The organism is Sphingomonas citricola, assembly GCF_019429535.1.
Classification (GTDB): Bacteria; Pseudomonadota; Alphaproteobacteria; order Sphingomonadales; family Sphingomonadaceae; genus Sphingomonas; species Sphingomonas citricola.
This window is the reverse complement of the sequence record NZ_JAHXZM010000001.1, coordinates 282,186-725,132: the sequence shown is the minus strand read 5'-3', so window position 1 is coordinate 725,132 and position 442,947 is coordinate 282,186. Positions and strand designations below refer to the sequence as shown.

Here is a 442,947-nt window from a genome sequence, read left to right as displayed (position 1 = left end):
GGCGGCGTTCAACGCGCGGACGCTGGGGCGGACGTGCAGCGTGCTGGTCGAGCGGCGCGGCAAGCTGCCGGGGCAGTGGCTCGGCAAGTCGCCGTGGCTGCAATCGGTGCACCTGATCGGCGATTACGCGATCGGCGACGTGGTCGAGGTCACGCTGACGCAGGCCGGGCCCAACTCGCTGGCGGGCGAAGCACGCGTCGCGGTGGCGGCCTGAACGCGCGCGGCGACGATTTCCTGATCGCGGCGGTGCACGCGGCGGTTGCGCGCGCGCCCGCGAGTGCGCACCTTGGGGCGTGCAACGAAAGGACCGCATGAGTCGCAAGCCTGCTCCCGCTCAGACGGGGGAACGTGCCCGCGTCGAACTCCTGTTCGACAAGCCGCAATTGCTGGTGCAGTTGTTCGGCCAATACGATCAGCATCTGGTCGCGCTGGAAAACCGGCTGGGGGTCTACATCACCGCGCGCGGCAATCGCGTCGGGCTGGAGGGGACCGCCGAACAGGTGGCGCTCGCACGTGACGTGCTGAACGACCTCTACCAGCGGCTGCAACGCGGCGAGGAGGTCGACACCGGCCTCGTCGACGCGTCTATCGCGATGGCGGCGGAGCCGGTGCTGACCGGGATCATCCGCGCCGACGCGGGTCCCGGCGCGCCATCGGTGATGATCCGCACGCGCAAGAAGACGATCGTGCCGCGCACCGCGGCGCAGGCGCATTACATGCGTGAGCTGACCACCCACGACATGATCTTCGCGCTCGGTCCCGCGGGCACCGGCAAGACCTATATCGCGGTCGCGCAGGCGGTGGCGCAGCTCATCACGGGCAGCGTCCAGCGGCTGATCCTGTCGCGCCCCGCGGTCGAGGCGGGCGAGCGGCTCGGCTTCCTGCCCGGCGACATGAAGGAGAAGGTCGATCCCTATCTCCGCCCGCTGTATGACGCGCTCTACGACTGCCTACCCGCCGAGCAGGTCGAGCGCCGGATCGCGAGCGGAGAGATCGAGATTGCGCCGATCGCGTTCATGCGCGGGCGCACGCTCGCCGATGCGTTCGTGATCCTCGACGAGGCGCAGAACACGACGCCCGCGCAGATGAAGATGTTCCTGACCCGCTTCGGTCAGAACAGCCGCATGGTGATCTGCGGCGACCCCAACCAGACCGATCTCCCCGGCGGCGTCCGCGCCAGCGGGCTGGCCGACGCGACGCAGCGGCTGGACGGGGTCGAGGGGATCTCGCTGTGCCGCTTCACCGCCGCCGACGTCGTGCGCCACCCGATCGTCGGGCGCATCGTCGAGGCGTATGAAGGGGTCGAGGCGTGATCCACGTCGAGCTGACGCGCGAGGAACCGTGGGATGAGCGAACCGACTGGGACGCGCTCATCCTCGCCGCCGCCCGCGCGGCGGTGGGCCGGACGCCGCACGGCGAACTGCTGACCACCCCGGCGCACGTCGAGGTCAGCGTCCGGCTGACCAGCGACGACGAGGTCCACGCGCTCAACAAGCAGTACCGGGGCAAAGACAAGCCGACCAACGTGCTGTCCTTCCCGATGGTCCAGCCCGACCTGATCGATACCGTCACGCAGAACAGCGACGACGGCGAGGTGCTGCTCGGCGACATCGTGCTCGCGCACGGTGTCTGCGTCGCCGAGGCGGCCGAGCGTGGTATCCCGGTCGCGCATCACCTGTCGCACCTGGTGGTGCACGGGACGCTTCATCTGCTAGGCTACGACCACGGCACCGACGAAGAGGGGGACGCGATGGAGGAAATCGAACGCGCGGCGCTCTCCCAACTCGGCATCGCCGACCCGTATCTGATCCGAGAGGAATGACGCAGCCACTATGGCCGAGGACCGAAGTAGCGCCGCGCACGGCGGCGACCCCAATGAACAGAATATCTGGAGCGGTCTGCGCAACCTGATCTTCGGCGAACAGCGCGAGGAAACGCTGCGCGACCAGCTCGAAGAGGTGATCGACCGGCACGAGGGCGATCCCTCCCCCGACGCCAAGGGTGACCTGACCCCGCTCGAGCGGCAGATGGTGCGCAACCTGCTCCATTTCGGCGAGCGCGACGCGGGCGACGTCGGCGTCCCCCGCGCGGACATCATCGCGGTCGAGGAGCGCACCACCTTCGATCATCTGGTGCAGGTGTTCGCCGAAGCCGGCGTCAGCCGCCTGCCCGTCTACCGCGGCAATCTCGATACGATCATCGGCATGGTCCACATCAAGGACGTGTTCAACATCCTCGCGCGCAGCGCGGAGAAGCCCGCGGACATCGCCGCATTGATCCGCCAGCCGCTCTACGTCCCGATGTCGCGCGGTGCGCTCGACCTGCTCGCCGACATGCGCCAGACGCGCGTCCATCTGGCGGTGGTGCTCGACGAATATTCGGGTACCGAAGGGCTCGTCACGATCGAGGACCTGATCGAGGAGATTGTCGGCGAGATCGAGGACGAACATGACGAGGCGCCCGCGCGCCTGCTCGTACCGATCGATGGCGGCGCGTGGGAAGCCGACGCGCGCGTCGAATTGGAGGACGTCGCCGAGGCGATCGACCCCCGCCTCGCCGAGGTCGAGAACGACGTCGACACGATCGGCGGGCTGACCGCGGTGCTCGCCGGCCACGTGCCGGTGGTGGGCGACTGCCTCGACCATCCGAGCGGCTGGCGCATCGAGGTGATCGATGCCGACGAGCGCCGCGTCAATCGCGTCCGGCTCCACCCGCCGGTCACGCCACCCGACAGCGACGATGATTGATCGAACACGGCGATCAATACACGTGTGATTTAGCGTTTCACCGATTACCGGTCACGCGCTAGACACACACACCCATTATCACGAGCCGCAGCTTCCTTCGCGTATTCGCGGGGGGCAGGCGGCCGCAACGCGCCGACGAGGAGCCGATACTGATGGACGCGATTACCGAAGGCAGCCCGATCAACGATCCGAACAAGCAGCCCGCCGCGATGCGCTCGCTGCTGGGTCGCACCGCGCGCGACTGGTGGCCCGACACGCTGCCGCTCGAGATCCTGCAGACCGACGGCCAGCCCGCCAACCCGATGGGCGCCGAGTTCGATTACCGTGAAGCGTTCAAGACGCTCGACTATGCCGCGGTGAAGGAAGATCTGAAGGCGCTGATGACCGACAGCCAGCCGTGGTGGCCGGCTGACTATGGTCACTACGGCCCCTTTTTCATCCGCATGGCGTGGCACTCGGCCGGCACCTATCGCACCGGCGACGGTCGCGGCGGTTCGTCGTCGGGCGCGCAGCGGTTCGCTCCGCTCAACTCGTGGCCGGACAACGGCAACCTCGACAAGGCGCGTCGCCTGTTGTGGCCGATCAAGCAGAAGTATGGCCGCGCGCTGAGCTGGGCCGATCTGTTCATCCTGACCGGCAACGTCGCGATTGAATCGATGGGCGGGCCGACCTTTGGCTTCTCGGGCGGGCGCGAGGACGTGTTCGAGCCGCTCAAGGACATTTACTGGGGCACCGAGGAAGAGTGGCTTGGCCAGACCCGCATCGACGAGGAAGCCGGGTTGGCGCTTGAGAGCCCGCTCGCGGCGATCCAGCACGGCCTGATCTACGTCAACCCCGAAGGTCCGGGCGGCAAGCCCAATCCGATGGGCTCGGCGCGTGACATGCGCGAGACGTTCGCGCGCATGGGCATGAACGACGAGGAAACCGCCGCGCTGACCGCCGGCGGGCACACGTTCGGCAAGGCGCACGGCAACGGCGATTCGTCGAAGGTCGGCCGCGAGCCGGAAGGCTCGGACATTGCGGCGCAGGGCCTGGGGTGGACCAGCACGCACGGCACCGGCATGGGCGACGACACGATCACCTCGGGCATCGAGGGCGCGTGGACCCCGACGCCGATCACGTGGGACATGACGTATTTCGACATGCTGCTCGACCACGAGTATGAGCTGACGAAGAGCCCGGCGGGTGCGAACCAGTACCATCCGGTCGGCGATCCCGAGGAGACGCTCGCCCCGTCGGCGCACGTCGAGGGCAAGAAGGTCCCGACGATGATGACCTCGGCCGACATGGCGCTGCGCGAGGACCCCGCCTACCGCGCGGTGATGGAGAAGTTCCGCGCCGATCCGGCGTACTTCGCCGATGCCTGGGCGCGCGCGTGGTTCAAGCTGACCCACCGCGATATGGGCCCCAAGCAGCGCTACATCGGCCCGGAAGTGCCGTCGGAGGATCTGATCTGGCAGGACCCGATCCCCAAGGCCGATTATCCGCAGATCGACCAGTCGGACGTCGCCTCGCTCAAGCAGGCGATCGCCAATTCGGGGCTGGAGATCAGCGAGCTGGTCACCACCGCCTGGGCGTCCGCCTCGACCTATCGCAAGTCGGACCACCGCGGCGGCGCCAATGGGGCGCGCATCCGCTTCGCGCCGCAGAAAAACTGGGACGTCAACGAGCCCGAACAACTCGCGCGCGTCCTCTCGGTCTACGAGGGGCTGAAGGCCGAGTTCGACGGCAAGGGTGACAAGAAGGTGTCGATCGCGGACCTGATCGTGCTCGGCGGCAACGTCGGGATCGAGGCCGCGGCGAAGGCAGCGGGCAAGGCGATCGAGGTGCCGTTCACCCCGGGCCGCACCGACGCGCTGGAGGAGCAGACCGATGCGGCGAGCTTCGACGTGCTCGAGCCCAAGGCCGATGCGTTCCGCAATTACCTCCAGGTGCGTTTCACCGTGCCGACCGAGGAGCTGATGGTCGACAAAGCGCAGCTGCTCGGGCTGTCGACGCCCGAGATGACGGTGCTGATCGGCGGCCTGCGCGTGCTGGGTGGCAACCACTCGAACGCGAAGCAGCACGGCGTGTTCACCGATCGTCCGGGTCAGTTGACCAACGACTTCTTCGTCAACCTGCTCGACATGAAGACGGCGTGGAAGCAGGTCGATGAGAAGAGCGATCAGGAACATGTCGGCACCGACCGCCTGACCCACGAGCATCGCTGGACCGCGTCGCGGACCGACCTGATCTTCGGCTCCAACTCGCAATTGCGTGCGGTGGCCGAGGTTTATGCGATGAACGACGCGGGTGACCGCTTCGTCAGCGACTTCGTCGCGGCGTGGAACAAGGTCATGAACGCTGATCGCTACGATCTGCTCGACGCGTGATGCTTGCGCTGCCGGGCACTGCCCGGTAGCGGAGCGGACCTGAGCTCGGCGGGGGGCGGTATGCGCTTGGCGCGCCCCGCCCCCTTCCCTTCGGACCGGTGGAAGAAGCCCTTCGGGTCGCACCCGGATGCGCCGAACCGCCGGGGGCCGCCGGTATGCCCCCCATGCCGGCGGTCCACCTTCCCCACCACACTGACGGTGCGGGGACCTGCACAAGCCTGATGCATCGCGCGATGAACGCGCCTACATAACGATCATGCTCAAGCACGTGCTCGCCATTTTTGGCCTGATCGCCCTCGTCGCCGTTGGCATCTTCACGTACCTCGCCTGGCCCGACAAGGCGCGGCTCGACGTGAATGCCGTCGCGGGCGGACGCCCCGACATCACCGCACCGCGCGAGCAGGTGATCCCGACGGTCGGCACCGCTGATCCGATCGGGTGGAAGAACGGCGAGCATCCGACGGTCGCCGCCGGCCTGACCGTCCAGCCGTTCGCGACCGGGCTCGCGCATCCGCGCTGGCTCTATCGCCTGCCCAACGGTGACGTACTGGTCGCGGAGACCAACTCTCCGCCGCGCGAGGGCGGCGGCATCCAGGGCTGGGTGATGAAGAAGCTGCTCGGCCGGGTCGGTGCGGGCGTTCCCTCGGCCAACCGTATCACCCTGCTGCGCGATGCCAACGGCGACGGCGTGGCGGAGGTGAAGACCGCGTTCATGACCGGGCTCAACTCGCCATCGGGCATGACGCTGTTCGACGGCGCGCTCTACATCGCCAACACCGATTCGCTCGTCCGCGTCCCCTACACGACGGGCGAGACGAAGATCACCGCGAAGCCCGAGGTCGTCGTGCGCTATCCCGGCGGCGGCAATCACTGGGCGCGCAACGTGATCCCGTCGGAGGATGGGCGTACGCTCTACCTCTCGGTCGGATCGTCGTCGAACATCGCCGAAAACGGACTCGACAAGGAGCACAATCGCGCCGCCATCCTCCAGGTCTATCCGAAGGAGAAGACCTTCCGCGTCTACGCGGCGGGTCTGCGCAACGCGAACGGCATGGCGCTCAATCCCGACACCCGCGCGTTGTGGACGGTCGTCAACGAACGCGACATGCTCGGCTCCGACCTCGCGCCCGACTATCTGACCGCGGTCGAGTTCGGCGATCACTTCGGCTGGCCGTGGTATTACTGGGGCGGCTATCCCGATACGCGCGTCGAGCCGAAGAACCCGCAATTGCAGCAATATTCGAAGCGGCCCGATTATGCGCTCGGCCCGCACGTCGCCGCGCTCGGCCTGTCGTTCGCCAACGAGACGCGGCTCGGCAGCAGCTTCGCACGGGGTGTATTCGTCGGCGAGCACGGTTCGTGGAACCGCAAGCCGCTATCGGGCTACAAGGTGGTGTTCGTGCCGTTCACGCCGCAGGGATGGCCGGTGAAGGGCGCCAAGCCAGTCGACGTGATGACGGGCTTCGTCAACGCCGATGGCGAGGCGCACGGCCGCCCGGTCGACGTCAAGCCCGACGGGCTCGGCGCGCTGCTGGTCGCGGACGACGTCGGCAACACGATCTGGCGCGTTAGCGCCCCGCAGCGGATCGCAGCGGCGCGCTGATCCACGGCGCGGGCGCGCTGGCGCAGCCGATGCCGGTTCAATTACGCCGCCTAGCTCGCGCGCTGGCGTTCATCGCGGTGACGGTCACGCTGGCGAAGGCTGCGCAATATGCCGCGGTGGATCGGCTTGGTTCGAGCGTCGGGTTCGCTGCCGCTTCGTTCGCCGGTGCCGCACCGGTGGTCGCAGCCGCGGCGGTGGTGCGGGCATGACGCGGCGGCGTCGCCATGCCCGACAGGATCAGACGCTGAGATAATCGTCCAGCACGACCGCGATTTCGTGGCACGATGGACAGCCCGGATGCGCGCATCGCTCGATGGTCGATCGGATCGTCTCAAGTACATTCCGGTGGAGCGCCAGCAACATGGCGGCATCGTCTTGCGCCGGCGTCGCCGATTCAGCGACCGGCGCGTCGAGCACCGGGATCGTCACGTCATACATTCGGTAAGGGTCCCTTCGCGCACGAAAGCGAGCAGGTCACGCCTTCGTTGCGCGATCATCCGTTACGGATGTAATTCGCTACTCGAGCAGCTTCGGCCCCTCTTTCTGCAATTTCGCGCGCAGCTGATCGCCGAACAGCGCCAGGAAGCCCGGTAATTCGAATGAGGCATGGACGTTGCTTTCGCCGACGTCGAGCCGCACCGCGACGCGCTGTCCCATGCCCTCGGCGACGAAGTTGAGCGTATCGCCACTCCAGTGATGCTCGGCGACGTGACCGCCGGGGATGAAGCCCGCCAGCTTGCCGAAACCGCTCTCGATCCGCTGCTTCGCTGCGGCCTTGCCCAGCCGGTGCGGCAGGTCGACTTCGATCGGCTGGGTCATGACGGCGTCTCCTCGGTCGCGAACAACATGGCGTCGTCGGCGAACGCCTTGAACTCGAGCGCGTTGCCGGACGGATCGCGGAAGAACATCGTCGCCTGCTCGCCGACCTGCCCCTCGAAGCGCACGTGCGGCTCGATCCCGAAACGCACGCCGGCGGCGGTGACGCGATCGGCGAGCGCCTGCCAATCGGGCATGGTCAACACGACGCCGAAGTGCGGCACGGGCACGTGGTGACCATCGACTGCGTTCTCGACCGCCACCGGCTTCGCGGCGGGGTCGAGGTGCGCGACGATCTGGTGCCCCATCAGATCGAAATCGATCCATTGCGTGCTCGATCGGCCCTCCGCGCAGCCGAGCACGCCGGCATAGAAGGCACGCGCGGCGGCGAGGTCATGCACGGGGAAGGCGAGGTGAAACGGCCTGAGTGTCATGCCGATATGCTACAGCGCCACCGCGGGCGCGTCACCTGCTTGTTGCGGACTTGTGCGGGGAGGGCCGCTCGCCCAAACAGCCGCGACGTGCCGTCCGCTGCCATCCGGCCAGCCGCGGCGACCCGAGGAAGCCCACTTGTTCGCATCGATCACCCGCCGCCCCGCCCTCACCGCGCTCCTGCTTGGTGCGGCGGCCGCGTGCGGGTTCGCGCCGCTGCAATTGTGGGTGCTGACGCTTGCCTGCTTCGCCGCGTGGTTGTGGCTCATTTACGCGGCGCCGACGTGGAAGGCAGCGCTATGGCGCGGCTGGGTATTCGGGGTCGGTCACTTCACGATCAACGACAATTGGTTTCAGCACTCGTTCGATTTCCAGGACAAGATGCCGCCGGTGCTCGGCTACGTCGCCCCGCTCGCGCTCGCGCTGTATCTCGCGGTCTATCCGATGATCGCGGCGGGGATCGCCTGGCGATTTCGCGCAAAGCGCATCGATTTCGCCTGGGTGATGCTGTTCGCCGCGGCGTGGATCGCGACCGAGTGGATGCGCAGCTGGGTCTTCACCGGCTATGCCTGGGACCCGCTCGGCGTCATGTGGGTGCCGGTGCAGCCCGTCGCGGCGCTGGCGCGCTGGGTCGGCACCTATGGCCTGTCGGGACTGACGATTGCGCTGGCAGGCGCGGTGCTAGTGCTGCCGCGGCGGCCGCGTCTGGTGGCGGCCGGTGGCGTCGTGACGGCGCTACTGATCGCGCAAGGGTTCAGCTACCGCGACGCGGCACCCCGCCTCGGCCCCACGACCCCGCGCGTCGTCGTCGTCCAGCCCAATGTCGCTCAGGACGAGCGCGGCGAGAGCGACGGCGAGATGATGCTGCGTCGCCTGTCCGCGCTATCGGGCCGTCCCGGCGCCGCCCCGCGGCTGGTGCTATGGCCCGAGGGCGTGGTGCGCGATTACGTCGAGGAGGGTTATCCCTTCTGGGTCTACGGCGATCGCAGCCCGTCGGTGATCCGCGAGCGGATGGCCGCGCTGCTGGGGCCGCGCGACCTGCTGCTGACCGGCGGCACCGCGCTCACCTTCGACCGGCTCGGCGATATTGCCGCGGGTTACAATTCGGTCTTCGCGATCACGCCCGACGCGCGCATTGCCGCCCGCTACGACAAGGCGCACCTCGTCCCCTACGGCGAGTATCTGCCGATGCCGTGGTTGCTGAAGCCGCTGGGCCTCGCGCGGCTGGTGCCGGGGGACGTTGATTTCCTGCCGGGACCGGGGCCGCAGACGCTCGCGGTGCCGGGGTTCGGCGCGATCGGGGTACAGATCTGCTACGAGATCATTTTCTCGGGACAGGTCGTCGACCGGGCGCATCGCCCGCGCATGCTGTTCAATCCGTCGAACGACGCGTGGTTCGGTCGCTGGGGACCACCGCAGCATCTGGCGCAGGCGCGGATGCGCGCGATCGAGGAAGGCCTGCCGATCGTACGCGCGACGCCCAACGGCATCTCCGCCGTGATCGCCGCCGACGGCGCGTTGCTCGCGACGGTCCCGCACATGAAGGCGGGCGCGATCGAGGCGGCACTGCCGCCCGCCGCGTCGCCGACATTGTTCTCGCGCCTGGGCAATTGGGCGGCAGGCATGGTCGTGGCCCTGCTCCTTCTCGCCGCCCTTGTCCTGCGCCGCCGGGCGCGATAGGGGTGACTTAAAGCTATCTTTATATCGTTATCTGTTGCGGAGCTATCATGCGCCAGTCGTTCCTGTTCACCTCCGAATCCGTGTCCGAGGGTCACCCCGACAAGGTCGCCGACCAGATTTCCGACGCGATCGTCGACCTGTTCCTTTCGAAGGATCCGCAGGCACGCGTCGCGTGCGAAACGCTGACGACGACCAACAAGGTCGTGCTTGCCGGTGAGATCCGCGGCAAGGGCGTGTACGAGAACGGTGCCTGGGCCCCCGGGATCGAGGAAGAGATCGAGCGCACCGTGCGCGAGACGGTGCGCCGCATCGGGTACGAGCAGGACGGCTTCCACTGGCAGACGTTCGATTTCTCGAACAACCTGCATGGTCAGTCGGCCGAGATCGCGATGGGCGTCGACGAGGCGGGTAACAAGGACGAGGGCGCGGGCGACCAGGGCATCATGTTCGGTTACGCGACCGACGAAACCCCCGGCCTGATGCCCGCGACGCTCTACTACAGCCACCAGATCCTCGAGCGGATGGCGGCCGACCGTCATTCGGGCGCGGCACCGTTCCTCGAGCCCGATGCCAAGAGCCAGGTGACGCTGCATTACGAGAACGGCACGCCGACCAAGGCGACTGCGCTGGTCGTCTCGACCCAGCACAAGAAGGGCTTCTGCGAGAAGGGCGACAACGCCGACGCCACCAAATACGCGCAGTTGAAGGATTACGTCACCGGCGTGCTGCGCGACGTGCTGCCCGACGGTTTCGTGAGCGACGACACCGCGATCTACATCAACCCGACCGGCGCGTTCGAGATCGGTGGTCCCGACGGCGACGCGGGCCTCACCGGCCGCAAGATCATCGTCGACACCTACGGCGGCGCGGCCCCGCACGGCGGCGGCGCGTTCAGCGGCAAGGATCCGACCAAGGTCGACCGCTCGGCCGCCTATGTCGCGCGCTATCTTGCCAAGAACGTCGTCGCGGCCGGCCTCGCCAAGCGTTGCACGATCCAGCTGTCCTACGCGATCGGCATCGCCGAGCCGCTCAGCGTCTACGTCGACCTGCACGGTACCGGTACGGTCGACGAGGCCGTGCTGGAGGAAGCGCTGCCCAAGCTCGTGCGCCTGACGCCCAAGGGCATCCGCGAGCATCTGAAGCTCAACGCGCCGATCTATTCGAAGACCGCGGCCTACGGTCACTTCGGACGCGAGCCCGAGGGTGACACGTTCACCTGGGAGCGGACCGATCTAGTCGATCAGCTCAAGGCCGCGGTCGCGGGCTGAGTTGACCTTGAGAATATAAGGAGGAGCCCTTCGCGATCACTCGGTCGCGGAGGGCTTTTTCGTTGCGCGCTGCTGGACGATCGCGCGCTCGATGCGGTCGATCAGCCGGGTCGCGATGCGCTCCGACAGCCAGCCGACGATCGCTCCACTCACGACATCGGTCAGGTAATGCGCGCCGCGTGGCACCTGCGTCGCGCCCGCCACGCCCGCGATCACGCGCGTGGGCACGGCATAGCGGGGCACTTCGTGCGCAAACGCCTGCGCGACCGCGATCGCACCCGCGGTGTGACCCGAAGGAAAGGCGTTCTCCGCCTTGTCATCGGTTCCGCTGCCAGGCTTGATCCTCGGCCGTTCCTCCACCGCGTTGGGGCGCAGGCGATCGACGCTTCCTTTCAGAATCGTCTTCGCGGCATTGGCAACCAAATGCGCGGCGAGCATTCGCGCCCCGATGCGTAGCATCCGCGGATGCCGCAGCACCAGCCCCGCGGCGAGGGTCGCACCGCTCAACATCATCAGCGGTGTCTCATCCGCCAGCTTGCTGAGCGGGGTGAGCGCACGCACGGCCACGCTATCCTGCAATCCAAGGACGGGTTCGAGAAGTTGGTGTTCCACCGCTGCACCACGCTCGATCGTCTGACCGATGCTCATTCGTCCGCCCCCTCGCCGTGCATCTCGGGGCGCACCTGTCCATGCGCGAGCACCGCGAACAGCCCTGCCCCGCCGACCAGATTGCCGATCACCGCCGGCGCAATCTGCACGAACAGCGCCTGCGCCGCGCCGATACGACCGGTCCACATGAGCGTGAACGCCTCGGCCGACCCGACCACCGAATGGCTCAACCCGGTGACGCCGACCGCGTAGGTGACGGCGAAGATGACGAGAAAAGACTGCTCGCGCGCATTGGGCAGCATCCAGGCGATCGACGCGATCATGAAGCCCGCCGGGATCGCGGTCCAGAAGGTCGACGCGGCATCGTGGCGCAGGATCGCGGCCGATACGCTTGCCATCGCATCGCGCAGTGACGGGTCGAGCATCGGCAGGTGTGTGAGCGCCAATGTGGTCAGCGCCGTGCCGGCGAGATTGGCGAGAATGACCAGCGCCCACAGCCGCAGCGTCCGCCTGAGCGTCCACAGCGACGGTCGTGTCACCAGCGGCAGCATCGCGGTGATCGTCGACTCGGTGAAGAACTGCATCCGCCCCAGGATGACGATCACGAACCCGATGGGGTAGCCGAGCGAGACGACCAGCGTCCGCCACGGCACCTCCCCGACCCCTGCGTGCAGCGCGGCCTCGGCGAGGAGCGAGGCGTTGATAGCGAAACCGGCGGCCAGCCCCGACCATAACAGCGACGCGGCGGGGCGGTTGACTTCCACCTCGCCCGCCTCGCGCACCGCGCGGTGGACCTCCTTCGCATCGGCGGCCTTCAGGTCGTCGATCTGCTCGGCATCATCGTTGGGGGCGGGCCGATCGGACTGTCGCATCGGGCTTGAACAAGCGACGACAGTCAGGGTTGCAGTGCTGTCGTAAAGCCGTCGTTCCGAATGATTACTAACAAAGCGTGACGCGACGACTGCATCCGGCTGCGGCAACGACATCGTACGGCGCGCGATATGTGCCCGCCACAATCATACCTGCCCGGCCTATCGCATCCGCAGTCGTGCCGAACCTCCCCGTTTTCGCGCTTGCCCCTTTTGTCCCGTTCCGTTTCGGCGACGCAGCGGTTAGGCGCGCGATGATGAACGATCCCACCACGATCCGCCGGCTCTACGGACGCCGGCAAGGCCATGTATTGCGCGCGGGACAGGCTGCGCTGGTCGACGAGATGCTGCCGCGTGTCGCGGTGCCGGCCGATGGCCCATTGTCCGCCGAACGACTGTTCGGCGACGAACGCGGGTTGCAGGTCGAGATCGGTTTCGGCGCGGGCGAGCACCTCGCCGAGCAAGCGAAGGCCGCGCCCGACACCGGCTTCATCGGTTGCGAGCCGTTCCTGAACGGCGTCGTCGGCGCGCTCGGTCACATTCGCGATGGCGGACTGGACAACGTTCGTGTCCACATGGGCGATGCGCTCGACGTCATCGAGCGGTTGCCCGACGCCAGTCTCGACCGCGTATACCTGCTCCATCCCGATCCCTGGCCCAAGGCGCGCCATGCCAAGCGGCGGATGATCAACCACGGACCGCTCGACCTGATCGCCGCCAAGCTGAAGCCGGGGGCTGAATTCAGGCTCGGCACCGACGACGAGATCTATTGTCGCTGGGCGATGATGGTCATGAATCAGCGCCGCGACTTCGCGTGGCAAGCGAGCAGCCCGCGCGATTTCCTGACGCGCCCCGACGATTGGCCCGAAACCCGCTACGAGCGCAAGGCCCGGCGGTACGGGCACGAGGTCTGGTATTTCCGTTACCTGCGCGTCTGACAGGGTCACGGTTCCCGGGTGAGCGGCCGTTGCGCCGCTCACCCCCCCTTGCGTTGCCGGTCTGACCGGCGACATCCTCCTCGCGCGCATTATTATGGCTTGCGGCTGAGACGACCGCCTAGACGAGCGCGAGGCCAAAAAAAAGGCCGGGGAGACCCGGCCTGTGAAGTTTTTAGGAGAGGATGCCTGAAAGGCCCGAACCTTCTGCAACGCAGCAGCGATCAACGCAAGTGCAATGTCACCGCTGTCAGAATGCAGATTATGCAACCGCCTCGTTTGCGCTGCTAACGTCTCGCAGAAGCAGCATCGCGTCGGCAACGATCCGAGCGGTAAACGACGTTGTCCCAGTCGCGCTCCCACTTTTTGCGCCACGCGAACGGGCGCTCGCACACCGGGCAGATTTTCGTCGGGAGGTTGACCTTCTTGTGCGCCATCGCCCCCCAACGCGCAAAGGTCAGTCGAGGTTCGGCCGCAGCAATCGCGTCGCGCGGTCGCGGTCGACGCCCAGGCGCTGCGCGTAATCCTCGAGCTGGTCCTCGCCGATCCGCGCAACCCCGAAATACTCGGCCTGCGCGTGACCGAAATAGAAGCCGCTGACCGCGGCGGTCGGCAGCATCGCGTAGCTCTCGGTCAACTCAAGCCCGACGTTCGCCTCTGCGTCGAGCAGGTCGAACAGCGTCCGCTTCAACGAATGTTCCGGGCACGCCGGATAGCCGGGGGCGGGACGGATACCGCGATATTGTTCGCGGATCAGCGCCTCGTTGGTCAATTGCTCACCGCTCGCATAACCCCACAAGTCGGTGCGGACATGCTGGTGCAGCCGCTCGGCGAACGCCTCCGCCAGCCGGTCGGCGAGCGCCTTCAGCAGGATGTCGTTATAGTCGTCGTGCGCCGCCTTGTACGCGGCGAGGTGCGGCTCGATGCCGTGGATGCCGACCGCGAAGCCACCGATCCAGTCGCCGGCGGGATCGATGAAATCGGCGAGGCACATATTGGCGCGACCTTCGCGCTTGGCGATCTGCTGGCGCAGGAACGGCAGCCGCGTCGAATGTTCGTCGCGCCGGTCGAGGTTGGGAACGCTGAACCCCGGGGGGATCGCGCCGCCGTCGGGACTGCGATGCGCCTCGGCATGGCGATCGTGCACCCACACGTCGTCGTCGTGGCGGTGGCACGGCCACAGTCCGGCGACGCCGCGCGCGGTCAGCCAATTCTCCGACACGATGCGGTCGAGCATCGCGCGTGCGTCTTCGTACAGACCCGTCGCGCTCTCGCCGACGATCTCGTCCGACAGGATCGCCGGGTAGGTGCCGGCGAGTTCCCACGCACGGAAAAACGGCGTCCAGTCGATATAACCGACCAGATCGGCGAGATCCCAGTCGTCGAACACGTGAACGCCCGGCTGTTTCACCGCGGGGGCCTTTAACGCCATATCCGCCTTGAACCCGCGGCGACGTGCCTCGGCGAGCGGTAGCAGCGCGTTCTGACCCTTGCCCTCGCGCGCATCGCGAACCGCCTGATAGTCGGCGGCGACCTGCGCGACATAGGGGTCGCGCTGCGTATCCGACACGAGCGTCGTCGCGACCCCGACCGCGCGGCTGGCGTCGAGCACGTGGACGACCGGCCCCTTGTACGCGGGCGAGATACGCAGCGCGGTATGGACCTTGCTCGTCGTCGCGCCTCCGATCAGCAGCGGCATCGTCATGCCGCTGCGCTGCATCTCTTCCGCCACCGTCACCATTTCGTCGAGCGAGGGCGTGATCAGCCCGGACAGCCCGATCATGTCGGCGTCATTCTCGTTCGCGGCCTCGAGGATCTTCGACCACGGCACCATCACGCCCAGATCGACCACCTCGAAGCCGTTGCACTGGAGCACGACGCCAACGATGTTCTTGCCGATGTCATGGACGTCGCCCTTGACGGTTGCCATCACGACCCGGCCCTTCCCCTTCGCCCCCGGCTCCTTCGCCGCCTCGATGAAGGGGAGCAGGTGCGCGACCGCCTTCTTCATCACGCGCGCCGATTTGACCACCTGCGGCAGGAACATCTTACCCGACCCGAATAGGTCGCCGACGACGTTCATCCCGTCCATCAGCGGCCCCTCGATCACCTCGATCGGGCGCGCGAACTGCTGCCGGCATTCCTCGGTATCGTCGACGACGTGCGCGTCGATACCCTTGACCAGCGCGTACTCGAGCCGCTTGGTCACAGGGAGCCCACGCCACTCCGCCGCCTGCTTTTCCGCGACCGCGTCGGTACCGCGATAGCGTTCGGCGAGCGCGACCAGCCGGTCGCCGGCCTCGGGGTCGCGGTTGAGCACCACGTCCTCGCACGCGGTGCGTAGTTCGGGGTCGATCGTGTCGTACACGTCGAGCTGCCCCGCGTTGACGATCGCCATGTCCATGCCCGCGGGGATCGCGTGGTAGAGGAACACCGAGTGCATCGCGCGGCGCACCGGCTCGTTGCCGCGGAAACTGAAGCTCAGGTTGGAAAGCCCGCCCGAGATATGGACGTGCGGGCAGCGCGCCTTGATCTCGCGCGTCGCCTCGATGAAATCGACGCCGTAGTTGTTGTGCTCCTCGATCCCGGTCGCGACCGCGAACACATTGGGGTCGAAGATGATGTCCTCGGGGGGGAAGCCGATGCCGGTCAGGAGCTTGTAGGCGCGCTCGCAGATCTCGACCTTGCGATCCCTGGTATCAGCCTGCCCCGTCTCGTCGAATGCCATAACGACCGCGGCGGCGCCGTAGTTCATGCACAGTCGCGCGTGGTGGAGGAATGCCGCCTCGCCTTCCTTCATGCTGATCGAATTGACGATCGGCTTGCCCGACACACATTTCAGCCCGGCCTCGATCACCTCCCACTTCGAGGAATCGATCATGATCGGCACGCGCGCGATGTCGGGTTCGGCCGCGATCAATTTGAGGAACGTGGTCATCGCCTCGAGCGCGTCGAGCAGGCCCTCGTCCATGTTGACGTCGACCACCTGCGCGCCGTTCTCGACCTGGCTTCGCGCCACCTCGACCGCGCGAGTATAGTCGCCCGCCATGATCATCTTCTTGAACGCCGCCGATCCGGTGACGTTGGTGCGCTCGCCGACGTTGACGAAATTGGCGGAGGTGTTGGTCATCGTGCCTTCTCTTTCCTCCCCGGCACGGGGAGGGGGACCGTGCGAAGCATGGTGGAGGGGGGTCGCCGCAAGGAGAGCGATCGCGGCGCTCCCCTCCACCAGCCTGCGGCTGGTCCCCCTCCCCGTTCCGGGGAGGATCAATCACGCCGCCATGAAGAACGGCTCCAGCCCGGCGAGCCGCGTGCGGACCGGCGGCACCGGCACCGCGCGCGGCGCAAGGCCGCGCACGCCTTCCGCGATCGCCGCGATATGCGCGGGCGTCGAGCCGCAGCAGCCACCGAGCACATTGACCTGGCCTGCCTCGGCCCACTGCCCGACCAGCCCCGCGGTCGTCGCCGGCGCCTCGTCGTAGGCGCCCAATTCATTGGGCAGCCCGGCGTTGGGATAGACCATGATCAGCGTATCGCAGATCTCCGACAGCGTCTTGACGTGGGGGCGGAGCTGCTCGGCACCGAACGAGCAGTTGAGCCCGATCGTCAGCGGCCGCGCGTGACGCACCGCGTGCCAGAATGCCTCAACGGTATGCCCCGACAGATTGCGCCCCGACAAATCGGTTAACGTCATCGACAGCATGATCGGCAGGTCGCGCCCGAGCGCCGCACCCGCCTCGATCGCCGCCATCACCCCCGCCTTGGCGTTCAGCGTGTCGAACACGGTTTCGATCAGCACGAAGTCCGCGCCACCCTCGACCAATGCGTCGATCTGCTCGCGGTACACGTCCTTCAGATAATCGAAGTCGATCTCGCGGTAGCCGGGATCGTTGACGTCGGGTGACAGCGACAGCGTCTTGTTGGTCGGCCCGACCGCGCCCGCGACGAAGCGCGGGCGCCCATCCTTGGCGGTGAACTCGTCGGCGATCGAGCGCGCCAGCCGCGCGCTCTCGACGTTGATCTCACGCACCAAGCCTTCGGCACCGTAATCGGCCTGGCTGATGCGGTTGGCGGAGAAGGTGTTGGTCTCGGCGATATCCGCACCCGCCTCGAAATAGGCGCGGTGGATCGCGGCGGGCACCTCGGGCTTGGTGAGCGCGAGGATGTCGTTGTTGCCCTTCTGATCGTGACCGAGCGCCAGCGTGCCGGCGTAATCGGCCTCCGACAGTTTCCAGTTCTGGATCTCGGTCCCGAATGCGCCGTCGGTGATCAGGATGCGTTTTGCGGCTTCCGCGTTGAAGATCTCGCGCACGCTCACATCGCCGAACCCGCTCATGCCGCCGCCCTTGCCTCGCCCGCGTTCCCTGCGCGAACGCCGAGCAGGTGGCAGATCGCGAAGCTCAGCTCGGCCTTGTTCATCGTGTAGAAGTGGAATTGCTTCACCCCGCCCGCGTAGAGCTTGCGGCACAGTTCGGCCGCGACGGTCGCGGCGACGAGCTGGCGCGCGGCTGGACGATCGTCCAGCCCCTCGAACAGCCGCGTCAACCACGCGGGCACGTCGGTCTGGCACATCGCCGCCATCCGCATCACGCCCGCGACGCTCGCGATCGGCATAATGCCGGGGACAATCTCGGCGTTGATGCCCGCTGCCGCCGCCGCGTCGCGGTAGCGGAAGAAGGTATCGGGCTCGAAGAAGAATTGCGTGATCGCGCGGTTCGCGCCGGCGTCGATCTTGCGCTTGAGGTTGTCGAGATCGGCCGCGGCGTCGCTCGAATCCGGGTGACATTCGGGATAGGCCGCGACCGATATCTCGAACGGGTGCAACCGCCGCAGCCCCGCGACCAGCGCCGCCGCATTCTCGTACCCGCCCGGATGCGGGGCGTAGCCGTCCGCCCCCGCAGGTGCGTCACCGCGGAGCGCGACGATATGGCGTACGCCCGCCGCCCAATATTCCTGCGCGATCGCGTCGAGTTCCTCGCGCGTCGCCTCGACGCAGGTGAGGTGCGCGGCCGCCGGCACGTCGGTCTCGCGCGCGATCCGCGCCACGGTCGCGTGGGTGCGATCACGCGTTGATCCACCCGCGCCGTAAGTGACCGAGAGGAAGCGTGGCGCAAGCGGCTGAAGCGTCGCGATCGACTGCCACAACACCTCCTCCGCCTTGTCGGTCTTGGGCGGCGAGAATTCGAAACTCACGTCGATATCGCCGCCGACATCGGCGTAGAGCGGGCCGTCGTGCGCCAGCACCGCTTCGTTCACCTGCTTGGTCATGCCGCTTTCACCTCGCCTGCGCGCCCCGCCGCCTTGCGACCGAGCCACAATTTCACCGTCAGTTCGCCGCCCTCCAGCGTTTCGACCCGTGCCGGCATCAGCCCGGCGGCAGCGAACCAGCCCTCGATCTGCGCGTCGGAGAAGCCCAATCGCGTGTGCGCGTCCTGCGTCCGCAATTCCTCACGGTCGTGGGGCGCGAAATCGGCGATCAGCAATCGCCCGCCCGGTGACAAGACACGCGCCGCCTCCGCGATCGCCGCACCCGGCTGCTGCGCGAAATGGAGTACGTGGTGAAGGATCGCGACGTCCGCGCCGCCATCGGCGAGCGGCAGTGCGTAGAGATCAGCCTGGCGAAGCTCGGCATTGCCCAGCCCCTGCTCGCCCAGCTTCGCGCGCGCCAGCCGCAGCATTTCCGAGCTGCGATCGATGCCGAGCGCGGTCGTCGCCGCACGGGCGAACAGCTCGATCATCCTGCCCGTGCCGGTGCCGATATCGATCAAGCGCCCGATCGGCTCGCCCGCCAGCACGCGGACCATCGCTGCCTCGACCTGTTCCTCGGCGATGTGGAGCGAGCGGATCGCGTCCCACTCACGCGCGTGGCTCTCGAACCATCCCGCCGCCGCCGCGGCTCGATCGGCGCGCACCGCCGCGAGCCGCGCCCCATCAGCGCTTGCCTGCCGGTCGGGCGCACCCGCCTCCCACGCGTCGAGCGCGGCGAGCACGGGCGTGACGCGTGCCTCGTCGCCGAGGGCCACGAAGACCCAGCTACCTTCCTTGCGACGTTCGGCGAGCCCCGCGTCGGTCAGGATCTTGACGTGGCGGCTGACGCGCGGCTGGCTCTGCCCCAGCACCTGCGCGAGTTCGCCGACCGACAATTCCATCGCGCGCAGCAGGCAGACGATCCGCAGCCGCGAGCTGTCGGCAAGGGCACGAAAGATGTCGAGCGCGGCGTCCATGACCTCAAGATATAAAGATATCTTTATATGCGGTCAACGAACTCCTGCGCCGGAGCCAAGCGGGGGTGATCGGCGTTGGCGCGGTCGAACAACGATAGGGGACCGGACATGAAGCTCGTCATCGCCGTCGCCGCCGCGGCGCTCTCGCTGGCGGCGTGCAGCCAGAAGGCACAGAACGAGAGCGCCGAGGCCGCGAACGCCGTCGCCGCCGACACCAGCGCGACGACCGCCAATGCGGTCAACGACGTGCAGGCGGCGAGCGACGCCGCGTTGGACCGCGCCGCCAATTCGATCGATCGCGCGGGCAATGCCGCCGCCAACACCGCGGACGCGGCCGGCGACGCGACGGGCAACGCCCTGACCAAGACCGGCAACGCGATGCGCCGTTGATGCGCCGGATCGCCGCGGCGGCGCTCGCGGCGGCGGCTATCGGCGGGCTAGCCGCCTGCTCGTCGCCCGACCAGCCCGGACAGCTGACCGCCGATCAGGACGCGCGCCTCAACCGCGCGGCGGAGATGCTCGATGCCAACAGCGTCGCGCTGGAGGACGAGCCCGACACCATGACCGTGGAGAACGACCAATGACCGACCTTCGCCGCTTGGGCGCATCTGACCTGAAGATCGCACCGCTGGTACTGGGTGGCAACGTATTCGGCTGGACCGCAGACCGCGACGCGAGCTTCGCGGTGCTCGACGCCTTCGTCGACGGCGGCGGGACGATGATCGACACCGCAGACGTTTATTCCGCCTGGGTGCCTGGTCACAGCGGCGGCGAATCGGAGACGATGATCGGGGAGTGGCTGCGCGCGAGCGGCAAGCGCGATCGCGTCCAGATCGCGACCAAGGTCGGCATGCTGCCGGGCGACGGCGGCGAGAAGCTCGCGCCCGCACGGATCGCGGCTGCATGCGATGCCTCGCTCCAGCGGCTCGGCACCGACCATATCGACCTGTATTTCGCGCATCAGGACGATGAGGCGACCCCGCAGAACGCGGTCGCCGAAGCGTTCGCCAAGTTGGTCGAAGCGGGCAAGGTTCGGGTCCTCGGCGCATCCAATTTCCACGCCGCGCGGCTGAAGTCGGCGATCGAGGGCGCACGCGCCGCCGGGTTGCCGCATTACCAGGTGCTCCAGCCCGAATATAATCTCATCAGCCGCACCAAATTCGAGGGCGAGCTGCAAGATTATTGCGTCGAGTTCAACATTGGGGTCGTGCCCTATTACGGGCTCGCCTCCGGCTTCCTCACGGGCAAGTATCGCTCGTCCGATGATCTGAAGAAGAGCGTGCGTGGCGGGCGGATGACCGACCTGCTCGAGGGCAAGGGTCAGGCGATGCTCGCCGCGATGGACGGCGTTGCGGGGGAGACCGGCGCGACGCTGGCGCAAATCGCGCTCGCGTGGCTCATCGCGCAACCCGGCGTCACCGCGCCGATCGCGAGCGCCACCTCGGCGGAGCAGATCGCCGATCTGCTGCCCGCGATGGACCTGCGCCTGACCGACGAGCAGCTTGCCCGGCTGACCGACGCGGACGTCTGAGGCAATACGGCGGCGTTTACTGCGCCGCCGTCACCTGCGCCGCGGCCGCATCGTCGACGATCGGCAGAAACACCGCGCTCGCCTGCGTACCGCCCCAGGTCACGCGCTGCGTCGCCACCTTGTAGTCGCCGGGCCTCGCATTGAAGATATTGGGCACGAACGTCTGCGGATTGCGGTCGTAGAGCGGGAACAGGCTCGATTGCACCTGCACCATGATGCGGTGGCCCGGCAGGAACACATGGTCGACGTTCGGCAACGCGAACCGGTAGTTTTCGACCCGGCCGGGTGTCAGCTTCGCGGGTGTCGCGCGACCGTGGACGTAGCGGCCGCGGTAGATCTCGATCCCGATCGGCAGCTGATAGCCGGTCATCGCAGGCTTCGATCCCTGAGCCGCGGGCTCAGGCAGCGTGTCGGGATAGACGTCGATCACCTTTACCACCCAGTCGCTGTCGCTGCCGGTCGTTGCGGCGAACAGACTGACCTCCGGCGCCCCCATGATGTGGACGGGCTTGTCGAGCGCGGGGGTCTGCCAGTCGACGACGTCGGGTCGCCCGGTGACGAAACGCTGGTCGCGTACCAGCCACGTCTTCCACTGGTCACCGTTGCCGATGTCGATCGGGCGCGGCAGGAACGGCACCGGGCTGGCGGGATCGGACACGTAGCTTGTGCTCCCCGCCCCCGCGGGTTTCGCGAACGACGCGGTGCCGTTCGCGCCGAGGTAGAGCGGCGTCAGCGTCCCCATCGGCCATTTGGGCGACACCTGCCAGCGGTTCGCGCCCGTCGCATAGGTCAGCACCGGCGGGATCGCGGCGGGCGTGCCGCGCAGATAATGGTCGAAGAACGGCTTCATATATTGCTGACGGAATTGCAGCGCGGTGTCGCCGTTGAACGTCAACGCGCCCAGCTCGTAACCGTAATGATTGACGCCCGAATGCCGCCACGGCCCGATCACCAGCGACACCATGTTGTTAGCCTTATCCTTGGGCTCAAGCGCCGCGTAGACCGCGGGCGCGCCGTAGCTGTCTTCCTGATCCCATTGCCCGACCACCAGCATCGTCGGCACCGTCAGCGGGCGCGCCGCCATCCATTTGTCGACCGCCTGCAACGACCAGAAATCGGTATAGGCCGGGTTCTCCATCACCTTGCGAACGGTGGGATAACGCTCGATCCCCCACTTGCGCGCGTAGTCGCCGATCGACCCGGCATTCAAGTAGGTGGTGTAGTCGTCCCCTGCCCCGCGCGCGATCTTCGCGCCCGCATCACCGTGGCCCGTGCTCATCTCGACCGCGTAATCGAGCGTGCCCACGCGAAACGCGCCATTGTGGAAATCGTCGTCGCCGACCCAGGTGTCGACCATCGGGCTCTGCGGCATCGCGGCCTTGAGCGCAGGGTGCGGGTTGATCTCCGCCATCAGCGTGGTGAACCCCAGGTAGCTGCTGCCGATCACGCCGACCTTGCCGTTCCCCTCGGGGACGTTCTTCACCAGCCAGTCGATCGTGTCGTAGGCGTCGGTCGATTCGTCGATCCCGGTCGAGTTGAGCGGCCCGGACAACGGCCGCGTCATGACGAACTGCCCTTCCGAATGATGCATCCCGCGAATGTCCTGGTAGACGCGGACGTAGCCGTCATCGACGAACTCCGCGTCCATCACCGGCAGGATGTCGACCAGCCGCTGGCTCGCCGTCCGCGCGGTCGATCCCGCTGCATCGTAGGGCGTGCGCGACAGCAGGATCGGGCCGTTACGCGTGCCCTTCTTCATCAGGATGACGGTGTACAGCCTGGTCCCGTCGCGCATCGGCACCATCACCACGCGCTTGATATAATCGGCCTGCTCGCGGACCTGATCGTAGGAGGCCACGACGTCGGGGGTCATCGCCGTCACGCGGTCCTGCGCATGGGCGACGGTAGCGGTGGACAGCGCGAGCGCGGCGAGCGTGAGGCGTGGCATCATGACGCAGGCGTATCGCGTCCCCACCGGCCCCGCAACGCGGCGATGAACGACTTGGCGACACAATTGTTTACACGCGCGAACTGAACCGGGAACCACGACGCTGTCCGACCTCACCGCACGTATCCGCGACAACATCGTCCTCTTCGGCGCGCTCGCCGCGAACCTCGGCATCGCGGTCGCCAAATTCGTCGCCGCCGGCATCACCGGCTCGTCGTCAATGCTGACCGAGGGCGTCCACTCGGTGGTCGACAGCGGCAATCAGGTTTTGCTGCTCTACGGCCAGAAACGCGCCAAGCGGCCGGCGGACGCGGCGCACCCGTTCGGGTACGGACGCGAGCTGTATTTCTGGGCGTTCGTAGTCGCGATCCTCATCTTCGCGATCGGCGCGGGCGTGTCGGTCTACGAGGGGTATCTCCACATCGTCGAGCCTGAGAATCTGACCGATCCGACGATCAACTACATCGTCATCGCGGTGTCGCTCGCGCTCGAGGGATCGTCGTGGTGGATCGCTCGGCGCGAGTTCAAGCAATCGAAGGGCGATCTCGGTTGGTGGGAAGCGGTGCACCAATCGAAGGACCCCGCCGGCTTCATCGTGCTGTTCGAGGATTCGGCGGCGCTCGCCGGCCTCGTCATCGCGGCGGTCGGTGTGTGGGCGAGCCACGCGCTCGGCGATCCCCGCATCGACGGCTATGCCTCGATCGCGATCGGCGGCGTGCTGGGCATCGTCGCGGTGCTGCTGGCGCGCGAAGCGAAGGGGCTCCTGATCGGCGAGCGTGCCGACCCGGAGGTGATCGCGCGGGTGCGCGAGGCGGTCGAGGCGCACCCGGCGATCACCGCGGTCAATCACGTCCGCACGATCCACACTGCGCCCGACAGCATCTTCGTTGCGATTAGCGCCGATTTCGATGACAAGCTGACCATGGGAGAAGGCGAGACGATGATCGAGCAGATCGAACAGACGCTGAAAAAGGCCGAGCCGCGCCTGTCTTCGATCTATATCCGCCCCGAAAAGACGAGCGACGCAATCACCGACGGAGCCGCAGCGCGATGACGCCGATTAAGCGGCTGGCCGGAGCGATCGGCGCGCTGGTGCTGCTCGTCACTGCACTGCCCGCACAGGCAGCGGTGACGATCACCTTCTGGAATCGCGATTTCGGTAATTACTTTCCGCACGCCTTCTTCATGCTGCGCGGCGCGCCCGATCGCGGCGGACCGGCGGTCGACGCGAGCTACGGCTTCACCGCGCAATCGGTCACCCCTGCGCTGCTGTTCGGCAACGTGAAGGGGCGCGTCGAGACGCCCAAGCTCAATTACATGAACGGCAGCCACGTCCGCTTCGCGGTCACGCTGACCGACGCGCAATATGACGCGGTGCTCCGCCTGATCGCAGGCTGGAGCGAGAAGACCGGGAACAGCACGTACAATCTGGGCAAGCGCAACTGCGTCCATTTCGTGCGAGAGGCCGCGCGGACGATCGGCCTCGGCGGGCTCGACCATCCCAAGCTGATAAAGAAGCCCAGCAGCTTTCTGCTCGCCGTGGAGAACGCGAATGTGGGGCGTGTCACCGTGATCGAGAAGGTCGGCAAGGACTATCTCGCCTCACTGCCCACAATCGACGGCGTGCGCCCGATCGACGCCCCCGTCTCCGACCCGGGGACGATGAAGGGCAAGCCCGACACCGAATAAGCGACGAGCGTCAGGCGGGGACCAGATCGAGCACGTCGAGCGTCGATTCGAACGCCGGATAAGGTTGCGCCAGTCGCCACCGCGCCGGGCCGATCCGCTCGATCCAGCCCGCGACGTCGCGCGTCGCGTCGCGGCCGTAACGCATCGCGCTTCGCTCATCGCCGAGCGCGACCGTGCCGAGGAACACCGCACGCGTCGTGTCATGCGGATAGACGATCCCCACGACGCGCTGCGATCCGGTGAGTTTGCTGAGCATCACCCCCGCGCCATCGGTCGCGACACGGCACCGAAAGAACGGGTAAGCGACGAAATCGACCCCGCCCGCGCCCTTCGACCCCAGCTTGATCGTCCGGCACCGATAGTCGCCCGCGGGCGGTATCGGATCGCGCAGCGCTGCGTCATAGGCGTAGAGCGACGGGTCCGCGTCGATGCTGCCGCCTGCCCCGCCGCCGCGCGCCTTGCCCAGCGCCGCGATCCAGGCGGTGCGCCATTCGCGCAAGCGCTGGCGGTCGGCAATTGTCGCCACCGCGCGCCAGTCACGAGGCTCATCGCTTGCCACCGCCACGGGCACCTCCGCCACCGATCGCACCGGCGTTCCGCCGTCCTTGCCCCCGCATCCGCCGAGCAGCGAAAGCGTCATCGCGGCAGCGGCAAGCCGCATGCCCCTCACGCCGCGGTCCAGCCGCCGTCCGCCGACAAATTGGCGCCCGTAATCGCCTTCGCTTCCTCGCGGCACAGGAACAGCGCGAAGGCGGCAACCTGTTCGGGGGTCACGAACTCCTTGGTCGGTTGCGCAGCGAGCAGCACGTCGTTCATCACCTGCTCGCGCGTCATGCCCCGCGCCTTCATCGTGTCGGGGATCTGGCTCTCGACCAGCGGTGTCCAGACATAGCCGGGCGAGATGCAATTGACCGTGATGCCGTGCGTCGCATTCTCGAGCGCGACCGATTTGGTCAGCCCGGCGACGCCGTGCTTGGCGGCGACATACGCCGACTTGTTGGGGCTCGCGACCAGGCTGTGCGCGCTCGCGGTCGTGATGATCCGCCCCCAGCCCTTTTCGCGCATCAGCGGCACCGCGGCGCGCATCGCGTGGAACACGCTGGACAAATTAATGGCGATGATCGCGTCCCATTTCTCTGTCGGGAAATCGTGGACCGGGGCGACATATTGGATGCCGGCGTTGTTGACGAGGATGTCGGGACCACCGAATTCGGCGTGCGCCCGCGCGACCATCGCCGCGATTTCATCCGGCTTGGTCATGTCGGCACCGTCGTGCAGCGCGCGCGCGCCGCTCGTCGCCTCGATCTCGCGACGTGCCTGCTCGATCGCATCCGCCTCGCCAAAGCCGTTCAGCATCACGCTCGCGCCCTCCGCCGCCAACGCGCGCGCGATCGCGAGCCCGATCCCCGACGTCGAACCCGTGACGATCGCGCTCTTACCCTTCAGGAACATGCCCATCTCCTCTTGGTCGACCTGCATCGGCCACTAGCCGGGCCGTTGCAACCCGGAGGCCGCCACGGGGTTCATGCCGCAACAGCAACGATTGCACGGGGGGCAGGCCATGCGGCTCGACGATTACGACAACGATATCGACGTCGGCGATGCCACGTCGCGTGGCGGCTTTGGCGGCGGTGGCGGTGGGCTGCTCTTTGGGCTGTTGCCGCTGATCGGCAGCCGCTTCGGCTGCGGCGGCATCGTCGTCGTGCTGATCCTGATGGCGGTGTTCGGCGGCGGCCTTGGTGGGCTCGGCGGCATCCTCGGCGGCGGCGGCAGCGCGCCGTCGACGCAGGTCGGCCAGCAATCGGGTGGCGGCAGCGTTCAGCAGGTGTGCAACGCCAGCACCGAGCGTCGCGCGACGTGCAATGCGTTCAGCAACGTCGAGAACACGTGGGAGCAGATCTTCGCCGCGTCGGGGCAGCGTTTCCGCGCGCCGGGTCTGCGCTTCTTCACCGCGGAGGGCCGTTCGGGCTGCGGCGCGGCGCAGAGCGCGATGGGGCCGTTCTACTGCCCTACCGACAGCGACATCTACCTCGACACCGGCTTCTTCAACGAGCTGACCAACCGCTTCAAGGCGCCCGGCGACTTCGCGCAATATTACGTTGTCGCGCACGAATTCGGCCACCACATTCAGAACCTGCTCGGCACGTCCGACAAGGTGCAGCAGATCCAGCGCAGCAGCAGCGAAACCGAGGGCAACGCCGCCTCGGTCCGGCTCGAATTGCAGGCGGATTGCTACGCCGGTGTCTGGGCGGCGAAGAACCGCGATCGGCTGGAGGCCGGCGACGTCGAGGAAGGAATGCGTGCGGCGCAGGCGATCGGCGACGACACGCTGCAGCGCGAGGCGCAGGGCCGCGTCGTGCCCGACAGCTTCACCCACGGAACCTCGGCGCAGCGCCAGTTCTGGTTGCGCAAAGGGCTGGAAAGCGGCGACTCTGCGGCGTGCGACACCTTCTCGGGCGCGATCTGAACGAAAAACGGGCGGGACGCACCAGCATCCCGCCCGTTGATCGGCAGAGGACTATGAGCCCGGTGCGTCCAGCGCGCCGGGCTCATCCAGTCTCAGATGCGGCGATCACCCACGTAGGCGAACAACAGGTCGGCATCGTTCGACGCGTGGAGTTTCTCGGACCCGGTGACCGTCACGCACTCGCCCGCCTTCCACGCGACCCCAGCGACGACACCCTCGCCCTTGATCGGCACCAGCCAGCCGGTCTTGCCTTCGGGCAGCGCGATCTGCCGATCGCCGCCGGTCCAGCGTTCGAGCACGAACTTCGGACCTTCGACCAGGATGGTACGACCGGGTTCGATCTCGCCCGGCGCGCTCGGCGGGGTCCACGGCGTCAGCTCGGCAACCGCGATGCCGTCATCGAGGTGAAGTTCGCGCGGGCGACCGTAATCGTAGAGCCGATAGGTCGTGTCCGAATTCTGCTGCACCTCGATCAGCGTCAGTCCCGCGCCGATCGCGTGGATCACGCCCGAGTGCGAATAGAAGAAGTCGCCCTTTGTCACCGGCTTCCAGTCGAGCTTGTGCTCGATCGATCCGTCGAGCGCGCTCTCGCGCAGCTCGTCCGCGGTCATCGGCGCGAGTGGGCCGATCGCGATCGTCGAGTCGGGCTCGGCGTCGAGGATTGTCCAGCATTCGTCCTTGCCACGCGGCAGCCCGCGCTTTTGTGCCTCCTCGTCCGACGGGTGATCCTGCACCGACAATTTCTCGCTGGTGAAGAGATATTTGATTAGGAGCTCCGATTCCTCGGGATGCGGCGACTGGAACCACACCTCGCCGATCGGCTCGCCAGCGGGCGCGGGATCGGGGAAGCCGGGATAAAGCGTGTGCCGGCCCCACGGCTTCTCGACGCGCTTGGTGGCAAGCAGGGTGGCGGGCATGGGAACTCCTGTCTGATCGTAAGGTGCGGAACAACGCGCGCGGTAACACGTCCGTTGCGCAACGCGAGTGCAAAGAACCGATCCGCGGGCGTCATGCAAAAGCCGTTGTTCGGACGCGTTCGCTTGCGCTAAGGCCATCGGCGATGCGTACCCTTCCCGTTCGTGGCCTCGCCGCTCGTGGTCTGCCAATCGCGCTGATCGCCGCGCTCGCGCTCCCCATCGCTGGTTGCGCGCGCAACCGCGCCGGCAGCGACCTGCCCTATGTCGCGCGCGACGTCGGCACGTTGTATACCTCGGCCAAGACCCGGCTCGACCAGGGCCGATACAAGGAAGCCGCGGCGCTGTTCGACGAGGTGGAGCGTCAGCATCCCTATTCGGTCTGGGCGCGCCGCGCGCAGTTGATGGGTGCGTTCAGCTATTATCTCGCGCGCGACTATACCAACGCGATCCAGGGTGCGCAGCGCTTCCTGTCGGTCCACCCCGGCAACCGTGACGCGCCTTACGCCTATTACCTCGTCGCGATGAGCTATTACGAGCAGATCAGCGACGTCACGCGCGATCAGAAGATCACGACGCAAGCGCAGGATTCGCTCGGCGAACTGGTCCGCCGTTATCCCAACACGCGGTACGCGGCCGACGCGCGGCTGAAGCTCGACCTCGTGCGCGATCACCTCGCGGGCAAGGAGATGGAGGTCGGTCGCTTCTACGAGCGGCGGCGCCAGTGGCTGTCCGCGACGCTGCGCTTCCGCAAGGTGATCGACGAATATCAGACGACGACGCATGCGCCCGAGGCGCTGATGCGGTTGACCGAGACGTATCTGGCGCTCGGCGTGCGCAACGAGGCCGAGAAGGCCGCCGCCGTGCTCGGCGCCAATTATCCCGGCTCCGACTGGTATCAGCGCGCGTACAAGCTGATGCGCGAATATCCCTCGACCGCGATCACCCCACTCGCGCCGGGCGCGCAGGTGGTGCCGCCGGGCACGCGCACGACGACCGTCGCGGGCGAGGCGACGACCAGCGTGCCGGCAAAGGCCGATGCGCCCAACGCGGTCACGCCGGCGACCACCGGCGGCGATCCCGCGGGCACCCTGCCGCCCGACACGACCTCGCCCGCCAATACCCCCAATCCGACGTCGAGCACGCCGACCCCGTAAGGGGGCTGACATGCGCGTCCGCGGAACAAAAAGGGTAACTTCGCGCCCGATCTGCGCTAAAGGCGTTGGCGACCTATGCTGACCGCCCTTTCCATTCGCGATGTCGTCCTGATCGAAGCGCTCGACCTTGAGTTCGGCGACGGGCTCGGCGTGCTGACCGGTGAGACGGGTGCGGGCAAATCGATCCTGCTCGATTCGCTCGGCCTCGCGCTCGGGCGGCGCGGCGATAGCGGCTTGGTGCGCCACGGTGCCGCGCAGGCGAGCGTCACCGCGACGTTCGACGCGCCCGCGGGCGTCGATGCGGTGCTCGAGGAGAATGGCATCGACGCTGAACCAGGCGAGCCGCTGATCGTCCGCCGCATCGTCAAGGCGGATGGCGGCAGTCGCGCGTTCGTCAACAACCAGCCCGCCTCCGCCGCGCTGCTGCGCGAGATCGGGCAGATGTTGGTCGAGATCCACGGGCAACATGACGACCGCGGGATGCTCGCCCCGGCCGGCCACCGCGCGCTGCTCGACGCGTTCGCGCGCGCCGACGTGGCGAAGGTATCCGCGGCGCACGCCGCGTGGCGCGCCGCCGCTACCGCGCTCGAGGACGCGCAGGCCGAAATCGCGACCGCGCAGCGCGATCGCGAATGGCTCGAACACGCGGTCGCCGAGCTCGACAAGCTCGCCCCCGAGCCCGGCGAGGAGGAAGCGCTCGCCGAACGCCGCCGCGGCATGCAGCGCGCGGAAAAGATCGCCGACGATTTGAACGACGTGACCGCCCACGTCGGCGGCCGCGACGGCGCGATGACGCAATTGCGCCAGGCCGCGCGCGTGCTCGAACGCATTGCGGAGGATCACTCCGCGCTCGCAGAGGCGCTCGCGGCGATCGACCGCGCGGTGATCGAGGGTGCGGTCGCCGAGGAGAAGCTGCGCGACGCCGCCGCCGCGCTGACGCACGATCCGCGTCAGCTGGAGGAGGACGAGGCGCGCCTGTTCGAGCTGCGCGCGATGGCGCGCAAGCACCGCGTCCAGCCCGACGATCTCGCCGCGCTCGCCGATCGCCAGCGCGCGCAGCTCGAACGGCTCAACGCCGGCGAGGAAGGTCTGGCGGGGCTCGACGCGCGGGTCGAAAAGGCGCGCGCCGCTTACGTCGCCGCCGCCGACGCGCTGACCAAGCAGCGTACCGCCGCGGCGAAGCGGCTCGACACCGCGGTCGCGGGCGAGCTCGCCCCGCTCAAGCTCGACGCTGCGCGGTTCCGCACGATCGTCGCCCCGCTGGGCGAAGGCGAATGGTCGCCCGCCGGACGCGACCGCGTCGAGTTCGAGATTTCGACCAACCCCGGCGCGCCGTTCGCCCCGCTCGCCAAGATCGCAAGCGGCGGCGAGCTGTCGCGCTTCATTCTCGCGCTCAAGGTCGCGCTCGCGCAGCAGGGCGGCGCCGCGACGATGATCTTCGACGAGATCGACCGCGGTGTCGGCGGTGCGGTGGCCAGCGCAATCGGCGACCGGCTCGCGCGGCTGGCGACGCGCGCACAATTGCTCGTCGTCACGCACTCGCCGCAGGTCGCGGCGCGCGGCGCGGCGCATCTGCTGATCGCGAAGAGCAACGACGGCAAGGTCACGCGCACCGGTGTCCGCCCGTTGTCGGCGAGCGAGCGCCGCGAGGAGATCGCGCGGATGCTGTCGGGCGCGACCGTCACCGACGAGGCGCGCGCGCAGGCGGAACGACTGCTCGAACCCGCCTGAGCGCCGCGCCCGCCCCGGCTCAGCGCTCGCTCAGATAATAACGGTCGATCGCGTTCAGATCGTTGTCGAGTTCGTAGACGATCGGCTGGCCGGTCGGGATTTCCAACCCGGTGATCTCGTCGTCGGGAATGTTGCTCAGGTGCTTGACCAGCGCGCGCAACGAATTGCCGTGCGCGGAGATCAGCACGCGCTGCCCGTCCTCCAACGCGGGCGCGATCCGCTCGTCCCAATAGGGCAGGACGCGGGCGATCGTGTCCTTCAAACTCTCGGTCGCGGGCACGTCGATGCCGGCGTAGCGGCGATCGGCCGACAGGTCGTACTCGCTTCCCGCCTCCATCACTGGGGGCGGTACGTCGAAGCTGCGGCGCCAGATATGGACCTGCTCGTCGCCGTGGCGCGCCGCGGTCTCCGCCTTGTCGAGACCGGTCAGACCGCCGTAGTGACGCTCGTTCAGCCGCCAATGCTTCTCGACCGGCAGCCACAACCGCCCCATCGCCTCGAGCGCGAGATTGAGCGTCTTGATCGCGCGCGTCTGCAGGCTGGTGAAGGTCTGATCGAAATCGAGCCCCTTAGCCGCCATCAATTCGCCCGCCGCGCGCGCCTCGGCCGCGCCCTTTTCGGTCACGTCGACGTCCCACCATCCGGTGAAGCGGTTCTCCAGGTTCCACGACGACTGGCCGTGGCGGATAAGGACGAGCGTGGGCATGATAGACCTCTCTTCGGGGTACCGCGCGGGTGGCGGCCGTCCCGCACGCGCTAGGGGAAAGCGGGCGTCGCGGGCAAGTCGCGACGGCTATAGTGCCAGCCGGAAGAAGCGATTGTGCGGGCTGGGGCGATAATCGGCGAAGGCGCCGCACGGCACGAACCCGGCGCGCGTGTAGAGCCTGACCGCGGCGTCGTAAGCAGGCGTCGTTCCCGTCTCCAGGTACAATGCGGCCAAGCCCAGCGCGCGTGCTTCCGCGACGATCGCCGACAGGATCGCATGCCCCGCTCCGTGGCCGCGCGCGGCGGGCGTGCTGCGCATCGACTTCACTTCTCCCGTCGTCTCGTCCAGCCGTTTCAACGCGCCCATGCCGGCGAGCGTGTCGCCCTCCCACGCGGTGAAGAAGGTGACGTCGGGCCCGACAAGCGCCGCGCCGTCAAGCGCGAAGGAGAAGCCCGCGGGCGTGCCGGCACGCTGTTCCGCGACATGCGCGGCGAGCAGCGGCGCGACGGCGGGATTGACGGGTGTGTCACGACGTACCTGCACTTGCGCGCCTCGCTCCCAGCGTGTTGTGTAGCGGTGTATCGCACCCCGGTGCGCGAACAAGCACGGAGAGGACGCACATGGCAGTGAAGCACAGGACGTTGATCCACGACGGCCCGGGTGGCCGCTTCGAAGGCGTTTTCGCGTGGGACGACGTGGTGTCGGGGGCGCGTCCCGGCGTGCTGGTGATCCCCAACATCCTCGGCCAGAAGGAGGAGGACAATGCCAAGGCGGAGGCGCTCGCCGCACTCGGCTACGCCGCCTTCGCGTGCGACGTCTACGGCCAGGGCAAGCGGACGCAGCGCGGGCCGGAGGCTTCGCGCTACATGGATGAGATGAATGCCGATCGGGGGCTGCTGCGCGATCGGCTCGATACAAGCCTGTCGGCGCTGAAGGCGCAGTCCGAGGTCGACGCGGCGAAGACCGCCGCGATCGGCTTCTGCTTCGGTGGCAAATGCGTGCTCGACATGGCGCGCAGCGGGCTGGACATCCTGGGCGGGGTCAGTTTCCACGGTGTCTACGATCGCCCCGGTTACGACAATGTCTTACCGATCGCGGCCAAGCTGTTGATTTGTCACGGCTGGAACGATCCGCTCGGCAAGCCAGAGACCGTGGTCGCGCTGGGGCAGGAGCTGACGGGAAGCGGCGCCGACTGGCAGATTCACGCGTACGGCAACGCCGGCCACGCCTTCACCGACGCGAACATGAAGGGCTCGACCATCCCCGGCGTCGCCTACGAGGAACGCGCCGATCGCCGCAGCTGGCAGGCGATGCAGAACTTCCTGACCGAGGTGTTCGCATGAAGACGCGCGTGACCGAGATGCTGGGGATCGAGAAACCGATCATCCAGGCAGCGATGGGCTGGATCGCGCGCGCACCCCTGTCGAGCGCGGTGTCGAACGCGGGTGGCATGGGGATCATCGAAACCTCCTCGGGCGAACTCGACGTGATCCGCGGCGAGATCGTCAGGATGCGCGACCTCACCACCAAACCGTTCGGGGTCAATGTCGCGCAGGCGTTCGTGCGCGACCCCGGCATCATTCAGTTCGTGATCGATCAGGGCGTCCGTTTCGTCACCACCTCGGCGGGCGATCCGATGAAATATACCGCGATGCTGAAGGCCGCCGGGCTGACGGTCTTTCACGTCGTCCCCAATCTCGCGGGTGCGCTGCGCGCGGTCGAGGCGGGGGTCGACGGGCTGATCGTCGAGGGTGGCGAAGGCGGCGGGTTCAAGAATGCAAAGGACGTGTCGACGATGGTGCTGGTGCCGCAGGTCGTAGCCGCGGTGAACGTCCCCGTGGTGGCCGCTGGCGGGATCGTCGACGGCCGGTCGATGGCCGCGGCGTTCGCGCTGGGCGCGGAGGCCGTGCTGATGGGCACGCGCATCCTGTCGGCGACCGAGTGCCCGGTGCACGACAATTGGAAGCAGGCGATCATCGACGCCGACGCGACCGACACCTTGTTCCTCAACCGTGCAGGCCCTGGCCCCGCGCTGCGCGCGCTGCGCACGCAGCGCACGACCCGGATCGAGGAAGAAGGGACGCCCAGCATCTTCGGCGAATTCGCCAACACGCGCGCGGTCTATTTCGACGGCGACCTGGAGGCAGGTATCGCGCTGACCGGTCAGGTCGCGGGCCGGATCGACGCGGTGAAGCCGGTCGCCGACATCTTCGCCGAAACGATGGCGGAATATGACGAGGTGGTCGCCGCGCTGCCGCGATGACCGCCCCGCCCCGCCGCGATCATCGCACGGTGCGCAGGATATCCTCGAACTCGTCGCGGATGTCGTCGGGGGCGCTCCGCAGCAGCACCTGCAACCGCTCGCGGATCGCGTCGGTCTGGCGGCTGTCGGACATGCTCGCCATCGTCCAGCCGCTAAAGATGCGGCGCGAGTCGTATTCGTCGTGAAGCGTCCGAACCTCGCCGTGGCGCGGGTCGGCGCTGATCCGTGAAAAGACGTGCTCGATCGCCTCGGGCGTCCCTTCCAGCACCTGCAGGAAGCGGCGGCCGTCGGAGAGGAGTATCCCCGAGATACCGTTCAGCCCGTTGTTTGCGCGGGACTGACGCAGAATATCGATCTGCATGTCCTCGTCGGTCCGGGCGGTGGCGATGCTGGAATAGACGATGCGCCGGAAACGCGCATCTTGGCGGTCACTCATTCCTGCGCCGATAGCTAATCCATGTTACCAAGTCGAGACGATCAGCGCGTCGCGGCAGCCCGATGGTGGCGAATTACCTCGTCGATGATGAACCGCAGGAATTTCTCGGAGAATTCGGGGTCGAGCTCGGCGTCGAGCGCCAGTTGGCGTAGCCGCGCGATCTGCTGCTCCTCGCGCCCCGGATCGGCGGCGGGCAATCCGCTCGTCGCCTTGTGCCGCCCGACCGCCTGCGTCACCTTGAACCGTTCCGCCAGCAGGCAGACGAGCGCGGCATCGATGTTGTCGATGCTCTTGCGGTAACCCTTCAGCACGTCGTCGGTCATGCGGCCCTCCGTGCCCCGTGTCGCGCAGACGCGCGCGGGTCGCAAGGTCGATCGCGACTTGCCTTGCCCCGGCGTCCGCTCGTACACGCGCGGGGAGATGAGTGCATCGATCCACCGGCTCTCGGGCCGCACCCCTTCGCTCGATCCGATGGTCGATCTGGTCACCGCGGACATGAACGCGGTCAACACCGTGATCCTCGACCGGATGCAGTCGCAGATCCCGCTGATCCCCAAGCTCGCGGGGCATCTGATCGCGGGCGGCGGCAAGCGGATGCGACCGATGCTGACGCTCGCGAGCGCGAAGCTGATCGGATACACCGGCACGCGTCACCACCGCCTCGCCGCGGCGGTCGAGTTCATCCATACGGCGACGCTGCTCCACGACGACGTCGTCGACGGCTCGGACCTGCGCCGCGGCAAGCGTACCGCCAACATCATCTGGGGGAACCCCGCGAGCGTGCTCGTCGGTGACTTCCTGTTCAGTCGCAGTTTCGAGCTGATGGTCGAGGCCGACAGCCTCAAATCGCTCAAGATCTTAAGCCACGCGTCCGCCGTGATCGCAGAGGGCGAGGTCAACCAATTGACCGCGGTGCGCCGCGTCGACCTGGGCGAGGACCGCTACCTCGACATCATCGGCGCGAAGACCGCCGCGCTGTTCGCCGCCGCCTGCCGAATTTCGGCCGTCGTCGCGGAGCGGCCCGACGCGGAGGAAGAGGCGCTCGACGCCTATGGCCGCTACTTGGGCATCGCGTTCCAGCTCGTCGACGACGCGATCGATTACACGTCGGACGCGGGCACGATGGGCAAGGACGCGGGTGACGATTTCCGCGAAGGCAAGGTGACGCTGCCCGTCATCCTCGCCTACGCGCGCGGGTCGGCAGAGGACCGCACCTTCTGGAAGGACGCGATCGAGGGTCGCCGTTCGAGCGACGCCGATTTCGCACACGCGATCGAGCTCGTTCGCGCTACCCGCTCGGTCGACGACACGCTCGCGCGCGCACGCCACTACGGGCAGCGCGCGATCGACGCGCTCGGCCCGTTCGCGGGCGGGGCGGCGAAGGACGCGATGGTCGAGGCGGTCGAATTCGCGGTGGCGCGGGCCTACTAACGACGCTGCCTGGCGTCGTAGCGGCGGACTACACCCGCCGCTCGTCGGCTAGGCCGCACCCCGCCGCGCCGGTTTCGACCTGGATCGTCGCGTGGCCGATCCCGAAGCGGTCGTGCAGCATTTCCTGAACGCTGTGAAGGAAGGCGTCGCCGGGATGTCCGGCGGGCAGGCAGAGATGCGCGGTCAGCCCCGGCTCGGTCGTCGACATCGGCCAGATGTGCAGATCGTGCACCTCGCTCACCCCCGGCAGCTCGACGAGTGCAGAGCGGACCCCGTCATAGTCGATCCCGCGCGGCACCGCGGCAAGCGACATCTCGATCGTCTCACGCAGCAAGCCCCACGTCTGCCAGAAGATCACGCCCGCGATGACCAGGCTGACGAGCGGATCGATCCAGCCCGCGCCCGTTGCCCAGATGACGATCCCAGCGACGACCACGCCTGCCGAAACCAGCGCGTCCGACAGCATATGGAGGAACGCGCCGCGGATGTTGACGTCGCCCTTGCGCCCGCGCGCGAACAGCCACGCGGTGACCGCGTTGACCGCGATCCCGCCCGCCGCGACCGCCGCGACCGACAGGCCCGGGACGCGCGGCGGCTCGGCGAAGCGCTGCACCGCCTCCGCCGCGATCGCACCGAGCGCGACCAGCAGCAACAGCGCGTTGGCGAGCGCGGCGAGGATCGTCGACCCCTTCAGCCCGTAGGTGAACCGCTTCGACGGCGGCGTCCGCGCGAGCGCCGCGCCGCCCCAGGCGATCGCGAGGCCCAGCACATCGGACAGATTGTGCCCCGCATCCGCCAGCAGCGCGACCGAGCCGTAGAGCCAGCCCGCAACCGCCTCGACGATCAGATAGGCGAGGTTGAGCCCGATGCCGATCGCGAACGCGCGATCCCACCGCTCCGGCGGGGTCGCGTGCGCGTGCCCATGCGAATGCCCGTGTCCGTGCGCGTGACCGTGTGAGTGCCCATGCGAGTGACCGTGATGATGCCCGTGACCCATGCGGCGCGCGTTAGCGCAGCGATTGCAGGTGATACTAGGACAAGTGCACGCAATCAGCCGTCGAGCGACGATGCCGCCGGCAGCCGCAATCGCACCAGCAGCCCGCCCAGATCCTCGCTCTCCTCGAGGCTGACGGTGCCGTCGTAGATTTCGGCAACGTCACGGACGATCGCGAGGCCCAATCCCGTCCCCGGCTTGCCCGAATCGAGCCGAACGCCGCGATCGAAGATGCGGACACGGTCCGCCTCGGGAATGCCCATCCCGTCGTCCTCGACCTGGATCTCGACGAAGCGCGAATGCGCGCCGACGGTCACGAAGACGCTGCCCCCGCCGTATTTGGCGGCATTCTCGACAAGATTGCCCATGATCTCGTCGAGGTCCTGCCGCTCGATATGCGCGACCAGATCCTTGGGGCCGTCCATGTCGACGCGGACGTGCGGGTAGAGCCGGCGCACCGCGCGCTCGACCGATTCGACGCTCGGCCACACTTCGGCGCGGCTGTGCGCGGAACCGCGCCGCCCGACCGCGCGCGCGCGAGCGAGATGGTGATCGACCTGCCGCCGCATCGTGCGCGCCTCACGGATGACGGTGTCGGACAGATCGTCCGAATTGGCGGTCGCGGCGTTCATGATGACGGTCAGCGGCGTCTTGAGCGCGTGCGCGAGATTGCCCGCGTGCCGCCGCGCTTCCTCGGCCTGCCGCTCGTTGTGTTCGACCAGCGCGTTCAGCTCGTCGATCATCGGCAGCACCTCGACCGGCATGTCGCCTTCGACGCGATTGGCCTTCCCCGCGCGCATCCGCGCGATCGCCAGCCGCACCCGCCGAAGCGGCAGCAACCCGTAAAAGGTCTGCAAGGCCGCAAGTGCAACGAGCCCGATCCCGAGCAGCAGGAAGCTGCGGATCAAGGTGCGGCGCAGGATCGTGATCTGCGCGTCGAGCGCCTCGCGACTGGAGGCGACCTGGAAACGCCAGCGCACGGGCGACCCGGGCAGCTTCACATCCTGCTCGACGACGCGCAGCTTCTCGTCCTTGAACTGGCGGCTGTCGTAGCTGTGGACGCTGCGGTCGTTGTGCGGTTGGCCGTAGGCGAGCTGGCGATCCCATAATGAACGCGATGGCCACGTCTCGTGTCCCGGCGCGGACACCTGCCAGTACAGCCCTGAATACGGCTCGAGGAAGCGCTGGTCGGCAGGCTCGCGGTTGAACGTCACCTCGCCCGCGGTGTCGATCTCCGCCGACACCAGCAGCGAGCGCAGCACGTAGCCGAGTTGATCGTCGGCGTTGCGCGTGACCGCCGCGACGAGCACCCGGTCGAGCGCGAAGCCGCCGCCCGCGAGCAGGATCGATATCCACGCCGCCGCAATCAGGATCATCCGCCGCGACAGCGAACCCTGCGTACGCCGCCGCACACTCACCTCGTCGCGCCCCGGAACCATCTCGTCGTGCGCCGGTTCAGCCGCGGACAGGAGGAACGACCATGAAGAACGGTAGAAACGTACCCGCCATCATCGTCGCGATCCTCGGTGGTGTGCTGATTTCGATGATGTCGGGGATGCTGCTTGCATCCTACGCGGTCGCAGGTGTCACGCCGAACTACCTGCCGACGCCTTCGGTCCACAGCGCCCGCGTCGTGCGTGACGAGCACGATACATTTGCCGGCATGACCACCGTACAGCAGATCGCCGAGCGGGTCGACGCCGCGCACGCGGGTGGGCAGGAGCTGTAACCGCGGCGCCATGCGTCAGGCGTCCGGGTCCTCCAGGCTGTAGCCCAGCCCGCGGATCGTGGTGATGACGTCCTGCCCCAGTTTCTTGCGAATTCGGGTCACGAACACCTCGATCGTATTCGAGTCGCGATCGAAATCCTGATCGTAGATATGCTCGATCAGCTCGGTACGGCTGACCACCTTGCCCTTGTGATGCAGAAGGTAGCTGAGCAGCTTGTATTCCTGTGCGGTCAGCTTCACCGGCTCGCCCGCGCGGGTCACCTTGCCGCTGCGCGTGTCGAGCCGCACGTCGCCCGCGGTCAACTCAGATGAGGCATTGCCCGATGCGCGGCGGATCAGCGCACGCAGCCGCGCGATCAGCTCTTCTGTCTGGAACGGCTTCGCGACGTAATCGTCCGCGCCAGCGTCGAGCCCCGCGACCTTGTCCGACCAACTGTCGCGCGCGGTCAGCACCAGCACCGGGGTGACCTTGCCCTCCTTGCGCCAGCGGTCGAGCACGGTCAGCCCGTCGATTTCGGGCAGGCCGAGATCGAGCACGATCGCGTCGTAGCTCTCGGTCGAGCCGAGGAAATGCCCCTCCTCGCCATCGGTCGCGAGGTCGATCGCGTAGCCCGCACCCTCGAGCGTGGATTTGAGCTGCTGCCCGAGGTTCGGCTCGTCCTCGACGATCAGAACACGCATTCTTGTCTCCCTGCGGCACGTCGGCGACCCGCTTATCGGCGAGCGCCGGGCCAGATCAATGATTACCGGCCGGTCTGCCCCAGCACCTGCCCCGAACGGCCGTCGACGTCGACCCAGATCACCTCGCCGTCGCGCAGGAACTTGAGCGTGTAGACCGCGGACTGCGGATCGAGGTTGAAGCCGATATATTGCGCGCCCTTCATCGTCGGGATCACGCGACGCTCGATCTCCTTGATCGGCAACAACTTGCCCGATCGCGTCGCACGCCACGCGAACGCACGCTCGCTCTCCTGATCGGCGGGAGCCGCGATCGCGGGCGCGGCGGCGGTCAGCAGCAAAAGGGCGGGCACCATCTTCACGAGGGGTGGCATAGACACAATGGATTGAACACCCTGTGAATGACGCGGTCAGCGGTCGGTAACTTGCCCGGTCGCGGTCTGTTCCCTAGGTGCGCGGGCATGGCAGCACCGATCCTAGCATATGAAGACCTCGGCCTCGTGCAAGGCGCGGGGTGGCTGTTCCGCCACCTCGACGTGTTCATCGGGCAACGCGATCGTCTGGCGTTGATCGGGCGCAACGGTGCCGGAAAATCGACGCTGCTCAAGCTCATCGCCGGTGCGATCGACAGCGACGAAGGACGGCGGACGATCGTGCCGGGCACCAATGTCGTCATGCTGGAACAGGAACCGAACCTCACCGGGTTCGAGACGCTGGCCGATTACGTTCTGTCGGGTGACCGCGCGCCGGAGGCTTACGAGGCGGAGGCGATCGCGGGGCAGCTCGGCATCGACCTGACCCGTGTCTGCGCGTCCGCCTCGGGAGGCGAGCGGCGGCGAGCCGCGATCGTGCGTGCGCTATCGTTCAATCCCGACGTACTGCTGCTCGACGAGCCGACCAACCACCTCGATCTCGGCGCGATCGAGTGGCTGGAGGAATGGTTGAACCGCTTCACCGGCGCGTTCGTCGTCATCAGTCACGATCGCACGTTCCTGACGCGGCTGACGCGGCAGACCTTGTGGCTGGAGCGCGGATCGCTTCGCCGGAACGAGGTCGGCTTCGGCGGCTTCGACGCCTGGACAGAAGCCGTCTACGCCGAGGAGGAACGCGCCGCGCAGAAGCTCGACGCCAAGCTGAAGCTCGAGGAGCACTGGCTCCAGCGCGGTGTGACCGGTCGCCGCCGCCGCAACCAGGGGCGGCTCACCAAGCTGAAGGAGATGCGCGCCGAGCGCGCGGCGATGATCGGGCCGCAAGGCGCCGCCGCGCTGTCGGTCGGCAGCGACAACGTCAAGACCAAGGTCGTGATCGACGCCGAGCACGTCTCGAAGTCGTTCGGCGACCGCGCGATCATCCGCGACCTGTCGTTGCGTGTCACGCGCGGTGACCGGATCGGCATCGTCGGCAGCAACGGCGCGGGCAAGTCGACGCTGCTCAAGCTGCTGACCGGTGAGCTGCAACCCGACGCGGGGACGGTCAAGCTCGCCAAAACGCTCGACGGCATCGTCATCGATCAGCAGCGCAGCCTGATGGCGCCCGAGAAAAAGGTGCGCGACGTGCTCGCCGACGGGGGTGAGTGGATCGACGTGCTGGGCAACCGCAAGCACATCCACGGTTACCTGAAGGAATTCCTGTTCGACCCCAACATGGTCGACGCGCGCGTCGGTACGCTGTCGGGCGGCGAACGCTCGCGGCTGCTGCTCGCGCGGGAATTCGCACGACCGTCGAACCTGCTCGTGATGGACGAGCCGACCAACGATCTCGATCTAGAGACGCTCGATCTGCTCCAGGAAGTTATTGCCGACTATGACGGCACCGTGCTGATCGTCAGCCACGACCGCGATTTCCTCGACCGCACCGTGACCGTCACGCTCGGGCTCGACGGCACCGGTCACGTCGACGTGGTCGCGGGCGGCTACGAGGATTGGGTCGCCAAGCGCCGACCGCGCGTGGAGGCGAAACGCGTCGCCGCCAAGACGAACGCGGTGCCGCCTTCCCCCCCTCCTTCGCGCGCGAAGCTCAGCTACAAGGATCAACGCGACTTCGAGCTGTTGCCGCGACGGATCGAGGAGATCGACAACCAGATCGCGGGCAAGGAAGAATTGCTCGCCGACACCGGGCTCTACGTGCGCGACCCCGCCGGGTTCGACCGGCTGATGCGCGAGATCGCGGCGCTGCGCGACGAAAAGGACGTAGCGGAGCTGCGCTGGCTCGACCTCGCCGAACAGGTCGAGGCGCTGGGCTAGGCTAGAGCGCGCGGCCCTCGCGTCCGGCGAGGTCGACGACATATTGCCACGCGACCCGGCCCGAACGGCTTCCGCGCCGCGTCGCCCATTGCACCGCGTCGGCCGCGTCGAACGGCAGCGCGTGCGCCGCGGAATAGCCGCGCACGATGTCGAGGTAATGATCCTGATCGACGACGTGGAAGCCCAGGCTCATGCCGAAGCGATCGGCGAGCGCGAGCTGGTCGTCGGCAACATCGCGCGCATTCACCGCGCGCTCCTGCGCGCCCATGTCGCGCGGCACGAGGTGGCGCTGGTTCGAAGTAACTACCAGTCGCGCGTTCGCCGGTCGTGCTTCCGCCCCGCCCTCGAGCAGTGAGCGCAGCGCGCGCGCATCCCCGACCGCGTCGAAGCCGAGGTCGTCGATGAACAGCACGAACGCGCGCCTGACCGCCGCGATCGCATCGAACAATCGCGGCAGCGTATCCAGCCGATCCGCGGAAACCTCGACCAGCGCGAGCGCGCCGTACGCCGCCTGCACCGCCGCGACGCTCGCCTTGACCAGCGCCGACTTTCCCGTTCCGCGCGCGCCCCATAACAACACGTCCTGCGCGGCGTATCCGGCGGCGAGCCGCTCCAGATTGGCGACCAGCGCGGCCTTTTGCGCGTCGACGCCGCGCAGCAGATCGAGCGGCAACGGGGAAAAGTCACGCGCCGCGATCAGTGCATCCTCGCGCCAGACATAGGCAGGATGGGCGAGCGGATCGGCGGCGGCGGGCGGCGGCGGGCTCAAGCGCTCGAGCGCGGCGGCGATCCGGATCATGGCGTCGTCCATCGTGCCGCTATAGGGCGCGGATCGAACGGCTCAAACGCTAGCGTGGCAGTGCCGAAAGCAGTCTCATAGCCGCCACCCGTTCGCCGAATGCCGGATCGCGCAGAGCGAGCGCGATCGATTGCCGTGCCTCTGCCGCGCGGCCGGCATCCGCGAGCGCCTGCGCATGGTGCCAGCGTATCTCCGCCTGTTCCGGTGACAGGCGCACGGCCTTGGTGAGCAATTGCAGCGCACCGTTCGTATCGCCGGCGGCAAACAAGGCCGCGCCGTACGCGTCACTCGCGCCCGCGTTCATCGGCGACAGGCGATAAGCGGCACGCGCGAACGGTATCGCCGCCCGCGGATCACCCGCCCGGGTGTAGGCGCGCGCGAGCTGGGTCAGCACCAACGCGTCACCGTCGCCGATCTGCGTGCGCAACCGCTCGAGTGTAGCGACCGCGCCGCCATTATCCCCGGAGGCGAGCTGGACGTTCGAGAGCAGCCGCCGCGCGATCACCGACGACGGGTTCTGCGCGAGGTAGAGCGCGAGCGCGTCCGCCGCTCCCGCACGATTGCCGGTCTGCGCCCATGCCTCCACCAGCCGCAGTAGAACAGGCTGGTCGAAGCGCAGGTCCGCCGCGCGCGCGTAGGCGTCGCCTGCCCGCGCGTATCGACCCCCGGCCGCCAGCGCGTCGCCCAGCAGCAGTTGCGCAGGCGGCGCGCCGGGTGACGCGCGCGCGATCGCCTCGCTTCGTGTGATGGCGGTCGCGACGTCGCCGCGCTCGATCAGGCCGCGGATGTTGTCGACCGCGGCGGCCGGATCGCTCGGCGCGTCGGCGACCGCTTCGGCGAGCACTCCCGGATCGTCGTCCTGACCGAACGGTGCCGCGCGAACGGCAGGCGCGTGTGCGGCGCGGTCGAGGAAGCGCGCTGCCCAGTCGCGCTCGCCGCGCGCTTCGAACGCGCGCGCGACCAGCGTCAGCGTGTAGGTGTCCGCGTCGTCACGGAGGGCGAGCGGGCGCAGCGCGTCGAGCGCCCCCTTCGCATCGCCCGAGCGCAGTAGCGCCGCGCCGAGCAGCCGCCGCGCGACCAAATTCATCGGTTGCGCGCCGATCAACGCCTGCCATTTGACCGCCGCCTGCTGGTAGCGTGCACTGGCATAATCGATCGCGCCCGACAGCAGCAGACCACCGGGCAGTCCATCGAGCCCGCCACTGCTCTGATCGAGCAGATCGCCTGCGAGCGACAGGTCGCCTGCACGCGCCGCGATCACCGCCAGCAGGTACAGGGCCTGCGGATCGCCGGGCCGTGCGGCGAGCGCGCCGCGTGCGGCCGCGATCGCCTCCCTGGCGCGCCCGATATCGCCAAGCGTCCCCGCATATTCGATCAGCGCGCGGTGGTAATAAGCGTCGCGGCGGAGCGCCGCCTCGAACCACGGCAGCGCAGCGACGAGACCGTATTGGCTGCGTACCAATTCCCCGCGCAGCACCAGCGCGGCGAGATTGTTCAGATCGAGCGCGAGCGCCCGCTGCGCCGCCACGTTCGCGCCACCGACGTCGCCGTTGTCGAGCCGAATGCGCCCGAGGTCTTGCCACGCCCCGGCATCGCGCGGGAACCGCGCGACGGTTCGTTCCAGCAGCGCGATCCCCCCGGCCCGGTCGCCCTGCACGGCGAGCGCGCGCCCCTTCGCACGTTGTGCGATGGCGCGGTCTCGCTCGCCTGCTTGATCGGCCTCGACGATCGCGCCCGCCGCGTCGTCCTGCAGCAGCAGGGCCATCGCTCGCAGTCCGTGAAGTACGGTCGCGGGGGCCCCCGCACCGCGCGCGCGGTCGATCGCGCCGCCCGCCGCGACGCCATCCTCGAGCAGCAGATAGGCCTTCGCGAGCGCGATCAGTGCCGTCGTGTTGTCAGGCTCGGACCGAACCGCCGCGATGAAGTCGTTGCGTGCGGCGGAATAATTGGCGCGCGCGAGCGCCGCCCGACCACGCGCGATCGATACCGCGGCATCGGGTGCGTCAGCTCGCCGCGCTACGTACGCGATCGCGATTGCGATGCCTGCGAGCAGAGCGATCGCCGCACCGATCCGTATTCTGCGAGAGCCGATCACCCCCGCTACCCGCCGCAACCACGCGCCCCGCCGCCGCTTGCGCCGTCCGCGCAGCAGCGGGTAGGTCGCGGGTTCGTCAAGCATGCAGATCGTAGCTCTTCAGCAGGTCGTAGAGGGTCGGACGGCTGATGCCGAGCAGCCGCGCAGTGCCGGAAATGTTGCCGTCGGCCTGCGCCAGTGCGCGGGTGATCGCGCTACGATCGGCGCGCTCGCGCGCAGCGCGTAGGTTGATCGGCAGCGCCTCGGGGGATCCCGGCAGGTCGAGGTCGGCGGCGGTCAGGTACTTGCCCTCGGTCATGATGACCGCCCGCTTCACGCGATTTTCCAGCTCGCGCACGTTGCCGGGCCAGTTCCACGCGTCGATCGCGGCGACCGCGTCGGGGCTCAACCCCTGCACGGCCGGGTTCAGCGCGCGCCGGTGCTGGTGGACGAAATGCCGCGCGAGCAGCGCCGCGTCGCCGCTTCGTTCGGCGAGCGTTGGGATGCGAACGACGATCTCAGCCAGGCGATAGTAGAGATCTTCGCGAAAGCGGCCCTTGGCGACCATCGCATCGACGTCCTGGTGCGTCGCACAGACGATCCGTACGTCGACCGGGATCGCGCGGCGCCCACCGATCCGCTCGATCACGCGTTCCTGAAGGAAGCGCAGCAGCTTGACCTGAAGCGCGAGCGGCACATCCCCGATCTCGTCGAGGAACAGCGTGCCGCCGTTCGCCGACTCGATCTTGCCAGCGGTGGTCTTGACCGCGCCGGTGAACGCGCCCTTCTCGTGCCCGAACAGCTCGCTTTCCAGCAGCGTCTCGGGGATCGCCGCGCAATTGATCGCGACGAACGGCGCGTCGCGGCGCGGGCTCGCTTCGTGCACGCCGCGCGCGAGCAATTCCTTTCCTGTCCCGCTCGCCCCCAGCAGCATAACCGACACGTCGGCGGGCGCGACGCGCTCGATCGTCCGCGTGACGCGCAGCATCTCGGGCGCGGCGGTGATGAGGCCGCCGAGGCCGCCGCTCGCCTCACCACGCGCGGCGAGCCGCCGGTTCTCCGCCTCCAGCGCATGGACGTGAAACGCGCGCGCGACGATCAGCCCCAGCGCGTCGATGTCGATCGGCTTGCTGTAAAAGTCCCAGGCGCCCCCCGCAATCGCGGCCAGCGCCGCCTCGCGCGCGCCGTTGCCCGATGCGACGATCACCTTGGCGTCGGGCTTTAGCGCGAGAATCTCGGCAAGCGCGCGCAGTCCTTCGCTGGCGCCGTCGGGATCGGGGGGAAGTCCGAGATCGAGCGTCACGACCTGCGGTTCTGAAGCACGCACCGCGTCGATTGCACTGGCGCGGTCGCCTGCGACGACGACGTCATAGCCTTCATACGCCCACCGCAACTGGCGCTGCAGCCCCGCGTCGTCCTCGACGATCAACAGCGTCTTCGTCTCGGTCATGCTGCCTGTTCCAGAACGGTTGCGGCCCGCAGCGCGACACGAAACGCACTGCCCTCCCCTTCACGCGACGCGACCGTGACGCTGCCCCCCATCTGCTCCGCCATCTGTCGCGCCTCATACGCCCCGAGGCCGAACCCGCCCGGTTTGTCCGATACGAACGGGCGGAACAGGCGGTCTCGCACGAAGGCGGCGGTCATGCCGCATCCGCGATCAATGACCGTGACGATCGCTTGCGCGTCGACCTGTTCGACACGTAATTCCACCGCCGTCCCATCGACGCTCGCCTCGATCGCGTTCTGCACTAGATGCCCCAGCAGCGTATCGAGCGCCTCGGGATCGGCGATCGCGAAGGTATCGGCGCCGCTGACGGTTACCGGATGCTGCGCCGCCCGCGCAGCGGCGACGCGTTCCGCAACGCGCCGCAAACTGGTCGGCTGCACGCCCCCGCCACTGCCGATCTGACGCTGCGCGAGGCGGCCGAGCAGCGCCGTCATGCGCTGCGAACTGTCTTGCAGCGTCGCGATCATGTCGGCGCGGAATGCCGGATTGTCGGCGTGCCGCTCGGCGTTGCGCGCGACCAGCGCGGTCTGACTGACCAGATTTTTCAGGTCGTGCATGATGAAGGCGAAGCGCCGGTTGAATTCATCGAACCGCTGCGCGTCCGCCAATGCCGCGTGCGCGCGTTCCTCGGCAAGGTAGCTCGCCGCCTGCCTGCCCGCCGCGCCGAGAAGATCGAAATCCTCCCAGTCGAGCGCGCGCGTGACCGGCGGGCGCGCTAGCACGATTGCGCCGATGAGCACGCCGGCGCGGAGCAGCGGGACAACCGCCCACGCATCCTCTCGCGCGATTAGCCAGTCGGGCAAGGCGGTGATCTCCTCTGACGGTGCCTCCCCCAGCCGGCACGAATCGAGGTCGACGATGCGCGCAGTGCGGGTGAGATAGTCGACCAGCGCCTGCGGCGCGGCTTCGGGGGGTGCATCGTCCCACCGCCACGCGGGACCGGCGACCAGGCATTCGCGGTCCACGTGCAGCAGCAATCCGGCGGGTGATGCCGTCAGGTCGGCAACCGCTTTGATGACGCGCGTCGGTAATGGCTGAACGTCGTTGCCCGACACACCCAGCGTATCGGTGAAGCGCATCCACTCGGTTCGGTAATCGTAGCGGTGCGTGAACAGATGCTTGGCGATCATCACCTTGGTCCACGCACGCAGCCACGGCGTCATCAGCAGTGTAAGCAGCGCCGTGCCCGTCCCGACGACGAAAGCCGCCTGCACCACCCGCGCGTGCGTGCCCGCGACCTGCCCAATCAGCGCGGTCATCGAGATCGCCACGACGACATAGGCCGCGCCACCCGCGAGGACGATCGTCTGCGCGGTCGCGCTGCGCGACACACTGAGCCCGCGACCCGCGGGCCGCTGCACCGCGATCACCGAGGCCATCGCGACCAGCACGGTGGCCAGTCCGCGAATTGTCGTGAGCCATTCGGCCCAGTCGCCTGCGGCATAAGCGACAACGAGAACGACGAGGTCACTCGTCCACATCACCCCGATCGCGGTCGCGAGCATCGATGCCGCCCCGACCTGTCCCTCGGCCCTCGTGATCACGTAGCGATGGAGCAACAGCAGGGCGGTGATCGTGGATAGCAGTCGCAGCAACAACCACGCGCGTTCCGCCGCCTGCTGCGCCTCGATCGAGGGCAGCGTCGAACCGGCGATCGTTACCACCCCGGCGAGCAACGTGCACGCGGCGACCGCGCCATAGGCACCGTGACGCCAGCGTCCCCCGCTCGCATTCGATCGCGACAGGACGAACAGCACCGCCACCCACGCGACGTTGCGCAGGACAAGCATGACCCGCACCGGCGTTTCACCGTCGCCGATACCCGCGACGCTCAATGCCCATAATCCGCTCGCACCCAGAGCAAGCAGGAGCAACCCGCGCGGCGCGATCGACGATGCGCGCCGCGCTTCGATCGCGAACGCGCCGCAGAAAAGCAGCGCGGCAAGGCCATGGAGCCAGATGTTGAACGCAGCGCCCGTCACGTCAGCGTGCGCCCTCGGGCCACAGCACGACCCGCAACGTCTGCAGAAGAATCAGCAGATCCAGAAAGGGCGAGTAATTCTTGGCGTAATAGAGGTCGTATTCGAGCTTGTTGCGCGCATCCTCAGTCGAGGCACCGTATGGATAATTGATCTGCGCCCATCCGGTAATCCCGGGCTTTACCATGTGACGCTCGGCGTAGAAGGGCAGCTCGCGCTCGAGGTCGGCGACGAATTGCGGGCGTTCGGGGCGCGGGCCGACGAAGCTCATCTCGCCCTTCAGCACGCTCCAGCATTGCGGCAGTTCGTCGATGCGCACCTTGCGAATCCACTTCCCGATCCGGGTGATGCGCGGGTCGTCCTCCGCCGCCCAGATCGCGTTGCCCGCGATTTCGGCATCCTGCCGCATCGAGCGCAACTTAAGGATGTCGAACGGCTGATTATACAGGCCGACACGGCGCTGGCGGTAGAAGGCGGGGCCCGCGCTCTCCAGCTTGATCGCGACGGCGGTGACGATGATGACGGGGAGCGCGACGGACAGCATCAGCAGGCTGACCGCGACGTCGAACGCGCGCTTGAAGATCGTCGACAGCATCCGCCCCGAGGAGAAGCCGTCTGAGAAGATCAGCCACGACGGATTGACGCTGTCGAGGTCGATCCGCCCCGTCTCGCGCTCGAGGAAGGTTGAATAGTCCATCACGCCGACGCCGGTCGTCTTGACGCGAAGCAGATCGCGCAGCGGCAGCGAATTCCGCCGCTCCTCGATCGCCAGCACAACCTCGGTAGCGTCGAGCGCGAGGACGTGGTCGGACAGATTGCTGATCGCGTCGCGCCCGATCGCGCCGGGAATGGCGGAGTTTGGCTCACCCATCGCAACGTTGCCGACGATCTTGAAACTCGCACGCGGCCGCACCGCCAGTTCGGCCAGTTTCGTCGCGCGCCGGCCCGCACCGAGCACGAGCACGCGGCGCCGCAGCGCATCGCCGCTAATCAGGCTCCCGATCGCGAAGCGGATCGCGACCAGCCCCGCGATCGCGAAGATCATTCCGAAAAACAGGTTCGACCGCCAGAAGGTGACCGACGGAACCAGAAAGAACAGCACCGACAGGAAGATGACGCCCAGCGACACCGCGACGAGCAACCGCGCCGTCGCGAAGCGCCACGATTCAAACGCGTGGACGCCGTAGGCACCGACCGCGACCATCGCGATCTCGAGCGGCAGCGCGAACGACAACAACTGCGGAATGCGCGTCGTGACGGCGCCCGCGTCCATACCGATCTGCCAGGCACGCACCTGCCAGCCCGCTTCCGCCGCGAGCAGCAGGAGGATGAAATCGAGCAATCCCAGCAGCAAGGCCGCATTGGGTACGTAATGTTTGAATACCCGCGTCATGAAGGCGCTCGACCCTGCGTTGTAAGCCTTTCCGACATGCTTTCGCGGAAATTGGCAAAGATTCCCTGAATGCGGGAGCTTTGTCCCGCTACGGTCGTTGCGCAGGCGTTGCCGCATGAGACGACAGCGGGGGGTTCAAGGAGAAAATTATTGTCCGTTATCGTGCCGGTCATCCTGTCCGGCGGCTCGGGAACGCGCCTGTGGCCGATGTCGCGACCCGAGCGTCCCAAACAGTTTCTGCCGCTGACCGCCGCCGAAACGATGCTGCAATTGACCGCGGCGCGGGCGCACGGCGACGCATTCGCAGCGCCGATCGTCGTCGCCAATGCGTCGCACGCCGACGAGGTCGAGACGCAACTGTCCACACTCGACGCGGCACCGCAGGCGATCATCCTAGAGCCCGCCGGGCGCAACACCGCCCCGGCGATCGCGCTTGCCGCACTGGCGACCGACGGCAAGGCGCCGTTGCTGGTGATGCCGTCCGACCATGTCATCCGGGACCGCGACGCATTCCACGCCGCGATCCACGCCGCGCTGCCGCTTGTCGAACAGGGCTGGCTGGTCACGTTCGGGATAACGCCCGACGCGCCGGAGACGGGATACGGTTACATCAAGGTGGGCGAGGAGGTTGCCGCGGGCGTCCACCGTGTTGCCCGCTTCGTTGAAAAGCCGCAGCGTGACGTCGCCGAAGCGATGATCGCGACCGGCGACCATGTGTGGAACGGCGGTATCTTCCTGTTCTGCGCCGACGCGTACCTGAACGCGCTGGATCAGTTCCGCCCCGACATTCTGGCGGCGGCGCGTGCGTCGATGGCGCAGGCGCGTCACGACGGCGTGCGGCTTTATCCAGATGCCACGGCATTCGAGGCATCGCCGTCGGACTCGATCGATTATGCGGTGATGGAGAAGGCGGAACAGGTCGCCGTCGTCCCCGTCGCGATGGGGTGGAGCGACGTTGGCAGCTGGGATGCGCTGCACCAGATTGCCGACAACGACACGCACGGCAACGTCGTCAACGGTGACGCGATCGTGCTCGACAGCCGGAACTGCCTGGTGCGCAGCGATGGCGCGCGGATCGCGATGGTCGGGGTGGAAGACCTGATCGTCGTCGCGAGCGGCAACGACATCCTGATCCTACCGCGCGGCCGCAGTCAGGACGTCAAGTTGTTGCAGGAAGAGATGAAGCGTAGGTGACCGTTTGGGCGTGGCCGGTGCTCAGTGCACCAGCCATGCCCAGCAAGCCGCGAGCCCCGCGCAGCCGAGCAGGAACTGCGGACCGCGCAGGGTCGCGAAATAGGCCGGGGCATTACCCCGCCGCCCGGCACGGCGATCGAGGAGCGCGACGAATGCGTAACCGACCGCGAGCAGCGCGAGCGCGATCGACGCCCGCGGGACGATCAGCGACAGGCCCGCAAGCGAGAAATAGGACAGCGCAGCAGCGATCTCGGTCGGCTTCGACGCCGACGGATTGCCGAAGCCGTAACCACGCCGGACACCGGCGACGAAGGCGAGGATAAGCGCGCCCCAGATGATGGCGCAGTTGAGCGCGATCAATTTCCATTCGCCGGGCAGCACCCACGTGCCGATGCCGGCAGCGACGAGGGGCAGCATGGGACCGAAGCCGAGGATCTTGCCGTCCAGGGGAATACGTGTGCTCATGCGCCGCCGAACGCACGAACGCGCGTTCAGTCGCGCGCGAAAATCTCGTCGTGCGGGATCGACAGGTTGAGGGCGGGGAGGTCGATGGCACTGCGGGCGAACAATGTCTCGATCCAGTTGTCTTGGCCACGCTGACCGACCGACACGGTTTGCGCCGCCGGATCGATGAAAGCGATCGTCGAGATGCTGTCCAATTCACGATATTCGGCACGCTTCACACGTAGATCGACGTCCCGTGTCGATGGTGACAGGATCTCGATGATGACGCGCGGGTTGCGCAGTACCTTGTCGGTATCCTGATCACTGCTCATACCGCAATCGATCGTGACATCCGGGTAGCGCACCCCGCGTTCATGGGTCTGGACTGCCATGTCGGAACCGTATGGCCGGCAACCCGATCCCCTCAGCGCCACGCGAAGATAGGCGAGAACGTTCGCCTGAATGCGTGCATGGTCGCGCGTGCCGCCCGCCATCATGCGGATCACGCCATCGTCGAGTTCGGCCCTCAGGTCGGCACCGAAGTCGATCTGGAGAAATTCCTCGGCGGTCAATAACCGTTCGGATGGTTCGGTGGCCATGACGCCAGAATACGCCTGATGGTCCAACAAAAGAAGGGCCGGCGGATTGCTCCGCTCGGCCCTCTTTTCGGTAGGCTGGCAGCGGCGGAGCCGCTGCTGGATGTCGGACGGGTTCGGCTTGGTGCCGACCCGCCGGCCGATCCGGTGCGAGTCCCCGACCAGCAGCGCTGGTCGGGGCCGCAGCCGGATCAGAAGTCCATGCCGCCCATGCCGCCCATGCCGCCGCCCGGCATCGCCGGCGCTGCCTTGTCCTCGGGCACCTCGGAGACGGTCGCCTCGGTGGTGATGAGGAGGCCGGCGACCGAGGCTGCGTTCTGCAGCGCGGTGCGCACGACCTTGGTCGGGTCGATCACGCCGGCCGAGACCAGGTTCTCATAGGTGTCGGTCGCGGCGTTGAAGCCGAGCGAGGTGTCGTTGCCGTCGAGCAGCTTGCCCGAGACCACCGCACCGTCGTGCCCTGCGTTCTGCGCAATCTGGCGCACCAGCGCGGTCAGCGAGCGGCGGACGATGTCGATGCCGCGCGTCTGGTCCTCGTTCGCACCCGTCAGGCCGTCGAGCGCCTTCGACGCGTAGAGCAGCGCCGTGCCGCCACCGGGGACGATGCCTTCCTCAACCGCGGCGCGGGTCGCGTGCAGCGCATCGTCGACGCGGTCCTTGCGCTCCTTCACCTCGACCTCGGTCGCACCGCCGACCTTGATCACCGCCACGCCGCCGGCGAGCTTCGCCAGACGCTCCTGGAGCTTCTCGCGGTCGTAGTCGCTGGTGGTGTTCTCGATCTGCTGGCGGATCGCCTCGGTACGGCCCTTGATCGCGTCGGCTTCACCCGCACCGTCGACGATGGTGGTGTTGTCCTTGTCGATCGAGACGCGCTTGGCGGTGCCGAGCATGCCGAGCGTGACGCTCTCGAGCTTGATGCCGAGATCCTCCGAGATCACCTCGCCCTTCGTCAGGATCGCGATGTCCTCGAGCATCGCCTTGCGACGATCGCCGAAGCCCGGTGCCTTGACCGCCGCGACCTTCAGGCCGCCGCGCAGCTTGTTGACGACGAGCGTGGCGAGCGCCTCGCCCTCGATGTCCTCGGCGATGATCAGGAGCGGACGGCCCGACTGGACGACTGCTTCCAGGATCGGGAGCATCGCCTGCAGGTTCGACAGCTTCTTCTCGTGGATGAGGATGTACGGGTCGTTGAGTTCGACCGTCATCTTGTCCGGGTTGGTGATGAAGTAGGGCGAGAGGTAGCCGCGGTCGAACTGCATGCCCTCGACGACGTCGAGTTCGAAGTCGAGACCCTTTGCCTCCTCGACCGTGATGACGCCTTCCTTGCCGACCTTCTCCATCGCCTCGGCGATCTTCTCGCCGACTTCGCGGTCGCCGTTGGCCGAGATGATGCCGACCTGCGCGACTTCCTGGCTGCCCGAGACGGGCTTCGAACGCGACTTCACGTCGTCGATCACCTTGGCGACGGCGATGTCGATGCCGCGCTTCAGGTCCATCGGGTTCATGCCGGCCGCGACCGACTTCATGCCCTCGCGCACGATCGCCTGGGCGAGCACGGTCGCGGTGGTGGTGCCGTCACCGGCGGTGTCGTTGGTCTTCGAGGCCACTTCGCGCACCATCTGCGCGCCCATGTTCTCGAACTTGTCCTTGAGCTCGATTTCCTTGGCGACCGTCACACCGTCCTTGGTGATGCGGGGCGCACCGAAGCTCTTGTCGATCACGACGTTGCGGCCCTTCGGCCCCAGCGTCACCTTCACCGCATCGGCGAGGATGTCGACGCCGCGCAGGATGCGCTCACGCGCGTCGCGGCCGAATTTCACGTCCTTGGCTGCCATGTTGGCTACCCTTTCAGTTGGATTGGAAAGTCACAAAAGTCACACCCCTACGCATGTGCGCGCGCGGGGTGCGACGAACCGGTGAATCAGCCGACGATCCCGAGGATGTCCGATTCCTTCATGATCAGCAGGTCTTCGCCGTTGACCTTGACCTCGGTGCCCGACCACTTGCCGAACAGGATCTTGTCGCCTGCCTTGACGTCGAGCGGGGTGATCGTGCCGTTCTCGGCGCGCGCCCCGGTGCCGGCGGCGACGACCTCGCCCTCCTGCGGCTTCTCCTTGGCGGTGTCGGGGATGATGATCCCACCGGCCGTCTTCTCTTCCGCCTCAACGCGGCGAACGAGAACGCGGTCGTGCAACGGACGAAAGTTCATTGCTGTAACCCTTTTCGATTGGTGACACTTTTTTGGCACTCGACCAAAGCGAGTGCCAGCGGGACGGCATATGTGGGGCGTCCCGTGGAGCGTCAATGGGGACGCGGCGCGTTTTCGGAACCTTTTTTCAGGCCGGGCGTGGGCGGAGCAGGCCGAGGCGATCGCGCGCGCTCCACCGCCACAGCAGCAGTACCGACACGACCAGCAACCCCGCCGCGAGCCCGATCCAGATGCCCGTCCCCGCGAGCGGGGTCGCGAAGCCGAGCACCGCCGCGGTGCCGAAGCCGACGACCCAGTAGCCGAACAACGCGACCAGCATCGGCACGCGCGTGTCCTGCACCCCGCGCAGAGCCCCTGCCGCGACCGCCTGCGCGCCGTCGACCAACTGGAACACCGCCGCGACCGCGAGATAACGGAGCGCGAGCGGCACGACCGCCGCGTTCTGCGCGGCATCGACGTCGATATAGGCGGAGATGAACAGGCGCGGCGCGAGCCACATCGCGAACGCGCTCACCCCCATGAAGCCGATGCCGAGCGCGAGCGCGGTGTGCCCTGCCCGCGCGACCCAATCCGCGTCGCGCGCGCCGAACGCGAGGCCGACACGGATCGTGGCGGCCTGCGCGACGCCGAACGGCACCTGGAACGCGACCGCGGCGATGTTGAGCGCGACGGCGTGAGCGGCGACCTCGGTCACGCCGATCAACCCCATCAGGATCGCGGCACCACCGAACAACGCGCCTTCGAACAGCCAAGTGAGCATGATCGGCACGCCCAGCCGCACGATCTCGCGCGCGCGGCTCCATTCGGGGCGCCACCAGCGGCCGAACAGGCGGTAGCGGCGCAGGCGGCGATCGATCGCGAAGATCATCAGATAGGCGACCAGCATCCCGGCGGTGCTGACGACGCTGGCGATCGCGGACCCCTCGAGCCCCAGCCGCGGAAAACCGGCGTTGCCGAACACGAGCAGCCAGTTGACGAGCACGCTCAGGCCGAGCGCGAGCCCCGTCACGACGAACGCCCAGCCGGGGCGACCCAATGCCGCGGCGACGGTGCGCAGCACGCCTGCGACCACGCCGGGGATCACCGCGAGCAACAGGATGTCGAGGAAACGCCCCGCCTGCATCGCGACGCGCGGGTCCTGGTCGGCGAGCAGCAGCAGCCGCTCGCCGTTCGCGAGCACCGCCATCACGAGCAGCGACGCGGCGACGCCGACCCACAACGCCATGCGGACGCTGCGCCGGACCTCGCGCACCGCGTGCGCGCGCTGCCCCAGTTCGGCGGCGATCAGCGGCGCGGCGGCGCTGGTCAGCCCGATCACCGCGTAGAGCAGCAGGTTGAACAGGAACACGCCCATCGTCGCCGCGGCGAGTTCGAGCGTGCCGAGCCGCCCGACGAAGATCACGTCGACCGCCGCCACCGCCATCTGGAGCAGATTGGCCGCGACGAGCGGCGAGGCGAGCCGTGTGAGCGCGACCAGTTCGTCGCGCCAGCCGGCGGGGCGCGGCTCGTCGAGCGGCGCGGGGGTGGTCGGACCGGCGTGCATCGCGCCGCCGTTAGGCGGTTCGGCGCGCGTTGACCATAGAAGCGTATTGCTCAGGCGATACACGGCGCGCTAGACCGGGCGCAGCGGGCGTCTCGCCCGGAGAGGTTCACGTTATGAAGCTGGTGCGCGCATGAAATTGGTGAGGGGCGCCTGGAAATTGCTGGTCGGGATCAAGGACGCGCTGGTGCTCGTCCTGATGCTGCTGTTCTTCGGCGCATTGTTCGCGGCGCTGAACGCCCGCAGCGGCGCACCCGCGATCAAGGAGGGCGCGCTCGTCCTCGACCTCGACGGCCCGATCGTCGAGCAGCCCGAGGACGTGACGTTCACCCAGCTGGTCAGCGGCCAGCAGGTCGGGCGGCAGTACCGGCTGCGCGACATCGTCCGCGCGCTCGACACCGCGAAGAGCGACGATCGCGTCAAGGCCGTGGTGGTCGACCTGGAGCGGTTCGGCGGCGCCTATCCGGCGGCGCTGGGCGAGGTGGCGGACAAGCTCGCCGAAGTGCGCCGCGCGGGCAAGCCCGTGCTCGCCTGGGGCATCGCCTACACCGATGGCGGCTATCGCCTCGCCTCGGCGGCGAGCGAGATTTGGATGGACCCGCAGGGCGGCACGCTGTTCGCCGGCCCCGGCGGCACGCAGATGTATTACAAGGGGCTGATCGACAAGCTGGGCGTCAACGCGCACGTCTACCGCGTCGGCAAGTTCAAGTCGGCGGTCGAACCCTATATCCGCGCCGACCAGAGCCCCGAGGCGCGCGCCGCCTCCGAAGCGCTGTACGGCGGGCTGTTCGAGCAATGGCGGACGTCTGTCCAGCAGGCGCGCCCGAGGGCGCAGATCGCCGCGATGCTCGCCAATCCGGCGCAGATCGTCCAGGCCGCCGGCGGCGACGTCGCGCAGGCCAATCTGCGCGGCGGGATCGTCGACCATCTGGGCGACCGCGTCGCATTCGGGCGCCGCGTGGCGCAGATCGTCGGCGGCGACGACAAGAAGACCGCGGGCTTCTTCAACAAGATCGACTATGACGCCTATGTCGATGCCAAGCCGTGGGCGAAGACGGGCAAGATCGGGATCGTCACGGTCGCCGGGAACATCGTCGACGGTAAGGCGGGCCCCGGCACCGCCGGCGGCGACACCGTGTCGGAGGCGATCTACAAGGGATTGGCGAAGAACGACCTGAAGGCGATCGTCCTGCGCGTCGACTCGCCCGGTGGTTCGGTGTTGGCGTCGGAGAAGATCCGCCTCGCACTGCTGGAGGCAAAGCGGCGCGGATTGCCGATCGTCGTGTCGATGGGCGGGCTGGCTGCATCGGGCGGTTACTGGGTGTCGACGCCGGGCGACGTGATCTTCGCCGAGCCGAACACGATCACCGGTTCGATCGGCATCTTCGGCGTGATCCCGACGTTCGAGAACACGCTGGCGAAGGTTGGCATCACCAGCGACGGGGTGCGTACGACGCCGCTGTCGGGGCAGCCCGACGTGTTCGCGGGCACCAACCCGGTAATCGACGCGGTGATCCAGTCGACGATCGAGCACGGTTACATGCAGTTCCTGACGCGCGTGTCACAGTCGCGGCACCTGCCGATCCAGCGCGTGAACGAGATCGGCCAGGGTCGCGTCTGGCTGGGCGGCACCGCGCGCCAGCTGGGTCTCGTCGACCGGTTCGGATCGCTGTCCGACGCAGTGGCGGAGGCCGCCAAGCGCGCCAAGGTCGAGCCGACCGACGTCGTCTATCTGGAAAAGCAGCCCGGTTTCGCCGCCACGGTCGCGAAACAATGGAACCGTGACGAGGACGACGACGCGAGCGCGGGCCTGGACGTCGTGTCGCGCATGGCGTGGCAGCAGCGGCAGGCGGCAGCGCTCGCGATCGGCGACGCGCGTCGCCTCCTGTCGGGCTCGGCGGTGCGCGCCGAGTGCCTCGAATGCGCGGGGTCGGGACCGATGGTCGCGCGCGCCGGTGATCTGAGCTTGCTCAACCTGTTGCTCGCCAAGCTAGGGCTGTGATCCGGCCGGCTCCACGCGGCGGCCGCGTCGCGTGGAGCCGAACCCGCCCGCCCCGCATTCACACAGGCTCTACCAAGGGTCTTTCGATGCGCGAGATTCCGTTCCGCTTAGCCCTCGCCACCGCGCTCGCGCTGCTGCTTCCCGCGACCGCATCGGCGCGATTGGATCCCGACGCCGAACTGGACAAGCTGCTCGCCGGGCGCGTCATGGGGCAGCCGGCGGACTGCCTCTCGTTGCCGAACGTCACCGGCAACACGATCGTCGAAGGGCGCGCGATCGTGTATCGCATCGGCACGCGACTGTACGTCAACGTCCCACCCGACGGGGCGCGCCAGTTGCGGCGCGACGACATCATCGTGACGCGGACCTTCAGCACCAACCTGTGCCGCGGCGACGTCATTCGCCTGCTCGATCGCACCGCGTCGATCCCGCACGGCTTCATCTCGCTCGGGCAGTTCGTGCCCTACACCAAAGCGAAGACGCGCTGAGGCCGATTAACGCCGGCCGCGATAGGCGGGCAGCGCGAGATGCCACCTGATCGCGGCGGCGCGCAGGCCGAAGCCCATCAGCGCGGCGATCACCGCCGCGGTGCGCGGATCGGCGCCGCCGACGCGCAGCCCGACGAACAACCCCGAGGCGAGCGCGGCGGCGGTGACGTAGAGTTCGGGGCGCATCAGGATCGACGGCTCGCCCGCCAGCACGTCGCGGATGATCCCGCCGACGCACCCCGTCACCACTCCCATCAACGCGGCCGGGAGCGGCGGCACGCCGTAGCCGATCGCCTTCGCCGCGCCGTAGACCGCGTAGGCGGCGAGCCCGACCGCGTCGAACCAGTCGAGCGCCGCGCCCCGCCACCAGCGTTCGGGTGTCAGCCACACCAGCACCGCGACGCCCAGACACACCGCCGCAACGCGCGCGTCGTGGACCCAGAACACCGGCGCGCCGATCAGCAGGTCGCGCACGGTGCCGCCCCCCACCCCGGTAATCAGTGCGAAGAACGCGAGCGTGACGAAGGTCTGCCCCCGCTGAGCCGCCGCGAGCGCGCCCGAGGCGGCGAAGACCGCCAGCCCGGCAATATCGAACCAGGGTGCGAAAACGGGCAGGAGAACCTCGGGCGGCATGCCCCGCGCGTAGCGGATGATGCTCGCGGCGCAAGCATCGCCGCCGTTCGCGACGCGTGATCGATGCCGCAAATTTCGCCCGCGCCGCTGTCGCCCGTGTCACATCGCTGTGCCATACGCGCGGCATGATAGCGTTTTCCTGCCCGTCCCCCGCCCTTCATCTACCCGCCCTTCATTCCACGGAGTGTCAGCGATGACGTCGATCGGCATCTACGGCAGCAACGGCCGCATGGGCCGCGCGATCGCGACGATCGTCGGCGACGAAGGCGGCACGATCGCGGGCGGTGTCGACGCGGGCGGCGATCCCGCGCCGCTCGCGTCCGACGCCGACGTGCTGGTCGATTTCTCGACCCCCGCCGCGCTCGAACCCCATCTCGCCGCCGCGGTCGCCGCGGGCACGCCGATCGTGATCGGCACCACGGGGCTGTCGGCGACGCACCACGCGATGATCGACGAGGCGGCGCGGGAGATCGCGGTGCTCCAGACCGGCAACACCTCGCTCGGCGTCACGCTGCTCAGCATCCTGGTGCGCGAGGCGGCGGCGCGGCTCGGCCCCGACTGGGACATCGAGATCGTCGAGATGCATCACCGCCACAAGGTCGACGCACCGTCGGGCACCGCGATCCTGCTGGGCGAAGCGGCGGCGGCGGCGCGCGGGACCGCGCTGTCCGAGGTTCGCGTCGACGGCCGCGCGGGCCTTGTCGGCGCACGCACCGAGGAGACGATCGGCTTTTCGTCGCTGCGCGGCGGCAGCGTGGTCGGCGACCATCAGGTCGTATTCGCGGGCGAAGGCGAGCGGATCGAGCTCGGCCACCGCGGCGAGGACCGCACGATCTTCGCGCGCGGTGCGGTCAAAGCGGCCTTGTGGCTCGCCGGCCGCGCGCCCGGGCGCTATCAGATGGCCGAGGTGCTCGGGCTCTAGCGCATGAAGAAAGCCGACGTCGTCCAATTCTACGCCCGGCTGGCGGAGGCGAACCCGCATCCCGAAACCGAGCTCGAGTTCGTCAACGCTTATACGCTGCTGGTCGCGGTCGCCCTGTCGGCGCAATCGACCGACGCGGGCGTCAACAAGGCGACGCGCGCGCTGTTCCGCATCGCCGATACGCCCGCGAAGATGGTCGCGCTCGGGCTCGACGGGCTGAAGGAACATATCAAGACGATCGGGCTCTACAACAACAAGGCCAAGAACGTCATCGCGCTCAGCCAGATGCTGATCGACCACCACGGCGGCGAGGTGCCCGCGAACCGCGACGCGCTGGAAACGCTGCCGGGCGTCGGGCGCAAGACTGCGAACGTGGTCATGAACTCCGCGTTCGGCGCGGAAACCTTCGCGGTCGACACGCATATCTTCCGCGTCTGCAACCGGACCGGTCTGGCGCGCGGCAAGACCCCGCTCGCGGTCGAGTTGAAACTCGACCGTGCGACGCCGCAGCCGTTCCGCCTCCACGCGCATCACTGGCTGATCCTTCACGGACGCTACACGTGCAAGGCACGCAAGCCCGAATGCTGGCGCTGCATCGTATCCGATCTGTGCGCGTTCAAGCCGAAGACGCCCCCGCCCGCCGCCGCGAAGGCGGCATCGGTGCCGGCGTCGCCGGGAGAGTGAACCCATGCGCTTCGCCGTTCTCGCCGCCTGCTGCGTCGCCGCCGCCACGGCCCCCGTCACCGCGCGCGACCGCGACGCGGTGCCCGCCGCCACCCCGACCGGGCCGGCGCGCAATTGCGTCCCGATCACCCAGTTGCGCGAAAGCCTGGTGCGCAACGACCGCGTGATCGATTTCCGCACGAGCGGCGGCCGCGACCGTTTCTACCGCGTGACGCTGCCGCAATCCTGCCCGGGATTGGGGTTCGAGCGCCGCTTCTCCTACGGCACCTCGCTCAGCCAATTGTGCGCGCAGGACATCATCACCGTGCTGTATCAGACCGGCCCGATGCGCGGCGCGAGCTGCGGTCTCGCGCCGTTCCAGCCGGTGACGATCGCGCGGGGACGCTGACCCCTCGCCGAATAGGAGCGGCGGCCGAAAAGGGGTAGCGCACGCCTCCCGCCTGCGCTAACCGCGGTCGCCAGGCACCCGTAGCTCAGCCGGATAGAGCGCTGCCCTCCGAAGGCAGAGGCCACAGGTTCGAATCCTGTCGGGTGCGCCAGCATGACTTAGCTAAGCCGTTATGCTCGCTTGGCAATTTTTTCGTTCTTGCCGGAGCGTTCCCACATAAGTTCGCCTTTTCAGCGCGGCTACATGCGAACAACCGCGAACAATCCGGCTGTCACTCTTACCTATCAGCAACCTCTACCGGCTATCTTGCGCCTCCTGCGCGGCGGGGGAAATGCAGTTGACCGACCAGTATGCGATAACACCCAGGCAAGCTGTTGCGCTGCTTGAGCCAACAGGGGTCGCCGACGCCACCAAGTTGATCTGCGACCGTGCTGCCGCTGGACTGTTGCGTTCCTACGCTTTGTCTCAGGTAAGCATCGACGCACGCGGCGAGCGCAGACAGGTCCGCGGTGCTGCTGTTGCGCCGAGTGCGTGGGAGCGCATCGTCAGCGAAGGCATCGACGGCGACGTGTGGAGCGGTGGCACGGTTCGCCTACCCGGTTCCGATCTGATCGGCGGCTTGTCCGCACTGCTTATCACCGGCGTCAGCTTTCATCCTGCTGATGTTCTGGCGATCGCCGACGAGGAAAAGGCGTTCGAAGGTGGCTCATCTAAGCAACGACAATCGGGGCCACCGGAGCAAACCGAAGCCGAGCCGCTTGTTCGTGCGCCAACAGCTGAAGCGAAACCGCAGCGTCAGGCACCAGACCTGGACGTTCTTCAATCAGGAGCGCTGCTGCTGACGGTCAAGCAGACCGAGGCTGCACTCGCGAGAGGTCGGACGTGGATCTACGCCAGGATCAAGGAAGGTAAACTGGAGCGGCCTCCCGGCGACACACGCATCACCGCCGCTAGTGTCCGGCGCTGCGCTGGACTGGACACCTAATCGTCCAGGCCTATCTGCCTGGTTGATGAACCGCGAAAACCCCGCAGCCGGTTCGCCAGCCATCGCGGGTTTCGCTGCTCTACGACCCTGATCAGATGGTTCGCCCCCATCGTTCGGGTCGAGTCCAGCCGGCGCAAAGGCATTTGTAACACTCGGACGCGCATAGTCCGTTCACGGACGCTGCCTGTCGGACGTTTATTCGCTAGCCGCACAACGTAGGATTTTTGAGCTGGAACCTGACAGTCGCCTTATTGGATCACGTTCGGCTTAACGTTGCAGTTCAACCGCGCTGTTGGTAGGGCTCCACAGGAGGGAGGGCATACATGTCGAATTGGGTTCCGGTTAATGAGAACCACGCAATCTCGATTATGGCTGCCTTTGTCGAGTTCGCCAACCCGCTACCCGACAAGGTCATAAAGACGTGCCTCAGTTCTTTAGACCCACTTGCTCGTGACGCAGGGCTTACACACGCAAGTCGAACTTCTCGGCTTCAAATACAATTCAGTGAAGATGGCACACCTACGCAGGATACTAATCTTGCAGGCCAAATGTTCACTCGTCGTTCCGATGCGCCGGAAGAGGGTGCTGGATTGGGTCGCGCCATTGAACAAGTGTCAATCGACGCAGGTGCGCTGATTTACCGTACCTGGGATTATATATCCTGGGAGTGGCAAGAGGATCGTATCGTCTCTCTCCTCGATCCGTTAATCAAGATATGCAGTCCGGTGGTTTCGTTTCAATCTATCGGACTTGAATATGTTGACCGGTTTTGGTTCGATGGCGATCCAGCGAATGCGGATATAGGCGCACTCCTACGCAGCGATAGTCGTCTTGTGGCGCCGCATGTTTTTCATGCGCCCAATCTCTTTCACAGCTACACCGGAGCGTTTGTTGACGGCACTGAAAGCGGCCGAAAACTGCAGGCGATCCGCATTGATGCATCGGATGAGGACGAGCGCCGTTGGGTGAGCATCGCGACGCGACAGGAACTACGAATAACGGGTGATCTACCGGAAAACCCCGACGCATTCGCTGTTTTTGATGAAGCGCACTCCGACTTGAAAGCGTTGCTAAGTGAGATAATTACCACTGAACAAGCGCAGCGAATCTACCTGGAAGGCTGACAATGTATGCGTTGAACCTGATAGACGCGCCAACCGATCGGAGCGGCTATCTTATTGGCACGAGGGGCAATCGATCAACGTTCCGACCTCGGCATGTGAAAGATGGATCGGGGGATCAAGGCCAAGTGATTGTGCTTGATCGGTTTCGCCCAGGTCGTGCGAGTCCGCTCGACACCCCGATAAACGTCAAACAGGAAACGCATAAGTCTGCAGAAGTCGATCGCGCGCGCGCTCAAACGGCCCGACTCACGGCTCGCCTGCGAATGCTAAAACGGCTTCCCTACAACCACGATGGCGAAGGTGCAGCCGCTCCTATTCCGCGCAGCGTCGATGCGGCTTTAGCTTTTTTGCCAAACATCAAGACAGCGATGGCTTACGGCGTCACCCTTGACGATGACGGCAACGCGGTTGTGGAGTTTGAGGATCGCGCGACAGGCTCGTTCGCCGACATTACTTTTTGCGCTGATGCTCACTCGGTTGAGTGTTACCGGCGAAGTGTTGGCAGGCCGTCGACTGCAATGTGCGGTGTGATTAATAGTAAGGAGGTTCTAGACTTCCTACGTGAGGCAGGCATTATCGCTTGAATATGCCGCCAAACGACAAGCCTGAATCAACAGCGGAAAGCTGCCAAGCCACTTTTGCTGGCGCTGATGAAGATCAAGGCTTAGCTGACAAGATAGATAGGGAGCACCCCAATCTTGCTTGTGAAGCTTTTCCGGTAAGTCCAATTTCGCCAGGTCCCGTATCAGAAGATGAGACTCTACTTCGTGTCATGGTTTCCCCTCGTGACGTCGACGACGCTGGTTTCGTTCATGAGACACCTTTCCGTAAAATAGCCAAAAATGGCTTGAGTGTAATTAGATCAATTGCGGCAAGACATGAGGTCGAAGCGCTCGTTTCAGACGGAATGTATTCCAAAGTTTCTGATCCACCCAAGCAAATACGGGCCGCTTATGAGGCCAAAGCTGGCTCCGATGGGCTGAGAGGTCTTGTAGACTCGACCGGAGAACGAGTGCTTGGCGTCTATGATCAAACCGTGCCCCAATCGGATAAGTCTGCACCGCATATTCCAACACATGCCGGTATTTTCCTACGTTTGCCCGCCCCAGGAACGGCTGGACGAAAGCTAATTCAAAAAGACTTCGCTGGGCAGGTTCGTGAAATGTTCCTTTCATCGCCGAAAGAGCTTGCTAGCTTGCATGACGGACTTTTCATCGAGATCAATTCTCGATCCGCTGAAGGCCAGTTTGTGAAAGCACCAGACGCCAATAAATAGGCTGTCCCGCCCTGATATTTTGATGCTGATTACCGCTGATCACGGATCAACTTACGAACATAGCCTCGACGATCGCTTGCATCAGAACGCTGCGCGGCACGGGCACGCTTACCGTCGTGTAGCCTTGGTTTTGCGCTCGGCGTTGCCCGTAGAGCCCGATCCATTGCCGCCCATGCTGACGCCACGCACGCTGTAAGGCGGGCACAGGTAGCAGCACACACGTTGCGGCCGGTGCATGCGCATAGGCAATGAAGTCGGCGGCAAGCGGCTTCTGCACCCAACCTGGACGACGCAGCCCCTCATTCGACCAACGCTCTAGCAACACGTCCGGCCAGTCCTCGGTCCTGATCTTCTCGTCGACGGTATAGGTGCGCCCGCACGCGAGCGTCAGCAGCCGGTCGATGCCGCCACGTTGCGCCCACCCGTCATGCTCGACCGCCACCGCGGACATCAGCGTCGGGAAGGCACGCCGATAGATCGGTATCCACCAGTCGTTGCCATACTGCGTGGAGAGCGACAGGCTCTCGTCGAAGCGGTGGACACGCTGAAACGCCCCGACGCTGTCACGTCGAGGTTGCGGGCGCAGGGCAGGACGCAGGCTCGTCGGCAACGGCGGCGGCGACGGCCAGATCAGTGCGCTAGACGTGGTTTGCCTCCTGTTCACGGTCGTGGGTATCCTCGTCATCCTCACGCAGGTGTTCGAGGTCCGGGTCACCATCGATCTCGTCCATGCGGTCGATCATGCGCTCGGTGAGGCGTGCCAGCTCAGCACGCGGCAGCGACGGAATGGCGGCGAACATCGTGGTCATGCCCGCCAAGCCACCGCAGCGGCACCACGGGCGCCGCCGCTCGCGACGCCAACGAGGACGGCGCTGGTGGGTGTGCGCGGGCGTATAGGGAACGGCACCCATCACGCCCCCTCCCCGCACTGACGGCGCTCAATCGACGTCTTGATCGCCTCCTGCCGGCCGGGCTGACCAATGATCTGCCCCATCACGCCCGCCAGCGCGTCGGTGTCGCAACCGTCGACAAGGAAGGCGAGCTTGCGACCGGACATCAACGCGTAGCCACCGCCGATCGTCGTCAACGCCGACAACCATAGCTGCGCGTCGAAGCGGCTGTGTTGCTCGTCAGCGATCATTGCTGGCGCTCCTGCATGACGAGGAGATCGTTGACGCACCGGAGAAGCATGTGTCCGATGCCTTCGTCGAACGCAGACAGGTCGATCGCCGGTTGGCCGTCGACCATGTCCGGGTTGGTGTAATGCGTGACGATCAGCACCTTCACGGCGAGATCCGCAGGACACGCAGGCTCCGCCTCGGCCACCTCCTTGGCCGCGTTCGACCAGCCCTGCTCGTCGTCGTCGCTGATGAACTGATCGAGATAGCGGCCCGCCAGCGCCGTCATGTTCGACGATGCGCTGGCGGGAAGCGGTGGAAGCACGAAGGTGGTGGCGGCGGCGGTAGGTAGTGCCAGGGTCATGCCATCGCCTCCCGCAAGAGTCGGGCAGCCTCAGCCTCAAGCAGATGGTCGTAGCCGTCCGCAGTGCGCCCCTCCCCCCGCGCCACCAAAAACTTGGCGGCGAACGCAATGGCGTCAGGTGCCGGGATCGGCATGAGGCGTTCCTCCGCATCATACATGATCTCGGCCAGACGCTCCGACTCCGCCCACGCACTGCGCGGTATGCTGTCGACATACGCGCTTCGCGCTGGCCCGATCGGCAGCTCCTTCGGCGTGTTGATGTAGCGTGCATCGAAGGTGTCGAGGTTCGTCTTGGCGGTGCGATACGCGGCAAGCGCTTCGTCCCACTCGGCCCTGCCGCCAGCCTGCACGGCGGGACCGATGCTCGCCCTCGCAGGCGCAACTGCCGGATTATTCGTGGCGGTCATGCCCGGCTCTCCTGCGAGAAGGCGAAGACGTGATCGGCAGCGTGCCGACCAGCTAGGTGCAGCAGGGCACGCAGCGCCTTGGACGCGCCCACCGCTTCCGCCTCGTTGCTGGGCTTGTATGCGGCCGGCAGATTGGCTGTGAACGTATCGGTCACCCGCAACGGCTCGGGCAGACCAAGGTAGCGGTGCCCCTCCCCCTGATCGATGATCCAGCCCCCCAAGTCGCTCCACAGGTGCACCCATGCTAGCGTCAATCCGGGTTCGGACGCGAGATGGTACGTGTCTGCGAGCAGCTCGCGCACGAGGTCCATCGGCAAGGCGCCGAAGTCGTCGTAGCGGCGGATCAGCTCCTGCACCTTGTCCGCCATTGCGGCGGCGCTGCGCGGCCGAGTGCCAGCAAGCTCGGTAAGCGTGTCCTGTGACGCGTTCACCAGTCGGTCAATATCGTCCTGGTCGGCGGCGGCGTCGAGGTCGGTCACTTGCTGGCGGTAGCGGGTCAGCAGGGACGAGAAGACGCTGTGAAGGCTCATCGCGTTCATCGCTTAGTTCTCCCCGGCCGATTGGGTGCGGTCAGCGGCCAGCTTGTCGACTTCGCCCTGCACACGGAGCAGGTGCTGCGCGAGCATGTCGAGCAGGTAGCAGCCGTGGTTGTAAAAGGCGGCGTCATCCTTGTTCGCGGGCAGGGAGCGAAACAGATCGCCCGCTTCGATCGCGAACAGGACGGCATATGCCGACGACACGGCGTCTTGCAGCAGGGTGTTTTCCTGCATGAGGGTAGCGTTGCTCACGATCAGCCCTCCCGTGCGAGGAGGCAGCCGTTGATCGGATGCCGCGTGAACAGGTGGTCGCGGGCGTCGCTGGCAATCACCGCCTCGATGGCGCGCTGCTGGCGGCTATTGGTCGAGCGGTGTTCGCCGGCCAGCGTGCGGGCATATGCACCAGGGTTCCCGGTGCGCAGGTGCAGACGCGCCATGTCGACCGCGTGGGTGGTGGCGCGGCTCAACCCGGATTTTGCATGCGCGATCTTGGCCGGGCACACGGGTGCCGGTAGGGTGTTCGTAGCCATTCTCGTTCTCCTGGAACGTGGGTGGTTAGGCTGAGCTTGGAGGGCCTAATCTCCTCGCTCAGCCGGCTTGTTGATAGCTTTCATATCACCGCGAACGGTGGCGAACAAGCATGAATTGATATTATAGCGATCAAATGATCTCGATCGAGCAATGCAGGGCAGCGAGGTCGTTATTAGACTGGTCTGCTCAAGCGCTAGCCAATGCTGCATTGCTGGGCGTGGCCACGGTCCGTCGCTTCGAAAGCGGCAGCTTTGTCCAGGCGGCTTCGATTGCATCGATTGAGCGTGCGCTCTCCGAAGCTGGCATCACCTTCATCGCCGCTGGTGAGACCTCGTCGGAAGGGGGCGAGGGTGTACGCCTAACACCCAAACCAGAGTAGACCGAGGATCAGCCCCCTCCAACCTGAGTTAACCGATTGGTTGTGGATTGAGGTGCATTACGCAAAATATGCTTTCTACCCACCAGATCGACTTAGTTCAGGACAGCTTCGCAGCGGTCGTGCCGATCACCGATCGGACCGCGGCGGCGTTCTACAAGCGGCTGTTCGAGATGGCGCCGGACACGAAGCACCTGTTCCGCAACGATATGGCCGAGCAAGGCCGCAAGCTATTCCTCACCCTCGCTACCGTGGTTGATGCGCTTGATCGCTTGGACACCATCGTTCCCGTCGCGCGTGAGCTAGCTATCCGTCATGTCTCCTATGGCGCGAAGGAGCACCACTATGCTGCCGTCGGGTCGGCGCTCCTAGCTACCCTTGAACTAGAACTTGGGGCCAGCTTTGACGCCGAGACAAAGGCTGCTTGGTTGGCGGCTTATACGATCTTAGCAGACACGATGCTGGCGGCTACACGCGTGAGTGCGTAGCGATGACAGACGAACGGGACAGTCCCGATGCAGACCTGAGTGCTCAGTTAAGCGGCATAGCAGCGCGCCTCATCGATGTCGCAGGTTGCGTTGCCTCGGAAGCTGAGGCGGCGAGCATTCTCGTACGTGGGATGACCGACCACGCCAGCCGGGTTGCGTCGCTCGCGTTTGGGCTTGAGGCCGCCGCCAGCACCATGGAAGCGGCCGTACGACGGCAAGCGGATGCATTGGCGATCGCGCGCGCGGAGCTGGCTGCAAACAAGCCGGTCATTGATGCGCTAGAGCAATCAATTGCCGGTGTGTCATCGATCAGTGCTGCCATTGCAGAGGTGGCACAAGAAAGTCGCATATTAAGCTTGAACGCGCGTATCGAGGCAGCACGAGCAGGCGTTGACGGCGCGGCGTTTGGTGTTGTCGCAGCCGAGATGTCGGGACTTGCCATTCGTACGAAGACCGCGGCTGACGACATCGTTGTACGATCATCAAGAATAACAACCGATCTCGACGCTACCAACGGTACGGTTGCGTCTTACTCCATCATGCTCGTAGAACAGAACGGTGTTCTTGAAGCCACACTCAATGATGCGATGCGCCAGCGTAGCACAGCCGCCGAGCTGGCTATGATCACGACTGAAACCGAAGACACGGTCGACCAGGCCGCAACCGCAATTGGTCGAGTGGGCGCAAACGCTGTCGCGGTAAAAGTGTTGGCGCGGCAGATCTCTAAGCTTTCCCGCTCTGCTCGCACAGCTCCTTCTCAATCGCTTGCTATGGCTGATTGAGAGCACGTCGAGGATCAGCGTCTCCTCTTTCCACCCCTGCTCACACTCTCCTTCGCCCCCTCCCCTCCACCAAACAGTGGAAGCTGGCTTGGCGGTGATTGCGGCACAGGTTCTGGCAAGCCGCTCACCAGCATCTTCAACGACGCCAGGTGTACGAGGCGACGCCGCCCAAGTTTAACGGTTGTCACCTGACCTGAAGCAACGAGTTCATAGAAGCGGGTACGGCCGATACCGACGAGCCTGAGCGCCTCACCGACAGACACGGTGAGAGCTTCGCGCGAACGATCACCGGCGGGTGAAAGCGCAACGTGTTCCATGATGAAGACCTGAGTCAGCCGTGTAGCAGTCACGGCCCGTTGAGTAGGCGATCTAAAGCAAGGTCGATTTTAGCGGTTGTGCAATGCCTGAACAAGGCCGTTGCCAAAAACGATTTTCGAGACAAAAAGCCTACGTTTACAGCGATGTATACATTGCCCCACAAAACGTAACACGTTGTAATACGCAGAAGTGGCGAAAATAAATTAGCTAAAACAACGCCTTATTCGCAAGCTCCTTGCAAAGGTGTGTGTAAAAGCGACTGATCGATGTTAGACGACGCGCTTCAGAAGCAACGACTCGGGTGAAGGTCAATGGCCTTCCAGGTGGCATCCGACGCGCTGACTAGCGCGAGCTTAGCTAGATCACGGCACCGGGTTCCAGCGGCAGATAGATGCACAGAGGCGCTTGCGTGAGCTCATTCTGGCCACTCTCAAATAAGTTGCCAGCCTCCCGACCCTTGCAATCTGTTCTTTCTTTGTTCTAGCTGGCTGAACGCCGCCGCTGCGGTGATTCGAGACTGCTGGAGCGACCCGATGCAGCACGATCTGCAACTGCGTGCGGCTGCGCGCGCGATCTACGACGCCTGTTATCCTACCGAGGATTGGGCACCAGTCGGCTTCGACGAGGCCGAGCGGTACGCGACCGTGCACTACCGGCAAGCGGTCGGTGCTGCCCAGCAAGCTCGTGCGGTGCTTGCCAGCCGCGGTGAACAGCTAATCCTGCCTGCCTTGGTCTGATCAGCGGGTGTGGTAGGCGATCCCAAGAACCTGTCAGACCTGCACCGCATAGAGGCGCAGGTGAAGGTCACCTGCACCAGCTGCAAGGCATCCGAGGTATGGGAACTGAATGCGCTGATCACCGAAGTGCGTAACAACGGCGGCAACACCGATTGGCATACTGCACGCTATGCGGTGAAATGCCCTCACCGTTGCGCAGCACCGATTATCAAACTCGTACCGATTCCCTTCGGACGTGAGCGGGCGCACAAGCAGGCGCACCGGCACGCGCTGATCAATCTGTCGCTGCAGATATTGCGCGAGGCGGCGGCGCGATCCGCAACGGAGGCGGTGGGGACGATTGAAGCTCGGCATCCGTGGACTAGCTGCCGCCTACCTTATCGTTGTATTGTCAAGCGGCTAATCGAGCGAGGCATTGAAGTGGAGAAAACCAATCAGCCATGAACCACACTGGTCGAGTGTTTTCATGGGCGTTTAATCAGGGCTATTTCGTCAAGACTTCTCTAAGCACGACACCTGTTATAACAAGGAAAAGTGCAAAAATCCCGCCAAGAACCCACACAGCACCCTTAAAAAAGGACATGTCGTTCTCAATCTTCTTAATTGACCCCGTCGTTTCTTTTCCTTCGGACTTAAGCTCAGCTAAGCGCTCTTTGAGGTCTTTCGATAAGGCCTCGGCCGCCTTCTCGAAGTTAGGACCGACTTTTCCGACATCAGCCACCAAAGTGTCAACGCGCTCCGACAGCTTCGCAACTTCAATCATTACGAAGCGAATGTCTGATGTCGGATGCAGGTCGCGCGGATTACCCTGTGGTTCGTCTTTCGGAGAACCCTCCTCGCCGCGGCCCCGCCCCAAGCGCGACATCAGTTAACAGCCTCGAAATTAGTCTTGAGCCACTCCCAGAGGGCTGCTTTCGACCATCCGAAATACGAAGGGGAAAGTGTTGAAACAACGACTCCCCCGATCGAGCCGGTCACCTCTCCGTCCTCCGACCGCGCCTTCACACCTAGAGCCATTGCGACTCGCTTTGCGGTTCCGCTTGCTGCGACAAACGACACGGTATCGGACCAGTGATAGAAATTGTCGGGAAATTCCCTTTCGATAGCAGCTCTAAGCACCTGCTGCGGCTTCTCGGACAACACTGTAAAAACGGCCATTTCGCGATCCTATCTTCGCGCACGAACGAAGTCACGGAGCTATATGTCCCATCATGGTCGCTCAACGCCCCAGGCGTAGCCTGCCAGCGCTAGTGCGCCTCTGCGCTTGATAACGAACACGCGGGCACGATCCTGATGTATGCGCAGGATCGCAGACGCCTCAGCTCATCGCTCCTGCTCTGACGTTAACGGCATGCGCCCATCCTGTAACGGCGCCAGTATGTGTCCCACCGTGTAGCAGCGCCAGCCGCGAGCATAGCGCACGACAGCGAGCGACCATCCGGCAGCGTGCACCGAGCGACGACACGCTTGTAGGAGCGGTCGACCGGCTGACAGGTCAGACGCTTGTAGAGGGTGAAGCGCTGGGCAACGCGCTGGCTGGCGGCGGCGGCGCGATCGTCACAGACATAATTTGCGCGACGCGTGCGACATGGCTGCGCGTTCTCGTAGTCGGGCGCTTGGATGCCCGCGACCCGCACCTTCATACCATTGCGGCACCAGAGTGGCCCGTCGCCATCGTGCACCTTTACAACTTCACAGACGAAGGCTGGCGGTAGGTCGATCATGCGTGGCACCTTGCACGCAGCGACTCGGATTGTCGCTGTATGATGGAGAGAGACATGAAGCTGCTGCTTGCCGCGCTCACCGCATCCGCCCTGCTCACCGCACCTGCCCTTGCCGCACCATGCCGCGATGCGAAAGGCAAGTTCATCAAGTGCGCCGAGAAGGCACCAGCGAAGGCGACCCGCTGCAAGGACGCCAAGGGCAAGTTCGCGAAGTGCGGCACGCCGGGAGCTACGCCAGTCAAGTGATCGAATCCGCCAGCCGCTCGCCGCAGGAACGACGGGGTTCGGCTGGCTGTTTTCGATCACGAGCGCGCGAGGCGCCAGGAGATATGTGTATGCGTAACAAATTGATGGGCATCTTCGCTGCCTTAGCGATTGGTGCTAACCGGATTTGGCGCCAGCGTCGCGCCAGTGGAAGCGTCAGCCCAGTCCTACCGCTATGATCGGGGCTACTCCCGCAATCGTGGCTTCAACTGCGAACGATACTACGCGCCGCGGCGTGGCTTCCGAGGCTATCGTGGATACAGGGGTTATCGCGGCTATCGTGGGTATCGGAACTACCGTGGACCACGTGGCTACTACGGCCGTCGCTACCGTTACTGACATTCAATCAGGGGTGTGATTTAGATCATACCCTTCGCTTCCACCGATAAGCCAAGTGTAAATACGCGCGCTCGACTCCTTCAATGCCTGAGGTAACTTCCCTCCTAGAGAGGCGTCATTTGCGCGCTAGGATGGGAGGCGCGCGATGCGGCCGTTATACATGCTTGGTCTGCTATTCGTGGCGATCGTAAGTGCTGGTCCTGCATCGGCTGCGGTCACGACAGTCAATGTTAATTGTCGCTCAGCGCCCGAAGCATCCGGGCGACTGGTCTCCCGCATTCCCACGGGAACGTCGGTCGCCGTCATGTCTCGCCTCAGTAAGTGGTCGCTCGTGGATCGCGTGAAGGCAGGCTGCTGGGTGCTTAGCCGCTATCTAGTAGATGACTCCGCAACCTCATCGAACTTCCGCATGCCAACCTACAGCGCGACGCGCGCTCGTTCGTCGTCACGAGCAATCCGCAGCCGTCCACGCTCGTATGCCTTTGGTTATTCGACGCCGCGTAAGTATCGCCGGCCTTTCACGTCTCGGCGTTCGCGAGGCTCCTTCTCCTACGGCGGCGGCTCCTGCCCTTGCTCGGGAGGGAACGTATGCATAGGCCCGCGGGGCGGTCGTTACTGCATCACGAGCGGTGGAAATAAGCGATACGGCGTGTAGGTCCACGCCTCATCACGCCACATGCCCGGACCCAGGCTGACTGGTAATGTATCGCGTCATCTACGTAAGCCGATCCCTGATCGGTGGGCAGCAGGGCACCCTAACGAGCATTGTGCAGGCAGCAGCGGGCCGGAACAGGAGCGCGACCATCGCCGGCATGTTGTGGTCGGATGATCATACTTTCGTGCAGGCGCTGGAAGGCGAGGAGGCGGCAGTGATGATCACCATGCCGCGCATCCTGGCGGATCACCGGCACACAGACGTGGAGATGGTCGAGACACGGCCAATCCAAGCTCCCCGGTTTGGCGCATGGTCGATGATCAAGGCCGGGGAGAGCGCGCTTGGCGACGAGTGCGGGCTATTTCTCGTCGCTCTTGCCGGAATGACAGATACGCCCGCACGGCGGCGCATGCGCGAAGTCATGATGCGGTCACTGCACTGAGCCACATGGCGACTGACTTATGACGCGCTTATTTCAGCAGCAGCGGTATTGACTGAACGCGATCACTTAGGTTGTCTGATTTAATTGAGCGCTATCGCTCAGCGTGTGAAAATCCCCGATGGTCCTATCATAGTAATTGAGTTTGGGTGCTGCGAACACTGCCATATACAGAAGGCCGTTCGCCAACGCTGCCCGACCTTCACCCCGCCGCGGCAAAGCATCGTTGTCGATGTATTCGAAGGTGAAGCGAATGCCTTCGCGACCTAGAAATTTGTCTGGCTTCGCCCCCGTTACATTGAAGGTCGCGATGTCCTTGCCTGCCCGATAGGTGCCCTCGACGAGTTCAGGCACTTCGACCAGCAGGGTCTCTTTGGTGAACTTAGGAAGTGGTTTACGCTTCTTGCTCACCTCGCGAATCAGGGGTTTGCCTGGTTCGATACCGGCGAAGAATGTCACGTCATTCAGCTCTTCACCATCCAGCGTCCAAGTTTCGGTGTTTTTACCGACCGCGACGCTCAGCTTGTTCCAGTCTCGTGCAGGTGTAACGGTCAATGGTGAGTCAGCGATTTTCGCGGGCTGAGCCTTCGGCCGATAGCTATTTGCGATAGCGCCGGCTGACGTGAACAAGATCGCTGTTGCTAGTGCGATCGGCAGAACGTGGATTCGGTTAGCACGCATCACTTGGCGTCCTTCTGAACTAGCATGCTGATCATTGTGGCATCGGGAGCGTCTGGCCTGAGCGAAAGATAGCGCTGCAATGCCGCTTTCCCTTCGACTTGCCGCCCAGTCTTAAACAGCGATAGGCCAAGACCGCGCTGTGCTTCCGGAAGCGATGGATCAAGCGCCACAGCTTTGCCGTAGTAATCCGCAGCATTCATCAAATCACGCTGGTTGCCTCGACCACGATACAGATCGCCTCGCGCCCGCCAAAGGGGGGCTGTCCATCCTGTCTCGGCCAGCCGAGTTATAATGAAGTCGCTCCCCCCGAAGTCGTTCAGCTTGATCTGATCATCTAGGAACGTTGGCAGCCACGGGGCCAATGCCACGGTGTATCGATCTGCTCCGTCGTCCCGAGTATCCCCATCGGGTGCCGCGAGGGCAAACAGGTAATCTGCCCGTTCACCATCGGCAGGATGGGACGCGAAGAACGCTACTCGATCAAAGTCAGGTTTACGCAGCCCGCGTTCGCTCGCGGATGCCTCACGCTCCAAGATGAGATTGCGCCATACGCGCGAAGCGGCACCAGGCCGCAGGGTGCTGCCGTTTAGGTAACCGAGGCCAATCAGATCAGCCTCGCGCTCCTGATCGCGTCCGAAACGAGCCAAGCCGCCCAACACGGACAACTGCAGATTATCGAAGCTACCGTATGCGCCTTGAGTGCCTGCCATAGATGTGAGCACCGCAGCCCAACTCATCAGGTCCGTGCCCTTCCGAGCGGCCTTATACTGCTGGAGCGTGTGTCGCTTTTCGAAGTGGCCAAACTCGTGACCAAGGACGGCACCTAGTTCAGCTTCACTGCGCACGCGCAGGAGCAAGCCACTAAACACCTCCATCGTGCCGTTCGGCGTCATGCTCGCGTTGAACACAGGAAAGCGGACGAGGTAGATGCGGACCGATGCGCAGCGATCGGTGCCAACAGCGTTGCACAGCGCTTGGCGGACGTAAGCGTTGAGCTTCTCGTCGCGGATCAGTAGCGGAGAGTTGGCGAGCTTACGTTCGTTCTCGTCCGCTTCGCGCCAAAGACCGATCTCGTCGACACCTTGGGGTTGGTAAGCGCCGGCGTATGGAACAGGCGGTGGAGCAGGCTGAACCTTTGGCTTTGTGGCAGCGGCAGCCGATCCGGCCACAGTCAGCGCGGCGTAGAGCGCCAGTGCACGAAACTTCACTTCCCTGCCTCGGCCGGGGCACTTGCGGGTGCAGCGACAATCGAGCTGCCCGGAAACTCCTCAAGAAGCTGCGCCACGCGCTTATCGGCGCCTTCTGCTGTGCGAACATCTCCGCCCATCGCCCCGTCCGCGTTCAGCCAGAGCACATCACCTGTTTTCAGGTCGATCAATCCTGCATAGCCAGCATGTTCACCTGACTTCACCCCGATGCCGGGACCAAGCAGCGCGACTACTTGAAGCAGCTTGCGTCCAGTTGAGCCGTAAGCATCCTTGTTGTAGATGAAGAGCGCGTAATCAGCATCCTTGGCACCCGGAAGCGCGGACACACCGGAGCCGAGAGACCAATCGAACACGTTCGCCTTGTTGTCGCGCTTCTTTGTCGGAAGCCGATTGCCCACGAAAAACTGATAGTTGATTACGGATCGGGACACAGCGGCAAAGAGTGCCGCATATTCCTCAGCCAAGCGCGCATCGTCGCCATAAGCCTCTGGCGCGACGATCACCCTGTTTCCAAGTTTTGTCTGAAGCTTAGCCAGCGCACTATCGATGTTTTTACGCGACTGCTCCGTCCAGTCACCATTGGGTTCGAACATGCCGCCCGTTGACTGCGCGCCCACCTTCACGGTCGGACGCATGACCAAAATGGTCTTTCCGCTCGCAGCCTTCAGATCGAAACCATTTTTGACGGCAGTGCGCTCCTGCGCTCCAACAGGCGACGCGGCCAGCACAAACGCGGCCGCAGTCACAATCCAAGGTTTGAAGCGCATTGTCCCCCCAAGTTTCCGTCGACTCCCCAATCGACGAGCGCAATCTGCACACGAACTGCGCACAGGCAATAAGGCCAGTTAAAGTTGTAAACTTTTGCGTTCTCAGTCCGTCGTTGGTGACGTGGGCCGCTGGCTCGACATCGTGCGAACAAGTCCGCTCTGCATGCGCGTCTGCCGATGCGGCTTAAAGCTGCCTCAGAGCTCTTCTTCTACCCGCAATGTAACATGGGGGCTTTGCGGGATAGGGCATTCAACCTCAGCCCAGAGGGCAACACCGCCCATGATGACGTCGTGGACGCGCATATGCCTACGGTTTGCGTTCTTATCGACCACTGACACTCTACTCCCAACAGCCGGGAGGGCGCTGAACCTGACAGCACCGTCGAACCAATCGTATCCATCGTCTCCGAGTTCGATGAAACATTCGACCATGGCTGCCTCTTCTGAGTGGCGTCTCAAGCAACAATCAAGACCGACGAAGCGGTCGTTGTGTTGGCACGCCTCGATCCTTCTACATTACCGTTTCCGAATGTGCTATCAACAGTTGATGAGCAAGCGGATGAGGTTAGTTGGCTGGCTGATTGGCGCTCCTGCCCTGTTCTGGTGCTGGCCGGCGATCGAGGCGTTCTTCCGCTGCGATCTGTGTAGATAGCGGCGAGGAAAAGGCTGATCGTAGCCGCGACTGCAATTGTAGCACGTCATTGGCGATGGCAGGTTCAGCCGAAGCGATCCTGCCAAGTCGTTCGACATGTGCACGTTGAGCAGCGACGTTCGGCTTTTTGGGCGCACGAGCCAGCCAGTTCAGCATTGCCTTCGAGGTCAACACTTCGGCGCTAATGCGCTGGTAGAGCGGCGGCAGAGCAAGCCCTGCCGCGATCACCGGATGTCCTGTGAGCAGCGCCACCACAGCGGACGCGAGGCCCATGCCAGTCTTGTTCGCGATGTCGACGCCCGCGGTGTTGCTATGACCATGCAGCTTTTCCGAAGCCTTCACGCGTTCGGCCAGCTTGGCAAGCGCGGTCATGTCGGTGCGCATTTCCGTATCGCCGAACAAGGTTCGCTGAGCTTGCGGGGTCATGTCGTTCCAGCGGGTCAGAAAGCGCGAAATGGAAAAGGCGTCCCCTTCCGCATTTTGAGCACCGGCGTTCGCGAGACCCATGCGATGCACGTAGAGAGAACGAACGGCGCCTGCCTCCTGGGGCGACATGGCCGCGAGGCGTCGCCTGAACTCGGCACTGTCGCCACGATTATTAGCCAGGCGCTCAAGAGCGAGATAGGCCTGCTCGCCGCTAAGGTTGCCGAGCGGATCACGAGACGAGGCAGCGGCGCGTTCGGCTGCATCATCCATCATTGCACGTAGCCCGGTCTCTGGCAGCAGCGCAGACTTGCCGCGCTCCGATAGCTGATCCCAGCGCTTCGCCAGTTCGGCCGGATCGAACTGCCGTGCACCACGCATGTCGTTGACGATCGTGGCACGGACGATGCGCGCATCCTCGGTCGGGATCGACCGCATGATCCTGCCAAACGAGGCGGCATCGTCGCCCGCACCTGCGCGCAGCATGGACTGGAGCTTGCCCATCGCCTCGTTCGCGGTCTTGTCGCGCCGATCGCCTACAACAAGCGAGAGCGTGTCGTTCACCCGCTTCATGCGGGCGGCGTAGTAAGTGTTGGCTCGACGCCATGAACGTAACGCGTTCTCGCCCTGCCCGCGGGCTGTTGCTTCCATGTCGTCGCTTAACGCACTGTAAAGCGTGCGTAGCTGACGCGGCGCAATCTTGTCGGAGAGCCGGGGATCGTCGAGCATGTCGCCAACACGGGTGCGGAACTCCTGCAGGTCTTGCCATGACAGCGTGCCGGCGTGCGTCACCTCACCCGTCTGCTCGTCAGCACGTGGTGTGAGAGCGCGCATGTAGCCACGCAGACGCGGGTTATCGAACATGCCGGCCAACTCGGGGTTACTGCGCATCCCTGCGGTGAGATCTCGTAGCACACCACGCGTGTTGGCGAGGCTGGCTTCGGCTGCGGCAGGGATGGGAACGCGCGCGTAAAGCTGGTTCGCTCGCTCCGCCGTCTCGTCCATGAAACGTGAAACGCCACGCTGCACAACCTGACCAGCGCCAGTCAGGTCAGTCGGCGTGCCAACGGCTTGCTCTACTGCATCGCTGGTTCCACGCGCTCTAGCACCCTCGCGTTCTGCAAGAGTGGCAGATCGAGCTTTCAGCGAACCGCCTACATCTGCCAGGGTGTCAGCCTCGCCGCCTACCTCTGACACCCGCCGCTTGAAGCTGTTGTAGAGGCGATCTGTCGCCTCGCTGATCACCCGTCCACCGAAAGGCGTCTGAGCAGCGCCTTGAGTCATGCGGCCGATGCCAGGACCGCCAACGTCTTGCGGCAGGAGCGATATGTTCTGCTCCTGCGCAAGGCGCATGGTTTCCGCGGCGGGGTTGGCGCGTGCTTCTCGCGCTGCACGTAACCGCTCTTCGAAACGGCTACCGAAGCGGCCGGCCAGCTTTCCCGTTGCACCACCGATGACACCGCCAAAGGCTGCACCAGCGACACTGCCACCAGCACGATCAAGGAGCCCGCCGTCACTGGCACCGCCACCTTGAACAGCACCGACAGCAGCGCCCTGTTGAGCAAGTCGGAGCGCATATGCCTGATTGGCCGCACGTAGGGCTTCAGCTCGCGTCCCACCGGCCCGGAGCATCGAACGACCTGCAAGGCTGGCTGCTGCTTGGGCGGTAAGCGCTGGCGCTGCCTTGGCCACCGCAGTGTCGATACCAAAGCCACCCACCACCTCGCCGCCGAGCCGCGACCAGAAATGGTTATCCTCGTCGTAGTTGCGGATTGCTCGTTCACGTGCCAGCGACTGCTTCCAATCAGCGCCATCGAGCACGACGTCGGCCGCAGCGTTCACCTCGTCATCAAGCCCGACAACAGCCGGAATGCCGCGGGCAAACGCTTTCACGGTGTCGCCAACGGCGGACTTGCCGCGGTCCGCTGAGATGTCGACCGCATACTCAGCCGGGTTCGATCCGCCGAATGGCGCACCTTTCTTCAGAGCATCAAAGGTGGCATCAACCTTGGCGCGATCGGGGAAGCTGAAACCGTATCTGGCAGCAAGCGCGATCAAGTCCTCGCTGCTCTTGATTGTGCCATTACGGACACCGGCGTTGGCTTCCCGAACGTAGTCGTCCGACCCGGTTGGCCGGCTATTGGCGTCCGCTGCGCTCCGGTTAGCGAAGCCGATGTCGATGTCGCCACCAGGGCCGTTCGGTGCAACAGGGGGCTGTGCGTCAACCTGACCAGCCATTGGCCCTTGGTCCTGACCGTCCTTCTGATCGTCTGCCTTCTTCGCACCCGCAACTAGATCAGGCGCATATTCGCCGAGCAGCGCATCGACCGAACTGCCGCGGTATCCATTCTGCTTCAGGTATGCAGTGCGACGGGCAAGCGCCTTACGAACGATCTCCTGTCGGCCGGCGAGGTTCTTTACCACCTCAGCTGGGTCCATCGAAGGATCGATGGTTGTGCTTTCGTAAGCCTCCTTCTCAGACGGCGTCAGCGCTGACCCGAATAGCTGATTACGTACCTGGTTATCGGCAGAGCGAAACTTCGCCCACCAGTCACGCTGGCCTTCTGTTCCGAACCCGGTTGCGCCCTGAAGCTTGTTTTCCAGCTCACCTGTGAAGGTGTTGCCGGCATAGTCGGTCTTGAAGCCGCCCGTGGCATTCTTCAGCGCTGCGTAGACGGACACATCATCCTCAACGCGCTTGGCCGCACTCTCCGGCAGCGGGAGACCATAGGTGCCTTCGACCGCGTGCCAGCTACCACCACGGTAAACGACTTTCTGGCCAGTGCGCGGATTAGTCGCGGTGCGCCCCTCCATCGAATCGGTGGCAGGCGCTTCAGGAGCAGGTGAAGGAGGCGTGCCGTATTCGTCTTCGAACATAGCGCTCAATCCAGGATGAAGCCGGAGGGGAGCTTGGCAGGCTTGGCTGCTTTGCCGCTGCCACGAGCAACGCGGCCTTCGCGCTGACGCGAAAGGGCAAGGTTTCCAGCTGCGACGCCCTCACTTGCTCTATTGTGCCGACGCCGCTCTTCGAATTCATCTTGGTCGAGTTGGTCCTTGCGAGCTTGCCGCTCGGCTTTTGCTCCAATGCCGAGGTTCTCCATCACACCTGCCGCATGCTCGGGTCCCACCGCTCCAGCCATGACCATACCCAGCATCGCGTAAGCCCGTTGCCGATCTGCGGGGTCAGGCGACTTAACCAAGCGCAAGAGAGCGTCGGTCTGGTCCGTGTTAACCCCGGCCTCTGCCAACGCTGCTTTACGATCGGCCAACACCTTGGCGGCGAAGTCCGTGTTGCCACTATTCAGCGCGCCAAGCACGCTGGTGGACGCCGAGATGACGTCACGCTGCTGGTAGCTGTTGTAGGTGTCGAACCCACTCTTCAGCGCCTCCTGCTTATCTGGATGCTTCCACATAAGGTCCCGTAATTTCTCGGGTGTGAAGTCAGCGGATATGTCAGCAAGGTCCGCGCGCCAGCGCTTGTCTTCGTCTTGTTCCTGCGAAAACTTGGACTCGGCAAGCGACCGGCGCGCTGTCTGCTCTGCACGTGCAGCCTTCGCGTCTTCGCGTTCACTCCGCATCTGCATGCCCTGCATCAGCGGCGTAAAGTCTAGCTGCGTCAGAAGCGCTTGATAGTTGACCGGAGCTATGGGCATCTCAGAAGCCTCTCACGCCAGCGCCGGTGACTGCACCTGCGACTTTGAGGATGTTGTTGAACGACTGAGCATTCACGTTGCCCTTGGCGATCTGTCCGCCAGCAAGCGCGGCAGCTTGCTGCTGAAGCAGGTCGCCGATTGCGCCAGCTGATACGAGGCCATTGTTCCCCACGCCAGCGGCGGCATTCTGACCCAGCGAGGTCAGCCCACCTAGTCGGCCCATCTGCTGAGTGATGAGGTTGCTGAACAGGTCTTCGCGGTTCGTGGCGAGGCTGTTCTGCACGTTACCTCCGCGCAAGCCTCCCGTGGCCGCAGCGCTGGCAAGGATTGCCTGCTCGCTCTGGCGGACCGCTGTGCTGTATTCCGGCGACGATAGCAGGGCATTAAACGCGTCCTGCTGTCCGGCCGTGCCGTTCAGCCCGATGAGTGACATCTGCTGTGCAAGTGCGCTGGTGCCCGCCTTTACGAACGGGTCTTGCAGATTCTGCGCGTCAAGCCGTGCGGCGCGCTGCTCTGCTATTGCTTGTTCAGCGGCCCCGGCTTGAGTCTGCGCGGCCCGCTGTGCGCCCTTAGCGCTAGCACTTGCGCCAGTGATGCCACCGATCACCGAGCCAATTGCGTTCCCAATAAATCCCACCGACCAAGCACCCCGAAAAAGGATGCGCCGTCCGGTCGCGCGCTTACTCGAACAATATACCGGTAAACTAATCTGTTCATAGACGCAAGCATGAGATCACGCATGCAGCGTAGATGCTAGAACATCGTCAACAGACGACAATCCCATGTCTTCTGCCGCTCTATTCAGCATGGCGGCTCCAACTTCGATGAGCATCGTTCGGTCTTCGGACGTCATCACTCGACCGTCGCCGACGCTAAGGTCGGCCAATAAACGTGCTCCTACGGCGAGGACAGAAGGGTCGTGCCAATCGATATGGCAGCTCATCTGAGCAATAGCCGACATCCGCCACATAGCTTCGTTTGCGCGAATTTTTTCAGCACTTAGCGACACCGGTTGCGGAACGGCGGGGCACTTGCCAGCCGCATCCTCGATTGGCCAACCTGTGGTCTTTGCCAGACCCAAAGCGTAATCAGTCGCTTGGACTTGATCGTCGAACTCGCGGTTAAACGCCAAGTCAGGTTGCGCCGGATCAATGAAAACCCAGCAGCGACCGTCTTCGGCAGGGATGGTCATGCAAATCGTGACATCACCCATGCCGCTCCTCCCTCGGAGTTACGAACCGCACATTGATAATCTGATCATTCGGCATGATCGGTGATGTCGCCACGCCGTCGAAGATCACCCGCACACGCTTCGTGCCATCCAAGGTGATCGCTTCAAGCCGGTCCATTCGTCGCTGCATATTCATGATCGTTCTCCTAAATGTCGTCATCACCGGGCAACATGCAGGCGAGAAGCCGCTGCTGCGCGGAATTGCGGATGTTCTCGATGGCCATGCGGTAAGCTGCAGGCGTCAGCGCAGACGCTAAGGCATGTCCGGCGAGCAGATACGTATCGGTGTAGCGAGCGATTGCCGCAGCACGTTCGGCAGCGTTGAGCATTCCACTGCCATCGTAAGACTCAAGCCGGCTTAAGCGTGACTGCAGGGTCATGCTCCATTCCTCCTGACCAACCACTCGCGCACGTCGGCCGGATACGAGGCAAGATCAGGGCCGGGTTGGCGTTGCACCTCAGTCCATTCAGCGCTGGCTCGTGCTTGGTCCTCGTCGCTTAGCGGCAGGCCCAACCATTGCTGCAACCACAACGGCACCAACCCGGCGCCGGCTTGCTCGAGCCGGTTCAGACGCCGCGACAACATGGACCCGCTCATGCGAGGTGAGCCGTGTCAGCGGCGAACCGCTCGTTGAAGGCGACCCAGCGAGCATCATCTTGCTGGCTCGGCACAACGGTCTTCGATGTGGCATTAAGGGCAGCAATCCTGCTGACTACCCAAGCAGCATCTGCCTTGATTCGATCCTGTCGCTCGCCACCATCGCCACGCTGGCGCTCGATGCGAGACAGCCTGTCGTTCAACGTCGCCATTACTTCCTCTCCTCCAAAGCCGCGATCCGGCGCTCCAACTCGCCCATCTCGATGATGCTCTTGTGAGCGGTGAGCAGCGTCATCACCCTGCCCGCTTCATCCGGCGTCACGTCGCCTGCACCAACCGCTGCCAACACCGCAGCCGATGCACCAACCACATCCGCGGCGTTGGTGATCGTGGGCAGCTCGATGTTAATCGGCGTGTCCTTGCGAGGTGGGACCAGCCGCTCCAAGCAGAGCCGCAGCGCCATCCCGTCACCCTCCAAAGCCTTCTCGATTGCGGTGCGGGTTAGCGCTTCCACCTCACCCTGAAGGAGCGCTTCCGCCGCCATCGTGGCGCGACTGCGAGTGCCCTTAGGCTTACCGGGATTGCCGGGTTTAAAGCGAGTGTCAGCGCCCGTTTTTGCGGGCTCTTTGCGGGACGTGGTCATGTTCTGTCCTGTTGGTGTGTCAGTCACCGCGGTCGCCCCTCCACAGCTAGCGCGAGGAGCACGGGCCAGAGCACAATTACTCCCACGACAAGCGTGAAAGCCGACGCGGGGTGAAATGGTGGCGTAAGTGGATGCGCATGATCCACGCGGCCCATCACGAGCCCCGCGATCGACCCACCGGCGAGAATGTAGATGCTGACGACCAGTGGGAGGATCATGCCCGGCCACCCCAATCGTCGAAGCCGGGGATCGGCTCGTCGCCCGTCTCGCCCGGCGCGAGGATCATGCCGGTAGCGGTGACACGGGTGCCCGAGGTCGGCTGGTCCGTGGTCGCTTGTGGGACGGGCGCGGAGCCCTGAAAGGCGGCGCCCGTCCCCTTACGTAGTAAGGGGGTGTGTGGGGGGAGGTGTTCGGGCGAACTGTTCGGGGGTGTTTGGGGAAGGTGTTCGGGAACCGTTCGGGAGAGGTGTTCGGGGGTGTTCGGGGTGGCGCGAATAATCGTCACATCACGCCCCTTGCTGGAGTTGCGGAACGTGTGTGTTTCGATCGCGCCGATGGCGAACAGGCGATCCATCGCCGCCTTCAATCGGTTACGCTTGAGCCCCTTCGCCTGCGGCATTCCCTCGAACTGAGATGGTGCGTAGTTGGGACCCGAGTTGGGTCCGACCTGCCGCCCTTCACCCTGCCCTGCTCGTTCTGCGAGGCACGCCAGGAAGGCGGCGTTCTCGGTATTTGCCCCGACGATCGCTGCCAGTTCAGCCCGCCGGTCGTCAGGCAGGTCCTTGTCCAGGATGAGGGCGAAGTCGTGCCAGCGAAACGTCAGCTGCTGATCCGGGCGTGCGTAATTGGCCTTGCCGAGCGTCAGCACGCGGGCGTCCGGGTCCATGCCGTCGTCGGGGCGCTGCAAGACGATCTGCGAGCGAACGGCATTCAGCCAGGCGGTGGAGCCCGAGTAGCTATCGCCGGCCTTGTTCGGGTGGCCGATCAGGATGATCGTGACGCCCTGCTCGCGGCACAGTTGATAGAGAAGGTTGATAAACCCGGTCACCTGTCCGCGATCGTTCTCGTTGCCGATGTAGAGGTGACCGACGTTGTCGAGCACGATTAGCTTCGCGCCGGTTGCCTGGATCGTAGAGCGCAGCAGCGCGAACGCAGGTGCAGGCCGCAGCTTCCCCTCCTGATCAAAGATTGCCAACTCGTTGTTAAGGTGACCGCGAAGCGACACCACGCTGAGCTTGCCAGCAAGGTCGTTCAGCGACGTGCCGATCGCCGACGCGATCTTCTTGAGGCGCCAGTGGTTCTCTCGGTCGTCATCCTCAGCCGTGACGTAGAGCGCCGCGCCAGGTTCGACCGCGATGCCCAGCATCGGCTTGCCCGCAGCACTGGCGGCGCACAGTTGAAGCCCGAAAGTCGATTTGTTGGTGCCGCCCGGTCCGGTGAACAGCGTCACCTCGCCTTCCGGCACCACGCCGGCCATGCGGAACGCCTTGGGCTCTGGTTCGAACCGCGCCCAAGCACCCAGATCGGCGATCTCGAACGTGTCGATGGGCTGGTGCAACGCCGCTTCCGCCAGTCGCACCAGCTCATCAGAAGAACCGCCACCCGCCAGCCAATCGGACACATCGCCCTTGGCGGGCAGTCCGGGGAGTAGCAGTCCCACCGACGACGCTGCAACGCCATCGAGCGCAGCCAGCACCGCGGCTACGTGCTTTTCGCCAGCATCGTCGTTGTCCTGCAACGCCACGACCCGCCTGCCTCGCAACGGCGCGGCGAGATCGTTGGTGAACTTGCCTGCACCGCCGGGGTTGGTCGTGGCGACGAGCCCGAGCGCGGCGAGGCGATCCGCATCCTTCTCACCCTCGCAGACGAACACGATCGTGTCAGGATCAGCAGCAAGGATCTCGGGCAGACGATACGCGACGCGACGGACGCCCTGCATGCAGCCGCGAGCCGCATGAAACCCGCCCTGCCCGTCAGGGCCGTGCTGGAGGAAAGGCGGCACCGCGTCCTTTCCACGACGTTCGACACGGAACAGCACCACACCATTCTCGTCGCAGTAATCGTAGAAGCCGGCATTGACGGGGCGACGCGGCTGCGGGACATCGCGCTGCCGTTCGGCAGGTGTCGACGGGTCCTTCAATCCCTGCTGCTCCAACCACGCAAGCGCGCCAGCCACATCGCAATCGTTGCGAAGGCGGATGAGGTCGATCACGCCGCCGCTGCGATTGCCTTCGTAATCGCTGAACCAACCCGCGACGGTATCCACCTCAACCGACCCGTTGTTGCCGAAGCGGAGCCGATCGCCGTTGGACAGATGCTGGTTCGGCTTACCCAGCAAGAGCGGCGCGACGCGCGTCATCAGCGCGGGGAAGTCCAGCGAGAGCCGCGGTGCGTGCGCGGCGTCGTTCATGCTGCACGCTCCCGCCGGTGTTCCGGCAGGGTCCACACGACAGCGCGTTTGCCCGTCACGTTGCGGCGGCGCTGCCCGCTGTCCACGATCAGGCCCTTGGCTTTCAACTCGCTCGTTCGGGGCTGAACGGTCCAACGATCCATGCCCATCGCAGCCGACAGCTCGTCCGCGGTATAACCGCCGGGGCCAGCGGCACGGATGTGCGCAAGCGCCATCTGTTGAAGGCGTCCGCACTTCGACTTCATCGCCTCGGCGGCTTCGCGGCCGGTATCAGCATCACCCTTGAAGCCGGGTTCGCTCGGATAGCCGCTCATGGTGCATCACCTTGCGCGACAGAGGGCAAACCGTGCTTGTCGAGCAGGATGCGCAACCAGTTCGCCTGCTTCTCCGTCAACGGATTGGCATCGAACGCGAGCCCACCCAGGAACTGCCCCTCACGAGGACGCAAGGGGGCTCCGCTCGTTAACACCGCCATTGCCGCGGCGCGATGATCAGGGAACGTAGTCATGCCACGTCTCCCCAGATCAACATGCTAATTAGTTCAGCCCGCGCACCGACAATGCCGCAAGCAGCAGACAACCGTTGAAGCCGTAAGAAAGTGGTGTTACCTAATTGATCGCTGTCGTTGACGGAATTCGTGGTGCCCCGCTGACCCGGCCAGGTCTTGCGGGGTGCTTCGCTTTTAGGCCGAAGCGCAACCTTTGCGCCCACCATTGCAGATCACGCCGCCTGTTCCACGAGCGCGCGAATGCTGTCGGTTTTTACCAAGGTGCGGCGTCCGATCTTTACCGTCTTCAATCGGCCTTTACCGATCAGCTCGTAAATTTTGGTGTGTCCGAGACCAAGAACCTTCTTGGCTCCATCTACCGTAACCGTAAGCGGTTCCATATCAGTCGCTCCTAGATGCTGGCGGTGGCCAGCGGGCGACAGCGAATTAACCCGCTCCTTACAGTATATTCCAAGGATTTAAATTCGCGGTTCCGTCCGAGAAGGTGCGAGCTACGCAGAGTAACCCGCTTGTTGTCGGAAAATACGCCCTGACCTATTCACTGCACTTAGCCAACTCTCTTGGCTGAGCACGGCATTGCGCCGAATGTGATCCTTTCCGAGATAGCGATCCATCTTCAGTCGATCGTTGATCGGTTTGGCACCCCAGGTCGCTACTGCATCGCTTGGCCACCGCGACATCGTATCCCATTCCTGACCAAAGGCATTAGCCAAGGCGGAATGTCGTTCAGCAGTCGCAATGCCTGCGCCCTCTAAATAGGCGTCCCAGCGGTTGGCGCGGAACTTGGCAACAAGCAGCCGCACCTGCTTGCGATAGCCAGGCAGTTTTGCCGTCAGGATCGGCTTATCCCCTCGCGCAATGCTTTCACATTCTTCTGCGAGTGCTTCGAAGCTATCGTTGTGTGTTCCAGGTGCGATGCTGGCAAACAGTAAAGCAGGCCAGTGCAATCTATCAGCTAAGGCGAGCAAATGGTCTTTCCGGCTTTCTGAACCCGTTGGGCCGTAAGCTAGAGCAAGAACCTCTGGGCCGCACATCTGGGCCGCCATGTCTAAAGCGTGAGCAAGAAGGCTTCGAGCCTCTCCTCGCCGCCACTCAGCTGGTGCCGACACGGATGCATCAAAGTTGTTCCTCATCCAGAAGAACGTGGAAATTTCTTCCATTGCTTCTGCTTCGGATACAGCACCCCGCTTGTTCATACCCAAGACCTGACCTTGGTAGAAACTGATAGGATGCTCATGCTTGATCCTCGCACGTCACGAACGCTCCCCAAGCCTGCAGCAGTTGCTGGCGCATCCTGACCAATGTCGTGCGCTTGTATGCACGAACTACCTTATCAGGTTCAGCGTGGGCTAAGGCGGCTTCGGCAACCGCGTCGGGTAGGTCGGGATGATGTTCAGCCGCCCAATCACGGAACGAGCTGCGAAAACCATGCACCGTAAATTTTTCACCGGCGGAGCGAACGACCTTGGTCAAGGTCATGTCTGACAGCGGCGTGTCTCTGCGTGACGAAAAAACGAGTTCGTCAGGTTTCGGCTGGCGCCCCTGTATAAGGCCCCGCAGCAGGGCGACGGCTGGAGCATTGAGGGTGACCAAGTGCGCTTCGCGGCTCTTCATCAGTTCGGCTGGCCGACGCCACTCGGCACGATCAAGATTGAACTGCCCCCAGCGCGCGTGACGCACCTCCCCGGATCGCGCGCCGGTCAAGATCACGAGCTGGAGCGCCTGCCGCCCCTTCGTCTGCACGCTCGAGCGTAGCTGATCGAAAAAGGCTGGAACGTCCTCATACGGCATTGCCGCGAAGTTTGAGGCCTTGGGTTGTTTGCCGAGGCCCATCGTCACGGATCGACCTGGCGCTTCCGCGGGGCGCCACCCCTTCGAATGACTGAAGTTCAGCACCTGTCCGATGCGCATCCGCACCTTTCGAGCAACCTCGGGCTTCTCAATCCAGATCGGCTGCAACAGGTCGACAATATGCCCGGCGGTGATCGTCGCGACGTGAAGGTTGCCCATCTCGGGGAACGCGTAGGCTTCCAGCGACGAAAGAAAGGCGGCTGCGTTTTTCTCAACCCATCGGCTTTTTAGAGCCTCGTGCGTGGCGAACGTCGCGTCGCGGAACGTCTTCACCGTGTCCTTCTCGCGTTTCCGCTCAGCCACCGGGTCACGGCCATTCAGCGCGTGCTTGCGTAGCTCCCTGGCCTTTTCACGTGCGCCAGCAAGGCCGAGGGCGGACAGCGATCCGAGCCCGATGTCGCGCCGCTTTCCGTTGTGCTGCACCCGCAGAATCCACGACTTCGATCCGCTGGGCTTGGTGATCAGGCACAAGCCATCGCCGTCGATCAGCCGACCGGGAGGCGCGTTCTCAACTTCCTTGGTGGTGAGCTTGCCCACAGTCCGTTCCCACAGATTTTCCCCACATTCGCGCGGCTAGGGACGAACGTCAACGAACATTAACGGAACAGGGAGGGCGAACCAAGAGGGAACGGCACCTTGGTGACGAGCGGTGGCGAACAACCGCGAACAGGTAGTTATACTCCTGTCGGGTGCGCCAGCTCAATTCAACGCTTCGGGCGGCACCACCGGCACCAACAGGGGTGCGACCGGAACGCCGTCGTCGATCAGCGCGCGGGCTTCCTCGCGTGTGGCCTCGCCGTGGATGAGCGCGTCGGGCTTGTCGCCGGCGTGGATCGCACGCGCCTCGTCCGCGAAGTTCTTGCCGACCCAGCGCGAATTCTTGAGCGCCGCGGCCTGCGCGCCCGCGATCGCTTGGAGTAGCGCCTGGGGGTCGAGCTTCGCGGGCGCAGGCGCGCTATTGCTCTTCGCGGCGACGCGCGGCGCCATCACTGCCTTTTCGATGTCGACCGACCCGCAGGTGGGACAGGCGATCAGTCCGCGCGCGCGCTGGTCCTCGTAGGCGTCGCTGGAGCCGAACCACACCTCGAACACGTGGTCGCCCGGGCACCGCAGATCGAAAACGATCATCGACTGATCCGAATCGACGGGCGCGTCGATCAGGCGGCGAGCATCGGGTCGAGCTTGCCCGCGCGTTCCAGCGCGACGAGGTCGTCGCACCCGCCGACGTGCTGCCCGTCGATGAAGATCTGCGGCACCGTGGTACGCCCTTTGGCGCGGCCGATCATCTCCTCGCGCTTGGCGCGATCCATCGTGATGTCGGTTTCATCGACCACGACGCCCTTGTCGCCGAGCAGTCGCAGCGCGCGCGCGCAATAGGGGCAGAATGCCTTCGTGTAGATTTCGACCTGTGCCATCCCACCGACCTGTGGTCGCGTACCCGGCTTGTCAATCCGTCGAAGTGCCGGCGGCGTCGTCATCGAGCACGCGCGTCCAGGCGAGCACGGTGACGCGCGCAACGCCGCCGCGACGCAGCACCGCGATACAGGCATCGGTGGTGGCGCCGCTGGTATAGACGTCGTCGACCAAGACGACATGCTGCCCGCGAAGCGCCGCCGCCCCCTCGCCCGCGCGGAGGCGAAACGCGGCGCGGACCGCCTGCGCGCGCGCGCGGCGCGAATGACCGCGCAGTGGGGCGGTGGCGCGGCAACGCTCGAGCGTGGTGCGGTCGGCCGGAATGCCGCTCAGCCGCGACAGATGATCGGCGATCAGCGCGGCCTGATTGTAGCCGCGCCGCCACAGCCGCCAGCGATGAAGCGGCACCGGGATCAGCAACGTCGCGTCGTCTGGCACGTGACGCGCCATCAGCCGCGCCGCCGTCTCGGCATAAGCGGTCCGGCGCGCATATTTGAGCCGCAGTGCCACCGTGCGCGCAACCGCGCCGTAAGCGACCGCCGCGCGCACCCCGGCGTGCGCCGGCGGCTCGGCGATGCAGCGCGCGCACCGCGCCGCCTCGCCGCGATCGTGATCGAACGGTATGTTGCAGGCGGCGCACCACGGCGGCCCGATGAAACGCAGGCTCGACCAGCAGGTGGCGCAGAAACGGTGAGCCGCGCCGACGATCTCCCCGCACCCCGGGCAGCGCGGCGGGAGCGCGAGATCGCGCGCGAACGCCAACAGCCTGCCTGCCGCCCGCATCAATGCCTATGCTCCCCTGCCCCCGCCCGCCCCTTGTCGCGGGCCGGCGGCGTCGCCACAAGCGCAACCGTGACCTCGCCACCCGAAATCTTCGACCGTGCCGCGCGGCGGCGCCGACGCGACCGCGCCGCGCCGGCGTTTCGCGATCACGACTTCGTCCGCGCCGTGATGCTCGACGGCATCGAGGAGCGACTGTCGGCGGTGTTGCGCGGGTTCGACGACGTGCTCGACCTTGGCTGCTTCGACGCGGGCTTCGCCCCGCCCGCGGGCGCACGCGTTGCGCGGTTCGACCCCGGCTTCGGCTTCGCGAAGGCGGCGCACGGCGTTCAGGGTGACGAGGACCGCCTGCCCTTCGCCGACGCGAGCTTCGACCTGGTGGCGGCGGCGGGTACGCTCGACACGGTCAACGATCTGCCCGGCGCGATGACGCTGGTGCGGCGCGTGCTGCGGCCGGGCGGGCTGTTCCTGGGCGCATTCCTGGGCGCGGGCTCGCTCACCACGCTGCGGGCGGTGCTGCGCGAGGCGGAAGCCGAGCGGCCGGCGGTGCGCGTCCATCCGCAGATCGAGGTCCGCTCCGCCGGCGATCTGTTGCTGCGCGCGGGGTTCCGCCTGCCGGTCGCGGATGGCGAGACGCTGACGGTGCGCTACGCGACGCTCGGTCGCCTGCTCGACGACGTGCGCGGCATGGCGGCGGGCAACGTGCTGAGGGATCGATCGCCGCTCACGCGTGGTACGTTGGCGCGCGCGGCGGCGGCGTTCGCTGATCGCGCCGACGCCGATGGCCGGACGTCCGAGCAGTTCGAGCTCGTCTTCCTGACCGGCTGGGCCCCCTCGCCCGAACACGACGCCGATCGCCGCGCGTCACCGGCGCAGGCGAACGGCTCGGCACTGCCCCGACCGGCGGGGCGTTTCGACTAGATCAGTTCGTCGTCGTCGCCGGTGGCGAGCAGACGGCCCATCGCCTCGAACAGCGAGTCCATCGCGACGGGTTTGAAGATGACGTCGTCGGCGCCCGCGGCGAGGCATTGTTCGCGCAGGTCGACCGCGCGATCGGCGGTGACGACGATGATCGGCAGCCTGCCCTTCGCGTCGCCGCGCGCGCGGATGTGGCCGATCGCGGTCAGCCCATCCATGCCCGGCATCCGCAGATCGACGAGGAGCATGTCGAACTCCTCGTGCTCGATCCGCTCGAGCCCGATCTCGGCGCTCTCGGCCTCTTCCATCTGCGCGCCGGCGACGTCGAGCATGTCGCGCACGACCCTGCGGTTCATGCGATCGTCTTCGATGAAGAGAACCCTCATGCCCGTTCCCGTGTCCGCGCAGGTGCCGTGGCGATCGTGTTGCCTATCACTACGACACCTTACGCTAAGCCGCGCCGCGCACAAGGGCGCGTTCGACGCGCATGACGCGCTCGACTAGTAGTTTTTTGCCTATCGGCTTCTCGATCACCGCGGCGACACCGCAGGCGGACAGGCGCGTACGCCGCTCGTCCGCCAGTGCAGGAGTGAGCAAGGCGACGGGCGCGTCCCCCGCCGCATCGACCAGTGCGCGGATGTCGCCGACACCGTCGAGGACCGTTTCGTCGGCGTCGACGAGCACGCGCTGGACCGCGCGTTCGCGCGCCATGTTCCGCGCTTCGACCAGATCGCCCGCGATCACCACCTCGCCCTCGCCGTCGAACAGCGCCTTCAACATCGCGCGCGTGATCGGGCTGCGCGCGACCAGCATGATGGGGGGTGCGGCGTCGGCCGTCACCGGTGCGTCGGCGGCGACGAGCGGCAGGTCGAGCGTGAACACCGCCCCGTCCCCCAGCGCGCTCTCCACCGTCACGTCACCGCCCATCGCGCGCGACAGGCTTCGACAGATCGACAGGCCCAGGCCCGTGCCGCCGAACTGCCGGGTCGTGCCCGCGTCGGCCTGACGGAACGAATCGAAGATGATCTCATGAGCGTCGGGCGCGATCCCGATGCCCGTATCCGCGACCCGGACCTGGAACCGGTCACCGTCGCAGCGCACCGCGACGCTGACATGGCCCGCGGGGGTGAATTTCACCGCGTTCGACAACAGGTTGAAGACGATCTGACGCAACCGGACCGCATCGCCGACGATCCAGCCCGGGCACGCGTCGATCTCGACCACGAAGGCGAGGCGTTTCGCCTCCGCCTGATCGCGCCACAGCCGGCACGCCTCGTCGATCACCCGCCGCAGATCGAGCGGCGCCTGCTCGAGCGTCATCTTCCCCGTCTCGATCTTCGCGACGTCGAGGATGTCGTCGACCAGCGCGCGCATCGTCACGCCCGCGCCGTGCACCACCGACAGACGTTCCTGCGTGGCGGGGTCGAGCGTGCGGTCGGCGATCATCACCTCGGTCATGCCGAGGATGCCGTTCAGCGGCGTGCGGATCTCGTGGCTGGTCGCGGCGAGGAATTCGGTCTTGATCGCGAGCGCGCGCGCCAGCTTGTCACGCGCGGCGCGTAGGCGATCGCGACTACGCCGGAGCGTCAGCATGCCGAAGCCGAGCAGCGCGATGATCACCAGCGTACCGAACCCGGCGATCGCGAAGATCGTCCGCTGCATGCTTGCCTGATCGCGCTCGTGCGCGACGGTCGCCTGCAGTTCGTCGGCCTTGAGCTTCGCGATACGCAGCTCCTGGTTGGCATAATCGAACCGCGCCGCCGCGAGCGCGGCGCTGTTCGAGCGCGCCACCTCGGTCGCCTGATCGTCGAGCCGCTTCAGCGCCGCTAGATGCTGCAAGGCCCGGTGATCGTCGCCGAACGCGGCGTAGATCGCGTAGGCGGTCTGGTGGTCGTCTCGCTCGGTCAGGATCGTCTTGCCAAGGTCGATCCCAGCGAAACGTTCGTCGATCAGCGCGCGCGAACGTGCGAGATTGCCGTGCTGGAATGCCGATTGCGCCGCCAGCCGCAGAAAGGTCGGGCGCGCGAATGCGCCGTCGCCGGTGCGCGAGAGCGCGAGGCCGCGCGCGATCACCTGATCCGCCGCGCCGAGATGCGACTGGAGCAGTCGGACGTTGGCGAGGTTCGCGAGGATGATCGGCAGATTGGCGTCGCTGCGCACGCGACGAGTCAATTGTTCGGCGCGAATGAAATCGGCTTCCGCCTGTTGGTAGCGGCCAAGCGCGGTCAGCGTCATGCCGCGGCCGTTCATGATCGCGATCGACAGGCGGGGATCGCGATCGAAGATATCGATCGCCTGCCCGAAATAGCGCAGCGCCGCCGCGCGATCGCGCGCGCTGTCGTAGAGGATCGCGAGCAGGATGAGCGACTTGGCCTGTCCGCGTTCCAGCTTCAGCTCGGCGAAGCGATCGTGCGCATCCTGCAACGCCTGGAGTGCGCGCGTCACCTGGCCCATGTCGATCAGGACGCCGCCTTCCGACAAGACGATTTCGGCCGCCAGTTCCGACCGGGGGATCGTAGCGACGGTCTTCGCCCTTGCCCGCGCGAGGAGTTCGAGCGCGCGCCGCGGATCGCCGGCACGTCCCGCCGCCTCTCCGCGCAGCCACAAGGCAGTGGCCTGTCCGCGCGACCGCGTCGCATCGGAAAAATCGTGCCGTGCGATCGCCTCCGCCCGCACGGCTGCTTCCTCCGCGCGCTGCGGGGACAGGAACATACTGGCCTTCGCTTCCGCGACCGCGGCATCATACGCCGCCTGCCCGCGGCCGCTGCCCGGTGAGGCTGCCGCGACGAGCGCTAGGCCTGCGGCGGCTGATAGCAGCGGCTTGGTAGCAGCGCGGCGCGTCAGCCGCGTTTCCACGTTGCCGCCAGTCGGTTGAAGCTGTTTCGCGTCGTCTCGGGTGCGCGACGGTGACGATCTTCGCGCAGGAACGAGACAAAGGCGTCGAAGGCGATCGGCCGGCTGATCAGGAAACCCTGGACCATGTCGCAACCCATGACGGTCAGGAGCGCGAGCGCGGCGTGCGTCTCCACCCCTTCCGCGACGACTTCCATGTCGAGCGCGTGCGCGAGATCGATCGTCGAGCGCACGATCAAAGGATCGCGGTTCGAGCTGGTCAGCTGCGTTACGAACAGCTTGTCGATCTTGAGTTCGCGTGCGGGCAATTGCTTCAGATAGGCGAGGCTCGACAGACCCGCGCCGTAATCGTCGATCGCGACGCGGATGCCGATGTCGGCGAAGCGTTGCAGATTGGCGATCGCGCTCTCGGGATCGCGGATCACCGACGTTTCGGTCACCTCGAACCCGAGCGCGACGTCGCTTTCGGCGACCATCCGGCACGCCTTGGCGACGAACGAATCGTCCGACAGCAACTGGCCCGAGATATTGACGAAAAGGCGCAGGTCGTAGCCGTGATCGCGCAGCCGCCCCGCGTCGAGGATCGCCTGCTCGATCGTCCACAGCGTGAGCCGGCGAATCAGCTGCGCCTGCTCCGCGACCGGGATGAAATCGCCCGGCAGGACGAGCCCGCGGGTCGGATGCTGCCAGCGGATCAGTGCCTCGGCGCTCGTGATCTCCTGCCGACGCGCATGGACCTTGGGCTGGTAGAACAGTACCAGCTCGTCGCGCCCGATCGCGAGGTCGAGTTCCTCGGCCAGCTTCTTCGCATCGTGGGGCAGTGCCTCGATCGCCTGCGTGACCGGCTTGTCGTATTCGCGCGCCTTGGCGAGGGCGCGTTCGGCCTCCTCGGCAAGCGTCACCTCGTCCGCCTGCCACGTGCCGACCGCACCCGCGATCACGATCTTGACGCGGTGCTTCTCGCCGTCGAGGTCGAGTGGGGCCTCGAAGGCGCGGCACGCCGCGGCCATCAACGCGTCGAGTTCGTGCGGCGCATCCCCCGCGACGTCGAGCTCGATCAGGTTGCGCCCGACCGTGCGGACGCGCGCGTCGGCGAGCGCGCCGCGCAAGCGCGCCGCCATATCCTCGACGAGCATGTCCGCCCGCGCGCAGCCGAGATAACGGCGCAGATAGGGGAAATTGGCGGCCTCAATGAGCACGTGGAATCGGCAGGTGGCGCGCGGCACCGGGAGCGATTGGATGAACTGGGCACTGCCAAAGGACGCGTTCATGCCGTCAGATTAGGCGGCGAGGACTAAAGAATCGCTTAAGAGCGACGAAGATGGTTAACAACGCGTTAGCCACGTTGCCGACGTCGTTAACATCGCGTAACTAGAACGGGCCTTCCGACGGGAAGGTAATTCTGGGAGAAAAACTATGCTCGCGTTCGTTTTCGCGCTGATCACCGGGCCGATCCTGAAGCCCTGGTAAAACCAGCCGGTTCGGACGTTTCACTGCGATTTTCGGATCGTGGTGGTTCGTCCGAACCATTTTATGTCGAGGCGTAACAGCGACGGCCGCCCTCAGGCGGCTTTTTTGTGGCGGTCGCCAACGGGGTTGCTGAACTCCATCGCATTCTCGATCGAACCGAACCGCAGCGCCATTACGTCGAGCGCGTAATTCTGGTTGAGCCGCCACGGCTTGCGATCGCCCTGGCGCGGCAGATTGTCGATCGCGCGCTGAATATAGCCCGACGAGAAATCGGCGAACGGTTGCGGGACGATTGCCGCATCACCCGTGCGCGGGGTTGCCTGGCGCACGCCCTTGCGACGCATCGCGTTGAGCAGCCGGCAGACGTAGCGCGCGACCAGATCAGCCTTCAGCGTCCATGACGCATTGGTGTAGCCGAACGTGAACGCGAGGTTCGGCACGTCGGAGAACATCATTCCCTTGTACTGAAGCGAATCGGCCAACCGAACCGGCTTCCCGTCGATGCTGAACGTCGCACCACCCATCAGCGCCAGTTCGAGCCCCGTCGCGGTCACCACGACGTCCGCGGCAATCTCCTTGCCAGAGGCGAGCCTGATCCCGTCCTCGGTGAACGTATCGATCGTGTCGGTTTCGACCGAAGCGTCACCGCGCTTGATCGCGTCGAACAAATCGGCGTCGGGGACCAGACACAGGCGCTGATCCCAGGGATTGTAGCGCGGGGTGAAATGCGTCTGCACGTCATAGTCGGCGCCCAGATGCTCGCGCACCATGCCGAGCAGGCGTTCCTTCGTCCGCTCCGGCCGCTTGCGCGCGAGATTGTAGAACAGCATGCCGAACAGCACGTTCTTCCACCGCGTGACCCCGTAGGCCGCCTTCGACGGCAGCATGCGGCGCAGACGATTGGCGAGGCCATCCTCCGCCGGGCGCGACACGACATAGGTCGGCGAGCGTTGCAGCATCGTCACGTGCGCGGCCTGCTTCGCCATTTCGGGGACGAGCGTGACCGCGGTCGCGCCGCTGCCGATCACGATCACCTTCTTGTTCGCATAGTCGAGGTCGGCGGGCCAGAATTGCGGATGGACGATGCGTCCGGCGAAGCGATCGGTGCCCGCGAAAGTGGGCGCATGGCCCTTCGCGTAATCGTAATAGCCCGAGCACATGTAGAGGAAATTGCAGCGTACCTGCCGCCGCTCGCCGCCCTGCTCGACCTCGAGCGTCCACGCCGCATCCTCGGTCGACCAGACAGCGCTCTTCACGCGCTGGCCGAAGCGGATGTGGCGATCGATGCCGTATTCCTGCGCCGTCTCTTGAATATACTCGCGGATCGACGGGCCGTCGGCGATCGCCTTGGCCTTTGTCCAGGGGCGAAAATCGTATCCGAGCGTGTGCATGTCGGAGTCGGAGCGGATGCCGGGATAGCGGAACAGGTCCCACGTGCCGCCGATCGCGTCGCGCGCCTCCAGGATCGCGAAACTTCGGTCCGGGCAGTTCTTCTGCAGGTGATAGGCCGCGCCCACCCCCGACAGGCCAGCGCCCACGATGATCACGTCGAACTGCTCGGTCATGGCCGGCTCCTCTTCCTGGGAGCCGGCTTACACGGATGTCAGTAGCGATGAAAGACCGATCAGAAATCCCGCGAATAGCGTAGCTGAACGTTCGACCCGCCGAACGACCCGGCCTGCGACAGGACGCTGATCGCCTTGGTCAGCGCCACCGTCAGCTGCGTCGCGGTGAAGCCGCGCGCGTCGGTCACGATCTCGATATAAATGTCGTCGGTGAGATACTTGCCCGCCGCGAGCGAGGTGCCGCGCCCGGTCGCCTGATCGGCGCCCAGCACGCGCAGGCGGTCGAACCCGGTCGCCGAGCGCAGCTTGCCGAGCGGATTGAGGCCGCCCCCGCCCGATCCGCGCAGCGAATTGAGCGCGGACGCGAGCTGGATCGCCTCGGTCGCCGACAGATTGGCGGGGTTCGTCCCGAACAGCAGCCGGCTCAGCACCTCGTCCTGCGGCAGTGCGGGCGTCGAGGTGAAGGCGATCTGCGGGCGCTGCCCCGTCCCGGTGATCGCGATGTTGAACGTCGTGCCGTTCTTCGTCGTGGTCGCCAGAATGTCGATATCGGGATCGGTCAGCGCACCACCGCGGAAGCGGATACGCCCGCGCGATACCTCGAACCGGTTGCCCGAGAACGAATAGGTGCCGCGCACGATGTCGAGCCCGCCCGCGATCGTCGGCGCGGCGGAGGTGCCGCCGATCCGCATGTCGGCCTCCCACTCGCTCTCCAGGCCCATGCCGGAGACGAACAACTGGTTGTCGGCGTGGACGCGCAGGTCGAGCTTGAACAACCCCGCCGACGGTGCCGCGGGCCGGTCGGTTGGGCGCGCGACGCGGATCTCGCTCTTCTTGCGCACGCCGGTCAGCTCGGGAACCTCGGCCGCGCCCTGGCGGATGATCTGATAGCGCGCCTCGGGGATGGCGACATCGCCGGTGATCAGCCCGCCGTTCGCGCCGTTCTGGACGCGCACGGTGCCGGTCGCGGTCGCGCCGAGCGCGTCGGACTTGGCGAGCCGGGCGTTGTTCAGCCGTGCGGTGATGTCGAGCGGGAAGCCCTGCGCCGCCGCGAGCCCGATCGTACCCTGCGCCTGTACCGTACCGTCGCCAGCGCGCGCCGACAGGTTCGTGAGTTCGAGCCGGTCGTTGTTGAACCGCGCCGCGACGCGCATCTGCGATAGTCGCGTCCCGTAGGTTTCGTTGTCATAGGTCAGATTGTCGGCGCGGATGAGGCCGTTCGTCCGCGGTGCGGACACGGTGCCGCCGAAATCCGCCGCAACCGCGATCGGACCCGACAATTGCTGTTCGGCAAGCCCGGCGAAGCTGAACAGCACCGCGGACGGCCCGTTGTAGCGGATGCCGCCCGACAACGGCCCCTGCATCAACCGCGTCGACCAGCTACCGCTACCCGCCGGGGTGAGGCGCGCGACCATCCGGCCGACTGTGGTGCCGCCACGCTTGACCAGCGCGCGTCCCTCGCCCGCCGCAGCGTCGAGCCGCCCCTGGAAGACGACGTCGACGGGCTCGGACACCGCCGACAGGCTCGACCGCGTGAAGTTGCTGATGTTCAGCCGGACGTCCGCCTCGGGCACGGCACTCGGCGAACGCTGCACGTAGTCGAGACTGCCGGTCGCCTGTCCGCCCAGCCCGATGTTGGGCACGAAGGCGTTGGCGATGCCCAGATCGAGCCGGTCGAGCCGCGCCTGCGCGCTCGTCACCCCACCGCCGAAGCGCCCAGCCAGCCGCATGCTCCCCTGACGGAAGTCGATCCGCGTCGGTTGAAGCTGGTATCCGCCGCCCGCCGCGACGATCCGCGCCGGGTTCGCGGTACGGAATGCGATCCCGTTCGCCTGTCCCTGCAAAGCCGCCAGATATTCGCTCGGCGACAGCGTCGCGTTGACCGCCACGCGGAACGGCACGCTGTTCGACCCGGTCAGCAGCGCCTGCGCGGTGCCGCGCCCGCCGGTGTAGTTCACCTTGACGCGCCCGGCCTGGATCACGGTCGGCCCGTAGCGCAGGTCGGCGACCTGCGCGTCGGCGACGACCGAGGGCGCGTTGTCGTAGAGCACGACGGTGCCGTTGATGATCGCGCGGCCGATCGTGAAGTCGGTCGTCCCCGGGATCGTCGCGGCATAGGCGCGCGCGTTGACGCTCGCGCGCTGGTAACGGCCCTGCGCACCTAGATCGGCGGTCCCGGTCAGCCCCGATCCAGCGAAGCGCACCTGCCCCGCGAACGGCCCGGCGGCAGTCTGCACCACCCGCCCGGCGAAATTGATCCCCGCGAACAGCACGCTGCGGATATCGACCGCCAATTGGTTGCCCGGCGTGACGAGCACGTCGGCGGTGAACGGGCCGTAATTGGTCCCGCCGGTCGCGTTGACCTGATACGATCCGCCACGCCCGACGACGCGCGCGTCGAGGTTGGCGAGGCCGATGCCGACGCCCGGTCGCGGCGCCCGCAGCCGTACGACGGGCGCGTCGGTCGATCCGGTCACGCGCGCGAAGAGCGGTCCGTACTGCGTCGAGTAAGCGTCGGCGTCGACCAGCAATCCGCCGCGCGGATCGTAGCGGCCCTGCCCGCGCGTGATGCGGAACTGCGGCGCGTTGAGCCGCAGGTCGGTGAAGGTGACGATGCCGTTCGGCGAATAACCGAACCGGGTGCTCGCGACCGCATTCCCGCCCATGAAATTGCGCACGCCGGCGTTGAACAATTGCTTGGTCCGCAGCGCGACGCGGCCGGTGATCCCGAAGCCCCCGTTCGGCCCCGGCACGAGATTGGCATCGGTCGTGAGATCGATGATCCCGACGCTCTCGACGCGGAAATTGTTGACGCGTCCCTTCAGCGCGCCGGTGTAGCGCCCGGTGGCGACGTTCGCCGCGATCACCGCGGTCGCGTCGATATTGTCGGAACGGATGCGCAGATTGTCCGACAGGACGTTCGGCATCGCGATCGCGAGGTCGCCGTCGAGCCGCACGTTGGTCGTCAGCCCGCCGAGCGCCTGGTTGAGCCCGGTGATGCGACGCGCGCGTGCGTGGACCGGCACCAGGATGCGGTCGGTGTTCACCCGCGCCAGCCCCTCGGCGTAGACGTTCTCGAGCGTCGTGTCCGCGAAGCCGAGCGTGGTCGCGCGCAGCTTGTAATCAACCGTCGGCGTCTTGAACGCGCCGTTCAGCAGGACGCGCGCGAGGACGTTGCGCCCGCGCAGATTGGGCGCGATCGCCCCCGGCGTCAGCAGCGCGGCGTCGACCGCGAAATTGCCCAGCCGCGCGTTGGCGAGATCGACCAGACCGCCCGCATCGACCGACAGCGCGTCCGATTTTAGCTTGATCCGCGTGTCCGCGCGGCGCTGGTTCAATCGCGTGTCGATCGCGACCTGCAGGCCCGGCGCGGTCAGCCGCTCGACCGGTCCTTCAAGGTACAGGCCCGGCCGCGTCAGGCCGTTGACCTGGAAGCGCCCGTCGTTCGCCTGCACCGCCAGATCGGCGAGCGTGCCGCCGCCCAGCGTCGCGAGCAGCCGCCCGCGCCAGTCGTTCCAGCTGCCGCGGCCGTCGATCGTGGCGTTGAGCGGCGCCTTCAATCCGGCGATCTGCGCGATCGCGCCGCCCGCGGGGGCTGCGATCCGGGCGCGGATGTCGAGCTTGTTGTCGTCGGGTACCGCGTCGATTTTGACGCGCGCGGTGTCGCCGCCGGCGACGCCCGCGGCCCTTAGCGCGACTGCGTCGACAGTCAATTGCGCGCGGCGATCGGCGATGTGCGCCTGCCCGTCGAAGCGCGCGATATGGCGCTGCCCCGCGACCGGCGGCTCCATGACGAAGCGTGCGACCTGCAAACGCCCGATGTCGATGTCGATGTCGGGCAGGATCGGCGCGTTCGCGTCCTCGGGCTTGGGCGGGACGGTCTTAAGTTCGGGATTGCGGCGCAGCGTGATCAGCCCGCTAGACGCGCGGCGCACGTCGATGTGATTGTTCAGGTAATCGAACGGCCGCCAGTCGACGTCGATCCGCGGCGATTGCAGGAACGTTCCCTTGGGATCGTTCACGCGCACGTCGACGAGCGACATCTGGCCGTAGAGCGACCCCTCGATCCGCCCGACGCGGATGTTGAGCCCCGACTCGGTGGTATAATCGCCGATCCGGTCGGCGACGAAACGGCGGCCCGGGTCGGTGTTGATGCCGAACACGATCGCGAACGCCAGCAACAGCAGCGCGATGACGGCGACCGCGATCCATTTGAGCACGCGCTGCCACAACGGCCGCTTGACGACGATCACCTCGTCGGCGGGGAGCGTGTCGTCAGCCATCAGAACGCCTGCCCGATCGAGATGTAGAGCGCGATCTTGCCATCGCCCTCGCGCGGGTTGAGCGGCGTCGCGACGTCGACGCGCATCGGCCCGAAATTGGTGTAGAACCGTCCGCCGATCCCCGCGCCGTAGCGCAGGTTCTTCGCGGTCGGGAACGTCCCTTCATACGCGTTGCCCGCGTCGAAAAACGGCACGATGCCGAAATCGCCGAAGCGATAGCGCGCCTCGACCGCGAACTCGTTCAGGCTGCGCCCGCCGACCGGATTGCCCTCCGGATCGAACGGTCCGAGCCGCTGATAACCGTAGCCGCGCACCGACCCGCCGCCGCCGCCGTAGTAACGCCGCGATGGCGCGAGATCGTCGCGCCCGATGCCGAAGATCGCGCCCGCGCGCGCACGGCCCGCGATCACCAGGCTGTCGTTGACCGGATAATAGCCCGTCGCCTCGACCATCGTGCGCGCATAGGGGCGGACACCATCGGACACAGCGGCCTCGGGGCTGAGGTTGAGTTTCAGGCGATAGCCACGCGTCGGGTTGAGCAGATCGTTCGACTTGTCGAACAACACCTGTCCGGGCAGCGCCGCGATGCCGTAATTGCGCCGCCGGCGTCCCCCCGCCTGGAAATCGTAGCTCTCCTCGTTGGTGCCGACCAGCTCGAAGCCGAAGGCGTAGGTAAGCGGCTTCTGCCAGATCGGGGTCGAATCATAGCTGATCCGCCCGGCGATCGTCGCGGTCACCGCGTTGAACGCGTCGTAATCCTGGCGAAGCACACTGCCGAGCAGGCTGACCGTGCGATCGCGCTTCCCCGCATTCTGCCGCCGGAAGGTGACCGACGCCCCCTGCTGCTGCGTACCGCCGACGCCTGTCACGATCAGCGCACCCTCGGGCGGGAACAGGTTGCGATGCGTGAACGCCGCCTCGACCTTGGCACCTTCACCGGTGCCGTAACCCGCGCTACCCGACAGCGACCGGAACGGCCCCTTGGTCTGGCGTACCAACAGGTCGACCTGTTCGGTCCCGTCGGGTCCCGGCTGCCCCGTGCGCACCGGCTCGACCGAGACGTTGGAGAACAGCCCCGTCGCGACCAGCGCCTGACGCAGATCGTCGGTCAGCCGCACGTCGTACAGCTGCCCCTGATCGAAGCGCGGAAAGACGTTCAGGTGTTTGACCGAGAAGACCGCGTCGCCCTCGGTCCTGAGCGACCCGAACGACGAGCGAGGCCCGGTGTCGACCGGCAGCGTGTACGCGCCCTTCCACGTCGCATCGTCGAGCAGGATATCGCGCTCGCCGACCTTGACGAAGGGATAGCCCTGCTGCGGCAGCTTCAGGCTGACGTTCGCTTCCGCACCCTGGATGCGCGCGGCCTCTACGGGATCGCCGACCTTGAGCGGCAGCTCGCGCTGGACGAGCCCGGCGGGGACGGTTTCGTTCGAGCGGATCTCGATCGAGCCGAGCGTGTAGATTTTCCCCGGCGTCGCGCTGACGATCGCGCGCAACTTGTTGCCCGTACCCGCGCCGGGCTGCTCCAGCGTCGACACCGCGGTACCGTCGTAATAGCCGAGCGACTTCATCAGCCGCACCGCCAGCGCCTCGTCCTCGCGCGCGCGCGCCGATACCTGCGTCGCGTTGGCCGCCTTGCCCTTCCCCTCCTTCAGCGCCGACAGCGCATTGAATTCGTCGGTCAGCTTCAACGCGTCGAGCCCACGCACCTCGGTATCATAGGCGATCTCGGGCGCGTCGCGGTCCTTGACATCGGCGACCGACTGCAACGGCGCGGTGTTGAACGTCGACAAGGGTTCGAGCGGCTGCGCGAGCTGCGGATCGATCGGTGCAGGCGTGGGCAACGCACCGGGGACGATCGGCTCCTGCGCCGCCGATTGCGCGACCGGTGCGGGCGGATTGACGACGGGCGTCTTCGATTTAGGGGCAGACGTGGCGGTGGACGCATCGTCGAGCGGCATCGCCTCGAGCGGGGCGTTGATGTCGTTGCTGAGCGGCGGCAGCGCGCTGTTGAATTCGGCGTCTGGAACGATCGGCGCGTCAGCCTGCGGGTCGGCGGCGGTGGTTCCGGCAGTCTGGACCGCGTTCTTGGGCGCGTCGGGGCCGCGGGCAGGTGCGGTCCCGGGCTGGTTCATCTGCGCCGCGGCCGGAACCGCCGTCAGCGCGAGCGCGGACGACGCCGCCAGCAATGCCATTCTTGTCGGTAAACCCACGCACTCGCCCCTTTACGCGAGATGTCGGCTTTACCGTTACACCTCCGTCCCACCTGCAACGCTTTTGGCTCCAATGAGTTGCGCGGTCGAGCCCCGACTTTTCGCTTGCGCCATGTTGGCATCGCGTCGGCAGCGCGCGTAAGGACGGCGCAACGACACGCGGGAGAGCCCATGAACTTCGAGCTGGACGAAGACCATCGCATGATCGCCGACCTCGTGCGGCGGTTCGTCGAGGACGAACTGGTACCGCTCGAACAGGGCGTGCTCGACCGCGCGATCGCGGGCGAGGAAGTGCAACTGACGCCCGAGGAGACCGAGCGGGTCAACGCGGTGTCGCGCGAACTGGGGCTCTGGGGGCTCGACGCGCCCGAGGACGTCGGCGGCCACGACCTGCCCGCGGTCGCGATGGTCGGCGTCAACGAGGCGATGGGCCGCACCATCGTGCCCTACACGCTGCCGCCCGACTCGCCGAACCTGCGGATGCTCGCCGCCACCGTCGACGATCGCCAGCGCGAGGCATATCTCGCCCCCTACGTCCGCGGCGAGACGATCAGCGCGATCGGCATCTCCGAACCCGGTGCGGGCGCCGACCCGGCGGGAATGAAGACCTACGCGGTCAGGGACGGCGACGACTGGATCATCAATGGTCGCAAGATCTGGATCACCAAGGCCAACCGAGCCGACTTCACCATCCTGATGGCGGTCACCGACCGCGAAAAGGGCGCGCGCGGCGGGATCAGCGCGTTCCTGGTCGACCGCGATGCACCGGGTTTTCAGGTCGTCCGCCCGATCCCGGTGATCGGCGGCGAGACCTTGTACGAGGTCGTGCTGGAGGACTGCCGCGTGCCTGCGTGGAAACTGCTGGGCACCGAGGGTCAGGGCTTCGCGCCGATGCAGCTGCGCCTCGCGACGCGCCGCGCCGAGATGGCGGCGAACGCGATCGGCATGGCACAGCGCGCGCTCGACATGATGATCGACTACGCGCCGCAGCGCACGACGTTCGGCAAGCCTTTGTCCGAGCGGCAGACGATCCAGAACTGGGTGTCCGACGCCGCGATCAAGCTGCACGCCGCGCGGCTGATGACCTATGATTGCGCGTGGAAGCTCGATCAGGGTCGCGACACGCGCACCGAAGTGTCGATGATCAAGAGCTTCGCGCTGGAAACCGCGTGGGAGGTGCTTGACCACGCGATGCAATGCTTCGGCGCGATGGGCATGACGCGCGAGATGCCGCTCCAGCAGATGGCCGCGCGCATCCGCCTGATGCGCATCTACGATGGCCCGACCGAGATTCACAATTGGGTCGTCGCGCGCAACTTGCTGGGCACACGAGCTTAGGATTTGGGCATGAGAGAGCATATCGCGGTCACCACCGCCGACCACGTCGCAACGGTCGTCATCGATCGCCCGCCGCACAACCACGTCAACGCCGTGCTGGTGAACGCACTCGCCGACGTGTTCGAGGAACTCGGCCGCGACGACGACGTCCGCGCGATCGTGCTCGCGACCGAGGGAAAGGTCTTCTGCGGCGGTGCCGACCTGACCGGCGACAAGCCGCTCGCCGACGAGAGCGGCGAGAGCGAGACGCCCGCGCTGTATCGCGGCGCCTATCGCCTGTTCGCGTCGAAGAAGCCCGTCGTGGTCGCGGTGCAGGGCGCGGCGGTCGGCGCCGGGCTCGGCCTGGCGCTCGTCGGCGATTTCCGCGTCGCGGCTCCCGAGGCGCGCTTTTCGGCCAATTTCGTCACGCTCGGCTTTCACGCCGGGTTCGGCATCACCGCGACGCTGCCACGCGTCGTCGGCGAACAGCACGCGTCGTTGATGCTGCTGACCGGTCGCCGCGTGAAGGCGGAGCACGCTTTGCGCTTTGGCCTCGTCGACGAGATCGCGCCGCTCGCCGAGCTGCGCGCCGCGGCGGAACGGCTGGCAGGCGAGATCGCGCGCAACGCCCCGCTCGCGGTCGAGGCGACGCGCGCGACGCTACGCGGCGAGCTGGCGGAGGCGGTGCGGACGCGGACCGAGCATGAGCGCGCCGAGCAGGACCGGCTGATGCAGACCGCCGACTTCCGCGAAGGCATCAAGGCGGTCGGCGAACGGCGCGCGGGCGATTTCGTGCGCGCTTGACGGCCGCGTCGCGGATGCGATCGGACGGCGTGCGGGAAAATAACCGCAGCCGTTGCGAAACATTTGCGACAAACGCCCGATAAGCGCATCTGGGACAGACAGGCTGTCACACGGGCGACACGCCCGTGGGCGGCACCAAAGGCTGGCGGGTGAAGAGTTGATCAAGCGTGACCAAGGGCGGCATCGTCGCCTCCTGCTCGGCATCGTCGTGGCTCCGGCCGTTCTCGCGCTCGCCGCATGCGGCGGTGGCGGCGAAGAGACGAAGGAAAAAGGCGGTGCGGGCGGCGGCGGGCGCGGTGGTCGCGGCGGCGGGCCGGCGCAGGTCGGCTACGTCGTCGTCCAGCCGACCTCGGTGCCGATGACCACCGAACTCGCCGGGCGCGTCGTCGCGTTCCAGAGTTCGGAGGTGCGCCCGCAGGTGTCGGGCGTGATCCAGCGCCGCTTCTTCACCGAAGGCTCGATCGTCAAGAAGGGCCAGCCGCTCTACCAGATCGACCCGTCGCTCTACCGCGCCTCGGCGAACGAAGCGCGCGCAAGCGTCGCCAACGCGCAGGCGACCGCGGAAGCCGCGCGCATCCGCGCCGACCGCTACCGCCCGCTCGCGCAGATCGAGGCGATCAGCAAGCAGGACTATACCGACGCGGTCGCGACGCAGCGCCAGGCGCAGGCGCAGATCGCGCTCAACAAGGCGCAGCTCGATACCGCGCGGATCAACCTGCGCTTCACCACGGTCCCCGCCCCGATCAGCGGGCGGATCGGACGTTCGCTGTTCACGGTCGGCGCGCTCGTCAGCGCGACGCAGACCGATCCGCTGACCACGATCCAGCAACTCGACCCGATCTTCGTCGACATCCAGCAATCGAGCGCCGAGCTGCTGACGCTGCGGCGCGCGCTCGCGACCGGCGGCGCGGTACCCGCGCGCGCCGATGTGCGGCTGAAGCTCGAGGACGGTAGCGATTACGGCCTGGTCGGCAGCGTCGAGTTCGCCGAGGTGGTGGTCGACCAGTCGACCGGCACCGTGACGCTTCGTGCGCGCTTCCCCAACCCGCGCGGGCTGCTGCTGCCCGGTATGTTCGTGCGCGCGCAGTTCAGCCAGTCGATCGACCAGAACGCTTTCCTCGTGCCGCAGCAGGCGGTGTCGCGCGACCCCAAGGGTAACGCGACCGTGTGGATGGTCGGCCCCGGCAACAAGGCGGTCCAGCGCGAGGTCAAGGCCGAGCGGACGCAGGGCGTCTATTGGGTGGTGACCGGCGGATTGAAGAACGGCGATCGCATCATCACGCAGGGGACCGGCACGCTGAAGGAAAACGCAGCGATCCGCCCCGTCCCTGCCAACACCCCGCAAAAGGTCGCGCCGCCGCCGTCGAAGGACGGCAAGGCGGGCCAGTCGGGTGACACCACCGGACGCGGCCAGGGCGGCCAGAGCAAGGCCGGCTGAGTGCTCTCACGCATCTTCATCGACCGCCCGATCTTTGCCTGGGTGCTCGCGATCATCGTGATGATGGCGGGCGTCGGCGGCATCTTGGGCCTGCCGATCGCGCAATATCCCGACGTCGCGCCGCCGCAGGTATCGGTCCGCGCAACCTATCCCGGCGCCAACGCGCAGACGATCCAGAACTCGGTCACGCAGGTGATCGAGCAGCAGCTGACCGGCATCGACGGGCTGCTGTATTTCAGCTCGTCCTCGTCGTCGCGCGGATCGGTGACGATCACCGTCACCTTCGAAAAGGGCACCGATCCCGACATCGCGCAGGTGCAGGTGCAGAACCAGGTCCAGCAGGCGGTCTCTCGCCTGCCGAGCCAGGTGCAGCAGCAGGGCCTCGTCGTCCGCAAGTCGAACCCGGACAACCTGCTGATCGCGGGCGTCTACGACATCAGCGACAAGATGACGAACCAGGACGTGTCCGACTATCTGGTGTCGAACCTGCAGGATCCGCTCGGTCGCGTTCAGGGCGTCGGCGATACGAACGTGTTCGGCGCGCAATATGCCATGCGCATCTGGCTCGATCCCGCGCGGCTGGCGAGCTACCAGTTGATGCCGGGCGACGTCGTCACCGCGATCACCAACCAGAATACCGAGGTCGCCGCGGGCGAGATCGGCGGGCAGCCGATGCCCTCGACGCAGATGCTGAACGCGACCGTCACCGCGCAGTCGCGGCTCCAGACGCCCGAGCAGTTCCGCAACATCATCCTGAAGACGACCACCAGCGGCGCGACGGTGCGGCTGGCGGACGTCGGCCGGATCGAGCTGGGCGGGGAAAGCTACGCCGCATTCAGCCGCGTCAACCAGCACCCCGGCGCCGGTATCGCGGTGCTGCTCGCCCCCGGCGCCGACGCGCTCCAGACGGCCGAACTGGTCAAGGCCGAGATCGCGCGCGTCGCCAAGACCTTCCCTCCGAACCTGCGCATCGCCTACGCGAACGACACCACCGACTTCATCAAGCTGTCGATCGAGGAAGTGATCAAGACGCTGGTTGAGGCGATCATCCTCGTCGTCATCGTCATGTTCGTGTTCCTCCAAAGCTGGCGCGCCACTTTGGTGCCGACGATCGCGGTGCCCGTCGTGCTGCTCGGTACGTTCGCGGTCTTCTATCTCGCCGGCTTCTCGATCAACACGCTGACGCTGTTCGGCCTCGTGCTCGCGATCGGCCTACTCGTCGACGACGCGATCGTCGTGGTCGAGAACGTCGAGCGGTTGATGGAAGAAAACCCGGGCATGAGCCCCCGCGACGCAACAATCGAATCGATGAACGAGATCACCGTGGCGCTGGTTGCGATCGCGCTGGTGCTGTCCGCGGTGTTCCTGCCGATGGCGTTTTTCGGCGGGTCGACCGGGGTCATCTATCGCCAGTTCTCGCTCACGATCATCTCGGCGATGGTGCTGTCGGTGCTGGTCGCGCTGATCCTCAGCCCCGCGCTCACCTCGCACCTCCTGAAAGCCAAGCACGACGAGAACGGCGACCTCCACGAAACGTGGCTGGGCCGCAAGGCGCCGTGGGTGGCCGACAAGTTGGAAGCGGGCAAGAACTGGTTCAACGACGGCTTCGACCGCATGGTGAAACGCTATACCAATGCGGTCGAGCGCGTGATCGATCACCGCTGGATCTTCGTGCTGATCTACTGCGGTATTCTCGCGCTGCTGGCGTTCCTCTTCCTGCGCCTGCCGACGGGCTTCCTGCCGACCGAGGACCAGGGCGGCGCGATCGTGCAATTCCGCCTGCCCGCCGGCGCGACGCGCGGTCGCACCGAGGAAGTGCAGCGTCAGGTCGAGCAGTATTTCGCGAAGAACGAAGGCCACAACATCCGCACGCTCTTCAGCGTCGCGGGCGGCGGTGGCGGCGGCACCAGCGGCCAGAACACCGGTCAGGCATTCATCTCCTTCGTCGATTGGGCGAACCGTACCGACAAGGCCGACAATGCCGACGCGATCGTGTCGCGCGCATCGGGGGCGTTCCGCGGTCTTCGCGACGCACAGGTCTTCGCGCTCGTGCCGCCCGCGATCCGGGGTCTCGGCCAGTCGGAAGGCTTCACCATGGAGCTTCAGAACACCGGCGGGATGAGCCAAGAGAAGTTCAACGCGGCGCGTGACGCGCTGCTCGAAAAGGCGAACGCCGACCCCAAGCTCGCGGGCGTACGGCTGACCGAGCTGCCCGACATCGGCACGCTCCAGGTCAACGCCGATCCGCAGAAGCTGGCAGCACTCGGCCTGTCGCAGAGCGACGTCAACACGACGCTGTCGACCGCCTGGGGTGGCCGCTACGTCAACGATTTCATCGACCGCGGGCGCGTGAAGCGCGTCTACGTCCAGGGTGACGCCCCTTACCGCGCCGAGCCGGAGGACCTGTACCAATGGTTCGTCCGCAACAGCAGCGGCACGATGGTGCCGTTCAGTTCGTTCGCCAGCCTCGGCTGGTCGCAGGCACCGACGACCCTGTCGCGCTTCAACGGCATCTCGTCATACGAATTCCAAGGTCAAGGTACGCCGGGGGTCAGCTCGGGCGAGGCGATGGAGCGGATCGCGCAGCTCGCCGGCGAAATCCCCGGAACGAGCATTGCCTGGGCCGGGCTGTCGTATCAGGAACGGTTGTCCTCGGGACAGGCGCCGTTGCTGTACGGCTTGTCGCTGATCGTCGTCTTCCTCTGCCTCGCGGCCCTGTACGAGAGCTGGACGATCCCGATCGCGGTGCTGCTGATCATCCCGCTCGGGCTGATCGGGGCGGTCGCGCTGGTCACGCTGCGCGGGTTGACCAATGACGTCTACCTGCAGATAGGGCTGCTGACGACGATGGGGCTGGCGGCGAAGAACGCGATCCTGATGATCGAGTTCGCCGAACAGGCCGAGAAGAAAGGCGCACGCGTCATCGATGCCGCGCTGGAGGCAGCCCGGCTGCGTCTGCGACCGATCCTGATGACCAGCCTAGCCTTCATCTTCGGCGTGCTCCCGCTCGCGATCTCGACCGGCGCCGGCGCGAACAGCCGGATCGCGATCGGCACCGCGGTGATCGGGGGGATGATCACCGCGACCGTGCTCGCGATCTTCTACATTCCGCTGTTCTTCGTCCTCGTCCGCCGCGGGACGCGCGACGGGCTGAAGGGCCTGCGCCGCGGCGCCGATCCGAGCGATCCCGACACGCGCGGCGACGACAAGGGGGATGGTCCGAAGGACCGCCCGCCGACGCCGCAGCTACCCGCCCCCGCGGATCATCCAGCACTTCCCGCACCGGACCACGCCTGATGCCTAGGCTTTCCGCCCGCCCCCTGGCGCTGCTCGCCGCAACGGCGCTTTCCGCCTGCTCGCTCGCGCCCAAATACGTCCGGCCGGAGCTGCCGGTACCGCCATCGTGGCCCGTCGGCGACGCCTATCTGCGCCAGACAGAAGCACCGCTGCCGAGCGTTACCTACCGCGACATCTTCCGCGACCAGCGTCTCCAGCGGATCATCGATCAGGCGCTCGTCAACAACCGCGATCTGCGCGTCGCGGTCGCCAATATCGAGGCGACGCGCGCGCAATATCGCATCCAGCGCGCCGACCTGTTGCCGCAGCTCGATGCGACCGGCACGTTCAGCTACCGCCGCAATTCGCGCACCGGCGTCACAACCGGCACGACGACCGGTACCGGGAGCGGCGGCGCGGGAACCGGGACGGGTACGGGCACCGGAACCGGCGGTATGGGTACGGGTACGGGTGGAACCGGCACCGGCGGCACAGGGACCGGTGGCACCACGACGACGACCTCGTCCTCCTCCACCAGCTTCACGACCCAGCTCGGCGCGACCTCGTTCGAGATCGACCTGTTCGGTCGCGTCCGTTCGCTAACCGACGCCGCGCTCAACCGCTATTTCGCGCAGGAAGCGACCGCGCGCGCGACGCGGCTGACGCTGGTGGCCGACATCGCCAATGCTTGGGTCACCTACGGTTCGGACGCGAGCCTGCTCAAGATCGCCGAGGATACCGCCGCGAGCGCGCGGCGCAGTGTGCAATTGACGCGCGCCCGGCTCGCGGGCGGGGTGTCGCCGCGCACCGACGTGCGCCAGGCGGAACAGGTGCTGGAAACCGCGCTCGCCGATCTGGCGCAACAGCGAACGCTCGTGGCGCAGGACGTCAACGCGCTGCAACTGCTCGTCGGCGCACCGGTCGACGCCGCGCTGCTGCCGTCCTCGATCGACGATGCGGCGCGCAATCTCGCCGAGCTGCCCGCGGGGCTCGATTCGGGCATCCTGCTGCGCCGGCCCGACGTGGTGCAGGCCGAATATTCGCTGCGCGCCGCCAATGCGGAGATCGGCGCGGCGCGGGCAGAGCTGTTTCCGCGCGTCGCGCTGACCGCGGTCGTCGGCTTCGCCAGCACCGCGCTGCGCACGCTCTTTACCGGCGGCGCGTTCAACTATTCGGTCGCCCCCAACGTCAGCTACCCGATCTTCCGCGCCGGTGCGGGCCGTGCGGGGGTGGAATATTCGCAGGCGCAGCGCGACGCCGCGCTCGGCACGTACGAGAAGACGATCCAGACCGCGTTCCAGGAGGTGTCGGACGCGCTGGCGCGGCGCGGCACGATCAGCGATCAGCTCGCCGCCAACCAGCGTTTCCTGAACGCCGCCGCTGACACGCTGCAACTCGCCAACGCGCGGTATCAGGGCGGGATCGACACCTATCTGACCAGCCTCGACGCGCAGCGTTCGCTCTATACCGCGCAGCGCACACTGGTGCAGACCCAGCTGACGCGGGTGTCGAACCTCGTGACATTGTATCAGACGCTGGGTGGCGATTCACAGCTCGACGCGACGGCGCGCGGTCCGGTCACACCGACCACCGCGACTGCGTCACCTGCCCAGTCGGAGCGCTGATTACCCAACCGAACGAGGCCCTGCTCGGCTGACAGGCAGGTCAAAAGCTGGGGGCCGACGCGGCGCGTCGCCCCCCTGCTGCCGCCTTCGTCTGACGAAGGGCTCAGCCGCTTTTGCCGCCGCCCTGCATCGGCGCCACCGCGTCGCGGCCGAACTTCATGATCAGCTCGCCGATCTCGCGCGCCTGATTCATCGACCGCTGGCCCTGTTCGCGCAGGTAATCGCCCTGGATCCGCATCACGTCGCTCAGGTCCTTCGCCTGCGCCGCCGCGCGCAGCGCGGCGAATGCCTGCTCGGCGTTCGCCTGTGCCTGGTCGATCATCGCGACGCCCAAGCTCGACGTTTGGTCGGCCACGCGCTGTCCCGAGGCACGCATCGCCTCGCCCGCGCGCTGCGCGCCCTCGAACGCCGCATTCGCACCGCCACCCGTCGCGCCCGTGTTCTCATCCGCCATGTTTTTCGCTCCTCTCCGCCGACGCCCGTCGCGTCGCGCACACCGGCTCAACCCGGCGGACGCGTCGCGGTTGCAGCGCGACTATTTGCCGAAGCCGAACACGTCCTGATGGAAACGCCCGTCGGCGATCATCTGCTCGAGCCACGCCGAGCCCTGCGCATGTTCGCCGCCGACCTGTTGCATCCAGATGCGAACCAACATGTCGCGCACCGCTGGCGCCATGTAGCGTCCGTCACCGCACAGGAACACGCTTCCCCCCGCCTCCAGCGCGCGCCAGACCCGCTCCTGCTCGGCCCAGAGCGCGTCCTGCACGAACCGCCACGGATGCGACGGCACCGCGGAGAAAGCGAGGTACGGCTCGACGAGCCCTCGCGCTGCCCAGGCCTCCATCTCGTCCCGGCAGAACCAGTCGTGCTCGGGATGGCGGCAACCGAAGAACAACAGGCTGGTCGCGACCTCATCGCCCGCCTCGGCCTGCGCCGCGCGCTCCTGAAGGAAGCCGCGCAACGGCGCGAAGCCGGTGCCGGGGCCGATCAGGATCATCGGCTGCGCGGGATCGGCGGGCGGCGCGAACGGCGGATTGGGCCGCCGCACGTATCCAAAGACATGCTCTCCCGGCTCCAGTGCCTTCATGTAATCGGAGGCGAAGCCGCGATGCTCGCCGAGCCCTGACCAGGCGGGCGCCGCGATCGTGCCGACGATCAGGTCGGCGACGTCGGGCGAGACGAGCGGCGACGACGCGATCGAGTAGAAGCGCGGCTGAATCGCGGGCGACCAGTCGATCAACCGTTCGAGCGTCACGGCCGCTGCCGGATACCGCTCGACCAGGTCGAGCAGCGACACGCGTTTGTCGGCGACCTGCGCGTCGTAATCAGCCTCGAGCGCGTCCAGCGCGGCAATCGTATGCGGGCACCGTGTCGCCGCGCGCAGCCCCGCGAGCGCGCGCCGCGACGCCGCCTCGGACAATTCGACGAAGTCGGTCAGTAACTGCTCCACCGTCACCGTCGCGCCGACCGGCAGATGCTTGAAGCGTCCACCCTGCGCATCGACGCGCACTTGGCTCGCGCCGTTCATGCCCAGCAAATCGAGCGCGCGCGCGACGAGTTCGGGCCGGTTGCGCGCGTAGATCGCGACGTGATCGCCCGCCGCGTAATGCTGCCCCTCGGGCAGACGGACGCGGATCAACCGCGTCGAGGGCCGAGGCGGCTCCTGCGCGAAATCCCATAAACCATCGGCCGGACGCACCAGTTCGTCGTTGGCGACGATCTCGAGCCGCTGCGCATGTTCGGGCAAGGCGCGCGCGCGCGTCTCGGCGGCGTCGACCGGGACAAGCGACAGCGTCGCGGTATTCGCCGCCGGCTCGGCGGTCGCGCCTAGCGCGTGCCACAGATCGCGCACGAACGCCGCAACCGCGCCGTCGAAGTCGCCCTGCCCGTCGGCCTGCCCACGCGGCACCAGCCGTTCGCCACCCGCGCGCGCGATCGCGTCATCGACGCGTTTCGGGAATGCCTGGAAATTGGGCCACTGGCTGTTGCCGATCCCGAGCACCGCGTAGCGCGCGCCCGACCAGTCGGCATCGTCGAACGCCCCGGCATCGAGCGCGCGCTCGACCTCGACGGCGCTGTCGGGCGCGCGACCGTTGTAGGTCGCGGTGACGATCACGATCACCTTGTCGGCGGGCGCGGCGGCGCCCTTGAAGCTCTCGTCCATCGAGCGGACGACGACGTCGAACCCGTCGGTGCGCGCGCGCTCGGCGATCTCCTCCGCCACATCGCGTGCGGTGCCGAGCGAGGTGCCGTAGAGGAGCACGAAGCGCTGCCCCGATCCCGCCACCGCGCCGACCTCGACCGCCGCGTCCGCCGCCGCGGTCTCGCCCAGCTGCAAGCGTTCATGGTCACCGCGCAGCCGGACGCGCATCGTGAATTCGTCGGGCTTGATCGACAGCGTTTCCTTGACGCGCAGCTTGTAGCTGTGCGGATCGCTGATCGCGAAACGGCGCAGCAGCATCGCGAGCGCGATCTTCGCCTCGACCATCGCGAACTGCCGCCCGATGCATGCGCGCTCGCCGTTGCCGAACGGCTTGTAGGCGTGCGGGTGCCGCGCGGCCTCGGCCTCGGGCAGCCAGCGGTCGATGTCGAACTCCTCGGCGTCGTCCCACACGTGCGGCGAACGGTGCAGACCGGGGGTGAAGATGTTGACCGGACGATCCTTGCGCATCCGCCAGCCGGGCTGGCCTGCGCGCGCGCCGATCACCTGATCCTCGAACGGCGCGACGCTGAACGCGGGCGCGGTCGGCCACAGCCTGAGCGCTTCCTTCAGGATACGCTCGATCACCTCGAGGCGCGCGACATGGGTGTAATCGGGCCGCGTATCGCCGGGCAGCACGCGATCGACCTCGGCATAGGCCTGCGCCAGCACCGCGGGATTGCGCAGCAGGTAGGTAAAGGCGAACGTCAGCATCCCCGACGTCGTCTCGTGCCCCGCGATCAGGAAGGTCAGCACCTGATAACGGATGTTGAGATCGTCGAGCCCCTCCCCCGTCTCCGGGTCGATCGCGGTCAGCATCAGGTTGAGCAGATCGCGGCCGTCGTTGGGGTTGATGCGGCGGTCGGCGATGATCCCGTCGACCAGCGCGTTCATTTCCGCGATGTCGGCCTCATACTGCGCCGCCGCGCGCCTGGCGAAGCGCCGCTGGATCGGCATCCGCGTGATGACGTTGAGCGCCTCCGACAGCGCCCGCCCCAGCGCGACGAGGAAACTGTCGAGCTCGTCGCGCTCGAACGAGTTGAAGCGGTGCCCGAACCCCGCGATCGCGATCGAATCGAGCGTGAGGCGCGTCATGTCGTCGGCGACGTGGACGTCGGTGCCCGCCGCGCGCGTCCATTTGGGGACCAGTTGGTCGCACACCTCGACGATCATGTCGAAATAGCCGCGCATCGCGCGGTGCGAGAAGGCGGGCAGCAGGATACGGTGCGCCTTGCCCCAGTTCGGCTCCTCGCTGAACGCGGTGAACAGTCCGTCGCCCGCGAACTTGCGCACGACGCGCAGCGCCGGCCCCGGCATCTTGCGGAAGCGCGTCTCGTCCGACAGCTCGGCGACGAGATCGGGATCGGTGACGAAGATCGACACGCGGCTGCCGAACCGCAGCTTGAAGATACCTTGCGGCATGTCGCGACTGACGCGCAGCAGGTGGCCGATCAGCCCGGCGCGCGCGATCTGGTGCAGGTGGCCGATCACCGGCAGCGCCGCCGGCATCGGGACGGGCGCGGCCGCGGGTATGTCGTTGGGTTCGCTCGCCATGATCGCCAATGCTCCGTTGCGCGTCGGCGGCGTTCAACACAGCGTTCGCGGCGGCGCAAGTTGCCGCGACGGCAGGCTGGCGGCGCGCGCGCGTGGGCGGTAGAGGGACGGCATGGTCCGTTTCCTGCCCACGATGCTCGAGCCGCTGGTCGCCGGCATCGCCGCCGCCGTCGGCGTCACCCACCCCGCCGCCGCCGCGATGCAGGATCCCGCGACCGATCCCGGTTGCGTCAACGTCCGCGTCGCGATCCCGCCCGAACTGTCGCACTGGAGCCAGCGCACGCCGCTCACCGCGGGCAATGCGCCGCGCAACGCCCCCGTGCTCGGCATCGCGCGCGCCGCCGACCTGCGGCTCGCCCCGCTGGGCGAGGTCCAGCCGCGGATCGCGCCGGGTAAGACACCGCCCGCGGGCAGCTACGCCGGGCTCGTCATGTTCCAGGTGACGCGGCCCGGCACGTACCGCGTCGCGCTCGGGCAAAAGGCGTGGATCGATGTCGTCCGGGGCCGCGCCGGCGTCGCGTCGAGCGCGCACGCGATGGGGCCGCGCTGCACCGGCGTCGCGAAACTGGTCGACTTCCCGCTGCGCCCGGGCCGGTACGTGATGCAATTGACCGGCGCGCCCGCGCCGACGCTTCCCGCCACCATCGTCCGGGTGAAGTGACATGATGCTCCCGTTCCTCGCCTTGTTCGCACAAGCGACGACCCCCGCCCCGGTACCGACGCCGGTGCCCGCGCCCGCCGCCACCACGGCGCCCGTTACCGATCCCGCGCGCGCGCCGGTGAAGGTCAGGCTCGATACCGCCGCAGGGCCGATCGTGATCGCGGTCGACCGCGAGCATGCCCCGCTCACCGCCGCCAATTTCCTGCGCTACGTCGACGCAAAGAAGCTCGACGGCGTCGGCTTCTACCGCGCGGTGAAGGTCGGCGACGGGTTCGGCCTCGCGCAGTTCGGGACGCGCAACGATCCCAAGCGCACGTTGCCGCCGGTCGCGTTCGAGCCGACCAGCAAGACCGGCCTCAGCCACGTCGACGGCGCGGTGTCGATGGCGATGGCGAAGCCGGGCACTGCCGCGGGCGATTTCTTCGTCGTGGTCGGCGATTTGAAATCGATGGACGCGCACGACAACGAGCCGGGCTTCGCGGTATTCGGTCGCGTGATCGAGGGGATGGACGTGATCCGCCGCATCCTCGCCTCGCCGACGTCGCCGACCGAGGGCGTCGGGGTGATGAAGGGGCAGATGCTCGCACCGACGATCCGCATCGCCAGCGCACGACGCGAGCCCTGACACGTTTGCTGGCTGGCGAGCGCTGAAGCGTTTGCCGTCTTGCAGACCCTACAGCCTTTCCAGCCGACACGCCGTAAACCGTTACCTTTTCGCCACATTGTCGCGCGCGCGCCGTTCCGGCATAGGTAGAATCGCGCGATGTCGCTTTCGCCCGCTTTCCTCGACGAGCTGCGTGGCCGCACGCATCTGTCGGCGCTGGTGGGGAAAACCGTCAAGCTGACGCGTGCCGGCCGCGAGATGCGCGGCTGCTGCCCATTCCACAATGAAAAGACGCCCAGCTTCTACGTCAACGACGAGAAGGGGTTCTACCATTGTTTCGGCTGCTCGGCGCACGGCGACGCGATCCGCTGGATGACCGATCATCAGGGCCTGCCCTTCATCGACGCGGTGAAGGAGCTGGCTGCGGCCGCCGGGCTCGAGGTACCGCAGGCCGACCCGCGCGCCGCGCAAAAGGCAGAACGCGCGAAGTCGCTCCACGACGTGATGCAGGCCGCCGCCGACTGGTTCGTGAGCCAGCTCGGCGGGCTAGACGGCGCGGAGGCCCGTGCGCTGCTCGACCGTCGCGGCGTCGGCACTGCGGCGCAGCGCACCTTCGGCTTCGGCTACGCCCCCGACAGCCGCGGCCGCCTGCGCGCAGCACTCAAGGATTTCGGCGACGCGATGCTGGTCGAGGCAGGTCTGCTGATCCAGGTCGACAACAAGGAACCCTATGACCGTTTCCGCGGGCGGCTAATGATCCCGATCCGCGACCAGCGCGGGCGCGTGATCGCGTTCGGCGGGCGGATCATCGGTGACGGCGAACCCAAGTATCTCAACTCCCCCGACACGCCGTTGTTCGACAAGGGGCGGACGCTCTACAATCTCGACCGCGCCTCCGCGGCCGCGCGAAAAGCCGACCGCGTCTTCGTGGTCGAGGGTTACATGGATGCAGTGGCGCTCGCGCAGGGCGGCGTGGGCGAGGTCGTCGCCCCGCTCGGCACCGCGCTGACCGAGGCGCAGCTCGAGCGATTGTGGCGGATGGTGGATGTCCCGACCGTCTGCCTCGACGGCGACAGCGCGGGGCAGAAGGCCGCGATCCGCGCCGCGCACCGCGCGCTGCCGATGCTCGCGCCGGGCCGCAGCCTGCAGTTCGTGACGCTGCCCGAGGGGCAGGACCCCGACGACCTGATGCGCGCAGGCGGCGCGCGCGCGTTTGAGGCACTGGTGCGCGAGGCCGAGCCGCTCGTCGAGCGGTTGTGGAAGCACGAGCTGGCCGCCGAGCCGCTTGACACACCCGAGCAGCGCGCCGGTTTGAAGCGCCGCCTGTCCGATCTCGCGAACGCGATCGCGGACCCGAGCGTGAAGTCCGAATACGTCGCCGAATTTCGCCACCGCTTCGATCAGCAGTTCGCGCGCGGGCGGCAGGGCGCGGGCGGGCTCCAGCCACGCACCCCATTCTTCCCCTACCAGCAGCGCCGCGCCGGGCAGAAATGGTCGCCGCCCCCCGCCCCCGTCACCGATGACGCGAAGGCGGTACGCGCCGCGGGCGGGATCGACCGCGTGCTCGCGAAAGCGGTGCTCGCCGGATTGATCCGCCACCCGGCCGAGATCGCCACCCACATGGAAGTGCTCGGCAGCCTCAAGCTCGCCGACGGCGCGCTCGGCCGGCTGTTCGAGGCGGTGGTCGACGTGGCTCTCGAGGACCGGTCGCGGCGGGAGGGGGCGCTTGATAGCCAGCGCCTCGTTACCATATTGGCACGGTCCGGTTTCGAACAGGTCGCGTCCGATCTGCTCAGGGCCGATACGATGCCCTATTCGTTCACGCGCAAGTCGGCGGACGAGAACAAGGCGCGCGAGGATCTCGACGAGGCGATCGCCATTCTTGTCTCGCGCCCGGAAGTGGATGCGGCGCTCGCGGAGGCGACCTCGGCGATGCAGACGCATTTCACCGACGAAGCGTTTGAACGACAAGTGGCATTGGTGAACGAACAACGGGCGCTGGACGTGCGGCTTGCAAATCTCGTGCAGGCGAACGAAGACGCCCGCGCGCTAGGTACCGAGGACAATTGATGGCGAAGGCGAATATGGCGGAAGCACCCGAGGCTCAGGACAACGGGGATGCGCCGCTGATCGACTTGAACGACGCGAACATCAAGAAGGTGATCGCGCGCGCCAAGAAGCGCGGCTACATCACTTATGATCAGTTGAACGACGCGCTGCCGCAGGGCGAGATGTCGTCCGATCAGATCGAGGACATTACCTCGGCCTTGAACGAGATGGGCATCAACATCGTCGAGAACGACGAACAGGGCGAGGAAGGCGAGACCGAGGAACGCCCCGAGGACGACGAGGTCGAGGCCGCCGACGCCGATCAGGACAGCAGCGCGCCCGTCGTCGAGAAGAAAAAAGAAACCGTCGATCGTACCGACGATCCGGTCCGCATGTATCTGCGCGAGATGGGGGCGGTCGAGCTCCTCTCGCGCGAGGGCGAGATCGCGATCGCGAAGCGGATCGAGGCCGGGCGCGACACGATGATCCTCGGGCTGTGCGAGAGCCCGATCACGTTCAACGCGATCATCGACTGGTCCACCGCGCTCAACGAAGGCCAGATGCAGCTGCGCGAGATCCTCGATCTCGACGCGATGCTGTCGAAGGGTCCGTCGGCCGAGCAGGTCGAGGGTGCCGAGGACGACGACGGCGAGATCAGCGAGAAGAACGCCGGGACCAGCTTCAAGGAAGAGGACGACGTCGCCGAGGAGCCTTCGGCCGACGACGACGACGAGTCAGGTGAGCCGCGCGCGCCGCGCCCCAGCGACGACGAGGATGAGGACAACACCCTCAGCCTCGCGCAGATGGAGGAAACGCTCAAGCCGCAGGCGCTGGAGAAGTTCGCCAACATCACGGCGCTCTACAAGAAATTCTCCAAGATGCAGGAGACGCGGCTCGGTGCGATGGGCGGCGGCAACGAGCTGTCGGCCGCCGACGAGCGCAAGTACCAGAAATTGCGCGAAGAGCTGACCGCCGAGGTCGAGAGCGTCCAGTTCCACCAGGCGAAGATCGAGTTCCTCGTCGACCAGCTCTACTCGTACAACCGTCGCCTGACGGCGCTGGGCGGCCAGATGCTGCGCCTGGCGGAGCGTCACAAGGTCAGCCGCGCCGACTTCCTCAAGCGCTACATGGGCCACGAGCTCGACGACACGTTCCTCAGCTCGGTCACCGGCATCGACAAGAAGTGGACTGCGTTCGCGACCAACGAGGCCGCGGCGGTCGAGCGTATCCGCAGCGAGATCGCCGAGATCTCGCAGCAGACCGGCATGGGGCTCGCCGAGTTCCGGCGCATCGTCAACATGGTCCAGAAGGCCGAGCGCGAGGCGCGGATCGCGAAGAAGGAGATGGTCGAGGCCAATCTGCGCCTCGTGATCTCGATCGCGAAGAAGTACACCAACCGCGGCTTGCAGTTCCTCGACCTGATCCAGGAAGGCAACATCGGCCTGATGAAGGCGGTCGACAAATTTGAGTACCGCCGCGGCTACAAGTTCAGCACCTACGCGACGTGGTGGATCCGCCAGGCGATCACGCGCTCGATCGCCGACCAGGCACGCACGATCCGCATCCCGGTCCACATGATCGAGACGATCAACAAACTGGTCCGCACTAGCCGCCAGTTCCTCCACGAGCAGGGTCGCGAGCCGACGCCCGAGGAGATGGCGGAGCGCCTCTCGATGCCGCTCGAGAAGGTGCGCAAGGTGATGAAGATCGCCAAGGAGCCGATCAGCCTCGAAACGCCGATCGGCGACGAGGAGGATTCGCACCTCGGCGACTTCATCGAGGACAAGAATGCGGTCATCCCGGTCGACGCGGCAATCCAGGCGAACCTCAAGGAAACGGTGACGCGCGTCCTCGCGAGCCTCACTCCCCGCGAGGAGCGCGTGCTGCGGATGCGCTTCGGCATCGGCATGAACACCGACCACACGCTCGAGGAGGTCGGACAGCAATTCTCGGTCACGCGCGAGCGTATCCGCCAGATCGAGGCCAAGGCCTTGCGAAAACTCAAACACCCGAGCCGCAGCCGCAAGATGCGCAGCTTCCTGGATCAATAACGACGAGCGCCGGCGAGGAAATCATCCCGCCGGCGTTTCTTTATCCGGCGGCAGATACCTGGGCGTTTACGCGCGCTCACGCGCGACAGATGCTCCATTTCGGCGCCTTTGCGCCTGATCCGACCCGGGCGAAACATCCATTTCTGAGCGAAGCCGTTTACGCGTGATCGTAGCGGGACCAGCGTCGTCGCATGAATTACACAACGCGCCCCCAGCTCGACGCCGAACAGCAGGTCACCGCATCGGAACTCGTCCGCCACTTCGGCCCATGGCAGGACCGTGCGGCGCGCGCGCCCGTCTACATCCACCACCGCGGTCGGCTGCGCCTCGTGCTCCTGTCGCTCGACCTGATGAATACGCTGTGCACCCCGCATCTCGGCGACGCGGCGGACCCGTCGAAAACCGCCCACGCGCTCGCCGACCTGCTCGACGAGGCGATCCTGGTCTTCGGTCGCGGGGCCCGCGTCGCGCACGCGAACCCCGCCGCGCGGACCAGATTCGGCGGCGGGGCGCGGATCGATCAGCCCGCACGGCACGTGTCGGAGGCGAGCGGCGCCTTTCTCCACGATGCGGTCACGCGTGTCATCGACAGCGGCACCGCCGAAACGCTCGACCTCATAGCCGATCGCTATCCGCAGCGACGGCTGCACGCACGGCTCGATCCACTAGGCGACGGGTGCCTGCTCGTCGCGCGCGATGCGACCGCGGCGGAAGAGGCGCGCGCCCGTACCGCCGAACTTCACGCGCTCGAACGCGCGATCCACGTCTCCAACGTCGCGGCACGTGCGCGGATCAATCCGCGCGGCTATTTGATCGCCCCCGACGACGCGCTCGCGCGGATCACCGGCACCACGACCGATCAGCTCGCCACCGCGCGCTTCCTGACGCTCGTCGCCGTCGCCGATCGGGCGCGTGTCGGCGACATGATCGACTATGTCTGCGCGAACAACGCCGCGGTCGGGACGCGCGCGCATCTGCTTGTCCGCGGCGCCACCGCCGCACCCGTCGCGCTCGGCCTCGCCCCGGTCGAGCGGGGCGGGCGTGTTGAGGAGGTCAGCGTCATCGTCACCCCCGCGGCCGCCTAGCCACTCCCCGCCCCCGGTCATCGCCGCGCCTTACGCCGCCCACGTAACCCTGCCCGCGCGCCCGCGCCTTCACCCGCAATGCGCGTAAACCCGGCCTTCACACTCGCTTGCTATCCCGAACCAGCCGGGGGGCCGGCGATCGTGAGTGGAGGCGGAGACGCGCGTGGTTGTTGCATCGAGCGGAGCATGGTCGGTCGGCACGCGCACCATCGCGTCGCTGGTCGCGGCCGATGGTACCGCTACGGCGCCGCACGCGACGCTGCTCACGCGCCCGACCGCGTCGATGCGCGACCTCGCCGATGCGGTCCACGCGCTCTGCACGGTTCACGGTTCGGCCGAACGCCGCCCGCCTCAGCTCGCGGCCGCCGACGCGGCGTTGCAAGGCTGGATCAAACGCGTCGCGGGCGTTCGGGCGGAGGAGCGCGCGTTCCTCGCGCGGCTCGCTGCCGATGTCGGCCCGGTGCCATCGACCCCGGGACATGCCGCGAGCGAAGCCGCGCTCGTCATGCAGCGGCAGGTACTCGACCGGTTGTCGGCGTCCGACCGCGCGGGCTGCGCGCTCGGTGCGGCGGTCGCATTGACGCTCGACTGGGTCGCGGTCCGCGCGGTGCTAGACAATGCGGCACGGCGCCTGTTCGGGACAGGTCCGGGCGTGGTGCACGACTTCGCGGCGCAGATCGAGGCGATCCTCGCGCAATCAATGCTCACCCCCGCGGTCGACCGCGCGATGCTGTTTGGTGCCGAGCAGATGCTCGCGCAGCACCGCGGGCTGTGGCATCTGCTGGAGGCGCGCGCCTCGGCACGCGACCGCGCCTGATACCGGCGCCTGTCCAAGTTGCGGCTTAAGTCGACCGCTTGCATCGCGCCGCGCCAGTCCGCTATCCCGGTCGAACAATCGAACAGGACGGGATTGCCCATGCAGCGCTTCCAGGGAACGCAGAGCTACGTCGCGACCGATGACCTGAAGGTCGCGGTCAATGCCGCGGTCACGCTGCGTCGCCCGTTGCTGGTCAAGGGCGAGCCCGGCACCGGCAAGACCGTGCTCGCGCACGAGATCGCGAAGGCCGCGAACGCCGAGTTGATCGAGTGGAACGTGAAATCCACCACCAAGGCGCAGCAGGGCCTGTACGAATATGACGCGGTCGCGCGCCTGCGCGACGGTCAGCTGGGCGACGAGCGCGTCCACGACATTGCCAACTACATCCGCCGCGGCAAATTGTGGGAAGCCTTCACCCGCCCCACCCCGCCCGTCCTCCTGATCGACGAGATCGACAAGGCCGACATCGAGTTTCCGAACGACTTGTTGCAGGAACTCGATCGCATGGAGTTCCACGTCTACGAGACGAAGGAGACGGTGCGCGCGGTCGAACGCCCGATCGTCGTCATCACCTCGAACAACGAGAAGGAGCTGCCCGACGCATTCCTGCGCCGCTGCTTCTTCCACTATATCAAATTCCCCGATCGCGACACGATGCAGGCGATCGTCGACGTCCACTTCCCCGGCATCCAGAAGATGCTGGTGTCCCGCGCGATGGACATCTTCTACGACGTCCGCGAGGTGCCGGGGTTGAAGAAGAAACCCTCGACCAGCGAATTGCTCGACTGGCTGCGGCTGCTGCTGCACGAAGACATGCCGCTCGAGGTCCTGCAGAACCGCGATCCGACCAAGGCGATCCCGCCGCTTCACGGCGCGCTGCTCAAGAACGAGCAGGACGTGATGCTGTTCGAGCGGCTGGCCTTCATGGCGCGGCGGCAGGCCAACAAAGGCTGAAACGGCCCCTTCCCGCCCGCTCGATCGCCTGCTAGCCGCGCTCGCTCACCGGACGTTCGGAGGCGGGATGATCGAGAGCGGGAGTGGCGTTGCGGGCGTCGACGCGGGTGCGTGGCAATTGCCCGCCGCCACCGCGCTCCGCATCGAAGTACCCGCGCCCGATCTGCGCGCGTTAGTCACCGAATATTACGTGCTCGATTCAGACCCGCAGGTCCACGCCGGCGCGATCAGTTATCCGCTGCCATCGTGGCCGATGCTCCGCTTTACACTGACGCCGGGTCCGGTGTCGCTGCGGATCGGTCCGCGACGTTACGATCCCGTGCCCGTCGCCGCGCTGTGGGGCACCACCACGCGCGCGATGCAGACGACCACCTACGGCGGGGTCACCGTCGGCGTCGGCATCACCGCGCTCGGCTGGTCGCGACTGTTCACGCGCGGCGCCGACAAGGTGCGCGATCAGGTGGTACCGCTGGACACGCTGATGCCCCCGGCCGCCGTGGAGGCATTGGTGGAGCAGTTGCGCGCCGCCGACCTCGTCACCGATCTAACACCGATCCTCGACACGTTCATCCGCGCACAGATGCTGCCGCCGACCCCGCACGATCAGGCGATCCGCAGCCTCATTGAAGTGATCAACGACGAGCAGACCGAGGACATTGCTTCCGCCTGCGATCGGCTCGGCCTTTCCCCGGCGGCGCTTCGGCGATTGTCGGTCCGCTACTTCGGCTACCCGCCCAAGGTCCTGCTGGTGCGCGCGCGGTTCATGCGGTCGCTCGTGCGGATGATGCTCGCCGGCGGCGAGGCCGATTACGCCAACATCGCGCCGACCTATTTCGACAAGTCGCATTTCCTGCGCGATGCCCGCCGCTTCCTCGACACCACGCCCAGGCGCTTCATACAGCGCAACAACCCGTACGTCCTCGCGATCATGCGTGCGCGCCGCGACGTCGCGCGGGCGGCGGCCGACGCATCGGTAACGAAGCGCTAACCACGCCCGTCAAACGCATCCTTACAATGCGCGCGCTACCACATCCGCATGGTTCGCGTTCCCCCCACGTGCATCGCCCTGGCCGCCGCCGTTTCCGCGCTGTTCGCCGCGCCGGCCTCCGCCACCCTGCTCGATTACGTCGGGCAGTGCGTCCCCTTCGCACGCGCCGCCTCGGGCATCCAGATCTACGGAGACGCCTGGACGTGGTGGGATCAGGCCGAGGGACGCTACAAACGCGGCCATACGCCCAAGATCGGCGCGGTGATCGTGTTTGCGAAGACCGGGCAGCTCCGTCTGGGTCACGTCGCGGTGGTCAGCCGCGTGGTCGAGGACCGCGTGCTCATGCTCACCCACGCCAATTGGTCGCGCCAGAACGGTGAACGCGGCCACGCCGAACAGGACGTGACGCTCTACGACGTATCCGACGACAACGACTGGAGTCGGGTCAAGGTCTGGTACCGCGACTCGAACGGTCTCGGCGGCAGCATCTATCCGGTGAAGGGCTTCATCTACGGCACCGGCGACACCGCGCGCGAGCTGACCGGGCGCAATCCCGACTATGTCGGCGCGCTGATCGACGCCTATGTTCCGGGTGCTGGCGCGCACTGACGGGCCCCGACGCGCGCAAACCGCGCTCGACACCATAGCCCGCGCGCGGCATCATCGCGCGCATGTTCCTTCACTTCCTCGACGAGCTCCGCGCGGCGGGTATCCCGGCCAGCATGAAGGAGCATCTGATCCTGCTCGAAGCGCTCGAAGCCGAGGTGATCGAGCGTAGCCCCGAGGAATTCTACTATCTCTCGCGCTCGATCTACGTGAAGGATGAGGGCCTGCTCGACAAATTCGACCAAGTCTTCGCCAAGGTGTTCAAGGGGCTGGAGACGAGCTTCGCGACCAACGAGGCGCAGGTCCCCGCCGACTGGCTGAAGGCGGTCGCGGAGAAATATCTCACCCCCGAGGAGATGGAGGCGATCAAGTCGCTCGGCTCCTGGGACGAGATCATGGAAACGCTCAAGAAGCGGTTGGAAGAACAGGAAAAGCGCCACCAGGGCGGCAACAAGTGGATCGGCACCGGCGGCACCAGTCCGTACGGTAATTCGGGTTACAACCCCGAAGGCGTCCGCATCGGCGGCGAGAGCCGCCACAAGCGCGCGTTGAAGGTGTGGGACCAGCGCGAGTTCAAGAACCTCGACAGCACGCGCGAGCTAGGCACCCGCAACATTAAGATCGCGCTGCGCCGGCTGCGCAAGTTCGCGCGCGAGGGCGCACTCGACGAACTCGACATCGACGCGACGATCGCGGGCACCGCGCGGCAGGGCTGGCTCGACGTCCACATGCGCGCCGAACGCCGCAATGCGGTCAAGCTGCTGCTGTTCCTCGACGTCGGCGGGTCGATGGACCCGTTCATCAAGCTATGCGAGGAACTGTTCTCCGCCGCGACGACCGAGTTCAAGAACCTCGAGTTCTTCTATTTCCACAATTGTCCGTACGAGGGCGTGTGGAAGGACAACAAGCGCCGCTTCGCCGAGCGCACGCCGATGTGGGACGTGCTCCACAAATTCCCGCACGATTATAAACTGATCTTCGTCGGCGACGCGGCGATGAGCCCGTACGAGATCACGCATCCCGGCGGCTCGGTCGAGCATTTCAACGAGGAAGCAGGCGCTGTGTGGATGCAGCGCCTGACCACCACCTACCCCGCCGCGGTGTGGCTCAATCCGACGCCCAAGGCGCAATGGGGCTATTCGCAGTCGACCAAGATCATCCGCGAGCTGATCGCCGACCGCATGTACCCGCTGACGCTCGACGGGCTGGACGAAGCGATGCGCGAGTTGACGCGCAAGCGGTGACGGCGGTGTCCATCAGGTTCGAGCGCCAGTTGCGGATGTGGCTGGTGCTCGGGCCGTCGCTGGTGGGCTTCCCTCCGCTGACCGGGTTCATCAATCCGTTCTGGGGCAGCCTCTAGGATTGGCCGCTCTATCTGGCGAGCCGCGGACATGGCGTCGCCGGCCCGCACCCGTGGTACGAAGGCGCTGCCTCCATCGCCGGGCCGCTCGCAATGCTGATCGCGAAGATCAGGCTGTTCGAGCGGCTGCTATCCTGGCGAAGCGGATGGCAGACACCGGTGGCGCTAGTCTGGGCGCTATCGGCCTTCTTCGTCGTGCCGGTCGCCGACATACCGCCGCCGCTTACCGATTGGCCGATCTGGTGCGCGTGCGAGTGAATGAAGCCAATTTGGCTGTCCTACACGCGAGCGACGTGACAGGCCCCTGATCCGCTCCTTCTCATCACCCGAATATACCCCGCGCGCGCAGGCGCGCGTTGGCATGTGACCTTTGTGACCTTCCGCGTGCGTTCAGCGGTGTCCGCGCCAGATCCGCAACTGCTGCCCCGCGGGCGCCCCGCCGCCCTGCTCGGCATCGCACGGCGTGTAGCGGAAACGCTTGTCGGTGCAGAGCCACAGCTCGTCGAGCCAGCCAGCTTTCTTGGTCGTCACCCGCACCGCATTCGCGGGCAGGCGATTAACCGCGGCGAAGCGGCGCTGGAACTCAGCCACCGTCAGCGGACGCCGCGACAGCCCGTCCATATCGGGGAAACGCAGCCGCGCGAACATCGCGTTCGACCGCGCGAAATAGGCCTGCGGCGAGGTACCCGGCATGCACGTCCCATGCTTCGACCATTCATGCTGCATCAGTTGCGGCGACGGCGTCGCGCACAGATGCTGGCGGATAAGCGCGGTCGGCAGGATCGGGGTCGCCTGGCAATATTGCGGCCAGTCCTTGCCGACACCGTCGGGCCACAGGCCGTGGAGCACGAAGCCGAAATCGTTGCCGCCGCCGCATTGCAGGTCGCTGCGCCCACCGCGATCAACCGAGCGCGAGCGGCAATATTCCGGGCTCCAGCTGATCGCGAGCGTATAGCTGCCGATGGGGAGTCGGCGCACCGGCTGGCTCGCCGACGGCAGGTCGGGGTGCGGACGCTCGATCGTCGACGGGATGCGGCACGCATTGGCTTGCGCGGTGGCCACCGCCGGCGTCGTCACCGCTGCAGCGCCGAGCAGGAAGATCACAGCGCGGTTCATGCCACGTGCTCCACGCCGTCGTCGTCGCCGTCGACATCCTCACCGAACCAGGCACGTGCGTCGACGCGGAACAGCATCGCCGCCGCCGCGACGCTCAGCGCCGTCGTCACGGTGGCGAGGATCAGCGACGTCGCGGTCATCGCGCCGCCCAGCGCCGCGGGCAGGTTGAGCAGGAAGCGCAGCGCCGACAGTCCGGCGAACACCACCACGAGCCATTTGGCGACAACGCTCGCGCGGCGCGCCGTGAAGAACCACAGGAGCAGCGAACCCGCGATGTTCAGCAACAGCATCACGCTCAGCATCCAGCCGAACGGCGCGGTCTGCGGATTGGCGGCGAGCCGCGCCTGCATCAGCGGCCAGTCCAACGCCCAACTGACGAGCGATAGCGCGAAGCCGGAGAGATAGAGCCGCTCGAAGGTGATGATCGACGCCGGTCGCTGCATGGTGTCTCGTGGTCCTGCGGTTGAATGGGTTGCGGGCGTCATGCCAGCGCGAAGTCGAGCCCGATGTCGGCGGCGGGGGCTGACTGCGTGATCCGCCCGACGCTGACGAAATCGACGCCGCTCTCGGCAATCGCGCGGATCGTCTCAAGCGTGACCCCGCCCGATGCCTCGGTCGGCACCCGCCCGCCGACGAGTGCCACGGCCTCGCGCAGCGTGTCGGGCGGCATGTTGTCGAGCAGCAGGTGCGTCGCACCACCCGCCAGCGCGGGCTCGATCTGGTCGAGGCGATCGACCTCGACGATGATGCGCTCGACCCCCGCTGCCTTGGCCCGCGCGGCGGCCTGCGCGACCCCGCCCGCGACCGCGACGTGATTGTCCTTGATCATCGCCGCGTCCCACAGGCCCATGCGGTGATTGGTCGCGCCGCCCAACCGCGTGGCGTATTTCTCGAGCCGACGAAGCCCGGGGATCGTCTTGCGCGTGTCGAGCAATGTCGCCCCCGTTCCTTCGATCCGCTCGGCATAGGTACGGGTCAGCGTCGCGATGCCCGACAGGTGCTGGACCGTGTTGAGCGCGGACCGCTCGGCGGTCAGGAGAGCGCGCGCATTCCCCTCGATCCGCATCAACGGCGCCCCCGCCGCCACCTGCTCGCCGTCGCCGGCAAGCAAGGTCGTCGCCGCATCGGGATCGAGCCGGTGAAAGAACGCCGCCGCAATCTCCAGCCCCGCGACGGTGATCGCGTCGCGGCTGTCCATCACCGCAGTAAAGCGCGCACCGGCGGGAATTACCGCGGCGGAGGTGACGTCACCGCCCTCCCCAAGATCCTCCGCGAGCGTCGCAGTGACGAACGCGTCGAGGTCGAAGCCGTCGATCGCGATGCTCACGGCAGCGTCTCGTTCTGCTCGACGCCCCACAGGCGATCGTTCTGCACCCAGCCGGCCTGACCGTGGACGTCGAAACGACACCAGCCAGAGGCGCACTGGCTCACCCGCCCGACGACGCCGGGGGCCGCGCGCCATAGCAGCTTTCCGCCGCCGCGCCGTTCATGCATCTCGATCGGCTGGCCGTTCTCGACGATCGCAGTCCGCGTGCTGCTGATCAGATTGCCGAGAAACCAGCCCTGCGTCCCGCTCGGGTCCTCGATCTTGCGCCATTCCTTGAACGTGTCGATCACGCGGACCGGCAGGTCCCGCCGCACGTACAGCCACGTCGCGGGATAGGTACGGCCCGGGCCACTGCGCATTCGCGCGCGCGCCGGCGCGATTGAGGCGTAATAAGGCGGCTTCTGCTTGGGCTCGGCCGCGATCGCGCCGTCGACCAGACACAGCGCGGCCAGCGCCCCGACAATGCCGATCCTCAAACGCCTGTTCACCCTGCCTGCCCCCCGAAAAACGCCCTGCCGCGCACATCTTGCCCCGCGCCGCGCCACGCTTCAACCGTTCAGGCGCGCATGTCGAATGTTGACGCTGGGCCGCGACTGCGCCACTCCTCGCCCATGCCCGACACGCGCCGTGTTGCCTATCCCTCAAACGGTGCCCGCGTCGCCTCGCCCAGGGTGATCGTGACGCGCGAACTACCCGACACGATCATGTCGCGGATGGAGGCGCTGTTCGACACGACCAACAACCGCGGCGACACCGCGATGACGCGCGACCAACTCGCCGCCGCGATGGCGGAGTGCGACGTACTCGTTCCCGCAGTCACCGACACGATCGATGCGGCGCTGATCGAGGGCGCGGGGGAGCGGTTGCGGCTGATCGCCAATTTCGGCGCCGGCGTGAATCACATCGACCTGAAGGCGGCGCGCGCGCGGCGGATCATCGTCACCAACACGCCGGGCGTCCTGACCGAGGATACCGCCGACATGACGATGGCGCTGATCGTCTCGGTTCCGCGGCGACTGGCGGAGGGCGAGAAACTCGTGCGGTCGGGCGAATGGAACGGGTGGAGCCCCGGCGGAATGCTCGGCTACCGCATCGGCGGCAAGGCGCTCGGCATCGTCGGCATGGGACGGATCGGGCAGGCGGTGGCGCGGCGTGCGCGCGCCTTCGGACTGTCGATCCATTATCACAACCGCCACCGCCTGCCGAAGGTGCTCGAGGGCGAACTCGGTGCGGAATGGCATCCGAACCTCGACGAGATGCTCGGCGCGATCGACATTCTGACGCTCCACACCCCGCTCAACGCCGACAGCCGCGACCTGATCGATGCGCGCCGGATCGCGCTGCTGCGCCCACACGTATTCGTCATCAACGCCAGCCGCGGCGGCATCCTCGACGAGGATGCGCTGGTCGACGCGCTCGAGAACAAGCGGCTGGCGGGCGCGGGGCTCGACGTGTGGCAGCACGAGCCGCGCATCGATCCGCGCCTGCTCGCGCTGCCCAACGTCGTGATGACGCCGCACATGGGCTCCGCGACCTATGAGGGGCGCGTGGCGAGCGGGGAAAAGGTCATCGCCAACATCCGCATGTGGGCCGACGGCCACCGTCCGCCCGATCAGGTGCTCGAAGGCTGGGCCTGATCAGCCCGCGCCGCCTCGCTGGCGCCCGGCGAACAGCATCGCGGCGATCACGCGGCTGCAGTGCAGCAGGCACATCTCCTGATGGACCGCCGCTGTGATTGCCGATCCCGCAGTGATCGCGCTGACGACTTCCTGCCGCGCGCGCGGCATGATAGTCGAGATCGGCGTTGTGAACCATGGCAGCGCTCCGCGTGGATGAGCATCCTGCCTGATGCCCCCGCGCGACGCCGCGATGTCGGGAATGTCACACAGCGGAGATGATTGTCGCGATCGTGAGAAAGCATTGCCGGCGGGAACACCCAGCCGTCGGCATCATTCTCGCGGCTCCCCCATCAAACGGAGCTGCTCATGCGCAACGTCACCCTTGCCGCCGTCCTCGGCCTCGCCGCCCTCTCAACTTCGGCCTGCTCGACGCTCAAGGGCGCCGCGATCGGGGGCGCGGGTGGTGCCGGCGTCGCCGCCGCGACGGGTGGGAATGTCGAGAAGGGCGCCGCGGTCGGCGGCGTCGGTGGTGCGGTCGTCGGCACCGTGATCGATTGATCGGGTCGGGGCCGCGTCCGTCCGCGCGGCCCCGCTTTTACGTCAGTCGCCGGTCAAGATCCGATCGACCAATTCCTTGACGCTCGGGACGTAACCATTCGAGTAAAACGGGTCGCGCTTGAAGTTGTAGGCGGCATGCCCCGCGAACATCAGATTCTGCTCGACATCGCCGCCGTGCGCGATTTCCTGCAATGTCTTCTGGATGCAGAAGCTGCGCGGATCGGCGAGCCGCCCGGTCGAGTTCGTCTCGGTATCGGCCCAGCTCGAGAAAAGGCACTGCGACAAGCAGCCCATGCAATCGGCCTGATCCTTGCGGATTTCCGCCTTTTCGGGCGGCGACACGAACACCAACGTATTGTCGGGAGTCTTGAGCGCATCGGTGAAACCTTCGCCGAACCACTGCCGCGCACGCAGCAGGTCGTTGCGCGTCACCCAGAAATTCTTGCCCTTCACGCCGACGTCGAGCTGGAAGACGTGGTCGCCCGCCTCCTGCGTCGAGAAAGCGATCTGCCGCTCCGACCGCGCCTCAAGGCTGCGCAGAAACGGATTGCGCACCGCCGATGAGTAAAAACCGGTCGGCGAGAAGCGGTGGAGCAGCACGTCGCCCTCCTCCACGGTCATCAGCCGCTGCTTCCAGTCGTCGGGGATCGGGCTCTCACGCGTCAGCAGCGGGCGCGTGCCGTACTGGAACGCAATCTGACCCAGTTCGGGGTTGTCGATCCACTCGTTCCAGTCGCGCAGGTACCAGACGCCGCCCGCCATCACGATCGGCGTCGTGTCGGGAATACCGCCCTCGCGCATCGTGTCGCGCAGTGCCTTGACGCGCGGATAGGGATCCTCGGGACGCAGCGGATCCTCGGCGTTCGACAGGCCGTTGTGCCCGCCCGCCAGCCACGGATCCTCGTAAACGACCGCGCCGAGCAGTTCCGACACCTTCGAATAGGCGCGCTTCCACAAGGCGCGAAACGCACGGCCGGAGCTCACGATCGGCAGGTAGTTGACGTTGTACGACGCCGCGATCTCGGACAGCTTGTACGGCATGCCCGCGCCGCAGGTGACGCCCGCGACCATGCCCTTGGTCCGCTCGAGCACGCCCTGGAGCACACGCTGCGCGCCGCCCATTTCCCACAGGACGTTGATATTGATCGCGCCCTTGCCGCCCGCGATCTCCCACGCGCGCTGGACCTGCTGCACCGCGCCCTCGATCGCGTAGGCGATCAGTTCCTCGTGCCGCTCGCGCCGGGTCAGCGCGCGATAGATCTGCGGAATGATCTTGCCTTCGGGATCGTAGCTGTCGGCGTTGACCGCCGACACGGTGCCGATGCCGCCCGCCGCCGCCCAGGCACCCGCCGAGGCATGGTTGGTCGCCGCGACGCCCTTGCCGCCCTCCACCAATGGCCAGACTTCGCGACCGGCATAGACGATGGGGTTCAGGCCCTTGAACACGCTGCTGTCACTTCCCGAGATTGATAATTCGGACCGCTATAAACCAAAGTTACGACAAGGCGATAGCGTTGCGCGTCAGCCGAGCACCCCCGGCCGCCCCAGCGCACCCGCGTAGAGGTCGGCGTAGCGCGCGATCATCGTCCCCTCGTCGTACAGCGCGCGCGCTTTCGCTTGGTTGGCCTGCCCGACGCGGCGGCGGAGTTCGGGATCGGCGGCGAGCGCCTGGATCGCGTCGCGCAGCCGGACCTCGCCGTGATATTCGGTGATGAGGGGCGCGTTTTCCGTCGCCACCATTGCGCGCACGTCGCCGACGGGGGGCGCGACGATCGGCAGCCCCGCCGCCATCGCCTCCACCACGCTGATCGGGAATTGCTCCGATTTGGACGACAGCGCGAGCAGGTCGAAATGCCGCATGAAGCGGTACGGCCGGTCAAGGAAACCCGGCATCACGACGCGGTCGTCGATTCCCATCGCGAGCGCCGCCTGCTCGATCGCGGCCTTCTCCGGCCCCTCACCCACGATGACCAGGCGGAACCGCGCCGACACGCCACCGACCGCGCGGACAAGTTGCGGCAGGTCCTTTACCGCGCGCAGGCCCGCCACAGTGCCGATCACCACCTCGTTCGCTCGCCGCACGAAGCCGGGGATCGCCTTCGGCTCCGGTTCCTTCGCGTAGAGCGCGGTCGCGATGCCGTTCGCGATACGGTGGACGCGCGCGCGTGGCTGCTTCCACGTCTCCAGCGCAATCTGCTCGAGGCTCTCGGACGGCACCACCAGCGCGTGTGCCGCGCCGAGCGCGAGGCGGCGGTAGATGTTGCGCTCGCGCTTCAATCCGCCTGCCTCATCGGCATTGAACCCGTCCTCGTGGTGGACGAGCGGCGGCGCGCCCTTCGAGAACACGCGCCGCGCCATCACGCCGTCGATCGCGCCCCAATTGTACGTCAGCACCAGATCGAACCCACGCATGTAGCGCGCGATCGCCTCGTAGCGCGCGACCGACGGTTTGCCGGTTAGCGGCGGCGCGTTCTGCGCGATCTCATAAGCGATCCCGCGGTCGATCCGCGCGCGCGCGCCGAGCGCGCCGGGCATCGACGACACGATCATGTGACGCGCGCGGTCGCCGAACGCGTTCATCAACCGGACGGCACGCGCCTCCTTGCCGCCCAGGTCGAAGGTCGAATGGAGGTGCAGGATCGAGATCGGCCGCGTCATGCGCGCCGGCATAGCCCGCGACACGCTAACGCGCACCTACTGCGGTGGCGAGGCGCGCAACGCGTCCTTTGGCACGTGCGTGATCCGGCAGGCGAGGTCGGCCTCCCCGCTAGCCACGATCCAGTGATCGCCGCCGTCGACGATGCCGGTCGTGAAGACGACGTTGTCGAGGTACATCGCCTCGCGTAGCGGCTCGGTCAGGTGCGGGGCGGGTTCGAGCAGCGGCCTGTGGCATGTCGCGATCGTGCGCGACGGATCGTCGAGATCGAGCAGCGTCCAATAGGTCCGGTAGATGCCGACGACACCGCTCGGCTCGACGCCGTGCCACAGCGTCAGCCAGCCCTCCTGCCCCTCGATACTGGCGCGCACCGGCTGCGCACCACCGCCCATCCGTGCCGTCGCGACGGTGGCGGCGTGCGGGCGGATGCCGGGTTCGTCATGCGGTTTCCAGTGAAGCGCATCGGGCGAGGTCGCGAGGTTGATCGACGGTCCTGCGCGCCACGGCGAATCGGGCGGATAGGCGAAATAGAGATCGCCGAGCGGCCGCGTCTGCGCCCAGAACCTGTCCGCGACCTTCCCCTCGAAGATCAGCATGTCCTTGTTCTGGTGATCGAGCACGATTCCTTCGAGCTGCCAGTCGAGCGCGTCATCGCTGGTATACAATGTGGTCGAGTGCCGCTCCGGGCTGACCGAACAGCTCGTCATATAATAGCGCTCGCCGACCCGGCTGATCCGCGCATCCTCGACGCCGTAGCATTGATAGGCGCGCCGCGGCGCGATCGCTCGGTCGTAATGGATCGCCTCGATGCGGGTACCGTCCGCGTTCAGCTCGACCGGCAGCAGCCACGACAGCGACGTCAGTGCCATCACCTTCCACCCGCCACCGCGCATCATGAACTTGCGCGGATCGCTCGTGTCGACGAGTTGAAGCGGCCAGGCGTCCAGCACGTAGGCCCCCTCGTCCCAGCGGATCGCGTGGACGTGGCCGTCCTTTATCGGATGCCGCAACGCTTCCGCCACGCGCACCATCATCAGCAGATTGCCGTTCGACAGCCGCGTCAGCCCCGGATTGAATGCGCCGAGAACGTAGGTTTCGTCATCGATCTTGCCCGCGAGTGGCGAGCGCGACAGGTCGATGTCACGCGGATCGAGGATCAACGCGTCGTGCGCGAAGCTGGGCGCCGCCTGCGTCATTCCTGATCCTGCACGCGCGGGCTGATCGTTAGGCGCTGGATCACCGTACGGCGCGGCTGCGTCAGCAGATAATGGACCCCCGCTGCGATATCCTCGGCACGCAGCATCTTTTCCTCGCCGATCTGTTCGCGCTGTTCCTCGGGCGAGATGTCGGGCTCCTGCATCGTCGAGCCGGTCATACCGGGCTCGACCAGCGCGACGCGGATGCCCTTCGGCCCCAGTTCGCGGCGCAAAGCGACCGAGAAACCCTGGATGCCGGCCTTGATCCCGGCGTAGACGGTCGAGTGCGGTCCCAGCACATAAGCGCTCATCGAGCCGACCAGCACGATGTCGCCCTCCCCGCCCATCGCCTTGGCGGCTTGATGTGCAAGCAGCAGGTAGTGCGTGAAGTTGAGCGATATCGCGTGGCGCAGCGTGGGCTCGTCCATCTCTGTTACGCCGCTCGCGCCGACCGCGGCGTTGGCGACGATCACGTTGTACCCGCCCATCACATCGCGCGCGGCCTCCAGGAAGCGGCCAACGTTGTCGGGCTCGGCCAGATCAAGCACGACGCCGTCACCCGTGCCGACTTCGCGAATGCGCGCGAGCGCGTCATCCAGATGCTCGGGCGTGCTCGCGCCGATGAAAACGCGCGCGCCCTCGGTGGCGAGCAGCACCGCGATCGCGCGCCCGATGCCGGTCGAACCCCCACTGATGACCACGCGCCGCCCCTCGAGCGGCAGAACCGCGGTATGCGCGTCGGCGTTGACGGAGTCTGGCATGAAACGTCCCGATTGTTCAGCCGGCGAGACGCCCGAGCGATCAGCCGGGTTCCGCTACACTCGCGAGCAACTCGTCGATCGCGACGCGCGCCTCGGGCTCGGCGAGTGTCGGCACGTGGCCGACGCGCGGGATCGTCGCCAACACGGCGCGCGGCAGTGCGGCGATCATCCGCTCGGCCGTTTGGCCGGAGAGCATGTCGGATCGCTCGCCGCGCACCACCAGCACAGGGACGTCGCGCAAGGCTGAGAAAGCGCGCCACATATCGGGGCCCGCCTCGTTCCCCGGCAGCCGGAACGGCTCGGCGATGCGTGCGTCGTAATCGAGTACGATGCGCCCCGCGCTGCTGAGGCGATAGACGCGCTTCGCCATTGCCAGCCAATCCTCGATCGCCCAGTCGGGATACACGCCCCCGCTCGATTCCTGGAGCGCGCGCGCCGCGTGCATCCACGTCGGATGATTGCTCGATTTGCCGACATAGCCGCGCACCCGCGCGAGACCCGCGGACTCGATGTCGGGACCGATGTCGTTCAGCACTGCCCCCGCGATCCGCCCCGGCATCATCCCCGCCAGCAGCATCGCGACGATCCCGCCGAGCGACGTGCCGACGACCACGAAACGATCGACCCCGGCCGCCTCGATCAGCCCCGCCATATCCTGCGCGTAGGTCAACGGGACATAGCTCATCGGGTCCTTGGCGTAGGCGCTCTCGCCGCGACCGCGGAATTCGACCGCGAGCACCCGCCAGTCGGGCGACAGATGCTCGGCAAGCGTAGCGAAATCGCGCGCGTTGCGCGTCAGCCCCGGCATACAGATAATCGCGGGCCTGTCCGCATGGCCCGGATAGTCGCGCGCGTGCAGCCGCAGCCCGTCGCCCGACCACCAGTAGACGTCCTCGAACCCCGCCCCGTTCCCTGCCCCGAACCCTGTCACGCTTGTACCCCGGTCGCCTGCGCCCCCATATCGACGCATGCCGATCGACCCGCAAGCGTACCGCCCCGAAACGACGATCCTCGAGCTGGGCGACGGCTTCTACGATCCGGTCGCGGCCGCCGACTTCCCACGGGCCGTGCTGCGCTTCCGCAACGATCGCGCCGCGGACGAGGTCGGGCTCTCGACGCTGAGCGATGAGGAATGGATCGCGCATTTCGGCCGCTTCATGCCGCTGCCCGGCACGCTGCCCCAACCGCTCGCGCTGCGTTATCACGGCAACCAGTTCCGCCAGTACAATCCCGAGCTCGGCGACGGGCGCGGTTTCACCTTCGCGCAGCTGCGCGACCGGAACGGGCGGTTGATGGATCTGGGCACCAAGGGATCGGGCCAGACGCCGTGGAGCCGTTTCGGCGACGGGCGCCTGACGCTCAAGGGCGGCGTGCGCGAAGTGCTGGCCAGCGAGATGCTCGAAGCGCTGGGCGTCCCCACCTCGCGCAATTTCTCGCTGATCGAGACGGGCGAGGCGCTCGACCGCGGCGACGAGCCATCGCCCACCCGCTCGGCGGTGTTGGTGCGCTTGAGCCACGGCCATATCCGCATCGGCACCTTCCAGCGGCTCGCCTACAATCGTGACGAAGCGGGTCTGCGCGCGCTGACCGCCTATGTGTTGCGCCACCTCTACGGCGAGGATGCCGACGATCCCGTCCGCCTGCTCGACCTCGTCGTCGATCGGAACGCGACGCTCGCCGCGCGCTACATGGCGGCGGGGTTCGTCCACGGCGTGCTCAATTCCGACAACATCAACGTGACCGGCGAAAGCTTCGACTACGGACCGTGGCGGTTCGCGCCGACGTGGGACCCGGCGATCGTCGCGGCCTATTTCGACCACGCCGGCCTCTACGCCTTCGGTCGCCAGCCCGAGGCGATCCACTGGGACGCGATGCAATTAGCCGTCTCGCTCCGGCAGATCAGCGACGCCGAGCCGCTGATCGCCGCGCTCGACCGATTCCCCGACCGATATCAGCGCGCGGTGACATCGGCGATTCTGTGGCGGCTCGGCCGTACCCCGCGCGACCACGAGCGCGACCGCGCGCTGGTGCAGGCGGTCGAGCGTGCGCTGCGCACCACGGGCACCGAGATCGCGCGCTTCTTCTTCGATGTGTTCGCGACCGACCCGCCGGCCGGCTACGGCACCGAGTGGGAAGAGCTACGCGCCGCCTTGTCCGGTTATGCGCCGCGCAAGCCGCGTGAGCACCCCTTCTGGTCCGATGAGCCCTGCGCGATGCTCATCGACGAGGTCGAGGCGATCTGGTCCGCGATCGACCGCGACGATGATTGGGCGCCGTTCCATCACAAGGTGCACGCGATCAGGCAAATGGGACAGGCGCTCGCCGACTGACCCCTTTCGCTCCATGCCTATTGCGGTAAGGGACGATGCATGGGTGAGCTGATCTCGTTCGAGCCCGCAACGGGTGTCGAGTTGTGGCGTGGGGCGACGAGCGACGTCGATCTGGAGGTCGCGACCGCCCGCGACGGCTGGGTCGCCTGGGCGGCGCGACCGGTCACCTTTCGTATCGAGACGATGCGACGCTTCGCGAATGTCGTGCGCCAGCGCAGCGACGCCTTCGCCGACACGATCGCGCGCGAAACCGGCAAGCCGTTGTGGGAAGCGCGCACCGAGGTCGATTCGGTCATCGCCAAGGTCGACATCTCGGTCAGCGCCTATGCCGAGCGGACCGCGCAGCGCCGGATGGACGCGCCGATGGGCAGCCGCATGGCGCTTCGTCACAAGCCACACGGCGTGCTCGCGGTGCTGGGTCCCTACAACTTCCCTGCGCATCTGCCCAACGGGCATATCGTCCCCGCCTTGATCGCGGGTAACGCGGTCGTGTTCAAACCATCGGAAAAGACCCCCGCGACGGGCGTCTTCCTGTGTGAATGCCTCCATGCCGCGGGCGTCCCCGAGGAATGCATGCGCGTCGTGATCGGCGGCCCCGACGAGGGGCGAAGGCTCGCCGCGCACGACGGGATCGACGGGCTGCTGTTCACCGGATCGGCGCGCACCGGGCTCGCGCTCAACCGCGCGTTCGCCGAGAAACCCGAGAAGATCCTCGCGCTCGAAATGGGTGGCAACAATCCGATCGTCGTGTGGGACACGCCCGACCTCGCCGCGGCGGCGGTGCTGGTCGCGCAATCCGCCTTCACCACCGCGGGGCAGCGCTGCACTGCCGCGCGCCGGTTGATCGTGCAGGAATCGCTCGCGGACGACTTCCTCGCCGAACTCAATCGCCTCGCAGGGCGCCTGATCGTCGGGCGCCCGCACGATGATCCCCAGCCGTTCATGGGCCCGGTGATCGACAACGAGGCCGCCGACGGACTGACCGAGAGCTTCCTCGCGCTGATGATGCGCGGCGCGCGCCCGATCCGTCACATGGCGCGCCCCGATCCCGAGCGGCCGATGCTCACCCCCGGTATCATCGACGTCACCGACCTGCCCGATCGGCCCGACATCGAGCTGTTCGGGCCACTGCTGCAGGTGATCCGCGTCGACGATTTCGACGCCGCGATCGCGGAGGCGAACAACACGCGGTACGGCCTGTCCGCCTCGCTCGTCAGCCAAACGCCGATCCTCTACGACCGTTTCTGGGCGCGCGCGCGCGCGGGGATCGTCAACTGGAACAAGCCGACCAACGGCGCGTCGTCCTCGGCGCCGTTCGGCGGGATCGGCTGGTCGGGCAATCACCGCCCGAGCGCCTATTACGCGGCGGATTACTGCGCCTATCCCGTCGTCTCGAACGAGGCGGAGGCAGCGCGCGCGTCGATCGGCATCGGCCTGACCGATGGCTGATGCAGGGCGGCTGATCAGGGGCGGCCGATCCGCGACGCTGGACACACACCACCGGGGGGAATGACATCATGGCAAGCGGGCTGGTCGCACTGCTCGACGACATCGCCGGGCTGACGCGGCTCGCCGCCGCCTCGCTCGACGACGTGGCGGGGGCCGCAGCAAAGGCAGGGACGAAGGCAGCGGGCGTCGTCGTCGACGATACTGCGGTGACGCCGCGCTACGTCGTCGGGCTCTCGCCCAAGCGCGAATTGCCGATCATCGGCAAGATCGCACTCGGCTCGCTGCGCAACAAACTGCTGTTCCTGCTGCCCGCCGCGCTGATTTTGAGCGCGTTCGCGCCCTGGGCGATCACGCCGCTGCTGATGCTGGGCGGCCTCTACCTCTGTTTCGAGGGCGCGGAGAAGGTGATCGAGGCGGTCACCGGCGCCCACCACGCCGACGAGGAGGCCGCCCCCACCGATCCTGGTGCGCTGGAGAACCAGAAGGTGTCGGGCGCGATCCGCACCGACTTCATCCTCTCGGCCGAGATCATGGCGATCGCCCTGGGCGAGGTCAGCGACACGCCGATCCTGACGCAGGCGATCACGCTGATCATCGTCGCGGTTGCGATCACCGCGGGCGTCTACGGCGTCGTCGCTTTGATCGTAAAGGCCGACGACGTCGGGCTCTATCTGGCGAAACAGCGATCGGGCGCGCTTCAGGCGATCGGGCGCGGGCTGGTCAAGGGCGTGCCCGTCATGATGCGCTGGCTGGCGGTGATCGGTACCGCGGCGATGATCTGGGTCGGCGGCGGCATCCTGCTCCACGGCGCGGAGGAACTGGGCCTCGCCGGACCCGCGCACGTCGTCCATCACGCGTCCGAGGTCGCGGGTCACGCGAACGGCGCGCTCGGCGGGGCGGTAGCATGGGTGGTGACCGCTACTCTGTCGGGGGTCATCGGACTGATCGTCGGCGCGCTCGTCGCGCTGGTCGTGCATCAGGTGCAGAAGGCTCGCGGCGGCGAGGATGCGGCCGCGCACTGAAACCTCGGCTACGCGCGCGGCAAGCTTCGCTGAATTGCGCGCGCGCGCTGGCAGGCCCATCTGCTACCAATGGCAAGTCTGCTCGATCCCGACGCGCGCGGCCGCGTCATCCTCGTCGGTGCGGGTCCGGGTGATCCCGGGCTGCTGACCGTCCGCGCGGTCGAGGCGCTCAAATCCGCCGACGTCGTCGTTCACGACGGGCTGATCGACGCGCGCGTGCTCGATATCGCGCCCGCGACAGCGCAGCGCATCTCGGTCGCGAAACGCCGCGCGCGGCACACGTTGCCGCAGGAGGCGATCAATGCTTTGATCGTCGCGCATGTCCGCGCGGGATCGGTCGTCGTCCGGCTGAAGGGCGGCGACCCGTTCATCTTCGGGCGCGGTGGCGAGGAGGTCGAGGTGGTGCGCGCGGCGGGGCTGCCGGTCGAGGTGATCCCGGGCGTGTCGGCTGCGCTCGGCTGCGCGGCGGAGGCCATGCTGCCGCTCACTCACCGCGATCATTCGAGCGCGGTCAGCTTCGTCGCGGGCCAGTGCAAGGGGCTAAGCGAACAGGACTGGTCGGGGCTCGCGGGGCAAGGGCGCACGCTCGTCATCTACATGGGCGTCGCGACCGCCGATCAGATCGCGGACAAATTGATGGCCGACGGCGTCGCGCCCGACATGCCCGTCGCGGTGCTGGAAAAGGGCACCTGCCCCGGCCACCGCGCGCTGCGCACGTTGCTCGCCGACTTGGGTGCGATGGTGCGGCGCGAGGGCGTCGCCAGCCCCGCGATCATCGTCGTCGGCGAAGTGGTCGATTTGTCGGATGCTGAGAACAAGCTCGCGGGCTATGCGCGCGTCGCGGAGACATTGGCGTGAGGGTGAAAGCGTGAAACTGGTGACGGGCAACGATTTGCCGAGCGGCGACGTGATCTGGTGGACCGGCAATGGCTGGTCGCGCCACGTCGAGGACGCGGTCGACGCGGGTGACCATGCCGAGGCGATCGCGCGCGCGGAGGAAGCGTCGCGGCGTGTCAACGTGCCCTATGTGATCGAGGGGGTGGCGACCGCCGAAGGTCCGCGCCCCGCGCACATTAAGGACCGCATCCGCGCGCTAGGCCCAACCGTCCGCCCCGACCTCACGTTGAAGCCGGCCGACCCCAATGCCGGAAACTGGGTGATCTGATGTACAAGTACGACGAATATGATCAGGCGATCGTCGACGCGCGCGTCGATGAATTTCGCGATCAGGTGCGCCGCCGCCTGGCTGGCGACATGACCGAGGATCAGTTCAAGCCGTTGCGGCTGATGAACGGCCTCTACCTCCAGCTCCACGCCTATATGCTGCGGATCGCGGTGCCCTATGGCACGCTCGACAGCCGGCAGATGCGGATGCTCGGCCACATCGCACGCAAATATGATCGCGGTTACGGTCATTTCACCACGCGCCAGAACATCCAGTTCAACTGGATCAAGCTGTCCGACGCGCCCGACATCCTGGCCGAAATCGCCAAGATCGAGATGCACGCAATCCAGACCAGCGGAAACTGCATCCGCAACATCTCGTCCGACCAATATGCCGGCGCCGCCGCGGACGAGGTCGCCGACCCGCGCCCCTGGGCCGAATTGGTGCGGCAGTGGAGCACGTTCCACCCCGAATTCAGCCATCTGCCGCGCAAGTTCAAGATCGCGGTGATCGCGGCGGACGAGGATCGCGCCGCGATGCGGCTGCACGATATCGGCATCCAGCTCGTCATGCGCGACGGCGAATTGGGCGCGAAAATCTTCGCCGGCGGCGGCATGGGTCGCACGCCGATGATCTCGCACGAAATCCGCGACTTCGTCGCCGCCGACGACCTGATGAGCTACCTGGAAGCGTGCCTTCGCGTCTACAATCGCTACGGCCGGCGCGACAATATCTACAAGGCGCGGATCAAGATCCTGATCCACGAGATCGGTGCGGACGAATATCGCCGTCAGGTCGAGGAGGAGTTCGCCGCCGTCAAACAGCTCGGGCTCGACCCGCCGCGCGCCGAGCTGGAGCGGATCACCGCGATGTTCGCGGCCCCCGCGTTCGCGGCCGACGCCCCGACCGACATCGACCGCAGCGATCCCGATTTCGCGGTCTGGCTCGACCAGAACGTCAAGCCGCATAAGCAGCCCGGCTACGCGATCGTCAACGTGTCGCTGAAACCGATCGGCGGCATCCCCGGCGACGCCTCGGCCGATCAGATCGACGTCATGGCGGACCTCGCCGAACGCTACGCCTTCGACGAACTGCGCGTTACGCACGCGCAGAACATCGTGCTGCCGCATATCCGCGTCGCCGATCTGAAGGCGGTCTGGGACGCGCTGGCCGAAGTGGGGCTTGCCGAGGCGAACCTCGACCTCATCAGCGACATCATCGCCTGCCCCGGGCTTGATTATTGCAGCCTCGCCAACGCGCGCTCGATCCCGCTCGCGCAGAAGATCGCCGAGCGTTTCGCCGATCCGGCGCGGCAGCGTGATCTGGGCGAATTGAAGCTCAAGATTTCGGGCTGCATCAACGCCTGCGGCCACCATCACGCCGGCCACATCGGCATCCTGGGCGTCGACAAGAAGGGCGTCGAGAATTTCCAGCTACTGCTCGGCGGATCGGGCGCGGAGGACGTGAGTCTGGGCAGGATCACCGGCCCCGGGTTCAGCGAGGACGGCGTCGTCGACGCGATCGAACGCGTGACCGACACCTACATCAAGGTGCGCGAGGGCGGAGAGCGCTTCGTCGACACCTATCGGCGCGTCGGCATGGAGCCGTTCAAGGAGGCGATCTATGGCTGACGGTTTCGATCCCGACCAGACGACGATGACCGACAGCGGCGGCGGAGTCCAGCTCCGCTTCCGCGACGACGAGGTGAACGAGGAACCTGCGGTCACGCTCGATTCGTTCCTGATCGGGCAATCAAACGCCACCGCCGTCCGGATCGAACCCGGCGACGACGCGCGCGCGCTGCTGCCCTCACTCGACCGGATCGCGTTGATCGAGGTGTCGTTCCCGAGCTTCCGCGACGGGCGCGGCTATTCGGTCGCGCGCATCCTGCGCGAGGCGGGATACACGGGCGAATTGCGCGCGTCGGGCGACGTGCTGGTCGATCAGGTGCCGCTGATGCGCCGCTGCGGCTTCGACAGTTTTGCGCCCGAAGCACCGATCGACGGTGACACGCTGCGCCGCGCGCTCGACCGCTATGATTTCCATTACCAGAGGGCCGCCGACGCATCGGTGCCGGTGTGGAAGCGGCGTCATGGGTGAGCCCGCGCGCAAGCTCGACACAATCGAAACCGGCCGCGTCTACACCGCCGCCGACGCCGCCGCTTATGCCGCGCGCTTCGCCCGCGCCACCGCGCAGGAGATGCTGGGCGAGCTGCTGACGGGCGAGTTGCGCGGCCGCATCGCTGCGGTATCGTCGTTCGGCGCGGAATCGGCGGTGCTGCTTCACATGATCGCCGAGGTCGACCGCGACGTGCCGGTCGTGTTCACCAACACGCAGAAGATGTTCGGCGAAACGCTCGCCTACCGCGACGAGCTTGCCGAACGGCTGGGCTTCACCGACCTGCGCGTGTTCCGCCCCGATCCCCGGCTGCTGCGGCTGAAGGACGACAAGGGGCTGCGCTGGTCTTACGATCCTGACGGCTGCTGCGAGCTGCGCAAGGTCGAGCCGCTGCGCCGCGCGCTGGCGCCGTTCGACGCGTGGATCTCGGGGCGCAAGGGGTTTCAGGCCTCGACCCGCCGCGCGATGCCGCGGTTCGAGGAGGACGACGGGCGGTTGAAGATCAACCCGCTGTCCGCCTGGACCAAGGCCGATCTCGACGCCTATTTCGCCGAGCACGAGCTGCCGCGTCATCCGCTCGAGGCGCAGGGCTACCCCTCGATCGGTTGCGCGCCCTGCACCTCGCGCGTGCAGCCGGGCGAAGACCCGCGCGCGGGTCGCTGGCGCGGCTGGGACAAGGTCGAGTGCGGCATCCACGTGCCCGAGAAGCCTGGCGAGGAACCCGCCTTCTGACCTGAGGTCGTTTCGATACTGGATCGAAACGGACCGATCCGGGTTAAGCGCAGGTGAAACGATCGCTCGCCTGCCTGCTCCTCCCCCCGCTCGTGCTTTCGGGGTGCAGCCATCAGGTCGGCAACCCGGCACCGCCCAGGGTGACGGGGGGTATCACGATGCCCGAGCAACCATCCACCGTCGTCGTGCCCGTTGTCGCCGACCTGAACGAGCTCGAGCGCGGGATCGACCGGCGCACCCCGCAGGCGTTGTGGACGATCGACCGTCATCTCGATCGTTGCGTCAAGGCGAAGCACGTCGACCTCGGCATCGCGAAGGTGAAGGTGACCCCTGATCTTGGTTGCCGGATCGCGGGCACCGTCACGCGCGGGCACGTCGAGATCGGCGGAAACGGCGACCGCCTCGTCATCACGCTTCCGATCCATGCGCGCATCTCGGTCCGCGACGTCGGGGGCGTCGCGGGCGAAACCGCGACCGGCAGCGCAATCGTGCGCGCGACCGGGCGCATCTCGGTCACGGGCGACTGGCAGCCGACCGCCAGGATGCGCTTGTCCTACGACTGGACACAGCCGCCCGGCGTCGACCTGCTGGGGCAGCGCATCACCTTCACCGATCAAGCCGACGAGAAGCTGCGCCCGGTGCTCGCCAAGCTCGAGCGCGATCTGCCGCAGGAATTGTCGCGGCTCCACCTGCGCCGGCAACTCGAGCAGGTCTGGCGCCAGTCATTCGCGACGGTGCAGCTCAGCGAGCGTAACCCGCCGGTATGGATGCGCGTCGCACCGCGCCGGCTCGGCTACGGTGGCTACCGTGTCGAGGGGCGTGCGCTGCGGCTCACCCTGCGCGCCGACGCGTTGACGCAGACGTTCGTCGGGCATCGTCCCGCCGACCTCACGCCGACCGCGCTGCCACCGCCCTCGCCGCAGATCGGCGAGGCGGGCGTCCGCTTCTTCATCCCCGTCCTCGCCGATTACGTCGAGCTCGAACCCGTCGTGCAGCGCGCGTTGCGCAAGCTCGCCGCGCGCGGGATCGACCTGAAGGGCATCGGCCCGGTCGACGCGCAATTCGGGCAGGTCACGGTCTACGCGACGAACGACCACCGCATCGCGGTCGGCATCCACGCCCGGGTCAAGGCGCGATCGAGCCCGATCGCCTCCGCCGAGGGCGACGCATGGCTGTCGGCCGAGCCGTTCAACCAGCCTGGATCGCAGCGGGTAGAGGCGCGAAACGTCGAATTCGCGACCAAGACCAACTCGCCGCTGGTCGACCTGCTCGCCGCCTTGTTCGCCGATCCGGCGGTGCGCGCCAGCGTCGCGGCCGGGCTCGGTCACGATTTCGCGCCCGATTACCGCAAGCTGATCGGCAAGGTCGAACGCGCGATCGGTGAGCGGCGCGAGGGCGACTTCGTGCTGCGCACGCGGATCACCGGGGTGCGCAACGGCCGCATCGCGGCGACGGGCGCGGGGCTGTTCATGCCGGTCGCGGTCACCGGCCGGGCGAGCATCACCTACGCCCCGCGCTGACGCGCCCCGGCTCAATAGCCGGCGTAATCCGAGAAGCGCGTGATGGTGGGGTCGAACTTCAGGATCACCTTACCGGTCGCGCCGTGGCGCTGTTTCGCGACGATCAGCTCGGCGAGGCCGTAGACGCGTTCCATGTCGGCTGCCCAGGCGGCGTGATCCTCGAACATCTTGGCATTGTCGCCCTCGACCGGGCGCTTCGGCTCCTTTGCCGCGACGTAATAATCCTCGCGGAACACGAACCACACCATGTCGGCGTCCTGCTCGATCGAGCCCGATTCGCGCAGGTCCGAGAGCTGCGGGCGCTTGTCTTCCCGCTGTTCGACCGCGCGGCTCAGCTGCGACAACGCGAGCACCGGCACGTTCATGTCCTTCGCCAGCGTCTTCAATCCGCGGCTGATCTCCGAGATTTCCTGCACGCGGTTGCCGTCCGACGACTTGCCCGACCCCGACAGAAGCTGGAGATAGTCGATCACGACCAGCCCGATTTCGTTGTTGTGCCGCCGCTGGAGGCGACGCACGCGCGTGTGGAGCGAGCCGATCGATAGGCCGCCGGTATCATCAATGAACAGCGGCAAGTTCTCCAGTTCGGCAGCGGCGGCGGCGAGCTGCTCGAACTCCTGCTTGCTAATCTTGCCCATGCGGAGCGCCTCGGACGAGATGCGCGACTGTTCGGCGAGGATACGCGTGGCGAGCTGGTCGGCCGACATTTCCAGACTGAAGAACGCGACCTTCGCACCGACCGATTTCGATGGCGGAATGCCATCGCGCATGTCGTGCATCCAGCGCTGCGCCGCGTTGAACGCGATGTTGGTGGCAAGCGAGGTCTTCCCCATGCCGGGACGCCCGGCGAGGATCATCAAATCCGAATGGTGCAGACCACCGATCTTCTGGTTGACGCTGTCGAGGCCGGTCGTGACGCCCGACAGATTGCCGCCCCAGTTGAGCGCCTTCTCGGCCATCTTGACCGCCATCGTGCTCGCCTGGGCGAACGACTTGATGCTGTTCTCGGTCGCGCCGTCGGCGGCAACCTTGAACAATTCCTCCTCGGCGAGCTCGATCTGCGCGCGCGGGTTGACCTCCTCCGACGTGTCCATCGCGCGGTCGACCAGTGTGCGCCCGACCGAGACAAGCGAGCGCAGCATCGCGAGGTCGTAGATCTGCTGCGCGAACTGCCGCGCGCCGATCAACCCTGCGCCCGAACCGGTCAAGCTGGCGAGATAGGCGGGGCCGCCCAGTTCCTTCATCCCCTCGTCCGCCTCGAACATGGGGCGCAGCGTGACAGGGGTCGCCAGCATGTCGGCGGCGCGCAGCGTCTTGATCGCGGCAAAGACGCGGCCGTGGACGGGCTCGTAGAAATGCGCGGGCTCAAGCCGGTCGACCAGATCGTCGGCGAGGCGATTGTCGATCATCATCGCGCCGAGCATCGCGGCCTCCGCCTCGACGTTGCGCGGAAGCTGAACGGGCTCGACCGGAGTCGGCTGCGGAAATGCCAATGTCGCCATCGCGGCGTCATACCCGGCGGGGACGATTACCGAAACCGTGACGGCAGTGAATAACGGCGATAACCCGCGGTGATCGGGCACGTTGTCGCGCGCGCGCTTCGTGGCTATCGACGGGAATATGGCCGATCCGCGGATCATCGACATCCAGCTCGACGAGGGCACGATCCTGTGGCGCTCGGCCGATATCGAGCAGGAACGCCGGATCGCGATCTTCGACCTGATCGAGGAGAATCATTTCGCGCCGCAGCGCACGACGCCCGACGGCTACGCCGGGCCGTACCGTGTCCTACTCTCGGTCGAGGAAGGCCGGCTGGTCATCCAGATCAAACGTGAGGACGATACTCCGCTTGAAACGCTGATCCTAGGCCTCGCACGCTTTCGCCGCCCGATCCGCGATTATTTCGCGATCTGCGACAGCTATTTCCAGGCGATCCGCCAATCGACCCCGGCGCAGATCGAGACGGTCGACATGGCGCGCCGCGGCATCCACAACGAGGCGGCCGAACTGTTGAAGGAACGGCTCGACGGCAAGATCGAGATCGACTTCGACACCGCGCGCCGCCTGTTCACGCTCATCTGCGTCCTCCACATCAAGGCTTGAACCATGTCAGACGAAGCAACCCGGCTGATCGCCGCCGCGCGCGAGGCCGCGCGTAACGCGCACGCCCCATACTCGCATTTCGCCGTGGGAGCTGCGGTGCTGCTATCCGACGGCAGCGTGGTCACCGGCGCAAACGTCGAGAATGCGAGCTACGGGCTGTCGCTCTGCGCGGAAACGGTCGCGATCGCGAGCGTCAGTGCATCGGGGCGCCTGCGCGACGTGGTCGCGATCGGCGTGATCGGCGGGATGATGGACGCGGACGGCGCCGCGACAGGCAGCGAGCCGGTGCGTCCATGCGGTCGATGCCGGCAGGTAATCAACGAGGCCGCGCAGATGAGCCGGCGCGATGTCGCGGTCTATTGCGGCGGCGCCCACGGCGACACGATCGCGCGCTACACGCTGTCGGCATTGCTGCCCGACGCCTTCGGCCCGTCCGACCTGGGGATCGATTGATCGCGTCGCGTGACGGGACGGTGCGGTCGCCGTGCGCCGACCGTGCATGATGTTACGTGAAGCTGAAAAGCCACCCCTGGGGTGGTACGGGCGGTCGGGCTCGAACCGACACTCTGTCACCAGAACCAGATTTTGAGTCTAGCGCGTCTACCAATTCCGCCACGCCCGCGTGGAGGCGGCCCCTGTGGCAGGCAAATCGGCGCGCGTCCAGCCGGTTTGTGCGCGCAATTGACGTTGGCTGTCGGCGTTCAGCGTTTGAATGCGGCGGCGCCGAACCGCTTCACCGTCGGCTGCGCGTCGTTCGGGGCCTTGCGCGCGCGTTGCGGGTCGATCTCGCGGTCGAACGCGATCCCGGCGCGACCCTCGGTCTGCCACGCGACGCGCCCGCTGATCCAGCCGATCCCGCGCACCTCGACCTCGACCTCGCCCTCGGGCGCGACCGGGTACGGCAACTCGACCATCAATCCGCCCGGCGACAGGTTGCGCACGCGCACGTCGACGGTGCGGCTGGTCGCCGTGCGCAGTTTCGCCATCAGAAACAGGCTGTCGCGTCCGCGCGTCGCCGCCGACCCGGCATTGATGCCGGGATCAGCTTCGAACACGCTCTTTCCCAAATGCTCCATCGACCCCACCGGTTCTCGGTCCGCCCGCCGCCTTACCGGTCTGTCGGTAAAGAACCGCTTACCATGCCGGATCGATCAGTCGTCGCGCGAAACCTTTTCGTTGCGCTCGTGCCGCTCCTGCGCCTCGACCGTCATCGTCGCGATCGGTCGCGCCTCGAGCCGCTGGAGGCTGATCGGCTCGCCCGTCACCTCGCAATAACCGTATTCGCCCTCGTCGAGCCGGCGCAGCGCCGCGTCGATCTTTGACACCAGCTTGCGCTGCCGGTCGCGGGTGCGCAGTTCGATCGACCAGTCGGTCTCGCTCGAGGCGCGATCGGTCAGGTCGGGTTCGCGCAGCGAATCGATCTGAAGCTGCGACAGGGTCCCCAAGCTCTCGCGCAGGATCGCCTCTTTCCAATCGTACAGCTTCTGCCGGAAATAGGCCTGCTGCCGGGCATTCATGAATGGTTCGTCGGCGCTTGGCCGGTAATCGTCGCCCTGGTTCGTCGCGACCGAATATTCGTCAATACGATTCAACACCGTAGCCATCGACACTCTCCCGCCTGCGCGCCAGGAATGATCGTCAACACCGCTGGTGCGCCCCCTGCCGGGGCCTATAACCGCGGTCGTACATAACGACAAGCGAACAGACGGTTTTCCGTACGATCGTGTCGATGACGCGCCCCTGAACGAAAGTGCCTGAACGAAAGCGCTCGGACAAATGGGCGGGAGCGGGACCGGCGCGGGTCGGCGCGATTCAGTCCCACGGTGACACGTTAACCATAATCCGCCCGCCCGCCAGGCGATACAAAGCCGATCGGACGTGACAATGATGGTTAAGGGCGTTGCACTTAAGCCTTTGTTTTGCACTTTGCAGTCATGGGCTGCGTGCAAGCGCTGCTTGGATTTTTCCGCGACGGATCGCTTCGTCGCCAACGAGAGAGTGATGGCATGTCTGTGCGGATGGCGTTGGCAAAACTTTGCGCGTGCACCTGCGGTGGCGCACTGATCGGCGGCGGCGCGGTCCACGTCGCGGAAACGGCGAAGCACCGGACGGTGTACGCGAAAAAGGCGACGCACCGCGTCGTCCGCCGCAGCTACAGCAGCAAGGGCAACGTGCGGCGGATCGTGCGCAGCGCCGGTAACAACTGCCCTGCGACGACGGTGACGGTTGCGAGCACGGGCGCACCGGTGCCGGTGCCGCTGCCCGAGCCGGTCCCCGCCTTCGTCGGTGGTGGCGGTGGCGGCTACGCCCCCGCGATCGGCGGTGGTGGCTTCTACGGCGGCGGCGGCGGCGGGTTCTTCGCCGGCGGCTTCTTCGGCGGATCGGGTGGCAGCAGCGGCAGCAGCGGCGCGATCGTGGTGTCGTCCACCTCAACGTCGTCGTCGACCGGCGGCGCCAAGGTCGAGATCGACAATTCCAACAAGAACGAGAACAACGTCGACAATTCGAGCAAGAACGAAAACAATAACTCGTCGAATAATTCCTCGAACAACTCGAGCAACAACAACAACTCGAGCAATAACAACAATTCCAGCAACAACACGAACAACAATAACAACCAGAACAAGAACGAGCAGAGCCAGAACCAGGAACAGGAACAGAACCAAAATCAGAACCAGCATCAGGCGAGCTCGACCAGCACCTCGTCCTCGACGTCATCGTCGACCTCGTCGTCGTCCTACGGGTCGAGCTCGAAGGGCTGGGGATCGAGCCATGGCTGGAGCTCGAGCAATGGTTGGGAGCATGGCTGCAAGGGTGGCAATTGTGCGCCGCCGCCGGGATCGAGCAACGGCACGCCCGCGCCGGTGCCCGCGCCGCCGATGATGCTGCTGTTCGGCGCCGCCGCCGCCGCGCTCGTCGCACGCAAGCGTCTGGCGAAGCGCGAACCCGCCGCAGCCTGATCCGCGCCAACCGCGACATGAAAAAGGGGCCGGCGCAGCGGATGCGCCGGCCCCTTTCGTTATTGACGCCAGCTCAGGCGGCGGCGAGCGCCTTCTCGATCGCGTCGATCGGGTGGCCCGTCAGGTCCTTGTCAAGTTCGCCCTTCAACCGGCTCTCGACCTCCTTGTGATAATGCTTGCGCAGCTCACCCAGCGTCTTGGGCGGGGCGACGACGATCAGCGCATCGTAGCTGTGCGACAACGCGCGCTTCTTGAGCAGCTCCGCGGCCTCCGCGGCGAAGCGATCTTCTTCCAATTGGTGAAAGTCGGTTTCTTCGAAGCTCCCGCGCGAGGGGGCGAATTGCGCCCCGCCGCCCGCGGCATGGTTCGACCCGCCGCGCGCCACCGCGGGCGCACCGGCGCCCGATTGCGTCGAGGAGGCACCGCCCGCGGCGTCGGTCTTCTGGTCGCGATCAGCCGGGTTCGCGTGCTCGCGCGCGTGCTCGACCACCAGGTTCGGGAATTCCGCGTCGCCTTCGTTGCGCAGGAACAAGAGCTTGCGGCCGTCCGCCACCAGTACGACCGAATTGTGAGGGACCTGCATCGCGTTCTCCTTTGTTTTCGCCCCCACCCAACGCCGCCCTCCCCGCGCGGGTTGCGCGCTTCCCGGCGCATCGCCATAGCCCGGTCGCCATGCACGACATCCGCCTGATCCGCGACGATCCCGCCGCTTTCGACGCCGCCATGAAGAAGCGTGGTCTCGCCCCGCTGTCGGCCGACCTGCTCGCGATCGACGAACGCGCCCGCGCGCTCACGACCGAGGTGCAGGCGGTGCTCGCGCGCCGCAACGAGGCATCGAAGGCGATCGGCGCGGCGAAGGCGCGGCGCGACGATCCGACCGACCTGATGGCCGAGGTCGCGGCACTGAAGGAGCAATTGCCGCAGCTCGAAGCCGAACAGAAGGCGGTCGCCGCCTCGCTCAACGAACGATTGGCGAGCATCCCCAATCTGCCAGCGGACGACGTTCCTGTCGGTGCGGACGAGAGCGGCAACGTCGAGCTGAAGCGTTGGGGCAACCCGCGCACCTTCACCTTCGCGCCGAAGGAGCACGCCGATCTCGGCCCCGCGCTCGGCATGGACTTCGAAACCGGCGCGCGATTGTCGGGCGCACGCTTCACGTTCCTGCGCGGCGGGATGGCGCGGCTCCACCGCGCGCTCGCGCAGTTCATGCTCGACCGCCACGTCACTGACAACGGCTATGTCGAGTGCAACCCGCCCGTGATGGTCGGCGACGCCGCGATGTACGGCACTGACAAGCTGCCCAAGTTCGCGGACGATTCGTTTCGCACCACCGACGGCCGCTGGCTGATCCCGACGTCGGAGGTCAGCCTGACCGCCTCGGTTGCCGATCGCATTCTCGGCGACCTTTCCGAGCCGATGCGGATGACCGCGCATACCTTGTGCTTTCGCAGCGAGGCGGGCGCGGCGGGACGCGACACACGGGGGTTCATCCGCCAGCATCAGTTCGAGAAGGTCGAGCTGGTCACCGTCTGCCGCCCCGACGACAGCGACGCGGAGCATGAGCGGATGACGCGGTGCGCCGAGGGGATCCTGGAGGCGCTCGCCCTGCCCTATCGCCGCCTGCTGCTGTGCACCGGCGACATGGGCTTCGGCGCGCGTCGCACCTTCGACCTCGAGGTCTGGCTTCCCGGGCAGGACGCGTGGCGCGAGATTTCCTCTTGCTCGACCACCGGCGATTTCCAGGCGCGCCGCATGAACGCGCGCTTCCGCCCAGAAGGCGAAAAGGGCACCCGCTTCGTCCACACCCTCAACGGCTCGGGCCTCGCGGTCGGGCGCACGCTCGTCGCCGTGCTGGAAAATTACCAGCAGGAGGATGGATCGGTCGCGGTGCCCGCGGTGCTCCAGCCCTATATGGGCGGCATCGACCGGTTGAGCCCGCGCTGATGCGCATCCTGCTCTCCAACGACGACGGCTATCACGCCCCCGGTCTCGCGGTGCTGGAAAGAATTGCGGCCGAACTGTCCGACGACGTGTGGATCGTTGCTCCGTCCGAGGAACAGTCGGGCACCGGGCGTTCGCTGACGCTCAACCGGCCGCTGCGCGTGCGGAACTTCGCCGAACGACGCTTCGCAGTCACCGGCACGCCGACCGACGCGGTGATGATCGCGCTCGCCGAGCTGATGGACGGGGCGCCCGACCTGATCCTGTCGGGGGTCAATCGCGGCGGCAATCTGGCGGAGGACGTGATGTATTCGGGCACCGTCTCGGCGGCGCTCGAGGGCGCGCTCGCGGGCATCCGCTCGATTGCCCTCAGCCAGCGCTACGGCGCGCTTGAACCGGGCGACGACGTGTCGTTCGCGGTCGCAGAGGCATGGGGCGTACGCGCGATCGAGCCGCTGTTGCACGCCGATTGGGCGCCGCGCACGGTCGTCAACGTCAACTTCCCCGCGAGCGAGCCCGACGCGGTGCGCGGCATCAAGGTCGTGCGCCAGGGGCTGCGCGACTATGGCCGGGTCCGCTTCGAGACGCGCAAGGACCCGCGCGGCTTCGACTATCATTGGCTGGCGCTCGGCGCGATGCGTGGCGCGCCTGCCCCAGGCACCGATCTGGCGGAGGTCGCCGACGGGTGGATCACCGTGACGCCATTGCATCTGGACCTGACCCACGAAGCCTCGCTAGCATCGCTCTCGCGCGTGTATTGCGAGGAGTGAAGGCATGGGACGGTTGGCGTCGGCGGGGTGGGTCCTGCTCATCGGCGGCGCGCTGACCGGATGCATCCCCGGCGGAGGCGACGGCGGCACGTACGACCCCGCGCCGCCACCCGCGCGCGACCGTGATCGGTGGGAACGACCGCGCGAGGAAGACACCGCGCGCCCCTATGACGAACAGGCCACCGTTCGCGACGATACACCACCGCGCCGCCGCGCCGAGCGTGTCCGCGACCGCGACGAGCGGCAAGACGATCAACCGCGCCCGCGCGACCTGCCGGCCGCCGACCGCAGCGTCGCCGCGCGTACCGTCGTCGATCGCCAGACCGGGGTGGCGCAGCTTCCCGCCCCCGCCCCCGCATGGGAAGCCCGCCCCGTCGCCGCCGACGCGGTGGTCGTCGCGGCGCAGAATTATGAGGTGGCACCCGGCGACACGCTCGGCCGCGTCGCCGATCGCACCGGGGTCGCCGCCGACGTGATCGCGCGCGCCAACGACCTGACCGAACCCTATACGATCCGCGTGGGACAGCGGCTGACGATCCCTGGCGGGCGCTATCATCTCGTCCGCGCGGGGCAGACCGGCATCGCGATCGCGCGTGCTTACGGCGTGCCGTGGTCGCAGGTGATCGCCGCCAACCAGCTCGCCGAGCCGTACACGCTGCGCACCGGGCAGCGCGTGCTGATCCCCGGCGAGCCGGCGCGCGGGGTGTCCGCGGCACAGCGCGCCGCCGCGTTCACGCTCGACGTCGACTCGATCCTGACCGGCGGCGAACCCGCGGTCGCGGTCAACCAGGCACCCGCGAAACCGGTCGCGACGACGCGCCGCGTTCTTGCCGCCACCACCCCGGTCGCCGCGCCGATGGGCGCACCGGGGCAGTTCGCCTGGCCCGCGACCGGCCAGCTCGTCCGGCGCTTCGGCCCCGGCGGCTCGGGCGAACGCAACGACGGCATCAAGATCGCGATACCGCTGCAGACGCCGATCAAGGCAACCGCCGATGGCACCGTCGCCTATGTCGGCGATGGGATCGCCGCGCTCGGCGGGCTCGTCATCATCCGCCACGGCGGCGGGTGGACCTCGGTCTACGGCCACGCGAGCAAGCTGCTCGTCCAGCGCGGACAGGCGGTGAAGAAAGGACAGACGATCGCCTTGTCGGGCGACACCGGCTTCGCCGACCGGCCCGAGCTGCATTTCGAGCTGCGAAAGGGCCGCACCCCGGTCGATCCGATCCGACAGCTACCGCTTCGCTAGCGATTGCGTGCCGGTTGATGCTAGACTCGCCGCCGACATGACCGACTACAGCTCCGACCTGCTCCGCACGCTGTCCGCGCGCGGTTACATCCACCAGACGACCGATGCCGCCGCGCTCGACGCGCTCGCCGCCCGTCAGGTCGTGCCGGGCTATATCGGCTTCGATCCGACCGCACCGTCGCTCCACGTCGGCAGCCTCGTGCAGATCATGATGCTGCGCCGCATGCAGCAGACCGGGCACAAGCCGATCGTGCTGATGGGCGGCGGCACGGGCAAGATCGGCGATCCAAGCTTCAAGGACGAGGCGCGCAAGCTGTCGTCGCAGGAGGTGATCGATGCGAACATCGCGGGCATTCAACGCATCTTTGAGCGTTTCCTGACCTTCGGCGAGGGTGAGACCGACGCGGTGATGGTCAACAACGCAGAATGGCTCGACCAGCTCGAGTACATTCCGTTCCTGCGCGAGGTCGGCCAGCATTTCTCGGTCAACCGGATGCTCGGGTTCGACTCGGTCAAGCTCCGGTTAGAGCGCGAACAATCGCTGAGCTTCCTCGAATTCAATTACATGATCCTGCAAGGCTATGACTTCGCCGAGCTGTATCGCCGCCGCGGCGTGCGGTTGCAGATGGGCGGGTCGGACCAGTGGGGCAACATCGTCAACGGCGTCGACCTCGCGCGGCGGATGGACGGGGCGGAGGTCTACGGCCTGACCACGCCGCTGCTGACCAAGGCTGACGGCAGCAAGATGGGCAAGTCGGTCGACGGCGCGGTGTGGCTGCACGAGGACCAGTTGCCGCACTTCGATTACTGGCAGTTTTGGCGCAACACCGATGACCGCGACGTCGGCCGCTTCCTGCGCCTGTTCACCGACTTGGCAGTAGACGAGATCGCGCGGCTCGAGGGGCTGGGCGGCGCCGAGATCAACGAGGCGAAGAAGGTGCTCGCCAACGAGGCGACCGCGATGTGCCGCGGGCGCGCCGCGGCCGACGAGGCAGCGGAGACGGCGCGGCGCACCTTCGAGGAGGGCACGAGCGGCGCGGCGCTGCCGTCGATCACCGCGTCGGGGTCGATCGCGCTGGTCGATGCGCTGGTTGCGCTGGGTTTCGCGGGCTCGAAGGGTGAGGCACGCCGCCTGATCAAGGGCGGCGGCGCGCGCGTTGCAGGCGAGAAGGTCAGCGACGAAGCCGCGGTCGTGACGATCGGCGCGGAGCCGGTGCGCGTCTCGGCGGGCAAGAAGCACCACGGGATGGTCACTCCGGGCTGAGCGCGCGCTCAGCCGCGGCGGACGACCACCACGCCCAGGATCACCAGCGCGACGCCGATCAACCGCGTCGGCGTGATCGGCTGCTGCGGCAAGCCGAGCAGGCCGAAGCGGTCGACGAGCATCGCGGTGACAAGCTGGCTCGCAACCGCCGCGGTCAGCGTCACCGCGAGCCCGAGCCGCGGTGTCGCGAAGGCGAGCGCGGCGACGAACGCCGCGCCGTAGAGGCCACCCATCCACGCCCACCACGGCGCCGCTCTCGCACCCGACAACGGCGTGCGATCGGCCAGCCAGACGACCGTCAAGGTCGCGGTGCCGACCGCGAACGAGATCAGCGCGGCGAGCCACACCGATCCCGACGCCTTGGCGAGCGCGGCATTGGTCGGTGGTTGCAGCGCGACGCCGATCCCGGCGATCAATACGGCCAGGATCGGAAACAACGCCTGCACTTCGTTTCTCCTCAACCCGAGCGGAGCAATTGCACCCCCTGATCGCGATCGAACAGATAGAGCGCGACGCGCGCCGCCTGCCCGCGCGGACCCGCCAGCCCGCCGTCGCGGTCGATCAGCAACCGCGTGTCATCGGTCGCGGACGGCAGAAGTTCCCCCAGCAGCTCAGGCGTCGCGAGCCGGAACACCGCCTCGCCCGACTGGCGCGTGCCGAGCAGCTCGCCCCCGCCGCGCAGCCGCAGATCTTCCTCGGCGATGCGGAAGCCGTCGTTCGTCTCGCGCATCAGCGCGAGGCGCGCGCGCGCCGTCTCACTGAGCGCAGCGCCCCGCAGCAGCAGGCATACCGATTTGCCCCCGCCGCGCCCGACCCGCCCGCGTAGCTGGTGGAGCTGCGCGAGGCCGAAGCGATCGGCGTGCTCGATCACGATCAGCGTCGCGTTGGACACGTCGACGCCGACCTCGATCACCGTGGTCGCGACCAGCACGCCCAGTTCGCCGCTGGAAAAGCGCGCCATCACCGCGTCCTTCTCCGCCGGCTTCATGCGGCCGTGGACCAGCCCGACGCGCGCACCGAACCGCGCCACCAGCGTCTCCGCGCGCGCCTCGGCCGCCTGAAGGTCGCTCGTCTCGCTTTCCTCGACCAGCGGGCAGACCCAATAGGCCTGCTTCCCCTCGGACAGATGCCGGCCGAGCGCGTTGACGACCTCGTCGGTACGCTCTTCCGACATGACGCGCGTCTCGATCGGCTCGCGTCCCGGCGGCATCTCGTCGAGTTGGCTCTGATCCATCTCGCCGTAACGCGCGAGCGTCAGCGTGCGCGGGATTGGCGTCGCGGTCATCGCGAGCACGTGCGGCGGCACGCGGCCCTTGTCCTGCAACAGCAATCGCTGCGCGACGCCGAAGCGGTGCTGCTCGTCCACGACGACGAGGCCGAGATCCTTGTACCCGACCGCCTCCTGAAAGATCGCGTGCGTGCCGACGAGCAAGTCGATCGACCCGTCGACCAGCCCCATCAGTGTCGCCTCACGTGCGCGGCCCTTGTCGCGCCCGGTCAGCACCGCGATCTCGACCGGCAGTCCGGCGAGCAGCCTGCGAAGCGACTCGTAATGCTGCCGCGCGAGGATCTCGGTCGGCGCCAGCATCGCCCCCTGCGCGCCCGCCTCGACCGCGATCAGCAACGCCATCAGCGCGACCAGCGTCTTGCCCGCCCCGACGTCACCCTGGAGCAACCGCAGCATCGGTGCCGATTGGGCGAGGTCGCCCTCGATCTCCGCCACCGTTCGCGACTGCGCGCCCGTCGGCGCGTAGGGCAGCCGCAGCATGGCGCGCAGTCGCCCGTCGCCCGCCAGCGCGCGTCCTCGCCGCTGCCGCGTATCCGCCCGGACGATCGACAAGGCGAGCTGATTGGCGAACACCTCGTCGTAGGCCAGTCGTGCGCGTGCGGTCGCGTCGGCCGGATCGGCGTGGACGCGCGCGATCGCTTCGTGCCAGTCGGGCCAGTCGTGCTTCGCCTTCAGGCTCGGCTCGATCCATTCGGGCAGCACCGGCACGCGGGTCAGCGCCTGCGCGACCAGCGCCGCGATCCGCTTCGAGGTGATGCCTTCCGACAGGGGGTAGATCGCCTCGCGCTCGCGAACCGTGTCACCGTCCTCGATCGGCTCGGGATGCACCATCTGCAGCTGGTCGCCGTACTGCTCCAGCTTCCCCGAAACGCGCTTGGCCTCGCCAATCGGAAACAGTTTCTTCGCCCAGCCCGACGATCCGCCGAAGAAGGTCAGGCTGACGTAATTGCCGTGGGTGTCGGTCGCCTGCACCCGCGTGGGCGCGCGGGGAGAACTGCTGGTGCGGTAATCGCGCGCCGTGAGCGTGATGACGATCGTGCGCCCGACATCGCCTTGCATCAACTCGTCGCGCGGCAACCGATCGATCCATCCGCTCGGCAGATGGAAGAGGAGGTCGATGACCCGCGCGATCCGCAACCGTTCGAGCGGGCGCGCGAGTGCCTGCCCGACGCCTTTCAGCGACGTGACCTCGGCGAACAGCGGATTGAGGATATCGGGACGCATGACTACATGGGCGACCTAGTTATACGCCCCCCGACTTGCCAGAAAAAGTGTGTCGGACGCGGGCAAACATCCATCACGCGAGGCCACGCGATCATGACCGAGCCCCTCACCGCGCAGGACATCCGCATCAAGCGGCTGCGTTTCCGCGCCTGGCACCGCGGTACGCGCGAGGCCGATCTGATGATCGGCGGCTATTTCGATGCGCATCACGCATCGTGGAGCACGGAGGAGCTCGACTGGTTCGAGGCGTTGCTGGAGGAACAGGACGTCGACATCATGGGCTGGGCGATCGGCTCGATCCCCTGCCCGCCGCAGTGGGACGGACCGATGATGCAGGGCATGCGTTCGCTCGACTTCGTATCCCTGCCCTGACCTTCACGCCCCACCACAGACGGATAGCCGCCACTTGCCCGAATTGAAGACGATCCTCGACGCCACCGTGCCGCTGACGCTGTCGGGCGTGCCGTCGGGGTTCCTGCCCTCGCTCCTCGCCGACATCGCACGCGCGGCACATCTGCGCGCGGTCTACGTCGCTGCGGACGAGGCGCAGATGCGCGCGGTGGCGGCGACCGCGACCTGGTTTGCGCCCGAACTCGAGATCGTTCAGATCCCTGCGTGGGACTGCCTGCCCTACGACCGCGCGTCGCCGACGCTGCGCATCATGGCCGAGCGGATCGGCGCGCTTCACCGCTTGCAGGCCAAACCAAAGGGGCCGCAACTTGTCCTCACCACCGTCAACGCCGCGACCCAGCGGACGTTGACCCCGTTCCGCATCCGCCAGCTCGTCGCCGAATTGAAGCCGGGCGCGCGGATCGACCGCGACAAACTCGCCGCGCTCTTGCAGGCGAACGGCTACGTCCGCACCGACACCGTGCACGATCAGGGCGAATATTCGGTCCGCGGCGGCATCGTCGACCTGTTCCCGAGCGGTGAGGAACAGGCTCTCAGGCTTGATTTTTTCGGCGATGAGATCGAGACCGTCCGCACGTTCGACCCCGCCGACCAGCGTACGACGGGTCGCGTCGACGGCTTCGTGATGCTTCCCGCCTCGGAGGCGTTGCTCGACGAGGAAAGCGTCAAGCGGTTCCGCACGCGCTACCGCGACAAGTTCGGCGCGACCGCGACCGGCGACCCGCTTTACCAGGCGGTCAGCGATGGCCGCCGTCTCGCCGGCATGGAACACTGGCTGCCCTTGTTCGAGGACAAGCTGTCGACCTTGTGGGATCACCTGGGCGATGCGGTCGTCGTCCGCGACAGCGGCGCGCCTGCCGCGGCGGAAAGCCGTCTCGAAGCGATCGCGGACTATTACGACAACCGCAAACGCGCCGAGGCGGCCGAGCCCGGCAGCTACCGCGCGCTCCCCGCCAAGACGCTCTACCTCGACGCCAAGGAATGGCAGGCCGAGATCACCGCCGCGCCCGCGCACCTCGTCTCACCCTTCCACGAGCCGCCCTCGACGCGCGTGCTCGACTTCGAGGTCGACGGACCGCGCGACTTCGCGCCCGAGCGTGCCAATCAGGCCAACGTCTACGAGGCGGTGGTCGCGCATGTCGCCAGGCTGAGGAAGGAGGGGCGCAAGCCGATCCTCGCCAGTTATTCCATCGGCGCGCGCGAGCGATTGAAGAGCCTGCTCGAAGACCACGACCTGACCGGCGCGCGGCTCGCCGACACGTGGCAGGAGGCGCTCGGGGCGGCCGAGCGCGGCGTCGCGCTGACCGTCGTCGCGCTCGATCACGGCTTCACCGCCCCCGGCGTCGCGGTGCTGACCGAGCAGGACATGCTCGGCGACCGGCTGGTCCGCCGCGCCAAGCGTCGTAAGTCGGCCGACGCGTTCCTCGCCGAGCTAGCGACGCTCTCGCCCGGCGATCTGGTCGTCCACAGCGACCACGGCATCGGCCGCTACGAAGGGCTGATGCAGATCCCCGTCGGCAAGGCGCCGCACGACTGCGTCGCCTTGAGCTACGCCGGCGGCGACAAGCTGTACGTCCCGGTCGAGAACCTCGAGGTCCTCTCGCGCTACGGCAGCGGCGAAGACGGTGCGGCGCTCGACAAGCTAGGCGGCGAGGCGTGGCAGCGGCGCAAGAGCCGGATGAAGGAGCGCATCCGCGAAATCGCGGGCGAGCTCATCAAGACCGCCGCCGAACGCGCGCTGCGCCCCGGCGAGGTCGCCGAACCCGACAACGCGGGCTACCCCGCCTTCGTCGATCGCTTCCCCTATCAGGAAACCGACGACCAGGACCGCGCGATCGACGACGTGCTGAACGATCTGGCGGCGGGCAAGCCGATGGACCGGCTGATCGTGGGCGACGTCGGGTTCGGCAAGACCGAGGTCGCGCTGCGCGCCGCGTTCGTCGCCGCGATGGCGGGGATGCAAGTGGCGGTGATCTGTCCGACTACGCTCCTCGCGCGGCAGCATTTCACCAATTTCTCCGCGCGGTTCGAGGGTTTCCCGATCAACATCGGCCGCCTCTCGCGCCTCGTTCCCGCGGCCGAGGCCAAGAAGACCAAGGAGGGTCTCGCGGACGGCAGCATCGACGTCGTCGTCGGCACGCACGCGCTGCTTGCCAAGGGGCTCGATCTCAAGCGGATCGGCCTCGTCATCGTCGACGAGGAACAACGCTTCGGGGTGACGCACAAGGAGCGGCTGAAGGCATTGCGCGCCGACGTGCATATGCTGACGCTCACCGCCACGCCGATCCCGCGCACGCTGCAGATGGCGATGTCGGGGCTGCGCGAATTGTCGGTGATCCAGACCCCGCCGGTCGATCGTCTGGCGGTACGCACCTATGTGATGCCGTGGGACCCGGTGGTCCTGCGCGAGGCGCTGCTGCGCGAACATTATCGCGGCGGGCAGAGCTTCCTCGTCACGCCGCGCATCGCCGACCTGCCCGACATCGAGGACTATCTGCGCCGCGAGGTGCCCGAGATCCGTTACGTCGTCGCGCACGGTCAGATGAGCCCGACCGAGGTCGAGGAGCGGATGAGCGCTTTTTACGACAAGAAGTTCGAGGTGCTCGTCTCCACCACCATCATCGAGAGCGGCATCGACATTCCGTCCGCCAACACGATGATCGTCAACCGCGCCGACCGCTTCGGCCTCGCGCAGCTCTATCAGCTTCGCGGTCGTGTCGGGCGATCCAAGACGCGCGCCTACGCCTATATGGTCAGCCCGCCCGAGCGGCAGATGACCGAGGCGGCGGACAAGCGGTTGAAGGTGCTGTCCGATCTCGACACGCTCGGCGCGGGGTTCCAGCTCGCGAGCCACGACCTCGACATTCGCGGTGCGGGCAATCTGCTCGGCGACGAGCAGTCGGGACACATCAAGGAGGTCGGCTACGAACTCTACCAGTCGATGCTGGAAGAAGCGATCATGGACGCGAAGGCGGGTGGCCTGCGCGACGCCCCGCGCGACTTCTCGCCCCAGATCACGGTCGACGCGCCGATCCTGATCCCGGAGGAATATGTCCCCGACCTAGACCTGCGCATGGGGCTGTATCGTCGCTTGAACGAGGTCGACGAACGCGCCGGGCTCGACGCGTTCGCGGCGGAGATGATCGACCGTTTCGGTCCCCTACCCGACGCGACCGACAATCTCGTCAAGATCATGGAGATCAAGCTCAACGCGAAAAAGGCGTGCATCGCCAAGCTCGACGTCGGGCCGAAGGGTGCGCTGGTCGCGTTCCACGACGACAAGCCTCCCAACGTCACCGGCCTGCTCGCCTATGTCGAGAAGCTCGGCCCGATCGCCAAACTGCGACCCGACAGCAAGCTGGCGGTCAGCCGCGCGTGGGGCGATCCGAAGGCGCGGCTGAACGGCGCGCTGCAACTGTCGAAGGGGTTGGCCAAGGCGGCGGGCTAGACGGTTCTGCCCGCATGCGGACCATGCTCATTTAGGCGCTTTAATTTGCCTCATCGGCCCTAATCGGCGAGCGCCGGGTCGACCAGCCGAACCAGCTCGGCACCGTCGACCGCGCCGGAGCACAGGAAACCCTGGTAATAGGTGCAGCCCTTCGCCGCGAGCAACGCGCTCTGTTCCTCGGTTTCGACACCCTCCGCAATCGTCTCCAGCCCGAGCGCGCGCGCGATCGCGATGACACCTTCCACCACCACGCGGTGGCGCCGGTCACCGACGATGCTCTGCGTCAGGCGCAGGTCGATCTTGAGGTAGTCGACCGGCAGTGCAGTCAGATAGGCAAGGCTCGAATAGCCGGTGCCGAAATCGTCGATCGCGACCCGGCATCCCCCGTCGCGCAGCGCCTCGAGCAGTGCGGTCGCGCTGTCCAGATCGTCGATCAGCCCGCCTTCGGTGATCTCCGCCGTGACCCGCGCGCGGTCGACCCCGCTCGCATCGACGCGCGCGAGAAAGCGTGCCGCGAAATCGGGGCGTGCGAGGTCGGCGGCGGTGACGTTGATCGCCACGCGCAACGTCGACAGCGCGTCGGGCCAGTCCGCGACGCTCGCCAGAGCGCGCGCGAGGATATGATCGGACAGGACGATCCCCAGATCGGCGCGGTCCGACGCGGCCAAGAGCGTCTCCGCGCCAAGCACGCCCAGTTCGGGGTGGTTCCAGCGCGCGAGTGCCTCAACCCCGACGATCGCACCGCTGGCAAATGCCACCTGTGGCTGAAACATGACGGCGATTTCGCCACGGGTGATCGCGCGGTGCAGGTCGGCGGCGAGATGCGCGATCGGGCGATGCGGCGCGGGCGGCGCGATCCGCGTGGTCGCCCCCTCGGCTACGCGTGCATCGGCGAGCGCGGCGCGTGCGCGCGACACCAGCGCCTCCGCATCCTCCCCTTCCCCGCTCGCGACGCCGATGCGGGTTCCGACGTGCACCGTCGTCTGGCCAACCGCGAACGGCTGCGCGAGCGCGAACTCGATCGCGGTGATGAGCGGATATGCCACGTCGAGCTCGACCGGCAGCGCCAGCTGGAACACCGCCCCCTCGCGCGCGAGATCCGCCTCGCCCTCGCGATCGAGGACGCGCGCCATCCGCTCGCTCGCGGCGCTGACCAGCGCGTCGCCCGTTTCGCGGCCGTAGGCGGCGTTGATGATCTCGAAGCTGGCAAGCGCCACGATCGCTACCGTCACCGGCCGCCCCTGCGTCAGCCACGCCGCGACGACCGGATTGTCACCCTCGACGCCGCGTCGCTCTCGACCTGCTTCCCCCAACATCCATTCCCCAAACGCCCGCGCCGTCTGTAGCGCGACGCAACCAAGCCGCCAATCGTTCGTCATGCTCTTGTGACACGCCGTGACCCCGCTTAGCTCTTCGTCCATGACCACGACATCGAACAGGACGGAGTCGTCGCTGGTCGACGGTTTCGGCCGCACGATCCGGTATCTGCGCGTGTCGGTGACCGACCGCTGCGATCTGCGCTGCCGCTATTGCATGGCGGAGCACATGACGTTCCTGCCGCGCGCGCAGATCGCGACGTTGGACGAGCTGGCGATCATCACCGAACGCTTCATCGCGCGCGGCGTCAACAAGGTCCGCCTCTCTGGTGGCGAGCCGCTGGTTCGACGCGACGTGATCGACCTCGTTCAACGGCTGGGTCGCCACGTCGGCAATGGGCTGGACGAGCTTACCATGACGACGAACGGCACGCGCCTGACGGAATATGCCGATCTGCTCGCGGGTGCGGGGATGCGGCGGATCAACGTCAGCATGGACACGCGCGACGCGGATAAATTCCGCTTCATCACCCGCCACGGCGACGTCGCGCAGGTGCTGGATGGTATCGCCGCCGCCCGCGCCGCGGGCCTGCGGGTCAAGATCAATATGGTGGCGCTCAAGGACTTCAACGAGGGCGAGATCGGCGACATGCTCGCCTGGTGCATCGACGAGGGTCATGACCTGACGCTGATCGAGACGATGCCGCTCGGCGAGGTCGAGGAGGATCGTACCGATCGTTTCATGCCGTTGACCGCGGTGAAGGAGATGATCGAGGCGCGCTTCACGCTGGAGCGCGACATGAAGGGAACGGGCGGCCCCGCGCGATATTGGCGCGTGAACGGAACGTCGACCCGGCTAGGGTTGATCTCCCCGCTGACCGCCAATTTCTGCGATGGCTGCAACCGCGTCCGGCTGACGACCGAGGGCAAGCTCTACACCTGTCTCGGTCACGACGATCAGCGCGACCTGCGCCACGCGCTGCGCGAGGGCGGGACGGCGGCGCTCGACGCGGCGATCGAGAGCGCGCTGATGACCAAGCCGCGCCGGCACGATTTCCGGATCGAGCGCGACAGTGCACCTGCGGTTGCGCGCCACATGAGCGTCACCGGCGGATGAACGACTTCCCGCGGCGGGCATTGGTCGCCTCGCCGACGCCGCCCGCGCAGGCTGCGCGCGCCGAACTCGCCGATGCGTGGGACTGGGTGCCCGTCGAGGAAGCCGACCTCGTCGTCGCGCTTGGGGGCGACGGCTTTATGCTTCAAACGCTTCACATGCTGCTCGAACGCCGCAAGCCGATCGTACCCGTGTTCGGAATGAACCTCGGCACCGTCGGCTTTCTGATGAACGAGTGGCGGCATCACGGTCTGGAAGAGCGGATACGGCGCGCGAAGTCGTTCAAGGTGACGCCACTCGCGATGACCGCGACCGGGATCGACGGGCGGGTCCACGCGCTGCCGGCGATCAACGAAGTGTCGTTGCTGCGTGAAACGCGCCAGACCGCCAAGCTTGAGGTGACGGTCAACGATCGTGTCGTGCTGGAGGAATTGTCGTGCGACGGCATCCTGGTCGCGACGCCCGCCGGGTCGACCGCGTATAATCTTTCGGCGCATGGGCCGATCCTGCCGCTCGGCTCGGCGATGATCGCACTGACGCCGATCAGCGCGTTTCGCCCGCGGCGCTGGCGCGGTGCTATCCTGCCCGATCGCGCGCGGGTCACGCTGCGGATACTTGATGCAGCCAAGCGCCCGGTGTCGGCCGTCGCCGATCAGCGGGAGATTCGCGATGTCGCCTGTGTCGAGGTCTGCATGGATCGCGCCCGCGAATTGACGCTGCTGTTCGATCCCGAGCACGCGCTCGACGACCGAATTTCGATGGAGCAATTCGTCGTCTGACTTCCGTGCTGCGTTAGGGCAAAAAAGGGGTTGTGCCGCGAAAATCAGCGTTTATAGACGCGGCTCCGCGCAGCGTTCCCTGATAGCTCAGCGGTAGAGCTCTCGACTGTTAATCGAGCGGCCGTAGGTTCGAATCCTACTCAGGGAGCCATTTTCTTCGCAGAAAAGCGCCACTTTCTACATCGCCGTTGCTGCGCACGCCCGGTCATTATGACAGGCGTTATTACATTCATTATGACATTCTTGCTATGTTCTGCTCGCGCGACTATATGATTCGCGGCTGAGAAAGGAGCGGCATCGATGGCTTACCGCTCTACCGAAATCGCAAACGAGTTCCTCGCCCAGCCCGGCGCGATTGGTTCGTTGACGCAGATGCAGCTTCAGAAGCTGACGTATCTGGCGAATGGCTGGAATTGGGCGATTAACGGTGAACAGCTGATTTCAGAGCCTGTCGAGGCATGGGATTACGGGCCCGTCTATCGGGATCTGTATGATCACACCAAGTTCTTCGGCAAGCAACCGCTCAGCCGCGGCGTGACTCCCGACGACAGCGAGGCTGCAAGGGTGTTTGGAATTCCTGGCGGTGGCAGATCGCCGGCGTATCACGCTCACTTGCATCCGCGCGAACGGGCTGTCGTCGAGCACGTATGGCGGCGGTACGGTAGGCTATCCGGCGCCCAGCTCTCGTCTATGACGCACCAACGCGGAACGCCCTGGTTCGAGACGTACACGAAGAGCGGGAAGAGCGCGCCGATTGATCAAGGTCTAATCCGGCGACACTACGACGACCTTGCCACGCGTGCTCAAGCCCCGGCTTGACCCATCAATAATTGACTCTGCTCCGATCGCACCCACTGCATCGGAGCAAGGCGACGACGATTCCTATTTGACTGTGATCGGGCAGCTTGCGTCCGAATTAGAGGCTCGTGACGCAGAGCTTGCTCGAATCGCAGCCAAGAAGACGGTCGACGAGGTGAAAGCGCAGATGCTCGAGCGCTATTCCGACAACGTCTTCCGATTTGTCGTTTGCTACTGCATCGCCGTGGGGTGCATGCTGCTACTCGCGGGCTTCCACAAGCATACGGACTTCGAGCTTCCAGACACCATTCTCGCGATTATCGCTGGCAGCACAGCCGTTTCGGTAATCGGCCTCATCGGAATGGTTGTAAGCGGTCTGTTCGGTCGATCTAAGACCGCAATGCCCAAAAAGCGCTATGGAAAGTCGAAGTCACCTGCCTCCTAATCGGCTGCCGTCCCCGCCGCGAGCACCGCAATATGCTCACGCCTCCTCGCCGCAATCCGCACGGCCTTCTCCTGATTCGCCTTGTTGTAGATCCGCGTGACCTCGAGCGTGCTGTGCCCGCTGACCGCGCGAACGTCGTCGGTCCCGCTGTCGCCGATCTCGGTGATGCCGCCATGCCGGAAGCTGGTAAACTTCACCGCGGCGTCGAGCCCGGCGGCCTTCGCGACACGGCGGTGCAGCTTGGTGACGTAATCCTTCGTGTACCGCTCGCCGGTCCGCTCATCGCGTACGATCAGCTCGTCGTCGGCACCGCGCGTCAGGCGGGCGAGCTCGGCCTCCAGCTCGGGATATAGCTCGAGGCGATCGGCGCCGGTGCCATCCGCCAGCGGGATCGTCACGACGTTGCCGGTCTTGGACTGCACTAGCCCGATCGACACGCCCGGCACGTAGTCGCCCCAGCGAATGCCGCGCTCGATCCTCTTGTCGGGATCCTCGTAGCCGAAGGCGTCGTAGACGCGCTGGCAGACCTCGAAGCAGATCGCGGCGGCGGCGGCCATGCTCGGTCGGCCGAGCTCGTGCGCGGCTGCGCGATAGGCGTCGTATTCAGCGCGCGTCGCAGCGCGATTGCCCCGCCCTGCCCCGCTGCTCGACTTGATTCCCATGCCGGCGAACGGGTTCTCCTTCACGCCGGTCGCCTTGTTGTGGCGTGACGCCTGATTCCACACCAGCCGGCAGACCTGCATCATGTACGCGCCCTGCCGCTCGCCGTGCTTCTCCCGCGCTTTGCGGTAGAGCGTGTCGGCGGCGGTGGCGTCGACAGCGGCGGCGCGGCGCTGACCGAAGGTGCCGGCCTTCATCGCCATCGTCTCGACCGCGTCCATCGCGATCCGGTATCCGGCGCGCGTGTTGTGCCGCAGCTCCTTGAACTTTTCGAGCCCGCGGTACCAATCGAACAGCCACTGCACCGTGCCAGGCGTCAGCTTCGCGCGCTCGCCCTGCCGCCACTGCGTGAAGGCCTCGTTGAGCGCGTTCGCTTTCGAGATCGCGCCGGCGAGGTCGGTCCCGAGCGGCGACGAGACGACCGGACATGTCTTGCCGTGCCGCGCGGCCGGCGGGGCAGCCCAGCGCGGGCGGACCCAGAAATAGGCCGGCTCGCCTGTCGCGCGCTTGTGCGCCTGGACGTAGGCCGGGAGCCGGATGCTAGCCAAAGTCGAAATCCTCGTCATTGGCGCTGGATGCGAACAGGCCCGCAAGTGCAGCGTCGAGGTCGACACGGAGCGCGACGGCGGCACCGTTCGGCCCGCGCGCGCGGAACGTGACCTTCCCGGCCTTCTCCCAAGCGCGCAGCTGCGTCTCGGCGACACCGGTGTAGGCGAGCGCCGTCTCGCGATTCATGCCGGCGGGCCAGTCGGGGAGCTGGTGGAGGGCCATGCCCATCAGCGGCACTCCCCCATCTTGTAGCGGCGCCAGTAGCTATCCCAGCGCGTAGCGGCGCCCGCGGCGAGCATTGCGCAGGACAGCGATCGGCCATCCGGCAGTGTGCAGCGCGCGACGATCCGGCTGTATGACCGATCGACCGGCTGGCAGGTCAGACGCTTGCGAAGGGTGAGACGCGAAGCGACCCGCTGACTGGCATCTGCTGCGCGATCGTCGCAGACATATGCGGCTCGGTGCGTGCGGCAGGGCTGAGCACTCTCGTAATCGGGGGCCTGAATGCCGGCGACGCGCACCTTCTTGCCATTGCGGCACCACAGCGGGCCGTCACCATCGTGCACGCGTACGACCTCGCAGACGAAGGGTGCCATCAGCATGACCGCTGCTCCTCCAGGATATGCCGACGCACCGCGTCACCAAGCGGGGTCAGCTGGTATCGCCCGTCCGACGGTCTGCTAGCCGGCTGCATCAACTCAGCCGCGAGGAGGGCGCGGCGCACGATCCTGTTGATGACGGGAGGTTGGGGCACGTCCGCCCAGCCCAGGTCCAAGACCATGTTGCGTTGCGCAGGTGACAGGCTCGCAGCCAAAGCGGTTACGCGAGCAACGTTCGGTTCGACGGCTGATTGCCGGTCTGGTGTGAGGTCGGTCATGCGTGGCACCTTGCTCGCAGCGACTCGAACTGTCGCTCATTGATGGAGAGAGACATGAAGCTTCTGCTTGCCGCGCTCACCGCATCTGCTCTGCTCACCGCTCCCGCACAGGCAGCCGCCTGCCGCGACGCGAAGGGCAAGTTCATCAAATGCACGGAGAAGGCGCCGACGAAGCCGATCCGCTGCAAGGACGCCAAGGGCAAGTTCGCGAAGTGCGGCACACCGGGGGCGACGCCGGTCAAGTAACCGAACCGGCTAGCCGCTCGTGTCAGGAACGATGGGGCGCGGCTGGCTGTTTTCGACCACAAGCGCGCGAGGCGCTGGGAGACTTGTATATGCGTAACAAATTGATGGGCATCTTCGCTGCCCTGGCGATGCTTGTGACCGGCTTCGGCGCAAGCGTTGCCCCGACAGAGGCGTCGGCCCAGTCGTACCGATACGATCGCGGGTACTACCGCAACCGCGGGTTCAACCGTGGCCGCTACTACGCGCCGCGTCGGGGCTTCCGCGGATACCGTGGGTACAGAGGCTATCGCGGATACCGCGGTTACCGGAATTACCGCGGGTATCGTGGCTATCGCGGATACCGCAATTACCGTGGGTATCGCGGCTACCGTGGGTACCGGAGCTACCGTGGCTACCGCGGACCGCGTGGCTACTATGGCCGGCGCTACCGCTACTGACACCTGACGGGCGGCGGCAGCCATAGCTACGCCGCCCGCTTGGCCGGGAACGCGACGACACGCTCGCCATCATCCCCGCCACCTTCCCTGCCCTTCCACTCTCCGCAGAAGCGACTCTCATGTGTCTCAGGAAACTCGGACACCGTCAGACCGCCGCAGGTCACAACCGTAGGGCCGTGAACCTGACAGGTGCCGACATCGTAGCTGGCGCGCGGATCACGCGTAGCGTTCGCCAGCCGCGGACCTGAGCGGGTCCAGTAGCGGCACGAGGCGCAGTTCATCATAACGGCACCGCGCTGTCATATTCCCCGCAGCCGCTGCTCTCATGCGTGATCGGGAAGGCACTGGCGACATACAGATCGCGCTCGACCTCGTCGTGATCAGACAAGGGCGTACTCAGGCCCGGTAAGATGCGAGCGAGCAACTGGTCGTTGATCCGCGGCGGGTAGCGGCGGCAGTCGCCTAGCTCGGCGCTTGCGCCCTTGTAGCGATCCCAGTGAGTGCAAGCCCGGCAGCTCATGCGCCCTGCTCCGACAGGTCCACACCAGCAATGCGGGCAAGGTCCTCGATTGCCGACCACAGCACCTTGTCGCCGATGTCCGCTTCAGCGACACCGGCCTTGAAGGTCGGGTCTGCCGGATCAACGACTGCATGGTCCGTCCAAGCGTCGGCACAACTGAGCGGCATTACGACCCGCAGCTTTGCGATCACGCCTTCAAGCGTGCTGGCGCGCTCGGCCCACAAGACCTTCTCGGCCGTGATCCCACGCTCGTAGCGAGCGTCGTTCTCTTCGTCCGACATCAGGTTATCGACGTCTGCCAACGACGCCGCGCGCTCCTTACGAACGATGCGGAAGGCGTCGAGCAGATGAGCATCGCTCTGCAGATAAGCACCATGCCGACCGAACCGACGTGCATCGGCAGCGATCTTTGCGGTGATCGAGCGATCCTGCGCGAGCCGCCACTCATCGCCCTCAGCCACGATCTTGAGCTTGATGGCCAATTCGTTCTGGCTGGGAGCGGTAAGCTTGAGCAGCCGCTCCAGTGCCTCGCCTTCTTCGCTCACGAGGCGGTCGTAGTGGTCCTGCATGTCCGTCGTGACGCTCATGCCGGCCGGGGTGTAGTAATCGCGCTCGTACTTGAGGCGCTCGCGCCGTGCCTCGGTGAAGGTCTCGTATCCCTTCTCCCATGCAATCATCGGACCGCGCATGTATGGATCGACGGGTGCGACGATGAGTGCATTTGCGTCCGCCACCAGCGCCTCAAACGAGGTCTCGTAGCCTTCGCAGACATGGCACTCCTGCCCGATGAACGCCTTGATCTTGTAGGCCAGTGCCGAGGCGTCCGGTGCCGGGATCAGGACCACAGCCTCAATGGCGAGGTCGACGGCACGGACCAGAACGCCATACTCGTCCTCGCAGCGGGTCACGTATGCGAGAACCCCAGCGATATCGAGCCCGGCGTTGCGCGCCTGTTTATACAGCTCGTTCGCTGGCTGCATGGTCTTGTTGAAGTACGTGTCGCGAGCGCTGATCGCCCCTTCCATCTTCGCGCAAGCCGCATCCCAATCAGCGACCGGATCGCTGGTGATCTCGTCGAGAGTGGCGTCGCGGATGTCGGCGGGTAGCTGGTCAGCCTTCTCGCGAACGGCGAGCGCTGCCGGACCAGCGTTGAACACAACACGGATGTTGGGCCGCGGCGTTGGCGCGGCATAGGTGAAGTCGGAAGGCTTGAGCTGGGTTGCCATCGTGCATCTCCTGCGAGGACGCAGGAGTGCGGCAGAGGCATCCGAGGAGTGCGTGCGTTACGAGCCTGCGATCACCGTCTTCGGCCCGGAGGCGATCAGGTGATACGCGATCAATAGCTAACTATGCATAGTTTGCCAAGCGCCCATCAACACTTTGCTTCAGAGTGCCAAACGATACGGCCAAATATGAAGACGTCGGCGTCATTCACCTCCACTGTGTGGTGGGGTCCAGCATCCGCTGTAAGCATCAGTCGTTGAGGTGCTATTCGAGTGACACGACGGATCATGGCTATAGAGGCAAGCGAGAGCGCCCAGACGCCACCTTGCCGATCGATGGTGACCTGCGTTTCATCTACGATGACGTGATCATCGGCAGCGATCGAAGGCGCCATGTCGGAGCCTAGATCACTCAAGACGAAAAAGTCTCCCTGGTCAGCTGGTCTATTAGGGTCAAACGGCAGCAGTCGACGATCAAAAAAACGCTCAGCGCCAGTCGCTTCGTTGATGTCAAACGCAATGTCGGAAAGCGATAGGGATCGCAGCGCTACAATCCATGACTTCCCGTCATCGGCAACGAACCCCTCTCGGGCAGCGGCTTCACCTTTCAGCCATTCTTCCGTGACGCCAAGGGCCTTTGCGATATCGGGCAAATAACGCGTTCTACGAGTCTTCCCATTTAGAATCTGCTGAACAGCGGCAGCTGAAACGCCCGCCAAAGACGCCAGCGCCGCTTGGGACATACCGCGCTCGGACATTACTTCCTGAAGGCGATCACGTTTGATCATACTATATCCATAGTTTGCTATGGATCGAAGCTGTCAGTGGTGCTACGATCCGCGGCATGCATTCTCCCAAGGTCATAGACGGCTATGAGGCTTTGCTCAAAGCAATCAGTGCCGCTGGTAGCCAAGGCAAGCTCGCATCAATCTGCGGCTGCACGTCTGGCAACATCTGGCAGCTCGTACGTCGGCGAAGCGCCCTTCCGCCTCGCTATGTTCTGCGCGTTGAACAAGCCACGGGAATCTCCCGTCAGCTTCTACGAAGTGACCTCTATCCTGCCGCAAATTTCGATGTCGATGACCATCGCGGTTAAGAAATGTTTGGCGCGGTCTTTGATCGTCTCCCCTGTAGAGCCAATCTTTGGCTTAGTCATTCGACGCCACTGCTCCACGCAGCACTCCTGTCAAAAACGACATGAACTCGGCGGCGCCCCCGTACAGCGTCTCTTTGTTCAGCTGCTCCAGCTCAGACAAGAAGTGATGCACCGTGTCGTTTGGCAGGTCTGCATGTCGCATCGTGTCGACGAGCACCGCAATCAGGTTTGCCAGAGCGACCGTGGTCATCTCGTTTCCGCGTCGCGCTTTTCTATCCTTCACCATGGTCTGGGGATTGCCGCATGAACGCGCCGTACATCCACGCCCGCCGTCGTACCTTTTCCGCGTTAAACGCGGTGGAGGCACAGAACGCTACGCTCACGTCGATCAAGACGGAGGATGGTGCAACGTGGAACGACATCGGCCGCGTGCTCGGCAAGTCCGAGGATCGTGCTGCCGCCTACGCGAACACGGCCTCGCCCATCGACATGCCCACGTTCCTCGCCGGGTGTCGCGAATGGGGCGGCCGCTTCGCGGACCCCCTGCTCGGGCTGGTGGGTGGACGCTGGGCCGATGCTGGCAGCGTCTGCACTGGCGACGATCCGGCTTCGCTGACGATCGCCCAGCTACTCCCCGCCATCATGGCTGCCGAGTTCGACGGGGTCACGACCTGCGAGGAACTGGCGCCGCAGGAAGCGCTGATCCGGCGCGTCCATGCCGTAACCGGTCGCTGGCTCGACATGATCGCGACCGGGAAGGCACAGGCATGAACGCCTATTCCTACGAACAGGCTGCCACCTTCCGCCGCATCGTCGACGAGGCAAAGGACAAGCACAACATCAGCGACGTGGTCGCGCGCCGGGCTAAGGTGACGAAAGCCGGTCGCGAGAAGGTATCGCTCTGCTTGTTCCACCAGGAGCGCTCCCCATCCCTGCGGCTGAACGACGCCAAGGGCACCTACCATTGCTTCGGCTGCGGAGCGTCGGGCGACATCGTGTCGCTCGTAATGCACGCCGAGAAGCTGAACTTCCGTCGCGCGGTCGAATGGCTCGCCGGTGCGAACCTGCCGTGGGTCGATCCTGCCGAACGCGTGAAGGCCGCGAAGGAAGAGGAAACCGAGCGGCAGGCTGCGATCCAGCGCGCGCAAGCCGTGTGGTATGCGGCGGAGCTGTGCGACGAGACGCCAGCTGAGGCGTACGCCCGCTCGCGTGGCATCACCATGCCACTACCGCCAAGCTTTCGCTTCGGCATGACCCCCGCCTGGTACGACGACGACACTGGCGAGTGCGGCCCCAACGTGCCCGCACTGCTCGCCGCCGTGGCCATTGAGGGTCAGCCGTACCCGGTCGGGCTCCAGCGCATCTTCATTCAGCCCGATGGATCAGCGAAGGCGGACATGCTGAAGCCGAAGCGCTCGCTCGGCCGCATCAAGGGCGGTGCTGTCCGCGTCACCTGCCGGAGCAAGGACACACCGCACGAGGTGATCGTCACCGAGGGGCCGGAAGACGCGCTCTCGCTCGCGCAAGAGCTTCCGGGGCGTGAGGTGTGGGCATGTCTCGGCACAGCGCTGATGATCGAAGCGCAATACCCGGCCCGCATCCGCTCGATCGTCATCGCAGGACAGAACGACAAGCCGGGGCGCGAGGCGGCGAACAAGGCAGCGGAGGGTCTGCGCACACGCGGGTTCGACGTGCGGATCATGTATCCTGCGGACGGCTTCAAAGACTGGAACGATCAGCTGCGCGGTATCCGTTCGTGAGCGGATTTGGCGATCAGCTCGCGTCCGCGACACCGGCGTCGACGCTGTGCAACGTCGAGGCGGAGCTTGGCCTGCTTGGCGACCTGATCGCCGACAACCGCATAATCGACCTGTGCGCCGATCGCTGCCGTCCGAACGACTTCTCCGTGCCGCTGTACGGGCAGGTCTACGCGCAGATGCTGGAGCAGTCCGCGCGCGGTGCCACGGTCGACAGCGTCACGCTCGCCCCGCACTTCGCTGCCGACGCTGAGTGGCCGCGCCTGTCGAACATCCTCGCAGCGGCATCGCTGAACGCGGGCACGCGCGAGCGCACCAAGGCTTACTTCGAGCAGGTAATTGCGCTGTCCGCTCGGCGCCGGCTGGTGGCAGGATTGCAAGACGTCGTCGTGTCCGCCCGCGATTTGACCGTCACCCGCGAGGAGCTAGTCGCCAACGCTGACGAAGCGGTCGGCGCAATGGTGGATGACAGCACGATCCGGCAGGCTTCCGCTGGCAGCTACGCCGAGCAAGTGATCGAGAGCTTCGGCAAGCCGATCGTCGGCGTTCGTTGCGGCATCATCGGCTCGCTTGACGATGCGATGGGCACGTTGCGCCCGACCAACATGGTGGTGGTCGGCGGTCGCCCCGGCATGGGCAAGACGGCGCTCGTCACCTCCTATTCCATCGGCGCTGCCAGCCGCGGCCACGGCGTGCTGATCTTCTCGCTAGAGATGAGCGCAGACGAGCTTACCCGGCGGATCCTTGCCGACATGACGTTCACCAACAAGGGCGGTGTCCCGTACGAGCATGTCCGTGACGGCACGGTGAAGCCGCACGAGATCGACGCCGTTCGCGCTGCTCAGCGCCGTCTCGCCGAGATCCCGCTTGAGATCAACGACGGCTCGGGGCTGACGCTGCAACGCTTCATCCGCCAGGCCCGCCGCCACAAGCGACGGCTGGAAGCGCGCGGTGAAAAGCTGGAGCTGGTGATCATCGATTACCTCCAGCTGATGAGCCACAGCCGCCGCGGCATGTCGCCTTACGAGCACGCCTCAGAGGTGAGCATGGGCATCAAGCAGTTCGCCAAGGACGAGGGTCTGACGGTGATCGCCGTCGCGCAGCTCAGCCGTGAGGTAGAGAAGCGGCCGGACAAGCGCCCTATCCCCGCCGATCTGCGCGACAGCGGACAGATCGAGCAGGACGCCGACCTGATCGTCTTCGTCTACCGCGAGGAAGAGTACCTGCGCCGTAACGAGCCCGAGGATCAGTTCGGAGCCAGATACGAGGCATGGCGCACCGACATGGAAGCGGTGCGCGGCAAGGTCGAGTTCCTCGTTCCCAAGCGTCGCAGCGGTCCGACCGGCAAGGGTGTCGGCTTCTTCTTCGGCGCCAACGCGGCCGTGCGCGGCAGCGAGTTTTATCGTCAATCTCAACCGGAGGTCCGCTGATGGCCCGCATCCGTTCCGTGCACCCTGGCCTCTGGACCGATGAGCGGTTCGTAGGCCTGTCCGCCTTCGCCCGCCTGTTCTTCATGGGGCTGTGGGGAGAGTGCGACGACTTCGGCTTGTTCGAGTGGTCGCCGCTCAAGCTCAAGATGCGGCTGCTGCCGGCAGACAACGTCGATCCCGCGACGCTGCTCGCCGAGCTGTTCACCGCCGGTGCCATCATCAGCTACGAGGTCGATGGTCACACGTACGGCGCCGTCCGCAACTTCTGCCAATACCAGCGTCCGAAGAAAGCGACAGCGACCTACCCGCAGCCGGAAGCGGTTCGCCAATGGGTCGGAATCGAGGCGCGTGCAAAGCGCGACGGTGGGGAACAAGCGGCCCCGGCCTCACCCACCGCTTCCGAACCAACCCTGCCTTCAACCGCGCCGAGTTCGGAACCAGTGGGGAACCAGTTACCCACCAGTGGGGAAAAAGCTCGCCAGATGGAGGATGGAGGAGGGAGAAGTAGTTCCGTAGCTAACGCTACGGCTGCTGATCCGCCGGATTTGAGCAAGCTCGTTTTCGACGAGGGCGTGAAGCTGCTCACCGCTGCCGGCAAGTCGACCAGCTCGTCCCGGTCGATGATCGCGAGGTGGGCGAAGACGCACGGCGACGGCCCAGTGCGGGAAGCGCTGATCGCGGCTGTCGGCAGGGCTCAGCCTGTTTCGTGGATCGAAAAACGGCTGCGGGAACGTGCCACCGTCGAGGATGAAGCCCGAGCGCTGAGCCGCGTCCGTGCCGAGCGCTACCGGCAGCTTGACGGACCGCCGCCCGAGGTGATTGCTCGAATGCAGAACGGCGCATTTTGCCTGCCGGAGCCGGCAGCGGCATGACGACCTACCGCTTGCTGCGGTTGTCACCCCTGAGGTCGTCGGCTGTGAGGTCGGCTTGTGGTTTGTCGCCAAGGTGTTTTTCCTTGGTGTCCTCTTCCTCGCTACCATCGCGGAACGGCGGTGCGTCGCGGCTGGGTACGTCGAAGTCGGTCTGGGACGAGGGCGCGTCCTTTTGCGAGGAAGGATCGTCCATCTGGGTTCTACCGTCAGCCATGCTCAATACAGCCTTCTCAATTTTCAATGGAAACAGCGAAAGGGTTGAGCCTGCTCGTCTAGAGAGCAAGCCCTCCTCACTCTTCACCAGCATCCGTATCGAAGTCTTCTCGTCCAGCTTTCGCTGCGTCCTCGACCTTGTGTGGCTCATTATCATTACTCTGCTCACCGCCAGAATGACCCTTCGTGATGTCGCCAGTCGTAGTGCCACCAGGATTAGATGCCTTGATATCAGCGGTTGGATCGGAGCCTTCGCCTTGATTTGCCTGATCGCCTGCCATGGTCATTTCCTCTTCTGTTGATCTGGCAACGAGCGGAACTGCCAATCGGGCGCGCTTACTCACGCAGGTTAGTCAGAATTGCCAACGAATCATGCCGCTTGTTCGGGAGATAACGAGATGAGCCGGGGAAATAAAACAGCGGTACGTAGTTCGGTGGATCGAGCGTCATGGGCGGGTTCGGCAATCTCGGCGGGGCTACGGGGGCAGGCTGGCCCTGCCCGACCGCAGCGACCGAAGGAGGTCAGGACCAAGCCAGCGCGCCAGCCGGTGCAGGAACACGTCGACGCCACACCTGAGCGGATCGCCCGTGCTGAGGGCAACCACGAAATCGTCGACGCGATCATCGACAGGGCGGGCGAACGCGCCAAGCTGACGCGCCAGTTCGCTGACAGCGCGATCGACCGGATGCACAAGCGAGGGCAGCTCACCTATGCTCAATGGTACGCCTGCGACTGGTACATGCGGCTGCATGCCGAGGCGATGAGCGCGCCGCGCGTGGTGGCGGCATACGGTGACGGCGTGGGTGGAGGTGGGAGCGAGAGCTACGGGCAGCCGCGCAGCCGGCACCAGTGGGATGCGCGCCGGAAGCTCCGTCAGGCGCGCGCGGTGATTCCCGCACAGATGCTCGGCCTGTTCGATCGAGTGGTCGTCGCCGACGACATGCCGGCATTTCTCAACGGTCGGCAGCGAGCCCGCTTCGCGGCCCGCATCGCAGATACGGCAGGGTTGCTTGCTCACTGGTTGCGGATCTCGGTCTGAGGCGATAGCTCAGTAATCTGAGCGATAGCAGCCGGGTGTGCTCGCAATCGTAAAAGAAAGGCCCCACCGCATGGACGCAGCCACCAAGCAGGCGCAGTGCACGTTAATTCGGCAGCTGCTGACCCAAGCGCTAAGCATTGCAGATGAGATAGGCGAACACCTTCTCGGTGCTCAGATCGACCATGCGCTATCTTGCGTGCACTCATCAGGGGAGCGAGTGATTACGAACTCATAGTCCGGGTTGAGGTGGGGGGCACCGAACAATGGCAAGCAAGCAATATCAGCAACTCGCGATCGCGGCGCGACAGATCCTCGTGTCCAAACGCGCGCTGCAACGAAGCCTGCCTCGCGGATTGGTCAACGATCCGGCGGTAGACATCCTGCTATCGCTGTTCGTGCATGACGTCGATCGGGTCGTCATGACGGACACTGAACTCGGGGCAATCGTGGATTGCGCTACGCCATCGGCGTTCAACCGGTGGTTGCTGGCACTCGAGGCAGAACAGTTGACTCAGCGTCGCGTCGCTCACGACGACGAGTTCTTCGTCGAACTAACCGACCACGGCAGGAAGCGCGTTGCCAATGCCCTGATGAAGGCCGCTGGCGCAGAGCGAGGGGTTAGGATTGATCCTCTACAGGGGTATCAATCACCCTAGTTTCTCTGGCCTGGTAAATGCGATGCAATAGCCTTGCGGGCCTCCCCACATTCAATAAGCCTTGATCGAGATCAGGGGGAGTTTCGAAATGCATGCTGGGGATATCGCGCGAGGGGCGCCGACGTGGGTCTATATCCTGTTGGCTGCACTGATCGTTCTGGGTGTGCGCAGGCTGCGTACGAGAGAAGTGCCGGTAGTAGTCGCGCTTATTCCTTCGGCCGCATTTCTGATCTGGAGCCTGACGGGGGTCGCGGCATTCGCTGAGCGGGCAGGCTTTGGTTTGGCTGCCATCGCTTGGCTAACCGGCGTCGCGGTCGGCGCAACGAGCGGGGTCACCCTACCCGACGCACGCGCCCAGCGTCTGCCCGGAGGCCGCGTGCGACAGTTTGGGTCGGTCGTGCCCCTCGCACTATACCTTGGCGTCTTTGTGATCCGCTTCGCCTGCGGGGCATGGGCGGGCATTGTACCGGACCAACCCAACCTCGCAACGGCCATCGGCATAGCTGCCGGTGCCGCGGTGATGGCTCGCCTGATCGTGTCCGTGCTGCGGTGGAAGAGCAGCGTGACAGACATGGCCGCTGTCTAGCACTTAAATGCTATTGACGTGGCTGTCCGTTTCAGCCATGCATATCAGTAGATCGAAGAGCCGCGCCCAGCAGGGTTGCGGCTCTTCCTTGTTATGGGGTGCGGAACATACCGCACTGCCACACGCTGCACTGCGATGCACCGCCTGATCTATGTAAGTCGTTCTCTGATCGCTGGACTTCCTGACGCCGTAGCGGAAATCGTCGAGCGGTCAGCGGTGCGCAACGCAACAGCCGGTGTCACCGGCATGCTGTGGCATGACGGCGGGCACTTCATTCAAGCGCTTGAAGGCGACGTCGACGCGGTGGCTGCGACATTTGGCCGCATCATGGATGACCCCAGGCACACCGCCATTGACATCGTTGCCAATCGCGCGATTGCTCGGCCCATGTTCGGTGCGTGGTCAATGATCCAGGCAGACGAGAGCAAGGTTGGCACCGAAAGCGCCGTATTCCTCTATGGGCTCACTCATGATCAGGACACGCCGGGCAAGCGCCGCATGCGCGAGGTTTTGCGGGAAGCGTTCGAAGCGTAGGTCGGAGCGCTCACTTTTTGGATTTGAAAGGCAAAGAGGGGCGGCGAGCGCCCCTCCCAACTCTTCAGGCTTGGGGTTCAGCGTCCCGCGCGGCGGCTTCCAAGGCCTCCACGTTGTCATTCGAGGAAGTGTCAGCAACGCGTGAATTGAAACGCGGGTCAGTTCCGCGGGGGTTATCGCAGCCACGCTGATCAGGATCGAACACACCCGGATCGGCAGGCATATTCTCGCAACGCACGATCTGCGCGGACGACGGCGACACCAGCGACACGCTCGCTGCTGCCATGCCGAATGCTGCAAGTGCGACCTTTGCAAAGGCTTTCATCATACTCTCCCGTAGCCGGTTGCTCCGGCTGCGAGGATGCTTTCACGGCAGGCGGCCTCACACAAGGCACGTACCGGTCTGATAACGTTGGCATTCGTCCTTTATTTGCGGAGAGCGGCAAGGTCTGGAATGACGCCAATGCAGAGCTGCCTTTAAACCTATGTTAGCCCTGATGCCGATATTTACAGCCGGTGCCCCACACCACTGATCCAATTCTCGCCAGCCTCATGGACGTGCTGGCTATGCTCGATGAGCGAAACGAAGGCAGCTCGCTTTGCGCCTGCCACCTTTCGTCCGCCATCGATGCGCGACTGACGATGCTGCTGGATCAGAAGCGATAGGGATCGCGCACCAAGCCTTCGAGCTCATGATACACGGCCGCTCGATGCGGCAAGTTTTGCTCGGTCATGCTATTGCGCATCATGTGAGCGATAACGCCGGCCTCGGAGCCAAACCGCTCAACCCATCCGCCCTTCAATCCGCGCGCTTCGCGTAGAGCCTCACTCTCACCGCTGGCGTTCGTTTTGCTCATCTCGATCGCCAGGCTGTTGTTGGTGGTCGGTCGTAAGCAATGGGCAAGCCTTAGGTCCGTGTCGATGCAGGTTTCTTACAATATGGTGCATGATGCCGAGCGTCTGTGCGGTCGCCCGGGTATTTCGCGGATCCGGGCTAACCCTCGCACCTGGCCGCCCATCCCGTAACATTATTGCGTCTGAACGCACGATCCGACCCCTCCCTTGGGTCCTTCCGGCCGATCGCGTGTATACGGGGGGCAAAGGCGCGAAGCGTGTGTAGCTACGAATGCCGAAAGGTGTTTCCACTATGCCCAGCGGCGTTTCGGTTAGAGCTTTCGCAAAGCTGGACGGCTGCTCGCACACGCTGGTGAGCAAGGCGATTCGTCAAGGAAAACTGGCAGTTAGCGCCGACGGGCTGCTTGATCCCGCACTAGCTGGCACAGGGTGGCGCAAGCAGAACCGGGTGGAAACTGCTGGCGGAAACTCGAAAGGTGTTTCCGCTTCTGTTGCCACCGGCGGTGGCGAGGTGGAAACACCTAAGCGGCGCCGCGGTCAGGCTGGCGCGGAGCCGCCTGAACCGCTCGACCTATCGACCGAGGACTTCATCGACGGCGTCCTTTCCGGCCGCTTCGTCAGCCAGGCGCAGGCGGAGCAGATTAAGGAAAACGGGCTCGCCGCGAAGAACCTGCTCGCCGCCCGGCGCGAGGCTGGCGATGTCATCGACCTCGAAGCCGCCGAGACTGTGCTGTTCGCCCAGGCGCGCGCCTTCCGAGACGCGTGGCAGAATTGGCCGAACCGGGCCGCGCCGCTCATCGCCGCCAAACTGGGCGTGGATGTGGAGCCGGTGCTGGAGGCGCTGAACGAGCATGTCCACCAGCAACTCGTCGACCTCGGAGAACCCGAAGCCGACTTCGCCGACGCTGGGGAAGGATGATCGACTAGAACGCGCGTGGCGGCGTGGGATAACCCCGCCGCCATATATCACGGTTCCCGAATGGGCCGACCGCTACAGGAGGAAGGCGGCCGGCGCCGGGTCGACCACCGGCAAATGGCGAACCAGCGACGTCGAGATCGCCCGCGGGCCGATGATGGCGATCACGGAGCCGGGCACCGCGATCATCACCGTGATGGTCTGCACCCAGCTCATGAAGACAGCGTTGATCGAGAACGCGTTTGGCTTCTTCGCCCACCTCGATCCCAGCCCGATGCTGATGCTTCAGCCAAAGGAGGACGCGGCCGAGCAATTCTCGAAGGAGCGCATCACCCCGCTCATCAAGGCGACGCCGGTCCTCAAGGATCTGATCGGCACGCGGAAGACGCGCAACTCCGACGAGACGATCCGGTACAAGTCGTTTCCCGGCGGCTTCCTTGCGATCGAGGGCGCGGGCAGCCCCGACAACGTCGCTCGACGGCCGATCAAACGAGTCTTCTGCGACGAAATCGACAAGTACGTCCCCACCCGAGAGGGTGACGCGGTCGGCTTGGCGGAAGAGCGGATGGGCACGTTCATCGGCGCGCAGTCCATCCGGGCCTGTTCACCGACGATCGAGGGCGAGAGCGCGATCGAGGCCAGCTACAATGAGGGCGACCAGCGGCAGGCGACGGTCGCCTGCCCCCAATGTCAACATCGTCAGTTCCTCGAGTTCTTCGCGCACATCGACTGGGACAAGACGCGGGACGCGGACGACAATGTCATCGCGCACCAGCCGAAGACCGCGGCGGTGCATTGCGAGGCGTGTGGCGCAGCATGGACGGAGGCCGAGCGCCTGGCGGCGCTGAAGACCGCGCGCTGGCATCAGACGAAGCCGTTCCGCTGCTGCGACACGCACCAGAGCCCGCTTGCAACCTATGACGCAGCATGGCGCGAAGGGACCGCTGATCCAGTCGGCGTGACATGGGACTGGTGGCAGGGGCCGCGCTGGGAGGTCTACCGCGCCCGCTGCGTGAAGTGTGGCGAGTGGGGCGTCGACAACGAACACGCCAGCTTCACCGCCGGCAAAGAGTTCTCGCCCTGGCCGCGCGACGGCCTGCGCGTTCTCTCGGATCTGCTCGCGAAGTGGACGGTCGGGCAATCGGGTGGCGGCGGCGGTTTGCTGAAGCTGCTCGGGCTGGCGGGTAGCGCGTCGGGCGCTGTCGATGCGGGCGGCGTCCGCGCCGGAGCCAACTCGGCGCTCGATGCAATCCCGCGCAACGCGACCGGCACCGAATACTTTCCCGGCGGCATGTCTGTCGTCGGCGAGTTCGGCAAGGAATTGGTGAGCCTGCCACGTGGGTCGCGCGTCACGCCGGCGGCAGAGACGCGGCGGATGCTGGCCGGCAACGACAATGAGCGCCGGATGCAAGTTGAGGTAGTGCCGTCCGATTACTTCGACGTGCGCGTGCGTGAAGTCGCCTCTCCGGTCGCGCAGGCTCATGCGGAAGCGGTAGGAACGCGCGCAGTCGCAGGATCGGTTGCGCTCAGCCAAGCGGAAACGCGCGCCACGTCGGCGCGGCGGCTGGGACGCCGCTGGTGAGCATCGTCGTTCCGGCGTTCCGCGTCACCAGCGCGCAGCTCCGCCCGCAGCTGTTTAGCGGCGATCAGGAAGGCACACTTGGCGGACCCACGCTGCCGATCCCGCGCATGGGCGATCGCTGGGCGTATGACGTCAGCACTGCGCAGCTGCAGCTTGATTTGCCCAGTCAGGAGATGGTGGCGGCCGTGACGCGCGCGACAACCGAAGACGCGCTGATGATCATCGGGCAGCCGTTCCTTGCGGCGCCGCTCGCCACTGGTGACGGACGAATCGACGGTGCGAGCCAAGGCGGCACGACGTTGAAGCTGCGCGGACTGGCTGCGGGCGCTGTCATCCCCGTGTCGGCCATGCTGTCGATCATTCACGCCGGCACTCGCTACCTGCACCAGGTCGTATCCGGCGCCACAGTCGGCGCCGATGGCAAGGCATCGATCCTCGTCTGGCCGATGCTGCGGTTTCTTACAATTGACGCCGAGGTGGTCGAGCTCGTCGAGCCGAAGATTGAGGGCAAGCTGTCGGGCTTCGCGGGCGGCAAGCGCACCCGCAACCGCATCGACCCGATCAGCTTCACGATCGCGGAGCGCGCATGAGCTATCGCCTCTCTCCGCAGATGGCGGCAGCGCTACGCACCGGGCGCTATCCGCTGGCGCCGCTTATCGAGATCACTATGCCGGACTGGTCGCTCCGGCATCTTGTCGGATCGGGCGAGGTCATGTGGAAGGGGCAGGCGTACCGCGGCAAAGATGCGCGGTTCGGGGTGCTGGTGTCAGCCGGCAATCTGCGTGACGGCGTCGCTGACGAAGCACCCGACTGGCCCCTCACCTTCGCGCCGCCTGATGAAGTCGCTGTTGATCTGCTTACCCGCGCCAACGTGCAGGGCGGTGAGGTGGCGGGCTATCTGGGCCTGATCGACCGCGACACCGGGCTGCTGCTGCCCGAGCCCATCCAGATGTTTGCGGGCGAGGTCGACGTGCCGCGGCTGCGTGTCGGCAAGGGCGCGCGCACGGTCGAATTCCGCTGCGTGTCCGCGCTCGAATGCTTCCATGACGGTGAGATCGGCGCGCGCCTGTCGGACGCTTGGCACCAGATGGTATGGCCGGGCGAAACCGGGCTCGCGAACATGAGCGGCATCGACAAGACGTCATATTGGGGCGTCGAGAAAGTGCCGTCGGGTGTCACCTATGGCACTGGCGGCGGTGGCGGGACCGGGCTTTACGGTAGGACGGTGCAGCAATGAGCGAGCTGATCAGACGCCGCGACGCGACGCAGGCCACGCTTGACGCGGTGAAAGGCAAGCCGTTCCGGCTTGGTCGCAACGACTGCGCGCGGATCGCTGCCGCGCACCTGCGGCGGATGGGTCACCGAGTGAAGCTTCCCGCCTCGGGCAGCTATGCCAGCCCACGCACCGCGATGAAGGCGTTAAAGGATCGCGGCTTTGCTGACCTGCTAGAAGCGATGGACGGCATGGGGTTCGAGCGGATCGCGCCGGCCGCGGCGCTGGTCGGCGACGTGCTGGCGCTGCCGACGGCGTCGTCGATCGGATGTCTCGTCGTGGTGCTGACGAACGGGCGTGCGCTCGGCTTCGTTGATGATTTTGCGGAAGCATCGGTGATCCAGCCAGTCGAATACGCTGCAGCGTGGCGTGTGCCGTACGCTCGCTGAGGAGGGCTAATCGATGGCGAAAGCTCTTCGCACCGCCGCGTTCGTCGTTGGTGCCGCTGCTCTGGTCGCGACCGGCGTCGGCGCGCTTGCTGGCGCGGGAGCGCTTGGTGCCGCAGCAGTTGGGGCTACCGGAACGGTCGCGGGCATCTCGACGGCCTCGATCGCGTCGTTTGGCGCGATAGCCGGCGCGGCGTCGGGTGCCCTGTCGCTGGTCACAGCTGCCACCGCCCCCCGCGGCACCGTCGGCGGAAACGCCACGTCGTTCAAGATCGACAAGGAAGCCGGCATCCCCGTCGTGTTCGGCCGCACCAGTGTCGGCGGCAACGTCGTGCACCGGCAGGTAAGCGAAAACCCGACCGGCAAGATGAAGAACCAGCTGGAGAGCTGGGTAACCGTCCTGTCGCTCGGCCCGGTCAAGTCTGTCGGTCCGCTGGTCGTCGACAAGACCACGACCGTCAGCTTCACCCCAGGCGGGGTTGCGACCGGCTTCTATGCGGGCAACATGTGGTTGCAGACGCAGCTCGGCGCGTGCCCGGAGCCCGCGGCGCTCCAGCCCCCGTTTGGTCCTATCCCCGGCTGGTCGGCATCGTCGAAGCTGTCTGGTCTCGCTGCGGATTTCTGGAGTCTCGACTTCGACAGCAAGGGCATCAAATACCCGAACGGCGTCCCGCAGCGTGGCCGCGTGGTCGAGGGCATGTTCGTCTACGACGCGCGACAGGACAGCACCTACCCTGGCGGCTCCGGTTCCTGCCGTCTGGGTGACGAGACCTCCTACGTCTACAGCGAGAACCCGGGTCCGCACGCGGTCACCTGGGCGTATGGTCGGTATCAGAACGGCGTGCGCATGGCGGGCGGCGAGATGCGCGCGAGCGGCATCGATTTGCAGCCGTTCGTCGAATGGTCGAACGTGTGTGATGCGAACGGTTGGAAGGTCGGCGGTCAGGTCTACACTGATAGCGACGACGCGTACGACATCCTGAAGATGATTTGCCAGGCGGGCTCGGCCGAGCCGCTGACGATCGGCGCGCAGCTGTCGGTGGTCTATTCCGCGCCACGCGTCTCGATCGGCACGCTGACCAGCGCGGATGTGTGCGGTGACCTCGACGTTCCCGCGGCGGTGTCGAAGCGGCTGCGCAGGAACACCATCGTGCCGAAGGTCCGGCTGGAGAGCCACGGCTGGGAGATGGTGCCGCTCGAGCCGGTAAGCGTCACCGACTACGTGACGCTCGACGGCGGCCGGCGATCGAAGGAGATCACCTACCCGCTCGTGCAGGACGCCGACCAGGGCGCGATGCTGGCGATGTACGACATGCTGAACGCGCGCGAGCTCGACGGCATCATCGTGCCGGCGAAGGCGTACGCGCTCGGCTACCGACCCGGCGACTGCCTGACGCTCGACATGCCCGAGGCCAATTTGATCGGTCGCGAGGTCATCGTGCGCGAGCGCGAGATCGACGTCGGCACGATGGGCGTGACCTTCACCTGCCGCACCGAGGATCGCGCAAAGCACGACTATGCGCTCGGAAAGACCGGCACCCCGCCCCCGACGCCCGACCTGAGCAATCCTGGCATCGATCGCACGGCACCTTCCGCCAACGACTGGAGCGCGGTCGGCGCGCGCCTGATGGCGAATGGCGTTGCAATCCCCGCGCTGGTCGTGATCGGGAGTCCGATTAGCCTCACCGCGGACGAGGTGTTCGACTATCGTCCGTTCATCGCAGGCGCCGCACCGGACGTGAACTGGCTGGGATCGAGCTTCGAGCCCGCGACTTTGACGCGCAAGGAAATCACCAGCGTCACGAGCGACACGCAATACGAGGTCGGCGTCCGCTACCGGATCCGTGGCGCGCTCAGCGAGCGGCTGATCCTCGGGCCCGTTACGACCGGCGAATACGAGGGCGTGAAGGGTGAGGACGGCACCGACGGTTTCATCGCCGACAGTGACGTTCCGGTATTCGTCATCGAAAGCTATTCGAACGGGACGCCCAAGCCGTCGTGGACGGGTGGCACTGGCGTCATCCGGCTGACCAAGGGCGGCGGGGCCGTCACCGACGGCGTGACCTATTCGATTGGCGTGCAGGAGAATATTGCCAGCCTCACGCTCGACGGCGCGCGGTTCAATTTCGCTGGCCTCACGGCCGACGCCGGCTCCTTCGTCGTCAACGCGATCTACCAAGGCGTCGCGTATTCCCGCGTGATCACGGTGAAGAGGGTACGGGACGGCAGCGCGGCCTTCCGGTCGGCCGCGAACTTCTCAGGCGAGAGCAACACGGCCTCGGGCGGTGGTAACACCACGGTGCCACAGGGCCGCACCGTCACGGTCGCGGGCAGCGCGACGTATTACGCACCACAGCCTGGCGCCAACCATACCACGACTGCTGTCGGCGTCCTGACGCTGTACTGGCGCAATGCGACCGACAACGGCCCGCTCAACTACCTCGGTGAGGTGCAGGGCTCTACCGCGCGCTCGGTCAACAGCAGCAGCAATCCGAGCGAGCCCGAGGTCGACGCCTCGCCGGGGCAGGTCGCGGCGAGCTTCACCTTCACCAGCCCATCGCCCGACAAGCAGATCGAGTACCGGGCCGACTTCCGGTCGAGCGGCGCGCCCGCGGCGTCGATCAACGGCATCGTCGCGCTGGAGCTCACCTCGTGACCGTGACGTCAGAAATCGCGGTGTTCGCTAAGGCGGATGGAGCCCTGCAATACCTAGCGGCCAAGAGCGCGGCGCCGAAATCCGGCGATCCCAAGCTAGGGTCGGTCTCCCTTCCCGCTGGCTATGACGCCGCCTTGTGGGAGTGGAGCACGGCCAAGCGGCAGATGTTGGAGAGTGCGGCCCAGGTGCAGGCGATGCTGATCGACCAGATCAACGCCGAGCGCGAGGTGCGGCAGATGACGGCGATGACCGCGGGCGGCGCGAAGAAGGCGGTTTACGCGATGCAGCAGGCCGAGGTGCTCGCCTGGTCGGGGCTCGGCGCGGCTGGCGCGACCACCACGCAGTTGATCGCAGCCTTCAACCTCCTGCCGCTGACCGCGCGCAAGCAGAAGTTCTACTTCGCCATGATGAGCGCGGAGAAGCGCGGCGAAACGAGTATCGCCCTGGCGATTGCACGGTTTTCAGCAGGTGCCGCCTCGTCGAACTACGAGGTGGCGCGCGTCGAAGCGATCGCTCGCGCTGGCATCGATGCTGTAAAGGCGGCGACTACCGCTTCTGCGAAGCGCGCGGCGGCCGCGGGGGTCGATTGGAGTTGGAAGCCTGCGTGAACCGACCTGCCGCCTACGGCACAATACTTAATCGCGTTTGCTCCGAGAGAAGACCGCGGCCACACCGAGCGCAACGACCGCGCTGACCACCATGAACACTGCCGGCAACTGATCTCTCCCAACGTAACGTGGCGATAACGCTTCTGGCGAGGTTATGATCGCCGGCCGCGCGCTTTCTGTCCGTAGTGGGACGCGCGGCCGACTTCGCGAAGATCATCCCAAGGAAGGTCAGCGCGCGGGCCGACCATGCCTGAGCCCATTAATGGATGCTATACTCGAGCACGCCGTCTTTGCGCTGACCGCCGCCGTCTTGCCTGCTCCATGCGGCGGCGGCGCTGCCTGACCGCTACGGTATGCGGACGTGCCCGTGGCCGGGTCTTTCCGCGCATTGCGCCAACGGCCAACATGCCGACGAACAAAACTACCTGCGTCAGCCAGGCTACGAAAAGCGCCCAGGCTGCCATTGAAATCCACCACATCGCTCCATCCCCAAATACACGCGGGTTACGCGGAGAGCGATTCAACCGCCTCGGGTAGCAGCTTGGTTCCGCACTTCATCCTGTCAGCCCCACGGCAGACAATGCGGAAGAGGATTGTGAGGGCATAGCCCTTCTAGGTTCCAGCGAACGATCAGCATGCCTGCTGTGCCAGCCGCAGCGGCAGCGGCGCACCATGTTCGACTTGGCCGCAGGCGCATCATCGGTTTGGCGAGCCGATCGACGGCGATCGCCAGCACACACACGGCTACGATCTGCAGTCTGGTTTCGGTTGCCTGAAGCACGAAGCGGCAGGCGACCCCGAACAGCCCGAAAGCGACGACCAGAACGGCGTTGTTGATCCGGTCTCGATGCATCGCGCCGCGGTACCCGCTGCGTGCCTTGAGCACCACCCTCCCCGCTATTCCCCCGGAGTTCCAACCATGGACGTACCGCTGCCAATCAGCGTCGGCGCGTGGCTGTTCTGCCTCGCGTGCCTCGCTCCTGCTGTCTGGCGCTTGGTGCGCCGGCGCGCGCGGTCGCTCGATCCGATCTGGGGTGTCGTCTTCCTCCTCGTGGTCAATCGCCTGACCTTCTTGGCCAAGCTGTCACCGCTCATCAGTCATTCGACCGCGGTTGCGCTCGCGCTTGTCATGTCGGCGCTGACGATCTCCTATCAGTGGAGCGATCGGTGATGCCCGCGCCCAGTCCTGACGTTGCCGGCCTGCCCTTCGGATGGGGCGCGGTGTTCGGCTTCCTCAACCTGCTCGGCATCGGTGGCATCCTCACCGCCTGGGTGAAGCTGCGCCCGCGCATGCGTGAGCTGGAGAAGGCCGCCGAGGAGAAGCTGCGCGACGACCTGATCGCGCGCGTCGAGCGGCTGGAGCGACGGCTTGAGGAAGAACGGACCCAGCACGAAGCGACCATGTCGATCATGCGTCACCGGCTGACCAACAGCGACCAGTGCATCGAGGCTCTGCTGCTGGTGCTCGACGACGACGACCTGCCGCCCAAGGTGAAGCGCGCGGTCAACGCCATCAAGGCGATGCGCGATCGGCAGCGGTCCGAAGAAGCGCTGGAGAAGGCAACCATCCAGGCCGCAGCGATCGCGCGCGCAGAGCCGACACCCAAGCAGGAGCCAGCCGCATGACCGACGCCGATCGCCACTGGCGCTACGCCCTCGCTGCCATGCTGATCGTGTCCACGGTTGCGCTCGGCTTCGCTGTAATCTTCCATGCCGTACCGGAGTCCAGCCAGCGGCTCGTTGACGCGCTGTTTGGCGGCTTGCTGCCGATCACCGGCAACGCGGTCACCAAGGCGATCGATGCCGCGCGGTCGGTTGAGGACGCCACCACAATCAAGCAGCAGTCCGCGCAGCTGGCGGGCGCGCAGCCTGCAGATGGCCCGAGCGGGCGGCCAGGCGATCCGGTGTCGGTGACGGAAGAAGCACCTGCCTGAATGCGAAAGCGCCCCGTCTTTCGACAGGGCGCTCCGGAGAATGCTCACTTGCTGAGCCCCGATCATCCGCCAACGGCCACAGCAACTCAAGGACACAATCGATGTTGGAAGGAAACGCCAGCCTGCGGGTCGGCCCGATGGCGCTCGCCCTGCTTGACCACTTCGAGAGTTGCGAGCTTTCCGCCTATCTCGATTCGGTGCGCGTGCCGACGATCGGGCGCGGGATGACTTACTATCCCGATGGCCGGCGCGTCCGCTTGGGCGACAGGATCACGCAGGTTGAGGCGGACGACATGTTCGCGCTGCTGCTCGAGCGCGATTTCGCCAAGCCGGCAAGGAAGGCGATCGGCACCGCCCCGACCACGCCCGCGCAGTTCGGCGCGATGGTGGCGCTCGCCTACAACATCGGCATGGGGCCGCTGCTTTGGCTGCCCGGGATGAAGAAGGGCTTTCGTCAGTCGGACGTGCTCAAGCGGCACAAGGCGGGCGACTATGCCGGCGCTGGCGGCAAGGGCGGCGACAATCCAACACCCGGCGCTTTCGGCGGCTGGATACGCGCTGGGGGCGAGGTGCTGGCTGGGTTGGTGCGTCGTCGCTCGGCTGAGGCCGCGCTCTACCGCAGCGACTTCGCGAACGTCGCCCGCTTCACCCACGGCGAGGTCGGCGCATGACCCGCCTTGCCATCCTCGCCGCGGCCCTCACCCTCCCCGCCTGCGCCACCACACCTACGCCTATCTGCACCGGCTCCGACCTGCGCCGCACCGTCTACACCGCCACGATCGCGGCAGCGGACGCGTGGAGCGCATCGGGCCGACCGGTGCCGTCTGAGGTGATGCTCGCGCGGGTCGGCGCTGTGGCGGCGCTGTCACTGCTCAACAGCCGCTGCCCGGCTCACGAAGGAACGCCTGCATGAGCGCCCTCGCCTCTCGCTTCACGATCACCGGTGACGTGCGCTGCTTCGCTGGCGAGGCGCTGACGGTCGAGATCGCCTTCGACAATGACGGCGCCCTGATCGACCTGACCGGGCGCACGTTCGCTTGGACGGTGTACCGCGCGAACGACCGCGAGCCGCTGTTCTCGGCGGCGGGCGTCGCCTTGTCGGTCGGCGATGATCACTGCATCCGCTTTGCCATTGACGGCGACACGACCGACGAGCTGTTCGCGACCAATCGCATCGGACTTCGTCACGAGATCGCCGAGATCAGTGAAGCTGGTCGCGACATCTGGGTCGAGGGCCAGTTCTCGATCGCGCGCTCGGCCGCGACCGTCGCGCCGGTGTCGGTGGACGCCTCCGCGGCCAGCGTGACGCGGTTCGCGTTCGAGTACGACACGCGGCGGCTGGTGATCAGCCCGCGCGGCGCACCAGGGATCACGCCGTGGCAGGCTGCCGGGCAAACCTACGCCGAGTGGAACGCCGCTCTCGCTGCCAGCGCGCAGACCAGCTTCGTGCAGGACACCCAGCCCGATCGCGACGGCCCCTATGCCTGGTGGGACACCTCGGGCGGCAATCTCACTCTCTGGATCGAGGACGGACGCTGATGCTGCGCAATGCCTTCGCCGACTTGGCGACCGATGAGACCCTGCAGGATGTGCTCGCCAAGCTGCCAGCGGCGCCAGCGACCGCGGGTGGTCAGGCGACGGGCAATGCATCGCTCGCGCAGATCGTCACCCTGTTGACGACTGAGGGCGGCTACCTCGACGGGGTCGAGACGCTGCTCGCTGCGGTGCGCGACAAGCTGATCGCATCGCCGGCGACGGACGCGAAGGTCGAGGCGGTCCGCGCGCTGCTCGCAGGCACGCTGGTGGTCTCGGCGGCCGCCCTGCCGTTGCCCTTTGGGGCCGCTACGAGCGGTAAGCAGGACACGGGCAACACCACGCTCGCCAGCATCCTTGCCGCGCTCGGCACGACGCTGGCGGTAAGTGCTGCGAGCCTCCCACTGCCGAATGGTGCAGCAACCAGCGCTGCTCAGACGACGATGAGCACGACGCTCGCAAATATCCTGACGGCGCTGGGTGCCACGCTCAAGGTGCAGACGCCCATACCTGCGGGTGTCGTAACCGGGCAGGTGCCGCTTACCGCCAACACCACGGCGCAGCTTCCGTCCGTACCACTGGTCAACGGCATCGTCATCAAGGCCGCTGCCACCAACACCGCGCCTGTGCTGATCGGCCCCTCGGGCGTAACCACGACTACGGACGGCACCGGCACTGGCTATCCGCTGCAACCGGGTGAAGCCTGCTCCTTCGCGCTCGCCAATGCAAACGGCGTCTATGCTCGCTCCACCGCGGCGGGCGTCATCTTCTACGAGGGCAACTGATGGCTGCTCCTGCGATCCCACCCAGTGCGTTCTCGACTGATCCTGTGGCGCGGAAGGCTTTGCCGATACCGTGCTCGATCGGCACCAATTTCCCATTCCAGTCGTCGGCATCGGCAGGCATCACAGCCGGCCAGCAAGCGGGCTTCCGCGTTCCCATTTACATTCCGCAGGGCTGCACCAATCCGCGCCTGTTGTTTGTCGGCGGTGCAGTTGCGGGCGCTACGGAAGCGGCCCTCGCAACCGGCTTTCCGCTCAAGGTCAGCGTGGAAGTCGGGCAGGGGTGGAACCCTTCCAAGACCTATGCGCCCGGCGATGTGGTGATGGACTATGCGACCAATGGTGGCGGCGGCTCCTACGGCAGCAACCCGTATTTCGTGTGCGTGACGGCCAACACGAACTCACGTCCGTCGCCAACAAATGCGAATTGGGCGGCCGGTTCGCGTCCAACGACTTACCCGGTGACATTCAACGGGGTGCAGGATTGCTCGTTCGGCACTCAGACGCTTCCCGATGGTACTGTGGTTGCGCGTGGCACGCTGCTGACCGACTCTATCCCGGTGACAGTGCCTGTCGGCGGGATACTGGTGGTGTGGGCGTGGCTTCCCTGTTCCGGTTCGCAAGTATTCCCGGTCAGCGGCCAGAGCATGGCCATGTCGCTCGGCGTCGTGACGGAGAACGGCACGACAGTCACCGATCGGACGGCATCTGGCGGAAACGCTTCGCCGCGTAGCGCCAACGCCTCTCAGTTCGCGCCGGTGGCCGTGCTAGGGCAGCCGCTTGCTCCAACGCCAACCGCCGCCATTATTGGTGACAGCATAGGACAAGGCAAAACCGGCACGTCCAGCCTGTCCTCTGTTACGCTGCAATCGGGCGGATCGGGCTACAGGGTCGCAGACATCCTCACGCTTGGCCGTAACGGCGCGACACCGGGAGCGGTAGCCGCAGGATCTGACGCAAAGGTCATCGTGGACGCCGTGTCATCGGGTGCGATCACCGCTCTGCGCGTTATTGACGCCGGCGGTTACACCAGTACAGCAACGCAGACCGGCCAAGCGCTCCCATCCGGTACGATCAGCCTCTCGGGCGGATCAGGAACGGGCGCTACGGTGACGGCTTCGTTCGGCACTAACCCGTATGACATGGGCGATAGCAATGGCGCGCAAGGCTACCTTGCGCGTGCCATGTCGCAACGCGGCATCCCGTACGTGATGGCGGCAGCGGCTGGCGATCGGCTCAATCTGTGGACCGGCGGGCGCTCGTTCACCCGCATGGCAGCGCTAGCGACCTGCAATGCTACGACGGCGGTGATCGCGCTTGCTCGCAATGACCTGTCGGCCGGTGATAGCGCGAGCGCCATTCAAGCAAATCTGGCGACCTTCGCGGCTCGACTGCGGGGAATGGGCGTAAAGCGCCTCATCGTATGTACCGCGACGCCAGAGACGACAAGCACGACCGCGGCAGGCGCGTCCAGCATTGCCGACCAATCTGTAACCGCCAATGATCCAGCCCGCCAGGCACTCAATGCGTGGATGCGCGCGGGCGCCGGTGGCATCTTTGATGCGGTCGCCGATGTCGCCGCAGCAGTGGAGCAGGGCGGTGCGTCGGTACCTACCGGCAAGTGGATTACGATCAACGGCGAGCCTGCCGCTGCCGACGGCAAGCACCCCGGTATAGCCGCGATCGCGCTCATGCAGGCCGTCGTTGCCACGGCAACCTTTGCATGACCCCCACGTCTCAGGTGTAGGAGAGCAGAGATTACCGCTCCACCACCTGCTTCCACGCTGCGGCGATCTCTGCCTGCTTCGCAAGCCACTGCTTACGACGGGTCGCTCGACGCCGCGCGCGCTGTTGCTGCTTTAACAGCAGGGCCACGACCGAACCGCTGACCGCGATCCCGGCAGCGTAAATGGCAAGTGCGCTCATGACATCGACTCCCGTTCGATGCCGGCTGTCTAACTCGCCGCAATAGGACCGGCGAGGCCTCTTCCTCACATCGGCGTCCCGACGATCAACAACGCGTCTCTCGCGGTGAAGCCGGTCGCGAGCCGCGCGCTTAGTCAATCGCGACGCATCAGCTTTGCCCAACTCCTGCCGTTCTCTATCGCCGCAGCGTTCCGGCGCTCGCGTCGACGCAGACGCTTCGCTTGCTGTTTGCGGTACGCGCGCACGACGTATGCAGTCGGACTGCCAACGGCGATCGCCGCCACTGAAACCGCAAGCGCGCTCATCGACTCTCTCCTGTTTCGATGAGTTACTAAGCTGCTGCCAACGCAGCGGCGAGAGAGTGAAATCTACTATGCGAGTTCCGACGGTACACAGCCAGCGGTGCCGCGCTGGGCCTCTACGCCGATCCATCATCCTGGTAGTACGTAAGCCGTCGCTGCTTGGGCGTGACGTAGTTGTGCCAGAACCAGGCGCGGATTTTTCGGCGCTGCGAACGGCGAGCGACCCGATCGGCCTCAGAGCGTCGCGCGATGTTCCGCCGCAGCGCTAAAAGCGCGGCCACCACCACGCCCATGAGACACGCCACGATCCAGCTTACGTGCACCATAGTCGCTCCTGCGAGTCTGCTGCTCTGCAAATATCAGAGCGCGGGCTGAACGGGTTGCGCTCATCCGTACCTTTTCCCGGATCGGTACAGGTGTGATCCCTGCCGCTCGATCGCGGTGGCTCCTGCCGTGAAGCAGGCGATCAAAGAGGCAAAGAAGCCGCCGTCTGCATAACGCGTGCATCTGGGCGGCGTGTTCGCACGAAATCGATTGCGCGCGCGCTCGCCAGCGGCAATTACCTAGCCATGGATGATCTATTCGTGCCGCCTAAGAAGCAGTTTCGTGATGATTCGTTCGTCAGGGGCGGCATGGACCTTCTGATGCTTGCGCACAAATCTCACCTTCAGCGGGCTGACGATGAGCTAGCAATGCTGGGCCTCGGACGCGCTGAGCATCGCGTCCTATATATCGTCGCGCGACGCCCTGGCCTGATGGTGAATGAACTGCTCGACATCCTCCAGATCACTAAGCAATCAGCGCAGCGTACGATTCTAGACCTCGTAGACAAAGGCCTTCTGAGCCGTGATGTCTGCCCGAATGATCGTCGGCGGCGGCTACTTCGCCTCACCGAGGAAGGCGAAACACTCGAGAAGCGGATTGCCGTCGACCTCTGGACCAATATGGACCGAGCCTATGCCGAGGCTGGCGAGGAGGCGGTTCGCGGCTTCTGGATTCTTATGCAGCATCTGATGACACCGCGTGTGCGGGAGCAATTCCGCGCGTTCCACGAATTTGCAGCGGTGTCCGCGGGCTAGGCCTCGACGCATTGCCTAGTCGATCAAGAAGGCGAACAAGCCGGCGCCTTAACCTACGCACGCGCAAATTGACGCTGCCGTGCACGTTTCTGGCGTGCGGCGCGTCGACGAGCGTGCTTGTGACGGACGGTAATTGCCCGCGAGGTTGACCTGATCGACGGCCATTCGCGTGCGTAGGCGAAGGCGAGCATGCCTAGGAAGCTCACAAGCTGAAGAGCCCACACGGCACCGACTAAGATCGCGGCAAGCTCGATCCACCACATAGATACGCTCCCTGATACGCGGGCAACACAATCTGCCTTCAACGATGTGGCAGTTGCGGCGCTCCCCGCACTGTCTCGCCGGCAGGGCACCCTGTCGCGCGTTCAGCGGGCCCGGCTCGTAAAGGCAGGAGGTTGGGGCGCAATGGGATTTCTATACTAATAGATGCTTGAAGGCGCGAAAAAGGTCGTTAACTTTCTTACAATGGAGAGCACAGAGAAGGGGCGCTACGCCCTCGCTGGTTTGTCGGTCGCCCTAGCGGGGTGCCTGACCTTTTGGGCGTCGGTCGCGATGGCACTGATGCGCTAAATCGTTCGCGCCTTCAGCGCTTCGAACGCCGCGGTTGTGAGCTCGGCATACTTCACCTGCCACTGATCCGCCCGCTCCCACGGTAGATCGCCCTCTTCCCAGCGGCTATCCCACAGCGCCTGCGCAACCACTTGCGTAAGCCCGTCGCGATCATTGCTGGTGCACAGCAGGCAGCGCCCGTGCCGATCGGCGTCGATGCTGTCGGCGACGACGCCCGCGAACTCGCGGTAGATCACGCGGTAGCCCGAGCATTCGTCCCAGCGGTAATCGTGCGTTCCGTCACGGCGGCTTTCGAACATATCGCGCGCGAGCTGGTCAATTAGACTCGTCCGGTCATCCACAGAGCAAAGCAAGCAGCCTCCCAAGTGTCCATTTTGGCTCTTGCTCATGTATTTCACAGTTATCGTCATGTTAGAGGATGCTGATCTAGCATGCGTCCATGCCAAGAATTAGTCTTTTGATAAAGAGCGCCACTGGCGCTTCGCTACTTGAGTTCAGCCTCATCACGGCGTTAGTCACTGTCGCAGCCGTCCTTTCTTTAACAACATGACGCATCGCGGTTCGTGCGTTCGGTCGGCGCTTACTCGAATATGACCGGCCGCCACGGCATGCGCGCGCCCAGCGACACCTCGTCGACGTCGAGCGCCATCGCCATCCGCAGGCGGTCATCCTCGTCGAGCTTCCGCGGCGACCTGCGCACGAGCCACTGCTGCACGAACGCATCATGCCGTCCGATCAGCCGCGACAGCGCGGCGAAGCTCAGTCCGCGCGCGGCTGCCCGCTCACGCACCACGGCGCGCGCGTCCGCCATTAATATGCCCGCCAATCGATCTCGGCCTCGTCGACCGCTTCGAATAGGTCGCCTTCGGCCTGCATAGCGGCGAGGTGGCGGCGCACATCCTCCGGGCTGCCATCGCGCGGGAAGCGGCGATCGGCCTTCGCGCCTGCAACCAGCTGCCCGACGAGACCCTCGCGATCGACCTGAACACGGAGCCAAGCGCCGAAGCTCTCCCCGTGATGATTGAGGATGGCGCGCCCGTTCGCAGCGCCGTGAGCGGTGGATTGCGACTCGATCATGCGCTCATGATGCCGCTCCCAATCCTACAATTCCAGACTTTTGTTCTGCGTATGTTCCGTGTCAAAGCGGGGCATGGTCGGCCACCCGAAGACATTGCATGACCTACGCCGGGTAGAGGCCGCGGTGCAGGTGAAATGCCGCAAGTGCGGACACGTCGCGGTGCTCGATCGCGAGGAGATGATCGCCAGCCGGAAGCATAGCCGCAGCTCGATGGAGTGGGCCGCGATCCAGCACGATCAAATCTGCCGCAAGCCCAGCTGCGTCAGAGGCGACGTCGTCGTGCTGCCCCTGCCCTTCGGTCAGTCGATGCCCGAGGTCCGCCAGCGGCGCGCGATGATGCTGGCGGTCAATCTGTCGCTTTAGGTGCTCGAGCAAGCCTGTCGCAAGCCGCCCGAGAGCAGCCGTGAATCGGTACGGCTGGCGCTGCGTGTGCTGCACCCGCACGTGCGCGACGAGGCGCTCATGCTCGAATTCTGGGAGCACGCCATCACCAAACGCGACGACATCGGGTCGCACCCGTATCTGGTAATCAGGTGGATGGTGCGGAAGTTGGTCGACCGGGGATATGCCGTGTGGGCCGAACTGCGGTGAAACAGATCATCCCTCGCGCCGGACGTCCGCTAGGTACGGTCAGCGACGGCGAGCGGTACGCTACCGATGAGCTTGTGCATCTTGCTCCGCGTCTCTTCGCTTAGTCCGATGAAGAACCGACGCGCATCGAACTGATCGGGTTTTCGAACCAGGATACCCTCTGACTCCATCCGCTTCAGCCAGCGCAGCATCGTGGTGCTGGGCACAGCGGCGGCGCGGAGGAGCTTTGATATGCTCAGACGCTCACCCTCTTCCTCGGCAATAAACACCTCAAGCAACATATCGAAGGCGGGGTCGCAGATGAGACCATCCGAAAACGCCCTCATGGCCTCCAAGCGGGTGTCCCGCAGTGCGCGTGCAAGCGCGCTTGCATTCGTGGGATACGTCTGCCCGGCTGCCCGACGCCAATGTTGTTGAGCAACCGCTGCCGCACCACGCGGCGCCGCCCGGTGCATAAATCGCGTAGAAGACGGTCCAATTTGGTTCTGATCGCTGACAATGGTTCGCAAGACCCGCGAAATCGCGTTCAGGTCAATCTCGTTGCGGTACGAAGCCATCGCCTTACCCCACCTAACAAACACGCACGCTCTAGCGTCTTTTTGTTCACTCACGACCATAAAATTGTAAATGTAATTTTTTGTAGTCGCTTACGGACCCGTTTTGACGGAAGTTTCTTACATGGAATACGCAAGCGAAAATGAGCAGGTGACCTCCTCCGAACTCGTTAGGGCGTTTGGATTGTGGCAGGAACGCGCCTCCCGACACCCCGTGTATGTGGTGCATCGAGGGCGACCGAGGCTCGTCCTCCTTTCGATTGAGATCATGGACGCGCTGTGTAGCCGGACAGAGACGCCGGAGGTCAGTTCTGAGGAACAGGTTGCTGCGTTGATCGACAACTATGAGGAAGCCGTCATTCTGCTGGATCACTCAGCGATCATCACACATGTAAATCGCGCTGGGCGAGCGCGCTTTACGTCGGCGAAAGAAGGTCGGCCGTTGGCCGATCTATCCGGGAGAGGCAGCGCCTTGATTGGCAGCACGGTCAAGCGGGTCATTAAGAGTGGCACCAGCGAGACTCTGCATATCTCTTCACCGGATCGACCCGGGCGGGAGCTGACGATCGCGATCGACGCGATACCTGGTGGCTGCATGGTCGTGGCGCGAGATGCTACTGCCGTTGAGGAGCTGTTCGACAGCGAACTAGGTCGAGAAGCGATCGTTGACGCGATCGAGGCTAGCGGCCGGACAGCCACGTTCCGCTTGAATCAACGCGCGACCTTAGTTGAGCCACGCGCAGCGTTTGCGGCGATGATCGGAGCGACGCTTGAGCACTTGCATGGAACGAGATTGATGGCGCTGATCGCAGTCAGCGATCGTCAGCGTGTGTCGAAGATGATCGAACATGTCTTCGACGCTGGTGGGAGTGCTAGTGAGGAGATTGAATTCCTCGTGGAAGGCGAACGTAAGCAGCGGGCGATACTAAGCCTGGCAGGCGCCAGGACCGCTGCTCGTCGCGATGAAATTGCCGGAACCCTGTCCCTTCTCTAATTAGCGGCGAGAGTGCCCGAGCGACCGGATGACGCCTGCAAAACCTGACCCAACTCGTGTAAGGCGACATCCAGATGCGGGGCAGCGCGAAGCTCGCCAGCTTCGTCGAGAAGCGCGAGCGCACGCTGCATCAATTGCTCGGCTTCCACCAGCTTTGTGAGCATTCAACGCAACTCCAACGACACTGACCTGGGCCAGAGCATGTGACTGCGTAAAGGGTCGGCCAGAAGCTGTCGACGACCTATGTTGATTAGCACTTCGGTTGATGTGCCGAAATGGTCATTCATTTTTCGTCCGCCGCGTCGGAAAGATCGGCCCACGCGCAGTCATCTTCTCAGCTGCATATGGCCGCTGTAGGGTCATCACGTCGTCATACGCGCCGCGCAGCCAGCGCTCGTGATCGTCAGGCGCGAGGATCGTGATCATCGCCTTCGGATGGATCGGCGCGACGAGCTCATTCGGATCGCACGTCACCATCGTGAAGCCCGCACCTTCGGCCGTGCGCTGCCAGAACCCGGCGACGGCGAAGAGGGGCTGATCGGTGACCTGAAACCACATCTCTCCCTTCAACGGTGGCTTCTTGTCGCCGAGATCGTGTTTATCAGGCGTCCACTCGCAGAATTCCGACAGTGGAACGAGGCAGCGGTTCTCCGGCTTTTCCGCCAGCCGGCGCCACTGCGGCAGGTGCAGCTGACGGACATTCGTCATTGGCCACCTCGCGCCCCCGCCAAGCACGTCCCACTCCATGACGTCGAGCCCGCGCTTCCCGTCCTGCTCGCGGATCACATAAGCCCGGCTCTTAGGCCTGAGCTCGCGCGGGTCGAAGCGGTTGTCGCGCGGCTTATCTGCGAGCCAGTCCGCGCCGAAATGCGTCAGGATCGTCTCGGGCTCGTACGACAGCCTCGCGCGGTTGCACATCAGCCCGGCTTCCGAGCCTCGGCGATCGCCGCCTTTAGCTGCGCCTGGATCGATCGACCGGACAGGGTGATGTCGACGGCTATATGTTGTTCTGCGCTGAGCTTCTTGCGCAGCTCGCCCATTGAGCCGACGCTACCGCTGCGGGCTAGTTCGAGCGCTCGCTCAACGGTGGATTGAGTGCCGTCGTACATCAGAAGTCGAGGCCCCGCCGCTGCATCTCCATCGCAAGCGCGTCGGCGGTTAGGTCTCCCGGCATCCAGTCGCTTCGCCTCCACTCGGCGGCGACCTCTTCGTGGGTCCATGTGGCGAGCGCTTTCGGTGTGAGGGGCGAGCCGGTCATATCAAGCGACGCTACGCCCGATTTGGCTATTATGACAGCAGCCACCGCCACGAGGGGGAGCGTGCCGGGGACAAAACGGGAATATGTTAGAAGACGCGTTGGAAAGGCACGATTTCGGCTCGACTGTTAATCGAGCGGCCGTAGGTTCGAATCCTACTCAGGGAGCCATTTTCCCCGCTTTGATGCGGCAGCGCTGCGGACATCCGACATTGAGATTTGGGTCGCGGCGATACGCGTGCGGCCCTATCTAAACCACTCGCGCGCATGCGTGAAAGTGTCGGCGCCCATCGGCGCGTCGATATTCCAAAAACCTACTGCGCGATTGCCGCGCCCGAAGACGCCCGGTGCGCGAGGCACCGGGCGCGACAGCTCAGTTGCTGTCCGAGTTGTCGTTGTTCACGATGGCGATCACGCCGATCGCGACGATGCCCGCGAGGATCGCGAGGCCGACGAAACCGAAACCACCGCCCAGTTCGCTCTGCTTCGCCGACGGCGTGCTTGCGCGGACGCTCTTGGCGACCGACAGGCTGGCGGCGGGGTTCGAGGTCGCGGCGAGCGCCGGCGAGACGGACAGCGACGCGACGGCGGCAGCGGCAAGGAACTTCTTCAGCATGGTCAATTCTCCTTCGATGATCGGCCCGGCTGCGTGGTTACACTACTGACGGTCCCGACGACACGTACGTGTCGCCCAATCGATAACGGCGCAAGTCGCAATCCGTGCCCCTGTTCCGGGTTGTTTTCTCGCGATGCAGCTTTTTCTTGCCTGTTTGTTGTGTTCCCGCCACACTCCGCCGTGACACATAAAAATACAATTAGGGTGAGGATGAAGAATGCTGATGATCGAGGTCGTGATGGGGCTGGTTGCCGCGTCGTTCGTTGCGGTACCGGTTGCTCTGGCCATGTTCGCGAAACCCGCCGCGACGGCAAAAGCTGAGCAAAATCAGGTCCTATAGGGGCTTTCGCTCGCGCGGAGCCAATCCGTTCATCGCACGTTCCACTCGGGTCGGCTAAACGGCGCTCATCGCGCCCCCGGCCGGGCGTGAGCGGAGATGTGTGAGATGATGAGGAGATTGAGTCGCACGGCGCTGGTGGTTGCGCTGGCAGCGAGCACGACCGTCGTCGCGGGTTGCGCGACCGAAACCGCCTATCGTCCCGCGACCGGATCGGGCTTTTATCGCACCGGATACAGTGACACGCGAATCACCCCGAACCGCTTCCGCGTGACGTTTGCGGGCAATTCGATCACCGATCGCGACGTGGTCGAGCGTTATCTGCTATTCCGCGCGGCCGAACTGACGACGCAGAACGGATACGACTATTTCGTGATGGCCGATCGTGACACCGATCGTCAGGCGCGCACCTATTCGACCCCGGGCGCCTGGGGTCCGGGCTTCGGCCCGTACAGCGGGCTATGGGGTCCGCGCTGGGGCTTCTACGGCAGCTTCGGTTATCGGTCCTGGGATCCGTTCTGGGGCAACGGCTGGGGCGGCTGGGGTGGCGGCGCGGATATCCGTACCGTCGATCGCTATGAAGCGAGCGCCGAGATCGTAATGTTCCGCGGTCGACCAGAGCCCGGCAACGTTCGCGCGTTCGACGCGCGCCAGGTCATCGAGACACTCGGTCCGACGATCAAGCTGCCACAGGCGCGCTGATCGCATCGCGCTGATGGTGAAAAGGCTCTCTGCCACATGGCAGGGAGCCTTTTTCTTTGGATATCGCAGACGTGGTGGGCCACTCGCCACGCAGACGAGGCAGCCCGCGAACGACTCCGCGGGCCGCTTCCCTCAGACGCGAAGCATCAGACCGCGCCGTGGCAATGCTTGTATTTGCGCCCCGATCCGCACGGACACGGCGCATTGCGACTGACCTGCCCTTCCCACGCGGCGGGATCGTCCCCCACGTCGACCGGATTGGGCTGGACCATCTGCATCGGCGGCAGCTGTGTCTGGATCAGCCCCAGCGTGCCCGCATCGACGTCGGCGGAATTGTCCTCGCCGGTAAACGGGTCGAAGTGAGTCGTGATGAAATCGGGCAGCTCGGGAAGTTCGGGCAGCGGCTCCATGCGGAACTGCGCCTGCGCGATTGTCCGGGTAACGTCGACGCGGATGCTGTCGAGCATGCGCTGGAACAGCGAGAAGGCTTCCTGCTTATACTCGTTGATCGGCGTCTTCTGCGCATAGGCGCGCAGGTGGACGACCTGACGCAGCGCGTCGAGCGTCGCCAGATGCTCCTTCCAGTGATGGTCGAGGTTCTGGAGCAGGATCGACTTTTCGACCTGCGTCCACGTCTCCGGCTCTAGGTCGGCCGCCTTCGCCGCGACCATCGCGTCGGCTTCCGCCTGCACGCGCTCGGTCACGATCTCAGGGTCGATCGCCTCTTCCTTCAGCCATTCATCGACCGGCGGCTGAATGTTGAGCACCTCGGCGAGCTGCGTCTTCATCCCCTCGATATCCCATTGCTCGGGATAGGAGTTGGGCGGGCACGCGTCGCCGACGATCGCGTTGACCGTCTCCGCGCGCATGTCCTCGACGACATCACCGACCGTATCGGCGTCCATGATGTCGGCGCGCTGCTCGTAGATCACCTTGCGCTGGTCGTTCATCACGTCGTCGTATTCGACGACCTGCTTGCGCACGTCGTAGTTGCGCGCCTCGACCTTCTTCTGCGCGGTCTCGATCGCCTTGGTCAGCCACTTCGACCCGATCGCCTCGCCGTCCTCGAGGTTCGAGCGCATCATGCGCGCGAACAACGTATCCGGCCCGAAGATGCGCAGCAGATCGTCCTCGAGGCTCAGGTAGAAACGGCTGAGCCCGGGGTCTCCCTGACGTCCCGAACGGCCCCGCAACTGATTATCGATGCGCCGGCTCTCGTGCCGCTCGGTACCGAGAACGAACAGCCCGCCGGCCTCGAGCACGCGCGCCTTCTCCGCCGCGATCTCCTGCCGGATCTGCTCGATCACCGCCTCGCGCTCTGGCCCCTCGGCCATACCGGCGAGCTCGTCCTCGACGCGGAATTCCAGATTACCGCCGAGCTGAATGTCGGTACCGCGGCCCGCCATGTTGGTCGCGATCGTCACCGCACTCAGGCGGCCAGCCTGCGCGACGATATGCGCCTCGGATTCGTGATACCGCGCGTTCAGGACCGAGTGATCGACCCCTTCCTGTGTCAAGAATTCGCTGAGCAGCTCGGACTTCTCGATCGACACGGTGCCGACCAGCACCGGCTGGCCCTTGCTAGCATGTTCGCGGATCTTCTTGGCGATCGCACGGAACTTGTCGTGCGTGTCTTTGTAGAACTCGTCCTCCTCGTCGACACGGTTGATTGGCCGGTTGGTCGGGATGGTGACGACGTTCATCTTGTAGATGTCGAAGAACTCGGCCGCCTCGGTCGAGGCGGTGCCGGTCATCCCCGAAAGCTTGGGGTACATGCGGAAATAGTTCTGGAACGTGATCGAGGCCATCGTCTGGTTCTCGGGCTCGATCTGGACGCCCTCCTTCGCCTCGACCGCCTGGTGCAGGCCGTCGGACCAGCGGCGTCCGTCCATCATGCGGCCGGTGAATTCGTCGATGATGATGACCTTGCCGTCCTTGACCAGATAATCGACGTCACGCTTGAACATGACGTTCGCGCGCAGTGCCTGGTTCAGGTGATGGACGACCTGCGTATTCTCGAAATCGTAGAGATTGGCGCCTTCCAGCAGCCCGGCATTCTCCAGGATGCGCTCGACCTTCTCGGTGCCGTCCTCGGTCAGGACGATCGTCTTCTGCTTCTCGTCCTTTTCATAGTCGCCTTCGTCGAGCTGCTTCACCACCGCGTCAACGCTGATGTAGAGTTCACTCTTGTCGTCGGTCGGGCCGGAGATGATCAGCGGCGTGCGCGCTTCGTCGATCAAAACCGAATCGACCTCATCGACGATCGCCATCGCGAACGGGCGCTGCACCATGCTGCTGCGCTCGTACTTCATGTTGTCGCGCAGATAGTCGAAGCCGAACTCGTTGTTGGTGCCGTAGGTGATGTCGGCGGCATAGGCCTGCCGACGCTCCTCGTCCGACAGGTTCGGCACGATCACGCCGGTGGTGAGGCCGAGGAAGCCGTACACGCGGCTCATCCAGTCGGCGTCGCGCGCGGCGAGATAGTCGTTGACGGTAATGACGTGGACGCCGTCACCCGGCAGCGCGTTCAGATAGGTCGCGAGCGTCGCGACCAGCGTCTTGCCCTCGCCCGTTCGCATCTCGGCGATTTCGCCGCGGTGAAGCACGATGCCACCGACCATCTGCACGTCGTAGTGACGCTGGCCGAGCACGCGACGCGCCGCCTCGCGAACCGTCGCGAACGCCTCGGGCAAGAGCTGATCGAGCGTCTCGCCGTTCGCCAGCCGCTCGCGAAAGAGCACGGTCTGGTTGGCGAGCGTCGGATCGTCCATCGCCTGCAACGCGGGCTCGAACGAGGCGATTTTGGCGAGAATGGGGTTGAGCGACTTGACGTAACGGTCGTTGGACGACCCGAAGAGCGATTTGGCGATGCCACCGAACATGGTGCTGATCCTGTATCTGGACGCGCGCGAGCACCACCATGGGCTGCCCGCGCTCAAGGGAAAACGACAGGGAGGCGGCAGTGGTTGCCGCGTGGGCGCTTACTCGCGCCGGCGCCCGGCAAAGGCGGGCTCGGCCGCCAACAGCGACCAGGCGCGCGAAACGGGCGCGATGGCGGCGGACGCGAGCGTCGCCACCGACTGCAGCGGCCGAGCCAGCAGCACTGCGCGCACCGTCGCGGCAGGACGCGCGACTTTCTCCTGCGCCACCGCCTGCGCGAGCTGCGGCTGGCGCGCGCTCCCGCCGATGCCGGTCAATGCCGACAGCAGCGCGGACAAGAGGAGAAGCAGGTTCACGCGTGCGGACATAAGGCGGCCGTACGCACGCGTCCACCGGTCGTGTGCGGGTGACGTAATCAGTCGCGCGGTAACACCCACCGCACTGGTAGTTGCCAAGTGGAACGGATCGCCACGCCGGCAGCATCGCGCGCAGGCTCGAACGAGCCACGGTGCGTGAGGATGTTGCACGTCGCCGTGTCGAGCGACGCGCTACCGCTCGATGTCACAATGCCGCAAGCGCTTACCCGCCCGTCGGTGCCGATCAACACCCGCGCGACGGTGCGCCCTTCCTCCCCGGCCCTGATCGCTGCGGGTGGATAAGCGTCGGCGTCGAACCATGCGGCCGGATTGCCCTTCGCCTTGCTCGCCCGTGGCGGCAGCACGATCGTCGGCGGCGCCGGGTCGATACGCGCAGGCGGAGCGATCATTGGCGGCGGCACTTCAGACCGCGCCGCTTGGCGATGCGTCCACCAATCCCATGCGTCCTCCGCCAGCCACAGCGTCGTGACGCCGCGCATCGCGATCACCACCAAGACCAACGTGACGATCAACCACATCAGCCCCCTGCCCGAGCCGACGAACCATGGCTGCGGCCGCGTGTGGCTGGGGTCGAGTCCGTTCTGCGCGCGCGCCTGTCGCCGTGCCAGATCCTCCAGGTCGTCCATCAATCGCCCTACCAACTGACACGCACGCAGCCTATGGCGCACGCATGTCGCAGTCCACCACCGCTTCGCCGCTCGCGCTACCCTTCCCCGAAATGCCCGCCATCAGCGGCGTGACGATCCGCACCGCCCGCGCGCACTACAAGGCGTGGGACCGTGCCGACCTGACCTTCGTCGAGCTCGCGCCCGGCACCGCGGTCGCGGGCGTACTGACGCAGTCGAAATGCCCCTCGCCCGAGGTCGAATGGTGCCGTCGCGCACTGGTGATGGGCGAAGCGCGCGCGCTGGTCGTCAACGCGGGTAACTCCAACGCCTTCACCGGCAACCGCGGCCGCGCAGCGGTCGAGGCGATCGCTGCGCGCACTGCCGGTCAGCTCGGTTGCAATCCGTCGGACGTGTTCGTTGCCTCGACCGGCGTCATCGGCGTGCCGCTGCCGATCGAGAAGGCAGAGGCCGGGCTCGACGCCGCCTTTGCCGCACAGCCGACCGGCTGGCGCGACGCCGCCGACGCGATTGCCACTACCGACACCTATGCCAAAGGCGCGAGCGCGACTGCGGTGATCGACGGCCGCACGATCACGATTGCCGCGATCATCAAGGGGTCGGGGATGATCGCACCCGACATGGCGACGATGCTCGGCTTCATCTTTACCGACGCCGCGGTCGCACCCGGCTATCTGCAGGCCGCTTTGTCGGCCGCGAACGAGCGCACCTTTTCCTGCATCACGGTCGACGGCGACACCTCGACCAGCGACACCGTGCTCGCCTTCGCGACCGGCGCTGCGGGCAACACGACGCTCGCCAGCGACGATGACGCGGGCGCCGACGCCTTCCGCGCCGCGCTCGCCGACGTGTGCCGCCAGCTCGCACTGTTGGTCGTCCGCGATGGCGAAGGCGCATCGAAGCTGATCGAGATCACCGTCGAGGGCGCGGAAAGCGACGCTTCGGCGCACCGCATTGCGATGAGCATTGCCAACTCCCCCCTCGTCAAGACCGCGATCGCGGGCGAGGACGCCAATTGGGGCCGCATCGTCATGGCGGTCGGCAAGGCCGGCGAGCCCGCCGAGCGTGACCGGTTGGCGATCCGGTTCGGCGCGACGCAGGTGGCGAGTGGCGGCGTCGCGGTCGATGGCTATGACGAAGCACCGGTGGCGGCGCACCTAAAAGGTCAGGAGATTGAGATCGGCGTCGACCTGGGGCTCGACAACGGCAGCGCGCGCGTGTGGACCTGCGATTTGACGCACGGCTACATCAGCATCAACGCCGATTATCGTAGCTGACCCGCCAATGGACGCGCTCGATCAAACCATCCTCGCGCTGCTCGAACGCGTCGCGGCCGAGGTCATCCTGCCTCGCTTCGGCCACCTGAGCGCCGACGACGCCGCCGAGAAGACGCCGGGCGACTGGGTGACGATCGCCGACCGCGAGAGCGAGGCGATCATCACCACCGAATTGCTGCGGCTCGACGCGCACGCGCGCGTCGTCGGTGAGGAAGCGGCCTCGGCCGACCCGTCGCTGATCGACACCGTACCCGATGGCCGCGTCTGGCTGGTCGACCCGCTCGATGGCACCAACAATTTCGCCGCGGGACGCGAGCCGTTTGGCATGATGGTCGGGCTGGTCGAGAACGGCGAGACACAGCGCGGCTGGATCTACGACCCCGTCGGCAAGCGGTTATGCCATGCCCGACGCGGCGCGGGCGCGTTCATCGACGGGACGCGCGTGACCGTCGAGCCGACCCCGAACCGCATGCCGGTCGCCACCTATTCGAACTACTGGTTCGCACCCGACCAGGTCGCCGCGATCGAAGCGGCGGGGGCGAATGTGCTCGATCTGCGCTACGGACTGCGCTGCGCGGCGGCGCAATATGTTGCGCTGGTCGATGGTACGCACGACATCGCGCGGTTCGAACGCATCTTCCCGTGGGATCACGCCGCGGGTGCGCTGTTCCTGACCGAAGCGGGCGGGCATATCGCGCGCCCCGATGGTCGCCCTTATCGGCTGACCGACACCGGCAAGGGCTTGCTCGCGGCAGCTTCCCGCGAACTGTGGGAGCAAGGCGTTAGACTTCTCGGCACGATCGCTGCTCCCACCTAACGATCAGGGGAGCGGCGCGGTGAGCCGCGCCGCCCCGTCACGCTTCAGGCCAACTCACCCTCGAGCCACGCCTTGATCCGACCTTTGGGTTCTGCGCCGACCTTGGTCGCCGCCGGCACGCCGCCCTTGAACAAGATCATCGTCGGAATGCCGCGCACGCCGTACTGGCCGGGGGCGTCGGGGTTCTCGTCGATGTTGATCTTGGCGATCGTCACCTGCTCGCCCAGCTCTTCGGACAGCTCCTCGAGGCTCGGCCCGATCATCTTGCACGGCCCGCACCACTCGGCCCAGAAATCGACCAGCACGGGCTTGTCGGCCGACAGCACGTCGTTCTGGAAGCTGGCGTCGGTGATCTTCTTGGTAGCCATGTCAAACTCCTTGTGTTGCGCAGCATCTAGGATGCGCGCGGCCAGCGCTCAACCATCCGCGACCAAGCTTTGCTCCGCCGCCGCCAAGCCGCGCTTGCCCCGCGACAGTGCCGCATCGTCGAGCGCGATCAGCGCCGGGCCGCCGGTATAGAGCAGCGCGACCTCGACCGCGTGAGCGGGAAAGATGACCGCCAGCGCGGCCTGATACGCCGCCATCTGCTTGAGGTGATAATCGGGCACCTGCGTTACGTCCCGCGGCACCTGACGCCCGGTCTTGTAATCGATCACACGGACGCAGGTATCACCAATCAGCAATCGGTCGGCCGTCCCTGACACGACACGCCCGTTCGGCAGCACCGCGCTGATCGGCGCCTCGACCAAGGCCTCGGGCCCGAACAGATCGGCAAAGACGGGATCGCCCAAAACGCGCAGCACCGGCGCGACGATCGCCGGCCGGTCTGCCACCGGCACGTCACGCGAGGCGAGCCATGCATCCGCCGCCCCCTCGCGCGCGGCCGGCGCGACCGCCGGCAATCGCTCGAACAATGCGTGCATCAGCGTGCCACGTTCCGCCGCCGCCTGCATCTCGGGCGTCGGCGGCGCATCGCCCGCGTCATCCTCGCCCAGCGACGAAGGCGCGAGCGGCCGCGGCGGACGCTGCTCCTCGGGCGCCAGCTCGCGGGCCCAGGCGGGCAGCGGCAAGTCGTCACGCGCTTCGGTTGTGGTCGCGCCACGGAGCGGCACGGGCGCGCGGGGTTCGCTCCCCGCGAACACGCGCGGCTCACCGTCTGCGCTTGCCACGCCGAGCGCATCGAGCGTCCGCTCGGTCACGGCGTACCAGCTCGCGGGCGGGGCCTCGCCCTTCCACTTCGCACTGAGGGAACCGGTCACCACCAGCCGTTCCTCCGCGCGCGTCGCCGCGACGTAGAACAGCCGCCAATGCTCCTCGCGCTCGCGCCGCTCGGTCTCGGCCAGCGCCGCGTCGATCTCGCCCGCGCGCTCTCCTTTGCGCGGGCGGAACACCGGGATCGGCTCGTCGAGCCCGCCGGGCTGCCACATCACGGTCGAGCGCGGGGACGAATCGGGATCGGCGGTCGCGTCCGCCAGAATGACGAGCGGCGCCTGCAATCCCTTCGCGCCATGCGCGGTCATCACGCGCACCGCGTCGAGCGGCGCGGCGGCGTCGCGCACGATCTCCACCTCGTCGCGCTCGAACCAGTCGAGGAAGCGTTGCAGCGACGGCGTGGTCGTGGTCTCGAAATCGAGCGCGGCGTTGAGCAGTTCCTCGATTGGGTCGCGCGCTTCCTCACCCAGTCGCGACAACAGCTTGCGCCGCCCCTCCAGCGGCCCCGACAGGATCATCTCAAGGAACTGGTACGGCGTGCGGAAGTCGGCGCGCGCCAGCATCAGCTCGAGGTCGCCGAGCAGCGACGGCACCGTCTTGGTCAGGTGCCGCCACAGCGCTCCCTTGCGCGGCACCGCGCGCGCCAGCAGCTCGTCCTGCGTCCAGCCGATCAGCGGCGAGACGAGCAGATTGGCGAGGCTTAGATCATCATCGGGTTGCAGCACGAAGCGGATCGCGGCGAGCAGATCCTGCACCGCCAGCGGCGCGCTTAATCGCAACCGGTCGACGCCCGCGACCGGCACCCCCTCGGCATAGAGCCTGGCGACGAGCAGTTGCGCCAGTTCGCCGCGCCGCTTGACGAGAATCATCACGTCCTCGGGGCGAAGTGGGCGGCCCTTGCTCTCCAGCATCAGCCCGTCGTCCAGCCAGCCACGTACCAGCTTCGCGATCCGCGTCGCATTGGCGCGCACGGCATCGTCGATCCAGCCCTCCTCGCCGCCTTCCTCCGCCTCACTCGCGCCGGCGGCAATGGCGGGGATCAGCATCACCTGCCCCGGCCCGGCGATCCGGCTGCCGTGCGGCGGGATCATGTCTTCGCCCGCGAACTGCGTCGGCCCGACATGCTCGATCGCGGCGTCGACGAACTCGAGCACCGGCGCGGTCGAGCGGAACGAGTCGACCAGCGACAATCGGTCGAACGGCAGTCCGCGTTCGCCCGCCTCCATGTCATCGTCGCCCGCGACCATCGCCGCGCGCGCCTCGAAATACCGCTCGGCCGCCATGAAGTTGACCGGGTCGGTGCCCTGGAAGCCGAAGATCGCCTGCTTGGTGTCGCCGACCGTGAACAGCGTCCGCACCGACGGCGCGTAGACTCCGCGTCCGACGAAATATTCGTCCACCATCGCGCGGATGATCGTCCACTGCGCGACATTGGTGTCCTGCGCCTCGTCGACCAGCACATGCTCGGTGACCTGATCGAGCTTGTAGCGGATCCACTCGCCGATCCCTTCCTGCCTCAGCAGGTTTACCGTCGCTCGGATCAAATCGTCGAAATCGACCGCGCCCGCGCGCCGCTTCGCCGCCGCATAGCCGCGCGCATATTCGCGCCCGACCTCCAGCGCCGAGCCGAGCAGGTCGGCGTAGGCGGCGCGCACCTGCAACCCCAGCAGATCGGCACACGCGTGGCCGAGCTCGTCGGCGAGCGCGACGTAACCGGCCTCCGCCGCGATCAGCTTCGCCGACGCCTTGCGGGGTTCGCCTGTGCCCGTGCGGACCACCGCCATCAGCGCGCTCAGCTGTTCGACCCGACCCGCCACGTCAGCGGCGAGCCAAGCCGCGACCGTGTCGGCGTGCTTGAGCCCAGTCGCCGTACCCCAGGCCGCATTCGCCGCCGCAATGCGCCCGATCGCGCGCTCGTCCAGCCCCGCGCACCGCTCGCGCACGTGCGCGTCGATATCGCCGAGCGGCACGCCCAGCGCACCACGGATAAACGCGCCGATCCCACTCGGCAGCGCTTCGAGCGCGCTCCCGGCACGCGCGCACTCGTGCAGGAACTGCTCTGCCCCCTGCTCGCCCAGCCGGACGCTCAGCGCGCCGATCGTCGCGACCGGCGCGTCTCGTCCTTCACGATCGGCGGCAACCAGCATGTCGGACAATGCCTGCCGCCGGAGCAAAGCTTCCTCGCGCGGCTCGATCGGGCGGAAGCCGGGAACGAACCCCGCTTCGACCGGGAACGACGCGAGCAGGCTCTGGCAGAAACCATGGATCGTCAGGATACGCAAGCCGCCGCCCGGCGCATCGAGCACCTTGGCGAACAGGGTGCGCGCGCGTGCGATCTGCCGCGGATCGCCCGGCTCGCCCAACGCCCGCAAGTCAGAGAACAACGCGGTGTCGTCCATCCGCACCCAGGCGGCGAGCCGGCGGCTGATCCGCGCGGTCATCTCCGCCGCGCCCGCCTTGGTGAAGGTCAGGCACAGGATCGCCGAGGGATCAGTCCCGCCCAGCAGCAGGCGGAACACGCGCGCGGCGAGCACCTGCGTCTTGCCAGTCCCCGCCGAGGCGGACAGCCAGACGTGCGCGTCGGGGTTGCTCGCGCGCTGCTGGTCACCCTGGAGCGCGGGCAAAGGCGCGAGCGCGTCAGCGTTCACGGCCATACCATTCGTCGCTGCGCATCAACTGATCGTATTCGGCGAACGGCGCAAACTCCGGGTGCAGCTTGGCAACGAACGCTTCCTCGCCGGTCAACCAACGCCCCGCGGCCTCAGCGAAGCTGTCGCGCGCGGCGCGGGTGAAATCGTCGGTCATGATACGCCCGTTCTTGCCCGCGGGGTCTGCCGGGCTGGTCACCGCGCCGAACCCGTCGCGCCCCTTGGCAAGCGACCAATATTCGAACCCGCCCGCGCGTCCCGACACGCCCTCGAACGCGCCTGCCTCCGCCATCGCACCGAGCAGCCCCAATTGCAGATTGAACCCGCCGCGTACCGCCGCGACCGACGGCGCCTTGCCGGTCTTGTAATCGACCACCACGATCGATCCGTCCGCGGCGCGGTCGACGCGATCGAAGCGCCCGGTCAGCTTGATCCCGGACAGCTGCGTATTGCCTTGACCTTCCGCCGCAAGAATATCGCGCCCCTCGGCGCGGTTCGCCTGCATCGTCGCGGCGATCCACTCGATCCCCGCGATCAGCCGCGGCTGCCAGAGCGCGCGTAGCAGCGGGTGCGCGGCGGGGTCGTCGAGCATCTCGAGCGCGCGCGGCACCAGCCGATCGGGCGCGCACGCATCGTGCTTCGCCCATTCCTCCAGCACGCCGTGGACCGCGGTACCGCGCCACGCCGCACTCGGATCGGCATCGACCGCGTCGAGTGGCATCAGTTTAAGAATACGCCGCGCGTAGAAGGCGAACGGATCGGCCTTCAACCGGTCGACCTCGGTGACCGAGATACTCTTGGGCCGCAGATCCGCGCGCGGCACCGGCGCGGGGCGCGCGACGGGCTCGGGCGTCGCGCCGTCGTCGAGCAACCGCGTCCACCGCTCCAACCGGTGCGCGCGCACGAACCGCGTGCCCGCCATCGCCTCCAGCCGCAGCCAGAAACGTGACGCGAGCGCGGGGCTGCGTGCATCGCGCCGGCTGCGCGTGATCAACACCTGCGGCGCGCCCAGCCCCTTTCCGAAATCGTGCGCCGCGGTGCCGATCGCGCGCTGCAACCCCGACAAGCCCAGCTCGGCGCGGATACGCGGCGCGAGCCACGGGTCGGGGGGCGGGTTGCCGGGCCATACCCCCTCGTTCAACCCGCCCAGGATCATCAGATCTGCGGTCTGCAACCGCGCCTCGATCAGGCCGTAAATCGCCAGCCTCGGGTGTTCGCCCTGAATCTGCCTGACCGCGACCTCGTCCATCAATAGGCGCAGCAGCGGCGCGAACCCTGCCGCGGAGGCATTCGCGGGACCGAGCGGCGCCTGCCGTTCCAAATTGGTCAGCAGTTCGGCGGCGCACTGACCCGCGGGGCCGCGCCACACCTCGTCGCCCGCGAGTGCCTGCGCCGACACGCGCAGCCCCGCGACCAGCTCGGGGAGGCTCGACGTACCGCTCGCGAACACCGCCGCGACCGGCTCGAGCAGCGCGCGCGCCTCTTCCCACCATGCAAGCGCGGCGCGGCGCAGGTCGCGTTCGCGCTCCGGCCCGTCGTTGAGATGCGCGGTGATCCCGGCGAGCCCCGGTGCCGGGCGCGGTCCGCGGAGCGCACGGTCGAGCCGGCGCACACCCTCCAGCCAACGCCCCCGCGCCTCGCCACTCCTGACCAACGGATGCTTGAGCAGCGTCAGCAGTGCCATCGGCGCGAAATCCTGCGCCGCCGCCTCGACGATCGCGAGCAGCAGCGTGCCCGGCGGCAGGATCGACAGCGCGCGCCCAGCGCTGTCGTCGATCGGGATGCCCCAGCGCGCGCAATGCGCCGCCACGCGCCGGGCGAGCGCACGGTCGGGAGTGACGAGCGCCGCGGTCCGCCCCGTCTGCTCGATCCACTCGCGCATCGCGAGCGCGATTGCCTGCGCTTCCTCACCCGGGGTGGCGAGTTCGGCCAACTCGACCCCGGTCAGCCGCCGCTCGGATGCGTCGAGATCGGTCCACTTGCCGGTGAAATCGGCCGGGGCCAGCGCGTTGGCGATCGCCCGGCCGCGCACCGCGCTCGCGTCATGGTCGGTGCCGCCGACCCAGGTGCGCACCTCACCGCGACCGACGCCCATACGGTCGAGGATCAGCTTCAGGTGGAACTGCGGATGTACCTCGATCGAACGGCGCCGCAGCCCGGTCACCGGATCGGGCAGGTGCGGGCCGAGCGCGTCCCACTCCTCCTCGGGCATCCGCGTGTCGAGGTTGGCGAACGCGACCATGCCCTGCGGCAATCCCGCCACGACGCGCAGCAGCCGCGCGATCGCGGGCGCAGGGTCGGTGATACCGATCGCGCAGACGAAGCCCGCCGGCGGGCGCTCACGCCACCGCGCCGCCTGCGCGTCGAGCAGCGCGATCCGCCGCACCCCCGCCTCGATCCGCCCGAGGCGTTCACGCTCCGCCGGCCAGCGATCGAGCACGATCCGGAACAGCTCGAGGGCGCGCTGCCAATGTTCGGTCAGCCCCTCACCCGGATCGATCTCGGCCAGCCGTTCCGGCGCGACCTCCTCGACGATCAACTGGTCGAGCGTCCGCGCGAGATCGCCCGCCAACCGCACCGCCTCCGCCGCATCGACGGGCTGCCCGGTGCGCGCGCGCTCCTCCTCGACCATGCGCGCGAGCACCATGCGGCGCTGGAGCGGGTCGATCGCGGGCGGCAGCAGCGGCGTCACACCCGCGGGGTCGAGCGCGGCGCCCAATGCCTCGCCCAGGTCGTCGCCCGCGAGGCTGACGATCCGCGGCAGCAGTAACGCGCCGCCGCTCGCGCGGACGAACGCGCGGGTCATCGCGATGCCTGCGCGGTTGTTGGGCACCAGTACCAGTCCGCGTGCGAGCGTCAGTCGATCGTCGCCGAACCGCCGCAGCAACCCAGCCACCGCCGCGTCGGCGATCGCCCGGTGCGCCGGTATCGTGTAAAGATGGAGCCCCCGCTCCTCGCTCACCGGCGTTCAGCCATCCGCGAGGATCGCTTCGGTCCGCGCGATCGCACCCGGCGTGCCGACGTCGAACCACAACCCCTGATGGACCACGCCGTACGCGCGCCCCGCGGCGATCGCGCGGTCCCAGAACAAATTGGTCGAGAACGGCCCCTCGGGCCAGTCGGCGATGACGCGCGGTGAGAGGATCTGCACGCCGGTATAGACGAACGGCGCGACCCGGCCCGGCCGACGCCGCCCGGTGATCCGACCCCCGGCATCAATATGGAAGTCACCCTGCCCGCGATGGTTGTGCGCGCGTGCGTAGGGCACCAGCAGCAGAAGTGCGTCCATCGCCGCGTCGTCCCAGTGCGACGCGAGCAGCCGGATCGCGTCGGTCGGCCCGTCGAGCCACAGATTGTCGCTGTTGACGACCAGGAACGGCGCGTCGCCCAGCATCTCGCGTGCCTTGACCAGACCACCGCCGGTTTCGAGCAACTGCGCGCGCTCGTCGGACACGACGACGTCGAGCCCGGAGACGCGGTGCGTGACATGCGCCTCCAGCGCGTCGGCGAGGTAATGGACGTTGACGACCGCGCGCTCGACCCCGGCATCGCGCAACCGGTCGAACACGTGATCGATCAGCGGCTTGCCCGCGACCGTGATCAGCGGCTTCGGGCGAAGTGCGGTCAACGGGCGCATCCGCTTGCCCAGACCCGCCGCCATCACCATCGCGGTCTTCGGGACCCCGGCTTCGGGCACCGGACGGATGTAGCGCGGGCGCGTCACGCCGCGGCTCCGCGCACCAGCATCGGATCGCCGCGTAGTTCGGGCGGGATGTTCGCGTCGAACCAGCGTGCGACGGGGGCGAGCACGGGATGGCTCAGGTCGCGTTCCAGATACGCCCAGACTCGCGGGCACAAGGCGGGATAGCGCGGCTTGCCGTCGCGCTTCCACAACCGCGTGAAGATGCCGACAATCTTCGCGTTCCGCTGCGCGCCGAGCACGTGATAGGCATCGAGAAACGCCGATCCCGCGCCCGTTGCGGCAGTATAGCGCGCGAGCATCGCCTCCTCGATCGACGGCTCCACGTCGCGGCGCGCGTCCTGCAACAACGACACGAGATCGTAGGCCGGATGCCCCGCGAGCGCGTCCTGGAAATCGAGCAGTCCGAGCGCGCGCTCGGGCCCCACCAGCATCAAATTCTCGGCGTGATAGTCGCGCAGCACCGTCACCGGCCGCTCGGTCAGCGCATGATGCAGCACCTCGTCCCACGCAGCACGGTAGCCGTGCGCGTCGACGTCGAGCCCGATCGCCGGACAGAACCAGTCGACCAGCAATCCCGCCTCGCGCTGCAATTCCGCGCGGTCGTAGGCGCGCCACGCGCCAGCGGGATGCTGGTGCAACGCGACCAGCACGTCGACGGCGGACGAATAGAGCGGCACCAGCGCGTCGGCGTCGGCGTCGACCGTTTCGCGCATCCGCACGTCGCCGAAATCCTCCAGCAGCACCAGCCCGCGGTCAAGATCGATCGCGTGGATCGCGGGCGCGGCGAACCCGCGCTCCCCTAGCCACGCCGCGACGCTGATGAACGGGCGCGGATCCTCGTGCGGCGGCGGCGCATCCATCAGCACCGCGCGACGCCCCCCCGCCTCGACGCGAAAATAGCGCCGGAACGACGCATCACCGGCGAGCGGCGCAATCGTGGCGCCGTGCCAGCCCGCGGTGTCGAGGAACGTGGCGGCATGTGCCGGCGGGATCATGTCGCCGGGCATCGGCGCGCCGGAAGTCATCTCGGTACCCATCGCCACTCCCATGCCGCCGACGCATGCCAAGTCAAGGCGCGCCCGCCCGCCGGTGCGACGGCGAAGTCGAGCCGCAGCGGATCGCGCCAGATGCTGGCGGGCACCCGCTCGGGCCATTCGACGAGCAGCGCCGAATCGTAGAGCGCGTCGGCGAGTCCCAGTTCCTCGAGCTCGCCCGCATCCTCGATCCGGTAGAGATCGGCGTGCATCACCGGAAGGCGCACCTCGGGCGGGGCATAGGGTTGCAGGATCGCGAAGGTCGGGCTCGGCGCCTCGCCCGCGAGCCCGAGGCCCGCGAGCACGCCGCGTGCGAAACTCGTCTTCCCCATGCCGAGCCCGCCCGACAACAGCACCACGTCGCCCGCGCGCAGCACCGGCGCGAGCGTACGTCCCAGCGCCTCGGTCGCGGCCGCGTCGGGCAGGACTAGCGTGCCCGTCATCGCCGCGGCAATTCGACCGTCACGAGCGAACCGTGCCCCGGCTCGCTCACCAGCGACACCGTGCCCCCGTGCGCCTCGACAAACTGCTTGGCGAGCGGCAGGCCCAGCCCTAGCGCGCGCTCCTGCCCCGGCGTAATCCCGGGCTGGGCGAAGCGGTCGAACGCGCGCGCTGCCTCCTCGACGGTCATGCCCTCCCCGTCGTCGGACACGACGATCCGCGCGCGCTTCGAGTCGCCGTCGACGTGGAGCAGCACGCGCCCGCCCGCGCGGGTCGCACCGACCGCGTGGCGCAGCAGATGCTCAACCGCCTCGCGGATGCGGCGTCGATCGGCATGGATGCGCCCGGCGGTGCGCTGCACCTCGACCACGAATTCGATTCGGTGCCGCCTGGCCGACGCGGTCAGCGCATCCGCCGCGGCGCGCACCACCGCGCCGAGTTCGATATCCTCGCGCTCCAGCGTCGCACTGTCCGCCTGCGTCAGGTCGAGCACGTCGTCGATCAACACGCCCAGCCGCTCGACCGAGTCGAGGATCGCATCGACGTACGCAATCGCCTCGCCCGACAGCGTTCCGGCATAGCCACCGTGCAGCATCTCGGCGAACCCGCTGATCGAGGTTAGCGGCGTGCGCAGTTCGTAGCTCATGTTGGCGACGAACGCCGTCTTGACCCGGTCCGCGGCCTCCAGCGCCTCGTTGCGGTCGCGCAGCGCCTGCTCGATCCGGCGGCTGTCGGAGATGTCGAGCATCGTCACCAGCGCGTTGCCGTCGGGCAACGGCACCGCCGCGAACTCGAAATGACGCCCGTCGGCGAGCGCGACGCGACCGCCGCGCTGCTTGCGCTCGATCGTCGCGTAGCGGACGAGTTCAGAGACGAGCGCGGCGCGCGCCTGGTTGGCGAGTTGCGGCGCCAGCCGCTCCGCGATCGCATCGACGCGCGGGTGGCCGGCGAGGAACTCCTCCTCGAAATTCCACAAAGCACGAAAGCGGTTGTTCCACAATTGCAGCCGGCCGTCGGCGGCGAACACGCCCAGCGCCTCGAACAGATTGTCGAACGTCGCGGTGCGAACGCGCAGCAACGTGTCGCGCGCGCTGGCGAGCTGGACCTGCTCGGTGCGATCCTCGAAGATCAGCAACAGTCCGCCGTCGGGCAGCGGCTGCGCGACCACGCGCAGATGCGTGCCGCCGGGCAGGTGCCAATTCTCCTCCGCGGCGCCGTCGGCGGCGAGGAACCAGCCGCGCCGCTCGGCCTTCCAGCCCGGAAAGTCGCGCACCTCGGGCACGCGCCCGGCCTCGCGCATGCGTTCGAGCACGCGGTCGAACTCGGGGCGATCCGACAGCCATTCGCGGCGCATCGCGAACATCCGGCGGAACGGCTGATTGCAGAAGATGAGGCTCCGGTCGCGCCCGAACTGGACGACGCCAGCGGACAGCCGATCGAGCATCGCGCGCTGCGCCTCGGCGAAGCGCTTCTCGCGCGCATTCGCCTGTTCAAGCTCCTCGATGTCGATCGCGTAGCCGGCGACCCCGCCGACAGGCAGCGGCACGTCATGGAGTCGGAGCGCGCGGCGCGCGCCGCCGATCGTCGCGGGCAGCACGCGCTGCTGCGGTCGCCCGGTATCGCGCGCCGCGATCGCACCCGCGCGCGGCCCGCCCTGCCCCGATCCTTCGGTGAGCTCGAGCCCGCGCGCGATCACGCTTGCCGCATCGCGCGCCTCGACCGCGGTGACATAGGCCGAGTTGACCATCGCGAGTTGCAGGTCCGCGTCGCGGTACCACATCGGCAGCGGCGCCGCCTCGATCAGCCCGCTCAGCGCCGCAAAAGCTTCGTTCAGCTCCGCCGCGTCCTGCCGCAGCCGCGCGAACTGCTCCTCGCTCGCGGTGACGTCGCTGAACCACAACACCACCTCGTCACCGCGCCGCTCGCCGATGACGCTGAGCGCGCGCGCCCCGTCGCCGGTCCGCACAACGCGGGTGAAGGGGCGCGCAGCGCGCAGGAGCGCGTCGATGTCGCGGGACAACACCGATGCGTCGTCCGTCACTAGTCCCCAGTCGGCGGTGCGAAGCTCCGCAACGCTGCGCGGCGGATGAGACCAGTTAAGCCACGCTGCCACGCGCGCGGCAACCTCGACCCTGCCGTCGGCACCGATCAGCAGCGACTGTACGGGCGCGGAGGCGAGCAACGACGTCAGCCGCGCATGCGTGCCGACTAGACCGGCAGCGGCCGAGCGCGCGCGCAGGCCGGCGGCGAGCATTGACGCTGCCAGCGCGAAGAAGACCGCAAGCACCACCCCCACGGCGACGAAGATCAATCCCCCACTCACGTTCGCGCTGGTGTCGGCATCGGCATCAACGCAGCCCTATCCCGCTTGCTTCACCCCAGCAAGAATGCGGCATGCTTTCGGTGGGTGTTGCACGATCGTCACATTTGTAAGTTATTACGGGCAGCTATGTTGCCATACCTATCCTCGTCGAGCTGCCGCGCATAAACGCTGCGCGAGCCTGTCGGTCAGCGATGCTGCCCGACCGCCGTTCACGGTTTTCGAGAGGATTTCGATGATATCGTCTTCACGCCAGCGCCTGCTGGCCACCACGCTCTTGGCTGGCGCAACGCTTGTCGCCACGCCGAGCTTCGCTCAGGACGCAGCGAACCCGGCACGCGCGGCGCAGACTGGCGCGGCGGGTGAGGCAGAAGCGTCGGCGCCCGCTGCGGCGCAAGGGCAAGGTGGAGTCAACGCGCAAGATGCGACGACTACGAGCGCAACGGATCCCGCCGCTCAGGCAAACGGAGCGGCTGGACAGGGCGGTGAGCCCGCCGGTGACATCGTCGTCACCGGATCGCGGATCGCTTCCCCATCGGCAACGGCCGCGTCGCCGCTGCAGGTGATCGGCGCCGAGCAGATCCAGCAAGCCGGCGTCATCAACGTGCAGGACGTGCTGCTGCAAAACCCGAGCTTCGGTGCTCCGGGCATCAGCCGCACCAATTCCAGCTTCGCGACGCAGTCGGCGGGCGTCGCGACGGTCAATCTGCGCAACCTCGGCGAGGATCGTACGCTCGTGCTGGTCAACGGACGCCGGTTCGTATCGGGCGTGCCAGGCAGCCAGGCGGTCGACCTCAACGTCATCCCGACACAGTTCATCGAGCGGGTCGATACGCTTACGGGTGGCGCATCGGCCGTGTACGGATCCGACGCCGTCGCGGGTGTCGTCAATTTCGTCTACAAGACGAAGTTCGACGGCGTGCAAATCGATGCGCAGACCGGGATCTCGCAATATGGTGACGGCTTCGACCGCCAGGTAAACCTGCTGGCAGGCAAGAACTTCGCCGACGGGCGCGGCAACATCATGCTGTTCGGCGGCTATTCGAAGCAGGGCACCGTTCTGAAGCGCAATCGGTCGACCGAGGCCGGCTCGAGCGCGATCGATTCGACCAGCCGGGGTGCTTACGTGACTGGGCTGGACGAGGATCTGTTCACCCCGCAGCGTCCGTATTTGTCGGGTTATGCGCCGCAAGGCCGTTATTACGCTGGCGATTCAACGTTTACTTATGGCCAGGACGGCGCGCTGCGCGACTGCGTATCGGTCAATGGCACTGGTGGATGCGTGAACGCGGATGGCTCGGTCGCCGGACCGGACGGCTTCAACCGGTCTGACTTCCGCTACCTCGCGGTTCCGGTCGAGCGCTACGTCACGGCCGGACGCGCGAACTTCGAAGTGTCGCCCGCGCTGAACCTGTTCCTCGAAGGCAATTACGCGAAGACCAAGGTCAGCACGGTGATCGAGCCGTTCCCGCTTGATTCCACCTTCAGCAACCCGCGCAATAGCGGCCAGATCCCGATCCAAACCGTGGTCGGCGGCATCACCTACCGCAATCCGTTCGTGCCCGACGCCATCTTCAATGCCGCAACCGACACCGACGGTGACGGCCTGAAGGATATCTACTTCGACCGCCGGCTTCAGGATTTCGGTCCGCGCACGAGCCGCGCCAGTCGCGACACGTTCCGCGTGGCGGGCGGTGCGAACGGCAGTTTCCTGGCCGATCGTTTCAATTACGAAGTGTACGGCATCTACGGCCAGACGAGCGAGAACCAGAGCGGCACCGGCCAGTTCAATACCAACCGCTTCTTCCAGGCGCTGAACAGCTACCGCGACCCTGCGACCGGACAGATCGTCTGCGCCGACGCGGCCGCGCGTGCGGATGGTTGCGTCCCCGCCAATATCTATGGTCCGGGTACACTTGCGTCCGCGCAAGGCTATCTTGCGGTTCCGACCACCTTGTCGACGAAGGTGACGCAGACCGTGTTCGGCGGCAACGTGTCGGGCAAGCTGTTCTCGCTATTCGGCGCCGATCCGGTCGGCTTCAGCGTTGGTACCGAGTATCGCCGTGAAACCAGCCGCAACGACTTCGATCTGCTGACGCAGCAGGGTCTGAACGGCAACAACGCGCTTCCCGCCACCAGCGGTCGTTTCCACCTGTGGGAAGGCTTCGGCGAGACGATCGTGCCGTTGTTGCAGGACCGGCCCTTCTTTCACGCACTCAGCATCCGTGGTGCGGTACGCGTATCCGACTATTCGACGGTCGGGACGACGGTCAGCTACAACTACGGAGGTGAGTGGGCACCAACGGGCGATATCCGCTTCCGCGTGATGCAGGCACGCTCGATTCGCGCGCCCAACATCAACGAGCTGTTCCAGGGGCCGCAGCAGAACTTCCCCTCGGTCAACGATCCCTGCATCGGCGTGACGGCGAATACCGCCGGTACGCTGGGCACCCAGTGCCGCAGCAACGCCGGTATCGCCGCAAATATCGCGGCGAATGGCTCGTTCACCCCGTCGCAGGCAGATATCCAGGGTGTGACCAGCTTCGAGAGCGGCAATCCGCTGCTGCAAGAGGAGAAGGGCGACTCGTTCACCGCCGGTGTCGTGCTGACGCCAAAGTCGATCTCGGCACTGCGCAACTTCGTCGTCACGGTCGACTATTTCAACATCCGCATCAAGGATGCGATCGTCCAGACGCCGCTCCAGTACATCCTGAATCAATGCTACCAGGCAGCGAACAGCGATTATTGCGCGCAGATCACGCGTCGTCCGGCGAACATCGGGCCGAACACCGCGGGATCGATCGATCAGTTGACCACCACCTATCTGAACAGCGGTGGTGTCAAGACGCAGGGTATCGATACCGTGATCACCTGGCGCCAGAACCTGACCGATATCGGTTTGGCGGGTACGCTGGGATTGCGCGGGTCGTACACGCACCTGATCTCGGGCTATACCGTGCCTCTTCCTGATGCCGACCGCGACTATTTCGCGGGAGAGATCGGCGCGTCGCGTGATCGCTTCACCGTCAATGGCTCGTACGACATCGAAGGTGTCGGCCTGACCATGACCGGTACGTGGCTGAGCCAGGCAAGCCTCGACGACCAGTTGACCGGCGCGCGTCCGGGCTCGAACCCACTTTATCGCGTCCGCCCGCAATTCTACCTCGACTCGCAGATCCGCTTCAACGTGAACGACCAGTTCGAGTTCTACGTCGGCGGGTTCAATCTGCTCAACAACAAGCCTCCGTACCTCGCCGACATCGGCGCCGATGCGGGACAGGACACCGCAACCAGTGTCTACGATCCGCTTGGCCGCCGCTATTACGCGGGCGTCCGCCTGAACTTCTGATCGTCGACGCGGTCAGAAGGTAGTTTAAGGGGCGTCGCGGACCATCCGCGGCGCCCTTTTCGCTGCTCATCAAAACTCACCTCCGATGCGCAAAGAAAAAGGGCGGAGCCGAAGCCCCGCCCTTTCCTTCGTCAGCCTGTCGGCCGGCAATCAATAACGATAGTGGTCCGGCTTGAACGGGCCTTCCACCGGCACGCCGATGTAGCCCGCCTGCTTCGGGGTCAGTTGCGACAGCTTCACGCCCAGCTTCTCGAGATGCAGCGCCGCGACTTTCTCGTCGAGGTGCTTGGGGAGCACGTAGACCTGGTTCTGATAGTTCTCACCCTTGGTCCACAGCTCGATCTGCGCGAGCGTCTGATTGGTGAAGCTCGCCGACATCACGAACGACGGGTGACCGGTCGCGCAGCCGAGGTTCACCAGGCGGCCCTTGGCGAGAATGATGATCTGCTTGCCATCGGGGAACTTGACGAGGTCGGTGCCCGGCTTGACCTCGGTCCACTCGTAATTGTCGAGCGCCGCGATCTGGATCTCGCTGTCGAAGTGGCCGATGTTGCAGACGATCGACATCGGCTTCATCGCCTTCATGTGATCGGCGGTGATGACGTCGGCGTTGCCGGTTGCGGTGCAGAAGATGTCGGCGCGCTTGACCGCCTCGTCCATCGTCACAACCTCGAAGCCTTCCATCGCGGCCTGCAATGCGCAGATGGGATCGATCTCGGTCACCATCACGCGCGCGCCGCCGTTACGCAGCGACTGCGCCGAGCCCTTGCCGACATCGCCGAAACCCGCGACGCAGGCGACCTTGCCCGCCAGCATGACGTCGGTCGCACGGCGGATCGCGTCGACCAGCGATTCCTTGCAGCCGTACAGATTGTCGAACTTCGACTTCGTCACCGAGTCGTTGACGTTGATCGCGGGGAACGGCAGCTCGCCCTTTTTCGCGATCTCGTACAGGCGGTGGACGCCGGTCGTCGTTTCTTCCGACACGCCCTTCAGGTTCTTGACCGTCTCGGTCAGGTAGCCCGGCTTCTTCGCAATGAATGCCTTCAACGCGCGCTGGAACTCGACTTCCTCTGCGTTCTCGGGCTCGCCGAAGCTCTCGCCACGCTCGAGCTTCGCGCCCCACAGCGCGAACATCGTCGCGTCGCCGCCGTCGTCCAGGATGATGTTCGCGGTCTGACCGTTGCCGTCATCCCAGTCGAAGATGTTGCCGACATAGTCCCAGTAATCGGCGAGGCTTTCGCCCTTCACCGCGAACACCGGGATGCCCGCCGCCGCGATCGCGGCTGCCGCGTGGTCCTGCGTCGAGAAGATGTTGCACGTCGCCCAGCGCACGTCGGCGCCGAGCGCGGTCAGCGTCTCGATCAGCACCGCGGTCTGGATCGTCATGTGGAGCGAGCCGGTGATCCGCGCGCCCTTGAGCGGCTGCGACGCGCCGAATTCCTCGCGCAGCGCCATCAGGCCCGGCATCTCGGTTTCGGCGATCTCGATCTCCTTGCGACCGAAATCGGCGAGGCCGATGTCTGCGATGACGTAATCGTTGTTGTCCAAAACGGGGGCGGTAGCCACGGCGTTTCTCCAGTCGTGTGAGGCCGCCCAAGGTGAACACGCGCACCGGACGACATGCGCGGCGCAATAGCGGCACGAGCGCCGAGGGGCAAATATAAAGATATCTTTATATGTCGCGTGAGTTCAGCCGGCCTTGGGGCCAGGCTAACCTCGCTCGACCGGCCGGCGGCGCGCAGGCGCCGACCGACGACGCGGGATTAACTCCCGCGTCACGGGCCTCTACAGAGTAGTCGCTAAGCCCGCCCCGCCTCGAACCCGAGCAGCCGCGGGTCGACCCCGGCGACCCGGAACCCGCGCCGCCAGCGCTCGGCCGCGGGCGTCTCGAACAGCATCGCGTCATCGTCGGCGACGTTCAACCAGCCGTGCCGGGTCAATTCCTCGTCGAGCTGCCCCGCACCCCAGCCCGCGTAGCCGAGCGCGACGATCCACGCCGACGGCCCCGTGCCGGCTGCGATCGCGCGCAGCACGTCGAGCGTGCTCGACAACGACCAGCGCCCCGCGACCGACAACGTGTCCTGCCCGCCCCAGTCGGTCGAGTGGAGCACGAACCCGCGCCGCGCTTCCACCGGGCCACCGAAATGCACCGGCGCGTTGGGCGCGGCGCCCGGCGCGATCTCGAGCTGCTCGAGGACGTCGTGGAGGCCCAAGCCGTTGATCGTCGCGCCGACCCCGATCCCGAGCGCGCCTTCCTCGTCGTGGCTGCACATGGCGATGACCGAATGCTCGAACCGCGGATCGCCGATCCCGGGCATCGCGAGCAGGAACTGCCCGGTCAGGTAACGCGACTCTTCCATCGCCGCAGTCTAGGCGCGTGCGTGCGCGAGCGCCAAGGCTTGTGTTCGCCGGCCGCGCTTGCGAGAGCGCGGGCTCCGATCCCACAGGAGCATCACGAACATGACGATCAGCGTCGGCGAGCAACTGCCCAAGGTGAACCTTACCAAGATGACCGCGGACGGCCCCGAACCGGTCGACACGGGCGAGTATTTCAAGGGCAAGCGGGTCGCGCTGTTCGCGGTCCCCGGTGCCTTCACCCCGACCTGCTCGGCCAAGCACCTGCCGGGCTTCGTCGAGAAGGGCGCCGAACTGAAGGCCAAGGGCATCGACGAGGTCGTCTGCACCTCGGTCAACGATCCCTTCGTGATGGGCGCGTGGAGCAAGTCGTCGAACGCCGATGGCGTGACGATGCTGGCGGACGGCAACGGCGATTTCGCCGAGGCGCTGGGCCTGACGATGGACGGCAGCAAGTTCGGCATGGGCACGCGCAGCCAACGCTACTCGATGGTCGTCAACGACGGCGTCGTCGAACAGTTGAACGTCGAGGGGCCCGGCGAATTCAAGGTCAGCTCGGCCGATCACCTGCTCGGACAACTCTGAGGCATGCGGGCGGGCGGCGTAACAGGCCGCCCGCTTTCTCCGGGTCGCGGACTTGAAAGCGCAACACGTCGGGCATAATCGCTGGTGATGATTGCTGCCGACATCGTCCGCGAACTGGACCGCCTGTATTCCGCCTCCGTCGACCGGCTGAAGACCGCCGTCGCCGCCTATATCGCCGACCGGACCGAGCCCGATCCCGCGTGGCGCAAGGACGGTTCGTTCGCCTACCCCGAAATCCGCATCCGCTTCTCCGGCGCACCGTCGCGCACCGCGCCGCCGCGGTCGTTCGGCCGCCTCGTCACTCCGGGCGAATATCGCATCAGCGTGACCAAGCCCGACTTGTTCCGCGACTATCTGGTCGAGCAGTTGACCTTCCTGATCGAGGATTACGAGGTCGAGGTCGACGCGGTGCCGGGGCGGCAGGAAATCCCCTTCCCCTACGTGCTCGACGCGGGCAGCGCGCTGAGCCTCGACCAGGTGTCGGCCGCCGAACTCGCGCGCTGGTTCCCGACGACTGAACTCGCGTACATCGGCGACGAAATCGCCGACGGGCTGTGGGCCTCGTTCGACGGCACCCGTCCGCTCGCGCTGTTCGACGGGCTGCGCACCGATTTCAGCCTTGCGCGGTTGCGCCACTATACCGGCACCCCGCCCGAGCACGTCCAGCGCTACGTGCTGTTCACCAACTATCACCGCTACGTCGACGAATTCGTCCGATGGGCGACGACGCAGGTCGGCGGCGATTCGCGCTTCACCGCGCTGTCGGGTCCGGGCGGCGTCATGTTCCGCGCCGGCGACGATCCCGCGATGCTCGACGACAGCGCGTGGCGGCGGTTGCAGATGCCGGCCTATCACCTGATGGCGGACGACCGCACCGGCATCACGCTCGTCAACATCGGCGTCGGTCCGTCGAACGCCAAGACGATCTGCGACCACCTCGCCGTCATGCGGCCCGAGGCGTGGCTGATGATCGGACATTGCGGCGGCCTGCGCCCCAGCCAGCGGATCGGCGACTATGTCCTGGCGCACGCCTATCTCCGCGACGACCATGTCCTCGACGACATGCTACCGCCAGAAATCCCCGTTCCCGCGATCGCCGAGGTGCAGCAGGCACTCGCGCGCGCCGCCGAGACGATCTCGGGCCAGTCGGGCGAGGAACTGAAGCGTCGTCTGCGCACCGGCACGATCGTCACCACCGACGATCGCAACTGGGAGCTGCGCTACGCGCGCTCGGCGCTGCGCTTCTCGCTCAGCCGCGCGGTCGCGATCGACATGGAATCGGCGACGATCGCGGCGCAAGGTTACCGTTTCCGCGTACCGTACGGCACGTTGCTGTGCGTCTCCGACAAGCCGCTCCACGGCGAGCTGAAGCTGCCGGGTCAGGCCAACCGCTTCTACGAACGTGCGATCAGCGAGCATATGCGGATCGGCATCGAGACGTGCGAGGAACTGCGCCGCGAGGGAGACCGACTTCACAGCCGCAAGCTGCGCGCGTTCAACGAGCCGCCGTTCCGCTGAGCGACTGATCCAGGTTGGGGTGTCGCGGCGGAAACCCGCGCAGGGCCGTGCGTTACGCAAGCGGAATCATTTCTGCTGGGAGCTGACGATGGCCGACGAGAGCGACACCCCGACCCCGCCGCCGACCAGTTCGGCACCGGCGACCCCGCGCCGCCGCGCGCCCCGCAAGACGACAACGAAACCGGCCGCGAAGCCCAAGCCCCCAGCGAAGGCAGCGACCGACACGCCGGCGGCCACCAAACCCGCCAAGGCACCGCCCAAGCCGCGCTCGACGAAGCGCAGCACACCCAAGCCTGCGGCGAAGCCCGTGCCCAAGGCTCGCGTGACCGAGACTGCGCGCGAGGTCAGCGACGCGGTGGCCGAGGCCGAGGAGCGCGCCGCCAGGGTTGCGAAAACCGCCGCGCGGCGCACCCGCTCAACCACGAAGAAGGCTACGGCCACCGCGGACAGGCTGACCGAGAAGGTTGGCGGCAAATGGGGAGCCGCGGCGATCGCGGGCGGTGTCGCCGCGATCGGCGCGGCCGCGACCGCCGCGCTATTGTCGCTGCGCAGTTCGTCGGCGAAGTCGGCGAAAGGACACCAACCCGCGTTGCTGCCCGATGCTGCGAAGACGCCCGGCGCCGCGACGCCAAGTGTGACCGCGCACCAGCCCGACGGGACCGATGCGTCCAAATCGTTCGAGGCCGGTATCGCCGACGAGAACACGATCCCCGACACGGGCACGCCAACCGCGTCCTGACGACGCGCCCGGCGTTACCGCCGCAGGAACGCCGCGATCGCGTGCCCCAGTTCGGGCTTGGTCACCGCGCTCATGTGATTGCCCGGCACCTCGACGTAACGGCCGCCCGGCAGCGCGTCGGCGAGATCCCGCGCCGACCCGTTGTCGTCGTCCTCCGCACCCGCGGCGACGAGAACGGGTTGCGCGATCGCGTCGAGCGCGTCGCGCGGCGTGTCGACGAAGGTGTCGAGGACACGCAGCAGCGCTTCCGGGTCGCCTTTCGTCGTCTTCAGGAACGCCTCGGTCAGCCACTCACGGCTGCCCCGCTCGAAACTGCCGAGATTGGTCAGCACGTTGCGGAAATATCCGCCCCGCCCCGCGGTCGACGTGATCCCCGCCAGCCCCATGCCCGACAGCACGACGCGCGCGGGCGTCGCCCCGTTCGCGAGCATCCGGACGGTCGTGCGCGCGCCGAGCGAATAGCCGCCCAGGTCGTAATCGGTCAGCCCAAGATGCGCGACCAGCGTTAGCCCGTCGCGCATCAGCGCGTCCGCGGGATAGCTCGCGGCTTCGTGTGGCTTCGCGCTGTCGCCGTGCCCGCGAAGGTCGGGCATGATGACGCGGAACCCTTCCGCCGCGACCGCGGAGGCGTGGCCGTAGCGCAGCCAATTGGTCTTCGTATCGGAGAAATAGCCGTGGATCAGCACCACCGGCCGCCCCTCGCCCAGTTCGCGCCACGCGATCCGCACGCCGTCGAAACTGTCGAAGAATTGCGGTTCGATCTCGTTACTCGTCACGCGCATTCTCCTATTTGGCGACGAGCGGCTGATATTCGTCGCTGCGCAGCCGTGGCAAGCCTGCGCTGTCGAGCCACGCCGCGTGGTGGCTTTCCCAACCGAAATGCGACGTCGGGCGGAACCGTGACGGTTCGTCGAAACTGCCAAGCATCAGGTCGATCTTCGCGGGGCGTCCGTCCGCCGGGCTGTCGACATATTCGAACGTCAGCGGCGTGCCGCACGCCGCACAGAACCCGCGCCGCGCGATCGGCGAGGAGGCGAACCGGTCGGGCTCGCGCGTCCACGTGACCGTGTCGCGCACCACCTGCTTGTACGCCGCCGCCACGCCGCCGGTCGCGCGCTGGCACATTCGGCAGTGGCACAGATATGCGTCGTCGCCCTCCACCTGCGCGGTGTAACGCACCCGGCCGCACTGGCACCCGCCGGTCATCTGCTCGCCCACCGGCGTATCCTCCGTGAAAAGCGTGAAACGCCGGTCAACCGGGATAGACGCTCGTCGTCGTCGTCACCACGCGCCAGACCCCGTCGGTGCGTCGCTCCCACACGTTGAGCCCGGTGCCCGGCAGATGCACCTCGATCATCGCCCGATCACCGCTGACCAGCGGGCCGCGCAGATCGAAGCACGACGGCGCGGCGCCGACAGGCACGCCACCGACCGTCGTACCGCTGATGCCGCCCCCGCCGCGGAAGGCGCCGCGCGCGTAGAGGTCGGCATATCCTGGCGGCGCGGGCGGATCGACGCGGCGCACGTCGGCAGCCGGCTGCCACGGGGCGATGACGCGGTCGACACACAGTTTCTGCCCCGGCGCGGTCCGCGCCACCTCTTCCATCGCCACGTCGGCGATCGCCGCGATCTCGTTGCGTGGATTGGGCTGGCACGCCGACACGGCGAGGAGCGTGATCAGCCCCGCCGCCGCGCGCCGCATGGGGATCAGTCCGCCTTCTTCAGATGACGCCGCCCGAGCAATTCGGCGATCTGCACCGCGTTCAATGCCGCGCCTTTGCGCAGATTGTCGCTGACGCACCACAGCGACAGGCCATTGTCGACCGTCGGGTCCTCGCGCACGCGGCTGACATAGGTCGCGTCGTCGCCCGCCGCCTCGATCGGCGTGATGTATCCCTCGTCCTCGCGCTTGTCGATCAGCATGACCCCCGGCGCCTCGCGCAGGATCCGCTGCGCCTCCTCGGCGGAGATTTCGTTCTCGAATTCGACGTTCAGCGCCTCGGAATGGCCGACGAAGACGGGGACGCGAACGCAGGTCGCGGTGACCTTGATCTTCGCGCCCAGGATCTTTTTGGTCTCGACCACCATCTTCCATTCTTCCTTGGTCGACCCGTCGTCGAGGAAGCTGTCGATGTGCGGAATGACGTTGAACGCGATCTGCTTGGTGAACTTCTTCGCCTCGGCGGGATCGCCGACGAAGATGTTGCGGCTCTGCTCGAACAGCTCGTCCATGCCGACCTTGCCCGCGCCCGACACCGATTGGTAGGTCGCGACCACGACGCGCTTGATCGTCGCGGCATCGTGCAACGGCTTCAGCGCCACCACCATCTGCGCGGTCGAGCAATTGGGGTTGGCGATGATGTTCTTCGCGCGATAACCGTCGATCGCGTCGGCATTCACCTCGGGTACGATCAGCGGTACGTCGGGGTCCATGCGATAGAGCGACGAATTGTCGATCACGGTGCAGCCCGCCGCGGCAAATTTGGGCGCGTAGACCTTGGTCGCCTCGCTGCCGATCGCGAACAACGCCATGTCCCAACCCGCGGGATCGAAATGCTCGATGTTCTGCACCTTGAGCATACGCCCGGTGTCGCCATACTCGATCTGGTCGCCCTGGCTGCGCGACGATGCCAGCACCGCGATCTCGTCGGCGGGAAACTGCCGCTCGGCCAGGATGTTGACCATCTCACGTCCGACATTCCCGGTCGCACCCGCGACCACCACCCGGTAACCCATCAACCCAGTTCCTCAATCAATCGCTGCCGCCTTAACCGCGTCGCGCATCCCGCGCCAACCAAGCTTTACTTGGCCGCGCCCTTCCCGCCCGCCGGCTTGTTCTTCACCGTGCGGTCGAGGAAGTTCAGGATCGTCGTCCACAGATGTTCGCTGATGCCGGGGCCACCGACGCGGTGCGTCTGGCCCGGGTACATCATCAATTCGAACGGCGTCGCGGTCTTCTGCAATTCGGCCGCGAGCTTGGTCGAATTGTCAAGGAACACATTGTCGTCCGCCATGCCGTGGATCAGCAGCAGCGGGTCGCGGATCTTCGCCGCGTCCGCGACCGCACCCGATGCGGCATAAGCCTCAGGCACCTGGCGCGGGTCGCCCATGTACCGCTCGGTGTAATGCGTGTCGTACAGCTGCCAGTCGGTCACCGGTGCGCCGGCCACTGCGGCCGCGTACACGCCCGGCGTCTTCTCGAGCATCTTGACCGACATGTAACCGCCGTACGACCAGCCATAGGTCGCGATCTTGCCCGCATCGACGAACGGCAGCGTTTTCAGATAATCCGCCCCCGCCTTCTGGTCCTCGACCTCGACCGTCCCCATCGCGTGATAGATCGTGTCCTCGAACGCCTTGCCGCGGTTGATCGAGCCGCGATTGTCGAGCTGGAAGAAGATCCAGCCCTGGCTGACAAGATATTGCGCCAGCGCGCCGTTCCAGTTGCGCATCACCTGCTGGCTGTGCGGCCCGCCGTAATGCTGGAAGAACACCGGATAGCGGCGGCCCTTGACCAGCTTGGGCGTGATCATCTGCCAGTAGAGCGGCGTCCCGTCCGCGGCCTTCAACGTCCCGAACTCGGTCGGGCGGTGCGCCGCCATGAACGGGGCGTAGGGGTGATCGCCCGCGACGCGGTTCTCGTTGATCCACGCGACGCGCTTCCCGCTCGCATCCGCCAGATAGGTCTGCGCGGGCTGCTGCGGGTTCGAGCGCGTGACGATGAACCGCGTGCCCGATCCGTCCGCGGTCGCCGAATTCCACCAGCCGCGCTCGGTCAGCCGCGTCACCGCGCGGGTTTTCAGGTCGAGCGCGTAGAGCTGCTGCTCGAGCACGTCGTCCTTGTTGGCGAGGAAGTAGACGCGCCCCGCCGCCTCGTCGACCGCGACCAGCCCGGTCACGACCCAGGGCCCGTTCGTCAACTGCTGCCACGCGCCGGCGCGCCACAGCCACAGATGCCCGAACCCGTCGCGCTCCGACCGCCACAGCACGCTGCCGTCGGCCAGCACGCGGTACGCGTCGGTCAGGTTGATCCAGCTCTTCGCGCCCGACTGCTCGGTAAAGATGACGCTCGACTTGCCCGTCGCGGGATCGACGCGCAGCATGTCGAGCCGCGTCTGTGCCCGGTTCTCGCGCTGAACGAGCAGCGCCGAGCCATCGGGGGTCCAGTCGACCCGCGCCAGATAGATGTCGGGATCAGTGCCGAGGTCGACCTTCACCTGCCCCGACCCGTCGGGCTTCATCACGTACAGGTCGACGACCGCGTTGGGCGTCCCCGCCGCGGGATAGCGCTGCTGGTAGATGCTCGTCCCCGACGCCCCGATCGAGGCGCGCGTCGCGACATGGACCGGCGCCTCGTCGAAGCGCTCGACCGCGATGTAGCGCTCGTCGGGCGACCACCAGTAACCGGTGCGGCGGTCCATTTCCTCCTGCGCGACGAACTCGGCCTCGCCCCAGTGAACGGTGCCCGCGCCGCCCTTGGTCACCGCCTTCGCCGCGCCACCCGCGAGCGGCGCAACCTGCAGGTTCTGGTCGCGGACGAACGCGATGTAGCGCCCACGCGGGCTGATCGTCGGGTTGAGCGCACCCTGCGTCCCCTCCAGCTTGCGCGCGCTGCCGTCGCGCCCGGCCAGGAACAGTTCGCCGTCGATCGGCACCAGCAGGCTCTGCCCGTCGGGCGACCAGTCATATTCGAGCACGCCGGTCTTGCCGGTCAGCGAGCGATCGCGCTCGCGCTGCATCTTGGCGGCCTCGGACAATTCGGCACCGCTGCCCAGCTTCTTGCTGTCGACCAGCATCCGCTCCGCGCCCGTCTTCGTATCGAGCGCCCACAGATCGTAGCGCTGCCGCTCGTCCGCGCGGTTGCGCACCGAGGTCAGCAGCGTGCCGTCGGGCGATAGCCGCAGCGACTGCGGCTGCGGTCCGGCGAGGTCGGGGCTGCCGAACACGCGCGCCAGCGTCAGCGTCGACGCGCTCGCCCGAGCCTTGCCGGCGGGCGTCGTGCCCGTACGATCAGCGGCCACCGCGCTGCCCCCGACCGTGCACGCGATCGCCACCGCCGCCACACCCACGCTCCACCATGCCCGCATCTCATCCTCCGCGCCGCGCTGCTGCGGCTTGTCGCGGTCCCGATTAGCGACAGGCTGCGCGATAGGCCACCCGCCGCCATTACGACGTCCACGCGGAACCCTAATCGTTACGCCGTGTTGCCCGCGCGATGACCACCGACGATTGCATCATCATCGGCGGCGGCCCTGCGGGGCTGACCGCTGCGATCTACCTCGCGCGCTATCACTTGCGCGTGCGGCTGTTCGACTGTGGCTCCAGTCGGGCCGCGATGATCCCGTGTACGCGCAACCATGCCGGATACCCGGACGGGATCGCGGGCAAGGAATTGCTCGCGCGGATGCTTGCGCAGGCGGAGAAATACGGCGTCCACCGCGAGGGCAACCGCGTCGAGCGGCTGCGGCTCGACGTCGACGCCCTCGCGCTCGAAACGGCCGACGGGGCTTACCGCGCGCGTGCCGTGCTGCTCGCGACGGGTGTCGTCAACCATCGCCCGCGGCATCTGCTGCCCGAGGTCCACGATCCCGCGCTCGAACGCGGGCTGCTGCGCTATTGCCCGGTGTGCGACGGGTTCGAGGTGACCGACAAGAAGGTCGGCGTGATCGGCACGGGCGAACACGGCACGCGCGAGGCGCTGTTTCTGCGCAGCTACACCCGCGACGTGACGCTCGTCGCCCCCGAGGCGGAACACGCGCTCGACCCCGCCTGCGCCGCGAAGCTGGACGAGGCCGGTATCGCACGTGTCAACGGACCGTGCGGGGATTACGCGATCGAGGGCGACCGCCTCGCCTTCGACACCGCGCGCGGGCGCATGGCGTTCGACAGCGTCTATCCCGCGCTCGGCTCGCGCATCCGCTCGCGCCTCGCGATCGAGGCGGGGGCAAAGGCGACCGATACCGGTTGTCTGGAGGTCGACGACCATCAGCGCACCAGCATTCCCGGCCTGTTTGCCGCGGGTGACGTGGTGAAGGGACTGGATCAGATCAGCCACGCGATGGGCGAGGCAGGCGTCGCGGCGACCACGATCCGCAACATGCTCGATGAGCAGAGGCCGCTCCGGCGCTGAGGCGGCGGGTTTTCGTTCGGGTGATGGACTTCAGAATTTAGGGCACGAGCGCATGCTGACCCGCTCAGTCGACGAACGCGGCCTCGATCACCATTTTCGTGTGGTCCCACTCCGGTACCGCACTCATCGGCACCATGAAGCGCTTACCCGGACGACCATCGACCGGTGGACGTTCGATTTCGATCACGTCACCCGCACCGAAATTTTCGACCGCGACTACGTGGCCAAGCGCGTCGCCATCGGTCGATACGGCGGAAAGGCCGATCAGGTCGGCGTGATAATATTCGCCCTCGGCCAACAGGGGCAGCGCATCGCGCGCCACCGTCAGCACCGTGCCCCGCGTCGCCTCAGCGGCGCCGCGATCGGCGATTTCCTTGAACCGCGCGATGTTGCCGTTGCGCAGCGACATGAGCGTCAGCGCACCGTCGTTGAACGAGCGGTGCGCCTCCAGTTGCTCGGCGAAGACCTTTAGCTTCACCTCGCCGCCGACGCCGTGCGCGCCGGTGATCGCGGCAAGCACGACCTGCCCCGGCGGTACCGCTTGTGCGGTGACCGCCGGCGCGCGGGCGTCACGCGGCGGCCGGGGAGCCGTCGTCGCCACCGGGGGCGTCGTCGGCGCCTTCGGCGGGCTCGGTGGACGATGCCCCCTGGTTCGTGGCGTCTTGGTCGTCATGCTCGTGCGATGGCTGGTTCGGGTCGGTCACGGCCTACTCCTCTCGTGATGAGAGGGGAAACGCGCGATGACCGATCCGGTGCCGGTCCGTACCACGGCCGGCCGAGTTCGCACCCGGCCGGCCATGCCGGGCTCAGGCCTCGGCCGTCTCGGTCTCGGCCGCCGGCTCGCTCGGGGCGTTGGCGGCTTCCTGCGCCGCCTTCAGCTTCTCCGCACGCTCCTCGGCGCGCTCGGTCGCCTTCTCGCCCGGCTTGCCCTTGGTCGGGTTGTTGCGCGCGGCGCGCTCCTTGACGCCTGCCTTGTCGAGGAAGCGGGCGACGCGGTCGGTCGGCTGCGCGCCGACGCCGATCCAGTGCTTCGCACGCTCGGCGTCGAGCACGACGCGCTTCTCGTCGTCCTTGCCCAGCAGCGGGTTGTAGTTGCCGATCTTCTCGATGAACTTGCCGTCACGCGGGCTACGCGCATCGGCGACGACGATGCGGTAGTACGGACGCTTCTTCGAGCCACCACGCGACAGACGAATGCTCAGTGCCATGTTAGTCTTCTTCCTTCTTCGATCGTGACGCCCGCCGCGGCGGGCACGTGAACCTTATTTCTTGAACTTGAACCCGCCGGGCAGACCCGGCAGCCCGCCCGGACCAGCGCCCGGCAACCCCTTGGCACCTGGCAGCCCCGGCATCCCCGCTAGGCTGCCGCCCGGCCCGCCCGCCTTGGACATCATGTCGCCCAGCTCCGCACCGCCGAGCGCGTTACCGAGCCCGCCGAGACCGCCCTTGCCGAGCATCCCGAGCAACCCCTTCATTCCGCCCATCTTCTTGATCTTCTTCATGGCGGTCTGCATCTCGAGGTGCATCTTCAGGAGCTTGTTGACCTCCTGAACATTGGTGCCCGACCCCTTGGCGATGCGGATCTTGCGCTTGGCGTTGATCAGCTCGGGCTTGGCGCGTTCCTTGGCGGTCATCGACGTGATCATCGCGTCCATGCGCAACAGGATCTTCTCGTCGACCGCGCCCGACTGCATCGCCTTCTGCGCGCCCTTCATGCCCGGCAGCATCCCCGCGAGCGCGCCGAGACCACCCATCCGCTGCATCTGACCGAGCTGCGCGCGCAGGTCGTTCATGTCGAACTGACCCTTGGCGAGCCGCGCGGTCATCCGCTCGGCGTCTTCCTGCTGGATCGCCTGGGCGGCGCGTTCCACCAAGCTGACGACGTCGCCCATGCCCAGGATGCGGCCCGCGACGCGGCTCGGCTGGAACGCTTCCAGCGCGTCCATCTTCTCGCCGACGCCCGCGAACTTGATCGGCTTGCCCGTCACCGCCCGCATCGACAGCGCGGCACCACCGCGCGCGTCACCGTCCATGCGGGTCAGCACCACGCCCGTCAGCGGCACCTGTTCGGAGAAGTTCTGCGCGACGTTGACCGCGTCCTGACCGGTGAGCGAGTCGACGACGAGCAGGATCTCGTTCGGCGTCGTGACCTCGGCCACCGCCTTCATCTCGTCCATCAGCGCCTGATCGACGTGCAGACGGCCCGCGGTGTCGAGCATCAGCACGTCGAAGCCCTGCAGCTTCGCCGCCTGAAGCGCGCGCCGGGCGATGTCGACCGGCTGCTGCCCCGCGACGATCGGCAGCGTCGCCACCTCGACCTGCGTACCGAGCGTCGCCAGCTGCTCCTGTGCGTTCGGGCGATTGACGTCCAGCGACGCCATCAGCACCTTCTTCGTCGCACGCCCGGTGATCGAGCCCTTGGACAAACGCCGCGCGATCTTCGCGGTCGTCGTGGTCTTGCCCGAACCCTGCAGGCCGACCATCATCACGACCGCGGGCGGCGCGACGTCGAGCTTCAGCTCGGCGGCCTCCGCGTCGTCGCCGCCCAGCATCTCGACGAGTGCGTCGTTGACGATCTTGACGACCTGCTGCCCGGGGGTGACCGAACGCAGCACGTTCTGCCCGATTGCCGCCTCGGTCGCCTTGTCGACGAACTGACGCGCGACGGGCAGCGCCACGTCGGCCTCGAGCAGCGCGATGCGGACTTCGCGCATCGCCTGGCGCACGTCGGCCTCGGTCAGCGCGCCACGGCCACGCAGCCGGTCGAACACTCCACCAAGACGATCGCTCAGGCTCTCGAACATCCAAATCCCTTCCGTCGATGCCGCTTGCCGACGATCGACCAAATCCGCCTGCCGCCAAACGCAAAAGCGCCGGCGGGCGAAACCTCGCCGGCCAGCGTGCGCCACGAAGGACGCGTTGCTCAAGCGTTCGCCAATCGAACGTGGCGCGCGCCCTAGCCGATCCCGCCCCCACAAGCAAGGTCGCCGTCGCGCGCGGGCGATCACCGCGCGACCGACCACATTGAACATCGACCGGCTTTCATGCTTTATTTTGCGCAAGCCGCCGGTCGAGCGCGGCAGCGTGCGAAGGAGACGATGCGTGGGCCAGCCATCCGACAAGCAGAAACAATTGCACAACGACGTGACCAACGTCGGTTTGCGCGCGCAGGCGACCGCGGTCGGGCTGATCCAGCTGTGCATCGAGCTGCGCAAATCGAACGCGCTCAGCGAAGAAGGCCTCGGCAACGTCAAAAAGGCGATCGCCGACGAACTGCTGATCGGGCCCTATCGCCGTTATTGCTCGCGCGAGCAGCGCCGCGAGATCGAGGCGCGGATCGACCGCATCTTCGCGGGCGAGCAGAAGGTCGGCCCGGCGGAAGAATTGTCCTTCGTCACCGAGCAATGATCGCATCCTGGTTGGACAGGTGCGCGGGGAGACGACCGCGCGGTTGACCGGGCGTGCGTCATCCCCGACTGAGCGGCGATCATTCCGTCGGAAACCCGCCTGCCCGTGCCCTTTCACGCCACCGTCCTGACGCTTTACCCCGATATGTTCCCCGGACCGCTCGGTCACGCGCTGGCCGGGCGCGCGCTCGGCAACGGATTGTGGTCGCTCGACGCGGTCAACATTCGCGACAGCGCGACCGACCGCCACCGCACCGTCGACGATACCCCCGCGGGCGGCGGCGCGGGGATGGTGCTGCGCGCCGATATCGTCGCAAGCGCGCTCGACGCGGTGGCCGATGATCGCCCGGTCCTCGCCATGACACCGCGCGGCAGGCCGCTGACCCAGCAGCGCGTGCGCACGCTCGCCGCCGGGCCCGGCGCGATCATCCTGTGCGGCCGGTTCGAGGGGTTCGACGAACGCCTGTTCGACGCGCGCGCGATCGAGCAGGTGTCGATCGGCGATTACGTATTGTCCGGCGGCGAAATGGGCGCGCTGGTGCTGCTCGACGCTTGCGTCCGGCTCGTTCCGGGCGTAATGGGCGCGGCCTCCAGTGGGGACGAGGAAAGCTTCGAAAGCGGCCTTCTCGAATATCCGCACTACACCCGACCATATGAATGGGAAGGGCGCACGATCCCCGAAGTGCTGCGATCGGGGGATCATGCGAGGATCGCCGCCTGGCGCAAGCTTCGGGCGGAGACCGATACACGGCTACGGCGGCCGGACCTGTGGGAGCGTCACTCCGGCGCTCGGGTCCAACCGCCCTCTGGCGCGCGGCACGATGACGAAGGTTGAACTTTTATGAACCTGATTCAGCAGCTCGAAGCCGAGCAGATCGCCAAGCTCGTCGCGAAGCGCGAGATCCCCGAATTCCGCGCCGGCGACTCGCTGCGCGTCGGCGTGAAGGTGGTCGAGGGCGAGCGTACCCGCGTCCAGAACTACGAGGGCGTGTGCATCGCGCGTTCGAACAAGGGCATGGGCTCGAGCTTCACCGTCCGCAAGATCTCGTTCGGCGAGGGTGTGGAGCGCGTGTTCCCGCTCTACTCGCCCAACATCGAATCGATCACGGTCGTCCGCAAGGGCGCGGTGCGTCGCGCGAAGCTGTACTACCTGCGCGGCCGCACGGGTAAGTCGGCGCGTATCGCCGAGCGTCGCGACACCCGCCCGACGGCAACCGCCGCCGAGTAATCGCACGCTGCCTTTTCCGAGGCAGTGCGAGAGGGCGCGGGTGGTCATGCCATCCGCGCCCTTTTCACGTCCGGCGCGCCGCCGCCGTGGACTTGCCCCCTCCCCGACCCTAGATCGCGCCCATGTCCGTTTCCCCCCAGCCCGTCATCACGCTGGGCTGCCGCCTCAACATCGCCGAGAGCGAGGCGATCCGCCAGCTCGTCCACGCCACAGGCGACGGGCGTGACGTGGCGGTGGTCAACAGTTGCGGCGTCACCAACCAGGCGGTGAAGGACACGCGCGCCGCGATCCGCCGCCTGCGCCGCGAGCGTCCGACCGCCGAGTTGATCGTTACCGGCTGCGCGTCCGACATGGATCGCGTGGCGTTCGCGGCGATGCCCGAGGTCGACCGCGTCGTCGCCAATGCCGCCAAGCTGTTGCCCACCACCTGGGGTCCGCGCGCCAACGCCGCGCCGCCGCGGCGCCACACGCGCGGCTTCGTCGGCGTCCAGAACGGCTGCGACCACGCCTGCACCTTTTGCGCGATCCCGCAGGGACGCGGCAGCAGCCGGTCGGACGCGATCGGCGAGGTCGTCCACCATGTCGCGATGCTGGTCGAGGGCGGGCAGCGCGAGGTGGTGCTGAGCGGCGTCGACCTGACGAGCTACGACGACCGCGGCGCGCGCCTGCCGGTGCTGGTCGAGCGGCTGCTCGCACAGGTGCCCGGGCTCGAACGCCTGCGGCTGTCCTCGCTCGACCCGGCCGAGGTCGACGACCACCTCTTCGCGCTGCTGAGCCAGGAGCCGCGCGTCATGCCGCACGTCCATCTTTCGCTCCAGGCGGGCGACGACCTGATCCTCAAGCGGATGCGCCGCCGCCACACCCGCGGGCAGGCGATCGCACTCGCGCAGGCGCTAAAGGCAGCGCGTCCCGCCATCACGATCGGCGCCGACCTGATCGCGGGCTTCCCGACCGAGAGCGAGGCCGCGCACGCCAACACGCTTGCGATGGTGGCCGACGCCGACATCACGCACGCGCACGTCTTCCCCTATTCCCCGCGCGATCGCACGCCCGCCGCGCGGATGCCGCAGGTCGCGCCCGACATCGCGCGCGCGCGCGCCGCTGCCTTGCGTGCGGCGAACGCGGAGCGCCGCGCCGCTTGGCTCGCCGCGCAGATCGGCACGCGACAGCCCGTCCTCATCGAGCGACCGGGTGACCGCGGCCACACCCCTGCCTTCGCCGAACTGCGCCTGGACACAGCCGGGCCGGTCGGCAGCATCGTCAACGCCCGCGTCACCGCGGCTACCCCCACCCACCTGATCGGGACCCCTGAATGAGCACCAGCTGGCACGACAAGCTGCTCGGCGGTTTTCGCCGCACCTCCGACCGCCTCGTCGGCAACCTCGCGGGGCTGGGCGGCGCGCGGCTCGACGACGATACGCTCGACGAGATCGAGGAAGCGCTGATCGCCTCCGACCTCGGGCCCGAAACCGCGACCCGCGTCCGCGCGCGCCTGTCCGAAGGGACGTTCGAGCGCAACATGGAAGAGCTCGGCATCCGCGTCGTCGTGGCGGAAGAGGTCGAGAAGGTGCTGGCGCAGGTCGCCAAACCGATCGAGATCGAGGCGTTCCCGCGCCCGCAGGTGATCCTCGTCATCGGCGTCAACGGTTCGGGCAAGACGACCACGATCGCGAAGCTCGCGCATTTGTTCATGGAACAGGATTACGCGGTGATGCTCGCGGCGGGCGACACCTTCCGCGCCGCCGCGATCGGGCAGCTGCGCACCTGGGCGGAGCGGATCGGCGTGCCGATCGTGACAGGACCGGAGGGCGGCGATGCCGCCGGCATCGTGTGGGACGCGGTCAAGAAAGCGACCGAGATCGGCACCGACGTGCTGATCGTCGACACCGCCGGGCGGCTGCAGAACAAGCGCGAGCTGATGGACGAACTCGCCAAGATCCGCCGCGTCCTCGGCCGCCTCAACCCGGCCGCGCCGCACGACGTGCTGCTCGTGCTCGACGCGACGACCGGCCAGAACGCGCTCAACCAGATCGAGGTGTTCAAGGAGGTCGCAGGCGTTACCGGGCTTGTCATGACCAAGCTCGACGGCACCGCGCGCGGCGGCGTGCTGGTCGCGGCGGCGGAGCGATATGGTTTGCCGATCCACGCGATCGGCGTCGGCGAACAGATGGACGACCTGCGCCCGTTCAGCGCCAACGAGGTCAGCCGCATCATCGCGGGCGTCGACACGGGGCCGCGCAAGTGAGCGACACCGCCGCGCCTGCCGAGACCAACACCGGCATCAAGCATCTCGTCGACTACGCCCCGCTGGTCGTCTTCTTTCTCGTCAACTTCCTCGTTCCCGCTACCGCGGCGCGCGCGATCGTGTCGCATTTCACCCACGCGCTCGACGGCATGGCGCAGGTCGAGATGCTGCTGATGGCGCGCGTGATCCTGGCGACGGCCGCCTTCGTGATCGCGAGCGCGGCGGCGCTGGTGCTCGCGAAGGTCAAGCTCGGACGCGTTCCGCCGCTGCTGCTGATCTCGGCCGGGCTGGTGCTCGTGTTCGGCGGGCTGACGATGTATTTCCGCGACGCGCGCTTCATCCAAATGAAGCCGACGATCGTCTACGCGCTCCTCTCGGGTGTGCTGCTGGGTGGGCTGGTTACGCACAAGCCACTGCTGCGCGACCTGCTGGGCAGCACTTATCCAGGCCTGAGCGAAGCCGGGTGGCGGCGGCTGACGATCAACTGGATCCTGTTCTTCGCCGCGATGGCGATCGCGAACGAAGCCGTGTGGCGCGGTGCCTACGCACTCTACGGCAAGTCACGCGGATGGGATTTGTGGGCGATCTACAAATTGTGGGTGGTGATCCCGCTGACGCTCGTTTTCGCGATCGCGAACGTGCCGATGCTGCTGCGCCACGGTGCGCAATTGGGTCAGGAACCACCGCTTCCGCCCGAGGGCTGAGCGACACGAAAAAGGGCGCGCCACCCGGCGCGCCCTCCCTGCTATTTCGTCAGGATGTTCAGCCCGCCGCCTGCTCGTACCGGCGCCCGGCCTCGTCCCAGTTCACCACGTCCCACCACGCCTTCAGATAACCCGGCCGGTCGTTCATGTAGGTCAGGTAGTAAGCGTGCTCCCACACATCGTTGCCCAGGATCGGCGTGCCCGGCTCCTTGGCGTCGTCCATCAGCGGGTTGTCCTGGTTCGGCGTCGACGTGACCTTGAGCGCGCCGTCCTTGTCCGCGATCACCCACGCCCAGCCCGAGCCGAACTGGCCCGCGCCCTTGGTGTTGAAATCTTCCTTCAGCTTGTCGAGCCCGCCGTAGGCGTCGATCGCGTCCTTCAGCTTGCCCGACGGCTGCGTCGAACCCTTGGGTGCCATGATCTTCCAGAAGAAGTCGTGGTTCCAATACCCACCGCCGTTGTTGCGGACGAGCGGCGGCTGCTGCGAGATCGAACCGAGGATCTCCTCGATCGACTTGCCTTCCAGCTTTGGGTCGGCGGCGACACCCTCGTTCAGCTTGTTGGTATAGGCGGCGTGATGCTTGTCGTGGTGGAACGTCATCGTCTCCTTCGAGATGACCGGCTCCAGCGCATCATAGTCGTACGGCAGCGGGGGCAGTTCGAACGCCATGGAAATCCTCCTTGATGGGTTTCGCGAGGTGAACGCGACCGCCCGCAAATGGCTCCGGCGAAGTCGTTACGCAACCGCTCCGATCAGGTCGTGCCGGCGCAGCGCGTGGCGCAGCTGATCGTAACTGAGCCCCAGCGCCTCCGCGGTCGCGCGCTGGTTGAAGCGATGCTCGGCGAGCGTGCGCGCGAGCAGCTCGCGCTCGAACCGCGCGACACGCGCCTTGAAGTCGGACGGCCCCTCCTCGCACGCGACCACCGGTGTATCCTCCGCGGGCATGTCGCGCGGTTTCCTCTCCGGCGCCTCGTCGCGCGTCGCGGGTTTCGCGGTTCCGGGGCGATAGGGCGAGTGGAATGGGTCGATCTCGATCGCGTCGATCGGCCCCGCCTCTTCCCAGCGATAGACCGCGCGCTCGACGACGTTGCGCAGCTCGCGGACGTTGCCAGGCCAGCGATAATCCATCAGCGCCTCGGTCGCCTTGGGACCGAACCCGACGAATTCGTCGTGCCCGAGCTCCGACGCCATCCGCCGACCGAAATGCTCGGCAAGCACCGGAATGTCGCTGCGCCGTGCGCGCAAGGGGGGCAGCGTCACGACCTCGAACGACAGCCGGTCGAGCAGGTCGGCGCGGAACGTGCCTGCGTCGACGCGGTCGGGCAAATGCTCGTTGGTGGCCGCGACGATCCGCACGTCGACCGTCATCGCGCGCGACGATCCGATCCGCGTCACCTCGCCGTACTCGACCGCGCGCAGCAATCGCTCCTGCGCACCCATCGACAGCGTACCCAGTTCGTCGAGGAACAACGTCCCCGCGTCCGCTTCCTCGAACCGCCCCGCACGCGCCTTGGTGGCGCCAGTAAAGGCGCCCGCTTCGTGCCCGAACAGCTCGGCCTCGATCAGCGTCTCGGGCAGTGCCGCGCAATTCATCGTTACGAGCGACTGGCTCCAGCGCGGCGAGAGGTGATGCAACCGCTCCGCGACCAGCTCCTTGCCCGTCCCGCGCTCGCCGATCACCAGCACCGGGCGGTCAAGCGCGGCGGCACGGCTCGCGCGTTCCAGCGCGTCGAGAAAGGCACCCGATTGCCCGATGACCTGCGTGGTTCGCCGCATGAACCAATGCTTGGCAAAGTTCGCCAAGTCTTGGCAATCCCCCAATTCTCACAACGGCGGAATGTCGACCTAACTCGCTGTCTTACAAAGATTTTGGCGTTTGGCACGCTCCCTGCAAAGCATGCGACAACAACGCATACAGGGAGTTACACCAATGACCACGATCACCAGCAAGCTCGCCGCCATCGCCTGCACCATCGTCGTCAGCGCGACCATGCTCTTCGGCGCGGTCGGCCCCGCCACCGCAATCGGGCACGGCACCCACATCTCACGCCTAGCTTGACGCGACACCGGCGCCGGGCGGCCGTTTTCGCCCCCGTCGGAAACGAGTAAGAAGCGCGTATCACCAGGAGTCCAATCTACATGGGCATTTTCTCCCGAACCCGCGACATCGTCGCCGCCAACATGGCCGAGCTGCTCGAAAAGGCGGACGACCCGGCGAAGATGATCCGGATGATCATCTCGGAGATGGAGGACACGCTGGTCGAGGTCCGCGCCTCCGCCGCGCGCACCATCGCCGACAGCAAGGAGATGCGCCGCCACATCGAACGCCTCTCCGAACTCGAACATAGCTGGACCGAGAAGGCCGAGCTGGCGCTGAGCAAGGATCGCGAAGATCTGGCGAAGGCCGCGCTGGTCGAACGCCGCAAGGCAGGCGACATGGCGCAGCAACTGCGCGACGAGGTCAGGCTGCTCGACGACACGCTTCGCTCCAGCGAGGAGGACATCGCCAAGCTCCAGTCGAAGCTGCGCGAGGCGCGGACCAAGCAGAACGCGATCGCGACACGGCTGGAAAGCGCCAACACCAAGGCGCGCCTGCGCGAACTCTGGAACGGCCCCAAGACGCACGAGGCGTTCAGCCGCTTCGAGCTTCTGGAACGCCGCGCCGACGAGGCGGAGGGCCGCGCCGAGGCGATGGGGCTGACCCCCAGGACGCTCGAGGACGAATTCAACGAACTGCGCTCGAGCGACAAGATCGACGCCGAGCTCGCCGCGCTCAAGGCGCGCATGAACAAGGACCGCTGACATGGAAGACTTTCTGACACCCGTCTTCGTCTGCGCGATCCTCTTCATCGGGCTGCCGTGGCTGATCTTCCACTACGTCACCAAGTGGAAGACCGCCCCGCGCATCACCGACGAGGACGAGCGGCTGCTCGACGAGATGTACAATCTCGCGCGCCGGCTCGAGGAGCGCGTCAACACGGTCGAGCGGATCGTCGCCGCCGACAATCCCGATTTCCGCCCCGGCCTGGCCGATTACCGCGGCCAGCCCGACTACCGGCTCGAAGGCGGCGACGCCCGCTTCGAGACGACCCGCCAACAGCGTCCCTCGTTCGAACGGAGGAACTGATGTCCGACAGCCGCACCAAATTCTACCTCGATAAGCAGGACGCAAAGTGGAAGGGCGTCTGCGCCGGGGTCGCCGACTATACCGGGATCGAGGTCATCTGGGTCCGCATCGCGATGATCCTCCTGACGCTCGCCGGCGGATTTCCCTGGACGCTGATCGCTTACGCGCTCGTCGCCTGGATGGCGGAAGCGAAGCCCATCAACCTCTACCAGGACCGCGCCGACCAGAAATTCTGGCAGGGCGTGCGCTCGAACCCGACGCGTTCCACCGCCGAGGTCCGCTCGAAATTCCGCGAGCTCGACCGACGCCTGGCCGACATCGAGCTGCACTACACCAGCCGCAACAGCGCGCTCGCCAACGAGATCGACAGCCTGCGCTGAGCGACCGCGAGCAGAAGGGGAGAAGAACAATGCACGGTCCCTGGTTCGTCCTCTCGATCATCGCGATGTCGATGGCCGCGTGGATCATCAACAACTGGATACGCGCCAAGCACGGTTACTCGATCAGCGACGATTGGGGCCGCAACATCGACAAGATCGACGCGAACGCCAGTCGCCACATCGCGCTCCTCTCGAGCGAGAACGAGCAGCTGACCGGCAAGGTCAGCCGCTTGGAGGAACGGATCGCGGTGCTCGAACGCATCGCCACCGATCCCGCCACCCGCACCGCGCGCGAGATCGACGCGCTGCGCGATCGCTGAAGGAGCCGGAACGATGGAGCATGACATGATCGCACCGCTGTTTCTGCTGGGGCTCGCCGTCTTCGCGGTGGTGGTGCTCGGCATCGGCAGCGAAATGTTCAAGCGCTGGTTGCAGCACAAGGAAGTGATGGGCGCCGCGCTGAACGCCCAGACCGCGGAAAAGGCGGCGCAATATGCCGCGCAGACCGAACGGCTGGAGGCGCGGGTCCGCGTCCTCGAACGGATCGCGACCGACAGCGGCAGCGACCTGTCCCGCGAGATCGAGCAGCTCCGCACCCCGCCCGCCCCGCCTGCGCTTAACTGACCTCCTCCCCTTTTACCCGGAAAGAACAACGATGCCCTGGTCCCTAGCTTTCATGGTGGTGATGATCGTGATGATCACGGCCATCGCGAAGACCGCCCGTCACCGCAATCATCACATGCTCGGCAGCCAGCAGCCCGCCCCGCACGAGGTCATTCACGCGCAGGAGGAGATCCGCGCGCTCAAGGAGCGGGTTCAGGTGCTCGAGCGGGTGATCACCGACAATCACAACAGCCTCGACCTCGATCGCGAGATCGCGCGGCTGCGCGACCGCTGACGCGACGGCGACCAGAGAGGAGATGAACGCCATGTCCGATCCCAATTTCTACCTGACGATGGCCGCCGCCGCGCTCGCGGGGCTCGCCATGCTCACCTACGCCGCGCTGAACGGCTGGCGCGGGTGGTTGCAGCTCAAGCACCAGCAGATGGCGCAGGATCATCTGACCGCTGCCCCCGCGGGCCCGAGTGCGGGCGCGCGGATCGAGATTGCCGACCTGAAGGAGCGCATCCGCAAGCTCGAGGCGATCGCGGCGGGCGTCGACCTGTGAAGCACGTGGCGGGCGCCCTCCCCGCCACGCCGGTGCCGCCGCACGGTTGCGGCGCAGACGCGCAGGCGATAGCGCGCCGGGCATGACCGACGCCCCCGCCGCCACGCTCGCCGACATCCGCGACGAATATGACTTCCTCGAAGGCGACGACCGCTACCGCCTGCTGGTCGATCTGGGACGCGCGCTCGAGGAGATGCCCGGAGCGCTCAAGACCGAGGCGACCCTGGTGCGCGGCTGCTCCGCCTCGGTCTGGGTCTACCCGACCGTACGTGACGACGGCACGCTCCACTTCCTCGCCGACAGCAATGCCGCGATCACCAAGGGGATCATCGCGCTCGTCCTCCTGACCGTCCAGGACCGTGCCCCCGCCAATATCCTCGCCACCGACATCGATGCCGAACTCGCGCCATTCAACCTCAAGGCGCAGCTCAGCTCGAACCGGACGCAGGGCATCCCCAACATGATCGCGCTGATCCGCGAAACCGCGGCGCGCTACGCCTGAAACAGGTCGTACGGTTTACCCGTCGTTCGGGCGCAATTGATCGCCCAATAGCGCCACGTCGGCACCTTCGGGGACGATCCGCCAGCGGTCGGGCGCGCGCGTGTCGACCACGACGACCGCACGCTTGGGACAGATGCCGAGGCATTTGGTTTCGATCACCCCGACGCCTGCCTTGCGTCCCTTGCCGAACCCCGGCTCTTGCCTGAGTGCCTTGGCAAGCGGCGTGCGTCCCTTATCGCCAAACCCGCCGTCCAGCTTCCTCGAGCATTTTCCGCATACCAGCACCGCGCCCGACCAGCGCGCCCGTACGTGATCCTTCATGCGCGGATCACGCCCCCGCGGGCTTCCACGTCCGCGCGTCCTCCGCGCTGCGCAGGACCTCGTAGGCCGCCTGGATCGCCTGGAACCGCTTCGCCGCCTCGGGATCGTTCGGCCGCACGTCGGGGTGGTTCGACTTCGCCAGCCGCCGCCACGCGAGCTTCACCTCGTCGAACGACGCGTCGACCTCCAGCTCCAGCACGTCGAGCGCGCGCATCTCGTCGCGCGAACGCGTGCCGTCGCCCGGTCCCGCCCATGCCTGATGCTTCGATTGCGCAAAGCCGCCCGCGTCGCGCCGCTCGTCCGCCTCGCGCGCGGCGGCTTCCTCCGCCGACAACCCTTCGAAATAATTCCAGCCGCGGTTGTACTCGCCCGCGTGGACCTGGCAGAAATACCACCGCTCCGGGCTGTTCGGGCTCTTGGGCGCGGGGCAATTGCCCGGCTCCTCGCAGCCGTGGCGGTCGCACAATCGAACCGTCTGCGCCTCGCGCCCGCTGCCGTAGCCGCGCCAGCGTGGAAAGCCCCAGTCGTTCGATCGTGTAGTGTGACGCGCCATGAGCGCTCCGAGATAGGCGTCGCGCGCGCAAGAGCAACCGCGAAGAGGTGCGTCAGAGGGTCTGTAAGCCGGGTTCTGTCCACCCCGCCTGAGCGGGGATGGGCGACCATTCCTCTCGCCCCGCGCTCGCACGCGGGCTCCAGCAATCAACCCGGGCAGCGGGTGGGAACACACCCTGGAAACGCGAAGGCTCCCGCGCCGCCCCTATTCGATCTTGCTCCCGGTGGGGTTTGCCGTGCCGCCCCTGTTGCCAGGCGCGCGGTGCGCTCTTGCCGCACCCTTTCACCGTGACCGCACCGAAGCGCGGCCGTCTGCTCTCTGTGGCACTTTCCCTGGGGTCACCCCCGGCGGGCGTTACCCGCCACCGTCGTTCCGCGGAGCCCGGACTTTCCTCGACGCTTGACGCGACGCGGCCGCCCGACCCTCTGACGGGGCAAGCCTCTAATCGTCGCCCTGAGGTTTGGGAAGCAGCAACGCGAGCAAGATCATGCGACATTCCGCGTCGATCTCGCCGTCGATCAATTCGGGACGGAACCGCCGCTGGAACGCCATGATCGCCGCCATCCGATCGGAGACGTCGTAACCAAACCGCTCAAGCGCGAGGCAGAACCCCGCCTCGCTCCAGAACGGATCGGCGAGGTTCCGGGTCGGGCGTGGCAGCGCGAGCCGCAGCCGCGCCAGCCGGCTCCACGGGAACAGCTCGCCCGGGTCGCGCTTCCTCGCCGGCGCGACGTCGGAGTGACCGACGACGTTGCCGCGCGTGATCTCGTATTTGTCTTTCAAATGCGCGACCAGCCGCACCACCGCGTCGACCTGCGCCTCGGGAAACGCACGGTAGCCCCATTCGTGGCCGGGATTGACGATCTCGATCCCGATCGAGGCCGAGTTCACGTCCTCGACGTCGCGCCAGTGCGACTTCCCCGCGTGCCACGCGCGATGCTCATCGGCGACGAGGCGCAGCACGGTCCCGTCCTCGTGGACCAGATAATGGCACGACACCTCGGCTGCGGGGTCGCGCAGGCGCGCAACCGCGGCCTCGGCGCTTTCCATCCCGGTGTAATGGAGCACCAGCATCGTGATCGGCAGCGTGCGCTCGTTGAAATTGGGCGATGGCGCCTCGATCACCCTCACCCGCACACCTGCATCATCGCGCCTGTCCCCCCGGCGCCGTCACCAACCACGAACGCCGTTGCGACGCGGGCTATAGTGCGCAGCCGTGATGGTGGGAAGCGCGGCTCATCCGCGCTGCGCGTGCGGCGTCACCTCGGTATCGACGCGCTCGTAGAAACCGCGGTGCGTCGTGCTCGGGCGCAGCTGCTCGCTCTGCCCGATCACCGTCTCGCCTGCGCCCAGCAACAGCAAGCCCGCGGGCTTCAGCGCCTGCGCCAGCCGCTCCAGCACCGCTTGGCGGACGGGCGGGGTGAGGTAGAACAGCACGTTTCGGCACAGGATCAGGTCGAACCGTCCGGGTCCCGCATCGACCGCGAGATTGTGCCGGCGATAAGTGACGCTCGCCAGCAGCGTCTTGTTCGCGACCCAGTTGCTGCCGTCGGCCTCGAACCACCGCATCATGCGGCGGATCGGCAGCCCCCGCTGGATCTCGAACTGCGAATAACTGCCCGCCCGCGCGCGCGCCATCGCGCTCGCCGACACGTCGGTGGCGAGGATGTCGGGCATCACCCCGCCATCCTCCGCGAACAGCATCGCGAGCGACAGCGGCTCCTGCCCGGTCGCACACGCCGCGCACCAGACGCGCGGACGCGCGGTGGCCCCCTGCGCGCGCACCGCCTCGACCGCGCTCTCGATCACGCCCGCGTCGCGGAAAAACGACGTTTCGTGGTTCAGCAGCGCGTCGACGATGCGATCGCCGATGCGGTGGTCGTGCCCGTCGAGCAGCCGCGCGACCAGCGCGTCGGCGTGCGGCAGCGCCAGTTCGCTCAGCAACGGCGCGATCGCGGTCTCCAGCCGCCAGCTGCGGCTGGCGGCGAGCTGCTGCCCCGTGCGCGCTTCCAGCAATGCCGACAGGACCATCGTCGCGCCCGCACTAGGCGGCTGCACCCGCGCCAGCGCGGTCATGCGCGCCCGTTCGCGGCAATGAAGCCCGCGATCTGCGCCGGGGTCAACACCGCGTGCGCCAGCCCGGCGCCCGCGACCGATCCGGGCATCCCCCATACGACCGACGATTCGCGGTCCTGCACCACCACGGTGCCGCCCGCCGCGCGCGCCGCGCGCGCGCCCTCCAGCCCGTCGCGCCCCATGCCGCTCAGCACGACCGCGAGCAGCCGCTCGCGGTACACCGCGGCGAGTGTCGCGAACATCGGGTCGACCGCCGGCAGGTTGCCGGTTGATGCCGCCTCGCGCGACAGTCGCAGCGCGGCGGTGCCGTCGCCCAGCGGCACCGCGACGACGTGCGCGTCTCCCGGCGCGACAACGATATGTCCGGGCAGCAGGCGCATCCGATCCTCGGCGAGTGCGCACGGCCGCCCCGACGCCGCGGTGATCTGCGCGGCGAAGAAAGCGGAAAAGCTGCTCGGCAGATGCTGCGTCACCACGATCGGCCGCTGCATCGTCGCGGGCACCGCGCGCAGCACGCTGGTGAGTGCGTGGATTCCGCCGGTCGATGCACCGATCGCGACGACGTCAAAGGGATAGGCGGGGCGCGGTGCGGCCCGCGCGACCGGGGGCGGCGACAGGTCGGGCGAGGACAAGGCGTCGAGCCTGGCGAGCAGCGCGTCGCCGAAATGCGCGCCGATCGTCCCCGCGATCGGCTTCACCAGCGTGTCCGCCGCGCCGAGCGCCAGCGCCTCGACCGCGTGCGCCGCCCCCTCGCCCGCCGACCCCGAGACAATCAGCACCTTCGCGTCACGCGCGATGCGCAGCAGCTCCGGCAGCGCCGCGAGCCCGCTGGTATGCGGCATCTCGATGTCGAGCAGGATCAGGTCGACCGAGGTTTGTTTCAACAGCGTCAGCGCCTGCGACGCGCTCGCACAGGTCGCCGTCACGCTGTAGCGCGCGCTGTCGACGATGATCCGCGACATCGCCGCGCGTGCCACCGCCGAATCGTCGATGATCACGACGCGGGGCAAGGCGCGGCCCGGCATCACGCGGGCGAGCGAGCTGGGTGGCGGCACGATCGTGCTCCCGGTACGGGTCAGGCGACGCCGACGATCTGCAGCTTGCTTTCCAGCGTTTCGCGGTCGAACGGCTTCATCACATATTCGTCCGCGCCCGCCTCGATCGCGGCGCGGATGTGCGCCATCCCGTTCTCGGTCGTGCAGAACACGACTTTGGGTCGCTTGGGCAGCGTTTCGTCGCCCAGCGCACGCAGGAATTCCATCCCGCTCATCACCGGCATGTTCCAGTCGAGCAGCACGACATCGGGGTGATGCGCGTGACACTGCGTCAGCGCCTCGCGCCCGTCGGCCGCTTCGACCACCGCGAAGTTGAGCGTCTCCAGGATATGGCGCGCCACCTTGCGGATGACTTTCGAATCGTCGACGATCAGGCAGGTTTTCATGCTGTTACTCGACTCGCATCTTGATGCGGCACCTTGGCCGCGAAGCCGTAAGCGTGGCGTTAACGGCTAGTCGCCGGCGAGTTCGACCAGCCGCCTGAGATCGAGCATCATCAGCGTTTCGTCGTCGCCCTCGGCGACGCCGCAGACCGCCGCCCAGCCGCCTTCCAATGCCATCCCCGCAGGGGCCGGGCAGACCGCCAGCTCGGCGACATCCTCGAGCGTGTCGACAGCGACCGCGTACAGGTGGCCATCGATCATCGTCACCACGCCGCGCGTGCCGCCTCCCTGCTCGCCCCCGCCGCATGGCAGGCCGAGCACGCGGTGCGTCTCGATCACGGTGGCGACGCGGCTGCGCAGCGCGGCGAGCCCGCGGATCGTCGCGGGCGCGCCCGGTGCTGGCACGACCGCGGGCAGATCGACCACCGAGTCGACCTCGGATGCATCGAACAGGATTCCGCGCCCGCCGACGTGCGCGACGAGGTGCAAGCGGCCGTCACTCATGCCCGATACTCCTGCAGCGCGGCGACCAGCGCGGCGCGATCACCGCGGTAGATACCCGCCCCCGCGCGTCGGCTCAGGCAGATCACGCGTCCGGGCGCTCCGCTCGCCTCTTCCTCCATCGCCAGCGCGACCGTAATCGTCGTGCCCGGTTGCGCCTGTCGGACGACCTGATAGCCCGCCGCCTCGATCGTCGGACGCAGGAACGCCTCCATCCAGCCGCTCTCGCTGCCGTGCAGCAGGCATAGCGGGCGCGACGCCGGTCGCACCTCGCCGTCGAACAACGCCAGGATGTCGAGCAGTTCAGTCGGTTCGTCGCCCAGCATCACCACCGTCGTGCCCTCGGGTCCCTCGACCGGGTCGGCGGGCAGATCGACGATCTCGCACGCCTCGACAACGGGATAGCCGAGCTCGCGCCCGTCGAGCTGGAGGCGCAGGATCGTGCCGACGCGCGACGGATCGTCGACCCGCCCGATCCACAGCGGCACCGCCGCCGCCTCGCGCGTCACCCACCAATGATCGCCGGCGCGCGTGACCGCCCCCGGCGCGACGCGCTCGATCCGGCTGACCGCCTCGGCTGCTATCATCCGGCGGCACCCGTCGGTGTCGCGGAACAGAAGCGCGCGCGGCGCCTCGACGGCCGCTTCCTCCTCGTGCCGCATCTCGCGCCGCTCGAACTGCAAACCGGCGCGCTGCGCGATCCCCGCAACGTCGAGCAGCAGGATCGGCACGCCGTCGTCGGGCAGCATCTGCCCGGCGTAGATACCCGTCGACATCACCGCCGGCGCGGCGGGTTTCACCACCAGTTCCTGCGTCTCGACCACACCACTCAGCGCCAGCGCGAACACGCCCTCGCGAAGCGTGACGATCGCCACCATCGCAACCGTCTCGGGCACGTGGAGGCCGAGCAGCGTGGGCAGGTCGATCATCGGCATCCGCCGGCCGCGCACCACCGCCATCGCGTTCGCGCCGAAGCGCTCGATCCGCAACGCGCCGCTGGTGCGCGCATCGACCGCGACGATCTCCTCGACCACCTGCCGCGACAAGGCGAAACGCGTCCCCGCCGCCTCGACGATCACCGCGTTCAGGATCGCGAGCGTCAGTGGCACCTCGATGGTGACGGCGAGCCCCCGCCCCCGCGTGTTCTTCAACGCGATACGCCCGCCGATCTGTTCGACATTGGCCTTCACCACGTCCATCCCGACGCCGCGGCCCGAAATCTCGCTCGCTTCGTCGCGCGTCGACAGCCCCGCCTCGAAAATCAGGTCTAGCTTGCGCGCTTCGCTCCACCCATTGATCTCCGCGGCGCGATCGGGTCGCGCGCGCAGCACCTTCTCGACCAGCCGGTCGACGTCGATCCCCTGCCCGTCGTCGACGATCTCGATTACGATCAGATTGCCCGCCTGCCGCGCCGCGATCCGCAGCGTGCCCTGCGCCGGCTTGCCCGCGAACACGCGATCGGCGCGCGCCTCGATCCCGTGGTCGATCGCGTTGCGGACCATGTGCGCCAATGGATCGCGCAGCATCTCGATCATCTCGCGGTCAAGTTCGACGTCGCCGCCCTCGATCTCAAGCGACACCGATTTGCCGACCGCCGCCGCCGTGTCGCGCGCCATCCGCGGCAGCGACTGGAACAGCGCATCGATCCGCTGCATCCGCGTCCTCGTCACCGTGTCACGCAGTTCGGCGACCGTCATCGACAACCGCTCGAGCGTCGCCTCCAGCTGCGGGTCGCCGGTATCGCGCAACTGCCGCGCGACCTGGTTGCGGGCCAGCACCATGTCGGACACGCCGCTCATCATGCGGTCGAGCAGATCGACCGAAAGCCGCACGCTGCGCTTCGCTCCCCGCGACGCCGGCGCAGCTGACGCCGGCGCGGTAAATGCGTGGGCGGGCGCCGCCTCGGCGGGGGCGATCGCGGCGGCGGGCTCCGCGCCGCGCTCCAGCATCGCGATCAGCCCGGCCTCGTCGCCGTCGTCGAGCGATTCGCCCGAATTGATCGCCTCCACCAGTTCACCGATCCGATCGATGATCGCGAGAATGGCCGACACCGTCGCCGCATCGGGCTGACGCTCGCCCGCGCGCACCGCCGACAGCACGTCCTCGGCCGCGTGGCTGAGCCGCGCGAGCCGCGGCAGGTCGAGGAAGCCGCAGCTTCCCTTGATCGTGTGGACGAAGCGGAAGATCGCGTCGAGCCGCGCACGATCGGTCGGATCACGCTCCCAGCCGACGATCTCGCCCGAGAGCGCCTCGAGCGTCTCGCGCGTTTCGGCAATGAATTCCTGCAGCAGATCGTCCATGCGGCCTCGATGTTACCGGACCCCGCATGGCACCATTAGGTTAAGACCGGATTAGGAGCCGGCGCCGCGTTCAGCCGCCCGACGGCAGTGTCGCCCCGAACATGATCGACCCGTCCTCACCCTCGCTCACCAGCACCGACCCGCCCGCCTCGCGCGCGATCGCGTGCACCATATAGGCCGCGGCCGCGCGCGGGGTGACCGCGTCGTCGGCGGCGCCGTTGACCAGCGTCGCGCGCAATTCGGGGTCGAGCACGACGCGCGGCCCCTCCGCGCGCAGCACGATCTCGGTCAGCCCGTCGGCGTCCTCCGCACCGATTGTCAGCCGCCCGCCGCGCAACAGCGCGTCGCCCGCGATCATCGACAGGTTGAGCAGCACCTTGATCGCCGATTTGGTCAGTTCGGTGCGTTCCACCACCCATTCGAGCGTCAGCCGCTTGTTGTCGCCGAGCAGCCCCTCGATCGCCGCCTGCGCCTCGCGCGTGTCGACGCGCTCGCCAAAGCCGCCCGCCGCACCGAAGGCGAGCCGAAAGAACTTCAGCTTGTTCGCCGACACCCGCGCGCTTTCGCTCAGCAGGTCCATGCACCGCGCGCGCATCGCCGGGTCGGTTTCGTCGGCAAGCAGCTCGAGCCCGTTGTTGAGCGCACCCACCGGCGAGAGCAGGTCGTGGCACAGCCGCGAACAGAGCAGGCTGGCGAAATCGACCGGACTGATGGCCATGGATCATCCTTGAAGGGTACGCGGAACCGATGCGGTGTTGTGGCGGCTCGGCTATCGTCGCGCAAGCATGGTTAGCCGCGCGTCAACCATGCGCCCGAAATCAGGGGCTGGGATCGGGCACGATCGCGATCGCGACCGGATCGAACCGACCGTGGACTGCCCCGTGCTCGACCGCGCGCCACGCGGTCATCACATCGTCGCCGACGATGATCCAGATCGCGCCATCCGCCGCAGCCTCGGCCGCGTCGGTCGCCGAGGGGCGCGGGTCGCCGCTCGGGTGCGAATGATAATGCCCGATCACCCGCGGCCCGCCGCGCCGCGCCGCGCGCCACGCCGCGATCAGCGCCGCCGGGTCGAGCTCGAAGCGCGTCGCGGGTGCCGCGCTGACGTTGGCGCACGACTGCACCGCCACGATGCGGTCGCCCTCGCCGAGCAGCAGGCCGCAGATCTCGTCCGGCGACGACCCCGCGTGGTCGAGAATTCGTTGCCGATCCGTAATTGAAATGTCGACGCTCATCGCCATCTAGGACGCAGCATGGACCGGGGGGTTTCCATCATCGAAGCGACGATCGCACCCGGGGCCGATGGCTGGCGGCTCGATCGTGCGCTGGCGGACGCGGTGCCGACCCTGTCGCGCGAGCGGCTGAAGGTGCTGATCAACGCCGGGCAGGTGTCGCAGGGCAATGCACTGGTACGCGACCCTGCGCGCAAGTCGCGTGGTGGCGAGCGGTTCAGCGTCGCGGTCCCCGCGCCCGCGCCCGCGCACAACGAAGCGCAGGACATCCCGCTCGTCGTGGCTTACGAGGACGAACATTTGATCGTCGTCGACAAACCCGCCGGGCTCGTCGTCCATCCTGCCGCGGGCAATCTCGACGGTACGCTCGTCAACGCGCTGCTCCACCATTGCGGCGGCAGCCTGTCGGGGATCGGCGGGGTCGCGCGGCCCGGCATCGTCCACCGCATCGACAAGGACACGTCGGGGCTGATGGTCGCGGCCAAGACCGACCGCGCGCACGAGGGGCTGGCGAAACAGTTCGCCGCGCATTCGATCGACCGCCGCTACCACGCGATCGTCGGCGGCCGCCCGATGCCCGCCGCGGGCAGCGTCGACGCGCCGCTCGCGCGCAGCCCGCAGAACCGCAAGAAGGTCGCGATCGTCGCCGGCGGAAAGCGCGCGGTGACGCATTACCGCACGCTTCACCCACTGCGCGAAGCGGCGATGGTCGAATGCCGGCTCGAAACCGGCCGCACGCATCAGGTCCGCGTCCATATGGCGTCGCTCGGCCATTCGTTGCTCGGCGACCCGGTTTATGGTAGAACAAAGCAGGCTCACAAGGGCGTGCTCGACACGTTGAATTTCCGCCGGCAGGCGCTCCACGCGACCCGGCTGGGGTTCGTTCACCCGATTTCAACCGCCAGGATGGCGTTTGACAGCCCGATGCCCGCCGACATGCAGGAACTGTTCAGGCGGCTTGACGTATAGGATCGGACGGCGCGTGCTGCACCGCAATGGGACAGCGTCGACGCGTTCTCCGCGAGGAAAGGGAGACGTAAGGATCATGGCAAAAGGCAGCAACGTCCCGGCGACGATCCCGGCGCTCGGCGGCGAGCAGAGCCTCAACCGCTACCTGTCCGAGATCAAGAAATTTCCGATTCTCGCGCCCGAGCAGGAATTCATGCTCGCCAAACGGTTCCAGGAACACGGCGACACCGATGCCGCCGCGCAGCTCGTGACCAGCCACCTGCGTCTGGTTGCCAAGATCGCGATGGGCTATCGCGGCTACGGCCTGCCGACCTCCGAGTTAATCTCGGAAGGCAATATCGGGCTGATGCAGGGCGTGAAGAAGTTCGAGCCCGATCGCGGCTTCCGCTTGGCCACGTACGCAATGTGGTGGATTCGGGCCTCAATCCAGGAGTACATCCTGCGCTCGTGGAGCCTCGTAAAGATGGGCACCACCGCCGCGCAGAAGAAGCTGTTCTTCAATCTGCGCAGGATGAAGGCGCGGCTCGACGCGTTCGAGGACGGCGATCTCAGCCCCGAGAACGTGCAGAAGATCGCGACCGATCTGGGCGTGACCGAGGCCGACGTCGTCAGCATGAACCGCCGCATGGCGATGGGCGGCGACACCTCGCTCAACGTCTCGATGCGCGAGGACGGCGAGGGTCAGTGGCAGGACTGGCTGCAGGACGACGCGCCCCTGCAGGACAAGGTCGTCGCCGATCAGCAGGAGGCGGACGTCCGCCACGATATGCTGGTCAACGCGATGGATGACCTGAACGACCGCGAGAAGCACATCTTGACCGAGCGTCGCCTGACCGACGATCCCAAGACGCTCGAGGAATTGAGCCAGGTCTACGGCGTCAGCCGCGAGCGCGTCCGCCAGATAGAGGTGCGCGCGTTCGAGAAACTGCAGCGCGCGATGATGCGGCTGGCGGGCGAGAAGCGACTGCTGACCGCTTGACGGATCGCCGGCCACCCGGTCTTCTCTCCTCCGGGGGGAATTGAACCATGTGGCCAACGATCAAGCAGATGTACGGCGGCGCCGTCCGGTTCGCGCGGGCGGCGCCGCTCCTGTTTCTGGTGCCGGTGCTCGTCGAGTTCGCGCAGCACATCGCCGAAATCCAGTCGGGCCTCTACGTCAGCCGCGACGCCGCGCGTGCTGTCGCGAACGACCCGACGCGAATGGCGTTCGGTTTCGCCAAGACGCTCGCGCTGCTGCTGCCGGGCTACTGGTTCACGCGCTATCTCGCGTTCGGCGGCGACCTGCGCCGCACGCTCGCCTTCGACGCGCGCGCGCTCGGGCTGTTCGCAGTTCAGTTCGCGATCGCGGGCAGCGTTCAATATGCGATGCTGTTCGGACCCTCGCTCGGTACGCTACTGGGATTGGACGGACGCGCCGCGTCGTTCGTCACCGCCGGGCTCGCGGTCGCGCAATCGGTGCTCGGCATTTACCTGACCGCGTGGTTCGTCGCCTGGCCGATCGGCAACGCGAGCCTCGGCCCGCTGCCGTCGTGCGCGGTGATGGCGGGCAGCTTCTGGCGCGCGGTCGGTTACCTGCTCGCGGGCGTGATCCCACTGATGGCGCTCCACTACGCCTTCGGGCTCGGCGCGATCGGGCGACCCGCGGCACTCGTCTGGGCGATGCTCGCGCTCGATGCGATCACGGTCGGCTTCCTCGCGCTGACGATGACCGCGTCGAAATACGTCGCCGCGCGCGATGCCGCGGAGCGCAAGCAGGTGTCGCTGTTCGCCGACGATCAGCCGCTCCCCGTTCCGTCGTTTCGATGAACCCCGACGTCCTCGTCATCGGCGCGGGCGCGGCGGGGATCGCGGCGGCACGCGCGCTGCATGACGCGGGCGTCGACACGCTGTTGATCGAGGCACGCGATCGCGTCGGCGGTCGCGCCCGCACGATCCACCACGGCGACGCCGCACTCGACCTCGGCTGCGGCTGGCTCCATTCGGCGCGGCGCAACAGCTGGACCGACGTGGCGCGCGCGGCGGGCTTCACGATCGCGACCGACACCGCCAACTGGAGCGAGCAGTGGCGCGACCTCGGCTATTCTGCCGACGAGCAAGCCGCGTTCGGTCGCGCGTGGGACGCGTGGGAAGCGCGCGCGCGTGCCGCCGCCGACGGACCCGACCAGCCGCTCTCCGCCTTCGTCGCACCCGACGATCGCTGGCGCCCGATGCTCGATGCGATCTCGGGCTACGTCAACGGCGCGAACCTGTCCGACGTGTCGCTCCACGACTGGCTCGCCTACGAGGACGCCGCGACCGACGACAATTGGGCGGTGCGCGAGGGCTATGGCACGCTGGTCGCGCATCACGCCGCTGGGCTGACCGTGCGCACCAACGTCGTCGCGCGGCACATCGACCACACTGGCAACCTGCTGCGCGTCACGACCGATGCCGGCACGATCACCGCGCGCGCGGTCATCGTCGCGGTGCCGAACAGCATCCTCGCCGATGAGCGGCTGTCGTTCACCCCCGCGCTGCCCGACAAGCACGCCGCCGCCGCCGCACTCCCGCTCGGCGTCGCCGACAAGGCGTTCCTCGCGGTCACCGGCGCGCACTGGCCGCACGACGCGCACCTCATCGGCAACCCGCACACCGCTTGCACCGCCAGCCACCGCCTGTCACCCTTCGGCTGGCCGGTGGTGGAAAGCTTCTTCGGCGGCGACTGCGCCGACATGCTGGAGGGGGGCGACGCCGCCGCTTTCGCGATCGACGAACTGGTCGCACTGCTCGGCAGCGACTGGCGCGCGCGCCTGCGTCCGATCACGACGACGCGCTGGCGGCACGAAGCGTGGATCGAGGGCAGCTACTCGCACGCGCGCGTCGGTCACGCCGGCGAGCGCGCGGTCCTCGCCCGCCCGGTCGAGGATCGCCTCTTCTTCGCGGGCGAGGCATGTTCGCCGCACGATTTCTCGACCGCGCATGGTGCGCGCGACACCGGGCTCGCCGCGGCGGCCGCGATCCTTCGCGCCGTGCCCAGCTGGTCGTAAACAACGCGCTTCACGCTATCGCCGCGACCGCGTAAGCCCGCGCGCACGATGATCCGGGCAGCACGCATCCTGTTCAAGGCGACCTTGTGGTTCGTCGTCCTGTCGGTCCTGTGGGTCGGCCTCTACGCGCTCGTCCCGCCGCCGTTCACGCTGACGATGGCGGGCGACCTGTTTCAGGGGCGGTCGATCACGAAGGACTGGACCCCGCTCGCCGACATCGACCCCGACATGCCGCGCGCCGCGATCGCGGGCGAGGACGCGCGCTTCTGCCTCCACCACGGCTTCGACTGGCGCGCGATTGCGGGCGCGGCGGCGCGCAACGCGCAGGGCAGACGCATCCGCGGCGGCTCGACGATCAGCCAGCAGACTGCGAAGAACGCCTTCCTCTGGCAAGGCGGCGGCTATTTGCGCAAGGCGCTGGAGGCGTGGTTCACGACGCTGATCGAGCTGATCTGGGGCAAGCGCCGCATCATGGAGGTCTATCTCAATCTCGCCGAGACCGGAATCGGCACCTACGGCGTCGAGGCAGGATCGATTCGCTACTTCGACCATTCCGCCGCGCGATTAACGCCGACCGAGGCCGGGCGGATCGCGGCGGTGCTGCCGCTGCCGAAGAAGCGCGCCGCGATCGATCCGCGCGGTTTCGTGCGCCGTCACGGCAACGCGATTGCCGCGCGCGTCGGCGTGGTGCGGCGGCAGGGGCTGGACGCCTGCCTTAAATAACCGACGTCATGGCGGCGGGCGCCATTCCGCGCCCGCCCCGCGCCGATAGGCTCAGCTGTTCTTGTCGATCGCCGCGCCCGCCTTGTCGGCGGTCGACTCGACGCTCTTCGCCGCCGAGCTGATCGCATTGTTCTTCGACACTTCGCTGCTCTTTCCCGCGAACAGGAAATAAGCGGCGATGCACACGACGACGAGGATTGCGAGCCCGACGACAAGGCCCGCGTTCGATCCGCGACGCTCGATCACGGTCGTGTGCGGGGTCTGGGTGATACGATCCTCGGCCATGCCATCCTCCTTCTGATTGGTGGTGGCGAAACCGAATCGCGGGGCACTTGTTCCGCGGGCGTGACGAACCCCCGACACGCGAACGGCGGCGGCGCATCCTGCACGCCGCCGCCGCCCGTCACCGTCAAACCTAAATCAGAACGGCAGCTTGAAGCCCGGCGGCAGCTGCAGCCCGCTCGTCATCTTGGTCATCTCGGCCGACGATGCCGCATCCGCCTTCGCCCGCGCGTCGTTGATCGCGGCGGCGATCAGGTCCTCGACCATCTGCTTCTCGCTCGGCTGGAGCAGCGATTCGTCGATCGAGATCGAGATGATCCGCCCCTTTGCCGACGCCTTCACCTTGACGAGCCCGCCGCCCGCCGCGCCGTCGACCTCGATCGTGTCGAGCCCGTCCTGCGCCTTCTGCAATTCGGCCTGGACGTTCTGCGCCATCGCCAGAATGTCGTTCAAATCCTTCACGAGAGACTCCGTTTTGCTGCGGGCGGATCGATGAGTTCCGCCCCGGGGAAAGCTTCAAGCGCGGCGAGCACCGCGGGCGTCTGCGCCACCTCGTCGTGACGCGCCTGGACCGCGTCGAGTTCCGCCTCGCGGACCGATCGCTCGCCCGGCGCGTCGACCATCGCGACCTTCCACACCCGCCCGGTCGCCTCCTTCAGGGCACCAGCGAGTTCGACCAGCAGGTCGGCGGGCAAGGGCCGGGTGTTGCTGAACTCGATCTCGGGCGGCGCGTACCGCACCAACCGCGCGGCGTGACGCAGCCGCGCGACCAGCGCGATCTGCCCCGCGCCTTCGACCAGGTCGAGCGCGGCGGCGAATTCGCGCGGGGTGCGATCGGCCGGCGCCGGCGGAGCAGCGGGCGCGGCGGGCGGTTGCGACACCCCCCCCGGCGCACTCGGCCCGCGCCGCGCGAGCTCACCGGGATCGGGCAGGCTCGCCGCGTGGATCACGCGCAGCAGCGCCATCTCGGCCGTTTCGATCGGCAGCGACGCGCCGCTCACCTCCTCGTAACCCTTGAGCAGCAACTGCCACAGCCGGTGAAGCACCGGGAACGACATGCCGCCCGCCCACTCGCGATACGCCGCGCGCTCCTCGACCGGCTGCGCGGGATCCTCCGCCGCGCCGACCTTGATCAGCGTGACGCCGTGCACCGCCTCGAGCAGCCCGCGCATCACCGTCTGCGGATCGACCCCAAGCGCATATTGCCGCCGGAGCGCCGCGAGCGCGTCGGGCGCGTTTCCTTCGAGCAGCAGCGCGAGCAGGTCGCGCACCGCGCCGCGGTCGGACAAGCCCAGCATCTCGCGCACGGCGTCGGCGCGCACGCCCCCGCCCTCCAGGTCGGCGTGCGCGATCGCCTGGTCGAGGATCGACAGGCCGTCGCGCGCCGATCCTTCCGCCGCGCGCGCGATCAGCGCCAGCGCCTCCGCCTCCGCCTCGACACCCTCGGCCTCCGACACGCGCGCGAAATGATCCGCCAGTTTCTCCGCCGGGATGCGGCGCAGATCGAACCGCTGACAGCGCGACAGCACCGTGATCGGCACCTTGTTGACCTCGGTCGTCGCGAACAGGAACTTCACGTGCGCGGGCGGCTCCTCCAGCGTTTTCAGCAACCCGTTGAACGCCGCCTTCGACAGCATGTGGACCTCGTCCACGATGTAGATCTTGAACCTGGCCGACACCGCGGCGTAGCGCGACGCCTCGATGATCTCGCGCACGTCGTCGATGCCGGTGTGGCTCGCCGCGTCCATCTCGATCACGTCGATGTGGCGACCTTCCGCAATCGCGCGGCACGGCTCGCAAACCCCGCACGGATCGATCGTCGGCCCGCCCTGCCCGTCGGGGCCGATGCAGTTGAGCGCCTTCGCGATCAGCCGCGCGGTCGAGGTCTTGCCCACCCCGCGCACCCCCGTCAGCAGGAACGCGTGCGCGAGCCGCCCGCGCCGGATCGCGTTGGCGAGCGTCGTCACCATCGCATCCTGCCCGATCAGCGCGGAGAAGGTCTGCGGCCGGTATTTGCGCGCGAGGACGCGGTACGTCTCCGCCTTGGCGGGCGCCGCTGGCTGAGGGGGGGAGCCGAGGTCGAGGGAGTCGGACATTGCCTGCCCGATGTAGGGCGCGAGGCCGCGTTTGTCGAAGCGATTAGCGCGCCGTCATGCCGCGCGCGATGCGGGGTCCGGGTGCTTCTTCGCCAGCGATGGTGAGGGATGCGCCGCGGCGGAGCCGCGTCGTCGGACGGTGCTTTGCACCGCCGGCCGCGCTTGTTTCTCCGAAACTGCGCGGTGGGAGCCGGAACGACCCGCGGCGAAATCGTTGTGGCTGCTTCCTTCCGGACCTGACCAGGTTGGCGACGACCACGTCCGCCCGACTCCCGCGCGCCCTATGGCGGAGCCGGGCGGTGTGATCAAGCCATTAGCATGGTTTAGCGGCGATAGCGCACCATGCGACACACCGTCACGCGGCGGCCGTGCCGAAACCGCCGCTCGCACACGCGGCGATTATGCCAGCGCCCGCGATACCGCGGTCCGGTGTGACGCACGACGGTACGCTCGCGCACGACGACGCGCTCCTGCGCCGCGGCGGGTGCGGCGGTCGCGGCGACGCCGGTCATCGACAGCAGCCCGAACGCCAGCATGGAAACCAGAGCCTTCATTGCACGCACTCCTCAGTAACGGACGCGGTAACAGCGACGGACCGAGCCGTAGCGTGCCGGACGGTAGCGACAGACGGTGCGGAAGCGCGGCCCGCGCCAGCGACGATCATAACCGTAGCCGCGTCCGCGGAAACGCCGCGGCGGCGCATAATAGCGTCCACCATGATAATAACGGCCCGAATGCCAGCCGCGATCGTCGCGCCAGCGTTGCGCGTCCGCCGCGACGGGTGTCATCGCGCTCGCCGTCACCACGCCGGCCAGGCTCAACATCATCAGCTTCATGCCAGTTACTCCCGTACTCGCCCCCCGCCGCCATGCAGAATAGGCCAGCAGTCCTGCTGGTTCCTGAACCGATCGGTCAGGTACGGGTCAGGAGGCGATCAGGCGGTCGGAAGGCTCAGCCCCAGTTCCTCCAGCGCAGGCGTCAGCACGATCTGGCACGCCAGCCGGCTCGTCCGCCGCGCGTTCGGCACCAGGTCGAGCATGTCCTCCTCCTCCTCGCTCGCCGGCGGCAGGCGATCGAAATCGCCCGCCCTGACGACGACGTGGCAGGTCGCGCATGCCATGTCGCCGCCGCACGTGCCCTCCAGCGGCAATCCCGCGCGCTGGCAGGCGTCGAGCAGCCGCTCGCCGGGTTCGCCCGCGAATTCGGACACCGCATCGCCGTCGATCACGAACAGTTTCATGCCGCGATCCTCTGCACGTCGGCGGCAGCGACGATCCGGCCGATCCCGGCCCGTAGCTCCTCCTCGGTCGTGTAGCGCCCGAAGCCGAGCCTGATTGAGGTGCGCGCTGCCGCGTCCGACAATCCGATCGCGCGTAGGACGTGGCTGCTGCGCCCCGATCCGCTCGCGCACGCACTGCCCGCGGAGAACGCGACGTCGCGCAGGTCGCTCATCAACCGATTGACGTCGAGCCCGTTGCGGCGGACGTTCAGATTGCCGTGATAGCGCGGATCGAGCGCGCCGTTGACCGTCCATTCCGACAGCAGACCGGTCGCGATGTCCCACAATCTCGCGACGTGGGCCGCATCCTCGCCCGCGCGCTCGCGCATCAACCGCGCCGCCGCGCCGAACCCTGCGCAGAGCGCGGGGCTGAGCGTTCCCGAACGCCCGTCTTCCTGATTGCCGCCGTGGAGCAACGGCGCGACCGTCACCCCGTCGCGCAGCCACAGCGCGCCGATGCCCTTCGGCCCATGCACCTTGTGCGCCGACACCGCGACCAGATCGACCGTGTCGGGGATCGCGACCCGGCCATAGCCCTGCACCGCGTCGCACAGCATCAGCGCCCCCGCCGCGCGCGCCATGTCGGCCAGTGCCGCGATCGGCTGCACCACGCCGATCTCGTTGTTGACCAGCATCGCCGCGACCAGCCCCGTGCCCGGCACGATCGCCGCGCGCGCCACCTCCAGGTCGACCAGCCCGTCGCGCTCGACCGGCAGCACCGTCACCGCCCGCCCGCGCGCCGCCTCCGCCGCGACCGCGTCGAGCACCGCGGCATGTTCGGTGGCGAGCGTGACGATGCCGCCGCTCGTCCCCTTGATCGCCCAGTTGAGCGCCTCGGTCGCGCCGCTGGTGAACGCGACGCGCCCGCCCGGCGGCAGCAGACGCGCGACCTCGACGCGCGCGACCTCGACCGCCGCCTTCGCCGCGCGTCCGGCACGGTGCGGCGAATGCGGGTTGGCGAACCCGTCGCGCAACCACGGCAGCATCGCGTCCAGCGCCTCGGGCGCGAGCGGCGTCGTCGCCTGATAATCGAGGTATTTCACGCCGCGAACGTCCGCGTCTCGCGCGCGATGCCGCGCCACGCCGCGATGAAGCGTTCGACATCCGCCTCGTCCGTCGTCCGACCGAAGCTGACGCGCACCACCTCGCGCGTCCGCGCTTCGTCCCACCCCATCGCGCGCAGCACGTGGCTCGGCTTCAGGCTCCCGCTCGCGCACGCGCTTCCCGCCGACACCGCGATCCCGCCCAGGTCGAACCGGATCAGCTGCGCGTTTGAAGCGACGCCGGGCATGCGATAGCTGCCGATCGCGGGGTGCCGCGCGGCACCTTCGCCCACCACCTCGCCACCCGAGCGCCAAATCGCGTCATCGAGCCGTGCGCGTAAGCGCACCCAGCGTTCGACCGGCTCGGCCTCCCCCAGTGCCGCGGCATAACCGAGCACGCCCGGCAGATTCTCCGTCCCCGCACGGTACCCGCGCTCCTGCCCGCCCGATGGCGCCAGCACCACCAGATCGCGCACCAGCAATGCCCCTACGCCCGGCGGGCCGCCGCGCTTGTGCGCCGATACCGCGACGAGATCGGCGTGCGCCGCGACCTCCGCCCCCTCGCCCGCGGGCATCTGCGCCGCGTCGACCAGCAGCAGCGCGCCCGCGGCATGCACCGTCTCGGCGATCGCGGCGATCGGTTGCCGCACCCCCGTCTCGCTGTTGCACCATTGCACGCACACCAGACCCTCGCTCACCGCATTTAGCGCTTCGCGCGTCACCACGCCGTATTCGTCGACCGCGAGCACCCGCGGGTCCGCGCCGGCGCGCCACACCGCGTCATGCTCGACCGCGCTCGCGTAGCGCGCCGGGGCGTGCGTGCGGTTGAGCGCGATGCTCAGCGATTCGCTCGCCCCGCTGGTGAACAGCACGTCGCCCGTCCAGCCATAGGCCGCCGCGACCTGCGCGCGGGCTTCCTCCAGTGCCTTTCTCGCCGCCCGCCCCTCGCCGTGCGGCGACGACGGATTGGCCCAGATCGCCATCCCCGCCAGCGTGGCCGCGCGTGCGCCCGCGGTCATCGGCGTCGTCGCGGCGTGGTCCAGATAGAGACGGTCAGACACAAAACGTTCCATTCTCGGGCTCGGCGCTTATATAGCGCGCCATTCCGGGCGCTCGCGCGTCCCCACGCTTCATATAACGAGTGACCATGCCCGAAGTCATCTTTCCCGGTCCCGAAGGTCGCATCGAAGGCCGCTTCTCCCCCGCGCCGCGCCCGCGCGCGCCCGTCGCGATGATCCTCCACCCGCACCCGAACGCGGGCGGCACGATGAACAACCGCATCGTCCAGGAACTCTACAAGACGTTCCAGCGCCGCGGCTTCGCGACGCTGCGTTTCAACTTCCGCGGCGTGGGCAAGAGCCAGGGCGTGTTCGACAACGGGGTCGGCGAACTGTCCGATGCCGCCGCCGCGCTCGACTGGATCCAGAGTTTCCATCCCGAAGCGCAGACGACCTGGATCGCCGGGTTCAGCTTCGGCGCGTGGATCGGCATGCAGCTCCTGATGCGCCGCCCCGAGATCCGCGGCTTCATCTCGATCGCGCCGCCCGCGAACCTCTACGACTTCACCTTCCTCGCGCCTTGCCCCTCGTCGGGCATCATCATCCAGGGCGCCGAGGACGAGGTCGCGACCCCGCCCGCGACGCAGAAGCTGGTCGACAAGTTGCGCACGCAGAAGCACATCACGATCCACCACGACACGATCCCGCGCGCGAACCACTTCTTCGAGCACGAGATGCCCGATCTGATGAAGAGCGTGGACAATTATTTGGATATGCGGCTCGACCCGAACTCACCAATCCGGTGAGTTCGCCGGAGCGGAATAGCTCACGCTATTCCACGTCTCGCCGGCGAGCCCGGCCGGCGGCGCGCCAGCGCCGACCGACGACGCGGGCTCTGCCCGCGTCCCGCCAGCGTCACATCGTCCAGATCAGCACGTTGCCCAGCAGCACCAGCGCCATCGCGATCATCAACACGCCCTTGCGCCGGTTGCGCCGCGTCCTGATCAGGTAAACGCCCCCGATCACGCAGGCGAACACCGCCAGCATCGCGATCCCCGGTGCCGCCCCCGCGATCGATCCGTAGACGCCCGTGTTCACGCGATCGCCCGTGCATAAGCGTCGGCGTCGACGTTCCCACCCGACAGGATGACGAGCAGTCCGGGCTCGAGCGCGACCTTGCCCGCGAGCAGCGCGGCGAGCGCCACCGCGCCGCCCGGCTCCACCACCAGCCGCAACCGCTCGGCGGCCCAGCGCTGCGCGACGCGCACCTCCGCCTCGCTCACCGCCACGCCGGTCGCGTCGCGCCGGCTGAGCACGTCGAACGTCAGCGGCGACACCTGCTTCGTCTGCAGCGCGTCGCACGCGGTCGGCGGCGGGTTCGGCCCCACCGGCTCAATCCAGCTCGCCTCCAGGCTGCGGCGCATGTCGTCCCAGCCCTCGGGCTCGACTACCGTGATCGCGGCGTCTTTCAGCGCGAGCGCCACCCCCGCCGCCAGCCCGCCACCGCCGCACGGGATCACCGCGCGCGCGCACGGCGCGAGCGCCGCCGCCGCCATCTGCTCCGCCGCCTCGACGCCTGCGCTACCCTGACCCTCGATGATCCACGGATCGTCGAAACTCGGCACCAGTGTCGCGCCGCGCGCCTCCGCCAGCCGCGCCGCGATCGTCTCGCGGCTCTCGCTCATCCGGTCATAGTCGACGACCTCGGCACCGAGCGCGAGCGTCGCCTCGCGTTTCGCCTTCGGCGCATCCGCCGGCATCACGATCGTCGCCGCCATCCCCAGCCGCTTCGCCGCCCACGCGATCCCCTGCGCGTGGTTGCCGCTGGAGAAGGCGACGACGCCGCGCGCGCGCGCCGTCTCGTCCATCGCGGTCAGCCGGTGCCACGCCCCACGGATCTTGAACGCGCCGATCGGCTGGAGCGATTCGGCCTTCATCGCTACCGCCACGCCGTCGATCATCACCACGTACAACGGCGTCTGCGGCAGGATCGCCGCGACCTTCGCTGCGGCGTCGCGCACCCCTGCGCGCGTCGGTTGTCGCAAAATTGTCACGTTTCACAGAATGGCATGAAACCGGGGGCCGCGAAACGCTTTACAGGGGGGTAGGTCACTCTTATGTGACCCCTCCGCTGCCCCAAGGGACTTCCACCGCAAGGCAGTGATCTGTCGAACAACAAGTCCGCGGCGTCGCCGTGGCGCGGAGGTCCCTTGAATTGCACCAGCATCATCGCGCGCTGGGGTTAGCGCCCCAATCGACTGCCGTCCGTGGCGGCATCGACATCGCCAAGGGTGGACCGGTTCAGCCGGTCACGCTCGTTCGTCCCCACGCTGCGGCGCGGGCCGCCCGCTTCTTTTCGGAGAAGTTTCCGGGCCGCTCGATGTACGCGGTGAAGGCGAACCCGAGCCCCGAACTCCTGCAGATCCTGTGGGACAACGGCATCACGCATTACGATGTCGCCAGCCTGGCCGAAGTGCGCCTCGTCGCGCGCACGCTGCCGGGTGCGACGCTGTGCTTTATGCACCCGGTCAAGGCCGAGGAAGCGGTGCGTGAAGCCTATGCGACCCACGGCGTCCGCACCTTCAGCCTCGATTCGATCGAGGAGCTGGACAAGATTATGCGCGCGACCGGCAACGCGACCGACCTGACGCTGTGCGTCCGCTTGCGCGTCTCGTCCGAACATTCGAAGCTCAGCCTCGCGTCCAAGTTCGGCGTTGCGCCGAACGAGGCGAAGGAGCTGCTGTTCGCCGCACGCCAGGCCGCCGACGCGCTCGGCATCTGCTTCCACGTCGGCAGTCAGGCGATGACGCCCGACGCCTATGCGGATGCGATGGAGCGCGTGCGCGCCGCGATCGTCGACGCGGCGGTGACGGTCGACGTCATCGACGTCGGCGGTGGCTTCCCGTCGAGCTACCCCGGCATGGAGCCGCCCCCGCTGGAGCGTTATTTCGAGACGATCCACCGCGCGTTCGAGAGCCTGCCGATCTCCTATTCGGCCGAGCTCTGGGCCGAGCCGGGTCGGGCTTTGTGCGCCGAATACAGCAGCGTTGTGGTGCGCGTGGAGCGTCGCCGCGGCAATGAACTGTACATCAACGACGGTGCGTACGGCGCGCTGTTCGATGCCGCGCACATCGGCTGGCGCTTCCCGGTCACTTTGCTGCGCGAGCCCGAGTCGACCGTGCGCGATCATCCCTTCTCGTTCTACGGCCCGACCTGCGACGACCTCGACCATATGGCGGGCCCGTTCCTGCTGCCCGCCGACGTCCAGGCGGGCGATTATATCGAGATCGGAATGCTCGGCGCCTATGGTTCGGCAATGCGCACCGCATTCAACGGCTTCGGCTCCGACGAAACCGTGATCGTCGACGACGAACCGATGGTGTCGCTCTACGACGCGATCGAGCAGGACAATGCAGTCCGGAGTGGCGCCGTCCGGGGCGGCGCGGACATCGCGTCGAACGTCGCGAAGCTGTAACGCCAGGATTGCAACGGAAAGTCGGCGGCGCGCACGGGCGTGCCGCCGCTTACGGGTTTGCGCGTCCCCATCCAAACGACGTCGCGCCGATCATGCGGGGAGCATCCCATGACTGACACCCTCAACAAGACCGCGGGCGCCAACGCCCCGATCAACGACAACCGCAAGGCCGAACTGCTGTCGAAGCAGGTCAAGCACATCGACATCACCAGCTTCGACGCGCGCCCGATCGTCGACGCGATGAGCGACATGAGCTTCACCAGCCGCGACCTCGGCCGCGCGACGAAGATCTACAACGACATGCTCGCCGACAAGGATTGCACGGTCGTGCTCGTCATCGCCGGCTCGACCTCGGCGGGCGGCTGCATGGACCTGTACGCCGAGCTGGTGCGCAACAAGATGGTCGACGTGATCGTCGCCACCGGTGCGACGATCGTCGACATGGATTTCTTCGAGGGTCTGGGTCACAAGCATTATCAGGCGCTCGAGGTGCCCGACGACGACACGCTGCGCTCGCTCTACATCGACCGCATCTACGACACCTACATCGACGAGGAGCAGCTCCAGGACTGCGATTTCACGATCAACAAGATCGCGGAAAGCCTCGAGCCCAAGCCGTATTCGAGCCGCGCGTTCATCCGCGAGATGGGCAAGTATCTCGTCGAGCACGGCAAGAAGGACAACAGCCTCGTCAAGCTCGCCTACGAACATGACGTGCCGATCTTCTGCCCGGCGTTCGTCGATTCGTCGGCGGGCTTCGGCCTCGTCAAGCATCAGGTCGACGCGGCGAAGGAAGGTCGCCCGTACATGGTGCTCGACGCGATCGCCGACTTTCGCGAGCTCACGCAGATCAAGATCGAGGCGGGCACCACCGGCCTCCTGATGATCGGCGGCGGCGTGCCGAAGAACTTCATTCAGGACACCGTCGTCTGCGCCGAGATCCTCGGCCACGAGGACGTCGAGGTGCACAAGTACGCGGTACAGATCACCGTCGCCGACGTCCGCGACGGCGCCTGCTCGTCCTCGACGCTGCAGGAAGCGGCGAGCTGGGGCAAGGTCAACACCGGCATCGAGCAGATGGTCTTCGCCGAAGCCGGCTCGGTCATGCCGCTGCTTGCCTCTGACGCGTACCACCGCGGCCACTGGAAGGACCGCGCCAAGCGCGGCTGGGCAAAACTGTTCGAGGCCTGAGCCGCACGCGAGTAGCCGCGCAACTCGCGAGACGGCAAAAGCCCGGCCGGCGCGGGTGCCCGCACCCGCGTCCGACGTCACGGGGCTAGCCCCCGTGACGCGGCCCACTCAGAGCCGAACACCCTTCCCCGACGCCGGTGCCTGCACTAGCGTCGCGACATGCAACCGATCCCCGCCACCGCGCACGCGATGCTCCAACCGGTCGTCGTCCTCGTCGGCTGGACGCTGGTGATGCTCGGCTGGCTGCTCGCGACGCGCCTGCCCGCGATGGCGCGCGCCGGGGTCAAACTCTCCGCGCTCGTCGGCAGCAAGGCCGCGGACGCCGACCGCTCGCTCCCCGCCGAGGCGCAGTGGAAGGCGCACAATTACAACCACCTGCTCGAACAGCCCGTGCTGTTCTACGCGGTGTCGGGCGTGATCGTGATGACCGGCACCGAATACGGCGCGAACGTCGCGCTCGCCTGGGCCTACGTCGCCTTGCGCATCGCGCACAGCATCTGGCAGGCGACGGTCAACCGCGTCTCCGTACGCTTCTATCTTTTCATGGCATCGTCGCTGGCGCTCGCCGCGTTGACGCTCCACGCAGGTCTGGCGGTATTCTGACATGGCAAAAGGCGAAACATTCGAGCGGCACCGCCAACCCTGGACCGCGGACGAGATCCAGAAACTCCACACGCTCGCGAAAAAGGGCATGGCGCTGAAAGCGATCGCCAAGGCGCTCAAGCGGTCGGAGGAATCGACCAAGGACCGCGCCAAGGCCGACGGCCTGTCGATCGCCAAGCTGCGCTGAGATCATGACGGCGAGTTAACTGGCGCGGTCATCCGCCGCGGCGCATGTCTCGCGGCATGGAGATCGAAGTCAGTGCCGAAGCGAAGGACAAGCGCCTCAACCGCGGCGTCGCGGTGACCGTCGTCGTCCTCTCGGTCGCGATGGGGCTCGGCAACATCAAGGACGGCAACATCGTCCAGGCGATGGAGCAGGCGCAGGCGCGCAGCGTCGATCGCTGGAACGAATATCAGGCGACGCGGGTCAAGGCACGCGTCGTCGAAACGAGCATGGCCGAGGTCGCCGCCGCGCACGGCACGCCGCCCGCCAGCTTCGCCGCCGACCTCGCGCGCTACAAAAACGAAACCCCGCAGCTGAAGGCGCAGGCGCTAGGGTATGAGGCTCAGTATGACGCGCTCAACATCCACGACGACCAGTTCGACGCGAGCGAGGCGGCGCTCTCGACCGCGATCTCGGTCGCGGCGGTCGCGGCGCTGGTCGAGGCGCCGTGGGTGCTCGCCGCTGCCTGGGTATTCGGCGCGTTCGGACTGTTCCTGTCGCTGTGCGGGTTCGCCGGCTGGGGCTTCCACCCCGACGTGCTCAGCACGCTGCTGGGCTAGGGATCGGCTAGGCGAAAAGCCGCCTGAGGCTACGCTCGAGCATCACGAACTGCCACAACGTCCGCCCGTGCTCCTCGCGCCCGCTGCGGTGCGCCTCCGCGACCCGCGCGATCTCGCCCATGTCGAACCAGCCGCTGTCGCCGAGCACGCGCGAGCGCGCCAGTCCGGCGGCCTCCCCCGCCAGGCTCCCACGGAACCACGCGCTGACCGGGGTCACGAACCCCATCTTTGGGCGGTACAGGATGTCGCGCGGCAGATAGCGTTCGAGCGACCGCTTCATCAGCCACTTGCCCTCGCCCCCGCGCAATCGCATCGCCTGCGGCAGCGTCGCGGCGAATTCGACCAGCCGGTGGTCGAGCAGCGGCTCGCGCGCCTCCAGTCCGACCGCCATGCTGGTGCGGTCGCTCTTGGTCAGGATGTCGCCGGGCAGCCAGATCTTCATGTCGGCATATTGCGCGCGGTCGATCGCGTCGCGCGCGGGCGCATCGCGCATCGCCGCGACGTAGCGGTCCTCGGCTCGGTGCCCGCCGAGCGCGCGGTGCGCAGCCTCGCTGAACAGCGCACGGCGCAGCGCGGGCGTCGTCACCCCGACCGATCGCGCATAGGCCTCGGCCCCGTCGTCGGCGAGCGCCAGCAGCGTCGTCTTGGCGCGCAGCGGCCGCGGCGCCCAGTCCGCCTTGGGATAGACGCGACCTAGCGTCCCGAACACGCGCCGTCGCAGGTCGGGCGGCAGCAGTCCCCGCACCCGCTCCTCCGCCGCCTGAAAACGATAGCGGCGGTACCCCGCCATCGCCTCGTCCGCGCCGTCGCCCGAGAGCGCCACCGTCACGTGCTCGCGCGCCAGGCTTGCGACCTGATAGGTGGCGAGCGCGCTCGCATCCGCGAACGGCTCGTCGAACGCCGCCACCAATGTGTCGATCAGCCTGAAATCGTCGGGTCGCACGACGCGGACGTGATGGTCCGTCGCGAACCGCTGCGCGACCGCGGCGGCGTGGGTCCGCTCGTCGTGCCCCGCCTCGTCGAACCCGATCGTGCAGGTCTTGACCGCCGCGCGGCTCGCCTCCGCCATCAGCGCGACGACCGCGGAACTGTCGACCCCGCCCGACAGGAACGCGCCGAGCGGGACGTCGGCGACCATGCGCGAGCGCACCCCGTCGCGCATCCGCGCGAGCAATTCCTCGCCCAGCGCCGCCGCCGATCCGCGCGCGCGATTGGCGAACGACACGTCCCACCATTGCCGGGGCTTCGCCGCGGCCTTGCCGCGCTCGATCAGCATGTAATGCCCCGCCGCCAGCTTGTTGACGCCCGCGACCAGGCACGCGTCGTCGGGGACGTAGCCGTAGGCGAGGTAATCCTCGACCGCGCGGACGTCGGGCTTTCGCCTGAGCAAGGGATGCGCGAGCAGCGCCTTCAGCTCAGACCCGAACGCGATCGCCCCGTCGGACAGCTCGGCCCAGTGGAGCGGCTTCACCCCCATCCGGTCGCGCGCGAGGAACAGCGTCTGCGTCGCCGCGTCGTGGATCGCGAACGCGAACATGCCGTTCAACCGCTGCAACATCGCCGCACCCCAGGCGGCATAGCCGTGGAGGAGCACCTCGGTATCGCCGTCGGTCGCGAACACCGCCCCGCGCCGCTGCAGCTCCTCGCGCAGCTCGCGGAAATTGTAGATCTCGCCGTTGAACACGATCGTCAGCTGCGCGTCGGCAGTCGCCATTGGCTGCGGCGATCCCTCGAGATCGATGATCGACAGCCGGCGATGCGCGAAGCCGACACCGGGCGCGGTCCACACCCCCGCGCCGTCGGGCCCGCGATGCGCGATCGCCTCCGCCATCGCGCGCAGTCGCGCCGGGTCGACCGGCTTGGGCGTGGCGGGATAGAACAGCCCCGCGATGCCGCACATCAGCGCTGGGTCTCGGCGATCCGCAGCATCGCCGCGCCCGGATCGCCCAGACGTGCGAGGAAACGCGTGATAGCAACTCGCGGATCGTGCCCCGGCGCCGCGACCGCCGACAGGTGCAGCGCGATCGCGGGTTCGGGCGCGCCGAACAGTCGCATCTTCACCGTTGCGAGCTTCACCTGTTTGTCGTCCCCCGTCACCGTATCGCCGACGCGGTACCATGTCGCGACGACGCGCTCCACCTCCCCGCCGCCCATGCCCGGCGGCGCGTCGGCGACGATCCGCATCGCGCGGCCGCCGTCGATCGGCGCCAGATCGGCGACGCGCACCCAGCGATCGTCCTCGCGCAGCACCCCCGTGCCGTAGGAGACGAGCTCGCGCCCTTCCTCCTGCTGCGCGAACACCGCGACGCTCACGTCGACCGCGTCGCCCGTCTGCACGTCGGCGTAGCGCCCCAGCAGGAAATGGTCCGCGCCCGGATGATAGGGCGACCACGCCGCGCGCGGGTCGAGGTCGACGCGGCGCCACCCCGCGACATCGGGCAGCCCGATCTGCGCCGGCAGCGGCGCCGCGCGCGCCATGATCGCCGCCGCACTCGCGGGGTACACCCCTGCCGCCGCCACAACTAGCACGCCCGCGACCACCACCTCGATGCTCAGCCGCGGTACCGCCTGCAATCGTGCCGGGTCGAATGCCGGGTCATCGGGCGAACGATCGAACCAGCGCCACGCGATGGCCAGCACCCCCGCCATCACGATCGCGAAGAACACCCAGCCGTAGACGATATGGTCGAACCCCGTCGCCGCCTCGACGCTGGTCAGATGCGCGGCGTAGATCGTCCCGAACGCGCGCACGCCGTTGGCGATCACCGGCACGACGACGCACACCGCCATGAACAGCGCGCGCCTGCGCCACGCGGTGAAGCATTGGTTGGCGACCAGCACGCCGAACGCCACCATCGAGATGACGAACTTCGCGCCCGAACACGCCTCGGCGACCTCGAAATAATAGCGCCCTGCGTGGATCAGCACGCCGTCGACCACCGCGGGCACGCCGAAGAGGTGGAGCAGCGGCATCGTGATCGCGACCGTCACGTCCTGCAGCGGCGGCTCAAGCTCCTGCCCGAACGGCACCATGAAGAACGCGTAACCGAGCGGGAACAGCAGTCCGCGCACAACATTCGGCCCCAGTGTCGCGACGACCGCGCCCTCCAGCATCAGCACGAGGCCCAGCTGCCGCGCCAGCGCGACGCCCGCGACCTCGCCCAGCAACCATCCCGCCCCGCCAGCAGCGACGACGATCAGTCCCGGTGCCCAGGCGACGGGCTGCAATCGTGCCAGCTCGCCGCGCCGCGACCAGACGAGCCACGCGACGACCGGTGCGATGAACAGGCAGTGGCCGAACGTCGTGCTGGTCCACCACAGGTGAACCACGTCGCGCACGTCGCCCGCGAAGATCAGCAGCAGCGTCGCGGCGGCGATCGCCAGCACGACGACATGCCGCGTCCACGCCCCCACCGCGACGGCGCGCCTCGGCAAGGCCATCGTCATGCCGCGACCCGCGCGGGCGCGTCGAACCCCATCAGCGCGTCGAGCGGGGCGAGGCACGCGTCCCATCCGTAGCGCGCCCGCACCCGCGCCCGCGCCGCGTCACCCAGGGCGCGTGCGCCCGCGCTATCGTCGAGCAGCGCGGTCACTGCCGCGTTCATCGTCGCCACACCGGCAACGCGGATCGTCCCGGCATGGTCGATCCCCTCCGCCGCGGCGGGTGAGGCGACCACCGGCCGCGCCATCGCCATCGCCTCCAGTACCTTGTTCTGGATGCCCCGGGCCAGTGCCAGCGGCGCGACGACCACGTCGGCGGCGGCGAGCCAGCCGCGCACGTCGGGCACCTCGCCCGTCACGATCACCGCCTCGCCCGCCAGCGCGCGCACCTCGCGCACCGGCGCACGCCCGACGATCGCGAAGCGCGCATCGGGGTGACGCTCTCGCACCCGCGGCAGCACCTCCCGCGCGAACGCGACCACCGCGTCGACGTTGGGTTTGTAGTCCATCTGCCCGGTAAAGACGATCAGCCGTCCCTGCCCAATCACCGGCATGAAGTCAGCGGCCGGATCGAAGAAGCCGGTATCGATGCCGTTCTCCAGCGCGCGGGCACCCGGCACCAGCGCGGCTTCCTCCGCACTGACGAACAGGCTCGCCGCAACCCGCCGCGTCACCGCGCGCTCGTACGCGCCGAGCAGCCGCGCCTCGCGCCGGTACATCCAGCGCGACACCCCGCGGGCATCCTCGGCGAACGCCGCGAATTTCGCCGAATCGGCATCGACGAAATCCATCACCGCGGGCACGCCTTGCGGCAGATATTGCGCCATCTGCCCCGAAAAGGCGTAAACGCGGTCGATCGTCCGCTCACCTAAGATCCGCGTCACCGCGGCGTGCACGCGCGCATCGTCGAACGCCGCGAGCGACAGTGGCCGCCCGCTCGCCAGCGCCTCGACGCCCGCGCGCCAGCGCGGCTTGGTGCGCTCGATCACCACACATTCACCCAGCATCTCGCGAAACTCGGACGGCGGCGTCAGGTCGCGGGGGTCGTCGGCGAACGCGATCAGATGCACCCGCGCGCGCGCCGCCAAGTGGCGCAGGACGTGAAAACTTCTGATCTTGTCGCCGCGGTCGGGCGGAAACGGCACGCGGTGCGCGAGAAACAGGACGTCCACCGCCTCAACCCAGCCCGCGGCTGATCCACGGCCCCACGGCATTCGCGAGCGGCAGCGGCAGCTTCTTCCACGTCCGCACCATCAGCGCGTATTTGGGGTTGAGCGGATTGACCTCGCGCCGCTCGCCCTCGCTCCACGACGCGTAGGACAGCGGCTGCGCGTCGAAGCCCCAATTCTTCTTGAACGCTGCAGCACCCGTCCCGACCTTCGACCGTCCGAAGTCGAACCGCGTGCACCCGCGCGCGCGCGCGCGCGCCATCAGCGCGAAATACATCCGGTCGTTGGCGCGCAAGCCCCGCGCCGCCTCGGTCCCGCCGCCCCAATAGGGATAGACCGTGCCGTTCCAGTAAAGGCTCAGCACGCTCGCGACCGGCACGCCCGCGTGTCGCACCGTCAGCACGTCCGCGTCCATCCGCGCCATCGTCTCGCGGAACAGCGCACGCGGAAAGACGGGCGTACCCAGATTGCGCACCGACTCGGCATAAACGCGGTAGTGATCGGCGAGCGCGCCCGCGTCGCGGCCGACCTCGACCACCAGATCGTTTACCAGCGCCTTGCGCACCTCGGCGCGCTGCTTGCGCGGTATCGCGAGCAGTTCGGCCTCGTCGCTCGCCGCCAGGTCGCGCGCGAAGCCGACGTAGCTGCCCTCGTCGACCGCCCACCCCGCGGGATGCGCGCCCCCGCGCAACTCGATCGACGGATAATGGAGCCGCCCCGCCAGATCGCGCACTGCCGCGGCAAGCGGCTCGACCGCACCCGCGTCGCCCAAGATGCCGCCATCGACCGCGAACCCGCTCGACACCAGCGCATGCCCGAACAACGGCGAGCGCATCTCGGTCAGCGGCAAAATGCCCGCCAGCGTGCCGTCGCCATATTCGGCGAGCAGAACGTGCGCGCGCTGCCCGCACCCCGCCGCAACTGCCTCGCCCCACGCCGGCTGGTGGAACGGCGTCGCGTCCGGATGCGCGCGGACGAACGCGTCGACGCGCGCGCGGTCCACGGGCGCGGCGGCGCGCACGCCGACCGGTCTGGCGAGCAGCGGCATCGTCACGCCGCCAGCCGCTCCACCACGGCATCGACACGGCCCCACTCATGCCGCTCGAGCAGCCCCCGCAATTTCCCCGCCATCGCCCCCAACCGGCTGTAATGGCGCAGTTTCGAACGCAGCGGTGCCGCGGCGACGCGCGGCTGGCCGGGATCGACCTCCCACGGATGGAAATAGAACATGCCCGGCTGCGCCTGCGCGTTGACCTGCCGAACCGCATAATCGGTCACCGCCGCGGGCAGCAGGCGAAAGAACCCGCCGCCGGTCGCGAACCGCCGCCCGGCCGCCTCGCCCACCGTCACCGGCAGCTCGACGAGCCCCGCGTCGGTGAGCGGCCGCCACGCGAACCGCGGGCTCTCGCGCCAGCCGTAATGATCGTGCGCCACCGGGGCGACGCTGGAGGAATAACGATACCCCTCCTCCGCCAGCACCGCGTGCGCCCAGGGCGTGCGCTGGTCGATCGAGAAGCTGGGCGCACGGTATCCGGTGACCGCGACCCCCGTCGCATCCTCCAGCGCACCGCGCGCGCGCCGCAGGTCGGCGCGGAATATGTCCGCATCCATCGTGAAAACGCGCTGGTGGTCCCAGCCGTGGCTCGCGACCTCGTGCCCCGCCTCGACGATCCGCCGCATCAACGCACCGTGCCGCGCCGCGACCCAGCCGAGCGTGAAAAAGGTCGCGCGCGTGTCCGTCTCGGCGAACAGGTCGAGCACGCGCGCGGTGTTACCCGCGACGCGGCTTTCCAGCGTGTCCCAATCCCCCTTGTCGATCGTGCGCTCGAACGCGCCGACCTGGAACCATTCCTCCACGTCGACCGACATGCCGTTCAGAACACGGGGTTTCGTCATCGCCTACGCGGCCCCGCGGACCGGCACGTCGCGCAACTCGTCGCGCTCGACCCAGTCGATCAGCAGCGTCAGCACGCGCCTGAGCGCCGCGTCCTGTTCGGCGATCCGCGCTTCCAGCATCGCCAGACGTTCGTCGTCGATCGCGGATACCGGCGTAGGCGTCGGCGCGGCGGGCGCGGGCTCCGCCTCCTCGTGGTTGGTGTTCGCCGCCGCCGGCCGCTCGGGCGCGACGGGGGCGGGTTGCGCCGCCACCGGGGGCATCTCGCGGCGCTGATCGTTCACCACCGCGCGCACCACGCGCGCGTCGATCAGCTCGATCTCGCCGACCGCGGCATGGAGCAGCACCCGGCTCATCAACTGGTTCAACCGGCGCGGTACGCCCTCGCTCGCACGGTACAGCACCGGGAATGCGTCTTCGGTGAAGTTCGGCCGCCCGGTCCACCCCGCGATCTGCAACCGGTGGCCGACGTAATCGGCGACCTCGTCGGCCTCCATCGGGTCGAGGTGATGGACCGCGATCACGCGCTGGCGCAACTGCTCCAGCCGCGCCGACCCGTTCAACCGCTCGCGGAATTCTGGTTGCCCGAGCAGGAATATCTGCACCAGCGCATGCCCGCCCGCCTGGAAGTTCGACAGCATCCGCAGCTCTTCCAGCGCCGAGGTCGGCAGCGCCTGGCTCTCGTCGATGATCAGCAGCGTGCGCCGCCCCGTCCGCGCGACGCCGTGCAGCCCGCGCTCGATCAGCAGCAACAGCTCGGCCTTGTTCTTCCCCGCGTGGTCGATGCCCAGCCCGGTCGCGACGATCCGCAGCAGGTCGTCCGCCTCGATCGCGGTCGACACGATCTTGATGACCTTCAGGTTCGCCGGATCAATCTTGTCCATCAAATGCCCGACCAGCGTCGTCTTCCCCGCGCCGATGTCGCCGGTGATGACGATGAACCCCTCACCCTGCGCCAGGCCATAACCCAGATACGCCATCGCCTTCTTATGCGTGGCGGTGTCGAACCAGAAACGCGGGTCGGGCGTCAACTGGAACGGGCGGTCGTGAAATCCGAAGAACGTCTCGTACATGGCCGTATCCGTTCAGAAATTATAGCGCGCGCCGAGCAGCGCCTGCGCCGACACCTGCTTGTCTAAATCGCCCTGATCGAACGCGTAGACCCCCGCCGACAAGGCCGTGCCCAGCCGCCCGAAATTGCGGCTGTAGGTGCCGTTCAACCCGGTCCCGTACACGTCCTGCGCGCCCGGAAGGTCGCTCGAGAACCAGTTGGCGTACAGGTTCGCGTCGAACTGCGACACGCGGCTCAGCGCACGCGAATAGAACACCTGCGCGTAGGCGCTCTGATCCTCAAGCCCCAGCACCTGCGTGCCGACCGCGACGCGCGGCGCATAAAGCCGGCGATTGGCATAGCCTCCGCCGATGCCGTAGCCGGTGCGGCCCTGCTGGACGCTCCACACGCCATCGATCCCGCGCGCGCGGTAGCTCGCGGTCGATATCGACTGGAACACGTCGTTCAGGCATCCGCCCGCGCCGTTCTGCTGGCTGCCGCCCTGCCGTCCGAAGATGCAGCCGCCGAACAATTGCCCGAACGGATCGTTCTGCGTCTGGAACCCCGTCGGCAGTCCAGCGATCCCGTCGCGCAACTGGCGACCGAACGTCTCGATCGCGTCGTAGACGACAACCTGCAACCCCGACGCCTCCGACATCCGCCATGACAGCGCGCCGGTATACGTCTCCCCGCCGTAGCGATAGCCCGCGGTCGCCTGCAGCTCGACGCGCGGCGACGGACGCCAGATCACGCCCGCGTCGTAGATCAACCCGTCGGTGTCGTAGGCGATCCGTTCGGGCGAATTGGGATCGGTCACGAACCGGCCGTTGCGGTCGACCACCGCATTGCCCGCGGCATCGACCAGCGGGTCGCGCTGCGTCGCCTTGATCCGCTCGTAACCCGCACCCGCGCGCAGCGCGACCGTGCGGCTGACCGGCAACACCACGTCGCCGCGCCCGTAATAGCCCTCGTATTTCTGATCGAGCTGGTTCGCGTCCTCGCGCTCGTACGCGCCGCTCACCGTCACGCCGACCGGCGCGATCCGGTTGGCGGGCACGCCGATGCTTGCCTGGACGACGTGGTTGGTCGACGAATCATATCCGTCGAGCCGCGGCGATCCGGGTGCCAGCGCGATATTGGTGTCGCCTCCGACCTTGGTGTAACCGAAGCGATAGCTGCCGTTGACGTCGAACGGCCCCGCGCGCGTCTGGACGCTCGGCCCCGCGAACAACGAATACACCTGCGTCAGATTGTCGGTATTGCCGATCAGGTTGACCGGTGCCGCGCCGCGGATGTCGCTGCGCTGCCGCGTCGCCAGCGCGCCGCCGTCGAGCGACAGCCACGGCGCCACCTGCGTCGTCGCGCGCGCCAGCCCGCTGTGGACGCTCAAATCCTCCGTGTTGCTTTCCCACGAGAAGCGCCGCTCGTAGCGGTAGCTGATCTGCGCGTCGGTCCTCGCGGTCGAGACGCCCGCGTCGATGCCGGCGGCGAGCGAGGTGTAGGTGACGACGTCGTCGCCGTTCGACAGATCGGCCGCGATCGCCTGCGTCGCCTCGATATACGGCGACACGTAGCGCGACTGCGCGGCGGCCGGCGCGGCGGCGAGCACGCCCGCCACCGCCGTCGCCGCCAGCAGTGCGCCCGGCGCCAGATTGGGGAACCGGCCCACGATTACTTCTCCTGACCGTAATAGCTGCCGAAGCGCCCACGCCCCGGCTCGAACGATACCGAATTGATGACCAGGTGGATCTGCTCGCATCCGTCGAGCAGGTTCACCGCCTCGCGCACGTCGGCCTCGGTGGTGCGATCGGCGCGCACCACCAGCATCACCTGCCCGACCAGCAGCGCGAGCGTGGAGGCGGGCGACGCGGCAAGCGCGGGGGGCGTGTCGAAGATGATGATCCGCCGCGGGTTGGCCTCCAGCAGCCGGTCGAGCACCGCTTCGGTCCGGTCGGACGCGAGCAATTCGGTGTCCGCGTGCGTCCGCTTGCCCGCGGGCAGCAGCGACAATTGCGGCACGTCGGTCCGGATCACGCAACTCTCGGGGTCGAGCCGCGGGTCGCCCAGGATGTCAAGCAGCCCGACGCTGTCCTCCAGCCCCAGCCGCTGCATGATGTCTGGTTTGGCGAAATCGCCGTCGACCAGCAGGATTTCGACGTCTCGCTCCGCCGCCAGGCTGATCGCGAGGTTGATCGCGCAGAACGTCTTGCCCTCGCCGGGCTTCCCCGACCCGACGATGATCGTGCGCGCACGCTGCCCGATCGGCCCTTCCGCGATCTCGCGCGCGGTCAGCAGCAGCTGCCGCTTGACCAGCCGGAACTCCTCGGCGAGCGCGCCGACGGGGGCGCCGGGAACCAGCATCCCCGCCTCGGCGAGCATCGTGCGGTCGATCTGCGCGACGTCGCTCTCGGGCGCTTCCCATTCGTCCAGCCCGTCGTCGTCGGTATCGGACAGGAACTCCGCCGGGATTGCGGCGAGCGTCGGCGGCACCGCGCGCGGCGGCGCCTGATCGGCCGGCGCCGCGCGGGGCTCCTCCACCGCAGCGACCGGCTCGTCATCGAGGAAGTTCTCCTCGACGGGCGCATACTGCTCGTCGAGCGGCGGCACCCCGCGTGCGCGCAGGTGCGCGCCGAAATCATACACCTTCGCCGCGCGCTCGATCAGCGATTCCTCGCCCGCGGTCTTGGGGAAACGATTCATGCGGCAAGTCCCCGCTGGAGCATCTCGACGCCGAGCAGCGCCACGTACGCGACGCCCAGCGCGGCGAACCCGCCCGCCAGCCACGTCAGCCGCCGCCGCCGCAGCTCGGTCTGCTGGCGCGTCACCATCTCGCCGATCGACCCGATCACCGCCATGCCAGTGACCTTTTCGAGCTTCTGCGCGGTCGGGAACGTGCCCTGCAACTGCCCGAGCGCGAAGGCCGCGCCGATCCCTGCGACCAGCCCCGCGATCAGCACGCCCGTCAGCAGCAGCGGCCGGTTGGGCGCGGTCGGCGTGCGCGGCAGCGTCGGGGGATCGATCACGCTGAACTTCACCGCGTCGGTCTGCGTCTGCGCCTGGCTTCGCAGGCTCACCTGCTCGCGCTGCGCGAGCAACTGGTCGTACTGGCTTTTCAGCACGTCGTAATTGCGGTCGATCTCGCCCTGTTCGGCCGCGACCGCGGGATTGCCGACCAGCTTCGCGTTCAACTGGTCGAGGTCGCCCTGCAACTGCTGCTTACGCGCCTGGAGTGCGGCGACGGTCGCGCCCTTGTCCGCCATCAACGCCTGCAATGATCCGTACGCCGGATTGGCGACCCCGCCGTCCGCACCGCCCGTCAACGGCTCGCCCCGCGCGGCGGCCTGCGCCTGCGCGAGCTGCTGCTTCAGCGCAATCACGTCGGGATGGCTCTCGGTATAGCCGCGGCCACGCGCGTCGGCGAGCTGCCCCTGGATCGCCGCCAGCCGCGCGCGCGCCGGGCCGACGCCGGGCGCGATGCCCGCGCCCGCGATCGTCTTGGGCGTCGCCGCCATCTGCCCCGACAGCGCCGCCATACTCGACTGCGCCGCCGCCAGATCGGCGTCGACCTGGCTCATCTGCGTGCGCGACGCGCCGATCCGATCGCTGATCGATCCGCTGCCGGGCAGCGAACCGAGATAATTGTTCTGGAACGCCGCGCGCTTCGCCTCGGCGTCCTGCAATTTCGTCCCCAGCGCCTGCAACCGGCTGTCGAGGAAGGCGAGCGTCTGCGTGTTCTGCGACCGGTCGGTCGACAGATTGGTTTCGATGAAGATGTCGATCAGCTTCTGCGTGATCGCCGCGGCGAGCTTGGGGCTCGCCGCCGTGGTCGTGATCTCGAACAGATTGTCCTGCTGCGCGGTCACCTTGATCGCGGTCTGCAACCCCGCCACGCGGTCGGCGATGTCGCGCTCGCTCGACACCGTCTTGGCGAGGTCGGTGCCGCGCACGACCTTTTCCAGGCTGACCGCGCTGGTCAGCGTCTGGCGCACGGTGTCGATGTCGCGCGCGTCGTCGTTCGCCGCCTGCATCGAATCCGCGCCCGTCGGCAGGACCGATCGCATCTGCACGAATACGCGCGCCTTGGAATCGTAGCGGCTGGGGATCTGGCTGACGACCAGCCAGCCCGCGATGCACACGGCCCATGCGACCGCGAGCGCGATCCAGCGCCGCGTCCAGATCGCGTGCAGCGCGACCCGCGCTTCGTCGATGATACCGCCCACCCGCGCTACCTCAGAACATGCTTTCGGGGATGATGATGACGTCGCCGGGCTCGAGCCGCACGTTGGCACTCGCGTCGCCGTCCTTCAGCAGCTTGTTGATCCGCAGGCCGTATTCGGTCTGCTTGCCCGTCGCGCGGTCGTAGCGGATCAGCCGCGCCTTGTTCCCCGCGGCATATTCGCCCAAGCCGCCGACCGCGATCATCGCGTCGAGCAGCGTCATATTGGCGCGGTACGGCAGGCTGGCGGGCTTCTGCGTCGCACCGACGATCCGCACCTGCTGGCTGAACGTGCCGGAGAAACTGTCCACGATCACCGAGACGATCGGGTCCTTGATATATTCGCCCAGCGCCAGCTTCATGTCGGCGGCGAGCATCGCGGGCGTCTTGCCGACCGCGGGCATGTCGCTGATCAGCGGCGTGGTGATCCGGCCGTCGGGGCGCACCTGCACCTTTGCCGACAGTTCGGGATTGCGCCACACGAAGATGCTGAGCGAGTCGAGCGGGCCGATGACATATTCCTCGCCCGGCTGTTCCTTGCTCGCGACGAAGGTCGCGGGCGGCAGCTCGGGCCGTGCGGCGCCGCCGCCGCCGCAGGCGGTGAGCGTCGTCGACGCCATCAACGCTGCGATCAGACCCTTGGAAACCTTCGCGAACCGCATGCAACCCTCCGTGCGCGCCAGCCGACCGGTCCCACCGTGACTCGCGTCGGGTGGGCTGGTGGCGCCAGTGGTCAGCTATGCGCGGGAGAGGTGAAGATAGCGTTTAGGACGCGCCCGCCAGCACTTGTGCGGGCATCGGGTGTCCCAAAAAGGCACTCGGGCTCGCGGTCAGTCCGTACGCGCCCGCGATGAAGATCGCGACCACGTCGCCGACATCGGCGCGCGGCAGCACGACGCGGTCGGCAAGCCGGTCGAGCGGGGTGCACAGGCAACCGACCACCGACACCGCGTCGTCCGCCGCCTCGCCCATCCGTCCCGCGATTGCGACCGGATAATTACGCCGCACCACCGTCCCGAAATTGCCGCTGGCGGCGAGCTGGTGGTGCAAGCCGCCGTCGACGACCAGGAACGTTTCCCCGCGGCTCTCCTTACGATCGACGACGCGCGTCAGATACACCCCCGCCTCGCCGACCAGCCACCGCCCGAGCTCGATCGCGAAGGTCGCGTCCGCCAGCATCGCGTCGCGCGTCGCCAGCGTGCGGGTCAGCGCCGCGCCGATGCGGGCGACCTCGACCGCGCGATCACCCGCGAAATGCGGTATCCCGAACCCGCCTCCCAGATTGATCATCGGCGGCGCGTGCCCGCTTTCCACCGCCAGCCGCGCAGCGAGCGCGACCGTCGCTGCCTGCGTCTCGATCAGCGCGTCGGTATCGAGCGCCTGCGAACCCGCGAAGATGTGGAATCCGCGCCATTCCGCGCCGCTCGCGATGATCGCGCGCACCAGCGCGGGCACGCGCTCGGCATCGACCCCGAACGGCGAGGCGCGCCCGCCCATCTTCATCCCCGACCCGCGCAACTCCAGGTCGGGGTTGACCCGCACCGCCAGCCGCGGGGCGACACCTGCCCGCTCCCCGATCGCGATCGCGCGCCGCGCTTCGCCCTCCGATTCGACGTTCAGCGTCACGCCCGCGCAGATCGCCGCTTCAAGCTCGTCGTCGCGCTTGCCCGGCCCCGCGAAGCTGATCGCGCTACCCGGCTTGCTGTCGAGCACCGCCGCCATCTCACCCGCCGACGCGACGTCGAGCCCGTCGACGAGCGGCGCGGTCGCCCGCACCAGCGGCGCGTACGGGTTGGCCTTCACCGCGTAATGCAGCCGTACGCCCGCGGGCATCGCGGCGCGAAACCGCTCGACCTGTGCGCGTACCACGCCGAAATCGTACACGAACACGGGCGAACCGTGCGCCGCCACCCACTCGTCGGCGGTACGCCCGGCGATTGCCAGCGCGCCGTGCTGTCCGGCGAAGGCAGGCGGGATCGGTCCGATCGGCTTCACTGAACGACACTCCTGACGTCGGCAGCGAGCCGCGCGCGGTCGAGCTTCCCGTTGGCGTTGCGCGGCAGTTCGGCGCGCCACACGATCTCGGCGGGCTGCATATAGGTCGGCAGGTCGCGCTTCAGCCGAGCACGCAGCGCCGCCTCCGCGCCCGGTTCGCCGCGCGCGACGACCACGATCCGTTGCCCCAGCCGCGCATCGGCGACGCCGATCGCCACTGCCTCGCGCACTTCGTTACCCGCGGTCACAGCTTCCTCGATCTCCTGCGGGCTGATGCGGTTGCCCGATGTCTTGATCATCTCGTCGTCGCGCCCGACGAAGCGGAGCAGGCCTTCGGCGTCCGCGACGACGCTGTCGCCCGACCACACCGCAACGCCGCCTGCGCGCGAGAAGTCCGGCGCGGCCCGGAAACGCTGCGCGGTCCGCTCGGGGTCGCGCCAATATCCGTGCGCGACGAGCGGCCCGGCATGGACCAGCTCACCCGGCTCGCCCACCGCCGCCGCCGCCCCGTCGCCGCGCACCACCATCACCTCGGCGAAGGGAATCGCACGTCCGATCGAATCGGGGTTCGCATCGACCAGCGCGGGCGGCAGATAGGTCGATCGGAACGCCTCGGTCAGCCCGTACATCGGGTACAGATCCGCCGCGGGAAAACGCGCCCGAAGCGCACGCACCATCGCCGGGGTCAGCGCGCCACCCGAATTGGTCAGCCGCGTCAGCCGCGCCGCCGTCGCCGTCGCCGCGGGCCACTCCGCCTCGAGCAACTGCGTCCACAGCGGCGGCACCCCCGCGAGCGTCGTCGCCCCCACCCGCTCGACCGCCTTCACGACGTCGCGCGCGGTCAGATAGTCGAGCGGCGCGACGGCCGCACCCGCGCGCCAGCTCGAAAACAACTGGTTCTGCCCGTAATCGAACGACAGCGGCAGCACGCCGAGCACGCGGTCGTGGGGCTCGATGCCGAGATAATGCGCGACCGACACCGCGCCCAGCCACAGGTTCGCGTGACTCAGCATTACGCCCTTGGGCCGCCCGGTCGATCCCGACGTATACAGGATCGCCGCCAGCGCGTGCGGGTCGGCGTCGGACGGCGGCAGGGCCTCGCCCTCGCCCGCATCCCCCTCGCCCGCATCCCCCTCGCCCACATCGACGTGCACCTGCGTCGCATCCGGCACGTCGCCCGCCTCCAGCGTCGCCGCGCGCGCCGCCTGCGTCAGCAGCAGCGCCGCGCCGCTATCGGCCAGGATGTGCGCCACCTGCGCGCGCTTGAGCGCGGGGTTGATCGGTACGTGCACCAGTCCGGCGCGCGCCGCGGCGAGCGGCATCAGACACGCCTCGCGCGTTTTCGGCAGCCACGTCGCGACCCGCGCACCCGCCTCGGGCACCGCGCGTGCCAGCCACCCGGCGAGCCGCGCGACCCGCGCCTCGGCTTGCGCAAACGTCATCGCGCCCGCGCGGTCGATCAGCGCGGGCGCGTCCGCGGCGCCGCACAGGACGTGGTCGATCGGTCGGGCGTTCGGGTCGAGCGGCACCATCATCTCCCCCATAGCGCCCCCGTTGCGCATTTCACCCCCCGCGCCTATCGCACCGCAGCAAGAACGGGGCGGCATGAAGGGGACGCGCGTGATTCCGGAAGGCACCAACGAGATCGAGAAGACCTTGCGCGCGGTGCTCGCCGACGTGCTGAGCCTGTCGCCCGAGCGCGTCGCTGCCTTTACCCCCGAAACCGAATTGTTCGGCGCGCTGCCCGAACTCGACTCGATGGCGGTCGCGGGTGTCCTGACCGAACTGGAGGACCGCCTCGGCATCGTGATCGAGGACGACGAGGTCGACGGCGAGATGCTCGAAACCTTCGGCGCGCTGACGACCTTCGCGGCGACCAAGGTCCTCAACTGAGCGGCCTGCGCTACGTCGACTATGACTGGCGCGGCGGCCGCGAGGCGATGCTGCGCATGGGCCCCGACGGCGGCCCTACGATTCTCGCGCTCCCCGCCTTGTTCGAGGAAGCGAACCGCACCCGCGCGATCCTCGTCGGCGTGCTGCGCCGGCTCGCCGACGCCGGCTGGTCGGTCGCGCTCCCCGATCTGCCGGGTCAGGGCGAGAGCCTCGTTCCGCTCGCGCAGGCAACCCTCGACGACTGGCGCGATGCCGCACAGGCCGCCGCCGCACGGCTCGCATCGCCGATCCACGTCGTCGCGGTCCGCGCCGGCGCGCTGATCGACGCCGACATCGCCGCGGACAGCCGCTGGTACTGGTCGCCGCTGACCGGCGCAGAACAGGTGCGCGAACTCACCCGTCTGCGCGATCTGGGTGACGGCGAGGGTTACGCCGGCAACGTCCTGTCCGACGCTTTGTTGTCGCAACTCGCCGCCGCGGAGCCGACGATCACCCCGCCCCCGCGCGTCGTGCGGATGGCGACCGATCCGCGCCCCGCCGACCTGAAGCTCGCGGGCGCGGCACCGTGGCGTGCGAACGAGCCCACGGCCGACCCCGCGCTCGTCGCTAACCTCGCCGACGACATCGCCGCATGGCTCGCCGCGTGCGCCGGCTGATCACCTTCGACATCGGCGGCACGACGCTCGCCGGCTCGCTCGACGAGGGAGAAAGCGCAATCGGCCTCCTGATCGTCTCGGGCGGTAACGAGGTGCGCCACGGCGCGCACCGCGGCATGGCGATGCTGGCGCAGAAACTCGCGGCGCAGGAGACGCCGGTGTTCCGCTATGACCGCCGCGGCGTCGGCGACTCGGGGGGCGAGAACCGCGGCTATGCGCACGCGGGCGAGGATCTGCGCGCCGCCGCCGCCGCGTTCCGCCGCGCCACGCCGCACGTCACCCGCCTCCACGCCTTCGGCAATTGCGACGCCGCGACGCTGCTCGCGTTTCACGGCCGCAGCGCAGGCATCGCGCGCGTGCTGCTCGCCAACCCCTGGACGGTCGAGCCGACCGACGATTTGCCTCCCGCCGCCGCGATCCGCGCCGGCTACGCGCGCCAACTGCGCGACCCCGCCGAGTGGCGTCGACTGCTCGGCGGCGGGATCGACATCGGCAAGGCGCTCAAGGGGTTGGCGAAGATCGCTCGCACCCCGTCCGAAGATGGCACGCTCGCGCGCCGCGTCACCGACGCGATCGCCGCCTGGGGCAGCGACGCCACCGTGCTGCTCGCGCGCGACGACAATACCGCGCGCGCCTTCGCCGCCGCGGCGCGCGCGCACGCGTTCGCGACGCTGACGGTCGACACCCCCTCGCACAGCTTCGCACGTGCCGCCGACAAGCAGGCGCTCGCCGACATCGTCACGCGCTGGCTGCGCGATTGAGCGGCGGCGTTACTCCGCCGCTTCCTTGAATTCCTCGAATTCGACCGCCGCGAGGAACCGCTCGGCGTCGAGCGCGGCCATGCACCCCGTCCCCGCCGCGGTCACCGCCTGCCGGTAGGACTTGTCCATCACGTCGCCGCACGCGAACACGCCCGGCACGCTCGTCTTGGTCGTCCCCGTCTCGACCGCGATATAGCCGTCGTCGTCGAGCGCCAGGTGCCCGCGGAACAGTTCGGTCGCCGGGTGATGCCCGATCGCGACGAACCCGCCGTCGACCGCGATGCGCGAATGCTCGCCCGTCTGCGTGTCCTCCAGCTCGAGCGCGACCAGCCCGGCATTGCCGCCGCCGTCGACGAACTCGCGCACTTCCTTGTTCCACAGCACCTTGATCGACGGGTGCGCGTGGAGCCGCTCCTGCAGGATACGCTCGGCACGCAAAGAATCGCGGCGGTGGATCAGCGTCACGTCGTCCGAATGGTTGGTCAGGTACAGCGCTTCCTCGACCGCAGTGTTGCCGCCGCCGATCACCGCCACCTTCTTGCCACGGTAGAAGAAGCCGTCGCACGTCGCGCACGCGCTGACGCCCTTGCCCTTCATCGCGTCCTCGCTGTCGAGGCCGAGCCATTTCGCCTGCGCACCGGTCGCGATCACCAGCACCTCGCCCTCGTACAAGTCGCCGCCGTCGCCGATCAGCCGGAACGGACGTGTCGACAGGTCGACCTTGACGATCGTGTCCCACATCATCCGCGTGCCGACGTGCTCGGCCTGTTTCTGCATCTGCTCCATCAGCCACGGACCCTGGATCACGTCGGCGAAACCGGGGTAATTCTCGACGTCGGTAGTGGTGGTCAGCTGGCCGCCGGGCTGGATGCCTTGCACCACGATCGGCTTCATGCCGGCACGCGCGGCGTAGATGGCGGCGGTCAGCCCGGCCGGGCCCGAGCCGAGCACGAGCATGCGAGTCGAATGTGTCGTCATGGCTCGCGATGTAGGGCGCTCGGTGCAGCTTGGAAACTGTGCGCCGCGACAGCTTCGTTGCGCCCCCGCCCAAGTCCTGCTTTGCTCGCGCGCATGACCGACTTCACCTTCCTGCTCCAGCCCGACCGCGGCCAGCCCGCGCGCGACATCCACGTCGTCCACCCCGACCGGTACGAGGCCTGGGCCGCCGAGCAGACGCCGCGCGTTCGCGCCGCGCTCGCCGCCCACCGCGTCACGGGCAAGCCCGGCAACCGCGCGGTCCTGCCGGGCGACGCCGCCGACGACTGGTCGATGCTGCTGGTCTGCAACGAGGCGCTCGATTCGCCGTGGCGCATCGCCTCGCTCGGCGATGGCCTGCCCGAGGGGACCTACCGCCTCGCCGGCAACGCGCCCGTCGGTGCAGCGGGGCTCGGCTGGCTGCTCGCGCAGCACCGTTTCGCACGCTACCGCAAGGCCGATCCGGTGCCCCACCGCGTCCTCCTGACCGACGACCATGCCGGGATCGAGCACACCGTCCGCCTCGCGCGCGCGACGGCGCTGGTACGAGACCTGGTCGACACCGGCGCCAGCGACATGGGCCCCGCCGAGCTACAGGCCGAGGCCGCGGCACTCGCCGACCGCCATTCCGCCACGCTCGCGGTCACCAGCGGCGACGCGCTTCGGACCGGTCACCCGATGATCCACGCGGTCGGCCGCGCCGCCGCCGACCACCGCGCACCCCGCCTGATCGAACTCGAATGGGGCGACGCGAGCCACCCCCGCGTCGCGATCGTCGGCAAGGGTGTGTGCTTCGATTCGGGCGGGCTCGACATCAAGCCGTCGGCGGGGATGCGGCTGATGAAGAAGGACATGGGCGGCGCCGCACACGCGCTGGCGCTCGCCGGCCTCGTCATGCAGGCGGGGCTGCCGGTCCACCTCCACCTGCTGATCCCCGCGGTCGAGAACGCGATCTCCGCCGACGCCTTCCGCCCCGGCGACGTACTGACGACGCGCAAGGGCGTGACCGTGGAAAACACCAACACCGATGCCGAAGGGCGTCTTATCATCGCCGACGCGCTGACCAAGGCGGGCGAGGCCGCCCCCGCGCTCGTCATCGATTTCGCGACGCTGACGGGTGCCGCGCGCGTCGCGCTCGGTCCCGATCTGCCCGCCACCTTCGTCAACGACGACGCGCTCGCCGCCGACCTGTTCGCCGCCGCCGACGCGGTGAAGGATCCGCTGTGGCGGCTGCCGTTGTGGGACGGTTACGACGACATGCTCAAATCGGACGTCGCCGACATGGTCAACGCCCCCGACGGCGGGTTCGCGGGCGCGGTCACCGCCGCCTTGTTCCTCCGCCGCTTCGTCGCGGCGGGCACGCCCTGGGCGCATCTCGATACCTTCGCATGGCGCCCCGCCGCGAAGCCGGGGCGCCCGAAGGGTGGCGAGGCATACGGCCTGCGCGCCGCGTTCGAACTGCTGCGCCGCCGCTTCCCCGCCTGACCGCTCAATCCGCCGCGGCGATAATCGGCACGAATTTCGCCGCGGTCAGGCTCGCGCCGCCGACCAATGCACCGTCGACGTCGGCGACGTGGAGCAATTCGCGCGCATTGTCGGGCGTCACCGATCCGCCGTAGAGGATACGGATCTCCGCCGCCTCCGCACCCACCATCGCGGTGAGCTTCGCGCGGATTGCGCCGTGCATCGTCGCCACGTCGTCCGCGGTCGGCGTCCGCCCGGTGCCGATCGCCCAGACGGGTTCGTACGCGATCGCGCACCATTCCCCGCTCGCCCCTTGCGGCAGCGACCCCGCGACCTGCGCGGTCACCACCGCCTCCGCACGCCCCGCCTCGCGCTCGTCCAGCGTTTCGCCGACGCAGACGATCGCGTGCAGCCCGTGCCGGTGGAGCGCCTCCGCCTTCGCCTTGACGTCGGCGTCGCGTTCGCCCTGGTCGGCGCGGCGCTCGGAATGACCGACGATCGAGAAGCGCGCGCCCGCCTCCTTCACCATCGCGGCCGACACGCATCCGGTGTGCGCGCCCTGGTCGGCGGCGTGGACATCCTCCGCGCCGATCGACAGCGCAGGCACCGCCTCCGCCGCGGGCGCGATCAGCGTCGCGGGCACCGCGACCGCGACGTCGACGCCTGCGTGCCCCGCCGCCGCATCCGCGATCGCCGACAGTTCGGACAGCGCCGCGCGGCTGCCGTTCATCTTCCAGTTGCCCGCCACCAGTTTGCGCCGTGTCATCCCGCTCTCCCCATGTTTCGCTGTTGCGTTGGGCGCGCGATAGCGGGGTCCGCGCCGCCGCGCCACGCCGCGCGCGCACTGCAAGCGGCATTGCCTATGCGGGGAGCGGTGCCTAAAGCCGCCGGGTTTCTTGATCCTCACGGCTTTCACGCGTCATGCTCAGCTTCTTTCGCCGCATCGTCAATTCAAAGGCCGGCGTCTTCATCACGCTCGCGCTGCTCGGCGTCATCGCGCTGTCGTTCGCGGCGGGTGACGTGACGGGCCTGTCGTCGGGCGGCGGCGGGCTGCTCGGCAACCCGGTCGTGACGGTCGGCAAGACCGGGATCACCGCCGCCGACGTGCGCAAGCGCGCGCAGGACGAGGTCCGCTTCGCGCAGACACAGCAACCCGGCTTCGACATGGCGCAGCTGGTCCGGCTCGGCGGCGTTGAATCGATCATCGAACGGCTGGCGAATGCGCTCGGGCTCGAAAAATTCGGCCACGATCAGGGCATCCGCGTCAGCCGCGCACTGATCGGCAGCGAGATCAAGACGATCGCCGCGTTTCAGGGCCCGACCGGCCAGTTCGATCAGGCGACCTACGAGCGGCTGATCGCGCAGCGTGGTCTGACCGACGCGCAGGTGCAGGACGAATTCGCGCGCAGCATCATGACGCAGTTCCTCGTCACCCCGACCGTCGGCGCAAGCCAGGTGTCGGAAAAGCTCGCGCTCCCCTACGCCTCGCTGCTGCTCGAGCGGCGCGAGGGGCAGATCGCGCTGATCCCCGCCGCCGCGGTGCCCGCCGGCGCCGCGCCGACCGACGCGGAGGTGCAGAAATTCTATGCCGGCCACCTGCCGCGCTACACCGTGCCCGAGCGCCGTGTCGTCCGCTACGCGATCGTCACGCCCGATAGCGTCAAGGCGCAGGCGACCCCGTCGGACGCCGAGATCCAGCAGGCGTATAACGGCAACGCCGCCGCCTACCGCCCGCGCGAGCAGCGCACCGTCAGCCTCGTCACCGTCCTCGATCAAAAGGCCGCCGACGCGCTCGCCGCCAAGGTAAAGTCGGGCACCGCGCTCGCCGCCGCGGCGCGCGCGGCCGGGCTCGAGCCGCGCACGATCGACAAGGCCGACAAGGCCGCGCTCGCCACGCAGAGTTCGGCCGCGGTCGCGGACGCGCTGTTCGCCGCGCAGAAGGGAGCGGTGGTCGGCCCGATCAAGGGCGCGATCGGCTTCGTCGTCGCGAGCGTCGATGCGGTCACGCAGGTTCCCGGCCGCACGCTCGCGCAGGCGCGCGACGAGATCGTCCAGACGCTGACCCGGACCAAAACAGCCGACGCGCTGTCGCAGGCACAGAACAAGATCGACGACGCGCTCTCCGACAATGCCAACATCGCCGAGGTCGCCGCGGACCAGAAGCTGAGCGTCGCGACGACCAAGCCGCTGCTCGCCTCGGGTATCGACCCCGACGATGCCGCGACCAAGCCCGATCCGCGCCTCGCGCCGATCATGCAGGCGGGGTTCGCGGCAGAGGAAGGCGACACGCCGACGATCGTCGCGCTCGGCACCGACGGCGGCTTCGCGGTCGTCGGGCTCGACCGCGTCGTGCGCGCCGCGCCGCGTCCGCTCGCGCAGGTCCGCGCGCAGGTGGTGAAGGACGTCGTGGCGGAGCGGCAGCGCAACGCGGCCAAGCAGATCGCGACGCAGGCGCTCGCGAAGCTCGACAAGGGTGCAACGCTTCCCGCGGTGCTGGCGCAGACCGGCGTCCGTGGTCCCGCGCCGCAGCGGATCGACACGACCCGCGCGCAGCTCAACGCCGATCGCCGCGGTGTCGACCCGACGCTCGCATTGCTGTTCTCGATGAAGCAGGGCAGCGCGAAGATGCTCGCCGCGCCCAACAACATGGGCTGGCTGCTGATCAAGCTCGACCGCGTGACGCCGGGCGACGCGCGGACCAAGCCGGGCGTGATCGCCGCGACGCGCGCCGACCTCGGCCGCGTCATCGGTCAGGAATATGCGCAGCAATTCACCCGCGCGGCGGTCGAAACCGTCGGCATCAAGCGCAAGCCCGACGCGATCGCGGACCTGAAGCGCGAACTGGCGGGTCAGGGTGGCAATCAGTAACTCTGGAAGCAGTCCCGGCGGCGTGCCGGACGGACCTGTCGACCCGCGGGACGAACTGGCCGCGGGTCGCCCCGCGCTGGTCTGGCGGCGGCGCATCGCCGATACCGAAACGCCCGTCGCCGCCGCGCTGAAACTGCTCGAGCCCGGTCGCGGCGACTTTTTGCTCGAATCGGTCGAGGGCGGCGCGGTGCGCGGGCGCTACAGCCTGCTCGGGCTCGCCCCCGATCTCGTCTTTCGCGCCGAGGGTGAGCGCGCCGCGATCAACCCGCACTGGCTCGAGGATCGCGACGCCTTCGCGCCCTGCACCGAACCGACGCTCCAGGCGCTGCGCACGCTCGTCGCCGCGTGCCGGATGACCGTCGCGCCCGAACTGCCGCGCGCGCTCGCCTGCCTCGTCGGCTATTTCGGCTACGACACGATCCGGCTGGTCGAGGATCTGCCCGCACCCGCCACCGACGCGCTCGGCGTGCCCGACATGATGTTCGTGCGCCCGACCGTGATCCTCGTGTTCGATCGCCTCGCCGACGCGCTCTTTCTCGTCGCCCCGGTCTGGCCCGACGCCGCCCGCGCGCCCGACGCTTTGGTTGCCGCCGCCGAGGAACGCCTCGATGCGGTCGAGGCGCGGCTCGCGTCCGCTGCGCTGCCGCCGCGCGTCCGCGCCGACGCGGCGGACATCGCGCTCACCCCGACCCTCCCCGCGGGCCGCTACGCCGAGATGGTCGCCGCGGCGAAGGACTATATTTACGCCGGCGACATCTTTCAGGTCGTGCTGGCGCAGCGTTTCACCGCGCCCTTCCCGCTGCCCGCGTTCGAACTCTACCGCGCGCTGCGCCGGATCAATCCGTCCCCCTTCCTCTATCACCTCGACCTGCCCGGCTTCTCGCTGACGGGGTCGAGCCCCGAGATCCTCGTGCGCGCGCGCGATGGCGAGGTGACGATCCGCCCGATCGCGGGCACCCGCCCGCGCGGGCGCACCGCGGCGGAGGACGCCGCCAACCGCGCGTCGCTGCTCGACGATCCGAAGGAGCGCGCCGAGCATCTGATGTTGCTCGACCTCGGCCGCAACGACGTCGGCCGCGTCGCGCAGGCCGGCAGCGTCACCGTCACCGACAGCTACACCGTCGAATTCTACAGCCACGTCATGCACATCGTCTCGAACGTCGTTGGCCGGCTCGACCCCGCGCACGACGCGATCGACGCGATCCTCGCGGGCTTCCCCGCGGGCACCGTCAGCGGCGCGCCCAAGGTCCGCGCGTGCGAGGTGATCGCCGAACTGGAGCCCGAGAAGCGCGGTGCCTACGCGGGCGGGGTCGGCTATTTCTCGCCCGACGGCAGCATGGATTCGTGCATCGTGCTGCGCACCGCGCTCGTGAAGGACGGCGTCATGCACGTCCAGGCGGGCGCTGGCATCGTCGCCGACAGCGATCCGGCGTACGAGCAGCGCGAATGCGAGGCGAAGTCTGGCGCACTCCTCGCCGCCGCGCGCGAGGCGATCGCGCAGGCGGGCGACGCGGGGTTCGGCCAGTAAACCGGACCGCCGCGCCCAGCATCACCCGCGCCGGACGTCGGCTCGACCGAACCCTTCCGTCCTTACGCCGCCGCTTATTGCGGCGCGCCCGGCATCATCGCGTCGTTCTTCTCCGCGGCCTTCTTTTCTGCCGCGTACGCGCGCGCCCACATCTGCGTGCAGCCGCTCTGTCCGCCCGTCCCGACCGGCGAGCAGGTGTCGGGCAGCCCACCCGCGACGCGCCCGACCTCGTCGGCAGCCGCGGTGCGGTTGACCCAGCTCTGGTTCTGCGCCGCTGGCTCTGCGGTGTTCCGCAACTGCTTGGGGATGCGATATTGCTCGTCCGGGTTGATCCGGCTGCACACCACCACCTCGTCGCCCTGCGCGACCGGGCATTTGTCCGCGCCGGTCAGCTGCACGTTGCGGATCCGGCTCGGCGGGCGGCCGGTCTCGGCCTGCGCCTGCGCGGTCGAGCTGACCGGCGCGCCGGTGCTCGTGCCGACGGGCGGGACGCTCTGCGCCGATGCCGCGACGGGCAGCAGGATCAGGGAAACGGCGGTGGTGAAACGCAGCATGCGACGTGGCTCCTTGGGGCAACGACACAAACGCCTGCCCCCCTGAATATCTCCTTACGCCCACGCGCTTATCGTGTGTCGCGACGATTTCGCGCGCGTAACGCGGGTGCAACACGTTGCGCGCCGCCACGCATCGGCTATGGCGGCGCGCATGATCCTCGTGGTCGACAATTACGACAGCTTCACCTGGAACCTCGTCCACTACCTGATGGAGTTGGGCGCGGAGGTTCAGGTCGTGCGCAACGACGCGCTCTCCGCCGCCGACGCCTTGGCGAGCAACGCGACCGCGTTCCTCGTCTCGCCGGGACCGTGTACCCCGAACGAGGCGGGCATCAGCCTCGACCTCGTCGCCGCCTGTGCGGAGGCGCGGCGCCCGCTGCTCGGCGTGTGTCTGGGGCATCAGGCGATCGGCCAGCATTTCGGCGGCACCGTGCGCCGCGGCGGGTTGATGCACGGCAAGACCTGCCCGGTCGAGCACGACGGGACCGGCCTGTTCGCCGACCTCCCCTCACCCTTCACCGCGACGCGCTACCATTCGCTGATCGTCACCGACGTGCCCGACAGCCTCGTCGTCAACGCGACAGCGGGCGACGCGTCGGTGATGGGCCTGCGCCACCGAGAGCTGCCGATCCACGGCGTGCAGTTCCATCCCGAGAGCATCGCGACCGAGCACGGCCACGATCTGCTCGCCAACTTCCTGCGCATCGCGGGCATCCAGACCGGGGCGGCGGCGTGACCAGTTTCGCGCAGCTGCCCGATCCCGCCTCGCCGCTCAGCCGGCAGAGCGCGGCGCAGGCGTTCGCCGACATCCTCGACGGGCGCACCACCGAGGAGGCGATCGCCGAGTTCCTCGTCGCGCTCTCGATCCGCGGCGAGACCAGCCTGGAGATCGCCGAGGCCGCGCGCGCGCTGCGTGAGCGTCTGATCCCGATTACCGCGCCGGCGGGCGCGATCGACGTCTGCGGCACCGGTGGCGACGGGCAGCACACGCTCAACGTCTCGACCGCGGTCAGCCTCGTCGTCGCCGCCTGCGGCGTGCCGGTCGCGAAACACGGCAACCGCGCCGCCTCGTCGAAGGCGGGCGCCGCCGACACGCTCGAGGCGCTCGGGCTCGACATGGACCGCGCGGGCGCGCAGGCGGAGCAGACGCTCGCCGACCTCGGCATCTGTTTCCTGTTCGCCGCCAACCATCATCCGGCGATGCGCCGCATCACCCCGATTCGCCGCCGCATCGGCCGGCGCACGATCTTCAACCTGATGGGCCCGCTCGCCAACCCCGCGCACGTCACGCGCCAGTTGATCGGCATCGCCCGCCCCGATTACGCCCCCGTCTATGCAGAGGCGCTAACGCAACTCGGCAGTGAGGGCGCGTTCGTCGTCTCGGGTGAGGAAGGGCTGGACGAAATTTCCGGCGCGGGCGCGACCGTCGTCGTCAGCATCGGCGACGTCGCGCTTCCCGCGCGCATCTCACCCGAGGACGCGGGGCTCACGCGCCACCCGACCAGCGCGATCCGCGGCGGAGACGCCGCCTTCAACGCGGTCGCGCTCCGGCGCCTACTGCTCGGGGAGCACGGCCCCTACCGCGACGCGGTGCTGTTGAACGCCGCCGCCGCGCTCGTTCTCTCAGGACAGCAGGTCGCGCTGCCCGATGCCGCCGCGCGCGCCGCAGAGGCGATCGACCGCGGCGACGCGAACGCGCTGCTCGACCGCTGGATCGCCTACGCATGACCATTCTCGATCAGATCATCGCCACCAAGCGCGAGGAGGTTGCCGCGCGCAAGGCCGCGACCACGCGCGCCGATCTCGACGCGCGCGTCGCCGAACAGTCGCCACCGCGCGGCTTTCGCGCCGCGCTCGACCGCACCGTCGCCGCGGGCCGCCACGCGCTCATCGCCGAGATCAAGAAAGCGAGCCCGTCGAAGGGGCTGATCCGCGCCGATTTCGATCCGCCCGCGCACGCGCGCGCTTACGCCGCGGGCGGCGCGACCTGCCTGTCGGTGCTGACCGACGAGCAATATTTCCAGGGCTCGGACGCCTTTCTCCAGGCCGCGCGCGTCGCGTGCGACCTGCCCGTCATCCGCAAGGACTTCACGATCGACCCGTGGCAGGCGATCGAGGCGCGCGCGCTCGGCGCCGACGCGATCCTGCTGATCGTCGCCGCGCTCGACGACGCGACACTCGCCGAATGCGAGGCCGCCGCGATCGACGTCGGGCTCGACGTGCTCGTCGAGGTGCACGACGCGCACGAGATGGAGCGCGCCGCGCGGCTGCGCTCGCGCCTCATCGGGGTCAACAACCGCGACCTGCGCGATTTCACCGTCGACTATCGCCGCACCTACGATCTCGTCGCCCATGCGCCCGAGGGTTGCACCTTTGTCGCCGAGAGCGGCCTCACCACCCGCGCCGACCTCGACACGATGGCCGCGCACGACATCCGCTGCTTCCTGATCGGCGAAGCGCTGATGCGCCAGCCCGACGTCGAGGCAGCGACGCGCGCGCTGGTCGGATGAGCGCTCTCACCCACCTCGACGCCGACGGTGCCGCGCACATGGTCGACGTCGGCGACAAGGCCGTGACCCGGCGCGAGGCGACCGCCACCGGGCGGATCGCGATGTCGGCGGAGGCGGTCGCCGCGATCCGCGCCGGCGCGGTGAAAAAGGGTGACGTGATCGCGGTCGCGCGCGTCGCGGGCATCATGGCGGCGAAACGAACCAGCGACCTCGTCCCGCTCTGCCACCCGCTACCGATCACGCGCGTCTCGCTCGACCTCGACGTGTCCGACGACGGTGTCGCCGCCACCGCGACCGTTCGCACCGACGGAAAGACCGGGGTTGAGATGGAGGCGCTCACCGCCGTCTCGGTCGCGCTTCTCACCGTCTACGACATGGCGAAAGCGATCGACAAGGCGATGGTCCTCCACGACATTCAGGTTGTCGCTAAAAGCGGTGGCCGCTCGGGCGACTGGCGGCGGTGACCGACTTCGGCGATCCGCCCGTCGCGCCGTGGCGATTGGCCGCGCGCGACACGCTGATCGCCGACCGCTGGCTGACGCTCCACGCCGACACCTGCGTCACCGCGGACGGCGCGACGATCGCGCCTTATTACGTCACCGACTATCCCGACTGGGCGCTGATCGTCGCGCTCGACGATGCCGACCGTCTGCTGATGATCGAGCAATATCGCCACGCCCGCGGCATCGTCTCGCTCGAGCTGCCGGGCGGCGGCGTGGATGCGGGCGACGCCGACCTCATCGCCGGCGCCCGCCGCGAACTGCTCGAGGAAACCGGCTGCGTCGCAGACGACTGGCAGGTCGTCGCCTCGCTCAGCCCCAATCCCGCGATCCACACCAACCGCTGCCACGCGGTCCTCGCGCGCGGCACGCGCTGCGTCGCCCCGCCGCAGGACGAACCCAGCGAACGCGTCCGCCGCCGCTGGATCGCGGTCGACGACGTCGTCCGCCGCGCGATGGCGGGCGAAGTACAGCAGGCGGTTCACGTCGCCGCGCTCGCGATCGTGCTCGGCCGCCTCCATCGATGGAACCCCGCATGACCCTGTTGCCCGTCGAGGAAGCGCAAGCGCGCGTGCTGGCGCTCGGCACCCCCGCCGCGTCCGAAGAGGTTGCGATCCACGCCGCGCTCGGTCGCTGGGCGGTGCAGCCGATTGTCGCCGCACGGACGCAGCCCGCGCGCGACCTGTCCGCGATGGACGGCTACGCGATCCGGTTCGCTGATCTGCCCGGACCGTGGCGCGTCGTCGGCGAAAGCGCGGCCGGCAACCCCTTCGCCGGCCGTGTCGAGGCGGGTGAGGCGACGCGCATCTTCACCGGTGCCGCGATGCCCGACGGGGCCGACACCGTGCTGGTGCAGGAGGAAGCCGAACGCGACGGCGACCGCCTCATCCTCGCAGGAGAGGGTCCGCCCTTCCTCGCGCGCAACGTCCGCCGCCGCGGGCTCGACTTCGCGCACGGCGACGTGCTGGTCGATGCGGGCGAACGGCTCACCCCTGCCCGGCTCGCGGTCTGCGCGACGGGCGGCGTCGGGCGCATTCCCGTCGCCCGGACGATCCGCGTCGCGATCGCCGCCACCGGCGACGAGCTGGTCGAACCCGGCAGCGACGCCGGGGCCGACGCCCTGCCCGAATCCAACCGCCTGCTGCTGCGCGCGCTGCTCGCCGATCTGCCGGTCGAATTCGTCGATCTCGGTATCCTTCCCGACCGCCTCGACACGCTGACCGTCGCCTTCTCGCAGGTCGAGGCCGACGTGCTCGTCACCACCGGCGGCGCGTCGGTCGGCGACCATGATCTGGTCCGTCCCGCGCTCGATGCCGCGGGCTTCTCGCTCGATTTCTGGCGCATCGCGCTGCGTCCGGGAAAGCCGATGCTCGCCGGGCGTCGCGGCGCGACCGCGGTCGTGGGGCTGCCGGGCAATCCGGTGTCGGCGTTCGTCACCGCCTTGCTGTTCGTGCGTCCGCTCGTCGCGCATCTCTCGGGTGCGCTTCACCCCTTCCCCCGCCCGACCAGCGCGATCCTGGGCGAACCGCTCGCCGCCAATGGTGCGCGCAGCGACTATCTGCGCGCCGAGTTGCGCGACGGACGCGCCTATGCGTCGACCATCCAGGACAGTTCGATGCTGCGCACGCTCGCGCGTTCGACCTGCCTCATCGTGCGCCCGCCGCACGCTGCCGCCGCGAACGCCGGCGACTCGGCGGAAATCCTGATGATCGGCTAGGTCCCTCGCTTGACGGAACATCCGCTGTTCCATAAAGGTTCTTTATCTGTTCACGAAAGGAGCCGCGCGATGCTCACCCGCAAGCAGCACGAGCTGATTTGCTTCATCGAAGACCGGCTGGCCACCACCGGCGTGTCTCCGTCGTTCGAAGAGATGAAGGAAGCGCTCGACCTCAAGTCGAAATCGGGTGTCCACCGCCTCATCAGCGCGCTCGAGGAACGCGGCTATATCAAACGGCTGCCCAACCGCGCGCGTGCGCTCGAAATCCTGCGCGTGCCCGAACGCGCCGACGGCGCTGCGCCGAAACCGGCGACGGCGGGGCGCGACCTGCCCGAACCCGCGAACGATGTGGTCGAGATCCCGCTCCACGGCCGCATCGCCGCGGGTGTCCCGATCGAGGCGTTCGAGGGGTCGACCAGCCTCCCCGTCCCCGCCGCTTTGCTCGGCGCCGGCGAACATTACGCGCTCGAGGTGTCGGGCGATTCGATGGTCGAGGCGGGCATCCTCGACGGCGACTACGCGCTCATCCGCAAGCAGGAGGTCGCGCGCGACGGTGAAATCGTCGTCGCGCTGATCGACGACAGCGAGGCGACGCTCAAATACTTCCGTCACGAAGGCGCGATGGTGCGCCTCGACCCCGCCAACCGCGCCTACGATCCGCAGCGCTACACCCCCGCCCAAGTGCGCGTTCAAGGCAAACTTGCCGGAATTCTCCGCCGCTACGCATAATCCACGGATGTGCGTCGTCAGGCGTGCGTACCGTAGTTATCTGAGCATTGGTCAAGGTCACCGCGACCCCGCCGGTCCGCTGCAACGCCCCGCGATCAAATGTCAGCCAGCGCGCGCGGCAGCGATGGGGTAACCGCCGTTCGCTCACGACGACGTCGACGCGACGGCACAGGTCGATGAAAGCGCCCGCGTCGATCAGGTAATGGCTGCGGGTGGCGAGCAGCGTGACGCGACGCGCTCCAAACTGCCGGCTAGTCCAGCACACATCCTGATTGCAGCGCGCAGCGCGCGTCTCCGACAGGGCAGCCAGTTCGCCGTCCACGCCGCCATTCTCTGCCAACGTATCCCTCGTGTAATCGCCGGCCCGATCGCGCAGCAATGCCAGTCGCCCGTCATCGCCACGCCATGCGAGGTGCCGCCCGTCGCCGGTGATGAGCAGATCGGGTGCTGGGGTTGAAAGCGTCCAGACAGCACCGACGGCGATCGGCGCCAGCCCCGCCCACCGCGCGCGCGTCCGCCACAATGCGACCCAGACGCCACCCGCGATCATCACTCCGAACGCGCCGCGGGGCATCGCAGGCAAAGAAGTAACTGCGCCCGGGGCGGTAGCGACGGTTGTCGCGAGCCAGAGCAGCAGTTGCAATGCTTGTCCAGTCAACCACCATATGGGCGCGCCCAAGCCGATCGCATCCAATGCGAGGGCGCCTGCCTCCAGCGGCATGACGACGAACGTCGTCAGCGGGATCGCGACGATGTTGGCGAGTGCCCCGTACAACCCCGCCTTATGGAAGTGGAACACCGCGATCGGCATCAGCGCGAGCTCGACCAGCAAGCCGGTCGCGAGGAGCGAACCGCCCTCACGGAGGACACGCCGCCACCACGCTTCCTCACGCGCCAAGAACAGCGCGCGAACGCGAGGATGTTCGTGCAAGGCGACGATCGCCGTCACGGCGGCGAACGACAGCTGAAAGCTCGCGCCGGCGAGCGCTTCGGGCCACGCGACCAGCACGACCAGTGCACCCGCCGCGACGAGCCGTAGGGTCACGGCTTCGCGCCCAAGTAATAGTGCGGCAAGTACCATCAATGCCGCGACGCAACTGCGGATCGTCGGCACCTCGGCGCCCGTCAATAAAGTGTATCCGATCGCGGCGCCCGCTGCCGCTGCCCCCGCAAGCAGCGGCACCCGCCCGGTCAGCGCAAGCGCAGGTGAAAGCGCTAGCAATCGCAATGCCAGCGCCATCACGATACCCACCACGGCAGTGATATGCAGTCCGCTGACCGACAGGAGATGCGCGAGCCCAGCGCGCCGCATCGCCTCTGCATCGTCGTCGGCGATCGCGCCGGTGTCACCGGTCGCAAGCGCCGCCGCGATGCCGCCCGCACTGCCCGGCAGGCGCGCCTCGATATGCCGGGTCAACCGCGTGCGGATACCTTCGCCCCCGCCGGGGGCAGGCGCCAGAACCGTCACCTCGAGCGCACGACCGGTTGCCCCCAGACCCTCGAACCATGCGACACGTGCGAAACCATACGCGCCGGGCACAGCCGGTGGCGCAGGCGGCATCAATCTCGCCCGCACCCTCACCCGGCTTCCCTCGATCAAGCCAGTTGGCAGGTCGTCCTCGTCCACGTTGACGCGCACGCGGAACGGCATGTCGGCGCGCACGCGCCCGTTCCACTGCTCGACAGCGATCCACATCCGCGTAAGCTCACGCGCAGGCATCGGTTGGATGCGTGTCACGCGCCCCTCGACGCCGACGATCGCGGCGCGGGCAAGGACTGGCGCGCGCACTGCTTCGGCGCGCCACCAGATGAGCCCCAGTCCTAGAGCGAACCCTAATGGCGCCGCCGCGATCACCATCGCACCGCGCCCGCCACGCAAGCCAGCGAGTGCCGCAATCGAGACGCCGAGGCTCGCGAGCAGCGCGGCGGTCCAGCTCCGCGCGTCGGGCAGCACGAACCACGCCGCCACGCCCGCACCCAGTGCCACAGGTATCCACAGCACCAGTTGGTGCCGCTCCGCCTCCAGCCAGCGCTCCCACGCGCCACGCCACGCCGCCGCGATTTGAAGCGGGCGCTGCGCTTTGCTAGGGGCGGTCGCGGCTGAACTGGCCATCACATTCCTCGCAGCCTGGGAGCAAGCGCGCTTGAGCGCAACCACCAACTCAGACGCCCCCGCGGCGCCCGTCGACGCGACCGCCAATACGTCCAAGGTCGTGACCCGCTTCGCGCCGTCGCCGACCGGTTTCCTTCACCTGGGCGGTGCGCGCACCGCGCTGTTCAACCTGCTCTACGCGCGCCATCACGGCGGCACGTTCCGGCTGCGGATCGAGGACACCGACCGGGCGCGCTCGACCGAGCCGGCTATTCAGGCGATCCTGAACGGAATGCGCTGGCTCGGCCTCGATTGGGACGGCGAGGAGGTCTATCAATTCTCGCGCGCCGATCGGCACGCGGCGATCGCGCATCAGATGGTCGAGCACGGCCACGCCTATCGATGCTATATGACGCAGGGCGAGATCGACGCGATGCGCGCCGAGGCGCAGGCCGCGAAGAAGCCTCTGCGCATCCGCTCGCCCTGGCGTGACCGCGATGACGGCCCCGCCGACCAGCCCTTCGTCGTCCGGCTGAAGGCGCCGACCGAGGGTGCGACGACGATTCACGATCAGGTCCAGGGCGAGGTGACGGTCCAGAACGCCGAGCTGGACGACATGGTCCTGCTGCGTTCCGACGGCACGCCGACCTACATGCTCGCGGTGGTGGTCGACGATCACGACATGGGAGTGACCCATATCATCCGCGGCGACGATCACCTCAACAACGCATTCCGCCAATTGCCGATCTACCGCGCAATGGATGCGATCGCCAAAGAGACTGGTGGCGATCGCTGGCCTGATCCGATCTACGCGCACATTCCCCTGATCCACGGCTCGGACGGCGCGAAACTGTCGAAGCGGCACGGGGCGGTCGGGATCGAAGCGTACCGCGACGCACTTGGCATTCTGCCCGAGGCACTCGACAATTACTTGCTGCGGCTCGGCTGGGGTCACGGCGACGACGAGATCATCGCCCGCGACGACGCGATCCGCTGGTTCGACCTGTCGGGCGTCGGCAAGAGCCCGTCGCGTTTCGACCTGAAGAAGCTCGAGAACCTGAACGGCCATTACATCCGCGCCGCCGACGATGCGCGGCTCGCCGGGTTGGTCGCGGACAAGCTCGGCCAGGCCGAGGACGATCCGCGCCGCACCAAACTCGAAACAGCAATGCCCGCGTTGAAGCCGCGCGCCGCCAACATCAACGAACTGGCCGACGGCGCTGCCTTCCTGTTCGCATCCCGCCCGCTCGGCATCGACGAGGCCGCCGCGCCGCTGCTCGGCGGCGACGCACCGGCGCTGCTCGCGCGGCTCCACAGCGCGCTTGACGCAGTGCACAACTGGGATACGGAGACCACAGAGGCTGCGGTGCGGCAGGTCGCCGAGGAGGCGGGCGTCAAGCTCGGACAGGTGGCCCAGCCGCTCCGCGTCGCATTAACCGGACGCAAGACGTCGCCGGGTATCTTCGACGTACTCGTTCTTCTAGGACGCGAGGAAAGCCTGGCCCGGATCGCGGACCAAACCACCGGCCAACCATCCGGCCCGCGGGCCTGACAGGAGACGATCATGACCGACACAGCCAAGTTCGAACTGGCGGGCAAGGACTTCGACTATCCCGTGCTGTCGGGTTCGGTCGGCCCCGACGTGGTCGACATCCGCAAGCTCTACGGCCAGACCGGCGCCTTCACCTACGACCCCGGCTTTACCTCGACCGCGTCGTGCCGCTCCGAGATCACCTATATCGACGGTGACGAGGGTGTGCTGCTGCACCGCGGTTATCCGATCGGAGAGCTCGCCGAGAAGTCGAGCTTCATGGAGGTCGCGTACCTGCTGCTGAACGGCGAGCTGCCGTCGCAGGACGAACTCGACGGGTTCAGCCGCACGATCAGCCGCCACACGATGGTGCACGAGCAGCTCGCGACCTTCTTCCGCGGATTCCGTCGCGACGCGCATCCGATGGCGATCATGTGCGGCGTCGTCGGCGCGCTGTCGGCCTTCTACCACGATTCGACCGACATCCACGATCCGCAGCAGCGCATGATCGCGTCGCACCGCCTGATCGCGAAGATCCCGACGATCGCGGCGATGGCGTACAAGTACAGCGTGGGGCAGCCGTTCCTCTACCCCGACAATTCGCTGTCCTACACCGGCAACTTCCTGCGCATGACCTTCGGCGTCCCGGCCGAGCAGTATGAGGTCAATCCGGCGATCGAGCGCGCGATGGATCGTATCTTCATCCTTCACGCCGACCACGAACAGAACGCCTCTACCTCGACTGTCCGCCTCGCGGGTTCGTCGGGCGCGAACCCATTCGCGTGCATGGCAGCGGGCATCGCCTGCCTGTGGGGTCCGGCACACGGCGGCGCGAACGAAGCCGCGCTCAACATGCTGCACGAGATCGGCACGCCCGACCGCATCCCCGAGTTCATCGCGCGCGCCAAGGACAAGAACGATCCGTTCCGCCTGATGGGTTTCGGTCACCGCGTGTACAAGAACTACGACCCGCGCGCGACCGTGATGCAGAAGACGGTGCGCGAGGTGTTCGAGACACTGAACGTGTCCGACCCCGTGTTCGAGACCGCGTTGCGGCTGGAGGAGATCGCGCTCAGCGATCCGTACTTCATCGAGAAGAAGCTGTTCCCGAACGTCGATTTCTACTCGGGCGTCATCTTGTCGGCGATCGGGTTCCCGACCAGCATGTTCACCGTGCTGTTCGCGCTCGCACGGACCGTCGGCTGGGTCGCGCAGTGGAACGAGATGATCACCGATCCCGACCAGAAGATCGGCCGCCCGCGCCAGCTCTACACCGGACCGACGCAGCGCAGCTACGTCCCCGTCGGCGAGCGTTGATCTAGATGACAAGGCTCCGGCCGGTCCTGCTCGTCTTAGGCGTGGCATGCACGCTGATGGGGGTGCTGTGGATCGGCCAGGGTCGCGGGCTGATCCACTGGCCCGCGTCGAGCTTCATGCTCGATCAGAGCATCTGGGCGGACTATGGCGCGGCGTTGGCAGTTGCGGGGCTGCTGATGATCTTGCTCGCACGGCGGTTGCGACGTTAATTGCGATCGGAGGGCGGGCGACCGTTCGCCCGTGATTGGCGATCCGTCGCCCGTCAGTTTGCCGGATGGCAGCAGCACGGTCGCTCGAAGGCTTACCTCGGATAGAAGCCGTAAGCAGGCGTGAAATCCGTCCCCTCCGATAATCCCGGCAGCTTTCGGAAGGTCACTCGAAGGTCACACCCCTACGCATGCGCGTGCGCGCGCGTCTGTGTGATGCGATGTCAAAGAACGATCGGTTCGTGGCATGATGCTGGCATGTAGGACAGTGCCGCCCGCACCCGGTTCGACCATTCTTTCAGGACTAGAACCGCCGCGTCAGCGCGGCCGCGGGGCGGCACGCCCGTCCGCGCGCGGTTACGCGCCGGCCGGCAACCATAGGAGGAAGCGCGCGCCCAAGCCGATCGCGCTGTCGACGGTCAGGTCGCCGCCCATCGCGCGGGCCAGCCGCCGCGCGATATAGAGACCGAGGCCGCTACCGCCCGCCTCGCTCGCGTCGACGCGTTCGAACTTCTCGAAGATGCGCGCCTGATCGGCCTCGGCGATCCCCTTGCCCTGATCGGCGACGATCACCACCGCGCGGTCGCCCTCGCGTTGCGCGCGTAGCCAGATCGTCGCGCCGTCGGGCGAGTAGCGGACCGCGTTGCCGATGAGATTGACGAGGATTTGGAGCGTGCGCCGGAACTCGCCACGTGCGGGAAGCGACTGCTCCAACCCGTCACGGTCGATCGTCACGCCGGCGTTCGCCGCACGGACCTGCAGCAATCCGGCTGCGCGGCGCACGACGTCGGCGAGGTCGATCGGCTCGTCCTCGACGGTGAAATCCTCGCGCTCGATCGCCTCGAGGTCGACCAGATCGTCGACAAGTCCGAGCAGATGCCGCCCGGCGCTCGCGATATCGGCGGCGTAGTCGGCGTAATGCGGGTCGATCGAGCCGTCGGCGGCGGCATTGATGCTGTCGGCGTTGGCGACGATCCGTCCCAGCGGTCCGCGCAGGACCTGATCGAGCCGCGCGTTGAACGTCTCGCTGACGGGCTCGGGCGCTACTTTGTCGAGCAGATAGGTACCGCCGAGGAAACCGTCGAAGCCGCCGAGCGGGTCACGCCGCACCGAGCCGGCGAGGAAGACCCGCACGCCGCTTTCACGGATGACTGCGACCTGCCGGTCGAAATCGACCCGTTCCGCCACCGCGTCGAGGATCGCGACCGTACCGTGGTCGTCGGGCTCCATCGCGAACAGCCGCGTCAGCGGGCGCGAGAGCGCGGCGACGGCGTCGAAGCCGTGGCGTACGCCAGCCTGTTCGTCGATCCGGGTGACGCGCAGTTCAGCGTCGACCTCCCATTGCCAATCGGCGCCGGGCGGAGGCGGCAAGGCCGCGACGGTGTTCGCGCTGGTCGGCGCGCGCCAGGCGGGGCGCTCGCGCAGGATGGAGACGGCGAGCGAGGTGCCCCCGTCGCCGGGGGTCGCCTTGATCCAGCAATCGAGATCGATCTCGCCGTCGGCGATCGTCACCCCGCGCGCGATCAGGATGCGCAACCGCCGCGCCAGCCGCGTCAGCGTATTGAATTGCGGGACCGCGAGGACGTGCCCGCGGCTACCACCGGCGCGCTCGTTGATCGCGGCGAACCCCTCGTCGGCGTCGACGAGCCGGTCCTCGCGATCGAGCCGCGCGTGGAGGATCAAGGGTTCACTCACGAATGGCTGCCGAGCGATAGCGCGCGCACCGCGTGCCGGAAGTCGCGCGTCAGCATCAACGGCGCGATGACCGCGCCCGCTTGTTCCGGCGCGACCACGGCCGCGGCATCGATCGCGTCGGGCAATGCCTCGACGTCGCGGGTACGGTCGGCTTCTCCGAGCGCCCAGCCGATCCGCGCCAGTACGTCGCGTTCCATGCCGAGCGCGCGCAAGGCGATCCACAGCCGCTCGCCATCGGGCTCGAGCGCGAGCGCGCGCGCCTCGTCCATCTCGATCCCCAGCGCGTGCGCGAGAAAGGCGGCAAAGACGGTCAATCGTCCCTCTGTCAACGCTTCGATCAGGAGGCCGGGCAGGCGCGCGACATCGGCGTCGATCGCGGCGGCGAGCCGGTGCGCGGCGACGATCGTCCCGGCCGCACCGTCGAAATGCGCGATCCGCTGCATCGCCGCGTCGACCAGCGCGCGATCCGCGATGGCCGAGACGCCGCCCAACCGCTCGCGCAAGGCCGCCGCGACCCACCACACGAGCTGATGGTGCAATTCCGCGGGCAGTTCGGCGCGGCGTTCCTCGGCCGGCGCCCGGCGGCGGCTGTCAGCGAGGAGATAATCGATCGCGGCGTCGCGGACCATCGGATCGTCGTGATCGCGCAACCGCGCCATCAATCCCGTCGTCATGCCCGGCGCGCGGTTGGCGACCAGCGCTTCGTCGATCAGGTCGACGCGCGCCTGCGCGACAATCTCGTCCATCAGCGCGCGATCTCGCAGCAGGCCCGATTCGATCAACCGCGCGAGCACCCCCGCGTTGCTGGCCGCGAGCGCCTTCGCCGCCTGTCCCTCACCGCGCGCCGCGAGCAGGCGTGCGGCCGCGCTCGCGACATCGCGCTCGATCGCCGCGACGCTTGCCTCCACCATCGCGCCGATCAGCGCGCGGGCACGGTCGTCGAGCCGGTCCTGCTCGACGCGAAAGAAGTCCTCGATCGCGGCACCCAGCCGGCATCCGGCACGGCGTTCGGCCGATGCGGCACGCAGCGCCAGGTCCGTGGCGGACAGGTCTGACGAGGATGGGGGAAGCGACATATCGTGGGCTTCTAACGCCGCTTCGTTAAAGCGGCGCTAAGCCTCGGCGCGCAACGCCTCGATCGCGCCGGCAAGCGTTGCGGTGCCATATAGCGTCGCGATCGCGAGCCCCCACAGCGGCAGTCCCAGCAGCGATCCCGCGGTGACGACGGCGAGATAGGCCGGCGGCGCGCCCCACCAGCGTCGGCGATTCGACACGCGCGCTGCACGTTCGACGAGCCCGCCCACGACGAGCAGTTGCGCCGCGATGAGCAGCGCAACCGTGCCCAGCCCCTGCCCCAGCAGCAACACCGCCGCCGCGGGGGCGACGAGTTCCGCCACGTACAACCCGCGCTGGACCTCCGCCTCGTCGCGGAACAGGGCGAGCGACCCGGCGAGTTCACCGACGATCGCCGCGGCGAGTACCGCGACCAGACCCGACCGCTGCCACCCCGCGTACAACCCGACGAGCCCACCGAGCGCGAGCAATCCTCCGGTCCCGGCGACCGCCATCGTCGACAGGCCACGCCGCGCCACTTCGGGCACCGCGAGGCGCGCGACGGGGTTAAGAATAAGGCGATCGAACCAGCCCGGTCGCGATGCCATCGACGCGGCGAGCACCGCGCGCCCGCGTTGATCGAGCGCGCCGGCGCGATGCTCGATCCCGTGCCCCTGCCCGACCGCGTAGGCGGGCAGCTCGACCCGCTCCGCGCGCGCCTGCGCGAGCACGTGGAGGAGCGTCGACTGGAGGTCGTAATCCGCGGGCATCCCGGCCGCGTCCGACAGACGACGTGCGTCCATGCGTGCGAGCCCCGCCCAGGCGACGCCCCCGCCGATGCGCTCGAATTCGGTGGCCGCACTCGCTTCGGGAACGACCAGCAGCGTATCGTCCTGTTCGCCAGCCAAAGCGGTCACCACCGCCTCGCTCGTCACCAGGCCGTCCGCGATCAATAGCACGCGCGCGAGCGGGTGGAGCTTGCCGAGCGCGTCGGTGGCGCTCCGTACCGCGTCGACCGCGACGCCGCGCTTTCCAATCCGTGCCAGCGCGCCGATCAATTCGGGGGTGAGGCGCGAGACGATGACCACGATCTGCGACGCGCCCGCCGCCACCAGCAGCCGCGCCTGATACTCGATCAGCGTCGCCGCCGCGAACGGCAGCGTCGCGGTCAGCGTACCCGGACGATCGAGCGCCTCCCGTGTCGCGAATAACAGACCAGCCAGCATCCGAGGCCGTTACGGCGGCGCGCGCCGGCGGGCAACCGTCCGCCGATCAGGGGGCGAGGCAAAGTGCAGGTCTGTAGCGAGAGCAACGAACCATCGCTCCGTCGCGAACCGCTTTCGCGCCGCCATAAACGTGGTAAGCCCGGCGTCATGAACGGGGGGCCGTCAATAGTCGGGATACGTATGTCCGAGGACATGCAGCAGCGCACCGCGCTCGGAATCGAGCAGGACGCGCCGGTCGAACCGCACGCGGAGGCGCAGTGGCACGCCGCGGACGGGTTCGTCGCCGAGCCGGGGATCGAGCCCGAGCCCGCGTGGCGGGGCATCATGCCGTGGCTGCTGATCCTTTTCGCAGTCGTTTGGGTCGCCGCGCTGGTCGCCCTCGCCTGGGGGCGGGTCACCGCGCCGCTCGAGATCGCGCAGATTGCGGCCGCCGCGTTGCTCGGTCCGCTGTCTGCGGGGGTTGCCTGGCTCCTCGCGCTGCGGACCAGCCAGGCCGAGGCACAGCGCTTCGGTGCCAGCGCCCGCGCGATGCGGGGAGAAGCCGCGGCGCTCGAGAGCACCGTCAACGCGCTCGGTGTCGCGATCGAGCGGCAACGCGGTCAACTTGCCGAACAGGTCAGGGTGCTCGCGACGACGGGGGATGCCGCGACCGCGCGACTCGCCGCGATCGGCCGCGGCCTGTCGGAGGAAATCGATCAGGCGGACGTTCATGCCCGGGCGCTCGCCGATGCTGCCAACACCGCGCAATCGAGCCTGTCGACGCTGCTGAATGGCCTGCCGACCGCACAGGCGGAAACCCGCGCGCTGATCGAAGCGATCGAACAAGCCGGGCTTACCGCGGGTGAACGCGCAGCTGCGCTCGACGCGCAAGTGGCGGCGTTGACTGCGCGCGGTCGCGAGGCCGAGACGGTCGCGGGTGGTGCGGCGGAAAAGCTCGGCGCGCACATCCGGCGGATGGAGGCGACGAGCGAGACCGCCGGCGCCCGGCTCGAGGCCGTCACCTCCGACGCGGCAAGCGCGGTCGACGCGCTGCTCGATCGCACCGCCACCGCGATCGACGAGTCGCGCAAAGGAATCGCCGCGCAGGGTGAGGCGATGTTGGCTTTGATCGGTACCAGTCAGGTCGCGCTCGATCAGGCCGCGCGGGAGAGTGCGGAGGCGCTGACGCAGCGGATCGAACTCGTCGAAATGGTGATCGAACGGATCGCGCGGCGGCTCGACGCGCAACGCGGCGTCGGCGAGGATCTGTTCACGGTGCTGGAGGAAAGCCTAGGCCGCAACGAGCGCCGGATCGCGGCGCTGCACGCGAGTGGTACCGAGCGATCGCAGCAGCTCGCCGCGTCGATCAGCGCGTTGACGAGTTCGGCCGAGGCGATGGGGGACGCGCTGAAATCGGGCGACGCGCTCGCCACGCGCACGATCGCGACGACCGAGACGCTGTTGACCGCGCTCGACGCCGCGACGCGCGAGATCGACGAAACGCTGCCCGAGGCGATCGACCGGCTCGACGCGCGAATCGTCGCCAGCCAGTCGGTGGTGGTCGCCGCGCGCCCCGAGCTGCTCGCGCTCGTCACCGCGGCCGAGAGCACGCACGACGCGATCGAGGCGATCGCGCAGGTCATCGCCGAGCAGCGGCGCAGCGTCGATGCGCTGACCGGCACCCTGATCGACACGCTCACGACCGGCCGCGCCAAGGCCGACGCGATCGGCCACACCGTCGACGAGGCGACCGAGCGCGCAAACCGGCTGGCGGAAGAGGCAGCGCCGCGATTGATCGAGGCGCTGATGCGCGTCCGCGACACCGCGGCGAACGCTGCCGATCACGCACGCGACACGCTGGCGCACGTCATCCCCGAGGCGGCGGAGGCGTTGCAGGCGGCGAGCAACGACGCGCTGCACCGCGCGGTGACGAACGGCGTCGAGGCGCAGATCGCGCAGGTTTCCGCGGTCGCGGAGGTCGCGGTCGAGGCCGCCGCGCGTGCGACGCAGCGGCTCGAGCAGCAGATTGCGGTGATCGACGCCGCCGCGGCGCGCGTCGACACGCGACTGGCAGAAGAGCAGCAGCACCGCGACCGGGTCGAGCAAGACAGCTTCGCGCGCCGCGCCTCGCTGCTGATCGAGCAGCTCAATTCCGCGTCGATCGACCTGACCCGCACGCTCGCCCCCGACGTATCGGACAGCGCATGGGCGGCGTATCTTAAGGGCGATCGCGGCGTCTTTACGCGGCGCGCAGTGCGTCTGCTCGACGCGGCCGAGCAGCGCGACATCGCACGGCTCTACGACGACGAGCCGGGGTTCCGCGAGCAGGTCAACCGCTACATCCACGATTTCGAGGCGATGCTGCGCACCATCCTGACCCAGCGCGACTCGTCGCCGCTAGGGGTGACGCTGCTGTCGTCGGACATGGGCAAGCTGTACGTCGCGCTCGCGCAGGCGATCGAGCGGCTGCGGTAGGGATCGCGCACGATCTGCCATCCCGGCAGACGCGAGCCATTCAGGTGATCTTGGTCGCGAGCACCCGAGCGACGTAACCCTCTGATAGCCTGTAGCTTGGCCGGGTCTGCACCGAGATGGTGAGACATCACGGCACCGGCGCGGTGACCCGAATGCCCCCAAGAAGCTGCTCTGCGTCGGCAGGCCAGCAAATGTGGCCGCGACCCTCAGCTCGATTTGGCTCAAAGCTGCGGCGAGGCCTTTACCGCGGTTCGCGATCTGGCCGGTGATTACCGGTGATCGGGTCGGTGTCGGCGAACGACGGGGCCGACTGGACAGCCCGTCACCCCGCTCATCGTTGGGCCGACACGCTTACGCCGCGTTGGCGGCGTCGGCGTAGTCGAGCGTCCGGGTGTCGACCCAGCCGAATTCGTAGTTCGCCATGAAGAGGGCGAACAGGATCGTCGCGACGATCGTCGTGCGTATCGCGACCCGCTTGAGCGAGAATTCGTGCGGTGAACTCTCGGCGGTGCCGGGGACGTGCTCGGCCCCCGCCTCCGCCGAGGTTTTCACCCCGAACGGGAGGACGAGGAACACCGAGAACGACCAGAACAGGACGTAGATCGCCAGCATCGAGGTCCAGCGCATCGCGCGTCAGACCTGGACGACGACCACGTCGATGACCGGCTTCTTGCTGGTCCAGCGCGTCGCGACGCGGCGCACCGCGAGGCGGACCTGCTCGCGCAGCTTCTCGCGGTCACGCGGGGCACCACGCATCGCCTCCGCCGCTGCGGCGATCGCATCGTCGAGGAAGGCGTCGCGCTCCTCCTCGACCGGCACGCCCTGGACGCGCACGTCGGGGGTGCCGCCCGCGCGACCGTTGCGGTCGACCGCGATCCCAACCGAGATCTGGCCGTTGACCGCGATGCGGCGCCGTTCGTTGATCGTGCTGCCGTTCGACGGCAGGATCACGTCACCGTCGAGGACGAGGCGGCCGACGGGCGCATTCCCGATCTTCTCCGGCCCGTTCGGCGCGAGCCGCACGATATCGCCGTCGGTCTGCACCAGCGCGCGCGCGATGCCGTTCGACAGGCCGAAGCGCGCCTGCTCCTTCAGGTGGCGCATCTCGCCGTGCACGGGGATCAGCGCCTTGGGACGCATCCACTCGTACATCGACTTCAGCTCGGGGCGGCCGGGGTGGCCGGAGACGTGGACATGCGCCTGCTTCTCGGTCACCATCTCGACACCCTTGGCGGCGAGCTGGTTCTGGATGCGGCCGATCGCGACCTCGTTGCCGGGAATCTGCTTCGACGAGAAAATGACCGTATCGCCCTCGTCGAGCTTGATCGGGTGCGTGCCCTCGGCGACGCGCGCGAGTGCCGCGCGCGGCTCACCCTGCCCGCCGGTCGCGATCACTAGCACCTTGTTGCGCGGCAGCCGCATCGCGGTCTCCGCGTCGATCAGGTTGGGCAGGTCCTTCAGATAACCCGTCGCCTGTGCGACGCGGATAATGCGGTCGAGCGAGCGGCCCGCGACCGCCAGCTTGCGCCCGGTCTCCTCGGCCACCTTGCCGAGCGTCGCGATACGAGCGGCGTTCGATGCGAACGAGGTGACGAGGACGCGGCCCTTGGCCTTCGCCACCGTCTCGGCGATGCCCCGGCGCACGTCGGCCTCGCTGCCCGACGCCTCGGCGTTGAAGACGTTGGTCGAATCGCAGACGAGCACGTCGATGCCCTTGTCACCGATCGCGCGGAGTTCCTCGGGCGTCGACGGCTTGCCGATCAGCGGCTTGGCGTCGAGCTTCCAGTCGCCGGTGTGGAACACGCGCGCAGCCTTGGTTTCGATCACGAGGCCGTTCGCCTCGGGGATCGAGTGCGCGAGCGGGACCATCGTGAACTTGAACGGGCCGACGTCGAACGGCTTGTTCGCATCGACCAGCTTGATCTTGACGCGATCCTCGATCCGCTCTTCCTCAAGCTTGCCGCGGATCAGCCCGGCGGTGAACGGCGTCGCGTAGAGTGGCACGCCCAGGTCCTCGGCCAGGTAGGGCAGCGCGCCGATGTGATCCTCGTGCCCGTGGGTCAGGACGAGCCCGACCAGATTGTCGATCTGTTCCTCGATGAAGCGCAGGTCGGGCAGGATCACGTCGATGCCGGGGAAGCCGGCGTCGGCGAAGGTCACGCCGCAATCGACCATCACCCATTTGCCGGCGTGGCCGTAGAGGTTGACGTTCATCCCGATCTCGCCCGATCCGCCGAGGGCGCAGAAAAGTAGTTCGTTGTTCTTCGGTGTCATTCTTGTCCTTTGCACGCAACTCCGCTGCGACGCGTGGTCGAACGGTAGCGGCGCGATGTTCGCTGTTTTCCGGGTAGCGGCCCCGGCGCCGATCTCGTCAATGGATATGGGCGCGTTGCCACATGATCGCCAGCCCCTGGATCGTCAGGTCGGGTTCGATCGCGTCGAATACGCTCGTGTGCCGCTCGAACAGCGTGGCGAGCCCGCCGGTCGCGATCACCTTGACCGGGCGGCCGACCTCGGCCTTCATCCACGCGACCAGCCCCTCGATCATCGCGATATAGCCCCAGTAGATGCCGATGTTCATCTGATCGACCGTGTTGCGCCCGATGACGCTGTTGACCGCAGGTGCCTCGATCGCGATCCGCGGCAGCTTGGCGGCGGCGGCGACCAGCGCGTCGAGCGACAGGTTGATGCCGGGCGCGATGATCCCGCCCTTGTACGCGCCGCCATAGTCGGAGAAGTCGAGCGTGGTCGCGGTACCGAAATCGATCACGATCAGGTCGCCGGCGTGGAGCGTGTGCGCCGCGATCGTGTTGACCGCGCGATCGGCGCCGAGCGAGGCGGGCTCGTCGACGTCGATCGACACGCCCCATTCGAGCGGTGCGCGCCCCGCGATCAGCGCTTCACCGCCGAAATACTTGCTCGCGAGCACCTGAAGATTGTGGAGCGCGCGCGGCACGACCGTGGAGATGACCACCGCCGACACCTGTTCGCGCGCATAGCCCTCGAGCGCGAGCAACTGGCTGAGCCACACCGCATATTCGTCCGCGGTCCGGCGGGGATCGGTCGCGATCCGCCAGCGCGCCTTGATCTCGCGTGCCTCGGCCGTCACCTCGACCAGCGCGAAGACGACGTTGGTGTTGCCGGCATCGATCGCGAGCAGCATCTTTTCCCCTCCCCCTTCAGACCAGGAATATGTCGCCGGCGTGGATGACACGGCTGTCGCCGTCGTCCAAGCGCACCCGCAACGCGCCGTGCGCGTCGAGCCCGTCGAAGGCGCCGGCAAGCTCGCCGCCCTCGGGCAGACGCACCCGCAGTGGCGTGCCCGGCGGGTGCGCGCGCTCGTTCCACCGCTCGATGATCGTGGCCAACCCTTGCGTGCGCCAGAGCGTCAGCCAGGCGGCGGTCAGCGCGGCGAGGCGATCGGTGAACGCGGCCACGTCGACGGTCGCGCCCTCGGCGTGGAGGCTGGTGGTCGCGCGATCAGGAAGGTCGGGATGGTGCGCGACGTTGACGCCGATCCCGATCACGACGTGGTTGCCCGCGCGTTCAAGCAAAATGCCCGACACCTTCGCCCCCGCGATCAGCAGGTCGTTGGGCCATTTGATCGCGAGCTTGCGCCGCGCGGCCTCTGGCAGCACCCCCGCGACCGCTTCCTCGAGCGCGACCGCCGCGACCAGCGCGAGGCTGGGCGCGGGCGGATCGTCGGCGCGCAGCGTGACGATCGTGCTCGCATACAGATTGCCCGCGGGCGATGCCCAGTCGCGCCCGAGCCGTCCGCGCCCGGCGAGTTGCCGGTCGCTGCGCAACCACACGCCCTCGCCCGCGCTGCCCGCCGCCGCCAGATCGAGCAGGTCGGCGTTGGTCGAACCCGTCTCCGCGACGGCGAGGATGCGAGGGGTCAGAACAGCGCCCGTGCCGCGGCCAGCGTCCAGCCCGACAGCAGCGGGATGGCAAGGTAGCCGAGCGGCGAGACGATCACCGCCGCAACCGCGATCAACCCGCCTTCGAGCGCATAACCGCGGCCGAACTCGGCGACGGGTTCGTCGAAGTACATCGTCTTGATGACGCGCAGGTAGTAATAAGCGCCGATCACGCTGAACGCGATGCCGAAGACCGCGAGTGGGAACAGCCCCGCCTGCACCGCGGCGTAAAACACCTCGAACTTCGCGTAGAAGCCGAACAGCGGCGGGATGCCGGCAAGGCTGAACATGAAGATCGCGAGCGCGGCGGCGAGCCCCGGGCGTGTGCGCGACAGGCCCGACAGGCTGGCGATCGTCTCGACCGGCTGCCCCTCGTGGTCACGCATCTGTAGCACGACGAGGAAGCTGCCCAGCGTCATCGCGATGTAGATCGCCATGTAGTTGAGCACCGAGGCGACGCCCTCGGGCGTGCCCGCGGCGAGGCCGATCAGCGCGAAGCCGACGTTGTTGATCGACGAATAAGCGAGCAGCCGCTTGATGTTCTGCTGCCCGATCGCCGCGACCGCGCCAAGGAGGATCGAGGCGAGTGCGGCGAAGATCACGATCTGGCGCCACTGCCCCTCGGCCGGGCCCATCGCCTCGACCGCGACGCGGACGCCGAGCGCGACCGACGCGACCTTGGGTGCAGAGGCGAAGAACGCGGTCACCGGGGTCGGTGCGCCCTCGTACACGTCGGGGGTCCACATGTGGAACGGCACCGCCGACATCTTGAACGCGAGACCGGCGAAGACGAACACGAGCCCGAACAGCAGCCCGTACGACTTGGCGTCACCCGTCAGCGGCGTCGCGGCATAGGCGCCCGCGATCTCGTTGAACATCGTCGAACCGGTGAAGCCGTAGACGAGGCTGATGCCGTAGAGCAGGATGCCCGAGGCGAGCGCGCCGAGGACGAAATATTTGAGCCCCGCCTCTGCCGAACGCGCGTCCTGCCGCATGAAGCTGGCGAGGACGTAGGCCGACAGACTCTGCAACTCGAGCCCGACATAGAGCGTCAGCAGGTCGGCGGCGGACACCATCATCCCCATGCCCGCGGCGGACAACAGGATCAGCACCGGATATTCAGGCCGCAGATTGTCGCCCGCCGTACGCGCGAAGAAGTCGGGCGCCATCACGATTGCGACCGCGGCGGCGATGAAGATCAGGACCTTGGCGAAACCGGCGAAGCCGTCGGCGCGGTACAGCCCGCCGAATGCCTCTCCACCCGAGGTCGCCGGGCCGACGAGCGCGATCAGCGCACCCGCGAGCACCGCGACCGCGGCCCAGGACACCGCCTTGGTCGACGCTGGGCCACCCCAGGCGGCGACGAGCATCAGCACGATGCTGCCGACCGCGAGGATCACCTCGGGCAGCGTCATCGCGAGTTGGGAAGCATAGTCCATCAGTGCGCCTCCCCGGACGCCGGATTGTCGTGAGCAGGTTCGGCGTCCGCCGACGGAATGATGCCGGTGCCGCGCGTCGGCTTGCTGTCGCCCGCCGGCTGCGCGCGGTTGATGCGCGCGAGCAGCACCTGCGTGTCCTTGCGCATCGGCGCGAGGAAGCTTTCGGGATAGACGCCCATCCACAGGACGACCGCGGCGATCGGCGCGAGCAGCCACAGCTCGCGGCCCGACAGGTCGGACATCGCGCGGACCTCGTCCGACTTGATCTCACCGAAGACGACGCGGCGGTACAGGTACAGCATGTACGCCGCACCCAGGATGATGCCGGTGGTGCACAGCAGCGCAGTCCAGGTCGACACCTGATACGCGCCCATGAGGCTCAGGATCTCACCGACGAAGTTGCTGGTGCCCGGCAGGCCGATCGACGCCATCGTGAACAGCAGGAAGAACAGCGCATAGCGCGGCATATTGATCGCGAGGCCGCCGTAGCGCGCGATCTCGCGCGTGTGGAGCCGGTCGTAGATCACGCCGACGCACAGGAACAGCGCACCCGACACCAGACCGTGGCCCAGCATCACCATCATCGCGCCCTCGATCCCCTGCGCGTTGAACGCGAACAGGCCGATCGTCACGATCGCCATGTGCGCGACCGACGAATAAGCGATCAGCTTCTTCATGTCCGCCTGCACCAGCGCGACGAGGCTGGTGTAGATCACTGCCACCGCCGACAGACCGAAGATCAGCGGCGTCAGCTGCGCCGAGGCTTCGGGGAACATCGGCAGGCTGAAGCGCAGGAAGCCGTAGCCGCCGAGCTTCAGCAGCACGCCCGCGAGGATCACCGAACCCGCGGTCGGCGCCTGGACGTGCGCGTCGGGCAACCAAGTGTGAACCGGCCACATCGGCATCTTGACCGCGAACGACGCGAAGAACGCGAGCCACAGCCACGTCTGCACGTGCGCCGGGAAGTCGTACGCCATCAGCACGGGGATGCTGGTCGTGTTCGCGGTGATGCTCATGTACAGCATCGCGATGAACATCAGCAGCGAGCCGAGCAGCGTGTACAGGAAGAACTTGTACGACGCGTAGATGCGGTTCGCCCCGCCCCAGATGCCGATGATCAGGAACATCGGGATCAGGCCGGCTTCGAAGAAGATGTAGAACAGGAAGATGTCCTGCGCCGCGAAGGTGCCGATCATCAGCACTTCGGTGAACAGGAACGCCGACATATATTCGGGCACGCGCTTCTCGATCGCGTGCCAGCTGGCGCCGATACAGATCGGCATCAGGAACACGCTGAGCGCAATCAGCAGCAGCGCGTAGCCGTCGATGCCGAGCGCCCAACCGAAGCGGCCGAACAGCGGCGCATTCTCGACGAACTGCCACTGCGCGCCGCCGACGTCGAAATTGAGCCACAGCACGACGCCGAGCGCCAGATTGACGAGCGTCGCGGCGAGCGCGGTCATCCGCGCGGTCTGGGCCGAGAGGAACAGGCACGCGACGGCGGCGATCGCCGGCACCGCGAGCATGACGGACAGGATGGGGAAGCCGTTCATCGTGCCGCCCTCAACCCGCGATCGCCCAGGTGACCGCGGCGGTCAGCCCGATCAGCATGACAAAAGCATAGGTGTAAACATATCCCGTCTGGACGCGCCCCGCCATGCGGCTGCCGACCTGGACCAGCCACGCCGATCCGTTCGGACCGAAGCGGTCGATCGTCCCCTCGTCGCCCTTGTGCCAGAGCAGCCGCCCGATCGCGAACGCGGGCCGGACGAAGAGGAAGTTGTAGAGCTCGTCGATGTACCACTTGTTCAACAGGAAGCGGTAGATCGGCTGGAACGTGTCCGCGGTCTTCGCGGGCGTCTCGGGCGAGCGGATGTAGCTCAGCCAGGCGATCAGCAGCCCCGTCAGCATCACGATCGTCGCCGACAGCTGAACCAGCAGCGGTACCTGGTGCATCGAGTGCATTAGATGCTCGTTGAACGCGATCGCACCCTTCCAGAACCGCTCACCCGCGTCGGGTTCGATGAACCAGCCGTGGAAGGTGAAGCCCGCCGCGACCGCACCGACCGACAGGACAATCAGCGGGATGAGCATCGGCAACGGGCTCTCGTGCGGGTGATAGCCGCCGGTCCCGACCGGGATCTCGTTGAAGCCGCGCGTTTCGACGTGCGGCGTGTGGCCCGCATCCTCGTGCGCGACGTCGCCGTGATGATGCTCGGCCTGCTTGCCGTGTTCGTGCACCTCGTGATCGGCGGCATGCGCGTGATCGCCGGCGTGATCGTGGCCATGCGCGTGCGCGTCGTGGATCGCGTGCTGGATATGCTCCGACGCGGCCCAACGCGGCTTGCCCCAGAAGGTCAGGAACATGAGACGCCACGAGTAGAAGCTCGTCAGCAATGCGGCGAACACGCCCACCATCGAGGCGACGGGCGAACCGGCGGCCCAGCTGACCTCGATGATCGCGTCCTTCGAGTGATAGCCCGCGAACCCGCCGATGCCGTAGATGCCGACGCCGGTGATCGCAAGCGTACCGAGCAGCATCGCCCAGAACGTAATCGGGATCTCCTTACGCAGGCCACCGTAATAGCGCATGTCCTGCTCGTGGTGCATCGCGTGGATCACCGAGCCCGCGCCGAGGAACAGCAGCGCCTTGAAGAAAGCGTGCGTGAACAGGTGGAACATCGCCGCGCCATACGCGCCGACGCCGGCTGCGAAGAACATGTAACCGAGCTGCGAGCAGGTCGAATAAGCGATCACGCGCTTGATGTCGGTCTGCGTCGTGCCGATTGTCGCCGCGAACAGGCAGGTCGCGGCACCGATGAAGGTGACGAAGCCCAATGCGGTCGGGCTCGTCTCGAACATCGGCGACAGGCGGCACACCATGAACACGCCCGCGGTCACCATCGTCGCGGCGTGGATCAGCGCCGACACCGGGGTCGGGCCTTCCATCGCGTCGGGTAGCCAGGTGTGGAGGCCGAGCTGCGCCGACTTGCCCATCGCACCGACGAACAGCAGCAGGCACAGCACCGTCATCGTGTCGGCGCGGAACCACAGGAAGCCGATCGTCGACCCCGCCATCGACGGTGCGGCGGCGAGGATCGCGGGGATCGAAACGGTGTTGAAGACGAGATAGGTGCCGAAGATGCCGAGCATGAAGCCCAGATCGCCGACGCGGTTCACAACGAACGCCTTGATCGCCGCGGCATTGGCGCTCGGCTTACGGAACCAGAAACCGATCAGCAGGTAGCTGGCGAGGCCGACGCCTTCCCAGCCGAAGAACATTTGAATCAGATTGTCCGCGGTCACGAGCATCAGCATCGCGAAGGTGAAGAGGCACAAATAGGCGAAGAAACGCGGCTGATCCGGGTCCTCCGCCATATAGCCCCAGGAGTAGAGGTGGACGAGCGCGGACACGCTGGTGATCACGACCAGCATCACCGCGGTCAGCGCATCGACGCGCAGCGCCCACGACACGTCGAACGTGCCCGAGGTGATGAAGTGGAGCACGGGCGTGACGGTCGCCTCGGCGCTACCGCTCAGATAGCCGATGAAGATCGGCCACGACAGCAGGCACGACACGAACAGCGCGCCGGTCGTGATGACCTTTGCCGGGACCACGCCGAGCGAGCGGTTGCCCAGCCCCGCGATGGCGGCCGCGACGAGCGGCAGGAATACGATGAAGAGGATCGAATGCACGGACGTCTTACCCCTTCATCCGGCTGGGATCGTCGACCGAGATCGACCCGCGACCGCGGAAGAAGATGACGAGGATGGCGAGGCCGATCGCGGCCTCACCCGCCGCCACCGTCAGCACGAACATCGCGAACACCTGCCCCACGAGGTCGTGGAGCGCGGCCGAGAAGGCGACGAGGTTGATGTTCACCGCCAGCAGGATCAACTCGATCGCCATCAGGATGACGATGATGTTCTTGCGGTTGAGAAAGATGCCGAGCACCCCCATCGTGAACAGCAGCGCCGCCACGACCAAATAATGGACGAGGCCGACGCCGCCCGCGATTTCGCCGCTCACAATTGCACTCCCTGCCCGATCTCGGGCCGCACGTTGCGCGTCGCGTCCTGCGGACGGCGCGCGTTCTGCCGCGCGATGTTCTGATACCGCGACCCCGACCGCTCGCGGTGGGTCAGCACGATCGCGCCGATCATCGCGACCAGCAGCACCAGCCCCGCGCCCTCGAAGATGAAGAGATAGCGCGTGTAGAGCAGTTGCCCGATCGCCTCGATGTTGGGGACGCCCGCGTCGGTCGGCGCCGCGCGCCGCGCGAGGTCGATCCCGCCCGCGCTCCAAGCGCCGACGCCGATCAGGATCTCCGCGACCAGCGCGACCGCGAGCAGCAGGCCGAGCGCGGCATAGCGCACGAAGCCCGCCCTAAGCTCGGCGAAGTCGATGTCGAGCATCATGACGACGAACAGGAACAGCACCGCGACCGCACCGACGTAGACGATGACGAGCAGCATCGCGATGAACTCCGCCCCCACGAGCACCATCAGCCCCGCGGCGTTGAAGAACGCGAGGATCAGCCACAGGACGGAATGTACCGGGTTGCGCGACAGGATCGTCATGGCGCCCGAGAGCAGCACGACGAGCGCGAACAGGTAAAAGGCGAGCGCCTGGATCACGATATTCTACGAGCCCCTTTGGTGCCTGTCTGATGCGGCTTCGGTCTTCGCCGCGCGCTTAACGGTACGGCGCGTCGGCGGCAAGGTTCGCCGCAATCGCGCGTTCCCAGCGGTCGCCGTTGTCGAGCAGCTTGGCCTTGTCGTAGATCAGCTCCTCGCGCGTCTCGGTCGCGAAATCGAGGTTCGGTCCCTCGACGATCGCGTCGACCGGGCACGCCTCCTGGCAAAGTCCGCAGTAGATGCACTTGGTCATGTCGATGTCGTAGCGCGTCGTGCGGCGGCTGCCGTCGTCGCGCGGTTCGGCCTCGATCGTGATCGCCTGCGCCGGGCACACCGCCTCGCACAATTTGCACGCGATGCAGCGTTCCTCGCCGTTGGGATAGCGACGCAGCGCGTGCTCGCCGCGGAACCGCGGGCTGAGCGGGTTCTTCTCGAACGGGTAGTTGATCGTCGCCTTGGGCTTGAAGAAATACTTCAGCGTGAGGGCGTGCGCCTTCACGAACTCCCACAGCGTGAACGACTTGATCGTCTGCGCGATACTCATCTCAAACTCCCACGCGCATGAACATCAGCACGCCCGACACCAGGAACACCCAGAACAGCGACAACGGCAGGAACACCTTCCACCCCAGCCGCATCAGCTGGTCGTAGCGGTAGCGCGGCACGGTCGCCTTGATCCAGGAGAACACGAAGAAGAAGAACAGGATCTTGGCAAACAGCCAGATGATCCCCGGCACGACGTACAGCGGCGCCCAGTCGAACGGCGGCAGATACCCACCCCAGAACAACGTCGCGTTCAGCGTGCACATCAGCAGCACGTTGGCATATTCGCCCAGCCAGTAGAGCGCGAAGCTCATCGAGCTATATTCGGTCTGATACCCTGCGACGAGCTCCGACTCCGCCTCGGTCAGGTCGAACGGTGCGCGCTGCGTTTCCGCGAGCGACGAGATCAGGAACACCACCGACATCGGGAACAGCAGCGGGTTGAATGCGAAGCCGTTGATGAAGCCATACAGACCCTTCTGCGCCTCGACGATCCCGGTCAGGTTGAACGTCCCCGCCCACATCACGATCGAGATCAGCACGAAACCGATCGCGACTTCGTAGCTCACCATCTGTGCCGCGGCGCGGATCGCGGAGAAGAACGGGTATTTCGAGTTCGACGACCAGCCCGCGAGGATGATGCCGTACACACCGAGCGACGAGGCCGCGAGGACGTAGAGCAGCCCGACGTTGATGTCGGCGAGCACCACGCTCGGCTGGAACGGCACCACCGCCCAGACGATCAGCGCGACCGTGAAGGTGATGATCGGCGCGAGCAGGAACAGACCACGATTGGCCGCCGAGGGGACGATCGTCTCCTGCAGGAACACCTTCAAACCGTCGGCGAAGCTCTGCAGCAGCCCGAACGGACCGACGACATTGGGGCCGCGGCGCAGCGCCATCGCCGCCCAGATCTTGCGATCGGCGTAGATGATCATCGCGACTGCCAGCATCAGCGGCAGCGCGATCACGAGGATGCCGATGATCGTGGCGAGGAACCACGACCAGCCATACGACATGCCGAGCGTTGAATTGAAGAAGCCGGTCACTCCGCTGCCTCCGCGAAGCTCTCACCGTGGATCAGTTCCGCCGAACAGCGCTGCATCGTCGGCGACGCGCGGCAGATCGCGTTGGTGAGATAGAAATCCTTGATCGGGTAACCCTCGATCCGCCCCGACGCCGTGGTTGCGAGCGACGGCGGGTTCCACGCGAACGTCCTGAGCCCGAGCGTCGCGAGGTCGGGACAGTCGAGCGCCATCGCCGCGCGCAGCTCGTCGAGCGTGTCGAACGACAGCGTCTTGCCGAGCTTGTCCGACAAGGCACGGAAGATCGCCCAATCCTCGCGTGCGTCGCCCGGCGGGAAGCCGGCGCGCTCGCCGCGCTGAACGCGGCCCTCGAGGTTGACGAACGTCCCCGACTTCTCGGCGTAGCTCGCGCCCGGCAGGATCACGTCGGCATGGTGCGCGCCGCGGTCGCCGTGGTGTCCGACGAACACCTTGAACCCGGTGAACTTCGTAAAGTCGCACTCGTCCGCGCCGAGGAAGAAGGTCAGCTTGGCGTCATGCAGGTCGGCGATGCCGCCCTTGGACGCGTAGCCGAGCATCAATCCGCCCATCCGGCTCGCCGCCATGTGCACGACGTTGAAACCGTTCCAGCCGTCGCGCACCAGATTGAGCGAGTTGACCAGACCCAGTGCCGCGCCGTGCGCGCCCTTCAACGCCGCACCGCCGACGATCACCATCGGACGCTCGGCCTTGCCAAATATCTCGGTCACCGCCTCGGGCATGTTGCCAAGGATCGACAGATCGTCGCCCAGCCAATCGACCTTGTAGGTCAGCTCGGTCTCGGGGCCGATCGCGAACACCTTGGCGCCGCGCTTGATCGCCTTGCGCACGCGGGTGTTCACCAGCGCGGCTTCCCAGCGCAGGTTGGTGCCGACGAGCAGGATCGCGTCCGCTTCCTCGACCCCCGCGATCGTGGTGTTGAAATTCACCGCCGCCAGGCTGGACGTGTCATAATCCATCCCGGTCTGACGCCCCTCGAACCTGGCATCGCCCAGTTCGCGCAGCAGCGCCTTCGCCGCGAACATCGTCTCGCAATCGACCAGGTCGCCCGCGACCGCCGCGACCGAGCCGCCGTGATCGACGGCGGCGATCGTCGCGAACGCCTCGTCCCAGCTGACCGGGTGGAGCTTGCCGTCACGCCGCACGTACGGGCGATCGAGCCGGCGGCGGACCAGACCGTCGACCGCGTGACGCGTCTTGTCGGTCGCCCATTCCTCGTTGACGTCGTCGTTGACGCGCGGAACCGCGCGCAGCACCTGCCGCCCGCGCGCGTCGAGGCGGATGTTGGTGCCGACCGCGTCCATGACGTCGATCGACAGCGTCTTGCGCAATTCCCACGGCCGCGCCTCGAACGCATAGGGCTTGCTGGTCAACGCACCGACCGGGCACAGGTCGACGACGTTGCCCGACAGCTCGCTCGTCACCGCTTCTTCCAGATAGCTGGTGATCTGCATGTTCTCGCCGCGATAGAGCGCGCCGATCTCCTCGACACCCGCGACTTCCTCCGCGAAGCGGACGCAGCGGGTGCACTGGATGCAGCGGGTCATGATCGTCTTGACGATCGGCCCCATGTATTTCTCGGTCACCGCGCGCTTGTTCTCGGCGAAGCGCGAGCGGCCGCGGCCGTAGGCGACCGACTGGTCCTGCAGGTCGCACTCGCCGCCCTGATCGCAGATCGGGCAATCGAGCGGGTGATTGATCAGCAGGAATTCCATGATGCCCTCGCGGGCATGCTTCACCATCGGGGTGGTGGTGAACACTTCCTGATTGTCCGCGGCCGGGAGCGCGCACGACGCCTGTGGCTTGGGCGGGCCGGGCTTCACCTCGACGAGGCACATCCGGCAATTGCCCGCGATGCTCAACCGCTCGTGATAGCAGAAACGCGGAATCTCCTTCCCCGCCGCCTCGCACGCCTGGAGGACGGTAGCACCCTGCGGCACCTCGACCTCGATCCCGTCTACTTTAAGCTTAGGCATCAGTTCGTTCCAGCTGGCGCCGTCGCGCCCTTCACTTGTTGATAGGCCGCCGTTGCAATCGCCACACGAACAATGCTCGGCTTCAGCGTAACACCACCAGTTGCGGGCACGCAGGCCTGCAACACCGGCACCATTGCGCGAAATGCAGCGATCTCGGCCGGCGACTCCGCCGGTGCGCGCAGCAGCGTCGCCGCTTCGGCCGGCGCTCCCGCCACTGCGCACTTTACCGCCTCATGCGACGAGCCCTCGCCCTCCGCCACGCGTATCGGGGCTCGGGGCGGCATCGCCGCGAGCTGGTCAAGCATTGCGCCGTTGTTCTCGCGCAATAGTTCACCGGCAATCGCACCGGTCATGTGCACATAGCTAAGGGTCGCTGATCCGCCTTGGATGCACGGATCTAGCCTCTTTACCAATTTGGAGAACGCCCGCCTGCTCGCCTGCTCGTCCGCGGCCGCCGCGAACGCTTCGGCAGCCTTGCGATCCTGCTTAAGCGCGCATCGCGCCACCCGCATGCTGAGCGACGCTTGGGTTACGATCTCGCTCCGCGGCGCAAACGTACCGGGCGGCGCGGCCCCACCCTGCGCAAGCGCGGGCGTGGCAGCCAACAGCGGCACAAACGCGCTGGACAAGGCGGCGCCTGCCCTCACTCGGCCGCTTCCTGCATCGGGGCGAGCGAGCCCGCGCCGCCGGTACGCTCGTTGATGCGGCGTTCCAGTTCGGGGCGGAAGTGTTTGATCAGCCCCTGAATCGGCCATGCCGCGGCGTCGCCCAATGCGCAGATCGAGTGGCCCTCGACCTGCTTGGTGACCTGCTGGAGCATGTCGATCTCGCCGATCTCGGCGTCGCCGGTGCGCAGCCGCTCCATCACGCGCCACATCCAGCCGGTACCCTCGCGGCACGGGGTGCACTGGCCGCAGCTCTCGTGCTTGTAGAAGTACGAGATGCGGCTGATCGCGCGGACGACGTCGGTCGACTTGTCCATGACGATCACCGCCGCGGTGCCGAGGCCCGAGCCGACGCCCTTCAACCCGTCAAAGTCCATCGGGCAGTCGATGATGTCCTTTGCCGGCACCAGCGGCACCGAGGAGCCGCCCGGGATGACGGCGAGCAGATTGTCCCAGCCGCCGCGGATGCCGCCGCAATGCTTCTCGATCAGCTCGCGGAAGCTGATGCTCATCGCTTCCTCGACCACCGTCGGCTTCTCGACGTGGCCGCTGATCTGGAAGAGCTTGGTACCCTTGTTGTTCTCGTTGCCGAAGCTCGAGAACCACGCCGCACCGCGCCTGAGGATCGTCGGCGCGACCGCGATCGATTCGACGTTGTTGACCGTCGTCGGGCAACCGTAGAGGCCCGCGCCCGCCGGGAACGGCGGCTTCAGGCGCGGCTGGCCCTTCTTGCCCTCCAGGCTCTCGAGCATCGCGGTTTCCTCACCGCAGATGTACGCCCCCGCACCACGATGAACGAACACGTCGAAGTCGTAGCCCGACCCGCACGCGTTCTTGCCGACGAGGCCGCGATCATATGCCTCCGCGACCGCGGCGAACAGCACCTCGGCCTCGCGGATATATTCGCCGCGGATGTAGATGTAGGCCGCCCGCGCTCGCATCGCGAAGCCCGCGACCAGCGCGCCCTCGATCAGCTTGTGCGGATCGTGCCGCATGATTTCGCGGTCCTTGCACGAACCGGGCTCGGACTCGTCGGCGTTGATGACGAGGAAGTTCGGGCGATCGGGTTTGGGCTCCTTGGGCATGAAGCTCCACTTCGTGCCCGTCGGGAAGCCCGCACCGCCGCGCCCGCGCAGCCCCGACGCCTTGATGACGTCGATGATCTTGTCCTGGCCGAGCGCCAGCAGATCCTTGGTATTGTCCCAGTCTCCGCGCTGCATCGCCGCGTCGACCCGCCACGACTGGAAGCCGTAGAGGTTGGTGAAGATACGATCCTTGTCGGCGAGACTCATGCCTGCTGCTCCACCGCCCGGGGCTGCGCCACCTGCCCCCATTCGGCGCGGTAATCGTGGTTCTCGTTCACCATCGCGGTCAGCGTCGTCGGCCCGCCGTACGGCTCGACGGTGTGACGCCCCGGTTCCTGCGAACCGGGCTTGGGCGTGCCGCCGTTCGCCAGCGTCTCGAGGATCGCGGTGGTGCGATCATAGTCGAGATCTTCGTAATTGTCGTCGTTGATCTGGACCATCGGCGCCGACGCGCAATTGCCCATGCACTCGACCTCGGTGAGCGTGAACAGGCCGTCGGGGGTCGTGCGCCCCTTGATCAGCCCCTTGTTCTTGCACGCCGCGAACACGTCGTCCGACCCGCGCAGCACGCACGGCGTCGTGCCGCACACCTGGACGTGGAAACGCCCGACGGGCGCGAGATTGAACATCGTGTAGAAGGTCGCGACCTCGAGCACGCGGATGTACGGCACCCCGATCTCGCGCGCGACGAACTCGATCACCGGCACGGGCAGCCAGCCTTGCGTGTTCGTCTCCTCGCCCACCTGGCGCTGCGCGAGGTCGAGCAAAGGGATCGAGCCCGATTGTTCGCGCCCCTTGGGATAGCGCGCGAGGATCTCGTTGCGCTTGACCTGGTTCGCCTCGCTCCACGCGAACGCGCCCCAGCGCGCGCGGGTCTCGGCCTCGTCGGGGATCTGCGGTCCGTCAGCCATCAGCGGTGTTCCGTAAGGTCGAGGCGGCTCTCGATCCGCTCGACACGATCATTCAGGCGGTCGAGGCGGCTGTTGACGCCCGACGTAGCGATAATGGAGCTGCCGAGATGCTCCTCGACCATCGTCATTCGCGCCTTGAGGTCGCGAATGTCGAACTTCAGCTCCGACAGGTCGGTCTGCATCTTCTGCATAACCGAGTAGATCAGCTCGTTGGTGACACTCTCGATCACCGATCGCACTCGCCGAAAACGATGTCCATCGCGCCCAGGATCGCGGTGGTGTCCGCGAGCATGTGGCCGCGGCTCATGAAGTCCATTGCCTGCAGGTGCGAGAAGGCGGTCGGGCGGATCTTGCAGCGGTACGGCTTGTTGCTGCCGTCGCTGACCAGATACACGCCGAACTCGCCCTTCGGGCTTTCGGTCGCGACGTACACTTCGCCCGCGGGGACGTGATAGCCCTCGGTATAGAGCTTGAAGTGGTGGATCAGCGCTTCCATCGACTGCTTCATCTCGGCGCGCTTGGGCGGCACGACCTTGCGGTCGAGGCTGGCGATCGGCCCCTCGGGCATCTCGTTCAGGCACTGGCGCATGATGCGCGCCGACTGACGCACCTCCTCCACGCGCACCATGAAGCGGTCGTAGCAGTCGCCGCGCGTGCCGACGGGGACGTCGAAGTCCATCCGGTCGTACACGTCATAGGGCTGCGACTTGCGCAGATCCCACGGGATGCCCGCGGCGCGGATCATCGGACCCGAGAAGCCCCAGGCGATCGCGTCGTCGCGGCTGACCGTGCCGATATCGACGTTGCGCTGCTTGAAGATGCGATTGTCGGCGACGAGGCTGATCGCATCCTCGAACAGGCGCGGCAGCCGCGTGTCGAGCCAGTCGGCGATGTCGGTCAGAAGCTTCAGGGGCACGTCCTGGTGGACGCCGCCCGGCCGCATGTAATTGTGGTGCATCCGCGCGCCCGAGGCACGCTCGAAGAAGCCGTAGCAATCCTCGCGAATCTCGAACAGCCACAGGTTCGGCGTCATCGCGCCGACGTCCATCACGTGCGAACCGAGGTTTAGCATGTGGTTCGAAATGCGCGTCAGCTCGGCGAACAGCACGCGCAGATATTGCGCGCGCAGCGGCACCTCGAGGTCGAGCAGCTTCTCGATCGCGAGCACGAAGGTGTGCTCCATGCACATCGGCGAGCAGTAATCGAGCCGGTCGAAATACGGGATCGCCTGCGCGTAGGTCTTGTACTCGATCAGCTTCTCGGTGCCGCGGTGGAGGAGGCCAACGTGCGGGTCGATCCGCTCGATGATCTCGCCGTCGAGCTCCATGACGAGGCGGAGCACGCCGTGCGCCGCGGGGTGCTGCGGACCGAAGTTGATCGTGTAGTTCTGGATCGCGACATCGCCCTCGCTCGGGTGCGAGGCGTCGGTCGCGCCGATGATCTTCTCGACCGCGGGATCGACCTCGCGGTCGACCGCCATCGTCTTGTCGACCTGATGATCGACGGGCATGTCCTTTTCCACCAGCGTATCGGTCATTGGTTCTGCCCTCCCTTGCCGGGCACGACATCGGGGTCGGCGGGCTTGGGTTTGGAATCGGGGTCGTCCTTGCCGGCACCCGTCTGCGCGGTGCTCGGCGCGTCGGTCTTCGCGTAAGGCTCGCTCGACGCGGCCGGCGCCTTGGCGTCGGTCTTCGCGGCACCCGCGTTCTGCACCTGCGTCGCGGTCGCCGGGGTCTGCGCGCCCTTGGCCTGCGGCAGCGCGGCGTCCTTCGCCTTCTCATCACCCGGCAGCACGTATTCGGCGCCTTCCCACGGGCTCATGAAGTCGAAATTGCGGAAATCCTGCGCGAGCTTGACCGGCTCGTACACGACGCGCTTCTGCTCTTCCGAATAACGCATCTCGACAAAGCCGGAGAGCGGGAAGTCCTTGCGGAACGGGTGGCCGCGGAAACCGTAGTCGGTGAGGATGCGGCGCAGGTCCTGGTTGCCGGCGAACAGCACGCCGTACATGTCGTACACCTCGCGCTCGAGCCAGCCCGCGACCGGCCACAGCCCGGTCACGCTCGGCACCGGCGTATCCTCCGACGCGCGGACATGGACGTGCAGGCGGTGGTTACGCGTCAGCGAGAGCAGGCAATAGACGACCTCGAACCGCTCGACCCCGCGATCGGGATAGTCGACGCCCGCGATCTCCATCAGCTGCTGATATTCGAGCCCGGGCGTGTCGCGCAGCGCGGTCAGCGCCTGGATCAGCGCGTCGCGGGTCACGTGCAACTGCACCTCGCCCGCGCGCGCGAACGCGTGCGTGAGGCCGCCGCCGATCGCCGCCTGCGCGGCCGCGATCGTCTCGTCGTTCAGGCTGTAGGCGAATGCCGGTGCCGGTGCCCTCATCGCTCGATGCTCCCGCTGCGGCGGATCTTACGCTGCAACTGCATGATGCCGTAGAGCAGCGCCTCCGCGGTCGGGGGACACCCCGGCACGTAGATGTCGACCGGCACGACGCGGTCGCAGCCGCGCACCACCGAATAGCTGTAATGGTAATAGCCACCGCCGTTGGCGCAGCTGCCCATCGAGATGACGTACTTCGGCTCCGACATCTGGTCGTAAACCTTGCGCAGCGCGGGCGCCATCTTGTTGCAGAGCGTGCCTGCGACGATCATCACGTCCGACTGGCGCGGCGACGCGCGCGGGGCGGCGCCGAAGCGTTCGAGGTCGTAGCGCGGCATGTTAACGTGGATCATCTCCACCGCGCAGCACGCGAGGCCGAACGTCATCCACCACAACGAGCCCGTGCGCGCCCACTGGAACAACTCCTCCGACGAGGTCACGAGGAACCCCTTGTCGGTCAGCTCGCCGTTCAGGCTGTCGAAGAAACCCTGATCGGGCGCCACGACCGAGCGGCCGGTTTCCGGCGCGTTGACGAGCCCGACGGGCCCGGAGTGTGCTTCTACTCCCACTCCAACGCTCCCTTCTTCCACGCGTAGACGAGCCCTAGTGCGAGCTCCGCGATAAATACCATCATGCTGATCCACGCCGTCCATCCGAGCGAGAAAACGCTTACCGCCCAAGGATATAGGAACGCGGCCTCGAGATCGAAGATGATGAACAGAATGGCAACGAGATAAAAGCGCACGTCGAACTGGCTGCGGCTGTCCTCGAACGCGGGGAAACCGCATTCATATTCGGACAATTTCTCCGCGGTCGGCTTGTGCGAGCCCGTGATCCGCGACACCGCCATCGGCAGGAACACGAACGCCGAGGACAGGATCAGCGCCACCCCGAGGAACATCAGGATCGGCAGATATTGCGACAGGTCGACCAATGTCAGACTCTCAATGCTACGTTCAGACGCTCGTACTGCATGTGCGAACGATTGCCGGCCGCTTTAAGCCTCCGGGCAGGGACGGGCAAGGCGCGCGGGGCGTGAGAATGAATCGCAACACCCCGCCCAGGCACCCCTGCCCGGCTGCTCAGCGCAGCGATTGCGCCAGCATCTTGTGGAGCTTCGAATGCAGGCCGTCGTTCGACGCCAGTAACTCGTTGCGCTCCATGTAGCGGTCGCCGCCGCGGAAATCGGTGACGAAGCCGCCGGCTTCCTTCACCAGCAGCACGCCGGCCGAGACGTCCCACGGCTTCAGGTCGCTTTCCCAGAATCCGTCGAAGCGCCCCGCCGCGACCCAGGCGAGGTCGAGCGTCGCCGCACCCAGCCGGCGTATGCCCGCGACCTGCGGCGCGATGCCGCCGAAGATGCGCGTCCATTGCACGAAGTCGCCGTGGCCCATGAACGGGATGCCGGTCGCGATCAGCGCTTCCGACGGCTCGCGCCGCGCCGACACGCGCAGCCGCTGGTCCTGCAACCACGCGCCGCGGCCCTTCTCGGCCCAGAAGCTCTCGTCGGTCAGCGGTTGATAGGTCAGCGCGGTCGTGATCTCACGCTTGCCGTTCGGCAGCGGCTCCTCGACCGCGATCGAGATCGCGAAATGGGGAATACCGTGGAGGAAATTCGACGTGCCGTCGAGCGGGTCGACGATGAAGCGCGGCTTGGTCGGATCACCCGCGATCTCGCCGCGCTCCTCCATCAGGAACCCCCAGTCGGGGCGCGCCTTCGACAATTCCTCGTACAGCGTCTGTTCGCAACGCTGATCGGCCTGGGTCACGAAGTCCGCGGGCCCCTTGCGGCTGACCTGGAGCTGCTGGACTTCGTTGAAGTCGCGACGCAGCCGCGGCGCGGCCTTGCGGGCAGCGCGCTCGATGATCGTGAACAGGCCGGAATGGGATGGCATGACAAAAGCCCTAGCCCCTCCGGGGAGAGGGTTGAATAGGAGAGCCCCACGCGGTCGCCTGCGTGAGGGAGAACGGGACCACCCCGGTGGCCCCCTCCCCCGGCCCTTCGGTGAGGGCGGTATTTTCTCGCCGGCCCGGCGCGGGCGAAGCCCGCGTCGTCGGTCGTGCCTTACGGCACGCCGGCCGGGCGGCCGACTGTGCAATTAGCGTGCGCTAATCGTCTCAGTCGGCGCGCCGAACGTAGGTTTGCTCGTACACATCAACGACGATCCGCGTGCCGGCCGAAATGTGCGGCGGCACCATCACGCGCACGCCGTTGTCGAGGATCGCGGGCTTGTAGCTCGACGAGGCGGTCTGCCCCTTCACCACCGCGTCGGCCTCGACGATCTCGGCCTCGATCGTGTCGGGCAGCTGCACGCTGATCGCCTCGTCGTCATACAATTCCATGACGACGTCCATGCCGTCCTGCAGGAACGCCGCGGCATCGCCCAACAGGTCGCGCGGCAGCGTCACCTGGTCGTAGGTCTGCTTGTCCATGAAGACGAGCCCGTCGCCCTCGGCGAACAGGAACTGGAAATCCTTGGTGTCGAGCCGCACCCGCTCGACCGATTCCGCCGAGCGGAAGCGGACGTTGTTCTTGCGCCCGTCGCGCAGGTTCTTCAACTCGACCTGCATGTACGCACCGCCCTTGCCGGGCTGGGTGTGCTGGATCTTCACGGCGCGCCAAATGCCGCCTTCATACTCGATGATGTTGCCGGGACGGATGTCCACGCCGCTGATCTTCATGGATCTCGCCTATGGAAAAGAGCTGGGACTGCCGCACGCGGGCGGACAGCCGGTGCGCGCCATCTAGCGCCGGGTGGGCTGGCGGGCAAGAAGCGGATACGGGTTGACGGTATCACCCTGCCACCAGCGCTCGCCACCGTGCATGCGCGTAAGGCCGAAATGCAGGTGGTAATTGCCCGCACCCGCGTCACCGGTGTCGCCGACATAGCCGAGCACCTGCCCCGCGCGCACCCGCATCCCCTCGCGAACGCCCGGCGCGTAGCCCGCGAGATGCGCATAATAATAGCTCCAGCGCCGGTCGGCCGAGCGCTGGTAGAGCGTGGTCCCGCCGCGCCCGCTCTCGAACAGTTTCTCGACCCAGCCGTCGGCCGCGGCGATCACCGGGGTGCCCGCACGTGCCATGATGTCGGTGCCGTGATGCCCGCGTGCCCCGCCCTCGCGCGCCTCGCCCCAGGTGTCGCGCAGCGCCGCGCGCGATACCCCCGCGACCGGCACGCGCAGCGCGGTGGCAGGCGCGGCGGCCGGCGGCGGATCGGAGGCGGCCTCCTCGCGAGGCGTTGGCACCTGCCTGGGCGATGCCGGCGTCGCACCGAACGACAGCATCGACGCGAAGCCGATCGCGGCGAGGATGATCGCCGACAGGATAATGGCGCCGAGCCGGGTCATGCCGGCTAGCATGGCGCGCCGGCTGACAGCGTCAAGCGTCAGACGATGGTCAGGTCCGGTGCGCCGCGGCCAGCGCCGCCTCGAACGCCTTGACCGCCGCGGCCTCGTCGCCGTTCCAGACCGAGCCCGACACCGCGACGAAGTCGGCACCGGCGGCGACGAGCGGGGCGACATTGTCGGGCGTGATCCCACCGATCGCGACGCTCGGCAGCTCGAACAGCGTCGACCACCATGACAGGATCGACGGTTCCGGGTGGTGCTTCACCGCCTTCGTCGTGGTCGGATAGAAGGCGCCGAACGCGACGTAATCCGCGTTCGCCTCACCCGCTTCCATCGCGAGGTGGCGGCTGTCGTGGCACGTCACCCCGATCTGCACGTCGGGCCCGAGCAACGCGCGCGCGTCGCGCGGATCATCGTCGTCCTGCCCCAGATGCACGCCGTCCGCACCCAGCCGCTTGGCGAGGCTGGCGCTGTCGTTGACGATGAAGGCGACGTCGTGTTCGGCGCAGATCGCCTGGAGCGGTTCGGCGAGCTTCGCCGCGGCGTGCTGGTCGACGTCCTTGACGCGGAACTGGAACGCCGCGACCGGTCCCGCGCCCAGCGCGCGGCGCAGCCGGTCGGGGAAGGCGCCGCGCACATCGAGCGGCGAGACGAGGTACAATTGGCACGGCGGGCGTCGATCGTCGCGCTTGAAGGCGGCGGCGAAAGCGGGATCGAGCGGGCCGAGCGGGTCTTCGATATCCATCGCGCCGCCCTAGCGCCTCGTCGATCGCGACGAAAGCGCCAAGGCGGGCAGCGATCGTTGCCGCAGCCGCCCCGCCGATCGGGACGGCCGCGGCAACAAGGACTTATTCCTCGTTCTTGTAGATCGCGATCAGCTTCGCGAGCATCTCGAGCGCCTCGTGACGCTCGCGCTGGAACGTGTTGCGCCCGATGATCGAGCCGTTGCCGCCGCCGTCGCGGATGTCGCGCGCGTCCTGGTACACCGCGTCCGAGCCCTTCGACGCACCGCCCGAGAAGACGACCACGCGGCGACCCGCGAAGCTCGACTGGACGACGTGCGCGACGCGCTTCGCCTGGGTCGAGGCGTCGAGCTTCTCGTACGCCTTCTTCGCGTCCTTCTGCTCGATATGCGCGGTTGGCAGCTTCACCTTGATGATGTGCGCGCCGAGCAGCGCCGCCATGTGAGCGGCATAAGCACCGACGTCGAGCGCGAGTTCGCCATCCTTCGAGATGTCGCCACCGCGCGGGTAGGACCAGATCACGGTGGCGAGGCCCGCTGCCGCGGCCTCCTCGCGCAGCGCACGGATCTGCTCCATCATCTCGAAAATGTGGTCGGAGCCCGGGTAGATCGTGAAGCCGATCGCGGCGCAGCCGAGCCGCAGCGCGTCCTCGACGCTGCCGGTCTGCGCCTGGTTGATGCTGGTCGCCCAGCTGTTCGACGAATTGACCTTGAGGATCGTCGGGATCTGCCCCGCGAACGTGTCGGCACCCGCCTCGAGCATCCCGAGCGGGGCGGCATAGGCCGACAGGCCGGCGTCGATCGCGATCTGATAGTGGTAATGCGGGTCATACGCCGCCGGATTGATCGCGAACGACCGCGCCGGGCCGTGCTCGAACCCCTGATCGACCGGCAGGATCAGCAGCTTGCCCGTGCCGCCCAGCTTGCCGTGCATCAGGATGCGCGCGAGATTGGCCTTCACCGCCGGGCTGGTGCCCTCGTACTTGTCGAGGATGTTCTTGACGATCGGGGTCATGTTCCACTCCTATCCAATTGCAATCACAAGGTAAGCCAGCGCCTGAGCGCCTGATCGACCTGTTCCATCCGCGTCGCCGAGGCATGCCCGATGACCTTGACGATCCGGTGACGGCGCACCGAGGTGATGCGATCGACCTGCACTTCGCATTCGACGCTGAGCCCGGTGTGTTCCTGCGGCGAGATCGCGACGCGGAACAACGACTCGCCGCCGATCACGCTGGTGAGCGGGCACAGCGTGATCGTCGCGTGCGTTTCGTTGAACAGATCCGCCTGAACGACCACGCCGGGACGTTCGCCGTCACGTCCCGCCGCGGGTGCAACCATGACGATCGCGCCGTGCCTGATCCCGGCCGCGCTCACGCGGCGGATCGCTCAGCCGCGGCGGCATCCGCCTCGACCGCTTCCCAGAAGCGGTGGTCGTCGGCGGTTTCGCGCCGCGACGCGCGCAGCGACTGGCGGCGCGCCTCGCGGCGGAACGCCTCGTCGTGGAGGTCGACGTAGCGACGCACCGCCTCGCGCGCGATGTCGCTCTTGCTGCGCCCCTGCGAGCGCGCGACGGCGGCGAGACGCTGTTCAAGCTCCTCGTCCAGTCGCACCCCCAGCATGCCGCCTTGCCCTCGCGTTTAACATGTTAAACGCCGCCTACGCCTCACCGCCGCGCGATGCAAGCCGCGTTGACGCGGCGCGCGCGCCGCCGCAGCATAAAGCGCGAGGGGGGAGAGATGATGAAACGTTGGATCGCAACCGCGCTGGCGGCATTCATGTGCGCGGCACCCGCGAGCGCGCGGCTTCCCAAGGTCGGCGATGTCGCGCCCGATTTCACCTTCACGCTGATGGACGGCAGCAAGGTGTCGCGCGACGACATGAAGGGGCAGGTCGTGCTGCTCAATTTCTGGGCAACGTGGTGCGTGCCGTGCCGCGCCGAACTGCCGCTGATCGACCGTTACTATGATATCCAGAAGAAGCACGGCCTGCGCGCCTTCGCGGTGACGACCGAGGATTCCCTGCCGCTTTACCGCATGAAGCCGCTGTTCGCCGCGATGGCGATCCCCGCGGTCAAGCGGGCGAAGGGCCCGTATTCCGAGGTGTCGGCGGTGCCGATGAGCTACATCATCGATCGCAGCGGCCACATCCGCTACGCCAAGGCAGGTGCGTTCGACCTCGACACGCTCAACAAGGTCATCGTGCCGCTGCTGCAGGAGCCTGCGCCAGCGGGGTGAGCGCGCGACCGGCGCGGCCGCGCGCCTCTGGCATCAGCGCGCGAGCGCAGCGACGCCGGGCAGCTCGCGCCCTTCCATCCATTCGAGAAACGCGCCGCCCGCGGTCGAGACGAAGCTGAAATCGCTCGCCACGCCTGCCTGGTTGAGCGCCGCGACGGTATCGCCGCCGCCCGCGACCGAGACGAGCCCGCCTTCCTTGGTCAGCGCCGCCGCGGTGCGCGCGAGTGCGACAGTGGCGGCGTCGAACGGCGGCGTCTCGAACGCGCCGAGCGGGCCGTTCCACACCAGGGTCCGGCAGTTCTTGAGCACGTCGCCGAGCGATTCGGCCGCGGCCGGGCCGATGTCGAGGATCATCTCGTCGGCGGCGACCTCGTGGACGTTGACGGTGCGCGTCTCCGGGTTGGCCCTGAATTCGCGCGCGACCACGACGTCGTACGGCAGATGGACGGTGCAGCCCGCCTGGTCGGCGGCATCGAGGATCTCCTCCGCGGTGCCGGTCAGATCGTGCTCGCACAGGCTCTTGCCGACATTGACGCCGCGCGCCGCGAGGAACGTGTTCGCCATCCCGCCGCCGATGATCAGGTGATCGACGCGCGTGACGAGGTGCTTGAGCACGTCGAGCTTGGTCGACACCTTCGCGCCGCCGACGACCGCGGCGACGGGATGCTCGGGATTGCCCAGCGCCTTCTCCAGCGCGTCGAGTTCGGCCTCCATCTGACGCCCGGCATAAGCCGGCAGGCGCCGCGCGAGGCCCTCGGTCGAGGCATGCGCGCGGTGTGCGGCGGAGAAGGCATCGTTGACGTATAGCTCGCCGAACGATGCAAAGCGGTCAGCGACTTGCGGATCGTTCTTCTCTTCGCCGCCGAAGAAGCGCGTGTTCTCCAGGACGCCGATGTCGCCCGGCTGCATCGTCGCGATCGCGGCCTCGGCCCCCTCCCAGTCGACGTAGCGCACCGCGCGGCCGAGCACCGCTTCGTAAGGCTTGACGATCTGCGCGAGTGAAAATTCGGGTGACGGGACCTTCGGGCGGCCGAAATGCGCCAGAACCAGCACGATCGCGCCCTTGTCGGCCAGTTCGGCGATCGTCGGCACGGTTGCGCGCAGGCGGGTATCGTCGCTGACCTGCCCGTCGTGGAGCGGGACGTTCAGATCCTCGCGGACGAGGACGCGCTTGCCGCGGATGTCGCCCCCGAAGTCCCCTGAGAGGTCGTCGAGCGTTCGGAAGGACTTGTCCATGTTTCCTCGATCCTGATCCTGTCACCGACGGCGATCACGCCGCCTTGTCTCACCATCGCGCACGCGCCGCCGCGCCAGTCGGGCAGCAGCGCCGCTTTCAATCCCGGCGCGAGTGCTTCCATCCGCTCGCACGGGTCGGTCTCGCGCGTGATCTCCAATATCACGTCGGCGCCGATCCTGAGCAGCGTGCCCGGCACCTGCGGCAGGTCGAAGTGATCGATCAGCAGGTTGGAGCGCCGCTTCTCCCAGCCGATGCTCCCGCCGATCTCGGCCAATGCCGCCGCCCAGTCGCCGCGCTCGATCAGCGTCATCTGCCGCCGGTAGGGCTTGCGCTTCATCGCGCCGCGATAGTCGCCGTGGATCCCCTCCTCGCACGTCACGACCGCGCGGTCGATCAACTCCATCGGCGCCTTGGGAAAGGCGTGGCGCGCAATGCCGAGGAGAATGCCCATCGTTGGTCCGTTTGATCAAACCCCGCCGCGACCTGATCGCGACGGGGCAGAGATGCCTCAGCCGAAGTTCGCCATCGCGGTGGCGGTGTCGACCATGCGGTTCGAGAAGCCCCATTCATTGTCGTACCAGCTGACGACGCGCACCAGCTTGCCGTCGATCACCGCGGTCTCCAGGCTGTCGACCGTCGACGAATAGGGCGTGTGAACGATGTCGATCGAGACGAGCGGCTCGTCGGAGAAGTGGAGCACGCCCTTCATCGGACCCTCGGCCGCCGCCTTCAGCAGCGCGTTGACCTCGTCCTTGGTCGTGTCACGCGACGGGGTGAAGGTCAGGTCGACGAGGCTGCCGTCGGGCACGGGCACGCGCACCGCCGACCCGTCGAGCTTGCCCTTCAATTCGGGCAGCACCTCGCCCACCGCGCGCGCAGCACCAGTGGTGGTCGGGATCATGCTCATCGCCGCCGCGCGTGCACGGCGCAGGTCGGGGTGGATCTGATCGAGGATCTTCTGGTCGTTGGTGTAAGCGTGGATCGTGGTCATGAGGCCACGCTCGATCCCGATCGCGTCGTTCAGCACCTTGGCGACGGGCGCGAGGCAGTTGGTGGTGCACGACGCGTTCGACACGATCGTGTGACCGGCCTCGAGCTTGTCGTCGTTGACGCCGTAGACGACGGTGATGTCGACACCCTTCGCCGGGGCCGAGATCAGCACCTTCTTCGCGCCCGCGTCGATGTGCTTCTGCGCGCTCTCGCGGTCGGTGAAGAAGCCGGTGCATTCGAGCACGATGTCGACACCCAGTTCCTTGTGCGGCAGGTTGGCGGGATCGCGCTCCGCGGTTACGCGGATGCGCTTCCCGTCGATGACGAGGTCGTTGCCCTCCGCCTCGACGGTGCCGCCGAAGCGACCGTGGACGCTGTCGCGGCTGAACAGCCAGGCGTTCGACTTGGCATCGGCCAGATCGTTGATGGTGACGAGTTCGAGGTCGCTGTTCCGCTCGATCAGCGCGCGCGCCACCAGCCGTCCGATACGTCCGAACCCGTTGATCGCTACCTTCGTCATGACTGTGTCCTCACCCGCCTGTTCGCAGTTGCAGCGGCCTTTGCCGGGCAAGCGGGGGGCGCGTCAACCGCATCGGACGCATTCGTCGCGCGGTTGGTCACGGCCGGGTGCGCGAGGGTTAGGAAACCAATATCTTGCCGCGTGACGGGCGGCTGCCTATCCGTTCGAACCATGGACCATCCGGCACTCGCGCGCATCGAACAGGCTATCGAACGAATCGAGGCGGCGATCGCGCGTCGCCGCGTCGCGGCCGAGGCGGTGGCGCAGCGTCACGCCGCGCTGAAATCACGCATGGCGGAGGCGGTCGCCGCGCTCGACGCGGTGATGGCGCGTGAGGGAGCCGAATAATGGCGATGGTCACGCTCAAGATCGGCGACCTGTCGTTCGAGGTCGCGTGCCGCGACGGTGGCGAGGCGCGACTGATGCAGGCAGGCGCGCTGATCGACGAGCGCTGGGCATCCGCCCGACGCGCGGCGGGCTCGGGCGGGGTGCAGCGCACCTTTCTGCTGACCGCGCTGATGCTCGCCGACGCGCTGATCGAGGCGCGCGAGGCGCCCCCGCCCGAGACGCCGGCCGATGTCGCGCTCGGCCGGATCGCCGAACGGCTCGAAACGCTCGCCGCGGCTCTTGAGGACGAGGCCGCGAAGCCCTAAATCAGGGTCGGCGGGTTCTGCCCGGTACGAGCCAGACTTATCCCTGAGGCTATTCATCATCCAAAGGGGGTTGTCCCTGCCCGGATCCTGGTCCGACGTACACGATCCCCACCTGACGTACCGTGCGTCAGTGGATATACCGGCAAACGACCACGGCGGTCCCGCCACCCGCCCTCGCCTGCGGCGTCGATGATGATCGACGATCGACCGATCGCTCGGCACGCCCGTGCCGCAACGCTCGGCATTGATGGGGCAGGACGTGCCGGCCGGTTCGTCCTAGACCGCGTCCGGGGGCTCGAATGACCGACAAGAAGCAGCTTCGTGCCGATCTGCGCCGCGCGCGCGACGCCTTTGTCGCACGTGCCCGCCCGGCGATCGCCGTACCCGCGCCGGCGCAGGCGCTGTTCACGCGCGGGGCGATCGTCGCTGCCTATGTACCGATCGGGAGCGAGGCCGACCCCGCGCCGCTGGTCGTAGCGGCCCGAGCGGCCGGATGCCGCATCGCGCTGCCGTTCGTCGTCGACCGGGCGACGCCGCTCGTCTTCGTGCCGTGGGCGGATGACGCTGCGCTGATCGACGGCCCGTACCGCCTCCGCCAGCCCGCGCGCGGCGACGAGCAACTCGCCCCCGACATCGTGCTGACGCCGCTGGTCGCGTTCGACCGCGCGCTCAACCGCGTCGGACAGGGTGCGGGACATTACGACCGCGCCTTCGCGCAATATCCGCGCGCGACCCGCATCGGCGTCGCGTGGAGCGTGCAGGAGGTCGCATCGATCGAACCCGACGCGTGGGACGCCCCGCTCCACGCGATCGTCACCGAACAGGAATGGATTACCCGATGACCCCGGATTGGCGCAAACCCGTCGGCATGCTCGCGATCCTGGGGCTGATCGCGATCTGGTCGATCGTCATCATGTCGCTGTCGGGCGTCGTCGGCGCGTGGCACTGGACGATCCAGTTCGCCTTCTACCTCGTCGCGGGGATTATCTGGATCACCCCGCTCAAGCCGCTGCTGCGCTGGATGGAGACGGGCCGGTGGCGCGCGTGAATCGCGGCGGCCGATCCTGAGGATGCTGAGGAAAACGCCTTGGGGTGGCGCGAGTGACGGGGCTCGAACCCGCGACCTCCGGCGTGACAGGCCGGCGCTCTAACCAACTGAGCTACACCCGCTTGAAAAGCGTGAGGCGCGCCAACTAGGCCGGCGCTGCCCATGTGTCAACACGACCATTTGACCATGTCCCGCAGCGTGATCGCCGGGGGGAATGGCGCGAGTGACGGGGCTCGAACCCGCGACCTCCGGCGTGACAGGCCGGCGCTCTAACCAACTGAGCTACACCCGCTTGTAGAAGCGTGAGGCGCGGCTGCTATGCGGCGCGCAGGCGCCTGTCAACCGGATCACGCACCGTCCTCGAAGATTTTCGCGTCACGCTCGCGCGAACGTACCAGCGTGCCGTGCTCGAACAGGAACCCGGTGATGTCGGGACGCCCCGCCGCGCCGATGACGGTCTGCACGATGATCAGGATCGGCACCGCCAGCAGCGCACCCGCGGTGCCCCAGACCCAGCCCCAGAAGCTGATCGAGATGAGGATCAGCACCGGGTTGATCGTCAGCCGGTGCCCGACGATCAACGGCGTGACGACGTTCGCCTCGATCAGATGCGTGCCGTACATGATCGCGGGCGCGGTCAGCGCGGTCCAGATGTCGTTGAACGTCATCAGCCCGCCGACCGCGAGCAGCACCGCCGCGATCACCGGCCCGAAATACGGAATGTAGTTCAGCAGCACGACGATGCCGCCCCACATCAGCGGGAACGGCATCCCGATCAGGTAGAGCGCGGTCGCGATGATCGCGCCCAATGCGATGTTGATCGCGGTGATCGTGCCCAGATACGACGACACGTCGTCGACGACGTCCTGCAACACGCGCGCGGTCGCCATCGCGCCACCGAAGCTCGCGCGTTCGGTGATCATCCGCTGCCGCAACCGCGTCCAGCCGCTCAGAAAGAAATAGGCGACGAGGATGGCGTAGAACATCTGCACCAGGAACGCCGGCGCGCTGGTCGCCGCCAGCTCGACGATCGAACTCGGCGGCGAGACCGCGGCGCTGGGTGACGGGCGGACCGGGGTCGAGGCGACCTGCCGGAGCGTCCGGTTCACGTAATGCTCGAGGTTGGAATACAGATCGAGCAGCGGCTGCAGGTTCGACTGGATCCGGTTGATCCGGCTAGGGAGCAGGCGGAAGAAGTCGGTCGCGGGCACGACGATCGCGGCGATCGCGATATTGGCGGCGACGAGGAACAGGATCACGCAGATCAGCGCTGCGATCGGCGACGGCAACCGGCGACGCTCGAGCCATTGCAGCAGCGGAATCAGCGCCAGCGACACCACCAGCGCGATCGTCGTCGGCAGAAAGAACTCCGACCCCGACTTTAGCGCGAACGGCAGCCCGATCATCAGCCCCGCCCCCGCGGTCAGCGTCAGCGAGGCGAGCAACCGGTCGCGGCGCTGCGCGATCCGCGCGTCCTCGCCCGATGCAACCGGCAGGCCGAACACCCCCGCCGCTGGTGCATCAGCGGCGGCGGCAGACCCCGCCGCGTGCGGGGTCGGGGAGACAGCGGGATCGGGAAGGTCAGCCATGTTCCGGACGCGTACCGCCATTTGGTCGCGGCGAATATCCCTCACGCGGGCGCGACGCGTGCTTTCGTACCAACGCCGCGCAATGACGCGCGATGGTGCTCAACGACGCTCAGCGATCAGTATCGGCCCAGGGACCATCGTCGAGATACAGATAATCGGCGTCGAATTCGCCGATCCGCGCGAGCTGTTTCGCGTCGCCGATCCGTGCCTCGCCGCGACCGACGTCGGCGATGCCCTCCTCGCGCAGCCGGCGCAGCGTGCGGTTGACGTGGACGCTGGTCAGTCCGCACGCCTCGCCGATGTCCTGCTGCGTCAGCGGCAGCGCGAAGACGTCGTCGCTGACGCGCCCGATCGCGCGCATCCGCGCCGCGACCTCGCACAGGAAGTGCGCGAGCCGCCCCGCCGCGTCGAGCCGCCCGAGCCGAAAGATCCATTCGCGGTGCATCGCCGCGTCGAGCAGGGTCGAGCGCCACAGCAGCCAGGCGAGCCGCGGGTGATCGCGCATGATAGCGTCGACCCGGTCGTGCGCAATGCGCGCGACGCGCGATTCGACGATCGTCGCGACATCATGGTCAAGCCGGCGCAGCGTGTAGCCGTGCATGTCGACGAAATCGCCGGGCACGTGATAGGCGAGCAGCTGGCGATAGCCGTCGCGCGCGTCGAGATAGCGGCACATCGCGCCCTCGACCAGCAGCGTGCTCTCGCGCACCCGGTCGCCGCGCCGCGTGACGACGCTGCGCGGCGGCAGCGTGTCGACACGGTCGATCGCCTGTTCGAGGACGCTCACTTCCTCGGCGCTCAGCGTGTCGCGTCCACGGCCGCGCAGAAAGTCGCCGGTCACACCCACTCGCCGATCCCCTTATGGTCCTTTTCGATCCGTCATGGTCGAATTGGACCACGTCTTACGCGGCGGCACGATCCTCGAACAAGGCCTTCAGGTCCCGCTTCAGGATTTTGCCGTTGGCGTTGCGCGGCAGCGTTTCGGGGACGAAGCGGATCGAGACGGGCACCTTGAACGCGGCGAGGCGCGCGCGCACCCACGCCTGCAACTCCGCCTCGCTCGCGTGGGTGCCGGGTGCCAGATGGACGACCGCCGCGGGCTCCTCGCCCAGGATCCGGTGCGGCAATCCGATCAGCGCGCAGTCGGTGACCGCGGGATGGTCGTAAAGGACGTTCTCGATCTCGGTCGAATAGATGTTCTCGCCGCCGCGGATGATCATGTCCTTCGCGCGGTCGAGGATGTAGCAGAAGCCTTCCTCGTCGATCCTCGCGAGGTCGCCGGTGCGGACCCAGCCGTCGACGAAGGTCGCCGCGGTCGCCTCGGACTTGTTCCAATAGCCTTTGACGATCATCGGACCCCGCGCCCACAATTCGCCCACCTCGCCGACGGGCAGCTCGGTCGTGCCGTCCGCGTCCATGATCTTCAGGTCGGCGACCGCAACGGGCGGCCCGCAGCTCTCGGGCCGGTGGATGTAATCCTCCGCGCCGTGGGTGGTGACGGTCGCGGTCGTCTCGGTCATGCCCCAGCCGTTGGTCGGGATCGCCTTCATCTCGCCCGCGATCTTGCGCACCAGTTCCGGCGCCGACGGCGCGCCACCGTAACCCACCGCCTCGAGGCTGGAGAGGTCGTATTTGTGGCGGTCGGGATGTTCGAGCAACTGCCACGCGATCGTCGGCACGCCGCCGGTCGAATTGACCTTTTCACGCTCGATGATCTCGAACGCGCGCAGCGCGTCGAACTTGCGCATGTAGATGCTGGTGTGCCCCGCCGCCATCGCGCCCATCAACCCCGCCGACAGCGCGGTCGCGTGGAACAAGGGGATCACGGTCAGCCCGACGCGCGGTTGCGGCGCGGGGATCGGGTCGCCGCGCCGCAGCAGCATCCGCGCGCCCGAATAACCAGTCGACATGATGTTGGTCATGAAATTGCGGTGGGTGCCGAGCGCCCCCTTGGGCTTGCCGGTGGTGCCGCTGGTGTAGAGGATCGTCGCGTCGTCCTCGGGCACCAGCCCCGCGTTGGGCAGCGCGCGGTCGGGCAGCGCGTGCCAGTCGTTGGGGATGCCGATCGCATCCTCCAGCCGCGTCGCGGGCGGCGACAGCGGCGCGGTCGCGCGGCTGACCAGCACATGCGAGAGGTCGGGCACCTCGCCCAAATGCGGCGCGATACGGTCCCAGCGTTCGCCGTCGCATACCAGCAGCGTCGCGCCCGAATCGGCGAGGCCGTAGGCGAGCTCGTCGCCGGTCCACCACGCGTTTAGCGGCACCGCGATCGCGCCGATCACGGTCGCGGCGAAGAAGGCGACGGGCCATTCGGGCAGGTTGCGCATCGCGATCGCGACGCGGTCCCCCTTCGCGACGCCGTGCGCGCGGTACACCTCGGCGAGCGCGGCGATCGCGCGATACTGCGCCTCGTAACTGACGCGTTCGTCCTCGTAGATCGTCGCCAGCCGCTCGCCGTGGGTGCGCGACAGCGCGACCAGCGCGGCCATGTGCGGCGGCGCGTTCTTCCACACCCGCGTCGGCACGCCGCGAATGTCGATCACCTCCATCTCGAATCGGGCGCCCGGCGCACAGAGCGCACGCTCCACCGCGTCCAGCGTCATCGCGGGCCATTTGCTCGTCACGGTCGATGGTTCAGTCGCCACGCTTGCTCTCCAACATGCTCGCTGCCGCCCCGAGTCTTGAACATCGGGTTCGCTTGGGCGCGAGGTTAGAGTTGATTTGCGCCATGCTCAAGGCGTAGGAAGCATGCCATCTTCGAAGCGGGGGTACGGACGAGACGATGACGAACGCCAGACCCGCCGATCACGGGTTCGACGCCGACCGCCTCCACGCGATCGACGCCTTCCTGAAGGCGCGCTACCTCGACACCGGTCTGCTGCCGCACGCGCAACTGCTCGTCGCGCGCGACGGCGAGGTGGTGCACCTGTCGTCGCAAGGCGCGGCGCGCGAGGACGGCGATGCCGCGATCGACGACGCGTCGCTGTTCCGTATCGCGTCGATGACCAAGCCGGTGACCTCGGTTGCGTTCATGATGCTGGTCGAGGAAGGGCGCGTCGCGCTCGACACCCCGGTGCATCACGTGTTGCCCGAGTTCAAGAAGGTCGGCGTTTACGCGGGCGGCGGCGGGGGCGTGCCGTTCGTGACCAGGGCGACCGACGAGCCGATGCGGATGGTCGACCTGCTGCGCCACACCGCGGGGCTGACCTACGGGTTTCAGAACCGATCCAACATCGACGCCGCGCACCGCGAACTCAAGCTGGAGAACTGGCACGGCGGGCACGACCTCGACGGCTTCGTCGCCGAATTGGGCAAGCTGCCGCTCGAATTCTCCCCCGGCACGCAGTGGAATTACTCGGTCGCGACCGACGTGCTCGGCGCGGTGGTGCAGCGCGTGTCGGGAATGCCGCTCGACCGCTTTTTCGCGGAGCGGATCTTCCAGCCGCTCGGGATGCACGACACCTTCTTCCAGGTGCCCGAGGATAAGATCGACCGGCTGACCGACTGCTACACCTTCGTCCCCGGAAAAGGCCGCGTCATGTACGATCGCGGCGCAGCAAGTGCGTGGAGCCGGATGCCGCGGCTCTTGTCGGGCGGCGGCGGTTTGGTGTCGACCGCGCGCGACTATCACCGTTTCTGCGCGATGTGTCTGAACGGCGGGACGCTGGACGGCGCACGCATCCTCGGGCGCAAGACGATCGAGCTGATGACGATCAACCATCTGCCGAACAAGGCCGATCTTTCGGCCATGTCGAAATCGCTGTTCAGCGAGACGCAGAATGCGGGCACCGGGTTCGGGCTCGGCTTCGCCGTCACGATCGACGTCGCGCGCTCGATGATGCCGGGCAGCGTCGGCGAATTCTACTGGGGCGGCATGTTCTCCACCGCCTTCTTCATCGATCCGGTCGAGCGCGTCCACATGGTGTTCATGACGCAGCTGAGCCCGTCGAGCGTGTATCCGATCCGGCGCGAGCTGAAGACGATGATCTATGCCGCGCTGACCTGATCCCCCTTTTTCCTGCCGCGGCGACGCGGCCCATTTCCATTCTTCTCGGAGTATCGCCTCACATGACTACGCCCACGCAGAACCCGGTCCGCACCGAACGTCACGGCGACGTGCTCGTCATCATTTCCGATTCGCCGCCGGTCAACGCGCTGGGCGCCGCGGTGCGCAACGGGCTCGAGGCCGGGATCAAGGAAGGCGTCGCCGACGGGTCGATCACCGCGATGGTGCTGCGCTGCGACGGGCGGACCTTCTTCGCGGGCGCGGACATCACCGAATTCGGCAAGCCGATGCAGGGCGTCGGGCTGCACGAGGTCATCGACATGATGGACGCGAGCAGCAAGCCGATCGTCGCGGCGATCCACGGCACCGCGCTCGGCGGCGGGTGCGAGGTGGCGCTGGCGTGCCAGTACCGCGTCGCGGTGCCCTCGGCGAAGATCGGATTGCCCGAGGTCAAGCTCGGCCTGCTCCCCGGTGCCGGCGGCACGCAGCGGCTGCCACGCGTCGTCGGCGTCAAGGCGGCGCTGGAGATGATCGCGCTGGGTGATCCGGTGTCGGCCAAGAAGGCGGCGGAGATCGGGCTGGTCGACAAGGTCGTCGGCGAGGATAGCCTGGAGGCCGACGCGATCGCATTCGCGCGCGAAATCGCGGACAAGCGCCCGATCCCGCGCGTGCGCGACCGCGACGTGGCGCCCGATCCCGAGGCGGTCGAGGCGTTCAAAAAGGCCAACGGCCGCAAGATGCGCGGCTTCGACGCGCCCGCCGCCTGCGTCGCCTGCGTGGTGGCCGCGACCGAGAAGCCGTTCGATGAAGGCATGAAATTCGAGCGCGAGCAGTTCATGAAGCTGATGACGGGGACGCAGTCCGCCGCGCAGCGCCACATCTTCTTCGCCGAGCGTCAGGCCGCGAAGATCGACGGCATCGCCTCCGACATTACGCTCCGCCCGATCAACCGCGTCGGCGTGATCGGCGCGGGCACGATGGGCGGCGGGATCAGCATGAACTTCCTGTCGGCCGGGATCGCGGTGACGATCGTCGAGATGCAGCAGGAAGCGCTCGACCGCGGCACGGGCGTGATGCGCAAGAATTACGAGGCGTCGGCCGCCAAGGGCCGGATCAAGCCTGACGCCCCCGAGCAGGCGATGGGCTTACTCAAGCCCACGCTCAACCTCGAAGACCTCGCCGACTGCGACCTCATCATCGAGGCGGTGTACGAGAACATGGAGGTCAAGAAGGAGATCTTCGGCAAGCTCGACAAGATCGCCAAGCCCGGCGCGATCCTGGCGTCGAACACCAGCTATCTCGACATCGACGAGATCGCCGCATCGACCAGTCGACCTGAAGATGTGCTTGGCATGCACTTCTTCTCGCCCGCCAACGTCATGAAGCTGTTGGAGATCGTGCGCGGGGCGAAGACCGCGGACGACGTGCTCGCGACCGCGATGGCGCTGGCGAAGAAGATCAGGAAGGTCGCGGTCGTCGCGGGCGTCACCTACGGCTTCATCGGCAACCGCATGCTGATGCCGCGGCAGGTCGAGGCGAACAAGCTGCTGATGGAGGGCGCAACGCCCGAGCAGATCGACCGCGTCCACGTCGAGTTCGGCATGCCGATGGGCCCGTTCCAGATGAGCGATCTCGCGGGCGTCGACATCGGCTGGCACCGCGACCCGAACCGGATCGAGAGCATCCGCGACGCGCTCGCCGCGGAAGGACGCTGGGGGCAGAAGAAGCAGGCCGGCTATTACGATTACGACGAGAAGCGTAACCCGACCCCCTCCCCGCGCGTCGCCGAGATCATCGAGGATTTCCGCAGCCGCTCGAACATGCCGAAGCGCGAGATCACCGATCAGGAGATCGTGGAGCGCACGCTCTATCCGATGGTCAATGAGGGTGCGCTGATCCTCGAGGAAGGCAAGGCGCAGCGCGCGTCGGACGTCGATGTGGTCTGGATCTACGGCTACGGCTGGCCGGTCTATCGCGGCGGCCCGATGTTCTGGGCGCAGACCGAAGGCTATGACAAGGTCGTCGCGGGGCTCGAGAAGCACGGGTTCAAGGTCGCCGACACACTCAAGGCCGGTACGATCAAGTGATGGTGGCGGCAGATCATATCCTCCCCACTCGTGGGGAGGGGGACCGGCACGCGCAGCGTGGTGGTGGAGGGGGTTCGCCGCGGGCGCACCGCTTACGTCGCGGCCCCTCCACCAGCCTGCGGCTGGTCCCCCTCCCCGTGCCGGGGAGGATATGATGGCCGAACGCACCGCACTCCAGACCGCCGCCGCGGTTCGGGCCGGCGAGACCAGCGCGCTCGCCGAGACGGACGCCGCGATCGCGCGGATCGAGGCGCGTGACGGCGCGCTGAACGCGGTCGTCGTGCGCGACTTCGACCGCGCGCGCGCCGCAGCCGCCGCGCTCGACCAGCGGATTGCGGACGGGTTCGACGCGCCCCTCCTCGGCGTGCCGATGACGATCAAGGAGAGCTACGACGTCGCCGGTCTGCCGACGACGTTCGGGTTCGAGGAGCACCGCGATTTCGTGGCGCAAGCCGACGCGGTCGCGGTTGAGCGGTTGAGGGCGGCGGGCGCGATCCTGCTCGGCAAGACCAACGTGCCGCCCGCGCTCGCCGACCTGCAATCGAACAATCCCGTCTATGGCCGGACGGTGAACGCGGTGAACCCGAACCGCAGCGCGGGCGGGTCGTCGGGCGGATCGGCGGTGGCACTGGCGAGCGGGATGGTGCCGCTCGAGTTCGGGTCCGATATCGGCGGTTCGATCCGCGTCCCCGCCGCCTTCAACGGCGTGTGGGGGCACAAGCCGACCTGGGGCGTGCTGCCGACCGACGGGCATTTCCACCCCGGCACCGACAGCGCGCGAACGGTCCTGTCGGTGATCGGCCCGCTTGCGCGCGACGCAGACGATCTCGACGCCGCGATCGACGTGGTGGCGGATCATCCGCTGAAAGCCTCCACGCTGCGCGGCGCTTGCGACATGCGCGTCCTGTTGCTGACCAGCCACCCGCTCGCGACCGCGCAGGACGCGATCGTCCAGGCGCTGGAAACGCTCGGCACGGCGCTGAAGCAGGCGGGCGCGCGCGTCGACCGGGCGAGCGAGCTGCTGCCCGATCTCGCGCGGCAGCACGACGCGTATTGGAACATGCTCAACATCGCGATGTCCCGGCGTGGGCCGCCCGACAGCCGCCCGCCCGCCTCGGTCGACACGTGGCTCCACCTCCACGACGAACAGGCGCGCATCCAGCGGCAGTGGCGGCGTCTGTTCACCGAGTATGACGCGGTGATCGCACCCGCCGTCGGCATGACCGCCTTCCCGCACGACGACACCCCGCTCGCGGCGCGGCGGCTTGATATCGACGGCACCGATACGCAATTCTTCCACCAATTCGCCTGGCCCGGGCTCGCGACGCTGCCGATGCTGCCCGCCACCAGCGTGCCGATCGGGCACGACGCCGACGGCCTGCCGATCGGGGTCCAGGTGATCGCAGACCTATACGCCGACCATCACGCCATCGCGGTCGCGCGCATCGCGCACGACCTCGTCAGGAGCCGACCATGACCGATCTCGACACGTTCCGTTCCGAAACCCGCGCCTGGCTAGAGGAGAATTGCCCGCCCGAGATGCGCGAGCCGATGCGCTCGGACAAGGACACCGCCTGGGGTGGCCGCGACCAGAGCGACATGACCCCGGCGCAGAAGACGTGGATGGACAAGATGGGCGCGCGCGGCTGGACCGTGCCCGACTGGCCCAAGGAGTATGGCGGCGGCGGGCTGTCGGCGGCCGAGACCAAGGTGCTGCGCGAGGAAATGGCCCGCATCCGCGCGCGCAACCCGCTCTACTCGTTCGGCATCTCGATGCTCGGGCCGGCACTGCTGAAATACGGCACCGAGGAACAGAAGAAGCGCTTTCTCCCCGAGATCGCGCGCGGTGAGATCCGCTGGTGCCAGGGGTATTCCGAGCCCAATGCTGGCTCCGACCTCGCCAGTCTGGCCACGTCCGCGGAAGACAAGGGCGACCATTTCCTCGTCAACGGGCAGAAGGTGTGGACCAGCTACGCCGACAAGGCCGACTGGATCTTCTGTCTGGTGCGGACCGACAAGACGACCAAGCAGGGCGGGATCAGCTTCGTGCTGTTCGACATGCGCACGCCGGGTGTCTCGACCAAGCCGATCCTGCTGATCAGCGGCTATTCGCCGTTCTGCGAGACCTTCTTCGACAATGTGAAGGTGCCGAAGGAGAACCTCGTCGGCGAACTCAACCGCGGCTGGGACGTCGCCAAATACCTGCTCGGGCACGAGCGCGAGATGATCTCGGGCATGGGCCTGGGCGCGGGGGGCAAGAACCCGCTGATCGAGGGTGCGCTGGCGACGATCGGGCTCGACCATGACGGGCGGCTCGCCGACCCGCTGCTGCGCGCGCAGATCGCGATGTTCGAGGTCCGCGCGCGCGCCTTCACCGCGCAGAGCGAGCGCTTCATCGACGAGCTGAAAGCAGGCCGCGCGCATCCCGCGCAGCCGAGCATGATGAAATATTACGGCACCGAACTGAACAAGAGCCGCCATGAGTTGATGATGGCGGCGGGCGGCTCGGACGAACTCGAGTGGGAAAGCGAGGCGAGCCGCGGCGGACACACTGCGCGCGCGTGGCTGCGTACCAAGGCGAACTCGATCGAGGGCGGGACGAGCGAGATCCAGCTCAACATCATCGCCAAGCGCATCCTGGAGCTGCCGGGCGCGTGAGCTTAAGCCCTCTCCCCGGCGGGGAGAGGGTTGGGTGAGGGGCTGCCCTACTCGATAACATCAATCGTGGGCTGGTGTGTGTGGGGCATCCCCTCACCCCAGCCCTCTCCCCTAAGGGGAGAGGGAGAAATAAATGCCGCTTTTCTTGAACGACGAACAGACGATGCTGCGCGACACCGCGAAGGACTTCGTCGCCGAACACGCCCCCGTCGGTCATATGCGCGCGCTGCGCGACGCCGACGACCAGACCGGGTTCAGTCGCGACCTGTGGAAGCAGTTCGCCGAAATGGGCTTCACCGGCATGTTGATCGGCGAGGAGCAGGGCGGGCTCGGGCTCGGCCATGTCGAGGCGGGCGTGGTGCTCGAAGCGATCGGGCGCAACCTGTCGCCCTCCCCGTTCCTCACCACCGCGGTCGCGGCGGTTGAGGCGCTCAAGGGCAGTGCGCAGGCCGAGCGCTGGTTTCCCGGCATCATCGCCGGCGACACCGTCGCCGCACTAGCGATCGACGAGGGCGCGAAGCACCGCAACGCGGTGGCGATGAAGGCCGAACGGTCGGGTAACGGCTTCAAGCTGACCGGCGCCAAGCAGTTCGTGACGCACGGCCACGTCGCCGACCTGCTGATTGTCGCCGCCCGCACCGCGGGCTCGGCGGAGGACGACGAGGGCGTGACGCTGTTCGCGGTGCCGCGCGACGCGGCCAATGTGTCGGCGCGCGCAGAGCGGCTGACCGACGCCAGCCTTGCCGCTCGTATCGAGTTCGACGGGGTCGAGGTCGACGCCGACGCGGTGATCGGCGAGGTCGATGCCGGGCGAGATCCGCTCGGTCGCTTGCTGCGCGCGGGGCGTACGGGCGCGGCAGCCGAGATGCTGGGCGTCGGCGGCGGCGCGATGGACATGACGCTCGGCTATCTGAAGGAGCGCAAGCAGTTCGGGACGCTGATCGGCAGCTACCAGGCGCTCCAGCACCGCGCCGCGCATCTCTATTCGGAGATGGAGGTCGCGCGCGCCGCGGTCCTGAAGGCGCAACAGCTGCTCGATGCGGGCGACGACCGCGCCGACGCAGCGGTGTCGGTCGCGAAGGCGATGACGGGGATCGCGACGACGCTCAGCGTACAGGAAGGCGTGCAGATGCACGGCGGCATCGGCATGACCGATGAATATGACATCGGCTTCTACATGAAGCGCGGGCGTGTCCTCGCCGAGATGTTCGGCGACGCGAACTTCCACGCCGACCAGCTCGCGCGCGCGGCGGGTTATTGACGAAGCCATATCCTCCCCGGCACGGGGAGGGGGACCAAGCGCAGCATGGTGTAGGGGGGATGGCCGCCGGCGGAGCGTTCGCGGCGCTCCCCCTCCACCAGCCTGCGGCCGGTCCCCCGCGGGACGGCCCCACCTGCTGCGCCATGCTGGGAAGGATAAGAATGACCGAACAAGCGCCGCCCTCCCCGACCGATCTCGCCGCCGATCTGGTCGACCTGCTCGACGTCGAGGAGATCGATACCGACCTGTTCCGCGGGCGGCGCTCGCGCGGGGGCGTCGGGCGCGTGTTCGGCGGGCAGGTGATCGCGCAGGCGTTGCAGGCGGCGCAGCGCTCGACCGACGCGCCCAAGATCGCGCATTCACTCCACGCCTATTTCATGCGCGCGGGCGACGAGCAGCACCCGATCATCTACCGCGTGGTGCGCGATTTCGAGGGGCGCAGTTTCTCGACCCGCCGCGTGATCGCGATGCAGCGCGGTCAACCGATCCTCAACATGGCCGCCTCGTTCCAGGTGCCCGAGGAAGGATATCATCACCAGGCGCAGATGCCCGAGGTGCCCGCACCCGAGACGCTGGAAAGCGAGGCGACGATCCGCGCGCGCGAGAGCGTCCACGTCGACGAACGCTTCCGCGCCAATCTGACGCGCCCGCGCCCGATCGAGATCCGCCCCGTCTATCCGCGCAAATGGTTCAATCCGCAGCCGACCGACCCGGTGCAGCACAGCTGGTTCCGCATCTGCGCTAGCATCGGCGACGACGCCGCGGTGCACCGCGCGGTGCTCGCCTACGCCAGCGACATGGCGCTGCTCGGCACGTCGATGTTGCCGCACGGCGTCAACTGGACCTCGCCGGGTTTACAGAGCGCGAGCCTCGACCACGCACTCTGGTTGCACGAGCCGTTCTGCGCCGACGAATGGCTGCTCTACGCCTGTGACAGCACCTGGGCGGGGCACGCGCGCGGATTCAACCGCGGGCAGATCTTCACGCAGGACGGGCGATTGGTCGCGAGCGTCGCGCAGGAAGGATTGATCCGGATGCGCGCACCCAGGCCCAAGGCCGACTGACGCCTCAGTTGCGCGCGCGGACGATCTCGCACCCGACGGTCGCGTCGGGGTAGATGTCGAGCTTGGTCGAGCGCACCTGCACCTCGCGCACGCGCGGGTCGGCGAGGCACAATGCCGCGACCGCCTCGACCAGCGTTTCCTGTAACGCGAACCCCGCGCCCCCGGCGAGCCGGTGGATGCCGTCACGCACGAAGTCATAGTCGAGCACTTCCTCGATCCGGTCGGCGCTGGGCGCGGACGCGTAGCGGACGCGCATCCGCACCGACAGCCGCACGCGCTGCGGGGTCGCCTCGTACGGGTGGATGCCGAGCCGCATCGCGACGTCGAGGTCGTCGAGGATCACGGTATAGTCAGGCATCGCGGTCCTCGAACATGACATCGCCGTCGCGCGCGAGGAACCGCTGCCCGCAGTCGACGAACAAGTTCTGACCCGTGACGCTCTCCGCTTCGAGCAGGTAGACGACCGCGGCTGCCACCGCCGCCGCGCCGACGGGTCGTTCGAGCAGGTTCGCGCACGCGACGCGGTCGAACTCGGCCGCGCTCTGGTCCCCGCTCGGCAACGTCAGGCCGGGCGACACCGCGTTGACGCGGACGCGCGGCGCGAATGCCTGCGCCAGCATCGTCGTCGCCCCCTCGAGCGCGTATTTGCTCAAGGTGTAGGAAAAGAAATCGGGGTTCGGATTGGCGAGCTTCTGGTCGAGCAGGTTGACGACCGCGCCCTCGCGCCCCTGCGCCGCGAGTGCCGCCGCCAGCACCGCGGGCGCGACGCAGTTGACCGCGTGGAGCCGCGCGGCGAGCGCCGCGTCGATCGCGTCGGGCGCGTCGTAATCGAATTGCGAGGCGCTGTTGACGAGGCCGTCGATCGGCCCCGCCGCCGCCGCGCGCGCGAACAAGGCGGGAAGCGCTTCCGTGTCCGCTAGGTCGCCCGACACCGTGGCGCCGCCGACCTCCATCGCCAGTGCCTCCGCCGCAGCGCGCGAGGTGCCGTAATGGATCACCACCTCGTGCCCGGCCGCCGCGATCGCGCGCGCGATCGCCGCGCCCAGCCGCTTCGCGCCGCCGGTGACGAGAACCCTCAAGCCAGCCCCATCAGCGACAGCACTTCCTTGCGGCTACGCTCGTCGTCGCGGAACACGCCCATCATCCGGCTCGTCACCATCGACACGCCGGGCGTGCGCACCCCGCGCGCGGTCATGCACGCGTGACTCGCCTCGATCACCACCGCGACGCCCTGCGGCCTCAGGCCGTTCCAGATGCAGTCGGCGACCTCGGCGGTCAGCCGTTCCTGCACCTGCAGGCGGCGCGCGAAGCCGTGGAGCACGCGCGCGAGCTTGGAAATGCCGACGACGTGGTCCTTCGGCAGATAGGCGATGTGCGCGCGCCCGATGATCGGCGCCATGTGGTGCTCGCAATGTGACTGGAACGGGATGTCCTTCAAGAGCACGATCTCGTCGTAGCCGCCGACCTCCTCGAACACGCGCGACAGATGGACGCCCGGATCATCGGCATAACCGCTGCAATATTCCTTCCACGCGCGCGCCACGCGCTTTGGCGTGTCGATCAGCCCCTCGCGCGTCGGATCGTCCCCCGCCCATTCGATCAGCGTGCGGATCGCGGCCGCCACATGCTCGGGAACCGGCAGCTTGCCATCGGATGCCATCAGGTCGCCGTCCCCCGGCGTTCCGCTCTCGATCGTCGTCATCTGGGTCAAACGTCCTTCCGGCGCGCGTGGTAGCAGAAACCGCGCGCGATATCGCAACTGTCTCTTTTCGGCCACGTGTACGCGGCGCGTAATGTTCGGCAATAATTTCGTTTGACGGGCGAAAAAATCTGTCGTCTCATCCATACCGGTTCATCGAAATACCGTCACATCGCCATAGAGCGGGGGCGGTTCCCAGGAGGGGATGCCATGAAGAAGTTCGACCTGCTCGCCGCGTCGGCGCTCGCGCTCGTGACTGCGGTTCCCGCGCACGCGCAAACGGGGGCCACCACCTCGTCGCAGAATACCGCACCTACAAATGGACCGGGACAGGAGGCCCCCTCCTCGACCCCGACCGATACGCAGCCGTCCGCCAATCAGGGCTATGCCGGCGACATCGTGGTCACCGCGCAACGCCAGTCGCAGCGGTTGCAGGACGTGCCGATCGCGGTCACCGCGTTCACCGCCGAGAACCTCGAGCGGCAGCAGATCGTCAATCCCGTTGCGCTGCAACAGACGCTGCCCAACATCACCTTCACCAAGACGAACTTCACCTCGTCGAGCTTCACGATCCGCGGCGTCGGTGACCTGTGCGTCGGCGTGACCTGCGACAGCGCGACCGCGATCCACGTCAACGACATGCCACTGCTCGGCACGCGCCTGTTCGAGAGCGAGTTCTTCGACCTCGAACGCGTCGAGGTGCTGCGCGGGCCGCAGGGTACGCTGTTCGGACGCAACGCGACCTCGGGCGTGGTCAATTTCATCACTGCCAAGCCCGATCTGTCGGGCGTCCACGCCGCGGGCGAGTTCGAATACGGCAATTTTGATTCGAAGCGCGTCCGCGCGATGTTCAACCTGCCGTTCACCGACACGCTCGGCATCCGCGTCGCGGGCACCTATCTCAAGCGCGACGGCTATACGTTCAACGAATATACCGGCAACCGGATCGACGACCGCGACCTGTATTCGGTCCGCGGCACCTTGTCGTGGGAACCCAGCCCCGACACGCGGATCGACCTGATCGGCTATTATTTCCGCGAAAAGGACAATCGCAGCCGCATCCAGAAGCAGCTCTGCAACCGCGATTCGACCGGCGTGCTCGGCTGCGCACCCGACCGGCTCGCCTACGGCACGACCAACGGCAATTCGACGCTCGCCGCGATCCTGACCAGCCGCGAATTCCTGACCGCGGCGGGTGCGGGTGCACTCGCGCCGTTCGCGCTCGGCAGCGTCTATCAGGCGCAGGACAGCTTCTTCGGCGTCAACAATCCGACGAACGTCCGCCGCGTCCGCATCGACGCCGAGCCGACTTATTTCGCCGAGGAACAGCAATATACTTTGAAGCTGTTCCACGACTTTGGTCCGCTCAGCTTCAATTTCACCGGCGGTTACATGGAGAACACCGTCGATTCGACCTCCGACTATAATCTGGCAGTGGAGAATTCGTTTGCGGGCAACGTCGGGCTCAATACGCTCAACGCGGTCGGTCGCCCCGGTCTGCCCGGCGCGGTCCTCAACAACGTCCGCAACACGCTGATTCCGAACGGCCCCGGCACCTTGTGCCAGTCGCTCGCCGATCCGAACAACGTCGGCGTCTACGGCGGCAACGGTGTCTGCGCGCCGACCAGCCTCGACTTCGATCGCTCGTACAACCACGTGCGCCAATATAGCGCCGAGGCGCATATCGACAGCTCGTTCGACGGGCCGTTCAACTTCCTGCTCGGCGGCATCTATTTCGACAGCAAGCAGCAGAACGATTATTACGTCAACGCCTTCGGGCTCGACTATGCCGCTGGTCTGCTCGGCGCGGGCGCATCGGGGGGCACCGCCTATCTGGCGACGCCGTTCTACCGCAACAGTTCGCCCAATTTCCGGCTGAAGTCCTACGGCATCTTCGGCGAGACGTATTTCGAGGCGAACGACAAGCTCAAGCTGACGCTCGGCCTGCGCTACAATCACGACGACAAGAACGTGCGCGCGCGCACCACGCTGGTGAACGTGCCCGTCCCCTACGGCAGCGCGTCCGCCTTCCCGCAGCTCGACAGCGGCGCGGTCGATTTCGACCCAACGGTGGCGGGCAACCAGCCGTTCGCCGACGGCAATGTCGCCTTCTCGCGGCTGACCGGTCGCGCGGTGGTCGACTACAAGATCACCCCCGACAATCTGCTCTACGCGTCCTACTCGCGCGGGTACAAATCGGGCGGCATCAACCCGCCGCTGTCGCCGGTCTTCACGGTGCCGACGACCTTCGCCCCCGAGAAGGTCGACGCATTCGAGATCGGGTCGAAGAACACCTTCGGCGGCGGTGCCTTCCGGCTCAACCTCACCGGCTTTTACTACAAGTACAAGAACCTGCAGCTGTCGCGCATCGTCGCGCGCACCTCGGTCAACGACAACGTCAACGCCGACATCTACGGCGTCGAGGCGGAAGCGGTGCTCAGCCCGATCCCGCGCTTCGTCGTCAACATGAACGCGAGCTATCTGAAGACCAAGGTCGCGGACGACCGCTTCCTCGCCAACCCGCGTGACCCGTCGGGCGGGCGTTCGGACACGGTGATCATCAAGGATATCACCAACGCGTCCAACTGCGCGGTGGTGCCGACCACGGCGGGCAATGCCGCGGGCGCCAATGCCTTTGTCGCGGCGGTCAACCGCGGCGTCGGAACGTCGTTCGGCAATGCGGCGCTGCTCGCTGCGCCCGTCGCGGTGCCCGGCACCAAGACCACCGGCGCGTTCAGCATCTGCTCGGCGCTGACGGCGCAAGCCGCCGCGATCGGCGGCCTGTTCGGCGGCATCCAGGTGCTCGGCTCGGGCGTCGAAAGCAACGTGCGCGGCAACAAGCTGCCCAACGCACCGACATACAAATGGTCGGTCGGTGCGCAGTACACGATCGATTTCAGCGACAGCGGCTATACGCTCGTCCCGCGCGTCGACCTGAACTACACCGGCAATTCGTACGGCACGATCTTCAACCTGCGCCCGATCGATCGCCTGCCAGGCTACGAGGTCGTCAACGCGCAGATCCAGCTGAACGCGCCCGACGACCGCTTCTACGTGCGCGGCTTCGTGTCGAACCTGACCAAGAACAACGCGCTGACCGGCATGTACGTGACCGATCAGTCGTCGGGTCTGTTCACCAACGTCTTCACGATCGAGCCGCGCCGTTACGGCGTCGCCGCCGGGTTCAAGTTCTGAGGCCTGCCGGCGCGGTACGTTCCCTTCCGGGACGCGCCGCGCCGCGCAACCTTTGCCGCCGCCGCCGATTGATCGCGCACTGATCCGGGCAAAAAGGAGAAGGCGAATGGCGAAGGAACTGCACAAGGGTGACGAGGTCACCTGGAAATCGCACGGCGGCGAAGCGCACGGCACCGTCGAGAAGAAGCAGACCAGCGATACCAAGATCAAGAGCCACACGGTGAAGGCGTCGAAGGACGACCCGCAATACATCGTGAAGACCGACAGTGGTTCGAAGGCGGCGCACAAGCCGGAATCACTCAAGAAGGCGTGATGGCGCGCGCACCGGCGGATCGTCTGACGGACGATATGCCGGTCCGCTCGCCGCTTCCCCGCACCGCACTACCCTCGGGACCCCACGCGGCGCTCGCGCCGATGACGCGAACGCGCCGGCTCGATTGATTAAGCCGCCCGATCGCGATACGCACGGTGCGCAGTGCCCCCGTAGCTCAGCCGGATAGAGCGACGGTTTCCTAAACCGCAGGCCGTGAGTTCGAATCTCGCCGGGGGCACCACTCGCGCACGTCGATCACCGCGTCCCTCCTGCCCCGAGCGTTCCAGGGACCGCAACCGATGTCACGTCGCAGGGTCGAGGCGTTGCCCCAGCACATTTCCCGCGCAAACATACGCAACCGAACTGTAAAGAAGACCGGGTGCCGCTCCCCCGCCGATGTCTTAGAAGCATCGCAGGGGTACGGCATGAAGACGAACACGACCACTGCCGTTCTCGTGCCCTGCCGCATCAATGTCGGCACGGCCTGGGCCGATGCGTGCATCCACGAAGTCGCGCCCAAATCGATCGTCATCTCCAGCACCGCGGCGATGAAGGTCGGCAGTTACGTCGACGTGCGGCGCGGCACCTTGATCATCATCGGGCGCGTCGGCTGGGTTCGCGACGGCCGGGTCGGTATCCGCACGCAGGATCCGGTCAGCGCGTCGGCGCTCGTCAACGAACCGCGGCTCGCGCAGCGCCCCGGGCAGGCTGCGGCCATCGAGCGCCGCGGTCCCGCGCGCGATCGCCCCGCGCTTTCCCCCGCGATGCAGGCGGAGCGGAGCCGCCGCATCTCCTCGGCGCTGCAATTCGCGGCGCTGACCGCGGCGACCGGCGGCGGCGCCTATCTGCTCGCCTCGCAGCTCTATGTCGCGCTCAGCGTACCCTTCGCGCGTATCTCGGCGGCGCTCGGCGGCTGATCGGCTTTTCCTGCTAGCCTAGCGCCACGGCAGATCACCGAAGCGCAAGCGCTCCCACGGCCACGAACTGAGGCTAGGCGCCACCGGGTGCGGTCTACGTCAACATCGCCACACGAGATCCGCGGCGGCGCCCGCTCAAGCCCGAACGGTCAACCACTCCTCCTCCGGCGCGCGGGTCGAGCGCGTCAGATTGGCGGGATCGTCGGCATCCTCATATCCGATCGCAACCCCGCAAAAGAGCATCCGCTCCGCCGGCGTCTCCAGGAACGCCTCGATCGTCTGCGGGAACACCGCCCAGCATTCCTGCGGACAGGTGGCGAGCCCGTGTTCAACCGCCAGCAGCATCAGGTTCTGCAGATACATGCCGAGGTCGGACCATTGCGGCGGCCCCATCCGGCGGTCGACCGTGACGAAATAGGCCGCGGGCGCGCCGAAGAACTGGAAATTGCGCGCGAACCAGATCGCGCGCGCGCGCTTGTCCTCGCGTGGGATGCCCAGCCGGCCGTACATCTCCTCGCCGATCGCGAAGGTGCGCTGGCGATAGCGATCGTCCATCTCCTTCGGATAGATGTCATAACCCGGCGTCTCAGTTTCGCGCCGCGCGGTCTTGCCCGCCATGATTTCCTTCAGCCGCCGCATCGTCTCGCCGTGGACGATGTCGACGTGCCACGGCTGGATGTTGCCGCCGGTCGCCGCGCGCGCCGATTTGATCGCGATGTCCTTGAGCAGTGCCGGGTCGACCGCGCGGTCGAGGTACCCGCGCACCGAACGCCGCGCCGCGATCGCCTGTGTCACATCCATTCGCACCGTCTCCGCTCTTGCCGTCCGCGTCAATTTGCGTAACTAAGCACCGGGATAACATCTGTTATGGAGACGCGGAAGATGGCCGAGGCTTTTATCGTCGACGCAGTGCGCACCGCCGGGGGGCGGCGCGGCGGCAAGCTCGCGGGCGTCCATCCGGTCGACTTGGCCGCACACGTGCTCGACGCGTTGGTCGAGCGCAGCGGCATCCCGCCCGAGGCGGTCGACGACGTCGTGATGGGCTGCGTCAGCCAGGGCGGCGAGCAGGCGGGACAGGTCGGGCGCAACGCCGTGCTCGCGTCCAAGCGGCTGCCGCAATCGACCCCCGCGGTCACGATCGACCGCCAGTGCGGCTCATCGCAGCAGGCAATCCAGTTCGCGGCGCAGGCGGTGATGTCGGGGACGCAGGACGTGGTGATCGCGGCGGGCGTGGAAAGCATGACGCGGGTGCCGATGGGCTCGACCTTCAAGCTGTTCTACGACGCCGGGCTCGGCAAGAACAAGTCGCCGGGTCTGGAGGAAAAATATCCCGGCATCCAGTTCAGCCAGTTCGTCGGCGCCGAGATGATCGCGCGCAAATACGGCTTCTCGCGCGAGGACACCGACGCCTACTCGCTCGGCTCGCACCAGAAGGCGATCGCCGCAACGCAAGCGAACCGCTTCGCCGACGAGATCGTGCCGATCGAGGTCGAGACGCCCGAGGGTAACGCCCACCACGACAAGGACGAGGGCATCCGCTACGACGCGAGCGCGGAGAGCATGGCGGGGGTCAAGCTATTGTCCGACAAGGGCGTGCTGACCGCGGCGTCCTCCAGCCAGATCTGCGACGGCGCGTCGGCGGTGCTGATCGCGAGCGGCGAGGCGGTCGAGAAATACGGGCTCACCCCGCTCGCGCGCATCGTCAATTTGACCGTTACCGCGGGCGACCCGGTCGTGATGCTCGAGGAGCCGCTGTTCGCGACCGACAAGGCACTCAGCCGCGCCGGGCTCTCGATCGACGACATCGACCTGTACGAGGTCAACGAGGCGTTCGCGCCCGTGCCGATGGCGTGGCTCAAGCACACCGGCGCCGACCCGGACAAATTGAACGTCAACGGCGGCGCGATCGCACTCGGCCATCCGCTCGGCGCGTCGGGCACGAAGCTGATGGCGACGCTGGTGCACGAACTCAAACGCCGCGGCGGGAAATACGCACTGCAGACGATGTGCGAGGGCGGCGGCGTCGCGAACGTCACCATTATCGAGCGCGTCGACGCGGCTGCGTGAAATTCAGGAAGGGGACATCATGAAACTCGACAACACCATTTCTGCGGTCATCACCGGCGGCGCCTCGGGCCTGGGCGAGGCGACCGCGCGCGCGCTGGCGGCGAAGGGCGTCAAGGTCGCGCTGTTCGACCTGAACGAAGCCAAGGGCGAGGCGGTCGCCGCCGAACTGGGCGGCGTGTTCTGCAAGGTCAACGTCACCGACGAGGCATCGGTCGACGCCGGGTTCGAGAAGGCGCGCGCGGCGATCGGTCAGGAGCGTATCCTCGTCAACTGCGCGGGCACGGGCAACGCGATCAAGACCGCCAGCCGCTCGAAAGAAGACGGCTCGATCAAGCATTTCCCACTCGACGCGTTCAACATGATCATCCAGATCAACCTCGTCGGCACGTTCCGCTGCATCGCGAAAGCGGCGGCGGGGATGATGAGCCTCGATCCGCTGGAAGACGGCGACCGCGGCGTCATCATCAACACCGCCAGCGTCGCGGCCGAGGACGGGCAGATCGGCCAGGCGGCCTATTCGGCGTCGAAGGGCGGCGTCGTCGGCATGACGCTGCCGATCGCGCGCGACCTGATGGGCGAGGCAATTCGCGTCAACACGATCCTGCCCGGCATCTTCAACACCCCGCTCCTCGCCGCCGCGCCGCAGAACGTGAAGGATGCGTTGGGCGCGCAGGTCCCCTTCCCCAAGCGGCTCGGCAACCCGCCCGAATACGCCAGCCTCGCGCTCACCATGATCGAGAATGGGTATGTCAACGGCGAGGACGTGCGGCTGGACGGCGCGATCCGCATGGCACCGCGCTGAGCCGAAGCGCGGAACCGGCGCACCCTGCGCCGCCCACGCGCAAGGCCGGCCGGCGGGTCGGCGACGCCGAACCCGTCCGACGACGCGGGACCTGCTCCCGCGTCGGCCTGCCCGGAGCCGACCGGCCCGACCGCTCACGGTGAACGCCGGCCCCCGATGACAAGGGCGGCAGTCCCCGCCCAACGCCGCGTTCATCCGCAGCGACACCATACTCCGGCTCGAGGCTCGCGCCCCCCGCCCCCTCAATCAGAAAGCCGCCATGCCCCGTCCCGCACCGTACCGCCTCGACCTCGACAGCTATCCGGTGCGCGAAACGGTGCCGACGCGCTACCAGGACCTCGACGCGATGGGGCACATCAACAATGTCGCGTTCGCCGCCTTGTTCGAGACCGCGCGGGTGCGGTTCAACTGGATGCTCGGCCGCTTCAATCGCGGGGACGGTTTTCGCGCGGTGGTGGCGATGAATGCGGTCAATTACCTCGCGGAAGGAAGCTTCCCCGCCGATGTCGAGATCGCGACCGGGATCGGCCGGATCGGCACGCGGTCGTGGGAAATCCTCGCGGTGATGCACCAAAGCGGCCGCGCGATCGCGACCTGCGACACCGTGCTCGTCATGACCGATCCGAAGGAAGGCGCGATCCCCGACGACTTTCGCGCCGCGCTGACGGGGAAGCTGATGCGGGTGCCCCCCGCCTGATCGCGCAAACCCTCAACGCGTGCGGCGACGCATCACGTAGGTGATGATCGGGCTGCCCACCGCGAGCACGACGACCGCGGCCAGCGGCGCGATCATCCCGGCGACGAAGGCGAGCCCGCCGATCAGCATCGGGATCCAGCTCGCGCGCAGGTGCGGCGAAAGCGTTGCCATGCTCGCGTCGTCGCGCCGCAATTTGGGGTGCCGGATCGCCAGCCGGATGATCCGCTGGTTGAGCAGGCCGAGCAGAATCAGCCACAACGCGTAGAAGCCGACGCCGACGCGCAATTGCGCATATTCGGCGACGATCGCGGTCGGGAACGGCGTGAACGCGACCGCGAGCAGCAGGAACAGATTGGCCCAGAGCACGGTCGGGCTGATCGCGCGCATTTCCCCCAGCGTCAGGTGATGCGACACCCAGAACCGCGCGAGGACGAGGAAACTGACGAGGAAGCCGATATAGCTCGGGATCAGCGTCAGCAGCGCGTGCGCGAGCAGCGCGTCCTCCATCCGCGGAATGTGCGGCAGCTTCACTTCGACCACCAGCAGCGTCATCGCGATCGCGAACACCGCGTCGGAGAAGAACGCCATGCGTTCAAGCTGCGCGCGATCATGCTCGTGATCGCCGCCCGTCACTTCGCTCACCCGCTTTCGCCCCCGCTCCGCTTTTCCCCGCGGGCAGCGCTAGCCACAAAGTTCGCGCCTAACAATCGCGGCGATCAATCCTCGAAGACGGGCGCGCGCTTCTCCATGTTGGCGCGTACCGCCTCGACCTGTTCGGGCTTGCGGATCAGCGCGACCTGTTCCTCGCTCTCCGCCAGCAGGATCGCGGCGGCGTCCATGTCGGGCACCGCGTTGAAGATGCGCTTCGATGCCTGCACCGCCTTCGGGCTGCGCCCGGCGATTTCGCGCGCAATGCTCATCGCGCGGGCGTGCGGATCGTCGTCGAGATGCGTGACGAGGCCCCAGCCCTGTGCCTCCGCGGCGGTGAATTCGCGGCTGGTATAGACGAGTTCGCGCAGCACGTCCTCGCGCGCGGTGCCGCGCCACAGCACGAACCCGCCCATGTCGGGGACGAGCCCCCAATAGGTCTCGCGGATCGCCATGCGCGTGGCGGGATGCGCGACGCGGATGTCGGCACCCGACAGCAGCTGGAACCCGCCGCCCATCGCGACGCCGTGGATCGCGGCGATCACCGGCACGCCCAAGTCGCGCCAGCCAGTGCAGACATATTGCGCGGTGTTGGCGATGCCGTGGGTCCGCTCGTCGAGCCGCAACCCCGATCCGCCGCCCGCCATCGACGCCATGTCGAGCCCGGCGCAGAACGCGCGCCCCTCGCCCGACAGGACGACCGAGCGCACCCCGCGCATCGTCTTCAATTGCTCGATCGCGTCGACCAGCGCGGCGAACATCGCGGGGTCGAGCGCGTTCATCTTGTCCGCGCGCGTCAGGCGAACGTCGGCGATGCCGTCTGCCACCGTGATCGAAACGCGGTCGTTGTTCGCTTCGCGTGGCTTGGTGTCGGTCATCGGATCGGGCTCCCGCGTAAGTCTGTCGGCTTAACGGCTAGCGCGTGGCCGCGCGCGCCGCAACAAGCCGCCGCACGATGTTGCGCGCTCGCATCAGCCGTGTAGGTGACGCGACATGAAATGGGACCCGTTCTCGATGACGCTCGACCAGCTCGACGTGACCAGCTTCGGCGGGCACGGCGGGCGGCTCGGCATCCGCTTCCACGCCCGCGGCGACGACTGGATCGAACTCGCGCTTCCCTATGCGGCCGACCTCGTCGGTGACGAGGCGAGCGGGGTGATCGCGTCGGGGCCGATCATCGCGATGATGGACATGGCGACGAGCTTCGCGATCTGGAACCAGATCCGGGTGTTCGTGCCGCAGGCGACGCTCGATCTCAGGATCGACTATCTGCGCCCCGCACGCCCGAACCGCACGGTGATCGGCCGCGCCGAATGCCTGCGTGTGGCGCGCTCGATCGCGTTCACGCGCGGGATCGCGCACGATGGCGATCTTGATGACCCGGTCGCGCACGTCGCCGCGACCTTCATGATCCCGAGCGGACAATATCCGCGCCCGTCGCGCACCGCCACGCCCGCCGCGGAGCAACAGTCGTGAAGCTGCCACCCTATGCCGCAGTGCTCGGCGCCGAGCTCGAACATGCCGAGGATGGCACCCCCGTCATGATGATGCCGTTCCACGACGGCGTCGTCGGCCGCCCCGGTTTCCTGCAAGGCGGCGCGATCTCCGGCCTGCTCGAGGTCGCGGCGATCGCGGCGCTCCACCACGCGCTCGCCGAGGAAGGCGGCGGACGGATCAAGCCGATCAACGTCACGATCGATTTCATGCGCGGCGGGCGCGACCGCGAGACGCGCGCGGCGGGGACGATCACGCGGCTGGGCAACCGCGTCGCCAACGTCGAGGCGTTCGCGTGGCAGGACGACCGCGCGAAGCCGATCGCGGCGGCGCGGATGAACTACCTGATCGAGCGCGACTGATCCGGCGCACCGCGCCGCGCGTCAGCCTTTCGGGGTCAGCCGCAGCAGCTTGCCGTCGTCTTGGATCACCCAGATCGCGCCGTCGGGGGCCTGTGCCACGTCGCGAATGCGCTCGCCCATGGTCCATTGCTCGGCGCTACGCGCCAGATCGCCGTTCACCGCGACGCGCACCAGCGACTTGCTCGACAGCCCGGCGATGAACAGCGACCCGCGATAGGCCGGGAACATCGCGCCGGTATAGGCGATCATCCCGCCCGGCGAGATCACCGGGTTCCACCACAGCACCGGCGCCTGGAACTCGGGGCGCGACGGGTGGTCGGGTATTTCGACCCCCGAATAATTGTCGCCGTTCGACACCAGCGGCCAGCCGTAATTCTTGCCCGGCTGGATCAGATTGAGCTCGTCGCCACCGCGCGGGCCCATCTCCTCCTCCCACAACCGACCATCGGGCGCGAAGACGAGGCCGTACGGATTGCGATGCCCGCTCGACCAGGTCATCGCGCGCACCCCGCCCGCCTTGAACATCGGATTGCCCGGCCACGCCGCGCCGTCGAGCGTCAGCCGCAATATCTTGCCGAGCGCCTGTTCGGGATCCTGCGCAGGCGTGAAACGCTGCCGTTCGCCCGATGTCAGGAACAGCGACTTGCCGTCGGGGGCGAAGGCGATGATCGCGCCGAATTGCCCGCCCGGCCCGTCCGAACCCGCGCGCCAGATCACGCGCTGGTCGCCCAGTCCGGCATCGTCGAGCCGCGCGCGCATCAGGGCGAGACTCGACCCGCCGTTCGGCCGCGGCTCGGCGTAGCTCAGGTAGATCGTGCGGCTCGTCGCGAAATCGGGCGCGGGCGCGACATCGAGCAGACCGCCCTGCCCGCCACCCGCGACCGCAGGAACCCCCGCGATGTCGGACACGCGCCCGTCGGCGGCACGCAGCTTGAGCGCGCCCGCCTTCTCGGTCACCAGCAGGCGCGCGTCGGGCAGGAACGCGATCGAGAACGGGTCGCCGAACTGGCCCATCGTAGTGATCGTGACGGGCGGCGTGGTTGCGGCGATGTTGGCACGCCCCGTGGTCGCGGGCACGTTGCGTGCGGTCGGTGCCGGCGCGTTCTTCGGCACCGGCGCATTGCTCCCCGCCACCTGCGGGCCCTGCGGTCCTTGCGTCACGTCAGCGGGCGCGCTCGCCTCGTTCGCGCGCGGCTGCATCTGCGTCTGAGTTTGAGGCTCGGCGGAGCAGGCGGTGGAGGCGAGCAGCGCGGCGGTGAAGGCGAGCAGGCGCATGGATTTGTTCCCCCGAAGGATATCTCTCCCGCCACAAAGGCGAAGGCGGCACGGTTGTTCCGGCACACGCGCAGTGACGAAGCCCGAGTGCCAACGCTTGCCCGCTTGCGAGGCGGCCGCGATCGGTCTATATCATCCGTGCTTTCTCTTACATCGCGAGGTGCAAGGGGCTGCGGGGCCGGGCTCCGCGGCGGCAAGAAACGCATGTTCGGATGATCCGCTTGGACGATGTAAACGCTCTGTCTGCCATGATCGCACCCGAGGCCGAGGCGCTTGGCTTCGCGCTGGTGCGCGTGCGCCTGTTCGGCAAGGGCGACGAGCGGACGCTGCAGGTGATGGCCGAACGCCCCGACACGCGCCAGCTGACGATCGACGATTGCGGCGATCTGTCGCGTCGCATCTCCGATCAGCTCGACGCGGCGGAAGCGGCCGGGCGCGATTACATCGACGGCGCCTACCGGCTCGAGGTGTCGAGCCCCGGCATCGACCGCCCGCTCACCCGCCTGCAGGATTTCGAGGACTGGAAGGGGCACGAGGCCCGCATCCACCTGACCCAGCCGGTCGACGGGCGCAAGCAATTGACCGGCGACCTCGTCGGCATCGACGGCGACCGGATCACGATCGACGTGCGCAAGCACGAGGCGATGACGATCGGGTTCGATCAGGTCGCCGACGCGAAGCTCCTGCTCACCGACCGGCTGATCGCCGCCACCGTTCCGCTCTCGCAAGACGGCGCGGAAGAAGAAGAATTCGAAGAAGAGGACAACGCTTAAGATGGCCACGGGCGTCACTGCGAACCGCGCGGAACTGATCGCGATCGCCAATTCGGTCGCGTCGGAGAAGATGATCGACAAGGGCATCGTCATCGAGGCGATGGAGGACGCGATCCAGCGCGCGGCGCGTACCCGCTACGGCCAGGAGATGGACATCCGCGCCAAGCTCGACCCCAATAACGGCGACCTGCGCTTGTGGCGGGTCGTCGAGGTGGTCGAGCAGGTCGACGACATCTACAAGCAGGTCGACGTCGCGGGCGCGCAGAAGCTCCAGGCGGGCGCCGACATCGGCGACTATCTGGTCGATCCGCTGCCCCCGATCGAATTCGGCCGCATCCAGGCGCAGGCCGCCAAGCAGACGATCTTCCAGAAGGTCCGCGACGCCGAGCGCGAGCGTCAGTACGAAGAGTTCAAGGACCGCGCGGGTGAGATCATCACCGGCGTCGTCAAGCGCGTCGAGTTCGGCCACATCGTCGTCGACCTCGGCCGCGCCGAGGGCGTGATCCGCCGCGACGCGCAGATCCCGCGCGAGGTGGTGCGCGTCAACGACCGCATCCGCTCGCTGATCCTGAAGGTCGTGCGCGAGAACCGCGGGCCGCAGATCTTCTTGTCACGCGCGCATCCCGACTTCATGAAGAAGCTGTTCGCGCAGGAAGTGCCCGAAATCTACGACGGCATCATCGAGATCAAGGCGGCCGCGCGCGATCCGGGCAGCCGCGCCAAGATCGGCGTCATCAGCCACGATTCCTCGATCGACCCCGTCGGCGCGTGCGTCGGCATGAAGGGCAGCCGCGTCCAGGCGGTCGTGCAGGAGATGCAGGGCGAGAAGATCGACATCATCCCCTGGTCGCCCGACACCGCGACCTTCGTCGTCAACGCTCTGCAGCCCGCGAACGTCGCGCGCGTGCTGATCGACGAGGAGGACGATCGCATCGAGGTGGTCGTTCCCGACGATCAGCTCAGCCTCGCGATCGGCCGCCGCGGCCAGAACGTCCGCCTCGCCTCGCAGTTGACCGCGAAGGCGATCGACATCCTGACCGAGACGGACGCGAGCGAGAAGCGCCAGGCCGAGTTCGTCAAGAATTCGGACACGTTCCAGAACGAGCTCGACGTCGACGAGACGCTCGCGCAGCTGCTCGTCGCGGAGGGCTTCAGCGAGCTGGAAGAGGTCGCTTATGTCGAGCTCGACGAGCTCGCCGGGATCGAGGGCTTCGACGAGGACCTCGCGCAGGAGCTGCAGAGCCGCGCGCAGGAAGCGCTCGAGCGGCGCGAGACCGCGCAGCGCGAGGAACGTCGTGCGCTGGGTGTCGAGGACGCGCTCGCCGATCTGCCGTACATGACCGAGGCGATGCTCGTCACGCTCGGCAAGGCGGGGATCAAGACGCTCGACGATCTCGCCGATCTCGCGACCGACGAGCTGATCGAGAAGAAGCGCCAGGAACCGCGCCGTCGCAACGACGACGCGCCCAAGCGTCCCGAACACAAGGGCGGCGTGCTCGGCGCCTATGGCCTGACCGAGGAGCAGGGCAACGAGATGATCATGGCCGCGCGCGCGCACTGGTTCGAGGACGAGCCCGCAGCCGACGCGACTGCCGAGGATGCGGAACCCGCGACCGAGGAGGCGGCGCGCGACTGATGCCGTTCGTGTCGATCCGTCTCGCAGGCACTGCGACCAAGGAGCAGAAAGCGGGGATCGTGGCCGATGTCACGTCCTCGCTGGTCACGCGGCTGGGTAAGAACCCGGCCGCGGTGCAGATCGTGATCGAGGAAGTCAGCACCGAGAACTATGGCGCGGGCGGGCAGTTGATCGCCGATCGCGACTCGCCCGCCCCCGCCCTTACCGACAAGGGAGACGCTGATGCGGAACCCCGACCATGAGGCGCCCGTCCCGTCCGAGATAGACGGCCCCACCCGCTCCTGTATCCTGACGCGCGAACGCGCGCCCGCGCACGCGCTCGTGCGCGTCGTGCTCGGCCCCGACGGACAGGTGTATCCCGACGTCCGCGCCAAGGCGCCGGGCCGCGGTGCCTGGATCGGCGTCACGCGCGCCGCGCTCGAGCAGGCGCTGCCCAAGGGCCGGCTGCGCGGCGCGCTCGCGCGCGCGTTCAAGTCGAGTGACGTCAACGTCCCCGACACGCTGCCGCAGCAGATCGCGACCGCGCTGGAGAAGAACGCACTCGACCGCCTGGGGCTGGAGGCGCGCGCCGGCCATCTGCTGACGGGGGCCGAGCGGATCGAGAATGCGGCGCGCGGGCAGCAGCTTCGCGCGCTCTATCACGCTGCTGACGCGGGCGACGACGGGGTGCGCAAGCTCGCGCAGGCGTGGCGCGTCGGCTCCGACCGCGAGGGAAGCGACCTGAAGGGTCTGGTTCTTCCCGTCGAACGCCCCATATTGTCGTTGGCGCTGGGCCGCGAGAATGTGGTACACATCGGCGTCACCGACCGCGCGGCGGCCGAACGACTGGGCGAGGCGCTCGGTCGCTGGCTGCACTTTATCGGCCCTGATCCTATCCCGGCACCTTGCGAAACGGCCTCGCAAGGCGCATCGGCGCCCGGTCCCGAGCTTGCCTCGAACTTGGCGCCTACGGCCGTGACGATGAACGAGGAATTTGAGTGAGCGAGACCGACAACGACAAGCCGAAACTCGGAATGCGCCAGCCGCTGGGGCTGAAGCGCACGGTCGAGACCGGCAAGGTGAAGCAGAGCTTCAGCCACGGCCGTAGCAATACGGTGGTGGTCGAGGTGAAGCGTCGCCGCGTGCTCGGTCCGCAGGGTGCGGCACCCGAGCAGACTGCTGCGCCCGAGCCGACGCCCGCGCCCGCCCCGGCGGCGGCACCGCGTCCCGCCGCGCCGCAGCGCCCGGCCGTGAGCAACGAGACGCCACAGGAGCGTCAGGCCCGCCTGCTGCGCGAGGCCGAAGAGCAGCGCATGCATGCGCTGGAGGAAACGCGTCGCCGCCAGGAAGCCGAGCGTCAGCAGGCCGCCGAGGCCGAGCGCGCGCGCGCCGAGGAAAAGCGTCGCGCCGAGGCTGAGGCGCAGGCAGCGCCCCCGGCACCCGCGCCCGCGCCGACCCCCGCGCCCAAGCCCCAGGCGGCTCCGACGCCCGCCCCCGAGGCAGCGCCGGCCCCGACCGTCGCGACCCCGATGGGTGCGCGCGGTTTCCGCCCCGTGATCCGCGAAACGCCGCCCGCGCCTGAGCCGACCCCGGCTCCCGCAGCGACGCCGGCGCCAGCGCCGGTCGAGGCAGCGGCTCCCGCACCGGCCCCGACGCCCGCACCCACGCCTGCACCAGCTCCCGCGCCCACACCTGCCCCGGCGCCCGCGCCGCGGCCGACCGTGGAACTCGCGCGCGATCCCGCGATGCCCGCGCCGCGTCGCTTCTCGCCGGTCGCGCGTCCCGAAATCCCCAAGCCGCAGCCGAAACCCGAGCCCAAGCCCGCACCGGCGGCGGCTCCGCAGGCAGCGTCGGGCACGACCGGCAACGCCGCGCGTCCGATGCCCGCGGGCACGATGGCCGCGCGCACCGCGCCGCCGTCGCGCCCGACGCAGCGCGACCGCAAGTCGGACGAGCGCCGCGGCGGCAAGCTGACCGTCAATCGCGCGCTGAACGAGGACGGCGCCCGCGCCCGCAGCCTCGCGGCACTCAAGCGCGCGCGTGAGAAGGAGAAGCGTGGCTTCGGTGGCCCGCGCGAGCCGCAGGCCAAGCAGGTCCGCGACGTGCAGGTGCCCGAGGTCATCACCGTGCAGGAACTCGCCAACCGTATGGCGGAGCGTGGTGCCGATCTGGTCAAGGCGCTGTTCAAGATGGGCATGCCCGTCACGATGACGCAGTCGATCGATCAGGACACCGCCGAACTGCTGGTGACCGAATTCGGCCACAACATCGTCCGCGTGTCGGATTCGGACGTCGATCTCGCGTTCGATACCGCCCCCGACGCCGAGGCCGATCTGCAGCCGCGTCCGCCGGTGGTCACGATCATGGGCCACGTCGATCACGGCAAGACGAGCCTGCTCGACGCGCTGCGCGGCACCGATGTGGTGCGTGGCGAAGCCGGCGGCATCACCCAGCACATCGGTGCGTATCAGGTGACGCTTAAGGACAAGTCGAAGATCACCTTCCTCGACACGCCCGGCCACGAGGCGTTCACTGCGATGCGTGCGCGCGGTGCCGACGTGACCGACATTGTGGTGCTGGTGGTCGCCGCCGACGACGGGTTGATGCCGCAGACGATCGAGGCGATCAATCACACCAAGGCGGCGGGCAAGCCGATGATCGTCGCGATCAACAAGGTCGACAAGCACGACGCCAACCCGCAGCGCGTGCGCGAGCGTCTGCTCGAGCACGACGTCCAGGTCGAGGAAATGGGCGGCGAGACGCAGGACGTCGAGGTGTCCGCGCTCAAGAAGACCGGGCTCGACACGCTGATCGAGAAGATCCAGCTCCAGGCCGAACTGCTCGAACTGCGCGCCAACCCCGATCGCGATGCCGAGGGCAGCGTGATCGAGGCGAAGCTCGACAAGGGCCGCGGTCCGGTCGCGACCGTGCTCGTCACGCGCGGCACGCTGAAGGTCGGCGACGTGTTTGTCGTCGGCGCGGAAAGCGGCAAGGTCCGCGCGATCGTCGACGACAAGGGCCGCCAGCTCAAGAAGGCGGAACCGTCGATGCCGGTCGAGGTGCTGGGCATCACCGGCACGCCGTCGGCGGGCGATCAGATGCAGGTGGTCGAGAACGAGCAGCGTGCGCGCGAAGTGGCGGAATATCGCCAGGGCGTGCTGACGCAGAAGCGCACCACCTCGGCCCCCGCCAGCCTCGAGAGCATGTTCTCGGCGCTCGCCGCGAACAAGGCGATCGAATATCCGCTCGTCGTCAAGGCGGACACGCAAGGGACGGTCGAGGCGATCGTCGCGTCGATCAACAAGATCTCGACCGATCTGATCCGCGCGCGCGTCCTTCATTCGGGCGTCGGCGGCATCACCGAGAGCGACGTAACGCTGGCGGGTGCCAGCGGCGCGCCGATCATCGGCTTCAACGTCCGCGCGAACGCCAAGGCACGCGAGATCGCCGAGCGGCAGAAGGTGGCGCTGAAATACTACGACGTCATCTACGACCTCATCGACGAGATCCGCGCCGGCATGGCGGGCGAGCTCGGGCCCGAGGCGTTCGAGACGGTCGTCGGTCGCGCCGAGATCCGCGAGGTCTTCTCGGCCGGCAAGCATGGTCGCGCGGCGGGTCTGCTCGTCACCGACGGTGTCATCCGCAAGGCGCTCAAGGCACGTATCACGCGCCAGGACGTCATCATCTACCAGGGCGAGATCGCGTCGCTTCGTCGATTCAAGGACGACGTCGCCGAGGTCCGCGCCGGGCTGGAATGCGGTGTGACGTTCACGCAGAACTTCACCGACATCAAGGCGGGCGACTATCTGGAAACCTACGAGGTCGAGCTGCGCGAGCGCACGCTCTAACCGGCGATGCTCGGCCCCGTCACGCCCGTGCTGCGCAGCTTCGACGAAGCACGCACGCGGGCGTTCTACCTCGATTTCCTCGGCTTCGAGCTGGTGTTCGAACACCGGTTCGAACCGGGGATGCCGCTCTACCTGGGCGTGCGGCGGGGTGAGTGCGTGCTCCACCTCTCCGAACATTACGGCGACGCGGCGCCCGGTGCCGCAGTGCGGATCGCGTGCGACGACGTGACGGCCTACGCCGCCGCGCTGCGCGACAAGGGGTTCGGGAATGCACGCCCCGGCGCGCCGCAGTCGACGCCGTGGGGCACGCGCGAGTTCGCGGTGCACGACCCTTCGCACAACCGGCTGACCTTCTACACCGACATGAATGGTGACGATCATGAATGACCAGCAGGGCGAACGCTCGGTCCGCACGCTCCGCGTCGGCGAGCAGGTACGCCATGTCCTGTCCGAAATCCTCCAGCGCGGCGACGTCCACGACGAGACGCTCGCTCGCCACGTCGTCAGCGTCACCGAGGTGCGCATGTCGCCCGACCTGCGCCACGCGACCGTGTTCGTGAAACCGCTGCTCGGCCGCGACGAGGATGCCGTGCTGAAGGCGCTGCGCACCAACACGGCCTATCTCCAGCGCGAGGTCGCGCACCGCGTGCAGAACAAATATGCCGCCAAGCTCAAGTTCCTCGCCGACGAGAGCTTCGACGAGGGCAGCCACATCGACGCGCTGCTGCGTCGCCCGGAAGTCGCGCGCGACCTCGACGCCGAATAACGCGGGGCGGCCGTGGCCAAGCTGTATTTCTATTATGCCAGCATGAATGCGGGCAAGTCGACCAACCTGCTCCAGGCCGACTTCAACTATCGCGAGCGCGGCATGACAACGATGCTGTTCACCGCCGCGATCGACGACCGCTTCGCTGCGGGGACAATCACCTCGCGGATCGGCCTGTCCGCGCCGGCGACCCCGTTCGACACCGCCACCGACATTGCCGCTGAGGTCGCCGCGCGCCACGACGTCACGCCGCTCGCCTGCGTGCTGGTCGACGAGGCGCAGTTCCTGACCGACGCGCAGGTCGACCAACTCGCCTGGCTCGCCGACAGGCTCGGCGTCCCCGTCCTCGCCTACGGCCTGCGCACCGATTTCCAGGGGCAGCTCTTCCCCGGCTCGGCGCGGCTACTCGCGCTCGCCGACTCGCTGATCGAGATCAAATCGGTCTGTGCGTGCGGGCGCAAGGCGACGATGAACCTGCGCGTCGACGACAGCGGCCGCCCGATCGCGCAGGGGCAGCAGACCGAGATCGGCGGCAACGACCGCTACGTCGCCTTGTGCCGCCGCCATTTCAGCGAGGCGCTCGCCGGCTGATCGGCCGGGCAACTCTCGTTCACCAAACGCCCGTCCCTACCCCGATCGTCGTCGCCAAGCCCACGCTCCTCCCACCCGGCGGCACAACGGCAGCGAGTAACCACCCGAAAAACGAAACCCCGGCCAGTCCCCCGGCCGGGGTTCGTCTCATTCACCGCTCGGCGCGGTTCACGCCTTGACGGTCGCCGCCTTGCCGCCCTTCTTCTTGGGTTTGGGCGCCGCCGGTTCGATCGTGAAGGCGAGCGCATTGTCCTTGAGCTTGACCGTCACCTCGCCGCCGTGGACCAGCTTCCCGAACAGCAGTTCCTCGGCGAGCGGCTGCTTGATCTTCTCCTGGATCAACCGGCCCATCGGACGCGCGCCGTAGAGCTTGTCATAGCCCTTCGTCGTCAGCCACGTCTTCGCCTCGTCGTCCAACTTGATGTGGACGTCGCGGTCGGCGAGCTGCAGTTCGAGCTGGAGGATGAACTTGTCGACCACGCGCGCGACGACCTCGGGCGGCAGGTAACCGAACGGCACCACCGCATCCAACCGGTTGCGGAACTCGGGCGTGAACATCCGCTGCACCGCCTGCTCGTCCTCACCCTCGCGGGTCAGATTGCCGAAGCCGACCGTCTCGCGTGCCATGTCGCTCGCCCCCGCATTAGTCGTCATGATCAGGATGACGTTGCGGAAATCGACCGTCTTGCCGTGCTGGTCGGTCAGGCGCCCGTTGTCCATCACCTGCAACAGGATGTTGAACAGGTCCGGGTGCGCCTTCTCGATCTCGTCGAGTAGCAGCACGCAGTGCGGGTTCTGGTCGACCGCGTCGGTGAGCAAACCACCCTGGTCGAACCCGACATAGCCCGGGGGCGCACCGATCAACCGGCTGACCGAGTGGCGCTCCATGTACTCTGACATGTCGAACCGCTGGAGCGGAATGCCGAGGATGGTCGACAATTGCTTGGCGACCTCGGTCTTGCCGACGCCGGTCGGACCCGAGAACAGATAGTTGCCGATCGGCTTCTCTGGCTCGCGCAGGCCCGCGCGCGCCAGCTTGATCGCGCTCGACAGTTTCTCGATCGCGGCATTCTGCCCGAACACGACGCGCTTCAGATCGGTCTCGAGATGCTCGAGCACCTTCTTGTCGTCGGTCGACACCGACTTCGGCGGGATGCGCGCCATCGTCGCGATCACCTGCTCGATCTCCTTCGCGGTGATCGTCTTCTTGCGCTTGTTGGGCGCCACCAGCATCTGCATCGCGCCGACCTCGTCGATCACGTCGATCGCCTTGTCGGGCAGCTTGCGATCGTTGATGTAGCGCGCCGACAGTTCCACCGCCGACTTGATCGCCTCGGGCGTGTACTTGACCGAGTGATGCGATTCGAACGCCGAGCGCAGGCCGGCGAGGATCTTGATCGTGTCTTCGACCGACGGCTCGTTGACGTCGATCTTCTGGAACCGGCGCAGCAGCGCGCGATCCTTCTCGAAGTGGTTGCGGAATTCCTTGTAGGTGGTCGAACCGATGCAGCGGATCGTGCCGCCCGACAGCGCGGGCTTGAGCAGGTTCGACGCGTCCATGGCGCCGCCACTCGTTGCGCCCGCACCGATCACGGTGTGGATCTCGTCGATGAACAGGACCGCGTCGGGCATCTTCTCCAGTTCGTTGACGACCGCCTTCAACCGCTCCTCGAAATCGCCGCGGTAGCGCGTGCCGGCGAGCAGCGCGCCCATGTCGAGCGAGTAGATCACCGCGGGCAGCAGCACCTCGGGCACGTCGCCCTCGACGATCTTGCGCGCCAGCCCTTCGGCGATCGCGGTCTTGCCGACGCCGGGATCGCCGACGTAGAGCGGGTTGTTTTTCGAACGGCGGCACAGGATCTGCACCGTGCGGTCGACCTCGGCCGAACGCCCGATCAGCGGATCAACCTTGCCGGTCTTCGCCTTCTCGTTCAGGTCGACGGTGAACTGCTTGAGCGCGCTCTCGCCCTTCTTCCCGCCTTCTGCTTTTTCCTTCTTCTCTTCCTCCGCACCCTTCACGCTGGTCGCCTCCGGGGTGGCGTTGCCCTTGCCAACGCCGTGGCTGATGTAGCTGACCGCATCCAGCCGGCTCATGTCCTGCTGCTGGAGGAAATAGACCGCGTAGCTCTCGCGCTCGCTGAACAGCGCGACGAGCACGTTCGCGCCCGTCACCTCGTCGCGGCCCGACGACTGGACGTGGAGGATCGCGCGCTGGACGACGCGCTGGAACCCGCTGGTCGGCGAGGGATCGGTCGCCGCGTCGACCTTCAAAGCGCCCAGTTCGGTGTCGAGGTAATGCGCGACGGTGGTTTTCAGCTCGCCCGTGTCGACGCCGCACGCGGCCATCACCTGGGCGGCGTGCTCGTCGTCGATCAACGCGAGCAGAAGGTGCTCCAGCGTCGCATATTCGTGACGGCGCGAGGACGCGGCCTCGAGCGCCTTGTGCAGCGTGGTCTCGAGAGCGCTGGCAAAAGAAGGCATCGGTTACTTACTCCTGTCGGGCGCCGCCCGCACAGGCGATGCCCTTTGAACCTATGTCGGTAGTGGTGCCCGCCGCATCAAGCCGCGCGCCCTCTTCGCCATCGCTGGAATAAACGTGCACGGTGATCGATTGGCTCCGGCGCAATCCACGCCGCGCGCACGCCGGGCCTGCCCCTGCGCGATCGCCTGCCCGCCTCGCCGCGGCCGTCATCGGCGCGTGCGGGCGGACGAGGCCGGTCATCGCGGTTGCCGGCTCATGATCTTGGCTCTCATGAGCGGAGCCCTCATGACCGGAACAGCGCGTCGGCGCTGGCGCGGTGGCTGACCGCGCCGTCGATCTTCGCGCGACAGCGCGCGATCTCGCCGGTCAGCGCCGCGACGCGCGCCTCCAGCTCGGCGACCGACAGCCGATCGAGATCCTCGGCCAGCAATGCCGTCAGCGGGTCGTCGCCGCGGCGACCGAGGATATCGTCCAGGTCCACGGCGATGAACGTTGACCCTGTCAAAAGCGAAGTCAATAAGGCCGCCGCAAATTGGGGGGAAATCGGTGATGGGTGACGTGCCCGATACGATGCTGGCGATCGACCCGGATACGCCGGGCGGACCCGAGGTTCTGGGCCCGGTCGAGCGCCCGGTCCCAACGCCCGCCGCGGGCGAGGTGCTGATCCGCGTCGCCGCCGCCGGGGTGAACCGCCCCGACGTGCTCCAGCGCAAGGGCGGCTACCCCCCGCCCCCCGGCGCGCCCTCCACGCTTGGGCTCGAACTCGCCGGCCACGTCGTCGCGGTCGGCGACGAGGTCGACGCGGCGATGATCGGGCAGCCGGTCTGCGCGCTGGTCGCGGGCGGTGCCTATGCGCAATATGCGGTCGCCCCCGCCGCGCAGTGCCTGCCCGTGCCCGAGGCGCTGTCGATGGTCGAGGCCGCGGCGCTGCCGGAGACGCTGTTCACCGTCTGGACCAACCTGTTCGAGCGCGCCTTCGCGGTCGAGGGGGACACAGTTCTCGTCCACGGCGGCACCAGCGGCATCGGCACGATGGCGATCGCGCTCGCCAATTTGTTCGGGCTCACGATCATCGTGACCGCGGGCTCGGACGAGAAATGCGCCGCGGCGCGGTCGCTCGGCGCGCATCACGCGATCAACTACAAGACGCAGGATTACGTCGCCGAGGTGAAGGCAATCACCGGCGGTGAGGGCTGCGCCGCGGTGCTCGACATGGTCGGCGGCGATTACGTGCCGCGCAACATGCAATGCCTCGCGGACGACGGGCGCCACGTCTCGATCGCAGTGCAGGGCGGCGCGACCGCGACCGTGCCGATCTTCGAGATCATGCGCCGCCGCCTCACGCTGACCGGATCGACGCTGCGCGCGCGCGATGCGGCGTTCAAGGGGCTCGTCGCCGACGAATTGCACAAGACGGTGTGGCCGCACGTCGAGGCGGGCCGGCTGAAGCCGGTGATGGACCGCACCTTCCCACTGTCGCAGGCCGCCGACGCGCACCGCCGCATGGAGGCGGGCGACCATGTCGGGAAGATCGTGCTAACGCTCGACTGATTGGCCGCACCGGCCCTGAAAACGAGAAACGGCGCGCCGGGCATCCCCGGCGCGCCGTTTCTGCTATCGGGTGCCCGCCGCAGCAGGCACCCCACGCGGCTTAGTTGCTGTCGCTGTTGCTGCCGCCGTCGGTCGCGACCAGCACCACCGCGACGATCACCGCCAGGATGCCGATGCTGATCAGCGTGCCCGTCGGCACCGCCGCACCGATCTGGCTCGACTTCGCCGCGGGCGCGGCGGCGCGCAGCGACAGCGACTGCGCCGGGTTGGCGCGCACCGGCGCGGGCGCGGCAACCGCGCCGGTCGAAACGGTCATCAGCGCGGCCGCGGCGACGCCACCCAGCATGGACTTGAACGAAACCATGATAATTCCTCCTGTTGGCGCTCGCTTCATCCGTCGCGGCACGCGAGTCAACACGCGCCGCACGCCCCCGAGACGCGTGCGGCGCGTTAAGCAGAGGGATGTTGCAGGCGTGCGACAATCGGGGCCTGCCGCCACGCCGCACACGCGCTGACGCGGAACCGTCACGCCGGTGTCGCCGCCGCGTCACGCGCCCGAGATGCGCGCGTAACATGGCCGGTTTAGGGCCTTTCTCGACCGGGAGAGCCTCGCCATGACCGTCAAAACGATCGCGCGCCCACGTGCTGGGACATCACCCATCAGCGGCGCCGACATCACCGACCTGTTCGATTTCGCCGCATCGCGCCCGCATCGCCCCGAACCCGAGGGCCCGGCGGCCGATCGCGCGCGCCGCCGCTATCGCACCGTATGGATCAGCGACGTTCATCTCGGCACGCGCGGCTGCAACGCCGACCTGTTGATCGACTTCCTCGACCACGTCGACAGCGACACGATGTACTTGGTCGGCGACATGATCGACGGCTGGCGGCTGAAGAAGCGGTTCTACTGGCCCGCCGCGCACAACGACGTCGTCTGGCGGCTGATGAAGCGCGCGCGGCGCGGCACGCGGATGATCTACATTCCGGGCAACCATGACGAGATGTTCCGCCAGTTCGCGGGGCTCGACTTCGGCGGCATCCAGATTCGGCGCAAGGCGATCCACGAAACCGCCGACGGCCGCCGCCTGCTCGTGCTCCACGGCGACGAGTTCGACGCGATCACGCTCGCGCACACCTGGCTCGCGCACGTCGGCGACGTCGCCTATCACGCGCTGATGGAGGTGAACCGCTGGGTCAACGCCTTCCGCCGCCGCGCCGGCATGCCCTATTGGTCGCTGTCGAAACACGCCAAGGCGAAGGTCAAGAACGCGGTCGCGTTCATCTCGCGCTTCGAGGAGGTCGTGGCGCAGGCGGCGGGCGCGCGCGGCGTCGACGGCGTCGTGTGCGGGCACATCCACACCGCTGAGATCCGCGACATCGCGGGCGTCGCTTATTACAACGACGGCGACTGGGTGGAGGGATGCACCGCGCTGGTCGAACATCACGACGGGCGGATGGAGCTGCTCCACTGGGCCGACGAGATCGCGCGCCGCGCCCGCGACGCCGCGGCCACCGCCGCCCCGCTCACGCTCGCGGCCTGAACCCGCGTGCGGATCGCGATCGTCACCGACGCCTGGCGCCCGCAGGTCAACGGCGTCGTGCGCACGCTGGAGGCGACGCGCGCGCACCTGCTCGCGCTCGGCCACGACGTGCTGGTGATCGCGCCCGACGCCTTTGCCAGCCTGCCGTGCCCGACCTATCCCGAGATCCGCCTCGCGCTCGCAGGGCGCGGTGCGGTCGGGCGCCGCCTCGCCGCGTTCATGCCCGACGCGATCCACATCGCGACGGAGGGTCCGCTCGGGCTCGCCGCGCGGCGCTGGTGTGGTGCGCGCGCGCTGCCCTTCACCACCGCCTATCACACGCAATTCCCCGATTACGTGTCGGCGCGCACCGGGGTCGATCCCGAATGGGTGTGGCGATACGTCCGCTGGTTCCACGCCGCGGCCGAGGCTGTGCTCGTCTCCACCCCGACGATCGCCGACGCACTCCACCGCCACGGCCTAGCGCACACCCGATCGTGGGGGCGCGGCGTCGATCTCGACTGCTTCACGCCCGGTGGGCCGCTCGACGCGAGCATCCGCGCTTTGCCCGGCCCGGTCCTGCTCTACGTCGGGCGCGTCGCGGTCGAGAAGAACCTGGAAGCGTTCCTCACCGCCCCCGTCGCGGGCAGCAAGGTCGTGATCGGCGACGGCCCCGCGCTCGCGACACTTGCGCAGCGTTACCCGTCCGCGCACTTCCTCGGTCGCCGCGCCGGCGCCGCGCTCGCCGCTGCCTATCGCAGCGCCGACGCGTTCGTCTTTCCCAGCCGCACCGACACGTTCGGGCTCGTCATGATCGAGGCGATCGCCTGCGGCACGCCCGTCGCCGCCTATCCGGTCCCCGGCCCGGTCGACGTGCTGACCCCCGCGACGGGCGCGATGCACGACGATCTGGGACAAGCGATCCGCGCCGCGCTGCTGCTCGACCGCGGCGACTGCGCGGCGGCGGGGCGGCGGTTCACCTGGGCGGCCGCGACCGAGCAGTTCGTCGCCGCGTTGCAGCCGATCGGCCCCGCCCGCCTCGCGGCCTGATCCGCCCCGCCACGAGCAGTACCCATCCGCGACGCGACCGCGCGGCTGGCACGCGGTGCATCCGCCGCTTGCCCTCGCCCGCCCCACGCACTAAGTTCGAAACGTTGCGGCCGCTCCGGTAAGGGGCGGCCCTTTGCATTTATGGAGTTCCCGCATGGCCCAGCCGCTCATGCCCCACGCCACCGCTTCCTGGCTGGTCGACAATACCGCGCTCTCCTTCGAGCAGATCGCCGACTTCTGCGGTCTCCACATCCTCGAGGTGCAGGCGATCGCGGACGATACCGCCGCGACCAAGCTCACGGGCCGCGATCCGATCCGCGCGCACGAGGTGACGCAGGAAGAGGTCGACCGCGCGCAGGCCGACCCCAATTACCGCATGCAGATGACCAAGGGTCCCGAGCAGGTCCGCCGCACCAAGGGCCCGCGCTACACGCCGGTGTCGAAGCGGCAGGACAAGCCCGACGGCATCGCCTGGATCATCCGCAACCATCCCGAGATTTCGGATGGGCAGATTTCACAGCTGATCGGCACGACGCGCACGACGATCGCCGCGATCCGCGACCGCAGCCACTGGAACATCGCCAACATCACGCCGAAGGACCCCGTCACGCTCGGGCTCACCAGTCAGCGCGAACTCGACGCCGCGGTCAACAAGGCGGCGAAGGCGGCGGGGATCGAGCAGCAGCAGACCGACACCCGCCTCGACGGTGATCGTCAGGCGCTGATCGCGTCGCTGCGCGCCGAGCGCGATCAGGCCGCGCGCGATGCCGAGAACATCGAGAACGGTTACGACGAGGGCGCCACCGCGCGCCCGGCGTTCGAGGATCCGTTCCGCCGCTGAACCGCGCGGAGCGACGCAAAGTTAAGAAGCCGCGAGCGGAAAACCCCGCCTCGCGGCTCTTCTCGTTTGCATCGCTGCCGACACGAGAGGCGCGGCATCGCCCGCACGGATTAAGCCGCCCGCTTCATTATCTGCGTGACGCGCCCCGCCCGCGCCCGCTAGCGTCGGCGGCATGGCGACACATCACCAGCGCGGACTGATCGGCGACGAGGGATTGATCCCGACCAGCGCGGCGGGCCTGACCTATCCCTTCGGTGACCGCGCGCCGCGCGCCGGCGAACTGGTGACCATCGCACCCGGCATCCGCTGGTGGCGGGTGCCGATGTCGGGCCCGCTCAAACACGTCAACGGACTGATCCTCGACGACCACGACGCCGCTGGCCCCGCGCTGCTCGCGATCGACACCGGCACCGCCAGCCCGCGCACGACCGAGGCGTGGCGCACGATCCTCGACGGGCAACTCGCGGGCGAACGGATCGCGCGGATCCTCTGCACCCACATGCACCCCGATCACCTGGGGCTCGCGGGCTGGCTGTCGCGCCGCTTCGACGATGCCCCGATCCTGATGACGCGCACCGAATGGCTGACCGCGCGGATGCTGTCGTCGGACGCGCGTGAGACGGTGCCCGACGAACAGGTCGCGTTCTGGCGCGGCGCGGGCTGGGACGACGCGCAGATCGCCGAGGCGAGCAAGGGCGGGTTCGCGCGCTTCGCCAAGATGATCGCGCGCCTGCCGCTCGGCTACACCCGCATCCAGGACGGCGAGGTGCTGCGCATCGGCGACGCCGAATGGCACGTCGTGGTCGGCAGCGGCCACTCGCCCGAGCACGCCTGCCTCGTCGATTACGACCGCCGCATCCTGATCGCGGGCGATCAGGTGCTGCCGCGGATCAGCTCCAACATCTCGCTCCACGCGGGTGAGCCCTGCGCCGATCCGCTCGGCGACTGGCTGTCCTCGATCGCGCGGTTCCGGCAACTGCCCGACGACCTGCTCGTCCTGCCCGGCCACGGCGACCCGTTCCACGGCCTGCACGCGCGGCTCGACGCGCTGGAGCGGGAACATCGCGACCGGCTCGACGCGCTGGTCGCGTTCATGACCGAGCCGCGCCGCGCGGTCGATTGCTTCGGCCAGCTGTTCCGCCGCCCGATCGGACCCGACGTGATCGGCATGGCGACCGGAGAGGCGCTCGCGCACCTGCGCCATCTCGAGGTCACCGGCCGCGCGACGCGCACCGTGCGCGCGGCCGTATGGTGGTATTCGCGCGCCTGAGCGCCCATTTACCTATCCGTGTCCAGCTTCACCACTCGCCCCCGCCCGCAGCCGCAGATCGTCCGCGTCATCGATCTGGAAACCACCGGCTCCGCACCGCCCGCGCACGCGGTGTGCGAGGTCGGCTGGCAGGACGTGGCACTGGGCGAGGACGGCCGCTGGGAATTGTACGGCGAGGGTGGCAACATCCTCGTCAATCCCGGTCGCCCGATGCCCCCGGTGACGCAGGCGATCCACCATATCCGCGACGAGGATGTCGCCGACGCCCCCTATTGGCACGACGTCGCGCGTCAGGTGCTCGACCCCTACCCCCGCCGCGTCGCACTCGCCGCGCACCGCGCCGCGTTCGAGGAGCAGTTCTGCACCCCCGCCTTCACGCGCAGCGCCGACTGGATCTGCACGTGGAAATGCGCGCTGCGGCTCTGGCCCGACAGCCCGTCCTTCTCCAACCAGGTGCTGCGTTACTGGCGCAAGCCTTACGGGCTGGAGCACGAACGCGGCCTGCCCGCGCACCGCGCCTTTCCCGACGCCTATGTCACCGCGCATCACGTGCGTGACCAGTTGAACGAGGCGAGCGTCGCGCAACTGGTCGAATGGTCGAACGAGCCAGGCCTGCTGCCGCGCGTCCGCTACGGCCCCGACCGCGGCAAGGAATGGCGCGAGATCGAGGAAGAAAGCCTCGTCAAGTTCATGACCGACCGCGATCCCGACATCCGCTTCACCGCCGAGACCGAGATGGCGCGGCGTCGCGGCGGCGGCCATGTCGGGCGCGCCACCGCGCAGGAACTGCTGCTGTAACCCTCGCGCGTAACTGCTTGATGTAACTATCGGGCTGGCTCCGCGCTTCACGTTGGCGTGTCGGCGACCATTCCGCTTGTGAAAGGTCCGCTTCGCAGTCTAACGCGCGTGGCGATGGCCCGCTCGTCCACCCTGTTCGTGTCGCCTACCGAAAGCCCGATCGGCAAGCGGCTCACCGCGCTGATGTCGATCGGCTTCCTCGCGCTCGTTGCCGCGGGGATCGCGGCGGCGTGGATGACGCAGCGCAATCAGGGCCACGCGCGCTGGGTCGAGCATACCTACCGGGTCGAGAATGCGATCATCGACCTGCGCCGCCTGATCGAGGAGGGCGAGACGACGCGCCGCGGCTATCTGCTGGCGCCCGACGTGCCGCTCTTGCGGACGATCCACCTGAACGCGGCACGCGCCCTCCCAGGGCAGCTCGCCGCGCTGAGCGCACTCGTCGCCGACAACGCGCTGCAACGTCGCAACGTCGCCGCATTGAACCGGCAGCTCGCCCCGATCGCGCAGGCGCGCGCACGCTCGATCGCGCTCATCGATGCCGGACAGGTCGAGCAGGCGCGCGCATTGTTCCACGACGAAACCGCGTCGCGCCCGATGGTCGGCGTCCGCCGCACGATGGAGCGCATGGTCGCGATCGAACGGACGCTGCTCGACCAACGCGACCGCGATCTGAAAAAGGCGGTCAACGCCTTCTACATCATGCTCGCGCTGACGGGCGTGCTGCTCCTCGTCGTCGCCGCGGTCTCGCTCGCGGCCGTGCTGACCTACACCCGCGACCTCACGCGATCGCGTGACACGCTCAACGACCTGAACGCCAACCTCGAGGCGATCGTCGCCGATCGCACCGCCGATCTGACGCGCGCGAACGAGGAGATCCAGCGGTTCGCCTATATCGTCAGCCACGATCTGCGCTCCCCGCTCGTCAACGTGATGGGGTTCACCGCCGAGCTCGAGGCATCGACCCAGTCGCTCACCGCGCTGATCGACCGCGCCGAGGCGGAGGCGCCCCAGCTCGTCGGCGAGGAGGCGCGGCTCGCGGTGCGCGAGGATTTGCCCGAGGCGATCAGCTTCATCCGCACCTCGACGCAGAAGATGGACCGGTTGATCAACGCGATCCTGATGCTGTCGCGTCAGGGGCGCCGCGTGCTCTCCCCCGAGCCGATCGACATGGTCGCGCTGTTCGAGAATATCCGCGACGCGATGACCCACCGGTTGACCGAGGCCGATACCGAACTGGTGATCGAGCAACCGATGCCCGACCTCGTCAGCGACCGGTTCTCGATCGACCAGATTCTCTCCAATCTCGTCGACAATGCGGTCAAGTATCTGAAACCCGGCGTGCCCGGCCGCATCGTCGTGCGCGGGCGCCGGCTCGGCGCGCGCGCGATCATCGAGGTCGCCGACAACGGCCGCGGCATCGATCCGCGCGACCACGCGCGCGTGTTCGACCTGTTCCGCCGTTCGGGCACCCAGGATCGCCCCGGCGAAGGCATCGGGCTTGCCACCGTCCGCGCACTCGTGTTTCGTCTCGGCGGACATATCGAGGTTTCTTCGACACTTGGCGAAGGGGCCACCTTCCGCCTAACGCTTCCGCTCTCGCTCGAACCGCAGGACCGATCCGAATGAACGCCCCCAATCCTCAATCCGTCAACATCGTGATGATCGAGGACGACGAGGGCCACGCGCGCCTGATCGAGAAGAACATCCGCCGCGCCGGCATCCTGAACGAGATCCGCCACTTCACTGACGGCACGACCGCGCTCGATTACCTCTTCAACGCCGAGGACGGCCCGCAGCGCAACGGCCCCGCACTCGTCCTGCTCGACCTGAACCTTCCCGACATGAGCGGCACCGACATCCTGTCGCGGATCAAGGGCAGCGACGGGCCGGTCCGCCGCACCCCCGTCGTCGTGCTGACCACCACCGATGACAAGGTCGAGATCCAGCGCTGCTACGATCTGGGCGCCAACGTCTACATCACCAAACCCGTCAATTACGAAAGTTTTGCGCAGGCGATCCGCCAGCTCGGGCTGTTCCTGTCGGTGATCCAGGTGCCCAACATCGACGACGGGCGCTGATCGCGCGTGAGCCTGCGCCGCGTCCTCTACATCGACGATGACGCCGGCATCCGCCGGCTGGTGTCGCGCGCGCTCGAACGCCGCGGCTACGCGGTGACGACGGCGGACGGCGGCGAGGCGGGGATCGCCGCGGCGGCGAGCGAACGGTTCGATCTCGTCGCGGTCGACCATTACATGCCCGGGATCGATGGGCTGGAAACGCTCGCGCGGCTGCGCGCGCTGCCCGACGCGCCCGCGATCGTCTACGTCACCGGGTCGGAGGAGAGCCGCGTCGCGATCGCCGCGTTGCGCGCGGGCGCCGCCGACTATGTCGTGAAGACGCCGGGCGAGGATTTCTTCGACCTGCTCGACGCGAGCTTCGCGCAGGTGATCGAACGCCGCGCGCTCGAACAGCAGACGCTGCGTGCCGAGGAGGATCTGCGCGCCAGCAACGCGCGGCTCGAGGCTCTGCTCGCCGAGGTCAACCACCGCGTCGCCAACTCGCTCCAGCTCGTCTCGGCGATGGTGCGGCTGCAATCGAGCGCGTTGACCGATCCTGCCGCGCGCGCCGCGCTTGAGGATACGCAGCGCCGCATCACCGCGATCGCGCAGGTCCACCGCCGCCTCTACACCGGCGACGCGGTGGAGAGCGTCGACATGCACGAATATCTGACCGCGCTGATCGACGAGCTCACCGCGACCTGGTCGACGCCCGCGACTCCGCGCGCGCTGAAGCTCGCGGCCGAGCCGGTGCGGCTGCCGACCGACCGCGCGGTGTCGTTGGGCGTGATCGTCACCGAACTGGTCAGCAACGCGTGCAAATACGCCTATCCGCATGGGCCGGGCGAGGTTCGCGTTGCGCTGACCCGCGACGGCGACACGCGCTTCCGCCTGTCGGTCGAGGATGACGGCGTCGGCATCGGCGATGCGGTGCCCAAGGGGACGGGCGTCGGCACCAAGCTGATCCGCGCGATGGCGCAGAGCCTCGACACGATCGTCGAATACGATTCGACCCACCGCGGCACCCGCGCGATTCTCGCCGGCGCGTTGTAACGCGCGCGGCGGATCGTCCGCGCGCGGCCCGCTCAGGCCGCGCGTGCCTGCCGCTCGGGCGTGAATGCCACCTCCAGCCGCCGCAGTGCGTGGACGAAATTGTTGGGCGCGATGTCGATCCCGCCCGACCAGTGGATGTCGGGGAACCGCGCGAAAATCTGCCGGTACGCTTCCTCCAGTTGCACCTGCGCGGTCATCCGCCCGATGCACAGGTGCGGGCCGTAACCGAATGCGATGTTCCGCTCCGCGTTCGCGCGCGCGATGTCGAAACGGTCGGGGTCGGGGAACATCGCGGGATCGCGGTTCGCCGCGCCATAATACATGATCACCTTCTCGCCCGCGGCGATCATCTGCCCGCCCAGCTCGACGTCGCGGGTCGCGGTGCGCCGCATGTAGATCACCGGTGACACCAGCCGCGTTATCTCGTGCACCGCGTTGGTCAGCAGGCTGCCGTCCGCCTGCAACCGCGCATTCTGCTCGGGATGTTCGGTGAACAGCTTCATCGCGCCCGACAGCGTGTTGCGCGTCGTGTCGTTGCCCGCGAACACGATCAACAGCCACGCGCCGTCGAGATACTCGCCCGGCAGCCGCTCGCCCTCGACCTCGGCGTTGGCGATCGCGCTCATCAGATCGTCCTGCGGATCGGCGCGGCGCTTCGCCAGCATGTCGCGGCCGTACTCGAACATCTCGCCGACGTTCTTGTTGAACAGCTCGATGAACGCCGCGATCTGCGGGCTCGGCTCGGACATTCCGGCGAGCTGTTCGATCTGCTCGGCCGCGACCTGCTGCGCGAGCTCGAGGAAATGGATCCAGCCGACGAAGCGCTCGCGGTCCTCCGCGGGCACGCCCAGCATCTCGCACAACGTGAAGATCGGCAGCCGCTGCGCGAACTTCTCGACGAAATCGCACTTGCCGAGCGGCGCCATCGCGTCGAGCAACCGCGTCACCTCGGCCCTGACGCGCGCGCGCAGGCCCTTCATATAGGCCGCGGTGAAATAAGGCATATGCTCCTTGCGAAGCTGCCGGTGCGGTCGCCCGTCGAGGTTGATCATCGAGTTGGTCGAGGCCGAGAACAGCAACGGGTGCCGCGTCTCCTCCGGCCCCAGCCCCATCAGGATGCCGCCCGCCTCCGATGAAAAGGTGTCGGGATCGCCGTTGACGCGCTTCACGTCCTCGTATCCGGTCACCGCCCAGAACCCGACGCCCGCCGCCGCGCCGCCGGTGCGCGGTCCCTCGTGCCACATCACCGGCGCCTGTTCGCGCATCGCGGCGTAATCGGCCCACGGCTGCCCGCTGGTGAAGGCGCGGATGTCGGTTAACCGCACGCCGGGCAGGGTCGGATAGACCTGCGGAAAGTTCGGGCCCGGTCGCCCCTCAACGATATGGTCGCTGACCAGATGCATGCGGCTCTCCTCCTCGCCCGGCAGGCCTGCCGCCTACCGTAACTTTTGTTGTGGCGAGACTAAGCGCGATCGTCGCGCGCGCAAGAGCTTTTCAGCGGCGGCGGAACGAGATGCGCGCGATCAGCACGCCCACCCCCAGCAGCACGATCGGCGCGAGCCACAACGGCCATGTCGTGCCCCCGACCGGCGGATCGAACGTCACGTAATCGCCGTAGCGCGCGATCAGCCACTGGCGCACCTGCTCGGGCCGCTCGCCGCCCGCGATCCGCTGCCGTACCAATGCGCGCATGTCGCCCGCCATGTCGGCGTCCGAATCGGCGATCGACTGCCCCTGACAGACGAGACAGCGCAGCGTTTCCATCAGCGCGCGCGCCTCGGCCTCCTGCGCCGGATTGCGAAGCTGCGTGTAGGCGAGCGCGGCGGGAGGACGCTGCGCCGCGACCGGTGCCGCAACGAGCGCGAGCGCCACGAGGACGCGCCGCGTCACTCCCCCCGCTCCGCCTCGGCCAGCGCCTGTTGCAGCTTGGCGACATCCTCCGCGCGGATGTCACCGACGTGCTGCATCCGGATCACGCCCTGCCCGTCGACGACGAACGTCTCAGGCACACCCGACGAGCCGAGTGCCAGTTGCAGCCGGCTGGTGGCATCGTCGCCGATCCGCGCGTACGGATCACCGTTGCGGCGCAGGAACGCGGTGATTGCGGGCCCGGTATCGCGGATCGCGACCGCGTCGATCGCGACCCCCGCCGCCTTCAGCGTCAGCAATTGCGGCGCCTCGGCGATGCAGGGGATGCACCAGCTCGCGAACACGTTGAGCAGCCGCGGCTTACCCTGGCGGAAATCCCTGTCCGACAGCCCCGGCTTGCCCGCGACCGCGGGCGGCAGGTTGAACGCGGGCAGCGGCTTGCCGGCCATCGCCGAATAGACCGTGCGGTCGGCGGGGAGGTACAGCCCCCACATCACCACCACGACGATGATGCCGAACGCGCACAGCGGCAACCAGACGAGCCAGCGCTTCACGCCCACCATTCCTGCTCGGCGCGGCGTCGGCGCCGCTGCCACCCGCGCCGCTGATGCCCGACGATCGACAAGGCGCCGCCTGCCGCGATCATCGCGCCGCCCAGCCAGATCAGCGTCACGAACGGCTTCCACCACAATCGCAACTGCCAGCGCCCGTCGTCACCCAATGCGCCCAGCACCGTATAGAGCTGCCCGCCCGCCAGCGTCGCGATCGCGCTCTCGTTGGTGGTCGTCACTGGCGTGGTGAAATACCGCACCTGCGGGGCAAGCACGAACGGCGCGTCGTCGCCCTCGCGCACCGACAGCTTTGCCTCCAGCGCGGTCCAATTGTCGCCGATCACCGGGCGCACCCCGTCCAGCGTTACCGTGAACCCCGCCACCTGCACCGGGTCACCGACGTAGACCGCCGCCAGCCGCTCGGTCGTGAACGCGCTCGACGCCGCCATTCCTGCGAGGCTCACCGCCACGCCCAGATGCGCGATCACCATCCCCCACAGCGTCAGCGGCGCGCGGCGCAGGTTGCGCTTCGCGAGCGGGGCGACGCTCGCCACCGCCAGCCCGCCAGCCAGCGCGATACCTGCGGTCGGCAGCACGCCGATCCACCCGCCGAGCACGAAGACGCCGACGCCCGCGAACAGTGCCGCCGCGATCGGCCATTGCAGCCGCTCGATCACCGCCGCGGCCTCGTCGCGCCGCCACCGCATCAAGGGCCCCGCCGCCATCACCGCGACCAGAATGAGCGCGAGCGGCCCGACCGTCTTGTCGAAGAACGGCGCGCCGACCGACAATTGCACGCCCCACGCGCCCGCGACGATCGGGTAGAAGGTGCCGATCAGCACGACCCCCAGGATCACCGACAGCAGCAGGTTGTTGACGACCAGCGATGCCTCGCGGCTCAACGGATCGAACAATTTCCCCTGCCTGACCGTCCCGACGCGCGCGCCGAACAGCGCCAGCGCGCCGCCGATGTAGATCACCAGCAACGCAAGGATGAAGCTGCCGCGCGTCGGGTCGACCGCGAAGGCGTGGACGCTCGTCAGAATGCCCGATCGCACCAGGAACGTGCCGATCATGCTCATCGAGAAGGCGACCACCGCCAGCATGATCGTCCAGGCGCGCAAACCGTCGCGCGTCGCCAGCACGCTGACCGAGTGAAGCAGCGCGGTCGCCGCCAGCCACGGCATCAGGCTCGCATTCTCGGTCGGGTCCCAGAACCACCAACCGCCCCAGCCGAGCTCGTAATAGGCCCAGTACGACCCCGCAGTGATCCCCAGCGTCAGGAAAACCCACGCGCCCAGCACCCACGGCCGCATCGCGCGCGCGAACACCGGCCCGACGTCGCGCGTGACGAGCGCGCCGACCGCGAACGAGAAGGCAACCGACAATCCGACATAACCGGCGTAGAGCGTCGGCGGGTGGAACGCGAGCCCCGGGTCCTGCAGCAGCGGGTTCAGCCCCGCGCCGTCGCGCGGTGCCGGATCGGCGCGCGCGAACGGATTGGAGGCGATCAGCAGGAACGCGTAGAACCCCAGCGCGATCGCCGCCTGCGCGCCCAGCGTCGCGATCAGGGTCCGCTCGGGCAGCCGCCGCTCGAACTGCGCGACCGCCGCACCCGCCAGCCCCAGGATCGTCACCCACAGCAGCATCGAGCCCTCGTGATTGCCCCACGCGCCCGCGAACTTATACAGCCACGGCTTCGCCGAATGGCTGTTCGCCGCGACCAGCGCGACCGACATGTCGGAGCCGAGGAAGCACGCGATCAGCGCCGCCATCGCGACCGCGACCAGCGCGCCCTGCACGATCGCGACGGGCCGCATCGCCGCCGCGACATCTGCGCGCACGCGCCTGAGCGCGATCACCGACAGCGCGATCTGCAACACCGCCAGCGTCGCGGCGAACCAGAGCGCGGCCAGGCCGAATTCGGCAGTCATGCGGGAAAAAGGGGCTGTAACACGTCGCGCCCGCCTTAGCGCCGCCGCCGCGCCAGAGCCAGTACGAGGATGCCCGCCACGCGCGGCTCCAATCGGCGATCAATCGTGGAGCAGCGTCACGCCCAGCTTGTCGAGGTTGACGGTCACCTGCAGCGTGACCGCATGGTCCATCTGCGGCCGCTCGCCATCCCTCGCGAAACGGTACTGGTTCAGATAACCGATGTCCGTGCTCACCGCCTTGCCGATCGGCACGGTGAAGCCTGCGATGTTGCGCATCCGCTCATAGCCCGCGCGCTGGCCCCACACGGTCGAATTGGGCAGGAAGAAGCTTTCGTGGCTCGCGAACAGCGACAGGCCCTGCCGCCCGACGGGCACGTTGTACCGCAGCAGCGGGCGAATGCGGAAACCGATCTCGCGCCCGCCCGGATGGAACCGCTCGTCGAGCCGCAGCCGCCCCGCCCATCGCCCACGCGCGATGACGATCTGCTGGCGCAGGCGATCCTCGTCGGCGCCGGTGTTGCCGTTGAAGAACCCGACCCGGCGATAGCCCCCGCCCAGCTCGATCCCCTTCGCGATCTGGACACCGACGAGGACGCCGTATTCGGTCGTGTAGATCCCGCCCTGCCGGTCGCTCGTCCGCGCGATCTGCTCGCCCGTCACGCGCACGCCCGTCGCGACCGGCAGCACGACGTTGAGCTGTTCCCACGCCTGAAAATCTTCCTGCTGCGCGGTCGCCGGCAACGCGGCGAAAACGGCACTTGCCAGCGCAGCCATGCCCATCGCGGAAGGAATCGGTCGCATCGGAGCGCGCGCCTGCGCGCGCCGACGGCAAAGATCAAGCAACAATGTGCGGGGCGATGCAGCCGCCCCGTGCCAACGTCAGGCCGGCTCCATCACCGCCAGGATATCGTCGACTTCGCCCACCGCAATCGCGCTATATTCGTCGCCGATTGCGTAGGGCAGCAGCACCCGCCGCCCGTGGAGCAGCCCGCCGCAGCTGTAGGTGACGTTGGGGACGTAACCGCCGCGCTGCTCGGCGCTCGGGAACAAGAGCGGCGACGGGGTGCGCTTCAGCACCTTCGATGGGTCGTCCTTGTCGAGCAGGCACGCGCCGACGCAGTAACCGCGCACCATGCCGACGCCGTGCGTGAAGACGAGCCAGCCCTCGTCGAGCTCGATCGGGGAGCCGCAATTGCCGAGCTGGACGAACTCCCACGGATATTTGGGCGTCATGATGATCTCGCCCGTTTCCCACACGTCCATGTCGTCGGACCGCAGCAGCCAGATGTTCTCGCTGTCCTGCCGCCCGAGCATCACGAACTTGCCGTCGATCCGCCGCGGGAACAGCGCCATCCCCTTGTAACCCGTCATCCGCCCCTGGAGCGCGCGCATCTCGACCGTGCGCAGGTCGACGCCGCGCAGCATCTCCTGCCGCGCGTCCTTGCCGTCGAACGCGGTATAGGTGCCCAGAATGCTGCGCGTCCCGTCGTCGTCGGTGAAATTGACCAGCCGCAGATCCTCGATCCCCTGCCGCTGGCTCGGCAGCACGGGGAAGATTACCGTTTCCGACACGTCTTGGCTGTCCTCGCAGATCAGCCGGACCCAGCCGTCGTCGTGCGGCTCGACCTGCGGGGGCACGCCGTTGCTGCTCGGCGGGTCGAGCGTCACGCGGTCGGCACCGTCCCATTCGCCGGTGCGGAACGTGACCGAGGAGATATGCCCTTCGCCGATCCCGCGCAGCGACATCAGGAAGCGGATCGATCCGGCGGTCACGCCGCCCTGGTCGGGCAAGGCGACTACGCTGGGGTTGAACAATGCGGCGGATTCGAACGCATATTCTTGGCTGAAATACGCGCCGACGAGCAGCCGGTCGGTTTCATCGGTGCACGGATCGCCGATCTCGTCGCGCATCGCGTCGTAGCGGCGCAGGAACGTCTCGGTCACGCCGCGATGCCGCTCGCACATCGGCCCCATCAAGAGCGCGCGCATCCGCTCGCGCATCTCGGGCGACAGCGCCAGCAGCCGCTCGACCGCCGCCTTGACGCGCGGCGTGCGCCCGTCGGCGAACGCCTCGGGATAGCCGAACGAGAACGGGCGGACGACGGTGCGCGACGGGTCGGGGTGAAGCTCGAGCTCGAGCTTGCGAAACACATCCGCCGCCTTCATCGCCTTGGGGTGCAGCGCGGGCGCCTGGATCGGCTGCTCCGCGCGCAATTCGGCTTCGACGTGCGGCGGCACCGTCGCATCGGGTGCGGCGATCGAAGGCTCGTGGCGCTGTTCAAGGGTCCGCGACATGGAATTCTCCCGCGCACGCGGGGTTCTCGAACCGCGTCCACGCGCATCCAAACGGCGCCCGCCGCGATCCGCTCCCACGCGCCGCACGAAGAATGCGGCGCGACATTATTTGATGCAGATAAGTAACCTGGCCGAGCGACGCCCGCGCCGCCCGGCCGTGTCACCCCTTGGCTCAACGCCGCTCGTACGCCTTGGGCAGCGCGCCCTCGGTCGGGGTCAGGTACCGGTCGCGCAGCTCGGTCTGGCGCGATCGCATCGGTTGCGGCTTGCCGTCGATCCAGATCGCGACCGGCTTCGACGACAATTCCAGCGGATCGCCGTCCCACATCACCACGTCGCCGCGGCGGCCGGCGCGAAGCGAACCGATCTCGCCGTCCATCCCCAGCGCCGCCGCCGGTCCGCTGGTGATGCTGGCGAGCGCGTGACCCCAGTCGAGCCCGGTTGCACCCGGCACGCGCGTGATCGCGACCAGATTGCCCGCGAACTGCTTCACGACATGCTCGCCCGGCGCGTCATTGTAGCCGAGCGTGGACAGCGCCACCGTCACCCCCGCCGCCGACATCCGTCCGACGTTCGATTCGGTCGCCGCGACCTGCTCGAATGAGGCGGGCAGGTCGGCGAGCGCCTGCGCGATGACGGGCACGCGCGCCGCCGCGATCTCGCGCGCGACCAGCCAGCCCTCGGCGACCCCGACCAGCACCAGCTTCACCTGCGGGTAATCGCGCTTCAACGACAGCACCGCGCGGATATCGCTCGCGCGCTCGACGTGGACCAGCAGCGGCACGCGTCCGTCGAGCACCTGCACCAGCGCCTGCGCGTCGCCGCGCTTGATCAGCGCGTCGCGCCCGCGCCCGTCGAACGCGGCGGGGTTGCGGCGATAATCCTGCGCCTGCGCGAAGGCGTCGCGAAGCGCGGCATAAGCGGCGGGGCGGCTGCCCCCCGCCTGCTGTGCGCCTTCCTCGCCCAGTTCGACATATTGGAACGCGCGCGGGCGGATCACCGCGTCGGCGTCGCCGCCCAGCCCGATCACCGCGCCCTGCCCTGCGAAGATCGAGCCCGCGGTACGCGGCGAGACGATCGCGCGCGTCACCCCGCCCAGCCGCTCGTTCGCGATCAGCACGCTCGACGGGTTGATCGCGGGCGCGATGTCGATCGCGGCGTTGAACGGCGATTGCCGCGCGGTCACGTCGTTGCTTTCCTCGACCCCCGCGGCATCTTCCAGCCCCAGGTTCGAGAAGCCCGCCACGAAACCGGGCGCGACCCATTTGCCCGTCGCGTCGATCACCTGCGCACCCGCGGGCACCGCGACCCCGCGCCCGGCGGCGACGACCCGGCCGTTCTGCACCACGACGGTACCGCCTGGAATCGGCGCCGAGCCGTCACCGATCGCGACGGTACCACCGGTGATCGCGACGGTTTGCGCCGACGCGTGCCAGCCGATGAAGGCCCCGGCCATTGCACAGGCGATGCCGACCGTGGTGAGGAAGCGCGAACGGCGCGGTGCGATGTGGATGGCGGCGCGCTTCACTTGACGTCTCCCGAACCCGGCTGGCCAAGCTCGAAGTCGCTCACCGGCCGCAATCGCGGATTGTCCGCGTCGTACAGCATCGCGCCGTCGATCCACACCTTCTCGGGCCGGGTATAGACGCTGAACGGATTGCCGTTCCACAGCACCACGTCGGCCATCTTGCCGGCAACGAGGCTGCCCGTCTTGTCGGCGATGTGGAGCGACTTGGCGGGGTTGAGCGACAGCCACTTCCACGCCGCCGCGTCGCTGATCTCGATGCCTGCGTGGCGCGCGGAGGCGAGCACCTTGGCGACTTCCTGGTTCAACCGCTGGATGCCGTTCTCGTCGTCGGAATGGATCATCCCGCACGCGCCCGACTTTTCCAGGATCGCGAGGTTCTCGCCGATCCCGTCGTAGCTTTCCATCTTGAACCCGTACCAGTCGGCCCAGACCGCGGCGCAGGTGTTGTTGGCTTTCAACAGATCGGCGATCTTGTACGCCTCGACCGCGTGGTGGAACGCCTCGACATGGTAGCCGAACTCCTTGGCCATATCGAGCACGTTGGCCATCTCGTCGGCGCGGTAGCAGTGGTTCTGCACCAGGATCTCGCCCGACAGCACGCCGCGCAGCGTATCCATCGCGATGTCGCGGTCAGGCATGTCGCCGCCGTCGGCGTCATACTTGTCCCACTTGCGCTTGTACGCCGCCGCCCGCGCCCAGGTCGCGCGATCGACCGCGATGTTGCCCATCCGCGTCGACGGCTCGCGCCCCTTCGATCCATACACGCGCTTCGGGTTCTCGCCGCACGCCATCTTCAGGCCATAGGGAGCGCCGGGGAACTTCATCCCCTGCGCCGTGCGCGCGTAGACGTTCTTCAGCACCACGCTGCGCCCGCCGAACAGATTGGCGGAGCCGGGCAGGATCTGCAGCGTCGTCACCCCGCCGTTCGCCAGCGCGCGGCTGAACCCCGGATCCTGCGGCCAGACGCTATGTTCGGCCCAGACGTCGGCGGTGACGGGCGCGGTCGCCTCGTTCCCGTCCGACAGCGCGCGGATCTGCGGGCTCGGATAATCGCCCAGGTGGCTGTGGATGTCGACGATCCCGGGCGTCACGAACTTGCCGGTGCCGTCGATCGTCGTCACCCCCGCGGGCGCCGACACGCTCTGCCCGACCGCGACGATCTTGCCGTTGGCGAACAGCACCTGCCCGCGCTCGATCCGATTGCCCTCGCCGTCGAACACCGTGACGTTGGTCAACAGCGTCGGGACACCGGGATAGGCATGATAGGTTGAGGGGAACGGATCGCGCGAATAGGGCTTCGCCGGCGCCTTCCGGGCCGCCGCGTCGTTCGACGCGCTTCGCGGCCGCGCGCTTCCTTGCGTGCACGCCGGCAGCATCAATGCGACGCCCGCCAGCATCCCCAGCGCCCGTCCGGCGCGCCCCGTATTCATTCCCTGCCCCCGTTATCGTTGTGGCAGCGATCCTGACGCCCGCTTTCCGGCCGCGCAAGCGCAAATCGGCGCATATATCGCGCAAATCCGTGCACGATGAACGACTTGGACAAGCCACAGAACTGCCGCTCGTCTTTCTCACGTCTTGCCGTCGCGGAGATTAGCGAAGATTAATCGTTTTACTGCGGCACACTTATGTTGATTTTTACAACCGGATATATTGACGCTGATCGATCCAGTGTTATCTGTGCCGATGAACACAAGGAGCCAGGCGAAGTGAACGACGACGTGACGACCAACAACACGGTAGAGCTTGCAACGGAGCTGACCATCGCCTGGCTTTCCAATCCCAACACCCGCGCCGCCAGTGAAGACGTCCCCGCCTTCCTGCAGCAGATGCATCAGGCCGTGAGCAATCTGACCGGCACCGGCGCGCCCGAAAGCACCGAGGAGCCGCAGGCCGAATATACGCCCGCGGTGTCGGTGCGTAAGTCCTTGGCGTCCAAGGATCACATCATCTCGCTGATCGACGGCAAGCCGTACAAGACCTTGCGCCGCCACCTTGCGGGTCAGGGCCTGACCCCGGACGAGTATCGTCAGCGCTACGGCCTGAAGGCGGACTATCCGATGGTCGCCGAGAATTACTCGGAAGCGCGCCGCGACATGGCGAAGAAGATCGGCCTGGGCCGCAAGGCGGGCGAGAAGCGGACCGCAGCCGAGCCGACCGGTGACGCCGAGGCCGCACCGGCCACGCGCCGCGGCCGCAAGCCCGCCGCCGCGACCGAGGCCTGAACCCTCGCCCCGTTTCCTCTCGCCCCTGATCGACGTTCGCGCCGCACTCGCCACCCGGGTGCGCGCGCTGGTCGGCTCGGGCGAGGTCGACCTGACGCGCCCGCCGGGGGATGACGGGCTGTTCGGCCCCGCGTCCGCCGCGTGGCGCGTCCACGGCGATTTCTCCGCCATGATGATCGGCGGCATCTCGGCGCTGTTGCTGCAGATGCTCCACCCGCTGGCGCTGGCAGGCGTGTGGGATCATTCGGGGTTTCGCGACGACCGCCACGGCCGGTTGAAACGCACCGCGCGCTTCATCGCCGCGACGACCTTCGGCTCGACCGCGACTGCCGAGGCGTCGATCGCGCAGGTCCGCCGCATCCACGATCGCATCGCCGGCACGCTGCCCGACGGCACGCCCTACACCGCCAACGACCCCGCACTGCTCACCTGGGTCCACGTCGCCGAAACCGACAGCTTCCTGCGCGCCTATCTGCGCTACCGCGACGCCGGCATGAGTGCCGCCGACCAAGAACGTTACGTCGCCGAAACCGCGACGATCGCCGAAGCGCTGGGTGCTACCGACGTGCCGCATACCCGCGCCGCGATCGACGCTTATTTCATCCGGGTCCGCCCCGAACTGCGCGCCGATCACCGCACGCGCGAGGTAGCGGCGGCGCTGCTCGCGCCCGGCGAGGACAAGGCGACCACTTCGGCGATGAACCTCGCGGTCGCCGCCGCGATCGATCTCCTGCCGCCCTGGGCGCAGGCGCTGCACGGCCGCAGCCTGCCCGCGCTCGCGCGCCCCGCCGTCCGCATGAGCGCGAACGGCATGGGGGGCGTGCTGCGCTGGGCATTGAAGGGCTGACCGCCCCCTGCCGTCGCTACCCGCCGTCGCCACCGTCACCCCGGACTCGGTCCGGGATGACGGACGCGGTGTCAGATGATCAGTTGACCACCACGGTAACCGCGCGGCGGTTCTGCGCGTAGCTCGCCTCGTCCGAACCGAGCGCGACCGGGCGTTCCTTGCCGTAGCTGATGACGCTGATCCGCGCCGACGAGATACCGCGCGCGGCGAGATAGTTCTTCGCCGCATTGGCGCGACGATCGCCCAGCGCGAGATTGTATTCGCGCGTACCGCGCTCGTCGGCGTGACCCTCGATCGTAACGCGTACGTTCGGATAGCGCGTCAGCCACTGCACCTGCGTGTCGAGCACCGCGCGCGCCTCGCTGTCGATGTCATATTGGTCGAGCCCGAACAGCACCGTGTCGCTCGTCACCGACCGCTTGAAATCGGCCGACGATCCCGGCGTCACTGCGCCTGCGCCACCGTTCAACCCGCCGTTCGGGTCCTGATACGCGGGCGGCGGTGCCTCACCCGCCGCGGGGGGCAGCACCGCGGGGCGCTTCTTCGAACAGGCGGTGCTCGCGGCGAGCGCGCCTACCAAGAGGATCGTCGTCGTCAGTCGTGCCATCATGTTTCTCCCGTGATGATCCCCTGGATGCCAAAATAGGCAGATGCCCCCAAGGTAACGCGCGGTACCGATTGAACAAAGCGCTTACGGCTGGAGCGGTCCCCACGCCGGATCGGACCCGTCGAGCGGGGTGGGGATGCGGCGCGCATTGACCCCCGTCAGATCGACCGACCACAGATCCGCCTTGCCGCCGCTGCCGCGCCCGGTGCGGAAAAAGGTGATGACGCGGCCGTTCGGCGACCAGCTCGGCCCTTCGTCCTGATTGCCGTCGGTCAGCAGCTTCTCACCCGATCCGTTGGGGCCCATCACGCCGATGCGGAACGCGCCCGATAGTTTGGTGAACGCGATCAGGTCGCCGCGCGGGCTCCACACCGGCGTCGCATAGCGCCCGCCGCCGAAGCTGATCCGCTGCTGGTTCGACCCGTCGGCGTTCATCACGTAAATCTGCTGCCCGCCCGACCGGTCGCTCTCGAACACGATCCTGGAGCCGTCGGGCGAGTAACTGCCGCCGGTGTCAATCCCGGGCGAGTTGGTCAGCTTCTGCGGGGTGCCGCCGCCCGCGCTCGACACGCGGTAGATGTCGGTGTTGCCGCCCTCCGCGCGAGAGAACAGGATCCAGCGGCCATCGGGCGAGAAACGCGGCGCGAACGTCGTCGCCGCATTCTGCACCACCAGCCGCTGCTTGCCCGTGCCGATGTCGTAGACGTAGATCGCCGGGTTCTTGCCGACGTAGCTCATGTAAACGATCGACTGCTGGTTTGGCGCGAAGCGCGGCGTCAGCACGATCGACGATCCCGCGGTCAGGAAGCGGTGGTTCGCGCCGTCCTGATCCATGATCGCCAGCCGCTTGACGCGGTTGCCCTTCGGCCCCGTCTCGGAGACGTAGACGACGCGGCTGTCGAAATACGGCCCCTCGCCCGTCAGTCTCGCGTAGATCGCGTCGGCGCATTTGTGCGCCGCGCGCCGCCACTGCGACGGCGGCACGACGAAGCCCTGCCGCACCAGCTCGGCGCGCGCGGTGACGTCGTACAGGTAACAGCCGACCGTCAGCGACCCGTCGCTATTGGCGCGGATATAGCCCTGCACCAGCGCCTGCGCGCCCGTCCCGCCCCAGTAATCGTACGCGGGCGCGGTCACCTCGGGGAACATCACCGTGCGCAACTGCGCGGGCGGGATCGGCGTGAACAACCCCGATCCGCGCAGGTCGTTGGCGATGATGTCGGACAATTGCCGCCCGAGCGCGTCGGTCGAACCCGCAGGCGTGCTCGTGACCGCGGGCGTCGGCATCGCGGGGATCGCGATCGGCATCGGTGCGGAAATGCCGCCCGTCACGTCGACTTCGAGCGGCGGCGGCGTCTGCCCCGGCCCTGCCTGCGCGGGTGCGGCGGCTTGCGCGGGCTGCGCCCCAGCGGGCGCCTGCGCCGGCGGGGTGAGCGTCACCGCGGGGACGTCCTGCGCCAGAGCAGGCCCGGCGAGCATCGACACGCCGATGAGAAGTGCGCTGATCTTCACCGCAATTTCCAATTGTAGTTGATGTTGCTCCACCCCCCGTTGGCGGTGGCGTAATATTCGGCCGGCAGTTTGAGCGGCGAACATCCCTTGAACGCCGCGATCCCCAGATCGACGACGCGGCGTGCGTAACGCTGATTGTCGTCGTCGACGCCGCGCTGGCGCACGACCGTGGGCGTCGCCGACAGCGTACCGTCGCGGTTGAGGCGCAAGTTCAGCGTCGTCACGATCTGGTTCGCGCCGGGGCCGGGATCGACCTGGCGATCGGCGCACGGCTGGATCTGCCGCGCGATCGCCTGCTGGATCGCGGCGAGCGCGGCGCCGTCGACGCGCGCGGCCGAGGGCGCGGCATCGCTGCTCTTCGCCTTGCTCGGCTCCGCCGACAGCCCCTTCAGGAAATCGGCACCTAGCCGCCCGCCGCGTGGCCGATCCGCCTTCGCCGTCTCGGTCGCGCCGCTGCCCTGCTTCGCCGCCGGCTTGGCGGCGGGTTTGCCCGACGACTTCGCATTGCTGCTCGACGTGCTCGGCTTGGTCGCGCTCGACTTGCCGCTGCCCGCCTGCGCGGCGGACTTCTGCGCCGGCTTGGCCGCGGGCTTCGCCGGAGCAGGCTTCGCCACCGGCTTGGCCGGGGCCTTCTGCTCGGCCTCGCGCACCGCGGGCTTGGGCTTCGGCTGCGGCTTGGGCGCGGGGACCGGCTTCGGTTTGGGCTGCGGCGCAGGCTTCGGCGGCGCGGGTTTCGGCGCCGGCTTGGCGGGCGCAGGCTTCGGCTCCGGGCGCGGCTCGGGTTTGGGCTCGGGCTTCGGCGCCGGTTTGGGCGGTGGTGCCGGCGCGGGGGCGGGAGCAGGTGCCGGCGCGGGCTCCGGCTCGGCGGCGGGCGGCGCCGCGTCCTCGGGCTCGCCTTCCTCGGGCGACACACGCTCGGACGGCGCCTCGCTGCTCGCAGGCGCCGCCGCCTCCAGCGCGACCTCGGGCACCAGGCTCACCTCGACCGGCGTCTGCTTCAACTTGACCGGATTGGGCGTGTCGAGAAAGCCGAGCGACATCGCGCCGAACAGCAGGACGTGTCCTGCGACGGCGACGCCAAGACCGACCTTCTCGGTGCGGTCCATCAATCCTCCCCGACCGTCACCAGCGCGACGCGGTTCAAGCCAGCGCGGTTCAGCTCACCCATCACGCGCATGACCTGCCCGTAATCGAGCTTGCGGTCGGCGCGCAGGTACACCTGCGGCGGCTCGGACCCGCGCGCCGCCGCCGCGATCGCATCAAGCCGCGCCGACAGCGTGTCGAACGACATCTCCTCCTTGGCGATGAAGATGCGGCCCGCGGCGTCGAGCGAGATTTCGGTCGGTTGCTTTTCCTGGTCGAGCGGCTTCGCCCGGCTGTCGGGCAGGTTCACCGGCACGCCCGCGGTCAACAGCGGCGCGGTCACCATGAAGATGATCAGCAGCACCAGCATCACGTCGACCAACGGGGTCACGTTGATGTCCGCCATCGGCGCGCGCCGCCCGCGGCTCCGCCCGGAAGGAAGATGCATTGCCATCGCGCTGCCTCAGCGCTCGCGGTCTAGCTGGCGCGACAGGGTCGCGTGGAACCCGTCGGCGAAGCGGTTCAGCCGCGCCTCGATCCGGTTGATGCCGTGGCTGAACCGGTTGTACGCGATCACCGCCGGGATCGCGGCGAACAGTCCGATCGCCGTCGCGAACAACGCCTCGGCGATGCCCGGTGCCACCACCGCCAGGCTGGTGTTCTGCTGGCTCGCGATCGAGGTGAAGCTGCGCATGATGCCCCACACCGTGCCGAACAGCCCGACGAAGGGCGCCACCGACCCGACCGTCGCCAGCACGTTCAGCCGGTCGGACAGTTCGTCGATCTCCTTCGCGACCGCCGCGCCCATCGTCGTCGCCAGCCGGTCGCGCGTGCCCTCGCGGTCGATCACCTGCCCCTGCGTCGATCGCCGCCACTCCGCGACACCCGCCGCCAGCACGCGCGCCGACGGCAGGTCGGCATTGCCCTTCGACTTGTAGAAGGCGTCGATATCCTCCGCCTTCCAGAAATCGCGCTCGAACGTCTCGGTCGCCTTGCGCGTCCGCCCGACCTTCAGCCAGAACATGACAATGATCGCCCAGGTCCAGATGCTGGCGAGCAGCAGCCCCAGCATCACGCCCTTCACCACCCAGTCGGCCTGAAGGAACAAGGCGATCGGCGACAGCGTCGCCGCGTCGGTGTTCACGATCGGGTTCAAGTGACAGGCTCCCCAGTATCAAGGTCGTTGAATGGCAACAGCGCGCGGTACAGGTCGAGCCACGCCGCCGGTTGCCGCCGCGGTCGCCCGTCGGGTCCGACCAGCGCCGCGGTGACGACGCCGCGCGTCAACAAGAGCGCGTCGCGCCTGACTGTCTGATGAATGACGACGCGTGCGGGCGTCACTGCCTCGACGGTGGACTGCACCACCAACGCGTCGTCGAGCCGCGCCGGCGCGGCGTAGCGGATCTGCAGGTCGTGGATCGCGTAGGCGCCGCCGTCGCCCTCGAAATGCGCGCGCTGGTCGATCCCGGCGACGCGCAGCATGTCTGACCGCGCGCGCTCCATGTAACGCAGGTAATTGGCGTGGTAGACGACGCCCGACAGGTCGGTGTCCTCGAAATACACGCGCAGCGGGAACAGGTGCACCCTGCCCTCGAAGCCTCCACTCGCGGGCATTGGTCCGCCACTCGACATGCGGCGGGCTTTAACCAAGACCGGCGCGCAACGGAACCCCGCGCGCGTCGGCCGAGGCGCGGCTTCAGTTCAGCGCGGACGCGTCCACGTTGATCCGCGGCAGGTCCTTCGCCACCAGCGGCGTCGCGGTCGCCGCCGCGGGCACCGCCTGCGTCACCACCGACGCGCGCGGCGCGGCCCCCGGCACCGGCTGGACGGTCGCGACGGTCGCCACCACGGGTGCGGCGAGCGGTCGCGGCTGCACCGGCACCAGCGCCGCCTGCGTCCGCCACGCATCATAGGCGCGGAAGAAATCGTTGAACGGCTGGTCGAGCGCGACGAGCTGCGTCGCCGCGAATTGCGCGAATTCCGCCTCGGGCACCGCGGGTGCCGCCGCCAGCGCCTGTTTCGCCGCGGCGCAGAAGCCTGCGCGCGCGAAATCCTGCGACCAGTAATTGTAGAGCCGCGTCATCGCGTCGTCGTAACTGTCGCGCCAGTCGCCGCCGCGCGCCTTGAATTCGGCCGACAGGCTCGTCTCGGCCTTCGCCAGCACCGCTTTGCGCGCGGTCAGCATCGTATTGTACGCCGCCGTCGTTTGCGCTTCGTCGCCGTCGCGGCACGCGAGCGCGGCGACGTTCAGCGCGGTGCGCAGGTGCCACATCGTCGCGGCCTCGCTCAGCGCGCGATTGGGCGTCGCATAGCTGCCGTCCGCCATCCGCACCGGGATGATCATGCCGGGCCGCCCGCCCTTGGGCATCGGCGCCTGCACGACCGGTGGCGGCGGCAGCGTCGCGACCACCGGCGGCGGTGCGGCGACCTTCGCGCATCCGCCGAGCAGCGCGACGACGCCGACGACGGCGAGTTGATGGAGCGGCAACCTACGCATCACGAATCCTTCCGGCCCCCCGGCTAGAATCGTGGCCTACACCCGCAATGGTTAACGCGCGGTAATCATGCGGCGAAACGTGCGCGCCGCGCCGTCGGGTTCACGCCGCGCGCGCGCGCAGCGCGTCGGCCGCCTCGGTCATCAACTGCGCGATGATGTCGGCGATCGGCTCCTCGCGGGTCACCATCCCGACCGACTGGCCCGCCATCACGCTGCCGTGCTCGACGTCGCCGTCGATCACCGCGCGGCGCAACGCACCCGCCCAGTAATGCTCGATCTCGAGCTGCGCCTCGGCCATCGCGACCGCGTTCTCGTCCAGCCGCTGCGCGACCTCGCGCTGCTTGGCGGTGAACAGCTCGCCCCCCGCATTCTTCAACGCGCGCACCGGGATGACGGGCAACCGCGGATCGATCTGCACGCTCGCCACCGCATCCCTTGCCGACGCACGAATGAAGGCGCGCTTGAAATTCGGATGCGCGACGCACTCGGTCGCGCAGACGAAGCGCGTGCCGAGCTGCACCCCCGCCGCCCCCATGTCGAGATAGCCCGCGATCGCCTCGCCGCGCCCGATCCCGCCCGCCACGAAGACGGGCACCTTGTCCGCGATCTCGGGCAGCATCTCCTGCGCGAGCACGCTGGTGGAGACCGGGCCGATATGCCCGCCCGCTTCCATGCCCTCGATCACCAGCGCGTCGACGCCGCTGCGGATCAGCTTCTTCGCGAGCGCGAGCGTCGGCGCGAAACAGATGACCTTGGCCCCCGAAGCCTTGATCGCCTCGAGCGATCCCTTGGGCGGCAGTCCGCCCGCCAGCACGACGTGCCCGACGCCGTGGCGGGCACAGACCGCGATCAGCTCCTCCAGTTGCGGGTGCATCGTGATCAGGTTGACGCCGAACGGCCGCTCGGTCAGCGCCTGCGTGGCCGCAATCTCAGCGTCGAGCAGCGCGGGCGTCATCGCGCCGCACGCGATCACGCCGAACCCGCCCGCGTTCGACATCGCGGCGACCAGGTTGCGCTCCGACACCCACGACATCGCGCCCGCCATGATCGCGACCTTGGACCCGAGAAAGGCGCACCCGCGTTCCATGCGGCGGGACAGGCGATCGACGCCGACGGTATTCGTTTCGTTCATCGAACGGCTCTAGCCCGACTGGGCGCACGGAGAAAGCATGAAGCAGGCATCGGGCGAAGTCACCGTCAACACCCGCGGACAAGGGCTGGTCGAGATCACCGGCGAAGTAATGCGCTGGCTGGACGAGCAGGCGATCGAGACCGGCTTGCTGACGGTGTTCTGCCGCCACACCTCCGCCTCGCTCCTCATCAACGAGAACGCCGCCCCCGCAGTCCGCCGCGACATCCAGCGCTATTTCGCGCGAGTGGCGCCCGAGGCGCGCGACTACGAACACGACGACGAAGGCCCCGACGACATGCCCGCGCACCTGCGTACCGCGCTGACCGACGTGTCGCTCTCAATTCCGATCGCCCGCGGCGCGCCCGTGCTCGGCACGTGGCAGGGCATCTACCTGTTCGAACACCGCACCGCGCCCCACCGCCGCCGCGTCGCGCTCCACGTCATCGGGGAGTGAGCGTGCTCGCGCTGTTCGTCGCCGCCGCCGTGCCATCGGCGCTGCCGACGTGGCCGGTGATCGACCGGATCGAGCATCGCATCACGCTTCCGCACGGCGCGAAGCCGCTCGTCACCTACGCGCGGCATTACGCGATGAGCGCGCCCGATACCGTCACTGCGATCTATATCGTGCCCGAGCCGATCCACGTCGTGCGGCCGGACGAGTGCGAGGAGATGACCGCCGACTTCGGCTCGCGCCCATGCGATCCCGCCGACGTCGCGCGATCGAACCGCGAAGCGGTGCAGGCGGCCGCGCGCGCGGCGAAACCCGGCGAGCGACGACGCTACCGTCGCGTCGACGACATGCCTTATGTCAGCGACGGTGGCTGCACGCAGATCAACGTCCGCTACCGCCCCTCGACCGGCGCGTTTCTTTACGTCGGGTGCAACGGCCGGGGTTGATCGATCGGCGACCGCCCCGCCCCTACGCCGCCTCCGCGTCCAGCCCGTAGGCGGTGTGCAGCACGCGCACCGCCAGCTCGGTCTCGTCCTCGTGGATCAGCACGCTGACCTTGATCTCGCTGGTCGAGATCGCGAGGATGTTGATCCCGCGCGCGCCCAGCGTCTCGAACATCGTGGACGCGACGCCGGCGTGGCTGCGCATCCCGACGCCAACGACGCTGATCTTCGCGACGCGCGTGTCGTGGATCAACTCGCCGAACCCGATCTCGGCGCGCGCCTGGTTGAGCGCCTCGATCGAACGCGGCAGGTCGGCCGACGGCACGGTAAAAGTGACGTCGGTCGCGCTCGCCGACCCGCTGCTCCTGTGCGCGATGTTCTGGATGATCATGTCGACGTTGATGCTCGCCGCCGACAGCGGCGCGAAGATCGCCGCGACCGACCCCGGCTTGTCGGGCACGCCCGTCAACGTGATCTTGGCCTCGTTCTTGTCGTGTGCGATGCCGGTGATGAGCTGGCGTTCCACGTCTTCGATCTCCTCTTCGCCCACGATCATCGTGCCGGGCAATGTATCCGCCGCGGGTGCATCCTCGCCGGTCAGCGACGACAGCACCTGGACGCGCACCTGTTCCTTCATCGCGAGCCCGACCGAGCGCGTCTGCAACACCTTCGCGCCGACCGAGGCGAGCTCGAGCATCTCCTCGTACGTCACCTGCCTGAGCTTGCGCGCGCGCGGCACGATCCTGGGGTCGGTCGTATAGACGCCGTCGACGTCGGTGTAGATGTCGCAGCGGTCCGCCTTCATTGCCGCCGCGACCGCGACTGCCGACGTGTCCGACCCACCACGCCCCAGCGTTGTGATCCGACCCTCTTCGCTCACGCCCTGGAACCCCGGGATCACCGCGACCTCGCCCGCCGACAGGCTCGCGTTCAGCGCCTCGGTATCGATTTCGCCGATCCGCGCCTTGGCGAACGCCTGGTCGGTGTGGATCGGCAATTGCCACCCCAGCCACGACCGCGCACTGACCCCGATCGCCTGCAGCGCGATCGCGAGCAGCCCGCTCGTCACCTGCTCGCCCGAGGCGACCACCACGTCATATTCGCGCGGATCGTAGAGCGGCGACGCCTCGCGGCAGAACCCCACCAGCCGATCGGTCTCGCCCGCCATCGCGGAGACGACCACCGCCACCTCGTTGCCCGCCTCGACCTCGCGTTTGACGCGGCGTGCGACCGAACGGATGCGCTCGATGCCTGCCATCGAGGTGCCGCCGAACTTCATCACGATGCGCGCCATGCCGCTGGTCCAAACGCCTTGGGGTAAGAGGGCGGTCCTGATAGGGTCGCCCCATGACGACCGCAACCGTAACAACCGCGACGACCTCCGCACCCGTCCACGCATCGGTGATCGACCGCGAGGCGGCGCATTTCGGGCGCATGGCGGCTGAATGGTGGGATCCGAAGGGGTCGTCGGCGATGCTCCATCGCCTGAACCCGGTGCGGTTGAGATACATCCGCCAGCGCGTCGACAGCCACTGGGATCTCGATGACCAGAGCTTTCAGCCATTGCGCGGGCGCCGCGTGCTCGACGTCGGCTGCGGCGCCGGGCTGCTCGCCGAACCGCTCGCGCGTCTGGGCGCGCACGTCACCGCGATCGACGCCGCGGGGGAGAGCATCTCGGTCGCGCGCGACCACGCCGCGCGTCGCGGCCTGACAATCGACTACCGCGTCGGCGGGGTCGAGGCAGCGGCGGGCGAGCGCTTCGATCTCGTCACCTCGATGGAGGTGGTCGAGCACGTGTCCGACCCCGCCGCGTTCGTCCGCGACCTCGGTGACGCGGTCGCGCCCGGCGGGCTGCTCGTCATGTCGACGCCCAACCGCACCTGGCTCACCCGCCTCGCGCTGGTCGAGGGAGCGGAGCGTACCGGCATCATCCCGCGCGGCACGCACGACTGGGACAGGTTCCTGACCCCCGACGAACTCGCCGCCATGATCGGTGACACCGGGCTAGCGGTCATCGACACCACCGGCCTGACCCTGTCCGCCGCCGGCTTCGCGCTCGGCCAGTCGACCACGCTCGATTATTTCATGACGGCGCGCCGCGACGCGGCCGACGAGGGTCACCAGCCGCCGGTCGTCGTCATCCCAAATCCGGCCGCATGACCGAACGAATGATTATTGAAAGACCGTAGCGAGGGCGAGTTACAGCAATTCTGGAAAAGCCGCTGACCTCGCCTCAGCCGCGCGAGCCCTTGCCCGCGACCTTGACCCACTGCTGCCCGTTCGAGCGGCAGGTCGCGCTGATGACCGGAAACGACAGATCGTTGTTGCGGGCGAGCGCGGCGGGCATCGCCGCCTGGCATTGCGCGACCGTGCTGTAGCGGACGGGATCGACTCGCGCCTCGGTGCACGCCGTGTTCGCGTCGCCGCACCCCATGATCGCCATGACGAAGAACGCAGCTTCCATGATCCGCCCTTTCCTACGTCGTTCAAAACGCAGGGTTAGTAGAGCGGTTCCATCTGTACTATTGACAAGCGTCGCGGCTTGCGCCGGTTCGGATCGATCACCCGCTTCGGATACGCGCATTGACGCCGGCACCCACGCGCACGACATCGCGGCGTAATGCCTCCCCAAGCCCCCACCACCACCGGCACCGAGCGTCCGCTGCTGCCGACGATCCGCCGCTTCCTCCCCGATCTCTGGCCCGGCGACGCGCCCGGAATGAAGCTGCGCGTCGCGGGCGCGATGGCGCTCGTCGTCGCGTCGAAACTCGTCCAGGTCTATGGCGCGCCTTTCGCGCTCCAGGGCGCGATCGACGGGATGGGAGTCGCCACCACCCCCGTCTCGCTCGTCATACTGCTGATCCTCGGCTACGCCGCCGCGCGTTTCGGCTCGACGCTGTTCGACAATCTGCGCAACACCGTGTTCGAGCGCGTCGGACAGGAGGCGACCCGCCGCCTCGCCGCGCGCGTCTTCCGCCACCTCCACCAGCTATCGCTGCGGTTCCACCTCGAACGCCGCACCGGTGCGGTGACCAAGGTGGTCGAGCGCGGGACCAAGAGCATCGACACGATGCTCTACTTCCTCCTGTTCAACATCGCGCCGACGATCCTCGAACTTGGCCTCGTGCTCGGCATCTTCTGGGTCAAGTTCGGCTGGCCGCTCGTCGCCGCGACCCTGGTGATGGTCGCGGTCTATATCTGGTTCACGCGCATGGTCACTGACTGGCGGTCGTCCCTGCGCGAACGGATGAACGACCTCGACACCGGCGCGGTCGCACACGCGGTCGACTCGCTCCTGAACTTCGAGACGGTGAAATATTTCGGCGCGGAGGAGCGCGAGGCACGCCGCTACGACAATGCGATGCGCTCCTACGCCGATGCCGCGGTCAAGTCTGAGAACAGCCTCGCGTGGCTGAACGTCGGACAGGCATTCATCACCAACCTGATGCTCGGCGCCGGCATGGCGTACGTCGCCTGGGGCTGGAGCCAGGGACGCTTCACCGCGGGCAACGTCGTGCTCGTCTCGACGCTCCTGTCGCAGCTGTTCCGCCCGCTCGACCTCCTCGGCATGGTCTATCGCACGATCCGCCAGGGGGTGATCGACATGGGCGCGATGTTCGACCTGATTGACACGCCGTCCGAGGTCACCGACGCCCCCGCCGCGCAACCGCTGTCGGTCGCCCGCGGCCACGTCCGCTTCGAGAACGTCCGCTTCGGCTACGACGCCGACATGCCGATCCTGAAGGGAATCGACCTCGACGTTGCGGCCGGCAGCACCGTCGCGGTCGTCGGCCCCTCGGGTGCCGGCAAGTCGACGCTCGCGCGGCTGATTTACCGTTTCTACGACCTGACCGGCGGGCGCATCACGATCGACGGGCAGGATATCGCAGGCGTGACGCAGGCGTCCTTGCGCGCCGCGATCGGCATCGTGCCGCAGGACACCGTGCTGTTCAACGACACGATCGGCTACAACATCGCCTACGGCCGCGCCGACGCGACTGAGGCCGAGATCGAGGGTGCGGCGAAGGGCGCGGCGATCGCGGGCTTCATCGAACGCCAGCCCGACGGTTACGCGACGCGCGTCGGCGAACGCGGGCTGAAACTGTCGGGCGGCGAGAAGCAGCGCGTCGCGATCGCGCGCACCCTGCTCAAGAACCCGCCGGTCCTGATCCTCGACGAGGCGACCAGCGCGCTCGACAGCCGCACCGAGGCGGAGATCATGGACACGCTCGAGGCGATCGAGCGCGGGCGCACCACCATCGTCATCGCGCACCGCCTCTCCACGATCGTCCACGCCGACCAGATCGTCGTGCTCGAGGCCGGGCAGATCGTCGAGCGCGGCACCCATGCCGAACTGCTCCGCCGCGGCGGGCTCTACGCGGAAATGTGGGAGCGGCAGGCGAACGAGCGCGAGGAGGCCGAGGCCGAGGCGGCGTGACGCCCACCCGCCAAACGCGCCCCGCCGGGCGGAGCCGCCGCGTTCACCGCGCCGTCAGCCGCCTTGCCCTAATCGCCCGGCCACGTCGCGCACGCCCTTGAAGCCCGCCGCCCCCGGGTGCATCACGCGCACCATACACGCCCCAAGAGGAACCACGATGCGTCTTCTCGCTGCCACTGCCCTGATGACCCTGATGTCGACCACCGCGATCGCCCAGACGACGCCCGCCCCTGCCGCTGCGTCCGCGAACACCACGCTGCCCGCGTCCAACCCGTTCGCGGCAGTCAGCACCCTGCCGCTCCAGGCGCCGCCGTTCGACCGTATCAAGAGCACCGACTACGCGCCCGCGCTGCTTGCCGGGATGGCGCAGCAGCGCGCCGAGATCAACGCGATCACCCGCGCCCGCTCGGCCCCGACGTTCGAGAACACGATCGCCGCGATGGAGCGCTCAGGCCGCCTGCTCGAACGCGCCAGCATGGCGTTCTACGGCGTCGTCGGCGCGAACACCGACGATACCTTGCAAAAGACGCAGGCCGATCTCGCGCCGAAGTTCGCCGCGCATCAGGACGCGATCAACCTCGACCCCGCGCTCTTCGCGCGCGTGAAGACGCTCTACGACCAGCGCCAGTCGCTCCGCCTCGACCCCGAGCAGTTGCAGGTCCTGACGCTCACCTACGAAGGCATGGTCCGCGCCGGCGCGCAGCTCTCGGCGGCTGACAAGCAGACGCTCAGCCAGTACAACAGCCAGCTCTCGACGCTGGAAACCGCGTTCCAGCAGAAGCTGCTCGCCGCCGCCAAGGCAGGCGCGCTCGTCGTTGACGACAAGGCGAAGCTCGCCGGTCTGTCCGACGCGGAGATCGCCGCCGCCGCCGATGCCGCCAAGGCGCGCGGAATGGCGGGCAAGTACGTGCTGACGCTCCAGAACACGACCCAGCAGCCCGAACTCGCCACCATGAAGGACCGCGCGACGCGCGAGGCGCTGTTCAACGCGAGCTGGACCCGCGCCAGCCGCGGCGACGCCAACGACACGCGCGACACGATCGCGCAGATCGCGTTGCTCCGCGCGCAGAAGGCGAAGCTGCTCGGCTTCCCGACCTGGGCCGATTACGTCCTCCAGGACCAGATGGCGAAGAATCCCAAGACCGCGCTCGGCTTCATGCAGCAGCTCGGAACCCCGGTCGCCGCCGAGCAGCGCCGCGAGGCCGCCGAGCTCCAGGCGCAGATCAAGGCGACCGGCGGCAATTTTCAGCTCAAGCCCTGGGACTGGGACTTCTATTCCGAACAGGTCCGCAAGGCGAAGTACGACCTCAACCAGGACGAGCTGAAGCCCTATTTCGAGATCAACAAGGTGCTGACCGACGGCGTGTTCTACGCCGCCAACCAGCTCTACGGCCTGAACTTCAAGCGTCGCACCGACATCCCCGTCTATCAGAATGACGTGATGGTCTACGAAGTGACCGAGGAAAATGGCGCAGTCGTCGGCCTGATGTATTTCGACTATTGGAAGCGCGACAACAAGAACGGCGGCGCGTGGATGTCGAACTTCGTCAACCAGTCGCGGCTGAACGGCACCAAGCCCGTCATCTACAACGTCGCCAACTTCACCAAGCCGTCGGCGGGCCAGCCCGCGCTGATCAGCTTCGACGATGTGACGACGATGTTCCACGAATTCGGCCACGCGCTGCACGGCCTGTTCGCCAACCAGACCTATCCCAGCGTCTCGGGCACCAACACCGCGCGCGACTTCGTCGAATTTCCGTCGCAGTTCAACGAACACTGGGCGCTCGATCCCAAGGTGCTCCCGCACTATGCGGTCAATTACAAGACCGGCGCGGTGATCCCGCAGGCACTCGTCGACAAGATTAAGCGCGCGGGTACGTTCAACTCAGGGTACTCGTTCGGCGAGGCGCTCGCCGCGGCCGAGATGGACATGAGCTGGCACTCGCTGACCGCTGCGCAGGGCAAGCAGAACGCCGACCAGTTCGAGCAACAGGCGCTCGCCGCCACCGGGCTCGACGTCGCCGACGTGCCGCCGCGCTACCGCTCGCCCTATTTCCTCCACATCTGGGGCAACGGCTACTCGGCGGGCTATTACGCCTACAGCTGGACCAAGATGCTGAGCGCGAACGCGTTCAACTGGTTCGAGCAGAACGGCGGCATGACGCGCGCCAACGGCCAGCGTTTCCGCGACATGATCCTGTCGAAGGGTCACACGATGGATTACGCGCCGATGTTCCGCGCCTTCAACGGTGCCGACCCGCAGGTCGCCCCGCTGCTGAAGGACCTGGGCCTGAATGCCGACGGTTCGCGCATCGCGGCCGACGGCGGCGCGGTCCCGGTCAGCGACGGCACGGTTCCCGCGGCCCCCTCCGCGAAGCCCGCGGCACCGGCCAAGACGGGCAAGTAACCGCCCGCGCCGCGTTTCCCCTCCCGTCCGCGGGAGGGGGGACGCGCGCTTACCCCAGCATGTCGCGCGTCTCGGGGTGCTTCTCCATATACGCCCGCACGAAGCGGCATTGCGGCACCACCTTCAATCCGCGGTCGCGCGCCGAATCGAGCGCCGCCTGGATCAGCTTCGACGCGACCCCGCGCCCCTCGATCTCCGCCGGCACCTCGGTATGGGTGAAGACGATCGTGTCCCCCTCCAGCTGATACGCCGCGACCGCGCGATATCCGTCCACGGTCAGCTCGAATTCCTGCTCGGCCTTGTTGTCGATCACGCTCTTCATGTCGGCTCCATTGGTCGCGGGCGCACGCCCGCTTCGTCGCGAGGCCCAACGCCCCGCCCCGCTCGCCTGTTGCGCGAAAGACCCGCAATACCGATAGGGACCGGGTGAACGATCCCCGGACCGAATTACAGCGCATCTTCGGCTTTCCCGACTTCCGCGGCGTCCAGCGGCAGGTGGTCGACCGCACGCTCGCCGGACAACGCACGCTCGCCGTCATGCCGACGGGCGCGGGCAAGTCGCTGACCTACCAGCTTCCCGCCGCGATGCTGCCGGGCACCTGCGTCGTCGTGTCGCCGCTGATCGCACTGATGCACGACCAATTGCGCGCCGCGCAAGCCGTCGGCCTCACCGCTGCGACGCTCACCAGCGTCGACGAAAACCGCGCCGAGACGATGCAGCGGTTCCGCGACGGCCAGCTCGACCTGCTCTACGTCGCCCCCGAACGCGCCTCGAACGCGAGCTTCCGCGACCTGCTCTCCGCTGCGCCGCTCGCATTGTTCGCGATCGACGAGGCGCACTGCGTCAGCGAGTGGGGGCACGATTTCCGCCCCGACTACCGCCTCTTGCGCCCGCTGCTCGACAGCTTTCCCGACGTGCCGCGCCTCGCGCTCACCGCGACCGCCGACGCGCACACCCGCGCCGACATCCTCGAACAGCTCGGCATCCCGGCCGAGGGGATGATCGTCGCGGGCTTCGACCGCCCCAACATCCGCTACACGATCCAGCCGAAGGACAATCTCACCCGCCAGATCGCCGACGTGGTGCGCGACACGCGCGGCCCCGGCATCGTCTACGTCCAGACGCGCGCCGCGACCGAGAAGATGGCCGCCGCGCTCGCCGCCACCGGCCGCCCGACGCGCGCCTATCACGCCGGCCTCGACCCCGCGATCCGCGCGAAGAACCAGCGCGATTTCGTCGCGTCGGAGGACATGGTGATGTGCGCGACCGTCGCGTTCGGCATGGGCATCGACAAGCCCGACGTCCGCTTCGTCGCGCACGCCGGACTGCCCAAGTCGATCGAGGCCTATTACCAGGAAACCGGCCGCGCGGGCCGAGACGGCGACCCGTCGGTCGCGCATATGTTCTGGGGCGCGGAGGATTTCGCGCGCGCGCGGCAACGCATCGCCGAAATGGAGCCAGAGCGGCACGCGGGCGAGCGTCAGCGCCTCGCCAGCCTCGGCGCGCTGGTCGAGACCGCGGGCTGCCGCCGCGCGATCCTCCTGCGCCACTTCGGCGAGAACCCGCCGCCCACCTGCGGCAATTGCGACAATTGCCTCTCCCCCCCGCGCTCGACCGACGCGACCGAGGTCGCGCGCAAATATCTCTCGGCGGTGTTCCGCACCGGCCAGATGTTCGGCATGGGCTATATCGAGAGCGTGCTGACCGCGAAGTCGAGCGAGCGCAGCCTGATGAACGGGCACGAGCAGCTATCGGTCTGGGGCATCGTCGACGGCGACGACGCCGCGCTCCTCAAACCCGTCGGGCGCGCCCTCCTGCTGCGCGACGCGCTGCGCACCAACGAACACGGCGGGCTCGAATTCGGCCCCGGCGCGCGTGCGATCCTGAAAGGCGAGGCCGACGTCGCGCTGCTCGAAGCGCCCGCGCGCCCGAAACGCCGCCGCGGCGCCGGCTCGGGCACCGCCAACCCGACCGACGATCCGCTGTTCGAGGCACTGCGCGCGCGCCGCCGCGATCTCGCCAAGGAACAGGGCGTGCCCCCCTACGTCATCTTCCACGATTCGGTGCTGCGCGAGATGGCCGAGGCGCGCCCGCGCGACGCCTGGGCGCTCGGGCGCATCACCGGCATCGGCCAGCGCAAGCTCGACGCCTACGGCGACGCCTTCCTCGAGGTCATCCGCGACCAGGGGTGAGCGTCGGGCACATCGACCGCGCCGGCGCGGGCGCGGCGGGGGCGAAAAGTCACACACGCGGTCATTTCCTCACCTGCCCCCCACGCACCCCCGTGACGCCTGCCCCGCCATCGCCTATCGCCCCGCGCATGGACATCCGCCGCATCGACGCGCGCATCGCCGTCTCGCCCCAGATCGACCCCGCCGACATCCCCGCGATCAAGGCCGCGGGCTTTGCCGCGATCGTCAACAACCGCCCCGATGGCGAGGAAGCCGGCCAGCCGTCGGGCGACGCGATCCGCGCCGCGGCTGAGGACGCCGGGCTCGCCTACACCGCGATCCCCGTCACCCACGCCGGATTCTCACACCCGCAGGTCGCCGCGATGATCGACGCGATGCATCAGGCGAACGGCCCGGTGCTCGCTTACTGTCGCTCGGGCACGCGCTCGTGCAATCTCTGGGCGATCGCCGCCGCGGGGCTCGGTGAGGATCAGGACGACCTCGTCGCCAAGGGCGCGGGCGCGGGCTACGACCTGAACGGCCTGCGTCCGCTGATGGACGCGGTGTCGCCCGACCGGGGTGACGGCGCGCAGTGATCCCTCATCTGCGAGGCGCGGCGTGATGCTGCGATTCGGCCGCACCAACCGCCTGCTGCGCTCCCCCGACGAGGTGATCGACGCGATCGCCGAGACGAACGTCGCCTTCGCCGCGATCGACGCGCTCGTCTCGAACGACGGGCGCGCAGGCCTCGCGATCGACGCGCGCGGCGGCGTGCTCGCGATCCGGCTGCGCGGCGCGCGCGCGATCGCTCAGGCGCTTCCCTGGACCGCGCTACGCCAGACGGTCGAGGGGATCGTCGTCGAGGGCGATCGCCGTTTCGGCACCGTCACGCTGATCGGCATCACCGCGCTCGACGTCCGCCGCCTCGGCCAGCCCGAATACGCCCCCGAGGCCGGTACTCACGACCTCGAACCAAAGTCCGAGCACAGCCCCGAACACACCGGCGCGTAACCTTCCACGCTTCCTGCGCGTTCACCACGCGACAATCAGGAGAGCAGTACGATGGCGAGCGCACCCGACCCCCTCCCCGATCACGGCGAGCGCGATCCCGACCAGACCGGCGTCACCCCGACCGAGGCCGATCCGATCGCGCATCCCGAACAGCCGCCGATGGACGACGATCCCTCCGGCCTGCCCGATGCCGAGGCCGACCAGCTCGGCGATTTCGCCTGACCGCGCGCGCGGTGCTCATCCCAGCAGGATCAGCGCCGCCCCGCCCACGATCGACGCGACCGCCGCGACGCGATGCATGGTCAGTGGCTCGCCCAGCGCGAACACCCCGATCAGCATTGCGGTGACCATCCCCGTCTCGCGGAGCGCGGCGAGCGGCGCGGTCGGCCCGGTCGCGAGCGCTAAGAGCGCCGCGCAGTAGGTCACAATCGACAGCGCCCCCGCCACCGCGCCCGCGCGCCACTGCGGCGCGATCGCCGCGACGATCGCCCCGCGCGACGCGATCGCGAACATGCCCGCGACGCCCAGCCCCATTGCGACGAACAGCCACACGATATAGCCCGACCGCGTCGGTGCCGCGCGCACCCCGTGCGCGTCGATCACGGTATAGGCCGCGATCATCACCCCGGTCAGCAGCGACCAGCCGAGCGCACCGCGCGACAGGTGCCGCCCCGCGACGAGCAGCAGCATCGCGGCGCCGATGATCGCGATTCCCGCGACCTGCGCTCCCCGAACGGCGTCGCCCAGCGCCACGATCGTCACGATCGCGGTCACGACGGGCGCGGTGCCGCGCAGGATCGGATAGGCCGCGCTCAGGTCCGCGGTCTCGTACGCGCGCACCAACGCGTAGAGATAGACCAGATGCGTCGCGACGCTCGCCGCCAGCCACCACCCCGCACCCGCGGGCCAGGCGACGAAGGGCAGCGCGGGCAACAGGATCACCGCACTCGCGCCATCGGTCAGCGCGCGCGACGCCATCTTGTCGCGCCCGCTCTTGATGATCGCATTGACGACCGCGTGGACCGAGCCCGAGGCGATCATCAGCACAGCGGCGAGGGCGAACGGCGTCACAGCTCCCACCGTGCCACCGCCCGCGCCGCGCGTCATCGCGTATGTGATCGCGCGCGTTTCCGGGCGCGCGCCCGCGCGTCGCTCTCCGTCAGACGGCCTTGGCGGTGCCGTCGCGCATCTTGGTCTGCGCCTTGGTGAAGGTGGTCTGCAACTGATTGCCCAGTCCCTGCATCGCCACGATCGCGGCCACCGCGATCAACGCCGCGATCAGGCCATATTCGATCGCGGTCGCACCGCGGTTGTTACGAAGAAGCGCGAGGAAATAGGTCATGCGCCCTGACTATCCGCGACAGGTTAACGAACCGGTCGTCACCTCCACGCAAATCACGTAACGAGCTTGCGCAGTCCCTCGATCGTGTCCGCCTCGTGCGCGGGCTTGTCGGTGCGGATGCGCGCGATCCGGGGAAAGCGCATCGCCAGCCCCGATTTGTGCCGTTTCGATTCGTGGATCGAATCAAACGCGATCTCCAGCACCAGCGACCGCTCGACCTCGCGGACCGGCCCGAACCGGTTGGTGGTGTGGTGCCGCACGAACCGGTCGAGCTGGCGCAACTCCTCGTCGGTGATCCCCTGATACGCCTTGCCGACCGGCAGCAATTCACCCTCGCCCGCCGCACCGCCGGTCCAGCAGCCGAACGTGTAATCGCTGTAATAGGACGATCGCCGCCCGTTGCCGCGCTGCGCGTACATCATCACGCAATCCGCGGTCAGCGGATCGCGCTTCCACTTGTACCACAACCCCGCGCGCCGCCCCGCGACATAGGGCGCGTCGCGGCGCTTGAGCATCATGCCCTCGATCGCGGCGTCGCGCGCGCCCATGCGGATCGCCTCCAGCGCGGTGAAATCCGCCGCCTCGACCACCGCCGACAGATCGAACCGATCGGGGTCGAGCGCGCCCACGAACGCCTCCAGCCGCGTGCGCCGCTCGCTCCAGCCCAGCTGCCGCAGGTCCTCCGCGCCGTCGAACAGGATGTCGTACAACCGCACGAACGCCGGGCTTTCTTCCAGCATCTTCGCCGACACCTGCTTGCGCCCGAGCCGCTGCTGGAGCGCGTTGAAACTCGCCGCCCCGCCGCCGTCTTCGAGCGTGCCGCCCTGCACGTCGCCCTTCACCATCAATTCGCCGTCGAGCACGCCGGGCGTCCGGAACGCCGCCGCGACATCGGGAAAGGCACGCGTCACGTCGTCGCCGGTGCGGCTGTACAGCCGTGTCTCGCCGTCCCCGCCGGCATCGACGACATGGACCAGCTGGACGCGGATCCCGTCCCACTTCCACTCCGCGACATAATCGGACAGATCGACGCGCAAATCCTCCAGCGGATGCGCCAGCATGAACGGGCGGAACACCGGCACGTCGGCGGGCGTCGGCTGCTCCCCCGTCCCCTCGGCCCAGGCGAACAGCGTCGGATACGGCGCGTCGAGCCCGTGCCACACCTCCTCGACCGCGTCGACGTCGAGCCCGAACGCGTCCGCCAGCGCCTGTTTCGCCAGCCGCGACGACACCCCGACGCGCAGCGACCCTGTCGCCATCTTGAGCAGGGCGAACCGTTCCTCCGCGTCCAGCCGGTCGAGCATCCCCGCCAGCACCCCGCCCGCGTCCGATCGCGACAGATGCCGCAGCGCATCGACCACCGCCGACACCGACAGCGGCGCTGCATCGACCACGCCCGCGGGCTCGGGCCACAAAAGCGCGATCGTCTCCGCGGTGTCGCCGACATAGTCGCGGCTCATGCGGAACAGGACGGGATCGAACCGCTCCTCGATCAACGCGCGCAACAGCGCCGGCTTGACGCCCGGCAGGTCGAGATCGCCCGTCAGCGCCGCCATCGCCCAGCCGCGATCGGGATCGGGCGTCACGCGCAGATAATCCCCGATCAGCTTCAACTTGGCGTTGCGCGACCGGGTGTAGATCAACGAATCGAGAAGCTGCGCGAAGGCGTGCATCAGCCCCCAACGACCGGCACGCGCCGCGGCTCCCGCGCGCCGGTCGGATCGATAGCGTCGGCGTCGGGCGCGCATTGCGCACGGCCTGTCGGTGCGGCATCATGCATCGGGGAAGCGCGCGCATGGCGTGACTCGGGAGAGAGCGAATGATGCGGCTGGGTCTTCTCGCAACGTGTTCCGCGTGCTGCTTCGCGACGATTGCGGCCGCGCAGCAGCCTTCCGGCGCGTCCGTACCGGCACCGCCCGCGCCCGATCGGCGGGGCGAGGACATCGTCGTGGTCGCCGCACCCGACCCGGACGCGCCGGACCTCGCCAATCAGCGAAAGACCATCATCGTCGGCTCGCGCATCCCGCGCCATTCGACCCAGAACAACCCGCTGCTGGCGACGAGGACGAGCCTGAACGGGTTCACGCCGGGCAGCGGCATGGACCCCTACAAGGATCAGCGCACGATATTCTGGAAATTCTGCCGGGCCGACGGCGCGGTGTTGCGCAAACCCGTCGCCTGCGCGCTTGCCGGAGTGCAGAAACTGATCGCCGCCGGCAAGATCGCACAGGCAAGCACCGCGGCTGCGCGAACGGCTGCGCTTCCCGACCTGACGGGAGAGGAACGGTTCGCGATCGGCCAGTATCAATATCGGCTGGCTGACATGACGAACGACGGCGAGCGCCGTCATGCCGCGCTGGAAACCCTCGTCGCGACCGATTTGCTTCCCGTCGACGAACAGGCCAGCGCGGTTCGCACGCTCGCGTCGGCGGCGTGGCATCGCAACGACCAGGCAGAGGCACTCGAACGTTTTCAGCAGGCGGCACGCCTCGATCCCGGCGACGCCAATAGCCGCGTCAACGCCGCCGCGATGCTGCAATCCCTCGGTCGCCGCGACGAGGCCAAGCAGCACCTGCGCGCCGCGATCGCGATCGTCGCCGCAAAGGGGCAGCCGGTTCCGCAGAACTGGATCGACAATGCGCGCTGAGCCGCGCCGCACCGACCGCACCTCGCCCGTCCGTATGACGCGCGATCCGCCTTCCCGCCCCCCCCCCCCTTTCAGCCCTGCGGCGATCGAGCATGATCACGCCCGCCACCGCGTGCGGGATCGGTCGCGAAACGTCGTCATCTACTTGACCTGACCGCCGCCATGCTCGCTTGTGCAGAAACCCTCACCGTCGCGCACGCCGCGCCTCCTGCGCGAAGACCGGCGGATCGACGGCGGCAGGGACGCCGCCCGATTGCGCGATGCCGGCCGGATTGGATCGGGTTTATGTGCGTCAGCGTTCGGCCACTTGGTGAGAAATTCAACATCTCACACGCACCGTGATACCGCGCCGGCACGCGCCCGGCCCTGCTCCCCCGCGCGCTTGCATACGCGTATCCGCCGTCTACACACCCCGTGCGATGCGCCGCCGCCTCCTGCTCCTCCTCGCTGCCGTCATCCTGTCGGGCGTCGCGGCCTTCGCGATCGGCGTGTGGAACGCGCGCGCCGATCCCGTCGTCCGGCACGAGACGATCGAACTCGGCGACTGGCCCGCGGGCGCCGCGCCAGTCAGCGTCGCGGTGATGAGCGACATCCACCTCGGCAGCCTCGCGATGGACAGCGCGCGGCTGACGCGCATCGTCGCGCAGGTGAACGCGCTCCACCCCGATCTCGTGCTGATCGCGGGCGATTTCATCAACGGTTACGGCGCCGACGACGCGCGGCGGGTCGCGCGCCCGCTCACCGCCGCACTGTCACGGCTGCGCGCGCCGATGGGCGTCGTCGCGGTGCCGGGCAATCACGACCACGGCACCAGCATCGCCGCGGTCCGCAGCGCGCTGACCCGGGCGGGGGTCACCGTGCTCGCCAATCGCGCGCTTCGCCGGGGGCCGCTCGCGATCGGCGGGGTCGACGACGATTACAGCCACGCCGACGACGTTCCCGCGACGATGGCGGGGCTGCGGCGCGCGGGTGGCGCCGCGATCATCCTCACCCACTCGCCCGATCTCGCGACCAAGCTGCCCGCGAACGCGCCCTTCATGATCGCGGGGCACACGCATTGCGGGCAGGTTCGCCTGCCCGTGATCGGTCCGCCGGTCCTGCCGCTGCGCACGCACCGCCGTTTCCTGTGCGGGCTGGTGCGTGACCACGGCCATCAGGTGCTCGTCACCGCCGGGCTCGGCACCAGCGACGTGCCCGTCCGCTGGCGCGCCCCGCCCGACGTCTGGCTGCTGACGCTCGGCCCGGCACGCGCACGCTAGCCGGCGGCGACGCCTCAGCCCTTGCGGCTCGCCTCGAACAGGAACCACGCGCGCTCCTCGGCCTGATCGATCCAGTCGTCGGCGAGGCTGGAGGTCGCGGTATCCTTGGCTTCCTCGGCCTTCTCGCGCGCGCGGCGCAGTGCCTCGACCAGCTTCAGATTATCCTCGCGCAATTCGGCCAGCATGTCGTCGGGCGAGACGAACTCGCGATCGTTGTCGGCCACCTGCTGGCGCCGGCTGATGTCGCCGATCGAGCGCAGCGTGGTGTTGCCGGTCTTGCGCACGCGCTCCGCGATCGCGTCGGTCACGCCCAGGATCTGCGCCGCCTGATCGTCGAGCATCAGGTGATAATCGCGGAAATGCGGCCCCGACACGTGCCAGTGGAAGTTCTTGGTCTTGAGGTAGATCGCGAAACAATCCGCCAGCGCGACGTTCAGCGCGTCGGCCGCGGTCATCGTGTCGTTGCGGGCGAGGTCGGTCGGGGTGGCGAGCTTGGGGTCGATATCGGCCACGGCGCTGGGTCTCCGGTGATGGGTTGATTTCGCCTCCACAACGGACGCGCGCACAAAACGCTCCCGCTAGACCAGCCGCAACGCGTTCAACGCGATCACCACCCCAGCGATCAGCAGGATCGCCGCCGCCGCGATCCGCAGCGGCCTGAGCGGCAGGCGTAGCCACGCCGCCTCGCCCAGCGCCACCGCGACGGCGTTGACCGCTGCGCCACCGATCACCGCGCCGACCATCGCCGCCCACGGCAACGTGCTGCGCCCGGCGAGCGCGGCGACGACGAACTGCATCCGGTCGCCGAACGCCATGATCGCAAGCCCCGCGATGCTGGTGAACGCCGCACCCGTCCGCCATCCCTCCAGTGCGTCGGGCCGCTTCAACCGGAACCCCGTTCCCGCGCCCGCGAGGACCAGCGCGAGCGCCAGCAGCAGCAACCGCGCCTCGGGCGTCAGCAGCGCGGTCACCGCCAGCCCCGCCGCCACCCCGATCGCGTAGTTGAAGGTGAGCGCCAGCACCGCCGCCAGCATCACCAGCGCCGGCGAACGGAACCGGTCGGCGAAGATCGCCGCCAGCCACGGCGTCTTGTCGGATATCTGGCAGATCGCGCCCAGCACGATCGCCGCCATCAACGCGTCCACCGCGTCAGCCCGCGTGCCTCACGCCGCGAAACGAACCTGGCACGCCGCCGCGAAACTATCCGATGCCGCCGCGTCCTGACGCTCGCAGAGCACCGCCTCACCCAGCATCGCCAGCCAGGCATGGACGATCGGCCCGTGATCGCCCCGTGCCAGCGCGCGTTCCAGTTGCTGCGCGACCGCCAACGCGGGCAGCATTCCGTGCGCGCGCGCCACGCGGCGGATCTGGTCGACCTCGCCCGCCAGTTTCGCGGGTCCGCTGCGCCACTCGATCGCCGCGACGCGCCGCGCCAGATCGGCCCTGATCGCGGCCATTCCGCCCGCTTCGTCTCGCCCCGTCTCCATGCCCGGCCTCTCCTGTCGCTGGCGTGCATCATGCGCGTCGCACGGTTAACACGCGGCTAAATGCGCGCGGTGCGATGCAAGGTGGCGCAGGCGCCTTGACTTGGGGTCACGAATCCGTCATTCGCCCTCACCAGACGCGGCAAGGCAGCCCAGCGGGCACGCCTCGCCGCTTTTTGTTTTCTATTCGCGCACAGGATACGGTCATGGCAAAGCCGACCACCGTCAAGATCAAGCTCGTCAGCTCGGCCGACACCGGGTTCTTCTACGTGACCAAGAAGAATCCGCGTACCCAGACCGAGAAGCTGACCTTCCGCAAGTACGACCCCGTCGTGCGCAAGCACGTCGACTTCAAGGAAGCGAAGATCAAGTAATCGCAACGGGCGGCCCCGCGCCGCCGGTCGATTGCGTTCGGGTTTCGAAAACCGCGGTGGAGCGATTCACCGCGGTTTTTGCCGTGTGCGTGAAAAAGCCCTCTCCCCTCCGGGGAGAGGGTTGGGTGAGGGGCATGTGCCTCGCAGAGTGCAACGCCTGGATCACCCCCTCTCCCCGCTTTGGAGAGGGCTTCCCTGCCCTAAACCAACGCCCCCACCGCCTGCATGAACCGCGCGAGGCTGATCGGTTTCGACACATAGGCGTCCGCCCCCGCCGCGCGGATGCGCTCCTCGTCGTCGCGCCCCGAATAAGCGGTCACCGCCATCACCGGTATGTGGCGCAGCGCCTCGTCCGCCTTCAATTCCAGGATCAGCTCGTACCCCGTCACGTGCGGCATCTGTATGTCCATGATGATCAGGTCGGGCATCACCTCGCGCGCGCGCGCCACCGCCTCGCGCCCGTCGCGCACCGCCTCGGCGGCGAAGTCATGCGCGCGCAAGAGGTCGCAGAACAGCTTCAGGTTCAGTTCGTTGTCCTCGACAACGAGCACCCTTTTTGCCACGCGATCATTCACCCCCATCGTACCTCCTGAGAGATAGGCAATGCGTGAGCCGCTGACAAATAGGAACGCGGCCCATCCCGACGCCGCCGCCGCGCTCGCGCTCTCCGCGCTCGCATGGGTTTTGTCGGACGACGATCGCGCCGGGCGGCTGCTGACGCTGACGGGCCTCGCTCCCGGCGACCTGCGCGAGCGGCTGGGCGAGCCCGCGGTGCTCGCCGCGGTGCTCACCTATCTCGAGAGTTACGAACCCGATCTGATCGCCTGCGCGCACGAACTCGATGTCCGCCCCGAGGCATTGGTCGCCGCGCGCGCGACGCTGGAGCATTCATGACCCGTCCCCTCCTCATCACCGATTGCGACGAGGTTCTCGTCCACATGGTCCGCCATTTCGCCGACTGGCTGGACGAGGCACACGACGTCGACTTCTCCTTCGGCTCGTGGGAGCTCGCGAAGAACATGCGCCGTCGCTCGGGCGAACCGCTCACGCAGGAGGAGATGTTCGGCTTCCTTCACGGCTTCTTCCCCGATCAGATGCACCGCCAGACGATCGTCCCCCACGCGCGCGAGGCGATCGCGGCGATTGCCCAACAGGCCGACGTCGTCATCCTCACCAATCTGCAGGACCAGTGCCAGACGCACCGCGTCGAACAGCTCGCCGCCTTCGGCATCGAGCACCGCGTCGTCTGCAATCAGGGCGGCAAGGGCGCGCCCGTCGCCGCGCTCGTCGCCGAATACGCGCCCTCAGTCGCGGTGTTCGTCGACGACCTGCCCGTCCACCACCAGTCGGTCGCCGAGCACGCCCCCGAAGTCTGGCGCCTTCACATGGTGTCCGAACCGCAACTCGCCGCCGGCATCGCCCCCGCGCCCGCCGCGCACGCGCGCATCGACGATTGGCAGGAGGGTCAGGCGTGGATCGAGGCGCGCTTCGCCGCCGCCGAGCCTGCCCCGCCAGTCGAGGCGCTCGCCACCTCTTGACCTCTCGGGTCACCGCGCCCAATCCGCAGCCCATGACCGATCAGATCGACCGCAAACTCGCCGACCTCGGGCTCGAACTGCCCCAGGCCGCCGCCCCCGTCGCCTCCTACACGCCCGTCGTGGAGGCCGGCGGGCTGCTCCACATCTCGGGCCAGCTGCCGTTCAAGGACGGGCAGATCATCACCGGCCGGCTCGGCGACGACGTCAGCCTCGAGGCGGGTCAGGAGGCGGCACGCGCCTGCGGCCTGATGCTCGTCGCGCAGGTCCGCCAGCACCTCGGCAACCTCCAACACGTCAAGCGGATCGTGAAGCTCGGCGTGTTCGTCAACTCGACCCCCGAGTTCACCGACCAGCCCAAGGTTGCGAACGGCGCGTCCGACCTGATGACCGCGCTGTTCGGTGACGCGGGCAAGCACGCCCGCTCCGCGGTCGGCGTCGCGGTCCTGCCGCTCGGCGCCGCGGTCGAGGTCGACGCCATCGTCGAGATCGAACGCTCGCTCTGATCCGCCAGGGTTGAGCAACGGAAACAGGAGGGGGCGGCCGCGCGCGAGCGGTCGCCCCTTTTCACGTCGTGACCCGGTCCGGCAGCGCGTCGCCGCTCCGCCACCTTTCCCTCAACCCGGCCCGCCCCTATCTTGGCGCGCAATGACTGCCATCACCGCACGGATCGCCGACGGCGTCGCCGCCATCCCCGCCGATCAGTGGGACGCCTGCGCGGGCACCGCCAATCCGTTCGTCAGCCACGCCTTTCTGAAAGCGCTGGAGGATTCGGGCAGCGTCGGCCCGCGCACCGGCTGGCAACCGATCCCGCTGATCGTCGACGGCGACGACAATGTGCCGATCGCGGTCGCCCCCGCTTACGCCAAGAGCCACAGCCAGGGCGAATACGTCTTCGACCACGCCTGGGCCGATGCTTGGGCCCGCGCCGGCGGCGATTATTACCCCAAGCTGCAGGTCGCCGCCCCCTTCACCCCCGTTCCGGGTCCGCGGCTGCTGCTGCGCGACGCCTCGGCGGCACCGTCGCTGATCGCCGCGATCGAGGCGGTCACGCGCCAGCACGACCTTTCCAGCGCCCACGCCACCTTCGTCGCGCCCGACCAATTGCCCCTGTTCGAGGCCGCGGGCTGGCTGATCCGCGAGGGGACGCAGTTCCACTGGCAGAACGACGGTTACGCGACGTTCGACGATCTCCTCGCCGCGCTCGCCAGTCGCAAGCGCAAGGCGATCCGCAAGGAACGTAGCGCCGCGGTCGAGGGGCTGACGATCCGCCACCTGACCGGGGCCGAGATCGGCCGGCGTGAATGGGACGCGTTCTGGACCTTCTACCAGGACACCGGCAGCCGCAAATGGGGGACGCCCTATCTCAAACGCGCCTTCTTCCCACTGCTGGGCGAAGCGCTCGGCGACCGCGTGCTGCTGATCCTCGCCGAGCGCGACGGCGTGCCGATCGCGGGCGCCTTGAATCTGATCGGCGAGACCGCGCTCTACGGCCGCTACTGGGGCTGTACCGAGGACGTGCCCTTTCTCCATTTCGAGCTCTGCTATTACCAGGCGATCGACGCCGCGATCGCGCGGGGATTGCAGACCGTCGAGGCCGGCGCGCAGGGCGAGCACAAGCTCGCGCGCGGCTATTCGCCCGTCCCCACCTGGTCGGCGCATTTCATCCCCGATGCGGGGTTCCGCCGCGCGGTCGCCGACTTCCTCGTGCGGGAGCGTGCCGCGGTCGAGCACGACCAGCATTTCCTCGAACAGATGACCCCGTTCAAACGCGGCTGATCACCCCGCGCCGCAACCGCGCGGCTATTTCCCGATCGCGCCGCTCGCGATCAACCGCTCGCGCCGCCGCCGCATGAACTCGACGACATAGTGCGGGATGCCCAGCTCCTCGTCGGTCGCGATCGGCGCGGGCACCGCGTGATCGATGCGGAACAACACCGACGCGCTCGTCGGCGATCGCCACACCGGCACCAGCCCGGGTGCGAAGCGCGGGTTCCACGTGGGCGGGCGGATCAGCCAGACATAGTCGAACGCATCCCGCGGCAGCCGTCCGATCGCGAAGTTGATCGGACGCCACCATTCGCCGCGGCAGCGCACCGGCGTCACGATCTGCGTCGGGTCGTGCGAATAAGCGCCCGCCGCGCCGTAATTGACCGTCATCAACTGGCCGCCCGCCATCGACCATTGGTCGTCGGTGTACGCGAGCCGCCGCTCGAGCGCGAGCGCGGGCAGATGCTCCAGCCGGCTCATCCGCCAGTCGTTGTGGCAATTGTGCCCGACGAACGACAGCAACCGCGCCCCGACCGGTACATGGTCGAGCGCGACCAGCTCCTCGTCGTAATCGCGGTCGAACATCGCGAAGCTCACCGTCGTGCCTGCGATCCGCACCAGGAAGAACGCGAGCCCGATCGCCGCCAGCACGCTCGCGTGACGAAACGACTGCCCGGGCTTGGGGCGGATCGCGATCACCGCGATCGCTAGCATGAACGGCGCCAGCCGCATATCGGCATAGGCCGATCCAAACACGATCCGCGGCAGCACGATGAACACCGCCAGCATGAACAGCGCCGACAGCCCCAGGTGGCGCGAGTAGGTGATGCGGGGATCGCGCAGCGCCTTGAAGAGCACCAGGTAGATCACCGCCACGCTCGCGACGTCGAACCACAGCCAGCGGTCGCGCAACGCCATCAGCACCCACATGATCTTGGTGCGCCAGTAGAAGAAGTCCGCGGTCTGCCCGGTGACGTCCGCGCCCGATCGCCACGCGACCATCAGCACCATCGGCAGCGCGAGCGGCACGCAGCCGAGACCAGCGCGGAACCAGCTCGCCACCCAATGCCCCGACTGGCGGTCCTTCCTCAGGTCGTGCTGGCGGATCATCTCGGCGGAGAAGGCGAGCACCCCCAGCACGCCCCAGCCGAACGTGTGGCATACCCACAACAGGCACGACAGCGGCACGAAGACGGCGGCGCGCAGTCGCAACCGCCCCAGCCGCGCCATCCGCAGCCACAGCGCGAACAGGCACAGCGCCAACCCCATCGACAGTGCGAAATTCACGAAGCCGAACTGGAACGGGTATCCGTAGGCGAGCGGCAGCGCGAACAGCGCGGTCGCGGGGATCCGCCCCTGCACCTCGCGCGCGATCCACAGGAACCCCGCGACCGTCAGCGCGGGGATCGCCATCACGATCAGCTTGACCGCGGGCTCCAGCCCGATGACCGGCGCCAGCGGCTCGATCAGCAGGTCGACGCCCAGGTTACCGATCAGCGACCATTTGAACGTGTACCAGTCGGTCAGCCACGCATGCGCGCCGCGATCGAGCTGGACGCGGTAGCGCCCCATGTGCCCGGGCAGGTCGACGATCGGCGGAATGTCGGGCCAGATCAACGGCACGCACGCGATCAACGCCGCCAGAACGACGAACCACCGCGTCTGCCACCACTGCCGCGCCCCCGCACCCATGCCTCCCGCCTTACGGGGGGGAGCGCCCCAGCGGCAAGGGGGCAGAGGCGGAATCGCGATCGATCCGATAAAGGACGCTGTCGCCCGCGCGCCAAAGCGGTGTCAGACCCGCTGCCCGTGCAGGGTCGAAACGAGGCGGCCTGATCAGCCACACGTAATCGAAGCTTCGGCGTGGCAAATCACGCAAGCTGTCGTCGATCGTTCGCCAGTCCGGCTCGTTACTGCACCGCGTCGCCGTCACTATTTGCGATGGATCGTGGCGGTACATGACGGCCGGATAGTTGACGGTCAGCAACTGAGACCCGGCCAACAACCATTGGTCGTTCGAAAATGCGTGACGCCGGACCAACGCCATCGCCGGCAAATGCTCGATCCGGCCGGTATCCCACGACGGACGGCATTCCGCACCGACGAAACTTACCAGGCGCGCGCCGACCGGGACGTGTCGAAGCGCTTCGAGCTCCCGCTCGTGGCTTTGGTCGTAGAGCCAGAAACTCGTCGCGTTCCCCGCGAAGCGCAGGACCACGAAGACCAGCGCCGCCGCCGCGACGCCCCCCGCTCCTCGCGCCCGCGGCTTTAGTGCCAGGATCGCGAATATGACGACGATGGGCGCGAGCCGCATGTCGGCGTAGGCGGAACCGAACAGGATGCGCGGCAACAACACGAATGCCGCGCCGAGTAGGGCAGCAGCAGCCAGCAGCGCCCACGACGATCCCGACCACGAACGACGCATCGCGGCGTACGGCAACAGGAGCAGAACGATCGCGCCCGCGATATCCCAGGCTTGCCAGCGGTCGCGCAGGATCATGGTGATCCAACCGATCTTCGCGGGCAGGTCGAACCAGTCCCCGGTATCGCCCCCCTCCCCTTGCCCGCGGCGCCAGATGATCATGAGGATGATCGGAAACGCCAACGGAAGGCAGTCGACCGCCGCGCCCGCCGCAGCGCGGTACCATGCAGCGCCCGGTCCGCGGTCTGCCGGGTCACTGCGGCGCGCGAACTGGAAAGAGAACGCCACGAGCCCGAGAATGCCCCATCCGAACACATGCGCGAGCCACACGAGCACACCGATCGGGACGAAGACGATCGCACGGACGATCCGCCGATGCGGCGTGTCCCACCTGAGCCACAATGCGCAGGCCAGCAACGCGAGCGCGACGGACAAGGCGTAATTCACGAACCCGAACTGAAACGGGTAGGCATAGGACAGCGGCAGCGCGAACAATGCAGACGCCGGCACCTCGCCGTGCGCTTCGCGCGCGATCCAGAGCATCGCACCGACAGTCAGCGCCGGGATCGTCATCACGATCAGCTTCACGGCAGATTCCAGCCCGACGATCGGGCCGAGCGCCTGCACCAGCAAATCGACGCCCAGATTGCCGACCAGCAGCCAGCGGAAGCGATACCATTGCGCGAGCCAGGGGTGCGCGCCGTTGTCGATCTGCACGCTGTATCGACCGATATGGCCCGGCAGATCCACCAGCGGCGGCACGGTCGGCCACCACAGCGGCACCGTCGCCAGCACCATCATCGCCACCGCGAAACGACCGGTCTGCCACCAATGCCGCATCAGCGGCCCCGGCTTGGCCATAACAGCAAGCCATGGCCCGCCACGGGCGTGGTGTGAAAACCCGGGGGTACCGCGCCTGCCCCGATCGAACCCGGTGGGGCAGGTCGATCGCCGAGCGTGCCCGCGCACCACAAGATTGCATCGGCGGAAACCCCCGTCACGACGTCGCCCACGCGCGCACCCGGCCCCAGAAAGGCCAGCAGCGCGGCACGATTGCCAGTCGTGTTACGGTGGTATGGACCCGCAATCGCCACGTGATGCGTTCGCGCGATGATCGCGGCGCCGAGGTCGACGGGTGCGAGCACTCGCATCGGCGGCAGGGCGGCCAGCGCGTCGACCGCGGCAACACGGTCGCAGGCCCGCGGATCGCTCACCACCGGCTGTTCGAAGGCGCGCGCGGCGAGCGGATACAGCACGCCCGCGGACGCGAGCCATGCCGTGACGAGCGGTATCGCACCCCGTGTTCGTGCCACGGAAATCATCGCCGCCAACGCAGGAGCCGCGAGCAGCGCGCCGACGTAGGTGCCTCGCAATTGCACGAGCGCGAGCGCGAACGCAGCCGTCTGCACCGCCAGCACGGCACCCCACCGCGACCGGTCAGGCGTGCGCATCGTCCACCACGCACCCGCCGCGATCCCTGCGAGCAATAACCCTGCCTGTCCGAGCATGACGGCCGGGGTCGCTTGGAGCAGCGGCTGCGCCTCCGCCACCCCGGCCAGCCACCAACGCGCGACCAACGGATCAACCATTCCGTAAGGGGAGCGACAGGTCGGCGACACGATCAGCGCGCCAGCCAGCGCTACGGCGCCGATCAAGCCTGCGATCGCGAGGCGGGGTTTGATCCCGGCCGGTTTGGTGGCCGCCAACAGGCAGGTGGCTGCCGCGAGAAACAGCGCCGCTCGCCAGCTTGCGGCGTCGAAACCGTCGCAGGCCGGGAAATCCCATGCCAACGGTGCAAAGACCAGGCGCGCCGCCAGCAAACCGGTGATCGTGCCGATCCCGACCCCGAGCAACCGTCCGCTCGCCCCCACACTGCCCGCGATCCACGCCACGACGATCAGGACGCCGATCACGCCGAAAAACGGGACCGTTTCCATCCCCACGGTGAGGCTGCCCGCCGCGGCCAATCCGATCGCCGCGCCAGCCGCGAAGGTCGCGCGCGACAGCAGTGCCAGCACCGCTCCCAGTATCAGCACCATCTGAAGCGCGTGATGGTCGATCCGGCCGGGAAGAAACAGTCCGGAGGCCGGGTATGCAAGCGCCGCGACCACCATCGCCGTTCCAGGCGGGGCGCCGGGCAACATTCGCGCGATCCGGGCGATCAGGAACAGCGAAACGGCGAGCAGCAGCGGCGGCCATATCGTGACGGCCACCACCTCCGCCATGTGCCGCCCCAGGATCGGTGAAGCCGACTTGATCAATCCTGCCGGCCCCAGGTCGGCAAGTCGCGTCCAATGCATGGCGACCCCCGGACCCGGCCCGAGCCGATGCTGCGTGAGGTCCGCAAATCGCTGCCCCGCCAACCAGTCGCGCACCTGTTGGAGGCGCATGAGGTCGTCGGCATCGGGCAGTCGCAGGTCGACGAGGTCGCGGCGATGCTGCCACGCGCCAACAGCCGACAGCACCGTCGATAGAACGATCGCCGTCACGGCGTCGACGCGCCAGCCGTGAGCCCTAACGGTCATGCCCCCGCATTACCGTGACAAGGTTAACGCGTCGTTCGCCCCCGTGCCGCGACCGGTGAGCCCGTCCGGGCCTACCCCCCCGGTCAGGCCCCGCTCACCGATCACGCCGCCCGAGCAACCGCAGCCTGAGCGCATTCAACTTGATGAACCCCGCCGCATCGCGCTGGTCGTACGCGCCCTGGTCGTCCTCGAACGTCACGACCTTTTCCGAATACAGCGTGTTCGGCGACTTGCGCCCCGTCACCGATGCCAGCCCCTTGTAGAGCTTCAGCCGCACGGTGCCCGACACCTTCTCCTGGCTCAGATCGATCGCCGCCTGCAGCATCTCGCGCTCGGGCGAGAACCAGAAGCCGTTGTAGATCAGTTCGGCATAGCGCGGCATCAACTCGTCCTTCAGGTGCGCGGCACCGCGGTCAAGCGTGATCGCCTCGATCCCGCGGTGCGCCTCGAGGTAGATCGTGCCCCCCGGCGTCTCGTACATGCCGCGGCTCTTCATGCCGACGAAGCGGTTCTCGACCAGATCGAGCCGCCCGATGCCGTGCTTGCGCCCCAGTTCATTGAGCGCCTCCAGCAGCGTCGCCGGCGTCATCCGCTCGCCGTTCAGCGCGACGCCGTCGCCGCGCTCGAACTCGATCTCGATCGTCTCCGGCGTGTCGGGCGCGTCCTCCGGGTTGACCGTGCGCGAGAAGACGTAATCGGGCACCTCGTCCCACGGATCCTCGAGCACCAGCCCCTCGGATGACGTGTGGAGCAGGTTCGCATCGGTCGAGAACGGCGCCTCGCCGCGCTTGTTGTGCGGGATCGGCACTTGCCGCGCTTCGGCCCATTCGATCAGCTTAGTGCGACTGTTCAGGTCCCACTCGCGCCACGGCGCGATCACCTTGATGTCGGGATCGAGCGCGTAGGCCGACAATTCGAAGCGCACCTGGTCGTTGCCCTTGCCGGTCGCGCCATGCGCCACCGCGTCCGCCCCCGTCTCGCGCGCGATCTCGATCAGCCGCTTCGAGATCAACGGCCGCGCGATCGAGGTGCCAAGCAAATACAGCCCCTCGTATTGCGCGTTCGCCCGCATCATCGGGAAGACGAAATCGCGCACGAACTCCTCGCGCAAATCGTCGATGTAGATGTGCTCAGGCTTGACCCCCATCAGCTCGGCCTTGGCGCGCGCGGGCTCCAGCTCCTCGCCCTGCCCCAGATCGGCGGTGAAGGTGACGACCTCGCAGCCGTAGGTTTCCTGCAGCCATTTCAGGATCACGCTGGTGTCCAACCCGCCGGAATAAGCGAGGACGACTTTCTTGACGGGCTCGGACATGCGTAATGCTCCTAAATGCGGGCAATCAGATGCGGGCAAACGATCGCGCGCGCCCTATGCGCGCTCGCGCGACCATGCAACCGTTGAGGGTGCAGCGCAGGTCCGTCGCGCGCGTGCCGAACCCGCCCCGCAAGCGGGCGCGTTCATCTGCCGTACAAACGACGGGCGCCAACACGGCGCCCGTTTCCTCATGGAAAGACCTGTCACGATGACCCGCGCTTTGTTCCTCGCCGCCATTGCCCTCCCCGCGTCCGCGCTGTTGCAGGCAGCACCCGCCGCCGCGCAGGAGACGCGCAAGAGCGCGGAGACCAAGCTCGACGGCGAATTCGCCGCCTCCGACACCAACCACGACGGCTTCCTCAGCCAGGCCGAAGTGCTCGCGCGGATGAGCAACATGAAGGTCTCGGGCGGCAAGAAGCTTGATCCGGCTCAAGCAAAGAAGATCGCCGCGCTGTTCATGGCGCGCGCCGACACCAACAAGGACGGCAAGGTCAGCGAAGCCGAATCCCAGGCGCTGATGGCGAACGTGTTCGGAAAATACGACCTCAACCACGACGGCCGCGTCGACGGTCAGGAAGCCGCCGCCGCCCGCGCCGCCGCCAAGGCACAAGCCACCAGCGGCCCGCCCAAGGGGCGGTGAGCGCGCGCGGCGGCGTCCACCCCGGCGCCGCCGCCCCGGATCAATTCAGGCCCACTCGCGCGGCGCCGACATCAAACCAGACAGCCGCTTCGTCAGCTCGCGGCGAGCGACGCGTCGATGATCCGCCGGATGTCCGACAGGACGTCCGACATCTGATGCGACAGATTACGCACTTCGTCCGCTACCACCGCGAAGCTCCGCCCCTCACCGCCCATGCGCGCCGCCTCGATGCTGGCGTTGAGCGCGACGATACGGTTATGCGCCGAGATGCTCGCCACCCGTTCGAGCATTGTGCCCGCTTGCGTCGTCAACAGCGCGCGCCGCTCGCTCACCCGTTCCAAATCGCGCGCGTGCGTAACGTCAACGAAGGTCAGGACTGACGCGTCATTCTCCGCCGGGCTGAACGTCACCTCGAATATCTTGCCGTCGTCGAAATGATGGTCGAACTGTTTGCGTACGCCCTGCTGACGCCACAACCTGTGGTTTTCGATCACCAGTGCGGTTCGCTCGTGCGACCACCCGACGGTCGCCCCCACGCAGCGTAGATAGTCGACCAGGCTCGACCCGACGGTGATCAGCCTCTCATCGAACCCGAAGATCTGACTGACCTTCGGGTTGATCAGCTGGATCGTCTCGTGGCGATCATACACCACCATGCCGTGGCGGATGTTTGCCATCACCAGTTCGATCTGCGCCGTGGGCGTCATCTACTGCGTCACTCGCCGCCAACCTAACATACATTAGACAGTGAAGCGATCTTGTCGCCCTGACAAGCCTTTGCGCGGCGCAGACGCCCGCAGCCCGACGCCCCCTCACCCCCGCAGCCGCTGTTCCCCCTCGACCATGTAATCGCGCGTCAGCGGCAGCGCGTCGCGGTCGCGGGTGAACTGGATCTGGAAATTGACCAGCGGTCCGTTGGTGAACGACACGATCGCGCCGGCCAGATAATAGGTCCACATCCGGAAGAACCGCTCGTCGTAGAGCGCGACGATCGCGTCGCGGTTGGCGACCGTCCGCGCGTACCAGTCGCGCAGCGTATAGGCGTAATGCAGCCGCAGCACTTCCACGTCGCTGACGAACCAGCGGATATAGTTGTTCGCCTCCAGCACCTCGGACAGGCCCGGAATATAGCCGCCGGGGAAGATGTATTTGTCGGTGAACTGGTCGGTGAAGCCCGGCCCGTCGGCACGCCCGATCGTGTGGAGCAGCATCACCCCCTTGGGCGTCAGCAGGTCGCGGCATTTCTCCAGATAGGTGCGGAAATTGCGCACCCCGACATGCTCGAACATGCCGACCGACACGATGCGGTCGAACGTCTGGTTGAGCGCGCGATAGTCGATCAGCTCGAAGCGCACCTTGTCGGCGACCCCCGCTTCGGCGGCGCGGCGCTGCGCCACCTTCAACTGCTCCTCCGACAGCGTGATGCCCAGCACCTCGGCCCCGGTCTTCGCGTGGATGTACAGCGCCATCCCGCCCCAGCCGCACCCGATGTCGAGCACGCGCATTCCCGGCTCGATCGCCAGTTTCGCGACGATATGCGCCTTCTTGTCGGCCTGCGCCTGTTCGAGCGTGTTGTCGCGGTCGGTATAGTAAGCGCAGCTGTACTGCTTGTCGGCGTCGAGGAAGAGGTCGTACAGCCGGTCCGACAGATCGTAATGGTGCGCGACGTTCTTCTTCGACTCCAGCGCCTTGTTCAACCGCAGGAAGCGGTGGCGGAACACCCCCTTGAGCCTGCGCCAGCGGTTCGCCGCCAGATGGTTGGTCCCGTTCTCCCAGCGCGAATTGGCGGTGGCGAGCGTCAGCAGGTCGAGGATATCGCCTTCCTCAATCGTCACGCGCCCGTCCATGAACGCCTCCGCCAGCCCGAGCGCAGGGTCGGCGAGGATCGCGCGGTACACGCTTGCCGCATGGATCGTGAAGGTGACGGGCTTGAGGTCGGGGTCGGGCGCGCCGAAGCGGGTGCGCGAGCCGTCGGGTTTGATGAGGGTCAGGTCGCCGCGACGGATCGCGCGGCGGAGGAATACGTCGATCAATGTCATGCGGCGACCGCTACCGGATGGTCGGGCGCGACACCAGCAACACGCGCGAAACGGTCAAATTCCCGCGTACCAATCGTAATCGACGTTATCCTCCCAATAACCGCCCTGCCCCTTGCCGATCCCGGCGAGCGTATCGACCGCGGTGACCTTCATCAGATATTTCGCGTGCTTGTACCCCAGATGCCGCTCGACGCGCAGCCGGCACGGCGCGCCGTGACCGACGTCGAGGAAGCGGTCGTTCAGCGCCCAGGCAAGGATCGTCTGCGGGTGGAACGCGTCGACCATGTCGACCGACTCGTAATAAGGCGCGCCGCCGTACAGATCGGCGCAGGTGAACACGACGTAGCGCGCGGCGTCACGCACCCCCGCCTGTTTGAGCACGTCGCCCAGGCGCGGCCCCTGCCACTTGCCGATCGCGCTCCACCCCTCGACGCAATCGTGCCGCGTGATCTGCGCGCGCTGCGGGAATTGGCCGAGGTCGCTCAGCGACAAAGTGAGCGGCCGCGCAACCAGCCCGTCGACCTGCAACCGCCAGTCGGCGAAGCGCCCGGCGCGAAGCGCGTTATACGCCGCCGTCCCCGGATCGCGCGTCCCGTTGGTGCGGAAATAGGGCGATCGCTGGTCGGCGGAGAATTCGGGCGCGAGCGCGTCGCGGTTCATCAACGCGCGCTGGAGCGCACGGTGCATGTCCTCGCCCTTGAAGATGATGTCGCGCACCTGCGGCTGCGCGATCACACGGTCGCACCCCGACAACAGCAGCCCCGCGCCGCCGCCCGCCAGCGCACCGATCAGTCCCCGGCGCCGGATCATCGCCCCACCTCCTGCGCGGCCGCGCCTGCCGGCGTCGACGTCGGAACCTCGGCGCGCGCGTCCGCCATCGTCCCCTCGATGCGCCATCTGCCCGAAATCATCGACCACAATTCGCGCCGCCACCCCGCCAGGATGACGAGCACCAGATGCACCACCACGAACGCGGTGATCGCCGCCATGGTGATGAAATGGATCGACCGCGCCGACTGCCGCCCGCCGAACAGGTCGAGCAGCCACGGCCACGCCGCATCCATCCCCGGCGACATCGCCAGCCCGGTCAGGATGACGAGCGGCAACGCAACGAACACGACGCCTGCGTAGGACAGTTTCTGCAACGGATTGTACGCGCCCGGATGCGCCTCGTCGTGGAACCGGAACTGCAGGTGCGCGCGCACGTCGGCGGCGAGATGCGCGGGGCTAAGATCCGCCGCGCGCAGCCGCAAATCGCGCTGAAAATGCCGGCTGATCAGGCTCGCGATCATGTAACCCAGCAATCCGAACGCGAGCACCAGTGCGAAGAACAGGTGCCAACGCCTCGAAATCGCGAGATTGTAATTCTGCGGAATCGTCACCCACGCCGGAAACCGCGGCAGCGTCGCCCAGGCCGCGTCGAAATTCGCGCCATAGCGACCCCAGTACAGCCGCGGGTGCGCGTTGCTGATCCCCAGCCCCGACCCGATGAGGATGAAGATCGCGACCGCGTTCACCCAGTGCCACAGCCGCGTCGCGAGCGAGTGGCGCCGGATGGTGACCGGGCCAGCAACAGGTGGCGTGATCGGCGTTGCGTCCATGTCCAACCCATATCAGTTATCGCGCCATGACCGAATGGCATTTCTACGAACCCGCGAACGGCCACGGCCTCGCGCATGATCCCCTGAACGCGATCGTCGCACCGCGCCCGATCGGCTGGATCGGCAGCGTGTCGGCGTCGGGGGTGCGCAATCTCGCGCCCTACAGTTTCTTCAACCTGCTCAACTACCGCCCCCCGATCCTCGCCTTTTCCTCGAACGGCTGGAAGGATTCGGTCGCCAACATCCAGGATACGCGCGAATTCACTTGGAATCTCGCCACCCGCCCGCTCGCCGAACAGATGAACGCCAGCGCCGCGACTGTGCCGGGCGAGGTCGACGAATTCACGCTCGCCGGGCTCGACACGCTTCCCTCGACGAAAGTCGCGCCCCCGCGCGTCGCCGCCAGCCCCGCCGCGTTCGAGTGCGTGCTGACGCAATTGATCCGGCTCGAGACGCGCGACGGTGCGCCCGTCGACACCTGGCTCGTCATCGGCGAGGTCGTCGGCATCCACATCGACACCGCGATGCTGACTGACGGCGTCTACCAGACCGCGCGCGCCCACCCGATCCTGCGCGGCGGCGGCCCGGCCGATTATTTCGAAATCACCGAAGCGGCGAAGTTCGCGATGAAACGACCGGGCTGAACAAACCAAAAAGCCCTCTCCCCTCCGGGGAGAGGGAGGGAGCGGCAAAGCCGCGGAAGGGTGAGGGGCCGCGGCTACATGGTGAAGCTGCTCCGCCCCCTCACCCGTACGCGCGCCAGAAGAACACCGCCGCCGTCACCCCCGTCACCGCCAGCGTCCACACCCGCACCGCGCGCTCGGGCAGCCGCTTGCCTAGCCACGCCCCGCCCCAGCCGCCCGCGACCGCGCCGAGCAGCATCGGCACGCAGTAGCGCCATTCGGCCATCCCGCCCGCGACGAATACGACCGCCGCTGCCGCATTCGCCACCGCCAGCATCAGCGTGCGCGGCGCGAACATCGCGCGCGGGGTGATGCTCGCGAGCAGGCCGTAGGTCGCGGTCGTCATCAACCCCACGCCGCCGCCGAAATACCCGCCATAGACCCCCAGCAGCGCCTGCGCGACGACCAGCGTGCGCGCGCCGATCGTAACCCGCCGCGCCAGCCACGCCGATGCGCTGCGCCCGAACGCCAGCACCACGAACGCGTACAGCACCAGCCACGGCACGATCACGTCGAACGTCGCGCCCGGCGTCACCAGCAGCAGCCAGCTACCCACCAGCCCCCCGGCAAAGGTGATCGCCGCGAGCAGGCGGTGGTCGACCCCGCCGACCGGGCCCAGTTCGTCGCGAAACGCCCACGCACTCGTCGCCGCACCGGGCAACAGCGCGACGTTCGAGGTCGCGTTGGCGATGTTCGCGGGCACCCCCGCCGCCAGCAGCGCGGGCAGCGTCGCGAACGTCCCGCCCCCGGCCAGCGCGTTCATCGCACCCCCGACCACGCCCGCGAGCGCCACCAACCCCAGCGTCGTCATCTCCATCGCACCCGCGCGTGCATCGGATCGCCGACGAAGGAAAGCCCCCGCCCCGCCGCCCGTCTCACCGCGATGGGAAGCAAGTGCGTTTCGTACCGCGAACGGGGGGAGGGATGATTTATAACGCGGAGATAGCGGGTGTGTCGGCTATGCCCGCGACCATATCGACGGCACTGATTGGACTATCCCACTTCCGGCAATATCGTTGTGTGGAAGGCAGGAATGATGAAGGGCAATCTTTTCGGCGACGTGTTTGGTGAAATAGGCGGACTACCCTGCCGAGCCTGGATCGTCATGTGTCTCTTCGGCATCGTCATGGCAGGAGCCGACGTGCTGGGGTGGAGCAGTGGGCCGGGATTATCGTCTATCGACTATGTATCCGCCTCAATTACAGCGCCTCTTGGTCTGTTTGCCGCCTATTTCGCGGGCATGTCGATGGTGTCACGCAGGGTAAGCGGACTAAGTTTCCTGCGCTTCATCTTTGGTGTTTTTTCCCTTTTTTCATTCTTGATAATTGGCATTGGCAGCATTCTAGTGCTACTCCCAAGCCCGTATAAGGGTATCATCCTCACTGTCGCTCTTACCCTAATTTTTTTCGGATGGCTTGCTCTGGCCTTCCTTCCTTCGTGGCCTATTGCACAGGCATTGTCATCGAAGTTGGTTTCGCCAACAAGGCTATTTCACGGCACCAAAGGGCATCGCGGGTCGCTGTTTCTTATATTTTTCGTTGGCGGCTCATTTAACAACCTTGTGCCATCTACCGCGGCGGCAAAAAGCCTTGGGGAAGCTATGGTTTATGCCGTGGGGAATAGTGCGGTCAGCGTGTTTACGATCACGCTCTTTGTCGCCTTGAGCGTGACAGCTTGGCGCTATGCGAGCGCAAATGACAAAACGCTGTACGGCGACGAGCCAAGGGCCGCAGGCGTTTTCTAGTCGGAGATACCCATCCAAAATTTCTGGAATGCTCGATGAGAGCGGCAAAGCGAGGGTGTTAGCTGACCGACGACCATGCGCCCAAAATCTGACGCAAAACTGCTAGTCGCCGCGTCAATTTCACACGAAGGTGCGGTGAGCGAACGGCCGCGGACGTGCGGCGCGGTGCTGATGCCGAGCAGCCAATCCCGCTGATTGCCGGTACCCTTGTCTGGCAATAGCGTGATGCAGGCGCAGCCTTCCCACCGCGCCCGGCCCGCCCCCCGGGCTCACCCCGCCGCGACCAGCTCCCCCGCGCCTTCCGCCGCCGCCGCCTCGCGGTCAAGCTGCGCGCGGCTCTTCTTCTCCGCCGCGGTCTTCAATTGTCCGCACGCCGCGTCGATGTCGCGCCCGCGCGGGGTACGCACCGGCGCGGAGATGCCGCCCGCGAACACGATGTCGCTGAACGCGCGCACGCGCTCGGGCGTCGAGCATTCGTACGCCGCACCCGGCCACGGGTTGAACGGGATCAGGTTGACCTTGGCGGGCAGCTTGTAGTGCTTGAGCAACCGGACCAGCTCGTGCGCGTGCGCGTCGCTGTCGTTCTTGTCCTTCAGCATGACGTATTCGAACGTGATCCGCCGCGCGTTGTTCGCGCCGGGATAGTCCGCGCACGCCTGCAACAATTCCTCGATGCCGTATTTGCGGTTGAGCGGCACGATCTCGTCGCGGATTTCCTTCGTCACCGCGTGGAGCGACACCGCCAGGTTGACCCCGATCTCCGCGCCCGCGCGCGCCATCATCGGCACCACGCCCGACGTGCTGAGCGTGATCCGCCGCTTGCTGAGCGCGAGGCCGTCGCCGTCCATCACGACCGACAGCGCGTCGCGCACGTTGTCGAAATTATACAGCGGCTCGCCCATCCCCATCATCACGATGTTGGTCAGCATCCGCCCCTCGGGCTGCGACGGCCATTCGCCCAGCGCGTCGCGCGCCAGCATCACCTGCCCGACGATCTCGCCCGCGGTCAGATTGCGCACCAACCGCATCGTGCCGGTGTGGCAGAAGGTGCAGTTGAGCGTGCACCCGACCTGGCTCGACACGCACAAGGTGCCGCGGTCGGCGTCGGGGATGAACACCGCCTCGTAATCCTGCCCGTCGGGCGAGCGGAGCAGCCACTTGCGCGTCCCGTCCGACGATACTTGCGCCTCGACCACCTCTGGCCGCCCGACGACGAAGCGCGCCTCCAGCCACGGATGCTGCGCCTTGGCGATGTCGGTCATCTGCGAAAACTCGGTCGCACCACGATTATAGATCCAGTGCCAGATCTGCTTGGAGCGGAGCTTCGCCTGCCGCGGCTCCATCCCGGCGCCGAGCAACGCCTCGCGCAGTTCCGCCTTGTTCAACCCGACGAGGTCGACACGGCCGTCCTCGCGCGGCGCGACCGCGCGCGGCACGGGCACAGGGTCGATGT

The 442,947-nt window shown here is 67.4% G+C and carries 473 protein-coding genes, 6 tRNA genes, 2 other RNA genes and 1 pseudogene (2 of these 482 running past the window's edge); 223 read left to right on the top strand and 259 right to left on the bottom strand.

Annotation, left to right across the window (positions count from 1 at the left end):
• From miaB to KZ810_RS03665, 7 genes are all read left to right on the top strand, one after another.
• A protein-coding gene (miaB, locus tag KZ810_RS03695; protein ID WP_219767608.1) for a tRNA (N6-isopentenyl adenosine(37)-C2)-methylthiotransferase MiaB crosses the window boundary here: on the top strand, positions 1-214 show its final stretch. Its footprint begins 1,109 nt before the window's first position; 214 of the gene's 1,323 nt are visible here — the last part of the coding sequence; its start codon lies beyond the left edge, outside the window; it ends in the stop codon at positions 212-214.
• Positions 215-311: 97 nt separating this feature from the next.
• A complete protein-coding gene (locus tag KZ810_RS03690) occupies positions 312-1,313 on the top strand; it encodes a PhoH family protein (protein WP_219767607.1) in 1,002 nt (333 codons plus the stop codon).
• Positions 1,310-1,822, top strand: coding sequence for an rRNA maturation RNase YbeY (ybeY, locus tag KZ810_RS03685; protein ID WP_219767606.1), 513 nt, complete (start codon positions 1,310-1,312; stop codon positions 1,820-1,822). Before KZ810_RS03690 ends, ybeY begins: the two co-directional genes overlap by 4 nt.
• Positions 1,823-1,832: 10 nt before the next feature.
• Positions 1,833-2,747 carry a hemolysin family protein gene (locus KZ810_RS03680; protein WP_219767605.1) on the top strand — a complete coding sequence of 305 codons (915 nt, stop codon included), beginning with the start codon at positions 1,833-1,835 and terminating at the stop codon, positions 2,745-2,747.
• A 152-nt stretch (positions 2,748-2,899) separates the two neighbouring features.
• Positions 2,900-5,119: a catalase/peroxidase HPI gene (gene katG / locus KZ810_RS03675; RefSeq protein ID WP_219767604.1), complete on the top strand. Its 2,220-nt coding sequence runs from the start codon at positions 2,900-2,902 to the stop codon at positions 5,117-5,119.
• Positions 5,120-5,375: 256 nt separating this feature from the next.
• Complete coding sequence (locus KZ810_RS03670; RefSeq protein ID WP_219767603.1) at positions 5,376-6,722, top strand: PQQ-dependent sugar dehydrogenase; 1,347 nt, start codon at positions 5,376-5,378, stop codon at positions 6,720-6,722.
• A gap of 29 nt (positions 6,723-6,751) precedes the next feature.
• On the top strand, positions 6,752-6,931 hold the full coding sequence (locus KZ810_RS03665; protein WP_219767602.1) for a hypothetical protein: 180 nt from the start codon (positions 6,752-6,754) through the stop codon (positions 6,929-6,931).
• 28 nt (positions 6,932-6,959) lie between these two features.
• On the opposite strand, the gene KZ810_RS03660 is transcribed toward KZ810_RS03665, so the two are convergent.
• The 3 genes from KZ810_RS03660 to KZ810_RS03650 all read right to left on the bottom strand — a co-directional run bounded on the left by KZ810_RS03660 (position 6,960) and on the right by KZ810_RS03650 (position 7,972).
• Positions 6,960-7,160 carry a hypothetical protein gene (locus KZ810_RS03660; protein WP_219767601.1) on the bottom strand — a complete coding sequence of 67 codons (201 nt, stop codon included), beginning with the start codon at positions 7,158-7,160 and terminating at the stop codon, positions 6,960-6,962.
• A gap of 78 nt (positions 7,161-7,238) precedes the next feature.
• Entirely contained in the window at positions 7,239-7,541 is a 303-nt protein-coding gene (locus KZ810_RS03655) for a polyhydroxyalkanoic acid system family protein (protein WP_219767600.1), read from the bottom strand.
• Positions 7,538-7,972 carry a VOC family protein gene (locus KZ810_RS03650; RefSeq protein WP_219767599.1) on the bottom strand — a complete coding sequence of 145 codons (435 nt, stop codon included), beginning with the start codon at positions 7,970-7,972 and terminating at the stop codon, positions 7,538-7,540. Before KZ810_RS03650 ends, KZ810_RS03655 begins: the two co-directional genes overlap by 4 nt.
• Before the next feature lie 136 nt (positions 7,973-8,108).
• Here KZ810_RS03650 and lnt point away from each other — a divergent pair, with 136 nt between their 5' ends.
• Both lnt and metK read left to right on the top strand, forming a co-directional pair.
• Entirely contained in the window at positions 8,109-9,650 is a 1,542-nt protein-coding gene (gene lnt / locus KZ810_RS03645) for an apolipoprotein N-acyltransferase (protein WP_258044326.1), read from the top strand.
• A 47-nt stretch (positions 9,651-9,697) separates the two neighbouring features.
• A complete protein-coding gene (metK, locus tag KZ810_RS03640) occupies positions 9,698-10,918 on the top strand; it encodes a methionine adenosyltransferase (protein WP_219767598.1) in 1,221 nt (406 codons plus the stop codon).
• A 36-nt stretch (positions 10,919-10,954) separates the two neighbouring features.
• On the opposite strand, the gene KZ810_RS03635 is transcribed toward metK, so the two are convergent.
• Together KZ810_RS03635 and KZ810_RS03630 are read right to left on the bottom strand one after the other, a co-directional pair.
• Entirely contained in the window at positions 10,955-11,566 is a 612-nt protein-coding gene (locus KZ810_RS03635) for a phosphatase PAP2 family protein (RefSeq protein ID WP_219767597.1), read from the bottom strand.
• Positions 11,563-12,399 carry a formate/nitrite transporter family protein gene (locus KZ810_RS03630; protein ID WP_219767596.1) on the bottom strand — a complete coding sequence of 279 codons (837 nt, stop codon included), beginning with the start codon at positions 12,397-12,399 and terminating at the stop codon, positions 11,563-11,565. Before KZ810_RS03630 ends, KZ810_RS03635 begins: the two co-directional genes overlap by 4 nt.
• Before the next feature lie 254 nt (positions 12,400-12,653).
• Here KZ810_RS03630 and trmB point away from each other — a divergent pair, with 254 nt between their 5' ends.
• Positions 12,654-13,334 (top strand): tRNA (guanine(46)-N(7))-methyltransferase TrmB, encoded by a 681-nt coding sequence (trmB, locus tag KZ810_RS03625; protein WP_219767595.1) that lies wholly within the window; start codon positions 12,654-12,656, stop codon positions 13,332-13,334.
• A 284-nt stretch (positions 13,335-13,618) separates the two neighbouring features.
• Here trmB and KZ810_RS03620 read toward each other — a convergent pair whose 3' ends face one another.
• The 5 genes from KZ810_RS03620 to KZ810_RS03600 form a co-directional block, all read right to left on the bottom strand.
• Positions 13,619-13,768, bottom strand: a complete 150-nt coding sequence (locus KZ810_RS03620; protein WP_219767594.1) for a DUF2256 domain-containing protein — start codon at positions 13,766-13,768, stop codon at positions 13,619-13,621.
• Positions 13,769-13,788: 20 nt separating this feature from the next.
• On the bottom strand, positions 13,789-16,461 hold the full coding sequence (gene metH, locus KZ810_RS03615) for a methionine synthase (protein ID WP_219767593.1): 2,673 nt from the start codon (positions 16,459-16,461) through the stop codon (positions 13,789-13,791).
• A gap of 141 nt (positions 16,462-16,602) precedes the next feature.
• A complete protein-coding gene (locus KZ810_RS03610; RefSeq protein ID WP_258044325.1) occupies positions 16,603-17,667 on the bottom strand; it encodes a homocysteine S-methyltransferase family protein in 1,065 nt (354 codons plus the stop codon).
• Positions 17,664-18,599, bottom strand: coding sequence for a methylenetetrahydrofolate reductase [NAD(P)H] (gene metF / locus KZ810_RS03605; protein WP_219767592.1), 936 nt, complete (start codon positions 18,597-18,599; stop codon positions 17,664-17,666). The genes KZ810_RS03610 and metF overlap by 4 nt, the downstream gene beginning before the upstream one ends.
• Complete coding sequence (locus tag KZ810_RS03600; protein WP_219767591.1) at positions 18,596-19,555, bottom strand: ArsR/SmtB family transcription factor; 960 nt, start codon at positions 19,553-19,555, stop codon at positions 18,596-18,598. Before KZ810_RS03600 ends, metF begins: the two co-directional genes overlap by 4 nt.
• A 108-nt stretch (positions 19,556-19,663) precedes the next feature.
• On the opposite strand from KZ810_RS03600, the gene KZ810_RS03595 reads away from it, so the two are divergent.
• Genes KZ810_RS03595 through KZ810_RS03585 form a run of 3 tightly spaced genes read left to right on the top strand, consistent with a single transcriptional unit; the run spans position 19,664 to position 21,086 of the window.
• Positions 19,664-19,945: a hypothetical protein gene (locus KZ810_RS03595; protein WP_219767590.1), complete on the top strand. Its 282-nt coding sequence runs from the start codon at positions 19,664-19,666 to the stop codon at positions 19,943-19,945.
• Positions 19,945-20,139 (top strand): hypothetical protein, encoded by a 195-nt coding sequence (locus KZ810_RS03590; protein WP_219767589.1) that lies wholly within the window; start codon positions 19,945-19,947, stop codon positions 20,137-20,139. The genes KZ810_RS03595 and KZ810_RS03590 overlap by 1 nt, the downstream gene beginning before the upstream one ends.
• The gene (locus KZ810_RS03585; protein ID WP_219767588.1) at positions 20,136-21,086 is read left to right on the top strand and encodes an aldo/keto reductase; all 951 of its coding nucleotides are present in this window, start codon (positions 20,136-20,138) and stop codon (positions 21,084-21,086) included. The genes KZ810_RS03590 and KZ810_RS03585 overlap by 4 nt, the downstream gene beginning before the upstream one ends.
• 16 nt (positions 21,087-21,102) lie before the next feature.
• On the opposite strand, the gene KZ810_RS03580 is transcribed toward KZ810_RS03585, so the two are convergent.
• Positions 21,103-23,037, bottom strand: coding sequence for a CocE/NonD family hydrolase (locus tag KZ810_RS03580; RefSeq protein ID WP_219767587.1), 1,935 nt, complete (start codon positions 23,035-23,037; stop codon positions 21,103-21,105).
• A gap of 100 nt (positions 23,038-23,137) precedes the next feature.
• Here KZ810_RS03580 and KZ810_RS03575 point away from each other — a divergent pair, with 100 nt between their 5' ends.
• Together KZ810_RS03575 and KZ810_RS03570 are read left to right on the top strand one after the other, a co-directional pair.
• Positions 23,138-24,088: a cation diffusion facilitator family transporter gene (locus tag KZ810_RS03575; RefSeq protein ID WP_219767738.1), complete on the top strand. Its 951-nt coding sequence runs from the start codon at positions 23,138-23,140 to the stop codon at positions 24,086-24,088.
• On the top strand, positions 24,085-24,723 hold the full coding sequence (locus KZ810_RS03570; RefSeq protein WP_219767586.1) for a hypothetical protein: 639 nt from the start codon (positions 24,085-24,087) through the stop codon (positions 24,721-24,723). The genes KZ810_RS03575 and KZ810_RS03570 overlap by 4 nt, the downstream gene beginning before the upstream one ends.
• A gap of 10 nt (positions 24,724-24,733) precedes the next feature.
• Here the strand turns inward: KZ810_RS03570 and KZ810_RS03565 are convergent, their stop codons facing one another.
• The gene (locus KZ810_RS03565; RefSeq protein ID WP_219767585.1) at positions 24,734-25,384 is read right to left on the bottom strand and encodes a DUF4893 domain-containing protein; all 651 of its coding nucleotides are present in this window, start codon (positions 25,382-25,384) and stop codon (positions 24,734-24,736) included.
• A gap of 5 nt (positions 25,385-25,389) precedes the next feature.
• On the bottom strand, positions 25,390-26,175 hold the full coding sequence (locus KZ810_RS03560) for a 3-hydroxybutyrate dehydrogenase (RefSeq protein WP_219767737.1): 786 nt from the start codon (positions 26,173-26,175) through the stop codon (positions 25,390-25,392).
• A gap of 109 nt (positions 26,176-26,284) precedes the next feature.
• Here KZ810_RS03560 and ypfJ point away from each other — a divergent pair, with 109 nt between their 5' ends.
• Positions 26,285-27,190, top strand: a complete 906-nt coding sequence (gene ypfJ, locus KZ810_RS03555) for a KPN_02809 family neutral zinc metallopeptidase (protein WP_219767584.1) — start codon at positions 26,285-26,287, stop codon at positions 27,188-27,190.
• Between the two features lie 92 nt (positions 27,191-27,282).
• Here ypfJ and KZ810_RS03550 read toward each other — a convergent pair whose 3' ends face one another.
• The gene (locus tag KZ810_RS03550; protein ID WP_219767583.1) at positions 27,283-28,107 is read right to left on the bottom strand and encodes a class I mannose-6-phosphate isomerase; all 825 of its coding nucleotides are present in this window, start codon (positions 28,105-28,107) and stop codon (positions 27,283-27,285) included.
• 143 nt (positions 28,108-28,250) lie between these two features.
• Between KZ810_RS03550 and KZ810_RS03545 the strand changes: the two genes are divergently transcribed.
• Together KZ810_RS03545 and recN are read left to right on the top strand one after the other, a co-directional pair.
• Positions 28,251-29,261: an outer membrane protein assembly factor BamD gene (locus KZ810_RS03545; protein WP_219767582.1), complete on the top strand. Its 1,011-nt coding sequence runs from the start codon at positions 28,251-28,253 to the stop codon at positions 29,259-29,261.
• Positions 29,262-29,336: 75 nt separating this feature from the next.
• Complete coding sequence (recN, locus tag KZ810_RS03540; protein WP_219767581.1) at positions 29,337-30,992, top strand: DNA repair protein RecN; 1,656 nt, start codon at positions 29,337-29,339, stop codon at positions 30,990-30,992.
• Between the two features lie 19 nt (positions 30,993-31,011).
• Here recN and gpmA read toward each other — a convergent pair whose 3' ends face one another.
• Both gpmA and KZ810_RS03530 read right to left on the bottom strand, forming a co-directional pair.
• Positions 31,012-31,698: a 2,3-diphosphoglycerate-dependent phosphoglycerate mutase gene (gpmA, locus tag KZ810_RS03535; protein WP_219767580.1), complete on the bottom strand. Its 687-nt coding sequence runs from the start codon at positions 31,696-31,698 to the stop codon at positions 31,012-31,014.
• 87 nt (positions 31,699-31,785) lie between these two features.
• Positions 31,786-32,241 carry a GNAT family N-acetyltransferase gene (locus KZ810_RS03530; RefSeq protein WP_219767579.1) on the bottom strand — a complete coding sequence of 152 codons (456 nt, stop codon included), beginning with the start codon at positions 32,239-32,241 and terminating at the stop codon, positions 31,786-31,788.
• Between the two features lie 77 nt (positions 32,242-32,318).
• Here KZ810_RS03530 and KZ810_RS17165 point away from each other — a divergent pair, with 77 nt between their 5' ends.
• A complete protein-coding gene (locus tag KZ810_RS17165; RefSeq protein ID WP_258044320.1) occupies positions 32,319-33,041 on the top strand; it encodes a dienelactone hydrolase family protein in 723 nt (240 codons plus the stop codon).
• Positions 33,038-33,961: an NAD(P)H-dependent flavin oxidoreductase gene (locus tag KZ810_RS03525; protein WP_258044319.1), complete on the top strand. Its 924-nt coding sequence runs from the start codon at positions 33,038-33,040 to the stop codon at positions 33,959-33,961. The genes KZ810_RS17165 and KZ810_RS03525 overlap by 4 nt, the downstream gene beginning before the upstream one ends.
• Before the next feature lie 19 nt (positions 33,962-33,980).
• Here the strand turns inward: KZ810_RS03525 and KZ810_RS03520 are convergent, their stop codons facing one another.
• Positions 33,981-34,397: a BLUF domain-containing protein gene (locus tag KZ810_RS03520; RefSeq protein ID WP_219767577.1), complete on the bottom strand. Its 417-nt coding sequence runs from the start codon at positions 34,395-34,397 to the stop codon at positions 33,981-33,983.
• A gap of 41 nt (positions 34,398-34,438) precedes the next feature.
• Entirely contained in the window at positions 34,439-34,720 is a 282-nt protein-coding gene (locus tag KZ810_RS03515; protein WP_219767576.1) for a chorismate mutase, read from the bottom strand.
• Between the two features lie 97 nt (positions 34,721-34,817).
• Between KZ810_RS03515 and KZ810_RS03510 the strand changes: the two genes are divergently transcribed.
• A complete protein-coding gene (locus KZ810_RS03510) occupies positions 34,818-35,828 on the top strand; it encodes a polyprenyl synthetase family protein (RefSeq protein WP_219767575.1) in 1,011 nt (336 codons plus the stop codon).
• A gap of 28 nt (positions 35,829-35,856) precedes the next feature.
• Here KZ810_RS03510 and KZ810_RS03505 read toward each other — a convergent pair whose 3' ends face one another.
• Complete coding sequence (locus KZ810_RS03505; protein ID WP_219767574.1) at positions 35,857-36,825, bottom strand: cation diffusion facilitator family transporter; 969 nt, start codon at positions 36,823-36,825, stop codon at positions 35,857-35,859.
• A gap of 53 nt (positions 36,826-36,878) precedes the next feature.
• Positions 36,879-38,198, bottom strand: coding sequence for a sensor histidine kinase (locus tag KZ810_RS03500; protein ID WP_219767736.1), 1,320 nt, complete (start codon positions 38,196-38,198; stop codon positions 36,879-36,881).
• 104 nt (positions 38,199-38,302) lie between these two features.
• Between KZ810_RS03500 and KZ810_RS03495 the strand changes: the two genes are divergently transcribed.
• Positions 38,303-38,551, top strand: a complete 249-nt coding sequence (locus tag KZ810_RS03495; protein ID WP_219767573.1) for a hypothetical protein — start codon at positions 38,303-38,305, stop codon at positions 38,549-38,551.
• 15 nt (positions 38,552-38,566) lie between these two features.
• Here the strand turns inward: KZ810_RS03495 and KZ810_RS03490 are convergent, their stop codons facing one another.
• Positions 38,567-39,232, bottom strand: coding sequence for a response regulator transcription factor (locus KZ810_RS03490; protein ID WP_093003085.1), 666 nt, complete (start codon positions 39,230-39,232; stop codon positions 38,567-38,569).
• Between the two features lie 62 nt (positions 39,233-39,294).
• Positions 39,295-39,603, bottom strand: a complete 309-nt coding sequence (locus tag KZ810_RS03485; protein ID WP_219767572.1) for a hypothetical protein — start codon at positions 39,601-39,603, stop codon at positions 39,295-39,297.
• Positions 39,604-39,690: 87 nt separating this feature from the next.
• On the opposite strand from KZ810_RS03485, the gene KZ810_RS03480 reads away from it, so the two are divergent.
• Positions 39,691-41,472, top strand: coding sequence for an ABC-F family ATP-binding cassette domain-containing protein (locus KZ810_RS03480; RefSeq protein WP_219767571.1), 1,782 nt, complete (start codon positions 39,691-39,693; stop codon positions 41,470-41,472).
• Between the two features lies 1 nt (position 41,473).
• Here KZ810_RS03480 and KZ810_RS03475 read toward each other — a convergent pair whose 3' ends face one another.
• From KZ810_RS03475 to KZ810_RS03455, 5 genes are read right to left on the bottom strand one after another with little or no spacing between them, the layout of a single operon-like run.
• Positions 41,474-42,283, bottom strand: coding sequence for an ATP-binding protein (locus KZ810_RS03475; protein ID WP_219767570.1), 810 nt, complete (start codon positions 42,281-42,283; stop codon positions 41,474-41,476).
• 37 nt (positions 42,284-42,320) lie between these two features.
• On the bottom strand, positions 42,321-44,450 hold the full coding sequence (locus KZ810_RS03470) for a tetratricopeptide repeat protein (protein WP_219767569.1): 2,130 nt from the start codon (positions 44,448-44,450) through the stop codon (positions 42,321-42,323).
• A complete protein-coding gene (gene prsR / locus KZ810_RS03465; RefSeq protein ID WP_219767568.1) occupies positions 44,443-45,795 on the bottom strand; it encodes a PEP-CTERM-box response regulator transcription factor in 1,353 nt (450 codons plus the stop codon). The genes KZ810_RS03470 and prsR overlap by 8 nt, the downstream gene beginning before the upstream one ends.
• A complete protein-coding gene (gene prsK, locus KZ810_RS03460) occupies positions 45,792-47,837 on the bottom strand; it encodes an XrtA/PEP-CTERM system histidine kinase PrsK (protein WP_219767567.1) in 2,046 nt (681 codons plus the stop codon). The genes prsR and prsK overlap by 4 nt, the downstream gene beginning before the upstream one ends.
• Before the next feature lies 1 nt (position 47,838).
• Positions 47,839-49,227 carry a TIGR03013 family XrtA/PEP-CTERM system glycosyltransferase gene (locus tag KZ810_RS03455; protein ID WP_219767566.1) on the bottom strand — a complete coding sequence of 463 codons (1,389 nt, stop codon included), beginning with the start codon at positions 49,225-49,227 and terminating at the stop codon, positions 47,839-47,841.
• Between the two features lie 162 nt (positions 49,228-49,389).
• Here KZ810_RS03455 and KZ810_RS03450 point away from each other — a divergent pair, with 162 nt between their 5' ends.
• On the top strand, positions 49,390-50,421 hold the full coding sequence (locus KZ810_RS03450) for a mannose-1-phosphate guanylyltransferase/mannose-6-phosphate isomerase (RefSeq protein WP_373369137.1): 1,032 nt from the start codon (positions 49,390-49,392) through the stop codon (positions 50,419-50,421).
• A gap of 21 nt (positions 50,422-50,442) precedes the next feature.
• Here the strand turns inward: KZ810_RS03450 and KZ810_RS03445 are convergent, their stop codons facing one another.
• The 5 genes from KZ810_RS03445 to KZ810_RS03425 all read right to left on the bottom strand — a co-directional run bounded on the left by KZ810_RS03445 (position 50,443) and on the right by KZ810_RS03425 (position 55,213).
• Positions 50,443-50,886, bottom strand: a complete 444-nt coding sequence (locus KZ810_RS03445) for a DUF3429 domain-containing protein (protein ID WP_219767564.1) — start codon at positions 50,884-50,886, stop codon at positions 50,443-50,445.
• A gap of 26 nt (positions 50,887-50,912) precedes the next feature.
• Positions 50,913-51,491, bottom strand: a complete 579-nt coding sequence (locus KZ810_RS03440) for a Uma2 family endonuclease (protein WP_258044316.1) — start codon at positions 51,489-51,491, stop codon at positions 50,913-50,915.
• Between the two features lie 161 nt (positions 51,492-51,652).
• The gene (groL, locus tag KZ810_RS03435; protein ID WP_219767563.1) at positions 51,653-53,296 is read right to left on the bottom strand and encodes a chaperonin GroEL; all 1,644 of its coding nucleotides are present in this window, start codon (positions 53,294-53,296) and stop codon (positions 51,653-51,655) included.
• A gap of 86 nt (positions 53,297-53,382) precedes the next feature.
• Positions 53,383-53,670, bottom strand: a complete 288-nt coding sequence (gene groES, locus KZ810_RS03430; RefSeq protein ID WP_174191974.1) for a co-chaperone GroES — start codon at positions 53,668-53,670, stop codon at positions 53,383-53,385.
• A 127-nt stretch (positions 53,671-53,797) separates the two neighbouring features.
• Positions 53,798-55,213 (bottom strand): MATE family efflux transporter, encoded by a 1,416-nt coding sequence (locus KZ810_RS03425; protein ID WP_219767562.1) that lies wholly within the window; start codon positions 55,211-55,213, stop codon positions 53,798-53,800.
• A 130-nt stretch (positions 55,214-55,343) separates the two neighbouring features.
• Here KZ810_RS03425 and sppA point away from each other — a divergent pair, with 130 nt between their 5' ends.
• Positions 55,344-57,212 carry a signal peptide peptidase SppA gene (gene sppA, locus KZ810_RS03420; RefSeq protein WP_219767561.1) on the top strand — a complete coding sequence of 623 codons (1,869 nt, stop codon included), beginning with the start codon at positions 55,344-55,346 and terminating at the stop codon, positions 57,210-57,212.
• Positions 57,213-57,298: 86 nt separating this feature from the next.
• Positions 57,299-57,700: a hypothetical protein gene (locus tag KZ810_RS03415; protein WP_219767560.1), complete on the top strand. Its 402-nt coding sequence runs from the start codon at positions 57,299-57,301 to the stop codon at positions 57,698-57,700.
• 6 nt (positions 57,701-57,706) lie between these two features.
• Here the strand turns inward: KZ810_RS03415 and KZ810_RS03410 are convergent, their stop codons facing one another.
• Positions 57,707-58,333, bottom strand: a complete 627-nt coding sequence (locus tag KZ810_RS03410) for a trimeric intracellular cation channel family protein (protein ID WP_219767559.1) — start codon at positions 58,331-58,333, stop codon at positions 57,707-57,709.
• Positions 58,334-58,526: 193 nt separating this feature from the next.
• Here KZ810_RS03410 and dapB point away from each other — a divergent pair, with 193 nt between their 5' ends.
• The 8 genes from dapB (at position 58,527) to KZ810_RS03370 (ending at position 63,712) form a co-directional block, all read left to right on the top strand.
• On the top strand, positions 58,527-59,255 hold the full coding sequence (gene dapB, locus KZ810_RS03405) for a 4-hydroxy-tetrahydrodipicolinate reductase (RefSeq protein ID WP_219767558.1): 729 nt from the start codon (positions 58,527-58,529) through the stop codon (positions 59,253-59,255).
• A gap of 3 nt (positions 59,256-59,258) precedes the next feature.
• On the top strand, positions 59,259-59,939 hold the full coding sequence (gene nth, locus KZ810_RS03400; RefSeq protein ID WP_219767557.1) for an endonuclease III: 681 nt from the start codon (positions 59,259-59,261) through the stop codon (positions 59,937-59,939).
• A gap of 4 nt (positions 59,940-59,943) precedes the next feature.
• Positions 59,944-60,327: a hypothetical protein gene (locus KZ810_RS03395; protein ID WP_219767556.1), complete on the top strand. Its 384-nt coding sequence runs from the start codon at positions 59,944-59,946 to the stop codon at positions 60,325-60,327.
• A gap of 74 nt (positions 60,328-60,401) precedes the next feature.
• Positions 60,402-60,478, top strand: a tRNA-Arg gene (locus tag KZ810_RS03390).
• Positions 60,479-60,658: 180 nt separating this feature from the next.
• Positions 60,659-61,312: a hypothetical protein gene (locus KZ810_RS03385; RefSeq protein ID WP_219767555.1), complete on the top strand. Its 654-nt coding sequence runs from the start codon at positions 60,659-60,661 to the stop codon at positions 61,310-61,312.
• 323 nt (positions 61,313-61,635) lie between these two features.
• Complete coding sequence (locus tag KZ810_RS03380; protein ID WP_219767554.1) at positions 61,636-62,436, top strand: hypothetical protein; 801 nt, start codon at positions 61,636-61,638, stop codon at positions 62,434-62,436.
• 2 nt (positions 62,437-62,438) lie between these two features.
• Entirely contained in the window at positions 62,439-63,020 is a 582-nt protein-coding gene (locus KZ810_RS03375; protein ID WP_219767553.1) for a hypothetical protein, read from the top strand.
• Positions 63,017-63,712 carry a hypothetical protein gene (locus tag KZ810_RS03370; RefSeq protein ID WP_219767552.1) on the top strand — a complete coding sequence of 232 codons (696 nt, stop codon included), beginning with the start codon at positions 63,017-63,019 and terminating at the stop codon, positions 63,710-63,712. Before KZ810_RS03375 ends, KZ810_RS03370 begins: the two co-directional genes overlap by 4 nt.
• Positions 63,713-63,758: 46 nt before the next feature.
• Here KZ810_RS03370 and KZ810_RS03365 read toward each other — a convergent pair whose 3' ends face one another.
• The 8 genes from KZ810_RS03365 to KZ810_RS03330 form a co-directional block, all read right to left on the bottom strand.
• Positions 63,759-64,322, bottom strand: a complete 564-nt coding sequence (locus KZ810_RS03365; RefSeq protein ID WP_258044314.1) for a hypothetical protein — start codon at positions 64,320-64,322, stop codon at positions 63,759-63,761.
• Positions 64,323-64,350: 28 nt separating this feature from the next.
• Complete coding sequence (locus KZ810_RS03360; protein WP_219767551.1) at positions 64,351-64,521, bottom strand: hypothetical protein; 171 nt, start codon at positions 64,519-64,521, stop codon at positions 64,351-64,353.
• A 101-nt stretch (positions 64,522-64,622) separates the two neighbouring features.
• Entirely contained in the window at positions 64,623-64,853 is a 231-nt protein-coding gene (locus KZ810_RS03355; protein WP_219767550.1) for a hypothetical protein, read from the bottom strand.
• Positions 64,850-65,194, bottom strand: coding sequence for a hypothetical protein (locus KZ810_RS03350; protein WP_219767549.1), 345 nt, complete (start codon positions 65,192-65,194; stop codon positions 64,850-64,852). The genes KZ810_RS03355 and KZ810_RS03350 overlap by 4 nt, the downstream gene beginning before the upstream one ends.
• Positions 65,191-65,601 carry a hypothetical protein gene (locus KZ810_RS03345; protein ID WP_219767548.1) on the bottom strand — a complete coding sequence of 137 codons (411 nt, stop codon included), beginning with the start codon at positions 65,599-65,601 and terminating at the stop codon, positions 65,191-65,193. Before KZ810_RS03345 ends, KZ810_RS03350 begins: the two co-directional genes overlap by 4 nt.
• Positions 65,598-66,140, bottom strand: coding sequence for a hypothetical protein (locus KZ810_RS03340; RefSeq protein WP_219767547.1), 543 nt, complete (start codon positions 66,138-66,140; stop codon positions 65,598-65,600). Before KZ810_RS03340 ends, KZ810_RS03345 begins: the two co-directional genes overlap by 4 nt.
• 3 nt (positions 66,141-66,143) lie before the next feature.
• Positions 66,144-66,389, bottom strand: coding sequence for a hypothetical protein (locus tag KZ810_RS03335; RefSeq protein ID WP_219767546.1), 246 nt, complete (start codon positions 66,387-66,389; stop codon positions 66,144-66,146).
• 2 nt (positions 66,390-66,391) lie between these two features.
• Positions 66,392-66,667 carry a hypothetical protein gene (locus tag KZ810_RS03330; protein ID WP_219767545.1) on the bottom strand — a complete coding sequence of 92 codons (276 nt, stop codon included), beginning with the start codon at positions 66,665-66,667 and terminating at the stop codon, positions 66,392-66,394.
• A 134-nt stretch (positions 66,668-66,801) separates the two neighbouring features.
• Between KZ810_RS03330 and KZ810_RS03325 the strand changes: the two genes are divergently transcribed.
• The 5 genes from KZ810_RS03325 (at position 66,802) to KZ810_RS03305 (ending at position 69,813) form a co-directional block, all read left to right on the top strand.
• A complete protein-coding gene (locus tag KZ810_RS03325) occupies positions 66,802-67,047 on the top strand; it encodes an XRE family transcriptional regulator (protein WP_219767544.1) in 246 nt (81 codons plus the stop codon).
• A 68-nt stretch (positions 67,048-67,115) separates the two neighbouring features.
• On the top strand, positions 67,116-67,532 hold the full coding sequence (locus KZ810_RS03320) for a globin domain-containing protein (RefSeq protein ID WP_219767543.1): 417 nt from the start codon (positions 67,116-67,118) through the stop codon (positions 67,530-67,532).
• A 2-nt stretch (positions 67,533-67,534) separates the two neighbouring features.
• A complete protein-coding gene (locus KZ810_RS03315; protein ID WP_219767542.1) occupies positions 67,535-68,314 on the top strand; it encodes a methyl-accepting chemotaxis protein in 780 nt (259 codons plus the stop codon).
• Positions 68,315-69,165: 851 nt separating this feature from the next.
• A complete protein-coding gene (locus KZ810_RS03310; protein ID WP_219767541.1) occupies positions 69,166-69,369 on the top strand; it encodes a hypothetical protein in 204 nt (67 codons plus the stop codon).
• Positions 69,370-69,429: 60 nt separating this feature from the next.
• Complete coding sequence (locus tag KZ810_RS03305; RefSeq protein WP_219767540.1) at positions 69,430-69,813, top strand: hypothetical protein; 384 nt, start codon at positions 69,430-69,432, stop codon at positions 69,811-69,813.
• 40 nt (positions 69,814-69,853) lie between these two features.
• Here KZ810_RS03305 and KZ810_RS03300 read toward each other — a convergent pair whose 3' ends face one another.
• From KZ810_RS03300 to KZ810_RS03290, 3 genes are all read right to left on the bottom strand, one after another.
• The gene (locus tag KZ810_RS03300; RefSeq protein ID WP_219767539.1) at positions 69,854-70,234 is read right to left on the bottom strand and encodes a hypothetical protein; all 381 of its coding nucleotides are present in this window, start codon (positions 70,232-70,234) and stop codon (positions 69,854-69,856) included.
• Positions 70,234-70,527 carry a hypothetical protein gene (locus KZ810_RS03295; protein ID WP_219767538.1) on the bottom strand — a complete coding sequence of 98 codons (294 nt, stop codon included), beginning with the start codon at positions 70,525-70,527 and terminating at the stop codon, positions 70,234-70,236. Before KZ810_RS03295 ends, KZ810_RS03300 begins: the two co-directional genes overlap by 1 nt.
• Positions 70,528-70,712: 185 nt before the next feature.
• A complete protein-coding gene (locus KZ810_RS03290; protein ID WP_258044312.1) occupies positions 70,713-71,093 on the bottom strand; it encodes a thermonuclease family protein in 381 nt (126 codons plus the stop codon).
• Between the two features lie 54 nt (positions 71,094-71,147).
• Between KZ810_RS03290 and KZ810_RS03285 the strand changes: the two genes are divergently transcribed.
• Positions 71,148-71,339 (top strand): hypothetical protein, encoded by a 192-nt coding sequence (locus tag KZ810_RS03285; protein ID WP_219767536.1) that lies wholly within the window; start codon positions 71,148-71,150, stop codon positions 71,337-71,339.
• Between the two features lie 1,058 nt (positions 71,340-72,397).
• Positions 72,398-72,793, top strand: a complete 396-nt coding sequence (locus KZ810_RS03280) for a BLUF domain-containing protein (RefSeq protein ID WP_219767535.1) — start codon at positions 72,398-72,400, stop codon at positions 72,791-72,793.
• Positions 72,794-72,859: 66 nt separating this feature from the next.
• On the opposite strand, the gene KZ810_RS03275 is transcribed toward KZ810_RS03280, so the two are convergent.
• The 20 genes from KZ810_RS03275 to KZ810_RS03180 all read right to left on the bottom strand — a co-directional run bounded on the left by KZ810_RS03275 (position 72,860) and on the right by KZ810_RS03180 (position 89,611).
• The gene (locus KZ810_RS03275; protein WP_219767534.1) at positions 72,860-73,471 is read right to left on the bottom strand and encodes a hypothetical protein; all 612 of its coding nucleotides are present in this window, start codon (positions 73,469-73,471) and stop codon (positions 72,860-72,862) included.
• Positions 73,471-74,679: a M48 family metallopeptidase gene (locus KZ810_RS03270; RefSeq protein WP_308461475.1), complete on the bottom strand. Its 1,209-nt coding sequence runs from the start codon at positions 74,677-74,679 to the stop codon at positions 73,471-73,473. Before KZ810_RS03270 ends, KZ810_RS03275 begins: the two co-directional genes overlap by 1 nt.
• A complete protein-coding gene (locus KZ810_RS03265; RefSeq protein WP_219767533.1) occupies positions 74,676-75,446 on the bottom strand; it encodes a hypothetical protein in 771 nt (256 codons plus the stop codon). Before KZ810_RS03265 ends, KZ810_RS03270 begins: the two co-directional genes overlap by 4 nt.
• Before the next feature lie 565 nt (positions 75,447-76,011).
• On the bottom strand, positions 76,012-79,398 hold the full coding sequence (locus tag KZ810_RS03260; RefSeq protein ID WP_219767532.1) for a hypothetical protein: 3,387 nt from the start codon (positions 79,396-79,398) through the stop codon (positions 76,012-76,014).
• 5 nt (positions 79,399-79,403) lie between these two features.
• The gene (locus KZ810_RS03255) at positions 79,404-80,174 is read right to left on the bottom strand and encodes a hypothetical protein (RefSeq protein WP_219767531.1); all 771 of its coding nucleotides are present in this window, start codon (positions 80,172-80,174) and stop codon (positions 79,404-79,406) included.
• 1 nt (position 80,175) lies between these two features.
• Positions 80,176-80,781: a P22-gp17 family phage DNA ejection protein gene (locus KZ810_RS03250; RefSeq protein WP_219767530.1), complete on the bottom strand. Its 606-nt coding sequence runs from the start codon at positions 80,779-80,781 to the stop codon at positions 80,176-80,178.
• Between the two features lie 126 nt (positions 80,782-80,907).
• Positions 80,908-81,387, bottom strand: a complete 480-nt coding sequence (locus tag KZ810_RS03245) for a hypothetical protein (protein WP_219767529.1) — start codon at positions 81,385-81,387, stop codon at positions 80,908-80,910.
• On the bottom strand, positions 81,380-81,541 hold the full coding sequence (locus KZ810_RS03240) for a hypothetical protein (protein ID WP_219767528.1): 162 nt from the start codon (positions 81,539-81,541) through the stop codon (positions 81,380-81,382). The genes KZ810_RS03245 and KZ810_RS03240 overlap by 8 nt, the downstream gene beginning before the upstream one ends.
• Before the next feature lie 10 nt (positions 81,542-81,551).
• Positions 81,552-81,785 carry a hypothetical protein gene (locus KZ810_RS03235; protein WP_219767527.1) on the bottom strand — a complete coding sequence of 78 codons (234 nt, stop codon included), beginning with the start codon at positions 81,783-81,785 and terminating at the stop codon, positions 81,552-81,554.
• Positions 81,786-81,999: 214 nt separating this feature from the next.
• On the bottom strand, positions 82,000-82,215 hold the full coding sequence (locus KZ810_RS03230) for a hypothetical protein (RefSeq protein ID WP_219767526.1): 216 nt from the start codon (positions 82,213-82,215) through the stop codon (positions 82,000-82,002).
• Positions 82,215-82,646, bottom strand: a complete 432-nt coding sequence (locus KZ810_RS03225; protein ID WP_258044310.1) for a DUF5681 domain-containing protein — start codon at positions 82,644-82,646, stop codon at positions 82,215-82,217. The genes KZ810_RS03230 and KZ810_RS03225 overlap by 1 nt, the downstream gene beginning before the upstream one ends.
• Before the next feature lie 214 nt (positions 82,647-82,860).
• Complete coding sequence (locus KZ810_RS03220; RefSeq protein ID WP_219767525.1) at positions 82,861-85,056, bottom strand: AAA family ATPase; 2,196 nt, start codon at positions 85,054-85,056, stop codon at positions 82,861-82,863.
• On the bottom strand, positions 85,053-85,370 hold the full coding sequence (locus KZ810_RS03215) for a hypothetical protein (protein ID WP_219767524.1): 318 nt from the start codon (positions 85,368-85,370) through the stop codon (positions 85,053-85,055). The genes KZ810_RS03220 and KZ810_RS03215 overlap by 4 nt, the downstream gene beginning before the upstream one ends.
• Positions 85,367-85,564 carry a hypothetical protein gene (locus KZ810_RS03210; RefSeq protein ID WP_219767523.1) on the bottom strand — a complete coding sequence of 66 codons (198 nt, stop codon included), beginning with the start codon at positions 85,562-85,564 and terminating at the stop codon, positions 85,367-85,369. The genes KZ810_RS03215 and KZ810_RS03210 overlap by 4 nt, the downstream gene beginning before the upstream one ends.
• Positions 85,565-85,776: 212 nt before the next feature.
• Positions 85,777-85,944: a helix-turn-helix domain-containing protein gene (locus tag KZ810_RS03205; protein WP_219767522.1), complete on the bottom strand. Its 168-nt coding sequence runs from the start codon at positions 85,942-85,944 to the stop codon at positions 85,777-85,779.
• Positions 85,945-86,055: 111 nt separating this feature from the next.
• Positions 86,056-86,766, bottom strand: coding sequence for a hypothetical protein (locus KZ810_RS03200; protein WP_219767521.1), 711 nt, complete (start codon positions 86,764-86,766; stop codon positions 86,056-86,058).
• Between the two features lie 31 nt (positions 86,767-86,797).
• A complete protein-coding gene (locus KZ810_RS03195) occupies positions 86,798-87,952 on the bottom strand; it encodes a tyrosine-type recombinase/integrase (RefSeq protein ID WP_219767520.1) in 1,155 nt (384 codons plus the stop codon).
• Between the two features lie 162 nt (positions 87,953-88,114).
• The gene (locus KZ810_RS03190; RefSeq protein WP_219767519.1) at positions 88,115-88,543 is read right to left on the bottom strand and encodes a DUF1178 family protein; all 429 of its coding nucleotides are present in this window, start codon (positions 88,541-88,543) and stop codon (positions 88,115-88,117) included.
• A 29-nt stretch (positions 88,544-88,572) separates the two neighbouring features.
• Entirely contained in the window at positions 88,573-88,830 is a 258-nt protein-coding gene (gene grxC, locus KZ810_RS03185) for a glutaredoxin 3 (RefSeq protein WP_219767518.1), read from the bottom strand.
• A gap of 31 nt (positions 88,831-88,861) precedes the next feature.
• Complete coding sequence (locus tag KZ810_RS03180; RefSeq protein WP_219767517.1) at positions 88,862-89,611, bottom strand: ComF family protein; 750 nt, start codon at positions 89,609-89,611, stop codon at positions 88,862-88,864.
• Between the two features lie 69 nt (positions 89,612-89,680).
• Between KZ810_RS03180 and KZ810_RS03175 the strand changes: the two genes are divergently transcribed.
• Positions 89,681-90,529, top strand: a complete 849-nt coding sequence (locus KZ810_RS03175) for a class I SAM-dependent methyltransferase (RefSeq protein WP_219767516.1) — start codon at positions 89,681-89,683, stop codon at positions 90,527-90,529.
• Here the strand turns inward: KZ810_RS03175 and KZ810_RS03170 are convergent.
• From KZ810_RS03170 to KZ810_RS03145, 6 genes are all read right to left on the bottom strand, one after another.
• On the bottom strand, positions 90,526-90,912 hold the full coding sequence (locus KZ810_RS03170; RefSeq protein ID WP_219767515.1) for a response regulator: 387 nt from the start codon (positions 90,910-90,912) through the stop codon (positions 90,526-90,528). The two genes, KZ810_RS03175 and KZ810_RS03170, sit on opposite strands and share 4 nt — an antisense overlap.
• A 64-nt stretch (positions 90,913-90,976) precedes the next feature.
• Positions 90,977-93,382: an ATP-binding protein gene (locus tag KZ810_RS17340; RefSeq protein WP_219767514.1), complete on the bottom strand. Its 2,406-nt coding sequence runs from the start codon at positions 93,380-93,382 to the stop codon at positions 90,977-90,979.
• Positions 93,367-94,578, bottom strand: coding sequence for an EAL domain-containing protein (locus KZ810_RS03160; RefSeq protein ID WP_308461474.1), 1,212 nt, complete (start codon positions 94,576-94,578; stop codon positions 93,367-93,369). Before KZ810_RS03160 ends, KZ810_RS17340 begins: the two co-directional genes overlap by 16 nt.
• Before the next feature lie 363 nt (positions 94,579-94,941).
• Entirely contained in the window at positions 94,942-96,414 is a 1,473-nt protein-coding gene (locus tag KZ810_RS03155; RefSeq protein WP_219767512.1) for a flavin-containing monooxygenase, read from the bottom strand.
• A gap of 59 nt (positions 96,415-96,473) precedes the next feature.
• A complete protein-coding gene (locus KZ810_RS03150) occupies positions 96,474-100,697 on the bottom strand; it encodes a translocation/assembly module TamB domain-containing protein (RefSeq protein WP_219767511.1) in 4,224 nt (1,407 codons plus the stop codon).
• A complete protein-coding gene (locus tag KZ810_RS03145) occupies positions 100,697-102,892 on the bottom strand; it encodes an autotransporter assembly complex protein TamA (protein ID WP_219767731.1) in 2,196 nt (731 codons plus the stop codon). The genes KZ810_RS03150 and KZ810_RS03145 overlap by 1 nt, the downstream gene beginning before the upstream one ends.
• Positions 102,893-103,081: 189 nt before the next feature.
• Here KZ810_RS03145 and KZ810_RS03140 point away from each other — a divergent pair, with 189 nt between their 5' ends.
• The 5 genes from KZ810_RS03140 (at position 103,082) to KZ810_RS03120 (ending at position 111,370) form a co-directional block, all read left to right on the top strand.
• Entirely contained in the window at positions 103,082-104,248 is a 1,167-nt protein-coding gene (locus KZ810_RS03140; protein WP_219767510.1) for an acyl-CoA dehydrogenase family protein, read from the top strand.
• Between the two features lie 9 nt (positions 104,249-104,257).
• Positions 104,258-105,031 (top strand): enoyl-CoA hydratase/isomerase family protein, encoded by a 774-nt coding sequence (locus KZ810_RS03135; RefSeq protein ID WP_219767509.1) that lies wholly within the window; start codon positions 104,258-104,260, stop codon positions 105,029-105,031.
• Between the two features lie 157 nt (positions 105,032-105,188).
• Positions 105,189-106,469, top strand: coding sequence for an efflux RND transporter periplasmic adaptor subunit (locus KZ810_RS03130; protein ID WP_219767508.1), 1,281 nt, complete (start codon positions 105,189-105,191; stop codon positions 106,467-106,469).
• Complete coding sequence (locus KZ810_RS03125; RefSeq protein ID WP_219767507.1) at positions 106,470-109,766, top strand: multidrug efflux RND transporter permease subunit; 3,297 nt, start codon at positions 106,470-106,472, stop codon at positions 109,764-109,766. It abuts the gene before it with no gap.
• The gene (locus tag KZ810_RS03120) at positions 109,766-111,370 is read left to right on the top strand and encodes an efflux transporter outer membrane subunit (RefSeq protein ID WP_219767506.1); all 1,605 of its coding nucleotides are present in this window, start codon (positions 109,766-109,768) and stop codon (positions 111,368-111,370) included. The genes KZ810_RS03125 and KZ810_RS03120 overlap by 1 nt, the downstream gene beginning before the upstream one ends.
• 103 nt (positions 111,371-111,473) lie before the next feature.
• On the opposite strand, the gene KZ810_RS03115 is transcribed toward KZ810_RS03120, so the two are convergent.
• Positions 111,474-111,824 (bottom strand): phasin family protein, encoded by a 351-nt coding sequence (locus KZ810_RS03115; protein ID WP_219767505.1) that lies wholly within the window; start codon positions 111,822-111,824, stop codon positions 111,474-111,476.
• 81 nt (positions 111,825-111,905) lie between these two features.
• Positions 111,906-115,124 carry a cytochrome P450 gene (locus tag KZ810_RS03110; protein WP_219767504.1) on the bottom strand — a complete coding sequence of 1,073 codons (3,219 nt, stop codon included), beginning with the start codon at positions 115,122-115,124 and terminating at the stop codon, positions 111,906-111,908.
• 112 nt (positions 115,125-115,236) lie between these two features.
• Here KZ810_RS03110 and KZ810_RS03105 point away from each other — a divergent pair, with 112 nt between their 5' ends.
• From KZ810_RS03105 to KZ810_RS03055, 11 genes are all read left to right on the top strand, one after another.
• Positions 115,237-115,785 (top strand): homogentisate 1,2-dioxygenase, encoded by a 549-nt coding sequence (locus KZ810_RS03105; protein ID WP_219767503.1) that lies wholly within the window; start codon positions 115,237-115,239, stop codon positions 115,783-115,785.
• A gap of 4 nt (positions 115,786-115,789) precedes the next feature.
• Positions 115,790-116,410 carry a peptidylprolyl isomerase gene (locus tag KZ810_RS03100; RefSeq protein WP_219767730.1) on the top strand — a complete coding sequence of 207 codons (621 nt, stop codon included), beginning with the start codon at positions 115,790-115,792 and terminating at the stop codon, positions 116,408-116,410.
• A 138-nt stretch (positions 116,411-116,548) separates the two neighbouring features.
• Positions 116,549-118,459 carry a DNA primase gene (gene dnaG, locus KZ810_RS03095; protein WP_219767502.1) on the top strand — a complete coding sequence of 637 codons (1,911 nt, stop codon included), beginning with the start codon at positions 116,549-116,551 and terminating at the stop codon, positions 118,457-118,459.
• Positions 118,459-120,489 carry an RNA polymerase sigma factor RpoD gene (gene rpoD / locus KZ810_RS03090; protein WP_219767501.1) on the top strand — a complete coding sequence of 677 codons (2,031 nt, stop codon included), beginning with the start codon at positions 118,459-118,461 and terminating at the stop codon, positions 120,487-120,489. Before dnaG ends, rpoD begins: the two co-directional genes overlap by 1 nt.
• A gap of 191 nt (positions 120,490-120,680) precedes the next feature.
• Positions 120,681-121,574, top strand: a complete 894-nt coding sequence (locus KZ810_RS03085) for a nitrogen regulation protein NR(II) (protein ID WP_219767500.1) — start codon at positions 120,681-120,683, stop codon at positions 121,572-121,574.
• Positions 121,575-121,737: 163 nt separating this feature from the next.
• Positions 121,738-122,391 carry a DUF6975 family protein gene (locus KZ810_RS03080; RefSeq protein ID WP_308461473.1) on the top strand — a complete coding sequence of 218 codons (654 nt, stop codon included), beginning with the start codon at positions 121,738-121,740 and terminating at the stop codon, positions 122,389-122,391.
• 99 nt (positions 122,392-122,490) lie between these two features.
• Positions 122,491-123,345 carry an AAA family ATPase gene (locus tag KZ810_RS03075; RefSeq protein WP_219767499.1) on the top strand — a complete coding sequence of 285 codons (855 nt, stop codon included), beginning with the start codon at positions 122,491-122,493 and terminating at the stop codon, positions 123,343-123,345.
• Between the two features lie 67 nt (positions 123,346-123,412).
• Positions 123,413-124,333, top strand: a complete 921-nt coding sequence (locus KZ810_RS03070) for an AraC family transcriptional regulator (protein WP_219767498.1) — start codon at positions 123,413-123,415, stop codon at positions 124,331-124,333.
• 48 nt (positions 124,334-124,381) lie between these two features.
• A complete protein-coding gene (locus KZ810_RS03065; protein WP_219767497.1) occupies positions 124,382-124,942 on the top strand; it encodes a CHAP domain-containing protein in 561 nt (186 codons plus the stop codon).
• A 62-nt stretch (positions 124,943-125,004) separates the two neighbouring features.
• Entirely contained in the window at positions 125,005-126,183 is a 1,179-nt protein-coding gene (locus KZ810_RS03060) for a vWA domain-containing protein (protein WP_219767496.1), read from the top strand.
• A gap of 209 nt (positions 126,184-126,392) precedes the next feature.
• Complete coding sequence (locus tag KZ810_RS03055; protein WP_219767495.1) at positions 126,393-126,557, top strand: hypothetical protein; 165 nt, start codon at positions 126,393-126,395, stop codon at positions 126,555-126,557.
• Positions 126,558-126,689: 132 nt separating this feature from the next.
• Here the strand turns inward: KZ810_RS03055 and KZ810_RS03050 are convergent, their stop codons facing one another.
• Genes KZ810_RS03050 through KZ810_RS03035 form a run of 4 tightly spaced genes read right to left on the bottom strand, consistent with a single transcriptional unit; the run spans position 126,690 to position 129,230 of the window.
• A complete protein-coding gene (locus KZ810_RS03050) occupies positions 126,690-127,415 on the bottom strand; it encodes a ribonuclease T2 family protein (protein WP_219767494.1) in 726 nt (241 codons plus the stop codon).
• Entirely contained in the window at positions 127,412-127,858 is a 447-nt protein-coding gene (locus KZ810_RS03045) for a hypothetical protein (protein ID WP_219767493.1), read from the bottom strand. Before KZ810_RS03045 ends, KZ810_RS03050 begins: the two co-directional genes overlap by 4 nt.
• Positions 127,859-127,896: 38 nt before the next feature.
• Entirely contained in the window at positions 127,897-128,742 is an 846-nt protein-coding gene (gene nadC / locus KZ810_RS03040; protein ID WP_219767492.1) for a carboxylating nicotinate-nucleotide diphosphorylase, read from the bottom strand.
• Entirely contained in the window at positions 128,739-129,230 is a 492-nt protein-coding gene (locus tag KZ810_RS03035; RefSeq protein ID WP_219767491.1) for an SH3 domain-containing protein, read from the bottom strand. The genes nadC and KZ810_RS03035 overlap by 4 nt, the downstream gene beginning before the upstream one ends.
• A gap of 123 nt (positions 129,231-129,353) precedes the next feature.
• Between KZ810_RS03035 and KZ810_RS03030 the strand changes: the two genes are divergently transcribed.
• Complete coding sequence (locus KZ810_RS03030; protein ID WP_219767728.1) at positions 129,354-130,379, top strand: 2-hydroxyacid dehydrogenase; 1,026 nt, start codon at positions 129,354-129,356, stop codon at positions 130,377-130,379.
• Here the strand turns inward: KZ810_RS03030 and KZ810_RS03025 are convergent, their stop codons facing one another.
• The gene (locus KZ810_RS03025) at positions 130,380-130,529 is read right to left on the bottom strand and encodes a hypothetical protein (RefSeq protein WP_219767490.1); all 150 of its coding nucleotides are present in this window, start codon (positions 130,527-130,529) and stop codon (positions 130,380-130,382) included.
• 198 nt (positions 130,530-130,727) lie between these two features.
• On the opposite strand from KZ810_RS03025, the gene KZ810_RS03020 reads away from it, so the two are divergent.
• Positions 130,728-130,919: a hypothetical protein gene (locus KZ810_RS03020; protein WP_219767489.1), complete on the top strand. Its 192-nt coding sequence runs from the start codon at positions 130,728-130,730 to the stop codon at positions 130,917-130,919.
• Between the two features lie 42 nt (positions 130,920-130,961).
• Here KZ810_RS03020 and KZ810_RS03015 read toward each other — a convergent pair whose 3' ends face one another.
• The 5 genes from KZ810_RS03015 to KZ810_RS02995 all read right to left on the bottom strand — a co-directional run bounded on the left by KZ810_RS03015 (position 130,962) and on the right by KZ810_RS02995 (position 136,463).
• The gene (locus KZ810_RS03015; RefSeq protein WP_219767488.1) at positions 130,962-132,365 is read right to left on the bottom strand and encodes an NAD(P)H-dependent flavin oxidoreductase; all 1,404 of its coding nucleotides are present in this window, start codon (positions 132,363-132,365) and stop codon (positions 130,962-130,964) included.
• Positions 132,366-132,440: 75 nt separating this feature from the next.
• Entirely contained in the window at positions 132,441-133,577 is a 1,137-nt protein-coding gene (locus tag KZ810_RS03010; protein WP_219767487.1) for a glycosyltransferase family 4 protein, read from the bottom strand.
• A gap of 36 nt (positions 133,578-133,613) precedes the next feature.
• Complete coding sequence (locus tag KZ810_RS03005; RefSeq protein ID WP_219767486.1) at positions 133,614-134,771, bottom strand: glycoside hydrolase family 130 protein; 1,158 nt, start codon at positions 134,769-134,771, stop codon at positions 133,614-133,616.
• On the bottom strand, positions 134,768-135,532 hold the full coding sequence (locus KZ810_RS03000) for an SDR family oxidoreductase (RefSeq protein ID WP_219767485.1): 765 nt from the start codon (positions 135,530-135,532) through the stop codon (positions 134,768-134,770). The genes KZ810_RS03005 and KZ810_RS03000 overlap by 4 nt, the downstream gene beginning before the upstream one ends.
• 40 nt (positions 135,533-135,572) lie before the next feature.
• Positions 135,573-136,463 carry an alpha/beta fold hydrolase gene (locus KZ810_RS02995; protein WP_308461472.1) on the bottom strand — a complete coding sequence of 297 codons (891 nt, stop codon included), beginning with the start codon at positions 136,461-136,463 and terminating at the stop codon, positions 135,573-135,575.
• 37 nt (positions 136,464-136,500) lie between these two features.
• Here KZ810_RS02995 and KZ810_RS02990 point away from each other — a divergent pair, with 37 nt between their 5' ends.
• From KZ810_RS02990 to KZ810_RS02950, 9 genes are all read left to right on the top strand, one after another.
• Entirely contained in the window at positions 136,501-137,862 is a 1,362-nt protein-coding gene (locus KZ810_RS02990; RefSeq protein ID WP_219767483.1) for a protein adenylyltransferase SelO family protein, read from the top strand.
• Positions 137,863-137,901: 39 nt separating this feature from the next.
• On the top strand, positions 137,902-139,311 hold the full coding sequence (astD, locus tag KZ810_RS02985) for a succinylglutamate-semialdehyde dehydrogenase (protein ID WP_219767482.1): 1,410 nt from the start codon (positions 137,902-137,904) through the stop codon (positions 139,309-139,311).
• A gap of 68 nt (positions 139,312-139,379) precedes the next feature.
• The gene (locus KZ810_RS02980; RefSeq protein WP_219767481.1) at positions 139,380-140,333 is read left to right on the top strand and encodes a DUF808 domain-containing protein; all 954 of its coding nucleotides are present in this window, start codon (positions 139,380-139,382) and stop codon (positions 140,331-140,333) included.
• A 69-nt stretch (positions 140,334-140,402) separates the two neighbouring features.
• A complete protein-coding gene (gene cobA / locus KZ810_RS02975; RefSeq protein WP_219767480.1) occupies positions 140,403-141,191 on the top strand; it encodes a uroporphyrinogen-III C-methyltransferase in 789 nt (262 codons plus the stop codon).
• A 10-nt stretch (positions 141,192-141,201) separates the two neighbouring features.
• Positions 141,202-141,498 carry a DUF2849 domain-containing protein gene (locus KZ810_RS02970; protein WP_219767479.1) on the top strand — a complete coding sequence of 99 codons (297 nt, stop codon included), beginning with the start codon at positions 141,202-141,204 and terminating at the stop codon, positions 141,496-141,498.
• Complete coding sequence (locus KZ810_RS02965; protein WP_219767478.1) at positions 141,498-143,129, top strand: nitrite/sulfite reductase; 1,632 nt, start codon at positions 141,498-141,500, stop codon at positions 143,127-143,129. Before KZ810_RS02970 ends, KZ810_RS02965 begins: the two co-directional genes overlap by 1 nt.
• Entirely contained in the window at positions 143,122-143,598 is a 477-nt protein-coding gene (locus tag KZ810_RS02960) for a DUF934 domain-containing protein (RefSeq protein ID WP_258044307.1), read from the top strand. The genes KZ810_RS02965 and KZ810_RS02960 overlap by 8 nt, the downstream gene beginning before the upstream one ends.
• Positions 143,591-144,349 carry a phosphoadenylyl-sulfate reductase gene (locus KZ810_RS02955; protein ID WP_219767477.1) on the top strand — a complete coding sequence of 253 codons (759 nt, stop codon included), beginning with the start codon at positions 143,591-143,593 and terminating at the stop codon, positions 144,347-144,349. Before KZ810_RS02960 ends, KZ810_RS02955 begins: the two co-directional genes overlap by 8 nt.
• Positions 144,350-144,507: 158 nt before the next feature.
• Complete coding sequence (locus KZ810_RS02950) at positions 144,508-145,869, top strand: DUF4403 family protein (RefSeq protein ID WP_258044305.1); 1,362 nt, start codon at positions 144,508-144,510, stop codon at positions 145,867-145,869.
• An 11-nt stretch (positions 145,870-145,880) separates the two neighbouring features.
• Here the strand turns inward: KZ810_RS02950 and KZ810_RS02945 are convergent, their stop codons facing one another.
• A complete protein-coding gene (locus KZ810_RS02945) occupies positions 145,881-147,371 on the bottom strand; it encodes a replicative DNA helicase (protein ID WP_219767475.1) in 1,491 nt (496 codons plus the stop codon).
• 118 nt (positions 147,372-147,489) lie between these two features.
• On the opposite strand from KZ810_RS02945, the gene KZ810_RS02940 reads away from it, so the two are divergent.
• Together KZ810_RS02940 and KZ810_RS02935 are read left to right on the top strand one after the other, a co-directional pair.
• A complete protein-coding gene (locus tag KZ810_RS02940; protein ID WP_219767474.1) occupies positions 147,490-147,972 on the top strand; it encodes a UPF0262 family protein in 483 nt (160 codons plus the stop codon).
• Between the two features lie 3 nt (positions 147,973-147,975).
• Positions 147,976-148,425 carry a cytidine deaminase gene (locus KZ810_RS02935; protein WP_219767473.1) on the top strand — a complete coding sequence of 150 codons (450 nt, stop codon included), beginning with the start codon at positions 147,976-147,978 and terminating at the stop codon, positions 148,423-148,425.
• A gap of 82 nt (positions 148,426-148,507) precedes the next feature.
• On the opposite strand, the gene KZ810_RS02930 is transcribed toward KZ810_RS02935, so the two are convergent.
• The 3 genes from KZ810_RS02930 to dksA all read right to left on the bottom strand — a co-directional run bounded on the left by KZ810_RS02930 (position 148,508) and on the right by dksA (position 149,576).
• Positions 148,508-148,594 (bottom strand) — tRNA-Leu (locus KZ810_RS02930).
• Between the two features lie 79 nt (positions 148,595-148,673).
• Complete coding sequence (locus KZ810_RS02925; protein WP_308461471.1) at positions 148,674-149,027, bottom strand: PilZ domain-containing protein; 354 nt, start codon at positions 149,025-149,027, stop codon at positions 148,674-148,676.
• Positions 149,028-149,123: 96 nt separating this feature from the next.
• Positions 149,124-149,576 (bottom strand): RNA polymerase-binding protein DksA, encoded by a 453-nt coding sequence (gene dksA / locus KZ810_RS02920; protein ID WP_219767471.1) that lies wholly within the window; start codon positions 149,574-149,576, stop codon positions 149,124-149,126.
• 402 nt (positions 149,577-149,978) lie between these two features.
• On the opposite strand from dksA, the gene KZ810_RS17155 reads away from it, so the two are divergent.
• On the top strand, positions 149,979-150,932 hold the full coding sequence (locus tag KZ810_RS17155; protein WP_258044304.1) for a hypothetical protein: 954 nt from the start codon (positions 149,979-149,981) through the stop codon (positions 150,930-150,932).
• Between the two features lie 73 nt (positions 150,933-151,005).
• Here KZ810_RS17155 and KZ810_RS02910 read toward each other — a convergent pair whose 3' ends face one another.
• Positions 151,006-151,515, bottom strand: a complete 510-nt coding sequence (locus KZ810_RS02910; protein WP_219767470.1) for a host attachment family protein — start codon at positions 151,513-151,515, stop codon at positions 151,006-151,008.
• An 89-nt stretch (positions 151,516-151,604) separates the two neighbouring features.
• On the opposite strand from KZ810_RS02910, the gene serS reads away from it, so the two are divergent.
• Genes serS through tyrS form a run of 4 tightly spaced genes read left to right on the top strand, consistent with a single transcriptional unit; the run spans position 151,605 to position 156,153 of the window.
• Entirely contained in the window at positions 151,605-152,876 is a 1,272-nt protein-coding gene (gene serS, locus KZ810_RS02905) for a serine--tRNA ligase (protein ID WP_219767469.1), read from the top strand.
• Positions 152,876-153,643, top strand: a complete 768-nt coding sequence (gene surE, locus KZ810_RS02900) for a 5'/3'-nucleotidase SurE (protein WP_219767468.1) — start codon at positions 152,876-152,878, stop codon at positions 153,641-153,643. The genes serS and surE overlap by 1 nt, the downstream gene beginning before the upstream one ends.
• 4 nt (positions 153,644-153,647) lie before the next feature.
• Positions 153,648-154,889, top strand: coding sequence for a M23 family metallopeptidase (locus KZ810_RS02895; protein WP_219767467.1), 1,242 nt, complete (start codon positions 153,648-153,650; stop codon positions 154,887-154,889).
• 37 nt (positions 154,890-154,926) lie between these two features.
• Positions 154,927-156,153 carry a tyrosine--tRNA ligase gene (gene tyrS / locus KZ810_RS02890; protein ID WP_219767466.1) on the top strand — a complete coding sequence of 409 codons (1,227 nt, stop codon included), beginning with the start codon at positions 154,927-154,929 and terminating at the stop codon, positions 156,151-156,153.
• A gap of 8 nt (positions 156,154-156,161) precedes the next feature.
• Here the strand turns inward: tyrS and KZ810_RS02885 are convergent, their stop codons facing one another.
• Together KZ810_RS02885 and recG are read right to left on the bottom strand one after the other, a co-directional pair.
• Entirely contained in the window at positions 156,162-156,599 is a 438-nt protein-coding gene (locus KZ810_RS02885; protein ID WP_219767465.1) for a DMT family transporter, read from the bottom strand.
• Between the two features lie 11 nt (positions 156,600-156,610).
• Positions 156,611-158,665 carry an ATP-dependent DNA helicase RecG gene (gene recG, locus KZ810_RS02880; protein ID WP_219767464.1) on the bottom strand — a complete coding sequence of 685 codons (2,055 nt, stop codon included), beginning with the start codon at positions 158,663-158,665 and terminating at the stop codon, positions 156,611-156,613.
• 93 nt (positions 158,666-158,758) lie between these two features.
• Here recG and KZ810_RS02875 point away from each other — a divergent pair, with 93 nt between their 5' ends.
• Positions 158,759-159,037: an FAD assembly factor SdhE gene (locus tag KZ810_RS02875; RefSeq protein ID WP_219767463.1), complete on the top strand. Its 279-nt coding sequence runs from the start codon at positions 158,759-158,761 to the stop codon at positions 159,035-159,037.
• 34 nt (positions 159,038-159,071) lie between these two features.
• A complete protein-coding gene (mfd, locus tag KZ810_RS02870; RefSeq protein WP_219767462.1) occupies positions 159,072-162,524 on the top strand; it encodes a transcription-repair coupling factor in 3,453 nt (1,150 codons plus the stop codon).
• A gap of 59 nt (positions 162,525-162,583) precedes the next feature.
• Here mfd and KZ810_RS02865 read toward each other — a convergent pair whose 3' ends face one another.
• Entirely contained in the window at positions 162,584-163,840 is a 1,257-nt protein-coding gene (locus KZ810_RS02865) for a GGDEF domain-containing phosphodiesterase (protein ID WP_219767461.1), read from the bottom strand.
• Between the two features lie 103 nt (positions 163,841-163,943).
• Between KZ810_RS02865 and moaA the strand changes: the two genes are divergently transcribed.
• The 5 genes from moaA to KZ810_RS02840 all read left to right on the top strand — a co-directional run bounded on the left by moaA (position 163,944) and on the right by KZ810_RS02840 (position 166,976).
• Positions 163,944-164,957: a GTP 3',8-cyclase MoaA gene (gene moaA / locus KZ810_RS02860; RefSeq protein WP_219767460.1), complete on the top strand. Its 1,014-nt coding sequence runs from the start codon at positions 163,944-163,946 to the stop codon at positions 164,955-164,957.
• The gene (locus KZ810_RS02855) at positions 164,954-165,733 is read left to right on the top strand and encodes an NAD kinase (RefSeq protein WP_219767459.1); all 780 of its coding nucleotides are present in this window, start codon (positions 164,954-164,956) and stop codon (positions 165,731-165,733) included. Before moaA ends, KZ810_RS02855 begins: the two co-directional genes overlap by 4 nt.
• Before the next feature lie 76 nt (positions 165,734-165,809).
• Positions 165,810-165,884, top strand: a tRNA-Asn gene (locus KZ810_RS02850).
• Positions 165,885-166,033: 149 nt separating this feature from the next.
• Positions 166,034-166,552, top strand: coding sequence for a Panacea domain-containing protein (locus KZ810_RS02845; protein WP_219767458.1), 519 nt, complete (start codon positions 166,034-166,036; stop codon positions 166,550-166,552).
• Entirely contained in the window at positions 166,533-166,976 is a 444-nt protein-coding gene (locus tag KZ810_RS02840) for a hypothetical protein (RefSeq protein WP_219767457.1), read from the top strand. Before KZ810_RS02845 ends, KZ810_RS02840 begins: the two co-directional genes overlap by 20 nt.
• Here KZ810_RS02840 and KZ810_RS02835 read toward each other — a convergent pair.
• Genes KZ810_RS02835 through KZ810_RS02820 form a run of 4 tightly spaced genes read right to left on the bottom strand, consistent with a single transcriptional unit; the run spans position 166,973 to position 169,062 of the window.
• Entirely contained in the window at positions 166,973-168,184 is a 1,212-nt protein-coding gene (locus tag KZ810_RS02835) for a tyrosine-type recombinase/integrase (protein WP_219767456.1), read from the bottom strand. The genes KZ810_RS02840 and KZ810_RS02835 overlap by 4 nt on opposite strands.
• Entirely contained in the window at positions 168,177-168,413 is a 237-nt protein-coding gene (locus KZ810_RS02830) for a hypothetical protein (RefSeq protein WP_219767455.1), read from the bottom strand. Before KZ810_RS02830 ends, KZ810_RS02835 begins: the two co-directional genes overlap by 8 nt.
• Positions 168,413-168,787, bottom strand: a complete 375-nt coding sequence (locus tag KZ810_RS02825; RefSeq protein WP_219767454.1) for a thermonuclease family protein — start codon at positions 168,785-168,787, stop codon at positions 168,413-168,415. Before KZ810_RS02825 ends, KZ810_RS02830 begins: the two co-directional genes overlap by 1 nt.
• Entirely contained in the window at positions 168,781-169,062 is a 282-nt protein-coding gene (locus KZ810_RS02820; protein ID WP_219767453.1) for a hypothetical protein, read from the bottom strand. Before KZ810_RS02820 ends, KZ810_RS02825 begins: the two co-directional genes overlap by 7 nt.
• A 54-nt stretch (positions 169,063-169,116) precedes the next feature.
• On the opposite strand from KZ810_RS02820, the gene KZ810_RS02815 reads away from it, so the two are divergent.
• Positions 169,117-169,308 (top strand): hypothetical protein, encoded by a 192-nt coding sequence (locus KZ810_RS02815; protein ID WP_219767452.1) that lies wholly within the window; start codon positions 169,117-169,119, stop codon positions 169,306-169,308.
• A gap of 717 nt (positions 169,309-170,025) precedes the next feature.
• Here KZ810_RS02815 and KZ810_RS02810 read toward each other — a convergent pair.
• From KZ810_RS02810 to KZ810_RS02800, 3 genes are all read right to left on the bottom strand, one after another.
• Entirely contained in the window at positions 170,026-170,265 is a 240-nt protein-coding gene (locus KZ810_RS02810; RefSeq protein WP_219767451.1) for a hypothetical protein, read from the bottom strand.
• Positions 170,262-171,491 (bottom strand): hypothetical protein, encoded by a 1,230-nt coding sequence (locus KZ810_RS02805; RefSeq protein WP_219767450.1) that lies wholly within the window; start codon positions 171,489-171,491, stop codon positions 170,262-170,264. Before KZ810_RS02805 ends, KZ810_RS02810 begins: the two co-directional genes overlap by 4 nt.
• A 146-nt stretch (positions 171,492-171,637) precedes the next feature.
• Positions 171,638-172,276 (bottom strand): LexA family transcriptional regulator, encoded by a 639-nt coding sequence (locus KZ810_RS02800; RefSeq protein ID WP_219767449.1) that lies wholly within the window; start codon positions 172,274-172,276, stop codon positions 171,638-171,640.
• 56 nt (positions 172,277-172,332) lie between these two features.
• On the opposite strand from KZ810_RS02800, the gene KZ810_RS17420 reads away from it, so the two are divergent.
• The gene (locus KZ810_RS17420; protein WP_219767448.1) at positions 172,333-172,584 is read left to right on the top strand and encodes a transcriptional regulator; all 252 of its coding nucleotides are present in this window, start codon (positions 172,333-172,335) and stop codon (positions 172,582-172,584) included.
• Between the two features lie 52 nt (positions 172,585-172,636).
• On the opposite strand, the gene KZ810_RS02790 is transcribed toward KZ810_RS17420, so the two are convergent.
• Positions 172,637-172,834, bottom strand: coding sequence for a hypothetical protein (locus tag KZ810_RS02790; RefSeq protein WP_219767447.1), 198 nt, complete (start codon positions 172,832-172,834; stop codon positions 172,637-172,639).
• Between the two features lie 53 nt (positions 172,835-172,887).
• Between KZ810_RS02790 and KZ810_RS02785 the strand changes: the two genes are divergently transcribed.
• The 4 genes from KZ810_RS02785 to KZ810_RS02765 are packed head-to-tail and all read left to right on the top strand — an operon-like array spanning position 172,888 to position 176,643.
• The gene (locus KZ810_RS02785; RefSeq protein ID WP_219767446.1) at positions 172,888-173,355 is read left to right on the top strand and encodes a hypothetical protein; all 468 of its coding nucleotides are present in this window, start codon (positions 172,888-172,890) and stop codon (positions 173,353-173,355) included.
• On the top strand, positions 173,352-174,344 hold the full coding sequence (locus tag KZ810_RS02780; protein WP_219767445.1) for a CHC2 zinc finger domain-containing protein: 993 nt from the start codon (positions 173,352-173,354) through the stop codon (positions 174,342-174,344). The genes KZ810_RS02785 and KZ810_RS02780 overlap by 4 nt, the downstream gene beginning before the upstream one ends.
• Complete coding sequence (locus KZ810_RS02770) at positions 174,341-175,771, top strand: replicative DNA helicase (protein WP_308461480.1); 1,431 nt, start codon at positions 174,341-174,343, stop codon at positions 175,769-175,771. Before KZ810_RS02780 ends, KZ810_RS02770 begins: the two co-directional genes overlap by 4 nt.
• Entirely contained in the window at positions 175,771-176,643 is an 873-nt protein-coding gene (locus KZ810_RS02765; RefSeq protein WP_219767444.1) for a hypothetical protein, read from the top strand. Before KZ810_RS02770 ends, KZ810_RS02765 begins: the two co-directional genes overlap by 1 nt.
• 4 nt (positions 176,644-176,647) lie before the next feature.
• On the opposite strand, the gene KZ810_RS02760 is transcribed toward KZ810_RS02765, so the two are convergent.
• Entirely contained in the window at positions 176,648-176,836 is a 189-nt protein-coding gene (locus tag KZ810_RS02760; RefSeq protein ID WP_219767443.1) for a hypothetical protein, read from the bottom strand.
• A gap of 97 nt (positions 176,837-176,933) precedes the next feature.
• Entirely contained in the window at positions 176,934-177,143 is a 210-nt protein-coding gene (locus KZ810_RS02755; RefSeq protein WP_219767442.1) for a hypothetical protein, read from the bottom strand.
• A 261-nt stretch (positions 177,144-177,404) separates the two neighbouring features.
• On the opposite strand from KZ810_RS02755, the gene KZ810_RS02750 reads away from it, so the two are divergent.
• The 4 genes from KZ810_RS02750 to KZ810_RS02735 all read left to right on the top strand — a co-directional run bounded on the left by KZ810_RS02750 (position 177,405) and on the right by KZ810_RS02735 (position 179,672).
• Positions 177,405-177,896 carry a hypothetical protein gene (locus KZ810_RS02750; protein WP_219767441.1) on the top strand — a complete coding sequence of 164 codons (492 nt, stop codon included), beginning with the start codon at positions 177,405-177,407 and terminating at the stop codon, positions 177,894-177,896.
• 263 nt (positions 177,897-178,159) lie between these two features.
• The gene (locus KZ810_RS02745; protein WP_219767440.1) at positions 178,160-178,552 is read left to right on the top strand and encodes a hypothetical protein; all 393 of its coding nucleotides are present in this window, start codon (positions 178,160-178,162) and stop codon (positions 178,550-178,552) included.
• Between the two features lie 61 nt (positions 178,553-178,613).
• Positions 178,614-179,138 carry a hypothetical protein gene (locus KZ810_RS02740; RefSeq protein ID WP_219767439.1) on the top strand — a complete coding sequence of 175 codons (525 nt, stop codon included), beginning with the start codon at positions 178,614-178,616 and terminating at the stop codon, positions 179,136-179,138.
• Positions 179,139-179,273: 135 nt separating this feature from the next.
• On the top strand, positions 179,274-179,672 hold the full coding sequence (locus KZ810_RS02735; RefSeq protein WP_219767438.1) for a BLUF domain-containing protein: 399 nt from the start codon (positions 179,274-179,276) through the stop codon (positions 179,670-179,672).
• Between the two features lie 64 nt (positions 179,673-179,736).
• Here KZ810_RS02735 and KZ810_RS02730 read toward each other — a convergent pair whose 3' ends face one another.
• The gene (locus tag KZ810_RS02730; protein ID WP_219767437.1) at positions 179,737-179,997 is read right to left on the bottom strand and encodes a hypothetical protein; all 261 of its coding nucleotides are present in this window, start codon (positions 179,995-179,997) and stop codon (positions 179,737-179,739) included.
• A 328-nt stretch (positions 179,998-180,325) separates the two neighbouring features.
• Positions 180,326-180,529, bottom strand: coding sequence for a hypothetical protein (locus KZ810_RS02725; RefSeq protein WP_219767436.1), 204 nt, complete (start codon positions 180,527-180,529; stop codon positions 180,326-180,328).
• A 269-nt stretch (positions 180,530-180,798) separates the two neighbouring features.
• Here KZ810_RS02725 and KZ810_RS02720 point away from each other — a divergent pair, with 269 nt between their 5' ends.
• Entirely contained in the window at positions 180,799-181,446 is a 648-nt protein-coding gene (locus KZ810_RS02720; RefSeq protein ID WP_219767435.1) for a hypothetical protein, read from the top strand.
• A gap of 72 nt (positions 181,447-181,518) precedes the next feature.
• On the opposite strand, the gene KZ810_RS17150 is transcribed toward KZ810_RS02720, so the two are convergent.
• On the bottom strand, positions 181,519-181,659 hold the full coding sequence (locus tag KZ810_RS17150; protein WP_258044417.1) for a hypothetical protein: 141 nt from the start codon (positions 181,657-181,659) through the stop codon (positions 181,519-181,521).
• Here KZ810_RS17150 and KZ810_RS02715 point away from each other — a divergent pair.
• From KZ810_RS02715 to KZ810_RS02690, 6 genes are all read left to right on the top strand, one after another.
• Positions 181,598-183,025 (top strand): phage terminase large subunit family protein, encoded by a 1,428-nt coding sequence (locus KZ810_RS02715; RefSeq protein ID WP_308461470.1) that lies wholly within the window; start codon positions 181,598-181,600, stop codon positions 183,023-183,025. The two genes, KZ810_RS17150 and KZ810_RS02715, sit on opposite strands and share 62 nt — an antisense overlap.
• A 107-nt stretch (positions 183,026-183,132) precedes the next feature.
• On the top strand, positions 183,133-183,615 hold the full coding sequence (locus KZ810_RS02710; RefSeq protein ID WP_219767434.1) for a hypothetical protein: 483 nt from the start codon (positions 183,133-183,135) through the stop codon (positions 183,613-183,615).
• On the top strand, positions 183,612-184,262 hold the full coding sequence (locus KZ810_RS02705; RefSeq protein ID WP_219767433.1) for a hypothetical protein: 651 nt from the start codon (positions 183,612-183,614) through the stop codon (positions 184,260-184,262). The genes KZ810_RS02710 and KZ810_RS02705 overlap by 4 nt, the downstream gene beginning before the upstream one ends.
• A complete protein-coding gene (locus KZ810_RS02700) occupies positions 184,259-184,687 on the top strand; it encodes a DUF6950 family protein (RefSeq protein WP_219767432.1) in 429 nt (142 codons plus the stop codon). Before KZ810_RS02705 ends, KZ810_RS02700 begins: the two co-directional genes overlap by 4 nt.
• A gap of 13 nt (positions 184,688-184,700) precedes the next feature.
• Complete coding sequence (locus KZ810_RS02695; RefSeq protein ID WP_219767431.1) at positions 184,701-187,340, top strand: phage tail protein; 2,640 nt, start codon at positions 184,701-184,703, stop codon at positions 187,338-187,340.
• 194 nt (positions 187,341-187,534) lie between these two features.
• On the top strand, positions 187,535-187,948 hold the full coding sequence (locus tag KZ810_RS02690; RefSeq protein ID WP_219767430.1) for a hypothetical protein: 414 nt from the start codon (positions 187,535-187,537) through the stop codon (positions 187,946-187,948).
• Between the two features lie 562 nt (positions 187,949-188,510).
• Here KZ810_RS02690 and KZ810_RS02685 read toward each other — a convergent pair.
• Positions 188,511-188,837, bottom strand: coding sequence for a hypothetical protein (locus tag KZ810_RS02685; protein ID WP_219767429.1), 327 nt, complete (start codon positions 188,835-188,837; stop codon positions 188,511-188,513).
• A gap of 30 nt (positions 188,838-188,867) precedes the next feature.
• Here KZ810_RS02685 and KZ810_RS02680 point away from each other — a divergent pair, with 30 nt between their 5' ends.
• The 8 genes from KZ810_RS02680 to KZ810_RS02645 all read left to right on the top strand — a co-directional run bounded on the left by KZ810_RS02680 (position 188,868) and on the right by KZ810_RS02645 (position 193,924).
• On the top strand, positions 188,868-189,119 hold the full coding sequence (locus KZ810_RS02680) for a hypothetical protein (RefSeq protein WP_219767428.1): 252 nt from the start codon (positions 188,868-188,870) through the stop codon (positions 189,117-189,119).
• The gene (locus tag KZ810_RS02675; protein WP_219767427.1) at positions 189,119-189,574 is read left to right on the top strand and encodes a hypothetical protein; all 456 of its coding nucleotides are present in this window, start codon (positions 189,119-189,121) and stop codon (positions 189,572-189,574) included. The genes KZ810_RS02680 and KZ810_RS02675 overlap by 1 nt, the downstream gene beginning before the upstream one ends.
• Positions 189,571-189,882, top strand: coding sequence for a hypothetical protein (locus tag KZ810_RS02670; RefSeq protein ID WP_219767426.1), 312 nt, complete (start codon positions 189,571-189,573; stop codon positions 189,880-189,882). Before KZ810_RS02675 ends, KZ810_RS02670 begins: the two co-directional genes overlap by 4 nt.
• Before the next feature lie 101 nt (positions 189,883-189,983).
• Positions 189,984-190,553: a lysozyme gene (locus tag KZ810_RS02665; protein WP_258044300.1), complete on the top strand. Its 570-nt coding sequence runs from the start codon at positions 189,984-189,986 to the stop codon at positions 190,551-190,553.
• Positions 190,550-190,795, top strand: a complete 246-nt coding sequence (locus KZ810_RS02660) for a hypothetical protein (RefSeq protein ID WP_219767425.1) — start codon at positions 190,550-190,552, stop codon at positions 190,793-190,795. The genes KZ810_RS02665 and KZ810_RS02660 overlap by 4 nt, the downstream gene beginning before the upstream one ends.
• Positions 190,792-191,421: a hypothetical protein gene (locus KZ810_RS02655; RefSeq protein ID WP_219767424.1), complete on the top strand. Its 630-nt coding sequence runs from the start codon at positions 190,792-190,794 to the stop codon at positions 191,419-191,421. Before KZ810_RS02660 ends, KZ810_RS02655 begins: the two co-directional genes overlap by 4 nt.
• Complete coding sequence (locus KZ810_RS02650; protein WP_219767423.1) at positions 191,421-192,200, top strand: hypothetical protein; 780 nt, start codon at positions 191,421-191,423, stop codon at positions 192,198-192,200. The genes KZ810_RS02655 and KZ810_RS02650 overlap by 1 nt, the downstream gene beginning before the upstream one ends.
• On the top strand, positions 192,200-193,924 hold the full coding sequence (locus tag KZ810_RS02645; RefSeq protein ID WP_219767422.1) for an SGNH/GDSL hydrolase family protein: 1,725 nt from the start codon (positions 192,200-192,202) through the stop codon (positions 193,922-193,924). The genes KZ810_RS02650 and KZ810_RS02645 overlap by 1 nt, the downstream gene beginning before the upstream one ends.
• Before the next feature lie 31 nt (positions 193,925-193,955).
• On the opposite strand, the gene KZ810_RS02640 is transcribed toward KZ810_RS02645, so the two are convergent.
• The gene (locus KZ810_RS02640) at positions 193,956-194,123 is read right to left on the bottom strand and encodes a hypothetical protein (protein ID WP_219767421.1); all 168 of its coding nucleotides are present in this window, start codon (positions 194,121-194,123) and stop codon (positions 193,956-193,958) included.
• A gap of 134 nt (positions 194,124-194,257) precedes the next feature.
• Entirely contained in the window at positions 194,258-194,428 is a 171-nt protein-coding gene (locus KZ810_RS02635; protein WP_219767420.1) for a hypothetical protein, read from the bottom strand.
• Between the two features lie 566 nt (positions 194,429-194,994).
• Between KZ810_RS02635 and KZ810_RS02630 the strand changes: the two genes are divergently transcribed.
• Positions 194,995-195,504, top strand: a complete 510-nt coding sequence (locus KZ810_RS02630) for a MarR family winged helix-turn-helix transcriptional regulator (RefSeq protein ID WP_219767419.1) — start codon at positions 194,995-194,997, stop codon at positions 195,502-195,504.
• A gap of 566 nt (positions 195,505-196,070) precedes the next feature.
• Here KZ810_RS02630 and KZ810_RS02625 read toward each other — a convergent pair.
• From KZ810_RS02625 to KZ810_RS02615, 3 genes are all read right to left on the bottom strand, one after another.
• Positions 196,071-196,463 (bottom strand): hypothetical protein, encoded by a 393-nt coding sequence (locus tag KZ810_RS02625; protein WP_219767418.1) that lies wholly within the window; start codon positions 196,461-196,463, stop codon positions 196,071-196,073.
• A gap of 191 nt (positions 196,464-196,654) precedes the next feature.
• Entirely contained in the window at positions 196,655-196,885 is a 231-nt protein-coding gene (locus KZ810_RS02620) for a hypothetical protein (RefSeq protein WP_219767417.1), read from the bottom strand.
• On the bottom strand, positions 196,885-197,151 hold the full coding sequence (locus tag KZ810_RS02615; protein ID WP_219767416.1) for a hypothetical protein: 267 nt from the start codon (positions 197,149-197,151) through the stop codon (positions 196,885-196,887). Before KZ810_RS02615 ends, KZ810_RS02620 begins: the two co-directional genes overlap by 1 nt.
• A gap of 73 nt (positions 197,152-197,224) precedes the next feature.
• On the opposite strand from KZ810_RS02615, the gene KZ810_RS02610 reads away from it, so the two are divergent.
• Both KZ810_RS02610 and KZ810_RS02605 read left to right on the top strand, forming a co-directional pair.
• Positions 197,225-197,515 carry a hypothetical protein gene (locus tag KZ810_RS02610; RefSeq protein ID WP_219767415.1) on the top strand — a complete coding sequence of 97 codons (291 nt, stop codon included), beginning with the start codon at positions 197,225-197,227 and terminating at the stop codon, positions 197,513-197,515.
• Entirely contained in the window at positions 197,516-197,743 is a 228-nt protein-coding gene (locus KZ810_RS02605) for a hypothetical protein (RefSeq protein WP_219767414.1), read from the top strand.
• A gap of 29 nt (positions 197,744-197,772) precedes the next feature.
• Here KZ810_RS02605 and KZ810_RS02600 read toward each other — a convergent pair whose 3' ends face one another.
• Positions 197,773-198,300: a helix-turn-helix domain-containing protein gene (locus KZ810_RS02600; RefSeq protein ID WP_219767413.1), complete on the bottom strand. Its 528-nt coding sequence runs from the start codon at positions 198,298-198,300 to the stop codon at positions 197,773-197,775.
• Positions 198,301-198,421: 121 nt separating this feature from the next.
• Here KZ810_RS02600 and KZ810_RS02595 point away from each other — a divergent pair, with 121 nt between their 5' ends.
• Positions 198,422-199,291, top strand: coding sequence for a nitrogen regulation protein NR(II) (locus KZ810_RS02595; RefSeq protein WP_219767412.1), 870 nt, complete (start codon positions 198,422-198,424; stop codon positions 199,289-199,291).
• Here KZ810_RS02595 and KZ810_RS02590 read toward each other — a convergent pair.
• The 4 genes from KZ810_RS02590 to KZ810_RS02575 form a co-directional block, all read right to left on the bottom strand.
• Complete coding sequence (locus KZ810_RS02590) at positions 199,288-199,455, bottom strand: hypothetical protein (RefSeq protein ID WP_219767411.1); 168 nt, start codon at positions 199,453-199,455, stop codon at positions 199,288-199,290. The two genes, KZ810_RS02595 and KZ810_RS02590, sit on opposite strands and share 4 nt — an antisense overlap.
• A 115-nt stretch (positions 199,456-199,570) precedes the next feature.
• Positions 199,571-200,209, bottom strand: a complete 639-nt coding sequence (locus KZ810_RS02585; protein WP_219767410.1) for an SOS response-associated peptidase — start codon at positions 200,207-200,209, stop codon at positions 199,571-199,573.
• Positions 200,209-200,400, bottom strand: coding sequence for a hypothetical protein (locus tag KZ810_RS02580; RefSeq protein ID WP_219767409.1), 192 nt, complete (start codon positions 200,398-200,400; stop codon positions 200,209-200,211). The genes KZ810_RS02585 and KZ810_RS02580 overlap by 1 nt, the downstream gene beginning before the upstream one ends.
• 519 nt (positions 200,401-200,919) lie before the next feature.
• Entirely contained in the window at positions 200,920-201,162 is a 243-nt protein-coding gene (locus KZ810_RS02575) for a hypothetical protein (protein WP_219767408.1), read from the bottom strand.
• A 217-nt stretch (positions 201,163-201,379) separates the two neighbouring features.
• Here KZ810_RS02575 and KZ810_RS17145 point away from each other — a divergent pair, with 217 nt between their 5' ends.
• Both KZ810_RS17145 and KZ810_RS02570 read left to right on the top strand, forming a co-directional pair.
• Positions 201,380-201,502, top strand: a complete 123-nt coding sequence (locus KZ810_RS17145; protein WP_258044298.1) for a hypothetical protein — start codon at positions 201,380-201,382, stop codon at positions 201,500-201,502.
• A 108-nt stretch (positions 201,503-201,610) separates the two neighbouring features.
• Positions 201,611-202,201: a CC0125/CC1285 family lipoprotein gene (locus KZ810_RS02570; protein WP_219767407.1), complete on the top strand. Its 591-nt coding sequence runs from the start codon at positions 201,611-201,613 to the stop codon at positions 202,199-202,201.
• 146 nt (positions 202,202-202,347) lie between these two features.
• Here the strand turns inward: KZ810_RS02570 and secA are convergent, their stop codons facing one another.
• From secA to KZ810_RS02555, 3 genes are all read right to left on the bottom strand, one after another.
• Positions 202,348-205,083 carry a preprotein translocase subunit SecA gene (gene secA, locus KZ810_RS02565; RefSeq protein ID WP_219767406.1) on the bottom strand — a complete coding sequence of 912 codons (2,736 nt, stop codon included), beginning with the start codon at positions 205,081-205,083 and terminating at the stop codon, positions 202,348-202,350.
• A gap of 99 nt (positions 205,084-205,182) precedes the next feature.
• Complete coding sequence (locus KZ810_RS02560) at positions 205,183-205,437, bottom strand: hypothetical protein (RefSeq protein WP_219767405.1); 255 nt, start codon at positions 205,435-205,437, stop codon at positions 205,183-205,185.
• 59 nt (positions 205,438-205,496) lie between these two features.
• Positions 205,497-206,084 carry an energy transducer TonB gene (locus KZ810_RS02555; protein ID WP_219767404.1) on the bottom strand — a complete coding sequence of 196 codons (588 nt, stop codon included), beginning with the start codon at positions 206,082-206,084 and terminating at the stop codon, positions 205,497-205,499.
• Between the two features lie 44 nt (positions 206,085-206,128).
• Between KZ810_RS02555 and argJ the strand changes: the two genes are divergently transcribed.
• A complete protein-coding gene (gene argJ, locus KZ810_RS02550) occupies positions 206,129-207,361 on the top strand; it encodes a bifunctional glutamate N-acetyltransferase/amino-acid acetyltransferase ArgJ (protein WP_219767403.1) in 1,233 nt (410 codons plus the stop codon).
• Positions 207,362-207,368: 7 nt separating this feature from the next.
• Positions 207,369-208,178: an inositol monophosphatase family protein gene (locus tag KZ810_RS02545; RefSeq protein WP_219767402.1), complete on the top strand. Its 810-nt coding sequence runs from the start codon at positions 207,369-207,371 to the stop codon at positions 208,176-208,178.
• A 44-nt stretch (positions 208,179-208,222) separates the two neighbouring features.
• Here KZ810_RS02545 and trxA read toward each other — a convergent pair whose 3' ends face one another.
• The 7 genes from trxA to KZ810_RS02510 are packed head-to-tail and all read right to left on the bottom strand — an operon-like array spanning position 208,223 to position 219,470.
• The gene (gene trxA / locus KZ810_RS02540; RefSeq protein WP_219767401.1) at positions 208,223-208,546 is read right to left on the bottom strand and encodes a thioredoxin; all 324 of its coding nucleotides are present in this window, start codon (positions 208,544-208,546) and stop codon (positions 208,223-208,225) included.
• A 48-nt stretch (positions 208,547-208,594) separates the two neighbouring features.
• Positions 208,595-212,044, bottom strand: coding sequence for a double-strand break repair helicase AddA (addA, locus tag KZ810_RS02535; protein ID WP_219767400.1), 3,450 nt, complete (start codon positions 212,042-212,044; stop codon positions 208,595-208,597).
• Complete coding sequence (addB, locus tag KZ810_RS02530) at positions 212,028-215,000, bottom strand: double-strand break repair protein AddB (protein ID WP_219767399.1); 2,973 nt, start codon at positions 214,998-215,000, stop codon at positions 212,028-212,030. Before addB ends, addA begins: the two co-directional genes overlap by 17 nt.
• A gap of 6 nt (positions 215,001-215,006) precedes the next feature.
• On the bottom strand, positions 215,007-215,705 hold the full coding sequence (locus KZ810_RS02525) for a nucleotidyltransferase family protein (RefSeq protein ID WP_258044391.1): 699 nt from the start codon (positions 215,703-215,705) through the stop codon (positions 215,007-215,009).
• A gap of 53 nt (positions 215,706-215,758) precedes the next feature.
• Positions 215,759-216,736: an aminoglycoside phosphotransferase family protein gene (locus KZ810_RS02520; protein ID WP_219767723.1), complete on the bottom strand. Its 978-nt coding sequence runs from the start codon at positions 216,734-216,736 to the stop codon at positions 215,759-215,761.
• Positions 216,737-216,762: 26 nt separating this feature from the next.
• A complete protein-coding gene (tsaE, locus tag KZ810_RS02515; RefSeq protein WP_219767397.1) occupies positions 216,763-217,218 on the bottom strand; it encodes a tRNA (adenosine(37)-N6)-threonylcarbamoyltransferase complex ATPase subunit type 1 TsaE in 456 nt (151 codons plus the stop codon).
• Positions 217,215-219,470: a sensor histidine kinase gene (locus KZ810_RS02510; RefSeq protein ID WP_219767722.1), complete on the bottom strand. Its 2,256-nt coding sequence runs from the start codon at positions 219,468-219,470 to the stop codon at positions 217,215-217,217. Before KZ810_RS02510 ends, tsaE begins: the two co-directional genes overlap by 4 nt.
• Positions 219,471-219,771: 301 nt before the next feature.
• Between KZ810_RS02510 and KZ810_RS02505 the strand changes: the two genes are divergently transcribed.
• Positions 219,772-222,885 (top strand): TonB-dependent receptor domain-containing protein, encoded by a 3,114-nt coding sequence (locus tag KZ810_RS02505; RefSeq protein WP_219767396.1) that lies wholly within the window; start codon positions 219,772-219,774, stop codon positions 222,883-222,885.
• 150 nt (positions 222,886-223,035) lie between these two features.
• Here KZ810_RS02505 and ahcY read toward each other — a convergent pair whose 3' ends face one another.
• Both ahcY and KZ810_RS02495 read right to left on the bottom strand, forming a co-directional pair.
• Positions 223,036-224,454: an adenosylhomocysteinase gene (gene ahcY / locus KZ810_RS02500; RefSeq protein WP_373369131.1), complete on the bottom strand. Its 1,419-nt coding sequence runs from the start codon at positions 224,452-224,454 to the stop codon at positions 223,036-223,038.
• A 233-nt stretch (positions 224,455-224,687) separates the two neighbouring features.
• Positions 224,688-225,248: a YqgE/AlgH family protein gene (locus KZ810_RS02495; RefSeq protein ID WP_219767395.1), complete on the bottom strand. Its 561-nt coding sequence runs from the start codon at positions 225,246-225,248 to the stop codon at positions 224,688-224,690.
• Positions 225,249-225,348: 100 nt separating this feature from the next.
• Between KZ810_RS02495 and KZ810_RS02490 the strand changes: the two genes are divergently transcribed.
• The 3 genes from KZ810_RS02490 to KZ810_RS02480 all read left to right on the top strand — a co-directional run bounded on the left by KZ810_RS02490 (position 225,349) and on the right by KZ810_RS02480 (position 228,085).
• Positions 225,349-225,828, top strand: a complete 480-nt coding sequence (locus tag KZ810_RS02490) for a peroxiredoxin (RefSeq protein ID WP_219767394.1) — start codon at positions 225,349-225,351, stop codon at positions 225,826-225,828.
• An 87-nt stretch (positions 225,829-225,915) separates the two neighbouring features.
• Positions 225,916-227,346 (top strand): AMP nucleosidase, encoded by a 1,431-nt coding sequence (locus KZ810_RS02485; protein WP_219767393.1) that lies wholly within the window; start codon positions 225,916-225,918, stop codon positions 227,344-227,346.
• A gap of 88 nt (positions 227,347-227,434) precedes the next feature.
• On the top strand, positions 227,435-228,085 hold the full coding sequence (locus tag KZ810_RS02480) for a hypothetical protein (protein WP_219767392.1): 651 nt from the start codon (positions 227,435-227,437) through the stop codon (positions 228,083-228,085).
• 14 nt (positions 228,086-228,099) lie between these two features.
• Here KZ810_RS02480 and KZ810_RS02475 read toward each other — a convergent pair whose 3' ends face one another.
• From KZ810_RS02475 to KZ810_RS02455, 5 genes are all read right to left on the bottom strand, one after another.
• Positions 228,100-228,867: an alpha/beta fold hydrolase gene (locus KZ810_RS02475; protein WP_219767391.1), complete on the bottom strand. Its 768-nt coding sequence runs from the start codon at positions 228,865-228,867 to the stop codon at positions 228,100-228,102.
• Positions 228,868-228,871: 4 nt separating this feature from the next.
• Complete coding sequence (locus KZ810_RS02470; protein WP_219767390.1) at positions 228,872-229,303, bottom strand: GFA family protein; 432 nt, start codon at positions 229,301-229,303, stop codon at positions 228,872-228,874.
• 34 nt (positions 229,304-229,337) lie between these two features.
• Positions 229,338-229,787: a hypothetical protein gene (locus KZ810_RS02465; RefSeq protein ID WP_219767389.1), complete on the bottom strand. Its 450-nt coding sequence runs from the start codon at positions 229,785-229,787 to the stop codon at positions 229,338-229,340.
• A 5-nt stretch (positions 229,788-229,792) separates the two neighbouring features.
• Entirely contained in the window at positions 229,793-230,821 is a 1,029-nt protein-coding gene (locus KZ810_RS02460) for an aspartate-semialdehyde dehydrogenase (protein ID WP_219767388.1), read from the bottom strand.
• Between the two features lie 65 nt (positions 230,822-230,886).
• Positions 230,887-233,172 carry a S9 family peptidase gene (locus tag KZ810_RS02455; RefSeq protein WP_219767387.1) on the bottom strand — a complete coding sequence of 762 codons (2,286 nt, stop codon included), beginning with the start codon at positions 233,170-233,172 and terminating at the stop codon, positions 230,887-230,889.
• A gap of 128 nt (positions 233,173-233,300) precedes the next feature.
• Here KZ810_RS02455 and KZ810_RS02450 point away from each other — a divergent pair, with 128 nt between their 5' ends.
• Positions 233,301-234,215, top strand: coding sequence for an NAD(P)/FAD-dependent oxidoreductase (locus tag KZ810_RS02450; RefSeq protein WP_219767386.1), 915 nt, complete (start codon positions 233,301-233,303; stop codon positions 234,213-234,215).
• Between the two features lie 64 nt (positions 234,216-234,279).
• Here the strand turns inward: KZ810_RS02450 and rimM are convergent, their stop codons facing one another.
• The 4 genes from rimM to ffh form a co-directional block, all read right to left on the bottom strand.
• Entirely contained in the window at positions 234,280-234,816 is a 537-nt protein-coding gene (gene rimM, locus KZ810_RS02445) for a ribosome maturation factor RimM (protein WP_373369130.1), read from the bottom strand.
• On the bottom strand, positions 234,785-234,919 hold the full coding sequence (locus tag KZ810_RS17140) for a hypothetical protein (protein ID WP_258044294.1): 135 nt from the start codon (positions 234,917-234,919) through the stop codon (positions 234,785-234,787). Before KZ810_RS17140 ends, rimM begins: the two co-directional genes overlap by 32 nt.
• Positions 234,920-235,021: 102 nt before the next feature.
• Entirely contained in the window at positions 235,022-235,423 is a 402-nt protein-coding gene (gene rpsP / locus KZ810_RS02440) for a 30S ribosomal protein S16 (RefSeq protein WP_219767384.1), read from the bottom strand.
• Positions 235,424-235,477: 54 nt separating this feature from the next.
• The gene (gene ffh, locus KZ810_RS02435; protein ID WP_219767383.1) at positions 235,478-237,019 is read right to left on the bottom strand and encodes a signal recognition particle protein; all 1,542 of its coding nucleotides are present in this window, start codon (positions 237,017-237,019) and stop codon (positions 235,478-235,480) included.
• Between the two features lie 298 nt (positions 237,020-237,317).
• Here ffh and KZ810_RS02430 point away from each other — a divergent pair, with 298 nt between their 5' ends.
• The 6 genes from KZ810_RS02430 (at position 237,318) to KZ810_RS02405 (ending at position 241,799) form a co-directional block, all read left to right on the top strand.
• Positions 237,318-237,623 (top strand): hypothetical protein, encoded by a 306-nt coding sequence (locus tag KZ810_RS02430; RefSeq protein WP_219767382.1) that lies wholly within the window; start codon positions 237,318-237,320, stop codon positions 237,621-237,623.
• 105 nt (positions 237,624-237,728) lie between these two features.
• A complete protein-coding gene (gene trmD / locus KZ810_RS02425; protein ID WP_219767381.1) occupies positions 237,729-238,457 on the top strand; it encodes a tRNA (guanosine(37)-N1)-methyltransferase TrmD in 729 nt (242 codons plus the stop codon).
• A gap of 6 nt (positions 238,458-238,463) precedes the next feature.
• Positions 238,464-238,850: a 50S ribosomal protein L19 gene (gene rplS / locus KZ810_RS02420; protein WP_219767380.1), complete on the top strand. Its 387-nt coding sequence runs from the start codon at positions 238,464-238,466 to the stop codon at positions 238,848-238,850.
• 122 nt (positions 238,851-238,972) lie between these two features.
• A complete protein-coding gene (locus tag KZ810_RS02415) occupies positions 238,973-240,166 on the top strand; it encodes a MiaB/RimO family radical SAM methylthiotransferase (protein WP_219767379.1) in 1,194 nt (397 codons plus the stop codon).
• Positions 240,163-241,095, top strand: coding sequence for a signal recognition particle-docking protein FtsY (gene ftsY, locus KZ810_RS02410; protein WP_219767378.1), 933 nt, complete (start codon positions 240,163-240,165; stop codon positions 241,093-241,095). The genes KZ810_RS02415 and ftsY overlap by 4 nt, the downstream gene beginning before the upstream one ends.
• Positions 241,092-241,799: an inner membrane-spanning protein YciB gene (locus tag KZ810_RS02405; RefSeq protein WP_308461469.1), complete on the top strand. Its 708-nt coding sequence runs from the start codon at positions 241,092-241,094 to the stop codon at positions 241,797-241,799. Before ftsY ends, KZ810_RS02405 begins: the two co-directional genes overlap by 4 nt.
• A gap of 58 nt (positions 241,800-241,857) precedes the next feature.
• Here KZ810_RS02405 and KZ810_RS02400 read toward each other — a convergent pair whose 3' ends face one another.
• Both KZ810_RS02400 and pspF read right to left on the bottom strand, forming a co-directional pair.
• Positions 241,858-242,469 (bottom strand): superoxide dismutase, encoded by a 612-nt coding sequence (locus KZ810_RS02400; RefSeq protein WP_219767377.1) that lies wholly within the window; start codon positions 242,467-242,469, stop codon positions 241,858-241,860.
• Positions 242,470-242,535: 66 nt separating this feature from the next.
• Entirely contained in the window at positions 242,536-243,576 is a 1,041-nt protein-coding gene (pspF, locus tag KZ810_RS02395; RefSeq protein ID WP_219767376.1) for a phage shock protein operon transcriptional activator, read from the bottom strand.
• 154 nt (positions 243,577-243,730) lie between these two features.
• Here pspF and KZ810_RS17135 point away from each other — a divergent pair, with 154 nt between their 5' ends.
• From KZ810_RS17135 to KZ810_RS02355, 9 genes are all read left to right on the top strand, one after another.
• Complete coding sequence (locus KZ810_RS17135; RefSeq protein ID WP_258044293.1) at positions 243,731-243,859, top strand: hypothetical protein; 129 nt, start codon at positions 243,731-243,733, stop codon at positions 243,857-243,859.
• Between the two features lie 80 nt (positions 243,860-243,939).
• A complete protein-coding gene (gene pspA, locus KZ810_RS02390; protein ID WP_219767375.1) occupies positions 243,940-244,602 on the top strand; it encodes a phage shock protein PspA in 663 nt (220 codons plus the stop codon).
• Between the two features lies 1 nt (position 244,603).
• Positions 244,604-244,927, top strand: a complete 324-nt coding sequence (gene pspB / locus KZ810_RS02385) for an envelope stress response membrane protein PspB (protein WP_219767374.1) — start codon at positions 244,604-244,606, stop codon at positions 244,925-244,927.
• Positions 244,927-245,307 (top strand): envelope stress response membrane protein PspC, encoded by a 381-nt coding sequence (pspC, locus tag KZ810_RS02380; RefSeq protein ID WP_219767373.1) that lies wholly within the window; start codon positions 244,927-244,929, stop codon positions 245,305-245,307. Before pspB ends, pspC begins: the two co-directional genes overlap by 1 nt.
• A gap of 29 nt (positions 245,308-245,336) precedes the next feature.
• On the top strand, positions 245,337-245,627 hold the full coding sequence (locus KZ810_RS02375) for a hypothetical protein (protein WP_219767372.1): 291 nt from the start codon (positions 245,337-245,339) through the stop codon (positions 245,625-245,627).
• 25 nt (positions 245,628-245,652) lie between these two features.
• Positions 245,653-245,931 carry a hypothetical protein gene (locus tag KZ810_RS02370; protein WP_373369128.1) on the top strand — a complete coding sequence of 93 codons (279 nt, stop codon included), beginning with the start codon at positions 245,653-245,655 and terminating at the stop codon, positions 245,929-245,931.
• Between the two features lie 31 nt (positions 245,932-245,962).
• Positions 245,963-246,205 carry a hypothetical protein gene (locus tag KZ810_RS02365; protein ID WP_219767370.1) on the top strand — a complete coding sequence of 81 codons (243 nt, stop codon included), beginning with the start codon at positions 245,963-245,965 and terminating at the stop codon, positions 246,203-246,205.
• Positions 246,206-246,236: 31 nt separating this feature from the next.
• Entirely contained in the window at positions 246,237-246,476 is a 240-nt protein-coding gene (locus tag KZ810_RS02360; RefSeq protein WP_219767369.1) for a hypothetical protein, read from the top strand.
• Positions 246,477-246,558: 82 nt separating this feature from the next.
• A complete protein-coding gene (locus tag KZ810_RS02355) occupies positions 246,559-246,978 on the top strand; it encodes a SufE family protein (protein WP_219767368.1) in 420 nt (139 codons plus the stop codon).
• Between the two features lie 15 nt (positions 246,979-246,993).
• Here KZ810_RS02355 and KZ810_RS02350 read toward each other — a convergent pair whose 3' ends face one another.
• From KZ810_RS02350 to KZ810_RS02300, 11 genes are all read right to left on the bottom strand, one after another.
• Positions 246,994-247,299 carry a (2Fe-2S) ferredoxin domain-containing protein gene (locus tag KZ810_RS02350; RefSeq protein WP_219767367.1) on the bottom strand — a complete coding sequence of 102 codons (306 nt, stop codon included), beginning with the start codon at positions 247,297-247,299 and terminating at the stop codon, positions 246,994-246,996.
• Between the two features lie 7 nt (positions 247,300-247,306).
• Positions 247,307-247,852 (bottom strand): J domain-containing protein, encoded by a 546-nt coding sequence (locus tag KZ810_RS02345; protein WP_219767366.1) that lies wholly within the window; start codon positions 247,850-247,852, stop codon positions 247,307-247,309.
• A 48-nt stretch (positions 247,853-247,900) separates the two neighbouring features.
• Positions 247,901-248,281: RNase P RNA component class A (gene rnpB, locus KZ810_RS02340), an RNA gene on the bottom strand.
• A gap of 12 nt (positions 248,282-248,293) precedes the next feature.
• Entirely contained in the window at positions 248,294-248,926 is a 633-nt protein-coding gene (locus KZ810_RS02335) for an N-acetylmuramoyl-L-alanine amidase (RefSeq protein ID WP_258044385.1), read from the bottom strand.
• 162 nt (positions 248,927-249,088) lie between these two features.
• Positions 249,089-249,928 (bottom strand): CheR family methyltransferase, encoded by an 840-nt coding sequence (locus tag KZ810_RS02330; RefSeq protein WP_219767364.1) that lies wholly within the window; start codon positions 249,926-249,928, stop codon positions 249,089-249,091.
• Complete coding sequence (locus KZ810_RS02325; protein ID WP_308461468.1) at positions 249,925-250,983, bottom strand: chemotaxis protein CheB; 1,059 nt, start codon at positions 250,981-250,983, stop codon at positions 249,925-249,927. Before KZ810_RS02325 ends, KZ810_RS02330 begins: the two co-directional genes overlap by 4 nt.
• Before the next feature lie 20 nt (positions 250,984-251,003).
• Positions 251,004-251,369 (bottom strand): response regulator, encoded by a 366-nt coding sequence (locus KZ810_RS02320; RefSeq protein ID WP_219767363.1) that lies wholly within the window; start codon positions 251,367-251,369, stop codon positions 251,004-251,006.
• Positions 251,370-251,435: 66 nt separating this feature from the next.
• The gene (locus KZ810_RS02315) at positions 251,436-251,870 is read right to left on the bottom strand and encodes a chemotaxis protein CheW (protein ID WP_219767362.1); all 435 of its coding nucleotides are present in this window, start codon (positions 251,868-251,870) and stop codon (positions 251,436-251,438) included.
• Positions 251,867-254,167, bottom strand: coding sequence for a chemotaxis protein CheA (locus KZ810_RS02310; protein WP_219767361.1), 2,301 nt, complete (start codon positions 254,165-254,167; stop codon positions 251,867-251,869). The genes KZ810_RS02315 and KZ810_RS02310 overlap by 4 nt, the downstream gene beginning before the upstream one ends.
• Before the next feature lie 70 nt (positions 254,168-254,237).
• On the bottom strand, positions 254,238-254,885 hold the full coding sequence (locus KZ810_RS02305; protein WP_219767360.1) for a histidine phosphotransferase family protein: 648 nt from the start codon (positions 254,883-254,885) through the stop codon (positions 254,238-254,240).
• Positions 254,886-254,985: 100 nt separating this feature from the next.
• Positions 254,986-255,402 (bottom strand): M67 family metallopeptidase, encoded by a 417-nt coding sequence (locus tag KZ810_RS02300; protein ID WP_219767359.1) that lies wholly within the window; start codon positions 255,400-255,402, stop codon positions 254,986-254,988.
• A gap of 18 nt (positions 255,403-255,420) precedes the next feature.
• Between KZ810_RS02300 and KZ810_RS02295 the strand changes: the two genes are divergently transcribed.
• From KZ810_RS02295 to mtgA, 5 genes are all read left to right on the top strand, one after another.
• A complete protein-coding gene (locus tag KZ810_RS02295; protein ID WP_219767358.1) occupies positions 255,421-256,368 on the top strand; it encodes an RluA family pseudouridine synthase in 948 nt (315 codons plus the stop codon).
• Between the two features lie 76 nt (positions 256,369-256,444).
• Complete coding sequence (rpoH, locus tag KZ810_RS02290) at positions 256,445-257,347, top strand: RNA polymerase sigma factor RpoH (RefSeq protein ID WP_219767357.1); 903 nt, start codon at positions 256,445-256,447, stop codon at positions 257,345-257,347.
• A gap of 47 nt (positions 257,348-257,394) precedes the next feature.
• Positions 257,395-258,174 carry a hypothetical protein gene (locus KZ810_RS02285; protein ID WP_219767356.1) on the top strand — a complete coding sequence of 260 codons (780 nt, stop codon included), beginning with the start codon at positions 257,395-257,397 and terminating at the stop codon, positions 258,172-258,174.
• A complete protein-coding gene (locus tag KZ810_RS02280; protein WP_219767355.1) occupies positions 258,171-259,394 on the top strand; it encodes a flavin monoamine oxidase family protein in 1,224 nt (407 codons plus the stop codon). The genes KZ810_RS02285 and KZ810_RS02280 overlap by 4 nt, the downstream gene beginning before the upstream one ends.
• Before the next feature lie 48 nt (positions 259,395-259,442).
• Positions 259,443-260,117: a monofunctional biosynthetic peptidoglycan transglycosylase gene (gene mtgA / locus KZ810_RS02275; RefSeq protein ID WP_219767354.1), complete on the top strand. Its 675-nt coding sequence runs from the start codon at positions 259,443-259,445 to the stop codon at positions 260,115-260,117.
• A 51-nt stretch (positions 260,118-260,168) separates the two neighbouring features.
• Here mtgA and KZ810_RS02270 read toward each other — a convergent pair whose 3' ends face one another.
• The 9 genes from KZ810_RS02270 to KZ810_RS02230 form a co-directional block, all read right to left on the bottom strand.
• Positions 260,169-260,402: a hypothetical protein gene (locus KZ810_RS02270; RefSeq protein WP_219767353.1), complete on the bottom strand. Its 234-nt coding sequence runs from the start codon at positions 260,400-260,402 to the stop codon at positions 260,169-260,171.
• Between the two features lie 135 nt (positions 260,403-260,537).
• Positions 260,538-260,861, bottom strand: coding sequence for a YbaB/EbfC family nucleoid-associated protein (locus KZ810_RS02265; RefSeq protein ID WP_219767352.1), 324 nt, complete (start codon positions 260,859-260,861; stop codon positions 260,538-260,540).
• The gene (locus KZ810_RS02260; protein WP_219767351.1) at positions 260,858-262,495 is read right to left on the bottom strand and encodes a DNA polymerase III subunit gamma/tau; all 1,638 of its coding nucleotides are present in this window, start codon (positions 262,493-262,495) and stop codon (positions 260,858-260,860) included. Before KZ810_RS02260 ends, KZ810_RS02265 begins: the two co-directional genes overlap by 4 nt.
• A gap of 179 nt (positions 262,496-262,674) precedes the next feature.
• Positions 262,675-262,772: signal recognition particle sRNA small type (gene ffs / locus KZ810_RS02255), an RNA gene on the bottom strand.
• A gap of 46 nt (positions 262,773-262,818) precedes the next feature.
• A complete protein-coding gene (locus tag KZ810_RS02250; RefSeq protein ID WP_219767350.1) occupies positions 262,819-263,049 on the bottom strand; it encodes a hypothetical protein in 231 nt (76 codons plus the stop codon).
• 12 nt (positions 263,050-263,061) lie between these two features.
• The gene (locus tag KZ810_RS02245) at positions 263,062-263,331 is read right to left on the bottom strand and encodes a hypothetical protein (RefSeq protein ID WP_219767349.1); all 270 of its coding nucleotides are present in this window, start codon (positions 263,329-263,331) and stop codon (positions 263,062-263,064) included.
• A 98-nt stretch (positions 263,332-263,429) separates the two neighbouring features.
• Positions 263,430-263,735, bottom strand: coding sequence for a 2Fe-2S iron-sulfur cluster-binding protein (locus KZ810_RS02240; RefSeq protein WP_219767348.1), 306 nt, complete (start codon positions 263,733-263,735; stop codon positions 263,430-263,432).
• Complete coding sequence (locus tag KZ810_RS02235) at positions 263,732-264,817, bottom strand: cysteine desulfurase family protein (protein ID WP_219767347.1); 1,086 nt, start codon at positions 264,815-264,817, stop codon at positions 263,732-263,734. The genes KZ810_RS02240 and KZ810_RS02235 overlap by 4 nt, the downstream gene beginning before the upstream one ends.
• Positions 264,814-265,890, bottom strand: coding sequence for a cysteine desulfurase family protein (locus KZ810_RS02230; protein WP_219767346.1), 1,077 nt, complete (start codon positions 265,888-265,890; stop codon positions 264,814-264,816). Before KZ810_RS02230 ends, KZ810_RS02235 begins: the two co-directional genes overlap by 4 nt.
• A 74-nt stretch (positions 265,891-265,964) precedes the next feature.
• Here KZ810_RS02230 and KZ810_RS02225 point away from each other — a divergent pair, with 74 nt between their 5' ends.
• Positions 265,965-266,621 (top strand): alpha/beta hydrolase, encoded by a 657-nt coding sequence (locus KZ810_RS02225; protein WP_219767345.1) that lies wholly within the window; start codon positions 265,965-265,967, stop codon positions 266,619-266,621.
• A 109-nt stretch (positions 266,622-266,730) separates the two neighbouring features.
• Here the strand turns inward: KZ810_RS02225 and KZ810_RS02220 are convergent, their stop codons facing one another.
• Together KZ810_RS02220 and KZ810_RS02215 are read right to left on the bottom strand one after the other, a co-directional pair.
• Complete coding sequence (locus KZ810_RS02220; RefSeq protein WP_219767747.1) at positions 266,731-266,913, bottom strand: hypothetical protein; 183 nt, start codon at positions 266,911-266,913, stop codon at positions 266,731-266,733.
• The gene (locus KZ810_RS02215; protein WP_219767344.1) at positions 266,910-267,869 is read right to left on the bottom strand and encodes a threonine ammonia-lyase; all 960 of its coding nucleotides are present in this window, start codon (positions 267,867-267,869) and stop codon (positions 266,910-266,912) included. The genes KZ810_RS02220 and KZ810_RS02215 overlap by 4 nt, the downstream gene beginning before the upstream one ends.
• A 161-nt stretch (positions 267,870-268,030) precedes the next feature.
• Here KZ810_RS02215 and KZ810_RS02210 point away from each other — a divergent pair, with 161 nt between their 5' ends.
• From KZ810_RS02210 to KZ810_RS02190, 5 genes are all read left to right on the top strand, one after another.
• A complete protein-coding gene (locus KZ810_RS02210; protein ID WP_219767718.1) occupies positions 268,031-269,290 on the top strand; it encodes a type III PLP-dependent enzyme in 1,260 nt (419 codons plus the stop codon).
• A 108-nt stretch (positions 269,291-269,398) separates the two neighbouring features.
• A complete protein-coding gene (locus KZ810_RS02205; protein ID WP_219767343.1) occupies positions 269,399-270,481 on the top strand; it encodes a 1,9-bis(guanidino)-5-aza-nonane synthase in 1,083 nt (360 codons plus the stop codon).
• 159 nt (positions 270,482-270,640) lie between these two features.
• Complete coding sequence (locus KZ810_RS02200) at positions 270,641-271,084, top strand: MAPEG family protein (protein ID WP_258044288.1); 444 nt, start codon at positions 270,641-270,643, stop codon at positions 271,082-271,084.
• Position 271,085: 1 nt separating this feature from the next.
• Positions 271,086-271,271, top strand: a complete 186-nt coding sequence (locus KZ810_RS02195) for a hypothetical protein (RefSeq protein ID WP_017978200.1) — start codon at positions 271,086-271,088, stop codon at positions 271,269-271,271.
• 56 nt (positions 271,272-271,327) lie between these two features.
• A complete protein-coding gene (locus KZ810_RS02190) occupies positions 271,328-271,867 on the top strand; it encodes a DUF4337 family protein (protein WP_219767342.1) in 540 nt (179 codons plus the stop codon).
• Between the two features lie 7 nt (positions 271,868-271,874).
• Here the strand turns inward: KZ810_RS02190 and KZ810_RS02185 are convergent, their stop codons facing one another.
• From KZ810_RS02185 to KZ810_RS02130, 12 genes are all read right to left on the bottom strand, one after another.
• A complete protein-coding gene (locus tag KZ810_RS02185; protein WP_219767341.1) occupies positions 271,875-273,767 on the bottom strand; it encodes an XrtA/PEP-CTERM system amidotransferase in 1,893 nt (630 codons plus the stop codon).
• Positions 273,767-275,314 carry an exosortase A gene (gene xrtA / locus KZ810_RS02180; protein ID WP_219767340.1) on the bottom strand — a complete coding sequence of 516 codons (1,548 nt, stop codon included), beginning with the start codon at positions 275,312-275,314 and terminating at the stop codon, positions 273,767-273,769. The genes KZ810_RS02185 and xrtA overlap by 1 nt, the downstream gene beginning before the upstream one ends.
• A complete protein-coding gene (locus KZ810_RS02175) occupies positions 275,311-276,480 on the bottom strand; it encodes a TIGR03087 family PEP-CTERM/XrtA system glycosyltransferase (protein WP_308461467.1) in 1,170 nt (389 codons plus the stop codon). The genes xrtA and KZ810_RS02175 overlap by 4 nt, the downstream gene beginning before the upstream one ends.
• 4 nt (positions 276,481-276,484) lie before the next feature.
• Positions 276,485-277,525 (bottom strand): FemAB family XrtA/PEP-CTERM system-associated protein, encoded by a 1,041-nt coding sequence (locus KZ810_RS02170; protein ID WP_219767716.1) that lies wholly within the window; start codon positions 277,523-277,525, stop codon positions 276,485-276,487.
• A 2-nt stretch (positions 277,526-277,527) separates the two neighbouring features.
• A complete protein-coding gene (locus KZ810_RS02165; RefSeq protein WP_219767338.1) occupies positions 277,528-278,373 on the bottom strand; it encodes an XrtA system polysaccharide deacetylase in 846 nt (281 codons plus the stop codon).
• A 3-nt stretch (positions 278,374-278,376) separates the two neighbouring features.
• A complete protein-coding gene (locus KZ810_RS02160) occupies positions 278,377-279,444 on the bottom strand; it encodes an ExeA family protein (protein ID WP_219767337.1) in 1,068 nt (355 codons plus the stop codon).
• A 12-nt stretch (positions 279,445-279,456) separates the two neighbouring features.
• Complete coding sequence (locus tag KZ810_RS02155; RefSeq protein WP_308461466.1) at positions 279,457-281,091, bottom strand: hypothetical protein; 1,635 nt, start codon at positions 281,089-281,091, stop codon at positions 279,457-279,459.
• 2 nt (positions 281,092-281,093) lie between these two features.
• Positions 281,094-282,122, bottom strand: a complete 1,029-nt coding sequence (locus tag KZ810_RS02150; protein WP_219767336.1) for an AAA family ATPase — start codon at positions 282,120-282,122, stop codon at positions 281,094-281,096.
• Positions 282,119-283,642 carry an XrtA system polysaccharide chain length determinant gene (locus KZ810_RS02145; RefSeq protein WP_219767335.1) on the bottom strand — a complete coding sequence of 508 codons (1,524 nt, stop codon included), beginning with the start codon at positions 283,640-283,642 and terminating at the stop codon, positions 282,119-282,121. The genes KZ810_RS02150 and KZ810_RS02145 overlap by 4 nt, the downstream gene beginning before the upstream one ends.
• 10 nt (positions 283,643-283,652) lie before the next feature.
• Entirely contained in the window at positions 283,653-284,300 is a 648-nt protein-coding gene (locus KZ810_RS02140) for an XrtA/PEP-CTERM system exopolysaccharide export protein (RefSeq protein WP_219767334.1), read from the bottom strand.
• Positions 284,301-284,403: 103 nt separating this feature from the next.
• Positions 284,404-285,633, bottom strand: a complete 1,230-nt coding sequence (locus tag KZ810_RS02135) for a pyridoxal-dependent decarboxylase, exosortase A system-associated (protein ID WP_219767333.1) — start codon at positions 285,631-285,633, stop codon at positions 284,404-284,406.
• Positions 285,630-287,165, bottom strand: a complete 1,536-nt coding sequence (locus KZ810_RS02130; RefSeq protein WP_219767714.1) for an acyl-CoA ligase (AMP-forming), exosortase A system-associated — start codon at positions 287,163-287,165, stop codon at positions 285,630-285,632. The genes KZ810_RS02135 and KZ810_RS02130 overlap by 4 nt, the downstream gene beginning before the upstream one ends.
• A 73-nt stretch (positions 287,166-287,238) precedes the next feature.
• Between KZ810_RS02130 and KZ810_RS02125 the strand changes: the two genes are divergently transcribed.
• From KZ810_RS02125 to KZ810_RS02115, 3 genes are read left to right on the top strand one after another with little or no spacing between them, the layout of a single operon-like run.
• Positions 287,239-287,526 (top strand): acyl carrier protein, encoded by a 288-nt coding sequence (locus KZ810_RS02125; protein WP_258044285.1) that lies wholly within the window; start codon positions 287,239-287,241, stop codon positions 287,524-287,526.
• 47 nt (positions 287,527-287,573) lie between these two features.
• Entirely contained in the window at positions 287,574-288,182 is a 609-nt protein-coding gene (locus KZ810_RS02120) for an alpha/beta hydrolase family protein (RefSeq protein ID WP_219767332.1), read from the top strand.
• A complete protein-coding gene (locus KZ810_RS02115; protein WP_219767331.1) occupies positions 288,158-288,943 on the top strand; it encodes a hydrolase 1, exosortase A system-associated in 786 nt (261 codons plus the stop codon). Before KZ810_RS02120 ends, KZ810_RS02115 begins: the two co-directional genes overlap by 25 nt.
• Positions 288,944-288,952: 9 nt before the next feature.
• Here the strand turns inward: KZ810_RS02115 and trxB are convergent, their stop codons facing one another.
• The gene (gene trxB, locus KZ810_RS02110) at positions 288,953-289,921 is read right to left on the bottom strand and encodes a thioredoxin-disulfide reductase (RefSeq protein ID WP_219767330.1); all 969 of its coding nucleotides are present in this window, start codon (positions 289,919-289,921) and stop codon (positions 288,953-288,955) included.
• Between the two features lie 93 nt (positions 289,922-290,014).
• Between trxB and KZ810_RS02105 the strand changes: the two genes are divergently transcribed.
• Complete coding sequence (locus KZ810_RS02105) at positions 290,015-291,403, top strand: leucyl aminopeptidase family protein (protein ID WP_219767329.1); 1,389 nt, start codon at positions 290,015-290,017, stop codon at positions 291,401-291,403.
• 4 nt (positions 291,404-291,407) lie between these two features.
• Here the strand turns inward: KZ810_RS02105 and tpiA are convergent, their stop codons facing one another.
• Positions 291,408-292,148, bottom strand: coding sequence for a triose-phosphate isomerase (gene tpiA, locus KZ810_RS02100; protein ID WP_219767328.1), 741 nt, complete (start codon positions 292,146-292,148; stop codon positions 291,408-291,410).
• A gap of 155 nt (positions 292,149-292,303) precedes the next feature.
• Between tpiA and KZ810_RS02095 the strand changes: the two genes are divergently transcribed.
• Positions 292,304-294,250: a peptidylprolyl isomerase gene (locus tag KZ810_RS02095; protein WP_219767327.1), complete on the top strand. Its 1,947-nt coding sequence runs from the start codon at positions 292,304-292,306 to the stop codon at positions 294,248-294,250.
• A gap of 22 nt (positions 294,251-294,272) precedes the next feature.
• Positions 294,273-295,778: an anthranilate synthase component I gene (gene trpE, locus KZ810_RS02090; RefSeq protein WP_219767326.1), complete on the top strand. Its 1,506-nt coding sequence runs from the start codon at positions 294,273-294,275 to the stop codon at positions 295,776-295,778.
• A gap of 74 nt (positions 295,779-295,852) precedes the next feature.
• Here the strand turns inward: trpE and KZ810_RS02085 are convergent, their stop codons facing one another.
• Entirely contained in the window at positions 295,853-296,332 is a 480-nt protein-coding gene (locus tag KZ810_RS02085; RefSeq protein ID WP_219767325.1) for a hypothetical protein, read from the bottom strand.
• A gap of 151 nt (positions 296,333-296,483) precedes the next feature.
• On the opposite strand from KZ810_RS02085, the gene KZ810_RS02080 reads away from it, so the two are divergent.
• The 7 genes from KZ810_RS02080 to lexA all read left to right on the top strand — a co-directional run bounded on the left by KZ810_RS02080 (position 296,484) and on the right by lexA (position 301,788).
• A complete protein-coding gene (locus KZ810_RS02080; protein WP_219767324.1) occupies positions 296,484-297,068 on the top strand; it encodes an anthranilate synthase component II in 585 nt (194 codons plus the stop codon).
• Positions 297,065-298,060: an anthranilate phosphoribosyltransferase gene (gene trpD, locus KZ810_RS02075; protein ID WP_219767323.1), complete on the top strand. Its 996-nt coding sequence runs from the start codon at positions 297,065-297,067 to the stop codon at positions 298,058-298,060. Before KZ810_RS02080 ends, trpD begins: the two co-directional genes overlap by 4 nt.
• Complete coding sequence (gene trpC, locus KZ810_RS02070) at positions 298,057-298,842, top strand: indole-3-glycerol phosphate synthase TrpC (protein ID WP_219767322.1); 786 nt, start codon at positions 298,057-298,059, stop codon at positions 298,840-298,842. Before trpD ends, trpC begins: the two co-directional genes overlap by 4 nt.
• Entirely contained in the window at positions 298,839-299,306 is a 468-nt protein-coding gene (gene moaC, locus KZ810_RS02065; protein ID WP_219767321.1) for a cyclic pyranopterin monophosphate synthase MoaC, read from the top strand. Before trpC ends, moaC begins: the two co-directional genes overlap by 4 nt.
• Complete coding sequence (locus KZ810_RS02060) at positions 299,303-299,881, top strand: NUDIX hydrolase (RefSeq protein WP_219767320.1); 579 nt, start codon at positions 299,303-299,305, stop codon at positions 299,879-299,881. The genes moaC and KZ810_RS02060 overlap by 4 nt, the downstream gene beginning before the upstream one ends.
• A complete protein-coding gene (locus KZ810_RS02055; protein WP_219767319.1) occupies positions 299,878-301,059 on the top strand; it encodes a molybdopterin molybdotransferase MoeA in 1,182 nt (393 codons plus the stop codon). The genes KZ810_RS02060 and KZ810_RS02055 overlap by 4 nt, the downstream gene beginning before the upstream one ends.
• Before the next feature lie 69 nt (positions 301,060-301,128).
• Positions 301,129-301,788, top strand: a complete 660-nt coding sequence (lexA, locus tag KZ810_RS02050) for a transcriptional repressor LexA (RefSeq protein WP_219767318.1) — start codon at positions 301,129-301,131, stop codon at positions 301,786-301,788.
• Positions 301,789-302,356: 568 nt separating this feature from the next.
• Here lexA and KZ810_RS02045 read toward each other — a convergent pair.
• A pseudogene (locus KZ810_RS02045) lies at positions 302,357-303,901 on the bottom strand (ComEC/Rec2 family competence protein); the annotation flags it as partial.
• A gap of 31 nt (positions 303,902-303,932) precedes the next feature.
• Between KZ810_RS02045 and gltX the strand changes: the two are divergent.
• Genes gltX through KZ810_RS02030 form a run of 3 tightly spaced genes read left to right on the top strand, consistent with a single transcriptional unit; the run spans position 303,933 to position 306,937 of the window.
• Positions 303,933-305,432: a glutamate--tRNA ligase gene (gene gltX, locus KZ810_RS02040; protein ID WP_258044283.1), complete on the top strand. Its 1,500-nt coding sequence runs from the start codon at positions 303,933-303,935 to the stop codon at positions 305,430-305,432.
• Between the two features lie 12 nt (positions 305,433-305,444).
• Positions 305,445-306,728 carry a citrate synthase gene (locus KZ810_RS02035; RefSeq protein WP_219767317.1) on the top strand — a complete coding sequence of 428 codons (1,284 nt, stop codon included), beginning with the start codon at positions 305,445-305,447 and terminating at the stop codon, positions 306,726-306,728.
• A gap of 5 nt (positions 306,729-306,733) precedes the next feature.
• Positions 306,734-306,937 carry a hypothetical protein gene (locus KZ810_RS02030; RefSeq protein ID WP_219767316.1) on the top strand — a complete coding sequence of 68 codons (204 nt, stop codon included), beginning with the start codon at positions 306,734-306,736 and terminating at the stop codon, positions 306,935-306,937.
• A gap of 354 nt (positions 306,938-307,291) precedes the next feature.
• On the opposite strand, the gene KZ810_RS02025 is transcribed toward KZ810_RS02030, so the two are convergent.
• The 3 genes from KZ810_RS02025 to KZ810_RS02015 are packed head-to-tail and all read right to left on the bottom strand — an operon-like array spanning position 307,292 to position 310,908.
• The gene (locus tag KZ810_RS02025; RefSeq protein ID WP_219767315.1) at positions 307,292-308,629 is read right to left on the bottom strand and encodes a sensor histidine kinase; all 1,338 of its coding nucleotides are present in this window, start codon (positions 308,627-308,629) and stop codon (positions 307,292-307,294) included.
• Positions 308,626-309,705: a DUF2336 domain-containing protein gene (locus KZ810_RS02020; protein WP_219767314.1), complete on the bottom strand. Its 1,080-nt coding sequence runs from the start codon at positions 309,703-309,705 to the stop codon at positions 308,626-308,628. The genes KZ810_RS02025 and KZ810_RS02020 overlap by 4 nt, the downstream gene beginning before the upstream one ends.
• 36 nt (positions 309,706-309,741) lie before the next feature.
• Positions 309,742-310,908 carry a hypothetical protein gene (locus KZ810_RS02015; protein WP_219767313.1) on the bottom strand — a complete coding sequence of 389 codons (1,167 nt, stop codon included), beginning with the start codon at positions 310,906-310,908 and terminating at the stop codon, positions 309,742-309,744.
• Between the two features lie 180 nt (positions 310,909-311,088).
• Between KZ810_RS02015 and KZ810_RS02010 the strand changes: the two genes are divergently transcribed.
• Positions 311,089-313,362 carry a coiled-coil domain-containing protein gene (locus KZ810_RS02010; protein ID WP_219767312.1) on the top strand — a complete coding sequence of 758 codons (2,274 nt, stop codon included), beginning with the start codon at positions 311,089-311,091 and terminating at the stop codon, positions 313,360-313,362.
• Positions 313,363-313,713: 351 nt separating this feature from the next.
• On the opposite strand, the gene KZ810_RS02005 is transcribed toward KZ810_RS02010, so the two are convergent.
• The 27 genes from KZ810_RS02005 to KZ810_RS01875 form a co-directional block, all read right to left on the bottom strand.
• Positions 313,714-313,989 carry a DUF1467 family protein gene (locus KZ810_RS02005; RefSeq protein WP_219767311.1) on the bottom strand — a complete coding sequence of 92 codons (276 nt, stop codon included), beginning with the start codon at positions 313,987-313,989 and terminating at the stop codon, positions 313,714-313,716.
• A 6-nt stretch (positions 313,990-313,995) separates the two neighbouring features.
• A complete protein-coding gene (locus tag KZ810_RS02000; protein ID WP_219767310.1) occupies positions 313,996-315,636 on the bottom strand; it encodes a ribonuclease J in 1,641 nt (546 codons plus the stop codon).
• Between the two features lie 97 nt (positions 315,637-315,733).
• Positions 315,734-316,525, bottom strand: a complete 792-nt coding sequence (locus KZ810_RS01995; protein WP_219767309.1) for a type III pantothenate kinase — start codon at positions 316,523-316,525, stop codon at positions 315,734-315,736.
• Positions 316,526-316,541: 16 nt separating this feature from the next.
• The gene (locus tag KZ810_RS01990) at positions 316,542-317,252 is read right to left on the bottom strand and encodes a biotin--[acetyl-CoA-carboxylase] ligase (protein WP_219767711.1); all 711 of its coding nucleotides are present in this window, start codon (positions 317,250-317,252) and stop codon (positions 316,542-316,544) included.
• Positions 317,253-317,260: 8 nt separating this feature from the next.
• On the bottom strand, positions 317,261-318,721 hold the full coding sequence (gene nuoN / locus KZ810_RS01985; RefSeq protein ID WP_219767308.1) for an NADH-quinone oxidoreductase subunit NuoN: 1,461 nt from the start codon (positions 318,719-318,721) through the stop codon (positions 317,261-317,263).
• Positions 318,721-320,274 (bottom strand): NADH-quinone oxidoreductase subunit M, encoded by a 1,554-nt coding sequence (locus tag KZ810_RS01980; RefSeq protein ID WP_219767307.1) that lies wholly within the window; start codon positions 320,272-320,274, stop codon positions 318,721-318,723. The genes nuoN and KZ810_RS01980 overlap by 1 nt, the downstream gene beginning before the upstream one ends.
• Positions 320,275-320,284: 10 nt before the next feature.
• Positions 320,285-322,417 (bottom strand): NADH-quinone oxidoreductase subunit L, encoded by a 2,133-nt coding sequence (gene nuoL / locus KZ810_RS01975; protein WP_219767306.1) that lies wholly within the window; start codon positions 322,415-322,417, stop codon positions 320,285-320,287.
• A gap of 7 nt (positions 322,418-322,424) precedes the next feature.
• Positions 322,425-322,739 (bottom strand): NADH-quinone oxidoreductase subunit NuoK, encoded by a 315-nt coding sequence (gene nuoK, locus KZ810_RS01970; protein ID WP_037523803.1) that lies wholly within the window; start codon positions 322,737-322,739, stop codon positions 322,425-322,427.
• A gap of 8 nt (positions 322,740-322,747) precedes the next feature.
• On the bottom strand, positions 322,748-323,359 hold the full coding sequence (locus tag KZ810_RS01965) for an NADH-quinone oxidoreductase subunit J (RefSeq protein WP_174192081.1): 612 nt from the start codon (positions 323,357-323,359) through the stop codon (positions 322,748-322,750).
• A gap of 58 nt (positions 323,360-323,417) precedes the next feature.
• Entirely contained in the window at positions 323,418-323,903 is a 486-nt protein-coding gene (gene nuoI, locus KZ810_RS01960; RefSeq protein WP_019516615.1) for an NADH-quinone oxidoreductase subunit NuoI, read from the bottom strand.
• A gap of 1 nt (position 323,904) precedes the next feature.
• Positions 323,905-324,921, bottom strand: coding sequence for an NADH-quinone oxidoreductase subunit NuoH (gene nuoH / locus KZ810_RS01955; protein WP_219767710.1), 1,017 nt, complete (start codon positions 324,919-324,921; stop codon positions 323,905-323,907).
• Positions 324,922-324,947: 26 nt separating this feature from the next.
• A complete protein-coding gene (gene nuoG, locus KZ810_RS01950) occupies positions 324,948-326,942 on the bottom strand; it encodes an NADH-quinone oxidoreductase subunit NuoG (protein ID WP_219767305.1) in 1,995 nt (664 codons plus the stop codon).
• Complete coding sequence (locus tag KZ810_RS01945; protein ID WP_219767304.1) at positions 326,942-327,571, bottom strand: hypothetical protein; 630 nt, start codon at positions 327,569-327,571, stop codon at positions 326,942-326,944. Before KZ810_RS01945 ends, nuoG begins: the two co-directional genes overlap by 1 nt.
• Before the next feature lie 14 nt (positions 327,572-327,585).
• Complete coding sequence (nuoF, locus tag KZ810_RS01940; RefSeq protein ID WP_219767303.1) at positions 327,586-328,899, bottom strand: NADH-quinone oxidoreductase subunit NuoF; 1,314 nt, start codon at positions 328,897-328,899, stop codon at positions 327,586-327,588.
• Entirely contained in the window at positions 328,896-329,603 is a 708-nt protein-coding gene (locus KZ810_RS01935; RefSeq protein ID WP_219767302.1) for a complex I 24 kDa subunit family protein, read from the bottom strand. The genes nuoF and KZ810_RS01935 overlap by 4 nt, the downstream gene beginning before the upstream one ends.
• Positions 329,603-329,833 carry a hypothetical protein gene (locus tag KZ810_RS01930; RefSeq protein ID WP_219767301.1) on the bottom strand — a complete coding sequence of 77 codons (231 nt, stop codon included), beginning with the start codon at positions 329,831-329,833 and terminating at the stop codon, positions 329,603-329,605. The genes KZ810_RS01935 and KZ810_RS01930 overlap by 1 nt, the downstream gene beginning before the upstream one ends.
• Positions 329,830-331,083: an NADH-quinone oxidoreductase subunit D gene (locus KZ810_RS01925; protein WP_258044373.1), complete on the bottom strand. Its 1,254-nt coding sequence runs from the start codon at positions 331,081-331,083 to the stop codon at positions 329,830-329,832. Before KZ810_RS01925 ends, KZ810_RS01930 begins: the two co-directional genes overlap by 4 nt.
• 53 nt (positions 331,084-331,136) lie before the next feature.
• Positions 331,137-331,994 (bottom strand): NADH-quinone oxidoreductase subunit C, encoded by an 858-nt coding sequence (locus KZ810_RS01920; protein WP_219767300.1) that lies wholly within the window; start codon positions 331,992-331,994, stop codon positions 331,137-331,139.
• Complete coding sequence (locus KZ810_RS01915; RefSeq protein ID WP_373369126.1) at positions 331,991-332,560, bottom strand: NuoB/complex I 20 kDa subunit family protein; 570 nt, start codon at positions 332,558-332,560, stop codon at positions 331,991-331,993. Before KZ810_RS01915 ends, KZ810_RS01920 begins: the two co-directional genes overlap by 4 nt.
• A complete protein-coding gene (gene ndhC, locus KZ810_RS01910; RefSeq protein ID WP_093003457.1) occupies positions 332,551-332,925 on the bottom strand; it encodes an NADH-quinone oxidoreductase subunit A in 375 nt (124 codons plus the stop codon). Before ndhC ends, KZ810_RS01915 begins: the two co-directional genes overlap by 10 nt.
• Before the next feature lie 148 nt (positions 332,926-333,073).
• Entirely contained in the window at positions 333,074-333,886 is an 813-nt protein-coding gene (locus KZ810_RS01905; RefSeq protein WP_219767299.1) for an inositol monophosphatase family protein, read from the bottom strand.
• A 223-nt stretch (positions 333,887-334,109) separates the two neighbouring features.
• Positions 334,110-334,673: an elongation factor P gene (efp, locus tag KZ810_RS01900; RefSeq protein ID WP_219767298.1), complete on the bottom strand. Its 564-nt coding sequence runs from the start codon at positions 334,671-334,673 to the stop codon at positions 334,110-334,112.
• Positions 334,674-334,736: 63 nt separating this feature from the next.
• Positions 334,737-335,339, bottom strand: coding sequence for a M23 family metallopeptidase (locus tag KZ810_RS01895; RefSeq protein WP_219767297.1), 603 nt, complete (start codon positions 335,337-335,339; stop codon positions 334,737-334,739).
• Positions 335,340-335,388: 49 nt separating this feature from the next.
• A complete protein-coding gene (thiE, locus tag KZ810_RS01890; protein WP_219767296.1) occupies positions 335,389-336,084 on the bottom strand; it encodes a thiamine phosphate synthase in 696 nt (231 codons plus the stop codon).
• Positions 336,085-336,187: 103 nt separating this feature from the next.
• Positions 336,188-337,096 carry a class I fructose-bisphosphate aldolase gene (locus KZ810_RS01885; protein ID WP_219767295.1) on the bottom strand — a complete coding sequence of 303 codons (909 nt, stop codon included), beginning with the start codon at positions 337,094-337,096 and terminating at the stop codon, positions 336,188-336,190.
• Between the two features lie 23 nt (positions 337,097-337,119).
• Entirely contained in the window at positions 337,120-337,458 is a 339-nt protein-coding gene (locus KZ810_RS01880; protein WP_308461465.1) for a type II toxin-antitoxin system PemK/MazF family toxin, read from the bottom strand.
• Positions 337,455-337,703, bottom strand: coding sequence for a ribbon-helix-helix protein, CopG family (locus KZ810_RS01875; RefSeq protein WP_219767294.1), 249 nt, complete (start codon positions 337,701-337,703; stop codon positions 337,455-337,457). Before KZ810_RS01875 ends, KZ810_RS01880 begins: the two co-directional genes overlap by 4 nt.
• Before the next feature lie 120 nt (positions 337,704-337,823).
• Here KZ810_RS01875 and KZ810_RS01870 point away from each other — a divergent pair, with 120 nt between their 5' ends.
• The gene (locus KZ810_RS01870) at positions 337,824-338,318 is read left to right on the top strand and encodes a TlpA family protein disulfide reductase (protein WP_258044282.1); all 495 of its coding nucleotides are present in this window, start codon (positions 337,824-337,826) and stop codon (positions 338,316-338,318) included.
• 33 nt (positions 338,319-338,351) lie between these two features.
• Here the strand turns inward: KZ810_RS01870 and KZ810_RS01865 are convergent, their stop codons facing one another.
• From KZ810_RS01865 to gap, 3 genes are read right to left on the bottom strand one after another with little or no spacing between them, the layout of a single operon-like run.
• On the bottom strand, positions 338,352-339,554 hold the full coding sequence (locus tag KZ810_RS01865; protein WP_219767293.1) for a phosphoglycerate kinase: 1,203 nt from the start codon (positions 339,552-339,554) through the stop codon (positions 338,352-338,354).
• The gene (locus tag KZ810_RS01860) at positions 339,464-340,006 is read right to left on the bottom strand and encodes an MOSC domain-containing protein (RefSeq protein ID WP_219767292.1); all 543 of its coding nucleotides are present in this window, start codon (positions 340,004-340,006) and stop codon (positions 339,464-339,466) included. The genes KZ810_RS01865 and KZ810_RS01860 overlap by 91 nt, the downstream gene beginning before the upstream one ends.
• 57 nt (positions 340,007-340,063) lie before the next feature.
• A complete protein-coding gene (gene gap, locus KZ810_RS01855) occupies positions 340,064-341,065 on the bottom strand; it encodes a type I glyceraldehyde-3-phosphate dehydrogenase (RefSeq protein WP_219767291.1) in 1,002 nt (333 codons plus the stop codon).
• Positions 341,066-341,236: 171 nt separating this feature from the next.
• Here gap and KZ810_RS01850 point away from each other — a divergent pair, with 171 nt between their 5' ends.
• From KZ810_RS01850 to KZ810_RS01835, 4 genes are all read left to right on the top strand, one after another.
• Positions 341,237-341,413 carry a hypothetical protein gene (locus KZ810_RS01850; protein WP_219767290.1) on the top strand — a complete coding sequence of 59 codons (177 nt, stop codon included), beginning with the start codon at positions 341,237-341,239 and terminating at the stop codon, positions 341,411-341,413.
• The gene (locus KZ810_RS01845) at positions 341,413-341,718 is read left to right on the top strand and encodes a cell division protein ZapA (RefSeq protein ID WP_219767289.1); all 306 of its coding nucleotides are present in this window, start codon (positions 341,413-341,415) and stop codon (positions 341,716-341,718) included. Before KZ810_RS01850 ends, KZ810_RS01845 begins: the two co-directional genes overlap by 1 nt.
• A 299-nt stretch (positions 341,719-342,017) precedes the next feature.
• Positions 342,018-342,560, top strand: a complete 543-nt coding sequence (locus KZ810_RS01840; RefSeq protein WP_219767288.1) for a 5-formyltetrahydrofolate cyclo-ligase — start codon at positions 342,018-342,020, stop codon at positions 342,558-342,560.
• Positions 342,557-342,766 carry a DUF2842 domain-containing protein gene (locus tag KZ810_RS01835; RefSeq protein ID WP_219767287.1) on the top strand — a complete coding sequence of 70 codons (210 nt, stop codon included), beginning with the start codon at positions 342,557-342,559 and terminating at the stop codon, positions 342,764-342,766. The genes KZ810_RS01840 and KZ810_RS01835 overlap by 4 nt, the downstream gene beginning before the upstream one ends.
• 45 nt (positions 342,767-342,811) lie before the next feature.
• Here KZ810_RS01835 and KZ810_RS01830 read toward each other — a convergent pair.
• The 5 genes from KZ810_RS01830 to KZ810_RS01810 all read right to left on the bottom strand — a co-directional run bounded on the left by KZ810_RS01830 (position 342,812) and on the right by KZ810_RS01810 (position 346,958).
• Positions 342,812-342,888, bottom strand: a tRNA-Asp gene (locus tag KZ810_RS01830).
• Between the two features lie 93 nt (positions 342,889-342,981).
• Positions 342,982-343,058: transfer RNA gene (locus KZ810_RS01825), tRNA-Asp, on the bottom strand.
• Between the two features lie 55 nt (positions 343,059-343,113).
• On the bottom strand, positions 343,114-344,355 hold the full coding sequence (locus KZ810_RS01820) for an AI-2E family transporter (protein ID WP_219767286.1): 1,242 nt from the start codon (positions 344,353-344,355) through the stop codon (positions 343,114-343,116).
• Between the two features lie 109 nt (positions 344,356-344,464).
• Positions 344,465-345,196, bottom strand: a complete 732-nt coding sequence (locus tag KZ810_RS01815; RefSeq protein WP_219767705.1) for a Crp/Fnr family transcriptional regulator — start codon at positions 345,194-345,196, stop codon at positions 344,465-344,467.
• 61 nt (positions 345,197-345,257) lie between these two features.
• Positions 345,258-346,958 (bottom strand): class I adenylate-forming enzyme family protein, encoded by a 1,701-nt coding sequence (locus KZ810_RS01810; RefSeq protein ID WP_219767704.1) that lies wholly within the window; start codon positions 346,956-346,958, stop codon positions 345,258-345,260.
• Positions 346,959-347,137: 179 nt separating this feature from the next.
• Here KZ810_RS01810 and KZ810_RS01805 point away from each other — a divergent pair, with 179 nt between their 5' ends.
• The 6 genes from KZ810_RS01805 (at position 347,138) to KZ810_RS01780 (ending at position 355,431) form a co-directional block, all read left to right on the top strand.
• The gene (locus tag KZ810_RS01805) at positions 347,138-348,361 is read left to right on the top strand and encodes a serine hydrolase domain-containing protein (RefSeq protein ID WP_219767285.1); all 1,224 of its coding nucleotides are present in this window, start codon (positions 347,138-347,140) and stop codon (positions 348,359-348,361) included.
• Positions 348,362-348,423: 62 nt separating this feature from the next.
• The gene (locus tag KZ810_RS01800; RefSeq protein ID WP_219767284.1) at positions 348,424-350,448 is read left to right on the top strand and encodes a 3-hydroxyacyl-CoA dehydrogenase NAD-binding domain-containing protein; all 2,025 of its coding nucleotides are present in this window, start codon (positions 348,424-348,426) and stop codon (positions 350,446-350,448) included.
• A 154-nt stretch (positions 350,449-350,602) separates the two neighbouring features.
• Complete coding sequence (locus tag KZ810_RS01795; protein ID WP_219767283.1) at positions 350,603-351,925, top strand: amidase family protein; 1,323 nt, start codon at positions 350,603-350,605, stop codon at positions 351,923-351,925.
• Positions 351,922-353,106 (top strand): acyl-CoA dehydrogenase family protein, encoded by a 1,185-nt coding sequence (locus KZ810_RS01790; protein ID WP_219767282.1) that lies wholly within the window; start codon positions 351,922-351,924, stop codon positions 353,104-353,106. Before KZ810_RS01795 ends, KZ810_RS01790 begins: the two co-directional genes overlap by 4 nt.
• 133 nt (positions 353,107-353,239) lie before the next feature.
• Positions 353,240-354,367, top strand: coding sequence for an acyl-CoA dehydrogenase family protein (locus tag KZ810_RS01785; protein WP_219767281.1), 1,128 nt, complete (start codon positions 353,240-353,242; stop codon positions 354,365-354,367).
• Positions 354,368-354,528: 161 nt separating this feature from the next.
• Positions 354,529-355,431 carry an acyl-CoA thioesterase gene (locus KZ810_RS01780; protein ID WP_219767280.1) on the top strand — a complete coding sequence of 301 codons (903 nt, stop codon included), beginning with the start codon at positions 354,529-354,531 and terminating at the stop codon, positions 355,429-355,431.
• Between the two features lie 4 nt (positions 355,432-355,435).
• On the opposite strand, the gene KZ810_RS01775 is transcribed toward KZ810_RS01780, so the two are convergent.
• Genes KZ810_RS01775 through folE form a run of 3 tightly spaced genes read right to left on the bottom strand, consistent with a single transcriptional unit; the run spans position 355,436 to position 357,133 of the window.
• A complete protein-coding gene (locus KZ810_RS01775; RefSeq protein ID WP_219767279.1) occupies positions 355,436-355,789 on the bottom strand; it encodes a dihydroneopterin aldolase in 354 nt (117 codons plus the stop codon).
• Entirely contained in the window at positions 355,782-356,510 is a 729-nt protein-coding gene (locus KZ810_RS01770; RefSeq protein WP_219767278.1) for an SDR family oxidoreductase, read from the bottom strand. The genes KZ810_RS01775 and KZ810_RS01770 overlap by 8 nt, the downstream gene beginning before the upstream one ends.
• Positions 356,507-357,133: a GTP cyclohydrolase I FolE gene (gene folE, locus KZ810_RS01765; protein WP_219767277.1), complete on the bottom strand. Its 627-nt coding sequence runs from the start codon at positions 357,131-357,133 to the stop codon at positions 356,507-356,509. Before folE ends, KZ810_RS01770 begins: the two co-directional genes overlap by 4 nt.
• Positions 357,134-357,340: 207 nt before the next feature.
• On the opposite strand from folE, the gene KZ810_RS01760 reads away from it, so the two are divergent.
• The 4 genes from KZ810_RS01760 to KZ810_RS01745 all read left to right on the top strand — a co-directional run bounded on the left by KZ810_RS01760 (position 357,341) and on the right by KZ810_RS01745 (position 361,555).
• Complete coding sequence (locus KZ810_RS01760) at positions 357,341-360,325, top strand: TonB-dependent receptor (protein ID WP_219767276.1); 2,985 nt, start codon at positions 357,341-357,343, stop codon at positions 360,323-360,325.
• Between the two features lie 106 nt (positions 360,326-360,431).
• The gene (locus KZ810_RS01755; RefSeq protein WP_219767275.1) at positions 360,432-360,638 is read left to right on the top strand and encodes a hypervirulence associated TUDOR domain-containing protein; all 207 of its coding nucleotides are present in this window, start codon (positions 360,432-360,434) and stop codon (positions 360,636-360,638) included.
• A gap of 164 nt (positions 360,639-360,802) precedes the next feature.
• A tRNA-Arg gene (locus tag KZ810_RS01750) sits at positions 360,803-360,879 on the top strand.
• A gap of 184 nt (positions 360,880-361,063) precedes the next feature.
• Positions 361,064-361,555, top strand: coding sequence for a hypothetical protein (locus KZ810_RS01745; RefSeq protein ID WP_219767274.1), 492 nt, complete (start codon positions 361,064-361,066; stop codon positions 361,553-361,555).
• Positions 361,556-361,690: 135 nt separating this feature from the next.
• Here KZ810_RS01745 and KZ810_RS01740 read toward each other — a convergent pair whose 3' ends face one another.
• Positions 361,691-362,356, bottom strand: coding sequence for a nitroreductase (locus KZ810_RS01740; RefSeq protein ID WP_219767273.1), 666 nt, complete (start codon positions 362,354-362,356; stop codon positions 361,691-361,693).
• An 81-nt stretch (positions 362,357-362,437) separates the two neighbouring features.
• Between KZ810_RS01740 and KZ810_RS01735 the strand changes: the two genes are divergently transcribed.
• The 3 genes from KZ810_RS01735 to KZ810_RS01725 all read left to right on the top strand — a co-directional run bounded on the left by KZ810_RS01735 (position 362,438) and on the right by KZ810_RS01725 (position 365,121).
• On the top strand, positions 362,438-363,622 hold the full coding sequence (locus KZ810_RS01735) for an acetyl-CoA C-acetyltransferase (protein WP_219767272.1): 1,185 nt from the start codon (positions 362,438-362,440) through the stop codon (positions 363,620-363,622).
• A 19-nt stretch (positions 363,623-363,641) separates the two neighbouring features.
• Positions 363,642-364,424, top strand: a complete 783-nt coding sequence (locus KZ810_RS01730; RefSeq protein ID WP_219767271.1) for an SDR family NAD(P)-dependent oxidoreductase — start codon at positions 363,642-363,644, stop codon at positions 364,422-364,424.
• Positions 364,425-364,683: 259 nt separating this feature from the next.
• Positions 364,684-365,121 (top strand): acyl-CoA thioesterase, encoded by a 438-nt coding sequence (locus tag KZ810_RS01725; protein ID WP_219767270.1) that lies wholly within the window; start codon positions 364,684-364,686, stop codon positions 365,119-365,121.
• A gap of 12 nt (positions 365,122-365,133) precedes the next feature.
• Here KZ810_RS01725 and KZ810_RS01720 read toward each other — a convergent pair whose 3' ends face one another.
• Positions 365,134-365,763, bottom strand: a complete 630-nt coding sequence (locus KZ810_RS01720) for a TMEM175 family protein (protein WP_308461464.1) — start codon at positions 365,761-365,763, stop codon at positions 365,134-365,136.
• Positions 365,764-365,837: 74 nt separating this feature from the next.
• Entirely contained in the window at positions 365,838-366,647 is an 810-nt protein-coding gene (locus KZ810_RS01715) for a crotonase/enoyl-CoA hydratase family protein (protein WP_219767269.1), read from the bottom strand.
• Positions 366,648-366,762: 115 nt separating this feature from the next.
• Between KZ810_RS01715 and KZ810_RS01710 the strand changes: the two genes are divergently transcribed.
• Together KZ810_RS01710 and KZ810_RS01705 are read left to right on the top strand one after the other, a co-directional pair.
• Positions 366,763-367,245: a PaaI family thioesterase gene (locus tag KZ810_RS01710; protein ID WP_258044281.1), complete on the top strand. Its 483-nt coding sequence runs from the start codon at positions 366,763-366,765 to the stop codon at positions 367,243-367,245.
• Complete coding sequence (locus KZ810_RS01705; protein ID WP_174191958.1) at positions 367,242-367,625, top strand: PaaI family thioesterase; 384 nt, start codon at positions 367,242-367,244, stop codon at positions 367,623-367,625. Before KZ810_RS01710 ends, KZ810_RS01705 begins: the two co-directional genes overlap by 4 nt.
• 21 nt (positions 367,626-367,646) lie before the next feature.
• On the opposite strand, the gene KZ810_RS01700 is transcribed toward KZ810_RS01705, so the two are convergent.
• Positions 367,647-368,900, bottom strand: a complete 1,254-nt coding sequence (locus KZ810_RS01700; RefSeq protein WP_219767268.1) for a PQQ-dependent sugar dehydrogenase — start codon at positions 368,898-368,900, stop codon at positions 367,647-367,649.
• A gap of 212 nt (positions 368,901-369,112) precedes the next feature.
• Between KZ810_RS01700 and rimP the strand changes: the two genes are divergently transcribed.
• Genes rimP through KZ810_RS01660 form a run of 8 tightly spaced genes read left to right on the top strand, consistent with a single transcriptional unit; the run spans position 369,113 to position 376,493 of the window.
• Positions 369,113-369,673 carry a ribosome maturation protein RimP gene (gene rimP, locus KZ810_RS01695; RefSeq protein ID WP_219767267.1) on the top strand — a complete coding sequence of 187 codons (561 nt, stop codon included), beginning with the start codon at positions 369,113-369,115 and terminating at the stop codon, positions 369,671-369,673.
• 1 nt (position 369,674) lies between these two features.
• A complete protein-coding gene (gene nusA / locus KZ810_RS01690) occupies positions 369,675-371,309 on the top strand; it encodes a transcription termination factor NusA (RefSeq protein WP_219767266.1) in 1,635 nt (544 codons plus the stop codon).
• Positions 371,309-371,551 carry a tautomerase family protein gene (locus tag KZ810_RS01685; protein ID WP_219767265.1) on the top strand — a complete coding sequence of 81 codons (243 nt, stop codon included), beginning with the start codon at positions 371,309-371,311 and terminating at the stop codon, positions 371,549-371,551. The genes nusA and KZ810_RS01685 overlap by 1 nt, the downstream gene beginning before the upstream one ends.
• Positions 371,532-372,290 (top strand): DUF448 domain-containing protein, encoded by a 759-nt coding sequence (locus KZ810_RS01680; protein ID WP_258044279.1) that lies wholly within the window; start codon positions 371,532-371,534, stop codon positions 372,288-372,290. Before KZ810_RS01685 ends, KZ810_RS01680 begins: the two co-directional genes overlap by 20 nt.
• A complete protein-coding gene (infB, locus tag KZ810_RS01675) occupies positions 372,287-375,136 on the top strand; it encodes a translation initiation factor IF-2 (RefSeq protein WP_219767264.1) in 2,850 nt (949 codons plus the stop codon). The genes KZ810_RS01680 and infB overlap by 4 nt, the downstream gene beginning before the upstream one ends.
• A gap of 6 nt (positions 375,137-375,142) precedes the next feature.
• Positions 375,143-375,523: a bleomycin resistance protein gene (locus KZ810_RS01670; RefSeq protein WP_219767263.1), complete on the top strand. Its 381-nt coding sequence runs from the start codon at positions 375,143-375,145 to the stop codon at positions 375,521-375,523.
• Positions 375,516-375,902 (top strand): 30S ribosome-binding factor RbfA, encoded by a 387-nt coding sequence (rbfA, locus tag KZ810_RS01665; protein ID WP_219767262.1) that lies wholly within the window; start codon positions 375,516-375,518, stop codon positions 375,900-375,902. The genes KZ810_RS01670 and rbfA overlap by 8 nt, the downstream gene beginning before the upstream one ends.
• A 12-nt stretch (positions 375,903-375,914) precedes the next feature.
• Positions 375,915-376,493, top strand: coding sequence for a thymidine kinase (locus KZ810_RS01660; protein ID WP_219767261.1), 579 nt, complete (start codon positions 375,915-375,917; stop codon positions 376,491-376,493).
• 168 nt (positions 376,494-376,661) lie between these two features.
• On the opposite strand, the gene clpA is transcribed toward KZ810_RS01660, so the two are convergent.
• Positions 376,662-378,974 carry an ATP-dependent Clp protease ATP-binding subunit ClpA gene (clpA, locus tag KZ810_RS01655; RefSeq protein WP_219767260.1) on the bottom strand — a complete coding sequence of 771 codons (2,313 nt, stop codon included), beginning with the start codon at positions 378,972-378,974 and terminating at the stop codon, positions 376,662-376,664.
• A 284-nt stretch (positions 378,975-379,258) separates the two neighbouring features.
• A complete protein-coding gene (locus KZ810_RS01650; RefSeq protein ID WP_219767259.1) occupies positions 379,259-379,456 on the bottom strand; it encodes a DUF1192 domain-containing protein in 198 nt (65 codons plus the stop codon).
• Between the two features lie 68 nt (positions 379,457-379,524).
• Between KZ810_RS01650 and KZ810_RS01645 the strand changes: the two genes are divergently transcribed.
• Positions 379,525-380,526 (top strand): NAD(P)H-quinone oxidoreductase, encoded by a 1,002-nt coding sequence (locus KZ810_RS01645; RefSeq protein ID WP_219767258.1) that lies wholly within the window; start codon positions 379,525-379,527, stop codon positions 380,524-380,526.
• A gap of 100 nt (positions 380,527-380,626) precedes the next feature.
• Here the strand turns inward: KZ810_RS01645 and KZ810_RS01640 are convergent, their stop codons facing one another.
• Positions 380,627-380,890 (bottom strand): hypothetical protein, encoded by a 264-nt coding sequence (locus tag KZ810_RS01640; protein ID WP_219767257.1) that lies wholly within the window; start codon positions 380,888-380,890, stop codon positions 380,627-380,629.
• Between the two features lie 250 nt (positions 380,891-381,140).
• Here KZ810_RS01640 and KZ810_RS01635 point away from each other — a divergent pair, with 250 nt between their 5' ends.
• The 8 genes from KZ810_RS01635 (at position 381,141) to KZ810_RS01600 (ending at position 389,118) form a co-directional block, all read left to right on the top strand.
• Complete coding sequence (locus KZ810_RS01635; RefSeq protein WP_219767256.1) at positions 381,141-382,067, top strand: UDP-2,3-diacylglucosamine diphosphatase; 927 nt, start codon at positions 381,141-381,143, stop codon at positions 382,065-382,067.
• A gap of 6 nt (positions 382,068-382,073) precedes the next feature.
• On the top strand, positions 382,074-383,096 hold the full coding sequence (locus KZ810_RS01630) for a glycosyltransferase family 4 protein (protein WP_219767255.1): 1,023 nt from the start codon (positions 382,074-382,076) through the stop codon (positions 383,094-383,096).
• Positions 383,097-383,250: 154 nt separating this feature from the next.
• Positions 383,251-383,937 carry a DUF1013 domain-containing protein gene (locus tag KZ810_RS01625; protein ID WP_219767254.1) on the top strand — a complete coding sequence of 229 codons (687 nt, stop codon included), beginning with the start codon at positions 383,251-383,253 and terminating at the stop codon, positions 383,935-383,937.
• Positions 383,938-384,109: 172 nt separating this feature from the next.
• Positions 384,110-385,207, top strand: a complete 1,098-nt coding sequence (locus KZ810_RS01620) for an MBL fold metallo-hydrolase (RefSeq protein WP_219767253.1) — start codon at positions 384,110-384,112, stop codon at positions 385,205-385,207.
• Between the two features lie 18 nt (positions 385,208-385,225).
• Positions 385,226-386,005 (top strand): 3'-5' exonuclease, encoded by a 780-nt coding sequence (locus KZ810_RS01615; RefSeq protein ID WP_308461463.1) that lies wholly within the window; start codon positions 385,226-385,228, stop codon positions 386,003-386,005.
• Between the two features lie 114 nt (positions 386,006-386,119).
• A complete protein-coding gene (locus KZ810_RS01610) occupies positions 386,120-387,634 on the top strand; it encodes a sensor histidine kinase (protein ID WP_219767252.1) in 1,515 nt (504 codons plus the stop codon).
• Complete coding sequence (locus tag KZ810_RS01605; RefSeq protein ID WP_219767251.1) at positions 387,631-388,086, top strand: response regulator; 456 nt, start codon at positions 387,631-387,633, stop codon at positions 388,084-388,086. The genes KZ810_RS01610 and KZ810_RS01605 overlap by 4 nt, the downstream gene beginning before the upstream one ends.
• A 6-nt stretch (positions 388,087-388,092) precedes the next feature.
• On the top strand, positions 388,093-389,118 hold the full coding sequence (locus KZ810_RS01600) for a sensor histidine kinase (protein WP_219767250.1): 1,026 nt from the start codon (positions 388,093-388,095) through the stop codon (positions 389,116-389,118).
• Between the two features lie 32 nt (positions 389,119-389,150).
• On the opposite strand, the gene KZ810_RS01595 is transcribed toward KZ810_RS01600, so the two are convergent.
• The 8 genes from KZ810_RS01595 to KZ810_RS01560 form a co-directional block, all read right to left on the bottom strand.
• Positions 389,151-390,521 carry a cytochrome P450 gene (locus KZ810_RS01595; RefSeq protein WP_219767249.1) on the bottom strand — a complete coding sequence of 457 codons (1,371 nt, stop codon included), beginning with the start codon at positions 390,519-390,521 and terminating at the stop codon, positions 389,151-389,153.
• A 91-nt stretch (positions 390,522-390,612) separates the two neighbouring features.
• Positions 390,613-391,008 carry a cytochrome c-type biogenesis protein gene (locus KZ810_RS01590; protein ID WP_219767248.1) on the bottom strand — a complete coding sequence of 132 codons (396 nt, stop codon included), beginning with the start codon at positions 391,006-391,008 and terminating at the stop codon, positions 390,613-390,615.
• Positions 391,005-391,541 (bottom strand): DsbE family thiol:disulfide interchange protein, encoded by a 537-nt coding sequence (locus KZ810_RS01585; RefSeq protein WP_219767247.1) that lies wholly within the window; start codon positions 391,539-391,541, stop codon positions 391,005-391,007. The genes KZ810_RS01590 and KZ810_RS01585 overlap by 4 nt, the downstream gene beginning before the upstream one ends.
• On the bottom strand, positions 391,538-393,472 hold the full coding sequence (locus KZ810_RS01580) for a heme lyase CcmF/NrfE family subunit (protein ID WP_219767246.1): 1,935 nt from the start codon (positions 393,470-393,472) through the stop codon (positions 391,538-391,540). Before KZ810_RS01580 ends, KZ810_RS01585 begins: the two co-directional genes overlap by 4 nt.
• A gap of 99 nt (positions 393,473-393,571) precedes the next feature.
• On the bottom strand, positions 393,572-394,246 hold the full coding sequence (locus tag KZ810_RS01575) for a DUF2490 domain-containing protein (protein ID WP_258044276.1): 675 nt from the start codon (positions 394,244-394,246) through the stop codon (positions 393,572-393,574).
• 105 nt (positions 394,247-394,351) lie between these two features.
• Positions 394,352-395,638 (bottom strand): glycoside hydrolase family 130 protein, encoded by a 1,287-nt coding sequence (locus KZ810_RS01570; RefSeq protein ID WP_219767699.1) that lies wholly within the window; start codon positions 395,636-395,638, stop codon positions 394,352-394,354.
• A 301-nt stretch (positions 395,639-395,939) separates the two neighbouring features.
• On the bottom strand, positions 395,940-397,223 hold the full coding sequence (locus tag KZ810_RS01565; RefSeq protein ID WP_219767698.1) for an amidohydrolase family protein: 1,284 nt from the start codon (positions 397,221-397,223) through the stop codon (positions 395,940-395,942).
• Between the two features lie 68 nt (positions 397,224-397,291).
• On the bottom strand, positions 397,292-398,692 hold the full coding sequence (locus KZ810_RS01560) for an amidohydrolase (RefSeq protein WP_219767697.1): 1,401 nt from the start codon (positions 398,690-398,692) through the stop codon (positions 397,292-397,294).
• A gap of 309 nt (positions 398,693-399,001) precedes the next feature.
• Here KZ810_RS01560 and KZ810_RS01555 point away from each other — a divergent pair, with 309 nt between their 5' ends.
• Together KZ810_RS01555 and KZ810_RS01550 are read left to right on the top strand one after the other, a co-directional pair.
• Positions 399,002-399,517, top strand: coding sequence for a Ros/MucR family transcriptional regulator (locus KZ810_RS01555; protein ID WP_308461462.1), 516 nt, complete (start codon positions 399,002-399,004; stop codon positions 399,515-399,517).
• 58 nt (positions 399,518-399,575) lie between these two features.
• Positions 399,576-400,364, top strand: a complete 789-nt coding sequence (locus KZ810_RS01550; RefSeq protein WP_308461461.1) for an oxygenase MpaB family protein — start codon at positions 399,576-399,578, stop codon at positions 400,362-400,364.
• A 79-nt stretch (positions 400,365-400,443) separates the two neighbouring features.
• On the opposite strand, the gene pal is transcribed toward KZ810_RS01550, so the two are convergent.
• The 8 genes from pal to KZ810_RS01510 form a co-directional block, all read right to left on the bottom strand.
• Entirely contained in the window at positions 400,444-400,971 is a 528-nt protein-coding gene (gene pal / locus KZ810_RS01545; protein ID WP_219767243.1) for a peptidoglycan-associated lipoprotein Pal, read from the bottom strand.
• Positions 400,972-401,055: 84 nt separating this feature from the next.
• Positions 401,056-402,483, bottom strand: a complete 1,428-nt coding sequence (tolB, locus tag KZ810_RS01540) for a Tol-Pal system beta propeller repeat protein TolB (protein ID WP_308461460.1) — start codon at positions 402,481-402,483, stop codon at positions 401,056-401,058.
• On the bottom strand, positions 402,480-403,589 hold the full coding sequence (gene tolA, locus KZ810_RS01535; RefSeq protein WP_219767242.1) for a cell envelope integrity protein TolA: 1,110 nt from the start codon (positions 403,587-403,589) through the stop codon (positions 402,480-402,482). The genes tolB and tolA overlap by 4 nt, the downstream gene beginning before the upstream one ends.
• Complete coding sequence (gene tolR, locus KZ810_RS01530) at positions 403,589-404,020, bottom strand: protein TolR (protein WP_219767241.1); 432 nt, start codon at positions 404,018-404,020, stop codon at positions 403,589-403,591. The genes tolA and tolR overlap by 1 nt, the downstream gene beginning before the upstream one ends.
• A 9-nt stretch (positions 404,021-404,029) precedes the next feature.
• Complete coding sequence (gene tolQ, locus KZ810_RS01525) at positions 404,030-404,722, bottom strand: protein TolQ (protein ID WP_174191931.1); 693 nt, start codon at positions 404,720-404,722, stop codon at positions 404,030-404,032.
• Complete coding sequence (locus tag KZ810_RS01520; protein ID WP_373369125.1) at positions 404,719-405,198, bottom strand: YbgC/FadM family acyl-CoA thioesterase; 480 nt, start codon at positions 405,196-405,198, stop codon at positions 404,719-404,721. Before KZ810_RS01520 ends, tolQ begins: the two co-directional genes overlap by 4 nt.
• 64 nt (positions 405,199-405,262) lie before the next feature.
• The gene (locus KZ810_RS01515) at positions 405,263-406,063 is read right to left on the bottom strand and encodes a hypothetical protein (RefSeq protein ID WP_219767239.1); all 801 of its coding nucleotides are present in this window, start codon (positions 406,061-406,063) and stop codon (positions 405,263-405,265) included.
• Positions 406,064-406,163: 100 nt separating this feature from the next.
• The gene (locus tag KZ810_RS01510) at positions 406,164-407,195 is read right to left on the bottom strand and encodes an NAD(P)H-dependent flavin oxidoreductase (protein ID WP_219767238.1); all 1,032 of its coding nucleotides are present in this window, start codon (positions 407,193-407,195) and stop codon (positions 406,164-406,166) included.
• Between the two features lie 37 nt (positions 407,196-407,232).
• Between KZ810_RS01510 and KZ810_RS01505 the strand changes: the two genes are divergently transcribed.
• On the top strand, positions 407,233-407,649 hold the full coding sequence (locus tag KZ810_RS01505; protein WP_219767237.1) for a secondary thiamine-phosphate synthase enzyme YjbQ: 417 nt from the start codon (positions 407,233-407,235) through the stop codon (positions 407,647-407,649).
• A 2-nt stretch (positions 407,650-407,651) separates the two neighbouring features.
• Entirely contained in the window at positions 407,652-408,092 is a 441-nt protein-coding gene (locus KZ810_RS01500; RefSeq protein ID WP_219767236.1) for a hypothetical protein, read from the top strand.
• Positions 408,093-408,114: 22 nt separating this feature from the next.
• Here the strand turns inward: KZ810_RS01500 and KZ810_RS01495 are convergent, their stop codons facing one another.
• Positions 408,115-409,383, bottom strand: a complete 1,269-nt coding sequence (locus tag KZ810_RS01495; RefSeq protein ID WP_219767235.1) for an aspartate kinase — start codon at positions 409,381-409,383, stop codon at positions 408,115-408,117.
• Positions 409,384-409,436: 53 nt separating this feature from the next.
• On the opposite strand from KZ810_RS01495, the gene ubiG reads away from it, so the two are divergent.
• Entirely contained in the window at positions 409,437-410,249 is an 813-nt protein-coding gene (ubiG, locus tag KZ810_RS01490) for a bifunctional 2-polyprenyl-6-hydroxyphenol methylase/3-demethylubiquinol 3-O-methyltransferase UbiG (RefSeq protein WP_219767234.1), read from the top strand.
• Positions 410,250-410,322: 73 nt separating this feature from the next.
• Here the strand turns inward: ubiG and KZ810_RS01485 are convergent, their stop codons facing one another.
• On the bottom strand, positions 410,323-410,553 hold the full coding sequence (locus tag KZ810_RS01485) for a hypothetical protein (protein WP_219767233.1): 231 nt from the start codon (positions 410,551-410,553) through the stop codon (positions 410,323-410,325).
• Between the two features lie 156 nt (positions 410,554-410,709).
• Between KZ810_RS01485 and KZ810_RS01480 the strand changes: the two genes are divergently transcribed.
• Together KZ810_RS01480 and KZ810_RS01475 are read left to right on the top strand one after the other, a co-directional pair.
• Positions 410,710-412,527 carry an ABCB family ABC transporter ATP-binding protein/permease gene (locus tag KZ810_RS01480; protein ID WP_219767232.1) on the top strand — a complete coding sequence of 606 codons (1,818 nt, stop codon included), beginning with the start codon at positions 410,710-410,712 and terminating at the stop codon, positions 412,525-412,527.
• 157 nt (positions 412,528-412,684) lie between these two features.
• Positions 412,685-414,934: a M3 family metallopeptidase gene (locus tag KZ810_RS01475; protein ID WP_219767231.1), complete on the top strand. Its 2,250-nt coding sequence runs from the start codon at positions 412,685-412,687 to the stop codon at positions 414,932-414,934.
• A 49-nt stretch (positions 414,935-414,983) separates the two neighbouring features.
• On the opposite strand, the gene KZ810_RS01470 is transcribed toward KZ810_RS01475, so the two are convergent.
• Positions 414,984-415,256 carry a GNAT family N-acetyltransferase gene (locus KZ810_RS01470; RefSeq protein ID WP_219767230.1) on the bottom strand — a complete coding sequence of 91 codons (273 nt, stop codon included), beginning with the start codon at positions 415,254-415,256 and terminating at the stop codon, positions 414,984-414,986.
• 104 nt (positions 415,257-415,360) lie between these two features.
• Here KZ810_RS01470 and recQ point away from each other — a divergent pair, with 104 nt between their 5' ends.
• The 4 genes from recQ to KZ810_RS01450 all read left to right on the top strand — a co-directional run bounded on the left by recQ (position 415,361) and on the right by KZ810_RS01450 (position 418,339).
• Positions 415,361-417,127, top strand: a complete 1,767-nt coding sequence (gene recQ, locus KZ810_RS01465; RefSeq protein ID WP_219767229.1) for a DNA helicase RecQ — start codon at positions 415,361-415,363, stop codon at positions 417,125-417,127.
• A 128-nt stretch (positions 417,128-417,255) separates the two neighbouring features.
• Complete coding sequence (locus KZ810_RS01460; RefSeq protein ID WP_219767228.1) at positions 417,256-417,702, top strand: protein tyrosine phosphatase family protein; 447 nt, start codon at positions 417,256-417,258, stop codon at positions 417,700-417,702.
• 25 nt (positions 417,703-417,727) lie between these two features.
• Positions 417,728-418,117: a hypothetical protein gene (locus tag KZ810_RS01455; protein ID WP_219767227.1), complete on the top strand. Its 390-nt coding sequence runs from the start codon at positions 417,728-417,730 to the stop codon at positions 418,115-418,117.
• Positions 418,118-418,168: 51 nt separating this feature from the next.
• Positions 418,169-418,339, top strand: coding sequence for a hypothetical protein (locus KZ810_RS01450; protein ID WP_219767226.1), 171 nt, complete (start codon positions 418,169-418,171; stop codon positions 418,337-418,339).
• Positions 418,340-418,354: 15 nt separating this feature from the next.
• On the opposite strand, the gene KZ810_RS01445 is transcribed toward KZ810_RS01450, so the two are convergent.
• The 3 genes from KZ810_RS01445 to KZ810_RS01435 form a co-directional block, all read right to left on the bottom strand.
• Positions 418,355-419,188 carry a DMT family transporter gene (locus KZ810_RS01445; protein ID WP_308461459.1) on the bottom strand — a complete coding sequence of 278 codons (834 nt, stop codon included), beginning with the start codon at positions 419,186-419,188 and terminating at the stop codon, positions 418,355-418,357.
• 88 nt (positions 419,189-419,276) lie between these two features.
• The gene (locus tag KZ810_RS01440; RefSeq protein ID WP_219767225.1) at positions 419,277-419,459 is read right to left on the bottom strand and encodes a Flp family type IVb pilin; all 183 of its coding nucleotides are present in this window, start codon (positions 419,457-419,459) and stop codon (positions 419,277-419,279) included.
• A gap of 53 nt (positions 419,460-419,512) precedes the next feature.
• Complete coding sequence (locus KZ810_RS01435) at positions 419,513-421,132, bottom strand: cisplatin damage response ATP-dependent DNA ligase (protein ID WP_219767224.1); 1,620 nt, start codon at positions 421,130-421,132, stop codon at positions 419,513-419,515.
• A gap of 149 nt (positions 421,133-421,281) precedes the next feature.
• Between KZ810_RS01435 and KZ810_RS01430 the strand changes: the two genes are divergently transcribed.
• Positions 421,282-422,106: a tetratricopeptide repeat protein gene (locus KZ810_RS01430; protein ID WP_219767223.1), complete on the top strand. Its 825-nt coding sequence runs from the start codon at positions 421,282-421,284 to the stop codon at positions 422,104-422,106.
• A 419-nt stretch (positions 422,107-422,525) separates the two neighbouring features.
• The gene (locus KZ810_RS01425; RefSeq protein WP_219767222.1) at positions 422,526-423,365 is read left to right on the top strand and encodes a metallophosphoesterase; all 840 of its coding nucleotides are present in this window, start codon (positions 422,526-422,528) and stop codon (positions 423,363-423,365) included.
• Between the two features lie 14 nt (positions 423,366-423,379).
• Here KZ810_RS01425 and KZ810_RS01420 read toward each other — a convergent pair whose 3' ends face one another.
• The 3 genes from KZ810_RS01420 to KZ810_RS01410 form a co-directional block, all read right to left on the bottom strand.
• On the bottom strand, positions 423,380-423,820 hold the full coding sequence (locus KZ810_RS01420) for a Dps family protein (RefSeq protein ID WP_219767693.1): 441 nt from the start codon (positions 423,818-423,820) through the stop codon (positions 423,380-423,382).
• Positions 423,821-423,943: 123 nt separating this feature from the next.
• On the bottom strand, positions 423,944-424,510 hold the full coding sequence (locus tag KZ810_RS01415) for a TMEM165/GDT1 family protein (protein WP_219767221.1): 567 nt from the start codon (positions 424,508-424,510) through the stop codon (positions 423,944-423,946).
• 18 nt (positions 424,511-424,528) lie between these two features.
• Positions 424,529-424,852 carry a hypothetical protein gene (locus KZ810_RS01410; RefSeq protein WP_219767220.1) on the bottom strand — a complete coding sequence of 108 codons (324 nt, stop codon included), beginning with the start codon at positions 424,850-424,852 and terminating at the stop codon, positions 424,529-424,531.
• A 203-nt stretch (positions 424,853-425,055) separates the two neighbouring features.
• Between KZ810_RS01410 and rpmG the strand changes: the two genes are divergently transcribed.
• Positions 425,056-425,223 (top strand): 50S ribosomal protein L33, encoded by a 168-nt coding sequence (gene rpmG, locus KZ810_RS01405; RefSeq protein WP_219767219.1) that lies wholly within the window; start codon positions 425,056-425,058, stop codon positions 425,221-425,223.
• A gap of 200 nt (positions 425,224-425,423) precedes the next feature.
• On the opposite strand, the gene KZ810_RS01400 is transcribed toward rpmG, so the two are convergent.
• The gene (locus tag KZ810_RS01400) at positions 425,424-425,786 is read right to left on the bottom strand and encodes a response regulator (protein ID WP_219767692.1); all 363 of its coding nucleotides are present in this window, start codon (positions 425,784-425,786) and stop codon (positions 425,424-425,426) included.
• 40 nt (positions 425,787-425,826) lie between these two features.
• On the opposite strand from KZ810_RS01400, the gene KZ810_RS01395 reads away from it, so the two are divergent.
• From KZ810_RS01395 to KZ810_RS01380, 4 genes are all read left to right on the top strand, one after another.
• On the top strand, positions 425,827-426,117 hold the full coding sequence (locus KZ810_RS01395) for a DUF3572 domain-containing protein (protein WP_219767218.1): 291 nt from the start codon (positions 425,827-425,829) through the stop codon (positions 426,115-426,117).
• Positions 426,114-426,761 carry an HAD family hydrolase gene (locus tag KZ810_RS01390; protein WP_219767217.1) on the top strand — a complete coding sequence of 216 codons (648 nt, stop codon included), beginning with the start codon at positions 426,114-426,116 and terminating at the stop codon, positions 426,759-426,761. Before KZ810_RS01395 ends, KZ810_RS01390 begins: the two co-directional genes overlap by 4 nt.
• A 32-nt stretch (positions 426,762-426,793) precedes the next feature.
• Entirely contained in the window at positions 426,794-427,264 is a 471-nt protein-coding gene (locus KZ810_RS01385; RefSeq protein ID WP_219767216.1) for a RidA family protein, read from the top strand.
• A gap of 142 nt (positions 427,265-427,406) precedes the next feature.
• Complete coding sequence (locus KZ810_RS01380; protein ID WP_219767215.1) at positions 427,407-428,537, top strand: GNAT family N-acetyltransferase; 1,131 nt, start codon at positions 427,407-427,409, stop codon at positions 428,535-428,537.
• 24 nt (positions 428,538-428,561) lie between these two features.
• Here KZ810_RS01380 and KZ810_RS01375 read toward each other — a convergent pair whose 3' ends face one another.
• From KZ810_RS01375 to KZ810_RS01365, 3 genes are read right to left on the bottom strand one after another with little or no spacing between them, the layout of a single operon-like run.
• Positions 428,562-430,220 (bottom strand): hypothetical protein, encoded by a 1,659-nt coding sequence (locus KZ810_RS01375; RefSeq protein WP_219767214.1) that lies wholly within the window; start codon positions 430,218-430,220, stop codon positions 428,562-428,564.
• A gap of 10 nt (positions 430,221-430,230) precedes the next feature.
• A complete protein-coding gene (locus KZ810_RS01370; RefSeq protein WP_219767213.1) occupies positions 430,231-431,751 on the bottom strand; it encodes a hypothetical protein in 1,521 nt (506 codons plus the stop codon).
• A gap of 38 nt (positions 431,752-431,789) precedes the next feature.
• Positions 431,790-433,064: a hypothetical protein gene (locus KZ810_RS01365; RefSeq protein ID WP_219767212.1), complete on the bottom strand. Its 1,275-nt coding sequence runs from the start codon at positions 433,062-433,064 to the stop codon at positions 431,790-431,792.
• Positions 433,065-433,244: 180 nt separating this feature from the next.
• On the opposite strand from KZ810_RS01365, the gene KZ810_RS01360 reads away from it, so the two are divergent.
• Entirely contained in the window at positions 433,245-433,424 is a 180-nt protein-coding gene (locus KZ810_RS01360; protein ID WP_219767211.1) for a hypothetical protein, read from the top strand.
• Positions 433,425-433,569: 145 nt separating this feature from the next.
• Here KZ810_RS01360 and KZ810_RS01355 read toward each other — a convergent pair whose 3' ends face one another.
• Positions 433,570-434,787 carry an argininosuccinate synthase gene (locus tag KZ810_RS01355; RefSeq protein WP_219767210.1) on the bottom strand — a complete coding sequence of 406 codons (1,218 nt, stop codon included), beginning with the start codon at positions 434,785-434,787 and terminating at the stop codon, positions 433,570-433,572.
• Between the two features lie 220 nt (positions 434,788-435,007).
• Here KZ810_RS01355 and KZ810_RS01350 point away from each other — a divergent pair, with 220 nt between their 5' ends.
• Positions 435,008-435,427 carry an EF-hand domain-containing protein gene (locus KZ810_RS01350; RefSeq protein WP_219767209.1) on the top strand — a complete coding sequence of 140 codons (420 nt, stop codon included), beginning with the start codon at positions 435,008-435,010 and terminating at the stop codon, positions 435,425-435,427.
• Positions 435,428-435,519: 92 nt separating this feature from the next.
• Here KZ810_RS01350 and KZ810_RS01345 read toward each other — a convergent pair whose 3' ends face one another.
• The 4 genes from KZ810_RS01345 to KZ810_RS01330 all read right to left on the bottom strand — a co-directional run bounded on the left by KZ810_RS01345 (position 435,520) and on the right by KZ810_RS01330 (position 439,067).
• Complete coding sequence (locus tag KZ810_RS01345; RefSeq protein ID WP_219767208.1) at positions 435,520-436,134, bottom strand: methyl-accepting chemotaxis protein; 615 nt, start codon at positions 436,132-436,134, stop codon at positions 435,520-435,522.
• A 105-nt stretch (positions 436,135-436,239) separates the two neighbouring features.
• Positions 436,240-437,466 (bottom strand): SAM-dependent methyltransferase, encoded by a 1,227-nt coding sequence (locus KZ810_RS01340; RefSeq protein WP_219767207.1) that lies wholly within the window; start codon positions 437,464-437,466, stop codon positions 436,240-436,242.
• 54 nt (positions 437,467-437,520) lie between these two features.
• On the bottom strand, positions 437,521-438,276 hold the full coding sequence (locus KZ810_RS01335; protein WP_219767206.1) for a molybdopterin-dependent oxidoreductase: 756 nt from the start codon (positions 438,274-438,276) through the stop codon (positions 437,521-437,523).
• On the bottom strand, positions 438,273-439,067 hold the full coding sequence (locus KZ810_RS01330; RefSeq protein WP_219767205.1) for a cytochrome b/b6 domain-containing protein: 795 nt from the start codon (positions 439,065-439,067) through the stop codon (positions 438,273-438,275). The genes KZ810_RS01335 and KZ810_RS01330 overlap by 4 nt, the downstream gene beginning before the upstream one ends.
• 26 nt (positions 439,068-439,093) lie before the next feature.
• Between KZ810_RS01330 and KZ810_RS01325 the strand changes: the two genes are divergently transcribed.
• Positions 439,094-439,711 (top strand): flavin reductase family protein, encoded by a 618-nt coding sequence (locus KZ810_RS01325; protein WP_219767204.1) that lies wholly within the window; start codon positions 439,094-439,096, stop codon positions 439,709-439,711.
• Positions 439,712-439,811: 100 nt separating this feature from the next.
• Here KZ810_RS01325 and KZ810_RS01320 read toward each other — a convergent pair whose 3' ends face one another.
• Positions 439,812-440,567 (bottom strand): sulfite exporter TauE/SafE family protein, encoded by a 756-nt coding sequence (locus tag KZ810_RS01320; RefSeq protein ID WP_219767203.1) that lies wholly within the window; start codon positions 440,565-440,567, stop codon positions 439,812-439,814.
• Between the two features lie 171 nt (positions 440,568-440,738).
• Here KZ810_RS01320 and KZ810_RS01315 point away from each other — a divergent pair, with 171 nt between their 5' ends.
• Positions 440,739-441,494 carry a hypothetical protein gene (locus KZ810_RS01315; protein ID WP_219767202.1) on the top strand — a complete coding sequence of 252 codons (756 nt, stop codon included), beginning with the start codon at positions 440,739-440,741 and terminating at the stop codon, positions 441,492-441,494.
• A 269-nt stretch (positions 441,495-441,763) separates the two neighbouring features.
• On the opposite strand, the gene rlmN is transcribed toward KZ810_RS01315, so the two are convergent.
• A protein-coding gene (rlmN, locus tag KZ810_RS01310) for a dual-specificity RNA methyltransferase RlmN (protein ID WP_219767691.1) crosses the window boundary here: on the bottom strand, positions 441,764-442,947 show its 3' portion. It continues 40 nt past the right edge of the window; the window shows 1,184 of its 1,224 coding nt (coding positions 41-1,224); its start codon lies beyond the right edge, outside the window; its stop codon occupies positions 441,764-441,766.

Coding starts and splice junctions, on each gene's coding strand:
- KZ810_RS03690 (WP_219767607.1), top strand. CDS start 312: ATGAGTCGCAAGCCTGCTCCCGCTCAGACGGGGGAACGTGCCCGCGTC.
- KZ810_RS03680 (WP_219767605.1), top strand. CDS start 1,833: ATGGCCGAGGACCGAAGTAGCGCCGCGCACGGCGGCGACCCCAATGAA.
- katG (WP_219767604.1), top strand. CDS start 2,900: ATGGACGCGATTACCGAAGGCAGCCCGATCAACGATCCGAACAAGCAG.
- KZ810_RS03670 (WP_219767603.1), top strand. CDS start 5,376: ATGCTCAAGCACGTGCTCGCCATTTTTGGCCTGATCGCCCTCGTCGCC.
- KZ810_RS03665 (WP_219767602.1), top strand. CDS start 6,752: ATGCCGGTTCAATTACGCCGCCTAGCTCGCGCGCTGGCGTTCATCGCG.
- KZ810_RS03660 (WP_219767601.1), bottom strand. CDS start 7,160: ATGTATGACGTGACGATCCCGGTGCTCGACGCGCCGGTCGCTGAATCG.
- KZ810_RS03655 (WP_219767600.1), bottom strand. CDS start 7,541: ATGACCCAGCCGATCGAAGTCGACCTGCCGCACCGGCTGGGCAAGGCC.
- KZ810_RS03650 (WP_219767599.1), bottom strand. CDS start 7,972: ATGACACTCAGGCCGTTTCACCTCGCCTTCCCCGTGCATGACCTCGCC.
- metK (WP_219767598.1), top strand. CDS start 9,698: ATGCGCCAGTCGTTCCTGTTCACCTCCGAATCCGTGTCCGAGGGTCAC.
- KZ810_RS03635 (WP_219767597.1), bottom strand. CDS start 11,566: ATGAGCATCGGTCAGACGATCGAGCGTGGTGCAGCGGTGGAACACCAA.
- KZ810_RS03630 (WP_219767596.1), bottom strand. CDS start 12,399: ATGCGACAGTCCGATCGGCCCGCCCCCAACGATGATGCCGAGCAGATC.
- trmB (WP_219767595.1), top strand. CDS start 12,654: ATGAACGATCCCACCACGATCCGCCGGCTCTACGGACGCCGGCAAGGC.
- KZ810_RS03620 (WP_219767594.1), bottom strand. CDS start 13,768: ATGGCGCACAAGAAGGTCAACCTCCCGACGAAAATCTGCCCGGTGTGC.
- metH (WP_219767593.1), bottom strand. CDS start 16,461: ATGACCAACACCTCCGCCAATTTCGTCAACGTCGGCGAGCGCACCAAC.
- KZ810_RS03610 (WP_258044325.1), bottom strand. CDS start 17,667: ATGAGCGGGTTCGGCGATGTGAGCGTGCGCGAGATCTTCAACGCGGAA.
- metF (WP_219767592.1), bottom strand. CDS start 18,599: ATGACCAAGCAGGTGAACGAAGCGGTGCTGGCGCACGACGGCCCGCTC.
- KZ810_RS03600 (WP_219767591.1), bottom strand. CDS start 19,555: ATGGACGCCGCGCTCGACATCTTTCGTGCCCTTGCCGACAGCTCGCGG.
- KZ810_RS03595 (WP_219767590.1), top strand. CDS start 19,664: ATGAAGCTCGTCATCGCCGTCGCCGCCGCGGCGCTCTCGCTGGCGGCG.
- KZ810_RS03590 (WP_219767589.1), top strand. CDS start 19,945: ATGCGCCGGATCGCCGCGGCGGCGCTCGCGGCGGCGGCTATCGGCGGG.
- KZ810_RS03585 (WP_219767588.1), top strand. CDS start 20,136: ATGACCGACCTTCGCCGCTTGGGCGCATCTGACCTGAAGATCGCACCG.
- KZ810_RS03580 (WP_219767587.1), bottom strand. CDS start 23,037: ATGATGCCACGCCTCACGCTCGCCGCGCTCGCGCTGTCCACCGCTACC.
- KZ810_RS03570 (WP_219767586.1), top strand. CDS start 24,085: ATGACGCCGATTAAGCGGCTGGCCGGAGCGATCGGCGCGCTGGTGCTG.
- KZ810_RS03565 (WP_219767585.1), bottom strand. CDS start 25,384: ATGCGGCTTGCCGCTGCCGCGATGACGCTTTCGCTGCTCGGCGGATGC.
- KZ810_RS03560 (WP_219767737.1), bottom strand. CDS start 26,175: ATGTTCCTGAAGGGTAAGAGCGCGATCGTCACGGGTTCGACGTCGGGG.
- ypfJ (WP_219767584.1), top strand. CDS start 26,285: ATGCGGCTCGACGATTACGACAACGATATCGACGTCGGCGATGCCACG.
- KZ810_RS03550 (WP_219767583.1), bottom strand. CDS start 28,107: ATGCCCGCCACCCTGCTTGCCACCAAGCGCGTCGAGAAGCCGTGGGGC.
- KZ810_RS03545 (WP_219767582.1), top strand. CDS start 28,251: ATGCGTACCCTTCCCGTTCGTGGCCTCGCCGCTCGTGGTCTGCCAATC.
- recN (WP_219767581.1), top strand. CDS start 29,337: ATGCTGACCGCCCTTTCCATTCGCGATGTCGTCCTGATCGAAGCGCTC.
- gpmA (WP_219767580.1), bottom strand. CDS start 31,698: ATGCCCACGCTCGTCCTTATCCGCCACGGCCAGTCGTCGTGGAACCTG.
- KZ810_RS17165 (WP_258044320.1), top strand. CDS start 32,319: ATGGCAGTGAAGCACAGGACGTTGATCCACGACGGCCCGGGTGGCCGC.
- KZ810_RS03525 (WP_258044319.1), top strand. CDS start 33,038: ATGAAGACGCGCGTGACCGAGATGCTGGGGATCGAGAAACCGATCATC.
- KZ810_RS03520 (WP_219767577.1), bottom strand. CDS start 34,397: ATGAGTGACCGCCAAGATGCGCGTTTCCGGCGCATCGTCTATTCCAGC.
- KZ810_RS03515 (WP_219767576.1), bottom strand. CDS start 34,720: ATGACCGACGACGTGCTGAAGGGTTACCGCAAGAGCATCGACAACATC.
- KZ810_RS03510 (WP_219767575.1), top strand. CDS start 34,818: ATGAGTGCATCGATCCACCGGCTCTCGGGCCGCACCCCTTCGCTCGAT.
- KZ810_RS03505 (WP_219767574.1), bottom strand. CDS start 36,825: ATGGGTCACGGGCATCATCACGGTCACTCGCATGGGCACTCACACGGT.
- KZ810_RS03500 (WP_219767736.1), bottom strand. CDS start 38,198: ATGATCCTGATTGCGGCGGCGTGGATATCGATCCTGCTCGCGGGCGGC.
- KZ810_RS03495 (WP_219767573.1), top strand. CDS start 38,303: ATGAAGAACGGTAGAAACGTACCCGCCATCATCGTCGCGATCCTCGGT.
- KZ810_RS03490 (WP_093003085.1), bottom strand. CDS start 39,232: ATGCGTGTTCTGATCGTCGAGGACGAGCCGAACCTCGGGCAGCAGCTC.
- KZ810_RS03485 (WP_219767572.1), bottom strand. CDS start 39,603: ATGCCACCCCTCGTGAAGATGGTGCCCGCCCTTTTGCTGCTGACCGCC.
- KZ810_RS03480 (WP_219767571.1), top strand. CDS start 39,691: ATGGCAGCACCGATCCTAGCATATGAAGACCTCGGCCTCGTGCAAGGC.
- KZ810_RS03475 (WP_219767570.1), bottom strand. CDS start 42,283: ATGGACGACGCCATGATCCGGATCGCCGCCGCGCTCGAGCGCTTGAGC.
- KZ810_RS03470 (WP_219767569.1), bottom strand. CDS start 44,450: ATGCTTGACGAACCCGCGACCTACCCGCTGCTGCGCGGACGGCGCAAG.
- prsR (WP_219767568.1), bottom strand. CDS start 45,795: ATGACCGAGACGAAGACGCTGTTGATCGTCGAGGACGACGCGGGGCTG.
- KZ810_RS03455 (WP_219767566.1), bottom strand. CDS start 49,227: ATGACGCGGGTATTCAAACATTACGTACCCAATGCGGCCTTGCTGCTG.
- KZ810_RS03445 (WP_219767564.1), bottom strand. CDS start 50,886: ATGAGCACACGTATTCCCCTGGACGGCAAGATCCTCGGCTTCGGTCCC.
- groL (WP_219767563.1), bottom strand. CDS start 53,296: ATGGCAGCCAAGGACGTGAAATTCGGCCGCGACGCGCGTGAGCGCATC.
- groES (WP_174191974.1), bottom strand. CDS start 53,670: ATGAACTTTCGTCCGTTGCACGACCGCGTTCTCGTTCGCCGCGTTGAG.
- KZ810_RS03425 (WP_219767562.1), bottom strand. CDS start 55,213: ATGCACGCCGGTCCGACCACCCCCGCGCCGCTCGACGAGCCGCGCCCC.
- sppA (WP_219767561.1), top strand. CDS start 55,344: ATGAAATTGGTGAGGGGCGCCTGGAAATTGCTGGTCGGGATCAAGGAC.
- KZ810_RS03415 (WP_219767560.1), top strand. CDS start 57,299: ATGCGCGAGATTCCGTTCCGCTTAGCCCTCGCCACCGCGCTCGCGCTG.
- KZ810_RS03410 (WP_219767559.1), bottom strand. CDS start 58,333: ATGCCGCCCGAGGTTCTCCTGCCCGTTTTCGCACCCTGGTTCGATATT.
- dapB (WP_219767558.1), top strand. CDS start 58,527: ATGACGTCGATCGGCATCTACGGCAGCAACGGCCGCATGGGCCGCGCG.
- nth (WP_219767557.1), top strand. CDS start 59,259: ATGAAGAAAGCCGACGTCGTCCAATTCTACGCCCGGCTGGCGGAGGCG.
- KZ810_RS03395 (WP_219767556.1), top strand. CDS start 59,944: ATGCGCTTCGCCGTTCTCGCCGCCTGCTGCGTCGCCGCCGCCACGGCC.
- KZ810_RS03385 (WP_219767555.1), top strand. CDS start 60,659: ATGCAGTTGACCGACCAGTATGCGATAACACCCAGGCAAGCTGTTGCG.
- KZ810_RS03380 (WP_219767554.1), top strand. CDS start 61,636: ATGTCGAATTGGGTTCCGGTTAATGAGAACCACGCAATCTCGATTATG.
- KZ810_RS03375 (WP_219767553.1), top strand. CDS start 62,439: ATGTATGCGTTGAACCTGATAGACGCGCCAACCGATCGGAGCGGCTAT.
- KZ810_RS03360 (WP_219767551.1), bottom strand. CDS start 64,521: ATGACCACGATGTTCGCCGCCATTCCGTCGCTGCCGCGTGCTGAGCTG.
- KZ810_RS03355 (WP_219767550.1), bottom strand. CDS start 64,853: ATGATCGCTGACGAGCAACACAGCCGCTTCGACGCGCAGCTATGGTTG.
- KZ810_RS03350 (WP_219767549.1), bottom strand. CDS start 65,194: ATGACCCTGGCACTACCTACCGCCGCCGCCACCACCTTCGTGCTTCCA.
- KZ810_RS03345 (WP_219767548.1), bottom strand. CDS start 65,601: ATGACCGCCACGAATAATCCGGCAGTTGCGCCTGCGAGGGCGAGCATC.
- KZ810_RS03340 (WP_219767547.1), bottom strand. CDS start 66,140: ATGAACGCGATGAGCCTTCACAGCGTCTTCTCGTCCCTGCTGACCCGC.
- KZ810_RS03330 (WP_219767545.1), bottom strand. CDS start 66,667: ATGGCTACGAACACCCTACCGGCACCCGTGTGCCCGGCCAAGATCGCG.
- KZ810_RS03325 (WP_219767544.1), top strand. CDS start 66,802: ATGATCTCGATCGAGCAATGCAGGGCAGCGAGGTCGTTATTAGACTGG.
- KZ810_RS03320 (WP_219767543.1), top strand. CDS start 67,116: ATGCTTTCTACCCACCAGATCGACTTAGTTCAGGACAGCTTCGCAGCG.
- KZ810_RS03315 (WP_219767542.1), top strand. CDS start 67,535: ATGACAGACGAACGGGACAGTCCCGATGCAGACCTGAGTGCTCAGTTA.
- KZ810_RS03310 (WP_219767541.1), top strand. CDS start 69,166: ATGCAGCACGATCTGCAACTGCGTGCGGCTGCGCGCGCGATCTACGAC.
- KZ810_RS03300 (WP_219767539.1), bottom strand. CDS start 70,234: ATGTCGCGCTTGGGGCGGGGCCGCGGCGAGGAGGGTTCTCCGAAAGAC.
- KZ810_RS03295 (WP_219767538.1), bottom strand. CDS start 70,527: ATGGCCGTTTTTACAGTGTTGTCCGAGAAGCCGCAGCAGGTGCTTAGA.
- KZ810_RS03290 (WP_258044312.1), bottom strand. CDS start 71,093: ATGATCGACCTACCGCCAGCCTTCGTCTGTGAAGTTGTAAAGGTGCAC.
- KZ810_RS03285 (WP_219767536.1), top strand. CDS start 71,148: ATGAAGCTGCTGCTTGCCGCGCTCACCGCATCCGCCCTGCTCACCGCA.
- KZ810_RS03280 (WP_219767535.1), top strand. CDS start 72,398: ATGTATCGCGTCATCTACGTAAGCCGATCCCTGATCGGTGGGCAGCAG.
- KZ810_RS03275 (WP_219767534.1), bottom strand. CDS start 73,471: ATGCGTGCTAACCGAATCCACGTTCTGCCGATCGCACTAGCAACAGCG.
- KZ810_RS03265 (WP_219767533.1), bottom strand. CDS start 75,446: ATGCGCTTCAAACCTTGGATTGTGACTGCGGCCGCGTTTGTGCTGGCC.
- KZ810_RS03260 (WP_219767532.1), bottom strand. CDS start 79,398: ATGTTCGAAGACGAATACGGCACGCCTCCTTCACCTGCTCCTGAAGCG.
- KZ810_RS03255 (WP_219767531.1), bottom strand. CDS start 80,174: ATGCCCATAGCTCCGGTCAACTATCAAGCGCTTCTGACGCAGCTAGAC.
- KZ810_RS03245 (WP_219767529.1), bottom strand. CDS start 81,387: ATGGGTGATGTCACGATTTGCATGACCATCCCTGCCGAAGACGGTCGC.
- KZ810_RS03240 (WP_219767528.1), bottom strand. CDS start 81,541: ATGAATATGCAGCGACGAATGGACCGGCTTGAAGCGATCACCTTGGAT.
- KZ810_RS03235 (WP_219767527.1), bottom strand. CDS start 81,785: ATGACCCTGCAGTCACGCTTAAGCCGGCTTGAGTCTTACGATGGCAGT.
- KZ810_RS03230 (WP_219767526.1), bottom strand. CDS start 82,215: ATGGCGACGTTGAACGACAGGCTGTCTCGCATCGAGCGCCAGCGTGGC.
- KZ810_RS03225 (WP_258044310.1), bottom strand. CDS start 82,646: ATGACCACGTCCCGCAAAGAGCCCGCAAAAACGGGCGCTGACACTCGC.
- KZ810_RS03220 (WP_219767525.1), bottom strand. CDS start 85,056: ATGAACGACGCCGCGCACGCACCGCGGCTCTCGCTGGACTTCCCCGCG.
- KZ810_RS03215 (WP_219767524.1), bottom strand. CDS start 85,370: ATGAGCGGCTATCCGAGCGAACCCGGCTTCAAGGGTGATGCTGATACC.
- KZ810_RS03210 (WP_219767523.1), bottom strand. CDS start 85,564: ATGACTACGTTCCCTGATCATCGCGCCGCGGCAATGGCGGTGTTAACG.
- KZ810_RS03205 (WP_219767522.1), bottom strand. CDS start 85,944: ATGGAACCGCTTACGGTTACGGTAGATGGAGCCAAGAAGGTTCTTGGT.
- KZ810_RS03190 (WP_219767519.1), bottom strand. CDS start 88,543: ATGATCGTTTTCGATCTGCGGTGCCCGGGCGACCACGTGTTCGAGGTG.
- grxC (WP_219767518.1), bottom strand. CDS start 88,830: ATGGCACAGGTCGAAATCTACACGAAGGCATTCTGCCCCTATTGCGCG.
- KZ810_RS03180 (WP_219767517.1), bottom strand. CDS start 89,611: ATGCGGGCGGCAGGCAGGCTGTTGGCGTTCGCGCGCGATCTCGCGCTC.
- KZ810_RS03170 (WP_219767515.1), bottom strand. CDS start 90,912: ATGAGGGTTCTCTTCATCGAAGACGATCGCATGAACCGCAGGGTCGTG.
- KZ810_RS03155 (WP_219767512.1), bottom strand. CDS start 96,414: ATGACCGAGCAGTTCGACGTGATCATCGTGGGCGCTGGCCTGTCGGGG.
- KZ810_RS03150 (WP_219767511.1), bottom strand. CDS start 100,697: ATGGCTGACGACACGCTCCCCGCCGACGAGGTGATCGTCGTCAAGCGG.
- KZ810_RS03145 (WP_219767731.1), bottom strand. CDS start 102,892: ATGGCATTGCTGGCGGCGTCGTCCGCGCTCGCGCTGACGGCGGTTCCG.
- KZ810_RS03140 (WP_219767510.1), top strand. CDS start 103,082: ATGAACTTCGAGCTGGACGAAGACCATCGCATGATCGCCGACCTCGTG.
- KZ810_RS03135 (WP_219767509.1), top strand. CDS start 104,258: ATGAGAGAGCATATCGCGGTCACCACCGCCGACCACGTCGCAACGGTC.
- KZ810_RS03120 (WP_219767506.1), top strand. CDS start 109,766: ATGCCTAGGCTTTCCGCCCGCCCCCTGGCGCTGCTCGCCGCAACGGCG.
- KZ810_RS03115 (WP_219767505.1), bottom strand. CDS start 111,824: ATGGCGGATGAGAACACGGGCGCGACGGGTGGCGGTGCGAATGCGGCG.
- KZ810_RS03110 (WP_219767504.1), bottom strand. CDS start 115,124: ATGGCGAGCGAACCCAACGACATACCCGCGGCCGCGCCCGTCCCGATG.
- KZ810_RS03105 (WP_219767503.1), top strand. CDS start 115,237: ATGGTCCGTTTCCTGCCCACGATGCTCGAGCCGCTGGTCGCCGGCATC.
- KZ810_RS03100 (WP_219767730.1), top strand. CDS start 115,790: ATGCTCCCGTTCCTCGCCTTGTTCGCACAAGCGACGACCCCCGCCCCG.
- dnaG (WP_219767502.1), top strand. CDS start 116,549: ATGTCGCTTTCGCCCGCTTTCCTCGACGAGCTGCGTGGCCGCACGCAT.
- rpoD (WP_219767501.1), top strand. CDS start 118,459: ATGGCGAAGGCGAATATGGCGGAAGCACCCGAGGCTCAGGACAACGGG.
- KZ810_RS03085 (WP_219767500.1), top strand. CDS start 120,681: ATGAATTACACAACGCGCCCCCAGCTCGACGCCGAACAGCAGGTCACC.
- KZ810_RS03075 (WP_219767499.1), top strand. CDS start 122,491: ATGCAGCGCTTCCAGGGAACGCAGAGCTACGTCGCGACCGATGACCTG.
- KZ810_RS03070 (WP_219767498.1), top strand. CDS start 123,413: ATGATCGAGAGCGGGAGTGGCGTTGCGGGCGTCGACGCGGGTGCGTGG.
- KZ810_RS03065 (WP_219767497.1), top strand. CDS start 124,382: ATGGTTCGCGTTCCCCCCACGTGCATCGCCCTGGCCGCCGCCGTTTCC.
- KZ810_RS03060 (WP_219767496.1), top strand. CDS start 125,005: ATGTTCCTTCACTTCCTCGACGAGCTCCGCGCGGCGGGTATCCCGGCC.
- KZ810_RS03055 (WP_219767495.1), top strand. CDS start 126,393: ATGCTGATCGCGAAGATCAGGCTGTTCGAGCGGCTGCTATCCTGGCGA.
- KZ810_RS03050 (WP_219767494.1), bottom strand. CDS start 127,415: ATGAACCGCGCTGTGATCTTCCTGCTCGGCGCTGCAGCGGTGACGACG.
- KZ810_RS03045 (WP_219767493.1), bottom strand. CDS start 127,858: ATGCAGCGACCGGCGTCGATCATCACCTTCGAGCGGCTCTATCTCTCC.
- KZ810_RS03030 (WP_219767728.1), top strand. CDS start 129,354: ATGCCCGACACGCGCCGTGTTGCCTATCCCTCAAACGGTGCCCGCGTC.
- KZ810_RS03025 (WP_219767490.1), bottom strand. CDS start 130,529: ATGCCGCGCGCGCGGCAGGAAGTCGTCAGCGCGATCACTGCGGGATCG.
- KZ810_RS03020 (WP_219767489.1), top strand. CDS start 130,728: ATGCGCAACGTCACCCTTGCCGCCGTCCTCGGCCTCGCCGCCCTCTCA.
- KZ810_RS03010 (WP_219767487.1), bottom strand. CDS start 133,577: ATGACGCGGCCGATCTCGATCCTGCACCTCCATTCGACCTTCGACCTG.
- KZ810_RS03005 (WP_219767486.1), bottom strand. CDS start 134,771: ATGACGCAGGCGGCGCCCAGCTTCGCGCACGACGCGTTGATCCTCGAT.
- KZ810_RS03000 (WP_219767485.1), bottom strand. CDS start 135,532: ATGCCAGACTCCGTCAACGCCGACGCGCATACCGCGGTTCTGCCGCTC.
- KZ810_RS02990 (WP_219767483.1), top strand. CDS start 136,501: ATGCCGATCGACCCGCAAGCGTACCGCCCCGAAACGACGATCCTCGAG.
- astD (WP_219767482.1), top strand. CDS start 137,902: ATGGGTGAGCTGATCTCGTTCGAGCCCGCAACGGGTGTCGAGTTGTGG.
- KZ810_RS02980 (WP_219767481.1), top strand. CDS start 139,380: ATGGCAAGCGGGCTGGTCGCACTGCTCGACGACATCGCCGGGCTGACG.
- cobA (WP_219767480.1), top strand. CDS start 140,403: ATGGCAAGTCTGCTCGATCCCGACGCGCGCGGCCGCGTCATCCTCGTC.
- KZ810_RS02965 (WP_219767478.1), top strand. CDS start 141,498: ATGTACAAGTACGACGAATATGATCAGGCGATCGTCGACGCGCGCGTC.
- KZ810_RS02960 (WP_258044307.1), top strand. CDS start 143,122: ATGGCTGACGGTTTCGATCCCGACCAGACGACGATGACCGACAGCGGC.
- KZ810_RS02955 (WP_219767477.1), top strand. CDS start 143,591: ATGGGTGAGCCCGCGCGCAAGCTCGACACAATCGAAACCGGCCGCGTC.
- KZ810_RS02950 (WP_258044305.1), top strand. CDS start 144,508: ATGCCCGAGCAACCATCCACCGTCGTCGTGCCCGTTGTCGCCGACCTG.
- KZ810_RS02945 (WP_219767475.1), bottom strand. CDS start 147,371: ATGGCGACATTGGCATTTCCGCAGCCGACTCCGGTCGAGCCCGTTCAG.
- KZ810_RS02940 (WP_219767474.1), top strand. CDS start 147,490: ATGGCCGATCCGCGGATCATCGACATCCAGCTCGACGAGGGCACGATC.
- KZ810_RS02935 (WP_219767473.1), top strand. CDS start 147,976: ATGTCAGACGAAGCAACCCGGCTGATCGCCGCCGCGCGCGAGGCCGCG.
- dksA (WP_219767471.1), bottom strand. CDS start 149,576: ATGGCTACGGTGTTGAATCGTATTGACGAATATTCGGTCGCGACGAAC.
- KZ810_RS17155 (WP_258044304.1), top strand. CDS start 149,979: ATGTCTGTGCGGATGGCGTTGGCAAAACTTTGCGCGTGCACCTGCGGT.
- KZ810_RS02910 (WP_219767470.1), bottom strand. CDS start 151,515: ATGCAGGTCCCTCACAATTCGGTCGTACTGGTGGCGGACGGCCGCAAG.
- serS (WP_219767469.1), top strand. CDS start 151,605: ATGCACGACATCCGCCTGATCCGCGACGATCCCGCCGCTTTCGACGCC.
- surE (WP_219767468.1), top strand. CDS start 152,876: ATGCGCATCCTGCTCTCCAACGACGACGGCTATCACGCCCCCGGTCTC.
- KZ810_RS02895 (WP_219767467.1), top strand. CDS start 153,648: ATGGGACGGTTGGCGTCGGCGGGGTGGGTCCTGCTCATCGGCGGCGCG.
- tyrS (WP_219767466.1), top strand. CDS start 154,927: ATGACCGACTACAGCTCCGACCTGCTCCGCACGCTGTCCGCGCGCGGT.
- recG (WP_219767464.1), bottom strand. CDS start 158,665: ATGCGTCCCGATATCCTCAATCCGCTGTTCGCCGAGGTCACGTCGCTG.
- KZ810_RS02875 (WP_219767463.1), top strand. CDS start 158,759: ATGACCGAGCCCCTCACCGCGCAGGACATCCGCATCAAGCGGCTGCGT.
- KZ810_RS02865 (WP_219767461.1), bottom strand. CDS start 163,840: ATGTTGGGGGAAGCAGGTCGAGAGCGACGCGGCGTCGAGGGTGACAAT.
- moaA (WP_219767460.1), top strand. CDS start 163,944: ATGACCACGACATCGAACAGGACGGAGTCGTCGCTGGTCGACGGTTTC.
- KZ810_RS02855 (WP_219767459.1), top strand. CDS start 164,954: ATGAACGACTTCCCGCGGCGGGCATTGGTCGCCTCGCCGACGCCGCCC.
- KZ810_RS02845 (WP_219767458.1), top strand. CDS start 166,034: ATGGCTTACCGCTCTACCGAAATCGCAAACGAGTTCCTCGCCCAGCCC.
- KZ810_RS02830 (WP_219767455.1), bottom strand. CDS start 168,413: ATGGGCATGGCCCTCCACCAGCTCCCCGACTGGCCCGCCGGCATGAAT.
- KZ810_RS02825 (WP_219767454.1), bottom strand. CDS start 168,787: ATGCTGATGGCACCCTTCGTCTGCGAGGTCGTACGCGTGCACGATGGT.
- KZ810_RS02820 (WP_219767453.1), bottom strand. CDS start 169,062: ATGACCGACCTCACACCAGACCGGCAATCAGCCGTCGAACCGAACGTT.
- KZ810_RS02815 (WP_219767452.1), top strand. CDS start 169,117: ATGAAGCTTCTGCTTGCCGCGCTCACCGCATCTGCTCTGCTCACCGCT.
- KZ810_RS02810 (WP_219767451.1), bottom strand. CDS start 170,265: ATGAGCTGCCGGGCTTGCACTCACTGGGATCGCTACAAGGGCGCAAGC.
- KZ810_RS02805 (WP_219767450.1), bottom strand. CDS start 171,491: ATGGCAACCCAGCTCAAGCCTTCCGACTTCACCTATGCCGCGCCAACG.
- KZ810_RS02800 (WP_219767449.1), bottom strand. CDS start 172,276: ATGATCAAACGTGATCGCCTTCAGGAAGTAATGTCCGAGCGCGGTATG.
- KZ810_RS17420 (WP_219767448.1), top strand. CDS start 172,333: ATGCATTCTCCCAAGGTCATAGACGGCTATGAGGCTTTGCTCAAAGCA.
- KZ810_RS02790 (WP_219767447.1), bottom strand. CDS start 172,834: ATGACCACGGTCGCTCTGGCAAACCTGATTGCGGTGCTCGTCGACACG.
- KZ810_RS02785 (WP_219767446.1), top strand. CDS start 172,888: ATGAACGCGCCGTACATCCACGCCCGCCGTCGTACCTTTTCCGCGTTA.
- KZ810_RS02780 (WP_219767445.1), top strand. CDS start 173,352: ATGAACGCCTATTCCTACGAACAGGCTGCCACCTTCCGCCGCATCGTC.
- KZ810_RS02765 (WP_219767444.1), top strand. CDS start 175,771: ATGGCCCGCATCCGTTCCGTGCACCCTGGCCTCTGGACCGATGAGCGG.
- KZ810_RS02760 (WP_219767443.1), bottom strand. CDS start 176,836: ATGGACGATCCTTCCTCGCAAAAGGACGCGCCCTCGTCCCAGACCGAC.
- KZ810_RS02755 (WP_219767442.1), bottom strand. CDS start 177,143: ATGACCATGGCAGGCGATCAGGCAAATCAAGGCGAAGGCTCCGATCCA.
- KZ810_RS02745 (WP_219767440.1), top strand. CDS start 178,160: ATGGCAAGCAAGCAATATCAGCAACTCGCGATCGCGGCGCGACAGATC.
- KZ810_RS02735 (WP_219767438.1), top strand. CDS start 179,274: ATGCACCGCCTGATCTATGTAAGTCGTTCTCTGATCGCTGGACTTCCT.
- KZ810_RS02730 (WP_219767437.1), bottom strand. CDS start 179,997: ATGAAAGCCTTTGCAAAGGTCGCACTTGCAGCATTCGGCATGGCAGCA.
- KZ810_RS02725 (WP_219767436.1), bottom strand. CDS start 180,529: ATGAGCAAAACGAACGCCAGCGGTGAGAGTGAGGCTCTACGCGAAGCG.
- KZ810_RS02720 (WP_219767435.1), top strand. CDS start 180,799: ATGCCGAAAGGTGTTTCCACTATGCCCAGCGGCGTTTCGGTTAGAGCT.
- KZ810_RS02715 (WP_308461470.1), top strand. CDS start 181,598: ATGATGGCGATCACGGAGCCGGGCACCGCGATCATCACCGTGATGGTC.
- KZ810_RS17150 (WP_258044417.1), bottom strand. CDS start 181,659: ATGAGCTGGGTGCAGACCATCACGGTGATGATCGCGGTGCCCGGCTCC.
- KZ810_RS02710 (WP_219767434.1), top strand. CDS start 183,133: ATGGGCGATCGCTGGGCGTATGACGTCAGCACTGCGCAGCTGCAGCTT.
- KZ810_RS02705 (WP_219767433.1), top strand. CDS start 183,612: ATGAGCTATCGCCTCTCTCCGCAGATGGCGGCAGCGCTACGCACCGGG.
- KZ810_RS02700 (WP_219767432.1), top strand. CDS start 184,259: ATGAGCGAGCTGATCAGACGCCGCGACGCGACGCAGGCCACGCTTGAC.
- KZ810_RS02695 (WP_219767431.1), top strand. CDS start 184,701: ATGGCGAAAGCTCTTCGCACCGCCGCGTTCGTCGTTGGTGCCGCTGCT.
- KZ810_RS02690 (WP_219767430.1), top strand. CDS start 187,535: ATGCTGATCGACCAGATCAACGCCGAGCGCGAGGTGCGGCAGATGACG.
- KZ810_RS02680 (WP_219767428.1), top strand. CDS start 188,868: ATGGACGTACCGCTGCCAATCAGCGTCGGCGCGTGGCTGTTCTGCCTC.
- KZ810_RS02675 (WP_219767427.1), top strand. CDS start 189,119: ATGCCCGCGCCCAGTCCTGACGTTGCCGGCCTGCCCTTCGGATGGGGC.
- KZ810_RS02670 (WP_219767426.1), top strand. CDS start 189,571: ATGACCGACGCCGATCGCCACTGGCGCTACGCCCTCGCTGCCATGCTG.
- KZ810_RS02665 (WP_258044300.1), top strand. CDS start 189,984: ATGTTGGAAGGAAACGCCAGCCTGCGGGTCGGCCCGATGGCGCTCGCC.
- KZ810_RS02660 (WP_219767425.1), top strand. CDS start 190,550: ATGACCCGCCTTGCCATCCTCGCCGCGGCCCTCACCCTCCCCGCCTGC.
- KZ810_RS02655 (WP_219767424.1), top strand. CDS start 190,792: ATGAGCGCCCTCGCCTCTCGCTTCACGATCACCGGTGACGTGCGCTGC.
- KZ810_RS02650 (WP_219767423.1), top strand. CDS start 191,421: ATGCTGCGCAATGCCTTCGCCGACTTGGCGACCGATGAGACCCTGCAG.
- KZ810_RS02645 (WP_219767422.1), top strand. CDS start 192,200: ATGGCTGCTCCTGCGATCCCACCCAGTGCGTTCTCGACTGATCCTGTG.
- KZ810_RS02640 (WP_219767421.1), bottom strand. CDS start 194,123: ATGAGCGCACTTGCCATTTACGCTGCCGGGATCGCGGTCAGCGGTTCG.
- KZ810_RS02635 (WP_219767420.1), bottom strand. CDS start 194,428: ATGAGCGCGCTTGCGGTTTCAGTGGCGGCGATCGCCGTTGGCAGTCCG.
- KZ810_RS02630 (WP_219767419.1), top strand. CDS start 194,995: ATGGATGATCTATTCGTGCCGCCTAAGAAGCAGTTTCGTGATGATTCG.
- KZ810_RS02625 (WP_219767418.1), bottom strand. CDS start 196,463: ATGAGCAAGAGCCAAAATGGACACTTGGGAGGCTGCTTGCTTTGCTCT.
- KZ810_RS02620 (WP_219767417.1), bottom strand. CDS start 196,885: ATGGCGGACGCGCGCGCCGTGGTGCGTGAGCGGGCAGCCGCGCGCGGA.
- KZ810_RS02615 (WP_219767416.1), bottom strand. CDS start 197,151: ATGATCGAGTCGCAATCCACCGCTCACGGCGCTGCGAACGGGCGCGCC.
- KZ810_RS02610 (WP_219767415.1), top strand. CDS start 197,225: ATGGTCGGCCACCCGAAGACATTGCATGACCTACGCCGGGTAGAGGCC.
- KZ810_RS02600 (WP_219767413.1), bottom strand. CDS start 198,300: ATGGCTTCGTACCGCAACGAGATTGACCTGAACGCGATTTCGCGGGTC.
- KZ810_RS02595 (WP_219767412.1), top strand. CDS start 198,422: ATGGAATACGCAAGCGAAAATGAGCAGGTGACCTCCTCCGAACTCGTT.
- KZ810_RS02590 (WP_219767411.1), bottom strand. CDS start 199,455: ATGCTCACAAAGCTGGTGGAAGCCGAGCAATTGATGCAGCGTGCGCTC.
- KZ810_RS02585 (WP_219767410.1), bottom strand. CDS start 200,209: ATGTGCAACCGCGCGAGGCTGTCGTACGAGCCCGAGACGATCCTGACG.
- KZ810_RS02580 (WP_219767409.1), bottom strand. CDS start 200,400: ATGTACGACGGCACTCAATCCACCGTTGAGCGAGCGCTCGAACTAGCC.
- KZ810_RS02575 (WP_219767408.1), bottom strand. CDS start 201,162: ATGCTGAAGAAGTTCCTTGCCGCTGCCGCCGTCGCGTCGCTGTCCGTC.
- KZ810_RS17145 (WP_258044298.1), top strand. CDS start 201,380: ATGCTGATGATCGAGGTCGTGATGGGGCTGGTTGCCGCGTCGTTCGTT.
- KZ810_RS02570 (WP_219767407.1), top strand. CDS start 201,611: ATGAGGAGATTGAGTCGCACGGCGCTGGTGGTTGCGCTGGCAGCGAGC.
- secA (WP_219767406.1), bottom strand. CDS start 205,083: ATGTTCGGTGGCATCGCCAAATCGCTCTTCGGGTCGTCCAACGACCGT.
- KZ810_RS02555 (WP_219767404.1), bottom strand. CDS start 206,084: ATGGACGACCTGGAGGATCTGGCACGGCGACAGGCGCGCGCGCAGAAC.
- argJ (WP_219767403.1), top strand. CDS start 206,129: ATGTCGCAGTCCACCACCGCTTCGCCGCTCGCGCTACCCTTCCCCGAA.
- KZ810_RS02545 (WP_219767402.1), top strand. CDS start 207,369: ATGGACGCGCTCGATCAAACCATCCTCGCGCTGCTCGAACGCGTCGCG.
- trxA (WP_219767401.1), bottom strand. CDS start 208,546: ATGGCTACCAAGAAGATCACCGACGCCAGCTTCCAGAACGACGTGCTG.
- addA (WP_219767400.1), bottom strand. CDS start 212,044: ATGGCCGTGAACGCTGACGCGCTCGCGCCTTTGCCCGCGCTCCAGGGT.
- KZ810_RS02525 (WP_258044391.1), bottom strand. CDS start 215,705: ATGGTGATGGCGGCGGGTCTGGGCAAGCGGATGCGCCCGTTGACCGCA.
- KZ810_RS02520 (WP_219767723.1), bottom strand. CDS start 216,736: ATGATCCCGCCGGCACATGCCGCCACGTTCCTCGACACCGCGGGCTGG.
- tsaE (WP_219767397.1), bottom strand. CDS start 217,218: ATGACGGGCACGCTAGTCCTGCCCGACGCGGCCGCGACCGAGGCGCTG.
- KZ810_RS02510 (WP_219767722.1), bottom strand. CDS start 219,470: ATGCTCGCCGCCGGCCTGCGCGCGCGCTCGGCCGCTGCCGGTCTAGTC.
- KZ810_RS02505 (WP_219767396.1), top strand. CDS start 219,772: ATGATATCGTCTTCACGCCAGCGCCTGCTGGCCACCACGCTCTTGGCT.
- KZ810_RS02495 (WP_219767395.1), bottom strand. CDS start 225,248: ATGGAAGAGTCGCGTTACCTGACCGGGCAGTTCCTGCTCGCGATGCCC.
- KZ810_RS02490 (WP_219767394.1), top strand. CDS start 225,349: ATGACGATCAGCGTCGGCGAGCAACTGCCCAAGGTGAACCTTACCAAG.
- KZ810_RS02485 (WP_219767393.1), top strand. CDS start 225,916: ATGATTGCTGCCGACATCGTCCGCGAACTGGACCGCCTGTATTCCGCC.
- KZ810_RS02480 (WP_219767392.1), top strand. CDS start 227,435: ATGGCCGACGAGAGCGACACCCCGACCCCGCCGCCGACCAGTTCGGCA.
- KZ810_RS02475 (WP_219767391.1), bottom strand. CDS start 228,867: ATGCGCGTGACGAGTAACGAGATCGAACCGCAATTCTTCGACAGTTTC.
- KZ810_RS02465 (WP_219767389.1), bottom strand. CDS start 229,787: ATGCGGCGCGCGGCGGCGGGGCTGATCACGCTCCTCGCCGTGTCGGCG.
- KZ810_RS02460 (WP_219767388.1), bottom strand. CDS start 230,821: ATGGGTTACCGGGTGGTGGTCGCGGGTGCGACCGGGAATGTCGGACGT.
- KZ810_RS02455 (WP_219767387.1), bottom strand. CDS start 233,172: ATGCGGGCATGGTGGAGCGTGGGTGTGGCGGCGGTGGCGATCGCGTGC.
- KZ810_RS02450 (WP_219767386.1), top strand. CDS start 233,301: ATGACCACCGACGATTGCATCATCATCGGCGGCGGCCCTGCGGGGCTG.
- rpsP (WP_219767384.1), bottom strand. CDS start 235,423: ATGGCACTGAGCATTCGTCTGTCGCGTGGTGGCTCGAAGAAGCGTCCG.
- ffh (WP_219767383.1), bottom strand. CDS start 237,019: ATGTTCGAGAGCCTGAGCGATCGTCTTGGTGGAGTGTTCGACCGGCTG.
- rplS (WP_219767380.1), top strand. CDS start 238,464: ATGAACCTGATTCAGCAGCTCGAAGCCGAGCAGATCGCCAAGCTCGTC.
- KZ810_RS02415 (WP_219767379.1), top strand. CDS start 238,973: ATGTCCGTTTCCCCCCAGCCCGTCATCACGCTGGGCTGCCGCCTCAAC.
- ftsY (WP_219767378.1), top strand. CDS start 240,163: ATGAGCACCAGCTGGCACGACAAGCTGCTCGGCGGTTTTCGCCGCACC.
- KZ810_RS02400 (WP_219767377.1), bottom strand. CDS start 242,469: ATGGCGTTCGAACTGCCCCCGCTGCCGTACGACTATGATGCGCTGGAG.
- pspF (WP_219767376.1), bottom strand. CDS start 243,576: ATGCGGCGAACCACGCAGGTCATCGGGCAATCGGGTGCCTTTCTCGAC.
- KZ810_RS17135 (WP_258044293.1), top strand. CDS start 243,731: ATGACCACGATCACCAGCAAGCTCGCCGCCATCGCCTGCACCATCGTC.
- pspA (WP_219767375.1), top strand. CDS start 243,940: ATGGGCATTTTCTCCCGAACCCGCGACATCGTCGCCGCCAACATGGCC.
- pspB (WP_219767374.1), top strand. CDS start 244,604: ATGGAAGACTTTCTGACACCCGTCTTCGTCTGCGCGATCCTCTTCATC.
- pspC (WP_219767373.1), top strand. CDS start 244,927: ATGTCCGACAGCCGCACCAAATTCTACCTCGATAAGCAGGACGCAAAG.
- KZ810_RS02375 (WP_219767372.1), top strand. CDS start 245,337: ATGCACGGTCCCTGGTTCGTCCTCTCGATCATCGCGATGTCGATGGCC.
- KZ810_RS02370 (WP_373369128.1), top strand. CDS start 245,653: ATGATCGCACCGCTGTTTCTGCTGGGGCTCGCCGTCTTCGCGGTGGTG.
- KZ810_RS02365 (WP_219767370.1), top strand. CDS start 245,963: ATGCCCTGGTCCCTAGCTTTCATGGTGGTGATGATCGTGATGATCACG.
- KZ810_RS02360 (WP_219767369.1), top strand. CDS start 246,237: ATGTCCGATCCCAATTTCTACCTGACGATGGCCGCCGCCGCGCTCGCG.
- KZ810_RS02355 (WP_219767368.1), top strand. CDS start 246,559: ATGACCGACGCCCCCGCCGCCACGCTCGCCGACATCCGCGACGAATAT.
- KZ810_RS02350 (WP_219767367.1), bottom strand. CDS start 247,299: ATGAAGGATCACGTACGGGCGCGCTGGTCGGGCGCGGTGCTGGTATGC.
- KZ810_RS02345 (WP_219767366.1), bottom strand. CDS start 247,852: ATGGCGCGTCACACTACACGATCGAACGACTGGGGCTTTCCACGCTGG.
- KZ810_RS02335 (WP_258044385.1), bottom strand. CDS start 248,926: ATGCTGGTGCTCCATTACACCGGGATGGAAAGCGCCGAGGCCGCGGTT.
- KZ810_RS02330 (WP_219767364.1), bottom strand. CDS start 249,928: ATGACCGCGCTGGCGCGGGTGCAGCCGCCTAGTGCGGGCGCGACGATG.
- KZ810_RS02320 (WP_219767363.1), bottom strand. CDS start 251,369: ATGAAAACCTGCCTGATCGTCGACGATTCGAAAGTCATCCGCAAGGTG.
- KZ810_RS02315 (WP_219767362.1), bottom strand. CDS start 251,870: ATGAGTGACGGCCGCTTGCACCTCGTCGCGCACGTCGGCGGGCGCGGA.
- KZ810_RS02310 (WP_219767361.1), bottom strand. CDS start 254,167: ATGGACGATCTGCTGCAGGAATTCATTGCCGAAACGCGCGAGACGCTC.
- KZ810_RS02305 (WP_219767360.1), bottom strand. CDS start 254,885: ATGGCCATCAGTCCGGTCGATTTCGCCAGCCTGCTCTGTTCGCGGCTG.
- KZ810_RS02300 (WP_219767359.1), bottom strand. CDS start 255,402: ATGAGCGTCGACATTTCAATTACGGATCGGCAACGAATTCTCGACCAC.
- KZ810_RS02295 (WP_219767358.1), top strand. CDS start 255,421: ATGGACCGGGGGGTTTCCATCATCGAAGCGACGATCGCACCCGGGGCC.
- rpoH (WP_219767357.1), top strand. CDS start 256,445: ATGGCAAAAGGCAGCAACGTCCCGGCGACGATCCCGGCGCTCGGCGGC.
- KZ810_RS02285 (WP_219767356.1), top strand. CDS start 257,395: ATGTGGCCAACGATCAAGCAGATGTACGGCGGCGCCGTCCGGTTCGCG.
- KZ810_RS02280 (WP_219767355.1), top strand. CDS start 258,171: ATGAACCCCGACGTCCTCGTCATCGGCGCGGGCGCGGCGGGGATCGCG.
- mtgA (WP_219767354.1), top strand. CDS start 259,443: ATGATCCGGGCAGCACGCATCCTGTTCAAGGCGACCTTGTGGTTCGTC.
- KZ810_RS02270 (WP_219767353.1), bottom strand. CDS start 260,402: ATGGCCGAGGATCGTATCACCCAGACCCCGCACACGACCGTGATCGAG.
- KZ810_RS02260 (WP_219767351.1), bottom strand. CDS start 262,495: ATGTCCGACTCCCTCGACCTCGGCTCCCCCCCTCAGCCAGCGGCGCCC.
- KZ810_RS02250 (WP_219767350.1), bottom strand. CDS start 263,049: ATGAAGGCTCTGGTTTCCATGCTGGCGTTCGGGCTGCTGTCGATGACC.
- KZ810_RS02245 (WP_219767349.1), bottom strand. CDS start 263,331: ATGAAGCTGATGATGTTGAGCCTGGCCGGCGTGGTGACGGCGAGCGCG.
- KZ810_RS02240 (WP_219767348.1), bottom strand. CDS start 263,735: ATGAAACTGTTCGTGATCGACGGCGATGCGGTGTCCGAATTCGCGGGC.
- KZ810_RS02230 (WP_219767346.1), bottom strand. CDS start 265,890: ATGGAACGTTTTGTGTCTGACCGTCTCTATCTGGACCACGCCGCGACG.
- KZ810_RS02225 (WP_219767345.1), top strand. CDS start 265,965: ATGCCCGAAGTCATCTTTCCCGGTCCCGAAGGTCGCATCGAAGGCCGC.
- KZ810_RS02205 (WP_219767343.1), top strand. CDS start 269,399: ATGACTGACACCCTCAACAAGACCGCGGGCGCCAACGCCCCGATCAAC.
- KZ810_RS02200 (WP_258044288.1), top strand. CDS start 270,641: ATGCAACCGATCCCCGCCACCGCGCACGCGATGCTCCAACCGGTCGTC.
- KZ810_RS02195 (WP_017978200.1), top strand. CDS start 271,086: ATGGCAAAAGGCGAAACATTCGAGCGGCACCGCCAACCCTGGACCGCG.
- KZ810_RS02190 (WP_219767342.1), top strand. CDS start 271,328: ATGGAGATCGAAGTCAGTGCCGAAGCGAAGGACAAGCGCCTCAACCGC.
- KZ810_RS02185 (WP_219767341.1), bottom strand. CDS start 273,767: ATGTGCGGCATCGCGGGGCTGTTCTATCCCGCCACGCCCAAGCCGGTC.
- xrtA (WP_219767340.1), bottom strand. CDS start 275,314: ATGACGATGGCCTTGCCGAGGCGCGCCGTCGCGGTGGGGGCGTGGACG.
- KZ810_RS02170 (WP_219767716.1), bottom strand. CDS start 277,525: ATGCCGCTGCTCGCCAGACCGGTCGGCGTGCGCGCCGCCGCGCCCGTG.
- KZ810_RS02165 (WP_219767338.1), bottom strand. CDS start 278,373: ATGACGAAACCCCGTGTTCTGAACGGCATGTCGGTCGACGTGGAGGAA.
- KZ810_RS02160 (WP_219767337.1), bottom strand. CDS start 279,444: ATGTACGAGACGTTCTTCGGATTTCACGACCGCCCGTTCCAGTTGACG.
- KZ810_RS02150 (WP_219767336.1), bottom strand. CDS start 282,122: ATGAATCGTTTCCCCAAGACCGCGGGCGAGGAATCGCTGATCGAGCGC.
- KZ810_RS02140 (WP_219767334.1), bottom strand. CDS start 284,300: ATGCGGTTCGCGAAGGTTTCCAAGGGTCTGATCGCAGCGTTGATGGCG.
- KZ810_RS02130 (WP_219767714.1), bottom strand. CDS start 287,165: ATGGTGCCGCTCGACCCGAACGCCCGACCGATCGACCACGTCCTGTGC.
- KZ810_RS02125 (WP_258044285.1), top strand. CDS start 287,239: ATGAAGGGGACGCGCGTGATTCCGGAAGGCACCAACGAGATCGAGAAG.
- KZ810_RS02120 (WP_219767332.1), top strand. CDS start 287,574: ATGCTGCGCATGGGCCCCGACGGCGGCCCTACGATTCTCGCGCTCCCC.
- KZ810_RS02115 (WP_219767331.1), top strand. CDS start 288,158: ATGGCTCGCCGCGTGCGCCGGCTGATCACCTTCGACATCGGCGGCACG.
- trxB (WP_219767330.1), bottom strand. CDS start 289,921: ATGACGACACATTCGACTCGCATGCTCGTGCTCGGCTCGGGCCCGGCC.
- KZ810_RS02105 (WP_219767329.1), top strand. CDS start 290,015: ATGACCGACTTCACCTTCCTGCTCCAGCCCGACCGCGGCCAGCCCGCG.
- tpiA (WP_219767328.1), bottom strand. CDS start 292,148: ATGACACGGCGCAAACTGGTGGCGGGCAACTGGAAGATGAACGGCAGC.
- KZ810_RS02095 (WP_219767327.1), top strand. CDS start 292,304: ATGCTCAGCTTCTTTCGCCGCATCGTCAATTCAAAGGCCGGCGTCTTC.
- KZ810_RS02085 (WP_219767325.1), bottom strand. CDS start 296,332: ATGCTGCGTTTCACCACCGCCGTTTCCCTGATCCTGCTGCCCGTCGCG.
- KZ810_RS02080 (WP_219767324.1), top strand. CDS start 296,484: ATGATCCTCGTGGTCGACAATTACGACAGCTTCACCTGGAACCTCGTC.
- trpC (WP_219767322.1), top strand. CDS start 298,057: ATGACCATTCTCGATCAGATCATCGCCACCAAGCGCGAGGAGGTTGCC.
- moaC (WP_219767321.1), top strand. CDS start 298,839: ATGAGCGCTCTCACCCACCTCGACGCCGACGGTGCCGCGCACATGGTC.
- KZ810_RS02055 (WP_219767319.1), top strand. CDS start 299,878: ATGACCCTGTTGCCCGTCGAGGAAGCGCAAGCGCGCGTGCTGGCGCTC.
- lexA (WP_219767318.1), top strand. CDS start 301,129: ATGCTCACCCGCAAGCAGCACGAGCTGATTTGCTTCATCGAAGACCGG.
- KZ810_RS02035 (WP_219767317.1), top strand. CDS start 305,445: ATGACCGACACAGCCAAGTTCGAACTGGCGGGCAAGGACTTCGACTAT.
- KZ810_RS02030 (WP_219767316.1), top strand. CDS start 306,734: ATGACAAGGCTCCGGCCGGTCCTGCTCGTCTTAGGCGTGGCATGCACG.
- KZ810_RS02020 (WP_219767314.1), bottom strand. CDS start 309,705: ATGTCGCTTCCCCCATCCTCGTCAGACCTGTCCGCCACGGACCTGGCG.
- KZ810_RS02015 (WP_219767313.1), bottom strand. CDS start 310,908: ATGCTGGCTGGTCTGTTATTCGCGACACGGGAGGCGCTCGATCGTCCG.
- KZ810_RS02010 (WP_219767312.1), top strand. CDS start 311,089: ATGTCCGAGGACATGCAGCAGCGCACCGCGCTCGGAATCGAGCAGGAC.
- KZ810_RS02005 (WP_219767311.1), bottom strand. CDS start 313,989: ATGCGCTGGACCTCGATGCTGGCGATCTACGTCCTGTTCTGGTCGTTC.
- KZ810_RS02000 (WP_219767310.1), bottom strand. CDS start 315,636: ATGACACCGAAGAACAACGAACTACTTTTCTGCGCCCTCGGCGGATCG.
- KZ810_RS01995 (WP_219767309.1), bottom strand. CDS start 316,525: ATGCTGCTCGCGATCGATGCCGGCAACACCAACGTCGTCTTCGCGCTG.
- nuoN (WP_219767308.1), bottom strand. CDS start 318,721: ATGGACTATGCTTCCCAACTCGCGATGACGCTGCCCGAGGTGATCCTC.
- KZ810_RS01980 (WP_219767307.1), bottom strand. CDS start 320,274: ATGAACGGCTTCCCCATCCTGTCCGTCATGCTCGCGGTGCCGGCGATC.
- nuoI (WP_019516615.1), bottom strand. CDS start 323,903: ATGAGTATCGCGCAGACGATCAAGTCGTTCACGCTGTGGGAGTTCGTG.
- nuoH (WP_219767710.1), bottom strand. CDS start 324,921: ATGTCGTATGGCTGGTCGTGGTTCCTCGCCACGATCATCGGCATCCTC.
- nuoG (WP_219767305.1), bottom strand. CDS start 326,942: ATGCCTAAGCTTAAAGTAGACGGGATCGAGGTCGAGGTGCCGCAGGGT.
- nuoF (WP_219767303.1), bottom strand. CDS start 328,899: ATGAGTCTCGCCGACAAGGATCGTATCTTCACCAACCTCTACGGCTTC.
- KZ810_RS01935 (WP_219767302.1), bottom strand. CDS start 329,603: ATGGCTGACGGACCGCAGATCCCCGACGAGGCCGAGACCCGCGCGCGC.
- KZ810_RS01925 (WP_258044373.1), bottom strand. CDS start 331,083: ATGGCGGTCGACCGCGAGGTCGATCCCGCGGTCGAGAAGATCATCGGC.
- KZ810_RS01920 (WP_219767300.1), bottom strand. CDS start 331,994: ATGAGGGCACCGGCACCGGCATTCGCCTACAGCCTGAACGACGAGACG.
- KZ810_RS01905 (WP_219767299.1), bottom strand. CDS start 333,886: ATGCCATCCCATTCCGGCCTGTTCACGATCATCGAGCGCGCTGCCCGC.
- efp (WP_219767298.1), bottom strand. CDS start 334,673: ATGAAGATCAGCGGCGTGGACATCCGTCCCGGCAACATCATCGAGTAT.
- KZ810_RS01895 (WP_219767297.1), bottom strand. CDS start 335,339: ATGACCCGGCTCGGCGCCATTATCCTGTCGGCGATCATCCTCGCCGCG.
- thiE (WP_219767296.1), bottom strand. CDS start 336,084: ATGGATATCGAAGACCCGCTCGGCCCGCTCGATCCCGCTTTCGCCGCC.
- KZ810_RS01885 (WP_219767295.1), bottom strand. CDS start 337,096: ATGACCCCGATCGTCAAGAACATCCTCGACAAGTACGAGGGCACCAGC.
- KZ810_RS01875 (WP_219767294.1), bottom strand. CDS start 337,703: ATGCTGGGGGTGCGACTGGACGAGGAGCTTGAACAGCGTCTCGCCGCC.
- KZ810_RS01870 (WP_258044282.1), top strand. CDS start 337,824: ATGAAACGTTGGATCGCAACCGCGCTGGCGGCATTCATGTGCGCGGCA.
- KZ810_RS01865 (WP_219767293.1), bottom strand. CDS start 339,554: ATGGACAAGTCCTTCCGAACGCTCGACGACCTCTCAGGGGACTTCGGG.
- KZ810_RS01860 (WP_219767292.1), bottom strand. CDS start 340,006: ATGGGCATTCTCCTCGGCATTGCGCGCCACGCCTTTCCCAAGGCGCCG.
- gap (WP_219767291.1), bottom strand. CDS start 341,065: ATGACGAAGGTAGCGATCAACGGGTTCGGACGTATCGGACGGCTGGTG.
- KZ810_RS01850 (WP_219767290.1), top strand. CDS start 341,237: ATGGACCATCCGGCACTCGCGCGCATCGAACAGGCTATCGAACGAATC.
- KZ810_RS01845 (WP_219767289.1), top strand. CDS start 341,413: ATGGCGATGGTCACGCTCAAGATCGGCGACCTGTCGTTCGAGGTCGCG.
- KZ810_RS01840 (WP_219767288.1), top strand. CDS start 342,018: ATGACCGACAAGAAGCAGCTTCGTGCCGATCTGCGCCGCGCGCGCGAC.
- KZ810_RS01835 (WP_219767287.1), top strand. CDS start 342,557: ATGACCCCGGATTGGCGCAAACCCGTCGGCATGCTCGCGATCCTGGGG.
- KZ810_RS01820 (WP_219767286.1), bottom strand. CDS start 344,355: ATGGCTGACCTTCCCGATCCCGCTGTCTCCCCGACCCCGCACGCGGCG.
- KZ810_RS01810 (WP_219767704.1), bottom strand. CDS start 346,958: ATGACGCTGGACGCGGTGGAGCGTGCGCTCTGTGCGCCGGGCGCCCGA.
- KZ810_RS01805 (WP_219767285.1), top strand. CDS start 347,138: ATGACGAACGCCAGACCCGCCGATCACGGGTTCGACGCCGACCGCCTC.
- KZ810_RS01800 (WP_219767284.1), top strand. CDS start 348,424: ATGACTACGCCCACGCAGAACCCGGTCCGCACCGAACGTCACGGCGAC.
- KZ810_RS01795 (WP_219767283.1), top strand. CDS start 350,603: ATGGCCGAACGCACCGCACTCCAGACCGCCGCCGCGGTTCGGGCCGGC.
- KZ810_RS01790 (WP_219767282.1), top strand. CDS start 351,922: ATGACCGATCTCGACACGTTCCGTTCCGAAACCCGCGCCTGGCTAGAG.
- KZ810_RS01785 (WP_219767281.1), top strand. CDS start 353,240: ATGCCGCTTTTCTTGAACGACGAACAGACGATGCTGCGCGACACCGCG.
- KZ810_RS01780 (WP_219767280.1), top strand. CDS start 354,529: ATGACCGAACAAGCGCCGCCCTCCCCGACCGATCTCGCCGCCGATCTG.
- KZ810_RS01775 (WP_219767279.1), bottom strand. CDS start 355,789: ATGCCTGACTATACCGTGATCCTCGACGACCTCGACGTCGCGATGCGG.
- folE (WP_219767277.1), bottom strand. CDS start 357,133: ATGACGACGATCGAGAGCGGAACGCCGGGGGACGGCGACCTGATGGCA.
- KZ810_RS01760 (WP_219767276.1), top strand. CDS start 357,341: ATGAAGAAGTTCGACCTGCTCGCCGCGTCGGCGCTCGCGCTCGTGACT.
- KZ810_RS01755 (WP_219767275.1), top strand. CDS start 360,432: ATGGCGAAGGAACTGCACAAGGGTGACGAGGTCACCTGGAAATCGCAC.
- KZ810_RS01745 (WP_219767274.1), top strand. CDS start 361,064: ATGAAGACGAACACGACCACTGCCGTTCTCGTGCCCTGCCGCATCAAT.
- KZ810_RS01740 (WP_219767273.1), bottom strand. CDS start 362,356: ATGGATGTGACACAGGCGATCGCGGCGCGGCGTTCGGTGCGCGGGTAC.
- KZ810_RS01735 (WP_219767272.1), top strand. CDS start 362,438: ATGGCCGAGGCTTTTATCGTCGACGCAGTGCGCACCGCCGGGGGGCGG.
- KZ810_RS01730 (WP_219767271.1), top strand. CDS start 363,642: ATGAAACTCGACAACACCATTTCTGCGGTCATCACCGGCGGCGCCTCG.
- KZ810_RS01725 (WP_219767270.1), top strand. CDS start 364,684: ATGCCCCGTCCCGCACCGTACCGCCTCGACCTCGACAGCTATCCGGTG.
- KZ810_RS01715 (WP_219767269.1), bottom strand. CDS start 366,647: ATGACCGACACCAAGCCACGCGAAGCGAACAACGACCGCGTTTCGATC.
- KZ810_RS01710 (WP_258044281.1), top strand. CDS start 366,763: ATGAAATGGGACCCGTTCTCGATGACGCTCGACCAGCTCGACGTGACC.
- KZ810_RS01700 (WP_219767268.1), bottom strand. CDS start 368,900: ATGCGCCTGCTCGCCTTCACCGCCGCGCTGCTCGCCTCCACCGCCTGC.
- rimP (WP_219767267.1), top strand. CDS start 369,113: ATGATCCGCTTGGACGATGTAAACGCTCTGTCTGCCATGATCGCACCC.
- nusA (WP_219767266.1), top strand. CDS start 369,675: ATGGCCACGGGCGTCACTGCGAACCGCGCGGAACTGATCGCGATCGCC.
- KZ810_RS01685 (WP_219767265.1), top strand. CDS start 371,309: ATGCCGTTCGTGTCGATCCGTCTCGCAGGCACTGCGACCAAGGAGCAG.
- KZ810_RS01680 (WP_258044279.1), top strand. CDS start 371,532: ATGCGGAACCCCGACCATGAGGCGCCCGTCCCGTCCGAGATAGACGGC.
- KZ810_RS01670 (WP_219767263.1), top strand. CDS start 375,143: ATGCTCGGCCCCGTCACGCCCGTGCTGCGCAGCTTCGACGAAGCACGC.
- rbfA (WP_219767262.1), top strand. CDS start 375,516: ATGAATGACCAGCAGGGCGAACGCTCGGTCCGCACGCTCCGCGTCGGC.
- clpA (WP_219767260.1), bottom strand. CDS start 378,974: ATGCCTTCTTTTGCCAGCGCTCTCGAGACCACGCTGCACAAGGCGCTC.
- KZ810_RS01645 (WP_219767258.1), top strand. CDS start 379,525: ATGGGTGACGTGCCCGATACGATGCTGGCGATCGACCCGGATACGCCG.
- KZ810_RS01640 (WP_219767257.1), bottom strand. CDS start 380,890: ATGGTTTCGTTCAAGTCCATGCTGGGTGGCGTCGCCGCGGCCGCGCTG.
- KZ810_RS01635 (WP_219767256.1), top strand. CDS start 381,141: ATGACCGTCAAAACGATCGCGCGCCCACGTGCTGGGACATCACCCATC.
- KZ810_RS01625 (WP_219767254.1), top strand. CDS start 383,251: ATGGCCCAGCCGCTCATGCCCCACGCCACCGCTTCCTGGCTGGTCGAC.
- KZ810_RS01620 (WP_219767253.1), top strand. CDS start 384,110: ATGGCGACACATCACCAGCGCGGACTGATCGGCGACGAGGGATTGATC.
- KZ810_RS01610 (WP_219767252.1), top strand. CDS start 386,120: ATGGCCCGCTCGTCCACCCTGTTCGTGTCGCCTACCGAAAGCCCGATC.
- KZ810_RS01605 (WP_219767251.1), top strand. CDS start 387,631: ATGAACGCCCCCAATCCTCAATCCGTCAACATCGTGATGATCGAGGAC.
- KZ810_RS01595 (WP_219767249.1), bottom strand. CDS start 390,521: ATGCATCTGGTCAGCGACCATATCGTTGAGGGGCGACCGGGCCCGAAC.
- KZ810_RS01580 (WP_219767246.1), bottom strand. CDS start 393,472: ATGACTGCCGAATTCGGCCTGGCCGCGCTCTGGTTCGCCGCGACGCTG.
- KZ810_RS01575 (WP_258044276.1), bottom strand. CDS start 394,246: ATGGCTGCGCTGGCAAGTGCCGTTTTCGCCGCGTTGCCGGCGACCGCG.
- KZ810_RS01570 (WP_219767699.1), bottom strand. CDS start 395,638: ATGAAGGCGGCGGATGTGTTTCGCAAGCTCGAGCTCGAGCTTCACCCC.
- KZ810_RS01565 (WP_219767698.1), bottom strand. CDS start 397,223: ATGGCCGGGGCCTTCATCGGCTGGCACGCGTCGGCGCAAACCGTCGCG.
- KZ810_RS01560 (WP_219767697.1), bottom strand. CDS start 398,692: ATGCTGGCGGGCGTCGCATTGATGCTGCCGGCGTGCACGCAAGGAAGC.
- pal (WP_219767243.1), bottom strand. CDS start 400,971: ATGGCACGACTGACGACGACGATCCTCTTGGTAGGCGCGCTCGCCGCG.
- tolA (WP_219767242.1), bottom strand. CDS start 403,589: ATGGACCGCACCGAGAAGGTCGGTCTTGGCGTCGCCGTCGCAGGACAC.
- tolR (WP_219767241.1), bottom strand. CDS start 404,020: ATGGCAATGCATCTTCCTTCCGGGCGGAGCCGCGGGCGGCGCGCGCCG.
- KZ810_RS01520 (WP_373369125.1), bottom strand. CDS start 405,198: ATGTCGAGTGGCGGACCAATGCCCGCGAGTGGAGGCTTCGAGGGCAGG.
- KZ810_RS01515 (WP_219767239.1), bottom strand. CDS start 406,063: ATGCGTAGGTTGCCGCTCCATCAACTCGCCGTCGTCGGCGTCGTCGCG.
- KZ810_RS01510 (WP_219767238.1), bottom strand. CDS start 407,195: ATGAACGAAACGAATACCGTCGGCGTCGATCGCCTGTCCCGCCGCATG.
- KZ810_RS01505 (WP_219767237.1), top strand. CDS start 407,233: ATGAAGCAGGCATCGGGCGAAGTCACCGTCAACACCCGCGGACAAGGG.
- KZ810_RS01495 (WP_219767235.1), bottom strand. CDS start 409,383: ATGGCGCGCATCGTGATGAAGTTCGGCGGCACCTCGATGGCAGGCATC.
- ubiG (WP_219767234.1), top strand. CDS start 409,437: ATGACGACCGCAACCGTAACAACCGCGACGACCTCCGCACCCGTCCAC.
- KZ810_RS01485 (WP_219767233.1), bottom strand. CDS start 410,553: ATGGAAGCTGCGTTCTTCGTCATGGCGATCATGGGGTGCGGCGACGCG.
- KZ810_RS01480 (WP_219767232.1), top strand. CDS start 410,710: ATGCCTCCCCAAGCCCCCACCACCACCGGCACCGAGCGTCCGCTGCTG.
- KZ810_RS01475 (WP_219767231.1), top strand. CDS start 412,685: ATGCGTCTTCTCGCTGCCACTGCCCTGATGACCCTGATGTCGACCACC.
- KZ810_RS01470 (WP_219767230.1), bottom strand. CDS start 415,256: ATGAAGAGCGTGATCGACAACAAGGCCGAGCAGGAATTCGAGCTGACC.
- KZ810_RS01460 (WP_219767228.1), top strand. CDS start 417,256: ATGGACATCCGCCGCATCGACGCGCGCATCGCCGTCTCGCCCCAGATC.
- KZ810_RS01455 (WP_219767227.1), top strand. CDS start 417,728: ATGCTGCGATTCGGCCGCACCAACCGCCTGCTGCGCTCCCCCGACGAG.
- KZ810_RS01450 (WP_219767226.1), top strand. CDS start 418,169: ATGGCGAGCGCACCCGACCCCCTCCCCGATCACGGCGAGCGCGATCCC.
- KZ810_RS01440 (WP_219767225.1), bottom strand. CDS start 419,459: ATGACCTATTTCCTCGCGCTTCTTCGTAACAACCGCGGTGCGACCGCG.
- KZ810_RS01435 (WP_219767224.1), bottom strand. CDS start 421,132: ATGCACGCCTTCGCGCAGCTTCTCGATTCGTTGATCTACACCCGGTCG.
- KZ810_RS01430 (WP_219767223.1), top strand. CDS start 421,282: ATGCGGCTGGGTCTTCTCGCAACGTGTTCCGCGTGCTGCTTCGCGACG.
- KZ810_RS01425 (WP_219767222.1), top strand. CDS start 422,526: ATGCGCCGCCGCCTCCTGCTCCTCCTCGCTGCCGTCATCCTGTCGGGC.
- KZ810_RS01420 (WP_219767693.1), bottom strand. CDS start 423,820: ATGACCGCGGCCGACGCGCTGAACGTCGCGCTGGCGGATTGTTTCGCG.
- KZ810_RS01410 (WP_219767220.1), bottom strand. CDS start 424,852: ATGGAGACGGGGCGAGACGAAGCGGGCGGAATGGCCGCGATCAGGGCC.
- rpmG (WP_219767219.1), top strand. CDS start 425,056: ATGGCAAAGCCGACCACCGTCAAGATCAAGCTCGTCAGCTCGGCCGAC.
- KZ810_RS01395 (WP_219767218.1), top strand. CDS start 425,827: ATGCGTGAGCCGCTGACAAATAGGAACGCGGCCCATCCCGACGCCGCC.
- KZ810_RS01390 (WP_219767217.1), top strand. CDS start 426,114: ATGACCCGTCCCCTCCTCATCACCGATTGCGACGAGGTTCTCGTCCAC.
- KZ810_RS01385 (WP_219767216.1), top strand. CDS start 426,794: ATGACCGATCAGATCGACCGCAAACTCGCCGACCTCGGGCTCGAACTG.
- KZ810_RS01380 (WP_219767215.1), top strand. CDS start 427,407: ATGACTGCCATCACCGCACGGATCGCCGACGGCGTCGCCGCCATCCCC.
- KZ810_RS01375 (WP_219767214.1), bottom strand. CDS start 430,220: ATGGGTGCGGGGGCGCGGCAGTGGTGGCAGACGCGGTGGTTCGTCGTT.
- KZ810_RS01370 (WP_219767213.1), bottom strand. CDS start 431,751: ATGATGGTGCTGGCGACGGTGCCGCTGTGGTGGCCGACCGTGCCGCCG.
- KZ810_RS01365 (WP_219767212.1), bottom strand. CDS start 433,064: ATGGTGGTCGCGGCGCTTGCATACCCGGCCTCCGGACTGTTTCTTCCC.
- KZ810_RS01360 (WP_219767211.1), top strand. CDS start 433,245: ATGCATGGCGACCCCCGGACCCGGCCCGAGCCGATGCTGCGTGAGGTC.
- KZ810_RS01355 (WP_219767210.1), bottom strand. CDS start 434,787: ATGTCCGAGCCCGTCAAGAAAGTCGTCCTCGCTTATTCCGGCGGGTTG.
- KZ810_RS01345 (WP_219767208.1), bottom strand. CDS start 436,134: ATGACGCCCACGGCGCAGATCGAACTGGTGATGGCAAACATCCGCCAC.
- KZ810_RS01340 (WP_219767207.1), bottom strand. CDS start 437,466: ATGACATTGATCGACGTATTCCTCCGCCGCGCGATCCGTCGCGGCGAC.
- KZ810_RS01335 (WP_219767206.1), bottom strand. CDS start 438,276: ATGATCCGGCGCCGGGGACTGATCGGTGCGCTGGCGGGCGGCGGCGCG.
- KZ810_RS01330 (WP_219767205.1), bottom strand. CDS start 439,067: ATGGACGCAACGCCGATCACGCCACCTGTTGCTGGCCCGGTCACCATC.
- KZ810_RS01325 (WP_219767204.1), top strand. CDS start 439,094: ATGACCGAATGGCATTTCTACGAACCCGCGAACGGCCACGGCCTCGCG.
- KZ810_RS01320 (WP_219767203.1), bottom strand. CDS start 440,567: ATGGAGATGACGACGCTGGGGTTGGTGGCGCTCGCGGGCGTGGTCGGG.